Source organism: Brevibacterium atlanticum, assembly GCF_011617245.1.
Taxonomy (GTDB): Bacteria; Actinomycetota; Actinomycetes; order Actinomycetales; family Brevibacteriaceae; genus Brevibacterium; species Brevibacterium atlanticum.
In genome coordinates this window covers 861,263-1,322,635 of record NZ_CP050152.1, presented here as the reverse complement: position 1 = coordinate 1,322,635, position 461,373 = coordinate 861,263, and the positions used below count along the sequence as shown (strand labels likewise).

Annotated in this window: 399 protein-coding genes, 7 tRNA genes, 6 rRNA genes, 1 other RNA gene, 7 pseudogenes and 1 riboswitch (2 of these 421 only partly in view); of the genes and pseudogenes, 171 read left to right on the top strand and 249 right to left on the bottom strand. The window is 65.3% G+C overall.

Features of this window, described 5'->3' with window-relative positions; genetic code table 11:
• A protein-coding gene (locus GUY23_RS05755) for an SDR family oxidoreductase (protein WP_166970519.1) crosses the window boundary here: on the bottom strand, positions 1–429 show its 5' portion. It extends 411 nt beyond the left edge of the window; the window shows 429 of its 840 coding nt (coding positions 1–429); the start codon lies at positions 427–429; its stop codon lies beyond the left edge, outside the window.
• Positions 430–492: 63 nt separating this feature from the next.
• Between GUY23_RS05755 and GUY23_RS05750 the strand changes: the two genes are divergently transcribed.
• Entirely contained in the window at positions 493–855 is a 363-nt protein-coding gene (locus GUY23_RS05750) for a MerR family transcriptional regulator (RefSeq protein WP_166970517.1), read from the top strand.
• 12 nt (positions 856–867) lie between these two features.
• Here GUY23_RS05750 and menD read toward each other — a convergent pair whose 3' ends face one another.
• Positions 868–2,493, bottom strand: coding sequence for a 2-succinyl-5-enolpyruvyl-6-hydroxy-3-cyclohexene-1-carboxylic-acid synthase (menD, locus tag GUY23_RS05745; RefSeq protein ID WP_228282757.1), 1,626 nt, complete (start codon positions 2,491–2,493; stop codon positions 868–870).
• Positions 2,494–2,552: 59 nt separating this feature from the next.
• Between menD and GUY23_RS05740 the strand changes: the two genes are divergently transcribed.
• Together GUY23_RS05740 and GUY23_RS05735 are read left to right on the top strand one after the other, a co-directional pair.
• Positions 2,553–4,046, top strand: a complete 1,494-nt coding sequence (locus tag GUY23_RS05740) for an alpha/beta hydrolase (protein ID WP_166970515.1) — start codon at positions 2,553–2,555, stop codon at positions 4,044–4,046.
• Between the two features lie 15 nt (positions 4,047–4,061).
• On the top strand, positions 4,062–4,772 hold the full coding sequence (locus GUY23_RS05735) for a hypothetical protein (protein ID WP_166970513.1): 711 nt from the start codon (positions 4,062–4,064) through the stop codon (positions 4,770–4,772).
• Between the two features lie 54 nt (positions 4,773–4,826).
• On the opposite strand, the gene GUY23_RS05730 is transcribed toward GUY23_RS05735, so the two are convergent.
• Positions 4,827–5,930: an o-succinylbenzoate synthase gene (locus tag GUY23_RS05730; protein ID WP_166970511.1), complete on the bottom strand. Its 1,104-nt coding sequence runs from the start codon at positions 5,928–5,930 to the stop codon at positions 4,827–4,829.
• Between the two features lie 133 nt (positions 5,931–6,063).
• On the bottom strand, positions 6,064–6,633 hold the full coding sequence (locus tag GUY23_RS05725; protein WP_166970510.1) for a dienelactone hydrolase family protein: 570 nt from the start codon (positions 6,631–6,633) through the stop codon (positions 6,064–6,066).
• A 223-nt stretch (positions 6,634–6,856) separates the two neighbouring features.
• Here GUY23_RS05725 and GUY23_RS05720 point away from each other — a divergent pair, with 223 nt between their 5' ends.
• From GUY23_RS05720 to GUY23_RS05710, 3 genes are read left to right on the top strand one after another with little or no spacing between them, the layout of a single operon-like run.
• Positions 6,857–7,777, top strand: a complete 921-nt coding sequence (locus GUY23_RS05720; protein WP_166970508.1) for a 1,4-dihydroxy-2-naphthoyl-CoA synthase — start codon at positions 6,857–6,859, stop codon at positions 7,775–7,777.
• Between the two features lie 20 nt (positions 7,778–7,797).
• Positions 7,798–9,036 (top strand): AMP-binding protein, encoded by a 1,239-nt coding sequence (locus tag GUY23_RS05715; protein ID WP_228282756.1) that lies wholly within the window; start codon positions 7,798–7,800, stop codon positions 9,034–9,036.
• Positions 9,037–9,090: 54 nt separating this feature from the next.
• Complete coding sequence (locus tag GUY23_RS05710; RefSeq protein ID WP_166970506.1) at positions 9,091–10,023, top strand: 1,4-dihydroxy-2-naphthoate polyprenyltransferase; 933 nt, start codon at positions 9,091–9,093, stop codon at positions 10,021–10,023.
• 145 nt (positions 10,024–10,168) lie between these two features.
• Here GUY23_RS05710 and GUY23_RS05705 read toward each other — a convergent pair whose 3' ends face one another.
• Positions 10,169–10,567, bottom strand: a complete 399-nt coding sequence (locus GUY23_RS05705) for a DUF4229 domain-containing protein (RefSeq protein WP_166970504.1) — start codon at positions 10,565–10,567, stop codon at positions 10,169–10,171.
• 84 nt (positions 10,568–10,651) lie between these two features.
• Here GUY23_RS05705 and GUY23_RS05700 point away from each other — a divergent pair, with 84 nt between their 5' ends.
• A complete protein-coding gene (locus tag GUY23_RS05700) occupies positions 10,652–11,086 on the top strand; it encodes a PLD nuclease N-terminal domain-containing protein (protein ID WP_166970502.1) in 435 nt (144 codons plus the stop codon).
• Between the two features lie 426 nt (positions 11,087–11,512).
• On the opposite strand, the gene ccsB is transcribed toward GUY23_RS05700, so the two are convergent.
• From ccsB to GUY23_RS05630, 14 genes are all read right to left on the bottom strand, one after another.
• The gene (gene ccsB / locus GUY23_RS05695) at positions 11,513–12,592 is read right to left on the bottom strand and encodes a c-type cytochrome biogenesis protein CcsB (protein ID WP_166970501.1); all 1,080 of its coding nucleotides are present in this window, start codon (positions 12,590–12,592) and stop codon (positions 11,513–11,515) included.
• A 133-nt stretch (positions 12,593–12,725) separates the two neighbouring features.
• Complete coding sequence (gene resB / locus GUY23_RS05690) at positions 12,726–14,297, bottom strand: cytochrome c biogenesis protein ResB (RefSeq protein ID WP_228282755.1); 1,572 nt, start codon at positions 14,295–14,297, stop codon at positions 12,726–12,728.
• 38 nt (positions 14,298–14,335) lie between these two features.
• Positions 14,336–15,100, bottom strand: coding sequence for a cytochrome c biogenesis CcdA family protein (locus tag GUY23_RS05685; protein ID WP_166970500.1), 765 nt, complete (start codon positions 15,098–15,100; stop codon positions 14,336–14,338).
• Entirely contained in the window at positions 15,097–15,696 is a 600-nt protein-coding gene (locus GUY23_RS05680) for a TlpA family protein disulfide reductase (protein ID WP_166970499.1), read from the bottom strand. Before GUY23_RS05680 ends, GUY23_RS05685 begins: the two co-directional genes overlap by 4 nt.
• On the bottom strand, positions 15,693–16,334 hold the full coding sequence (locus GUY23_RS05675; RefSeq protein ID WP_166970498.1) for a histidine phosphatase family protein: 642 nt from the start codon (positions 16,332–16,334) through the stop codon (positions 15,693–15,695). Before GUY23_RS05675 ends, GUY23_RS05680 begins: the two co-directional genes overlap by 4 nt.
• Entirely contained in the window at positions 16,331–17,692 is a 1,362-nt protein-coding gene (gene hemL / locus GUY23_RS05670) for a glutamate-1-semialdehyde 2,1-aminomutase (RefSeq protein WP_166970497.1), read from the bottom strand. Before hemL ends, GUY23_RS05675 begins: the two co-directional genes overlap by 4 nt.
• 64 nt (positions 17,693–17,756) lie before the next feature.
• The gene (locus GUY23_RS05665; RefSeq protein WP_166970495.1) at positions 17,757–18,224 is read right to left on the bottom strand and encodes a MarR family winged helix-turn-helix transcriptional regulator; all 468 of its coding nucleotides are present in this window, start codon (positions 18,222–18,224) and stop codon (positions 17,757–17,759) included.
• Entirely contained in the window at positions 18,224–19,267 is a 1,044-nt protein-coding gene (gene hemB / locus GUY23_RS05660) for a porphobilinogen synthase (protein ID WP_166970493.1), read from the bottom strand. The genes GUY23_RS05665 and hemB overlap by 1 nt, the downstream gene beginning before the upstream one ends.
• A gap of 1 nt (position 19,268) precedes the next feature.
• Positions 19,269–20,873, bottom strand: coding sequence for a bifunctional uroporphyrinogen-III C-methyltransferase/uroporphyrinogen-III synthase (locus GUY23_RS05655; protein ID WP_166970491.1), 1,605 nt, complete (start codon positions 20,871–20,873; stop codon positions 19,269–19,271).
• The gene (gene hemA, locus GUY23_RS05650) at positions 20,870–23,347 is read right to left on the bottom strand and encodes a glutamyl-tRNA reductase (RefSeq protein ID WP_166970489.1); all 2,478 of its coding nucleotides are present in this window, start codon (positions 23,345–23,347) and stop codon (positions 20,870–20,872) included. Before hemA ends, GUY23_RS05655 begins: the two co-directional genes overlap by 4 nt.
• Positions 23,344–24,039 (bottom strand): redox-sensing transcriptional repressor Rex, encoded by a 696-nt coding sequence (locus GUY23_RS05645; protein WP_166970487.1) that lies wholly within the window; start codon positions 24,037–24,039, stop codon positions 23,344–23,346. Before GUY23_RS05645 ends, hemA begins: the two co-directional genes overlap by 4 nt.
• A gap of 27 nt (positions 24,040–24,066) precedes the next feature.
• On the bottom strand, positions 24,067–24,312 hold the full coding sequence (locus GUY23_RS05640) for a glutaredoxin family protein (RefSeq protein WP_166970485.1): 246 nt from the start codon (positions 24,310–24,312) through the stop codon (positions 24,067–24,069).
• Between the two features lie 72 nt (positions 24,313–24,384).
• A complete protein-coding gene (locus GUY23_RS05635) occupies positions 24,385–24,483 on the bottom strand; it encodes a 30S ribosomal protein bS22 (RefSeq protein WP_009882927.1) in 99 nt (32 codons plus the stop codon).
• 151 nt (positions 24,484–24,634) lie between these two features.
• Positions 24,635–25,831, bottom strand: a complete 1,197-nt coding sequence (locus GUY23_RS05630; RefSeq protein ID WP_228282754.1) for an acetoin utilization protein AcuC — start codon at positions 25,829–25,831, stop codon at positions 24,635–24,637.
• Positions 25,832–25,890: 59 nt separating this feature from the next.
• On the opposite strand from GUY23_RS05630, the gene GUY23_RS05625 reads away from it, so the two are divergent.
• Positions 25,891–27,309, top strand: a complete 1,419-nt coding sequence (locus tag GUY23_RS05625; protein ID WP_228282753.1) for a TrkH family potassium uptake protein — start codon at positions 25,891–25,893, stop codon at positions 27,307–27,309.
• A complete protein-coding gene (locus GUY23_RS05620) occupies positions 27,302–27,964 on the top strand; it encodes a potassium channel family protein (protein WP_166970480.1) in 663 nt (220 codons plus the stop codon). Before GUY23_RS05625 ends, GUY23_RS05620 begins: the two co-directional genes overlap by 8 nt.
• A 340-nt stretch (positions 27,965–28,304) precedes the next feature.
• Here the strand turns inward: GUY23_RS05620 and GUY23_RS05615 are convergent.
• From GUY23_RS05615 to GUY23_RS05605, 3 genes are all read right to left on the bottom strand, one after another.
• Positions 28,305–28,375 (bottom strand) — tRNA-Gly (locus GUY23_RS05615).
• A 236-nt stretch (positions 28,376–28,611) separates the two neighbouring features.
• Positions 28,612–30,264: a solute symporter family protein gene (locus GUY23_RS05610; RefSeq protein WP_208085486.1), complete on the bottom strand. Its 1,653-nt coding sequence runs from the start codon at positions 30,262–30,264 to the stop codon at positions 28,612–28,614.
• Complete coding sequence (locus tag GUY23_RS05605; protein ID WP_166970478.1) at positions 30,261–30,602, bottom strand: DUF485 domain-containing protein; 342 nt, start codon at positions 30,600–30,602, stop codon at positions 30,261–30,263. Before GUY23_RS05605 ends, GUY23_RS05610 begins: the two co-directional genes overlap by 4 nt.
• Before the next feature lie 107 nt (positions 30,603–30,709).
• Here GUY23_RS05605 and GUY23_RS05600 point away from each other — a divergent pair, with 107 nt between their 5' ends.
• A complete protein-coding gene (locus tag GUY23_RS05600) occupies positions 30,710–31,591 on the top strand; it encodes a helix-turn-helix transcriptional regulator (RefSeq protein ID WP_166970476.1) in 882 nt (293 codons plus the stop codon).
• A 27-nt stretch (positions 31,592–31,618) separates the two neighbouring features.
• Here the strand turns inward: GUY23_RS05600 and proC are convergent, their stop codons facing one another.
• Together proC and GUY23_RS05590 are read right to left on the bottom strand one after the other, a co-directional pair.
• Positions 31,619–32,455: a pyrroline-5-carboxylate reductase gene (proC, locus tag GUY23_RS05595; protein WP_166970474.1), complete on the bottom strand. Its 837-nt coding sequence runs from the start codon at positions 32,453–32,455 to the stop codon at positions 31,619–31,621.
• Between the two features lie 61 nt (positions 32,456–32,516).
• Complete coding sequence (locus GUY23_RS05590; protein WP_166970472.1) at positions 32,517–33,515, bottom strand: sugar phosphate isomerase/epimerase family protein; 999 nt, start codon at positions 33,513–33,515, stop codon at positions 32,517–32,519.
• A gap of 138 nt (positions 33,516–33,653) precedes the next feature.
• Here GUY23_RS05590 and GUY23_RS05585 point away from each other — a divergent pair, with 138 nt between their 5' ends.
• Positions 33,654–34,199, top strand: coding sequence for a GNAT family N-acetyltransferase (locus tag GUY23_RS05585; protein WP_166970470.1), 546 nt, complete (start codon positions 33,654–33,656; stop codon positions 34,197–34,199).
• Between the two features lie 116 nt (positions 34,200–34,315).
• Here GUY23_RS05585 and glpK read toward each other — a convergent pair whose 3' ends face one another.
• From glpK to GUY23_RS05545, 8 genes are all read right to left on the bottom strand, one after another.
• On the bottom strand, positions 34,316–35,848 hold the full coding sequence (glpK, locus tag GUY23_RS05580; RefSeq protein ID WP_166970468.1) for a glycerol kinase GlpK: 1,533 nt from the start codon (positions 35,846–35,848) through the stop codon (positions 34,316–34,318).
• A gap of 38 nt (positions 35,849–35,886) precedes the next feature.
• Positions 35,887–36,609, bottom strand: coding sequence for an MIP/aquaporin family protein (locus GUY23_RS05575; protein ID WP_166970466.1), 723 nt, complete (start codon positions 36,607–36,609; stop codon positions 35,887–35,889).
• A 123-nt stretch (positions 36,610–36,732) separates the two neighbouring features.
• Positions 36,733–38,451: a glycerol-3-phosphate dehydrogenase/oxidase gene (locus GUY23_RS05570; protein WP_166970464.1), complete on the bottom strand. Its 1,719-nt coding sequence runs from the start codon at positions 38,449–38,451 to the stop codon at positions 36,733–36,735.
• 192 nt (positions 38,452–38,643) lie between these two features.
• A complete protein-coding gene (locus GUY23_RS05565; RefSeq protein ID WP_166970462.1) occupies positions 38,644–39,621 on the bottom strand; it encodes a Ppx/GppA phosphatase family protein in 978 nt (325 codons plus the stop codon).
• Between the two features lie 35 nt (positions 39,622–39,656).
• Positions 39,657–40,478, bottom strand: a complete 822-nt coding sequence (locus GUY23_RS05560) for an enoyl-CoA hydratase/isomerase family protein (protein ID WP_166970460.1) — start codon at positions 40,476–40,478, stop codon at positions 39,657–39,659.
• Positions 40,479–40,501: 23 nt separating this feature from the next.
• Positions 40,502–41,623 carry a bifunctional 2-methylcitrate synthase/citrate synthase gene (locus GUY23_RS05555; RefSeq protein ID WP_166970458.1) on the bottom strand — a complete coding sequence of 374 codons (1,122 nt, stop codon included), beginning with the start codon at positions 41,621–41,623 and terminating at the stop codon, positions 40,502–40,504.
• On the bottom strand, positions 41,620–42,525 hold the full coding sequence (gene prpB, locus GUY23_RS05550) for a methylisocitrate lyase (protein ID WP_166970456.1): 906 nt from the start codon (positions 42,523–42,525) through the stop codon (positions 41,620–41,622). The genes GUY23_RS05555 and prpB overlap by 4 nt, the downstream gene beginning before the upstream one ends.
• Entirely contained in the window at positions 42,525–44,021 is a 1,497-nt protein-coding gene (locus tag GUY23_RS05545) for an MmgE/PrpD family protein (RefSeq protein ID WP_166970454.1), read from the bottom strand. Before GUY23_RS05545 ends, prpB begins: the two co-directional genes overlap by 1 nt.
• Positions 44,022–44,217: 196 nt before the next feature.
• On the opposite strand from GUY23_RS05545, the gene GUY23_RS05540 reads away from it, so the two are divergent.
• Positions 44,218–44,757, top strand: coding sequence for a DUF4916 domain-containing protein (locus GUY23_RS05540; RefSeq protein WP_166970452.1), 540 nt, complete (start codon positions 44,218–44,220; stop codon positions 44,755–44,757).
• Positions 44,758–45,190: 433 nt separating this feature from the next.
• Here the strand turns inward: GUY23_RS05540 and GUY23_RS05535 are convergent, their stop codons facing one another.
• Entirely contained in the window at positions 45,191–45,781 is a 591-nt protein-coding gene (locus tag GUY23_RS05535) for a TetR/AcrR family transcriptional regulator (protein WP_166970450.1), read from the bottom strand.
• A gap of 133 nt (positions 45,782–45,914) precedes the next feature.
• Between GUY23_RS05535 and GUY23_RS05530 the strand changes: the two genes are divergently transcribed.
• From GUY23_RS05530 to GUY23_RS05490, 9 genes are all read left to right on the top strand, one after another.
• The gene (locus GUY23_RS05530; protein ID WP_166970448.1) at positions 45,915–46,313 is read left to right on the top strand and encodes a Dabb family protein; all 399 of its coding nucleotides are present in this window, start codon (positions 45,915–45,917) and stop codon (positions 46,311–46,313) included.
• A 72-nt stretch (positions 46,314–46,385) separates the two neighbouring features.
• The gene (locus GUY23_RS05525; protein ID WP_166970446.1) at positions 46,386–47,426 is read left to right on the top strand and encodes an NADPH:quinone reductase; all 1,041 of its coding nucleotides are present in this window, start codon (positions 46,386–46,388) and stop codon (positions 47,424–47,426) included.
• Between the two features lie 158 nt (positions 47,427–47,584).
• Positions 47,585–47,896 (top strand): DMT family transporter, encoded by a 312-nt coding sequence (locus tag GUY23_RS05520; RefSeq protein ID WP_166970444.1) that lies wholly within the window; start codon positions 47,585–47,587, stop codon positions 47,894–47,896.
• Positions 47,897–47,937: 41 nt separating this feature from the next.
• A complete protein-coding gene (locus GUY23_RS05515) occupies positions 47,938–48,339 on the top strand; it encodes a DMT family transporter (RefSeq protein WP_166970442.1) in 402 nt (133 codons plus the stop codon).
• A gap of 231 nt (positions 48,340–48,570) precedes the next feature.
• A protein-coding gene (locus tag GUY23_RS05510; protein ID WP_228282687.1) for an IS5 family transposase occupies positions 48,571–49,483 on the top strand; the annotation gives its coding sequence in 2 pieces (ribosomal slippage) (positions 48,571–48,942 and positions 48,944–49,483; 912 coding nt in all).
• Between the two features lie 452 nt (positions 49,484–49,935).
• Entirely contained in the window at positions 49,936–50,883 is a 948-nt protein-coding gene (locus tag GUY23_RS05505; protein ID WP_166970440.1) for a universal stress protein, read from the top strand.
• 46 nt (positions 50,884–50,929) lie between these two features.
• Positions 50,930–51,038: riboswitch (TPP riboswitch) on the top strand.
• Positions 51,039–51,059: 21 nt separating this feature from the next.
• The gene (locus GUY23_RS05500) at positions 51,060–51,689 is read left to right on the top strand and encodes an ECF transporter S component (protein WP_166970438.1); all 630 of its coding nucleotides are present in this window, start codon (positions 51,060–51,062) and stop codon (positions 51,687–51,689) included.
• A complete protein-coding gene (locus GUY23_RS05495) occupies positions 51,689–53,311 on the top strand; it encodes an ABC transporter ATP-binding protein (RefSeq protein WP_166970436.1) in 1,623 nt (540 codons plus the stop codon). The genes GUY23_RS05500 and GUY23_RS05495 overlap by 1 nt, the downstream gene beginning before the upstream one ends.
• Positions 53,304–54,146 carry an energy-coupling factor transporter transmembrane component T family protein gene (locus GUY23_RS05490; protein ID WP_228282752.1) on the top strand — a complete coding sequence of 281 codons (843 nt, stop codon included), beginning with the start codon at positions 53,304–53,306 and terminating at the stop codon, positions 54,144–54,146. The genes GUY23_RS05495 and GUY23_RS05490 overlap by 8 nt, the downstream gene beginning before the upstream one ends.
• 49 nt (positions 54,147–54,195) lie before the next feature.
• On the opposite strand, the gene GUY23_RS05485 is transcribed toward GUY23_RS05490, so the two are convergent.
• A complete protein-coding gene (locus GUY23_RS05485) occupies positions 54,196–54,738 on the bottom strand; it encodes a hypothetical protein (RefSeq protein ID WP_166970434.1) in 543 nt (180 codons plus the stop codon).
• Between the two features lie 87 nt (positions 54,739–54,825).
• Here GUY23_RS05485 and GUY23_RS18820 point away from each other — a divergent pair, with 87 nt between their 5' ends.
• Both GUY23_RS18820 and GUY23_RS18815 read left to right on the top strand, forming a co-directional pair.
• Entirely contained in the window at positions 54,826–55,167 is a 342-nt protein-coding gene (locus tag GUY23_RS18820; protein WP_323127154.1) for a DUF1016 N-terminal domain-containing protein, read from the top strand.
• Positions 55,152–55,691 (top strand): PDDEXK nuclease domain-containing protein, encoded by a 540-nt coding sequence (locus GUY23_RS18815; RefSeq protein WP_323127153.1) that lies wholly within the window; start codon positions 55,152–55,154, stop codon positions 55,689–55,691. Before GUY23_RS18820 ends, GUY23_RS18815 begins: the two co-directional genes overlap by 16 nt.
• Positions 55,692–55,734: 43 nt before the next feature.
• Here the strand turns inward: GUY23_RS18815 and GUY23_RS05475 are convergent, their stop codons facing one another.
• From GUY23_RS05475 to GUY23_RS05460, 4 genes are read right to left on the bottom strand one after another with little or no spacing between them, the layout of a single operon-like run.
• On the bottom strand, positions 55,735–56,055 hold the full coding sequence (locus tag GUY23_RS05475) for a putative quinol monooxygenase (protein ID WP_166970432.1): 321 nt from the start codon (positions 56,053–56,055) through the stop codon (positions 55,735–55,737).
• A 32-nt stretch (positions 56,056–56,087) separates the two neighbouring features.
• A complete protein-coding gene (locus GUY23_RS05470; RefSeq protein WP_228282751.1) occupies positions 56,088–56,831 on the bottom strand; it encodes a class I SAM-dependent DNA methyltransferase in 744 nt (247 codons plus the stop codon).
• Between the two features lie 5 nt (positions 56,832–56,836).
• On the bottom strand, positions 56,837–57,439 hold the full coding sequence (locus GUY23_RS05465; RefSeq protein ID WP_166970428.1) for a class I SAM-dependent methyltransferase: 603 nt from the start codon (positions 57,437–57,439) through the stop codon (positions 56,837–56,839).
• Between the two features lie 53 nt (positions 57,440–57,492).
• Complete coding sequence (locus GUY23_RS05460; RefSeq protein ID WP_166970426.1) at positions 57,493–58,368, bottom strand: LysR family transcriptional regulator; 876 nt, start codon at positions 58,366–58,368, stop codon at positions 57,493–57,495.
• 180 nt (positions 58,369–58,548) lie between these two features.
• Between GUY23_RS05460 and GUY23_RS05455 the strand changes: the two genes are divergently transcribed.
• From GUY23_RS05455 to GUY23_RS18920, 3 genes and pseudogenes are all read left to right on the top strand, one after another.
• Positions 58,549–59,760: an NAD(P)/FAD-dependent oxidoreductase gene (locus GUY23_RS05455; protein ID WP_166970424.1), complete on the top strand. Its 1,212-nt coding sequence runs from the start codon at positions 58,549–58,551 to the stop codon at positions 59,758–59,760.
• Between the two features lie 103 nt (positions 59,761–59,863).
• Complete coding sequence (gene amaB / locus GUY23_RS05450; RefSeq protein ID WP_208085485.1) at positions 59,864–61,399, top strand: L-piperidine-6-carboxylate dehydrogenase; 1,536 nt, start codon at positions 59,864–59,866, stop codon at positions 61,397–61,399.
• Between the two features lie 292 nt (positions 61,400–61,691).
• Positions 61,692–61,784 (top strand): annotated as a pseudogene (locus tag GUY23_RS18920) (hypothetical protein); the annotation flags it as partial.
• Here GUY23_RS18920 and GUY23_RS05440 read toward each other — a convergent pair.
• Positions 61,777–62,067, bottom strand: a complete 291-nt coding sequence (locus tag GUY23_RS05440; RefSeq protein WP_166970417.1) for a hypothetical protein — start codon at positions 62,065–62,067, stop codon at positions 61,777–61,779. The pseudogene GUY23_RS18920 and the gene GUY23_RS05440 sit on opposite strands and share 8 nt — an antisense overlap.
• Positions 62,068–62,488: 421 nt before the next feature.
• Between GUY23_RS05440 and map the strand changes: the two genes are divergently transcribed.
• The 4 genes from map to GUY23_RS05420 all read left to right on the top strand — a co-directional run bounded on the left by map (position 62,489) and on the right by GUY23_RS05420 (position 65,745).
• The gene (map, locus tag GUY23_RS05435; protein WP_166970416.1) at positions 62,489–63,256 is read left to right on the top strand and encodes a type I methionyl aminopeptidase; all 768 of its coding nucleotides are present in this window, start codon (positions 62,489–62,491) and stop codon (positions 63,254–63,256) included.
• 49 nt (positions 63,257–63,305) lie between these two features.
• A complete protein-coding gene (locus tag GUY23_RS05430; protein WP_166970415.1) occupies positions 63,306–63,812 on the top strand; it encodes a GNAT family N-acetyltransferase in 507 nt (168 codons plus the stop codon).
• A gap of 61 nt (positions 63,813–63,873) precedes the next feature.
• Entirely contained in the window at positions 63,874–65,223 is a 1,350-nt protein-coding gene (gene radA, locus GUY23_RS05425; RefSeq protein ID WP_166970414.1) for a DNA repair protein RadA, read from the top strand.
• Between the two features lie 129 nt (positions 65,224–65,352).
• A complete protein-coding gene (locus tag GUY23_RS05420; protein WP_228282750.1) occupies positions 65,353–65,745 on the top strand; it encodes a VOC family protein in 393 nt (130 codons plus the stop codon).
• A gap of 3 nt (positions 65,746–65,748) precedes the next feature.
• Here the strand turns inward: GUY23_RS05420 and GUY23_RS05415 are convergent, their stop codons facing one another.
• Positions 65,749–66,441, bottom strand: a complete 693-nt coding sequence (locus tag GUY23_RS05415; RefSeq protein ID WP_166970413.1) for a hypothetical protein — start codon at positions 66,439–66,441, stop codon at positions 65,749–65,751.
• Between the two features lie 117 nt (positions 66,442–66,558).
• On the opposite strand from GUY23_RS05415, the gene GUY23_RS05410 reads away from it, so the two are divergent.
• The gene (locus GUY23_RS05410) at positions 66,559–67,590 is read left to right on the top strand and encodes an A/G-specific adenine glycosylase (protein WP_166970411.1); all 1,032 of its coding nucleotides are present in this window, start codon (positions 66,559–66,561) and stop codon (positions 67,588–67,590) included.
• Between the two features lie 2 nt (positions 67,591–67,592).
• Here the strand turns inward: GUY23_RS05410 and GUY23_RS05405 are convergent, their stop codons facing one another.
• Both GUY23_RS05405 and GUY23_RS05400 read right to left on the bottom strand, forming a co-directional pair.
• Entirely contained in the window at positions 67,593–68,177 is a 585-nt protein-coding gene (locus GUY23_RS05405; RefSeq protein ID WP_166970409.1) for an amino-acid N-acetyltransferase, read from the bottom strand.
• Between the two features lie 93 nt (positions 68,178–68,270).
• Positions 68,271–70,811 carry an ATP-dependent Clp protease ATP-binding subunit gene (locus tag GUY23_RS05400; protein WP_166970407.1) on the bottom strand — a complete coding sequence of 847 codons (2,541 nt, stop codon included), beginning with the start codon at positions 70,809–70,811 and terminating at the stop codon, positions 68,271–68,273.
• 150 nt (positions 70,812–70,961) lie between these two features.
• On the opposite strand from GUY23_RS05400, the gene GUY23_RS05395 reads away from it, so the two are divergent.
• Positions 70,962–71,852 (top strand): macrolide 2'-phosphotransferase, encoded by an 891-nt coding sequence (locus GUY23_RS05395; RefSeq protein ID WP_166970405.1) that lies wholly within the window; start codon positions 70,962–70,964, stop codon positions 71,850–71,852.
• Positions 71,853–72,171: 319 nt separating this feature from the next.
• On the opposite strand, the gene GUY23_RS05390 is transcribed toward GUY23_RS05395, so the two are convergent.
• The 13 genes from GUY23_RS05390 to GUY23_RS05330 form a co-directional block, all read right to left on the bottom strand.
• Positions 72,172–72,501, bottom strand: a complete 330-nt coding sequence (locus GUY23_RS05390) for a histone-like nucleoid-structuring protein Lsr2 (RefSeq protein ID WP_166970404.1) — start codon at positions 72,499–72,501, stop codon at positions 72,172–72,174.
• The gene (locus GUY23_RS05385; protein WP_166968544.1) at positions 72,467–72,712 is read right to left on the bottom strand and encodes a hypothetical protein; all 246 of its coding nucleotides are present in this window, start codon (positions 72,710–72,712) and stop codon (positions 72,467–72,469) included. Before GUY23_RS05385 ends, GUY23_RS05390 begins: the two co-directional genes overlap by 35 nt.
• A 5-nt stretch (positions 72,713–72,717) precedes the next feature.
• Positions 72,718–74,277 carry a lysine--tRNA ligase gene (lysS, locus tag GUY23_RS05380; RefSeq protein ID WP_166970402.1) on the bottom strand — a complete coding sequence of 520 codons (1,560 nt, stop codon included), beginning with the start codon at positions 74,275–74,277 and terminating at the stop codon, positions 72,718–72,720.
• Between the two features lie 51 nt (positions 74,278–74,328).
• Positions 74,329–75,222 carry a Rossmann-like and DUF2520 domain-containing protein gene (locus GUY23_RS05375; RefSeq protein ID WP_166970400.1) on the bottom strand — a complete coding sequence of 298 codons (894 nt, stop codon included), beginning with the start codon at positions 75,220–75,222 and terminating at the stop codon, positions 74,329–74,331.
• On the bottom strand, positions 75,219–77,081 hold the full coding sequence (locus tag GUY23_RS05370) for a PH domain-containing protein (protein ID WP_166970398.1): 1,863 nt from the start codon (positions 77,079–77,081) through the stop codon (positions 75,219–75,221). Before GUY23_RS05370 ends, GUY23_RS05375 begins: the two co-directional genes overlap by 4 nt.
• A gap of 2 nt (positions 77,082–77,083) precedes the next feature.
• On the bottom strand, positions 77,084–77,584 hold the full coding sequence (locus GUY23_RS05365; protein ID WP_166970396.1) for a PH domain-containing protein: 501 nt from the start codon (positions 77,582–77,584) through the stop codon (positions 77,084–77,086).
• Positions 77,581–78,042, bottom strand: coding sequence for a DUF3180 domain-containing protein (locus GUY23_RS05360; protein ID WP_166970394.1), 462 nt, complete (start codon positions 78,040–78,042; stop codon positions 77,581–77,583). Before GUY23_RS05360 ends, GUY23_RS05365 begins: the two co-directional genes overlap by 4 nt.
• 34 nt (positions 78,043–78,076) lie before the next feature.
• Positions 78,077–78,988 carry a 2-amino-4-hydroxy-6-hydroxymethyldihydropteridine diphosphokinase gene (folK, locus tag GUY23_RS05355; RefSeq protein ID WP_166970392.1) on the bottom strand — a complete coding sequence of 304 codons (912 nt, stop codon included), beginning with the start codon at positions 78,986–78,988 and terminating at the stop codon, positions 78,077–78,079.
• On the bottom strand, positions 78,985–79,893 hold the full coding sequence (gene folP / locus GUY23_RS05350; protein WP_208085558.1) for a dihydropteroate synthase: 909 nt from the start codon (positions 79,891–79,893) through the stop codon (positions 78,985–78,987). The genes folK and folP overlap by 4 nt, the downstream gene beginning before the upstream one ends.
• 55 nt (positions 79,894–79,948) lie before the next feature.
• Positions 79,949–80,572, bottom strand: a complete 624-nt coding sequence (gene folE / locus GUY23_RS05345) for a GTP cyclohydrolase I FolE (RefSeq protein WP_166970390.1) — start codon at positions 80,570–80,572, stop codon at positions 79,949–79,951.
• Entirely contained in the window at positions 80,572–82,659 is a 2,088-nt protein-coding gene (ftsH, locus tag GUY23_RS05340) for an ATP-dependent zinc metalloprotease FtsH (RefSeq protein ID WP_166970388.1), read from the bottom strand. Before ftsH ends, folE begins: the two co-directional genes overlap by 1 nt.
• 167 nt (positions 82,660–82,826) lie before the next feature.
• Entirely contained in the window at positions 82,827–83,378 is a 552-nt protein-coding gene (hpt, locus tag GUY23_RS05335; RefSeq protein ID WP_166970386.1) for a hypoxanthine phosphoribosyltransferase, read from the bottom strand.
• 46 nt (positions 83,379–83,424) lie between these two features.
• Entirely contained in the window at positions 83,425–84,696 is a 1,272-nt protein-coding gene (locus GUY23_RS05330) for an MFS transporter (RefSeq protein WP_166970384.1), read from the bottom strand.
• Positions 84,697–84,804: 108 nt separating this feature from the next.
• Between GUY23_RS05330 and GUY23_RS05325 the strand changes: the two genes are divergently transcribed.
• On the top strand, positions 84,805–86,079 hold the full coding sequence (locus GUY23_RS05325) for an amidohydrolase family protein (protein ID WP_166970382.1): 1,275 nt from the start codon (positions 84,805–84,807) through the stop codon (positions 86,077–86,079).
• Here the strand turns inward: GUY23_RS05325 and tilS are convergent.
• The 3 genes from tilS to dacB are packed head-to-tail and all read right to left on the bottom strand — an operon-like array spanning position 86,027 to position 89,614.
• A complete protein-coding gene (gene tilS, locus GUY23_RS05320) occupies positions 86,027–87,067 on the bottom strand; it encodes a tRNA lysidine(34) synthetase TilS (protein WP_166970380.1) in 1,041 nt (346 codons plus the stop codon). The two genes, GUY23_RS05325 and tilS, sit on opposite strands and share 53 nt — an antisense overlap.
• Positions 87,060–88,076, bottom strand: a complete 1,017-nt coding sequence (locus tag GUY23_RS05315; protein ID WP_166970377.1) for a zinc-dependent metalloprotease — start codon at positions 88,074–88,076, stop codon at positions 87,060–87,062. Before GUY23_RS05315 ends, tilS begins: the two co-directional genes overlap by 8 nt.
• On the bottom strand, positions 88,073–89,614 hold the full coding sequence (dacB, locus tag GUY23_RS05310; RefSeq protein ID WP_228282749.1) for a D-alanyl-D-alanine carboxypeptidase/D-alanyl-D-alanine endopeptidase: 1,542 nt from the start codon (positions 89,612–89,614) through the stop codon (positions 88,073–88,075). Before dacB ends, GUY23_RS05315 begins: the two co-directional genes overlap by 4 nt.
• 105 nt (positions 89,615–89,719) lie before the next feature.
• Here dacB and GUY23_RS05305 point away from each other — a divergent pair, with 105 nt between their 5' ends.
• Together GUY23_RS05305 and GUY23_RS05300 are read left to right on the top strand one after the other, a co-directional pair.
• Positions 89,720–90,208 carry an inorganic diphosphatase gene (locus tag GUY23_RS05305; RefSeq protein ID WP_166970373.1) on the top strand — a complete coding sequence of 163 codons (489 nt, stop codon included), beginning with the start codon at positions 89,720–89,722 and terminating at the stop codon, positions 90,206–90,208.
• A 143-nt stretch (positions 90,209–90,351) separates the two neighbouring features.
• The gene (locus GUY23_RS05300) at positions 90,352–90,993 is read left to right on the top strand and encodes a VOC family protein (RefSeq protein ID WP_166970371.1); all 642 of its coding nucleotides are present in this window, start codon (positions 90,352–90,354) and stop codon (positions 90,991–90,993) included.
• Positions 90,994–91,114: 121 nt separating this feature from the next.
• On the opposite strand, the gene GUY23_RS05295 is transcribed toward GUY23_RS05300, so the two are convergent.
• The 9 genes from GUY23_RS05295 to GUY23_RS05255 all read right to left on the bottom strand — a co-directional run bounded on the left by GUY23_RS05295 (position 91,115) and on the right by GUY23_RS05255 (position 103,425).
• Complete coding sequence (locus GUY23_RS05295) at positions 91,115–93,631, bottom strand: PhoX family protein (protein ID WP_166970369.1); 2,517 nt, start codon at positions 93,629–93,631, stop codon at positions 91,115–91,117.
• A 143-nt stretch (positions 93,632–93,774) separates the two neighbouring features.
• A complete protein-coding gene (locus GUY23_RS05290; protein ID WP_166970367.1) occupies positions 93,775–94,536 on the bottom strand; it encodes a CPBP family intramembrane glutamic endopeptidase in 762 nt (253 codons plus the stop codon).
• Positions 94,537–94,560: 24 nt separating this feature from the next.
• Positions 94,561–98,457, bottom strand: a complete 3,897-nt coding sequence (locus tag GUY23_RS05285) for an efflux RND transporter permease subunit (protein WP_228282748.1) — start codon at positions 98,455–98,457, stop codon at positions 94,561–94,563.
• Positions 98,458–98,677: 220 nt separating this feature from the next.
• Positions 98,678–99,943: an MFS transporter gene (locus GUY23_RS05280; RefSeq protein WP_228282747.1), complete on the bottom strand. Its 1,266-nt coding sequence runs from the start codon at positions 99,941–99,943 to the stop codon at positions 98,678–98,680.
• Positions 99,940–100,806 carry a nitroreductase family protein gene (locus GUY23_RS05275; RefSeq protein WP_228282746.1) on the bottom strand — a complete coding sequence of 289 codons (867 nt, stop codon included), beginning with the start codon at positions 100,804–100,806 and terminating at the stop codon, positions 99,940–99,942. Before GUY23_RS05275 ends, GUY23_RS05280 begins: the two co-directional genes overlap by 4 nt.
• The gene (msrA, locus tag GUY23_RS05270; protein WP_166970365.1) at positions 100,794–101,324 is read right to left on the bottom strand and encodes a peptide-methionine (S)-S-oxide reductase MsrA; all 531 of its coding nucleotides are present in this window, start codon (positions 101,322–101,324) and stop codon (positions 100,794–100,796) included. Before msrA ends, GUY23_RS05275 begins: the two co-directional genes overlap by 13 nt.
• 67 nt (positions 101,325–101,391) lie before the next feature.
• On the bottom strand, positions 101,392–102,057 hold the full coding sequence (locus tag GUY23_RS05265) for a peptide deformylase (protein ID WP_166970363.1): 666 nt from the start codon (positions 102,055–102,057) through the stop codon (positions 101,392–101,394).
• Between the two features lie 34 nt (positions 102,058–102,091).
• Positions 102,092–102,895, bottom strand: coding sequence for an HpcH/HpaI aldolase/citrate lyase family protein (locus GUY23_RS05260; protein ID WP_166970361.1), 804 nt, complete (start codon positions 102,893–102,895; stop codon positions 102,092–102,094).
• 8 nt (positions 102,896–102,903) lie between these two features.
• Entirely contained in the window at positions 102,904–103,425 is a 522-nt protein-coding gene (locus tag GUY23_RS05255; RefSeq protein ID WP_166970359.1) for a MaoC family dehydratase, read from the bottom strand.
• 96 nt (positions 103,426–103,521) lie between these two features.
• Here GUY23_RS05255 and GUY23_RS05250 point away from each other — a divergent pair, with 96 nt between their 5' ends.
• Positions 103,522–104,193: a histidine phosphatase family protein gene (locus GUY23_RS05250; protein WP_166970357.1), complete on the top strand. Its 672-nt coding sequence runs from the start codon at positions 103,522–103,524 to the stop codon at positions 104,191–104,193.
• A gap of 87 nt (positions 104,194–104,280) precedes the next feature.
• Here GUY23_RS05250 and GUY23_RS05245 read toward each other — a convergent pair whose 3' ends face one another.
• The 3 genes from GUY23_RS05245 to GUY23_RS05235 are packed head-to-tail and all read right to left on the bottom strand — an operon-like array spanning position 104,281 to position 105,316.
• A complete protein-coding gene (locus tag GUY23_RS05245; protein ID WP_166970355.1) occupies positions 104,281–104,760 on the bottom strand; it encodes an SRPBCC family protein in 480 nt (159 codons plus the stop codon).
• A 23-nt stretch (positions 104,761–104,783) separates the two neighbouring features.
• Positions 104,784–105,122, bottom strand: a complete 339-nt coding sequence (locus GUY23_RS05240; protein WP_166970353.1) for an ArsR/SmtB family transcription factor — start codon at positions 105,120–105,122, stop codon at positions 104,784–104,786.
• Positions 105,123–105,175: 53 nt separating this feature from the next.
• Complete coding sequence (locus GUY23_RS05235) at positions 105,176–105,316, bottom strand: hypothetical protein (protein ID WP_166970351.1); 141 nt, start codon at positions 105,314–105,316, stop codon at positions 105,176–105,178.
• Between GUY23_RS05235 and GUY23_RS05230 the strand changes: the two genes are divergently transcribed.
• Entirely contained in the window at positions 105,315–106,136 is an 822-nt protein-coding gene (locus GUY23_RS05230) for an HAD-IIA family hydrolase (protein ID WP_166970349.1), read from the top strand. The two genes, GUY23_RS05235 and GUY23_RS05230, sit on opposite strands and share 2 nt — an antisense overlap.
• A gap of 21 nt (positions 106,137–106,157) precedes the next feature.
• Here the strand turns inward: GUY23_RS05230 and cls are convergent, their stop codons facing one another.
• From cls to GUY23_RS05210, 4 genes are all read right to left on the bottom strand, one after another.
• A complete protein-coding gene (gene cls, locus GUY23_RS05225) occupies positions 106,158–107,648 on the bottom strand; it encodes a cardiolipin synthase (RefSeq protein WP_166970347.1) in 1,491 nt (496 codons plus the stop codon).
• 203 nt (positions 107,649–107,851) lie between these two features.
• The gene (locus GUY23_RS05220; RefSeq protein ID WP_166975651.1) at positions 107,852–109,024 is read right to left on the bottom strand and encodes an acyl-CoA dehydrogenase family protein; all 1,173 of its coding nucleotides are present in this window, start codon (positions 109,022–109,024) and stop codon (positions 107,852–107,854) included.
• A gap of 35 nt (positions 109,025–109,059) precedes the next feature.
• Positions 109,060–111,177 carry an acetyl/propionyl/methylcrotonyl-CoA carboxylase subunit alpha gene (locus GUY23_RS05215; RefSeq protein WP_166970345.1) on the bottom strand — a complete coding sequence of 706 codons (2,118 nt, stop codon included), beginning with the start codon at positions 111,175–111,177 and terminating at the stop codon, positions 109,060–109,062.
• Positions 111,178–111,185: 8 nt separating this feature from the next.
• Positions 111,186–112,799 carry a carboxyl transferase domain-containing protein gene (locus tag GUY23_RS05210; RefSeq protein ID WP_166970343.1) on the bottom strand — a complete coding sequence of 538 codons (1,614 nt, stop codon included), beginning with the start codon at positions 112,797–112,799 and terminating at the stop codon, positions 111,186–111,188.
• A 97-nt stretch (positions 112,800–112,896) separates the two neighbouring features.
• On the opposite strand from GUY23_RS05210, the gene GUY23_RS05205 reads away from it, so the two are divergent.
• Positions 112,897–113,517 carry a TetR/AcrR family transcriptional regulator gene (locus GUY23_RS05205; protein WP_166970341.1) on the top strand — a complete coding sequence of 207 codons (621 nt, stop codon included), beginning with the start codon at positions 112,897–112,899 and terminating at the stop codon, positions 113,515–113,517.
• Positions 113,518–113,527: 10 nt separating this feature from the next.
• On the opposite strand, the gene GUY23_RS05200 is transcribed toward GUY23_RS05205, so the two are convergent.
• The 3 genes from GUY23_RS05200 to GUY23_RS05190 all read right to left on the bottom strand — a co-directional run bounded on the left by GUY23_RS05200 (position 113,528) and on the right by GUY23_RS05190 (position 117,938).
• On the bottom strand, positions 113,528–114,448 hold the full coding sequence (locus GUY23_RS05200; protein WP_166970339.1) for an NADP-dependent oxidoreductase: 921 nt from the start codon (positions 114,446–114,448) through the stop codon (positions 113,528–113,530).
• Positions 114,449–114,556: 108 nt separating this feature from the next.
• Positions 114,557–116,728 (bottom strand): 3-hydroxyacyl-CoA dehydrogenase NAD-binding domain-containing protein, encoded by a 2,172-nt coding sequence (locus tag GUY23_RS05195; protein WP_166970337.1) that lies wholly within the window; start codon positions 116,726–116,728, stop codon positions 114,557–114,559.
• Position 116,729: 1 nt separating this feature from the next.
• Entirely contained in the window at positions 116,730–117,938 is a 1,209-nt protein-coding gene (locus tag GUY23_RS05190; RefSeq protein ID WP_166970335.1) for an acetyl-CoA C-acetyltransferase, read from the bottom strand.
• Positions 117,939–118,190: 252 nt separating this feature from the next.
• On the opposite strand from GUY23_RS05190, the gene GUY23_RS05185 reads away from it, so the two are divergent.
• Entirely contained in the window at positions 118,191–118,592 is a 402-nt protein-coding gene (locus tag GUY23_RS05185; protein ID WP_166970333.1) for a hypothetical protein, read from the top strand.
• A gap of 39 nt (positions 118,593–118,631) precedes the next feature.
• Entirely contained in the window at positions 118,632–119,390 is a 759-nt protein-coding gene (locus tag GUY23_RS05180; RefSeq protein WP_166970331.1) for a hypothetical protein, read from the top strand.
• A gap of 16 nt (positions 119,391–119,406) precedes the next feature.
• Here GUY23_RS05180 and GUY23_RS05175 read toward each other — a convergent pair whose 3' ends face one another.
• Together GUY23_RS05175 and GUY23_RS05170 are read right to left on the bottom strand one after the other, a co-directional pair.
• On the bottom strand, positions 119,407–120,120 hold the full coding sequence (locus GUY23_RS05175; RefSeq protein WP_228282745.1) for a DUF3841 domain-containing protein: 714 nt from the start codon (positions 120,118–120,120) through the stop codon (positions 119,407–119,409).
• Positions 120,121–120,300: 180 nt separating this feature from the next.
• Positions 120,301–120,373 (bottom strand) — tRNA-Thr (locus tag GUY23_RS05170).
• Between the two features lie 241 nt (positions 120,374–120,614).
• On the opposite strand from GUY23_RS05170, the gene GUY23_RS05165 reads away from it, so the two are divergent.
• Positions 120,615–121,733 (top strand): M20/M25/M40 family metallo-hydrolase, encoded by a 1,119-nt coding sequence (locus tag GUY23_RS05165; RefSeq protein ID WP_208085484.1) that lies wholly within the window; start codon positions 120,615–120,617, stop codon positions 121,731–121,733.
• 49 nt (positions 121,734–121,782) lie between these two features.
• Here GUY23_RS05165 and GUY23_RS05160 read toward each other — a convergent pair whose 3' ends face one another.
• Together GUY23_RS05160 and tmk are read right to left on the bottom strand one after the other, a co-directional pair.
• Positions 121,783–122,940 carry a DNA polymerase III subunit delta' gene (locus tag GUY23_RS05160; protein WP_166970327.1) on the bottom strand — a complete coding sequence of 386 codons (1,158 nt, stop codon included), beginning with the start codon at positions 122,938–122,940 and terminating at the stop codon, positions 121,783–121,785.
• 1 nt (position 122,941) lies between these two features.
• The gene (gene tmk, locus GUY23_RS05155; protein WP_166975645.1) at positions 122,942–125,758 is read right to left on the bottom strand and encodes a dTMP kinase; all 2,817 of its coding nucleotides are present in this window, start codon (positions 125,756–125,758) and stop codon (positions 122,942–122,944) included.
• 109 nt (positions 125,759–125,867) lie between these two features.
• On the opposite strand from tmk, the gene GUY23_RS05150 reads away from it, so the two are divergent.
• On the top strand, positions 125,868–126,623 hold the full coding sequence (locus tag GUY23_RS05150) for a lipoate--protein ligase family protein (RefSeq protein WP_323127151.1): 756 nt from the start codon (positions 125,868–125,870) through the stop codon (positions 126,621–126,623).
• Between the two features lie 75 nt (positions 126,624–126,698).
• Positions 126,699–127,193, top strand: coding sequence for a GNAT family N-acetyltransferase (locus GUY23_RS05145; RefSeq protein WP_166970325.1), 495 nt, complete (start codon positions 126,699–126,701; stop codon positions 127,191–127,193).
• A gap of 200 nt (positions 127,194–127,393) precedes the next feature.
• Here GUY23_RS05145 and topA read toward each other — a convergent pair whose 3' ends face one another.
• Positions 127,394–130,171, bottom strand: coding sequence for a type I DNA topoisomerase (gene topA, locus GUY23_RS05140; RefSeq protein WP_166970323.1), 2,778 nt, complete (start codon positions 130,169–130,171; stop codon positions 127,394–127,396).
• Positions 130,172–130,375: 204 nt separating this feature from the next.
• A complete protein-coding gene (locus GUY23_RS05135) occupies positions 130,376–131,947 on the bottom strand; it encodes a DUF7059 domain-containing protein (protein ID WP_228282744.1) in 1,572 nt (523 codons plus the stop codon).
• A 34-nt stretch (positions 131,948–131,981) separates the two neighbouring features.
• Between GUY23_RS05135 and GUY23_RS05130 the strand changes: the two genes are divergently transcribed.
• Complete coding sequence (locus GUY23_RS05130; protein ID WP_166970321.1) at positions 131,982–134,258, top strand: DEAD/DEAH box helicase; 2,277 nt, start codon at positions 131,982–131,984, stop codon at positions 134,256–134,258.
• A gap of 5 nt (positions 134,259–134,263) precedes the next feature.
• Here GUY23_RS05130 and GUY23_RS05125 read toward each other — a convergent pair whose 3' ends face one another.
• From GUY23_RS05125 to GUY23_RS05085, 9 genes are all read right to left on the bottom strand, one after another.
• Positions 134,264–134,581 (bottom strand): Rv3654c family TadE-like protein, encoded by a 318-nt coding sequence (locus tag GUY23_RS05125; protein WP_166970319.1) that lies wholly within the window; start codon positions 134,579–134,581, stop codon positions 134,264–134,266.
• Complete coding sequence (locus GUY23_RS05120; RefSeq protein WP_166970317.1) at positions 134,578–134,964, bottom strand: TadE family type IV pilus minor pilin; 387 nt, start codon at positions 134,962–134,964, stop codon at positions 134,578–134,580. Before GUY23_RS05120 ends, GUY23_RS05125 begins: the two co-directional genes overlap by 4 nt.
• A 6-nt stretch (positions 134,965–134,970) precedes the next feature.
• On the bottom strand, positions 134,971–135,216 hold the full coding sequence (locus tag GUY23_RS05115; RefSeq protein ID WP_166970315.1) for a DUF4244 domain-containing protein: 246 nt from the start codon (positions 135,214–135,216) through the stop codon (positions 134,971–134,973).
• A gap of 218 nt (positions 135,217–135,434) precedes the next feature.
• Complete coding sequence (locus GUY23_RS05110; RefSeq protein ID WP_166970314.1) at positions 135,435–136,037, bottom strand: GNAT family N-acetyltransferase; 603 nt, start codon at positions 136,035–136,037, stop codon at positions 135,435–135,437.
• A gap of 109 nt (positions 136,038–136,146) precedes the next feature.
• Positions 136,147–136,734 carry a type II secretion system F family protein gene (locus GUY23_RS05105; RefSeq protein ID WP_166970313.1) on the bottom strand — a complete coding sequence of 196 codons (588 nt, stop codon included), beginning with the start codon at positions 136,732–136,734 and terminating at the stop codon, positions 136,147–136,149.
• A gap of 5 nt (positions 136,735–136,739) precedes the next feature.
• On the bottom strand, positions 136,740–137,444 hold the full coding sequence (locus GUY23_RS05100) for a type II secretion system F family protein (RefSeq protein ID WP_166970311.1): 705 nt from the start codon (positions 137,442–137,444) through the stop codon (positions 136,740–136,742).
• Positions 137,441–138,613, bottom strand: coding sequence for a TadA family conjugal transfer-associated ATPase (locus GUY23_RS05095; protein WP_166970310.1), 1,173 nt, complete (start codon positions 138,611–138,613; stop codon positions 137,441–137,443). Before GUY23_RS05095 ends, GUY23_RS05100 begins: the two co-directional genes overlap by 4 nt.
• Positions 138,610–139,617, bottom strand: coding sequence for a septum site-determining protein Ssd (ssd, locus tag GUY23_RS05090; RefSeq protein ID WP_166970308.1), 1,008 nt, complete (start codon positions 139,615–139,617; stop codon positions 138,610–138,612). The genes GUY23_RS05095 and ssd overlap by 4 nt, the downstream gene beginning before the upstream one ends.
• A gap of 246 nt (positions 139,618–139,863) precedes the next feature.
• On the bottom strand, positions 139,864–142,608 hold the full coding sequence (locus tag GUY23_RS05085; protein ID WP_166970307.1) for a hypothetical protein: 2,745 nt from the start codon (positions 142,606–142,608) through the stop codon (positions 139,864–139,866).
• A 337-nt stretch (positions 142,609–142,945) separates the two neighbouring features.
• Between GUY23_RS05085 and acs (GUY23_RS05080) the strand changes: the two genes are divergently transcribed.
• Positions 142,946–144,883 (top strand): acetate--CoA ligase, encoded by a 1,938-nt coding sequence (acs, locus tag GUY23_RS05080; RefSeq protein WP_166970305.1) that lies wholly within the window; start codon positions 142,946–142,948, stop codon positions 144,881–144,883.
• A 192-nt stretch (positions 144,884–145,075) separates the two neighbouring features.
• Complete coding sequence (locus GUY23_RS05075) at positions 145,076–145,483, top strand: phage holin family protein (protein ID WP_166970303.1); 408 nt, start codon at positions 145,076–145,078, stop codon at positions 145,481–145,483.
• A gap of 94 nt (positions 145,484–145,577) precedes the next feature.
• Here the strand turns inward: GUY23_RS05075 and GUY23_RS05070 are convergent, their stop codons facing one another.
• On the bottom strand, positions 145,578–146,579 hold the full coding sequence (locus GUY23_RS05070; RefSeq protein WP_166970300.1) for a TetR/AcrR family transcriptional regulator: 1,002 nt from the start codon (positions 146,577–146,579) through the stop codon (positions 145,578–145,580).
• 102 nt (positions 146,580–146,681) lie between these two features.
• Here GUY23_RS05070 and GUY23_RS05065 point away from each other — a divergent pair, with 102 nt between their 5' ends.
• The gene (locus GUY23_RS05065; protein ID WP_166970298.1) at positions 146,682–147,641 is read left to right on the top strand and encodes an ABC transporter ATP-binding protein; all 960 of its coding nucleotides are present in this window, start codon (positions 146,682–146,684) and stop codon (positions 147,639–147,641) included.
• A gap of 59 nt (positions 147,642–147,700) precedes the next feature.
• Positions 147,701–148,540 carry an ABC transporter permease gene (locus GUY23_RS05060; protein ID WP_166970296.1) on the top strand — a complete coding sequence of 280 codons (840 nt, stop codon included), beginning with the start codon at positions 147,701–147,703 and terminating at the stop codon, positions 148,538–148,540.
• Positions 148,541–148,568: 28 nt separating this feature from the next.
• Here GUY23_RS05060 and GUY23_RS05055 read toward each other — a convergent pair whose 3' ends face one another.
• Both GUY23_RS05055 and nth read right to left on the bottom strand, forming a co-directional pair.
• Positions 148,569–149,300 carry an NUDIX hydrolase gene (locus GUY23_RS05055; RefSeq protein WP_166970294.1) on the bottom strand — a complete coding sequence of 244 codons (732 nt, stop codon included), beginning with the start codon at positions 149,298–149,300 and terminating at the stop codon, positions 148,569–148,571.
• The gene (nth, locus tag GUY23_RS05050) at positions 149,297–150,073 is read right to left on the bottom strand and encodes an endonuclease III (RefSeq protein WP_166970292.1); all 777 of its coding nucleotides are present in this window, start codon (positions 150,071–150,073) and stop codon (positions 149,297–149,299) included. Before nth ends, GUY23_RS05055 begins: the two co-directional genes overlap by 4 nt.
• 233 nt (positions 150,074–150,306) lie before the next feature.
• On the opposite strand from nth, the gene GUY23_RS05045 reads away from it, so the two are divergent.
• Positions 150,307–150,984: a Crp/Fnr family transcriptional regulator gene (locus GUY23_RS05045; protein WP_101545702.1), complete on the top strand. Its 678-nt coding sequence runs from the start codon at positions 150,307–150,309 to the stop codon at positions 150,982–150,984.
• 138 nt (positions 150,985–151,122) lie between these two features.
• Here the strand turns inward: GUY23_RS05045 and GUY23_RS05040 are convergent, their stop codons facing one another.
• The 5 genes from GUY23_RS05040 to GUY23_RS05020 all read right to left on the bottom strand — a co-directional run bounded on the left by GUY23_RS05040 (position 151,123) and on the right by GUY23_RS05020 (position 153,890).
• Positions 151,123–151,890, bottom strand: coding sequence for an MBL fold metallo-hydrolase (locus tag GUY23_RS05040; RefSeq protein ID WP_166970291.1), 768 nt, complete (start codon positions 151,888–151,890; stop codon positions 151,123–151,125).
• A complete protein-coding gene (locus tag GUY23_RS05035; protein ID WP_166970289.1) occupies positions 151,887–152,864 on the bottom strand; it encodes an NUDIX hydrolase in 978 nt (325 codons plus the stop codon). The genes GUY23_RS05040 and GUY23_RS05035 overlap by 4 nt, the downstream gene beginning before the upstream one ends.
• On the bottom strand, positions 152,854–153,327 hold the full coding sequence (locus GUY23_RS05030; RefSeq protein ID WP_166970287.1) for a RidA family protein: 474 nt from the start codon (positions 153,325–153,327) through the stop codon (positions 152,854–152,856). The genes GUY23_RS05035 and GUY23_RS05030 overlap by 11 nt, the downstream gene beginning before the upstream one ends.
• A gap of 81 nt (positions 153,328–153,408) precedes the next feature.
• On the bottom strand, positions 153,409–153,564 hold the full coding sequence (locus GUY23_RS05025) for a hypothetical protein (RefSeq protein WP_009883339.1): 156 nt from the start codon (positions 153,562–153,564) through the stop codon (positions 153,409–153,411).
• 137 nt (positions 153,565–153,701) lie between these two features.
• Positions 153,702–153,890, bottom strand: coding sequence for a hypothetical protein (locus GUY23_RS05020; RefSeq protein WP_166970285.1), 189 nt, complete (start codon positions 153,888–153,890; stop codon positions 153,702–153,704).
• 511 nt (positions 153,891–154,401) lie between these two features.
• Between GUY23_RS05020 and GUY23_RS05015 the strand changes: the two genes are divergently transcribed.
• Positions 154,402–155,121 (top strand): hypothetical protein, encoded by a 720-nt coding sequence (locus GUY23_RS05015; RefSeq protein ID WP_166970283.1) that lies wholly within the window; start codon positions 154,402–154,404, stop codon positions 155,119–155,121.
• 236 nt (positions 155,122–155,357) lie between these two features.
• Positions 155,358–156,914, top strand: a pseudogene (locus GUY23_RS05010) (IS1634 family transposase).
• 101 nt (positions 156,915–157,015) lie between these two features.
• Here the strand turns inward: GUY23_RS05010 and GUY23_RS05005 are convergent.
• Positions 157,016–158,578 (bottom strand): glycoside hydrolase domain-containing protein, encoded by a 1,563-nt coding sequence (locus tag GUY23_RS05005; RefSeq protein WP_166970281.1) that lies wholly within the window; start codon positions 158,576–158,578, stop codon positions 157,016–157,018.
• Positions 158,579–158,688: 110 nt separating this feature from the next.
• Here GUY23_RS05005 and GUY23_RS05000 point away from each other — a divergent pair, with 110 nt between their 5' ends.
• Positions 158,689–160,242, top strand: a complete 1,554-nt coding sequence (locus GUY23_RS05000; RefSeq protein ID WP_166969664.1) for an IS1634 family transposase — start codon at positions 158,689–158,691, stop codon at positions 160,240–160,242.
• Positions 160,243–160,280: 38 nt separating this feature from the next.
• Here the strand turns inward: GUY23_RS05000 and GUY23_RS18760 are convergent, their stop codons facing one another.
• On the bottom strand, positions 160,281–160,409 hold the full coding sequence (locus GUY23_RS18760) for a hypothetical protein (RefSeq protein WP_266096810.1): 129 nt from the start codon (positions 160,407–160,409) through the stop codon (positions 160,281–160,283).
• 638 nt (positions 160,410–161,047) lie between these two features.
• Between GUY23_RS18760 and GUY23_RS04995 the strand changes: the two genes are divergently transcribed.
• Positions 161,048–161,383, top strand: coding sequence for a peptidoglycan-binding domain-containing protein (locus GUY23_RS04995; RefSeq protein ID WP_166970279.1), 336 nt, complete (start codon positions 161,048–161,050; stop codon positions 161,381–161,383).
• A 62-nt stretch (positions 161,384–161,445) separates the two neighbouring features.
• On the opposite strand, the gene GUY23_RS04990 is transcribed toward GUY23_RS04995, so the two are convergent.
• From GUY23_RS04990 to GUY23_RS04885, 23 genes and pseudogenes are all read right to left on the bottom strand, one after another.
• Positions 161,446–163,809 carry a transglycosylase domain-containing protein gene (locus GUY23_RS04990; RefSeq protein ID WP_166970277.1) on the bottom strand — a complete coding sequence of 788 codons (2,364 nt, stop codon included), beginning with the start codon at positions 163,807–163,809 and terminating at the stop codon, positions 161,446–161,448.
• A 55-nt stretch (positions 163,810–163,864) separates the two neighbouring features.
• Positions 163,865–164,797, bottom strand: a complete 933-nt coding sequence (locus GUY23_RS04985; protein ID WP_166970275.1) for a metallophosphoesterase — start codon at positions 164,795–164,797, stop codon at positions 163,865–163,867.
• A gap of 85 nt (positions 164,798–164,882) precedes the next feature.
• Entirely contained in the window at positions 164,883–165,794 is a 912-nt protein-coding gene (locus GUY23_RS04980) for a metal ABC transporter permease (RefSeq protein WP_166970273.1), read from the bottom strand.
• A complete protein-coding gene (locus GUY23_RS04975; protein WP_166970271.1) occupies positions 165,791–166,657 on the bottom strand; it encodes a metal ABC transporter ATP-binding protein in 867 nt (288 codons plus the stop codon). The genes GUY23_RS04980 and GUY23_RS04975 overlap by 4 nt, the downstream gene beginning before the upstream one ends.
• Positions 166,658–166,659: 2 nt before the next feature.
• On the bottom strand, positions 166,660–167,712 hold the full coding sequence (locus tag GUY23_RS04970; protein ID WP_166970269.1) for a metal ABC transporter solute-binding protein, Zn/Mn family: 1,053 nt from the start codon (positions 167,710–167,712) through the stop codon (positions 166,660–166,662).
• Positions 167,713–168,051: 339 nt separating this feature from the next.
• Complete coding sequence (locus GUY23_RS04965) at positions 168,052–169,104, bottom strand: aspartate-semialdehyde dehydrogenase (protein ID WP_166970267.1); 1,053 nt, start codon at positions 169,102–169,104, stop codon at positions 168,052–168,054.
• Positions 169,101–170,426, bottom strand: a complete 1,326-nt coding sequence (locus tag GUY23_RS04960; protein ID WP_166970265.1) for an aspartate kinase — start codon at positions 170,424–170,426, stop codon at positions 169,101–169,103. Before GUY23_RS04960 ends, GUY23_RS04965 begins: the two co-directional genes overlap by 4 nt.
• A 319-nt stretch (positions 170,427–170,745) precedes the next feature.
• Entirely contained in the window at positions 170,746–170,979 is a 234-nt protein-coding gene (locus tag GUY23_RS04955) for a helix-turn-helix domain-containing protein (RefSeq protein ID WP_166970263.1), read from the bottom strand.
• A complete protein-coding gene (locus GUY23_RS04950; protein WP_166970261.1) occupies positions 170,979–171,602 on the bottom strand; it encodes a DUF2975 domain-containing protein in 624 nt (207 codons plus the stop codon). Before GUY23_RS04950 ends, GUY23_RS04955 begins: the two co-directional genes overlap by 1 nt.
• Positions 171,603–171,759: 157 nt before the next feature.
• Positions 171,760–172,113: a hypothetical protein gene (locus GUY23_RS04945; RefSeq protein WP_166970259.1), complete on the bottom strand. Its 354-nt coding sequence runs from the start codon at positions 172,111–172,113 to the stop codon at positions 171,760–171,762.
• Complete coding sequence (locus tag GUY23_RS04940) at positions 172,110–173,411, bottom strand: YeiH family protein (RefSeq protein WP_208085483.1); 1,302 nt, start codon at positions 173,409–173,411, stop codon at positions 172,110–172,112. Before GUY23_RS04940 ends, GUY23_RS04945 begins: the two co-directional genes overlap by 4 nt.
• A gap of 392 nt (positions 173,412–173,803) precedes the next feature.
• Positions 173,804–173,947, bottom strand: a pseudogene (locus GUY23_RS18810) (hypothetical protein); the annotation flags it as partial.
• A gap of 216 nt (positions 173,948–174,163) precedes the next feature.
• A complete protein-coding gene (locus tag GUY23_RS04935) occupies positions 174,164–174,865 on the bottom strand; it encodes a hypothetical protein (protein WP_166970255.1) in 702 nt (233 codons plus the stop codon).
• Positions 174,852–175,175: a hypothetical protein gene (locus GUY23_RS04930; protein WP_166970253.1), complete on the bottom strand. Its 324-nt coding sequence runs from the start codon at positions 175,173–175,175 to the stop codon at positions 174,852–174,854. Before GUY23_RS04930 ends, GUY23_RS04935 begins: the two co-directional genes overlap by 14 nt.
• 178 nt (positions 175,176–175,353) lie before the next feature.
• A pseudogene (locus tag GUY23_RS04925) lies at positions 175,354–175,443 on the bottom strand (recombination mediator RecR); the annotation flags it as partial.
• A gap of 326 nt (positions 175,444–175,769) precedes the next feature.
• Positions 175,770–176,027, bottom strand: coding sequence for a transposase (locus tag GUY23_RS18915; RefSeq protein ID WP_407647380.1), 258 nt, complete (start codon positions 176,025–176,027; stop codon positions 175,770–175,772).
• 31 nt (positions 176,028–176,058) lie between these two features.
• A pseudogene (locus tag GUY23_RS04915) lies at positions 176,059–177,608 on the bottom strand (IS1634 family transposase).
• Between the two features lie 21 nt (positions 177,609–177,629).
• Complete coding sequence (locus GUY23_RS04910) at positions 177,630–177,971, bottom strand: hypothetical protein (RefSeq protein ID WP_166970250.1); 342 nt, start codon at positions 177,969–177,971, stop codon at positions 177,630–177,632.
• Positions 177,972–178,004: 33 nt separating this feature from the next.
• A complete protein-coding gene (locus GUY23_RS18910) occupies positions 178,005–178,253 on the bottom strand; it encodes a helix-turn-helix domain-containing protein (protein ID WP_166970248.1) in 249 nt (82 codons plus the stop codon).
• A gap of 73 nt (positions 178,254–178,326) precedes the next feature.
• Positions 178,327–178,581 (bottom strand): hypothetical protein, encoded by a 255-nt coding sequence (locus GUY23_RS04900; RefSeq protein WP_166970246.1) that lies wholly within the window; start codon positions 178,579–178,581, stop codon positions 178,327–178,329.
• A 22-nt stretch (positions 178,582–178,603) separates the two neighbouring features.
• Complete coding sequence (locus GUY23_RS04895; protein ID WP_166970244.1) at positions 178,604–178,930, bottom strand: hypothetical protein; 327 nt, start codon at positions 178,928–178,930, stop codon at positions 178,604–178,606.
• 210 nt (positions 178,931–179,140) lie between these two features.
• Positions 179,141–179,746, bottom strand: coding sequence for a recombination mediator RecR (gene recR, locus GUY23_RS04890; protein ID WP_166970242.1), 606 nt, complete (start codon positions 179,744–179,746; stop codon positions 179,141–179,143).
• Positions 179,743–183,138, bottom strand: a complete 3,396-nt coding sequence (locus tag GUY23_RS04885; RefSeq protein WP_166970240.1) for a DNA polymerase III subunit gamma and tau — start codon at positions 183,136–183,138, stop codon at positions 179,743–179,745. The genes recR and GUY23_RS04885 overlap by 4 nt, the downstream gene beginning before the upstream one ends.
• A gap of 138 nt (positions 183,139–183,276) precedes the next feature.
• On the opposite strand from GUY23_RS04885, the gene GUY23_RS04880 reads away from it, so the two are divergent.
• From GUY23_RS04880 to GUY23_RS04870, 3 genes are read left to right on the top strand one after another with little or no spacing between them, the layout of a single operon-like run.
• The gene (locus GUY23_RS04880) at positions 183,277–183,942 is read left to right on the top strand and encodes a DUF1707 SHOCT-like domain-containing protein (RefSeq protein WP_166970238.1); all 666 of its coding nucleotides are present in this window, start codon (positions 183,277–183,279) and stop codon (positions 183,940–183,942) included.
• Entirely contained in the window at positions 183,939–184,175 is a 237-nt protein-coding gene (locus tag GUY23_RS04875; RefSeq protein WP_166970236.1) for a hypothetical protein, read from the top strand. The genes GUY23_RS04880 and GUY23_RS04875 overlap by 4 nt, the downstream gene beginning before the upstream one ends.
• Before the next feature lie 60 nt (positions 184,176–184,235).
• Positions 184,236–185,282: a GNAT family N-acetyltransferase gene (locus tag GUY23_RS04870; protein WP_166970234.1), complete on the top strand. Its 1,047-nt coding sequence runs from the start codon at positions 184,236–184,238 to the stop codon at positions 185,280–185,282.
• Positions 185,283–185,341: 59 nt separating this feature from the next.
• Here GUY23_RS04870 and GUY23_RS04865 read toward each other — a convergent pair whose 3' ends face one another.
• The 3 genes from GUY23_RS04865 to GUY23_RS04855 all read right to left on the bottom strand — a co-directional run bounded on the left by GUY23_RS04865 (position 185,342) and on the right by GUY23_RS04855 (position 187,447).
• Complete coding sequence (locus GUY23_RS04865) at positions 185,342–185,749, bottom strand: DUF4190 domain-containing protein (RefSeq protein WP_166970232.1); 408 nt, start codon at positions 185,747–185,749, stop codon at positions 185,342–185,344.
• Between the two features lie 104 nt (positions 185,750–185,853).
• A complete protein-coding gene (locus GUY23_RS04860; RefSeq protein WP_166970230.1) occupies positions 185,854–186,444 on the bottom strand; it encodes a TIGR03085 family metal-binding protein in 591 nt (196 codons plus the stop codon).
• A gap of 91 nt (positions 186,445–186,535) precedes the next feature.
• The gene (locus GUY23_RS04855) at positions 186,536–187,447 is read right to left on the bottom strand and encodes a Sir2 family NAD-dependent protein deacetylase (protein ID WP_166970228.1); all 912 of its coding nucleotides are present in this window, start codon (positions 187,445–187,447) and stop codon (positions 186,536–186,538) included.
• A gap of 57 nt (positions 187,448–187,504) precedes the next feature.
• Between GUY23_RS04855 and GUY23_RS04850 the strand changes: the two genes are divergently transcribed.
• From GUY23_RS04850 to GUY23_RS04810, 9 genes are all read left to right on the top strand, one after another.
• Complete coding sequence (locus GUY23_RS04850; RefSeq protein ID WP_166970226.1) at positions 187,505–187,954, top strand: flavodoxin family protein; 450 nt, start codon at positions 187,505–187,507, stop codon at positions 187,952–187,954.
• A gap of 155 nt (positions 187,955–188,109) precedes the next feature.
• Complete coding sequence (locus GUY23_RS04845; RefSeq protein ID WP_166970224.1) at positions 188,110–188,532, top strand: hypothetical protein; 423 nt, start codon at positions 188,110–188,112, stop codon at positions 188,530–188,532.
• A gap of 151 nt (positions 188,533–188,683) precedes the next feature.
• A complete protein-coding gene (locus GUY23_RS04840) occupies positions 188,684–189,076 on the top strand; it encodes a winged helix-turn-helix domain-containing protein (RefSeq protein ID WP_166970222.1) in 393 nt (130 codons plus the stop codon).
• Between the two features lie 131 nt (positions 189,077–189,207).
• Positions 189,208–190,626, top strand: a complete 1,419-nt coding sequence (locus tag GUY23_RS04835) for an amidase (protein ID WP_166970220.1) — start codon at positions 189,208–189,210, stop codon at positions 190,624–190,626.
• Positions 190,627–190,645: 19 nt separating this feature from the next.
• A complete protein-coding gene (locus GUY23_RS04830; protein ID WP_166970218.1) occupies positions 190,646–191,479 on the top strand; it encodes a helix-turn-helix domain-containing protein in 834 nt (277 codons plus the stop codon).
• 140 nt (positions 191,480–191,619) lie between these two features.
• The gene (locus GUY23_RS04825) at positions 191,620–192,627 is read left to right on the top strand and encodes an iron-siderophore ABC transporter substrate-binding protein (RefSeq protein WP_228282742.1); all 1,008 of its coding nucleotides are present in this window, start codon (positions 191,620–191,622) and stop codon (positions 192,625–192,627) included.
• Between the two features lie 15 nt (positions 192,628–192,642).
• Positions 192,643–193,683: a FecCD family ABC transporter permease gene (locus tag GUY23_RS04820; RefSeq protein WP_166970214.1), complete on the top strand. Its 1,041-nt coding sequence runs from the start codon at positions 192,643–192,645 to the stop codon at positions 193,681–193,683.
• Entirely contained in the window at positions 193,680–194,741 is a 1,062-nt protein-coding gene (locus tag GUY23_RS04815) for a FecCD family ABC transporter permease (protein WP_228282740.1), read from the top strand. Before GUY23_RS04820 ends, GUY23_RS04815 begins: the two co-directional genes overlap by 4 nt.
• Entirely contained in the window at positions 194,738–195,538 is an 801-nt protein-coding gene (locus GUY23_RS04810; RefSeq protein ID WP_166970212.1) for an ABC transporter ATP-binding protein, read from the top strand. The genes GUY23_RS04815 and GUY23_RS04810 overlap by 4 nt, the downstream gene beginning before the upstream one ends.
• Positions 195,539–195,562: 24 nt before the next feature.
• On the opposite strand, the gene GUY23_RS04805 is transcribed toward GUY23_RS04810, so the two are convergent.
• From GUY23_RS04805 to GUY23_RS04795, 3 genes are all read right to left on the bottom strand, one after another.
• Positions 195,563–196,624 (bottom strand): FUSC family protein, encoded by a 1,062-nt coding sequence (locus GUY23_RS04805; protein ID WP_228282827.1) that lies wholly within the window; start codon positions 196,622–196,624, stop codon positions 195,563–195,565.
• A 95-nt stretch (positions 196,625–196,719) separates the two neighbouring features.
• Complete coding sequence (locus GUY23_RS04800) at positions 196,720–197,919, bottom strand: RNA polymerase sigma factor (protein WP_166970208.1); 1,200 nt, start codon at positions 197,917–197,919, stop codon at positions 196,720–196,722.
• 18 nt (positions 197,920–197,937) lie between these two features.
• Positions 197,938–198,345 (bottom strand): YciI family protein, encoded by a 408-nt coding sequence (locus GUY23_RS04795; protein WP_166970206.1) that lies wholly within the window; start codon positions 198,343–198,345, stop codon positions 197,938–197,940.
• Positions 198,346–198,577: 232 nt separating this feature from the next.
• On the opposite strand from GUY23_RS04795, the gene GUY23_RS04790 reads away from it, so the two are divergent.
• From GUY23_RS04790 to GUY23_RS04775, 4 genes are all read left to right on the top strand, one after another.
• Complete coding sequence (locus GUY23_RS04790; protein WP_166970204.1) at positions 198,578–199,129, top strand: hypothetical protein; 552 nt, start codon at positions 198,578–198,580, stop codon at positions 199,127–199,129.
• A gap of 234 nt (positions 199,130–199,363) precedes the next feature.
• On the top strand, positions 199,364–200,323 hold the full coding sequence (locus GUY23_RS04785) for an NADP-dependent oxidoreductase (RefSeq protein ID WP_166970202.1): 960 nt from the start codon (positions 199,364–199,366) through the stop codon (positions 200,321–200,323).
• Positions 200,324–200,383: 60 nt separating this feature from the next.
• Positions 200,384–200,917, top strand: coding sequence for a type 1 glutamine amidotransferase domain-containing protein (locus GUY23_RS04780; RefSeq protein ID WP_166970200.1), 534 nt, complete (start codon positions 200,384–200,386; stop codon positions 200,915–200,917).
• Between the two features lie 119 nt (positions 200,918–201,036).
• Positions 201,037–202,626 (top strand): SpoIID/LytB domain-containing protein, encoded by a 1,590-nt coding sequence (locus tag GUY23_RS04775; protein WP_166970198.1) that lies wholly within the window; start codon positions 201,037–201,039, stop codon positions 202,624–202,626.
• Between the two features lie 132 nt (positions 202,627–202,758).
• Here the strand turns inward: GUY23_RS04775 and sfnG are convergent, their stop codons facing one another.
• The 3 genes from sfnG to GUY23_RS04760 all read right to left on the bottom strand — a co-directional run bounded on the left by sfnG (position 202,759) and on the right by GUY23_RS04760 (position 205,222).
• Positions 202,759–203,925, bottom strand: coding sequence for a dimethylsulfone monooxygenase SfnG (sfnG, locus tag GUY23_RS04770; RefSeq protein WP_166970196.1), 1,167 nt, complete (start codon positions 203,923–203,925; stop codon positions 202,759–202,761).
• 233 nt (positions 203,926–204,158) lie between these two features.
• Positions 204,159–204,246: transfer RNA gene (locus tag GUY23_RS04765), tRNA-Ser, on the bottom strand.
• 61 nt (positions 204,247–204,307) lie between these two features.
• Entirely contained in the window at positions 204,308–205,222 is a 915-nt protein-coding gene (locus tag GUY23_RS04760) for a helix-turn-helix transcriptional regulator (RefSeq protein WP_166970194.1), read from the bottom strand.
• 101 nt (positions 205,223–205,323) lie between these two features.
• Here GUY23_RS04760 and GUY23_RS04755 point away from each other — a divergent pair, with 101 nt between their 5' ends.
• The 3 genes from GUY23_RS04755 (at position 205,324) to GUY23_RS04745 (ending at position 208,573) form a co-directional block, all read left to right on the top strand.
• On the top strand, positions 205,324–206,802 hold the full coding sequence (locus GUY23_RS04755) for an MFS transporter (protein ID WP_166970193.1): 1,479 nt from the start codon (positions 205,324–205,326) through the stop codon (positions 206,800–206,802).
• A gap of 7 nt (positions 206,803–206,809) precedes the next feature.
• Positions 206,810–206,905, top strand: an RNA gene (gene ffs / locus GUY23_RS04750) — signal recognition particle sRNA small type.
• A 180-nt stretch (positions 206,906–207,085) separates the two neighbouring features.
• A complete protein-coding gene (locus GUY23_RS04745) occupies positions 207,086–208,573 on the top strand; it encodes an Ig-like domain-containing protein (protein ID WP_228282739.1) in 1,488 nt (495 codons plus the stop codon).
• 10 nt (positions 208,574–208,583) lie between these two features.
• Here GUY23_RS04745 and GUY23_RS04740 read toward each other — a convergent pair whose 3' ends face one another.
• Entirely contained in the window at positions 208,584–209,612 is a 1,029-nt protein-coding gene (locus GUY23_RS04740) for an iron-siderophore ABC transporter substrate-binding protein (protein WP_166970191.1), read from the bottom strand.
• A 185-nt stretch (positions 209,613–209,797) separates the two neighbouring features.
• Here GUY23_RS04740 and GUY23_RS04735 point away from each other — a divergent pair, with 185 nt between their 5' ends.
• Positions 209,798–210,154: a helix-turn-helix domain-containing protein gene (locus tag GUY23_RS04735; RefSeq protein WP_208085482.1), complete on the top strand. Its 357-nt coding sequence runs from the start codon at positions 209,798–209,800 to the stop codon at positions 210,152–210,154.
• Between the two features lie 13 nt (positions 210,155–210,167).
• Here the strand turns inward: GUY23_RS04735 and GUY23_RS04730 are convergent, their stop codons facing one another.
• Both GUY23_RS04730 and GUY23_RS04725 read right to left on the bottom strand, forming a co-directional pair.
• Positions 210,168–210,749: a ClpP family protease gene (locus tag GUY23_RS04730; protein ID WP_166970189.1), complete on the bottom strand. Its 582-nt coding sequence runs from the start codon at positions 210,747–210,749 to the stop codon at positions 210,168–210,170.
• Positions 210,746–211,399 carry a ClpP family protease gene (locus GUY23_RS04725; RefSeq protein ID WP_166970187.1) on the bottom strand — a complete coding sequence of 218 codons (654 nt, stop codon included), beginning with the start codon at positions 211,397–211,399 and terminating at the stop codon, positions 210,746–210,748. The genes GUY23_RS04730 and GUY23_RS04725 overlap by 4 nt, the downstream gene beginning before the upstream one ends.
• Positions 211,400–211,548: 149 nt before the next feature.
• Between GUY23_RS04725 and GUY23_RS04720 the strand changes: the two genes are divergently transcribed.
• Together GUY23_RS04720 and GUY23_RS04715 are read left to right on the top strand one after the other, a co-directional pair.
• Positions 211,549–211,854: a hypothetical protein gene (locus GUY23_RS04720; protein ID WP_166970185.1), complete on the top strand. Its 306-nt coding sequence runs from the start codon at positions 211,549–211,551 to the stop codon at positions 211,852–211,854.
• Positions 211,855–212,055: 201 nt separating this feature from the next.
• Positions 212,056–212,874, top strand: a complete 819-nt coding sequence (locus GUY23_RS04715; protein ID WP_166970183.1) for a YidC/Oxa1 family membrane protein insertase — start codon at positions 212,056–212,058, stop codon at positions 212,872–212,874.
• A 111-nt stretch (positions 212,875–212,985) separates the two neighbouring features.
• Here GUY23_RS04715 and GUY23_RS04710 read toward each other — a convergent pair whose 3' ends face one another.
• A complete protein-coding gene (locus GUY23_RS04710; protein WP_166970181.1) occupies positions 212,986–215,535 on the bottom strand; it encodes an ATP-dependent Clp protease ATP-binding subunit in 2,550 nt (849 codons plus the stop codon).
• Positions 215,536–215,630: 95 nt separating this feature from the next.
• Between GUY23_RS04710 and GUY23_RS04705 the strand changes: the two genes are divergently transcribed.
• The 3 genes from GUY23_RS04705 (at position 215,631) to GUY23_RS04695 (ending at position 219,570) form a co-directional block, all read left to right on the top strand.
• A complete protein-coding gene (locus GUY23_RS04705; protein ID WP_228282738.1) occupies positions 215,631–216,362 on the top strand; it encodes a TetR/AcrR family transcriptional regulator in 732 nt (243 codons plus the stop codon).
• The gene (locus GUY23_RS04700; RefSeq protein WP_166970180.1) at positions 216,359–218,107 is read left to right on the top strand and encodes a DHA2 family efflux MFS transporter permease subunit; all 1,749 of its coding nucleotides are present in this window, start codon (positions 216,359–216,361) and stop codon (positions 218,105–218,107) included. Before GUY23_RS04705 ends, GUY23_RS04700 begins: the two co-directional genes overlap by 4 nt.
• Positions 218,108–218,289: 182 nt before the next feature.
• A complete protein-coding gene (locus GUY23_RS04695; protein WP_166970178.1) occupies positions 218,290–219,570 on the top strand; it encodes a hypothetical protein in 1,281 nt (426 codons plus the stop codon).
• 22 nt (positions 219,571–219,592) lie between these two features.
• Here GUY23_RS04695 and GUY23_RS04690 read toward each other — a convergent pair whose 3' ends face one another.
• The 3 genes from GUY23_RS04690 to GUY23_RS04680 are packed head-to-tail and all read right to left on the bottom strand — an operon-like array spanning position 219,593 to position 221,704.
• Complete coding sequence (locus GUY23_RS04690; RefSeq protein WP_228282737.1) at positions 219,593–220,363, bottom strand: DUF3152 domain-containing protein; 771 nt, start codon at positions 220,361–220,363, stop codon at positions 219,593–219,595.
• 22 nt (positions 220,364–220,385) lie between these two features.
• The gene (locus tag GUY23_RS04685; protein ID WP_166970176.1) at positions 220,386–221,051 is read right to left on the bottom strand and encodes a VOC family protein; all 666 of its coding nucleotides are present in this window, start codon (positions 221,049–221,051) and stop codon (positions 220,386–220,388) included.
• The gene (locus tag GUY23_RS04680) at positions 221,039–221,704 is read right to left on the bottom strand and encodes a VOC family protein (RefSeq protein WP_166970174.1); all 666 of its coding nucleotides are present in this window, start codon (positions 221,702–221,704) and stop codon (positions 221,039–221,041) included. The genes GUY23_RS04685 and GUY23_RS04680 overlap by 13 nt, the downstream gene beginning before the upstream one ends.
• A 109-nt stretch (positions 221,705–221,813) precedes the next feature.
• On the opposite strand from GUY23_RS04680, the gene GUY23_RS04675 reads away from it, so the two are divergent.
• From GUY23_RS04675 to GUY23_RS04650, 6 genes are read left to right on the top strand one after another with little or no spacing between them, the layout of a single operon-like run.
• Positions 221,814–223,460: a TIGR04028 family ABC transporter substrate-binding protein gene (locus GUY23_RS04675; RefSeq protein WP_166975618.1), complete on the top strand. Its 1,647-nt coding sequence runs from the start codon at positions 221,814–221,816 to the stop codon at positions 223,458–223,460.
• On the top strand, positions 223,457–224,551 hold the full coding sequence (locus GUY23_RS04670; RefSeq protein ID WP_208085480.1) for an ABC transporter permease: 1,095 nt from the start codon (positions 223,457–223,459) through the stop codon (positions 224,549–224,551). The genes GUY23_RS04675 and GUY23_RS04670 overlap by 4 nt, the downstream gene beginning before the upstream one ends.
• Positions 224,548–225,414: an ABC transporter permease gene (locus tag GUY23_RS04665; RefSeq protein ID WP_208085478.1), complete on the top strand. Its 867-nt coding sequence runs from the start codon at positions 224,548–224,550 to the stop codon at positions 225,412–225,414. Before GUY23_RS04670 ends, GUY23_RS04665 begins: the two co-directional genes overlap by 4 nt.
• Positions 225,411–227,108, top strand: a complete 1,698-nt coding sequence (locus GUY23_RS04660) for a dipeptide ABC transporter ATP-binding protein (protein WP_166970172.1) — start codon at positions 225,411–225,413, stop codon at positions 227,106–227,108. Before GUY23_RS04665 ends, GUY23_RS04660 begins: the two co-directional genes overlap by 4 nt.
• A gap of 5 nt (positions 227,109–227,113) precedes the next feature.
• Positions 227,114–228,187, top strand: coding sequence for a putative FMN-dependent luciferase-like monooxygenase (locus tag GUY23_RS04655; protein WP_166970170.1), 1,074 nt, complete (start codon positions 227,114–227,116; stop codon positions 228,185–228,187).
• A gap of 1 nt (position 228,188) precedes the next feature.
• Positions 228,189–229,523, top strand: coding sequence for an alkylhydroperoxidase domain protein (locus GUY23_RS04650; RefSeq protein WP_166970168.1), 1,335 nt, complete (start codon positions 228,189–228,191; stop codon positions 229,521–229,523).
• A 172-nt stretch (positions 229,524–229,695) separates the two neighbouring features.
• Here the strand turns inward: GUY23_RS04650 and GUY23_RS04645 are convergent, their stop codons facing one another.
• From GUY23_RS04645 to GUY23_RS04620, 6 genes are all read right to left on the bottom strand, one after another.
• Complete coding sequence (locus GUY23_RS04645; protein WP_166970166.1) at positions 229,696–230,115, bottom strand: DUF779 domain-containing protein; 420 nt, start codon at positions 230,113–230,115, stop codon at positions 229,696–229,698.
• The gene (gene exaC, locus GUY23_RS04640; RefSeq protein WP_166970164.1) at positions 230,115–231,638 is read right to left on the bottom strand and encodes an acetaldehyde dehydrogenase ExaC; all 1,524 of its coding nucleotides are present in this window, start codon (positions 231,636–231,638) and stop codon (positions 230,115–230,117) included. Before exaC ends, GUY23_RS04645 begins: the two co-directional genes overlap by 1 nt.
• A gap of 180 nt (positions 231,639–231,818) precedes the next feature.
• The gene (locus GUY23_RS04635; protein ID WP_166970162.1) at positions 231,819–232,280 is read right to left on the bottom strand and encodes an SRPBCC family protein; all 462 of its coding nucleotides are present in this window, start codon (positions 232,278–232,280) and stop codon (positions 231,819–231,821) included.
• Positions 232,281–232,339: 59 nt separating this feature from the next.
• A complete protein-coding gene (locus GUY23_RS04630; protein WP_166970160.1) occupies positions 232,340–233,017 on the bottom strand; it encodes an HAD family hydrolase in 678 nt (225 codons plus the stop codon).
• On the bottom strand, positions 233,014–233,562 hold the full coding sequence (locus tag GUY23_RS04625; protein WP_166970158.1) for a GNAT family N-acetyltransferase: 549 nt from the start codon (positions 233,560–233,562) through the stop codon (positions 233,014–233,016). Before GUY23_RS04625 ends, GUY23_RS04630 begins: the two co-directional genes overlap by 4 nt.
• Entirely contained in the window at positions 233,559–234,029 is a 471-nt protein-coding gene (locus GUY23_RS04620) for a GNAT family N-acetyltransferase (protein ID WP_166970156.1), read from the bottom strand. The genes GUY23_RS04625 and GUY23_RS04620 overlap by 4 nt, the downstream gene beginning before the upstream one ends.
• Positions 234,030–234,087: 58 nt before the next feature.
• Between GUY23_RS04620 and GUY23_RS04615 the strand changes: the two genes are divergently transcribed.
• Positions 234,088–234,309: a hypothetical protein gene (locus GUY23_RS04615; RefSeq protein WP_166970154.1), complete on the top strand. Its 222-nt coding sequence runs from the start codon at positions 234,088–234,090 to the stop codon at positions 234,307–234,309.
• A gap of 7 nt (positions 234,310–234,316) precedes the next feature.
• On the opposite strand, the gene GUY23_RS04610 is transcribed toward GUY23_RS04615, so the two are convergent.
• Positions 234,317–235,387, bottom strand: a complete 1,071-nt coding sequence (locus tag GUY23_RS04610; RefSeq protein WP_166970152.1) for an AI-2E family transporter — start codon at positions 235,385–235,387, stop codon at positions 234,317–234,319.
• A 94-nt stretch (positions 235,388–235,481) separates the two neighbouring features.
• Here GUY23_RS04610 and GUY23_RS04605 point away from each other — a divergent pair, with 94 nt between their 5' ends.
• Complete coding sequence (locus GUY23_RS04605; RefSeq protein WP_166970150.1) at positions 235,482–238,091, top strand: M3 family metallopeptidase; 2,610 nt, start codon at positions 235,482–235,484, stop codon at positions 238,089–238,091.
• Positions 238,072–238,845, top strand: a complete 774-nt coding sequence (locus GUY23_RS04600; protein WP_228282735.1) for a queuosine precursor transporter — start codon at positions 238,072–238,074, stop codon at positions 238,843–238,845. The genes GUY23_RS04605 and GUY23_RS04600 overlap by 20 nt, the downstream gene beginning before the upstream one ends.
• 132 nt (positions 238,846–238,977) lie before the next feature.
• Here GUY23_RS04600 and tgt read toward each other — a convergent pair whose 3' ends face one another.
• Positions 238,978–240,252: a tRNA guanosine(34) transglycosylase Tgt gene (tgt, locus tag GUY23_RS04595; protein ID WP_166970148.1), complete on the bottom strand. Its 1,275-nt coding sequence runs from the start codon at positions 240,250–240,252 to the stop codon at positions 238,978–238,980.
• A gap of 21 nt (positions 240,253–240,273) precedes the next feature.
• Between tgt and mmuM the strand changes: the two genes are divergently transcribed.
• On the top strand, positions 240,274–241,275 hold the full coding sequence (gene mmuM / locus GUY23_RS04590; RefSeq protein ID WP_166970146.1) for a homocysteine S-methyltransferase: 1,002 nt from the start codon (positions 240,274–240,276) through the stop codon (positions 241,273–241,275).
• On the opposite strand, the gene GUY23_RS04585 is transcribed toward mmuM, so the two are convergent.
• A complete protein-coding gene (locus GUY23_RS04585) occupies positions 241,166–242,209 on the bottom strand; it encodes an isopenicillin N synthase family dioxygenase (protein WP_166970144.1) in 1,044 nt (347 codons plus the stop codon). The genes mmuM and GUY23_RS04585 overlap by 110 nt on opposite strands.
• A 142-nt stretch (positions 242,210–242,351) precedes the next feature.
• Here GUY23_RS04585 and GUY23_RS04580 point away from each other — a divergent pair, with 142 nt between their 5' ends.
• Positions 242,352–242,957 carry a flavin reductase family protein gene (locus GUY23_RS04580; protein ID WP_166970142.1) on the top strand — a complete coding sequence of 202 codons (606 nt, stop codon included), beginning with the start codon at positions 242,352–242,354 and terminating at the stop codon, positions 242,955–242,957.
• 18 nt (positions 242,958–242,975) lie between these two features.
• Here the strand turns inward: GUY23_RS04580 and GUY23_RS04575 are convergent, their stop codons facing one another.
• Positions 242,976–244,400: an FAD-binding oxidoreductase gene (locus GUY23_RS04575; RefSeq protein ID WP_166970140.1), complete on the bottom strand. Its 1,425-nt coding sequence runs from the start codon at positions 244,398–244,400 to the stop codon at positions 242,976–242,978.
• Positions 244,397–245,464, bottom strand: coding sequence for an aminotransferase class I/II-fold pyridoxal phosphate-dependent enzyme (locus tag GUY23_RS04570; protein ID WP_166970138.1), 1,068 nt, complete (start codon positions 245,462–245,464; stop codon positions 244,397–244,399). Before GUY23_RS04570 ends, GUY23_RS04575 begins: the two co-directional genes overlap by 4 nt.
• A 214-nt stretch (positions 245,465–245,678) precedes the next feature.
• Here GUY23_RS04570 and GUY23_RS04565 point away from each other — a divergent pair, with 214 nt between their 5' ends.
• Positions 245,679–247,154, top strand: coding sequence for a malate:quinone oxidoreductase (locus tag GUY23_RS04565; RefSeq protein ID WP_166970137.1), 1,476 nt, complete (start codon positions 245,679–245,681; stop codon positions 247,152–247,154).
• A gap of 94 nt (positions 247,155–247,248) precedes the next feature.
• Here GUY23_RS04565 and GUY23_RS04560 read toward each other — a convergent pair whose 3' ends face one another.
• From GUY23_RS04560 to GUY23_RS04550, 3 genes are all read right to left on the bottom strand, one after another.
• The gene (locus GUY23_RS04560) at positions 247,249–248,073 is read right to left on the bottom strand and encodes a bifunctional allantoicase/(S)-ureidoglycine aminohydrolase (RefSeq protein WP_166970135.1); all 825 of its coding nucleotides are present in this window, start codon (positions 248,071–248,073) and stop codon (positions 247,249–247,251) included.
• A gap of 26 nt (positions 248,074–248,099) precedes the next feature.
• Positions 248,100–249,407 (bottom strand): DUF6986 family protein, encoded by a 1,308-nt coding sequence (locus tag GUY23_RS04555; protein ID WP_166970133.1) that lies wholly within the window; start codon positions 249,405–249,407, stop codon positions 248,100–248,102.
• A gap of 124 nt (positions 249,408–249,531) precedes the next feature.
• The gene (locus GUY23_RS04550) at positions 249,532–250,911 is read right to left on the bottom strand and encodes an NAD-dependent malic enzyme (RefSeq protein ID WP_166970131.1); all 1,380 of its coding nucleotides are present in this window, start codon (positions 250,909–250,911) and stop codon (positions 249,532–249,534) included.
• 159 nt (positions 250,912–251,070) lie between these two features.
• Between GUY23_RS04550 and GUY23_RS04545 the strand changes: the two genes are divergently transcribed.
• Positions 251,071–251,850: an IclR family transcriptional regulator gene (locus GUY23_RS04545; protein WP_166970129.1), complete on the top strand. Its 780-nt coding sequence runs from the start codon at positions 251,071–251,073 to the stop codon at positions 251,848–251,850.
• Between the two features lie 6 nt (positions 251,851–251,856).
• On the opposite strand, the gene aceE is transcribed toward GUY23_RS04545, so the two are convergent.
• From aceE to uraD, 4 genes are all read right to left on the bottom strand, one after another.
• Positions 251,857–254,613, bottom strand: coding sequence for a pyruvate dehydrogenase (acetyl-transferring), homodimeric type (gene aceE, locus GUY23_RS04540; protein WP_166970127.1), 2,757 nt, complete (start codon positions 254,611–254,613; stop codon positions 251,857–251,859).
• A gap of 97 nt (positions 254,614–254,710) precedes the next feature.
• Positions 254,711–255,595 carry a factor-independent urate hydroxylase gene (gene pucL / locus GUY23_RS04535; protein ID WP_166970125.1) on the bottom strand — a complete coding sequence of 295 codons (885 nt, stop codon included), beginning with the start codon at positions 255,593–255,595 and terminating at the stop codon, positions 254,711–254,713.
• 161 nt (positions 255,596–255,756) lie between these two features.
• Entirely contained in the window at positions 255,757–256,080 is a 324-nt protein-coding gene (uraH, locus tag GUY23_RS04530) for a hydroxyisourate hydrolase (protein WP_166970123.1), read from the bottom strand.
• Complete coding sequence (gene uraD, locus GUY23_RS04525) at positions 256,077–256,571, bottom strand: 2-oxo-4-hydroxy-4-carboxy-5-ureidoimidazoline decarboxylase (RefSeq protein ID WP_166970121.1); 495 nt, start codon at positions 256,569–256,571, stop codon at positions 256,077–256,079. The genes uraH and uraD overlap by 4 nt, the downstream gene beginning before the upstream one ends.
• A 186-nt stretch (positions 256,572–256,757) precedes the next feature.
• Here uraD and GUY23_RS04520 point away from each other — a divergent pair, with 186 nt between their 5' ends.
• Both GUY23_RS04520 and bcp read left to right on the top strand, forming a co-directional pair.
• Positions 256,758–257,951 (top strand): glycerate kinase, encoded by a 1,194-nt coding sequence (locus GUY23_RS04520; RefSeq protein ID WP_166970119.1) that lies wholly within the window; start codon positions 256,758–256,760, stop codon positions 257,949–257,951.
• 11 nt (positions 257,952–257,962) lie between these two features.
• Complete coding sequence (bcp, locus tag GUY23_RS04515) at positions 257,963–258,439, top strand: thioredoxin-dependent thiol peroxidase (RefSeq protein ID WP_166970117.1); 477 nt, start codon at positions 257,963–257,965, stop codon at positions 258,437–258,439.
• Between the two features lie 70 nt (positions 258,440–258,509).
• Here bcp and GUY23_RS04510 read toward each other — a convergent pair whose 3' ends face one another.
• The 13 genes and pseudogenes from GUY23_RS04510 to GUY23_RS04450 form a co-directional block, all read right to left on the bottom strand.
• Entirely contained in the window at positions 258,510–259,499 is a 990-nt protein-coding gene (locus GUY23_RS04510; protein WP_166970115.1) for a DUF559 domain-containing protein, read from the bottom strand.
• A gap of 143 nt (positions 259,500–259,642) precedes the next feature.
• Positions 259,643–260,998, bottom strand: coding sequence for an allantoinase AllB (gene allB / locus GUY23_RS04505; protein WP_166970113.1), 1,356 nt, complete (start codon positions 260,996–260,998; stop codon positions 259,643–259,645).
• A 115-nt stretch (positions 260,999–261,113) separates the two neighbouring features.
• Positions 261,114–262,907: a glyoxylate carboligase gene (gcl, locus tag GUY23_RS04500; RefSeq protein WP_166970111.1), complete on the bottom strand. Its 1,794-nt coding sequence runs from the start codon at positions 262,905–262,907 to the stop codon at positions 261,114–261,116.
• A gap of 84 nt (positions 262,908–262,991) precedes the next feature.
• Positions 262,992–263,882, bottom strand: a pseudogene (locus GUY23_RS04495) (2-hydroxy-3-oxopropionate reductase); the annotation flags it as partial.
• 25 nt (positions 263,883–263,907) lie between these two features.
• Positions 263,908–264,738: a hydroxypyruvate isomerase family protein gene (locus tag GUY23_RS04490; protein ID WP_166970107.1), complete on the bottom strand. Its 831-nt coding sequence runs from the start codon at positions 264,736–264,738 to the stop codon at positions 263,908–263,910.
• A gap of 165 nt (positions 264,739–264,903) precedes the next feature.
• Positions 264,904–266,190, bottom strand: a complete 1,287-nt coding sequence (gene guaD, locus GUY23_RS04485; RefSeq protein ID WP_166970105.1) for a guanine deaminase — start codon at positions 266,188–266,190, stop codon at positions 264,904–264,906.
• 35 nt (positions 266,191–266,225) lie between these two features.
• Positions 266,226–267,011 carry a xanthine dehydrogenase accessory protein XdhC gene (gene xdhC / locus GUY23_RS04480; RefSeq protein ID WP_166970103.1) on the bottom strand — a complete coding sequence of 262 codons (786 nt, stop codon included), beginning with the start codon at positions 267,009–267,011 and terminating at the stop codon, positions 266,226–266,228.
• Positions 267,008–269,386, bottom strand: a complete 2,379-nt coding sequence (gene xdhB / locus GUY23_RS04475; protein ID WP_166970101.1) for a xanthine dehydrogenase molybdopterin binding subunit — start codon at positions 269,384–269,386, stop codon at positions 267,008–267,010. Before xdhB ends, xdhC begins: the two co-directional genes overlap by 4 nt.
• A complete protein-coding gene (locus GUY23_RS04470) occupies positions 269,386–270,903 on the bottom strand; it encodes a xanthine dehydrogenase small subunit (RefSeq protein WP_166970099.1) in 1,518 nt (505 codons plus the stop codon). Before GUY23_RS04470 ends, xdhB begins: the two co-directional genes overlap by 1 nt.
• 194 nt (positions 270,904–271,097) lie before the next feature.
• Complete coding sequence (locus tag GUY23_RS04465) at positions 271,098–272,558, bottom strand: NCS2 family permease (protein ID WP_208085474.1); 1,461 nt, start codon at positions 272,556–272,558, stop codon at positions 271,098–271,100.
• Between the two features lie 277 nt (positions 272,559–272,835).
• A tRNA-Ser gene (locus tag GUY23_RS04460) sits at positions 272,836–272,926 on the bottom strand.
• A 63-nt stretch (positions 272,927–272,989) separates the two neighbouring features.
• The gene (locus GUY23_RS04455) at positions 272,990–273,421 is read right to left on the bottom strand and encodes a nucleoside deaminase (protein WP_166970095.1); all 432 of its coding nucleotides are present in this window, start codon (positions 273,419–273,421) and stop codon (positions 272,990–272,992) included.
• A 47-nt stretch (positions 273,422–273,468) separates the two neighbouring features.
• Positions 273,469–274,020 (bottom strand): tRNA adenosine deaminase-associated protein, encoded by a 552-nt coding sequence (locus tag GUY23_RS04450; RefSeq protein WP_166970093.1) that lies wholly within the window; start codon positions 274,018–274,020, stop codon positions 273,469–273,471.
• Positions 274,021–274,092: 72 nt separating this feature from the next.
• Here GUY23_RS04450 and upp point away from each other — a divergent pair, with 72 nt between their 5' ends.
• The 3 genes from upp (at position 274,093) to GUY23_RS04435 (ending at position 276,944) form a co-directional block, all read left to right on the top strand.
• Positions 274,093–274,731, top strand: coding sequence for a uracil phosphoribosyltransferase (gene upp / locus GUY23_RS04445; RefSeq protein ID WP_166970091.1), 639 nt, complete (start codon positions 274,093–274,095; stop codon positions 274,729–274,731).
• A 317-nt stretch (positions 274,732–275,048) separates the two neighbouring features.
• Positions 275,049–275,870, top strand: a complete 822-nt coding sequence (locus tag GUY23_RS04440; protein ID WP_166970089.1) for a winged helix-turn-helix domain-containing protein — start codon at positions 275,049–275,051, stop codon at positions 275,868–275,870.
• Positions 275,871–276,002: 132 nt separating this feature from the next.
• On the top strand, positions 276,003–276,944 hold the full coding sequence (locus GUY23_RS04435; RefSeq protein ID WP_166970087.1) for an endonuclease/exonuclease/phosphatase family protein: 942 nt from the start codon (positions 276,003–276,005) through the stop codon (positions 276,942–276,944).
• Between the two features lie 21 nt (positions 276,945–276,965).
• Here GUY23_RS04435 and GUY23_RS04430 read toward each other — a convergent pair whose 3' ends face one another.
• Both GUY23_RS04430 and GUY23_RS04425 read right to left on the bottom strand, forming a co-directional pair.
• Positions 276,966–278,156: a MarP family serine protease gene (locus GUY23_RS04430; RefSeq protein ID WP_166970085.1), complete on the bottom strand. Its 1,191-nt coding sequence runs from the start codon at positions 278,154–278,156 to the stop codon at positions 276,966–276,968.
• A 9-nt stretch (positions 278,157–278,165) separates the two neighbouring features.
• Complete coding sequence (locus GUY23_RS04425; protein ID WP_228282733.1) at positions 278,166–279,497, bottom strand: PrsW family intramembrane metalloprotease; 1,332 nt, start codon at positions 279,495–279,497, stop codon at positions 278,166–278,168.
• Positions 279,498–280,225: 728 nt separating this feature from the next.
• Between GUY23_RS04425 and GUY23_RS04420 the strand changes: the two genes are divergently transcribed.
• Positions 280,226–282,175, top strand: coding sequence for an LPXTG cell wall anchor domain-containing protein (locus GUY23_RS04420; protein WP_166970083.1), 1,950 nt, complete (start codon positions 280,226–280,228; stop codon positions 282,173–282,175).
• A 75-nt stretch (positions 282,176–282,250) separates the two neighbouring features.
• Here GUY23_RS04420 and GUY23_RS04415 read toward each other — a convergent pair whose 3' ends face one another.
• The 6 genes from GUY23_RS04415 to GUY23_RS04390 are packed head-to-tail and all read right to left on the bottom strand — an operon-like array spanning position 282,251 to position 288,682.
• Positions 282,251–283,039, bottom strand: a complete 789-nt coding sequence (locus GUY23_RS04415; RefSeq protein ID WP_166970081.1) for an HpcH/HpaI aldolase family protein — start codon at positions 283,037–283,039, stop codon at positions 282,251–282,253.
• Positions 283,024–283,809, bottom strand: coding sequence for a fumarylacetoacetate hydrolase family protein (locus GUY23_RS04410; RefSeq protein WP_166970079.1), 786 nt, complete (start codon positions 283,807–283,809; stop codon positions 283,024–283,026). The genes GUY23_RS04415 and GUY23_RS04410 overlap by 16 nt, the downstream gene beginning before the upstream one ends.
• A gap of 11 nt (positions 283,810–283,820) precedes the next feature.
• A complete protein-coding gene (gene hpaD, locus GUY23_RS04405) occupies positions 283,821–284,957 on the bottom strand; it encodes a 3,4-dihydroxyphenylacetate 2,3-dioxygenase (protein WP_166970077.1) in 1,137 nt (378 codons plus the stop codon).
• A 7-nt stretch (positions 284,958–284,964) separates the two neighbouring features.
• On the bottom strand, positions 284,965–286,470 hold the full coding sequence (gene hpaE / locus GUY23_RS04400; RefSeq protein WP_166970074.1) for a 5-carboxymethyl-2-hydroxymuconate semialdehyde dehydrogenase: 1,506 nt from the start codon (positions 286,468–286,470) through the stop codon (positions 284,965–284,967).
• Entirely contained in the window at positions 286,467–287,198 is a 732-nt protein-coding gene (locus tag GUY23_RS04395; RefSeq protein WP_166970072.1) for a GntR family transcriptional regulator, read from the bottom strand. Before GUY23_RS04395 ends, hpaE begins: the two co-directional genes overlap by 4 nt.
• The gene (locus GUY23_RS04390) at positions 287,180–288,682 is read right to left on the bottom strand and encodes a fumarylacetoacetate hydrolase family protein (protein ID WP_166970070.1); all 1,503 of its coding nucleotides are present in this window, start codon (positions 288,680–288,682) and stop codon (positions 287,180–287,182) included. Before GUY23_RS04390 ends, GUY23_RS04395 begins: the two co-directional genes overlap by 19 nt.
• A gap of 138 nt (positions 288,683–288,820) precedes the next feature.
• Here GUY23_RS04390 and GUY23_RS04385 point away from each other — a divergent pair, with 138 nt between their 5' ends.
• Positions 288,821–290,224, top strand: a complete 1,404-nt coding sequence (locus tag GUY23_RS04385) for an MFS transporter (RefSeq protein ID WP_166970068.1) — start codon at positions 288,821–288,823, stop codon at positions 290,222–290,224.
• Between the two features lie 45 nt (positions 290,225–290,269).
• Entirely contained in the window at positions 290,270–292,222 is a 1,953-nt protein-coding gene (locus GUY23_RS04380; protein WP_166970067.1) for an FAD-dependent monooxygenase, read from the top strand.
• Positions 292,223–292,236: 14 nt separating this feature from the next.
• Here the strand turns inward: GUY23_RS04380 and GUY23_RS04375 are convergent, their stop codons facing one another.
• The 4 genes from GUY23_RS04375 to GUY23_RS04360 all read right to left on the bottom strand — a co-directional run bounded on the left by GUY23_RS04375 (position 292,237) and on the right by GUY23_RS04360 (position 296,897).
• Positions 292,237–292,806 (bottom strand): hypothetical protein, encoded by a 570-nt coding sequence (locus GUY23_RS04375; RefSeq protein WP_166970065.1) that lies wholly within the window; start codon positions 292,804–292,806, stop codon positions 292,237–292,239.
• 75 nt (positions 292,807–292,881) lie between these two features.
• Positions 292,882–294,558: an HNH endonuclease gene (locus tag GUY23_RS04370; RefSeq protein ID WP_166970063.1), complete on the bottom strand. Its 1,677-nt coding sequence runs from the start codon at positions 294,556–294,558 to the stop codon at positions 292,882–292,884.
• Positions 294,559–294,692: 134 nt separating this feature from the next.
• Positions 294,693–295,304 (bottom strand): uridine kinase, encoded by a 612-nt coding sequence (udk, locus tag GUY23_RS04365; RefSeq protein WP_166970061.1) that lies wholly within the window; start codon positions 295,302–295,304, stop codon positions 294,693–294,695.
• Positions 295,305–295,355: 51 nt separating this feature from the next.
• Positions 295,356–296,897: an FCD domain-containing protein gene (locus GUY23_RS04360; RefSeq protein WP_166970059.1), complete on the bottom strand. Its 1,542-nt coding sequence runs from the start codon at positions 296,895–296,897 to the stop codon at positions 295,356–295,358.
• Positions 296,898–297,050: 153 nt separating this feature from the next.
• Between GUY23_RS04360 and GUY23_RS04355 the strand changes: the two genes are divergently transcribed.
• Positions 297,051–300,503: a bifunctional proline dehydrogenase/L-glutamate gamma-semialdehyde dehydrogenase gene (locus tag GUY23_RS04355; protein ID WP_208085472.1), complete on the top strand. Its 3,453-nt coding sequence runs from the start codon at positions 297,051–297,053 to the stop codon at positions 300,501–300,503.
• 255 nt (positions 300,504–300,758) lie between these two features.
• On the top strand, positions 300,759–303,590 hold the full coding sequence (locus GUY23_RS04350; protein WP_166970057.1) for an ExeM/NucH family extracellular endonuclease: 2,832 nt from the start codon (positions 300,759–300,761) through the stop codon (positions 303,588–303,590).
• Between the two features lie 78 nt (positions 303,591–303,668).
• Here GUY23_RS04350 and GUY23_RS04345 read toward each other — a convergent pair whose 3' ends face one another.
• Genes GUY23_RS04345 through GUY23_RS04335 form a run of 3 tightly spaced genes read right to left on the bottom strand, consistent with a single transcriptional unit; the run spans position 303,669 to position 307,313 of the window.
• The gene (locus GUY23_RS04345) at positions 303,669–304,823 is read right to left on the bottom strand and encodes a PrpF domain-containing protein (protein WP_166970055.1); all 1,155 of its coding nucleotides are present in this window, start codon (positions 304,821–304,823) and stop codon (positions 303,669–303,671) included.
• Positions 304,824–304,848: 25 nt separating this feature from the next.
• A complete protein-coding gene (locus tag GUY23_RS04340) occupies positions 304,849–306,555 on the bottom strand; it encodes a thiamine pyrophosphate-binding protein (protein ID WP_166975606.1) in 1,707 nt (568 codons plus the stop codon).
• 11 nt (positions 306,556–306,566) lie between these two features.
• The gene (locus tag GUY23_RS04335; protein ID WP_228282732.1) at positions 306,567–307,313 is read right to left on the bottom strand and encodes a cyclase family protein; all 747 of its coding nucleotides are present in this window, start codon (positions 307,311–307,313) and stop codon (positions 306,567–306,569) included.
• Positions 307,314–307,596: 283 nt separating this feature from the next.
• Here GUY23_RS04335 and GUY23_RS04330 point away from each other — a divergent pair, with 283 nt between their 5' ends.
• Entirely contained in the window at positions 307,597–308,064 is a 468-nt protein-coding gene (locus GUY23_RS04330) for an acyl-CoA thioesterase (protein ID WP_166970053.1), read from the top strand.
• Here GUY23_RS04330 and GUY23_RS04325 read toward each other — a convergent pair.
• Positions 308,042–309,061 carry an AraC family transcriptional regulator gene (locus GUY23_RS04325; protein ID WP_166970051.1) on the bottom strand — a complete coding sequence of 340 codons (1,020 nt, stop codon included), beginning with the start codon at positions 309,059–309,061 and terminating at the stop codon, positions 308,042–308,044. The two genes, GUY23_RS04330 and GUY23_RS04325, sit on opposite strands and share 23 nt — an antisense overlap.
• A gap of 165 nt (positions 309,062–309,226) precedes the next feature.
• Between GUY23_RS04325 and GUY23_RS04320 the strand changes: the two genes are divergently transcribed.
• The 5 genes from GUY23_RS04320 to GUY23_RS04300 are packed head-to-tail and all read left to right on the top strand — an operon-like array spanning position 309,227 to position 315,607.
• Positions 309,227–310,009, top strand: a complete 783-nt coding sequence (locus GUY23_RS04320) for an SDR family oxidoreductase (protein WP_166970049.1) — start codon at positions 309,227–309,229, stop codon at positions 310,007–310,009.
• Between the two features lie 53 nt (positions 310,010–310,062).
• A complete protein-coding gene (locus tag GUY23_RS04315; protein WP_166970047.1) occupies positions 310,063–311,343 on the top strand; it encodes a styrene monooxygenase/indole monooxygenase family protein in 1,281 nt (426 codons plus the stop codon).
• A complete protein-coding gene (locus GUY23_RS04310) occupies positions 311,340–313,067 on the top strand; it encodes a flavin reductase (RefSeq protein ID WP_166970045.1) in 1,728 nt (575 codons plus the stop codon). Before GUY23_RS04315 ends, GUY23_RS04310 begins: the two co-directional genes overlap by 4 nt.
• Positions 313,067–314,713, top strand: a complete 1,647-nt coding sequence (locus GUY23_RS04305; protein WP_166970043.1) for a phytoene desaturase family protein — start codon at positions 313,067–313,069, stop codon at positions 314,711–314,713. The genes GUY23_RS04310 and GUY23_RS04305 overlap by 1 nt, the downstream gene beginning before the upstream one ends.
• A gap of 60 nt (positions 314,714–314,773) precedes the next feature.
• Complete coding sequence (locus GUY23_RS04300) at positions 314,774–315,607, top strand: PaaX family transcriptional regulator (protein ID WP_166970041.1); 834 nt, start codon at positions 314,774–314,776, stop codon at positions 315,605–315,607.
• Between the two features lie 19 nt (positions 315,608–315,626).
• Here the strand turns inward: GUY23_RS04300 and GUY23_RS04295 are convergent, their stop codons facing one another.
• Positions 315,627–316,019, bottom strand: a complete 393-nt coding sequence (locus GUY23_RS04295; protein ID WP_166975600.1) for a RidA family protein — start codon at positions 316,017–316,019, stop codon at positions 315,627–315,629.
• Between the two features lie 211 nt (positions 316,020–316,230).
• Between GUY23_RS04295 and GUY23_RS04290 the strand changes: the two genes are divergently transcribed.
• From GUY23_RS04290 to GUY23_RS04270, 5 genes are all read left to right on the top strand, one after another.
• The gene (locus tag GUY23_RS04290) at positions 316,231–317,061 is read left to right on the top strand and encodes a fumarylacetoacetate hydrolase family protein (RefSeq protein ID WP_166970039.1); all 831 of its coding nucleotides are present in this window, start codon (positions 316,231–316,233) and stop codon (positions 317,059–317,061) included.
• A gap of 35 nt (positions 317,062–317,096) precedes the next feature.
• Positions 317,097–317,564, top strand: coding sequence for a cupin domain-containing protein (locus GUY23_RS04285; protein WP_166970037.1), 468 nt, complete (start codon positions 317,097–317,099; stop codon positions 317,562–317,564).
• 35 nt (positions 317,565–317,599) lie between these two features.
• Complete coding sequence (locus tag GUY23_RS04280) at positions 317,600–318,526, top strand: acyl-CoA thioesterase (protein WP_166970035.1); 927 nt, start codon at positions 317,600–317,602, stop codon at positions 318,524–318,526.
• Positions 318,527–318,552: 26 nt separating this feature from the next.
• Positions 318,553–320,205: an AMP-binding protein gene (locus GUY23_RS04275; RefSeq protein WP_166970033.1), complete on the top strand. Its 1,653-nt coding sequence runs from the start codon at positions 318,553–318,555 to the stop codon at positions 320,203–320,205.
• A 95-nt stretch (positions 320,206–320,300) separates the two neighbouring features.
• Positions 320,301–322,685: a bifunctional salicylyl-CoA 5-hydroxylase/oxidoreductase gene (locus GUY23_RS04270; protein WP_166970031.1), complete on the top strand. Its 2,385-nt coding sequence runs from the start codon at positions 320,301–320,303 to the stop codon at positions 322,683–322,685.
• A 45-nt stretch (positions 322,686–322,730) separates the two neighbouring features.
• On the opposite strand, the gene GUY23_RS04265 is transcribed toward GUY23_RS04270, so the two are convergent.
• The 3 genes from GUY23_RS04265 to mdlC are packed head-to-tail and all read right to left on the bottom strand — an operon-like array spanning position 322,731 to position 327,111.
• Positions 322,731–324,008, bottom strand: a complete 1,278-nt coding sequence (locus GUY23_RS04265) for an MFS transporter (RefSeq protein ID WP_166970029.1) — start codon at positions 324,006–324,008, stop codon at positions 322,731–322,733.
• A gap of 14 nt (positions 324,009–324,022) precedes the next feature.
• Positions 324,023–325,486: a benzaldehyde dehydrogenase gene (locus tag GUY23_RS04260; RefSeq protein WP_166970027.1), complete on the bottom strand. Its 1,464-nt coding sequence runs from the start codon at positions 325,484–325,486 to the stop codon at positions 324,023–324,025.
• An 8-nt stretch (positions 325,487–325,494) separates the two neighbouring features.
• Positions 325,495–327,111, bottom strand: a complete 1,617-nt coding sequence (mdlC, locus tag GUY23_RS04255; RefSeq protein WP_166970025.1) for a benzoylformate decarboxylase — start codon at positions 327,109–327,111, stop codon at positions 325,495–325,497.
• A 151-nt stretch (positions 327,112–327,262) separates the two neighbouring features.
• On the opposite strand from mdlC, the gene GUY23_RS04250 reads away from it, so the two are divergent.
• Positions 327,263–328,036: an IclR family transcriptional regulator gene (locus tag GUY23_RS04250; protein WP_166970023.1), complete on the top strand. Its 774-nt coding sequence runs from the start codon at positions 327,263–327,265 to the stop codon at positions 328,034–328,036.
• 20 nt (positions 328,037–328,056) lie between these two features.
• Here the strand turns inward: GUY23_RS04250 and GUY23_RS04245 are convergent, their stop codons facing one another.
• Together GUY23_RS04245 and GUY23_RS04240 are read right to left on the bottom strand one after the other, a co-directional pair.
• Positions 328,057–328,443, bottom strand: a complete 387-nt coding sequence (locus tag GUY23_RS04245; RefSeq protein WP_166970021.1) for a DUF1304 domain-containing protein — start codon at positions 328,441–328,443, stop codon at positions 328,057–328,059.
• Positions 328,440–328,703 (bottom strand): DUF2277 domain-containing protein, encoded by a 264-nt coding sequence (locus tag GUY23_RS04240; RefSeq protein ID WP_166970019.1) that lies wholly within the window; start codon positions 328,701–328,703, stop codon positions 328,440–328,442. The genes GUY23_RS04245 and GUY23_RS04240 overlap by 4 nt, the downstream gene beginning before the upstream one ends.
• A gap of 82 nt (positions 328,704–328,785) precedes the next feature.
• Between GUY23_RS04240 and GUY23_RS04235 the strand changes: the two genes are divergently transcribed.
• Positions 328,786–329,517, top strand: a complete 732-nt coding sequence (locus GUY23_RS04235; protein WP_166970017.1) for a GTP pyrophosphokinase — start codon at positions 328,786–328,788, stop codon at positions 329,515–329,517.
• Between the two features lie 3 nt (positions 329,518–329,520).
• On the opposite strand, the gene GUY23_RS04230 is transcribed toward GUY23_RS04235, so the two are convergent.
• Complete coding sequence (locus GUY23_RS04230; protein ID WP_166970015.1) at positions 329,521–330,084, bottom strand: dihydrofolate reductase family protein; 564 nt, start codon at positions 330,082–330,084, stop codon at positions 329,521–329,523.
• A 346-nt stretch (positions 330,085–330,430) separates the two neighbouring features.
• On the opposite strand from GUY23_RS04230, the gene GUY23_RS18905 reads away from it, so the two are divergent.
• Together GUY23_RS18905 and GUY23_RS04220 are read left to right on the top strand one after the other, a co-directional pair.
• The gene (locus GUY23_RS18905) at positions 330,431–330,637 is read left to right on the top strand and encodes an antitoxin VbhA family protein (protein ID WP_407647386.1); all 207 of its coding nucleotides are present in this window, start codon (positions 330,431–330,433) and stop codon (positions 330,635–330,637) included.
• Between the two features lie 199 nt (positions 330,638–330,836).
• The gene (locus tag GUY23_RS04220; RefSeq protein WP_166970011.1) at positions 330,837–331,595 is read left to right on the top strand and encodes an SDR family NAD(P)-dependent oxidoreductase; all 759 of its coding nucleotides are present in this window, start codon (positions 330,837–330,839) and stop codon (positions 331,593–331,595) included.
• A 299-nt stretch (positions 331,596–331,894) separates the two neighbouring features.
• Here the strand turns inward: GUY23_RS04220 and GUY23_RS04215 are convergent, their stop codons facing one another.
• From GUY23_RS04215 to GUY23_RS04205, 3 genes are all read right to left on the bottom strand, one after another.
• A complete protein-coding gene (locus GUY23_RS04215; RefSeq protein ID WP_166970009.1) occupies positions 331,895–332,428 on the bottom strand; it encodes an O-acetyl-ADP-ribose deacetylase in 534 nt (177 codons plus the stop codon).
• 223 nt (positions 332,429–332,651) lie between these two features.
• Positions 332,652–332,876, bottom strand: a complete 225-nt coding sequence (locus GUY23_RS04210) for a sulfurtransferase TusA family protein (RefSeq protein ID WP_166970007.1) — start codon at positions 332,874–332,876, stop codon at positions 332,652–332,654.
• A complete protein-coding gene (locus GUY23_RS04205) occupies positions 332,873–333,928 on the bottom strand; it encodes a YeeE/YedE family protein (RefSeq protein WP_166970005.1) in 1,056 nt (351 codons plus the stop codon). The genes GUY23_RS04210 and GUY23_RS04205 overlap by 4 nt, the downstream gene beginning before the upstream one ends.
• Positions 333,929–334,133: 205 nt before the next feature.
• On the opposite strand from GUY23_RS04205, the gene GUY23_RS04200 reads away from it, so the two are divergent.
• Positions 334,134–335,558, top strand: coding sequence for an MmgE/PrpD family protein (locus tag GUY23_RS04200; RefSeq protein WP_166970003.1), 1,425 nt, complete (start codon positions 334,134–334,136; stop codon positions 335,556–335,558).
• Positions 335,559–335,652: 94 nt separating this feature from the next.
• Positions 335,653–336,489, top strand: coding sequence for a phosphosulfolactate synthase (locus GUY23_RS04195; protein ID WP_166970001.1), 837 nt, complete (start codon positions 335,653–335,655; stop codon positions 336,487–336,489).
• A gap of 132 nt (positions 336,490–336,621) precedes the next feature.
• Here the strand turns inward: GUY23_RS04195 and GUY23_RS04190 are convergent, their stop codons facing one another.
• From GUY23_RS04190 to GUY23_RS04175, 4 genes are all read right to left on the bottom strand, one after another.
• A complete protein-coding gene (locus tag GUY23_RS04190; protein ID WP_166969999.1) occupies positions 336,622–337,155 on the bottom strand; it encodes a hypothetical protein in 534 nt (177 codons plus the stop codon).
• Positions 337,152–338,486 carry a signal peptidase I gene (locus GUY23_RS18470; protein WP_208085467.1) on the bottom strand — a complete coding sequence of 445 codons (1,335 nt, stop codon included), beginning with the start codon at positions 338,484–338,486 and terminating at the stop codon, positions 337,152–337,154. Before GUY23_RS18470 ends, GUY23_RS04190 begins: the two co-directional genes overlap by 4 nt.
• A gap of 2 nt (positions 338,487–338,488) precedes the next feature.
• Positions 338,489–339,118: a SipW-dependent-type signal peptide-containing protein gene (locus GUY23_RS04180; protein WP_166969997.1), complete on the bottom strand. Its 630-nt coding sequence runs from the start codon at positions 339,116–339,118 to the stop codon at positions 338,489–338,491.
• 101 nt (positions 339,119–339,219) lie between these two features.
• Complete coding sequence (locus GUY23_RS04175) at positions 339,220–339,825, bottom strand: SipW-dependent-type signal peptide-containing protein (protein ID WP_166969995.1); 606 nt, start codon at positions 339,823–339,825, stop codon at positions 339,220–339,222.
• 274 nt (positions 339,826–340,099) lie between these two features.
• On the opposite strand from GUY23_RS04175, the gene GUY23_RS04170 reads away from it, so the two are divergent.
• The 11 genes from GUY23_RS04170 to GUY23_RS04120 all read left to right on the top strand — a co-directional run bounded on the left by GUY23_RS04170 (position 340,100) and on the right by GUY23_RS04120 (position 352,265).
• Entirely contained in the window at positions 340,100–341,284 is a 1,185-nt protein-coding gene (locus GUY23_RS04170; protein ID WP_166969993.1) for a 4-hydroxybenzoate 3-monooxygenase, read from the top strand.
• A 65-nt stretch (positions 341,285–341,349) separates the two neighbouring features.
• A complete protein-coding gene (gene pcaH / locus GUY23_RS04165; protein WP_228282730.1) occupies positions 341,350–342,210 on the top strand; it encodes a protocatechuate 3,4-dioxygenase subunit beta in 861 nt (286 codons plus the stop codon).
• On the top strand, positions 342,203–342,787 hold the full coding sequence (pcaG, locus tag GUY23_RS04160; RefSeq protein WP_166969991.1) for a protocatechuate 3,4-dioxygenase subunit alpha: 585 nt from the start codon (positions 342,203–342,205) through the stop codon (positions 342,785–342,787). Before pcaH ends, pcaG begins: the two co-directional genes overlap by 8 nt.
• 4 nt (positions 342,788–342,791) lie before the next feature.
• Positions 342,792–344,162 carry a lyase family protein gene (locus GUY23_RS04155; protein WP_166969989.1) on the top strand — a complete coding sequence of 457 codons (1,371 nt, stop codon included), beginning with the start codon at positions 342,792–342,794 and terminating at the stop codon, positions 344,160–344,162.
• Positions 344,163–344,189: 27 nt separating this feature from the next.
• Complete coding sequence (gene pcaDC, locus GUY23_RS18970; protein ID WP_166969987.1) at positions 344,190–345,518, top strand: bifunctional 3-oxoadipate enol-lactonase/4-carboxymuconolactone decarboxylase PcaDC; 1,329 nt, start codon at positions 344,190–344,192, stop codon at positions 345,516–345,518.
• Between the two features lie 144 nt (positions 345,519–345,662).
• Positions 345,663–346,880: an MFS transporter gene (locus GUY23_RS04145; RefSeq protein WP_166969985.1), complete on the top strand. Its 1,218-nt coding sequence runs from the start codon at positions 345,663–345,665 to the stop codon at positions 346,878–346,880.
• Positions 346,881–347,022: 142 nt separating this feature from the next.
• On the top strand, positions 347,023–347,754 hold the full coding sequence (locus GUY23_RS18750; RefSeq protein WP_166969983.1) for a peptidylprolyl isomerase: 732 nt from the start codon (positions 347,023–347,025) through the stop codon (positions 347,752–347,754).
• A gap of 237 nt (positions 347,755–347,991) precedes the next feature.
• Positions 347,992–349,434 (top strand): MFS transporter, encoded by a 1,443-nt coding sequence (locus tag GUY23_RS04135; RefSeq protein ID WP_208085466.1) that lies wholly within the window; start codon positions 347,992–347,994, stop codon positions 349,432–349,434.
• 238 nt (positions 349,435–349,672) lie between these two features.
• A complete protein-coding gene (locus tag GUY23_RS04130; RefSeq protein ID WP_166969981.1) occupies positions 349,673–350,467 on the top strand; it encodes a basic amino acid ABC transporter substrate-binding protein in 795 nt (264 codons plus the stop codon).
• A gap of 224 nt (positions 350,468–350,691) precedes the next feature.
• The gene (locus tag GUY23_RS04125; protein ID WP_166975588.1) at positions 350,692–351,486 is read left to right on the top strand and encodes an amino acid ABC transporter permease; all 795 of its coding nucleotides are present in this window, start codon (positions 350,692–350,694) and stop codon (positions 351,484–351,486) included.
• Positions 351,483–352,265, top strand: coding sequence for an amino acid ABC transporter ATP-binding protein (locus tag GUY23_RS04120; RefSeq protein WP_323127149.1), 783 nt, complete (start codon positions 351,483–351,485; stop codon positions 352,263–352,265). The genes GUY23_RS04125 and GUY23_RS04120 overlap by 4 nt, the downstream gene beginning before the upstream one ends.
• 95 nt (positions 352,266–352,360) lie before the next feature.
• On the opposite strand, the gene GUY23_RS04115 is transcribed toward GUY23_RS04120, so the two are convergent.
• A complete protein-coding gene (locus tag GUY23_RS04115; RefSeq protein ID WP_228282729.1) occupies positions 352,361–353,158 on the bottom strand; it encodes a hypothetical protein in 798 nt (265 codons plus the stop codon).
• Between the two features lie 361 nt (positions 353,159–353,519).
• Complete coding sequence (locus tag GUY23_RS04110; protein WP_166969979.1) at positions 353,520–356,342, bottom strand: aminotransferase class I/II-fold pyridoxal phosphate-dependent enzyme; 2,823 nt, start codon at positions 356,340–356,342, stop codon at positions 353,520–353,522.
• A gap of 174 nt (positions 356,343–356,516) precedes the next feature.
• On the opposite strand from GUY23_RS04110, the gene GUY23_RS04105 reads away from it, so the two are divergent.
• From GUY23_RS04105 to GUY23_RS04095, 3 genes are all read left to right on the top strand, one after another.
• Positions 356,517–358,259, top strand: a complete 1,743-nt coding sequence (locus tag GUY23_RS04105) for a thiamine pyrophosphate-dependent enzyme (protein WP_166969977.1) — start codon at positions 356,517–356,519, stop codon at positions 358,257–358,259.
• Positions 358,260–358,307: 48 nt separating this feature from the next.
• The gene (locus GUY23_RS04100; RefSeq protein WP_166969975.1) at positions 358,308–359,939 is read left to right on the top strand and encodes an amidohydrolase; all 1,632 of its coding nucleotides are present in this window, start codon (positions 358,308–358,310) and stop codon (positions 359,937–359,939) included.
• Positions 359,940–360,247: 308 nt separating this feature from the next.
• Positions 360,248–361,315 (top strand): IS110 family RNA-guided transposase, encoded by a 1,068-nt coding sequence (locus tag GUY23_RS04095; protein WP_166969435.1) that lies wholly within the window; start codon positions 360,248–360,250, stop codon positions 361,313–361,315.
• An 83-nt stretch (positions 361,316–361,398) separates the two neighbouring features.
• Here GUY23_RS04095 and GUY23_RS04090 read toward each other — a convergent pair whose 3' ends face one another.
• The gene (locus tag GUY23_RS04090) at positions 361,399–362,763 is read right to left on the bottom strand and encodes an aspartate aminotransferase family protein (protein WP_166969973.1); all 1,365 of its coding nucleotides are present in this window, start codon (positions 362,761–362,763) and stop codon (positions 361,399–361,401) included.
• A gap of 103 nt (positions 362,764–362,866) precedes the next feature.
• Here GUY23_RS04090 and GUY23_RS04085 point away from each other — a divergent pair, with 103 nt between their 5' ends.
• Positions 362,867–363,478, top strand: a complete 612-nt coding sequence (locus GUY23_RS04085; RefSeq protein WP_166969971.1) for a YigZ family protein — start codon at positions 362,867–362,869, stop codon at positions 363,476–363,478.
• Positions 363,479–363,503: 25 nt separating this feature from the next.
• On the opposite strand, the gene ybaK is transcribed toward GUY23_RS04085, so the two are convergent.
• Both ybaK and GUY23_RS04075 read right to left on the bottom strand, forming a co-directional pair.
• Positions 363,504–364,004 (bottom strand): Cys-tRNA(Pro) deacylase, encoded by a 501-nt coding sequence (gene ybaK, locus GUY23_RS04080; protein ID WP_166969969.1) that lies wholly within the window; start codon positions 364,002–364,004, stop codon positions 363,504–363,506.
• Positions 364,005–364,212: 208 nt separating this feature from the next.
• Positions 364,213–364,560 (bottom strand): metallopeptidase family protein, encoded by a 348-nt coding sequence (locus GUY23_RS04075; RefSeq protein ID WP_166969967.1) that lies wholly within the window; start codon positions 364,558–364,560, stop codon positions 364,213–364,215.
• Positions 364,561–364,738: 178 nt separating this feature from the next.
• Between GUY23_RS04075 and GUY23_RS04070 the strand changes: the two genes are divergently transcribed.
• The 10 genes from GUY23_RS04070 to mgtE all read left to right on the top strand — a co-directional run bounded on the left by GUY23_RS04070 (position 364,739) and on the right by mgtE (position 373,354).
• Positions 364,739–364,811, top strand: a tRNA-Glu gene (locus tag GUY23_RS04070).
• Between the two features lie 40 nt (positions 364,812–364,851).
• Positions 364,852–364,925: transfer RNA gene (locus tag GUY23_RS04065), tRNA-Asp, on the top strand.
• A 68-nt stretch (positions 364,926–364,993) separates the two neighbouring features.
• Positions 364,994–365,069, top strand: a tRNA-Phe gene (locus GUY23_RS04060).
• An 85-nt stretch (positions 365,070–365,154) separates the two neighbouring features.
• On the top strand, positions 365,155–366,246 hold the full coding sequence (locus GUY23_RS04055; RefSeq protein ID WP_166969965.1) for a DUF418 domain-containing protein: 1,092 nt from the start codon (positions 365,155–365,157) through the stop codon (positions 366,244–366,246).
• A 107-nt stretch (positions 366,247–366,353) separates the two neighbouring features.
• Entirely contained in the window at positions 366,354–368,303 is a 1,950-nt protein-coding gene (acs, locus tag GUY23_RS04050; RefSeq protein ID WP_166969963.1) for an acetate--CoA ligase, read from the top strand.
• A gap of 154 nt (positions 368,304–368,457) precedes the next feature.
• Complete coding sequence (locus GUY23_RS04045) at positions 368,458–369,339, top strand: SDR family oxidoreductase (RefSeq protein ID WP_166969961.1); 882 nt, start codon at positions 368,458–368,460, stop codon at positions 369,337–369,339.
• Between the two features lie 103 nt (positions 369,340–369,442).
• On the top strand, positions 369,443–369,928 hold the full coding sequence (locus GUY23_RS04040; protein ID WP_166969959.1) for a hypothetical protein: 486 nt from the start codon (positions 369,443–369,445) through the stop codon (positions 369,926–369,928).
• A gap of 170 nt (positions 369,929–370,098) precedes the next feature.
• The gene (locus tag GUY23_RS04035; RefSeq protein WP_166969958.1) at positions 370,099–371,544 is read left to right on the top strand and encodes a sugar porter family MFS transporter; all 1,446 of its coding nucleotides are present in this window, start codon (positions 370,099–370,101) and stop codon (positions 371,542–371,544) included.
• Positions 371,545–371,553: 9 nt separating this feature from the next.
• A complete protein-coding gene (locus tag GUY23_RS04030) occupies positions 371,554–371,922 on the top strand; it encodes a universal stress protein (protein ID WP_166969948.1) in 369 nt (122 codons plus the stop codon).
• Between the two features lie 73 nt (positions 371,923–371,995).
• Complete coding sequence (gene mgtE / locus GUY23_RS04025) at positions 371,996–373,354, top strand: magnesium transporter (RefSeq protein ID WP_166969946.1); 1,359 nt, start codon at positions 371,996–371,998, stop codon at positions 373,352–373,354.
• 16 nt (positions 373,355–373,370) lie between these two features.
• Here mgtE and GUY23_RS04020 read toward each other — a convergent pair whose 3' ends face one another.
• Positions 373,371–375,182 carry an ABC transporter ATP-binding protein gene (locus tag GUY23_RS04020; RefSeq protein WP_166969944.1) on the bottom strand — a complete coding sequence of 604 codons (1,812 nt, stop codon included), beginning with the start codon at positions 375,180–375,182 and terminating at the stop codon, positions 373,371–373,373.
• Positions 375,179–376,879 (bottom strand): ABC transporter transmembrane domain-containing protein, encoded by a 1,701-nt coding sequence (locus tag GUY23_RS04015; protein WP_228282728.1) that lies wholly within the window; start codon positions 376,877–376,879, stop codon positions 375,179–375,181. Before GUY23_RS04015 ends, GUY23_RS04020 begins: the two co-directional genes overlap by 4 nt.
• 49 nt (positions 376,880–376,928) lie before the next feature.
• On the opposite strand from GUY23_RS04015, the gene GUY23_RS04010 reads away from it, so the two are divergent.
• Positions 376,929–377,822, top strand: coding sequence for an oxidoreductase (locus GUY23_RS04010; protein WP_166969940.1), 894 nt, complete (start codon positions 376,929–376,931; stop codon positions 377,820–377,822).
• 80 nt (positions 377,823–377,902) lie between these two features.
• Positions 377,903–378,898, top strand: coding sequence for an amidohydrolase family protein (locus GUY23_RS04005; protein WP_166969938.1), 996 nt, complete (start codon positions 377,903–377,905; stop codon positions 378,896–378,898).
• A gap of 201 nt (positions 378,899–379,099) precedes the next feature.
• Here the strand turns inward: GUY23_RS04005 and GUY23_RS04000 are convergent, their stop codons facing one another.
• Positions 379,100–379,654, bottom strand: coding sequence for a hypothetical protein (locus GUY23_RS04000; protein ID WP_166969936.1), 555 nt, complete (start codon positions 379,652–379,654; stop codon positions 379,100–379,102).
• Between the two features lie 82 nt (positions 379,655–379,736).
• Here GUY23_RS04000 and GUY23_RS03995 point away from each other — a divergent pair, with 82 nt between their 5' ends.
• Entirely contained in the window at positions 379,737–380,123 is a 387-nt protein-coding gene (locus tag GUY23_RS03995; RefSeq protein WP_166969934.1) for an amidohydrolase family protein, read from the top strand.
• Positions 380,124–380,129: 6 nt separating this feature from the next.
• On the opposite strand, the gene GUY23_RS03990 is transcribed toward GUY23_RS03995, so the two are convergent.
• Positions 380,130–381,326: an acyl-CoA dehydrogenase family protein gene (locus GUY23_RS03990; RefSeq protein ID WP_166969932.1), complete on the bottom strand. Its 1,197-nt coding sequence runs from the start codon at positions 381,324–381,326 to the stop codon at positions 380,130–380,132.
• Positions 381,327–381,450: 124 nt separating this feature from the next.
• Here GUY23_RS03990 and GUY23_RS03985 point away from each other — a divergent pair, with 124 nt between their 5' ends.
• Positions 381,451–382,347, top strand: a complete 897-nt coding sequence (locus tag GUY23_RS03985) for a LysR family transcriptional regulator (protein ID WP_166969930.1) — start codon at positions 381,451–381,453, stop codon at positions 382,345–382,347.
• A 105-nt stretch (positions 382,348–382,452) separates the two neighbouring features.
• Positions 382,453–383,688: a threonine/serine exporter family protein gene (locus tag GUY23_RS03980; RefSeq protein ID WP_166969928.1), complete on the top strand. Its 1,236-nt coding sequence runs from the start codon at positions 382,453–382,455 to the stop codon at positions 383,686–383,688.
• Positions 383,689–383,843: 155 nt separating this feature from the next.
• On the opposite strand, the gene GUY23_RS03975 is transcribed toward GUY23_RS03980, so the two are convergent.
• The 3 genes from GUY23_RS03975 to GUY23_RS03965 form a co-directional block, all read right to left on the bottom strand.
• On the bottom strand, positions 383,844–385,265 hold the full coding sequence (locus GUY23_RS03975) for an integrase core domain-containing protein (RefSeq protein ID WP_166969926.1): 1,422 nt from the start codon (positions 385,263–385,265) through the stop codon (positions 383,844–383,846).
• A gap of 154 nt (positions 385,266–385,419) precedes the next feature.
• The gene (locus GUY23_RS03970; protein ID WP_166969924.1) at positions 385,420–386,385 is read right to left on the bottom strand and encodes an aldo/keto reductase; all 966 of its coding nucleotides are present in this window, start codon (positions 386,383–386,385) and stop codon (positions 385,420–385,422) included.
• A 140-nt stretch (positions 386,386–386,525) separates the two neighbouring features.
• Positions 386,526–387,371: a DNA-formamidopyrimidine glycosylase family protein gene (locus GUY23_RS03965; RefSeq protein ID WP_166969922.1), complete on the bottom strand. Its 846-nt coding sequence runs from the start codon at positions 387,369–387,371 to the stop codon at positions 386,526–386,528.
• A 130-nt stretch (positions 387,372–387,501) separates the two neighbouring features.
• Between GUY23_RS03965 and GUY23_RS03960 the strand changes: the two genes are divergently transcribed.
• Both GUY23_RS03960 and GUY23_RS03955 read left to right on the top strand, forming a co-directional pair.
• On the top strand, positions 387,502–389,436 hold the full coding sequence (locus GUY23_RS03960; protein WP_166975582.1) for an aconitate hydratase: 1,935 nt from the start codon (positions 387,502–387,504) through the stop codon (positions 389,434–389,436).
• A gap of 159 nt (positions 389,437–389,595) precedes the next feature.
• A complete protein-coding gene (locus GUY23_RS03955; protein ID WP_166969921.1) occupies positions 389,596–391,056 on the top strand; it encodes a short-chain fatty acid transporter in 1,461 nt (486 codons plus the stop codon).
• Positions 391,057–391,125: 69 nt separating this feature from the next.
• On the opposite strand, the pseudogene GUY23_RS03950 reads toward GUY23_RS03955, so the two are convergent.
• The 4 genes and pseudogenes from GUY23_RS03950 to GUY23_RS03935 form a co-directional block, all read right to left on the bottom strand.
• Positions 391,126–392,201 (bottom strand): annotated as a pseudogene (locus GUY23_RS03950) (IS110 family RNA-guided transposase).
• 358 nt (positions 392,202–392,559) lie between these two features.
• Positions 392,560–394,038: a catalase gene (locus GUY23_RS03945; protein WP_166969919.1), complete on the bottom strand. Its 1,479-nt coding sequence runs from the start codon at positions 394,036–394,038 to the stop codon at positions 392,560–392,562.
• A gap of 236 nt (positions 394,039–394,274) precedes the next feature.
• Complete coding sequence (locus tag GUY23_RS03940) at positions 394,275–395,648, bottom strand: hypothetical protein (RefSeq protein ID WP_166969917.1); 1,374 nt, start codon at positions 395,646–395,648, stop codon at positions 394,275–394,277.
• Between the two features lie 212 nt (positions 395,649–395,860).
• Entirely contained in the window at positions 395,861–396,415 is a 555-nt protein-coding gene (locus GUY23_RS03935) for a HutD family protein (RefSeq protein ID WP_166969915.1), read from the bottom strand.
• A 281-nt stretch (positions 396,416–396,696) separates the two neighbouring features.
• Between GUY23_RS03935 and GUY23_RS03930 the strand changes: the two genes are divergently transcribed.
• Positions 396,697–398,133, top strand: coding sequence for an MFS transporter (locus GUY23_RS03930; RefSeq protein ID WP_166969913.1), 1,437 nt, complete (start codon positions 396,697–396,699; stop codon positions 398,131–398,133).
• 3 nt (positions 398,134–398,136) lie between these two features.
• On the opposite strand, the gene GUY23_RS03925 is transcribed toward GUY23_RS03930, so the two are convergent.
• Positions 398,137–398,499 (bottom strand): VOC family protein, encoded by a 363-nt coding sequence (locus tag GUY23_RS03925; protein WP_166969911.1) that lies wholly within the window; start codon positions 398,497–398,499, stop codon positions 398,137–398,139.
• Positions 398,500–398,627: 128 nt separating this feature from the next.
• On the opposite strand from GUY23_RS03925, the gene GUY23_RS03920 reads away from it, so the two are divergent.
• The 4 genes from GUY23_RS03920 to GUY23_RS03905 are packed head-to-tail and all read left to right on the top strand — an operon-like array spanning position 398,628 to position 402,611.
• Positions 398,628–399,650 carry an ATP-grasp domain-containing protein gene (locus GUY23_RS03920; protein ID WP_166969909.1) on the top strand — a complete coding sequence of 341 codons (1,023 nt, stop codon included), beginning with the start codon at positions 398,628–398,630 and terminating at the stop codon, positions 399,648–399,650.
• A 39-nt stretch (positions 399,651–399,689) separates the two neighbouring features.
• Entirely contained in the window at positions 399,690–400,364 is a 675-nt protein-coding gene (locus tag GUY23_RS03915; protein WP_166969907.1) for a nucleoside/nucleotide kinase family protein, read from the top strand.
• A gap of 24 nt (positions 400,365–400,388) precedes the next feature.
• Positions 400,389–401,126: a TenA family protein gene (locus GUY23_RS03910; protein WP_166969905.1), complete on the top strand. Its 738-nt coding sequence runs from the start codon at positions 400,389–400,391 to the stop codon at positions 401,124–401,126.
• Positions 401,127–401,135: 9 nt separating this feature from the next.
• Positions 401,136–402,611 carry a phytoene desaturase family protein gene (locus GUY23_RS03905; protein WP_166969903.1) on the top strand — a complete coding sequence of 492 codons (1,476 nt, stop codon included), beginning with the start codon at positions 401,136–401,138 and terminating at the stop codon, positions 402,609–402,611.
• Between the two features lie 16 nt (positions 402,612–402,627).
• Here GUY23_RS03905 and GUY23_RS03900 read toward each other — a convergent pair whose 3' ends face one another.
• On the bottom strand, positions 402,628–403,584 hold the full coding sequence (locus tag GUY23_RS03900) for an EamA family transporter (RefSeq protein WP_166969901.1): 957 nt from the start codon (positions 403,582–403,584) through the stop codon (positions 402,628–402,630).
• 72 nt (positions 403,585–403,656) lie between these two features.
• On the opposite strand from GUY23_RS03900, the gene GUY23_RS03895 reads away from it, so the two are divergent.
• Positions 403,657–404,562: a LysR family transcriptional regulator gene (locus tag GUY23_RS03895; protein WP_228282727.1), complete on the top strand. Its 906-nt coding sequence runs from the start codon at positions 403,657–403,659 to the stop codon at positions 404,560–404,562.
• On the opposite strand, the gene GUY23_RS03890 is transcribed toward GUY23_RS03895, so the two are convergent.
• The 3 genes from GUY23_RS03890 to GUY23_RS03880 all read right to left on the bottom strand — a co-directional run bounded on the left by GUY23_RS03890 (position 404,559) and on the right by GUY23_RS03880 (position 406,934).
• Positions 404,559–405,455, bottom strand: coding sequence for a hypothetical protein (locus GUY23_RS03890; protein WP_228282726.1), 897 nt, complete (start codon positions 405,453–405,455; stop codon positions 404,559–404,561). The genes GUY23_RS03895 and GUY23_RS03890 overlap by 4 nt on opposite strands.
• A complete protein-coding gene (locus GUY23_RS03885) occupies positions 405,452–405,988 on the bottom strand; it encodes a hypothetical protein (protein WP_166969899.1) in 537 nt (178 codons plus the stop codon). Before GUY23_RS03885 ends, GUY23_RS03890 begins: the two co-directional genes overlap by 4 nt.
• A 130-nt stretch (positions 405,989–406,118) precedes the next feature.
• A complete protein-coding gene (locus GUY23_RS03880; RefSeq protein WP_166969897.1) occupies positions 406,119–406,934 on the bottom strand; it encodes a hypothetical protein in 816 nt (271 codons plus the stop codon).
• Between the two features lie 128 nt (positions 406,935–407,062).
• On the opposite strand from GUY23_RS03880, the gene GUY23_RS03875 reads away from it, so the two are divergent.
• On the top strand, positions 407,063–407,275 hold the full coding sequence (locus tag GUY23_RS03875; protein WP_166975573.1) for a DUF3073 domain-containing protein: 213 nt from the start codon (positions 407,063–407,065) through the stop codon (positions 407,273–407,275).
• Positions 407,276–407,516: 241 nt separating this feature from the next.
• Here GUY23_RS03875 and purM read toward each other — a convergent pair whose 3' ends face one another.
• From purM to GUY23_RS03860, 3 genes are read right to left on the bottom strand one after another with little or no spacing between them, the layout of a single operon-like run.
• Positions 407,517–408,614, bottom strand: coding sequence for a phosphoribosylformylglycinamidine cyclo-ligase (gene purM / locus GUY23_RS03870; RefSeq protein WP_166969895.1), 1,098 nt, complete (start codon positions 408,612–408,614; stop codon positions 407,517–407,519).
• A 1-nt stretch (position 408,615) separates the two neighbouring features.
• Positions 408,616–410,100, bottom strand: a complete 1,485-nt coding sequence (gene purF / locus GUY23_RS03865) for an amidophosphoribosyltransferase (RefSeq protein ID WP_228282823.1) — start codon at positions 410,098–410,100, stop codon at positions 408,616–408,618.
• 60 nt (positions 410,101–410,160) lie between these two features.
• A complete protein-coding gene (locus tag GUY23_RS03860; RefSeq protein ID WP_208085464.1) occupies positions 410,161–410,589 on the bottom strand; it encodes a hypothetical protein in 429 nt (142 codons plus the stop codon).
• 174 nt (positions 410,590–410,763) lie between these two features.
• On the opposite strand from GUY23_RS03860, the gene GUY23_RS03855 reads away from it, so the two are divergent.
• Positions 410,764–411,732 (top strand): universal stress protein, encoded by a 969-nt coding sequence (locus GUY23_RS03855; protein ID WP_166969891.1) that lies wholly within the window; start codon positions 410,764–410,766, stop codon positions 411,730–411,732.
• A 36-nt stretch (positions 411,733–411,768) separates the two neighbouring features.
• Here GUY23_RS03855 and GUY23_RS03850 read toward each other — a convergent pair whose 3' ends face one another.
• From GUY23_RS03850 to GUY23_RS03835, 4 genes are read right to left on the bottom strand one after another with little or no spacing between them, the layout of a single operon-like run.
• The gene (locus GUY23_RS03850) at positions 411,769–412,665 is read right to left on the bottom strand and encodes a DMT family transporter (protein WP_166969889.1); all 897 of its coding nucleotides are present in this window, start codon (positions 412,663–412,665) and stop codon (positions 411,769–411,771) included.
• Between the two features lie 52 nt (positions 412,666–412,717).
• Positions 412,718–414,202: an aldehyde dehydrogenase family protein gene (locus GUY23_RS03845; RefSeq protein ID WP_166969887.1), complete on the bottom strand. Its 1,485-nt coding sequence runs from the start codon at positions 414,200–414,202 to the stop codon at positions 412,718–412,720.
• Entirely contained in the window at positions 414,199–414,600 is a 402-nt protein-coding gene (locus GUY23_RS03840) for a sterol carrier family protein (RefSeq protein WP_166969885.1), read from the bottom strand. The genes GUY23_RS03845 and GUY23_RS03840 overlap by 4 nt, the downstream gene beginning before the upstream one ends.
• Positions 414,600–415,715 carry an asparaginase gene (locus tag GUY23_RS03835; protein WP_166969883.1) on the bottom strand — a complete coding sequence of 372 codons (1,116 nt, stop codon included), beginning with the start codon at positions 415,713–415,715 and terminating at the stop codon, positions 414,600–414,602. Before GUY23_RS03835 ends, GUY23_RS03840 begins: the two co-directional genes overlap by 1 nt.
• Positions 415,716–415,748: 33 nt before the next feature.
• Between GUY23_RS03835 and purD the strand changes: the two genes are divergently transcribed.
• The 9 genes from purD (at position 415,749) to purQ (ending at position 427,231) form a co-directional block, all read left to right on the top strand.
• Positions 415,749–418,025, top strand: coding sequence for a phosphoribosylamine--glycine ligase (gene purD / locus GUY23_RS03830; protein WP_166969881.1), 2,277 nt, complete (start codon positions 415,749–415,751; stop codon positions 418,023–418,025).
• A 686-nt stretch (positions 418,026–418,711) separates the two neighbouring features.
• Complete coding sequence (locus GUY23_RS03825) at positions 418,712–420,448, top strand: amidohydrolase (protein WP_266096809.1); 1,737 nt, start codon at positions 418,712–418,714, stop codon at positions 420,446–420,448.
• The gene (locus GUY23_RS03820) at positions 420,445–421,632 is read left to right on the top strand and encodes an ABC transporter ATP-binding protein (RefSeq protein ID WP_166969879.1); all 1,188 of its coding nucleotides are present in this window, start codon (positions 420,445–420,447) and stop codon (positions 421,630–421,632) included. Before GUY23_RS03825 ends, GUY23_RS03820 begins: the two co-directional genes overlap by 4 nt.
• A gap of 1 nt (position 421,633) precedes the next feature.
• Positions 421,634–422,797 (top strand): polyamine ABC transporter substrate-binding protein, encoded by a 1,164-nt coding sequence (locus GUY23_RS03815; RefSeq protein WP_228282725.1) that lies wholly within the window; start codon positions 421,634–421,636, stop codon positions 422,795–422,797.
• Positions 422,794–423,753 carry an ABC transporter permease gene (locus GUY23_RS03810; protein WP_228282724.1) on the top strand — a complete coding sequence of 320 codons (960 nt, stop codon included), beginning with the start codon at positions 422,794–422,796 and terminating at the stop codon, positions 423,751–423,753. The genes GUY23_RS03815 and GUY23_RS03810 overlap by 4 nt, the downstream gene beginning before the upstream one ends.
• A gap of 1 nt (position 423,754) precedes the next feature.
• On the top strand, positions 423,755–424,618 hold the full coding sequence (locus GUY23_RS03805) for an ABC transporter permease (protein ID WP_166969877.1): 864 nt from the start codon (positions 423,755–423,757) through the stop codon (positions 424,616–424,618).
• A gap of 88 nt (positions 424,619–424,706) precedes the next feature.
• Positions 424,707–426,128, top strand: a complete 1,422-nt coding sequence (locus GUY23_RS03800) for an NAD(P)/FAD-dependent oxidoreductase (RefSeq protein ID WP_166969876.1) — start codon at positions 424,707–424,709, stop codon at positions 426,126–426,128.
• 108 nt (positions 426,129–426,236) lie between these two features.
• A complete protein-coding gene (gene purS, locus GUY23_RS03795) occupies positions 426,237–426,494 on the top strand; it encodes a phosphoribosylformylglycinamidine synthase subunit PurS (protein ID WP_166969874.1) in 258 nt (85 codons plus the stop codon).
• Complete coding sequence (gene purQ / locus GUY23_RS03790; protein WP_166969872.1) at positions 426,491–427,231, top strand: phosphoribosylformylglycinamidine synthase subunit PurQ; 741 nt, start codon at positions 426,491–426,493, stop codon at positions 427,229–427,231. Before purS ends, purQ begins: the two co-directional genes overlap by 4 nt.
• A 105-nt stretch (positions 427,232–427,336) precedes the next feature.
• On the opposite strand, the gene GUY23_RS03785 is transcribed toward purQ, so the two are convergent.
• The 4 genes from GUY23_RS03785 to GUY23_RS03770 all read right to left on the bottom strand — a co-directional run bounded on the left by GUY23_RS03785 (position 427,337) and on the right by GUY23_RS03770 (position 434,096).
• The gene (locus tag GUY23_RS03785) at positions 427,337–427,834 is read right to left on the bottom strand and encodes a peptidoglycan-binding domain-containing protein (RefSeq protein WP_166969870.1); all 498 of its coding nucleotides are present in this window, start codon (positions 427,832–427,834) and stop codon (positions 427,337–427,339) included.
• A gap of 263 nt (positions 427,835–428,097) precedes the next feature.
• Positions 428,098–429,792, bottom strand: a complete 1,695-nt coding sequence (locus GUY23_RS03780) for an LPXTG cell wall anchor domain-containing protein (RefSeq protein ID WP_166969869.1) — start codon at positions 429,790–429,792, stop codon at positions 428,098–428,100.
• 397 nt (positions 429,793–430,189) lie between these two features.
• Complete coding sequence (locus tag GUY23_RS03775; RefSeq protein ID WP_166969867.1) at positions 430,190–432,361, bottom strand: ABC transporter ATP-binding protein; 2,172 nt, start codon at positions 432,359–432,361, stop codon at positions 430,190–430,192.
• Position 432,362: 1 nt separating this feature from the next.
• Entirely contained in the window at positions 432,363–434,096 is a 1,734-nt protein-coding gene (locus tag GUY23_RS03770) for an ABC transporter ATP-binding protein (RefSeq protein WP_166969865.1), read from the bottom strand.
• Between the two features lie 313 nt (positions 434,097–434,409).
• Here GUY23_RS03770 and GUY23_RS18745 point away from each other — a divergent pair, with 313 nt between their 5' ends.
• A complete protein-coding gene (locus GUY23_RS18745; protein WP_166969863.1) occupies positions 434,410–435,543 on the top strand; it encodes a DUF6882 domain-containing protein in 1,134 nt (377 codons plus the stop codon).
• Positions 435,544–435,568: 25 nt separating this feature from the next.
• Here GUY23_RS18745 and GUY23_RS03760 read toward each other — a convergent pair whose 3' ends face one another.
• From GUY23_RS03760 to GUY23_RS03710, 11 genes are all read right to left on the bottom strand, one after another.
• Complete coding sequence (locus tag GUY23_RS03760; RefSeq protein WP_166969861.1) at positions 435,569–436,591, bottom strand: DoxX family protein; 1,023 nt, start codon at positions 436,589–436,591, stop codon at positions 435,569–435,571.
• Positions 436,592–436,845: 254 nt separating this feature from the next.
• A 5S ribosomal RNA gene (rrf, locus tag GUY23_RS03755) occupies positions 436,846–436,964 on the bottom strand.
• Between the two features lie 188 nt (positions 436,965–437,152).
• A 23S ribosomal RNA gene (locus tag GUY23_RS03750) occupies positions 437,153–440,275 on the bottom strand.
• A gap of 419 nt (positions 440,276–440,694) precedes the next feature.
• A 16S ribosomal RNA gene (locus tag GUY23_RS03745) occupies positions 440,695–442,221 on the bottom strand.
• Together the 16S, 23S and 5S rRNA genes form the textbook arrangement of a ribosomal RNA operon.
• A 537-nt stretch (positions 442,222–442,758) precedes the next feature.
• Positions 442,759–444,000, bottom strand: coding sequence for a type II toxin-antitoxin system HipA family toxin (locus GUY23_RS03740; RefSeq protein ID WP_166969859.1), 1,242 nt, complete (start codon positions 443,998–444,000; stop codon positions 442,759–442,761).
• Entirely contained in the window at positions 443,997–444,290 is a 294-nt protein-coding gene (locus GUY23_RS03735; RefSeq protein WP_166969857.1) for a helix-turn-helix domain-containing protein, read from the bottom strand. Before GUY23_RS03735 ends, GUY23_RS03740 begins: the two co-directional genes overlap by 4 nt.
• 268 nt (positions 444,291–444,558) lie before the next feature.
• Positions 444,559–444,677, bottom strand: a 5S ribosomal RNA gene (gene rrf / locus GUY23_RS03730).
• A gap of 188 nt (positions 444,678–444,865) precedes the next feature.
• A 23S ribosomal RNA gene (locus GUY23_RS03725) occupies positions 444,866–447,988 on the bottom strand.
• A 423-nt stretch (positions 447,989–448,411) separates the two neighbouring features.
• Positions 448,412–449,938, bottom strand: a 16S ribosomal RNA gene (locus tag GUY23_RS03720).
• A 538-nt stretch (positions 449,939–450,476) separates the two neighbouring features.
• Complete coding sequence (locus GUY23_RS03715) at positions 450,477–451,562, bottom strand: tartrate dehydrogenase (RefSeq protein WP_166969855.1); 1,086 nt, start codon at positions 451,560–451,562, stop codon at positions 450,477–450,479.
• A gap of 95 nt (positions 451,563–451,657) precedes the next feature.
• Positions 451,658–452,605: an alpha/beta fold hydrolase gene (locus GUY23_RS03710; protein ID WP_208085463.1), complete on the bottom strand. Its 948-nt coding sequence runs from the start codon at positions 452,603–452,605 to the stop codon at positions 451,658–451,660.
• A 118-nt stretch (positions 452,606–452,723) separates the two neighbouring features.
• Here GUY23_RS03710 and GUY23_RS03705 point away from each other — a divergent pair, with 118 nt between their 5' ends.
• Positions 452,724–453,683, top strand: coding sequence for a LysR family transcriptional regulator (locus GUY23_RS03705; RefSeq protein WP_166969853.1), 960 nt, complete (start codon positions 452,724–452,726; stop codon positions 453,681–453,683).
• Between the two features lie 90 nt (positions 453,684–453,773).
• Here GUY23_RS03705 and trhO read toward each other — a convergent pair whose 3' ends face one another.
• A complete protein-coding gene (gene trhO, locus GUY23_RS03700; RefSeq protein WP_166969851.1) occupies positions 453,774–454,685 on the bottom strand; it encodes an oxygen-dependent tRNA uridine(34) hydroxylase TrhO in 912 nt (303 codons plus the stop codon).
• A gap of 162 nt (positions 454,686–454,847) precedes the next feature.
• Here trhO and purL point away from each other — a divergent pair, with 162 nt between their 5' ends.
• Complete coding sequence (gene purL / locus GUY23_RS03695; RefSeq protein ID WP_208085462.1) at positions 454,848–457,232, top strand: phosphoribosylformylglycinamidine synthase subunit PurL; 2,385 nt, start codon at positions 454,848–454,850, stop codon at positions 457,230–457,232.
• Positions 457,233–457,378: 146 nt separating this feature from the next.
• On the opposite strand, the gene GUY23_RS03690 is transcribed toward purL, so the two are convergent.
• From GUY23_RS03690 to GUY23_RS03680, 3 genes are all read right to left on the bottom strand, one after another.
• The gene (locus GUY23_RS03690; protein WP_228282723.1) at positions 457,379–458,797 is read right to left on the bottom strand and encodes a 2-hydroxycarboxylate transporter family protein; all 1,419 of its coding nucleotides are present in this window, start codon (positions 458,795–458,797) and stop codon (positions 457,379–457,381) included.
• Between the two features lie 101 nt (positions 458,798–458,898).
• Positions 458,899–459,765: a hydroxymethylglutaryl-CoA lyase gene (locus tag GUY23_RS03685; RefSeq protein WP_228282721.1), complete on the bottom strand. Its 867-nt coding sequence runs from the start codon at positions 459,763–459,765 to the stop codon at positions 458,899–458,901.
• Between the two features lies 1 nt (position 459,766).
• Complete coding sequence (locus tag GUY23_RS03680) at positions 459,767–461,014, bottom strand: CaiB/BaiF CoA transferase family protein (RefSeq protein ID WP_166969847.1); 1,248 nt, start codon at positions 461,012–461,014, stop codon at positions 459,767–459,769.
• A gap of 93 nt (positions 461,015–461,107) precedes the next feature.
• On the opposite strand from GUY23_RS03680, the gene GUY23_RS03675 reads away from it, so the two are divergent.
• Positions 461,108–461,373: the start of an IclR family transcriptional regulator gene (locus GUY23_RS03675; RefSeq protein WP_208085461.1), read on the top strand. Its footprint extends 325 nt past the window's final position; the window shows 266 of its 591 coding nt (coding positions 1–266); the start codon lies at positions 461,108–461,110; its stop codon lies beyond the right edge, outside the window.

Sequence of the window (461,373 nt, the reverse complement as noted above, 5' to 3'; positions counted from 1 at the left end):
CGCGGCGAATCCCGTCGGCCGCAGCATCGTCCATTCCTCGACGTGGTCCGCGATCGCGTCCTCGACCACCGACCAGAAGTTGCTGCGATCCTCCTCGACTCCCTGCGCGGAAAGGTAGACGACGCGCGGGACCTTCTTCCCAAGGATCTCGGCGATGGGGGCGACCTTTCGCCTGGCGTCCTCCTCGCTTTCGAAGAACGGCCACATGAGGAACACAGCGTCAACATCATCCAACGCGGGTTCCAGTGTCGTCGGTTCAGCCAAGTCGACTGCCGCCACGTCGTGGGCGATGCCTGCACGCAGGCTTCCCGGGTTGCGGGTCGCCGCCCGGACGCGGACGCCTCGGGAGGACAGCTGCCCCGACAGACTGCCGCCGACTCGACCGGACGCGCCGGTCACCAACACTCTCGGTCTCTGATTCTCATTCATGTCACCATCTCTATGGGTTCAACCATGGTTGAAGGCAAACATGACCTGTGTCACGATGACAATGTGAACTGGCACGAGAGCGGATTGAGCGTGGGACAGTTGGCCGAACGGATGCAGATCGCCCCGTCTGCCGTCCGCTGGTACGACGACCACGGTCTGCTGCCCAGCGAAAGAACAGGCGAGAACCACCGTCGCTTCTTCGCCGACGCCTGTTGCCGAATCGCGATGATCCGCGCCTCCCAGCGAGTCGGACTCAGTGTCGCCGAGATCCGCGAAGCGCTCGAGGCACTCCCGCCGCGGCAGGTGCCGAGTCAGCAGGATTGGAACCGTCTGGCGGATCGTCTTCGCTCGGTTCTCAATCAGCGCATCGACGAACTCTTCGGGCTGTTGGACGAGCTGGCACCTGCCGAAGGCGCCCCCTCCTGACTCTCGGTTCGCTCAGTTGCGGTTGACTTCGATAATGCGACGGGCAGCCGTACCGACGAAGGCGCGTTCGAACTCCGCCGCGCTTGTCACCTGCGCATAGCCCCACCCGTATGCTGCAGCGAGGTCGGAGAATCCACGGCCGTGCGGCACAGTGAAATACCGCTCGAGGTACGGGGCAACGTGGTCCTGGGAATGTTCGAGTCCGGAGAAGATCGCTCCCCCGTCATCGTTGAGCACCACGATCGCCACGTCGCCGGTGACCTCGGCGCTGGGCGTGAGCAGCCCACCGATGTCGTGGAGGATCGCGATGTCCCCGATGAGCAGGACGACCTGCTCCCCCAAGCCCAGGGACAGCCCCGTGGCGGTGGAGACGAGTCCGTCGATGCCCGCCAAACCGCGCGAGGCATGGATGTGGGCGCGGATGTCGGTGGCGTCGCTGAGATAACGCACCGAATTCGAACTCGCGACGAAGAGGGTGGTGTCCTGTCCGGCGAGGTATTCGGTGATCGCGCGTGCGGTCGACTGGAATTCCCCCGCCGAGGTCGCTCCTGCAGTTCGTTCGTCCCGAACAGCTGCGACGCAAGCCTCTCCTGCGTCGATCCAGTCGCGCACCCATACGTCCCCCGAGGTGGCCTCATCCGAGGTCTCGTCGGTGACGGTCAGGGCGAGCGCATCGATGTCGTCGGGCACGCGCTGCACGGTCACGGTCTCGTCGGCGAGCAGCGCAGCCACGGGGCGTGTCAGCGTCGGCTTGCCGTGGACGATGACCGTGCGGATCGCGTCTCTCAGGTCCGTCCGTTCGCCGAGGACCTGCGCATGGGTCGGCACGAAGGTCGAGGACTCGTCTGTGGCCCGTGCCAGCGGACTCGAGGCTTCGGCGAGCACCGGCAGGTGGTGGGCGGCGGCGAGCGCGCGCAGCGATTCGGCCGAATGGCCACCGGCATCGCCGGCCACGATGACGGTGCCGGAGGTGATCGTCACGGTGGCCTGGGAGCGCGGGTTCTCCTGCGCGACCATCGGTTGAGCTCTCAGCGTGCCGATCTCATCGGTCCACGTCCTCAGTTCGTCCGGGGTCGGGACCAGCGGGGTGTCGAACTGCACGTTGAACTGGACCGGTCCGGCCACCTCGGTGCCGGTTCCACCGACCTGCCCAACCGACGCCGATACCGCAGAGGTCACCGCTCGATCAACGATCTCTGCGTCCTCACCTGCGGAGACGTCGATGCGGGCGCGGACGTCGCTGAGCACGTGGGACTGATCGTCGATGGTCTGGTTGGCGCCGGTGGCCCGCAGCCGAGCGGGGCGATCGGCGCTGAGCACGAGCAGCGGCAGATGCCCATAGGAGGACTCGAGGACAGCAGGATGAAGATTGGCCACGGCCGATCCGGAGGTCGTCACGATCGCCACGGCGGACTGCTGTCCGCGCGCACGCAGACCGCGGGCCAGGCCGAGGGCGAGGAACCCGGCGTCGCGCTCATCGATGCGCACATGCGTGCGGATCAGCCCCGCCTCGGCGAGGGGGCCGAGCGCGTAGACCAAAGGAGCGGACCGGGAACCGGGAGCGATGACCACATCGGTCACCCGCGATCGGACCAGGCTCCGGGCTATCTGCTGCGCCACCGCGCTCGAATTCGACATCACCTGATATTCAACCACTTGCCCACCTCCGGTTCATCTCGACCCTCTAGCCTCAAGAAATGCGCCGCTCGTTGATCATCGCGATGGGAGCACGTGCCATCCGCACGCTGACCGCGGCTCGCGCACAGCGCGGACGGTACCCCGCCCTCGACCAGAACAGTGCCTTCCTCGGGCCCGAACCCCGGGGCAAGGACGCCCGGAAGTGGCATATCCGCGACAAACGCAAACTCTCGCCGAGGCTGCGCGAATTCTTCATCTACTCCCCCGCCCTCGGCCGCACCGTCGGCGTCCGCGTGCTCCTGCCCGGCATCCCCGCCGAGGTCAGCCCCGTCATCCACCTCTTCCACGGCGGCGGGGACGACTTCCGGTCGTGGACGGACTTCGGATCTGCCGAGGAGCTCACGCTCGAGACTCCCTACCTCGTCGTCATGCCCGATGGTGGGGCCGGGAGCTATTCCCGACTGGCGGTCGGCAGCGAGGTCCACGACTGGCCGCGCTTCCACACCGAGGAGATCCCCGAATTCCTCGATGCCACCTACTCGGTGGACTTCTCCCCGCAGAACCAGCTGCTCGCGGGGCTGTCGATGGGCGGGTACGGGGCGATGAAGTACGCCGCCTGGCATCCGGACCGCTTCGGTGCCGTGGCCGCGTTCTCCTCACCTCTCGACCCACTGTCGACGGTGCCGGCCTTCGACATCATCGCGATGCGCGAGGGCGCGAGGTCGATGACGCTCTTCGGTGACCCCGTGGCCGACCGCAGCGAATGGCTGGCGAACTCCCCGTACGCGCTGGCCGAGAACCTCGCGGGACTCGACCTGTGGTTCAGTGCCGGGTCCGGCAGCCTCGAGGAGTCGAAGGACCGCGACCTGCTCGAGTCGATGATCAACAGTCAGGGCGAGCGTTTCTCCGCTCGCCTCAATGGACTCGGCATCAGGCACTCGTGGTTTCCCCGCACGAGCGGTCTGCACAACTGGAGCAGCTGGGAGCGCGAGCTCGGCGCTTGGCTGACGACGCTGGCCCGGCGCCGGAACTATGCGAGTTCGGATCGTCGCGGACCCAGCGTCGCCGACGGCGGGGAGTTCTCTTATCTCACCGGTCATGCCCTCTTCGACATCCATGGCTGGAGAGTGGAGATCTCCCGGCGCCGGGCGCAGATCGTGCGCTTCGACGCCGTCAGCGCTGCTGGGTTCTCCCTGTCCGGGACCGGCAGCTTCCGGGTGCGCACCCCGGGCCTGTTCGAACCCAAGCGCCGCTATGACATCACGGTCTCCGGGCCCAGCGGCGACAACTCCTATCAGCAGCGAGCTGACAAGAAGGGGCGTCTGACGTTCACCGGGCGCCTGGCTGCGGCCATGCACGACCCGATCATCCCCGGCAAGCGCACTCAGCACTTCACCACGCTGGGACAGGACGAGGTGACGACGGTGCGGATCGCCTCGGCGCCGGTCGATGTTTCAGATCCGGCACAGCCTGAGTCCGCGGATGACGCGCTGGGCGCATATATTGATAGCGGTCGTGATGCTGCGGCCGCCGATTCTCCTACGGAACGCTGACTCGAGAGGTCCATCATGAAACGCATACTCCCAGCCATCGCGCTCATCGCCGGTCTGACCCTTGTGGGCTGTTCGGGCGGCCAAGACGGCGGCGACAAGGCCCAGGAAGACGGCAGCGGCGCCGCTGCTCAGACCGAGGAGGCACCACAGGCCACACAGCTCGACGAGGCGCAGCTGAAGAAGATCCTCGAATCCACCGATGCCGACGGGCTGTCGTTCAAGTCCATCGACACCAGTGCTGCCTCCGGCAGTGAAGCCCTCAAGGCCCTCGAGAAGGCCGAATACGAACCCAGTGAGTGCAAGGACCTGTCGATGGCAGCACTCAACGCCGCACAGGCGAGCGACACCACCACCGTCACCGGTATCTCGAGCGACAACACAATGTCCGTGGGACTCGTCAGCCTGGCCGACGACGATGCGGCAGCGTCTCAGGTGAAGACCTCGAGCGCTGTCACCGAAAAGTGCAGCGACGTGAGCATCAAGTCCCAGGGCATCGAGATGAAGATGAAGTTCGAGTCCTTCGACACCACCGTCTCAGGCGCCGACGAGACGGTCGGGGTCAAGGCGACGATCGATGCCGGCGGGCAGACAGTCCTCAACACGAATTCCATCTCCGCTCGAGTCGGCAACAACGTCGTCACCGCGGCCAATGTCGCCGACATCGACGAGTCGACGGTGTCGAAGACCGCGGAGACCTTCGTCGACGCCGTCAAGAACGCCGGCTGAGTTCGGCCCAGCTCAGTCGAGACCAGACCAGGCTCCGTCGAGACCAGACCCAGCTCAGTCGAGTTCGGGCCTGCGTCGAAGGAGCGACCAGCATTGCTGGAGTCGTTCCGCCCACCAGTCGTGTCGCCCCGGATCCACCGCCAGCATCTGCAGGCGGTCAGGGTCCGGGGCGATGCGCGTGACAGGGACGTATCCGTCGACCGGTCGCATCCCGGCGTGTGGGTCCGTGACGTCGTCGGCGAAGAGTCGCACGGTGCCCAGTCCGCAGGCCGGATCATCACCGAGGAGTCTGCGACTGGCCTCCGTACGGGGCAGTCCGGCGGCCAGTGCTGCGCCGGCGGCCAGGCCGACCGATGATTCGAGCGCCGAGGAGACCACGGCCGGCAGGCCGCAGTCGTCGATGACCGCACGTGCGGAACCGATCCCGCCCAGCGGCTGGACCTTGACGATGATGACCTCGGCGGCGCCGAGTTCGGCCACCCGAAGCGGGTCCTCGGCTTTGCGGATGGACTCGTCTGCAGCGAGCACGACCGGCAGTCCACGACGGTCGAGTTCTGCACGCAGCCGTGCCATGTCCTCGACCGCTGCGACGGGCTGTTCGACGTACTGGAGGCCGAAGTCGGCGAACTGCGCCGAGGCGGTCAGCGCCTCATCGAGCGAATAGCCGGCGTTGGCATCGAGGCGCAGAGTGGCTTGCGGGAAGAGTCGGCGGAACTCGCGCAGCCGTTCGAGGTCCTCACCCAGGGAATCGAGCCCATGCTCGGCGACCTTGGCCTTGACGGTGCCGACGCGGCCGTAGCGGGCGAGGATCGTTTCGACCTCACCGGGCGAACATGCCGGCAGCGTGCCGTTGACCGCCACTGTCCGTCCGGTCGGATCGGCCGCCTCGGCGGGTGGACCGTTCGGTGGGCCGATCGGCCCAGTGATGAGGCCGGCGAATTCGAGGGCGGCATGCAGCCAGCGGCTAGCCTCCTCCGTGCGGTATTCGACGAACGGGGAGAACTCCGCCCACCCGGCGGGACCGGAGAAGAGCGCGACCTCGCGTTCGGTGATGCCGCGGAAGCGGGTGACCATGGGCAGCCGCAGCACATGCAGATCGTCGATGACCTCGTCGAATCGTTCGGGCAGATCGGAGAGGGTGAACACATGGTCGGCCATGCCCTCAGACTATCCCTCGTCGGTGGGGTGCGACAGCGCCGAGCCGCGTGCCTGGACGCTGTGCCTCAGCACGGATCTCGACGCACTGCTCCACGCATTCTGGGCTCTCCGTGATCAACTGAGCTCCGTGTGATCAGAGGTCCTGCAGGAACGCGTGCACCCGCGACCGCACCAGCGCAGCGGCGTCGGCATCGAACGCCTCGAGGGAGGAGTCCGTGAAGAGATGCTCATCACCGGGGTAGACGAACAATTCGGCCGAGGACGTCGATTCAGCGAGCTCACGTGCTGCCGGCAGGTCCTCGTCGAAGAACTCATCGCCGTCCATCCCATGGATCTGCACCGGAACTCCGTCCGGCCACGCCTGCCCGAATTCGGAGACCGGGGCGCACGAATGCAGCAACAGCGCGCCGCGGGCACCAGGTCGGGTCTGAGCCAGCTGCTGGGCGGTCATCACACCGTAGGAGAAGCCCGCATAGACGAGATCAGCACCCAACCCGTCGACGGCCGCCAGACCCTTGTCGCGGAGCACATCGAAACCGACCTCCTTGGCAAAGGCGAAGCCGTCCTCGATCGAGGCGAAGGTCCGTCCGCCGAACAGGTCAGGGGTGTGCACGGTGTGGCCCTGCTGCCGCAGATCCTCGGCGAAGGCGCTGACCCCGTCGGTGAGGCCCTGGATATGGTGGTAGAGCAGAACTTCGGCCATCTCAGTCTCCCATTGACTGTCGCTTCGGTGCGCTGGTCGCCCCGATCCTGCGGAATGGTGCCTGAGTCTAGACCCGCTGGGCCCGACTCACAAGGTGTGTTTGCGCTTTCGCCGCAGGCAGCACGTGCCATTGCCGGAAGCAGCACGGCTCCATCATGAGGTTCGTCTCCAGACCCGCGACATCTGGACACCGAACTCAGAGCCAGGCGATAGGCTGGGGGCCATGACGGTTTCAGAAATCTTCGACCCTTCGGCCTGGCGTGAGGTCTCCGGCTTCGACTTCACCGACATCACCTATCACCGTGCGATCGACCCGGCGACCGGAAGCGACCTCGGCTGCGTGCGGATCGCCTTCGACCGTCCCGAGGTCCGCAACGCCTTCCGCCCCCACACCGTCGACGAGCTCTACCGCGCCCTCGACCACGCCCGCCAGACCTCCGAAGTCGGTGCGGTTCTGCTCACCGGCAACGGCCCGAGTGAGAAGGACGGCGGCTGGGCCTTCTGCTCCGGTGGTGATCAGCGCATCCGCGGCCGCTCCGGCTACCAGTACGCCTCGGGCGAGACCCGTGAGAGCGTCGACCCGGCCCGAGCCGGACGCCTCCACATCCTCGAGGTCCAGCGCCTCATCCGCACCATGCCGAAGGTCGTCATCGCCGTCGTCCCCGGCTGGGCGGCCGGCGGCGGGCACAGCCTCCACGTCGTGTGCGATATGACCATCGCCTCCCGCGAACACGCGAAGTTCAAGCAGACCGACGCCGACGTCGGCTCCTACGACGCCGGCTACGGTTCGGCGTATCTGGCGAAGATGGTCGGGCAGAAGAAGGCTCGCGAGATCTTCTTCCTCGGTCGCACGTATTCGGCCCAGGAGATGGCCGATATGGGTGCCGTCAACGAGGTCGTCGACCACGCCGAACTCGAAACCGCCGCCCTGACCATGGCGCGGGAGATCCTCGGCAAGTCCCCGAACGCGCAGCGGATGCTCAAGTTCGCCTTCAACCTCGTCGACGACGGCCTCATGGGCCAGCAGGTCTTCGCCGGTGAGGCCACGCGTCTGGGCTATATGACCGACGAAGCCGTCGAAGGCCGCGACGCCTTCCTGGAAAAGCGCGATCCCGACTGGTCGCCCTTCCCCTGGTACTACTGACGGTCAGGTCCGATCACACCGTGGACACCCGCGAACTGCGCACCGACGAGCTGCCCGAAGCCATCGACCGGGCTCTCGACGCACGGTCGATCCTCATCTTGCCGTCCTCCCGGACCGGCACCGTCACCGAGGCGGCTCCCCATCTGTGGACGGGCCCGGGCCCCTGCCCGGCGCTCATCCTCCACACCTCAGGGTCGACGGGCACGGCCAAGGCCGTAGCGCTCTCCCCCGAGGCTCTGACCGCCTCGGCGCGGGCGACCGAGGACTCCCTGTCCGGGCCCGGCGACTGGCACCTGTGCCTGCCGGTCAACCACATCGCCGGCTTCCAGGTGGAGCTGCGCGCCCGCTTGGCGGGACGGGCACCGGTGCGGGCCACCTCGGCGAAGTTCTCCTCCGCCTCCTTCGCCTCCGCGGTCGACGAGCTGTTGGAGCGGGCGGGCGCGCGCCCGACGTACACGTCTCTCGTGCCCACCCAGCTCCATCGGATCCTCGAGGACGATCGAGCGAGCGACCTCGCCGCGAAGATCTCGCACATCCTCCTCGGCGGGGCGGCGATCTCACCGGCCCTGCTCGAACGCGCCGATGCCGCGGGACTGTCGATCGTGCGCACCTACGGGATGAGCGAGACCGCCGGCGGCTGTGTGTACGACGGCGTGCCCTTCGACGGGGTCGATGTCACCATCACCGAGGCGGGCACGATCGACCTGGCCGGCCCCGTCGTGGCCGACGGCTACGTCGAGATCTCCCCCGCCGGTGCCATCGCACCGGTGGAGTCGACGACGCTGACCACCGACGGCGACGGTCGGCGGGTCATGCACACGAGCGATCTCGGCCGCCTCGACGACGGGGTGCTCACGGTCCTCGGCCGAGTCGATGACATCATCATCTCCGGCGGGACGAACGTCTCCCCGCACGCCCTGGAGACGGGCCTGCTCCCGCGCTGGCAGCAGGAGGGCGTCGCCGAGGTGCTCGTGACGTGGGTGCCCGATGAGGAGTGGGGCAAGCGGATCGTCGCGCTCGTCAGGCTCGCCGGCGGGGAGGCCGCCGAGGCTGCGTCGAGGTTGGCCGGTCACTCTCCTCGCGCACTGGCTGAGCATCTCAACAGCCTCGATCACGGGATGGACGGGTACCTGCTGCCGCACCTCGTGTTCCCCGTCGACGAGATCCCGAACCGGTCGATCGGCAAACCCGACCGCCGGGCGGCCGCCGACCTCGCCGCGCACCTCGCAGCCGACAGAACGAAATGCCCTTGCCCGTGAACAATCGGTAGTATGAGACGGTTCGACGACAGAAGAGGAAGGTGACCTGGGACTATGGCTGATGCCGCCCAGTGGATTTCGGGAGCTCGACTGCGAACTCTCCCCCTGGCTCTCGCACCCGTCCTCATCGGAACCGGCGCCGCGATCGGGTCGCTCGGTGGGTTCACCGCCTTCATCCTCGACGACATCTCGGGCGGGGACGACCACGTCAGCCTCGCGCAGATCCTGCTGCGCGGGTTCCTCGCCCTGCTCGTCTCCCTCTGTCTGCAGATCGGCTCGAACTACGCCAACGACTACTCCGACGGCATCCGCGGCACCGACGACGAACGCGTCGGACCCGTACGTCTGACGGCGACCGGTCTCGCCGAGGCCCGCGAAGTCAAACGTGCCGCCTTCCTGTTCTTCGGCATCGCCGGGGTCGTCGGGATCGTCCTCATCCTCGTCTCCCAGGCCTGGTGGTTCCTCATCGTCGGTGCCGCCGCGGTGGCCGCGGCGTGGTTCTACACCGGCGGGAAGAAGCCCTATGGGTACATGGGACTGGGCGAGGTGTTCGTCTTCGTCTTCTTCGGACTCGTGGCCACTCTGGGCACGATGTGGATGCAGGTCGGGCATCTCAGCCTCAGCGGCTGGGCCGGCGCCGTAGCGATCGGTTCTCTTGCCTCTGCCGTGCTCATGGTCAACAACCTCCGAGACATTCCCACCGACATCGAGGCCGGCAAGATCACGCTCGCGGTGCGTCTGGGTGACAGCTCGGCCCGCATTGCCTATGCGGTGCTCGTGCTGCTGCCGTTCGCACTGCTGGCCCTGGCCATCCTCGACGGACATCCGGCGGTGGCCTTGGCGATCCTCGCCCTCGTCCCGGCCCTCAACCCGCTGAAGACGGTGCTCAGTGGGACGACCGGGCCCGGGCTCATCCCGCCGATCAAGTCGACCGGACTGACCGGTTTGGCATTCGCTGCGCTGATGGGACTCGGCCTGGCGCTCTGAGCGGGTGGATCCCGGCTCTGAGCGGGTGGAAACCGGCTCTGAGCGGGTGGAAACCGGGAGCTGGGCCCTGAGTTCTTGGACGCTTGGGCGTGACTCTGCCGATGTGCTCTGTCGAAGCGACGCGTGACGGCCGGAGGTTCGCGGCCTACTTCTCTCTGCCGTTGCCCTCGGAGAGGTGCTCTTCCTCGGCGGTCGGCTTCTCGTCGGTTGTATGGTCCTCTGCGGAGGTGCGCTCTTCTTCGGTGAGCTGTGCTTCTTCAGAGAGCTGTTCTTCTTCAGTGAGGCGATCGTCGACGATCTGGTCCTCAGCGGCTTCGTCGGCACTCTTGCGCTTGGGTTTGGAGGCGCGGGCGGCGAGACGCGCTTCGATGTCGGAGGCCACTCGAGCGCGCATATTCCCAAGAAACAGGTAGCTCAGCAGCGCGCCGATGACGATCGCCGCGACAGCCATGAGCAGGTTGAGCCCGAGAAACGGGAAGAGAATGAGTCCGACGCCGAGGATGATGCCGAGCCGAGCGAGAGTGTAGAGCCAGAAGGTGCGCATTGAGCCTATTTTAGCCCTCGATCGTGACCGTCTCGTCACCGCCCGCCTGAGTCGGTGTTCAGGATCGTGGACTATCCTTGATGCATGGCTCGATTTCTCATTGCCGCGATCGTCCTAGCGGCAGCGGTGACACTGTACGGACTCTTCGATTGCCTGTTGCGCGATCGGGGTCTGATTCGAGTCCTGCCCAAACCCGCATGGGCTCTCATCATCCTCTTCATTCCCGTCCTCGGATTCGTCCTCTGGTTCCTCTTCGGTCGCGGCTCCGAAGCCAAACCGTCAGCGGCGCAGCGCCCCCGCGGGCAGGTTGCTCCGGACGATGACGACGACTACCTGCGACAGGTCGACCGCGACGTCAAGCTCGGCAAGCACGCTCCCCCGGCACGTGAGAACGATGAGCCGAAGGCCGAGAGCGATGACGCCTCCGAGGCCGACGATGACGACGATTCTGCAGCGGACTCGTCGGCCGACACCGATGATCGCGGCACCAAGGGCGACGGTCGCGGCCGCTCCAACTGAGCCCTGCAGCGGCGACACCGTACGGCAACGGCGACCTCTGCTACCTCCTCCAGCAGCCCAATCACGTCGTTCAAGGCGCAGCGCAGTAGTCGAGCCGGCCACCGGTCGACAGACGCGCTCCGGCTTGAACGACGTTTCGCACATGTCTGCTCACGTGCCAGCATGACGACGCCCCTCACCCGGAAGCCCCTCACCCGACGAAGAGGCACACGTTTCTCCGATCTACTCACCGAAGAACCTGATGATTTCAGAGGAGACAGTGCCGAACCAACGATCTCCACCTGCCCTCGCACCTGTCCTCGTCTGTTGCGGGGTGCACGACAGCGCTGGTGACCGCTCAGTGCCCGGTTCAGCCGCCGGCACGACGACGCCCCTCACCCGACATTCTGGTCCGGTGAGGGGCGTTGTGCGCCTACCGAGGGGGCCTCAGTCGAGACCCGAGTACGAGTGGAGGCCGTTGAAATAGACGTTGACGACGGTGAAGTTGAAGATCACCGAGGCGATGCCGATGATGTTGAGCACCGCCACCTTCGTCTTGCTCCAGCCGCGGGTCGCGCGGGCGTGCAGGTAGGCCGCGTAGATGACCCAGACGACGAAGGTCCAGATCTCCTTGGTGTCCCAACCCCAATAGCGGCTCCAGGCCACCTCGGCCCAGATCGCACCCGCGATGAGGGTGAAGGTCCAGGTGATGAAGCCGACGGCGGCAATGGTGTAGGAAGAGCGCTCGAGGTCGTCGCTGGCGGGCAGGCGGTGCATGAACCGCAGCCACTTCGGGTTCTTCGTCTCGTAGACGCTCTTGAGGATCTGGAACACGGCGAGGATCGCAGAGAGGTAGAGCAGCGAGGTCGAGAGGATCGCGATCGGCACGTGGATGGCGATCCAGTACGAGTCCAGAGCCGGGATGAGCTTGGCCGCCGGGGTGTAGAACACGGTGATCGCCAGGCCCAGGCACAGCAGCACACCACCGGACACGAACGTGCCCAGGTAGCGCACGTCCTTCTTCGTCAGCACAACGAGGTAGACGATGACAGTGATCGTCGTGGCCGTGAGGACGTACTCCATCATGTTGCCCCACGGCACGCGGGACACGGACAGGGCGCGAGTGAGCACAGCGGAGGCGTGCAGCAGGACAGCGAGGACCAACAACGAGGTGCCGATGCGGGCTCCGCGTCGACGGTTCGCCTTCCCGGAACCGGCCTTGCCGGAGGCCGCCTTCCCGGAACCGGCCTTCCCGACCTCCGACTGACCTGTCGAGGACCTATCCGAAACCTCCTCGGTGGACTCATCGTCGCCGGGACGGTCGAGGACCGCAGTGGTCGCGGTCTTCCGGTTCGTCCGACGCACCGAACTCGCCTTCGCCGGGCTCACGGCCTCGGTCTTGGCGGTCTTGAGTTCGCGCGATCCGAACAGGTCGAACGCATAGAAGATCATCGCGAAGGCATAGACGATCATCGCCGAGATGATCAGCTGGTTCGACCACATTGCGAGGTCAGTGTTGACGTCCATTCATCCTCCGCACCGTCAGGTGCTCTCATATCGCTCATTGTCGGCGTGCTCGTGTCCGAGCCCGCCGCCCTGTTGGGTGTGGTCTGGAACTCCGACACTCCGCGGCTATTCTACTCCGCGTAGTAGCAGAGTCTCATCTTTCGTCTTCGGCCCCGCCGTCGCCTTCGTCGGGTTCGGGGTCGCGCAGGTCCTTCACGAGGTCGGACACGGCGCGCTCGACCATCGGATCCTCACCGCGGGCCAGGGCGGCCACCTCGGCGTTTCCGTCCTTGATCCTCACCCACACGCGGCGGCGTGGAATGAACAGCGACAGTCCCAGACCGGCGAGCACGAGGATCGCGCTGATGAGCATGAGTGCCTGCGTCGGATCCTGCGAGATGTCGACTGAGATGTACTTCTTCACCCCGTCGAAGGTCACGGATCCACCGCCGGGCAGATCCTGGGTCTCGCCCTCGGCGAGCTGGATGATCAGCGGATTGCCGGAGTCATCGGTCATCTCGGTCATCTTGTCGGCATCGAGGGAGTACACCGACTGCGGGAGCCCGTCGTCGAGTCCGAGGTCGCCGGTGTATCCGCTCATCACCAGGTAGGGGTTGCGCAGCTCGGCGAAGCTCGAGACGAGTTCGCCCTTCTCGTTCTGCGATGCGGTCGGCAGGAAGACCCCGACGAAGCCCATCTGCGTGCCGGCCGAATCCGGGACCTTGATGACGCCCTCCGAGGTGTATCCGCCGTCGCCGCCGTCGGGAATGAATACCTGCGGCCCGGACTGGACGACGTTGCCCTGAGCGTCGCGCACGGTCACCTCGGGCGCGTAGCCGTTGCCCGTGAGGTAGACGCCGACGCCGTTGATGCGCACGGGCTTGTTGACCTCGAGTGTGTGCGATTCGGTCTTGCCCTCGGAGTTCGTCGTGACCTTCGCATCGAAGCTGCGCGGCTGCCCGAACTGATTGCCCGCCGCCTGATCGTCGAACTTCGAGGAGAAGCTGTCGAGCTTGAGGCGGAAGTCCGGCAGGTTGTCCGCATCGTAGTAGGAACCGGGAGTGAAGGAGTCGTAGGAGACCAGAGAGTTCGAGAACGTCTCCCCCTCGACGAGGATGCGCTGACCTTCGTAGCCGAAGAGCGAACCGATGGCCATCGTCAGGGTGGCCATGAGCAGGGCGACGTGGAAGACGAGGTTGCCCGTCTCCCGCAGATATCCGCGTTCGGCCGCCACATGGTCATCCCGCCGATTGATCCGGTACCCCGACTTCTTCAGCCGAGCCTCGGCCCGGTCGAGGAAGGCCTGATCGGCGGCCTCGCGACTGTCAGCCTCCCCCGTCGCCGAGGTGAAGGTGGCGTAGCCGGGCATCCGGCCCAGCCGCCTCGGTGCCTTGGGAGGGGCCGAGCGCATAGCCTTCCAGTGCTGCTTCGTGCGGGGGATGATGCAGCCGACGAGGGAGATCATCAGCAGCAGGTAGATCGCGGAGAACCAGACGGAGGAGTAGACGTCGAACATCTGGATGGTGTCGAGGAACGTCCCCCACGCGCCGTTGTTCTCCAGGAACGTGTTCACCCGCCCCGGATCCTGGATGCGCTGGGGCAGGAGGGAGCCGGGGATCGCTGCGAGGGCGAGGACGAGCAGCAGGATGAGCGCCACACGCATCGTCGTCAGCTGCGTCCACGCCCAGCGGCACATGCCGAAGAAACCCAGCTGAGGCTGCGTCACCTGAGGCTTCTGGCTCGCCGACTTCGTCTTCTCCGCCACTAGATCACCACTTCGAATCCATTGATCAGACCTTGCAGAGAGGTCATCCACATATTCCATACGCCGCTGGCCATGAGCACACCGAGGACGATGAGCATGATGCCTCCGGCGCGCACGATCGCAGTCTGGTGACTGCGCACCCATTCGAGCCGTCCGGCGCCCTTGTGGATCGCGACGGCCAGGATGATGAACGGGATTCCCAGCCCCAGGCAGTAGACGAACGCGAGCAGGGCGCCGCGCCAGATCATACCGTCGCCGCCGAAGCTCACCGACATGCTCAGCACCGCCGACAGCGTCGGTCCGACACAGGGTGCCCACCCGAGTGCGAAGGTGGCGCCGAGGACCGGTGCGCCCCACAGGCCCGCCTTCGGCCGCGCCCGGATCCGATGCTCATTCTGCAGCAGACCGAACCCGCCCATGAACACGAAACCGGCGATGATGACGACGACGCCGAGAATGCGCATGATCACCGACTGCCACTGCGAGAACAGCGCCCCGAGCGCCGAGAAGCTGGTGCCCAGCAGCACGAACACGACAGTGAAGCCGAGGACGAAGAGGCTGATGCCCACGACGACCCGCCACGTCTGCTTGTCCCGCAGCGAGGTGCCCGAGAGCCCGGTGACGTACCCGACGTAGCCAGGGACGAGCGGGAGCACGCACGGGGAGACGAAGGAGACGAGTCCCGCCAGTGCCGCGGCGCCGGCGGCCAGCAGCAGCGGACCGGAGAGAACCGTCTGGGCGAATTCCGCCCCGAGCCCGCTCACTCCGCCAGCACGTCCTCGACGAGGCCCTTGAGCGTCGATGCGTCGACCTCGCCGACGACGCGGGCAGCGGCTCGGCCCTTCGCATCGAGCACGACCGTCGACGGGGTCGCCTGCGGGGGCAGGACGCCGGAGAGGAGGGAGACCATCTCTCCGTTCGAGTCGAGCATGTTCGGATACGGGACCTGGTAGTTGCTGATGAATGCGTTGGCCGCGGCGGCCTGATCACGGACGTTGACGCCGATGAACTGAGCCTTGTCGCCGAACCCGTCGGCCACGGACTTGAGATCCGGTGCCTCTTTCCGACACGGCGGGCAGGCCGCGTACCAGAGGTTGATGACCACGGGGGTCGGGCGCAGATCAGCCAGGGACATCGACTTCCCGTCGAGGGTCTCGAAGCTCAAGTCCAAGGCTTCGCCGCGTTTGTCGACGGCGACCTGCGAGACCACTCCCGATCCGGAGACATAGCCTTGGTCGGACCCGGCCTGATCGGCCAGTTCGTCGTTCTCACTGCAAGCGCTGACCAGAACGGCCGTGCCGGCGGCGATGGCCGAAGCGAACAGGGTGCGGCGGTTCAGCGGGCTGCGACCGAAACTCATGCTCCTGCCACCGGGGTTCCGGGCTGCAGATCGGCACAGATGCTCTCATAACTCACGGTCACCAGTGTGGACGAGTCGAATGTGAAACTGGTGATAGAAGCCAGTTCACATTCGCGTCGGCGGGGGTCGTGGACGAGGGAACGCCCCTCCCCCGACAACCGCGTCATCCAGATCGGCAGCTGGTGGGAGACGATGACGCCTTCGGCCCCTGGACCGTGGCCGTCGAGCTTCGAGCGCAGGCTGGCCATCGCGGCGCGCATGCGCAGCACGATCTGCTTGTACGGTTCGCCCCACGACGGGGTCAGCGGGTTGTACAGACGCAGCAGGTTCTTCGGTTCGGCGAGGCGCCGGGCGTCGACCCTCTGCCCTTCGAACGAGTTCGCGGCTTCGATGACCCGGTCGTCGGTGAACACCGGCAGATCGAGCGTGCTCGCCAGCGGGGCGATCGTCTGCTGCGTCCGCAGCAGCGGAGAGGCGACGAGTTCGACCGGGGTCGTCGCCGCGGCGTCGAAGTGCTCGGCGACCCGGGCGGCCATCTCATGACCACGTTCGGTCAGCCCGAAGTGCGGCAGGCGGCCGTAGAGGATCTTCTCCGGGTTGTCGACCTCACCGTGCCTGACCAGGTGGATCGTGGTCATGCCTGTCCCTTCCCGGACTCCGGCACAGCGGCCGCGGCCTTCGCCGCCGCCGGCAGGGCGGAGACGATCCGGTCGAGGATCTCATCGGTGTGGGCGTAGGAGAGGAACCAGGCTTCGAAGGCGCTCGGCGGCATGTGGATGCCCTGGTCGAGCATGGCGTTGAAGAACGCGGTGTAGCGGTCGACGTTCTGTGCGCGTGCCTCGTCGTAGTTCGTCACGGCGCCGTCGGTGAAGAATACGGAGAACATCGAGTTCGCGGACTGGATGACGTGGGCGACGCCTTCGGCTTCGAGGCTGGCAGCGACGGCCTGGCGCAGAATGTCGGCGGCGCGGCCGATGTGCGAGTACACATCGAGCTCGGTCGTGAGCTTGAGCGTGGCGAGCCCGGCGGCGGTGGCCACGGGGTTCCCCGACAGGGTTCCCGCCTGGTAGACGGGCCCGGCCGGTGCCAGGTGCGCCATAACGTCGGCGCGACCGCCGAAGGCCGCCGCAGGGAATCCGCCGCCCATGACCTTGCCGAAGGTGAACAGATCGGCCGGTCCCTCGGGGTAGCCGAGGGCTTCGGATTCGTAGCCGTACCAGCCGGCTGCGGAGACGCGGAAACCGGTCATCACCTCGTCGCTGATCATCAGCGCACCGTGGGCCTTCGTCAACCGGCGGATGGTGTTGGTGAAGCCGTCGACCGGCGGCACGATGCCCATGTTTCCGGGGCTGGCCTCGGTGATCACGCAGGCGATGTCGTCGCCGTGTTCGGCGAACACGGCTTCGAGTCCGGCCGCATCGTTGTAGCCGACGACGATGGTGTCCTGGGCCTGCGCCCCCGTGACTCCCGGGGTGTCGGGCAGGGAGAAGGTGGCCAGACCGGATCCGGCCTGGGCGAGCAGCGAGTCGACGTGACCGTGGTAGCAGCCGGCGAATTTCACGACCTTGGACCGGCCGGTGCAGCCGCGGGCCAGGCGGATCGCGGACATGGTCGCCTCGGTGCCCGAGGACACCAGCCGCACCTGGTCGACGGGGTCGACGCGGGAGACGATCTCCTCGGCGAGTTCGACCTCACCGGTCGAGGGTGTGCCGAAGGAGAAGCCCTTGACCGCGGCCTGCTGCACGGCGGCGACGACCTCGGGGCGGGAGTGGCCCATGATCATCGGCCCCCACGAGCCGATGAGGTCGATGTAGTCGTTGCCGTCGGCGTCGCGCAGCCAGGCACCCGTGGCCTCGCTGATGAAGCGGGGGGTGCCGCCGACGGCCTTGAACGCTCGCACCGGGGAGTTGACTCCGCCGGGGATGACCGCCTCGGCGCGGGTGAAGAGTGCTGCTGACTGGTCGGTGACGTGAGCGTTCGTCTCTGCTGTCGTCATGGGGTCTCCTCTGAATCGTCGCGGGTCGTTGTGATCGCGGGAACGGTCGCGGGGGCGGGGCGCCTCACTGGCCGTCGATGTCGCGCATATGATCGTAGACCTTCGTGAAGATGCGGCCCAAGGTCGCCATCTCCTCGGGGTCGAGCAGGTCGACGAGGTGGGTCCGCACTCCCCCGACATGGTCCGGCGCCGCGGCCTGCAGCAGTTCCCATCCGGCCTCGGTCATCACGCAGTTGACGCCGCGTCCGTCCTCGGGGATGGCTGAGCGTTCGAGCAGTCCGCGCTTCTCCATCCGGGCCACGCTGTGGGTCAGCCGGGATCGGGACATCGTGGTGTCCGTGGCCAGCAGGGCCATGCGCATGGTCCGGTCCTCGTGCTCGGACAGACGCACGAGGATCTCGTACTCGGGCAGACCGATGCCGTGCTTGTCACGCAGCTCCTTATCGAGCTCCGCGGTGAGCAGCTGGGAGCCGTTGAGGTAACTGCGCCACGACTTCTGATCGACCGCGGTCAGCCAGCGGGGTTCGGCCATCACCGACTCCCGGCTGTGTGGGATCCGGTGGACTGGGGCCGGCCGAGCGTGCCGGCGGCCTCGACCTGGAGGCGCTGTGCGACCTCCGTGGCCCAGTAGGTGAGGATCGCATCGGAGCCGGCGCGCTTGAAGGCGATGAGGGACTCCTCGATCGCCCGTTGCCGGTCGATGGCTCCGGCCTGGGCGGCGAACTCGATCATCGCGTACTCCCCGGAGACCTGATAGGTCCACACCGGCACGATGGACTCCTGGGCCACCTCGGCGAGGACGTCGAGGTAGGGCAGCCCGGGTTTGACCATGACGACGTCCGCGCCTTCGGCGAGGTCGAGGCCGAGTTCCCGCAGCGCCTCGCGGCCGTTCGCGGGATCCTGCTGGTAGGTCTTCCGGTCACCCTGGAGTTCGGAGTCCACGGCTTCGCGGAAGGGTCCGTAGAACGCCGAGGCGTACTTCGCGGTGTAGCCCATGACGACGGTGTCGGTGAAGCCGGCGGCGTCGAGGGCCTCCCGGCAGTACGCGACCTGCCCGTCCATCATCCCGGAGAGTCCGAGCACCTGTGCGCCCGCCCGGGCTTGGGCCAGTGCCATCGAGGCGTAGCGGTCGAGCGTGGCGTCGTTGTCGACTCCCCCGGCGGAGTCGAGCACTCCGCAATGACCGTGGGAAGTGAATTCGTCGAGGCAGAGATCGGCCATGACGACCGTGTCCTCGCCGAGCTCGTCGGCGAGGAGTCGCAGCGCACGATTGAGGATGCCCTCAGGGTCATCGGCCTGGGAGCCGATCTCATCCTTGTGCTCGGGGATGCCGAAGAGCATGAGACCTCCGACTCCCGCAGCGACGGCCTCCCGCGCGGCGGCCAGCAGCGAGTCGAGGGTGTGTTGGACGACGCCCGGCATGCCCGACAGCGGCACGGGCTCGCTCAGGCCCTCCTTGACGAACATCGGCAGGATGAGGTCGGACGGGTGCAGCCGCACCTCGGACACGAGCCGGCGCAGTGCGGCGGTCGTGCGGAGGCGGCGGGGGCGGACGGTTCCGGGAACCAAAGTCATGTCAGGCCTTCCTTCTGCGGCGCTTCTGGCTCGGACGCTGCGGGGAGATCCCGGCGTCCACGTCTTCGGCCCGCTGGGTGAGTGCGTATTCGACGAGTCCGTCGATGAGCGAGGTGAGGTTGGCTTCCTCGGCGAGGACATCGACGCGCAGTCCGTGTTCGGCCGCGGTGTTCGCCGTCGCCGGTCCGATGCAGCAGATCACCGAGGTGGCTGCGGGCTTGCCGGCGATGCCGACGAGGTTGCGCACCGTCGACGAGGAGGTGAAGAGGAACGCGTCGAAGTCGCCGGCCTTGATCGATTCGCGGATCGGTGCCGGCGGCGGGGATGCCCGCACGGTGCGGTAGGCGGTGACGTCGTCGGGGTCCCAGCCCTTCTCCAGCAGGCCGGATACGAGCACCTCGGTGGCGATGTCGGCACGCGGCAGCAGCACGGTGTTCATCGGGTCGATGTCGTCGACGTAGTCCGGCCAGGCGGCGGCGAGCCCGCGGGCGGAGTGTTCGCCGTCGGGAACGAGGTCAGGGGTGATGCCCCAGTCGATCAGGGCGGCAGCGGTGCGGCCGCCGACGGCTGCGACCTTGACTCCGGCCATCGACCGGGAGTCGAGCCCGAAGTCCTCGAACCACATGCGCACGGCGCGGACCGCATTGACCGAGGTGAAGCCGACCCATTCGTAGGATCCGTCGACGAGGCCGCGGATGGCCTTCTCCATCTGCGTCGGGGTGCGTGGTGGCTGGACGGCGATGGTGGGGACGACGGTGCCGACGGCGCCGAGCTCGGCCAGCGCCTCGGCGGTGGAGGTTCCCTGTTCCTTCGTCCGCGGGATGAGCACCTGCCAACCGAAGAGCGGTTTGGATTCGAACCAGCTGAGCTCGCCTCGCGACTCGACTCCCTGTCCCATGATCACCACCATACGATCCGAACCTGTCTGCGCCATGGACAGCGCCTGCTTCAGGGTCGTCTCCACGCTCGTCTGCTCGATCGTGGAGATCCCCCAGCCCAGCAGCACCTTCGTGTCCTCGTCCCAGCCGTCGGCGAGCAGAGCGCTGATGGCCTGTTCGTGGGCGGCGGCTGTGCCGGTGAGCACATGGGAGGTGTTGCGGTGGCGGGAGACGTCGACATGGGTCTGCGGTCCGGCTTCGATGAAGCGCACGGACCGCACCCGGCTCGTCGTCAGGGCGGTGCCGGTGTAGGCGGCGGTCGATGCGGACAGCCCGACTCCGGGCACGATCTCGACCTCGACATCGGCCTTGCGGCACACGGCGGCCTCGGCGGTGGTGTTCGTGAAGATCAGACCGTCGTCGGAGCACAGCCGCACGACGGTGTTGTCGGGCCGGGCGAGGTCGGCGAGCTTGCGACCGCGGGTCGACGCGGCGGCGCCGAGGTCGGCGGCGTCGATGAGCTTCGCGGCCTGCGGCACGTAGGCAGTGACGATCTCCGAGTGGACATCGGCGTCGTAGACGACGGTCTCAGCGGTGGCGAGGATCTCGGCTCCGCGCATGGTCATCAGGCCCGATTCTCCGGGTCCGCTGCCGATGAAGACGACTCGGGGTGCGGCGGGCAGGAGTCGGCGCGGTTGGACCTGACCGCTCGGAGGTGTGGTGTTCATCCCTGCTCCTGTGCCTTGACGGGGGTGAGGTGATCGGCGCTGGCGGCCGGGTCGATGCCGAGGCGATCGAGGAGGTCTTCGGCCGCTGCGGTGCCGAGTTCATCGGCGACGCGGGCGAGTTCCTTCGCCGTGACGCTCAGCTGCTGGGCGGTGTCGGTCGACCAGTCGGCGTCGGGGACGACGGGCAGGTGGGTGCTCTGTCGGGTGCGGGCCAGGTGCCCGTCGTCATCGGCCATCACGGCGTCGACGATGAACCGGTCGCCTTCGATCTTCGCCAGCGCCCCGATGGGTGCCGAGCATCCTGCCTCGGCGCGGGAGAGGATGGCGCGTTCGCAGGTCACGGCCAGGTCGGTGGACTGATCGTGGAGGCGCATGAGGGCGGCGCGCACCTCGGCGTCGGCGTTGAGGATGTCCTCGGTGCCGGCGTACGAGCTGTCGGCGCTGCGGGTCTCCACGGCCAGGGCTCCCTGGCCCGGTGCCGGGAGCATGACGTCGAAGTCGAGGATGTCGGTGGCCTCGGCCAGGCGGCCGATCCGGCGGACCCCGGCGGAGGCGAGCACGACGGCGTCGAGGCGGCCGTCGCGGACGTGGCCGATGCGAGTGTCGACGTTGCCGCGCACTCCTCTGACCTCGATGTCCGGACGGGCAGCCTGAATCTGCACGGCCCGCCGGGGCGAACCGGTGCCGATGACCGAACCGGCGGGCAGTTCGGCAAGGCTGAGACCGTCACGGCCGATGAGCACATCGGCAGGGTCGACGCGGGGTGGGATGGCGGCCATCTGGATGCCCGCCTCGGGGGTGGTGGGCAGGTCCTTGAGCGAGTGGACGGCGAGGTCGATCGTGCCCTGGTGCAGGGCCTGGCGGACGGCGGAGACGAAGACTCCGGTGCCGCCGAAGCCGGCGAGCGGGGACATGTTGACGTCGCCTTCGGTGACGACCTCGACGATTTCGACGCGCCACCCGGTCAGCGCGGCGAGCTGGTGGGCGATCGCCGTGGACTGGGACCGGGCCAGCTGGGACCGACGGGTACCCAGGCGCACGGTGCGTCCGCTGAAGTGTTCGGGTTCGACGATGTCGAGGGTGTGATCAGCCACCGGACGGATGCCGTCGGCCTCGACGTGGTGGGCGCTGGCGGCCTTCGCGACCTTCGTCTCCGCGGGTGTCTTCGCGTGGGCGACCTTGTTCACGGGCAGGTCGAAGAGCTGCATGAGCGCCTGCGCATAGTCGACCTCGGATTCGCTCACGGCCAGTTCCTTGACCTTCACGGTCGGGGTGTGGATCAGCTTCTCGGCCACCCGGTGCAGCGACTTGCGGATCTCGGCGAAGGACTTCTCGTCGACGTTGTCCCCGAGCTTCTTCTCCAACCGCTGCGTCTCGGTGGCGAGCACGTCCTTGGCGTGGGAGCGCAGCGCGGTCACGGTCGGGGCGACGGCGCGCTCTTTGTTGCCGGTGGCGATGTTCTCGAGCTCCCCGGAGATGATGGCGCGGACCTGTTCGACGGTGTGCACGACCTTTGCATCGCGTTCCTTGTCGGACCCCCTGAGCAGGTCGCGGATCTCGCCGAGGCCGAACAGGGCGACGTGTTCGAACTCGCGGACGCTGGGGTCGATGTCGTGCGGCAGGGCGAGGTCGATGAAGGCCTTATTCGCCGCGCCCTTGGGGTTCTGGGACAGGCCGGCGACGATGTCGTCGCGGGTGACGACGACTCCGCGCGCACCGGTGCAGGAGACGATGAGGTCGGCGTCGGCGATCTCCTCGGCCATCACACGAGGGGTGAGTTCGCGGGCACGTCCGCCCACCTCGGCGACGAGGCGTTCGGCCTTGTCGAGGGTGCGGTTGAGCACGGTGATGCGGCCGACGCCCTCCTTATGGAGTCCGGAGACGACGAGACCGGACATGGCGCCGGCACCGATGACCAGGGTGCTGGCAGCGCGGAGGGAGCCGATATGCGCCGCCGACGCTTCGAGGGCCGCGCCGAACAGCGACCGGGCGACCTCGCCGAGGTCGGTCTCCGAATGGGCTCGCTTGCCCACCCGCAGCGCCTGCTGGAGGGCGTGGGAGAGTTCCGAGGTCAGGGCCTGGTCCGTCTGCGAATCGGTGAACGACGACCGCAGCTGGCCGAGGATCTGGGCTTCACCGATGGCCATCGAATCGAGCCCGCAGGCGACCTTGAGCAGGTGTTCCATGGCCTGGTTGTCGTAGTGGGCGTAGAAGTGCCCGGCGATGTCGGACCATTCCTTGTCGATCGAGGACACCAGGGCGTTGCCGAGATCGGCCAGTCCCCCGTGGAAGGCGGTGACGTCGGCGATGAGTTCGAGGCGGTTGCACGTCGAGAGCACGGCGAGACCGTCGACGTTCTCACCTGCCAGGGCGTCCCTGCGCAGGGATTCGACTTCGCCGGCGCCGAAGGCCAGCCGATCGAGCATGTCGATGGGAGCCGACTGATGCGAAATGCCGAGAACCAAGAGAGTCAATTCCTGTGCTCCTCAAAACCAGGGTTGAGCGGTGCCGTGTCCAGCGCCGAATAGTATGCGAGTACTTGCAGCTCACTGGCCAGATCGACTTGGTGGACACGCACGGTGTCCGGCGCGTCGAGCACGGTGGGCGAGAAGTTGAGAATGCCGCGCACTCCCGCCTCGACGGCGGTGCGGGCGGCGGCCGGTGCCGCAGAAGCGGGGACGGCCATGACCACGAGGTCGATGTGTTCGGGCCAGCTGGCCAGCTCGTCGAGGGACGAGACCGTGAGCGAGCCGATGGTGGTGCCGATCTTCTCTTCGTCGATGTCGAACACGGCCGTCAGGCGCAGGCCGCGGCGGCGGAATCCGGCATAGTCGGCGAGAGCGGAGCCGAGGCGACCGGCCCCGATGATGGCGACGCTGCGGTCGCGGTCGAGGCCGAGGAAAGTGCGCAGCGTCGCTGCCAGCTCCGGGCAGGAGTAGCCGACCCCGCGCGTTCCCGACCGGCCCAGTTGGGACAGGTCCTTGCGCAGGATCGATGGGGAGACGCCACTGCGCGCGGCAAGGTCCTCCGATGACACGGTGTCCTGACCGGTCGCGGCGATGGTCTCGACGGTCTGCAGGTAGATCGGGAGTCGGGAGATCACGCGTTCGGGTACGTCCTTGCGAACGACACCCTCAATCCTGTTGGCGGACAGAATCTCGCCCACGAATCCGCCTCACTCCTTCAATCGATCTCATGCGCCCAGAGCGCTCAAGGCCCTGGACAGCCGATCCCTGTCGACTCTGTGGAAACTGTGCTGGCGCCCGTTGAGCAGCACGACGGGAACATCCCAGCCGTACTGTCCGGCCAGGTCCTCGTCGGTGTCGATGTCGATCTCGCTCACGTTCACGTCTCTGCCGGTCGCCACCTCGGTGACGGTCTCGCGCGCGAGCGCGCAGAGATGGCAGTCGACGCGCGTGAGGAAGGTCAGCTCGACCATGGCTCACTCCTCATCGGGTGCAACAAACCCCGCCGAGAAATCACTCGAGCGGGGGCGTAGGACCGTTGGGTCTTACTTCTTGTTACGACGCTGGTGACGTGTCTTGCGAAGCTGCTTGCGGTGCTTCTTCTTCGACATACGCTTGCGGCGCTTCTTGATGACTGAGCCCACGCGGGTACCCCTTGTGCTTGTCGGTGGAGGGTGAACTTCAGGTGCCCACCCATTGAACTAACCGTGCAATTCTATCGCTTGGCCGCCTGCTTTCCCAAAACTGTGTCGAGATCCACAGCGCTCGCACCGACCATCCGCGCAGGCTCGCGGATCAGTCGAAGTACGGGTCGAGGGCGAAGAAGGGGAAGAGGTTCTTCCGGGTGCCCATCACGGCCCGGTCGAGTTCGGCCTCCGGGTCGAATCCCTTCGACCACGGTTCGAACTCACCGTCGAATCCGTCGGTCATCGACAGCGGTGCCTCCCGGCCGGTCTTCGTCTGCGCGTAGTCGGCCCACCGTCCGGGGATCCTCGCGCTCGGGTCGATGTCGAGGCCGGCGGAGATGGCCAGCAGGTTCGTCCAGGCGCGGGGGACGACGTCGATGATCGCGTAGCCGCCACCTCCGACGGACAGCCATTTTCCATCGGCGTGGTCCTCGGCCAGACGGCGGACCCGCTGCGCGGCGATGCGCATGGCGTCCACGCTCAGACGCATATGCGTAAGCGGGTCGGCCCGGTGGCCGTCGCAGCCGTGCTGGGAGACGATGATCTGCGGTTCGAAGGCCGCGACGACCTGCGGGACCGTGGCGTCGAAGGCCCGCAGCCAGTCCGCATCGCCGGTGCGCGGAGGCAGGGCGATATTCATCGCCGAGGCGGCCGCCTTCAGTCCTCCGATCTCGGCAGGGAACCCGGTGCCGGGGAAGAGGTACTTCCCCGATTCGTGGATCGAGATCGTGAGCACCCGGGGGTCGTCCCAGAAGAACTTCTCCACCCCGTCGCCGTGATGGGCGTCGAGGTCGAGGTAGACGATGCGCTCGTAGCCTGCGTCGAGGAATTCGGTGATGGCCCCGGCCGCGTCGTTGTACACGCAGAAGCCGCTGGCCTTCTCCGGCATCGCGTGGTGCATTCCCCCGCAGAAATTCACCGCGCGTCTGTAGCCGCCGGAGATGATCGCGTTCGCGGCGTCGATGCTGCCTTGGAACAGCAGCGCCGAGGCGGTGTGCATGTTCTCGAAGCCGGGCACATCCTCGGTGCCGATCCCGTACCGGTGCGCATCCTCCTCGCCCAGGCCTTCGTCGGTTCCGGCCTGCCGGACGGCGGCGATGTAGTCGGGTTCGTGGAGGAGGGCGAGTCTGGCCTCGTCGATTCTGCTGATCGGGTGCACGTGGACGTTGTCGGCGTCGAAGAGGTCGAAGTCCATGGCGAGCTTCGCCGTGAGGTCGAGTCTGAGCGGGTGCATGGGGTGGCTGGGGCCGAAGTTGTAACCGGTCACCGCGTCATCCCAGACGACATACACATCATTTTCGGCCATGGGCACCATGCTATATGGCGCACCTCACTTGCGCCGATTCGGAGGCGCACGGATCTACCATGGTGCTTGTGCCCAAGAATTCCACACAGCGCTACGACCGGCTGCTGCGGCCCGGCCGGTGGGTTCGCGACTTCGTCGACGACCTCGCCGTCGCCTCCCCCGCCCGGTTGGCGATCGGCTCGTTCGTCGGGGTCGTCGCCTGCTTCGCGATCCTGCTGATGCTGCCGGCGAGCATGCGCCATCCGGGTTCGGTGGATCAGGCCACGCACATTGCGAACTCCGTCTTCGTCGCCGTCTCGGCCGTCTGCGTGACGGGGCTGACCCCGGTGGTCACGGAGGAGTACTGGTCGGATTTCGGGATCTCCGTCATCACCGCCGGCATCCAGGTCGGCGGACTCGGGATCCTCACCCTCGCCTCGGTGCTGGGGATGGCGGTCTCACGCCGGTTGGGAGTCCGGCAGCGCCTCATCGCTCAGCAGGCCACCTCGGCGCTCAATCTCGGTCAGGTCGGCACCCTGCTCAAGACGGTCGTGATCACGATCGTCACCGCCGAGGCGATCCTCGCTCTGCTGATGTTCCCGCGCTTCCTCATCCGTGGGGAATCGCTCGGCGATGCCACCTGGTATTCGGTCTTCTACTCGATCTCGGCGTTCAACAACGCCGGGTTCACCATCCATCCCGGCGGCGGGGCGTACTTCGCCTCGGATCCGTGGATCCTGTCCCTGCTGATGCTGGGAGTGTTCGTCGGCGCACTGGGCTTCCCGGTGGTGCTCATGATCGCGATGTTCTGGAATCGGCCGTCGAAATGGGATCTGCACACGAAGCTGACTCTGACGACCACGACGACGGTGCTCGCGATCGGGCTACTCCTGTTGGCGCTCTTCGAGTCGGCGAATCCGGCGACGCTCGGCGACAAGAACGCCGGTCACACCTTCGTCGAGGTCCTGTTCATGGCGGTGATGCCGCGGTCCGGCGGATTCTCGACGATGGAGATCGCGGACATGAGTCAGGCCTCGCATCTGCTCATGGATCTGATGATGTTCATCGGCGGCGGTTCGTCGTCGACGGCCGGCGGAATCAAGGTCACCACCGTGGCGGTGCTCGTCCTGGCGGCTTTCGCCGAGGCCAGGGGCCTGCAGGACGTGCACGTGTTCGGTCGGAGGCTGACCGCCTCGACGATCAAACTCTCGATCTCGATCCTGCTCACCGGTGCCCTCATCGTCTTCGTGGGCACGCTGGCGATGCTGCAGATCAGCGCGGAGCCGCTCGACCGGGTGCTGTTCGAGGTGATCTCGGCCTTCGGCACCGTCGGCTTGAGTTCGGGGGTCTCGGCGGCCGCGCCGAATTCGGGGCTGTACGTGCTGTCGGTGATCATGCTCATCGGACGACTCGGTACGATTACACTTGCGGCGGCGCTGTCCATGCAGGACTCCGCTCGCCTGTACCGCTATCCCGAGGAAAGGCCGGTCGTTGGCTAACGAACACACCTCCATCCTGGTCGTCGGTCTGGGACGCTTCGGATCCTCGACGGCGGCCACGCTGGCCAAACTGGGCCGCGAGGTGATGGCGATCGAACACAATCCCGAACTGGTCAAGGACTGGAGCGGCAAGCTCACTCACGTCGTCGAGGCGGATTCGACGAACATCGACGCGCTGCGACAGGTCGGCGCGGGCGACTTCTCGACCGCGGTCGTCGGGATCGGCACCTCGATCGAGGACAGCGTGCTCACCACGGCCAACCTCGTCGACCTCGGTGTCGGGCAGGTGTGGGCGAAGGCGATCTCTCCCGCACACGGCAAGATCCTCCACCGCATCGGCGCCCACCACGTGCTCTACCCCGAGTCGGATGCGGGCAGGCGCGTGGCCCACCTGGTCAGCTCGCGGATGATGGAGTACATCGAATTCGACGAGGGTCATTTCGCGGTGGTCAAGATGCGCCCACCGCGGGAGATACAGGGCTTCACGCTCAGCGAGTCCGGTGTCCGCGACAAGTACGGCGTGACGATCGTGGGCATCAAGAGCCCCGGCCGCGACTTCACCTACGCCGATCCCACGACGCGAGTCGGCAAGCAGGACCTGCTCATCGTCGCCGGCCACGTCGAGCTGCTCGGACGCTTCGCCGGCCGCCCGTAGGGGGCGGGAGGTCCGCCCGCAGGGGGCCGCCCGTAGAGGGTTCGCCCGCAGGGGGCTGGGCTGAGCCATAGCTCCCCACGGGTCGCCCGAGCCTGCTCCCCGGCCCATGACCCTGCTCTCCGAACCATGACCCTGCCGCCATGGCCGCATCACGTCTGGCCTACTTGTGCCCTACGCAGCGAACGGTACTGGTTTCTCGGAACCACTCACGTTCTTCCGTGTGCTTTTCAGAGAAACCAGTGCCATTTCGCGGATTGCGGTTCGACGCTACGACCTGAAGTTCGTGTCCCGCCGCAGCCCACGTAGCTTCCATAAAGCTACAGCTCGCGGGCAGAAAGAGAGCGGGCGACGGGAATCGAACCCGCGTCATCGGCTTGGGAAGCCGAAGCTTTACCATTAAGCTACGCCCGCAGGCCACCTCGGCGAGGTTGCATCGTTGCAGGTGAAACCCGGCAACAACGATCCGCGACGGTGGACTCCGCTCAGTCTACATCCTCGCCGGACCTGCCGAGAACGCAGGCTGCCGCCATCTGCGCAGACAGCGCACCCGACCACCCGAGGCAACGCTGGAGGGGGCGGCCGAAGCCACCCCCTCAAACTGTGCCGTCCGGGCCCGGCCCCCACCACACGGTCGGGTCACGGACCAATCAGTGCTCGACAGCCTCCTCGGCGCCGAACCCGGTGTGGGCACGGACGTCCATTTCCGCGGCGAGCTCGGGACTCTCCACTGTCCGGTCGGTGATCGAGGCGATCCAGCCGAGGATGAAGCCGAGCGGGATCGAGATGATTCCCGGGTTCGACAGTGGGAAGATCGCGAAATCGGCACCCGGGATCATCGCGGTCTCGGAACCGGAGACGACCGGCGAGAACGCGATGAGCACCATCGCCGAGATCAGCCCGCCGTAGATCGACCACACCGCACCGCGGGTGGTGAAGCGCTTCCAGAACAGCGAGTACACGATCGTCGGCAGGTTCGCACTAGCGGCCACGGCGAAGGCCAGGGCCACGAGGAACGCGATGTTCTGACCCTGCACGCCGATGCCGCCGATGATGGCCACGGCGCCGATGACGATGACTGTCCGGCGGGCGATCTTGACCTCGGCCTCGGAGTCCTCGACCTTGCCCTTCTTGATGACGTTCGCGTAGATGTCGTGGGCGAAGGAGGCCGCAGCGGTGATCGCCAGACCTGCCACGACCGCGAGGATCGTCGCAAAGGCGACAGCGGATATGAAGCCCATGAGGATGGGCCCGCCGAGGTGGAGCGCCAACAGTGGTGCCGCCGAGTTCACTCCCCCGGGTGCCGCCGCGATCTCATCGGCTCCGACGAGCGCCGCCGCACCGTAGCCGAGCACGAGGGTGAAGAGATAGAAGGCGCCGATGAGCCAGATCGCCCACACGACGGACCGACGCGCTTCCTTCGCCGTGGGGACGGTGTAGAAGCGCATGAGCACGTGCGGCAGACCCGCGGTTCCGAGCACGAGTGCCAACGCCAGTGAGATGAAATCGAGCGGGTTCTCCCCGTATTGCAGGCCGGGGTTGAGGACCCCGTCCCCGACACCTTCCGCAGCGTTCTCCACCGCGGAGGCCAAGAGTGTCGAGAGGTTGAAGCCGTTGAGCGCGAGCACCCAGATGGTCATCGCGCCGGCACCGGCGATGAGCAGGATCGCCTTGACGATCTGCACCCACGTGGTGCCCTTCATTCCGCCGACGAGGACGTAGATGATCATCAGGGCGCCCACGACGGCGATGACGAGCGATTGACCGACCTTGCCGTCGATTCCCATGAGCAGGGACACGAGGCCACCGGCGCCGGCCATCTGCGCAAGCAGGTAGAAGAAGCACACCGCCAGAGTCGACAGCGCCGCGGCCATCCGCACGGGACGCTGCTTGAGGCGGAACGAGAGCACATCGGCCATGGTGAACTTGCCCGTGTTGCGCATGAGCTCGGCAACGATGAGCAGGGCGACGAGCCAGGCGACGAGGAAGCCGATCGAATAGAGGAACCCGTCATAGCCGTTGACAGCGATGGCACCGCAGATGCCGAGGAATGACGTCGCCGAGAGGTAGTCCCCCGAGATCGCGAAGCCGTTCTGCGGTCCGGTGAAGGATCGGCCGCCGGCGTAGTAGTCGGATGCGGACTTGTTGTTGCGGCTCGCCCTCAGCACGATGAACATCGTCACCGCGACGAAGGCGGCGAAGATCGTGATGTTGAGGACGGGGTTGTTCTCGACTTCGGTCGTGGCAGCGCTGAGGAAGTCCACCCCCGACGCGAAAATGTCGCTGATTGCCGGTGTGCTCATGAGGGACGTCCTTCCGATTCGGCCTGGAGACGTTCACGGATCGCTTCGGCCGGAGGGTCGAGCTTCTTATTGGCGAACGAGACGTAGAACATCGTGATCGCGAATGTCGTGACGAACTGCAGCAGTCCGAAGACGAGGCCGATGTTGATCTCCCCCACGACCTTCGTGGACATGAAGTCATGTGCGTACGTGCTGAGGATGACGTAGAGGAAGTACCAGACGAGGAAGGCGATGGACAGCGGTATCACCACCGAGAACCTCTTGCGTTTGAGCGCTTTGAACTCAGGGCTCTCCTCCTCGGCGAGGAAGTCAACCCCGGTGTTGACAGAGTCGGTCATTTGTTCTCCTTTGAATGGACAGAACTTCAGTGTCCTGAATCACATGACCCAAAGGTAACGTTCAGTATGCGCTAGGGAATACCACCGAAAGTTGGTAGCTTGTTCACATGAATGCGAACGCCAAGGAAACGCGGGCACTCAGGGCAGAGACCCGCCGCCTGTTCGTCGAGGCTGTCGATTCGCTGCATCGAAGCGGCACGGGAGACGTCGTCTTCGGAGGCACGGTCGATGAGGGAGCCGTCGCCGTCGAGGCCGTGGCCGGTGCCAGTCAGGATCTGCTCTCCTCCCTCATCGTCTCCACCGGACGAGGTCTCGGCGGCCGTGCGATGACCGAAGGCACGCCGCAGCTGACCCGCGACTACGAGGTCGACCCCTATATCACCCATCACTACGACGAGGAGGTGCTCGGCGAGGGCATCCGCGTCCTCGTCGCCGTCCCCACTCTGCGTGGAGGAGAGGTCACGGGGATGGTCTACTGCGGGCATCGCTCGCACTACGATGCCGCGGCCCCGCAGACCGGAGATCTCGTCCGCCGCGTGCGGCAGCTCTCCGTCGACCTCGCCCGGCTGGATCGCCGGCGGGCGACCCGAGAAACCGGCAGCGGCAAACAGTGCTATTCCGACCTCGATTCCTCGGGCCGGGAGGCGCTGCGCCACACGTATGCGGAGTTGCGGGCGATCCGTTCGAGCATCATCGACGATGAGGCGAGGGAGCGGCTCAGCAACGTCGAGAACCGGCTGGCTGACATCCTCTCCGGGCACAATCCGGAGGACTATCCGTCTCCGGTGCCGGCAGTGCGCCTCTCCCCGCGGGAGACTGACATCCTCTCCCATGTGGCCTTGGGCTGGTCGAATGCGCGCATCGCCGAAGCACTGAGCCTGCGCGAGTCGACCGTGAAGTCCTATCTCAACACCGCCATGGTCAAGCTCTCTGCACGGACCCGCCACGAGGCCGTATCCATCGCCAGGTCCTCGAACGTCCTGCCCTGACAGGTTCTGGGCCTGGGGTCAGCGCACTCAGCCGTTGATGACCTCGGAATTCTCCCGCTCCATCTCCAGGGAACGGTCCGCTGCCGCCTGAGCAGCCGCCTCGGCGATGTCGAAGATTCCGGCATCGATGAACTTCGACAGACCTGCCAAGGTCGTTCCGCCCTTGCTGCTCACAGCCTGCCGCTGAGCGGCCGGGTCGGGCTTGGCACTGAGCAGGCGCCCGGCGCCGTCGGCGGTGGCCACGACCATCTCTCGGGCGACGTCCTCGCTCAGTCCCTGCTTGACGCCGGCGGCGATCATCGCCTCGGCCAGGAGGAAGAAGTACGCGACGCCGGACCCGGAGATCCCGGTCATCGCGGGGATCCGGGCTTCGTCGAGAGAGACGACGAGCCCGGCCCCGGAGAGCAGCGATCGCAGTGTTTCGACGCTGTCGTCGGACACCTCGGCGGAGGGGGCCAGGGCGATGACTCCGTGGCCGATCGAGCTCGGAGTATTGGGCATGATGCGCACGATAGGGTTCCGCGGGGCCAGCTGCGCGAGGTCAGCGGACGCGACTCCCGCGGCCATGGACACGAGAACTGCGGACGGATCGAGGGCGGGGGCGAGAGCGCGCAGCGTATCGGCCATCATCCACGGTTTGACGCCGAGGAAGACGAAGTCGGCGCCGGTCGCGGCGGTGCGATTGGCGTCCTCGTCCTCCTCCACCGAGGTGACCGTCGCCTGGGGCATCTCCCCCGACAAGCGCTTCGCCGAGGCGGCCGAATTCGTCGTCGCACGGACGGTGATGTCCGCGTCGGCGCTGAGGATCCCCTGGATCAGTGCGGTGCCCATGTTTCCGGTTCCGATGGAGGCGATCGTGGTCAAATTCGGCCAGCCTTTCGTCGTTGTGATGATGTGGATGTTGCTGTGGCCTTCGAGCTGAGGGTCAGCCGGGGCTGCTGTCGGCCGACGTCGCGGACCGGCCTTCCGAGGTGCGGGTGTGGCTGTGGGCGTTGCGCCGTGGAGCATCGTCGCCCAGTCCCAGGTGTTCGCGGGCGAAGGCGATCGAGTCGGCGAGCATCTTCTCGCGTGTCGACTGCTTGCGGACGAAGCGGGTGTTGACCTCGACGACGACGTCGCCGGCCCAATTGTGCTTCGCGAGGTACTGCAGGGTCTCGGCTACGGGCATGGTGCCGGCGCCGGGCACGAGGTGTTCGTCCTTGAGCGAGCCGGCGCCGTCGGTGAGGTGGACGTGGCGGAGACGGTCGAAGACCTCGGCGACGGTTTCGAGGGCGTTCATACCGGCCGTCGAGGCGTGGGAGAAGTCGAAGGTGAGGTCGTCGTAGTCTTCGTCCAGCGGATTCCAGTCGGGATAGTAGACGAGGATCTCGCGGAGTCCGGCCCGCCAGGGGTACATGTTCTCGACGGCCAGTCGCACGCCGGTCTCCTGCGAGACCTGCCGCACGCCGTCGACGAAGCCGAGCGCGTATTCGCCCTGCCAGCGGAAGGGCGGGTGGAGGACGACGGTCTCGGCGCCGACCTCTTTGGCGAGGTTCGCGGTGATGCGCAGCTTCTCCCAGTGGTCTTTGTGCAGCACGCGCGGAAGGAACAGCAGCGTCGGGGCATGGAGTGAGATGACGTCGAGGCCGGTCTCGGCGGCGAGTCCGTTGATGAGGTCGACGTCGCGGGTCTCCGCGTTGTGGGTGACCATGATCTCGACGCCGTCGTAGCCGTGTTTGCCAGCCTGGGCGAAGGTCTCCTCCACCGTCATCGGTGACACGGAGGAGCTGGAGAGACCGAGGCGGATCCGGTGGTCGGAGACGTGATGAGCGTCGTGTTCGTAGACTTCGTGACTGTCGAAGTACTGCCGGTGGCGCTTCGAATTCGAGCGTGCGGAATTCTTGGTGGTCAGCACCTTCCGTTGGGACTTCGACTTCTTGCTCATCAGGTCCAGTTTAACGCGGCTCCCGCCCCTCCTTGCTACCTGACGGCGGCCCAGCAACCCCGCGCGAGGTTGCTGGGCCGCCGTCAGGTAGTACGGAGCGGGATCCAACATCGGTTCCAGCGACTACGATGAGACAATATGAGAGAATTTCCGGTCCGTCGCGCGGAGGTTTCTGACGCTCAGCGGATAGCCGAGATCCAGGTCGCGGCGTGGAATTCTGCGTATCGCGGCATCATGGCCGACAACCTTCTCGACGGCCTGGACGCAAGTCGGATCGCTTCGAGGTTGGCGGAGAGCCTCGGCAACGAGAACAATTCGATCTCCACGCTCGTCGCGACTACGGCTGACGATGGGAAAGTACTCGGTTTCGGAGGGACCTGTCCCCCGCGCGATGGCGAGGATGTTCTCGGCCGGCTCCAAACCACTGATGGTCTCGGTGAGCTGGCCTTCCTCAACTTCCATCCCGAGGCATTCGGCTCAGGCGCGGCTTCGGTGCTCATCCGTGCGCTCGAAGACGACCTTCGTGCACAGGACTTCACGCAGGCATACCTCATGGTCGCTGAGGGAAACGACCGGGCAATGCGCTTCTACACCAAGCACGGCTGGCAACGATCGGACATCACCCATGCGTTCGCGAATGTGAGTCCGCCGGTGCCTGAGCGCCTCTTTCACACTTCCCTCTGAAGGATGGAGACGACCTGACCCCATGCCCCATCTCCACCAAATTCCAGCCTCAAAACACCTGACGGCGGCCCAGCAACCTCGCGCGGGGTTGCTGGGCCGCCGTCAGGTAGTAATTGTCAGCCGTAGAGTTCTTCGGTGTCCTCGTCGACCCAGTGCTTCGACTTCTCGACCGCCTTGTTCCACAGACGGTAGACGCGATCGACCTTCTCATCGTCCATCGACGGGTTCCAGCGCTTGTCCTCGCGCCAGTTGCCCTTCACGTCCTCTTCGCCGTTCCAGAACTTCACGGCGATGCCGGCCGCATAGGCCGCGCCAAGGGCCGTGGTCTCGACGACCTCGGGGCGGATGACGGGCACGCCGAGGAGGTCGGCCTGGAACTGCATGAGCGTCTCGTTGGCAACCATGCCGCCGTCGACCTTGAGCTCGGTGAGCTCGACCCCGGAGTCGAGGTTCATCGCGTCGAGGACCTCGCGGGACTGGAAGGCCACGGACTCGAGGGCCGCTCGCGCGATGTGGTTCTTATTCACATACCGGGTCAGGCCGACCATCACGCCGCGGGCATCGGACTCCCAGTGCGGGGCGAAGAGCCCGGAGAACGCCGGCACGATGTAGCAGCCGCCGTTGTCATCGACCTGTTTGGCCAGTGTTTCGACCTCAGGGGCATCATTGATGATCCCGAAGTTGTCGCGCAGCCACTGCACGAGCGAACCGGTCACGGCCACCGAGCCCTCAAGCGCGTAGACGGCTTCGTCCTCGCCGATCTTGTAGGCCACGGTCGTGAGCAGGCCGTTCTTGCTCGCCACCGGTTCATTGCCGGTGTTGATGAGCATGAAGTTGCCGGTGCCGTAGGTGTTCTTCGCCTGCCCCTTCTCGAAGCAGGCCTGACCGAAGGTCGCCGCCTGCTGATCACCGAGGATGCCGCAGATCGGGGTGTCGATGATCAGCCCGTTCTTCGCTCCGTAGCCGTAGATCTCGGAGCAGGACTTGATCTCGGGCAGCATCTCCAGCGGAATGCCCATGTCGGAGGCGATGTCGGCATTCCAGTCGAGGGTGTCGATGTTCATCAGCATCGTGCGGGAGGCATTCGTGACGTCGGTGACGTGTATTCCTCCGTTGGTGCCTCCGGTGAGGTTCCAGATCACCCAAGTGTCCATGGTCCCGAAGAGGAGGTCGCCGGCCGCGGCCGCTTCCTTGACTCCGTCGACGTTGTCGAAGATCCACTTGGCCTTCGGGCCGGCGAAGTACGTGGCCAAGGGCAGGCCCACCCGGTCCTTGTACTTGTCCGGGCCCTCGTCCCCGGCAAGCTCGTCGCAGACCTTCTGGGTGCGAGCGTCCTGCCACACGATCGCGTTGTAGACGGGTTCACCGGTGTTCTTGTTCCAGATCACCGTGGTCTCACGCTGGTTCGTGATGCCCACGCCCTCGAGCTGGTGGCGGTTGATGTTCGCGCGGGCCAGCGCCTGCCCAATCGCCTCGTTGGTGTTCTTGATGATCTCGACCGGATCATGTTCGACCCAGCCTGCGCGGGGGAAGATCTGCTCGTGTTCGAGCTGACCGGAGGACACGATCTGTCCGTCGTGGTTGAAGACGATGGCCCGCGACGAGGTGGTGCCCTGGTCGATGGCGAGGATGAACTTTTCCTGACTCATACTGACTCCTGTGTCGATGTGCTTGGGTGTGATCGTACTCAGATGAAGGCCTGGGAGACCAGACCTGCGAGGACACCACCGACGAGAGGTCCGGCGATCGGCACCCACGCGTACGCCCAGTCGGAGCTGCCCTTGTTCGGAATCGGCAGAAGAGCGTGGACGATACGGGGTCCGAGGTCACGCGCAGGGTTGATGGCATAGCCGGTGGGACCGCCCAACGAGGCACCGATGACGACGACGATGAGTGCCACTGCCAGCGGTCCGAGTTTGTCCGGGGTGCCGCCGAAGAGAAGGATGACGATGACGAGCACGAACGTCGCGATGACCTCGGTGACAAAGTTCCACGCATAGGAGCGGATCTCCGGTCCGGTGGAGAATGTTCCGAGGATGTTCCCGGCCTCCTTCTCCTCGTCGTAGTGCTTCTTGTACACGGCCCAGGCGAGCACCGCACCGATCATCGCACCGATCATCTCGGCCGCGAGATAGGCGATGGTGTTGCCGAAGGTCACAGCGATGCCCGGAGCGTACTCATCAGCTCCGCTGGCGAGGATGCCGAAGGTCACTGCGGGGTTGAGGTGCGCGCCGGTCTTATAGGCGACGAAGACACCGGCGAAGACCGCAAGGCCCCAGCCGAACGAGATCAGCAGCCAACCGCCGCCGTTGCCTTTGGTCTTGCCGAGTACGACGTTGGCGACGACGCCGACGCCGAGCAGGATGAGCATCGCCGTACCGGCGATCTCATAGAGAAAGATGGTGCCCATGTCTCACAAACTCCTCATTGTTCGTGTGTTCTCAGGTCTCGTCACTGTCGGCACTGACAGACGGTGACGCTGGTGCGGGTGCACCCGGGTGGTGCGGTGTCACAGATGGTGCGGTGATTCGTCTTAGGCCAGGGCCTCCCCCGCCAAGGCCGCCGCCGAAGCGTCGTCCTCCGTGCTCTCGGCCGCGACCTGGGCCTCGACGTGGGCGGTGAAGTCGGCGATCTCCTTCGCCTCCCGCTCGGCGTCCCAGCCGAGAACGGGGGCGACGATGGCGGCGACCGCCTCGGCGGCGTCCCTCCCCCGGTCCCGGGTCTCGTAGTTCAGCCGCATCCGACGCTCGAGGATATCGCCGAGGTGGACGGCCCCCTCGGCGGCGGCCGCGTAGTGGGCTTCGACGCGCAGATAGCGTTCGGCTCCTGCGAGGGGTTCGCCCAGGGAGGGATCGTCGTCGACGAGGTCGAGCAGATCTTCGATGAGGGTGCCGTAGCGGCGGATGAGGCGCTTAACGCGGGCCTCGTCCCATCCGTACTTCTCCGCGATCCCGGCCTGGCCGCGGCGCAGCGCACCCACGCCCTGGGCACCGAGCAGCGGCACGGATTCGGTCAGCGAGCGACGGTCCTTCGCATCGTCGCCGAGGACGAAGTCGACGGCGTCCTCGGCCATCACTCGATAGGTGGTGAACTTGCCGCCGGCAATCGCCGCCAGACCCGGTTCGACCTCCATGACAGTGTGTTCGCGAGAGACCTTCGTCGACGCCTGTCCCTCCTTGACCACCGGCTGGAGCAGAGGCCGGAGACCGGAGTAGACGCCGATGACGTCGTCACGGGTGAGTTTGTCGGCGAGGATCGCGTTCGCGTGCTCGAGCAGATAGTCGATGTCCTTCGACGTCGCCACCGGGGCGTCGACGTCCTCGGTCCATGGGGTGTCCGTGGTGCCGATGACCCAGTAGCCCTCCCACGGGATGACGAAGAGGACGGACTTCTCCGTCTTCGAGATGATGCCCGTGTCCGGGTCGGCCTTGATCTTGTCCTGATCGACGGTGATGTGCACGCCCTTGGACGCCAGCACCTTGAGACCGGCATCGGCCTTCGCCAGGTCCTGCTGCTCTTCGGTCCAGACGCCGCCGGCGAGGATGGTGCGGCGGGCGTGGATGTCGAATTCGTCTCCGGTCACTTCATCGCGTGCCCGCACTCCGGACACCTGGTCACCGTCGTGGAGGTAGCCGATGACGGAGACATGGTTGGCGGCGGCGGCACCGTATCCGACGGCCGAGCGGATGAGGGTCATGACGAAGCGGGCGTCGTCGACCTTCGCGTCGTAGTATTCGAGCGCTCCCACGGCTGCATCGTCGGCCAGGCCCGGGAAGTGCGAGCTCAACGCCTTCTTGCCCAGGTGACGATGCATCGGCACGGCACGTTTACGACCGGGCCGGGTGGCCATCGTGTCGTAGAGGAGCACACCGGAGCCGATGAAGGCCCGATCGATGAGCCGGTGTTCGAACGGGAAGACGAAGGCGACGGGTTCGACGAGGTGGGGCGCCGTGTGCTGGAGCAGCAGGTCGCGTTCCTTCAGTGCTTCGGCGACGAGTTTGAAGTCGAGCATCTCAAGATAGCGCAGCCCGCCGTGCATGAGCTTCGACGACCGTGAAGAGGTGCCCGAGGCCCAGTCCTTCGCGTCGACGACGCCGACCTTGAGTCCGCGGGTGGCCGCGTCGAAAGCCGATCCTGCCCCTGTCACACCTCCTCCGACGACGAAGACGTCCAGGGGATCGGCTGCGCTGGTCTTCTTCAGAGTCTCCAGTGCCTGTTCGCGCAGTTGTGGGGACAGCTCGCCATTTCGCATCGGCAGTTCTGTGCTTTCTTTCAGACGTTCGGGGTCACGTCGGCATCGTCACCTGCAGTCGGTGACCACAGGGTTCGGTGCGGCGAATACTCACAAGCTAGCAGGCGAACCTGAATTGCGATACTGACCGGCGGGCAGTTCCCGCCCCTGCCGGTGCTCGGTCGAGCGCAGAGTTCGCGTGCCCGCAAGTGCTCAGTCGAGCGCGGCGACGGGTTCGACGCGCATTGCCGAGGACTGCTCCGAGGAGTCCAGCAGGTCGAGTTTGCGCATGATGATGCCCTCGCGCAGCGCCCAGGGTGAGATATTCATGACACTGATGTCGAAGATCGTGAAGGCAGCCTCGGCGACGATGGCTCCGGCGAGCACCTGTCCGGCGCGGGCCTCGGAGACGCCCGGCAGGGTCGCCCGCTCCTCGGGAGTGCGTGAGGCCAGGGTGTCGATGATCCCTGAGAGGTCGCGGCGGAAGAGCTTGCGCGGCGCGTAGATGCCGTCGCCGCTCGGGGCAGCACCGGCGATGCGAGCCAGGGAGCGGAAGGTCTTCGAGGAGCCGACGACCTGATCGGGAGTGCCCACACGGTTGATCTTGCCGGCGATCTTGCCGATCTGAGCGCGAGCGTATTTGCGCAGGTTGTGCAGGTCCTCGGCCGAGGGGATGGGGTCGGGCAGGAAGTCCGAATAGGTGCGCCCGGCACCGAGGGGAACCGACACCGCTGCCTGCGGGTATTCGTCCTGGCCAGCGGCGATCTCCAAGGACCCGCCGCCGATGTCGAGCAGCAGAATCTTCCCCGCCGACCAGCCGAACCAGCGCCTGGCGGCGAGAAAGGTCACCCGTGCTTCGTCCTTGCCCGACATCACGTTGAGGGTCACTCCCAGCTGGGCATTGATCGTCTCGATGAGCTCCGCGCCGTTGGGGGCGTCGCGCACCGCCGAGGTGGCGAACGCGAGGATCTGCTCGGCCCCCTGGTCCTCGGCGATCTCGACGGCGTCGGCGATGAATTGGTGGAGGCGCGCCTGCCCGTCCGTGCCGATCGTTCCGTCGTCCTGGAGGTACTCGGCAAGCCGCATCACCTCCTTGTGCGAGGTGGCCGGCAGGGGCGGGGCTCCGACGTGGGCGTCGACGACGAGGAGGTGGACGCTGTTGGAGCCGATATCGAGGACTGCTAGGCGCATTCGCTCAGTTTATCCCGACAGCGGACTCACTCACCTCACTTCTGCCAGGCGGATTTGGTGAAGCCGAAAGCGGGCAGCCGCTTGGAGAAGAAGGCCCCCTGGCCGCGGGCGATCTCCGCCCGGTAGGCGCCGTCGAGCCACTCGGGCGGGGCGGTGACGGCAGAGCCGTCGGCATCCGCCGAGGCGGCCCCGCCGGGGGTGTGCCCGTCCAGGATCGCCTTCGCCCCGATCTGGCTGAGTCGGGACAGACCGGCGATCCGCTCCCCCAGAGCCTGCGCCGCCTCCAGAGGAGTGTCGGAGACCTCGTGGAAGAAGCCGAGTCGCTCCATGGTCTCGAAGTCCACGATCGAGGCGGTGATCAACAGGTAGCGGGCCCACGCGTCGCCGAGGACTCGTGCCAGCCGCTGAGTCGGTCCGGGCGGGTAGACGAGTCCGAGCTTCGCGGCGGTGACGCCGAAGATCGATCCGGGGGCGGCGATGCGGATGTCGCAGGCCGCGGCGATCTCGGTGCCTCCGCCCACGCAGTTGCCTTCGATGGCCGCGATCGTCGGGGTCAGCGCATTGGCCACGGCCGCCTCGGCGGTGGAATTGAGCTCCCAGAAATCCGCGATCGGCACGTCGAGGTCGGCGATGTCGGATCCGGCGGAGAAGTGCCCGCCGGCCCCGGTGATGATGAGCGCGCCGATCGAATCGTCGGCATCGACTGCGGCGATGATCTCCGGCAGGGCCCGCCACATCGCACGCGAGATCGCATTGCGCTTTTCGGTCCGATCGATTGCGAGGGTTCCGACCCCACCGGTGACGGTGAAGTCGAAACCCTCGCAATCGACCGGACGGTACAGACCGTCAGGTCCCATATTCAGACTGCCTTTCGAACGTGTCAGCCCCGGTTGTCGGGAACCTCGCGCTGGTCCTCACCGTCGTAGGCGCTCAGGGGACGGATGAGAGCGTTCTTCGCCTGCTGCTCGAAGATGTGAGCCGTCCATCCGGTGATGCGGGCCATGACGAAGATCGGAGTGAACTGCTCGGTGTCGAAGCCCATGAGGTGGTAGGCCGGACCCGAGGGATAGTCGAGGTTCGGGTAGATGCCCTTGCGCCCGACGAAGTCCTCTTCGAAGGCGTTGTAGAGGTCGAGCAGATCATTCGCACCCTTGACCGCGACCATGTCCTCGAAGGCCTTGCGCATGGTCGGCACGCGCGAGTCGCCGTTCTTGTACACGCGGTGGCCGAAGCCCATGATCTTCGCCTTCTTTGCCAACGCGTCGTCGATCCAGGCCGAGGCCTTGTCGGCGGTGCCGACCTCTTCGAGCATCGCCATGACCGCTTCGTTCGCGCCGCCGTGCAGGGGACCCTTGAGCGCACCGACGGCACCGGCGACAGCCGAGTACAGGTCGGAGGTCGTCGAGGTGATGACCCTGCCGGTGAACGTCGAGGCGTTGAAGGAGTGCTCGGCGTAGAGGATCATCGACACGTCGAAGCAGCGCACGACTTCCTCGGCGGGAACCTCGTCGAAGACCATCTTGAAGAAGTTCGCGGCATAGCCGAGGTCCTTCGTCGGAGCGACGGGGTCGAGGCCGTGGCGGCGACGGTGGTCGATGGCCACGATCGTCGGCAGCTGCGCGTAGAGGCGCTCGGCCTTGGCGAGGTTCGCCTCGGCGCCCTCGGTGTCGGCCTCGGGGTCGACAGCGCCGAGGTAGGCCACGGCCGTCTGCACGACGTGCATGGGGTGGCAGTCCTTGGGCAGGTCGAGGATGAGCTGGACGAGTTTGTCATCGACCTCGCGTTGGGCGTGCTCACGGGCCTTGAACTCCTCGAGCTGCGCCTCGGTCGGCAGTTCGCCGTTCCAGATGAGGTACGCGACGTCTTCGAAGCTGCGTTTGGCGGCGAGCTCTTGGACGGGGTAGCCGCGGTAGGTCAGCGAGTTGGTCTCCTGGACCACTTTGGACACGGCCGTGGTGTCGACGACGACGCCGGCGAGGCCCTTTTTGATTTCTTCGGTCACTGGTGACCCTCCTGTGAGAAGTTGAATACTGCGGCGTCGAACTCGTTGTACGCCGAGTAGTCGATCGTGTCGTACAGGTCCGCACGGGTCTGCATACCCTCGAGCAGGTCCACCTGAGTGCCCTTGTCCCGAATGGTCTGCAGGCCCGACTTGATCGCACCCATGGCGATGCGCAGAGTCGTGACCGGGTAGATCACGAGCTTGACTCCGACATTCGCCAACTGTTCGGTGGTGAACAGTTCGCTCTTTCCGAATTCCGTCATGTTCGCCAGGATCGGCACATCCACGGCCGCGGCGAATTTCTCGAACTCGCCGAGGTCGCGCATGGCCTCGGGGAAGATCATGTCCGCACCGGCATCGATGTAGGCCTTGGCCCGGTCGATCGCGGCGTCGAGTCCCTCACCGGCACGGGAGTCCGTGCGGGCGCAGATGACGAAGTTCTCATCCCGGCGACCCTTGACGGCTGCGGCGATGCGCTTGTTCATCTCGGCCGCGGTCACGACCTCCTTGCCGTCGAGGTGGCCGCAGCGCTTCGGGTTGACCTGGTCCTCCAAGTGCATGCCCGAGATGCCTGCGTCCTCGAACTCCTGGACGGTGCGGGCCACGTTCATGGCCTCGCCCCAGCCGGTGTCGGCGTCGATGAAGGTCGGCAGGTTCGTCACCCGGGCGATGTTGCGTCCGTGGTCGGCCACCTCGGTGAGGGTGGTCAGTCCGATGTCGGGCAGACCCATGGCCGCGGAGAACGCTCCGCCGGAGATGTAGACGCCTTCGAAACCGGTCTGCTCGATGAGCTGGGCGTTGATCGGGTTGATGGCGCCGGGAAACTGGACGATGTCATCGCCGGCCAGCAGCTCGCGGAACTTCGCGCGGCGCTCGGCGGGTGTTGCCTGTGCGCCCAGCATCAGAAGATGCCCTTCGATCCGCTGTGCTCGAGTCCGTCGACTGCGAACGACAGTTCGGCCACGCCCTCGGCGTCGAGGCTTTCGAGGTTCTCGGCGAGATCGATGAAGCGGTTCTGTTCGGACTCGGAGACGATGCCCTCGGCCAGGGTCTTGAACTTCTCGATGTAGTTCGCCCGGGCGAAGGGACGGGCACCGAAGGGGTGTGCGTCGGCCACGGCGATCTCGTCGGTCAGCGTCGAGCCGTCTTCGAATTCGATCTCCACGCGGCCGCCGAAGGCCTTCTCGTTCGGGTCGATCGAGTGGTAGCGGCGGGTCCACTCGGGATCTTCGGTGGTCTCGATCTTGTGCCACAGCTCGACGGTGTCGGGGCGGGCGGCACGCTCGGGGGCGTAGGAGTGCTCGTGGTGCCAGCCCTGGTCCTGCATGGCCACGGCGAAGATGTACATGATCGAATGGTCGAGCGTCTCACGGCTGGCCTTCGGATCCATCTTCTGCGGGTCGTTGGCGCCGGTGCCGATGACGTTGTGCGTGTGGTGCGAGGTGTGGATGACGATGCGCTTGATCTTGGCCAGGTCCTCGATCTCACCGCCGAGCTTGCGGGCGAGGTCGATGAGCGCCTGCGCCTGGTACTCGGCCGAGTGCTCCTTGGTGTACGTGTCGAGGATTGCGCGCTTGGACTCTCCCTGACCCGGCAGCGGAATGGTGTAGCTGGCTTCGGGGCCGGAGAGGATCCATGCGATGAAGCCGTCCTCACCTTCGTAGATCGGGTTCGGAGCACCCTCTCCGCGCATCGCCCGGTCAACGGCCTCGACGGCCATCTTGCCGGCGAAGGCAGGAGCGTGGGCCTTCCAGGACGAGATCTCGCCCTTGCGCGACTGACGGGTCGCCGTCGTCACGTGCAGGGCCTGCTGAATGGCCTGGAAGGTGACCTCGGTGGGCAGGTGCAGCATGGCGCCGATGCCCGCAGCGGCCGAGGGGCCGAGGTGGGCGACATGGTCGATCTTGTGCTCGTGCAGGCACATGCCCTTGACCAGGTCGACCTGGATCTCGTAGCCGGTGGCCACACCGTTGATGAGGTCCTTGCCCGAGATGCCCTTGTGCTGGGCGACGGCGAGGACCGGCGGGATGTTGTCGCCGGGGTGGGAGTATTCGGCGGCGAGGAACGTGTCGTGGAAGTCGAGTTCGCGCACGGCGACGCCGTTGGCCCATGCGGCCCATTCCGGGGAGAAGCGGTCGGTCAGCGGCAGGCCGAAGATGGCAGCGCCCGGGCTGAAGGGGTGGGTCTGCGCCTGCTCACGGGCGTGCTTCGGGGCCGAACGACGCACCGAGGCGGCTGCGACGGACGCGTTGTCGATGACCCGGTTGATGACCATCTCGGTGACATCGGCGTCCACGGGAGTCGGATCGGAGGCGACTTCTGCGATCTTCCAGGCGAGCTGATCTTCTCGAGCCAGGTTCTCTGAGCTCTTATGAGTGCGGACTTCATGATTGATCATGGATACCCCTTCATAGTCCTTGACCGGTTCTGGTCGGAAAGTGCTGACACAACTGTAGGCCACGTCACGTGGGCAGGTGCCTGCCGGTCGGAAATTTATCTCGACGTCAAGATATTTTACCCGACGTGTGTGCTGGTTCACCAACATGGGCCCCGCGGCACTTCTGCCTGCGCCCACGATGTGGGACGATGACTGCATGACTCGCACTGCCCTGGACTTCGACGAGAACTGGTTCGACGACGAGGAGTTCGCCCGCGTGCGCAGGCGCATGCCGATCCCCTACGTCAATGCGATCCCCGTGCGGGTGGGCGAATCAGGCAACGTCGAGCGCATCGGTCTGCTGCTGCGCAGCCTCGACGACGGAACGCTCGGCCGGGAGGTCGTCGGTGGACGCATCCGCTTCCACGAGACGATCCGCTCAGCGCTCATGCGTCACGCCGAGAACGACCTCGGCCCGATGGCGCTGCCGGTCATCCCCCCGGCGATCTCGCCGTTCCACATCGCCGAGTACTTCCCCACCGAAGGCTCGTCCCTGCTGCATGATCCGAGGCAGCACGCGATCTCCATGTGCTTCATCCTCGAGGTCCGTGGTGAGTGCACTCCGCGCGCCGACGCGCTCAGCCTCGACTGGCTGACTCCCGAGGAGACCCTGCGCGCCGATATCACCAGCGAGCTGTGCCACGGCCAGGAGTTCATCCTCAAGGCCGCACTCACCCACCTCGGCTTCCCGATCTGAGACGCAGGGTTCCACCCCCGCACATTTTTCTACGCGTCGTAGAATTGCGTTGGTAGACTGGAGGCGACGCAGACGATACCGCATATCGGGGCCGTCGTCGGCTCAGCCTTGATCCGCCGATGCGCGTAGCCGTATCGAGCCGCGCGTGTAATGGAAACGCCCCTCCTGAACCGGGAAAATGGTGGTGTTCGAAGTCAACATTCCTGGCCAGGAAACGGGTACCTTTCTGTGCTATTCGATCGCACGCCCGCGGCTGTGTCCCATCGGCCCGACCAAACCGCCCTTAAAAGGGGCCCGAGGCCGGGGCCGTGAAGGAGACCATGGCAAGCCAGGCGTCGAAGAAGCCGGTGAGAGACGGGGTCACCGCCCCCTCCCACTCATCGCGTCCGCGCTCAGATCCGGCCGAACCCCGGACATCAGGCAGATCGGTTGATTACGGCTCAAACACTCGATCTGCCCACTCGAAAGCGTCGTCGAGGCGCCGAACGAGGTCGCCATTGCCCACCGAACCGTTATATCTGGCGGCCCGAAATACTCCGAAGGCGATCTCGGCTGACAACGTCGCATCCTTTGCCGTGGCACCTCCCTGCTTCAACGCTTCAGCAAGAACCTCCGTCAACCACAGCAGCTTCCGCTCCTCCCGGTCCCTCAGAGACGGGCTCTCAGCCACGAGGCGAGCTCGCAGCGCAAACCGCTCCCCGCCTGCGACCAGATGGACAGACACCTCTCGTAATGCGCTTCGTGCTCGATAGAACGCCGCCAATGACGCCGTCGGCGCCGACCTTGCCTTAGCCGCCCCAGCAATGAGCAGTTCAGCGACGCGCTCCTCGTCCGCGAAGAGCACTTCTTGTTTATCGCCGAAGTAGCGGAAGAAGGTCGTCCGCCCCACCTCGGCACGCTCAGCGATCGCGGAGACGCTCACAGCATCGAAACCCCGTTCATCAAAGAGTTCGTATGCGGCATCGATGATGGACTGCCGGGTCCGCGCTTGGGAGCGGTCTCGAAGAGAGGACGAAGTTGTCATACGGATAGTCTAGCAGTAACATGAACTGGGTCCCAACTGGTACTGAGTTCCAGCGAGCGAATGCACCGCTTGCACCTGCATTGCCCAACTCGATCAGCACCCCATCGCCCAAAGCCGTCGCACCAGGAGCATCATGATTCACCACATCATTCGATTCACCGTCAAACCGGGAGTGTCGAACGAACAGCTCGATGAACTTCTCAGCAGCCTCGGACGACAAGCCACTGAAGTGCCGACGGTTGCTTCTGTTCACGTTGGTCGGGTGCACGGCGAACGCCACACCTGGGGCGCGAACTTCGTACTCAGAGACCTCGACGCCTACTGGGAGTTCATCACTCATCCCGCCCATTTGGAGACTGACAAGATCGGGTGGCCCCTGCTCGATGACTTCACGATGTTCGACATCGTCGAAGACACAGACCCGACGATCGGCGAGGCGATCTCGGCTCTACACGAACGCCGTCTGCGAGAGATCCCAGAACTGTCGGATGTGGTGGCACCACCGCGTAATGCCAGACAGAAGCAGGCTTGAACGCAGTTCGCTGTCGAACTCGACAGATTCGATACTCAAGCACTCAGCTAGGCATGACAGAAGAGGCCCACAATGAAAGCAGTTGCACACACACGGTTCGGCGACTCATCGGTTCTCCAAGTCGTTGACCTCCCGATGCCCACCCCGGGAGCCGGAGAGATCCGCGTCAAGGTCGTCGTCTCCGGAGTCAACCCGACGGATTGGAAAGGACGCGCAGGAGGTCGTTCCGTGACTTCAGAATCAGGACAAGCCCGAGTGCCCAACCAGGACGGTTCCGGAGTCGTTGATTCGATCGGACCTGAGGTCAGTGGTTTCTCCGTCGGCGACCGCGTGTGGGTCCACCTCGCCGCCCACGACCGCCCGACCGGGACCGCGCAGGAATACACGGTGGTGCCGCAGGAGAGGGTTGTCCACCTTCCTGACGTTGCGAGTTTCGACATCGGTGCCGCTCTCGGAGTACCAGCGATGACTGCCCATAGGGCATTGACTGTCTGCGAACTGGGCCCGGGACGTCTTGGCCCAGGAGCCCTTCAGGGACAGACCATCCTGGTTGCCGGCGGGGCCGGTGCAGTCGGACACGCCGCTATCCAGCTGGCTCGCTGGGCAGGAGCCGAAGTGATCACCACGGTCAGCTCCGCACAGAAGGCCACACTCGCCGCGGCAGCAGGCGCCCACCACGTCATCAACTACCGTGAGGGCGATACCGCTGCCGCGATCCGGAAGGTCGCCCCCGATGGAGTAGACCAGATTGTCGAGGTCGCCCCCGGTGACAACGCCGAGCTCGACTCGGCAGTGCTGGCCAATCGTGGTTCCATCGCGGTCTATGCCACCGAAGGCGAGCCATTGAGCCTCGACATCTGGCGACATCTCACGGTAAATGCGCGGTATCAGTTCATCCTTCTGTACACCGTCGGCCAAGCAGCTCTGACGGCCGCTGCCGAAGATATCGTCAACGCGCTCAACGACGGCGCTCTGCCTGTAGGCGAACAAGCAGGGCTCCCTCTGACACGATTCAGTTTGAAACAGACTCCGGCCGCTCACGATGCCGTTCAGTCCGGCACCACCGGCAAAGTCCTCATCGACGTCTCACCGCACGAGCTCGCGGCAGAATAGCCGAGTGAGAGCCAAAACGAACTTCGGAAAGACTGACACCGCCGAATACGCCCGACATCGGGCCGTGTTCCCTATCGATCCGGCCGCCGGCACCCGGGGCTCTACGGTCCTGTTTCGATAGGCACACGAACAGGCACCATAGAGAGAGGAACAGCGCCATGAGCTGGCTCTACTTGGCCCTCGCGGTTGTATTCGAGATAGTCGTCGGGGTTTCCGCCGACAAGGCAGACGGTTTCAAGCACCTCTGGTGGACGGCGGCTGCCCTCGTCAGCGGCGCGATCGCGACTCTATTCCTCAGTCTCGCCCTGCTCACTTTCGATGTCGGCGTCGGCTACGCGCTGTGGACCTCGCTCGCCGAGGTGGGAATCGTTATCGTCGGCGTGCTCTTCTTATCCCAGAAGCTCACGTGGAGAGCGATGCTCGGCATAGCCGTCATCCTCACGGGAGTCATCGGTCTCAACTTGTCGTGAACTCTTGAATCGCAGCCCCAGAGCCCAGTAAGGAGATACTAATGACCGTTCCAACCTCATCTTCCGCTTCTTATGAGACCGGACATAAGGGTCGCGGTTGGAGTGTCCTGCTGATCGCCGGCGGCTTCGAAATCGGGTACGCTCTGTCAGTCAAAGGCAGCGTCGGGTTCACCAACCCGGTCTGGTCGTTCGCAGCCGTCGTGTTCTTCCTCCTCACCATGCTCTTTCTCAGCCTTGCGCTCAAACACATCGACGTCGGCATCGGATACGCGGTGTGGACCGGCATCGGAGCTGTCGGCGCCGCTGTGCTTGGCCCAGTGTTCTACGACGAGAGCCTGACCTGGACCAAGGCTCTCTGGCTGGCAGCGATCATCGCTGGAGCAGTATGGCTCAAACAAGCAGGCGACACCACTCCCGTCGCCATAGAACAGGCAGAGCACTAACCTGAACCGAACTACACCTACTTAGTCGCCGGTGTACTGCCCGTTTCGGTCACCTGGGGAGCGGAGGGCAGACCAGAAGCTGCCGAATGGTCGGCACGAGCAGAATCATTCCTCACCCCCGTATACGGCTGAGGGGTCTACTTCGCAGTGTCGAACAGCTCTCGGCATGAAGATCGGGCAGCTAGGGCGTGTCTCCTTTATTGACCATTCCAGGACTGGCACGGTGGAGACGTGACTACACAGCAACGACACCGAGTCTTCACTGATGAGCAGTGGGAGAAGATTGAACCACTTCTGCCCTCGAATGTCGGCAAGAGAGCCCGACCATTTGAGAACAATCGCCGAATCGTCGAAGGAATCGTCTACCGCTACCGGGCCGGCATCGCCTGGCGCGACCTGCCACGTGAGCACTTCGGGCCCTGGCAGACAGTATGGAAACGCCACCGCCGCTACGCCGCCGACGGCACCTGGGACCGAGTCTTAGCTCGGGTGCTTTCCGATGCTGATGCTGCCGGTGACATCGATTGGAACATCTCCGTCGATGGCACCATCAATCGTGCTCACCAGCACGCGACGAACACGACCCGCCCTGACCAGGACACAGGGGGCTACGTCGAATTACAAGAATCTGCCTGATTCGGAATGTGAACCCGCCGGGCACGGCATCGGTCGCTCACGTGGTGGGCTGACGACGAAGATCCATCACGCCGTCGACGGCAAGGGTCGACCTTTGGCTGTCGTGGTCACCGGCGGACAGCGTCACGACGGGGTGATCCTGCCGCAGGTCCTGGCTGATATCCGAGTACCGCGGGCTGGCGGTGGTCGTCCTCGCACGTGTCCGGACGCCGTTCTGGCGGATCGCGCTTATGGGTCCAAAGGCAACCGCGACTACCTGCGTTCGCGCGGCATCCGGGCGATGATCCCGGAGAAAAAAGACCAGATCGCGACCAGGAAGAAGCGCGGCAGCAAAGGTGGCCGGCCGCCAGTGTTCGACGCCGGTGTCTACCGGAACCGCAACGTCGTGGAGCGCTCGTTTGCCTACGTCAAGCAATGGCGGGGGTTAGCGACGAGATACGACAAGCTCGCCATCACGTATCGAGCGGCTGTCGTGATCAGCGCGATCCTGACATGGCTCCGCCAATAAAGGAGACATGCCCTAGTCCAGCGTTGACACTGTTACGCAAAGGCGAGCGCCATAGCGCGAGGAGATAAAGAAGCCCCCCTGATCAGCATTCGCTGATCGGTGGCATCGCCAAGCCGCCTGCGGGAACCGAGCCCCGGACCTCTTCATTCTGGCGGCCCATCCACTTGAGCGGACACTAAAAGTCCACGAGAGCTGACGAAATGACTGGCTGACTCCCGAGGAGACCCTGCGCACGGATATCACCAGCGAGCTGTGCCACGGCCAGGAGTTCATCCTCAAGACCGCACTCACCCACCTCGGCTTCCCGATCTGAGACGCAGGGTTCCACCCCCGCGCATTTTTCTACACGTCGTAGAATCGCGTTGGTAGACTGGAGGTGACGCGGACGATACCGCATATCGGGGCCGTCGTCGGCGTTCAGGGTTGGCCAGGCCCCGATCGAGAGGTCTGCGATGTCTGCCCAGTCCCGCCAAGCCGAAGCACGTCCCACCGAAGCACGTCCCACCGAGTCGGGTCTCAACCGCGAACTCGGGGTCCTCGTCGGATTCGACGGCTCCGAACTCGCCGCCCAGGCTGTGCGCTTCGGAGCCGCCGAAGCACGGAGCCGGTCCATCCCGCTGACCGTCGTCACCGCGTATGCGCTGCCGACGATGATCTACCCGAACATGGCCTCCATCCCCAACGAACCCGAAGACGACCGGGCGAAGAGGGCAGCGGAGGAGACCCTCGCCGAGGCGGTCGAACTCGTTCGCGATCACCCGGGTGAGAAGAGCTTCCGCACTGCTCCCGGCGACGCCGCCGGGGTGCTCGTCACCCTCAGCTCATCAGCCGAGATCGCCGTCGTCGGCGCCCGCGGCCGCGGCGGCTTCATGGGGCGCGTCCTCGGTTCGGTGTCCACCGCCCTTCCCGCGCATGCGCACTGCCCGACCATCGTTGTGCCGCACCACGCCACGGCCATCGATGCCGCCGACGGTCCCGTGATCGTCGCCGTCGACGGTTCGGACACGGGCCGGGTCGCGATGTTCACCGCGGCCGCCGAGGCTGCCGTCCGCGGGGCGGCTCTCGAGGTCGTCGCGGTGCTGCCCGCCGGTGAGGAATGGCTCTATTGGTACCCCGAGCTCGAACTCAGCTCCGAGGTCACCGGACGCCGACAGAAGCAGATCGCCGCCGGGCTCGAGAAGGAGGCTACCGAGCTGGGTGAGCAGTTCCCGGACCTGCCTGTGTCCGCCTCGGTGCCGGTGGGCGATCCCAAGGAGGTCCTCGCCGATGCCAGCGGGCGCGCACGGCTGCTGGTCATGGGCACCCGCGGGCGTGGGCGGATCAAGTCCGCCCTGCTCGGCTCGGTCTCCCGCGGTGTCCTCGACCATGCTGCAGGCCCGGTGATGGTCGTTCCCAGCTGAGCGGTCATCGGCACCTCCGCACGTTCGCTGCCCTGTTGTACAGTGGTGGCTACGACAGGGGAGCGCCGTCAGGGGCGCTGAGAGTGCAGAAGAAGCTGCAGACCCTCGAACCTGATGCGGTTAGCACCGCCGAAGGAAGTCGAGACTCTTCACCCCTCCTTGCATGAGGAGGCACAATGCCGAGAACCACCACGTCCGATCGCACAACGGCTGCCGCACCCGTCCACACTTTGGCGCCGAAGACGAAGTCATGGCGGGTCGTCGACTATGTCACCACCGCCGTGCTCGGCATCGCCGTCGGGCTGGTGTTCTGGGTGCTGGCGCTGAGCTGGAAGGTCCTCGAACTCGCGTTCCAGGCGTTCCCGCCCTCGATCGGCCTCATCGCGGGACTGTGGGTCCTCGCCGGTCCTCTGGCCGGCGCGATCATCCGCAAGCCCGGTGCGGCCCTGCTGTGTGAACTCATCGCGGCCATCGTCGAGGCTGTCCTCGGATCCCACTTCGGGGCCACCGTGCTGCTGTCGGGATTCCTGCAGGGCCTCGGTGCCGAACTCGTCTTCGCCGCCTTCGGCTACCGGCGGTTCACTCTCTGGGTCACTTCGCTGTCCGGGGTGTTGGCTGCGGCGTTCATGGCCGTGAGCGAGAACATCATGTACAACGCCGAATGGCAGTTCGGCTTCCAGGCGGCGTACGCGGTGTGCGCGATCATCTCCGGTCTCGTCATCTCCGGCATCGGCGCCTGGTTCGCCTACCGCACGATTGCGAAGACCGGGGCGCTGAGCTCGTTCGCCTCCGGCCGTCTGCGCTGATGGCGCTGCCGATCACGGCGCGCGGGTATGCGTGGACGCACGCCGACCGTGACACTCCTGCCGTCGGTCCCCTCGATCTCGATATCGCCGCGGGCTCGACGGTCCTGCTCCTCGGCCCCTCGGGGGCGGGGAAGACGACCCTGCTGCACGCGATCGCCGGAGTCCTGCCCACCGAATCCGGGGAGGCCGCCGGTGAGCTGCTGATCGGCGGTGCCGTCCCGGACCCGCGCCGAGGTGACACCGGGATTGTGCTCCAGGATCCCGAATCCCAGGTGATCTTCTCCCGGGTCGGCGATGACGTCGCGTTCGGGATGGAGAACCTCGGCGTGCCGGCACGTGATATCGAGGTCAGGATTCCGGCGTCGCTGGCTGCCATGGGCCTCGACCTCCGCGAGGATCGCCCCACCGCTGCCCTGTCCGGCGGGCAGAAGCAGCGCCTCGCTCTGGCCGGCATCCATGCGATGTCGCCCGAGGTCATCGTCCTCGACGAACCGACAGCGAACATCGATCCCGAATCCGCCCCGAGCGTGCGGGATGCGATCCTCGCCCTCCGGGCCGCCACCTCGGCGACGATGATCATCGTCGAACATCGGGTGGGGCTGTGGCTCGAGTTCGTCGACACCGTCATCATCCTCGGGCGCGAGGGTGTAGTGGCCCAGGGCGCACCACGCGAGGTCTTCGGGGACCCGGACCTGGCCGGGCTGCTGCGTGAGGGTGGGATCTGGGTGCCCGAGGATCCCGAGGCCGCCGAGGTGGCCGCCCAGGCCTCGGTCACTCGGCTCCCCTCCCCTGCGGGCGCACGGGCCACCTCAGCGGCTCCCGGTGAGGTGCTGTTGCGCACGCGCGACCTGGGCGTCGCCCGGCCCGGCGCGAAAGTACCTGCGGCCACGGGCATCGATCTCGACATCCGTGCCGGTGAGGCCATCGGAATCGTCGGTCCCAACGGTGCCGGGAAGTCGACGACGGCGCTCACGCTCGCCGGACTCATTCCCGAGTTCACCGGTGAGGTCCTCGCCGAGGTGGGCCTGCGGGACGGGGCCGGTCGCCGAGGCGGGGCGAACCATGCCCGCCCGTATCGGTGGCCCTCGGCCTACTTGGCTCCGCGCATCGGGATGGTCTTCCAGGAGCCCGCGCATCAGTTCCTCACCGCGAGCGTGGCCGCCGAACTCGAGCTCGGCCCCAGGCTGGCGGGCTGGTCGGCCGGCGCCGTCGAGTCCCGGGTGACCGAACTGCTCGAGGTGCTCGGCCTCGGCGATCTGGCCGAGGCGCATCCGCACAGTCTCTCCGGCGGGGAGAAGCGCCGGCTCTCAGTCGCGGCGATGCTCGCCCCGCGCCCGGCGGTCCTCATCGTCGACGAACCGACGTTCGGTCAGGATGCGCTGACCTGGGCCGGCCTCGTCGAACTCTTCCTCGATGCGCTGACCGGAGGGGCGGCGGTGGTCGCGGTCAGTCACGATCATGGCTTCCTCGATGCCATCGGTGCCCGCAGGATCACCCTCGGCGCAGCTGTGGAATCGTCCGCCGCTTCGTCCGAGAGTGCTTCCGCTGCAGGTGTGTCCGCCGCTTCATTTACGCGTGTGCCGGGTTCCCGGAACCAGGTGAGAGGTGAGCGCGTTGAGTGACCGAAGTGCCACCGCCGAGGCGGCCGCACCCGTCCAGGATCCCGGCCAGCTCATTCCCATGGTCAGGTCGACGGCGTTGGTGCGGTGCAATCCGCTGACGAAGATCGTCGTGCCCCTCGTGCTCATGGTCGGGGCGCTGCTGAGCATCGATCTCGTGTCCGCCGGCGTCGTCCTCGCGTTCACCCTGCTCAGCCTTCCTGCCTCGGGTCTCGACCTTGGGGCCGCGCTTCGGCGGCTGTGGTTCCTGCCGGCCGGTGCCCTGCTCGCGGCGTGGGGCACGGCGATCCTGGCGGAGAAGACCGGTGCCGTGGTCGTCGACTTCGGCCCGATCCTCATGACAACCGGGTCCTTGGGGGCAGCCTCAGCGATCTTCGTCCGTGCTCTGGCCCTGGCGACTCCGCTCATCGTGCTCGCCTCGACGATCGACCCGCGCGACCTCGCCGATGCACTCATCCAGCACGTGCGCTTGCCCGAGGTCGTCGTCATCTCCGTATTGGCCGCGGGCAGGCTGCTCGGGCTGCTCGTCAGCGAGTGGCAGGTGCTGTCGATGGCCCGGCGGGCTCGCGGCGTCGCCGGAGGATCGCTGGCACGGCGCATGGGAAGCCTGTTCGGCGGTGTCTTCGTTCTCCTCGTCGTCTCCATCAGGCGGGCGACGACGCTGGCGATGGCGATGGAGGGCCGAGCGTTCGGACGACCAGGTCGGACGTGGCGCAGGCGCTCGACGTTCGGCGCCCGCGATCTCGTGGTCGTGGTGTCGGCGGTGGGCGTGTGCGTGCTCGCGATCGTCGCCGCTCATGCCCTCGGTACGTGGAATCCGATCGTCGGCGGTGACTGACAGGCCCGGAGTTGCTCAGACCTCAGGCACGATCAGATCACGGCGACGTTCAGACCTGCTGGAGGAAGCCCTTGAGGTAGGCCCGCCAGTCCTCGAGCGCTTCGGGGCTCGGCAGCTTCGAGGCGGTGATGACGACGAGCGATTTGTCTTCGGACTTCGTCTCGGCCGCGATCTCGATCTTCGTCCCGTCCTCGAGGTTCGCCCTCCAGAAGGATCGTTTCGCTGTCTCCGAGATGCGTGGCTCGCCTGTGAGCGCGACCTCGTTGATGGACCCGTCGACGTGGGAGGCGAGCGCGGCGACGAGATCACTGCGCTGCCCGGCGATGGTGCGGGACACCGCGACGTCGAAGGTGCCGTCGGCTCGCTGTCCGGGTACGCGTCTGCCGATCTCCTGCTCATAGGCGACGACCGCGCCCTGGACCCACCAGCCGTGCTTGTCGACGACGCCCTCGAACTGCGGGTAGAGAGCATCGGCGAGCTCTTTGTGGCTCGCCGATGCTCCACCTGCCTCCTCGAGGCGCTGTCGCGTCGTGGCCCACGGTTCGCCGAACGCCTTCTCGATGGACTCGATGTTCACTGCCTTCGTCGCCATGGCAGCAGTCTATTTGGCAGTGAGTCCCCCGTCGATGGTGATCTCTGTGCCCGTTTCCACGTCAGTGCCGACAGATAGGGTCAATGAATGGATACCGATCTCGTTCTCCCCGCCGGATATAAGGACGCGCTGCAGACAATCAAGAAACAGGTGCAGACTTCCAGGCGCGACGCTCAGCGAAACGTGAACACAGAGCTTGTCGGTCTCTACTGGAATATTGGGCGTACGGTCTTGGACCAACAGAAGAAGTATGCCTGGGGAAGCCGGGTGGTAGATCGCCTTGCAACTGACCTGCGTTCCGCGTTTCCTGATATGAAAGGACTCTCGCGCAGCAATCTGTTCTACATGCGGTCTTTCGCCCGCGCATGGCCGTTGTGGACTGCAGAAGTCCCACAGGCTGTGGGACTTCTGCCATGGCGCACAGTCTGACAAAGGATCCGTTCGTCTTCGATTTTCTGGCGTTGGGGCATGACGTTGACGAACGCCACATCGAGCAGGCTCTGGTGGACCGAATGGTCGAAGTCCTGCGGGAGCTCGGTCCGGGATGGGCTTTCGTCGACCGACAACGGCATATTCACGTCGACGGTCGGGACTTCTACATCGATCTTCTCTTCTTTCATGTAGAACAGTTGCGTTACATCGTCGTCGAGCTGAAAGCCGGACCTTTCACACCCGAACAAACCGGCCAGCTGGGTTTCTATGTCAGCATCGTCGACGACTTGATCAGAAAGAAGCAGCACGCGCCAACTGTGGGGATCCTGCTGGTGTCCGATAAGAGTGAGGCAGTAGTCAGATACACATTGAGCGGAACGAGCAGGCCACTCGCCGTCAGCTCGTACACCTACGAAGCGCTCCCCGATAGGGAGAAGGACTCCCTGCCTGCGGCCGAGAGGCTGAAACGCGCTCTCCGCGCACCGATACCCGGAAAACAGCAGAAATCTACAGAAGTCTGATTCCCCGTCGACTTCGCGTTCATCTCACGCAGCGCCGAAAGGGTCAGTCGATCTTCAGCTCGCCCATCTCGTCCCAGCCTTCGCCGTCGATCTTGCGGGAGACGATCTTCGGGGTCGAGATCAGGTGCGGACGCATGGCCTCGAGGCCTGCGGCGAAGTGATCGCTGTTGACGTGCGGTTCGGCACCTTCGTCGGTGAATGCCTCGACGAGGACGTACTCGTTCGGGTTCTCCAGGCTCTTCGACCATTCGAACCACAGGTTGCCCGGTTCCGCACGGGTCGCCTCGGTGAAAGCGCGCACGGCCTCGGGGAACTTCTCGACGCTTTCGGGCTTCACGTCATACTTCACGACGATGAAGATCATGATGGATTCTCCTCAGTTGTCATCTGGATTTCTCAAGTCGCCGGCTTGACCGCTTCGATGACCATCAGCTGTTCTGCGGCCGTGCCAGTGAAAGGTGTCCGTTGCCAATCACTCCACACACGGTCCATCTGCAACCCGGCCGCTTCCAGGTCCCGCGTCAGGGTCTCGTGTGATCGGAACTGCAGTCGAAGCGTGGTTTCGACGGCGTGTCCGGCATCGATGAAATCGTTCGAGCAGACCATGGTCACGATTCCGTTCCCGTCCGGCTGAGAAGCAGTCGCCGACTCTCTCAGTCTGCCGACCGCCGTTTGCCGTACTTCGGCCGGAGCATTCCACGCGGTCCATCCCCGTGCCTGCGGATTGCGGGATTCGAACACGAGCCGGCCGCCCGGTCTCAGCCCTCGCGTAATATCGACGAGACTGGTCGTCCACTCATTTCCGAGGATATGCATGGCGACGTTCCCACTCATGATGATCAGATCGTTGGCGTCACGGTCGATCAGCTCAGACATACCCAATCGCCATTCGACCCCTGTGCCGCCCGGGCGAGCTGCTGCGCGCGACAGCATGGCAGCAACCGGGTCGATGCCGATTATTCTGCGGCCAGCACCGGACAGGGTGACCGTGAGAATTCCTGTTCCACAGCCGAGGTCGGTGATAGTCGCTGCGGACAGCTCATCAGCAAGCGCTCGAAAGTAGTCATGATCCGGTCCATCGGGATTGTCCTCGTCGTAGATCGCGGCGAGGAGGTCATCCTCATAGGCCGAGATGCCCACTCCCGTCACAGCCGCTGGGCGATGAGCACGAGGAAGTCGCTGCCCGGCTCGAACGGGTGGAGTTCCCAGGTCGAGAACCGCTGGTCGACGTACATCCCGACGGCCTTGATGTCCTCGGCGAAGTCGTCGAAATCGTAGCCGCGTCCGGCACCGAAGCCGGAGACGAACCGACCGCCGTGCTTGAGCGTGGAATTGATGTTGTCCAGGGTCTGTCGCCGAGAGGCGGGGTCGAGGAACGACATCACCTGTCCGGCGCAGAAGGCCACGTCGATGTCGGTGATGTTCGCCTCGGCGAAGTCGAAGTCGGCGAGGTCGCCGGTGTGCCATTCACCGCTCGGATAGTCCTCCTCGGCGACGGAGATGAGGAATTCGTCGAGGTCGACGCCGTAGACGGTGTGGCCTTCCTCGATGAGCAGACCTCCGACCCGTCCGGTTCCGCAGCCGGCGTCGAGGATCCTGGCACCGCGCGGTGACATCGCGTTGACGAAGCGGGCCTCTCCCCCGATGTCGTGACCGGCGGCCACCATTTTGCGCCACCGCTGCGCATAGTTCGCCGAATGATCAGGATTCGCCCTGCGTACCTTATCCCACTGATGATCGAAGCTCATGACCTCATCCTAGGCCGGAGCCCCCATCTGACGGGCCGCGCGGTTGATCACGCTCACTCGAAGACCTCCGCGACCACCTCGGCGACGGCACTCACCGGCTCGCTCGGATCCGGGGAGGTCAGGACGATGATCTCCCGGCCGCCCGCCTCGGTGACGGGATGGAGCTCGACTCCACGCCCGCCCAGGGACATCATGATCGGTGTCGCCAACGTCAGCCCCAGCCCGGTTCCGGCGAGGGCGAGCGCGACCGCGGTGTCGGTGACGATGTGTGTCTCCTTCGCATTGATCCCCATCGCCGAGGTGGCCAAGCGCATCGCTCGGCCGAAGAGCTCCTCGGCCGGTGGGAGGATCCAGTCGGCCTCGGCGAGCTCGGCCGCGCACGGGCGGGGACGACCGGTGGGCACGACGATGCCGAAGTCCTCCGCGGCTACGGCTTCCCAGCGCAGCCCCCGCATCGGCGGCAGCGGCACGGCCGGATAGTTGATCCCGATGCCGAGATCGATGACGCCGTCGATGACCGACGCGGACATCGTCTCGACGTCGATCTCTCGAGCCCGGACCTCGATGTCGGGGTGGCGCCGTTTGAGCCTGGCCACCACCTGCGGCAGCGCCGTCGTCGAGGCCGAGCCGAAGACGCCGAGCGTGACGATGGCCTCGCTGCGGAAGTCGCGGCCGAGCATCGCCATCTCTGCCTGCTGCTGTGCGGCGAGGATGTTGCGTGCTCGTGGAAGCAGTGTGCGTCCGGCTTCGGCCAGGATGAGTCCGCGACCCCGGCGCACGAACAGGTCGGAGGCGACGACCTTACGCAGCGCGGTGATGTGCTGGGACACGGCGCCGACGCTGTAGCCGAGGTGGTCGGCCGCCCGCGTCATCGAGCCGAGTTCGGCGACGGTGACGAAGGTGCGCAGCTGCCCGAGTGTCCAGGTCATGGAGGCATCGTATCCGTCTTTAGGAACACTGAACAGAGTGTTCACAAACTCTCCCTTGTCCTTAACTGTGAGCGCCAGCACAATGGAGGCACAACACAGTTCGCCGACACCACTGTCGGCATCTTCCGCGGCCGTGGCTACCGATGATGGTCGCCACAGTCGCAGAAAGCGAGGTGCTTCATGGAAACCCCGTCAACCCCGAGCACTGCCGAAGACACGTTCCCCGCCACCGCCTCGGTCGTCATCATCGGCGCCGGGGTGATGGGCGCGTCCATCGCCTTTCACCTGGCCGAACGCGGCGTCGAGGACATCGTCATCGTCGAACGCGACACCCCCGGCTCCGGCTCAACATCGAAGGCCGCCGGCGGTGTGCGATGCCAGTTCTCCGACGAGGTCAACATCGCGCTGGCGGCCCGCGGGCTCGAGGTGCTCGCGACCTTCGAAGCCGACTTCGGCATCGACATCGGCCTTGTGCGCAACGGATACCTCTTCCTCCTCGATTCCGAGGAATCAGCCGAGGCGTTCGCCGCCAATGTGGCCCTGCAGCAGCGGATGGGACTCGATTCGCGGATGCTCACCGTCGCCGAGGTGACCGAACTGGCCCCGTATGTGAACACCGATGGCCTCGTGGCCGGGGCTTTCAACCCCGGTGACGGTCACTGCACCCCTGAGGCGGTCGTGTCCGGGTACATCAGCGCCGCCCGTCAGCGCGGGGTGCGAGTGCTCAGATCCTGCGAGGTCACCGGCTTCGAGGTCGGCGACGACACTGGGAGCGGGAACGGCACCGATCGTCGGGTCACCTCGGTGATCACGGACCGCGGCACCATCTCCTGCTCACAGGTCGTGACTGCGGCCGGAGCCTGGTCCGGGCTCATCGGCGAGCTGGCCGGAGTCGACCTGCCGGTCCGACCGCTGCGGCGGGAGATCATGGTCTCCGAACCCGTCGACTTCGATACGACGAGGATGCCTTTCACCATCGACTTCACGACCAGCTACTACGTCCACCCGGAAGGAGCAGGTCTGCTCTTCGGCTGCCCCGATGAGGCAGACGACTGGTCCTTCAATGACAAACGGGATCCGAATTGGCTGGCCACCCTGGCCGAACACATCGAGGCCCGCACCCCGGAGCTCGGCGATATCGAGGCGAAGCGCGGCTGGGCCGGTCTGTACGAGATGACACCGGACCACAACGCCCTTATCGGCGAGGCCGAGGAACTGCCGGGGTTCTTCTATGCCTGCGGCTTCTCCGGGCACGGATTCCTCATGGGTCCGGCCGTCGGAGAAGTCGTCGCCGACCTCATGACCGGACGCGAACCCTTCATCGACGTCTCCCCCATGGACAAACGTCGCTTCGCGACCACCGGCCTGCGCAAGGAGCTCAACGTGATCTGACCGGCACGCACTCACCCTCGCCCACTCGACCGCCCCAGAAACGACAGACCACCACCGACCGGCCGAAGGGCCGATCGACGCAGAAGACGACGAAAGGATCACCATGACCGCACTGCCCACCGACCAGACCATCACCGACCTCCTCACCGCGGGGCTCAGCGCCTGCGGAGTCAGCGCTGACGCGCTCAAGGGTTCGGCCGCCTCGGCGAACCTGCCTGCCCGCTCCCCCATCACCGGACAGGACCTCGGCACGATCGCCGCGGACACTGCGGAGACCACTGCGGACAAGATCGCGGCGGCACAGAGGGCCTTCGAGGCGTGGCGCGATGTGCCCGCTCCCGTGCGCGGTCAGCTGGTTCAGCGCTGGGGTCACCTGCTCGGCGAGCACAAGGAGGAGCTGGCGAAGATCATCACCGTCGAGGCCGGCAAGACTCCATCGGAGGCCGCGGGCGAAGTGCAGGAGATGATCGATATCTGCGAATTCGCACTCGGTCAGTCCCGGCAGCTGTGGGGCAGGACCATGCCCAGTGAACGTCCTGGTCACCGGCTCATGGAGACGTGGCATCCGCTCGGCGTCGTCGGGGTGATTTCGGCGTTCAATTTCCCCGTGGCCGTGTACTCGTGGAACACCGCGCTGGCGCTCGTCGCCGGTGACGCGGTGGTGTGGAAGCCTTCGGAGAACGCGGTCCTCGCCGCCCTCGGGGCACAGTCCCTGTTGGCTCAGGCCGCCGCCGAGGTGGGGGCGCCGGAGAATCTCGCACCCATCCTCATCGGTGGCCGGGACATCGGTGACGTCATGGTCCGCGACGAGCGCGTGGCCTTGGTCTCGGCGACCGGTTCGGTGCGGATGGGGCGCGAGGTCGGCCCCCTGGTGGCCGAGCGCTTCGGCCGGATCCTGCTCGAACTCGGCGGCAACAATGCCGCGATCGTGGCCCCGAGCGCGGACATCGATCTGGCTCTGCGCGGGGTCGTCTTCGCGGCCGCCGGCACCGCCGGTCAGCGCTGCACGACGTTGCGCAGGCTCATCGTGCACGAGTCGATCGCCGATGACTTCGTCGACAAGGTCGTCGCGGCGTATCGGACGCTGAGCATCGGCTCGCCGACTGATGACGGGGTGCTCGTGGGACCGCTCATCAACGAAGGATCGTACGAGGCGATGCATTCGGCACTCAAGCAGGCCGAGTCCGAGGGCGGCACGGTGCTGTGCGGCGGCGGCCGGGTGTTGGCCGACGAGCGTCCCGACGCGCACTATGTCGAACCGGCTGTCGTGCGCATGCCAGGGCAGACCGCGGTGATGAAGGATGAGACCTTCGCTCCGATCCTCTATGTCGTGACCTATTCGGACCTCGATGAGGCGCTCGAGATCCACAACGACGTGCCGCAGGGACTGTCCTCGGCGATCTTCACCTCGGAGCTCGCGGAGTCCGAGAGGTTCCTGGCCCGGTCGGACTGCGGCATCGCCAACGTCAATATCGGCACCTCGGGTGCGGAGATCGGCGGGGCCTTCGGTGGCGAGAAGGAGACCGGCGGCGGCCGTGAGTCGGGCACCGATTCGTGGAAGGCGTACATGCGGCAGGCTACGAACACGATCAACTACTCGGGCGAACTGCCGCTGGCCCAGGGCGTCGAGTTCCTCTGAGACGCGAGTCAAATTGCTCGGCGGGACGGCACGGGTAGTCGCGCGTCCTCCCGCAGGTCGGGGCCATCCCGCCAGCCGCCGCCTCGCGCGCTGTTCCGCCAGCCGCCGCCCGCGGCGTTTCACCAACTACCGGCTGCATGGCGCGCCGCTCCGCCAGCCACTTCCCACATCGTTCAAGAGTTGACGCGAATGTCGAACCGTCGACGACTCGATATTTGCTGCTGACCCTTGAACGAACGTCGCGAGCCCTCGAACGAGTGCTTGAGCCCGAGCTGGTGGGGCCCAGTCAGTCTCGTGGGTGATCATCGCCTTCCTGCTCCCGCTCATCGGGCCGATCTGCTGGCTGGTCGCTCGACCGAAGAGGCAACACAGCCACCTCAGTTGAGGTGTACTGCGCTCCCTCGACCCTGATCAGCCGACACCGAGGTGCCCGACACCGAAGAGTTCGATGCCGAGGAGTTCGATGCCGAGGAGTCCGAGCCTCGGTCAGCGGCTGAGAATCGTTTTCTGTGGTCCCGCAGCAGCGTTGCCAGACAGATCAAAGCGCACGCGGGGAACACGATGAGTGTGAGGACCCAGGGTCCGCCGGTACGGAGATCCTCTTCGCCTGAGAGCACCGAGCCCGCGAGGCTCATGCCGACACAGAACGCCGTAATGATGTTCCTCATGCCCCGCACCCTACGCGCGCACACCCTCATTCACAAGCTTCCTTACACTTTCGGAGCTCTGTAGGCCGACGGCTTCTCCTCGCTCAAGGGTTAGCGCGGATATCGAACCGACGACGATTCGACAGTTGTCGCTGACCCTTGAACGAGCTCGCGGGAGGCTCAGTGCGTGCGTGGACGCTTGAACGAGCGTCGCGCACCTGAACGAGAGCGCCACGAGCCCGAAGAGCGCCGCGAGCCCCCTGGGCACTCGCGCCTGTCTGGTTCGTCACGGATGTACCCCGGATCGCGATGTCAAGGGCGACTGCGACTAGAATCGATAGTGAAACGCGCGTTGTCGGCTGCCCCGCGCACCGTTGAATCGGCGCGCACCAGTGCCCACTCGCGCACTGCAGATACCTCGCGCATCGCCGAAGGAGACCCCGTGATTGAGCTGAAGACACCCGCCGAGATCGACAAGATGGCGGTGACCGGCCGATTCGTCGCCAAGACTCTGGCCGAACTGTCTGAGATCGCGGAACCCGGCATGGACATCATGCACCTGGAGAAGCGCGCCCGGAAGCTCATCGAGGACGCCGGAGCCAAGTCCTGCTACTGGGACTATGCTCCGTCCTTCGGAGAAGGCCCGTTCCGCAACGTCATCTGCCTGTCGGTCAATGACGGCGTCCTCCATGGCAAGCCGCACAGCTACGTCCTCAAGGACGGCGACCTGCTCACGCTCGACTTCGCCGTATCCATCGACGGCTGGGTCGCCGACGCAGCACGCTCCGTCGTCGTCGGAAACGGCAGCGACGAGGATCAGCGACTCATCGACTCCACCTGGAACGGGCTGGAGGCCGGCATCAACGCCGCCCAGGCAGGGAACCGCCTCGGCGACATCTCGAAGGCCATCGGAGACGTCGCCGATGAACAGCGCATCCCGGTCAACCTCGACTTCGGCGGCCACGGACTCGGTCACACGATGCACGAGGACCCGCACGTGGCCAACCGCGGCAAGGGCGGTCGCGGACTCGTCCTCAAGCCGGGCCTCACCCTGGCCATCGAGCCCTGGTGGTCCTTCACCTCGAAGAAGCTCACCGTCGACAAGGACGGCTGGACTCTACGCCTGGCCGACGGGTCGAACGGCGCGCACTCGGAGAACACGATCGCCATCACCGAGGACGGGCCCCGAATCCTCACCACACTCGACTGACGGTCCTGATGCGACTGTTCGGCGCGGACACAGCAGGCCTTGATCGGCAATGACGATCAGAACGATGGCGGCTGACGACTGGCCTGCGGTCGCGGAAATCTACGCCGAGGGCATCGCCGGCGGCAACGCCACGTTCGCCACCGCCCCGCCGAGTCGCGAAGAGTTCTTCGCTGCCCACATCCCCGAACTCTGCCTCGTCGCCACGCGACCCGACGACACAGCGCCCGACGGAGTGGTGACCGGTTGGGCCACCGCCGCCCCGACCTCGGACCGCAAGGTCTATCGCGGCGTCCTTGAGCACTCCGTCTACGTCGCTACGACCGCCACCGGCCGAGGTGTCGGCACGACGCTGCTCTCCGCTCTGTCGAAACGCGCCCTCGACAACGGATTCTGGACTCTACAAGCGTCGATCTTCCCCGAAAACACCGCGAGTCTGCGCATGCACGAACGAGCCGGATTCCGGGTGGTCGGACATCGCGAACGCATCGGTCTGATGTCCCATGGCCCCTTCACAGGCCGGTGGCGGGACACGGTGCTCGTCGAGAAGCGACTCTGAACCTCCGAACCTCTGAACCATCCTGGCGCCCCGTGTCAGCCCTTCGTGCCAGAATTGCGGTATGTCATTCACCTGCACCGAATGCGGCTATTCGACCGTCAAATGGCTGGGGCGCTGCCCCGAATGCCAGGCTTGGGGCACCCTCGAGGAGAAGGGCGCGAATGCTTCGAAGGTGAAGACCAAGGTCAAGAAGTCCTCGGGAGCGAAATCGATCAACGAGGTCGACTCCTCCCAAGCACAGGCACGATCAACCTTCGTCAGCGAGTTCGACAGGGTGCTCGGCGGCGGAATCGTCCCCGGCGCCGTCGTCCTCCTCTCCGGAGAACCGGGCGTCGGCAAGTCGACGCTGCTGCTCGACGTGGCCGCCCGCATCGCGAAGTTCGGCACCAAGGTCCTCTATGTCACCGGTGAGGAATCTGCCGGTCAGGTCCGCCTCCGCGCCGAGCGGATCAACGCCCTCGAAGACTCGCTGCTGCTGGCCGCGGAGACCGATCTCGGTTCGGTGCTGGGCATGATCGAGGCCGAGGCGCCCGAACTGCTCATCGTCGATTCCATCCAGACGCTCGCGTCCTCGGAGGTCGAGGGAGTTCCCGGAGGCGTCACCCAGGTCCGGGAGGTCGCGGCGGCGCTCATCAGGGAGGCGAAGTCCAGATCGCTGCCCACGGTGCTCGTCGGCCACATCACGAAGGACGGCACGATCGCCGGTCCCCGTCTGCTCGAGCACCTCGTCGACGTCGTGTGCACTTTCGAAGGCGAAAAGCATTCGCGTCTGCGCATGCTCAGAGCGGTCAAGAACCGCTTCGGTCCCACCGACGACGTCGGTTGCTTCGACATGGAGGAGAACGGGATCAAGAGTCTCGAAGACCCCTCCGGTCTCTTCCTCTCCCGCAGCGGATCGAACCCGCCGGGCACCTGCCTGACCGTGACGCAGGAAGGCAAGCGTCCACTGCTCGTCGAGGTGCAGTCTCTCATCACCGAGTCAGCCGGGGGTCAGTCACGGCGGTCCGTCTCCGGAGTCGATTCCTCTCGAGTGGCGATGATGCTGGCCGTACTCAGCCAGAACATCCCCGGCGTCCAGCTGGCCAAATCGGATGTCTTCGCCGCCACCGTCGGCGGAGCGAAGCTGACGGAACCGGCCAGCGACCTCGCCATCTGCCTGTCCCTGGCCTCGGCGGCGCTGGGCAGACCGATGTGGACGAAGTTCGTCGGCATCGGTGAGATCAGTCTGTCCGGCGAAGTCCGCAACGTCCCCAACCTCGGGCAGCGACTCAACGAGGCCAGACGCTTGGGGATCACCCATGCCATCGTCGCGAAGGAAGCCATGCGCAATGTGCCGGCGCCGGACAATATGAAGATCAAGGAATGCGAGCACATCGCCGAGGCGGTGCAGGTCCTGCTCAAGACCGCCTGACCGACGTTCCGAGGTCCGATGCCCGAGGCGGTCATTGCCGCCTCGGATTCCGCGGTTCCCGGGTACCCGGCGCGGGCCATATGAGAGAAAGTTCGGGACTTTCGCTCCCGAATAGAGCATCCTGGAGGTATGACCACGACAGTCTTTCCGGCATTGAGGACCTCGGATGCGCAGGCCACGATCTCCCTGCTGCTCACGCTCGGGTTCACTGAGCGTCTGCTGGTCCGCAACGAGGACGACCCGACGGTCGTCGAGCATGCCGAGTTCGCGCTCGGCGACACCGGAGGGATCATGATCGGCTCCGTCCGCAATGACGGATCCGCCCTCGACGCCGTCGGCGGCAGCTCGATCTACGTCGTCGTCGACACCGAACGTGAAGTCGACCGCCTCTACCAGGAGATCGTCGACATGGGGCACGCCATCGTCAGACCAGTGGCGACGCAGGAGCACGGCGGCCGCGAGTTCGACTTCCGCGACCATGACGGAAATTCGTGGGGAGTCGGTTCCTACCGCGGAGCGTGAGGTTCAGCCCTCATCGTCATCGGACTTCTTGTCCTCGTCGGCTTTCTTCTTGTCCTCTTCGGCCTTCTTCTCGTCGGCCGCCTTCTCGTCTTTCTCCTTCTCGGCGGCGCTCTTCTCCAGTTCGAACTTCGCCGGCTTGCTCGCCTTGTCGTCGAGTTTGACGACGAGTTCGTAGTCCCCGGATGCGAAGTCCTTGTTCGTCTTGTTGCAATTCTTGTCGACCTGGATACGATTCCACTTGAGCTTCGCCGTCTTCTCCGACTGCGGCGCGAACTCGGTCGAGACCTCAGCGTTCTCATCCTTCGATGCGGCGCAGTACTTCGATGACCAGACCACGTTGCCGTCCTTCTTGACGACGAACTCCTGCTTCTTCGTGCCGACCTCGATGAGGCAGGTCGCGTCATGGCTGTTTTCGATGACCATCCCGAACTCGGGCTCGTCACCGTCCTTGACGGATTCCGGGTCGACCTTCGCCTTAAGCGAGATCTTGTCCTCGGGGCACTCGCCGCTCGCGGCCTTCTTATCCGGCACAGGCGCCGCCGTCGTCGTCTCCTGCTCCGAAGGTTCGGCCGAGACTTCGCCGTCGTCTCCCCCACTGCTGCCGATCGCTTTGACGATGCCGACGATGCCGAGCACCAGCAGTCCGAGCACTACGAGGCTGAACACGGCCAGCGTAATGCGGCGTCTGCGGTACACGTGGGCAGGCAGCTTCCCGCTAGACTGGCGGGGCTGGCCAGCAGCTCGCTGCGGGTGCGAACCACGATTGGAAGGAGTCATCGCTTTGAGCCTAGGCAATTGCGAATGAGCATCCAAATGACACACCGAGTCAGTCCCGAATCGACTCCGTCGACATCGGATTCGCCCTTCCCTGAGGTGGCCGAGCCGGTGCTCCGACGTGTGCAGTCAACGATCATCTCCTGGTTCGAATCGGCTGCCCGGGACCTTCCGTGGAGGCATCCCGAGACCAGTGCCTGGGCCGTCCTCGTCAGCGAGATCATGTCGCAGCAGACTCCGGTGTCCCGAGTCGAACCGCGCTGGCGGGAGTGGATGTCAGCCTGGCCGACGCCGGCAGATCTTGCGGCGGCCCCCACCGCCGAGGTGCTCCAGCGCTGGGACCGTCTGGGCTATCCGCGGCGGGCGCTGCGACTGCAGGAAGCCGCACGTGTCATCGCCGAGGAGAAGGGCAATACCGTTCCCGACACCGCCGAGGAGCTCGAAGGGCTGCCGGGGATCGGTTCCTACACGGCAGCCGCCGTCGCCTCCTTCGCCCACGGTCGTAAGACGACCGTTCTGGACACGAACGTCCGACGCGTGCTCATCCGCCTCTTCGCCGGGCGGGAACGCCCCGCCACCTCACCGAGCCGGAAGGAGACCGTCTGGGCTTCCGGATTCGTCCCCGAACACGATCACGTGCAGTGGAACGCCGGGGTGATGGAATTCGGCGCTCTCGTGTGCACGGCCCGCAAACCCGACTGCGCAGCCTGCCCGCTGCAGGACCTCTGCACCTGGTACCAACTGGGCAGGCCAGCCTCGGCGACGAAGCCGAAGACTCAGAAGTGGGCGGGCACGGATCGACAGCTGCGCGGAGCGATCATGGATGTGCTCAAGACCGGTCACGCCGCCGGGGCGGAGCAGCCGGGCATCGACATCGATCTGTTCACGACCTCAGTGACCGCACTCGACCCCGATCTCTTCGATGCTCTCAATGAGCCGACCGCGGCCGCGCTGGCCCGAGTGCGCGAGCTGAGCACCGACGCGGAGAGGATCTCCCGACTCATCGGCGACCTCGTCACCGACGGTCTGGCACAGAGGAACGGGCACGGCCTGAGACTGCCCTCCCGCTGAGGTCAGAGGTATCTGATCATCCGCGAGTTGCCCAGGGTGTTCGGCTTGACCCGTGCCAGGTCGAGGAACTCCGCCACACCTTCGTCGGTGGAATGGAGGAGTTCGACGTAGACCTCGGGAGACACGGGTATGCCTTTGATCGGCTCGAAACCGAGAGAGCCGAAGAACCCGGTTTCGAACGTCAGGCAGAACACCCGGTCGACGCCGATCTCGCGAGCATCGGTGAGCAGCTGGCGGATGATCGCCTTGCCCACTCCCCTGCCCCGATAGTCGGGTGAGGTCGCCACCGTGCGCGCCTCGGCGAGGTCGGACCAGATGATGTGCAGGGCTCCGCATCCGGCCAGAACCTCGGACCCGTCGGGCTGAGGATCGACGACCAGCCAGAACTCCTGCAGCGATTCGAAGTAGGTCACTGTGTCCTTGGCCAACAGGATCCGTTCGGCTGCCAACGGAGCCACCAGTGCTTCGATGCCTTTGACGTCGCTGGTCCGAGCGCGACGCAGGTACAGACCGCCAGGGAGCTCATGCTTGTGATGATGGTCCGCGGAGATCTGTTCGTGGTCGAAGCCGGCGTCTGAAGAGCTCATGTCCTCATTCAACACCATCGTCTGCCACGCACACGAAAAGCGCCCGGGGAGACGGCTTCTGCCGTCTCCCCGGGCGCTTTTCGACTCAGTCGATCAGGCGGAGGTCTCCGACGACCCGCCGGAGCTTGCCGAACCCGCACCGGCGAGCTCGCCGGCCTCATCGTCTTCGGGCTTGAGGCTCTCGGTCTCGGCGCCTTCGAAGGTGAACTCTGCGTCCTTGCCTTCGCCCTTGACGTCGACCTTGATGGTCTGCCCGCGACCGATCTCCTTGAACAGGATCTTCTCGGACAGGGTGTCCTCGATCTCGAGCTGGATGGTCCGACGCAGCGGCCGGGCACCCAGCACGGGATCGTAGCCGCGCTCGGCGAGCAGGGTCTTCGCCTCGTCCGAGACCTCGACCTTCATGCCCTGATCGGCAAGTCGGGTGTCGAGGCGCTCGAGGAAGAGATCGACGATCTTGATGATCTCTTCCTTGCTCAGCTGCGGGAACACGATCGTGTCATCGACACGGTTGAGGAACTCGGGGCGGAAGTGCTGCTTGAGCTCTTCGTTGACCCGCTGTTTCATCCGGTCGTAGTTCGTCTTCGTATCGCCCTCGACCTGGAAGCCGAGCTGGAGTCCGCTCGAGACATCACGCGTACCGAGGTTGGTCGTCATGATGATGATCGTGTTCTTGAAGTCGACCTCACGACCCTGGGAGTCGGTGAGACGACCGTCTTCGAGGATCTGCAGCAGCGAGTTGAAGATGTCCGAGTGGGCCTTCTCCACCTCGTCGAAGAGGACGACGGAGAACGGCTTGCGACGCACCTTCTCCGTGAGCTGACCGCCCTCTTCGTAACCGACGTATCCCGGAGGCGAACCGAACAGTCGCGAAACGGTGTGCTTCTCGGAGTACTCCGACATGTCGAGGCTGATGAGCGAGTCCTCGTCACCGAAGAGGAACTCGGCCAGGGCCTTGGCCAGCTCGGTCTTGCCGACACCGGTGGGACCGGCGAAGATGAACGAACCGGAGGGGCGCTTCGGGTCCTTCAGGCCGGCTCGGGTGCGACGGATCGCCCGCGAGATCGACTTGACCGCATCGTTCTGCCCGATGACGCGCTTGTGCAGCTCGTCTTCCATCCGCAGCAGGCGCGAGGACTCTTCCTCGGTGAGCTTGAAGATCGGAATGCCGGTGGCAGAGGCGAGCACCTCGGCGATGAGATCGGCGTCGACGACCTTCGAGGTGTCGGTGCCGGACTTGCGCCAGGCCTCGGTCTGCTCTTCCTTCTCCTTGACCAGCTTCATCTCGGAATCGCGCTCAGACGCAGCGAGCTCGAAGTCCTGAGCGTCGATCGCGGCCTCCTTGCGGTGCCGGGCCTCGAGGATCTTCTCCTCCAGGTCGCGCACTTCCTGAGGCACGGACAGACGAGAGATGCGCAGCTTCGCACCCGCTTCGTCGATGAGGTCGATCGCCTTGTCCGGCAGGTACCGGTCGTTGATGTAGCGATCGGACATGTTCACCGCGGCTGCGAGGGCACCGTCGGTGACGGTGACCTTGTGGTGCGCTTCGTACTTGTCGCGCAGACCCTTGAGGATCTCGATCGAATGCGCCAGCGACGGTTCGGGAACCTGAATGGGCTGGAAACGACGCTCGAGGGCGGCATCCTTCTCGATGTGCTTGCGGTACTCGTCGAGAGTGGTCGCACCGATGGTCTGCAGCTCTCCGCGAGCCAGCATCGGCTTGAGGATCGATGCGGCATCGATTGCGCCTTCGGCGGCACCGGCTCCCACCAAGGTGTGGATCTCGTCGATGAAGAGGATGATGTCGCCGCGGGTGCGGATCTCCTTGAGTACCTTCTTCAGGCGCTCCTCGAAATCACCGCGGTAGCGCGAGCCGGCGACCAGCGAACCGAGGTCAAGGGTGTAGAGCTGCTTGTCCGTGAGGATCTCGGGCACATCGCCGTTGACGATAGCCTGGGCCAGCCCCTCGACCACAGCGGTCTTGCCGACACCGGGTTCACCGATGAGCACAGGGTTGTTCTTGGTCCGGCGCGAGAGGATCTGCATCACGCGCTGCATCTGCTCATGACGCCCGATGACCGGGTCGAGCTTCGCCTCGCGGGCGGCCGCGGTGAGGTTGGTGCCGAACTGGTCGAGCACAAGCGAACCCGACGGGGCGCCCTCTTCGCGGCCGCCGGCCGAAACAGGTTCCTTGCCCTGGTAGCCCGACAGCAGCTTGATGACTTCCTGGCGGACCCGTCCGAGGTCGGCGCCGAGCTTCACGAGCACCTGAGCCGCGACTCCCTCGCCCTCACGGATGAGGCCGAGCAGGATGTGCTCGGTGCCGATGTAGCTGTGTCCCAGCTGCAGTGCCTCACGCAGGCTGAGTTCGAGGACCTTCTTCGCCCGCGGCGTGAAGGGGATGTGTCCGCTGGGTGCCTGCTGTCCCTGACCGATGATCTCCTGGACCTGGTCCCGCACCTGCTCGAGGGAGATGTCCATGCCCTCGAGGGCCTTCGCGGCCAGGCCCTCACCCTCATGGATGAGGCCGAGCAGAATGTGCTCGGTTCCGATGTAGTTGTGTTTGAGAAGTTTCGCTTCTTCCTGCGCGAGCACCACAACGCGTCGTGCTCGGTCGGTGAACCGCTCGAACATATTCATCCTCCTCGGTCTTCTGATTCTTCTGAGCCTAACGACCATCGGCGCGGTTCTATTGCACGTTTCGCCATGAGCCGAAACCGTTTGGCTGTGGGCGAAATTCCCTAGACTCGAGGGACACTCTGTTTGGGCAGAAAGGCCGATTCCATGTCCGTCGACCGTTCGACGATCCGAGAGCTGGCGCTCGACCACGGCTTGGACATCGTTTCCGAGACCATCGCAGTCAACGAACTCGGTCTCGACTTCCAGGTCGCCATCGGCGAAGCGGTCGACGGCAGCCGCTGGGTGCTCCGAATACCTCGACGCCCGGATGTCGTCGCCCGCGCCGCAGTGGAAGGACGTTTCCTCAAGAGCATCAGGCCGCATCTGAGCATTGCGGTTCCGGATTGGCAGGTGCATTCTGAGCAACTCATCGCCTACCCGCTTCTGCCGGGGTCTCCCGGGTTGACGATCGACGATCGCGGACAGCCGCACTGGCATTTCGACGTCGAGTCCCCTGCGTACGCCGAGTCCCTCGCCGGCATACTCGCCGAGTTGCACACCGTCGATCCCGTGCTCGTCCGCCCCTCGGGGATCCCGGACCTCTCCCCCGCCGAGGTGCGGCAGCGCAAACGTGACGACATCGATCGAGTCGTCACTGAGTTCGCAGTGGCATCGAACCTGCGTCGGCGCTGGTCCGCATGGCTCGACGACGACTCCTATTGGCCGACGTTCTCGACCGTGACTCACGGCGAGGTGTATCCGGCTCATCAGCTCATGGACGGACCGATCACCCGGGGCGTCCTCGACTGGACGACAGCGTCGATCGGCGATCCCGCCAGGGACTTCATGTTCCACCGTGCCAGTGTTTCGGCCGCAGCATTCGAGACGACGCTCGCCCGGTATGTCGAAGCAGGCGGACATGTCTGGCCGAGGTTCGCCGAACATTGCGACGAACTCTACGCGGCCACTCCCGTCGAATTGGGACTCTTCGCACTCCACACCCGGGAACCAGAGCATCTGGCTGCGGCGAGGGCTCAGCTCAATCCACACTCATAACCTCTTCACCTGGATATCCACACGCCTCAGCGACCACAGGCTCCCTTGATTCGTCGCGGAATTCGCCAGCGCATTTGACAGACCGCGAGCCGACATGTCTTTCAGCCCCATAATTCCTGACAGATGTCTGAGTTTGAGACATCTCAGTTGCGTTCACCGCGATCGCCGTTGAGTCCGCGAATTGCTCGTGATCTCGATCCGAAAAGGCCCGAGTGAACAGAGCGGACCTCAGTGATGCGAAAAGTCCTGAGGGACCAGCGGTGGAATTCGCTGGTCCCTCAGGACTGTGTTCGGAGTTCGCGGCTGTGAGCCGGGCCCTTTATTTCTCGGCTGCCTCGTAGGCCTCGACGATCTCAAGGGGAATGCGGCCACGGTCACCGAGCTGGTAACCGTTGTTCTGCGCCCATTCGCGGATCTTGGCGGTGTCCCGCTTGGGGCCGGCCGAGCCGCCGCGACGGGAGCGACCGCCGGTGTTGGCTACGCGACGTGCTTTGGCGATGAATGGGGCGAATGTTTCACGAAGCTTATCGGCATTCTCTGTTGAGAGCTCGAGTTCGTAGGTTGCTTGGTCCAGGCTGAAGCGAACGGTTTCTGCCGCTTCCGTTCCGTCGAAATCATCCGTGAGAACGAGGCGCATTTCCCTTGCCATGTTCACTCTTTTCGTAATCAGAGGTTTTTGTCGCATTCATCCTAACATCTGATTCCGAATTATTGTCCACTTCGTTAGCGTCAATCTCCGAATAGTATTTATCGACCTGCTCGCGTTCATTGCGATCGGCACGCAGGATGTTCCTAAACACGTACCAGAACAGCAGTCCCACGCAGATCGAGGGAAGCAGCGCTTTGAGGATTTCCATCATTGCTGTCAGCCCTCCTCGGCTGTGTCCTCGTGTGAAGCCGCCAAGGGCTTCGTGAAGGGGAAGAGAATGGTTTCGCGGATCCCCAGGCCCGTCAGAGCCATGAGCAGGCGGTCGAGGCCCATGCCCATGCCTCCGGTCGGCGGCATTCCGTGCTCCATCGCCATGAGGAAGTCCTCGTCGAGGCCCATGGCTTCGTCGTCGCCGCGGGCGGCGTCGGCGGCCTGCGCTTCGAAGCGCTGGCGCTGGATGACCGGGTCGACGAGCTCGGAATAGCCGGTGGCCAGTTCGAAGCCGCGCACGTAGAGGTCCCACTTCTCGACGACGCCCTTCTTCTCCCGGTGCTCTCGCACCAGCGGTGAGGTGTCGACGGGGAAGTCGGTGACGAAGGTCGGTTCCCACAGCCTGTCCTGGTAGAAGTGCTCCCACAGCTCTTCGACGTACTTGCCGTGCGAGCGGAAGACTCCGGACAGGTCGACGCCGTGATCCGCAGCGATCTTGTCCAGCACGTCGAGACCGGTTTCCGGGGTGACTTCGACTCCGGACTCCTGTGACAGCGATTCGTACATGCTCACGACCGCCCAGTCGCCGCCGAAGTCGTACTCCGTGCCGTCGTCGAGGGTGACGACGAGCGAACCGGTGGCGTTCTGCGCCGCGTTCTGGATCAGGGTCTTGGTCAGTTCCGCGATCGAATGGTAGTCGCCGTAGGACTGGTAGGCCTCGAGCATCGCGAACTCCGGGGAATGTGTGGAGTCGGCGCCTTCATTGCGGAAGTTGCGGTTGATCTCGAAGACGTTCTCGATGCCGCCGACGATGGCCCGCTTGAGGAACAGCTCGGGCGCAATGCGCAGGTACATGTCGATGTCGTAGGCATTCATGTGCGTCTTGAACGGACGTGCCGATGCGCCGCCGTGCATGGTCTGCAGCATCGGTGTCTCGATCTCGACGAAGTCCTGTTCGGCGAAGGTCTGGCGCAGCGAAGACATCACCTTCGCGCGGGTGAGCATCGTCTCGCGTGCCTGTTCGCGGGTGATGAGGTCGAGGTAGCGCTGGCGCACGCGGGTGTCCTCAGCGAGTTCGGTGTGCAGGCCCGGCAGCGGACGCAGTGCCTTCGACGCCAGGGTCCAGGAGTCGGCGAGCACCGAGAGCTCACCGCGCTTGGACTTGATGACGCGTCCGTGCAGGAACAGGAAGTCACCGAGGTCGACATCGGTCTTGAACTCGTCGAGTCGTTCCTGGCCGACCTCGCGCAGCGAGAGCATGCCCTGCAGGCGGGTGCCGTCGCCGGACTGGAGGGTGACGAAGCACAGCTTGCCGGTGGTGCGGACGAAGACGACGCGGCCGACGACGCCGACGATGTCCTCGGTCTCGTCTCCGGCTTCGAGCCCGTCGTGGACGGCGTGGACCTCGGTCAGGGTATGGGTGCGCGGAACCTCGACGGGGTAGGCTTCGGTGCCGTCGTCGAGGAGACGCTGCCGCTTTTCCTTCCGGATCCGGATCTGCTCCGGATCGAGATGTTCGGGTGAAAGGTCTGCGTTCTCAGTGGTCTTCGACTCGGTATTCGCCATGGTTCAAGGCTACCGTGCACCCGCTGCGAGGGGGAATTCGGATGCCCTCGCTCACACGTCGAGGACGCCGAGGATCTCCTGCGCGGCCGCCTCGGTGATGCGTCCCATCGCCAGCGCCTTCGCCGTCGTCGACCGTGCCAGCGCGATGTAGCTGTTGCGCGCCGCGGGATTCGACCGGTTCAGACTGTATTCGCTCAGCGCCGCCAGGTGCGCCTCGACCGTGCCGACGTCACCGCGGCTGACGGGTCCTGTCAGCGCTTTCGCCCCGTTCTGCAGGGTGTTCGCGGTGCTTGCCTCGATGAGGGCGTTGAGGACGTGGGACGGATCCTCGACCCCCGCCTCGGCGAGCATCTCCATGGCTTCGGCGATGATCGTGATCGAATGGTTCGACGCGTGGGTGATGGCCGCGTGGTAGAGCGGGCGGTCGGCTTCGGCGATTTCGATCGGTTCGGCACCGAGCTCGACCACAAGCGCTTCCCCGACCGGTCGGATCGGCGCGGGCGCCGTGACGGCGATCGTCGCCTGTCGCAGCCGGTTGAGGTCGACGTCGGTGCCCGTGAACGTCAGCGACGGGTGCAGAGCGATGGGCAGAGCGCCGAGGCGGGTCCCGGCTTCGAGCACATCCGTTCCGTACCGGCCCGAGCAGTGGACGAGGATCTGCCCGGAATGGATTCGGCCGAGATTCGCCAGACCTGTGACCAGGGGCGCGATCTCATCATCCGGAACGGCGAGGAGCACGAGTTCGGCGCGTTCGGTGATGTCGTCGGGATCGAGGATCGGCACGCCGGGCAGCATATCCGCGGCGCGTTCGCGACTGGCCGCCGAGGTGGCGCTGACTCCGATGATCGCGTGCCCGGACTGCCGCCAGGCCGCTCCGATGCTCGCTCCGACTCGACCGCAGCCGATGATGCCGATGCCCAGCCTGGGCGCCTCGTCCTGACTCATCCTCGTCCTTCCCTGGCGATGCGGGCCTCGTCGTCATAGCTCTGCCTGGCCAGTCGTGTCCGTTCGGCGTGCTCGTTGAAGAACCGTTTTGCCTCGGCCTCGCTCTGGTGGGTTACGCGCGGGTCGATCGGGCCGGCCGTCGAGTGCACGGCGACGGTGCCGAGTCCGAGCGCGCGCATCAGCGGTCCCTGCCGGTAGTGCAGGGACTGCACCCGCACATGAGGCACGAAGTCGACGCGGCGGCCCAGAGCGCCGAGGCGGAGGACGAGCATCGACTCGGTGAGTGCGTAGGCCCGACGCTTCCACACCAGCGGATCGATGAACCGAGAGGATCGCGGCTGCGGGTGGAAGAGCGCCTCGGCCACCTCGGCCCGAGGGTCCTCGGATTTCCGGTCGTACATCGCCGAGCGCACCAGGGTGTCCGCGCTGACTCCCTCAGGCAGCTGGGGGTCGGGCAGCGCGAGACCGACCATGAGCAGCGCCTGATCGACGCTGCCGACCGGCAGCAGCAGGTTCGAGTCGTTCTTCCCACCGGCACTGGCGATGTTGTATTCGGCCTGCCACCATCCGGACCACCGCCACAGCAGCGGCTGATGGAGGCATACGGCTTGGATCCGATCGAGTGGGATGACCTTCCGCGAGGTCGCAAAGAGCCCGTGATTGACGGCGAGTCCGTTCTCACCGAGGCGGACGACGAAGTTGGCATTGTCGAGATTCTTCTTGAACACCGAGAAGGTGGCGAAGACGCCGGGAAGGGCACCGACCAGGATCGGAATGAAGGCCTCGCGGATCCCCAGCACCAGGAAGACGACGGCCATGGCGATGAGGATGACGACGATGACGGCGGAGATGAGGGTCTCGGTCTTGAGCAGGGATGAGGCGACGACCCGGTGGACGGGTACGCGGATGATCTCGCCCTCCTTACCGACGTTCGCCGAGAGGTTGTAGGGGGCGAGCAGTTCGTTGAGGCTGCCTTCGGCTTCGTGGGAGAAGTCATCGGCCATGGATCCGAGGCGTTTGCCCAGACGCACGCCGATGCTGTCGCCGCTGCGTTCGGGAATCCCCTGCTCGGTGCTTCGACCGCCTGCGGAGGAATCCGCCGCTGACCCCGTCGGCGCGGGGCCCGCCTCTCCGGACGCAGCCGCCGTCTCACCGGACTGCTCGCCACGGGTATCCATCTCCCCGTTATCGGGAAGGGGCGGGTGCGCACCTGTGGCGGGGCCCGCCTCGGCGGACTTCTGCTTCTTCGCGCGCACTGCGGTGAGCAGTTCGTCGCGCAGCTCTTCGGCTCTCCGCTTCGAGAGGTACTTGAGCGAGATGTTCGAGTCCGTGCCGCCGGCGACGTCGAAGACGAGTTCGGCCATGCCCAGCACCCGGGGCAGCAGCTTCTGCTGCAGGTCGATCGACTGCACACGGTCGAGACGTGCCTTGCGTAGCTTCTTCGAGATGAGTCCGCGACGGTAGTAGATGGATTCGGTGTCGACGCGGTAGCCCATCACCCTCCACGCCAACCAGCTGAAGAACGCGACGAGCAGGAGCACGAGGATGATCCCGCCGACGACCGCGAGGATCACGACTGGATGAGAGCGCAGCCATCCGGCGAAGGTGAGGTCGACGGACTTGCCGGAGGCGAGGTCCTCGACGGCCGACTGGAAGAAGTTCTGCAGGCCGTACGCGGCGGCGATGACAATACCGACGAGGACCGCGAGGCTCTCGAGGATCGGGGTCAGGGGGTGGACGCGGTGCCATACCTCGGGGGCGGCGGCACCGTGGAGAGCCTCGGCGAGGGTGGGATCGGTACCCGCCTGACCGGTGGGGTCGTGCGCCGGCTCGGGTCCGGTGATCGGTTCCTCGCTCATCGTCACAGTCCCGCCAGGTTGGCTTGGCCGAGCCCGGCGAGACTGTCGCGCAGCCGATCGGCCTCAGCCCGGGGCAGTCCGGGGATCGTCGCATCGGTCGCCGCCGAGGCGGTGTGGAGTTTGACGGTGGCCAGGCCGAACATGCGGTCGATGGGGCCGGCGTCGACATCGACGAACTGCAGACGCCCGTAGGGCACGACCGTGGCTCTGTGGAACATGATGCCGCGGCGCACGAGCAGATCGTCCTCGCGTTCGGCGTAGCCGATGGCCCGCGCCTGGCGGAGGATGACGATGGTGGAGATGATCCCGTAGACGAGGACGGCCGCCCAGATGGCATGGAGCCACGGCACATCGGCGGTGTAGATGATCGCGAAGACCAGGGCGACGATGAGCATCGGGATGAGCAGGGTCAGCGAGGCGAGGACTTCTTTGAGTCCGTACTTCGGACTCACCCGGTTGAAGGGCACATCTGCTCCGATGGAGAACGAGAGGTCACGGTTCATGCGGTTTCAGCTCCAGGCGGGTCTTGGGGCGGGATCTCGCAGAATCCCTCGACGATGATGCCGACGATCATAAGTGCCGCGGCCGAGATCATCGCGACAAGCATACCTGCCGCGAGATCGTTGCGGATGCCCGGCGCCGACAGGAAGTAGTAGCCGGCGTTGCCGAGGTACCAGCCGGCCAGGCCCGCTCCAGTCAGGGCGCTGGCCTTGGCCATGACGGCGACCCGAGCGGCTTGGAGCGGGTCGATCTCCTTGGTCCGGTCTCCGTCGTTCCACTTCTTGATCGGCCATCCGAGGACGAGCAGGACGGCGGCGAGGACGAGCATGCCGATGATCGCGAACCACGGCAGGCCGGACAGGGCGAAGCCCTGGCTTTCGAGCACCACGTCGACCACGACCGCGAGCACCGTGCCGATCACGGCCCAGACGGCGAGGGTGGACGAGGAGGTTCTCTGCATGGAATCCAGTCTCTCAGATCGCGGTCGGTCTCGGTCAGGTGATCCGGCTGATTTCTTGGTCGTCGAGGTCGTGGAGCAGCTCGCCGATCGGGCGTCTGCCCTGCGGGGTCAGCACGGTCACGTCGCCGTCGAGCTCGGCCCAGGGGGCGAGCACGAAGGCGCGTTCATGGGCGCGCGGGTGCGGCAGTGTCAGACGCTCGGTGTCGCTGACCAGTTCGTCGTCGCCGGTGCCGAAGCAGATGAGGTCGATGTCGAGTGTGCGCGGGCCCCAGCGCAGCTCCCGGGTGCGCCCGAAGGCGACTTCGATGCCTTGGGCGACCGCCAACAGTTCGGCGGCGGTGAGGGTGGTGGTGACGATGAGACCGAGGTTGAGGAAGTCGTTCTGCTCGACCCCACCCCAGGGTGCCGTCCGGTAGAGCGAGGAGCGCTTCTCCACGCTGATCTCCGGGTGCCGCTCGAGCGCCTCGACGGCCTGGTCGAGGGTGTCACGGGCGTCGCCGAGGTTGGCCCCGAGGTTGAGGTGGGCCTCGGTGCGTGCGGCCGACCCGGCTGATCCGCTCGCGGCCGAGGTGCGGCGGCGTTCGACGCTGACTCTGACGTCGTTGAAGGTGCGTTGGATCGGCGCGGAGGGCTTGTGGACGACGACCTCGACGTGCTCGCACAGGCTCAGGCAGTGGTCGGCGATGGTCTCGGCCAGGGTCTCGATGAGGTCGAAGGTGGTGTTCTCGACGATTCCGGCGACGCCCTCGGCGAGTTCGCCGTAGTGGATGGTCTCGGTGAGATCGTCGGTGGCCGCAGCCCGGGCCACAGAGGTGTGCAGGGTGACGTCGATGACGAAGTCCTGCCCCTCGCGCTTCTCGAATTCGAAGACGCCGTGGTTGCCGTGGACGCGCAGTCCGCGCAGTTCGATCCGGTCGGGGGCTGTGCCTGTCGCACTCTCGCTCATACCGCTCCCCCGCCCTTCGTCGACTGGGCAGAGCCCTCGGTCCGGGCCAGGTCGTCCGTCCCGACGTGCACCGGGTCGTGGTCGGCGACGGCATCGACGACTCGGCAGGCGATCGCCGAGGTGGCCGGATCGTGGACGCGGACGGCCCAGGCTCCGGCTTGTGCGGAGATGGCCGAGATCGTGGCCGTCGCCTGGTCCTTGGCCGCCTGTTCGGCGAGCTTCGGGTCCTCGGGGCTGATGAGGCTGGAGATGAAGCGTTTGCGGCTGGCGGCGACGAGCAGTCGGTGGTCGAGGGCGGAGAACGCATCGAGGGCGGCGAGGATCTGCCAGTTGTGTTCGGCGTTCTTCGAGAATCCGAGCCCGGGGTCGACGATGATGTTCGCAGGATCGACCCCGACCTCGATGGCTTCGTCGATGCGTGTGCGCAGCTCGTCGATCACCTCGGCGACGACGTCGTCGTAGTGGAAAGTCGCCGCTGCCTGGTCGAGGTGGCCGCGCCAGTGCATGAGCACGATGGGTGCCGCGGACTCCGCGGCGAGCGCGAGCATGGTGGGGTCGGACTGACCGGCGGAGACATCGTTGATGATGTGGGCGCCGGCGGCCAGGGAGTCCCGAGCGACACGGGAGCGCATCGTGTCGACGCTTATCACAGCACCGGCGGAGGCGAGTTCACGGACGACGGGGATGACGCGGCGCAGCTCTTCGTCTTCGTCGACGCGCACGGAGCCCGGCCTCGTCGACTCTCCTCCGACGTCGATGATGTCGGCGCCGGCGGCCATGAGTTCGAGCCCGTGGGCGATGGCCCTGCCATGGTCGAACCAGAGTCCTCCGTCGGAGAACGAGTCGGGGGTGACGTTGAGGACGCCCATGATCTTCGTGCTCTCGCGTCGTCCGGGATTGCGCATCGTCGCCTCCTGCTTCGCAGACATGTCCATCGTCGGTTCTCTCACGGCCGAGTCTCTAGCGGCCGAGGATCAGACTCATCGCTTCGGCTCGGGAGGCGCTTTCGCGCAGCTGCCCGCGCACGGCCGAGGTGATCGTCGAGGCTCCGGGCTTGCGGACTCCGCGCATCGTCATGCACAGGTGTTCGGCTTCGACGACGACGATGACGCCCTGCGGTTCGAGGTGTTCGACGAGGGCGTCGGCGATCTGCGAGGTCAGGCGCTCTTGGACCTGCGGACGGCGAGCGTAGATCTCGACGAGGCGTGCGAGCTTCGACAGGCCTGTGACCTTGCCCTGCTTGCTCGGGATGTAGCCGATGTGGGCGACGCCGTGGAAGGGAACGAGATGGTGCTCGCACGTCGAGTACAGGTCGATGTCGCGGACGAGGACGAGCTCTTCGTGGCTGATGTCGAAGGTGACGCCGAGGACCTCTGAGGGTTCGCGATGGAGTCCGGCGAAGATCTCCTCATAGGCCCGAGCGACCCGCCCGGGGGTCTCGACGAGTCCTTCGCGGTCGGGGTCCTCACCGACGGCGATGAGGATCTCACGCACGGCAGCGGCGATGCGGTCCTGGTCGACCTTGTTCTCGTGCCCTGCCGGGGGCGCACCGAGACCGGCGGCCGCCCCTTCGATGTCGGCCATCAGATGCTGTTCCCTCTGTCGTCGTTCGGGTTCTGCGGTCCCGGCGGATTCTGCGGCACGTTCGGTCCGCTCACACCCGAGGGCCCGGCTCCGGGAATGTCGGTGGTGTCCACCTCGGCGTCGGTCGAGCCCTCACCTGTGGTCCGGCCGTTCTGCGGGGCCGGCGGATCGATGGGGCCGCGTTCGGACACGGGTCGGTCGTCATGAGCCAGCCACACGTCGCGGACGGGGCGTTTGACGACCGAGGCGAAGATCGCGTCGAGGGCCGCCTGGTCGAGCGTCTCCCGTTCGAGCAGCTGGTAGGCGAGGTCGTCGAGGACCTCGCGGTTGTGGGTCAGCGCCCAGTAGGCGTCGGCGTGGGCGGAGTCGATGAGTCCGCGGACCTCGACGTCGATCGAGGACAGGGTCGAGTCGCCGTATTCGTCGCCGCCGCCGTAGCCGCGTCCGGCGAAGGGCTCGGACTGGTCGTCGCCGATCTTGACCATGCCCAGCTTCTCGCTCATGCCGTACTGGGTGACCATCTTCCGGGCGATGTTCGTCGCCTTCTCGATGTCGTTGCTGGCGCCCGTCGTCGGATCGTGGAAGACGATCTCCTCGGCGACGCGTCCTCCCATCGCGTAGGCGAGTTGGTCGAGCAGCTCATTGCGGGTGGTGGAGTACTTGTCCTCGCTCGGCAGCACCATGGTATAGCCCAGTGCCCGACCGCGTGGGAGGATCGTCACCTTCGTGACCGGGTCGGTCTGGTTCATAGCCGCAGCCACCAGCGCGTGTCCGCCCTCGTGGTAGGCGGTGACGAGGCGTTCCTTGTCATTCATCAGACGGGTCCGCTTCTGCGGGCCGGCGATGACGCGGTCGATGGCTTCGTCGAGGATCCGGTTGTCGATGACCTTCGCGCCTTCACGGGCGGTGAGCAGGGCCGCCTCATTGAGGACGTTGGCGAGGTCCGCACCGGAGAAGCCGGGAGTGCGCTTGGCCACCTGGCCCAGGTCGACCTCGTCGGCCAGCGGCTTGTCGGCGGCGTGGACCTCGAGGATGTGCTTGCGGCCCTTCATGTCCGGGGCTTCGACGGGGATCTGTCGGTCGAAGCGGCCGGGACGCAGCAGGGCCGGGTCGAGGACGTCGGGGCGGTTCGTCGCGGCGATGAGGATGACGTTGGTCTTGACGTCGAAGCCGTCCATCTCGACGAGCAGCTGGTTGAGCGTCTGTTCGCGCTCATCGTGTCCGCCGCCCATGCCGGCGCCGCGCTGGCGGCCGACGGCGTCGATCTCATCGATGAAGATGATGCACGGGGCGTTCGACTTCGCCTGTTCGAAGAGGTCACGGACGCGCGAGGCGCCGACGCCGACGTACATCTCGACGAAGTCGGAGCCGGAGATCGAATAGAACGGCACTCCGGCCTCACCGGCCACGGCCTTCGCCAGCAGGGTCTTACCGGTGCCGGGCTGGCCGTAGAGGAGCACGCCCTTGGGGATCTTCGCACCGACGGCCTTGAACTTCTCAGGTTCGGCGAGGAACTCCTTGATCTCTTCGAGCTCCTCGAGGGCCTCGTCCACACCGGCGACGTCCTTGAACGTGACGTCCGGGTTCTCCTTGTTGACGAGCTTGGCCTTCGATTTGCCGAAGCTCATCATCTTCCCGCCCGACATCTGGGAGATGAGGAACCAGAAGACGATGAAGATGATGACGAACGGGATGAGGGTACCCAGCAGCGACATCAGCCACGACTGTTTGGGCACCTCATCGGTGAAGCCCTTGTCCGGCTTCGCGGAGTCGACAGCCTTGACGACCTGATCGCCGCGCTGTTCGATGTAGAAGAACTGAACCTTCTTGCCGAAGTCCTTGCCGTCGACCTTGTAGTCGTCCTTGAGTGTGAGGTCGACGCGCTGATCTTTGTCGACGATCTTCGCCTGTTCGACCTTGTCGTCTCCCAGCAGCTTCAGACCCTGTTCGGTGTCGATCTGGCTGAAACCGGTCTGACTGAAGAGCAGAGCGCCGATCGACACCACGAGCAGCGCCATGACGATCCAGACCAATGGGCCCCTCGTCGCCTTGTTGAGCAGCGGGCGACGTTTCTTCGACTCGGCCATAAGTCCTCTCAGGAAAAAGATGTGGGCAACCGTTTCAGGTTACCGAGGCTGCCTGGGAACATCCCCCACAGCCTAGTACTTCGCACCAGCACAGCCCGAATCCGGGCGGATCTATTCCGCCGCCTGCCCCAGAAGGCAGTCCGGTTCGCCGCGAGCGTAAAACGGGCTCAGCTGTAGACGTGCTGAGCCAGGGTCGCCACGAAGGGCACGTTGCGGTATTTCTCGGCATAGTCGAGGCCGTAGCCGATGACGAATTCGTTGGGCACGTCGAAGCCGACGTACTTGACGTCGATGTCGACCTTGACGGCCTCGGGCTTGCGCAGCATCGTGCAGATCTCGACGGTCGCGGCACCGCGGGTGCGCAGGTTCTGGACCAGCCAGGACAGGGTCAGGCCGGAGTCGATGATGTCCTCGACGATGAGGACGTGCCGGTCGGTGAGGTCGGTGTCGAGGTCCTTGAGGATGCGCACGACGCCCGATGACTTCGTTCCCGATCCGTAGGAGGACACGGCCATCCAGTCCATCGTCACCGGTGAGTGCAGGGCCCGGGCGAGGTCGGCCATGACCATGACGGCGCCTTTGAGCACACCGACCAAGAGGATGTCTTTGTCTTTGTAGTCTTCATCGATGGCGGCTGCCAGTTCAACGAGTCGTGCGGCTATCTGCTCTTCCGAGACGAGTACCTTGTCGATGTCATTGCCGAGATCGTTGATGTCCACGAGTGTCGATTCTCCTCAGATGGGGGCCTGGAGATTCCATTATGGGTCAGTTTCTCCTCCCGGTGCCACCGGGGTCGCCGTGTGGTTCGAGTTCGTCGTCGACGCTGCCGGGTCCCGCCGAGGCCCAGCCGGTGATTCCCATGAGAGCGGAGACTGCGACCATGAACATCAGCGGCACACTCCAGCCTCCGCTGAAGCCGAGCAGACCACCGACGGCCAGGGGACCGACAGCGGCGAGGACGTAGCCGGTGGACTGCACGAACGCCGAGGTGGTGGCCGTGACGGACACGCTCCTGGTACGGGAGGTGATGAGGGCGAGCGCGGCGGGGAACGCGAATCCCCCGTAGGCGAGGAAGACCGCCCACAGTGCGGGCAGCGTATCGGGAGCCAGCAGCAGGCCGAAATAGCCGGCGACGGCGCTGGCGGCGAAGGAGACGAGGAACGCACGTGGGGCGATGCTGCGGACGATGATCTGCGGGGCGAGGAATCCGCCGGGCAGTCCGCCGAAGGTGACGATGGTGAGCATGATCCCGGCGAGGAACGGGTCGAGGCCGGCGTCGCGGTAGATCTGCGGGACCCAGCCGAACTGGACGTAGGCGTTGGCCGATTGGAGTCCGAAGAACATCGCCATGTAGCGGGCCTTCGGAGAGGCGAAGACAGGGCGCCGAGGCGGCTCGTCCTTCCTCTCCTCACCGTCCTCGGTGCGCTTCTGCCCGGGATCGGGAACCGAACCCAGCAGCTTCAGGACGGTCCAGGTGATGAGAGCTGCCAGTGGGATGACGAGCCAGAAGCCGAGGCCGAAGCGCCAGCTGCCGAACGCCTCGGCGATGGGGGCGGTGAACAGCGACGGCAGCATCGAGCCGAGACCGAGGGAGACGGTGAAGGCCGTGGCCCCGAGCGTGGGACGGTGCGGGAACCGGGTCTTGACGTAGACGGGCAGGATGACGTTGCCGATCGACATTCCGGCCAGCGCGAGGACGGTGAGCAGAGCGAAGAACGTCCACTCCCCGACCACCGCGCGCAGCCCGACGCCGAGGACGATGAGGGCGCAGCTGAGCGCCAGGCTCGCAAACAGCCCGAGTCTCTTCAGCAGGGGCACGGCGATGATGCCGCAGATCGCGAAGACGAGGCCGGGCAGCGCCGTGAGCAGACCTGTCTGCCATTCGGCGAGTGCGAACCCGTCGGTGACCTCGGCCAGCACGGGTCCCAGCGATGAGGCGGCCGGTCGCAGCGAGGCGGCGATGAGGATGAGGCAGGCCAGTGCCAGCACATCGAGTCCGCGCGACCGGCGGAACCCGAGTTCTGGCGAAGTCGTCATGGCCACATCCTTTCAGACGCTTGTTCTCGATCGGCGGCGGGGACGGCGACAGTCCCACGCCGCCTCCGATGGTATACCGTTTTGGCGGAAGAGGAATAGGCTGAGCCCATGACGACTGTGAAGAATGTCCGACTGTTTCCGAGAGTGCCCGAGGCCCCGGCGGTCGATGTCGAAATCTCCGAGGGCCGGTTCTCCGGCTTCTCCCCTGCCGCGCATGATCCGGTCTCTGGGACCGATGTTCCGGTGACCGGGGCCGACCATGAGGTCATCGACGGTGCCGGGCGGATCCTGCTGCCCAGCCTCGGCGATGTCCATGCCCATCTGGATTCGAATCGGATGGGTCAGACCTTCCGACCGCACACCGCCGACGGCACCCTGCACGGCTACATCATGAACGATCGGGAGAACTGGCGGTCCGGTGAGCGCGGTGTCGCCGCTCAGGCTGCCTTTGCGATCGAGAAGATCATCGCTTCGGGTGGGACCCGCATCCGTTCACATGCCCAGGTCGATGCCGACTGCGGGCTTGAGCGCTTCCACGGAGTCAAGGAGGCCCTTACCGCCCACGCCGATGTCCTCGACTTCCAGATCGTGGCCTTCCCACAGGCCGGGGTCGTCGCCGAGCAGGGCGTGCGGGAGCTGCTCGATGCGGCGCTGTCCGAGGGCGCCGATCTCGTCGGCGGACTCGATCCGCTGCTGTATGACCGGGATCCGGTCTCCCACCTCGACGTCGTCTTCGGACTGGCGGAGAAGCACGGCAAGGGCATCGACATCCACCTCCACGAGGCAGGCACGGCGGGACTGTTCTCGCTCGAGGAGATCGCGGCCCGCACCCGGGCGGCCGGCATGGACGGGCAGGTCACGGTCTCCCATGCCTTTGCGCTGAATACGAATCCCGAGTCCGAGGTCGCACGGATCCTCGATGTCCTCGCCGACGCCGGTGTGTCGCTGACGACGGTGGCCCCGGCCAAGGGCACGCTGCCGCAGGCGCTGATCGCTGAGCGTTCCATCGCCCTCGGCCTCGGTGAGGACGGTCAGCGCGACTACTGGAGCCCCTACGGCGACGGCGACCTGCTGCGCCGGACCTGGCAGCTGGCGTTCACGAACAGCTTCCGGCGTGATGCCGATATCGAAGGCTGCCTCGACATCGCCTCCCGCGGAGGTGCCCGGGTGATGGCCGGAGCCCGCCCGGACGGTACGGAGCTGGTCGATGACGAGAGTTTCGGCCTGGCTCCCGGCGCCCCGGCCGACTTCGTTCTCCTCGAAGCCGACACGGTCACCTCGGCGATCATGGACTGCCCGACAGACCGCGACGTTTTCAAAGCGGGCCGGCTCATCGCCTCGGGCGGGCAGCTGCTTGGAACACGACCTGACCGCGGTCGATGACGACCTCGGTGTCGCCGGGCAGCGACAGGCGGCCACGGCGCCGGCTGCGGATGAGGGTCATGAGTTCGGCGACGCGTGCGGCGCCGAGGTTCTGTGCCGGCACCCCGAGGGAGAGCAGCCAGTCGCGGATGACCCTGCCGAGCACTGCGTCGTCGAGGGTTGTGAAGGCGCCCACCGGCACGGAAGCGACGCGAAGGAAGGCGGCCCCCGTCTCCTGGGCGTGGGCGTCGAGGAAATCGGCGTCGGCGCGGCACAGGTCGGCGGTGCGGGCGAGGTTCGCGATGATCGGCTGACCGAGGTCGTTCTCGAGGCCGGCGAGCAGTCGCCGGGCGCGGACGCGGGCGAAGGAGGTGTCGTCGTTCATCGGGTCGTTCCAGACCTCGATGCCCTGCGCGGAGCAGGCGGATTCGGTCTGCGCCCGGTCGAGGCCGAGCAGGGGACGCAGCACTCGGCCGGTGCGCGGGCTCATCCCCGCCAGTGAACGGGTGCCCGAACCGCGCATCAGACCGAGCAGCACGGTCTCGGCCTGGTCGCTGCGGGTGTGGGCGGTGAGGATCCAGTCGGCGCCGGCCGTGTTCCGTGCCTCTTCGAGGGCCGCATAGCGGGCATCGCGGGCGGCGGCTTCGAGTCCTTCTTCTCCGGCGGTGATGGTCACGGTGCGGATCTCGGCGGGCATGCCCCAGGATTCGGCGGTGGCGACGACTCTGCGGGCCACCTCGGCGGACCCGGTCTGGAGTCCGTGGTCGACGGTCACGGCCTGGGCGCGGACCTCGCCGCGCCGGTGGAGGAAGGCGACCGCGTGGAGCAGCGCCATCGAATCGGCTCCCCCGGACACGGCGACGATGACCCCCGGGACGGCATCCGAATCCGACCCGGCGGCGTCCGATTCCACGGACCTCGCCTCGGCCACCCCTGCCCGCACGGCGTTGCGGACGGATCCGCTGGCCGGGTCGAGGGTCGGCCGCCTCGGCGGATGAGGTTCACCCATGGACACGGTCGAGCCAGAGCTGCGGGTGGTGGATCTCGTTCGTCGACGGCAGGTTCGCGGGTTCGGCGTAGATGCGGGAGAAGCCAGTCTGCCCGACCTCGCGGCGCACGGCCCGGACGAACTTCGCGCCGTCGCGGTATTGGGCGAGCTTGAGATCCATGCCCAGCAGATTCGACAGGAACCCGCCCTGTCCTGCGTCCCGGCGGGCTTCGAACTTCCGCCGCAGGCGGCGCACGCTGGGGATCACCCCGGCTCCGACCTCGTCCATGACGACGTCGGCATGACCTTCGAGGAGGGAGAGGATCGCGGTGGCCTCGTCGAGGGCGGCACGCATCTCATCATCGCGGATGAGGTCGACGAGGCTGGCCTCACCCTTGATGATGCGACCGAGAGTGGCGAAGAGGTCGACGATTCCGCCGACGCCGGGCATTGTCACCCGGGTGGACACGACCCCGGAGAGGAGGGTGCGCATGTGGTCGCGCAGCCACGGAGCGGTCGCGAACTGGACCTGGTGGGTGGCTTCGTGGAGGGCCACCCACATGCGGAAGTCGCGCGGGTTCACGCCCATCGCCTCTTCGGCGATGAGCACGGCGGGGGCGACGAACATCAGTCTGCCGGTCTCGACGGCGAAGGGGTCGAACTGTCCGAGCACTCGGGTCGAGAGCAGGGACAGGACCCCGGCAACTTCGACACCGGCGCCCTTGGCTGTGGCCGGGGTGACCGGTGCCGGCAGGGCCGCTTCGTCGACCATGCCGTTGATCGACTGAGCATTGGCCTTGACCCAGCTGACCTGGTCGAGGACGAGCACGGTTCCGGCGGCCAACCGGGTGCGCACCGCATCGGCGTGGTCGGGCTCGAGCAGGAACGAGTCGAGGACGAGGTCCTGCGCGGTGAGCGCATTGTCCTTCATCCCGGTCACGAGCGCATCGAGGTCGTCCGGGTCGGGAACCTTCTTCGCGGCGACGAGCTCACGGGCGGTGCGGGCGGCGAACTTCTCATCGACGATCATCGGCAGCCGCAATCCGCGAGGGAGGTGACGATGTCGTCCACGGTCTTTCTGGCTTCCAGGATCTTGTCCTTGTCCACGTCGTCGATCTGGATGGAGAACACGAGATAGCGTCCTTCCGCGTCGAGCACGCCTCCGGCCAAGGAGGTCACGGTTGAGAGCGTGCCGGTCTTCGCGTGCACGATACCCGCGGCGTTCTTCTCATCGAGGAAGCGATCGTGCAGGGTGCCGGTGAGTCCGCCGACCGGAAAATAGCTGATGAGGCCGGCGAGGGAATCATCGGCGACGACCGAGGCCTGCAGGACGGTGGTGAGATCGTGCGGGGCGATCCGATTGTCATAGGACAGCCCCGAGGTGTCCACGAGGTGCGTGCGACCGAGGTCGACGGTCTCGTCCAGTGCGGAGAGCACCGCCTTCGGCCCTTCGGTGAGGCTGCCGTCCTGCCCCTCGGCGATGGCGACTTCGTTGCCGAGCACCTCGGCGACGACGTTGTCGCTGTGGACGAGCGCGTACTCAACGATCTCGGAGATCGTCGCCGACTCGACCCGGGCGAGCTCGGTGCCGTTCGCATCGTCAGTGCCATCGGTGCTGCCTGCCGAGTCGCCTCCCGACTCCCCTGCGGAGTCCTCGTCCTTGCCGCCGTCCCCCTCGCCCACGTCGATGCCGGCCCGCTTCAGTTCCTTCGCGAACGCGGAGCGCGCATCCTCGGCCGGGTGTTCGCTGCGGGCACGCCATTCGCGGTCCTTCGACCCGATGTAGCCGGTATCGATCATCAGCGGTTGGATGGGGGTGATGACTCCCTTGGCGATGTCCGCCCGCTCCCACCCGGAAGAGAAGTCCTCGCCGGTGTAGCGGCTCGTATCCAGGTTCAGCGTCACCTCGGTGACATCGTCGTCCTTGAGCGCAGCCGCGGTGTCCTCGGCAAGGGTGCGCAGCCCGCCGTGCCCGTTGACCGAGGCCGGGTCGGAGTCTCCCGCCGAGAGCAGCGGATCGCCTCCCCCGGTCAGGGTCAGGGTGTCGGTGGACTCGTCGAAGTTCGTCGTCGTGGCCAGGCGGTTCTGCCCGCCGATGGATTTCAGCGCCGCGGCCGCGGTGAACACCTTCGTCACCGAGGCGGGTGTGCGCGGTGTCGTCTCGTCCTTCGCGTACAGCACGTCATCGCTCAGCCCGTCACGGACCTCGAGGCCGAATCCCTTGACCTTCGCATCCTTGAGGATGGCGTCGACCGTCTTCGGAACCGTCGTCGGCACGGGGGCGGAGTCATCCACCGCCGAGGCGGGGGCGGGCACGTCCTTCGCCTGCGCCTGCGGAGTGGGGACGGTCTGGACCTCGATCTGCGGATCCGTGGTGAGGAAACCGGGCAGGTCGGGGACGAGATCGTAGGCGTCGACGGCCACATACCCGCCGAGGAGGAGGACGAGGACTCCGGCGGTGATGCCTGCGGCTTTGCCCCGCCGGCGTGTCCGCTGCGTGCGATCCGCGCGTGGGGATTCGGGGTCCGTCGACTTCGGTACCTCCGGCTCATCGGGAGTGTCGTTCAAACGCGTTCTCATTCCTCGGCGACCGCGATCCGGCCGCCGTCGGTGGACGTGACGGGGACTTGTACCATCTATTCTAGTGATGCACCCCAACCGTGAAGGAGCACTATGGAACTGTTGGCCACAATCGAGATCCCGCGCGGATCCCGCAACAAGTACGAGGTCGATCACGAGACCGGTCGGGTGAAGCTCGACCGCTACCTCTTCACCTCGATGCAGTACCCCGCCGACTACGGCTTCATCGAAGACACCCTCGGCAACGACGGCGACCCGCTCGACGTGCTCGTGCTGCTGCCCGAGCCCCTGTTCCCCGGTGTGCTCGTCGACGTCCGCCCCATCGGCATGTTCCAGATGGAGGACGAAGCCGGCGGCGATGACAAGGTCCTCGCCGTGCCCGCCGGTGACCCCCGCTGGGATTCCTACACCGACATCTCGGATGTGGACAAGTTCACCCTCGACTCGATCGAGCACTTCTTCACCCGGTACAAGGATCTCGAGCCCGGCAAGTTCGTCAAGGGTTCGAACTGGGTCGGCCGTGAGGCTGCCGAAGCCGAGGTCAACGCCTCGATCGAACGCTTCAAGGCAGAGGGCCACTGAGCCTGCGCCCTCGTCGTTCTCAGGACTCGACCGCCCGGATGATCTCATCCGGGCGGTCGTGTGTCTGTGCACAGTGACCGCGGTCACGATTTCTTAGGTCACCCTAAGGGGCAGTGTGAGCCAGGTTATGCCATCGTCGAGTCATGAAACTCGATCATGTGTCATACGCCAGTGAACCTGACGGCTACCGTGCAACGGCCGAGCGGATCTCGGCGAAGCTCGGAGTGGTTCCCTACGACGGCGGTGTGCATCCACGTTTCGGCACCAGAAACCTCATCTTCCCCCTCGCGAACGGTCACTATCTCGAAGTCGTCGAAGCCTTGGAACATCCGGCCGCTCTGTCCACACCGTTCGGCCAGGCCGTGCGGGCTCGTTCCGAGCTCGGCGGCGGTTGGATGGGCTGGTGCGTTTCGGTCGATGATCTCGCCGAAGTCGAAGCCCGCCTCGAGCGCAAGGCCGTCGACGGCAACCGCACACCGGAGTCCGGTCTCGAACTCAGGTGGCTGCAGATCGGAGTCAAGGGGCTCATCGCCGATCCCCAGCTTCCGTTCTTCATCAAGTGGTCCGCCGATTCCTCCCAGCATCCGTCGACCTACAAGACCAACAGCGAAGTCGCCATCGACACCCTGCAGATCGCCGGGGATCGTGACCGTCTGCGCGACTGGCTGGGCACCGAGGATGCCAAACCGATCCCGGAGATCCACATCGACTGGTCCGCGCCCCACGGGACGCCGGGCATCATGTCGGTGAGCTTCGAGACGAAGAACGGCCCCACCACGATCTGAGGCGCTTCAGCGCCGAGACAACGCCGGAGCGCCGAGACCACTGCGCACACACAGTGGTCTCGGCGCTCCGGCGTTGTCTCGATCCCTGTCAGACTCCTCGGCGGGTCTCGGTCCCCGAGGGTCAGTCGCCGGCGGTCTCCTCGGTCGGGCCTTCCGCGGCCACGGGTTCGGCCGCCTCTCCGTTCTTACGGCGCATGTGAGCGGCCGTGGCCATCGCACCGCCGACGGCGAGCAGCCCGGCACCGCCGCCGAGCAGCGGCAGAGTGCTGTCGGTTCCCGTCCACGGCAGGTCTCCGCCGTCAGCACCCGAACCCCCGGAGCCACCAGAGCCCGAGCCACCGGAACCGCCGGACCCTGACCCGCCGGAGCCGGAGCCGCCGTCGCTGCCGGCGCTCGATGCCGCACCGGCTGCGGCGGCATCCTTCGCTCCGTCCTGGGATCCTGCAGTCGAACCGGAGCTGTCGGCATCCGTTCCGGTCGTGTTCCCGCCGGCATCAGCATTCTCGCCACCGCCGTCACCGTCGGCACCGCCGTCATCGTCACCGGAGTCGCCGCCGTCGGCATCGGCGTCCTGGTCCTTGGGCGGCTCCGTCGGATCGGGGGCCGAACCTCCGTCGCCCTTGATCACCTGGACGACAGTCGGACGCGGCAGGGCGGCCAGTCCTGCCTCGACATCGGTCGCGTCCACGTAGTCGGGGAACTGCGAGTGCTGATCGGACCATTCGCCGTCCTCCCCCGGGTGCTGGACGGCGACGAACGCCGAGTCGTACTCATCGTGGACGAGTGGCCCGCAGACCTCGGCCTCACGCGGCACGGAGAGGAACTGTTCGACGCGTCCGCGGTTCTCGCCGTCGATGGTCACCTTGAACAGCCCATCGCAGTAGCCGATGCCGTCGGGGGCACCGTCAGTGGAGATCCACAGGTTGCCCGCGGTGTCGAAGGCGACGTTGTCGGGACAGGAGATCGGCGAGACCTGGTCGGCGGGGAAGCCCGAGAAGTAGGTGGCGTCTCCCTGCTTCGGGTCGCCGCAGACGATGAGCAGGGTCCAGTCGAACTCGGTGCCGGTGTGGTCGCCGGAGCGTTCGGTGATCTCGACGATGTGGCCGTCGCGATTCTCGGTGCGCGGGTTCGCCTCATCGGCGCCGGCTTTTCCCTCGGCTCCGCGATCGGAGTTGTTCGTGCAGGCGACGTAGATCCGGCCGTTGACCGGGTTGGGTTCGACGTCTTCACAGCGATCCATCTTCGTCGGCCCCACCTTGTCCGCAGCCAGCCGAGTGTTGACGAGGACCTCCTCGACGGAGAAACCCGAGACCTGCGACTTGCCGTCCTTGATCAGCGGCAGCCACTGACCGCTGCCGTCGAATTCACCGTCGGAGGGCACGTCTCCGCTGCCGTCGATCTCGGACCTCGGCGAGTTGCCGGTGAACTTCGCGACGTAGAGGTCGCCCTCGGTGAGCAGGGTCTTGTTGTGCTCCCGATCGCCCTCGACATAGGTGTCCTTCGACACGAATTTGTACAGGTAGTCGAACTTCTCGTCATCACCCATATACGCCACGGCGTGGCCCGAGTCGGAGATCGTGATGTTCGCGCCTTCGTGCTTGAACCGGCCCATGTTCGTGTGCTTGCGCGGAGTCGACTTCGGGTCCCAGGGGTCGACCTCGACGATCCAGCCGAACCGGTTCGTCTCGTTCGCATAGCCGGCGTTGTTCGTGTCGAAGCGGTCGACGTCGGCTTCCCAGCCGTTGGCCGATTCCTCGTTGCTCAACCCGTAGCGCTGGTCAGCCGCCGAGGTGCCCGGAGTTCTGAAATAGGAGTTGAAGTTCTCCTCGCCGGAGACCAGGGTCCCCCACGGGGTCAGTCCGCCCGAGCAGTTGCCCAGCGTGCCCTGAACCTTGTCGCCGCCTGGGTAGTCCTTCGTCCGCAGCAGGTCGGAACCGGCTGCGGGGCCGGTGAACTCGTATTCGGTGTCGATGAGGAAGCGCCGGTTCTTCTGCCCGTTGACGTCGACTGTCCACGCGGATCTCTCGTCCTTGCGGATCAGCTCGGCCACGGTCAGTCCGTGGGCTTCGCGACTGATCGCCCGCTGGTCCGCGGCGGCCATGTCGGTCGGGTACATGATGGCGTCGTTCGTGTACTCCTGGTTCGAGAACAGCACCGCCCGGTTCGGGTCGCCGTCGTCGACCTGGATCGACAGGAAGTCGTTGTTGTAACCGAACTGGCGGCGCTGCGACTCGGGGCTCTGCTTCTCCGGGTCGAACTTCGGCGAGTCCGGGAACAACGGGTCGCCCCACCGCACGATCGGGTGCCATGAATAGCCTTCGGGAACGACGAATTCGTCGACCTCGTGCTGGACCGGGTCGATGGCGTCGAAGGTCAGGGTGCCAGCGGCAACGGCAGCGGCTGCCGCGCCGCGAGCAGTCGGACTCGGGGCCGAGGTCACGGCGATCGCAAGGGCTCCGGCGGCCGAGGCCCCGAGGACCGCTCGACGGCTGAGCTTCGCGCTCACGATGTCCCGGAAGTATCCGTTCGACGAAGTGTTGCAGGTGGCCTTGAGGCAGGCGTTGTCGCATTTCAGGGCGCAGGTCACGGGACTGCGTTTGCCTCGCACATGGTCGGCCATCGGCAGCAGGGTTCTCATCGGATGTCTCCTCGTTTCTGGTTGTTCCACCCGGCGCCTGCAGCGGAGGAGGCTCGACACCGGTCGGCTCACCCGATCGACCCTCCCACCGACACCTGTCGCGGACCCTACCCGGCAATGAACGCGAGGTGAATGCCCGGTGGTCAGCCGAGGTCGACGAGGCTGAGCACGCCCGGGGTGAGGAAGCCGACGGCATCGATGATGAAGTGCGCCCACACCAGCGGCATCAGTCGGCCCTTGCGCAGGTAGTACCAGCCGAAGATGAGGCCCATGGCGACGTTGCCGAGGAACGGGCCGATGCCTTGGTAGAGGTGGTAGCTGGCGCGGAAGAGCGCGAGGCCGATGATGATCGTCCACGGCCCATAGCGAAGCTGCCGCAGCCGCTGCGCTCCGAAGCCGAAGATGAGCACCTCTTCGAGGATCCCGTTCTTCGCGGCGGCGAGGACGAGCACCGGGAGGGTCCACCAATGGTCGCCGAGGTTGGCCGGCTGCACCTCGGCGGTGATCCCGAGTGCCCTGCCGCCCGCATACACCCCGAGCGTGCCGATGCCGATGAGGAGGAAGATGAGGGTCCCGTGCCCGAGGTCTCTCGCTCGGTGGCCGTCGACGCCCAGACGTGTGCTCAGGCGGGGCTGAGCGTGGTCGCCGGTGAGCAGGTAGAGGGCGAGCAGCACCGGCACCAGCGTGAACCCGATGTCGAGGAGTTGGTAGATGAGATCGAAGCCGGGCCGCGGTGACAGTGAGGTGTTCAGCTTCGCCTGCGCCTCGCTGATCGGGCCGCGGGTGGCGATGTCGGCCAGTCGGACGATCGCATAGATCGCGGACTGGCCCAGCGACAGGGCCGCAACGAGTCCGAGCTCGAACCACAGGCGCTTCTTCTCCCGCGGTCCGAGCTCGGTCGTCATGGACTCAACTGTAACCGGGTCGGCTCAGTGTTTGGGTTCGCTGCCCCCGTCGGTGTCGCGGGGCGGCGAGCTGCGCAGCGTGAAGTCGGTGTCCGACTCGGGCTCGCCGCCGTGCCGCGGTCGGTGCTCCCCCACTTCGGCAGAGCCGTCGTGATCGACGTCAGCTTCCGATGACCGCGTCGACGACGAGCCGTCGGAGGGTCGCTCGGTCGGGGCGGCCTCGGCGGATTCGTCCGACCTCACCGAGGTGGCCGTGCCCGAGGATCCGGACGACGAGCTCTCCGCGGCCCGCGCTTCGGCGGCGTCGAGGACCTCTCCGCGGGCCATGTTCTTCACGTGCTTCTTCTCGGCACGACGCTCCTTGACCCCTTCGAGCAGGAGGTAGAGCACGGGCACGAGGATGAGGGTGAGCAGCGTCGAGCTGACGAGTCCGCCGATGACGACGATCGCCAGCGGCTTCGAGATGAACACTCCCCCGCCGGTCAGGCCCAGAGCCATCGGCAGCAGTGCGAAGATCGTCGCCGCCGCGGTCATGAGGATCGGGCGGTAACGCAGCCTGGCACCGTGGACGACGGCGGTGCGCAGATCGACCCCGCGCAGTCGGAAGTGGTTGATGAGGTCGATGAGCACGATCGCATTCGTGACCACGATGCCGATGAGCATGAGCAGACCGATCATCGACGTCAGCCCCAGCGGGGTGTCGGTGATGAGCGAGAGCGCCACCGATCCGGTCGCCGCGAACGGGATCGAGACCAGCAGGATCAGCGGCTGCAGCAGCGACTTGAACGTGGCGACCATGATGACGAAGACGATGAGGATCGCCGCGAGCATCGCCAGTCCCAGCTGCGAGAACGCTTCGTTCTGCTCCTGAGTGGCACCGCCGGTGTCGACGGACACCGAATCGGGCAGGTCCACCTCGTCGAGGGCAGACTGCACGTCGGTCGACACCGCACCGAGGTCATCACCCTCCGGGGTCACCGACACAGTGGTCGAACGCTGCGAATCCGTGTGGCGGATCGTCGGGGCAGTCTTGACCTCTTTGACGTCGGCGACGTCGTCGAGCTTGATGAACCGCGGCTCCGAGGTCACGGGCGCACCGGCATTCGGGTCACCGGCCGCCCCGGCACCGCCCGCCGCACCCGCGCCACCGGCAGCACCGCCACCGGCCGCGCCCGCGCCGGCATCGCCGCCGCCAGCACCACCGGCCGCACCGGCGTCGCCTCCGCCTGCGCCACCAGCCTCGCCTCCGCCAGCGCCGCCAGCCGCGCCGCCCGCGTCACCAGCGGCGCCGCCCGTGTCACCAGCGCCACCAGCGGCCGCACCGCCGGCTGCACCCGCGCGACCTGCGGCAGCTGTCTCCTTCGGCTTGCCGGGAATCTTGAGATCCCGGAGCTTCTTCACAGTGTCGGCGTTGCGGTCGAAGAGCAGCACCGAATGGGAGACATCGTCGATGACGACCTCGCCGATCTGCTGACCGTGCATGGCACGTTGGACGTACTGGCCGATGGCGGCCTCGGTGAGGTTCTCCTCCGCGGCCTTCTTGTGATCGACCTTGACCTCGATGACGGGCTGGACCGCCTCGATGTCACTCGTCACCGACTGGGCACCGGAGACGCCGTCGAGCTTGTCGGTGACCGTCTTCGTCGCGTCCTCGAGCTCCTCGGGATCCGAGGCCGTGAGCGTGACGTCGATCGTCTGCGCGCCGGGGGTCGAGCTCTGGCTCTGGATTTCGACGTCGCCGGCGCCTTCGAGATCGTCGAACTGCTTCTGCAGGGTCGATGAGATCGACTGCGCCGAGACTCCGGATTTCGTATTGACGATGTACGTGCCGGTGAGCGAGGAGTCGTCGGTGAACCCGAAGGTCGTCCCGCCCAGCGACAGCTGATAGTTCTCGATATCGGACTCGTCGGCGAGGATGTCCTCGACCTTCTCCGCCTGCTTCGAGGCCTCGTCGAGGTCCGTTCCAGGATCGAAGGTCTGCGAGACCTGCAGGGAGTCCTGTCCGGTGTCGCCGAACAGTTCGGTCTTCAGCTGCGGGATCATCGCCCCGGTCCCGGCCAGGACGAGCACGGCGATGAGGATCATGATGATCGGATGCTTCGTCGAGAAGGAGATCGCCGGCATGTAGGTCTTCTGCAGACGGGTGACCGGGGAATGCATTCCGGCGAGTTCGTCGACGGCTTCCGTTTCGTCCTCGGTCTCGCCGTAGCGCGGACTGTCGGCGGCCACTCCGGCGGCGCGGGCGCCCCCGGCTCCGGCGCCCGCAGCACCGGCGGCACCGGCGTCGTCGTGGGCGGTGGTGTCTTCGGACTCGGCACCGGCGGCGACGATGTCGCGCTTCTTCTCCGCCTTCTTCGCGGTCTTCTTCTCCGACCTCCACGTCGAGAGCATCGATCTGCGGTTGGCTCGGATCTCCTTCTTCTCCGCACGCGTGAGCTTGACCTTGGCCTCACGCTGTCGCAGGAACCAGTACGCGAGGACGGGCACGATCGTCAGTGCCACGAACAGCGAGGACAGCAGCGCGATCGTTGCGGTCAGGGCGAAGGGCCGGAACATCTCCCCGGTCTGCCCGGTGACGAATGCCAGCGGCAGGAACACCGCCACCGTGGTCAGGGTCGATGCCGTGATCGCACCGGCCACCTCGGACACGGCGGCGAGGATGTTGGAGAACTTGTCCCCTCCCGAGGCGTGTCTGCGCCTGATCGCCTCGATGACGACGATGGAGTCGTCGACGACGCGGCCGACGGAGATCGTCAGCGCCCCGAGGGTGAGCATGTTGAGCGTCTCGCCGCCCATCCACAGACCGACCATCGCGATGAGCAGGGACAGCGGGATCGAGATCGCAGTGATGATCGTCGCCCGCACCGAGAGCAGGAAGACGAGGATGACGAGCACAGCGAAGAGCAGACCGAGGCCGCCCTCGTTGAGCAGGTCGTGGATGGACTGTTCGATGAAGGGCGCCTGGTCGAAGGCGGAGACGAACTTCGTGTTGTCGCCGACCATCTTCTCGAGCTCGGGCAGCTTGTCGGCCACCGCGTGCGAGACATCGACGGTGTTCGCATCGGATTCCTTCATCACCGACACCGACAGCGAGGGCTGCCCGTTGGTGCGTGAGATCGATTCGACGGGTTCGTCGACGAGCTTGACGTCGGCGATGTCCGAGAGCGTGATCGGGCCGTCCTCGCCGCTGACGACGAGGTCCTTGATCGCATCGACCGAGCGGATGCGGGTGCCGACCTCGACCGGGGCCGAGCCGTCATCTCCCTTGAGTTCGCCCGCCGAGGTGGGGACGCCGTTGGACTGGAGGATGCCGGCCACTTCGTCGAGACTGGCTCCTTCGTCCTCGAGGTCGTCGCGGCGGATCGTGATCTCGACCTGTTTGGTCTTCGCCCCGGAGATCTGGACCTGGGAGACGCCGTCGATCTTCTTCAGTTCGGGTTCGACGATGTCGTCGAGGTTCGCGGCGAGTCTGTCCTCGTCGGCATCGGAGGTCACCGACAGAGCGAGCACCGGGATGTCATCGGTGCCCATCATGTTCACGTTCGGTTCGACCCCGTCGGGCAGGGACGGCTGAACCTGCGAGACAGCGCGCTGCAGTGCCCGCACGACGTCGTCGGAGTCGTCGCCGTACTTCGTGCTCACCGTGATCTGAGCACTGCCGGCCGAGGACGTCGAGGTCATGTCCTCGACCTCGGGCAGTGCCGTCAGCGCACCCTCGAGCGGATCCGTGACTTCGGATTCGACCGCCTCGGGGGTGGCGCCTTCATAGGAGGCGGTGACCGTGGCCTGCGGATTCTCCAGGGAGGGGAACAGTTCTTGTTTGAGAGCCCCGGCACCGATGACACCGAAGATGACGGCGACGACGGAGATGAGCGCGATGAGCGCCCGGTTCTTCAGGCTCAGGCGGGTCAGGAAACTCACATGGGGACTTTCTCTTCGGGGGTACATGACGGCAGGCACACCGCCAGACCCATCCTAGTGAGAGTCGCAGCAATGGAACATGAGGATAACCTGAATTCGCAGCATCCGACCCGCCGGCAGCAGGCCCCTTCGATCACCGGCTTGGTGAACCTGCAGCAGCTTGGTCCCTGCACCGAGCCGGTGCAGGTTCACCGAGCTGTAGCCGCCGTGCGCGGGAGTATTACCCGGCCGAAGCCACAGCTCGGGGTCGGGTCTCGCGGCCGAAGAACCACAGTCCCGCGGCGATGATGCCGAGGACGCCGGTGAGCAGGAACGCCCACGAGTAGTCGAAGTGGTCGACGACGGCTCCGGCGATGACGGGACCGAGGATGGCACCGCCGTCGAGGGCCATCTGGTAGCGGGCGAGCACCCGCCCGCCCTTCCGGTCGCGGCCGATGACGTCGGCGACCGTGGCCTGCTGGGCGGGGTTGGCCAGACCGGATCCGATGCCGGCGATGACGGAGAAGACGAAGAACAGCCAGATGGCATCGGTGAAGGCCAGGGCCGCGGTCGTCACGCCGAGGACGAACAGGCCCCATTGGATGAAGGGCTTGCGACCGACCGTGTCAGCGAAGCGACCGACGATGGTCACGGCCGAGGCGTTGCCGATGGCGAACATCGTCAGCGCCAGACCCGCAACGGCGGTGTCGGCACGCAGCGCCTGGATCGCGAAGAGCGGGTAGATCGCCACGCGGATGCCCATCGCCGACCAGCCCTGGACGAAGGCGGAGATGAGTGCCGAGCGGTAGGCGGAGTCCTTCCAGGCCTCGCGGAAGGACATGACTTCCTGCTGCTTCTCGTTCTTCTCCGCCTCCAGGCGGGCTCGTCCGGACTTCGTCGAGGATCCGAAGGCTGCGGTCGAGGCGAGGAAGATGCGCACGACGATGGCGGCGACCAGCAGCCCGACGGCATAGATGATGAAGGGGATGCGCATCCTCCACCCGGCCATGGCACCGCCGAGCACGGGGCCGGCGATGTTGCCGACGAGGAACGCGGTGGCATACGTCGACGACGCCTTCGCACGGGCGTCGATGGGGGCGAGCCGGACGATGAGCGCCATCGCGGAGACGCTGAACATCGTCGAACCGATGCCGCCGAGGCCGCGGAAGATCAGCAGCTGCCAGTAGTTCTGCGCGAAGGCCACGGCCGCCGTGGAGGCGGCGACGATGAGGAGTCCGGTGATGTAGATGCGGCGTTCGCCGAAGGCATCGACGAGGCGGCCCGACGAGGGTGAGAAGACGAACCGGAAGAACGCGAAGGAGGAGACGACGATGGTCGCGGCGGTGACGCCGAAGTCGAAGCTCGCCGCGAACTGGGGAAGGACTGGGGCGATGATTCCATAGCCCAGTGCGACGATGAACGCGGCCGCGACGAGGACGTAGATCTCTTTCGGCAGACGACGGGATTCCGCCTCGTCGTGGGTGCCGACGTTCTCACTCCGGGTCACAGGGTATCGAGGAACTGTTCGGGCTTCGGCAGCGGTCGGGTGCTCGCGGCCAGTCGCTGACGGTAGCGTTCAGGCACCGCACCGATGTAGAACCAGCCCATGAGGAGTTCGTTCTCCCCCAGCCGATGGAGGCTCCGGACGGGTTCCGAGTTCGTCAGCGTGCCCGAACGCCACATCACTCCCCACCCGGCCTGCCACAGGGCGAGTTCGAGGAGGTGTCCGGCACCGGCGGCGGTGGCGTGCTGCTCCCATTCGGGGACCTTGTCGTGCTTGGTCGGTGAGGCGATGAGGGCGAGGAGGAGTTCGGCTCGCAGCGGCTTCCCATTGATCTCGCCGGGCTTCCGGTGGACCCCGGCGGCCTCGTCGAGGGCTGCGCCGAGGCGGATCCGGTCGTCCCCGCGGAGGATGAGGAAGCGCCAGGGGCGCAGTCCCTTGTGATCGGCGACCGAGGAGACGCTGCGGATGAGCTCGAGCAGATCGGAGTCGTTCGGGGTCTCCGGGTCGACCTTCGAGATCGACCGGCGGGTACTCAGGGCGTAGAGGACGGGATCGGCGACGATGTCGATCGTCGAGGGAACCGAGTAGTCCGGCCCACGGCGGGAGGACTCGCCCGAGGCGGGGCGCTCGTCCGCGGCGGCCGCCTCGGCGGACTGCGGCGTCGCCCCGTCCGCAGCGGGACGGGCGTTCTTCATGTCCTCGGCGGCGAGGTTCTTCGCCCAGGGGCCGGTGTTGCCGTCGAGGAAATGGGCGCGGACACGGTCCCTCGTCACCTGACAGGCATCATCGTCCCTGCCGCCGGATCTTCGGCACTTCTTGGACTTGTGCTTCTTGCCCTTCTTATCGCTGCCCATCAGCTCACCCATTCGGCGAATTCGGCGCGGGCGCGGCTCAGCTTCGGGTCGATGATGACACGGCAGTACCCGTTGTCGGGGTTCGCGGTGTAGAAGTCCTGGTGGACAGCCTCGGCGGGGTAGAACGTGCCGAGGGGTTCGAGGGTGGTCACGATCGGTGAGTCGAAGAGCGTCTGCGCGGATTCGATGGCGGCGGCGAAGCGGGCCTTCTCCTCCTCGTCGCGGTAGAACATCGCCGAGCGGTACTGGGTGCCGACGTCATAGCCCTGACGGTTGAGGCTCGTGGGGTCGTGCCCGGTGAAGAAGAGTCCGAGGATGACCTCTTCGGGCACGATCTCGGCGTCGAAGGTCACCTGCAGTGCCTCGGCGTGGCCGGTGGTCCCGGAGCAGACCTCGCGGTAGCCGGGGTTATCGGTGTGTCCGCCGGTGTATCCGGAGATCACGTCGGTGACTCCGGTGGTCCGCTGGTAGACGGCGTCGAGGCACCAGAAGCAGCCGGCGCCGAGGGTGAGAGTTCGGAGATCGCTCATAACTCGTATAACGATGACGGATTCAGGTTATTCCCGCAACGAGGCGGCCCCACCGACACGGCGAACCTCACATCACCATGCCGCTGGGCAGGGAGAAGCCGAGTTCGGCCGCGGCCTTCTGCGTCGAGGGCTGATGCCAGAACTTCGCCACCGAAACGTTCGTCGCCAGCGACCGCATCTCGGCCTTGTCGAGGAACAGGATTCCGGACAGATGGTCGGTCTCATGCGCGACGATGCGGGCGGACCAGCCGGTGACCGCCTCGGCGATGGGACCTCCCCTGAGGTCGGTTCCGGTCAGTTCGATCTCCCGGGGCCTGGCGACGACGGCCTGGTAGCCGGGGATCGACAGGCAGCCTTCATAGAAGGCGACGTCCTCCGCGCTCGCCCGGGAATAAGCTGCGTTGAGGACGACGCGCAGGGGCATGGGCTCGCGCTGCCGGACCTCGGCGACCTCGGGATCCCGGGCACCCGGGTCCTCGGCGACGAACATCGACAGGCTCACCCCCACCTGCGGTCCGGCCAGGCCGACTCCGGGTGCGGCGAGCATGGTCGCACGCATCACCTCGGCGAGGCGGGCGAGCTCTGCATCGTCGACCTGCCCGTCGAAGGGTCGGGTCTCGGTGCGCAGCACCGGGTCACCGGCCTCGACGATGGGTGCGGTCCCATCCCCCGCCTCGGCGGCGGTGAGAACGGCACGGATCTGGGCGGCGATGGTCGCATCGGCCTCGTTCAACTTCGGAGTCCTTCCGTGGATCAGTGCGCGTCGATCAATGCGCGCGGGCGACGATGAGTTCGGCGTGTTTGAGCAGCGGGGCGTCGATCATCTTGCCCTCGAATGCGAACGCGCCCTTCTCGGTCTTCGCGAGCTCGAGCACGGACTTCGCCCAGGTCAGCTGTTCGTCGCTGGGGCGGAAGGCGTCGCGGACGACGGGTACGTGGTTGGGGTGGATGGAGACCTTGCCGGAGAATCCGGACTGCACGGCGTCCTCGGCCTCGGTTGCGAGTCCTTCGAGGTTCGGGATGTCGGCCCAGATCGAATCGAGGGCGAACCGGCCGTGGGCGCGGGCGGCGAGCAGGGTCTGGTTGCGCACGTGTTTGGCGACGTCGCGGTAGTCACCGTCGGCGTTGCGGGACGATCCTCCGCCGAGGTCGGCGATGAGGTCCTCGGATCCCCACATCAGGGCGTAGGCGTTGGGGGCGGCGGCGATCTCGGCGACGTTGAGGGCACCCAGTCCGGTCTCGATGAGGGCGATGACCTGGTAGCCGGCGAGGACCGTCAGGTCGGTCGCGCGCTGCGACTTCGGCAGCATCACGGCCGTGTAGTCGGTCTGAGCGAGCATCTTCAGGTCCTCGCCGAGGTGCTCGGAGTCCCTGGCATTGACGCGCACGACCGTGCGGGTGGGGTCGAGCGGGTAGTCGATGATCGCTTCGCGGGCGGTGTCCTTGTCCGCGTCGTTGACGGCGTCCTCGAGGTCGAGGATGACGATGTCGGAGCGTTCGGCTGCTTTCGTATACCTGTCGGGACGGTCACCGGGGCAGAAGAGCCAGGCGGGTTTGAACTCAAGGGCCATCAGGGTGCTCACTTTCCTGTTTCGGTCTGGTCGTCTGCGGTGTTCCCCGCGTCTTTCGCGTGGCTCGAGTCGAACATCATGGTCTGGCGCACGGCCTTGGCCACGAGGGTGCCGTCCTGGTTGTACCCGCGGTGTTCGAGGGTGACGATGCCCTGTCCGGGGCGGGACTTCGAGCTGCGTTTGTCGAGGATCGTCGTCTCCGCGTAGAGGGTGTCGCCGTGGAAGAGTGGAGCGGGGAAGCTCACCTCGGAGAAGCCGAGGTTGCCGACGATCGTGCCCTGGGTCAGCTGGGTGACCGAGAGCCCGATGAGCGTGGCCAGGGTGAACATCGAGTTGACCAGTCGCTGTCCGAAGGGTTCGGTCTCGGCGAAGGCCGCGTCGAGGTGGAGGGCCTGGGTGTTCATGGTCACCGCCGTGAACCAGGTGTTGTCCGCCTCGGTGATGGTCCGTCCCGGCGCATGCCTGTAGGTCGCGCCGACTTCCATCTCGTCCAGCCACAGACCTCGTTGTTCGATGACCTTCTCACCCATGTGTCGCTCCTCACTCGTCGTACTGCGAGCTTATCGCCTGGCACGGACGTCGAGGCAGCCGGGGCGGTTCTCGTCTCGGGTAGCCTCGGAGTCATCATGACAGGTACCCGCACGCTCTACGTCATCACCCACCCCGAGTCCCGCCACCATGTCGAGGGCCGCGTGGGCGGGTGGTTCGACTCCTCCCTGACCGAACACGGACGCTCCCAGGCCCGGTCCATCGCCGCCGAGCTGCGCAGGCGGATCCCCGCCGATGCCTCGGCGGAGGTGGTCACCTCCGATCTCGCGCGGACCCGGGAGACCGCCGAGGTGGTCGCCGAGGCCCTCGGCACCCGCGCCGAGGTGGCGGCGGGCCTGCGGGAGAAATCGTACGGAATCGCGGAAGGCCGGGAGCAGTCCTGGCTCGACGAGCGGTTCGTCTTTCCGCCGAAGCCCGGCGATGTCGGCGCAGCCTTGCTCGATCATCAGGTCCGTCTCGATCATGACGAAGGCATCGAGGGCGCTGAGACGAGGCGGGAGCTCGGCGCACGGGTCTATGAGGCGATGGATGAGATCCTCGCGCGTCCGGCGGCTCATCAGGTCATCGTCACCCACGGGTTCGCGCATACCTTCGTCATCGGTCGGTGGCTCGAGCTGCCGCTCGACTCAATGGGCTGGGCGGCGTTCGCGGCCCGCTCGGGCTGCATCACGGAGCTGACCGAGGATGCAGCGTTCGGCAATCGCACTCTGCGTCGGCTGGCAGACGTCGACCACCTCGGCGAGAACTGAACCGGGCTGCTTCGATCAGAACCGAGCCGGGCCACCTCGGCGGGTGCTGAGGTGGCCCGGTGGCAGGTCAGGGGTTCAGCTGTCCGCTCAGCCGATGACCTCGGCGTCGAAGACGTTGAACGCGGAGTTCCAGCCGTCGTAGGCGCTGGCATCGGAGCCCGAGTCGTTGGGAAGACCCACGACAGTGAAGGTCATCCTCGTGGTGCGCCCGTCGACCTCGTCGAGGACGACGCTGACAAGCGGCGCCTCGTCGATGTCTTCGGGGCTGCCCCACGTGAAGTCGAGTCGGCGCGGTTCCTCGATGCGGAGGTACCGACCGGCGGTCGGGAACTCCTGCCCCGTGTCGGGGATGCGCATCGTGTAGGTGTATTCGCCGCCGACGCGGAGGTCGACGGTGACGGATTCCCGTGGCGTCTCCAGCGTTTCGGGGTGGAACCAGCGAGCCATGATGTCCGGGTTCGTCCAGGCGTCCCAGACCTGGGCACGGGGCGCGGCGAAGTCCCTGACGATGGTGAAGCTCGGCTGGTCTGTTGTTGCGGTCTCGCTGTTGGTGTCGAAGGTGTTCATGATGGTTCTCCTCCTTGAGTCGATCACGGTTCCGATTGTTCTGTCTGTTGCGGCGCATCCTCGGCGAGGACGTCGTCGAGGGCATCGAAGCGCCGCTGCCATTCCTCGTGTGCCGCGAGCAGCCACTCGGTGGCTCCCGAGAGCTTGTCGGCGTTGAGCGAGACGATGCGCCTCTGGGCGCTCTTCGACCGGGTGATGAGTCCGGCGGCTTCGAGCACCTTGAGATGCTGTGAGACGGCGGGCCGACTGATCGGCAGCGGCTCGGCCAGGTCACCGGAGCTCAGGTCACCGGAGCGGAGACGATCGATGATCGCCCGCCGTGTCGGATCGGCAAGAGCGGCGAAGACCAGATCCAGATTCATTGAAGTACCTACTTAATTAAGTATTCTCTACAATACAGGTCGTGGCGCAGGCGTCAAGGGTCGATGACGATGAATTCGCCGTCCGGCTCCCCTGCGGACACGGCGGGTTCGGCTCCGGAGTCCGCATCGGCGGCCGGGCCGACTAGGCTGGGGGTGTGCCGCTTCGGCCCACCCGCTGACTCGAGGAGAGACATGGATCGCGATTCCATCGAATGCTGGCTGACCGATATGGACGGCGTCCTGGTCAAGGAGAGCAATCCCCTGCCCGGCGCCGCCGAGCTGCTCGCCCAGTGGCGGCAGGCCGACATTCCCTACCTGGTGCTGACGAACAACTCGATCTACACCGCCCGCGACCTCTCTGCCCGACTGCGGTCGAACGGTCTCGACGTTCCCGAGTCGAACATCTGGACCTCGGCGATGGCGACCGCTGATTTCCTTTCCAACCAGGTCGAGCACGGTACTGCCTACGTCGTCGGTGAGGCCGGGCTGACCACCGCCATCCACGAGGCCGGGTTCGTCATGACCGAGAAGGATCCCGATTTCGTCGTCGTCGGCGAGACGCATTCCTATTCGTTCGAGGCGATCACCAAGGCCATCCGCCTCATCGAAGGCGGGGCGCGCTTCATCGTCACGAACCCGGATGCGACCGGTCCGAGCCCCGAAGGCATCCTGCCTGCGACCGGCGCAATCGCAGCGCTCATCACGAAGGCGACGAACCGTGAACCCTACGTCGTCGGCAAACCGAATCCGATGATGTTCCGCTCGGCACTGAACAAGATCGGCGCGCACTCGATGAGCACTGCGATGATCGGCGACCGCATGGACACCGACATCATCGCCGGGATGGAGGCAGGCATGCACACCGTACTCGTCCTCTCCGGGATCTCGACCGCCGAGGATGTCCGCCGTTTCCCGTTCCGACCGAACGAGATCGTCGCCGGAGTCCACGAACTCCTCGACGTCCCGCTGGAACAGCAGAGCGACCTCGGCCCCGACGTCACCGGCTCCGCCTGAGGCTCGGCGTTCGCTGCAGGCCTACTGCAGGGCGGAGGTCAGCCTCATCGCGGATTCGAGGTAGCGGCGGATGAGCGGCCGCTTCTCCCACTCCTCGAGAGTGAGTTCGTGGCTGGCTTCCTGGTAGTCGGAGATCACCCCGTCGATGTCACCGACGAGGTCCCCGCCGGTCGTGAGCAGGCTGATCTCGTAGTTGAGGCCGAAGGAGCGCATATCCATGTTCGATGACCCCATCACCGCGTATCGACCGTCGACGACGAAGCACTTCGTGTGGAGCACCTGCGGTTTGGGGTACTGGAAGATCCGCACCCCGGCCTCGAGCAGGGACCGGTAGTACGAGGACTGGGCGTAGTCGACCATGAACTGGTCGGCCTGTTCGCTGACGTAGAGTTCGACGTCGACGCCGCGCCGGGCGGCCGTGCTCACCGCGGCCAGCAGCGATTCGTCGGGCACGAAGTAGGGGCTGACGATGGCCAGGCGCTCCTGCGCGAGGTACATCAGCGAGGTGAAGACCTTGAGGTTGGGTTCGGTGGTGAATCCGGGCCCTGAGGGCACGAGTTGCATCGCGCTCGTCTGTCCACCGACATCGGGCTCGACCGAATCGCCCTCGTAGGGTCGAATGCCCAGGGAATCCCCGCACTCGGTGTACCAGTCGGTGGCGAACACCGCCTCGACGGTGGCGACGATCGGACCGCTGAGTTCGACCATGATGTCGTGCCAGTGCCGACCGATTGTCACGTTCTTCTTCTTGAGGTAGCTCGAGTCGATCATGTTCTGTGAGCCCATCATCGCCCTCTTCCCGTCGACGACGAGGAGTTTGCGGTGATTACGCAGGTCGATGCGCCGCAGCTTCCCGCGCCACGGAATGAACGGGAGCATGAGGTGCCATTCCATGCCGGCCCGGCTCAGGCGTTTGCCGAGGCGGTGGAAACCGGGATACTTGCGGGAGCCGATGTGGTCGAAGAGGACCTTGACCTTGACTCCCCTTGCGCTCGCCCGTTCGAGCGCTTGGAAGAAGACGTCGGTCGTCGAATCCCAGGCCATGATGTAGATCTCGACGTGGGCGTATTCCTCAGCCGAGTCGACGAGTTCAGCCATCCGAGCGATGCTCGCCTCGTAGTCCGAGCTCACGCCGTGGCTGTCACCGGTGACCATCGGCAGGGCCGTCAGCGCCCGCCCCAACTGCGCGACGGAGACGAACTCGCGCGGCGCATCCAGAGAGGGAGGCACATCGGGCAGGTCGTCGGCACCTTCGTGCATGAGCTCATTGGCCTGGGCCTGGATTCTCGCCCGCCGGTGATTGATGTACGGACTGCCGAGCATGAGGAACAGCGGGATGCCGACGATCGGCACGAAGAGGATGAGCAGCAGCCATGCCGACGAGGATGAGGGGCGACGGTTCTCCGGGACCACACCGATCGCGATGATCTTCGCGATGTATTCGACGACGATCCAGCTGACGGACAGGATCGTCGGAATCGACCCCAGCTCGAAATCGACATTCAGCCGCATGTCCCCCGCTCCTCATCGTTGCCGATCGCCCGGCAGCTGCCTGCCGGTCCGCTCACCCAACCCTAACGGGTGGCGCACGCAGAGGCCCGGCACACGCCGGTCCCACAGACAGCACCGCCCGCCGCCTCATGACTCGGATGACGACGGGCGGATGCGTGCGGTTCCCCGCGCCGAGGCGGGCCTGCCCTCTCAGTTCGACGGGCTCAGATGCCGAGCTCGCGGGCGATGAGCATGAGCTGGACCTCGGTGGTGCCTTCCCCGACCTCGAGGATCTTCGAGTCGCGGTAGTGGCGGGCGACGAGGTATTCGTTCATGAAGCCGTAGCCGCCGTGGATCTGCGTGGCGTCGCGGGCGTTGTCCATGGCTGCCTCGCCGGCGACCATCTTCGCGATCGCCGCTTCCTTCTTGAACGGCAGACCGGCGAGCATCCGGGAGGCGGCGAGGTAGTACGCCGAGCGTGCGGCGACGACGCGGGCCTCCATGCGGGCGATCTTGAAGGAGATGCCCTGGAAGTCGGCGATCGGGTGTCCGAAGGCCTGGCGTTCCTTCGCGTACTTCACCGATTCCTCCACGCAGCCTTGGGCGGCACCGACGGAGAGTGCACCCACGGCGATGCGGCCCTCGTCGAGGATGCGCAGAAAGTTCGCGTAGCCGCGGCCGCGCTCACCGAGCAGGTTCTCTTCGGGCACCTGCACATCGTCGAAGGTCAGCGGGTGTGTGTCCGAGGAGTTCCAGCCGACCTTGTCATAGGCCGGTTCGGCGGTGAAACCAGGGGTGCCGGTGGGGATCATGATCGTCGAGATCTCGGGGACCTCGCGGCCGGACTTCGAGGTCCTGGTCCCGGTCACGGCGGTGGCGGTGACGAGTCGGGTGATATCGGTGCCCGAATTCGTGATGAAGCACTTGGAGCCGTTGATCGTCCACGTGCCGTTCTCGAGCGTGGCCTTCGTCTTCGTCCCACCAGCGTCGGAACCGGCTTCGGGTTCGGTCAGACCGAAGGCGGCCAGTCCCGAGGCGTCGGTGAGCTTGGGCAGCCACTCCTTCTTCTGCTCCTCGGTGCCGAACCGATAGATCGGCATCGCGCCGAGAGAGACTCCCGCCTCGAGCGTGATCGCCAGGGACTGGTTGACCCGGGCGATCTCCTCGATGGCCAGGCACAGGGCGAAGTAGTCCCCGCCCATGCCGCCGTACTCCTCGTCGAAGGGCAGACCGAACAGGCCCATCTGCCCCATCTTCGCGACGAGGTCGTAGGGGAACTCATGCTTGGCATCGAGTTCGGCCGATACCGGTGCGACCTCTTCGTCGGCGAACTTCGCGACTCCCTGGCGCAGATCTTCGTATTCTTCGGGCAGCATGCCCGGAACGAACGTGTTCATGGTGTCCTCCCCCGCATGATGCGTGGTCGTGGTGGTCATTGTTCGGTTGCTGTGTCGGCTGTGGGTGCTGTGTCGGCGGTGATCCCGGCGTCTGCGGCGACGTCCTCGTCGACGACGGTGGCGAGCACCTCGTCGAGTCCCACCTGCGTGCCGGGCACGGTGGCGACGCTGACGATGCCCGCGGCCGGCGCCGTGAGCACGTGCTCCATCTTCATCGCCTCGACGACGACGATCGGATCGCCCTGCTCGACGCGGTCACCCGTGTCGACCTTCACCTCGACGACGGAGCCGGGCATCGGGGCGAGCACCTCCGCACCGTCGAGTCCGGGCGTGAGCGAGGAGTCGGCGAGCGGTCGGGTGAAGACGTGGACGCCGCGGTCGCTGCTGACCCAGATGCTGCGATCGGCTGCGTCGGAGAAGACGCGGGCGGTGTACTGGATGCCGTCGATGGCGACGTGCCACACACCGTCTTCGTCGATGATCACCGACTCTGCCCGGGCAGTCACCTCGACTCCCGGCGCGAACTCGGTTGCCGGTGCCGGTCCGAATTCCACGTCGTCGCTGTCATCGACAGTCAACTCACCTGCCCCGACGAAGTCGAGGCGCACTGCAGGTCGGAATTCGGGGCGAGAGGCCCGGAAGGCCGCTGACCTCCCCCACGCCGAGGCGGTTCCGCCGACTGCTGCGCCCGCCAGATCCCGGGCCGTGACCGCACCGGTGATCTGTGTTCCTGCACGGCCGAGTGTCTCGATGACCGCCGCAGCGGCGACCTGTATGTCGATCTCACTCGGCGCGTGGGTCAGCTGGCTCTCGTCGAGATTGTCGATGATCGAGGTGTCGAGGTCACCGGCGACGACCTCGGGCAGAGCGAGCAGAGTCCGCAGGAAGTCGATGTTCGTCACGATTCCCGGCACCGCCGAGGCGGCGAGCGCGGCATCGAGACGGGCGATGGCCTGGTCTCGGTCGTCGGCGTGGACGATGAGCTTGGCGATCATCGGGTCGTAGTCGGAGACGATCCGCTGCCCGGCGTCGAGGCCGGCATCGACACGGATCCCCTCCCCTGTCGGGAAGGCGACGTCGAGGGCGCGCCCTCCCGTGGGCAGGAATCCTCTGGAGGGGTCCTCGGCGTAGATGCGGGCTTCGATCGAGTGCCCGGTCAGGGTGATGTCGTCCTGGGTCAGCGGCAGCTCTTCCCCGGCACCGACGCGCAGCTGGAGTTCGACGAGATCGACTCCGGTGACCTCCTCGGTGACGGGGTGCTCGACCTGGAGGCGGGTATTCATCTCCATGAAGAAGAACTCGTCGGGACGGTCGGCGCCGACGATGAACTCAACGGTGCCGGCACCCACGTAGCCCACGGACTTCGCGGTCTCGCAGGCCGCCTGACCGATCCGGGCTCGGGTCGGCTCGTCGAGCAGTGCCGACGGGGCCTCCTCGATGACCTTCTGGTGGCGGCGCTGGAGTGAGCATTCGCGTTCGCCGAGGTGGATGACGTTGCCGTGGGCATCGGCCATGACCTGAACTTCGATGTGCCGCGGGGTGGCGACGAGGCGTTCGAGGAAGAGGGTGTCGTCGCCGAAGGAGCTCGCGGCTTCACGGCGGGCGGTCGCCAATGCCGAAGGAAGTTCGGCGGCATCGAACACGGCGTGCATGCCCTTGCCGCCGCCACCGGCCGAGGGCTTGATGAGGACGGGAAAGCCGATGTCCGCGGCAGCGGCCACGAGGGCCTCGTCGCTCATATCGGCATCCTTGGTGCCGGGCACGAGCGGAACGCCGCGAGAGGACACGGCCTGTTTGGCAGTGATCTTGTCGCCCATGGTCCTGATCGCGTCCGCACCGGGACCGAGGAAGACGATTCCGGCGGCTTCGCAGGCGGCGGAGAATTCTGCGTTCTCGGACAGGAAGCCGTAGCCGGGGTGGATGGCCTCGGCTCCGGTGGCCTGGGCTGCGGCGATGACCTTCTCGATGCGCAGGTAGGACTCGGAGGCCTGAGCCGGACCGAGGTGGACCGCGGTGTCGGCGGCCTTGACGTGCGCGGCCCGGGCGTCGGCGTCGGAGTACACGGCCACGGTGCGGATGCCGAGCCGGCGGCAGGTGCGGATGACGCGCAGGGCGATCTCTCCGCGATTGGCGATGAGTACGGTTTTGAACATTGGTCTGCTCACATTCTGAAGACGCCGTAGCCGCTGGCACCCAGCGGGCGTTCCATCGGTCCGAAGCGGGCGAGTTCGAGGGCCATGGCCAGCACCTGGCGGGTGTCGCCGGGTTCGATGATCCCGTCGTCCCACAGCCGGGCGGTCGAGTAGTAGGGGTTGCCCTGGGCTTCGTACTGGTCGCGGACGGGCTGTTTGAACTCGTCTTCGGCCTCGGCGGACCAGGTCTCGCCGCGAGCTTCGATCTGGTCGCGCTTGACCGTCGAGAGGACGCTGGCGGCCTGTTCGCCGCCCATCACGGAGATGCGGGCGTTGGGCCACATCCACAGGAACCGCGGCGAGTAGGCGCGGCCGCACATCGAGTAGTTGCCGGCGCCGAAGGAGCCGCCGATGACGACGGTGAACTTCGGCACGCGGGCGGTGGCGACGGCGTTGACCATCTTCGCTCCGTGTTTGGCGATGCCGCCGGCCTCGTAATCGCGGCCGACCATGAACCCGGAGATGTTCTGGAGGAAGATGAGCGGGGTGCTGCGTTGGTCGCAGAGTTCGATGAAGTGCGCGCCCTTAACGGCGGACTCGCCGAAGAGGATGCCGTTGTTCGCGACGATTCCCACCGGATGTCCGTCGAGGTGGGCGAAGCCGGTGACGAGGCTCGTACCGTATTCGGCCTTGAACTCGTGGAACTCGGAACCGTCGACGAGGCGGGCGATGACCTCGCGCACGTCGTACGGGGTGCGGGAGTCCACGGGCACGACGGAGGTCAGTTCGGCCGGGGCGTGGGCCGGTTCCCGGGAGTCGACGACGTCCCAGTTCGGTCCGGGTTTCGGTCCGAGCGTGGAGACGATGTCGCGCATGATCTCCAGTGCGTGGGAGTCGTTGGCGGCCAGGTGGTCGGTGACTCCGGAGACCCGTGAGTGCAGGGCTCCGCCGCCGAGTTCCTCGGCGGTGACTTCCTCACCGGTGGCGGCCTTGACCAGTGGTGGGCCGCCGAGGAAGATCGTGCCCTGTTCGGAGACGATGATCGATTCGTCGGCCATCGCCGGGACGTAGGCGCCGCCGGCGGTGCAGGATCCGAGGACTGCGGCCAGCTGCGGGATGCCCGCGGCTGACAGGGTGGCCTGGTTATAGAAGATCCGGCCGAAGTGTTCGCGGTCGGGGAAGACGTCGTCCTGGTTGGGCAGGTTCGCCCCTCCGGAGTCGACGAGGTAGATGCACGGGAGGGTGTTCTCCTTCGCGATCTCCTGGGCGCGCAGGTGCTTCTTCACCGTCACCGGATAGTAGGTGCCGCCCTTGACGGTCGCGTCGTTGGCGACGATGACGCATTCGCGTCCGGCGACCCGGCCGATGCCGGTGATGATGCCGGCGCCGGGGCTCGCATCCTCGTACATACCGTTGGCCGCGAGCGGAGAGAGTTCGAGGAAGGGTGTACCGGGGTCGAGCAGGTGCTCGACGCGATCGCGCGGCAGCAGTTTGCCACGGTCGATGTGACGTTGTCTGGACTTCTCGGATCCACCGCGGGCAGTCGCCTGCACGCGGTTGCGGAGTTCGGCGATGAGTTCGGCATGGGCGTCGGCGTTGACCTGCCCCGTTGACGGACTGACCGCAGTACCCACTGCTCTCATTCCCACCCTCATTTCAGTTAATGATTCTTAACTGACTGCTATGATACTGCTCACAGGCGAAAGTGACAATGCGCAGAGCAAGGGAAGGAAGTCGGACATGTCGACCGAGGACACGGTCAGGCCGACGGCACGCGCGGCCGCGAAGGCGGCCAGGCGCGAGCAGCTGCTCGAGGTCGCGAAGACGCTCTATGCGAAGCACGGCTTCCACGGGGTGCGCCTCGACGACCTCGGCAAGGGGGCGGGGATCTCGGCACCGGCGGTCTATCGGCACTTCTCGTCGAAGGAGGCCGTGCTCGAAGAGCTGCTCGTCGGCATCTCCGAATACCTGCAGTCAGGTGGGGACGAGATCGTCGCCGGCGCCGAGGCGGCTGCCACGGCAGAATCGGACGCACGGTCGGTGCTGCGCCGCCTCATCGACTTCCATGTCGACTTCGCGATGAGCGAGCCCGAGCTCATCCGCATCCAGGACCGGGATCTCGCGGCCCTGCCCGAGGAGTCGCGCCGGACCGTGCGCCGGCTGCAGCGCTCCTATGTCAGCCGGTGGGCCGAGGTCGTCGCCCGGACCCGACCGGAGTGGAGCCTCGAGGCCGCGACGGTGCGCGTCCACGCGGTGTTCGGAATGATGAATTCGACCCCGTACCAGGCCCGACGCTCAAGCGCCGAGGTGGTCGGGGTCGAATTGCGCGCCGCCGCATCCGCGGCGCTGGGAATCGACTGAGGCTCACACCTCAGGGGACGATGACGAGCTTTCCGCGGGTGTGTCCCTCGGCATTGTCACGGAAGGCCTGCGGCACCTCGTCGAGGCCGTAGGTTCCGGCCACCTCGACGGTCAGCCGACCTTCGTCGACGAGCTGGCCGAGGCGAGCGGTCTCGGATCCGTCAGGGCGGACCCAGATGTAGCGACCACCATGCTCGGCAACGGCCGGATCGGCCACCGAGGCGTGTGCTCCGCCTTCGGTGAGGACGGCCAGGGTCGTCTCGAGCTGGTCACCGACGAAGTCGACGACACCATCAACCTTGCCGCCGGCCGCCTCGAGTATGCGCTCGACGACACCGTCTCCGTAGGTCACGGGTTCGGCGCCGAGTTCGCGCAGGTAGTCGTGGTTGCGTTCGGAAGCGGTGCCGATGACACGGGCACCGTAGGCGGCGGCGATCTGCACGGCGAAGCCGCCCACTCCCCCGGCCGCACCGTGGACGAGGACGGTCTTCCCGTCGATCTCGCCGAGGGCTTCGAGAGTCCGCAGTGCGATCCCTCCGGCCAGCGGCAGTCCGCCGGCCTGCTCCCAGCTCAGGCTCTTCGGCTTGCGCGCCACAGCACGAACGGGGACCGCGACCTTCTCGGCGAAGGTGCCGGCCGAGAGCACGTCCTTGCGGGCGTAGGCGACGACCTCATCACCGATGGAGAACTCAGGAGTGTCGAAGCCGAGGCCGACGACGACGCCGGCAACGTCCCAGCCGGGAGTGACGGGGAACTGGGTCGGCATGAAGGCGTCGAGGTGCCCGCCGACTAGCTTCCAGTCCACCGGGTTGACCCCGGCGGCCTTGACCTCGATGAGCACCGAGGCCGGGGGAAGCTTCGGATCGGGCAGGTCGCGAACGGTGATGTCGTCGAAGTTCTCGGTGTAGGCGTCGTAGACGGCGGCGCGCATAGCAATGGCCTTCCGGTAGCTGTCAGTGCGGCTGAACTCTCAGCGTGACTGGACAACACCGGAAGGCCATCAGGCTAATCCTGCGAACCGGCTGGGGTTACGCGGCTCTCATTCGTAGGTCTCGCCGGTCTTCGCGCGTTCGACGAGCGAGGCCGGCGGGGTGAAGCGGTCTCCGTAGGTCGCGGCGAGTTCCTTCGCGCGCTCGACGAAGCCGGACAGGCCGCCTTCGTACTGGTTGACGTACTGGAGCACACCACCGGTCCAGGCCGGGAAGCCGATGCCGAAGATCGACCCGATGTTCGCATCCGGCACCGAGGTGAGCACACCCTCGTCGAGGCATTTGATCGTCTCGATCGCCTCGGCGAAGAGCATCCGCTCCTGCAGATCGGCGAAGGGTTCGGTCGTCGATCCGGACTCGAAGTGCTCACGCACACCGGCCCACAGCGTCGTCCGCTTGCCGTTCTCGTCGTAGTCGTAGAAACCGGCACCGTCCTTGCGGCCGGTGCGACCCTGCTCGACCATCCAGTCGATGACGGCCTCGGAGGGGTGCGCCTCCCACGTGCCGCCCTCGGCCTCGACGGCCGTCCGGGTCTCCTGGCGGATCTTCTGCGACAGCGTCAGCGTGAGCTCATCGGTCAGCTGCAGCGCACCGGTCGGATATCCGGCCTGCAGGGCTGCCTGCTCCACCGTCGCCGGCTCCACGCCTTCACCGACGGCGGCGACCGCCTCGGCGATGAAGGTGCCGATGACACGGGAGGTGAAGAATCCGCGGGAATCGGTGACGACGATCGGGGTCTTCTTGATCTGCTGGACGAGGTCGAAGGTCCGGGCCAGGGTCTCATCCGAGGTGTTCGCGCCACGGATGATCTCGACCAGGGGCATCTTGTCGGCCGGCGAGAAGAAGTGGATGCCGATGAAGTCGGCGTCGCGGTCGACGCCCTTCGCCAACTCCGTGATCGGCAGCGTCGAGGTGTTCGATCCGAGCACCGCGTCGGATTCGACGATGCTTTCGATCTCACCGAACACCTTGTGCTTGACGGACACCGACTCGAAGACCGCTTCGATGACGAAGTCGACACCGGCGAGGTCCTCGGCCGAGGCGCTCGGAGTGATCCGGTCGAGCACGGCCTTGGACTTCTCCTCGGTCGTCTTACCCTTCGACAGTGCCGATTCCTCGCGCTTGGCGGCGTAGGCCTTGCCCTTCTCAGCGGCGGCGAGCTCGACGTCCTTGAGCACGACCTCGATGCCGGCCTTCGCTGCGGTGTAGGCGATGGCCGCGCCCATCATGCCGGCGCCGAGCACGCCGAGCTTCTTCACCTGTCGGGGCTCATATCCGTCGGGGCGTGAGCCGCCGGAGTTGATGTGGCCGAGGTCGAAGAAGAAGGCCTTGATCATGCTCTTCGCCACCTGGGTGTGGGTGAGGTTGACGAAGTAGCGGGTTTCGACGCTGAGCGCGGTGTCGATGTCGACCTGGGCGCCTTCGACGGCGGCGGCGAGGACCGCGCGCGGTGCCGGCATCGGCGCACCCTTGGTCTGGCGCCGAAGCAGGGCGGGCATGGCCGGGAGCATCGCGCCGAGCTTGGGCGAGGACGGTGAGCCGCCGGGGATCCTGAAGCCCTCGGTGTCCCAGGGCTGGGCCGCCTCGGGGTTGTCCTTGATCCACGCCTTCGCGCGAGCTTCGAGCTCGGCGGTCGGGGCGAGTTCGTCGACGAGGCCGAGCTTCTGGGCATCGGCAGCCTTGAACTTCGTCGAGGGCAGGATGACCTTCTGCAGTGCAGTCTGGAGACCGAGCAGACGGACCGTGCGGGCGACGCCGCCTCCTCCGGGGAGCAGCCCCAGGGAGACTTCGGGGAAGCCGAAGCGGGCCGAGGGGTTGTCCTCGGCGGCGATCCGGTGGTGGGCGGCCAAGGCGATCTCGAGTCCGCCTCCGAGCGCGGCACCGCCGAGGGCGGCGACGACGGGACGGCCGAGCGTCTCGAGCCGGCGCAGGACGGCCTTGACGCCTTCGACCGCGGCGAACTCCTCATCGGACTTCGCAGGGTCGGCGGCGCGGATCTTGTTGAGGTTGCCTCCGGCGAAGAAGGTCTTCTTCGCCGAGGTGAGCACGACGCCGGTGATGTCCTCGACGTTGGCTTCGAGCCACTCCACGGTCGCCTCCATGGCGGCCGAGTAGTAGTCGTTCATGGTGTTGACCTTGGCGCCCGGTTCGTCGATGACGACGGTGACGATGCCGTCGGCATCGGTCTCGTGGCTGTATGCGGTAGCTGTCGTTGTCGTCATGTCAGACCCTTTCGATGATCGTCGCGATGCCCATGCCTGCACCGATGCACAGGGTGACGAGTCCGCGCTTGAGGTCGCGGCGTTCGAGTTCGTCGAGGACGGTTCCCAGAATCATGGCACCGGTGGCACCCAGCGGGTGGCCCATGGCGATCGCTCCGCCGTTGACGTTGACCTTCTCGTGCGGGATGTCGAGGTCTTTCATCCACTTGAGCACGACGGCCGCGAAGGCCTCGTTGAGCTCGAAGAGATCGATGTCATCGACGGTCAGGCCGGCCTTGTCGAGGGCCTTCTGCGTCGCCGGGGTCGGTCCGGTGAGCATGATGGTGGGTTCGGAGCCGGTGACGGCGGTGGAGACGATGCGGGCGCGCGGCTTCATCCCCATCTTCTGACCGACCTTTTCGTCGCCGAGGATGACGAGGCTGGCGCCGTCGACGATGCCCGACGAGTTCGCGGCGGTGTGGACGTGGTCGATGGCTTCGACCCAGTGATACTTCTGCAGAGCCACCTCGTCGAACCCGGTCTGGGCGGCGAGCTTGGCGAAGGCCGGGGGCAGCTTCGCCAGGGATTCGGCGGTCGATCCGGGGCGCATGTGCTCGTCACGGTCGAGCAGGGTGATGCCGTTGATGTCCTTGACGGGCACGATCGACTTGTCGAAGCGCCCCTCGTCCCATGCGGCGGCGGCGCGCTTCTGCGATTCGGCGGCGAACGCGTCGACGTCGGCGCGGGTGAAGCCCTCGGTGGTGGCGATGAGGTCGGCGCCGATGCCCTGCGGGACGAAGTAGGTGTCATAGTTCGTCGTCGGGTCCTGAGCCCAGGCGCCGCCGTCGGAGCCCAACGGCACACGGGACATCGACTCGACGCCGCCGGCGAGGACGAGGTTCTCGAAGCCGGAGCCGACCTTCTGGGCGGCGATGTTGACGGCTTCGAGGCCAGAGGCGCAGAACCGGTTGACCTGGACGCCCGCCACGGATTCGTCGAGGCCGGCGGCGATCGCGGCGACGCGGGCGATGTCGCTGCCCTGTTCGCCGACCGGGGAGACGACGCCGAGGACGATGTCGTCGATCTGGGAGTCGTCGAGTTCCGGGTTGCGCTCGCGCACGGCGTCGATGAGGCCGGTGACGAGGTCGATGGGTTTGACGCTGTGCAGCGCCCCGCCGCGGTTCTTGCCGCGTGGGGTGCGCACCGCGTCATAGATGAACGCTTCGCTCATGTGTTCCTCACAGTCTGGATGGAAGACCGACCACTAGATCTGATCGATCGTTCAGTAACATTCGCACCCCCATTGTGTCCCAGTTTCCAGTGACGAGCAACACACGCACGAATGCCGTCGCAGGCAGCGTGATTTCGGTTTTGCGCTCATGCGTCAGCGACTTCCCCAGTTGTCGAAAATCTAGCGTTTCCTTTCGACGACAGAAGTGATTATGATAAGTCGACACATCAGCTCGGAATCCCTTGGAGAATCATGTCCTTGACCACCCCTGCCCGCACGAAAGCGGGCTCGAAGCTCTTGGCGCTCACACTGGCCGCAGGCCTCCTCGCCGGCCCCATCGCCGTCGATGCCCAGCCCGCCGAGGCGGCAACGAAGAAGTGCTCGGCGAAGATGTCGATCTCGAAACCCCGCCAGTACTCCTACACCAACGTCAACGTCTCCAAGGTCGGGGCCAAGGCCAAGGTGACGACTGTCGCTCATTACAAGACGACGAAGACTCAGAAGAAGGCGACCGCATCGAAGAAGGGCAAAGCGACCCTCAAGTACTATATTTCCGGAGCCACTCCGGGGAAGAAGGTCTCCGTGACCGTGGTCGCGAAGAAAGGCAAGACGACCTGGAAGTGCTCCACCTCGTTCAAGCCGAAGAGGAAGTAGCTCTCTCGCTGCGCCTTCGGACAAAGGGAAGGGTCTCGATTGATCTCAGCACGTCACCGCAGCACTGCCACGATGGCGGCCGGCGCAGCAGTCCTCGTGGGGCTCACGGCCTGCAGCGGGCAGTCATCGACGGCGCAGGACGACGAGGGTCAGTCGAAGCCGATCGAGGTGGTGTCCCAACCTGACTACGAAGGTGCAGTGATCGACCTTGATCTGCCGACTCATTCCTCCGGCGCATTCGAGTTCGACAAGTGGCCCTCGGCCTGTGCCCTCACGGACGAGGGCACGATCAAGGCGGTCCTGCCCGATGTCGTCGAAACCGGGCAGAAGCCGAGTCCGACGACGATGACGATCATCGACATCGGCTCCGGCAGTGAGAAGGAGACTGTGCCGGAGGGCACGTGCCTGACGAGCGCGGGCTTCGACATGGAGGGACTGAGTTTGGCCGACGGCAATGTCGTCGTCAACCTCAGCTCTCGCATCCTGCACGCCGGCGATGCCGACTACATGGAGAAGAACGGCGACCTGCCGCAGGGAGACAAGAGCGCCCTCGGCGATGCCGAATGCGTCCAGGTCCATGAGGCTCAGACGATCACCTGTGCCCTCGAGCATGTTGTCTTCGAGATGGCCATCGATGCACGGCCGTATGAGCAGTACGGCCATCCGGAGGGCAGTCTCTACACGGTCGACGGCGAGGAGATCGACTACTCCGATGATGTTGAAGGCTTCACCCGGATGACCAGCGAGAAGATCCTCAGACCGATCGCCGCGATCGCCGCCGATCGACTCTCGTCCTGAGGACGTATGTTATCGATCAGAGGATTCGCACCGCGCTGACTATTTCCGAGCTCGGCAGCTCACGCGCTGTGGCCTGCAGGGTCGAGTCGGGATGCCACGTCGTTGGGTCGAAGATCTGGAGCCATGACCTCTCCAGTTCGGCGCGCAGGTCTGTCGGCAATCTGTCGGTCGGTCCTCGTACGAGTTCGCCCGCCCTTGCCTTGAAATCATTCCACTGTTGCCTCGACCGCTGGTCCCAGTCAGTTTCGGTCTCACCGATTCGCTGAGGAACGTGCAGCGTGCGATTGAGCACACTGTGCCAGTCAACGAACTCGCTGACAAGAAATCTTTCGGTGGGAAGTCTGACCGTGAGCATGACGTCTCCCCTGGCCTGCCTCGCATGGGAGCGGATTCTCCGCCCCGAAGGATCGGGCCAGAACCAGAGAAGAGCGCCGGCAGGACCGGAGATCCCTCGGCTGCCCATGGTGCGATCCAGCCAAAGGCAGGCTTCCTGGAACTCGTCCCATCCACGAGTCGCGTCGCCTATCAGCACTCCCTCTTCCTGAAGCACCTCATAAGCCTCGCGAGACTGAAAAGTGCACAAAGTCACAGCATCGTTCTTCGCTTGTCCGGCTCTGCACCTGCGGCTGCTGAGCGCGAATGCGAATGGCGCGAGGAACCACGGCACCGCGGGAATGGCACCGAATGCACGTAGCTGACCAGTCCTCCGAGGCTTCCGGTAAGCGGCCATAGTCTCCATTCTTCATCAACCGCAGGCCAGTTGGTCAACCGGCAAACAGCCCCAGGCGAACTGCCGGAATTGAGGAAGATTTGAATGAAGTCGCGGGGGTCCGCCGGGGGCACACGTCGAGAGGAGGACGGTGCCAGCAACGGAAACACCCCAGGCCATTGACCTGGGGTGATGTTGCCGAGCCGCCTGCGGGAATCGAACCCGCGACCTATTCATTACGAGTGAATCGCTCTGCCGACTGAGCTAAGGCGGCAACCGACCCAACTTTAGCCAACCAGAGTGCCGGTGGTCAAAACGAGCGACGATCCCATTCGAGGTACCCGCGGGGACCTCGCGGACAGCACATCCGATCGGATCGGGGACCAAGCATTCAGGCATCATGGCGGGCCACCTCGGCGCCGGCGAACCCGATCGGGACAGCGGGTGAAGGCATGCGACCGGAGCACGCTAACCTGGACAGGACAGACGATCAGCGAGGACAGAAGGTGGCATCCGTGGCAGAGTTCGACTCCGACGACTTCATGAGTGACTTCCAGGCGCTCATCGAATGCGAGTCGTTCTCCAACGACCCCGAATCTCTGGCCCGCAGCGCCCGGCTCGTCTCCCGCATCGGCACCGGGCTCCTCGGCGCCGCTCCCCGCATCATCGACACCGACGGCCACCCGCACGTACTCTGGCGTTTCGGCACCGGCCCTCGCAGAGTCGTCCTCATCGGCCACCACGACACCGTCTGGCCGACCGGAACGCTCACAGACTTCCCGTACTCGGTCAAGGACGGAGTCGTCCGCGGCCCCGGCGCCGACGATATGAAGGGCGGACTGCTCATCGCCCTCTATGCGCTGGCGAAGGTCCGTGCCGAACAGGGCAGCCTCGACGGAGTCAGCCTCCTCATCACCGCCGACGAAGAACTCGGCTCCCCCGGCTCCCGAACGATCATCGAGGAGGAGGCGCGCGGCGCGATGGCCGCGCTCGTCTTCGAAAGCGGAGCAGCAGACGGTGCGGTGAAGATCGCCCGCAAGGGCGTCGCGATCTACCAGCTCGAAGTCACCGGCCTCGCCGCCCATGCCGGTGTCGAACCGGAGAAGGGCATCAACGCCACCATCGAGGTGGCCAATCAGATCGTCGAGATCGCGAAACTGCACAGACCCTCGGCGGGCACCTCGGTCGTGCCGACGGTGATGTCGAGCGGATCGACGACGAACACGGTGCCGGCCAAGGCCGTCGTCGGGATCGACTCGAGAGCAGCCTCGGCGAGTGAGCAGGTGCGCATCGACGACGCACTGCGCACACTGAGCCCCACCGTCGCCGGCGCGAAGGTCGAACTCAAGGGCGGAATCAACCGGGCCCCGCTCGAAGAGGACATGGCCATGGGACTCTACGCCCGGGCCCAGCGCCTCGCCGGGAAGCTCGGGCACCCTCCCCTGCGTTCCGTCGCCGTCGGCGGCGGGTCGGACGGGAACTTCACCGCCGGAGTCGGCACCCCGACCTTGGATGGTCTCGGCACCGTCGGCGGAGGCTCCCATGCGCGCACCGAGCACGCTCTTCAGATCTGGATACCCCGCCGAGTCGAACTCACCGCCGCCCTCGTGACGGAACTCCTCTCAGAGGCCTGAGACCGGCCCGCCTCCCCCGCGATCGAGGCCGCGACTGCACAGGCCAGACTCAGAGTGCTCCGGTGCGGTCGTCCTGCAGCCAGGGATTGGACAGCAGAACGAACGCGGATTCGACGATGAGAACCGGGGACATGTTCGTCTGCAGACGCCGCCTGGCCTCGGTGATCGCGTCGATGCGCAGCAGAGTCGTATCCGGTCCGTCCCGGTTCGCCTGCTCGGCGATGAGGTCGACCTCGCCGGCATTGATCCATCCTTCGCGGATCCCCAGCTGGTACATGAGAATGTCGCGGTAGAGGCTCATCAGTTCGAGGAAGATCCGGTCGAGCTCGTCGTTGCGTGCCCGCACGGAACGCCTCTTCTGCTCTTCCTCGAGCTTTCTGATCTGGGCTCTGGCCGAGGGCGGAATGGTCTTCTCCCCCTCGATTCCCAAGGTGGTCATCAGATCGCTGCGTTCGGCGGCATTGCGCTCCTCGACACGCGACTTCGCCGTCTCCGCAGCTTCGTCGACGATGCGCCCGGCCAGCCGGATCGTCGCCCCTACCGAAGTGAGTTTGCCCGGTATGGCGAGGATCTGTCTGCGTTCGGCGTCGGCCGATTCGTTCAAGGCCAGGTGCTTTGCCCGGCCGATGTGGTTCTGGGCCACGGCCGCAGCCCACTGCGCCCGTTCCTCGCTGACGTTGTCACGCTGCATCAGCAGCTGAGCCACAGCCTCCCGCGAGGGGATCCGCAGACGCACCGGTCGACACCGCGACCTGATGGTGGTGAGCACATCGATCGGGCTGGGCGCGCACAGCAGCCACACCGTCGCAGGCGGCGGCTCTTCGATGGCTTTGAGCAGCACGTTCGCGGTGCGCTCCATCATCCGGTCGGCGTCCTCGATGATCACGACGCGCCACTGCGAGTTCACCGGCGCCGACTGTGCCGTCGCCACGAGCTCCCTGACCTCGTCGATCGCGATGACCGACTTCTGCGTCGACATGATCGTCAGTGATTCGTGGTGCCCCGAGAGCACCCTGGACGTCACATCATTCGACTCCGTCCCGCCCGAGATCAGAGCGGCGGCAAACGCCCTGGCGGCGTTCGAGCGTCCCGATCCGGGTGGGCCGGTGAAGAGCCATGCGTGGGTCATCGCGGTCGGATCGTCCAAGGCGTAGCCGAGCTGGGTGACCACGTCGTCCTGGCCGACGAGTTCATCGAAGACGCTCACCTCAGGATCCCTCCGGGTTGTTGAAGCGGCGGTTGTTGCGTTCGCGCTGTCTGCGCAGCCGTTCCCTGGCCTGTCGTTCGATCTCGGCTTGTGCCTGCAGGCGTTCGCGGCTCATGTCGCGGGCGCTGCGGACCGGCAGGACCGTGGTCTCTGCGTCGTCGGTCGTGTCGACGCGGTCGCCGTCAACGTGCGAGTCGCCCGGGTCGCCCTGCTGGTCACGGCTGGAGCGTTCGACGACCCGTGTCTCCGCTTCCTCCGGGTCGACCTGCTTGACCACACGGGTCTCGGCCTCGTCGGGATCGTCCGTCTCCGCGTCGTCCGTCTCCGCGTCGTCCGTCTCGATGCGGTCGGTCGGCACACCGTCCTCGTCGTCGGTGTCGTCGATGAGCGCGTCGGCGGTGAGTCCGCGTGCGGGCAGCACCGTCGTGGAGTCGTCCTCGCCGGTCGAGGTCTTCGCGGGCGACGATGCCGTCGTCTCGCTCGCCGAGGCGGCCACGTCCTCGCGCAGATCAGCACCGAGGTCGACCCGTTCGGTGGGGATGGCTCCGGAGTGCGCGGCCTCGTCGTCGGTGATGGAGTTGGGGATGAAGCGATCGTTGGTCACCGGCACGAAGCGCGGTCCGCGCTCATGCCATGAACCGGCATCGGGGTCGGAGGTCGAAGCGTCGTCCGAGTCCGCATCCGTGACCTGTTCACCGTCCGACTCCGCAGCCGCGGCGGACGATGATTCAGCCCTCTCCGGGTCGAGTGGATCGGCGGCCGAATCCTCGTTCTGCCCCGCTGCCGACACGGAATCGGCATCCGAGTCGGACGGCACATCCGCTGACTGCTCAGCCCCCACCTCGGCGACGGTGGAATCACTGCCGGCAGCACCGTCACGGGTGACGAGTGCCTGCGGCAGCCGAGCTCGGATCGCCTGCAGGATCTGCCCGGTCAGCTCATCGGCTCCCACCGAGGCGTCGAGGACGACGTAACGGTCGGGTTCCTTGTGGGCACGCGACAGGTAGGTCTGGCGAACACGCTGGTGGAACTGCTGGTTCTCCTCATCGAGATAATTGCTCTCACCGCGCTTGCCCATCCGCTCGGCGGAAACCTCGGGCTCGATGTCGAGGACGATCGTCAGATGCGGGACCAATCCCTGGGTGGCCCACCGGCTCAGCGCGAGGATCGTCTTCTCGTCGAAGCTGCGGCCGGCTGCCTGGTAGGCGATCGTCGAATCGATGTACCGATCGGTGATGACGATGGCGCCCTCGTCCAGGCTGGGATCGACCAGCGATGCCACATGGTGGGCACGGTCAGCGGCGAAGAGCAGCGCCTCGGTGCGGGTGCTCGGCGGTTCGGCATCGAAGAGGACGGACCGGATCTTCGTGCCCAGCTCGGTTCCGCCGGGTTCGCGAGTGGACTCCACATGGTAGCCGTCATCGGCCAGAGCACGGGAGATCCGCTTGATCTGGGTGGTCTTGCCCGACCCGTCCCCGCCTTCGACGGCGATGAAGAACCCGGCACCGAGGCGCTCGGCCGAATTGCTCAGCCCACCGGCCGAGCTCTCGGCCTGATTGGGCGGGCGGAAGCCGTGGACGATGTCCACGGACAGACCCTGCAGCTTGTGCGGATCGAAGGTGAAGAGACCGATCACGCCGGCGATGAGCGCGGCGATGCCGAAGACGAGGAAGGTGACATCGCTGGGGGCGAGCACCCAGTCAGGGCTCGAACCGACGTCGACGGTGCCGCCGAGGTCGAGCGCGTTGATGACGATGGCCAGGCCCGCACCGCCGACGGCCCCATACCGGCGGGAGAAGTCGTAGGGCTGGGCACGCACGCCGATGCCGACGAGGAACGCGATCACCGCCGACAGCACGACCTTGCCGGAGAGTTCTCCGATGGCTCCGGTCGCCAGCAGCAGGACGCCGGCGACGAGGAGTGCGAAGGTGGACACGCGGGGACGCGACATGCCGGGGGCGAAGGTCGGTCCCATTTCGAATCCGATCGCCCATCCGACGAGGCTGCACGCGATGATGAGCGCGAATCCGGCCTGCCCGTAGCCGTGACCGACCGCTGTGGGCTGAGCCAGGATGAAGGTCGCGCCGAGGACGGCGAAGAGTCCGACGCACACCCAGGGGTTCGCGATCGCCTCCGGCGGTCTGGCCACGCGAGCCTTGAGCTCGGGGAACGAACCGGTGGTCGCGGTCTCCGCGTGCAGGGCCCGTTCGGGGGTGAGGAAGATGATGATGGCGCCGATGACTATGCCGATGCCCACCAACAGGCTCATCCATCCCAGCGCCTGCGTACCCGCGGCCGAACCGCCGAGGATCTGGAACGCACAGGAGACGAAGACGAGGACCGCCGCGGGAATTCCCACACGCCGCCAGGGCTTCTCGTTCGTGAACGGGTTGATGCTCATGAGCAGTCCGACCACGGCACCGAGGAACAGACCTGCGATCCAGGTCAGCCATGCGCTCGGGGCGAGGCTGAGAACGATGAGCAGGGCCGCCTCGACGATGGCGGAGATGCTCAGTGCGGTCTTGCGCACGGCGGGTGGCCGAGCGGCGAAGACCTTGGTGGGGATGAAGAGGCCGGCGCAGGAGAGGGCGAAGACGATGAGCAGCGACAGGCTGCCCATGCGGTTGTCGAACTCGCCGGCACTGATGGACTCGGCAATCGTGGTGAACGCGCGACCGCCCACTGTGTCCGTCAGCCCGCTGGTGCCTGCGACCACATAGCTGATCGCGACCAGAGTGATCAGGGCACCCCAGGCGGCGGTCTCGGTGACCAATCGGCCGGGGGCTCCGGGCAGTCGGTGTCCTGTAGTCGTCAACATGCTCACGGCTCTACACTATCTGCCCGAACTGACATATCTCTTGGAACCCCGTGCGATCTCGGACAACCTGCGTCCCGACGGCCGGCACCGATCCTCTACTCTTGATCTCGTGCACACAGATACGACCGCGATGACCACGGTGGCCGCCGAGGGCCTCGGCCCCGTCGAGGAACTGGCCTTCGCTCGCGTCCTCCTCGATTCGGTCAAGGCCGGCAGGCGGAGTGCGACACTGCGGATGTATCGGCCCGCACCCACCCTGGCCTTCGGCGCCCGCGACCGGTTCCTGCCCGGTTTCGCCGCCGCCATCGAAGCGGCCCGGGACCACGGTTTCACTCCTGCGCTGCGCAGCCTCGGCGGGCGTGCCGCTGCCTACCATCAGGGATCGCTCGTCATCGATCACATCGAACCGAGCGATTCGTTCATCACGAACACGAATGCCCGGTTCACCGGCTTCGGTCTCGACTACGTCGAGGTGCTGCGCGGCATCGGCGTCGACGCCCGCCTCGGCGAGATCCCCGGCGAGTACTGCCCCGGCGAACACAGCGTCAACGTCGCCGGGCGGATCAAGGCCATCGGCACTGCACAGCGCGTCATCTCCGGCGCGTGGCTGTTCTCCTCCTCCGTGGTCGTCGAGGATCCGGACCCCATCCGCGCGGTCCTCACCGACGTCGAGGCCGCGCTCGGCGTCGACTGGGATCCCGCGACGGGCGGGTCGATCAGTGAGATCCATCCCGAGGTCACGACCGATACCGTCGCCGAGGCGTTCGCCGCCTACTATGCCTCCGCCGATCCGCAGTCGCCCCAGTCCCCCACCGCCGAGGAGGTGGCGGAGTTGGCCGGCTACGTGGACAAGCACGTGCTGTGAGGCACCGGCAAACCAGCCATACCAGAGTCTCAGAACTCGAAAACCCCGGAAGTCTAGAATCCCAGAGGAGCATCGATGACCGTCACCGTCCGTGAAGCCAGGCCCGCGGATCTGCCCGATATTCTTCGACTCGTCCACGGGCTGGCCGTCTATGAGAAGGAACCGGACGCGGTGGAGGCCACGGAAGCAGACTTCGCCGCGGTGATGTTCCCCGCTGACGGCCATCCGAACACCTTCGGTCTCGTCGCCGAGGCGGATGGGCAGATCATCGGCATCGCGATCTGGTTCCACACGTTCTCCACCTGGACCGGCAAGAACGGCATCTGGCTCGAGGACCTGTTCGTCTCCCCCGAGCATCGCGGGTCCGGTGCCGGCACAGCCCTGCTCGGTCGGCTCGCCCAGATCTGCCAGGAGCGGGGATACACCCGCCTCGAGTGGTGCGTCCTCAAGTGGAACACCCCCTCGATCGGGTTCTACGAATCGTTGGGCGCGAAGGCTCAGGACGAATGGGAGACCTACCGCCTCGACGGGGATGCGCTCACGGAATTCGCTGACTCGGTGACCTCTTGAACCAGTCCGTGGAGGCATGTTGAGCCGGCCTGCCGAGCCATCGTCGGCGAACGATGCAGGTTCGCAGCGACCAGCGGGAGCGCGGCCCGCTTAAGTTCTGACGACCGGGCCTTGGGTGGGCAAAATGGTCGGAGGTTCTCGCCCGAGGCCCGACCATTTCGCCCACTTACCAGTTGGTAACTACCCGTCCGGTAGTAGGCTCAGGGAGTCTTCGGCTTCGCCGAGCTCGTCTTCTTCGCAGCCGTCGTCGACTTCTTCGCCGCCGTCGTCTTCGCCGCGGTGGTCTTCTTCGCCGCGGTGGTCTTCTTCGCAGGAGCCTTCTTCGCCGCCGTCTTCTTGGCCGGGGCCTTCTTCTTCGCCGGTCCCTTCGCGCGCTTCTCGGCCAGCAGGGTCGCGGCGCGTTCGAGGGTCACGGCCTCGACGGAGTCGTCCTTGCGCAGGGTCGCGTTCGTCTCCCCGTCGGTGACGTAAGGACCGAACCGGCCGTCCTTGACGACGACGGGCTTCTTCGTCTCCGGGTCCTCGCCGAGTTCCTTGAGCGGAGCCGCGGCACGACGGCCGCCGCGCTGCTTCGGTTCGGCATAGATCTTCAACGCCTCATCGAGGGTGATGGTGAAGATCTGCTCCTCCTCGGTCAGCGACCGGGAGTCCGTGCCCTTCTTCAGATACGGTCCGTAGCGACCGTTCTGCGCGGTGATGTCCGTGCCCTCTTCGTCCTGGCCGACGACGCGCGGCAGGCTGAGCAGCTTGAGCGCGGTCTCGAGGTCGATCGTGTCGAGATCCATCGACTTGAACAGGGATCCGGTGCGCGGCTTCGGCTTCTTGGCACCACGCTTCGGCTTCTCCTCGGGTTCAGGAAGCACCTCGGAGACGTAGGGGCCGAAGCGCCCGTTCTTCGCCACGATGGTGTGCCCGGTCTCCGGGTCGACGCCGAGCTCGCGGTCCTCGCCTCCCTGGGTCTCGATGAGCTCGGCGGCCTTCGCCGCCGTCAGCTCGTCGGGGGCGAGGTCCTCGGGCACGGAGACCCGCTTCGGGTCCTCGCCTTCGACTCCCGAGACGACCTCGAGGTAGGGGCCGTAGCGGCCCACGCGCAGGTTCACACCCTCGCTGATGGCCACGGTGTTGACCTCACGAGCATCGATGTCGCCGAGGTCGTCGACGATCGCTTTGAGACCCTCCCGGTCCTGTGTCTGGTCGCCGAAGTAGAATCCGGCCAACCAGTCGTTGCGGTCCTCTTCGCCCATCGCGATGCGGTCGAGTTCGGACTCGAGGTCAGCGGTGAACGCGTAGTCGACGAGCCCGGTGAAGTGCTCTTCGAGCAGCCGCACGACGGAGAACGCCAACCAGCTGGGCACCAGGGCGTTGCCGCGGGTGGTCACGTAGCCGCGGTCCTGGATGACCGAGATCGTCGCCGCATACGTCGAGGGACGGCCGATGCCGAGCTCTTCGAGCTGCTTGACGAGGCTGGCCTCGGTGAAGCGCGGCGGCGGTGCGGTCGTGTGCCCGTCGGCTTCGGCCTTGACGACCGAGAGCGCCTGGCCCTCTTCGACCTGCGGCAGTCGCGATTCCCCGGACTTCGTGTCATACCGAGAGGCGTCGGTGCCCTCTTCGTAGGCGGCGAGGAAGCCGCGGAAGGTGATGACGGTGCCGCTCGCGCTGAAGCCGGCCTCGTGGCCGTCGGCGAGCGCGGCGCTGACCTTGATGGTCGCGGTCTTGCCCTTCGCGTCGGCCATCTGGCTGGCGACAGTGCGCTTCCAGATGAGGTCATAGAGACGGAACTCATCCCCACCCAACTGCTTGGACACCTGGGCCGGGGTGCGGAAGGAGTCACCGGCAGGGCGGATCGCCTCGTGGGCCTCCTGCGCGGACTTCTGCTTGCTCGCGTACTGGCGCGGCGACTGCGGGACGAATTCGGGACCGTAGAGTTCGGTCACCTGCTTCCGGGCGGCCGCGATGGCCTGGCCCGACAGTGCCGAGGAGTCCGTACGCATATAGGTGATGTAGCCGTGTTCGTACAGCGACTGCGCGGTGCGCATGGCCTGGCGGGCGCTCATGCGCAGCTTGCGTCCGGCCTCCTGCTGCAGCGTCGAGGTCGTGAACGGGGCGGCCGGGCGGCGGGAGTACGGCTTCGACTCCACCGCGGTCACGGTCAGCGCGTCCTTGGCGGTGCCGTTCAGTTCGGTGGCCAGCGCTTCCGCGCGGGCCCGGTCGACGACCGTCGCCGAGGTGGTCTTCAGCTGGCCTTTGTCGTTGAAATCCCGTCCGGTGGCGACCCGTGCCCCATCGAGGGTGGTGAGGTTCGCAGCGAACGGGTTCGTCCCGTCGGGCAGGCCGAGATCGATGTCGAGGTCCCAATAGTCGGCGGGGACGAAGGCCATGCGTTCGCGTTCGCGTTCGACGACGAGGCGAGTGGCCACAGACTGCACACGTCCGGCGGACAGGCCCGCCCGGATCTTGCGCCACAGCACGGGTGAGACCTCGTAGCCGTAGAGGCGGTCGAGGATGCGTCGGGTCTCCTGCGCGTCGACGAGGGATTCGTCGATGTCGCGAGTGTTCTCCAGAGCACGTTCGATCGCTTCAGGGGTGATCTCGTGGAAGACCATGCGCTTGACGGGGATCTTCGGTTTGAGCACCTCGAGCAGGTGCCAGGCGATGGCCTCTCCCTCGCGGTCCTCATCCGTTGCCAGATAGAGTTCGTCGGCGTCCTTGAGCAGACGCTTGAGTTCAGTGACCTTCTTCTTCTTGCCCGGGTCGATCCGGTAGTAGGGGTCGAAGCCGTTGTCGACGTCGACGGCGAACTTCCCGTACGGCCCCTTCTTCATGTCGGCGGGCAGTTCCGAGGGGGTGGGCAGGTCGCGGATGTGGCCGACGGAGGCCTCGACGTCATAACCGTCGCCGAGGTATCCCACGATCGTTCGCGCCTTCGTCGGAGACTCGACGATGACGAGGCGACGGGGCTTCTTCTCGGTTGTGGTCACGCTTTCACATTCCTCTCACGGCACCTGCTGCTTCATGCAACGGACGATCCGGCCCAATGTAACACTGTTGTTCGGGCCGGCTCCGCATCGGGCCGACCGGGTAGGACACCGGTCGGATTCGATCCGGACACGGCGTCAACGGTTTTCGATCCTAACCCTATTCCGCGATCGGTCGAGTCACTCTTCCTCATCCCACCCCGTCGCTCAGCCGTCTCCGGGGCCACCGCCGGGCAGCAGGGCACCCGCCGCGGCCAGGGCTCTGACCTGGGCGATGAGCTGGTCTTCCAAGGCAGTGGCATCCACCTCGAGCAGCTGTGCCAGAGCACCTGCCGTCTGCCGCAGAGTCAGCGATCCGTCGGCCACGGAGACGAACCCGGCCAAGGCCGTGTCGAGGTCGAAGATCTGCCCGAAGCCGATTCCCTGTTCCAGGGTGATCGAACTCGGTTCCGACTCACCGGGCACGAAGTGGCGGTGTTCGACGAGGTCCGGTGACCGAGTGAAGGCAGTCTGGGCGATCTCCTCGGGCCCGGCCCCGGCCAACCAGGTTCGGATGGCGATGACCGTGGTGAGGAATTCGGCGAGTCCGTGCGGATTGTTCGCCGGCGCCGAGGTGATCCGGACCCTGGCATTGAACGAACCGTTGTCGATCGTTGGCACATCGTTATCGGAACGGTTCATGAGCACGTACCCGAAGACGATCTCCTCCACAGCCCGAGCGTCGAAGTCGTCGAGCCAGTCGGTCATGGCGGTGTTCCAGGAGTCACTGGCTCGCGGGATGCCGCCGTCACGGACCCAGGTCTCGGCGTAGGCGACGGGGTCGAGGGCTTCGCGTTCGATGACGAACACGGAGGTGTCATCCTCGCTCACCCAGGTCTCCGGTCCGTCCCCGCTGCCTGAGGTGGTCTCCCAGTTGCCGAGGCAGACGCTGCGTCCGCCCGGGGTGAGGACGGTGGGGATTCGGGTGAAGAGGTCCCGGACGAGGGCGTCGCCGGTCAGTCCGCCGTCACGGTATTCGAAGGTCGTGTCCGTGCTCCGCGGGGTGATGACGAACGGAGGGTTGGACACGAGCAGGTCGACCGTCTCAGACAGTGGTTCGAGCAGGGAGCCGTGGCGGAAGTCGATGTTCGCCACCCCGTTGATCTGCGCCGACAGGAACGCCAGGTGCAGGGCACGGTGGGAGATGTCGGTGGCGATGACCGTCTCACTGTGCCGGGCCAGCAGCAGTGCCTGGATGCCGCAGCCGGTACCGATGTCGGCGGCGAGATCGACCGGTTCGCGCGGGGTGATGGACACCAGGGTGCGCCCGGCCCCGCCGAGTCCGAGCACGAACTCGCCGTCGAGGACGTCGGGGTTCGTCAGGGTGCCGTGATCGGCCACGAGGTAGAGGTTCTCATCGCCGGGACGGAAGCCGCGCGGAACACCTGTCGGAAGGTCATACGGGGTGAGGGCGAACGGGGCACGCACTTCATCGTCGGTGATCTCGATCAGCCCCGCCTCGGCGGCGGTGTCGAATGACTCCCCCAGCACGATGCGGATCGTCTCTGCCTCGACGCTGCGGTGGAAGTGGAAGAGCAGCGCCAGGCCGGCCAGCCCCCGGTCGGCGGTCGCGGCAGCGTCATCGGCGAGCAGTCGTGAGCAGGTGCGGATGGCCGGTGCGGCGTCGTTGCGCATCAGCGCGTCCGAGGTCGGCCCGCCCCAGAGCTGTCGCAGTCGCGGTTCGGTGTAGCCGGCACGGTAGAGGGTCTCGCCCAGGCGGGTCAGCGGTAGATCGGTCACAGAAGAATCCTAACGACTGCGCCATAATTGACCCATGGCCTCCTCTGCTCTCCTCGACATCGTCACCGGTTTCGGTGCCCGGGATGAGCGCATCGTCCACGTCCGCGACGTCCCGCAGCGCTTCGAGTCCGATGCCGACTGGCCGGACTGGATCGACGAGGAGCTCAAGCACGCCTGCCATGCGATCGGCGTCGACGCGCTGTGGCAGCACCAGCTCGAGGCCGCGACCACGGCCAGGGACGGCTCCGATGTCGTCATCGCCACCCCCACCGCCTCGGGCAAGTCCCTGGGGTTCTGGCTGCCGGTGCTCGCATCGATCCAGGCCACGCGCGACAAGCTGCGCACCGCCTCGTCGATCTATATCGCTCCGACGAAAGCGCTGGCCGCCGATCAGCTGGCGAAGTTGGAGCGCTTCATCGTCCAGGGCATGCGACCGGCCGCCTATGACGGAGACACTTCGCAGGCGTCGAAGGACTGGGCCCGGAGGCATGCGAACATCATCTTCACCAACCCGGACATGCTGCACCGGTCGATCCTGCCCCAGCACGAGCGCTTCGCCCGGATGTTCAAGAACCTGCGCTTCATCGTCATCGACGAAGCCCACCGGTACCGCGGAGTCTTCGGCTCTCACGTCGCCCTCATCCTCCGCCGCCTGCTGCGCATCGCCGCCCACTACGGAGCATCTCCTGTCGTCATCGGGGCCTCGGCGACGATGGCGGATCCGGATGCGGCGTTCGCGAAGCTCACCGGTCGGCCCGCCCATGCGGTGAGTCTCGATTCCTCGCCGCGGGCGGCCGGCAGCTTCGCTCTGTGGGAGCCCCCGGTCTCGCCCGGCGGGGACCGGCGCAGCGGTCTCGTCGAGGCCGCCGACATCATCACCGATGCCATGTGCGCGGGCTACCGGTCGATCACGTTCATCGCCTCCCGCCGTGGCACCGAGGCACTCGCCCAGACCGTCCGCGACCAGGTGGGAGCGGTCGATGACTCGCTGACCGGGAAGGTCGCCGCCTACCGGGGCGGGTATCTGGCCGAGGAGCGCCGGATGCTCGAGACCGCTCTGCGTTCGGGTCAGCTGCTGGCGGTGGCCTCGACGAACGCCCTGGAGTTGGGCATCGACATCTCCGGGCTCGACCTCGTCATCATCTCTGGCTGGCCGGGCACCCTGGCCTCTCTATGGCAGCAGGCGGGGCGGGCCGGGCGAGCCGGGCAGCGGTGGATGGCCGTGTTCATCGCCCGCGATGACCCGCTGGACACCTACGTCGTCCACCATCCCGAGGTCATCTTCGACTCCCCTGTCGATGCCGGGGTCATCCATCCGGGCAATCCGCATGTGCTCTCCGGGCATCTGTGTGCGGCCGCCGCCGAGGTGCCGCTGAAGGCAGCCGATCTTGTGCACTTCCCCGACAATGCGCGTGAGGTCATCGATGGCCTCGTCGAGCGGAAGATGCTGCGTGCCCGGCCCACCGGTTGGTTCTGGGCCAAGGACGAACCGGCGACGGATCTCGCCGACATCCGCGGTGCCGGGGGTGGGCAGTTCCGCCTCGTCGAGTCGAGCACGGGCACGCTGCTGGGCACCGTCGACGAGTCCGGGGCACACACCGGCGCCCATCCTGGTGCGGTGTACACACATCAGGGTGTCGACTTCACCGTCCTCGATCTCGACCTCGACGAACGCATCGTGTTGGTCGAACGCAGCGAGGTCGATTACACGACTCAGCCGCGTTCGGCCACGGAGATCGAGATCGTCGACACCGATGCGCAACGCGTTCTGCCTTCGGGGGTGGCGGTGTGCAGCGGGACCGTCGACGTCAAGGATCAGGTCGTGGCCTACCGGATGCGTGCGAAGCGGGGTGGGGCGATCATCGCCGAGCACGAACTCGATCTGCCCGAACGCACCCTGCGCACGAAGGCCGTGTGGTGGACGATCCCGCAGACGGTCCTCGATGAGGCCGAGGTCGTCTCCGGTGACCTGCCCGGAGCCGTCCACGCCGCCGAGCACGCCTCGATCGGGCTGCTGCCCCTCTTCGCCGGCTGCGACCGGTGGGACATCGGCGGGGTGTCGACGGCTCTGCATGCCGATACGGGCCTGGCCACCGTCTTCGTCTACGACGGACTGGCCGGTGGGGCCGGTTTCGCCGAACGCGGCAGCGAGGTCATCGAAGACTGGCTGGCCGCAACACGGGATGCGATCGCGGCGTGCGAATGCGTCGACGGCTGCCCCTCCTGCGTGCAGTCGCCGAAATGCGGCAACGGCAACGAACCCTTGGAGAAGGACGCCGCACTGCGTCTGCTGCGCACCGTCCTGCAGTGACGGCGCTACTTGCCCGCCACGGCCTTCTCCCTGACCTTCGGCAGCGGGCCGGGGATGTCGACTTCGACGACGACGTAGGCGGACTGTTCGCTCAGCGACGCCCGGCAGTCATCGAGACTCCCGCCGTTGCGCTCAGCCACCTCCTCGGCGATCTCGCAGGGTTCGCCGGTCGCGAGTCCGCGGACGGCGTCAGCGGCGGCGAGCGCCGCCAGGTCGGCCGCACTCTGGGCTCGACTGTGGGCGACGAAGGCCTGCCCGAGGCTGCCGATCGCGGTGACGAGGACGAGGATGATCGAGCACAGGCCCACGGCGATGTTCGTCATGAGGCTCCTCCTCGGTCTCCTTCGTACCGAGCGGTGGCGGCGGCATCGACCGTGTCGAGGAAGAAGATCGCTGCCGGCAGACGGATGGTCACGGTGACGACCGAATAGCCGCCGTCGGCGCGGACGGTGACCGAGGAGGCCTCCCCAGCGTGCTTCTTCGCTTCGGCGACGACGGCCGCCTGCGATTCGCCGCGGGCGATCTCACGGGCCGCCGCACGTGCCGCGTCGAAGGCTCGCAGCTGGGAGAAGCCGACCGCGGCGGCTCCCGTGAGCAGAACGACGAGCAGGACGATGGCGGGCATGACCACGGCGAATTCGGCCGTCGCCGTGCCGACGTCTCGGCCCTGTCCGTCGCTGCCTTCACGGGAGTCTCGCCGGCCCATCCCGGTTCAGCCTCCCAGTCCGAGCGCGGTCTCGATGACTCCGGTGACGAGTTCCTTGATCGGTTCGGATTTGAGGATCACGACGAGCAGGGCGGCGAACCCGCAGGCGGCCAGCGTGGTGATCGCGTATTCGGCGGTGGTCGCTCCGGTGTCGTCTCCCCAGAACTCGTCGGTGCTGATGTTCCCGGTGACCGATTCGATCGGCTCATCCGGTGGATCCTCGATCTCCGGGGCCGGTGACGTGGTGCTCATGCTCTCCTCCTTGGCTGCGGATCCGCTCGCGCTCTGCAAGCGGATCTCCAGGCTGGGAGGCAAAAGCCAGCGGTGTCCAGGGTCGGAATCGGGCCTGTGGATACCGTGTCGTCGTCCACAGGCCGATCACGTGCGAGTCACGGCGGCATCCACAGTCATCGGCGTGTGAGTGACTGCCCGACTGTCAGATTCGGACTGAGGCCGGCTGGTGAAGCGGTTCAGGTGTTTCCGACCCAGTCATCTCGGAGAAAGGCCATGATCACCTCGTCGTGGCGGCGTCCGTTGAAGAACACGGCCTCACGTCGACGTCCCTCCTCGACGAATCCGGCCTTCGTGTACGAGGCGATTGCGCGGGTGTTGAACGCCCACGTCTGCAGCTCGATGCGATTGAGTCCCAGTTGGAGGAACCCATACTTCACGGCCAAGCGCACCGCATCGGAGCCGTACCCGCGGCCGTGGAATTCCGGACCCAGCACGATCGCCAGGGTCGCGGACTGATTGATGGAACTGCGGCCGTAGAGGGTGACGTGACCGACGAACTCCTCGGTCTCTGTCAGCTCGATGCTGAAGCCCACGGCCTCGCTCGAGGTGTTCGCGCTCCACTGGGAGAACTGTTCGGAGACTCCGCCTTCGGGCCGCGGCAGAATCGTATGGTTCTGCAGGACGACGATCGAGGGGTCGAACCACCACTGTTCGAGGTAAGGCAGGTCCTCCTCGCGCAGGGGACGCAGTCGCACGGATCGGCCGACGAAGAGATTTTCGGCGTAGTCTTCGGCCTGTTCGACATCGGACAGCTGGTTGAAGGGTGGTACCTGTGCCATATGCCGACCCTACCGACCGAATCTGAAAGCCCGTGCAATACCTCCGATATGCAGGACTCAGGAGCACCGCGAAGGGGCCACGAGGACCCTGCAGGACTCAGAGGAACACTCAGAGGAACACTGTGGTGAGATCCGAGAGCAGGGAGATGACGACGGGCACGACCGATAGCAGCAGGAACGCCGGCAGGATGCACACGCCCAGGGGCAGCACCAGTCTCACCCCGAGTGCCGCGGCGGCCTCCTGGCGACGCCTGCGGGAGGAGTCACGCAGCTCCTTGGCCACGGATTCGATGAGCGGTGCCGGGCCGACTCCGGTGTGTTCGGAGAACTCGAAGACCTCGAGCACAGGCAGCAGCCGGTCGTCCTCGGCGAGCTTCTTCCCGCCGATCGTCATCGCTCGTCCGATCCGCTGCAGGCCCGAACGGTCTCCCGTGGCGTCGGCGGTCAGCGTCAGCGCCACGGGGATCGGCAGCCCCGAGGTCAGGCAGATCGCGACGAGGTCGAGATCGAAGGCCAGCTGATCGTCGGCCACCGGTGCAGGATCCTGTGAACGAATGGCCCGAGATTCGCCAGTTCCACCGTCCTCACCGCTGCCGACACCTCCAGCACCGAGGAGGTCCTGCAGTCGTCCGCCGGTCGAGCCCGACCACAGGAGCACGGCGAGTGCGATGAGGAGGCCGATGAGCACGGGTCCCATGGCGCTCACCGCTGGGCCCGCAGCATCATGGACCGCATCCACCATCGACCGAGCACGTAGAGGATCAGTCCCCCACTGATGCTCAGCTGACCGGGCAGACCGGTGATCAGTTCGACCGGTTCGACCCCGATGAGCAGTCCCAGTCCGATGCCGATGAGCGGCAGCCAGCTGAGCACCCGCACCGTCGATTTCGGTCCGGCCATCGCGATCTGGCGTTCCCGCTCCGCGTCGAGGGCGTCGCGTTGGGCGGCGGCATAACGCAGAATCATCTCTGCCGCCGGTGCCCCGGAGCGTTCGGATACGGTCCACACTGCGGCCATGCCGGCGAGCACCTCGGCGGCGGGCGCCGGCAGATTCGCACTGCGGGTGGCGATGGCCCGGCCGGGCTCCTCTCCCAGCGAGATGGCCCGCGATATCGGTGACAGGGCCTCGTTCTGCCTGCTCAACGTCGCCATCACCGCCTGCGGGGTCATCCCGACCTTGAGCAGGTGAGCGCAGTTCTCAACCGCGGATATCGCCCACAGTCTCTCACTCTGCGCCTCCTCGGCACCGCCGCCTCGGCGGAGGAGATGCAGGAGACGCAGCGGGGACGATCGAGCGGATTCCTCGCGACCGCCTCGGCGGAGGAGTTCGCGCAGGCGGGTACCCGGGTCCGGCGGGGCGGTGAGGATGACTCCGACGGCCACGAGCACGGCGGTGAGGACGATCATCCGGCGGACTTCTGCTCGAGCACGGCTTCGAATCGGGCCAGGGCACGACGATTGACGGTGCCCGGAGCCGACGGCGAGGGCCTGCCCCACACGGGTTCCATCACCACCCCGTCGGTGTTCGTTCGGGTCGGGATCGCCAGTTCGGTCACCCCACGATCGGATCCTGACCTGCGCAGATGGACGACGAGATCGATGGCGGTGGAGAACTGCGAATACACCGCCTCGGGGCTCATCTGCGCCAGCGCCCCCAGGGCGGCCACACGGCTGGGCACGGCTTCGGCGGTGTTCGCGTGGATCGTCGCGCACCCGCCCTCGTGGCCGGTGTTGAGCGCGGTGAGCATGTCCCTGACCTCGGCCCCGCGGCACTCTCCTACGACGAGGCGGTCCGGGCGCATCCGCAGGGCGTTGCGGACGAGATCGGTCAGGGTCACCTCGCCGCCGCCTTCGACGTTGGCCTGGCGGGCGGCGAGCTGGACGACGTGCGGATGGGCGACGATGAGCTCCCGGGAGTCCTCGACGATGACGATGCGCTGGACGTCCTCGACGAGGGTGAGCAGGGCGCCGAGGAGGACCGTCTTGCCCGTGCCCGTGCCGCCGGAGATGAGGATGTTCGCTCGTGCGGTGACCGCCTCGGCGATGAGCGGGCTGATCTCATCGGGGATGAAGCCGTCGGTGCACAGACCCGCGAAGGGGAATCCGGAGCGTTTGGGCACGCGGAAGGAGATCGTCGTGGTCTCGCCGGAGATCGGCGGGACGATCGCGTTCATCCGCACCCCGTCGGGCAGACGCACATCGACATAGGGACTCGAATCGTCGAGGCGGCGCCCGCCGAGGGCCGCCAGCCGCACCGCCAACGACCGCACCTCGTCCTCGGACCCGAGCGAGAGGTCGAGCAGGCGGGGACCGTCGCCGGTGTCGGCGAAGATCTCCCGCGGTCCGTTGACGAACACGTCGGTGGTGCCGGGAACCTCGAGCACGGACTGCAGGGGCCCGGCCCCGGACAGCTGCGCGGAGAGGCGGGTGACCAATTCGAGCAGGGCGGCAGAGCCGAGGACGCGGCCGGTGCGTTGGACCGCCTCGGCGACGGCGGCGGTGGTCACCGGCCCCGGTTTGTCGAGCAGGGTCTTGCGGACGTCGGCGACGAGGGAGGCGTCGAGCCATTCGCTCATTCCACCCACTCCCCCAGCAGACGGTCGACGAGGCGGCCGAGGTGGGCGCCTCCCGGGATGCCCTCACCGCGGTCGACGGCGGCGGACAGGCCGCGGTCGTCGCGGATGCTTCCGGCCAGGCTCAACCCGATCGAATCGGCGAGGAGGTCGGCGTCGAGTCCGCCCGCGCCGGTCTCGCGGACGACGAGTCGGACATCCGGGTGGGCTTGGGAAAGGCGTTTGGCGACCTGTGAGGCGGCGACGGCCGAGCGGACCCGAGCCGGGGAGACGAGCAGCACGTGGTGGCAGCGGCGGGTCCATTGGGGTGGGGCGTGGCGGGGCAGGTCGACGATGACGAGGTCGAAGGCCTGACCGGCGGCGGCTAGGAAGTCATCGAAGACGTCCGGGTCGAGGTCGACGGTGTCGTCGCGTCCCCAGGACAGGAGTGCGAGCCCGTCATGCCGGGGCAGGGCATCGGCCAGGGTCGACGGGCGCAGCTGACCGCGGGAAGCACTGAGGTCGGTCCATCGGGGTCCGGGCACCTGTTCGGCTCCGAGGACGAGGTCGAGTCCGCCGCCCAAAGGGTCGGCGTCGACGAGCACGGCACTGTTGTCGGCGGCTGCCCGGCGGGCGAGCGCGCAGGCCAGCACCGAGGCTCCGGCCCCGCCGCATCCGGCGACCACCCCGACCGTGGTCCCCGGGGCGACCGGGGGCTCGATCGCGGCGATCATCCGTCCGCTCAGCCATTCGGCCGCCGCCGGCAGCACGGCGAGCTGATCGACGCCGAGGTGGCTCGCCTTCGCCCACGTGGAGCCGGGTTCGTCTCCATCGAGGACGACGAGGATCCGATCGGCGCGGTCCGTGGCGGGAGCTTCCTTGACATCCTCGCCGAGGAGGATGAGGGAGGCGGACTGCCAGCCGCCGGAGTCCGGGGGCAGGACGGTGAGGGTGACACCGATGCTTTCAGCGACGCGGGCACATTCTTCCGTGATCGCGCCGAGGTCGGTGATGAGGGCTACCTGCATGGCACAGAGCCTGTCGGCGGTCGGGTGTGCCGGGCCAGTTCGGGGTCGGTACCTGTGGATGGCAACTGCAAAGGGGCGCCTCCTGTGAGGTCGAGTCACAGGAGGCGCCCCTTCGGTGCACCGTGGGCCTTCAGCCCAGATCAGCAGCGATGTCAGCTGCAGCCACTCACATGATGTGAGCATGCCGGGGGCCGTTCGGTGCGGGCTGTGTCCACAGCCGCGGCGTCCGAGTCGGCCCCGGCCGGATCATCCGCGCTGGATGCCTTCGATGTTGCGCAGGACGCCCTCGCGGCCGTCGGTGTCGCGGACCTTGAACCAGGAGCCGTTGTCCTCGAGGCTGAGGTACCAGTCGCCTGGGTAGATCGTGAACACCGGTATTCCGGTCGTCGGGTCGACGGCCTCGCGCGGTTCGGGCACTGCGAACCAGAACGCTTGGATGATGGTGCGCCCGCCGTCCTGGCTGTTCTGGTCGTCCCGGCTACTGTGGTCGTTCTGACCATCGTCGGCTCGGGCCTGTCCGGCGTCGGCCGGGACGGGCTCGTTGTCGATGGCCGTCTGCGCCACGGTCTCCTCGTCCGAGGAGTCCGATCCCGCAGGCGACCGATGCTGGGCATCGGGCCGGTCGCGGTAGTCGGCGACGGGAACGTATTGTGTCGGTTCCTCGCTTTCCGGCGCTTCGGTCCTCTGACTGCGAGACGACTGCTGGTCTCCGGGTTCCCCGGCTACGACGTTCTCGCCTGCCGGGGTGCTGACGACCGTCGCCTCAGTGGAGCGGATGTTGGCGTTGTCGCCCGAGTCCTCTGGCGACGTGCCCGCATCCGTTGCCGGGCCCGCATCCGCATCCGTTGCGGAGCTCGCACCGGCCGACGGGTCGACGGTCTGCCGCTCAGCAGGGTCAGTCTGCTGAGTGGAGCCCGACGGCTTCACCGAGTCGGTCTGGTCGGCGGCCTCGGCGTTGACTGAGGAGTCGACACTGCCCGCGGACTCGGCGTTATCGGCGGATTCGGCCTTCACCGCCTCGTCGGTCTGTCCTTCACCGGCGGTCGACGATGTCGACTCCGTGTCCCCGCCGCTGATGGCGGCTCCCTCGGAGGCACGAGTGTTCGTGTCCGAGGACTTCGAGTTGACCTTCGAGACGAAGTCGCTGCTTTCAGCGGGCGAGACGACCGTCGGGGTCTCCTCGTCGGCACGCGATTCCGCATCCTTCGCCGAGGCGGTGTCAGAGCCCGAGCTCGAGGTCGCGGCGGTCGAGTCGTCGCTCGAACGCGCCGATGAAGCCGATGAATCGGTGGTCTCATCGGACTCCGAGTCGGGGGCGGCGTGGCGTCCGCGACGGCGTTCGGAGTCTGCATTGGCCGCGGCGGTTCCGGCGGCGACAGCTCCGGCGCCGGCTCCGACGACACCGACGCTCGCGGCGGCTGCCGCGGCACCGGAATCCGAGTCGCTGCTGTCCGAAGCCTGCTGGCCGGAATCACCCTGCGACTGATCGGGGCGGGAGTCGGTCTGGTTGTGGCCCGCTCCGACGCCGAAGGCCTGAGTCGGTTCGCTCTGCGCGTGCTGCGGAGCTTCTGAATCGCGACGACCGAGGTAGGTCTGTCCGTCGCCCGTGCTGTGCACGGGGCCGTCAGCGGAGTCGTCCGCTGCCGTTGCCGCATCGGACGGATGATCGCCGGAGACACTTCCGTGCGTGGAGCTGACACCGGAGTCGGCATCCGACTCAAGGGAACTCTCGGCTGGCGCTGCGAAGGCGTTCGCGGAGTCCACGCGCTCCTCCTGCTGCGGCGGAGCATAGGGGTTCGACTGCTGAGAGTCGTCCTGTGAAGCTGACTGACCGGGCTGACCGTACTGACCGGACTGCTGCCCCTGATCGGGAGCACCGAACTGATTCTGGTTCTGTCCGAACTGATCGGCTCCGGGCTGTCCCTGACCGTCGGCGGAGTCCTGCTGACCGGGCGCTGCGAACTGTGCCGATCCCGACTGACCGGGCCCATCAGGCTGACCGGCCTGACTCGGCTGGCTGAACTGACCTGGCTGGCCAAACTGACCAGCCTGAGCCTGCCCCGGCTGCCCGGGCTGACCCTGACCGTACTGGGCCCCCTGTGCGCCACCGGCCGGAGCCGAACCGTAAGGCGCGAAGCCGGGAACTCCGGCATTGCCGCCGGGGACATTCGCCACGGGAGCCGGGTGCGGAGTGTGCTTCGCCACCGGTCGAGCCTTGGGATGGGTCTCGATGGCCTCGCGACCGTCGAACTCCTTCGCGAAGAAGGGGATCATCGTGAACACGCCGGCGAAGAACGCGATGAGAGCCGCGAAGAACGTCAGGTAGGAGCCCACATGCCAGTAGACGGCTGAGGTGAGCAGGTCGACGAAGACATAGGTGAACGCGATCGCCGAGAGCACCGAGATGAATTGGTCGAGGCCGAGCGATCCGACTCGTAGTCGACCGCTGCCGAGCTTGTTGACCAGCACGGCCGCGACGATGAGCAGAATCGTGAGCACAGCGAAGACGAGCGCACCCATATCGGCGACGTTCCAGTGCCACAGGGTCGTCGACTCCCACTCATAGGCGCGGTAGGGCACGAACAGAGCGATGAGCGCCAGCAGTCCGGCGAACAGCAGGAACAGGTCGCGCAGCGTCAGCGGTCCGATGAGGCCCGGCCCCGTCTTCTGCTTGGGTGCGGGCGCTCCGCCGAACTGACCGGGTGCCGAACCGTAGGGTCCGGGTCCCGAGCCGTACTGGGCAGGTCCTGCCCCGTACGGTCCGGGAGCAGACCCGTACTGTGCTGGTCCCGACCCATACGGTCCCGGCGCTGAACCATAGGGCCCCGGCGCAGAGGCGTTCTGCCCGGGCGCTGAACCGTAGGGTCCTGGTCCCGATCCGTAGGCTCCGGGCGCACCGCCTGGCTGCTGCTGATTCTGACCGGGGTACTGCGGGGGCTGATCCTGCCACGGCTGTGGCCCGGACCCGGTTGGATGCTGCGGCGAACTCATCGCTTACTCCACTCGATCTCGGGGAAAGGTAACAGTGTTTCTGTGCCTGCACAGGTGGTTTCCCGACAGGTTCTGACCCCCATCCTTGCAGAACACAGGGCACCTGTGCACTCGTTCGCACATTCTGAACCCTGCGAATCTCCCTGCCTTCCCCTCGCCGAGGCGTTCTCAGCGACCGGGGAACCCCACCGCCACCCTGTGACCCTTACCACGTCGAATCCGCTGTGGCTACCCCCGATCACACCGTTCATCCGGTGAAACACAGCGTCTCGTGCCCTGTCTGTGGGTATACAGTTCAAGTGGAATTTTCGATCCACCAAAGAAGTCGGAGGGAAGAATGACTGAGACCAGTGCCGAGCAGACCGAGACGTTTGCTCCGCCCGAGCAGTTTGCGGCCGCTGCCAATGTCAAGGCCGACGAATACGAACGCGCCGATGCCGACTATCTCGGTTTCTGGGCCGAGCAGTCGCGAGACCTCGTCGATTGGAAAGAGGACTTCGGTGAGGTCCTCGACTGGACGGACCCGCCGTTCGCGAAGTGGTTCGTCGGCGGCAAGCTCAACGTCGCCTACAACTGCCTCGACCGCCATGTCGAGGCCGGAAACGGTGACCGCGTGGCGATCAACTTCGAGGGCGAGCCGGGCGATTCCCGCATCTTCACCTACGCCGAACTCCTCGCCGAGGTGTCGAAGGCGGCCAACACGCTCACCGAACTCGGCGTCAAGGCCGGAGATCGCGTCGCCATCTACCTGCCGATGATCCCCGAAGCGGTCATCTCGATGCTCGCCTGCGCCCGCCTCGGCGCGGCCCACTCGGTCGTCTTCGGCGGATTCTCCGCCGACGCCCTGCGCTCGCGCATCATCGATGCCGAGGCACGCGTGGTCATCACCGCTGATGGCAGCTACCGCCGCAACAAACCCACCAGCCTCAAACCGGCGGTCGATGAGGCGCTGTCGGCCGGTGACACGCCCGTCGAGCATGTCATCGTCGTCAAGCGCACCGGTCAGGACGTCGACTGGACCGACGGTCGCGACAAGTGGTGGTCCGACACGGTGGCCAAGGCCAGCGATCAGCACGAATGCGAGTTCTTCGACTCGGAGAACCCGCTGTTCATCCTCTACACCTCCGGCACGACCGGTAAGCCCAAGGGCATCCTCCACACCACCGGCGGCTACCTCACCCAGGTGCTGTACTCGATGAAGGCCGTCTTCGACGCCAAGCCGGCCACAGATGTCTTCTGGTGCACCGCCGACGTCGGCTGGGTCACCGGACACTCCTATGTCACCTACGGCCCCCTGGCTGCCGGCATGACCGAGGTGATCTACGAGGGCACCCCCGACACCCCGCACCAGGGCCGCTGGTGGGAGATCGTCGAGAAGTACAAGGTGACGACCCTCTACGCCGCCCCGACGGCGATCCGGACCTGCATGAAGTGGGGCGAGGAGATCCCGGGCAAGTACGATCTGTCCAGCCTGCGCCTGCTCGGCAGCGTCGGCGAACCGATCAACCCCGAGGCCTGGCGCTGGTACCACCGCGTCATCGGCGGCGAACGCTGCCCGATCGTCGACACCTGGTGGCAGACCGAGACCGGTGCGCACATGATCGCTCCCCTGCCCGGGGTGATGTCGACGAAGCCCGGCTCCTCGCAGCGCCCGATCCCCGGCATCTCCGTCGACGTCGTCGACGACACCGGGCAGAATCCGGCCGGACCCGAGGGTGGTCTGCTCGTCATCCGCCAGCCCTGGCCGTCGATGCTGCGCGGGATCTGGAAAGACCCCGAGCGCTTCAAGCAGACCTATTGGTCACGGTTCGAGGACACGTACTTCGCCGGTGACGGTGCCCGCCGGGACGAGGACGGAGACATCTGGTTCCTCGGGCGCGTCGACGATGTGATGAACGTGTCCGGTCACCGACTGTCGACCGCGGAGATCGAGTCCTCCCTCGTCGCCCATTCCAAGGTCGCCGAGGCGGCTGTGGTCGGTGCCGCCGATGACACCTCCGGTCAGGCGGTCATCGCCTTCGTCATCGTCTCCAACGGTGTCGAGGACTCCCCGGAGACCGCCGAAGAGCTGCGACAGCACGTGGGCAAGGACATCGGACCCATCGCGAAGCCGAAGAAGGTCCATATCGTCACCGACCTGCCGAAGACCCGGTCGGGCAAGATCATGCGTCGACTGCTCAAGGACGTCGCAGAGAACCGCGAGGTCGGCAATACGATGACGCTGGCCGATGCCTCGGTGATGGAGAGCATCGAGAAGTCGGTCGCCGAGTCCTGAGTCGACGGTCCCCGGCGACGACGCGGTTCGTTCGCTGGGGCCGACCCGCCGGTGACGGACGGCTGCAGCGCAGCTGCACGGTCCGGATCCGGCGGGTTTTCTCAGTTTCCGTCCGGTTCGCCTTTGGCCGCAGGGCGCCTTCAGACTACTCTTTAGTTAGATTGTCCTCTCGTTCTCGATTTAGGAGCACTCATGGCCGAACGGTCGATCAGCGAACTGATCAAAGGCATCAGCGACGATTCCAAAGCGATCGCCGAAGAAGAGATTGCGCTGGCCAAGGCCGAGGCCACGGCCGGTGCCAAGAACCTGGGCATCGGCGCCGGTCTCGCCATCGTCGCGCTCTTCCTGCTCTTCCTCTCCTCCTTCATGGTGATCTTCGCCGGTGCGGCCGCCTTCCACGAGGGCCTCGACTGGCCATGGTGGGGCAGCTTCCTCATCGTCTTCGGCATCCTCGCCCTCATCGCGATCATCCTCGTCCTCGTCGCCCTCCCGCTGTTCAAGAAGGGCAACCCGGTGCCGGGCACCGCGATCGGCTCGGCGAAGTCGCTGGTCGCTTCGGTCAAGCGCGCCGTCAAGAACCCTTCGGGCCCCAGGTACTGACCCCTCTCCCGATCTGAGAACCACGGCAGATGCCGAAGCGGCGCCGGACGAAACGTCCGGCGCCGCTTTAGTATTCGCACCCGCCTCTCGACGCTCAGCTCTGCTTCGCCACTCGCTCCCTGGCCTCCCGCAGAGTCTGACGCTCCTTCTTCCGAGCTTCAGCGAGCACCTTCTGCGCCTGCCTGACCGCCTTCCGCGCCTCCCGCAGCTTCTTGTCCGACTGCACACCGGGATGATCGTCGCCGATCGCCGCAGATCCCTCGGCGACACCCGCATTCGACCCGGCCGCCTCAGCGCGGTCACTAACATCGGCGGCATCGGCACCGGCCTCACCGGAGTCGTCGCGCCGCTCCTGCGAGATGCGGTCGATATAGGACTCCACACCGTCGAGTCCGCGGTCGAGCCCGAAATCGAAGGGATCCGCGTCTGAGATGAAGACTCCGGCGTCGATCGCCTGCCTCAGGTACGGATACCCGTCGCCGGTGATGACGGCGTCGAAGAGCGCAGACTCCCGTGCGGCCACCTCGGCGGCGTTCAGCCCCGTGGTCCGGCTCTCCTCCTCGTATCCGGCGTGGATGAGCCCCTTCCACCGCGCGGCACCGGTGACCAGAAGAGTCGCCGCGAGTCGCTCGTCCTGCGTCAGGCCGGTCTCGGCGAGGGCTTCGAGGCTGGCCTCGAGCCATGCTGAGCTGTTCGGAGTGATCGGGCTGCCGGTGATCGGAAGTGAGAGCAGCCAGGGCTGATTGATGAAGACTGACGACTGGGCCTCGTAGAGCTCTCGCAGTCGCTCCCTCCACCCGGTCGGGTCCTCTGTCTGCTCGGGCGGCAGACCGGTCGCCTCCTCCTGCATGAGCAGGAGCAGGTCGTCTTTCGAGCTGACGTAGCGATAGAGCGACATCGGTGTGTACCCGAGTCTCTTCGCGACTGCGGACATCGACACCGCCTGGATGCCGTCGCTGTCGGCGATCTCAATGGCAGCGTCGACGATCCTCTCGACGCTCATCTCCCGCTTCGGCCCTCGCTGCGGAGTCGCCGCGACGCCCCAGGCCAGCGCGATTCCGCTGGGCAGCTGCTCGATCGTGTCGTCAGAACTCATGTCGCCATCCTATATTGTGTATGCCATATATTGCGTGTTAGTGTCATATACAGTTTCTTTCATATACAGAAATCGATGACGACTCTCGAAAGGACTTTCATCATGACCACCGACGACTCCACCAGCACCGCAGCTCGTTCGACCGTTTGCGGCCCGCTCCTGACGGAGGGCACCGCCGCGGATGACACCCGATCCCCAGCCATCTCATTCACAGGTGTGAGCAAACGCTTCGGCGCGAAGACCGTCCTCGACGGACTCGACTTCCATGTCCACAGAGGCGAGGTCTTCGCCCTCCTCGGCTCCAACGGCGCGGGAAAGACGACCTGCATCAATATCCTCACCACCCTCGTCCGTCCGGACGCCGGTTCGGTTCGGGTCATGGACGTCGATGTGCGCGAATCACCCGCCGAGGCGAAGCGGCGATTCGCCGTCACCGGCCAGTCCGCGGCCGTCGATGCCCATCTTTCGGTCGAGGAGAACCTCGTCCTCCTCGGTCGGCTCTCCGGGCTGAGTCGTCGCGATGCGAAAGCAAGAAGCCGGGAGCTTGCCGAGAAGCTCAGTCTCACATCCTTCATGTCTGCCCGGGTCGCCGCTCTTTCCGGCGGCATGCGTCGCCGTCTCGACCTGGCGCTCAGCCTCGTCGTCCCGGTCGAGGTACTCATCCTCGACGAACCCACCACCGGCCTCGACACCCGGTCCCGGCAGGAGCTGTGGAACGAGGTCGGGGAACTCTCCCGAGGCGGCGCCACGGTGTTCCTCACCACGCAGTACCTCGACGAAGCCGATGTCCTGGCCGATCGCATCGGCCTCCTCGACAGCGGACGGTTGGCGGGCCTCGGCACACCTGCAGAGCTCAAGGCACGCATCGGCGAGGACACCGTGTCGATCCGCGGAAGCGACGGAACTCAACTGGAAGAGATCGCCACCGACGGCACTGTCGCCGGGCTCGCCTCGGCGCTCGAGCCGTGGACATCCCAATCGCCTCGGGCCTCGGTTTCCCTGCACAGTCCCAGCCTCGACGATGTCTTCCTCGCCTTCACCTCGGCTGGCTCACCGCATTGAGCACTCTCAGCACTATCCCGCGTTTCCGTTCACCGTCACCACCCAGAGAGGACACCGCAATGTCACAGATCCATTCGACCACCGAGTCCCCGACAGGACGGGTTTCCGCCGTCCTCTCCCGCACGGCCTCCCGCACCCGCCCTCGCGGGCTCTCCGCCGAGGCCACCTTCATCGGCAGAAGCCTGCGTCACGCTGTTCGCGACGTCGAATCGCTGCTCATGGCCGTCGCCCTGCCGGTGATGCTCATGCTCATGTTCACCTTCGTCTTCGGCGGCGCCCTCGATCCCGACGGCGGTTACGTCGACTACGTCGTCCCCGGAATCATCCTCACCTGCGCCGGCTTCGGTGCCGCCTCGACCTCGCTGTCGGTAGCTTCGGATATGACCTCCGGGTTCGTCGACCGGCTGCGGACGATGCCGGTGCGAGCGTCTGCCGTCATCACCGGTCATGTGGCGGCGAGCCTCGCAAGGAACCTGTTCGCCACCTCCATCGTCCTCCTCGTCGCCGTCGCCATCGGATTCCGCCCCTCTGCCGGAGTGGGCGAATGGCTGGCGACCATCGGACTCATCGCCCTCTACATTCTGGCGATCACGTATCTCTTCGCCGCCATCGGCCTCGCTGCGAAGTCTCCCGAATCCGCCAACGGGTACGGTTTCATTCTGCTTTTCCTCCCCTACGTCTCGAGCGCCTTCGTGCCGGTCGAGACCATGCCGAGGTGGTTGGAGGTATTCGCCGACAATCAGCCGATCACCCCGATCATCGACGCTCTGCGCGCACTGCTCATCGGCACCGAGATGGGCGCTTCCGGCTATCTCGCCGTCGGCTGGTGTCTGCTCATCCTCGCTGTGGCGGCGGTGTGGGCGGCGGTGCTGTTCAGAGCGAAGGCCGGGCAGCGCTGACCCGTGCCGGAATCCGCAGTGGCCGAATTCAGAAGTCGATGACGATGGGAGCCTTCTTGTCCCAGTCCCCCGCCCAGCCGAGGTGGTCGAGGGCGAAGTCGAGGATGCCGGCGGTGAAGCCCCACACCTTGAGCACACCGACGTCGAAGGCCGGGGTCGAGATCCCCAGATCCGGGCGGGCGAAGGTGCCGCGGTTGGCCGGGGCGACGAGGTCGGCGACGGCCACACGGTAGACGGAATAGGACTCGCGGTGGTCCATCACCTGCACCGTGCCGGGTTGACTCCAGTAGCCGATCACCGGGGTGACCTCGAACTTCGAGACCGGGATATAGAGCGGATCCATCTCCCCGAGGACCTCCACGGTGTCCGGGTGGATTCCGGCCTCCTCCTCGGCCTCACGCAGCGCCGCAGCGGACATCGATGCGTCCTCAGGGTCGCGTCCGCCGCCGGGGAAGGCGACTTGGCCGGGATGGTGCCGCAGGGTCGCCGCACGCTGGAGGAGCACGATGTCGACATCGGCGACGCCGAGTTCCGACAGGCGACTGGCCTCGGCCCGTCCGGCATCGGTTCGCGGCGCTCCCCCACGCCCGAAGAGCATGAGCACCGCCGCATCTCTCGCCTGCTCCTCGGCCGAGTCCTTCTGCCGTCGCAGCCACAGCGGCGAACCGTGTGAGGTTGCGAGCTCCTCGAGCTGGCCCCTCAGCGCTCCGTCCGAGATCGTCGCTGACTCGGGCGGCAGGTCGGGGATTCCGGTGCTCACTTCTCGGCCTCGGGATCGTCCGCCTCGGCGACGGTGGCCAAGGGAGCCATTTCGAACCTCAGCATGGCGCGGGCCTTGTCCGGGTCGAGTTCCCCGATCCCGAAGGACGGGCAGAGATCCGTCAGCGGGCAGGCTCCGCAGGCGGGCCTGCGGGAGTGGCAGATGCGGCGGCCGTGGAAGATCACCCGATGCGAGAGCAGGGTGAGGTCCTTCTTCGGGAACAGGGCGGCGATGTCGTATTCGGCCTTGACCGGGTCGGTCTCCTCCGTCCATCCGAACCGGCGGGCCAGCCGGCCCATGTGGGTGTCGACGGTCAGGCCAGGGGTGTCGAAGGCGTTGCCGAGGACGACGTTCGCGGTCTTCCTCCCGACCCCGGCGAGCTTGACGAGCTTGTCCATCCGGTCCGGGACGACTCCGTCGTAGTCGTCGACGAGTTCGTTCGCGAGCTTGACGATGTTGCGGGCCTTCGCGCGATAGAAACCGGTGGAGCGGATGAGCTCCTCGACCTCGATGAGGTTGGCCACGGCCAGGGAATGGGCATCGGGGAAGGCGGCGAAGAGGCCCGGGGTGACGGCGTTGACGCGGATGTCGGTGGTCTGTGCGGACAGGACGGTGGCGATGAGCAGCTGGAAGGGAGTGTCGAAGTCGAGTTCGCATTTCGCATTCGGATACACCTCGGCAAGGATGCGATGGATCTTCCTGGCCCGTCGCGTCCGCCCCAGCGGGGTCTCCTTCGCGAACTTCCGCGCGCTCTTCTCTGCCACCGTCAACACGACTCACCATCTTAATCCGTGCCCCCATAATCCGCAGTGAGGCCGCTCACATCAGGCGGTCAGGTGCTTGGAGGAGTAGAGTGGCGCGGGCTGTGTCGTCGGTTCGACGGTGAGGTGAGGGTCGCGGGCAGGTCGGGTTTTCATACTCATGGGCCACACTCCCGCGTCTTTGCTGGTATCGATGCTGTTGACCAGGTAGATTTATGTGTGATTATCACGACAAGGAGGAACCAGTGGATATTGAAGTGGTGCGGGGCGCGACGCTCTTCGCAGGTCTGGACGATGAAGCCACCAGTGCATTGATGAAGTTCATGAACCCGCGGAGTCTCCGTCGGGGAACCGTGCTCTTCCATGAAGGCGATGCCGGCGATGAGCTCTACATCGTCTCCAGCGGCAAGCTCAAGATCGGCCGGGAGTCCTCCGACGGTCGCGAGAACCTGCTGTCCGTGGTCGGTCCCGGCGAGATCATCGGTGAGCTCAGCCTCTTCGATCCGGGCCCACGTTCGACCTCCGTCACCGCTGTGTCCCAGTCCGAGCTGCTCAGCCTCAAGCACGAGGACCTCACCACCTGGCTCAATGAGCGCCCGCAGGCTGCCATGAACCTGCTCAAGGCCCTCGCGCAGCGTCTGCGTCGGACGAATGAGACCGTCGGCGACCTCGTGTTCTCCGATGTGCCCGGACGTGTCGCCAAGGCGCTGCTCGACCTGGCCGCACGGTTCTCGAAGCCGGCCCCGGACGGTGTCCTCGTCGCCCACGATCTCACCCAGGAGGAGCTCGCGCAGCTCGTCGGCGCCTCCCGTGAGACCGTGAACAAGGCTCTGGCCGACTTCGCCGCGCGCGGCTTCATCCGCCTCGAGGCCCGATCGGTCGTCATCCTCGACATGGACCGGATGCGCAACCGCGCCCGCTGATCCTCCCGCGGCCCCGACGCCGCACGCGTGAAGAACGCCCCAGCCGATCGGCTGGGGCGTTCGTCGTGTCCGGGGTCCGAGTTGCGGCGGAGTCCTGGCCGCCGCTCAGGCGAAGGTCTCCCCGGTGTCGACGGTCTCTCAGGCGTCGTCGGCGGCGGGAAGGGCGTCGAGGTAGGCCAGCTGGGCCTTGACGATCTGCCCGGCGGCCGGTCGCACGCTCGCAGCGACGTCGTGATAGACGATGTCGCACACCTCGGCGGCGGTCGTCGCCCCCTGCGTCAGGGCGGCCTTGACCTGCTCGATACGTTCCAGGCGGTGGGAGCGGTAGTAGTCGATCACCTCGGCGGGGTCATCGATCCGCGGGCCGTGGGCAGGTTCGATGATCGCGAACTCGCCCTCGTCGAACAGCGTCCTGAGGCGGTCGAGGGAGTCGAGGTAGTCGCGCAGCGACCCTTCGGGGTGGGTGATGATCGTCGTCCCCTCCCCCAGGATCGTGTCGCCGCTGTAGAGGGCTCCGGCGTGGATGAGGCTGATGCTGTCGCTCGTGTGGCCGGGGGTGGCCACGACGCGCAGGACATCGGCCGGGGTGTCGCCGAACGCGATCTCGTCCCCGTCGGCCACCGGTTCGGTGTGCCGGGCGAAGCGTTCGAGCACGGCATAGACGGGCACGTCGGGTGCCCACTGGTCGATGCTGCCGAGCATCTCCGAGTGGTCGGCGTGCTGGTGGGTGAGCACGATCGCACGCAGATCCCGGTCGGCCACCTCGGCGAGGAAGGCCTCACGATGATCGGCCGTCTCCGGGCCGGGATCGATGACGACCGCCGAGGTGTCGTCCTGGCTGGTGAGCACGTACGTGTTGGTTCCGGTCAGAGTCATCGGGCCGGGATTGTTCGCGCGGATTCTCATGAGTCCTCACTCTCCTCGTCTGTTCGGTCGTCTTCGTCGTCATCGCCGCTGAACGTCAGGAAGCCGGGGTTCTGGTCGTTGTCGTTCTCACCGACGGCAATGGCTCGGTCGCGCAGCGAACCCTTGCCGTGCGGGTCCTTGCCGGCTTGGATGACGACCTTCCAGTCGCCGTCGACGCTGATGACCTCGGGGCGCAGCGGATGGACGTTGCGCACCTGTGCCATGGCTGCTCCGACGGTGGCGACCTCGGCGAGGCTTTCGACGATGAGTCGGGCGCTGGCACCGATGCTGTTGGGGTCGCCTCCGGCCTCGGCGAGGATCTGACCGGGGCGTTTCCACCCGCCGGAGGTCTCGTTCGGTGACAGGAAGTCGACTTCCTGGCCGAAGGGCACAGTCGCGATGAAGAAGGTGGTGTCGAAGCGGTGGAGCTGGGTGGGGGTATTGATCCAGCGCAGCCACGGTTTGCACAGGTCGGGGCGCAGGCGCAGGTCACGGTCACGCAGGATCTGCGACCAGGAGACTTCGTTGGTGAACAGCCGGGATCGGGTGCCACGCCAGTCTGTCTGCGGGGCGGCGACGAGCTCACGGTCGACGTCTTCGGCGAGCAGAACGCCGGTGGCGGCGAAGGCGATACGTGCAGCCGCGGAGAAGTGGTGGAGGGCGCGGGATTTGTTCTCGATGCTCAGTGCCCGAGCACAGCGGGCGGAGTTCCACCCGGCCAGCGGCAGTTTGCGCACATCGCCCGGGCGCAGGCTGGTGGTGGGAAATGCCCACCGGTTGCGGTCCTCGACGCCGCGGGCGTCGAGCTGTCGGGTGATGAAGACTTCAAGACCGTCGACAGCGTCCCTGATCAGCACGATCGCCGAGGTGGGGCGTGGGGCCTCAGGGACGGGCCACCGTCCGTCGGACTGCCACTGGTCGAGCAGCCAGCGCAGCTCCGACGAAACGGGAAGGGTGCGTCCGCTAAGCGGCATCGCCTGCGACCTCGACGACGACTTCGACCTCGACTGGGGTGCCCAGGGGCAGGGTGTTCACGCCGACGGCGCTGCGGGCGTGCTGACCGCGGTCGCCGAAGATCTCGCCGTAGAGTTCGGAGACGCCGTTGATCACGGCCGGCTGCTGGGTGAAGCCATCGGCAGAGTTGACGAAGCCGGTGACCTTGACGACGCGCACGATCTGATCCAGGTCGCCGATGACGCCTGCGATCGCGGCCAGGGCGTTGAGGCCGGCGGTGCGGGCCAGCTGGTAGCCGGTGTCGAGATCGACGTCGGAGCCGATGTGGCCGGTGGCCGGCAGTTTGCCGTCGACGACGGGCAGCTGCCCGGAGGTGTAGACGTAGTACCCGGTGCGCAGGGCGGGGACGTAGGCACCGGCGGGAGCGGCGATCTCGGGCAGTTCGAGTCCGAGTTCGGCGAGGCGGTCAAGGGTTTTCGACATGGTTGCTCTTTCGACGTTGGGGTCAGAACGATGACGGCGGTTCAGGGATGGCTGGTGGCCTCCTCGGCGCCGGGATTTCGATTATTCCTTCGGGCGCTTGAGGTAGGCGACGAGTCCGTTGTTGTCCGGGCCCGGGACGACCTGAACGAGTTCGTAGCCGTCTTCGCCCCACTGATCGAGGATCTGCTTCGTCGCGTGGACGATGAGCGGAACGGTGACGTATTCCCACTTGGTCATGATTCTCCTCGGTTGGGTTTTCGCATTGGCAGGTGCCGTCCTCAAGACTATCCGAGAAGATCTTTTTCAGTGCGGTCGTCGCGTCAAGTGGAGAGACACAGCGGCGCCGGTATCGATGGATCGCTTATCGCCGTTACTCAGTCTCGGATCAACGCCAGGATGAACCAGGCGACGATGCCGATAGAGTCGGCCCAGAGCATGCCGAACCACCACCAGTAGAAGCGAACTCTTCGGTGCAGGATCGCCCAGATGGAATGCTGCTGCGAAGAATACAACTTGGCAAAGATTCGACACCGTGAGCCGAGCGGCAATGCATTACGGGCCACCTGACTTCCGCCTCGAAGGGCTCAGTCAGAGCCGTGCCTGTCAAAGCACTGCCACGCTGGTGAGCAAATCAGGGTAATAACCCACGAAAGTCATGGGGCTCTCGCGCTGTGCGCAATTCCCGAGGGCGGTATCCCTATTGGGTCGTAGCGACCGACTGTTCCCAAGTTTTAGCGGATAAACAGTCAGACTGGAGTCCGAGCCAACGACCAGAATGGACTGCAATGAACCATCTCATGAAGAATCAAAGATATGAGCAAGCTCTACTGCAAGTACAAGCCAGATCACGAGAATAACTACGGTCCCAAAATCGATCGTGACTGCATTCTCGCATCAAGTCAGCTATCGAGTCCTACGACCTCAATGCACATGCAGTGATAGAAACGCTCTCCGAAAACCGAAGAACGGTTTCGTTGGATTGCGGGACAGCCGCTTTCACTGAGGAATCCCAGATGCCCTACTCAATTCGTCGGCTCGCAAGCCGCATACAGTGAGAGTACCCTAGAAAGCTCTATGTCGTTTCTTCGCAATTTCAGTCTCGCATCCGCCGTCATTTCAGGTCTAATTCTGACAGGCTGCTCGGCCCATGGGAGCGATCCGCAGCCCGAGCAAGAGCCACCCGAAAGCCGCTCCTACAGTGAGCCGACTCCAAGCAGCCGCGAGTCTGCTGAGGACGCTTGCCCTGAGATCAACAGGACGTTGTCCACTCCACTGCAGACTCGTCATGGTGAGATCAACGTTTCGCTGCTCCCGGTCTTCGACGGCTCACCAAACATGGACGACGTTTCGTACAACGAACGCCAGGGGAACTACAACCATGCCCTCGATCCTCACCGATTGATTTTGGTCGTTGTTAAAGGCCGAAGCCAAACTGCCTACACGCCCGACCCCATCCGTGATGAAGCCCTGACGGAATTCGTAGCTCAACCTGCCAGTTGGACAGAAGATGGAGGTAGCCGGACCTGCGCAGATCCGTTGGCTACCTCCACCCGTTTCATCGGAGAGCGTCCCGCAGATGAAGAAAGCGATGCTTCCGCAATTTGGGAGATTCGATCTCACACCGACATCTACGCAAAGAACTCCTTGATGGTGACCGTTGACGTCCTCGGTCAGGACCTAGTGGGCCTTAACACTCCGTACGCGAAGCGTCCTGCTCATTCAGATGACGCTGCTTCAACAGCGAAGAAGGAACCAGCGTTCGCGGACCTTTCCTTCTACTATGAGAACCGATAGGCATCATCCTCCGGGGTACCACAACTGACCGTTCTCTGGGTTGTTCACCAATTGGTCGACCCCATACTTGCCAGCAAGGTTGCCATCATCGTCGTAGAAGTTGGCCTCGAACTCCGCGAACTGGTCCTGACTTGCACAAGTGGATGAGGTTTTCAGGGTTCCCGAACATATCGACCCTGGTCAGGCGGCTGCTGGTCTCAGGTTTGGGTAACTAATTCTCGCCGTATCATGGGGGAATGAGCCCATTCGTGCGCAAGGTACCCACCGCGTCGGGCGCCACGGCAGTACAGATCGCCGATAAGACCGGCGGGAAGTACCGCATCGTCGAGCACCTCGGGTCCGCCCACACGCCCGAGGACCTCGCCGCTCTCGTCGAAGCTGGCAAAGCTAAACTGCGGGACCCCGGACAGGCCACACTCGACTTCGATACCGCGGACAAACCGCGGGTGTCATCGGCAGTCGTGAAGTCCAGCAGGTCCGGGCTTCTTATCGACACGATCCGCAGCGTGTACGAAAGGCTCGGGTTCGACGTTATTGACGATGAAGCGTTCTTCCAGCTCGTTGCTGCCAGGTTGGTTGAGCCGACGTCGAAGTCTGACAGTGTCAGAGTCCTCGACGAGCTCGGTGTCGAGGTTGTTCACCGCAACACGTTCCTCAACTGCCTAGTGATAGTGCGGGGCCAACGAACGCGACTACGGGCGAAGATCGCTGAGAAATGCTTCGCTCACAGTGTCGCCACTACCGGCATCAGCCTGCTGCTCTATGACGTCACGACCTTATATTTTGAGGCTGAGAAGGAAGATGCTCTGCGTCAGGTCGGGTACTCGAAGAAGAACGCCGTGTCGACCCGCAGATCGTCGTCGGGCTCCTCGTCGACCGGACTGGGTTCCCACTCGAGATCGGGTGCTTCGAAGGATCGAAGGCCGAGACTCACACGATCATTCCGTGATCAAAGCCTTCCAAGAACGGCATCACGTCACTGACATGGTCGTCGCCGCCGATGCCGGGATGCTCTCAGCCAAGAACCTCAAGGAACTCGATGATGCCGGTTTGCGGTTCATCGTCGGGTCCAGGCAGACGAAAGCCCCACACGATCTGGCTACCCATTTTCGGTGGAATGGTGAGTACACCACCGATGGGCAGATCATCGACACGATCACCCGAAGGGAGTGAAGCGACTCGACCCAGACCGGGTGAAGAAGAGACGCGAACCCGTCTGGTCAGCAGAAGAGCATCCGGAGCGTGGCGAGTGGTGTGGCAATACCGCCGCAAACGAGCGATGCGTGATGAGCAGACGGTGAACCTGCAGCGTAACCGGGCGTTGGCGATCATCGATGGGGATAAGCCGGCGAAGAAGGCCGGTTTGTGAAGGTCACCGAGGAGGAGAAATCCTTCGACGAGAAGCTTACGAGCGGGCGATGAAGCTGACAGGGTTCAAAGGCTATGTCACGAACATTCCAGCCGGGACTATGTCGGCTGCTGAGGTGATCGGCAGTTATCACGACTTGTGGCATGTCGAGCAGTCTTTCCGGATGTCGAAGACCGACTTGAGAGCCAGGCCGATTTTTCACCGGAAAAGGGACGCGATCGAGGCGCACTTGACGCTCGTGTTCACCTCCTTAGCCGTATCGAGGTTCATGCAAGAGGCGACTGGGGCATCGTTGAAGAAGATCATCACGAGTCTACGGCCGTTGCGAGAGTTCACCGGCCGCGTGAGTGGCCAAGACATCACGTTCACACCCGAAGTGCCCAAGGCCGTCGAGAACATGCTCAAGGCGCTGGAAAAATCGTAAATTCGGTCTTCGGCGGTGGGTAACTAAAGTTGTGCAACTCAGGAGCGAAGAAGGAACCAGCGTTCGCGGACCTTTCCTTCTACTATGAGAACCGATAGGCATCATCCTCCGGGGTACCACAACTGACCGTTCTCTGGGTTGTTCACCAATTGGTCGACCCCATACTTGCCAGCAAGGTTGCCATCATCGTCGTAGAAGTTGGCCTCGAACTCCGCGAACTGGTCAATCGCCCAGTTCGTCGGCATTGGTTGTCCCAAATTGCCTGTCCATCCATATGAGAGATTGGCTACGTAACTCGCTGTTGCCAAAGACTTTGCCTCAATAGCGTTACACACAGCTCGAGGACCATACACGCCGATTGGGCGGGCGCTAAGATTCGCGTTGAGCTCTTCGAAGTAAGGCACAATGAGATTGTCGATGGTGTCACCGAACGCATCGAAGTCGACTGCGAAGTAGATCGTCACGTTAGTCGGAATGCCCAATGCGGCGGCTCGTGTATCAGCTGCTTCAGCGTCACTGGTACCCCGGCCTGGAATGAAGTAGTCAGGCCCGTTCGCCGATGTCTGCCAGATTGGTGCAATGCCAAAGAAAACCTCGCCGTATTCGTCGGTTGTCTTCAGTTGCCCAAGCTCCTCGATTTCCTCGAGCGTCATTTCCTTATCCAGCACGGGGTCTAGAGCGTTTTGCATGTAACGGCCGACGAAGCCGACGTGGAGATTGTTTAGACCAGTTCCCGAGGTGACGAAAGTCTTCGTCAGCCCGGTCAGTCGTGTGGCGGTATCGATACCGATCGCAGGTACTCCGGGCTCATGACGGACATTGTTCCAGCCCCTCGACTGGTCGCCGTGGCTGATAAACAAGGCAGTGATGCCGTAGCGGTCAACCGTTCCTTCCTGTGGGACGTCAAGTCGCATCGTCGCCGCGAACCTGAACATGTAGCTCGCCACGTTTTCCCACGTTGGCGAACTGACGTTCACACTGGTGTACCCGTTCACGTAAAGGGCGTAGGCGAGAACCTTCGTCCATTTCGATGCGTCCCCTGGGGAGGTCATCGTCGATGGAATCTGTGCCTGTGTGGAATCACCCCAGTAGCCGTCCGGATCTACACCCACAATGATTTGCACTGCCTTGATGAGTGCGCGTGCCATTTGCGGGGTGACGATCCCGTCAGCCGGGTTCAGTCCGATGCCCGGCTGGAACTCGGTCGCGTTCAGACTGCGCTGGATCGTCCGCAGTTTCTCATCACCACCAGGCAGGAGCACGTAGGCGTCCTGGCTGCACAGTCCTTTCCAAATCTCGTCATTGATCGTCAGGTTGCCGTTGCTGGCACGATTGGAATAGTAGTTCGAGTCGTCGCACATCTGCTGCAAGGCTTCGACCGTCTGGTCTGTGAAATGTCCGAACTCACCTGATCCAACGCTTGGCGCATTGTATCCCTTCACTCGGAACGCGGACTGAGCAATGGAGATGAGCGTCTGCTCAACACTCGTCGGCGGTGTGAGAACAGGGACCTTTGCCTTTAGGTCATCGCCGAACACTCCATCGACATCGCCACCCGTAAAACCAAGCTCAAGTTGCAATCCCCGAATCAGACCGCGGATCGTGCCCCAACCAGCGATTCCGTCCTCGTCGAGAGCGACCCACTCCGAACGATCGCCGAACACCTGACTTGCACAAGTGGATGAGGTTTTCAGGGTTCCCGAACATATCGACCCTGGTCAGGCGGCTGCTGGTCTCAGGTTTGGGTAACTAATTCTCGCCGTATCATGGGGGAATGAGCCCATTCGTGCGCAAGGTACCCACCGCGTCGGGCGCCACGGCAGTACAGATCGCCGATAAGACCGGCGGGAAGTACCGCATCGTCGAGCACCTCGGGTCCGCCCACACGCCCGAGGACCTCGCCGCTCTCGTCGAAGCTGGCAAAGCTAAACTGCGGGACCCCGGACAGGCCACACTCGACTTCGATACCGCGGACAAACCGCGGGTGTCATCGGCAGTCGTGAAGTCCAGCAGGTCCGGGCTTCTTATCGACACGATCCGCAGCGTGTACGAAAGGCTCGGGTTCGACGTTATTGACGATGAAGCGTTCTTCCAGCTCGTTGCTGCCAGGTTGGTTGAGCCGACGTCGAAGTCTGACAGTGTCAGAGTCCTCGACGAGCTCGGTGTCGAGGTTGTTCACCGCAACACGTTCCTCAACTGCCTAGTGCGGGCCAACGAACGCGACTACCGGGCGAAGATCGCTGAGAAATGCTTCGCTCACAGTGTCGCCACTACCGGCATCAGCCTGCTGCTCTATGACGTCACGACCTTATATTTTGAGGCTGAGAAGGAAGATGCTCTGCGTCAGGTCGGGTACTCGAAAGAACGCCGTGTCGACCCGCAGATCGTCGTCGGGCTCCTCGTCGACCGGACTGGGTTCCCACTCGAGATCGGGTGCTTCGAAGGATCGAAGGCCGAGACTCACACGATCATTCCCGTGATCAAAGCCTTCCAAGAACGGCATCACGTCACTGACATGGTCGTCGCCGCCGATGCCGGGATGCTCTCAGCCAAGAACCTCAAGGAACTCGATGATGCCGGTTTGCGGTTCATCGTCGGGTCCAGGCAGACGAAAGCCCCACACGATCTGGCTACCCATTTTCGGTGGAATGGTGAGTACACCACCGATGGGCAGATCATCGACACGATCACCCCGAAGGGAGTGAAGCGACTCGACCCAGACCGGGTGAAGAAGAGACGCGAACCCGTCTGGTCAGCAGAAGAGCATCCGGATGCGTGGCGAGTGGTGTGGCAATACCGCCGCAAACGAGCGATGCGTGATGAGCAGACGTTGAACCTGCAGCGTAACCGGGCGTTGGCGATCATCGATGGGGATAAGCCGGCGAAGAAGGCCCGGTTTGTGAAGGTCACCGAGGAGGAGAAATCCTTCGACGAGAAAGCTTACGAGCGGGCGATGAAGCTGACAGGGTTCAAAGGCTATGTCACGAACATTCCAGCCGGGACTATGTCGGCTGCTGAGGTGATCGGCAGTTATCACGACTTGTGGCATGTCGAGCAGTCTTTCCGGATGTCGAAGACCGACTTGAGAGCCAGGCCGATTTTTCACCGGAAAAGGGACGCGATCGAGGCGCACTTGACGCTCGTGTTCACCTCCTTAGCCGTATCGAGGTTCATGCAAGAGGCGACTGGGGCATCGTTGAAGAAGATCATCACGAGTCTACGGCCGTTGCGAGAGTTCACCGGCCGCGTGAGTGGCCAAGACATCACGTTCACACCCGAAGTGCCCAAGGCCGTCGAGAACATGCTCAAGGCGCTGGAAAAATCGTAAATTCGGTCTTCGGCGGTGGGTAACTAAAGTTGTGCAACTCAGGTCAGACCGCGGATCGTGCCCCAACCAGCGATTCCGTCCTCGTCGAGAGCGACCCACTCCGAACGATCGCCGAACACACTATTCAGCCACTTCTGAATCTCTTCTACGTCTTCGCGACCAGCCATGAATACCGCCTCCAAATTTCGACAACACATGTCGCCGTAGACACCACTTGGTAATCCGACGCTATCAGGTAAAAAGCAAGTCCACTAGCAATCGAAAGCGGTTGATTTTTGTTTTATCCGGCGCTATGGGTGCAGGAGCAAGGCAATTCCAACGAGATCGAAACTACTTGCCCACAACCACTCTCACGCCACTCAGGCCCCACTACGACTAGTCGGACCACTGGCGTTGCACATAATGAATTGGAGTCGATGCGCTACACACGTTCCACGACTGGTCGAACCAGGCTCACGCTCACGCGCGCCCTCGACTCAGCTCCAGCCAACACGCCCCGCTCCAACAGGTCGGATTTCGCGGAGGGAATTTCAACGGTTTTTGAAGCGATGCCGTCGTCTCTTTCGACCACCATGGAATCTCAAACGGACCTGCCGCGGCGATCAATTTCAGGCTAGAGCATCCGCATGGCGTTTCTCTTTCGAACACACGGGCCAATGCAACTAGCATATTGCCGCTCATCGACACATGGGCGGACGATCTTGCAACTGACATCTCTTCATGTACCACGTATGCATAATTCATAGAACAGGCTAACTTGTCTGGTAGGGTCAGGTGTACCGACCACCGATCCAAAGGAGGACTAATGAAACGCGTAATCGGATTGCTGACGCTCACGCTTGCTCTTACCGGGGCCGGCGTGGCCGTTCCAGTTGCAACGAGCCCGCAACCAGCGGAAGCAGCGAGCTGTAGCTCTCAACCCACAATCAGCAGAGGTAGCACCGGGCAAGCTGTGTTCGGATTGCAAACTAGTCTAATGCAGGGCGGTCTCCCGTATCGAAACTCCCCTTGGAATGTGACCGCCGATGGAGTATTCGGTTCTAAGACTGAAAAGGCGGTCCGAGACTTCCAAAAGAAGCATGGACTCTCCGTAGATGGAATTGTCGGCAAGAAAACTTGGTGCGCGCTATACGCCGTGTGACAGCTAACAACCGCTACAGCAAGGGTGGGCCATGTCTGGACATGGTCCACCCTTAGTCATATTCAATTCCCTCCGAGGCCGGGAGCTTCGCCGCCGTCTCCTCCGCCGTCGCCCCCGTTTCCGCCGCCGTTGCCGCCGCCACCGTTGTTGCCGCCGCCACCGCCGCCGGTGCCGCCACCGCCGCCGTTCGACGAGCCGCCGCCACCGTTACCGCCGCCACCGCCGGTACCACCGCCGCCGCCGCTGCGGCCGTTGGTCGAGGTGCCGCCACCGCCGCCGGAGCCACCACCTTGGAAGTACTTGCTGCTGGGCTTCGGGAAGCCGGTGTTGCCCTTGGTCTCCTTGACCGCCTGGCTCATGTACGCCTGCCAGGTCTTGCCGGAGATCGTGGCACCGAAGACCTGACCGCGCACTGCACCGGCGCCGTTTGTGCGCCAGTCGCGGGTTCCTGCCGGGTCGCCGGTCCAGACCGCGGTCGCCAAGGTCTTTGTGAACCCGAGCAGCCAGGTCTGGCCGACTTCGAAGTTCGTCGTACCGGTCTTCGCGCCTGCAGGCACGCCGATTCCGAGGCCGGATGTCGTGCCACCGTTGAAGGTCTGTGTCAGAGCGTAGGCGACTCCTCTGGCGACGTCCTTAGAGAGGACGCGTTTGCAGCCTTCACCCGGCAAGTCGAGTTTCTTACCCTTGCGGTCCTTGATCTCGGTAATCGGCTTGGGGCCACAGAATTCGCCTTCGTTCGCGAAGGTCGCGAATGCCGCAGCCATCGCGATCGGAGTCGTCTCCGTCGTACCGAGGATGGATGAAGGCGACAAAGCTTGGATGAACCCGTTCTTGTCCTTGTAGTCCAACGCCTCGCCGCTGCCGTAGCGGATACCTAGGTCCATGGCTGTGTCCATAATGTCGCACATGTTGAGCTGATTGCCCATGGCAGCGAAGCCTGTGTTGACCGAATTCTTCGTCGCTTCGAGCGCGGTCATTGACCCCTTGCCTGGCCCGTCACCAGCATTGTTCGGATCCCAGTCGCCGCCCATGTTCGGGCAGCCACTGTACTTCCACGAACTCGCCGGGAAGTTGCGCTTCGTGGCATTGACCGTGGTGTTGAGGCTCTTGCCCTCCTTCAGCCATGTGGCCAGCACGAACGGTTTCCACGTCGAACCGACCTGGAATCCGCCACCGCCGTTGTGCTTCTTGTCGACGGTGTAGTTGACGCTCGTCTTCTTGTTCTTGTCCTTCTTCTTGACTTCTCCGGCGGTGTACTCGCGGTTCTCGGCCATCGCGATGACCTCACCGGTGCCGGGTTCGATCGTCACCAGAGCGTGACCGGCGCCGGAGGGGTCACCGACGGGCACACGCTTCTTGACCTCTTTGTCCGCGATCTTCTGGATATCGGGGTTGAGGCTGGTTTTGATCGTCAGGCCGCCGCGCTGGAGGAACGCCAGTCGCTTATCGGCTGTGTCGCCGAAGGTGTCATCGTTCATGATGACGTTCTGTACGTAGTTGCAGAAGAACTCTGCCTTGCTCTTGGCTGCCGAGCAGCCATTCGGCGTCTCGTGCAGGTCGAGGTCGAGGTCGGTCTTGACCGCCTTGTCGTATTCCTTCTGCGTGATGTGATCGTACTTGAGCATCTGCCCGAGCACAGTGTTGCGGCGCTTGAGCACTTGGTCAGGGAACCGCTGCGGGTTGAAGGCGGAAGGGTTCTGCACGATGCCGGCGAGCATCGCCGACTGCTGGATATTGAGATCCTTGGCGTGGATGCCCCAGTACCTGTAGGCCGCGGCTTCGACGCCGTAGACGTTCGGGGATCCCGAGTAGTTGTTGATGTTCATGTAGCGGTTGAGAATTTCCTTCTTGTCGTACTTCTTCTCAACTGCGACAGCGAGCTTGGCCTCGCGCAGCTTACGCGCGTAGCCGGCGGTGCCTTCGGACTCCTTCGCCGCTGCAACGCCTTCTTCGTTCTCCTCGGCGTGGGCGTTCTCGGCGAGCACGTTCTTCACGTACTGCTGGGTCAGTGTCGATCCGCCCTGAGTCGTCGAGGACACCAGATTGTGCACCGCTGCACGGGCGATGCCCTCGATATCGACGCCGCCGTGTTCGAAGTACCGATAGTCCTCAACGGCGATCGTCGCATTCTGCATATTGTCCGAGATCTTATCCAGCGGCACCTCTTGGCGGTTCTGCCAGTAGAACTCTGCAAGCTCGGAGCCATCGGAGGCGAGCATCGTCGACTTCTCGCCGAGGTCCTTGATCTCCAAGGTGGCGGGAAGCGAATCGAAGATCTCGACCGCACTGTTCGCACTGGCTGTGGCTACGCCGACTCCGGGGATGGCAAGACCGGCGGCGACGATGCCGGCCACCGCGCTGACGGCCACGAACTGCATGAACGCGCCCATCTTGGTCGGAGTGGGGTTTGACTCAGGAGACACCATGAGAGCAAGTTTAGCGAATTCGCCTTGTGCAAATCTTCAGAAACCGCTGAACGGGTCAGGCTCCGGCGACGAGTTCGAGGACACTGACTTCCGGTCGGCACGCGAAACGCACTGGTGAGTACGGTGAGAAGCCGAGGCCGGCGGAGATCTCGACGAGGCTGCCACGATAGGAAAAGACACCTCTCGCGCGTGTCCGATCCATATCGCAGTTCGTCACCGGAGCCCCCCAGAAGGGCACTCGGATCTGCCCGCCGTGGGTATGCCCGGCCATGATGAGATCCGCCCCCGCCGAGGCGAACGCCTCCAAAGTCCGCGAATACGGGGCATGCGTCACGCCCAACCTGAGACCGGCCTCCGGGTCGAAGCGCGGATGCTCGAGCACGCCGTCGCCCGCCGCTTCCCCACTCCACCGGATGCGGTCACGGTCGATGTGGGCGTCACCGAGCCCGGAGAAGTCGATGCGGGTGCCCTTGATGGTCAGGGCAACCTCGGCGTTGTCGAGGAGATGCCAACCTGGCCCGCCCGTCGCGGACTCGTCTTCGAACCCGCGAACGAGGGCCTTGACGTCGAGGTCGGGGTTGACCCGGTGCTTGACCTCCGAAGGCGAACGCAGATACTTCGCTGGATTCTTCGCCTGCGGGGAGAAGAAGTCATTGGATCCGAGGACGAAGACGCCGGGGATATCGAGGAGGCCGGAGAAGACGTCGAGGACCTCGGGCACGATGTCGGCGGAGAGGTTGTCACCGGTGTTGACGACGAGATCCGGCTGAAGTCGGGTGAGAGCTTTGACCCAAGCCGCGCGGTGCTTCTGCCAGGGTGCCAGGTGCAGGTCGGCAACGTGCAGGACGCGGATGCTCTGAGCCCCGGCCGGCAGGATCGGCAGGGTATGGCGACGGATGGCGAAGAGATGCGGTTCGATGACCGCACACCAGATGCCGGCAGCCGCGGGGACGGCGAGGGCACCGGCGAGGAGAGCGCGCTTCTTCATTTCCCCAACTCTATCCCCTCCCGTTGCTACCTGACGGCGGCCCAGCAACCTCGCGCGAGGTTGCTGGGCCGCCGTCAGGTAGCAATTAGGGGGTGGAGGGCTGGGGTGTGTTGTGGTCTTTGGCCGCTCGGGCGGCGCGGCGGCGGTGCAGGGACTTCATCCGGCGTCCCCCGACGAGGCGGCAGACTAAGTAGATGAGGAAAGAGATCGTCGTGACGAACGGACTGATCGGCACCACGGGTGAGCCCAGGGCGATGAGGATGCCGCCGACGGAGGCCGTGACTGCGAAGATCACGCTGAGCACCGGCACCCACACCGGGGAGGCCGAGAGCTGCGTGGCCGCGGCCGCCGGGGTGATGAGCAGGGCGAGGACGAGGAGGACGCCGACGACCTGCACGCTCAGCGCCACAGCCAGTCCGAGGGTGAGCATGAAGATGATCGTCAGCAGCGAAACCGGCACGCCCTTGGCCCGGGCCACCTCGGGGTCGAGGCTGGAGAACATCAGCGGTCGCCACACGATAGCGAGCACCACGAGCACCGCGATTGCGCAGACGATGAGCGTGAGGATCTGGCTCGGGGTGATCGCGACGATCTGCCCGGTCAGCAGCCCGAACTTGTTTGCCGCCCGCCCGTCATAGAGGGCAAGGAAGAGGATCGCCAACCCCAGACCGAAGGGCATGAGCACACCGATGATGGCGTTCTTCTCCGAAGCCTTGGCTCCTCCGACGCCGATGATCAGTGCGGCCAAGATCGACCCGACGATCGACCCGGCGACGACGTCGAAGCCGATGAGCAGGGCGAAGGCGGCACCTGCGAACGAGAGCTCGGAGACACCGTGGACAGCGAAGGGGATGTCACGGGCCATGACGAAGACGCTGATGAGACCCCCGACGACGCCGAGCAGTGCGGCAGCGATGAGAGAATTCGCCAGCAGCGCGACGAGTTCGCCATAGTCTTCGAAGGTGAAGAGGCTGCCGAAGATCTCGGTGATGCTCATCGGTTCACCGCCGCATTCACGTCGAAGTCCTCATCGGGCATGTGGTGGTGGTCGACGCACTCCTCTTCACCGCCGACGACGACGAGCCGTCCACCGACCTGCACGACCTCGACCGGGGAACCGTAGAGGCGCGACAGAGACTCGGTGGTCATCACCTCGGCGGGGGTGCCGACGAGGAAGTGCCCGCCGACGATGTAGAGGACCCGGTCGACGTAGGGCAGGATCGGGTTGATCTCGTGGGTCACGAAGACGACGGCGGTGTCACGTTCGACCCGCTGCTCATTGAGCAGTGCCGCGACGACCTTCTGATGATGCATATCCAGGGACAGCAGCGGTTCATCGCACAGCAGCACCGAAGGATCGTTGGCCAAAGACTGGGCGACTCGCAGTCGCTGCAACTCACCGCCGGAGACGGTGCCCGCGGGCGCATCAGCGTAGTCGGTAGCACCGACAGCGGCGAGCAGCTCGTCGACCTTCTTCTTCCGGCCTCGCGAAAGCAGACCCATCCCCCACTTGTGACCGTCGATGCCCATCCGCACGAGGTCGCGCCCGCGCATCGGGGTGTGCGGATCGATGCCTCGCTGCTGGGGAATGTAGCCGATGGCCGGGTTGCCCGAATGGACCTGCCGACCGCCGACCTCGGCCGTTCCGGCGGACAGTGTGTTCTGCCCGAGCAGCACCTTGAGCAGGGAGGTCTTACCGGTGCCGTTGGGTCCGAGGACCGCCACGAACTCTCCCGGCGCGACGTCCAGGTCGAGGTCGTGCCAGAGCACGCGGGGACCGAACCGCAGTTCGGCCCCGCGCAGGCGAATCACCGGCTCCCGGAGTGATGTCGGTGCGGAAGCGTCGGATTCTTTTGCCATTGTCAGTGTTTGTGTCCTTCGAGTGCTGTCGAGATATCGGAGACGTAGCCGCCGATCCAGTCAGTGTAGTGCTCACCTTCCGGCATGGTCTCGGCGAGGTCGACGACCGGAACATCGGAGTCCTCGGCCGTGGACTTAAGCTCTTCCGCCTGCGGACCCGCTGCTTGAGTATTGTAACCAAGAACTGCGGCTTCCCCATCGGAGAGCTGCTTCTTCGCGGCCTTGAGCACCAGAGGCGGCACATCATTGCCTTCTTCGACGGCCTCGAGGAACTCATCAGAGGTGATGTTCTCCAGACCCATATCGTCAAACAGCCACAGCGGCACAGGTTCGGTCGCAGCGGCCTTCTCGCCGCCGTGGTCCTTCTTCACCGCATCGATATCATCCTGCAGACCCCCGAGTTCACTCTTGTAGTCCTTCGCATTCGCAGCGAAGTCATCCTTGTGCTCCGGCAGGGCCTCGCCGAGGTGGTCGGCCACTTCGTCGACGAGCTTCGTCATCGTCGGCACCGAATACCACACATGTTCGTTGAACTCCCCATGATCGTGGCCTTCGTGGTCATGGCCCTCGTCCTCGGAATGCTCGTCGCCCTCGTCGTGGGTGTGGCCGCCTGCGTGGGCCTCGTCCTCATCGTCGCCGTGTTCATGACCGTGGTCGTGAGGTTCGTTGCCGAGGTCTTCGGAACCGGGCAGGCCGGAGATCGCCACAGCATCGATCGTCTCGACGTCGGCATCCGAGGCTTCGAGCATCGTGGTCATGAAAGCGTCGTAGCCGCCGCCGTTCTCGACGACGAGGTCGGCCTTGGACAGCTTGAGACGGTCCTGCGTGGTCGCTTCATAGTCGTGCGGGTCCTGGCTCGGATCATCGATGACCGGAGTCACCTCGGCGAGATCACCGGCGACCTGGGAGACGATGTCGGCATAGACGTTCGTCGAGGTCACCACCTTGAGTTCTCCTGATTCCGAGCCGGAAGCTCCTCCCCCGCAGCCACTGAGAACCAAAGATGTCGAAGCGGCGATGGCTCCGGTGGTGAGCGCGATGCGGGAAGGGATCATGGTGGACCTCTCAGGACTCGGGCGTTCGTGGGCAACATCGAAGACGATACTCAGATCAGCGGCCCGCCACTAATATAAATATTTATATATAGCAACACTTTTATACGTCGCCCGTCGCCCACTGGTCGTCGATCAAGGCCGCGCGCGAATAGGGAACCGTCGACGACTCCACATCCGAGCGGGCGCTTGAACGAGCCCGGCCGACAGGCGCGGACAGTCCACGAGCGGTCGAACTCTTGAACGAGGGAGGTGCGGCGCACCAGGAGACGACGAAACCGCCCGGAAGCGTGTGCTTCCGGGCGGTTAATGGTCCAGGCGATCACCTCGCCGAGGCGGCGATCAGGCGGCCTGTGCCTCGAGCTTCGCAGCCAGCAGGCTGGCGATCTGCACGGTGTTGAGTGCTGCACCCTTGCGCAGGTTGTCGTTGGACACGAAGAGGACGAGGCCCTTGCCGGCCGGTGCCGACTGGTCCGCGCGGATGCGTCCGACGAAGCTGGGGTTCTTCCCGGCGGCCTTGAGCGGGGTCGGAACCTCGTCGAGGACGACTCCGGGAGCCTGGCCGAGCACCTCGGTGGCCTTCTCGGGGCTGATCTCCGAGTCGAACTCGGCGTGGATGCTCAGGCTGTGGCCGGTGAAGACGGGCACGCGCACGCAGGTGCCGGCGACCAGGAGTTCGGGCAGACCGAGGATCTTCCGGCTCTCGTTGCGCAGCTTCTTCTCTTCGTCGGTCTCGTTCTGTCCATCGTCGACGACCGACCCGGCCATCGGCAGGACGTTGAACGCGATCGGTTCGACGTAGTTGTCCGGTGCCGGCAGCGTCACAGAGTTTCCGTCCGTGGTGAGCTTCCGGGCATCGGGGATTCCGGCCTCGAGCTGACTAGCGAGCTCCTCGACTCCGGACAGGCCCGAACCGGACACCGCCTGATAGGTCGCGACGATGAGGCGGGACAGCCCTGCCTCGGCGTGGAGAGCCTTGAGCACGGGCATGGCGGCCATGGTCGTGCAGTTCGGGTTCGCGATGATGCCCTTGGGCAGCTCGTCGAGAGCCTCGGGGTTGACTTCGCTGACGACGAGCGGAACCTCCGGGTCCGAGCGCCAAGCCGAGGAATTGTCGACGACGATGACCCCGGCGGCGGCGAAACGCTCGGCCTGGGCACGCGAGGTCGCTCCGCCGGCGGAGAACAGCGCGATGTCGAGTCCCGACGGATCCGCCTCGGCGACGTCTTCGACGGTGATGGACTGGCCCTTGAAGTCAACGGTCTTCCCGGCCGAACGAGCCGAGGCGAACAGGCGCAGGGAACCGATCTCGAACCCGGGGTCATCGGCCAGGAGGTCGAGCATCACGCCTCCGACCTGGCCGGTTGCTCCGACTACTCCGATATTCACACTCATCGTCCGGTACCTCCGTACACCACTGCTTCGTTGTCTTCGCTGTCGAGTCCGTAGGCGGCGTGCGCGGCCCGGACGGCGTCGTCGAGCAGGTCTGCTCGGGTGACGACGCTGATGCGGATCTCCGAGGTGGAGATCATATCGATGTTGACCTGGGCGTCGCTGAGCGCTTCGAACAGGGTCGCGGTCACGCCCGGGTGGGAGCGCATTCCGGCGCCGACGACGGAGAGCTTGCCGATCTGGTCGTCGTAGCGGACTTGGTCGAAGCCGATCTCGGCCTTGACGGCATCGAGGGCTTCGAGTGCCTTGGCGCCGTCGTCCATGGGCAGGGTGAAGGAGATGTCCGTCTTGCCCGGCTCACGGGTGGAGATGTTCTGGACGATCATGTCGATGTTCGCCTCTTGCTTGGCCAGAGTCTTGAAGATCTCGGCCGCCTTACCCGGGACATCGGGAACGCCGACGATCGTGACCTTGGCCTCCGAGCGGTCATGTGCGACGCCGGAGATGATTGCCTGTTCCATGGTGGACTCCGTTTCTGATTCCGCTTCCGGGGTCGATGGTCCCCGTCCCTGTCGGAAGGCTTCTGGGATGGGTGAATCGGTCACCCAGGTTCCTTGTTTGCGAGAGAATGAAGACCGCACATGCACCGGCACGTTGTAGCGGCGGGCGTATTCGACGCAGCGGAGCATGAGGACCTTGGCGCCCGAGGCAGCCATCTCCATCATCTCCTCGTACCCGATCTCATCGATCTTGCGTGCCGTGGGCACGATGCGCGGATCGGCGGTGAAGACGCCGTCGACGTCGGTGTAGATCTCGCAGACATCGGCATCGAGGGAGGCGGCCAATGCCACGGCCGTGGTGTCGGATCCGCCGCGGCCGAGTGTGGTGATGTTCTTCGCAGTCTGGCTCACGCCCTGGAATCCGGCGACGATGGCGACGTATCCCTCGTCGAGGGAGGACCGGATGCGGCCGGGGGTGACGTCGATGATGCGGGCCTTGCCGAACTGCTCATCGGTGATGACGCCGGCCTGCGAACCGGTGAAGGACTGGGCTTCGAAGCCGAGGTTGGCGATCGCCATGGCCAGGACCGCCATCGAGATGCGCTCACCGGCGGTCAGCAGCATGTCGAGTTCGCGGGCGGGCGGCATGGGAGAGACCTGTTGGGCCAAGTCGATGAGATCGTCGGTACTGTCACCCATGGCCGACACCACGACGACTACCTCGTGGCCGGCTTGACGGTACTCGACAATTCGTTTGGCCACTCGCTTGACCGATTCCGCATCGGCTACCGAGGACCCACCGAACTTCTGGACGACTATGCTCACTGAAGTATCTTCCTTATCGCTGATAAGTTCCGTGCCAGGCGATCGATTCCATGGTTCCAAACATGGAGGTATCGTGCTCCATCGATCAGGATTTCAGCCGTGTCGGGCTCCCGGCACCTCGACCATTGTATGAGGTAGGTCATTTCGGTTCACCTTCGACCGCCATTCAGACAGCTTCTGACCGGGCCGGATGCCGGCTGTCGGCGACCCGTCCGTTCGCCGTCCTGATGGGCGAGACCCGGGTCGGCCACCGGCCGCTCAGTCCCTGCTCAGAAATCGTTATATTGCCGGCCCTGCGAGCGGCCGAGACCTCGACCGCTCAGCCGGGTCGGCGTTCCACCGTGAAGAGGTCTCCGGGCTGGCAGTCGAGGACCTCGCACAGGGCAATGAGAGTGGAGTAGCGCACGGCCTTCGCCCGGTTGTTCTTGAGCACGGAGAGGTTCGCCAGGGTGACGCCGACGCGCTTGGACAACTCGGTGAGACTGAGTTCCCTCTGTGTGAGCAGTGCGTCGAGGTGACAGATGACGCGTGATGAGTCGAATTCTTCGACCATCACACGAGCCCTTCGAGTTCTTGTTGAGCTCGGCGACCGGAGACGAAGCTTCGCCGGAGGATCTCGATGATTCCGAGTACGCCGAGGATGATGTAGGTCTGCGCGATCGAGGTGTTCGAGCCGACATCATCGGCGATCCCAAGGTCGCGTGAGGCGAGATTGGACCCGAGAATCCCGGCAACGAAGTACACGAGGATGCCCATGGAGAAGACCCACGAGAGTGCGGAGAGCGCTCTGATGGACTTCACCGCGAATGGATCTCCTCGACCGATGGATCTGACGATGGGGACAAACGCGATCGCCGCCCCGATCAGCGTGAGAATGAATGAGAGCTTCGCGATGAGGAGGAAGATCATCGTCTCAACCGCGAGGTCTCCCGTCGGCAGCGTCACCTCGGTGAGGCCGCTGAGCGTGGTTCCATGTCCGCCGAGGTCTATCGTCCCAAGACCTGAATCCTCGAAATCGAAGCGCACATCGATCTGAGCATGGACGAGGCCTTTGAACAGCATGCCGGCTGAGTACACTGCGTAGATTCCGAGAGCGAATGCGATGAGGAATGCGGCTCCCGAACGAGCTCCGCATCTGCTGCTTGGCTTCCCCTGTCCTCGAAGATCCTTATCCATGTCCGCTCGCCTCCCTAGTCCGACTACATGCCGGTTCACCGTGTGCCGGACGCCTAGCCCGGCATTCGACTTATCGTTTCTCGATATATCGATAAACAATATACTTCACGATTATCGATATGGTGTCAAGAAGCGAACGGCAACTGGTTCAATACCCTCAGAGCATTCCCCAGGCCCGCGAGTATTCGACGCGCACGGTGAAGTCGCTGCGACTCAGTCCGCGTTCCACCAACGTGTCCTCGATGTCAGCGAACGCTCCTCTTCTACGCTCGGCGCGGAACGTGCGGGAATCGCAGGTGATCGTCCAGTCGTCGTCGTTCTGCTGTCCGATTTCGTCCAGAACCTGTCGAGCGCAGTCGATTCTCCGCTGGCGGGCTTCCACGTCCGCAGCTGCGTCGCTCAGGTTCGTGTGACTGCGCCGGAGGCGAGTCGGGCTGAGTCTCACTTCGATGATCGTGCGCCAGGTGACCGGGGTCGTCGACGGATCCGCTTTCGTTTCGGCAAGTGTCACGAGCCCGCTCCGATATTCGCCCAGACATGTCCGAATAGCACTGCCGAGATCAGGAACCCGAGCACGATGTTGATGACAGCGCCGACGCTGAAGGCGGCAACCGGCCTCCACCCCAACGATGACAGATCACGGAATCGTGTGGTCAGTCCGATCGACAGGAAGGTGAAGGTGAATGCCCACGTCCTCAGTTCTTTGATCGGCGCCACCACATCCGAGGAGATGACATCACCGGCACTGGACCCCGAGACGGCGATGACGACCGTCAGGAGGATCGACGCAACGAAGAAGCCGAGTACGAACTTCGGGAAACGGCGCCAGATCTGGGCGACGTCCGCCCGCTCGTGCACGACCTCGCGGTCGTCCTCGCCTGCGGCCCTGGCCGCGGCCACGCGATCGCGACGGTCCCAGACGGTGATCGCGATGAAAGCCAGGATGAGACTCCAGACTCCGATGAAGATGTCTCGCCCCACCACCTTGATCAGCGTGAATGCTGCGATGCCGTCATCGCCGAAGTTGCTGGCAGCGGTGATGCCTGCCGCGTCCGCGAACTCCGAGGTGCCGATCCACGCTCCGGCCACGCCGTCGGCCAGACCGAACGCTTTGCTCAGGCCGGTGAGGACGAAGATCGCAATGATCGACCACACGACGACGATCGAGATGGTTGCCGAGACATGCTCCTTGCGAGCCTTGACCGCACTGCCGACCGCGATGCTCGCCGAGACACCGCAGATCGATCCCCCGGCGCTGAGCGTCGCGGCGAATCGTTTGTCGATTCCGAAGAGATTGACGGCAACGAAGAAGATGATGAGGAATGTGGCAATGGCGATCACGGAGGCTTGGAGCAGAGCGACCGGCCCGGCCTGCAGGATCACGGTGAACGGCAGAGTCGCTCCGAGGAGAACGATACCGACCTTGACATAGAGTTCCGTGCGCAGAGCGCCGCCGAAGTAGCGCTCAACATCGACGAGATTGCCGATGACCAATCCGATCACGAGTGCCACCAGTGGTGCTTCGAAATTGTAGGAGGTCGCCCATGCTGAGGAGCTGAGCACGTTGATGACCAGGCTGAAGACGAAGAGCAGGGTGAACCCGCCGATGAACGCGGCAAGGCGCAGACGCAGAACCCACGCAACGACGCCGAAGGCAGCCGTGTAGAGAAGATAGAGCAGGACCAGGTTCGGGAGTCGATCGACCAACCCGGCGACCGCGACGGTTTCACCGTCCTTCAGAGTCGTGCCGCCGTGAAGGAGGAACGCCCAATCGGGCCAACTGGGAATCTTCGCGGCGAAGATGTTCAAGGAACCGCCGCCGGCCCAGAGAATCAGCGCCAGAACGACGATTCCCAGCCCGATCCAGACTGCCCACCAATCCTCGCTGCCCAGAATGCCCAATCGTGGGGGCCGGGTTGAACCTGAAGATCCCGACCCCTGTTCTGACGAGGAACCTGCGTTCGCCTCTGTTCCTGGTGGAGCCGAGACCGGTCCCTTGTGATTCGATGCTGTCATGACCCGCTGCTCCAAACTGATCGATTCTGACAGTTCACGGTCTTGCCCACCGTCGGACTCGGGCAGGAGACGTGACTGTTTCGGTAGTTCGGTCAGATTAGGCAGGCCGTCGCGGCCAGCAGGCTGTGATCGTCATTGAGCGACTGTGCGAGTCGCCAAAAGTCAGCGTGAGTCGGTCGGTGACGTCATCGTGCACTCTGTGACACGGTGTGCACCACGCATGGTCGGCGTTCCAGGCAATAGTTCACGAGGCGGCCGGAGAATGCGCGGCCGAGAGTGACCTCATCGGCGTATTCGAGGTCACCGCCGATGGGCAGGCCCCCATACAGAAACTCTTTCTCATGTTCCTATCGGGCAATGGTCGGCAAGGGGATCGCGGCGGCAGAGGTAGCTCGACGCTATGAGGCCTTCCCGAATACCTTCTACAACGTGCTCAAGGGAACTGAGGCCTACTCCCGAGCTACGTGCCGGCTAGCAGATAATAGCTGGCTCGCGGGCACCTAGGGCAAAGCCTGGGACAGCTTCACTAGGGTACCAATAGTTTTCTACCATTTACGTTGCACTGCGGGTATCAACGCGACCTTTGCGTTCACGATCCTCAGGTACTCGCGTAGATCATCTGTGACAATCGGGACCCGGTAGTGAACACAGAAGCCGACACCGCCTACGTGCCCTGCGCCCGCACTTTGGACGCACCCTGGACCAGAGGGTGCATCAATTTTGATCATGCCGTCACTGTTGACGGTTGCGGCGAATTTCTCGAGTTCGTCGACATGCCGTGTGATATCACGATCGCTGTTTTCGCCGACCATAGTGCGGCGATCTCCTAAAGCGGCGTCACTTAGCTCCAAGGAAGCATAGTCTCCTGTAGAGAGTTGCATTTGCTCTTGCATCAGCTCGTCGGCTCGGGGCTGTGACTCTAGAACGCCGTCTTGGACCGTTGGCTTGCCGCCAGAACGCGAAGTGAGGCTCCAGTCGACGAAACCAGTGATTGAGACCCAAGGGCCGGATAAATTCTCAACACTGGTCAGATCCTTGACTTGTATCCACTTCGGCTTATGCGCATCTTCTTCGTCTAGTCGGAGGCCACGGGGCGAACCCGTTGTGCTGTAGTCCCGGGGCTCGAACAAGCGGATGAATACCTGCCCGGCCGTGTCCCGTGCTAGTTTTCCTCGAATGCGAACCTGCTCCAGCTCGGAATTGTGATTATCGATGGGTTGGTGCCCCTTGTGATCAGTTGACTCCATCCGGTCCGAACACCCACATCTCCCAGGTACCGTCTTCAGCGTCCAGGCAATCATATTTGTCTATCCCGCCGCGAGTTCCTTCTTTATCCATATGGCGGAACTCCTTGTATGCGTACGCCTCGCAGGTTGACTTGAAGTGGAAGCCGTCCGCGTAGATCCACCAAACCTTTGCTACATGCCGCTTAACGGCGGTGGTGTGTGGCTCCGCTGTTGCTGGCGCAGACTTAGCAAGGGCAGGGCTGGTTGTGATTCCAAACGAAATAATAGCTGCACAGGTTACTGCGAACAGTCGTTTAGCCCAGGTACTCATAGCTCACTCCTTATGAAGTGAGTCACCTTCTGGATCACGCACTCCACCTTACCGCAACGCGGCAATGCGGCATAGGGACCCGCGTTTCCCGGAGGTATTGCAATGAGGCTTCAGGGAAACCGCGAATGACCGCTGTTCGGATCGGAACACGTCGATCGGCTCGAGCCGTTGACGCGGTTCAGTCGATCTCGCGCCGGCCGGAGAATGCGCGGCCGAGAGTGACCTCATCAGCGTATTCGAGGTCACCGCCGACGGGCAGGCCCGCGGCAGGAATTCTTTCTCGGGCTCCTAACGGGCAATGGTCGGCATAGGGATCTCAGCGGCAGAGGCAGCGAGACGCTATGCGGTCTCCCCGAAGATCTTCTACAACGCGCTCAAGGGAACCGGGGCCTACTCCCGTGCTGCATGGCCGGCCGGAAGATAATAGCTGGCTCGCGGGCACCTACGTGTCGCGTTTCTGAAGTTGGTTTAGGTTTCACCTCCTCGACTGACCGCGCGGGTGTCGTCGTCCATACGAAGGGGTTGGCGTTCGATCTACCCGTCGATGAACTCCCGGATCTTCCCGTTCAGATTCTTCACCGAAGTGAACACACCTCACTTGTTTGCTTGCCGATCGATGATCCCGAACCATACCTCCACGAGGGTCAACCACGACCCCGACGCCGGCGTGAAGTGAACATGGAGCCGAGGATGGGACTCCAACCGCTGACGTACTTCTGCCGTTTTATGGGTGGCGTAATTGTCCATATCCAGATGTAGCTCCTGGCCCTGATAGGCCCGGTCGATCTGACGCAAAACGACAGGAACTCGTGCCGCCGATGCCGCGACTTCACCACACCTCCTGAGTTGCACAACTTTAGTTACCCACCGCCGAAGACCGAATTTACGATTTTTCCAGCGCCTTGAGCATGTTCTCGACGGCCTTGGGCACTTCGGGTGTGAACGTGATGTCTTGGCCACTCACGCGGCCGGTGAACTCTCGCAACGGCCGTAGACTCGTGATGATCTTCTTCAACGATGCCCCAGTCGCCTCTTGCATGAACCTCGATACGGCTAAGGAGGTGAACACGAGCGTCAAGTGCGCCTCGATCGCGTCCCTTTTCCGGTGAAAAATCGGCCTGGCTCTCAAGTCGGTCTTCGACATCCGGAAAGACTGCTCGACATGCCACAAGTCGTGATAACTGCCGATCACCTCAGCAGCCGACATAGTCCCGGCTGGAATGTTCGTGACATAGCCTTTGAACCCTGTCAGCTTCATCGCCCGCTCGTAAGCTTTCTCGTCGAAGGATTTCTCCTCCTCGGTGACCTTCACAAACCGGGCCTTCTTCGCCGGCTTATCCCCATCGATGATCGCCAACGCCCGGTTACGCTGCAGGTTCAACGTCTGCTCATCACGCATCGCTCGTTTGCGGCGGTATTGCCACACCACTCGCCACGCATCCGGATGCTCTTCTGCTGACCACGGGTTCGCGTCTCTTCTTCACCCGGTCTGGGTCGAGTCGCTTCACTCCCTTCGGGGTGATCGTGTCGATGATCTGCCCATCGGTGGTGTACTCACCATTCCACCGAAAATGGGTAGCCAGATCGTGTGGGGCTTTCGTCTGCCTGGACCCGACGATGAACCGCAAACCGGCATCATCGAGTTCCTTGAGGTTCTTGGCTGAGAGCATCCCGGCATCGGCGGCGACGACCATGTCAGTGACGTGATGCCGTTCTTGGAAGGCTTTGATCACGGGAATGATCGTGTGAGTCTCGGCCTTCGATCCTTCGAAGCACCCGATCTCGAGTGGGAACCCAGTCCGGTCGACGAGGAGCCCGACGACGATCTGCGGGTCGACACGGCGTTCTTTCGAGTACCCGACCTGACGCAGAGCATCTTCCTTCTCAGCCTCAAATATAAGGTCGTGACGTCATAGAGCAGCAGGCTGATGCCGGTAGTGGCGACACTGTGAGCGAAGCATTTCTCAGCGATCTTCGCCCGGTAGTCGCGTTCGTTGGCCCGCACTAGGCGTTGAGGAACGTGTTGCGGTGAACAACCTCGACACCGAGCTCGTCGAGGACTCTGACACTGTCAGACTTCGACGTCGGCTCAACCAACCTGGCAGCAACGAGCTGGAAGAACGCTTCATCGTCAATAACGTCGAACCCGAGCCTTTCGTACACGCTGCGGATCGTGTCGATAAGAAGCCCGGACCTGCTGGACTTCACGACTGCCGATGACACCCGCGGTTTGTCCGCGGTATCGAAGTCGAGTGTGGCCTGTCCGGGGTCCCGCAGTTTAGCTTTGCCAGCTTCGACGAGAGCGGCGAGGTCCTCGGGCGTGTGGGCGGACCCGAGGTGCTCGACGATGCGGTACTTCCCGCCGGTCTTATCGGCGATCTGTACTGCCGTGGCGCCCGACGCGGTGGGTACCTTGCGCACGAATGGGCTCATTCCCCCATGATACGGCGAGAATTAGTTACCCAAACCTGAGACCAGCAGCCGCCTGACCAGGGTCGATATGTTCGGGAACCCTGAAAACCTCATCCACTTGTGCAAGTCAGGTCTGACGCAAAACGACAGGAACTCGTGCCGCCGATGCCGCGACTTCACCGCACCTGTGACTTGGCCAGTCGCGACCTGCAGCGCCGCGACCAGGGTCGACGTTCCACGCCTGTGATAGTCGTGAGTGCGTTTCTCCGCATCACCCATGCGCATCGGCAACAACGGGGCCGTGCGTTCGAACGCCTTAATCTGAGACTTCTCATCGACACACAACACGACCGCATTCTCCGGCGGCATCAATGTCGTGGTCACGATCTCGAAGTCATCGAGGCGCCTCGGTCGACCCTAACGCTGGTCATCAGTGAGGCCAGCGATCCCCGACTCTTCGTAGCGTGCCCGCCACTTCAGAACAGTGACCACGGACGAACCCGTCAACTCAGCGATCTGAGTGTTCGTCACTCCGTCGGCGGCCAGCAGCACGATCCGTGCTCGCCTGGCAAGCCCGGCCCTGATGGTCGACGGCCTCAACCACTCACGTAGCACTGGTCCCTCATGCTCGAACAAGGTTGATGCCAGAGCGGGAGAATTCGCCATAAACCGATTCTCCCTAACAAACAAACAACCATTCAGGAACTAACGATACGCGACACTAGAGACCGCAAATAGCTCAATTACATCGAATGCAGAATCTATGATCAACTAGCTTGATGAGAAGATCAAGGAGCTCCACATCTTGATTATCGACCCCATCGCCATTCGGATCAAATAACACCTTTCCCCCAGTCACTGACACTGGTATCCCGAAACCGACGCACACCATAGCTAACTTATCAGTCAGCTCGGCTTTGTCTGAAACAGATATCTTGCGGAGATTAAGTGTTTTAATAAAGGCATTAACCTCGTCAGGACTGATCTTCGTCATGAGAGCAATTCGAATCGGAAGCTCAGAGTACTGCCGCAGTGCAGTAGTCACTCACAGTCTTGATGTTTTGGTTTGTTGTGACCTTCCAGCGCCCTCCACTGCCATTGCCAGGGTATCGGTAGCCATGAGTGCCACCGAAAGTGTCAGATGCAACTTGCTTGCCATTTAGGTAAAAGACCGCATTGCCGGATCCTTCAAGCGTGACAACAACGTTGAGCTGCTTCCCGGAAGGGCACTTCAAATACCCGGTTACCGAGTCTGTGGCGGCCATTGCTGGAGTTGAAGAAATTCCAGTCATAAGTAGAGACGAAACTAAGGGGGCGCCAGCAATCTTTGCTCTGATGCTCATCAGATCACTCTTTCGAGTTAAATTCTATTGTTTTTTCCACCGTACCTTCGGTTGTGTCGTTGGGTCAACGGCCCGTATTTCCCGGGGGTCTTGACATGAGGCACTCCGTGACCCGCATTTCGCGGAGGCATTGCAACGAGGCTTCTGGCGGCCGCGAATGACCGCTGTTCGGATCGGAACACGCCGATCGGCTCGAGCCGGTGTTACGGTTCAGTCGATCTCGCGGCGGCCGGAGAATGCGCGGCCGAGAGTGACTTCATCGGCATATTCGAGGTCACCGCCGACGGGCAGGCCCGAGGCCAGCCGGGTGACCTTCACCCCGAGAGAGCCGAGCAGCCGGACGAGGTAGGTTGCGGTAGCTTCGCCCTCGAGGTTGGGGTCTGTGGCGATGACTGTCTCCGTGACCTCGCCGTTCTGCAGACGGGTCATGAGTTCCTTGATCCGCAGATTGTCCGGTCCCACGCCGGCCATCGGGTCGATCGCGCCGCCGAGAACGTGGTAGAGGCCCCGGTATTCGCGGGTGCGTTCGATCGCGACGACGTCCTTGGGCTCTTCGACCACACAGATCATCGATCGGTCGCGGCGCGGGTCCTGGCAGACCGTGCATTCGGCCTCTTCGGACACGTTGCCGCAGATCTCGCAGAACCGCACTCGTTTCTTGACGTCGGTGAGCGCCTGCGCCAGCGCGGTGACGTCACTGGAGTCGGTCTGGAGGATGTGGAAGGCGAGTCGCTGCGCCGACTTCGGCCCGATGCCCGGAAGCTTGCCGAACTCTTCGACGAGATCCTGGAGGGCACCTTCGTAGACAGCGCTCATACTTCTCTTTCGTCAATGATTTCGCCGCCGAGGACGCGTGCGATCACGTCGACCCCGATCTGGGGTGCCTCGGAGACGTCGAGGTCCGTTTCCGGATCATACTCGTCCTCGTCCGGTCCCGTGGCCTGCGGGTAGGGATTCGCCCCGGGCGCCGAGGCGGCGCTGGGCTGGGCCCCGGACACACCGTTGGGCTGCGGGGCAGATCCGAAATCGGATCCACCCGGAGCAGTCGTATGGACACCGTGTTTCTCCGCGAGGGCAGCGAAGCGGGACTTGAAGGGTTTGGATTCGTTCGCGCGGCTCGGCGGCGGAGTCTGGGCAGGAGCCGAGGTTGGCACGGACGACACCGAGGCCTCTGCCCCGAAGTCGCCGGTGGGGTCACTGAGGTCGGGGTAGTCGAGGTCGTCGTCAGGTGGAGGCACGACCACGGCACCGACGTCCACAGCTCCGCTGCCGGCGCTCGTCGTATCGACATCGGCAGAAGCGGTGACCGGCGGACCGGTGTCGGGTCCATCGTGCCAGTTCGGCTCCTCCCACCGCGGTTGGACGTATTCCATCGGTGAGCTGTCATCGTCGTACGGCGATCCTGATCCACCGAACGACTGCGTCTGCACCTCCGCTGAAGTCGCGTGTCCTTCATCGGTCGGCGCCTCTCCCTCGGGGTGAGGCACCTGTCCGTCGGCCGCCCAGCCCTGCTCGCCGGAATCGGAGCCTGACTCACCTGAGGCCGAGGCCGAGTCTGACTCGTCGGGGCCCGCCACTGGCGCGGCGGAGGATGACGATGGCTGCCACGAGTCGGAGTCGCTGTCGCCGTCACCCTCGGGTGCCTGGTCTGCGGGAGCTCCGAAGAAGTCGTCGTCGGAGAGATCGGGCACGACGATCTCCGGGACGTCGGCTTCGGCGCTATCTTCGTCGGCAACGGTGGCCGGCTCGACCGGTGTGTCCGATTCGTCCGAATGCGGCTGTGTGGCGGCACCTTCCTTCGCAGCGTGGTCGTCGACATGGTCGGCGATGCCGGACTCGGTGCCGCCGGACTCAGGGTTGTCCGGCTTTGCCGGAGCCTGTTCGAACCCGCCCGCGCGCTCGTCGTCGGGGCGGTTGATCTCAGGGGTCGGTTCGCTGGGTGACCCCGGCTGTTCTCCCTCCTCGTCGTCGGAGGACCAGGGGCCTTGAGTCGGTCCGCTGGGTTCCCAGAACTTCTCGTGGTCAACCTGTGGTTTGTCGACCTCGCGGGTGCCGACGACTGCAGCGACTTCCTGGGGGCTCGGGCGGCGCTGGCTGGGTGCCGGGCCACGGTTGCCTCCGGCATCGTTCATCGGCGGGGCCGCAGCCCCTTTCCCCTGATGACCGCCGGACGCGTTTCCGCCGCCGATTCGGCCGACATCGCCGACGTCGATGCGCGCCTGGATGCCGAGGACGTCGTTGATCGCGGCGGCCAATTTGGCGCCGTGGTCGCGCTGCTGGAAGCCCTGGACGGATCCGGGATTGTTGAAGCCGAGGTAGACAACCCCGTCGGAGAATGACTGCGGAATCGCGTTGGCCGCGATGATCGCGCGGGTGAGGCGGCTGCGCTTCTCGACGGCGGCGAGGATGCTCGGCCAGGCGCGACGGATCGCTTCGATCTCTCCGCCGATATCGCCCGATCCCGCCACCGAGGTGGCTTCCGGTGCCGCTGCCTGCTCAGTCTGCGAGGTCTCCCCCTGCCCGGAGGCTGAAGCCGAGTCCGGTGCTGACGCTGGGGCCTGTGCGGAGGCGGTCGGTTCGGACGCCTGGCGCTGCGGATCGGCCGGTTGGGAGTTCGCTTCGGGCTGCTGGTTCCCGGTCTCCGGAACGGAAGCGGATTCGCGCCGAGGATCCTGCTCGCGTTCGTCGGTGTGCGGAGATGCTGGTGCAGCCGTCGGCTCGGACGCGTGAGTCGACCGCTCCGGCTCCGCCTGAGCAGGCTGCTCTTGGGACTCCTGCGCCTGAGCCGACGGGTCGGCGTCGTTGAGCATCGATTCTGCGGCGACGGCCATGGCGGCGATGTCATCGAAGTCGTCGTGATCGGTCGGCTGGGACTGTCCAGCAGGTGCCTGCGCTCCGTTGCCGCCTCCGGCAGCACCTGCCGGTTCCTGCCCAGCAGGCCGGCCCTGACCTGACGTCTGGCCAGCAACCTGCCCCGAGCCCGGAACCTGGCCCTGGTCCGGCGCTGCCTGCGCCGGGGGCAGATTCGCTGCCACACCGGTGGCCGACATGCCGATCCGTCGCTCCATCCGCTCCATGCGGCTGAGCACGGCGTCGCGGCTGCGACCGGACCCGGGCAGCAGAATGCGCGCGCAGATGAGTTCGAGCTGCAACCTCGGCGAGGTCGCCCCCGACATCTCGGTCAGTCCCTCGTTGAGCAGGTCCGCGGCGCGGGAGAGCTCCCCCTGCCCGAAGCCGGCGGCCTGTAGGGTGAGGCGTTCCAAACGGTCCGGCGGCACCTCGGGCAGGAAGGCATGGGCCGCCTCGGGGGCGGCATTGATGACAATGAGATCGCGGAAGCGCTCGAGCAGATCCTCGACGAAGCGCCTGGGGTCCTGACCGGATTCGATGACGCGTTCGACGGCGCGGTAGACCCCTCCGCCGTCACCGGCGGAGAAGGCATCGACGATGTCCGAGAGCAGCGAGTCCGGGGTGTAGCCGAGCAGCGCGATGGCTCGACCGTAGTCGACTCCGTCGGGTCCCGAACCGGCGATGAGCTGGTCGAGCACGGACAGGGTGTCGCGCACGGAACCACCGCCGGCGCGCACGACCAGAGGCAGCACACCCTTGGCGACGTTGACTTCTTCCCGGCCGCACAGATCCTCGAGGTAGTTGGTCAGCGCCTCGGGCGGGACCAGCCGGAAGGGATAGTGGTGGGTTCGCGAGCGGATCGTGCCGATGACCTTCTCGGGCTCGGTGGTCGCGAAGACGAACTTGATGTGCGGCGGCGGTTCCTCGACGATCTTGAGCAGGGCGTTGAATCCCTGCGAGGTGACCATGTGCGCCTCATCGAGGATGAACACCTTGTACCGGTCGCGGGCCGGCGCATAGATCGCCCTCTCCCGCAGGTCACGGGCATCATCGACACCGTTGTGGCTGGCCGCGTCGATCTCGACGACGTCGAGCGAACCGGGCCCGCCGTTTGCCAGGTCCCGGCAGCTCGGGCACTCACCGCAGGGCACCGGGGTCGGCCCCTTCTCACAGTTGAGGCACCGGGCGAGGATCCGTGCCGAGGTGGTCTTTCCGCACCCGCGCGGCCCGGAGAACAGGTAGGCATGGTTGATGCGGCCGCGCTCGATCGCGGCCTTGAGCGGATCGGTCACATGCTCTTGACCGATGACCTCGTCGAAGGTCTCTGGGCGGTATCTTCTGTACAGTGCGGTGGACACGTCCCCTAGCCTAATGCCAACGACTGACACGAGACACGGCCCCGGCAGCCTCCCCGATCTCTCAACTGCCCGCCCCGTCACCGCCCCTGAAGGCTCCCGCCGTTGTCGCTCACCGCACGATCAGGCACGATAGAGATCATGACCCAGCCCAATCCCTCCGACCCCGCCGACAACGACCCCGCGAAGACTTTCCGCATCGGCCATAGAGAACGCGACGAGGCGATCGAGGTCCTCCGCGAAGCCGCCGGGGACGGACGGATCACGGTCGATGAGCTCGACGAACGGATGGAGAAGGTCCACGCCGCGAAGTTCCCCATCGACCTCGACGAGGTGCTCGCCGACCTCACCATCGAACTGCCCTCCGATCGCTTCCGCCCCACCTCGGCGATCGCACCCGCCGCTGACCGCGGGCGGGCGATCCAGGGACGTGACCGCTTCGATCCGCTTGTCATCAAGGCCGCCTGGGAGTCTGAGGTCCGCCGTGCGCGCTGGGCGGTGCCGCCCTACATCCGCTGCGAACCCTCGATGTCGAACATCGAACTGAATTTCCTCGAGGTCGACACTGACCTGCAGGTCATCGAGGTCGAGATCGTCGCGGGCATGGGCTCGGTCACCGTCGTCGTCCCCGACGACTGGGCCGTCGACGTCGAGCACCTCTCGAAGTCCTGGGGCAGCGTGAGATCCGTGGTCAACGCCGTCCCCACCGGCCGCAGACCCCTCGTGCGGGTCGGCGGTTCGATCGGCATGAGTTCGTTCAAGGCCCGCTTCGCGAACTACTTCGACCGTCGGCGAATGGCCAAGTGATGGAGCCCGGTCTCGGTGCGGTCATCTTCCTCACCTTCGCCATCATCATCGTCTTCAGCCTCGGCGCGTGGCTCGTCCACCGGGTGATGACCAAACCCGGCGCGCACATCGGCTCCCGCCTGCCCAAGCACGACCCCCACGCCGAGGCGGACCCCGCCGATCCGTCCCATCCTGACTTGAGCGACGGCTCCGACCATCCTGACTTGAGCGACGGCTCCGACGAACCCCGGTGATCCGGCACCGGTGGCCCTGCTGTGCTTGAAAACACCCTCGGACCGTGGTCGACTCATCTCATGTCTGAGATTCGGATCACCCGCATCGATCACACGGATGAGGACGCGTTGGTCGCATGGAACGACCTCATGCGCACCGCCTACACGAATGATCGCACCGCGGCCTGGTGGCGCAGCCCCGAAACGACGCTGACCCAGTTCGCCCATCCGCGCACGGACAAGACGGACATCGCCCTGGTCGCCCACCTCGACGAAGAGGCCGTCGGAGGCGCCGAGATCAACCTCACCGCCGAATCTCCGGCGTATACCGAGCTCGGTGTCATCCCGCCCTGCCGTCGCCGAGGTATCGGCACTGCCCTCGCCGAGGCGGTCGAGCAGATACTCACCGACGCCGACCGGCCGTCGACGATCGTCCAGACCGAGACCTACTGCCCGGCCGGAGTCGCGTTCGCCCAGACCCGGGGCATGAGCGTGGGCAATGAGGAGCACCGGCTGCTGCTCGATCTGCCCACCTATCTGCGCGCCGATGCCGATAGGTACAAGGATTCCGGGGCGTCGACGACCGTGCCCGTGCTCAAAGCGGATCCGGACTTCTCGGTCACCTCGTGGATCGGCGCGTGCCCCGAGGAGGTCCTCGAGTCCTGGACCAGACTGCGCGAGCAGATGGACGAGGACGTGCCCGTCGGGGACCTCACTCGCTCGGTCAGCCACGCCAGCACCGCTGCGATCCGCAGCCATGAGGAGCGGATGGACGATCAGGGTTGGGTCTTGGTCGGCTCGATGGCCCATGTGGGTGATCTCGCCGTCGGGTATACGGAGATCATGGTGTCAGCACACGACCCGGAGATCGTCATTCAGGAGGACACGCTCGTCGACCGTGCCTATCGGGGGCGGGGAATCGGTCGGGCGCTCAAGGTCGCGAATCTGCGTCAGCTGCCGGCGGTGCCGGCGACCACCTCGGCGAAATGGGTGCAGACGTACACGGCGACGAACAACGGACCGATGCTCGCACTCAATCGGGATCTCGGCTTCAGCGTCGCGGACACGATGACCGCCCTCGAGGGCCGGATCGAACACCGCGAAGCGGCGCCCCGCCCTCAGAATTGAGGATGCGAGGCGCCGCTGGACGAGGAATGCAGGTGCATACCACAGGGTGGCCGAACCGGTCAGCCGGCCATGAGTCCGGCGAGCCCGCTGACGATGCCGAACGAGATGCCGAGTGCCCATCCGAGGGCGAGCAGACCGAGGAAGACGTATCCGAGGATGAGTCCCCACTTGCCCATCTCATTGTCGGCGCGACCGTCCTCGCGCGAGCGCCTGCGCGCCATGTGACCGGTGATGATGCCGATGACGGGTCCGATGAAGTTGAAGCCGAGGAAGGTCGAGAGCGTGGCGACCAGTGAGATGATGCCGAGCACCTTGCCCGGGTCCTCCTCGGTGCGCTGATAGCTGCCGGCGGCCTGGTAGCTCTGCGGGCCGTCCGGGTAGCCCAGCGGAGAATGGGGCGGTAAGACCGGTCCGGTGTTCTGGGGCTGGTCGAACTGTCCGGGGGTCGGGACGGGTGCTGCGTTCATGATGCGGGGTCTCCTCTGCGATGGCTGATGAGACCAGCCTAGGAATCCGCAGCAGCCTCGCGACAGGGACCAATCCCCCGAGCCGGTGGAGGAAATCCCGACCTTCAGCGCACGTCGACGAGAGCGTGGTCCTGCCTGCCCATGAGGTAGAGGAGGAGCTCGAGCGGCGCACCGGTGATCGTGACGCCGTTGCCTGAGCGCTTCTTACCCGCCCTGCGGATGCCGAATCCCGGTGCCTCGATCGTCACGGGCCCCTCGGCCTTCGCCGCAAATGGAAGGAGCGCGACCTTCGTCTGAGCCCAGACTGTGGCGGTCTCCGCCTGGGAGAATCGGCGCGGGATCCACTCGATGGCTGCGCGGCGGATGTCCTCGTGGTGGACGAGGAATTCGGTCGTGTTCATCACGGACTCGACTCCGGGCAGGGCCCCCGGCGTCCACTTCGGCGGGGAGGCGACGAGGCCGAGCAGCTGCGCATAGGGCATCGACGCATAGTCGTTCTCCTTCGCCTGCCTGCGGTCGTCGAACTTCGAGACGAAGATGCCCCGAGCCGCCGAAGGGTGCCGTTCGCGGATGATGAGGTGGGTGGCCAGGTCTCTGGTCGTCCACCCCTCGCACAGGGTGGGGGCGTCCTCCCCCGCTCGGCGGGCGGTGTCGACGAGTCGCAGTCGTTCGGCGCGTGCCAGATTGTCACTCATGGTTCTCAGTCTTACATCCTCGGCTTGGACTCTCCTGGACGTGGGCGAACCGTCTGACCTGGAGGCTCGCCGGTCACCCCTCCCTGCAGGCTCATCTCGCTGCCCACAGGGTGACGAACTCGGCGACCCGGGAGATCGAGCGGTAGTCGGCGAGGTCGTCGCCGCGGGTGGGACCGTCGGTGACGATGACGACGGGTTTGCCGTCCTTCGCGGCAGCACGGACGAAACGCAGGCCCGAAAGCACCGCGAGAGAGGATCCGAGCACGACGAGCCCTGCAGCGTCATCGCAGATCCGGTTCGCCTTCTGCAGCCTGGCCGGCGGCACCGAGTCGCCGAAGTAGACGACGTCGGGTTTGAGCAGTCCCCCGCATTCGGGGCAGTCGAGGACGACGAATCCCGCAGTGTCGTCGAGTTCGACGTCGCCGTCGGGAGCGGTCTCGACGTCGATGGGGTCGATGCCGACCTCGTGGGCGAAGTCCGGGTTGAGTTCGCTCAGCCTCCGCTGCACCCAGTCACGGTCGAACAGGTGCCCGTTCTGCAGGCAGACGACCCGGTCGAGGCTGCCGTGGAGGTCGATGACGGGACTGGGCACGAGATCCTCGCCACGGTCGGCACGGTCGGCGGCGACCGCCTCGGCGGCGGCCTGATGGAGTCCGTCGACGTTCTGCGTGACGATCCCGGCCACGGGCAGCCCGGACAGCGCAAGGTGCCCGGCATTCGGTCGGGCGCCGCGCATCCGGGGCCAGCCGACCCAGGAGCGCGCCCAGTACCGTGCCCGCTGATCCGGGTGGGAGAGGAAGGTCTGGATGGTCATCGGGTTGCGCGGGGTCGCGTCGGGTCCGCGATAGTCCGGGACGCCGGAATCCGTGCTCATCCCCGCGCCGGTGAGCACCGCCCAGTCCGCGCTCGCATAGTCGCGGGTGAGGACGTCGACGATCTCATCGTCGGGGTGACTGGCTGCCGGACGGGTGCGTCCGCGCATCGGATCGAAGATGACGGCCATGGCACCACCTTATGCGCGGGGGCTGACCCGAGTCATTCCCGGGGCTAGGGTGGAGCCATGGTCAGCGTGCTGCTCGTTCATCACTCACCGTCCGATCCCACCTCGCAGATCGCCGAGGCGGCCCTGACCGGGCTGCGCCTTCCCGAGCTCGGCGACATCGAGGTCGCCGTTCGACCGGCGTTGGAGGCCGGCGTCGAGGATGTCCTGGCCGCCGATGCGTATGTGCTCGGCACGACGGCGAACTTCGGCTATATCTCCGGCGCCCTCAAGCATTTCTTCGACACCACCTATGATGCGGTGCGCGATCCCACCGCGGGCCGGCCGTTCTCCTACTGGATCCACGGCGGCTACGACACCACCGGGGCCGAGACCGCGATGAAGCAGATCACGACCGGTCTGGGGTGGGCGCTCGCCTTCGACCCGCTGATCTTCACCGGCGAGGTCGCCGCGGACCACCTCGAGAAGGCCACGGAGCTCGCCGCCACGGTCGCCGCCTCGGCGCTCTGACACACTTCTCACCTCAGCACTCTTGGGTACCGCCCACCGCCGGCGGAAACTTCTTCTTGAAACTACTTTCCATGATGGAAAGTAGTTGCTACTGTAGAACTACTTCCGCAGATCGCATCGGACATCCCGCCGATGCCCGAGCAAAGGGATCCGCCATGAACACCACCCCCACCCCGGAGCAGGCCGACGAACTCCTCGCCCAGGCCGAGGCCAGTCAGACACAGGCCCGCACGAACGATGCCTGGCCGTTGGTGACGCTGTTCTTCGTCCTCTCGGCCGGACTGTCGGTCGGTCTCGTCGCTGTCGGTCTCATCACGGACAACACCACTCAGCTCATCATCCTCGGGGCCGGGCTGGCCTGGCTCATACCGGCTCTCGTCGTCTACCTCATCAAGGCCCTGAGCTGGAGCCGCCGCTCAACTGCCGTACTCATCACCTGGCTGGCTGTCATCGTCATCGGCTTCATCGGCGGTGTCATGACCGACTCCTTCGCCGCCTCGACACCGGTCCCGTTCTTCGCCGCAGGACTCCTGTGGGTCGCGGCCCCGGTCTTTTCCCTACTGGCCCTGCGCCGCTGAGCGGAATACACCGATTGTTTGGTCGATCCACCGTGTTTCGGAGCACGATTTCGAGGCGGATCGACCAAACAATCTCGGCATTGCAGTCAGCCAGCGCCACTGCAGTCAACCAGCGGCCGACACGGACCAGCTCACTGAAGGAGCAACCACAATGACGACGAAACAGAACTCCACTTCAGGCCCCGACGACGCGCGCGCCGACGACCACGCAACCGACGCACACGCGGCAGAGGACGAAGCGATCCCCAACCTCGGCGATTCGATCGCACAGCTCGAACCGGACCTCAACAACCCCACCCGGCTGGGCATCGTCTCGAGCCTGAAGAACCGGGAGCGGGCGGAGTTCAAGCTGCTGCGCGACAGCCTCGGCGTCTCCGACTCCGTCCTCTCCCGCCACATCACCGCCCTGGAGAAGACCGGACTGGTCGAGGTGAAGAAGGGGTACGTGGGCAAGCGGCCGCGCACCTGGGTCTCGATCAGCACTGACGGACGGGGACGGCTGGACTCCCACATCAGAGCACTGCGCGAGCTCGCCGGCGGGTGAACCACGAGATCTTCGCTGGTGAGACGGCCTAAAAAGGAGTGACTGCCCGGGCGCCCCCCCCCGGTTAGGATACAAACGGCGGCGCTCCGAGTGATCGGACCCGTCCCACTCACCAGAGGCCAGGAGGCACGATGAGCACTACAGCGGCACAAACCGACCTGCATTACCGTCAACTCCACGAGATCTCCGATCTCATCCGCGCCAGGCAGCTGAGCTCTCGAGAGGTCACTGAGTCGATGCTCGCCCGCATCGAGACCTCGGATCCGAAACTCAACGCCTACGTCACCATCATGAGCGAATCGGCACTGGCCGAAGCCGACCGAGCCGATGAACTCCTCGCCCGCGGCGACTGGCTCGGTGATCTGCACGGAGTGCCCGTCGCGGTCAAAGACCTCGCGGACACCCACGATGCCCCTACCGGAGCCGGAACCACGATCCATGCCGACCATCGCCCCGATTCCGATGCCACCGTCGTGGCGCGGCTGCGTCGTGCCGGAGCCGTCATCCTCGGTAAGCTGCGCCTGACAGAAGGTGCCTTCACCGGACATCACCCCGACCTGCCGACTCCGGTCAACCCCTGGGATGCCGACACCTGGCCGGGGGTGTCCTCGTCGGGGTCCGGAGTGGCCACCGCGGCGGGCCTGTGCTTCGGCTCTCTGGGATCGGACACCGGCGGCTCCATCCGCCTCCCCTCCTCAGCCAACGGAGTCACTGGTCTCAAGCCCACCTGGGGCAGAGTCTCCCGGCACGGTGTCTTCCCGTTGGCACCGAGCCTCGACCACATCGGCCCGATGACCCGCAGTGCTCGGGATGCTGCGATCGTCCTCGAAGCCATCGCCGGACGCGACCCGCTCGATCCCACCTCGGCGCTCGAGCCGGTCCCTCGCTATTCCCAGCGCCTCCACCTTGATCAGGCACCTGTCGTCGGATTCGACCGTGAGTTGGCCGCCGCACACTTCGACGATGCGACCAATGCGATGCTGGACACGACGATCGAGACGATCCTCGGACTCGGCTGGCGCGTCCTCGATGTCCGCACCCCCGATTTCGCCGAGGCGGCCCAAGACTGGACCGCCCTGTGCGGGATCGAGACCGCCGCAGTCCATGCGGAGACCTACCCCGCCCGCAAGGACGAATACGGCCCGGATCTCTCCGGCCTCATCGACATCGGACGCGGCCACACCGCCATGGACTACCACGACCTGCTCGAGTCCCGACGGGCGTTCACCGGACGGATGCGGTCCCTCATGGCCGATATCGACCTGCTTCTCCTGCCCGGAATCGGCGTGGGGTCGCCGACGAAAACGCAGATGGAGAGCCTCGGCTCCGATCCCGAGCTGTTCGCCGCCGTGACGGTTCCCACTGCACCAATCGACAGCTGCGGGATGCCTTCGATCACCATGCCGGCAGGGTTCACCGACCGGGGCACTCCGCTGGCCGCCCAATTCGTCTCCGGCGACTTCCGCGAAGAACTGCTGCTTGCCGCCGGGCACTCGTTCCAGCAGTCCACGGACTTCCACACCCGGCACCCGAACGCCTCTGCACCCTGAGGCCGCGTATTCTGAGGCCGTGACCACGATCAAACCGTTCCACTCCCGGGACTCGGCTTCAGCACACGTGACCGAGCGCCGACTGCCCCGCTACTCCGCAGGGCAGATACGTCTGCCGATGCAGATCCTCGGCTCCGCGGAGACGATGGACCGTGAGACCTATTGGGCCGAACACTCCCATCCGACCCATGAACTGCTGTGGCGGGAGCACGGTGTGGGAACGGTGTCGATCGGCGCCAGGACGTGGACGATCACGCCACCGCTGGGAATGTGGATTCCGGCCGGCGTTCCGCACTCCGGGTGGACGCCCGCCGGAGTGGTCGTCAATGCGGCCCAGTTCGATGTCGACGATCCCCCGATCTCCGATGTGCCGACGGCTGTGAGAATCCATCCGCTGCTGCGTCTGCTTCTCGCCCGGTTGCAGACCCTGGAGCCGCAGACAGAATCCTACGGCCTGACCGAGGCGATGATCCTCGACGTCATGACTCCCGCCGAGCACGAGGTCCTCCTCCACCGCCCGACCGCCGAGCTTCTGGCACCGATCGTCGACGCAGTGCTCACCGACCCGAGTGACCCCACGACCCTTGAGGAATGGGCGACACGCCTCGGCACGAGCGCCCGCACCATCACGCGCGCCTTCACCGCCGAGACGGGACTGAGTTTCAACCGGTGGGTGACGACCGCCCGCATCCAACATGCGATCACCCTCATCGGTCTCGGCCATGAGATCCCGGATGCCGCCGTCGATGTCGGCTACGCCTCGGCGAGCGCATTCACCACAGCCTTCAAACGGATCATCGGAACCACCCCGGCCCAGTTCAGAGCAGAGCCACCCCTCCACGTGTCCGGTTGACGAAACCGGCTGTCAGAATTGCTCGATTGCGCCAACCCTTTCCCTCGGATACTTTGATAAGGCACACCTAATTTCTTCTTCTTTCCAGGTGTGTCTCAAGCATCTTGCGAAAGGCAGCAATGACCCGTTCAGTCCGCGCTATGGCACTCACCGCCACCATGGCCACCGCCCTCGTCCTCTCGGCCTGCTCGTCACCCGATTCCTCCGCCGATGCCGACTCGGGAGACAGTTCCTGGGAGCCGGTGACGATCGAACACGCCCTCGGCACCACGGAGATCGAGAAGAAGCCCGAACGGGTAGCCACCGTCAACTGGGCCAACCATGAGGTGCCGCTGGCCCTCGGCGTCGTCCCCGTCGGGATGGCCAGTGCCGACTTCGGCGACGATGACGGCAACGGCGTCCTTCCCTGGGTCGAGGACAAGCTCGAGGAACTCGATGCGGACACCCCGACCCTGTTCGACGAGACCGACGGCATCGACTTCGAGGCCGTCGCCGACACTCAGCCCGATGTCATCCTCGCCGGCTACTCGGGCCTGAGCCAGGAGGACTACGACACTCTGTCGGAGATCGCGCCGGTCGTCGCCTACCCGGAGACCGCGTGGGGCACACCCTGGCGGGAGATGATCGAGATCAACAGCGAAGCCATCGGCATGAAGGACGAGGGCGAGAAGCTCATCGGAGAGCTCGAATCCGAGATCGATGACAAGGTCGCCGACCACCCGGCGATCAAGGACAAGTCGACGATGTTCCTCACCCACGTCGACCCCTCCGACCTCTCCGAAGTCAACTTCTACACCACGCATGACACCCGGGCGATGTTCTTCGACGACCTCGGAATGCAGGCACCGGCAAGCATCGCGAAGGCTTCGGAGAAGACCGACCAGTTCTCCTCGAAGGTCAGCGCCGAACAGGCCGATGTCTTCGACGACGTCGACATCATCGTCACCTACGGCGACGACGAACTCGTCAAGACCCTCGAAGACGACGAACTGCTCTCGCAGATGCCCGCAGTGAAGAACGACGCGATCGTCAACCTGCCCGGCGATCAGCCCCTGGGCACTGCAGCGAACCCGACCCCGCTGTCGATCTCGTTCATCCTCGATGACTACCTCGACGAACTCGACGCGGCCGCGTCGAACGGCAAGTAGGACGCACCGACCTCGATGACCGTTCCCACCACCGTCGAGTCGACCGCCGCCCGGCTGCGGCGGTCGACTCACGTCCGCCTCCTGTGGATGTGCGCCGCCCTCGCCCTCGTCATCGCCCTCATGGTCGCCTCGATCATGATCGGCTCCCGCAGCGTCGACCTCGCCGATGCACTCGCCGCACTCGGCGGATCCGCCTCCGGCTTCGACCAGGCCGCCGTGGCCAAACGCATCCCGCGGACCCTGTTGGCCGTCTGCGTCGGTGCCGCCCTCGGCGTCTCCGGGGCCGTGATGCAGGGAGTGACCCGCAATCCACTGGCCGATCCCGGCATCCTCGGTGTCAACACCGGCGCCTCCCTGGCCGTGGTCATCGGCATCGCGAGCTTCGGCCTCACCAGCGCGTCCGGCTACATCTGGTTCGCCATCGCCGGTGCCGCCGTCACCTCGGTGTTCGTCTATGCCGTCGGTTCCCTCGGACGGCAGGGAGCGACCCCGCTCAAGCTCGCCCTGGCCGGTGCCGCCACCGCTGCCGCGCTGTCCTCGTTCATCTCCGCCGTCGTGCTCCCCCGCGGTGACATCGCCGACCTCGCCAGGGACTGGCAGATCGGCGGGGTCGGCGGAGTGACGATGGACTCGGTCGAACTCATCCTGCCCTTCCTCGCAGGCGGCTTCCTCCTCAGCATCTACTGCGCGCCGGGGCTCAACGCCCTGGCCCTCGGCGACGAACTCGCCGCCGGCCTCGGACAGCACGTGGGCCTGACCCGAGCCCTGTCCGCCGCAAGTGCTGTCATCCTCTGCGGTGCCGCCACTGCCGTGGCCGGGCCCATCGGCTTCCTCGGACTCGTCATCCCCCACGCCTGCCGACTGCTCATCGGCGTCGATCACCGGTGGCTGCTGCCGTTCTCCGCGGTCACCGGCGCCGGCCTGCTGACCGCCTCGGACATCCTCGGACGCATCGTCGCCCGCCCCGCCGAACTCGACGTCGGCATCCTCACCGCGCTCATCGGCGCACCGTTCTTCATCGCCATCGTCCGCCGTCAGAAGGTGAAGTCGCTGTGAGTCCGACCCCCACCCGTTCGCTGACTTCGTCCACCACCGCCGAGGCGGTCGCCGGGCTGCGTCGTGCCCGCACCCGACGCTGGGCGTCGGTCGTGACCGTCCTGTCCGTGCTCGTCATCACCGTCTTCGTCGCCAGTCTCATGATCGGTCAGACCTTCTACCCCATCGACGAGGTGGCGCGTGTCGTCGCCGGCCAGCAGGTGCCCGGAGCCTCGTTCACCGTCGGTCGACTCCGGCTGCCCCGAGCGGTCCTGGCCGTGCTCGTCGGACTGTGCTTCGGCCTCGGCGGAGTCACTTTTCAGACGATGCTGCGCAATCCTCTGGCCAGCCCCGACATCATCGGCATCAGCTCCGGAGCTTCGGCCGCCGCGGTGTTCGGCATCGTCACCCTCGGCCTCGGCAGCACGGGCGTCTCGGTCCTCGCGATCGTCGCGGGCCTCGGCGTCGCCCTGCTCATCTACGCTCTCGCCTTCACGAACGGGGCCGCCGGAATCCGCCTCATCCTCGTGGGCATCGGCATCTCCTCGATGCTCACGGCGCTCATCAATTGGGAACTGACCCGCGCCGCACAGTGGGATCTGCAGGAGGCGCTGCGCTGGCTTGCCGGCAGTCTCAACGGCGCGAACTGGGATGCGGTGATCCCGGTCCTCATCGCCCTGGTACTCCTCTGCCCGCTCTTGATCGGCCAGTCGAAGAATCTCGCGATCACCCAACTCGGGGACGACACCGCCGAGGCCCTCGGCGTGCGGGTCTCCCGGACCCGGCTGTTCGTCATCGTCACCGCCGTCGGGCTCATCGCGTTCGCAACTGCGGCGGCCGGGCCCGTGGCCTTTGTCGCGTTCCTGTCCGGGCCGATCGCCGCCAGGCTCACCGGTCCCGGCCCCTCACCGCTCATTCCCGCCGGACTCGTCGGAGCCCTGCTGGTGCTCACCGCCGACCTCGTCGGCCAGTTCGTACTCGGCACCCGTTATCCGGTCGGCGTCGTCACGGGCATCCTCGGCGCCCCGTATCTTCTCTACCTCATCATCAGGATCAATCGTTCGGGAGGCTCCCTGTGACCACGGATCATTCGCTCGCAGCTGAGGATCTGCATCTGTCCTACGGAGACGCCGATATCATCTCGGGTCTGAGCCTGAAACTGCCTGCAGGAGACATCACCGGCATCGTCGGGGCCAATGCCTGCGGCAAGTCGACGCTGCTCAAATCGATGTCGCGTCTGCTCACCCCGCGTCAGGGTCGGGTGATCCTCGACGGGCGTCACGTCCATTCGATGCCGGCCAAACAGCTCGCCCGGACCTTGGGTCTGCTCCCGCAGACACCGATCGCTCCGGAGGGCATCACCGTCGCCGACCTCGTCGGTCGCGGCCGTCATCCGCATCAGGGGGCATTCTCCCGGTGGAGCGCCGCCGATGACCTCGCCGTCGCCGAGGCGCTCGACGCCACCGGGACGGCCGACCTCGCCGATCGCTCCGTCGACGAGCTCTCCGGCGGTCAGAGGCAGCGGGTGTGGATCGCGATGGCCCTGGCTCAGCAGACCGACATCCTGCTGCTCGATGAGCCCACAACGTTCCTCGACGTCAATCATCAGGTCGAGGTGCTCGATCTGCTCACCGAGCTCAACGAACGCTCCGGAGTCACGATCGTCATGGTCCTCCACGACCTCAACCTCGCCGCCCGTTACTGTGACCGACTGATCATGCTCGCCGCGGGAGGCATCCACGCCGCAGGCACCCCCGCCGAGGTGCTCACCGAGGACAACGTCGAAGAGGTCTTCGGCCTGGCGAACCGGATCGTCGACGACCCCGTCTCCGGTCAGCCGCTGATGCTGCCGATCGGCCGCCACCGGACTCTGTGATCGGCGTGGCCGCCACCGGTCCGTTCAGTCGTCGTCATCGGAGTGCGGAGAGGCCGCGATCTCGGTCGCACGCTTCCGCTCCCGGCTGAATCCGAGGAGGACGACGACGAGTCCGACCAGAACGCCGATGACGGTTTCGATGGCCCTCGAGGTCAGCAGCTCCGCCACCGGCTGAGGGTGGCCGAGCTGCGTCATCAGCAGCGCCAGCGGGGTGATGAAGAACAGGGCCACCGAGTAGTTGCGCAGGACGAAGATCTCGGCGAGGAACTGCAGCAGAATCACCCACACGACGATCTGCCAGTCCGCGGTGGGGAATGAGAGCAGAAAGGCCGTGACGACGACACCGCCGAGTGTGCCCACCACGCGGTGCAGTCCGCGTTTGAGCCTGGCAGAGCGCCCCGGCGGGGTGATCGGGGCGACCGCGGCGACCATCGCCCAGTAGCTGTGGGACAGGATCGGCAGCACGTCGATGAGCAGGGTGCCGAGGATCCCGGCGATGAGCGGGGCGATGGTGAAGCGGGTGGCGTGGGCGACGAGTTCGCGCTTGCCCACCGGGGAGAGCCCGACGCGCACGTAGGTCTGCCGCTCCGGCGGCATCCGTTCGCCGGCGAGGTGGGCGAGTGCGCCCAAACCGATGCTCACCAGCGCCGAGGCGGCCGCCACCCCGAGTGCGATCGGCACCGGCGATCCGTTCGGGATCGACCCGACGGCTCCGGTGGCGAAGATGAAGAAGATCGACCCGCCCGGTTTGAGGCGGAAGCGCAGGGCCAGGGACGCACCGATCCCCGAGACCAGCGAGGTGACGACGATGAGCACCCAGATCGAGGCATGTGTGGTCGACAGCGTGGCACCGATGCCGACGCAGACGACGAGGATGATCGCCGCGATCGACTGCCTCCGGGTGCGTGAGCGCGGGGATTCGAAGCGGGCGTAGATGCCGGTGAACGCCCCGAAGGCGGCGTAGACGGCGAGGTCGAGGCGATCGATTCCGAGCAGCACGAGGAGCGGGATGGCGACTCCCAGGGCGACGCGGAACGCGGGGATGTGGTCGCGTTCGCCCGGTGGGATGCGGAAGAACTCCTGCACGTGGCTCAAACGGATTCGGCCCCTTTCGAACTCGGGAACGGAACCCGATGACGGGTTCGCGGATTGGGAGGGTGAGCTGGATGCTCTCTTCGATCCTAATCCTCCCCCGACCGTGCGCGTGCCGCCTGCCGGTGGAGATGATCACGTTCGGCGAGGCTGGCGGCCCGTTCGGCGGCCCGAGTGCAGAGGCGGGCGGCTGTCGTGAGGTCTCCCGAGCGTTCGTGCAGGTGGCCTGAGACGGCGAAGTAGCGGGGCAGATTTTCATCGAGTCCGCGCAGTTCGGCCAGTCCTGTCGCCGGCCCGTCGACCTCACCGATCGCCACGGCTCGGTTGAGGCGCACGATCGGGGTGTCTCTCAGACTCAGCAGTTCGTCGTACCAACCGACGATCTGCACCCAGTCGGTGTCGTCGACGTGCTGAGCGTCGGCGTGCAGTGCTGCGATCGCCGCCTGCGCTTGGTATTCGCCGAGGTGGTCGCGGGCGAGCGCGGCCTGGAGGATCCCGATTCCTTCGCCGATGAGCCGGCGATCCCACTTCTTCCGATCCTGATCGGCCAGGGCGACGAGCCGTCCGGCGGAGTCGAAGCGGGCGGCCCGGCGTGCATGATGGAGGAGCATGAGCGCGAGCAGCCCGTCGACCTCGGCCGAGTCCGTCATCGTGCCAAGCGTCCGAGTCAGGCGGATCGCTTCGGCGACGAGGTCGAGGCTCCCGGAGTGGCCCTCGTTGAACACGAGGTAGAGGGTGGTGAGCACCGAGGACAGGTCACCAGGTCGATCGAGGCGGCGGCCGGCGATCGTGGCCTTCGCGCGGCTGATGCGTTGGGCCATCGTCGCCTCGGGGACCATATAGGCCTCGGCGATCTGCTTCGTCGTCAGTCCGCCGACGGCCCGCAGGGTCAGGGCCACCGCCGAGGATGGGCTCAGCTGCGGGTGGGCGCAGAGGAAGTACAGGTCGAGGGTGTCGTCGGCGTTCCGGACGCTATCAGTCCCGGACCCGGCCGAGTTCCCGGATTCGGCAAGGGTGGCGGCCGCGACTCTCTCCTCTCGTCTGGCCCGCGCGCCTTCGGCGCGGATCATATCGAGGCACTTCCGCCACGCTACGGTCACGAGCCACCCGCGCCGATCCCGGGGCGGGTTGTCCGGCCACGTGCGCAGGGCCTCGATGAGCGCGTCCTGAACGGCATCCTCGGCGGCCGCGAAGTCTGCTCCACGGCCGAGGAGGATGCCGATCACGGCGGGGACGAGCTCACGCAGCTCAACCTCGGCGAGGGGATCGCCCTCCGGCAGAGTTCCCATGGTTATGTCCCGGGGTTCCTATTCGTCAACGCAGGGGGCGTGGTCGAGGAAGGGGCGCAGTTCGAGCCATTCGTTGATCGGCTCCCCGTCCTTGCCCGGTGCCGCCGAGAGCTCCGCGGCGAGTTCGAGAGCGCGATCGTAGTTCTCGACGTCGATGACCATCCAACCGGCGATGAGGTCCTTCGTCTCCGGGAAGGGCCCGTCGGTGACCGGCGGCTTGCCGGCCCCTCCGGACTGGACGAAGGTGCCTTCGGGCTGCAATGCCTGGGAGTCGACGAACTCGCCGGTCTCCTTGAGCCGGGCGGCGAAGGCGTTCATGTACGCGATGTGCGCATCGACTTCGTCGGGGCTCCATTCGTCCATCGGGGTGGCTTCCATGTACTGCTCGGGCATCCGGTAGTGCTTGAGCATGAGGTACTTGGCCATGATCGTCTCCTTGTCTCGTGCCGCTCGCACCGGTTGTGCTTGCTGACATCCCTGGGACGAAGCCGCGGGGCGATTCTCGACATCGTCGACGGGAAATCCTTACCAGAATAGGCCGATGTGTCCGCTCTGGAACATGAGTCACCGGATGCGAACACGAATCGGCCCCGGTGAGAGGCCCGCGCTGAGAGGCTTGAAGAGAACTGATCGACCGCACGAAATCTCAGGAGTTCTTATGAAGACCTCGCTCATCCTCAAGACCCTCACCGCCACCGGCCTCCTGGCCGCAACCTTGACGCTCTCCGCCTGCGATATGCACATCTCCTTCGGCCAGGAGGACACCCGCCAGGGACAGGAACAGGTCCAGGAGCATGGCCAGGAGCAGGAGCAGAACTCCGAGAATGCCGGCGCCCCCGCTGCCGAGGAGTCCGCCCCCGCGGGGCAGGACTCGACCCCGGGCAGCGATTCCGGCACCTCCTCAAGCTCCACGACCGAGAACGACGGCTACTCGGGCCCACGCATCGGTGAGAACGGGGTCGAACTCGACTATGACGGCAACGGGAAGATCCCGGCGGACGTCCTCGAAGACGACATCGTCAACGCCTACGCGAAGCAGGGCACCACGGTCGACGACGTCGACTGCTACTCCGACCTGAGGATCTACGATCGCCGAGGTTCGCAGAGCTGCACCGTCACCGCCGTCGGCAAGAAGCACTACGGCACGGTGAAGATCACCTCGGCATCGCAGTCAGGCATCAGCTACAGCCTGGAGTTCCCGCACTTCTGAGCCGTCTCCCCGGACCGCTCCCCTCGAGCGTCCCGCGATCCGCTCGCCTCGAGCGGCTCGCATCCCCACCGCACTCCCCTGGCCCGTACGGCCCGGGGAGTGCGGCCTTTCCTGATACGAAACGCACTGAGATGGAACAAGTTCGCCTCCGTCGTCGTTGTCCCTGCTGTGGGCATCGGCGCAGGCCGTGACCCCGTCGAACGCACCGATTCGTCAATCGATCAGGAGCACAGCATGGCACGACGCGTCCAGTACACCTCCAACGGCGACATCGATCAGCTCCACCTCGCCGAGGTGGCCACCCCCGAGGTCGGCCCCGGCCAGGTCCTCGTCACCGTCCTCTACGCCGGGCTCAATCCCCTGGACTGGAAGATGCTCCAGGGCGGCCGCTTCGGCACAGTCGACGGCAGTTCGGGCAACGGAGTCGACTTCTCCGGTGTCGTCGCCGCCGTCGGTGCCGGAGTCGAGGACTTCACGCCCGGCGACCTCGTCTACGGTGGGCTGCCGAAGCAGGCACAGACCGAGCAGCTGCTCATCGAGGACCCCGCGGACCGTCTCGATCGGATCCCGCGCGGCCTCGGCATCGACACCGCCGGCGGTCTCTACATCACCGGGCGCACCGCGCTGTCCGGAATCCGCGCCCTGGATCTCAGCGCAGGCGAGACGCTCTTCGTCTCCGGGGCCTCCGGCGGCGTCGGCATCATCGTCGCCCAACTCGCCCGCAACCTCGGCGTGCGGGTCATCGGCAGCGCCAGTGAGGGCAACCATGCCCTGCTGAGAAGCCTCGGCGTCGAACCGGTCGCCTACGGTCAGGGTCTGTGGGATCGGGTCCGTGAGGCCGCTCCGAACGGGATCCAGGCCGCGTATTCGACTCAGGGTGAGGACGAGGTCGCGGCGATGATCGACTTCGGCGTGCCGGCCGAGCGCATCGTCTCGATCGGAGCCGGACCCGCCGTCGCGGAGACCCACGGGGTGAGCACCGCCGGAGAGGCGGCAGCCCGGCGGGAGGACATGATCTGGCTCGGTCAGGCGATCGCCTACGGCCACATCCATGTGCCCATCGCCCGGGTCTTCGACGTCGACGAGGTCCAGGACGCCTACCGGCATCTGCTCACGGCTCATCCGGCCGGCAAGGTTCTGCTGCGCTTCCCCGCGAAGCCGCTGACCGATGAGCAGCGGGCGCAACTGCACTGACCACCCATCACGACAACCGACACGACAGAGAAGAATCCAACACAGAAAAGGAGCACCATCATGGCCATCTCTGATAAGAAGATCGCATTCCTGCTCACCCGCGGTGTCGAGCAGGTCGAACTGACCAGCCCTCGCGCGGCGCTCGACGAGGCGGGGGCAACCACCGTCATCGTCTCCCCGTCCGAGGGAACGCTGCAGGCGATGGAAGGGGACTGGGAGCATGCGCAGACCTTCGATGTCGACGTTCCCGTCGCCGATGCCTCGGTCGATGACTTCGACGCCCTGGTCCTGCCCGGCGGCACCCTCAACGCCGACGCCCTGCGGCTGAATGAGGACGCCGTCGACCTCGTAAAGGCGTTCTTCACCGCCGACAAACCCGTCGCCGCGATCTGCCACGCCCCGTGGATCCTCGCCGAGGCGGACGTGGCGAAGGGACGGAAGCTCACGTCCTTCATCGCGACGAAGACCGACCTCATCAACGCCGGTGCCGACTGGACCGACGCCGAGGTCGTCGTCGACGGCAACCTCATCACCTCCCGCAACCCCGGCGACCTCGACGCGTTCAACAAGGCGATCGCCGAGAGGCTGAGCTGAGCAGGGACCGCGCAACCCTCGCCGAGGCGGGGCCGGGAAAGAACTCCCCGAGACGATCGTCTCGGGGAGTTCTTCCGTTCGTCACCTGAGATCTTGACAGCCCAGCATATGATCTGATCATGCCAGCTTCCCCGTTCGTCAAGGCGACGAGCCCTGCCCTCGCGACTCTGCTCATCGGGCTCCTGCTCACACTCTTCGCAACTCCGACCCCTGCGCATGCCGCGTACCCCGCATCCGGGGCGATCGGCACGATGCATAAATCGCTCGGTGGGAATGGGGGCAGGCTCGGCCCGGCCACCGGGCCGCAGCGGTGCACGCTGATTCACAAAGGCTGCTATCAGTCGTTCAAGCACGGCAGCATCCATTGGACGAAGGCAACCGGCGCGCATGCCACATGGGGTGCGATCCGCACCGCGTGGAAGAAGTCCGGCTGGGAGCGCGGGCCGTTGGGATATCCGACGAGCAATGAGTATCGGTCCGGGTCCGAGATCAGGCAGAAGTTCCAGCACGGTCGCATCGTCTGGACGGCGAAGTCCGGCGCGAAGGTCACGCTTGCGAAGACGCCGAAGGCGGCGGCCCCTTCGTCGTTCACGGTGACGGGCTCGGGCTTCGGCCACGGTGTGGGTATGAGTCAGTACGGGGCGCGCGGAATGGCTGCGGCCGGGAAGTCCTCGACGCAGATCCTCGAGCACTACTACCACTCGGCGAACGTGACGACGACGTCGAAGAACGCCGATGACAGCCTCAGGGTCCAGCTGCTGACCGGGAAGAAGTCGGTGACTGTCACCCCGCGTTCCGGGCGCCTGCGCGTCAAGGTCGGGTCGAAGACCGTCGAATCCGGGGCCAAGACCACCATCGAACGCACATCGTCCGGCACCGTTGAGGCGACGATCGGATCGAAGAGCTATGCGGGGTCGAAGCTCGTCGTCGAATGGCAGGGCACCCGGTATTGGAAGGGCTCATCAGCGACGACGGTGTCGGTCAGCGGGGCGCAGAACGGAGCGAGCGGCACCTACCGGCATGGTCGCCTCGAGATCGGGCAGCTGAATAAGACGCTCAACGTCGTCAACGTGCTGAAGCTCAACAGGGAGTATCTGCCCGGGATCGCCGAGATGCCGGCATCCTGGCAGTCCGAGGCGCTGCGCTCCCAGGCGATCGCCTCCCGCACCTACGCCTACCGCAACCTCGGTGCGCCGAAGGCCGCGTGCGGATGCAATGTCTACGACGAGGTGGCCTCGCAGCGCTTCCTCGGCTGGAACCATGAGCACGCGAGCGACTCGGGTCCGTGGCGCAAGGCCGTGGCGGCGACCCAGACGGCGAGTGGATCGACTGTGAAGTCGGCCCGTGTCATCACGTACAAGGGCGGCCTCATCGACGCCGTCTACACCTCTTCGGCAGGTGGCGCAACGCATTCGGCCGCCGAGGTGTGGGGATCATCCGTGCCCTACCTCGTCTCCGTCGATGACTCTCCGTCGAAATATGCCTCGGCGAAGAACCCGAATGCCTCGTGGACGGTGACGGTCAAACAGGCCGCTATGGCCAAGGCGTTCGGTCTCGGCGATGTCCGCTCCCTGTCGGTGGCGAAGACCGGGTCGGGCCTGGTGAAGACGGTGAAGGCCACCTCGGTGGCGGGAAAGACCGCCAGCCTCACCGGCGCTCAGCTGCGGACGAAGCTGACGCTGAAGTCCCCGTCGTTCAGTGTGAAGTGACGAACCGCGCCCCGGCGGCCCGGTAGCCCCTCGGCGGCAAACTGGCCTCAGGTAGCGCGAAACTCGAAAAAGTCGTCACTGGCGACGCGTTTTTCGAGTTTCGCGTTACCTGAGCGACTCTCTCCAGCGGATTCAGACACCGGCGGGGGTGAGCAGACCCTTGTTGACGAGTTCGGCTTCCTTCTCGCGCACGATCGGGATGACGGTCTTGCCGAACGCTTCGAGTTCCTCTTGGAAGTGGAGGAACCCGGTGAGGACGAGGTCGACGCCGAGCTTCTTGTACTCGATGATCCGGTCGGCGACCTGCTCGGGGGTGCCGATGAGCTGGGTGCGGAAACCGTCGTTGTACTGCACGAGGTCTTCGAAGCTCGAATCGGCCCACATGCCCTTCTTGTCCGAGGTCGAGGCACCGGCCTCCTGGACGGACTTGCGGAAGCCGTTGACCGACTCTTCATCGGCGTGGGCGATGATCTCGCGCAGCTGTTCGCGGGCCTCGGCTTCGGTATCGCGGACGATCGCGAAGCCGTTGAGACCGAAGCGGACCTTCCGGTTGTTCGCCTCGGCGACCTTCGTGACGTCGTCGTACTGTTCGCGGAAGCCGTCGAAGTCCTTGCCGTTGGAGAAGTACCAATCGGCGTGACGGCCGCCGTTGTCACGGGCGGCCGTGGAGTTCCCGCCCTGGAAGATCTCCGGGTAACGCCGGCCCTCGACCGGGTAGGGCCCGGGCCGGAGGGTGAAGTCGTTGACGGTGTAGAAGTCGCCGCGGAACTGCACGTTCTCCTCGGTGAAGAGCTTGCGGACGACCTCGATGAACTCCGCGGAACGACGGTAGCGTTCGTTGTGCTCGAGCCAGGGCAGGCCGAGCTTCGTGTACTCGTCCTTGAACCATCCGGAGACGACGTTGATCGCCGCGCGACCCTTCGAGAACTGGTCGGCGGTGAGGATGTACTTCGCGAGCACCATCGGATCCCAGATGCCGGGGTGGATGGCGGCGATGACCTTGAGCCGCTCGGTCGCGAGCAGCAGCGCCAGGGAGATCGAGGTCGACTCGTGCTGCTGGGCCGCCCCGTAGCTCGAGAGGTAGCGGACCTGGCTGAGTGCGTAGTCGAAGCCGACGTTCTCGGCGGTCTGGGCGAGCTTGACGTTGTAGTCATATCCCCAGTCGGTGCGCTGTTCGATGTTCGAGACCACCAGGCCGCCTGAGACATTGGGCACCCAGTAGGCGAACTTGAGGTCTTCGGGTTCGCCCGTGTAGATCGGGTTGGCGGAGATGAATGGCTGCGTGCTGGCTTCGGTCATGGCGTTTCGCCCCTTTCCACCACTGTCGGCGGTCGCAGGTGATTGACGTAGCCAGCGTAGTGAGACTCACACCACTGCGAGCACCGTGTCTTCGCACACCGACGCACGCCGTCACAATGACGTACTTCGCCATACACCGTCATCTGGCTTGCGCAACGCCCCGGCTTGACCGGGGGCCCGCCGGTGAATGAGCGAAGTCCCGGCCCGCAGCGACTGCGAGACCGGGACTTCCGTGGCGGAGGATAGGGGATTCGAACCCCTGAGGGCGTTAACCCAACCCGCGTTCCAGGCGAGCGCCATAGGCCACTAGGCGAATCCTCCGCGGATCAGCTTATCCGAGTCGCGACGACAATGCGAAATCGCAGTGGACGAGTGTGAACCATCACACGATCCGCAGGTGAACAGGCTCCCCGCCGACTGCCGCGTCGACCGTGCCATTGAGCACCTCGGCGCGTCTGCGCTCGATGCTGCCGTCGTTGATCCATCCGTGCAGGGTCTCCAACCGCGACCGGGTCAGCGAGTCCACGGGCTGGTAGACCGAGAGCGTCAGCCGTTGGTTCTCCTGCGCGATCATCGTCGTCATCGTCATCTTCAGTGTGCCGACGTACGGGTTCTCGATGCTCTTGACCCGACCGGCCGAGCGTCCCACTGCGCCCGAATCCCAGAGTCGGCAGAACTCCTCATGACGACGCAGGCGGCTCAGCAGCGGCGACCATTCAGGGTCGTCGATCGACTCCGCGTACGAGGCCCGCAGCTTCGCCACCAGGTGCGACCGGTGCCCGTCGTCGCTGCGGAAGGCGCGCGCCCATTCGGGATTCTCGAAGGTCTGGATGGCGCAGTTGCGCTCCCCCGCCGCGAATTCTTCGAGGTCGGAGGCGAGATACCGCTGCACCGAGTTATACGCGAGCACTGTGTTCCGCGGGTCCGTGACCATCGCCGGCAGCGGCAGCATCTCGTCGAGCAGGGTGCGCATCGCCTCCCCCACCGCGGAATCCCCGGGGTTCGCCACCCGGTCGGGATACCCGCCGAGCAGGAAGAGATGGGCACGCTCCTCACGGTCGAGCAGGAGCGCCTCGGCGATGGATTCGAGCACCGATTCCGACGGCTGGACGTCGCGTCCCTGCTCGAGCCACGTGTACCAGCTGGTGCCGATGTTCGCGAGCACCGCGACCTCTTCACGGCGCAGCCCCGGCACCCGACGGCGTCCGCCTGTCGCCAGGCCCACGTCGCAGGGGCGCACCCGGTTGCGTCTCGAGCGGAGGAAGAGTCCGAGCTCCTCGTTTCTCACTTGTGCCATGCCTCCATTGTCCGCCCGAACCGCCCCGCCTATCCAGGTGGTGCGACCAACACCATCCACACGCCCTCCCGGAAACGGATGACGGGCTCGACACTGGAGACATGAGAAACATTCCCGAGCACACAACCGCCGACGGCGCCGTATCCACCGACGCACCGACCCCGACCCTCTGGCCGCTCCACCTCGGCGCCTTCCTCGCCACGTTCATGTTCTCCGTGTCCAACGTCGCCATCCCCGCAGTGAAGGCGGATCTCGGTGCCGGGGAGTCGACCTCGGCGCTCGTCGTCGGTCTCTTCTCCGCGGCCTTCGCAGCCGGGCTCATCCTCTGCGGCCGGATCGGCGACCGCTTCGGTCGGCGCCGCCTGTTCACCATCGGCACCGGTGCCCTCGTCCTCGTCTCCCTCGCCGTCGGGCTGGCCCCGGACTCGCTGACCCTGCTCGTCGCACGCACCGGACAGGGACTGGCCGCGGCGGTGATGATGCCGCAGATCCTCGCGAGCTTCCAGCACGCGTTGGCCGGGTCCGCTCGGCTCAGGGCGCTCAGCCTCTTCGGCGCGTTCTCCGGCGTCGGCACCGTCGGCGGCCAGGTCCTCGGCGGGGGCCTGATCTCTGCCTTCGGCGATACCTGGGGGTGGCGAGCGGCCTTCCTCGGCTGCGGAGTCGTCGCCCTGGCTGCCTTCCTCGGCTCGCTCAAGCTCACCGAGTCCCGCAGCGCGCATCCGGCGCCCCTCGATGTGCCCGGCGCCATCCTGCTCGGCATCGGCATGGTCAGCCTCGTCATCGGCTTCGCACTCGGACCCGTCACCGGATGGCTGCCGCTGCCGGCGATCCTGCTGGCCGTCTGCGCTGTCGCCCTCATCGCCTTCGCGGCCTGGCAGAACCGCGCCGAGGCGACCGGACGTCATCCGCTCATCCCACCGCAGGTGGTGCGCGTGCCCGCCGCCTGGATCGGGATGGTCATGGCCCTGCTGTTCTTCGCCGGCTTCGGCACCTTCCTCTACAACTTCGCGCTCACTTCGCAGACCGGCCACGGGGACCCCGCCGTGGTCTCCGGCCTCACCCTCGGTCTCTTCGCTGCGGCCTTCCTCATCGTCTCTCTCCTCGTCCCCCGCCTCGTCGGACGCCTCGGCGGACCGGGCACGATAGTCCTCGGCACCGCCGTGCAGGTGATCAGCCTCCTCGGCGTCGCATGGGCCTCGGCCGAGGCACCGGCCACGGAGTGGAACCTGTGGTTCCAACTGCCGGGCATCGTCCTCGGCGCCGCTCAGGCCCTCCAGTTCGGGCCCCTGGTCGGCACCGTCGTCGGGGCGGTCCCCGACCGGGTCGCCGGTCTCAGCGGAGGTCTGATCTCAACGATGCAGCAGGCGGGCATCGCCGTCGGGGTGGCGCTGCTCGGGGCACTCTTCCACGTCTTCACGCTCAGTCTCGGATACGACTCGGCGTTCGCTCTCGCCTGCCTCGTCCAGGTCGGGCTGAGCCTGGTCTTCGGTGCGGGTGCGCTGGTTCTGGTACGACTGAATCGGCAGTCACGGGAACACGAGACGACCCTCGTTTTGTCCCCCGAGGATGCTCTCGACTAGACTGGTCGCTGGCTCCCCGTGCGGCGCCATCTTGTGAACTCCCCCAGGGCCGGAAGGCAGCAAGGGTAAGCGAGCTCTGGCGGGTGCACGGGGAGTCCTCTTTCCCCGAAGATCACAATTCCACAACTCCCCTTATCTCCCGTCGGCCCAGGTCAGCACCGACCTCTCCCGCCTGTGAGCGCCCGATCCGGGGAAGATATGCGGATTCTTTAATACTTTCGTGATTTCACTTCACTAGCATTGCTCGCAGTTCTCATCCCTGTGCTCGAACGAGGTTTCCCTGTTGTCCACGAAGTTCTTTGGGGCCGTTGCCGGCCTTTCGGCGTTGGCCCTGCTCACGGCGTGCACGCCGTCGAGTTCCGACCCTGACGCGACCCGCAATGATGCGAAGACCGCCGAGGCGGCCGACGAACCCGTCTTCCGTGTCGGAACGATCACCGGCGAGGATGCCGAGTCCGGTGCGACGACCGCTCCGACGTCGACGGCACAGCCCAGCGGGGACCCGACCTCCTCGGCTTCAGCGAGCGACGATGCGACCTCACCTGCCGGGATTCCCACCGGCGATGAGTTCGGCGAGGCCATCGAGACCGGCGACAAACTGGACTTCGACCCCGGGAACCGAATCGGCATCTCCGTCGAGAACGCCACACTCACCGACATCACCCTCACCGAGGAGGACCACCCGCGCATCTCGGCCGACTCCGGGAAGTTCTTCGACACCGACGGCCAGGCCCTCAAGGCAGATGAGGACGCGCAGGCCGGATCGTCGACCCCGAGTGAGACCACAGACTCCGAAGCGACGAAGGAGGCGAAGAAGGGCGACGACGCCGAGGCGGTCGAGGCCCCCGATGATTCCACGACGTGGGTCTCGACCTACGACCTCGTCGCCGACAGCAGCTACACACTCACGGCCACAGCGACCACACCTGATGGCGACGAGGTCGATGTCTCCACCGACGTCACCGTCGGCTCCTCCGATGCCTCGCCGATGTCGGTGCGCACGACGTTGTCCGATGATCAGACCGTGGGTGTCGCAGCCCCGATCATGCTCACTTTCGGCTCCACCGTGTCCAAGGAATTCCGCGACGACGTCGAACACCGCCTGTCGGTGAAGGTCACCGATGAGGACGGCAAGGAGCGCAAGATCGAGGGCTCGTGGGCCTGGCTGCCCGACGACCCGCAGTCCCGCCTGCACTTCCGGCCCAAGGAGTTCTGGCCCGCGCATTCGAAGGTCTCCGTCGATGCGCCGCTGAAGAACGTGCCCACCGGAGAGAACAGTGTGGGGCAGAACGATCTCACCCTCGATTTCGACATCGGGCGCAAACAGGTCGTCGAGGCCAGCGCGAAGACCCACCGGATGACGGTGACCCGCGACGGCAAAGAGGTCATGGACTTCCCGGCCTCGCTCGGCGCCCCGAAGTCCCCGTCGTACAACGGCACCCACGTTGTCATGGCCAAGTCCGCGGACTACACGATGACCTCAGAACAGTGGGACTACGAGACCGACGTGCAGTGGGCGGTGCGCATCCACAACAACGGCGAATTCATTCACGCCGCCCCCTGGTCGGCCGGAGTGCAGGGCTCTCAGAACGTCTCCCACGGCTGCATCAACCTCACCACCGAACGCGCCAAGCAGTACTACGACACCGCGATCTTCGGCGATCCCGTCGAGATCACCGGTTCGGACGTCAGCCTGTCGACCGAAGACAGCGACATCTCCGACTGGGTCTACAGCTGGGACGACTGGAAGAAGCTCAGCGCCCTGAACTGAGCGGGAACGACTACTTGTCGAGCTTCTTCACGGCTTCATCGATCATCGGCACGTAGCGCTTGAGCGTCCACGGCACGGTGAGCGGGTTGATGATCGAGGAGCCGGTGACGAACGGCTGATCGTCCGGGGCCACGACGGCTCCGGCCTTGACCGCGGGAATGTTCGCGTACAGGCCCTGGCCTTCGACTTCCTTCCGGTTCTTCTCATCCGCGTAGAAGGTGAAGAGGAGGTCGGAGTCGTTGAGCTTGTCGGCGTTCTCCAGACCGATGAGTGCCGAGTCAGTGCCCGGTTCGTCGTAGTCCTTCTTCAGCTCGTCGATGACCGGGTCCGGGGTCAGGCCGAGGGCGGAGACCATGGCCACGCGCTGTTCGGTGGGATAGAAGACGCCGAGCGTGCCGGGTCCGTCGTTGTAGACGAAGGAGAAGGTGAGGTCCTTGTACTCGTCGCGCTTGGCGTCCTTGAGCTGCTTCTTGATGTCCTCGACGAGGCCTTCGGATTCCTTTTCGTGACCGAGCGCCTTGCCGATCGTCGTGATCTGGTCATCCCATTCGATCGTCCACGGCTGCTTCGGGTACGCCACGGTCGGAGCGATGTCCGTGAGCTTGTCGTACTGCTTCTGGGTGATGCCCGACCAGGGGGCGAGGATGACGTCGGGGTCGAGTTCGGCGATGGCTTCGACGTCGAGCTCGGTGTCACCCTGAACCTGCTTCGGCAGCTCGTCCCCCTTCTCATCGATCGCTTCCTTGATCCACGGCATGTAGCCGGAATCGTCACTGCCCCACGCGTACTCCTCCATCCCGACCGGGGTCTTTCCCAGCGCGATCGCGGTCTCGGTCGAGCCCTGTCCGAGCGTGACGACTCGTTCGGGTTCGGATTCGATGACGGCCGTGCCCAGCGCATGCTTGATCTTCACAGTCTCGAAGTCTCCGGAGCCGGACCCTTCGGCGGCCTGCGACCCTTGACCGCACGCGGTAGCGGTGAGCGAGAGAGCGACGAGGGCCCCGGCGATGACAGCACGACGGCTGCGAGGAACTGACATTCCTGTCCTTTCGACAGTGGGCGGGGTCTCAACGACCCCAGAGTATTGACATAGGCCAGCCTAACCTGACTCACCGTGGTTACCTCAATGCCTGTGGGCCACTTCACGTGACAGCATCCATTCACATCATCTGCTCAGAGCAGAAACCCTCGCCGAGGCGGCGCTGCGTTTCGTAGGATCGCCCCATGACTGCACCCTCGCCTACCACCCCGACGCCGCCACTGTGGCGTGAGGCCCTCGGTCGCGCCCTGCGGCTTCGCCGCACCGACCTCGGCCTCACCCTGGCCCAGGTCTCCCGCCGATCAGGTGTGTCGACGCAGTTCCTCTCCGAGGTCGAACGCGGGCTGAAGGACCCGTCGTCCGAGGTCATCGAGGCCGTCGCCGTCGTCCTCGGGCTTGAGCTGCCGCAGGTCCTCGTGCTCGCGGCCGGCGTCATGGACGCAGGACGCTTCGCTTCGGCAACCCTGACGTCGATCCGCTCGGTTCAGGCCGCGCCCACTCCCCCGGCAGCCGGACAGGCACAGCTCTCCCTGGCCGCCTGAGCACCTCGATCCTTCAGACGATGGCGTCGATGAGTCCGAACTCCTGGGCCGCCCGAGCGTCGAGGACGAGGTCCCGGTCGAGGTCGCTGTGGATCTGTTCCTCCGACCGCCCGGTGCTGGCAGCGAGCATTCCTTCGACTTCGCGGCGCTGCCGAACGATCTCGTCGGCGGCGACGATGAGATCGGGGATCGTCCCCCTGGCCCCTTCGGCATGAGGCTGACGCAGCACGGCGCGGGCGTGTTCGAGCATGGACCGCTGACCCGGCTCGCCGGCGGCGAGCAGCACCGCGGCGTCGGCGGCCGCCTGCCCGATGCAGGTGGTGGCCACCGGAGAGCCGATGTGGTGCATGGCGTCATAGATGGCGGTCATCGCGGTCAGCGAACCGCCCGGAGAGTTGATGTACATGGCGATCGGCAGCTCCCGACTGCTCGCGTCGAGGTGGAGCAGCTGGGCGATGATCGTGTTCGCCACGCCGTCGTCGATGGGCACGCCGAGGTAGATGATCCGATTGCCGAGCAGGTGGGAGTAGACGTCGACGATCTTCTCACTCCCACCGGACCGGTCGACGACGTTGGGAATGGTGTACTGGCTCATCGGCCCGCTCCGATCGGTCCGTGGAGATCTGTCGGGGACTCGAGGATCCGGTCGATGAGTCCGTACTCACGGGCTGCCTCGGCGGTGAACCATCTGTCACGGAGGGAATCGGCGAAGATCGTGTCATAGGTCTGCCCCGCAGCCTCGGCGAGTCGGGTGAGGACGGAATCGCGGACGTCGCGCAGGTCGCTGCCCTGCAGTTCGATGTCGGCGGCGGCACCGCCGATGCCCGACGAACCCTGGTGGAGGAGGATGCGGGCGTGGGGCAGGGCGAGACGTCTGCCCGGGGTGCCGAGGCTGAGGACGAACTGCCCCGCCGAGGCGGCCCACCCGAACGCGATCGTGACGACATCGTTCGGCAGGGTCGCGATCGTGTCGGCGATCGCATGCATCATCGGCACGGACCCTCCCGGTGAGTTGATCCACAGGTGGATGTCGGCCTCGGGGTCTTCGGCGGAGAGGAGCACGAGGCGGGAGATGATCTCCATGCCGTTCTCGTCCCTCAGCTCCCCGTTGAAGACGACGGAGCGGTAGGCGTAGAGCATCCGTTGGGATTCGGGGATCGGGATCGTGGTCGGCTCGTCGGAGTCGTTCCAGGTCGCCAGTCGGTAGGAATCGGGCGGGGTGAGCAGTGCGTGTTGTATGGTCATGAGCTCAGCCTGGCAGGGCGGACTCGATCGCATGACCCTTCTCTGCCGTGAGCGGATCGTTCCCGCTGGAAGCGGATCGGATGGTGTGATTCTGGGCGGGACACGCAGGCCGGCGTGTTAGCATCGGGGCATTCGGAAAGGGGGATGAGATGCTCGCGAATCTGTGGCTGACTCTGCAGCTGCTCGTCGTCGTACTCTCCGCCGACCTCGACTCGGTCGTCCCCCAGTCCCCCACTCACCTCATCGTCCTCGCCCTCCTCGGCGCAGCCCTGCTGACGCCGATCGCCGCATGGGCGAGCATGGCACTGCTGCGTGTGCTGTCACTGTCGGTGCGACCTCCGTCTCTGCCGGACGCACGCCGCAGCATCCGCGAATTCCGCATGCCCGAAGAACCGGGCACCCCGGGTACGGCACTGGCCAGAGCACCCTCATCCGTCGCTCGCCTCATCGGCTGAAGCGACGTCTCCCCGCGCCTCCTCGGCGCACCTCTGCCTCCACGGGTCCTCCGACCCGCCAGGCTCCACGGTCCTCCGCACTGTCATAGTGCCCTGTGAATCCCGACGTCGCAGTCATGTCGATGATCGCAATCCCCCATCGACCTCTGTGCCGTATTGCCCCTATGCGGGCCAGGCACACCACCTCTGCGAAGGACCCCCATGAACATCTACGAATTCCTGCCCATCCGTCTGCTCGTCGAACCAGCCTATGCGGTGGTGACGACGATCAGCTCATTCCTCGAACCCCTGACCGGCGGCTTCAGCGCGGCCCTGGCCGTCATCGTGCTCACCGTCCTCGTCCGGGCCGTGCTTATTCCCGTCGGAGTCTCCCAGGTCAAGGCCGGCATCACCCGTCGCCGGCTCGCCTCGAAGATCAGCGCGCTGCAGACGAAGTACAAGAAGCAGCCCGAACTCATGCAGCAGAAGCTCATGGCCCTGTACAAGGAGGAGAACGCCTCCCCCTTCGCCGGCTGCCTGCCGGTGCTCGCGCAGACACCCGTGCTCATGGCCGTCTACGGTCTGTTCATCCACTCGACGATCAGCGGTCACACCAACGAGCTGCTCGGACACATGCTCTTCGGACTGCCCCTGAACACGAGCTTTCTCACACTGCTCGGCGCCGGAGACCTGACCGGGACCGCGATCACCGTCTACCTCGTCCTCGTCGTGCTCATCGCCGTCGTCGCCGGATTCTCCCGCCACCTGCTCACCCCGGCCGTGCCCGAGACTCCGGCCGCGAGCCCAACCGCAACACGGTCAGCCTCGGACGCACCGGCGATGCCCGACCTCTCGGGAGTGATGAAGACGCTGAGCTTCATGCCCTTCCTCACCGCGATCTTCGCTCTCTTCGTGCCCTTGGCCGCCGCGCTCTACCTGGCGACGACGACCACATGGACGCTCTGTGAGAGGCTCGTGCTCAACCGCGTTCTGGGCGCGAACGAGCCACAGCCGGCAAACGAAGCGCGCGTCACCGACTGAGCCAGCCGAACGACGCCGGAGTCATGAATATGAGAGAGCCCGGGGCGAAGGATCGGAATCCTTCGCCCCGGGCTCTTCGCGTCGACGGCCGGTGCACGGCCACCTCGGCGATCAGGCGATGACGATCTCCGGTCGGGTCACGGCCTCGACCGAGAGTTCCCCGTCGACGACGGCGGCGCGGATGCGTCCGCCCTCGTCGACCGCCTCGGTGACGAGGAGATCGGCGATCCGGTCATCGAGTTCGCGCTGGATCACCCGACGCAGCGGACGGGCGCCGAACTCGGGTTCGTAGCCCTTCTCGGCGAGCCAGTCGAGAGCCTCGGGCGAGACCTCGAGGGAGATCTCCTGCGCCTCGACCCGTGCCCGGCTGGCGGCCAGCTGCGCCTCCACGATGGACCGCAGCTGCTCACGGTCGAGCCGTGAGAACATCACGGTGTCGTCGATGCGGTTGATGAACTCGGGGCGCATGAACTCCTTGAGCCGGCCCATGACCTTCGCCTTGAGATCCTTCTCCGCATCCTCGGCGGCACCGGAGCTGAAGCCCAGCGGATTGCCGGACATGAACTCCGAACCGAGGTTCGACGTCATGATGATGACGGTGTTGCGGAAGTCGACCGTGTGGCCCTGACCATCGGTCAGACGTCCGTCGTCGAGGACCTGCAGCAACAGGTTGAACGCATCCGGGTGCGCCTTCTCGACCTCGTCGAGGAGGATGACCGAATACGGGCGACGACGGACCTGCTCGGTCAGCTGCCCGGCCTCGTCGTAGCCGACGTAGCCGGGAGGAGCACCGACGAGGCGCGAGACCGTGTGGCGTTCGCCGAATTCGCTCATGTCGAAGCGGATCATCGCCGACTCGTCGTCGAACAGGGTCTGTGCCAGCGCCTTGGCCAGCTCGGTCTTGCCGACGCCGGTCGGGCCGAGGAAGAGGAAGCTTCCGATCGGTCGGTCCGGGTCGGCCATTCCGGTCTGGCTGCGGCGGATGGCACGGGAGACCGCGGTCACGGCCTCGTCCTGGCCGACTACCCGGTCGTGGAGGACGTCTTCCATCGTCGCCAGACGAGCCTTCTGGCTCTGCGTCATCCGCGCCGCCGGGATTCCGGTGGCCCGGGAGACGACCTGAGCGATCTCCTGTTCGCCGATGACCGCCTCGGCGGCGGTCTTCGCGGACTCGACCGTCTCCGGGTTCTCCGCGGATTCGATCCGGGTGCTCAGCTCGGTGATCTCATCGCGCAGACCGCCCGCACGCTCGTAGTCCTCGACCTCGATGGCCGACTTCTTCTCGGCTTCGAGCTCGGAGAGCTTGAGTTTGAGCGCATCAATGTCGACGCCGGGCCCGCGCGAGAGCGACATCCGGGCACCTGCCTGGTCGATGAGATCGATGGCCTTATCCGGCAGGAACCGGTCGGTGATGTAGCGGTTCGACAGTTCCACCGCGGCACGGATCGCCTCGGGCGTGTAGGTGACCTCGTGGAATTCGGCATAGCGGTCCGACAGTCCCTCGAGGATCGTCACGGCATCCTCGACGCTGGGCTCACCCACGGTCACCGGCTGGAACCGGCGTTCGAGGGCGGAGTCCTTCTCAATGGTCCGGTACTCCTTGAGCGTGGTCGCGCCGATCATGTGCAGATCGCCGCGCGCGAGCCGCGGCTTGAGGATGTTCCCGGCGTCCATCGAGTTCGACTCGCCGTTGCCTCCGGCACCGACGAGGGTGTGGAGTTCGTCGACGAAGACGATCATGTTCCCGTCCTCGGCGATTTCGCCCAGCGCCCCGGTCAGCCGCTCCTCGAAGTCACCGCGGTAGCGGGTTCCTGCGAGCATGCCCGGCATGTCGAGGGAGACGATGCGCTTGCCCTGCAGCTGCCTGGGCACCTCGCCGGAGTGGATGGCCTGCGCCAGACCTTCGGCGATCGCGGTCTTGCCGACGCCGGCCTCGCCGAGGAGGACAGGATTGTTCTTCGTCCGGCGGGCGAGGATCTCGATGGTCTGTTCGATCTCGTCTGCGCGTCCGATGACGGGGTCGAGACGACCCTCGGCGGCGAGCGCTGTGAGGTCGGTGCCGTACTTCTCGAGCACCGTTTCCTGACCCTCGTCGACGTCGGCTCCCTGCCCGGGCTGCATGCCCTGGGCTTCGGCGGCTTCAGCACCTGCCTGCAGAGCGGCCTGAGTGACACCGGCCTGGGCGAGGATGCGCCCGGCGGGCATCTCCTGGTTGAGCACGAAGGCGAAGAAGATGTGCTCGGGGTCGATGTAGGTCGAGCCGAAGGCCCGCGCGACCTGGTAGGCATCGAGCAGGGCTCGCTGGGCCGAACCGGTCAGCGAGGGCGAGGATTCCGCCTCGGTGTCGGTGGTCGCCGGCAGGCGCTCCTCGATGCTGTGCGCGATCGCCTCGGGATCGGCACCGGCCTGACGCACGGCCGAGATTCCGGGTTCGGAATCGACCATGACACGCAGGATGTGGAGGGCATCGACCTCGGACTGACCGTGCCGACCGGCGAATTCCGCGGCGGCTTCGATGACCTCATGACTGCGCTTGCTCAGCAGCCGATTGATGTCGACGGAGCGTCCTCGACGGGCTCCGTGCTGACCCTGGAGGAAGCGAGCGAGGAACTCGTCGAACGAGTCGCCGCCCGACCCTGCGGATCCATAGAACGTGGCCAAAGCTGACCTCCTCTTTCAAAGTTGAGCGTATACGACTCAATCAACAGGAGGAGTGGCACGGATATTCCCACCCAGAAGACGTCCGACGATGACATGTGAACAACATCACCGCCGATAAATGCATCGAATGCAGTTCTGCACTTGATGCAAATTTGCAAGAGGTGCATAATTTTCAGGTGACTTTCGAACCGACCGAATCCCTGCGCGAGCGTCAGACTCGTGAGCGCCGCGCGTCCATCCACGCCGCGGCCGTCGATCTCGTCTTCGATCATGGGCTCGACGAGGTGACCGTGGCCCGGATCGCGGAAGCCGCGGAGGTCTCGACCCGCACGTTCTTCAACTATTTCCCCACCAAGGAGATGGCGATCGTCGGGCTGACGATCTCCGATGACGTCGCCGTCGAACTGCAGTCGTTCATCGAGGACTTCGAGCCCAGGCGCGAGCGTCTGGTGGAGGATCTCGCCTTCACCATCCGCGCCGCCTTCGAGTTCCTGCTGCCGCGCTCGGCGAACAAGCAGAAGCTGCGTGCGATCCAGGCTCGGCATCCGCAGCTCGGCATGCTCAGCATGGAGACGAAGCGGCATTTCTCCGAGCAGATCATCACCGGAATCCGCCGGCGGGTCGAACGTCGGGGAACCGAATTCTCCGATGACGAGACTGCGGCACGAGCCACCCGGATGCTCGCGCAGTTGTGCAGCATCCCGATCGAGCATGCTTTCGCCTCGGCGAGATTCGACACCGAACACGAATTGGACGACGAGCGGGTGGACCAGGCGTTCACCTCCTCCGTCGAGCTGTTCCTGACCCTCTTAGAAAGGCTGAAATGACCACCACCGCCACCGAGCCCGCTGCCGCCAAGCAGCACGGCGCTGAGGAGGAGTCCGAGATCGAGACATCCTCGGTGATCCTGCTCTTCGTCGGCCTGATGCTGGCAATGTTCATGTTCTCGCTCAACCAGACCATGCTGGCCACCGCTTTGCCGACCATCGTCGGCGACCTCGACGGCGTCGACCAGATGCTCTGGGTCTCGACGGCATTCATGCTGGCGTCGACGATCATGATGCCGATCTACGGCAAACTGGGAGACTCGTTCAACCGCAAGAAGATCTTCATCTTCGCCATCTGCATGTTCATCCTCGGATCGATCGTCGGATTCCTCGCCCACAACATGGCCGTCCTCATCACCGCCCGCGTCATTCAGGGACTCGGCGGCGGCGGCCTCATCATCCTCTCGCAGGCGCTCATCGCCGCGGTCGTGCCTGCCCGCAAACGCGGCCCGTACATGGGCATCATGGGGGCGAACTTCGCAGTCACCTCGGTGGCGGGACCGCTGATCGGCGGCTGGATCACCGAGGGTCCGGGCTGGCGCTGGACGTTCGCGCTCAACCTGCCCTTCGGTGTTCTCGCACTCATCGCCGCCATCATCTTCCTCAAGGTTCCGAAGTCGGACCGGTCGGTCAAACGCCATGTCGACGTCGCCGGCATGATCCTCATCGCCGAATTCACCTCGGCGCTCATCCTCACCACCTCGTGGGGCGGGCACCAGTACGACTGGGACGACCCGATCATCATCGGTCTCATCGCCATCGCGTTCATCAGCGCCGTCGTCTTCGTCTTCGTCGAGCAGGCCGTGGCCGAACCCGTCATTCCGATGTTCGTCTTCAAGGACAAGAACTTCGTCCTCTGCACGATCGCGGGCATGTGCATCGCCATCGGCATGTTCGGCGTCCTGTCCTACATGCCCACGTTCCTGCAGATGGCCCACGGCATCGAGGCGACGAAGGCCGGACTGCTCATGGTGCCCATGATGGCGGTGATGCTCCCGAGCTCCGTGATCATCGGCTTCGTCGTCTCGAAGACGGGACGCTACAAGTGGTACCCGGTGCTCGGCAGCGCGATCGTCGGTGTCGCCCTCTTCCTCATGGGCACCTTCGTCACGGCCGATCAGAACGTGCTCGTCGTCATCGGCTGCCTGTGCGTGCTCGGCCTCGGTCTGGGTCTGTCGATGCAGATGCTCGTGCTCATCGTCCAGAACTCCTTCCCGGTGGCGATGGTCGGCACGGCGACGGCCTCGAACAACTTCTTCCGCCAGATCGGCGGCACGCTGGGCATGTCGCTGATCGGTTCGCTCTTCACCTCGCGGCTGGCGTCCAACCTCGAAGACGGCATCAAGTCGCTGGGTCCCCAGGGCGCTCAGGCGATGAAGGGCACGGGGTCGAATTCACTCACCCCCGAGGTGGTCAAGTCGCTGCCGGATCCGATCCACTCGATCATCGTCAACGCCTACAGCGATGCGCTTGTGCCGATCTTCCTGTGGGTCTGCCCGCTGGGAATCATCGCGGCGATCATCCTGATGTTCGTGCGTGAGAAGGCTCTGGCGACGAAGGTCGATGCCGGCGCCCCGGCAGACCACAACCGTGAGGTCGTCGCCACCGACAGCATCGCGATCGTCGAACAGCCGGGTTCGCTCACCCCTTCGGGCACGAGCTCGGTCAGCGATGAGGTCGAATACGAGGAGGCGACGCAGGGAGCCGGAGAATACTCCCTGAAGCGCCGCTCACCGAGGCACTGATCGGTTCGCTCAAGCACCGATCCGCGCTTCCGAGCAACACCATTCGCAGGCCCCGCAATCGCGGGGCCTGCGTTGTCTCTGCCGGGGACTGATGTGACGGCTGCCTGCGGACTAGAATCGAACCAGATTCCACTGGGAGGGGTTGGCCGATGGGGGCCGAAGGCGAGCAGCCGGAAGAGGACTTGAGCACCGCATCGGAGCCGAGTACGCGTGATGATGACGCCGCGCAGGAATTGCCGAGGCGACGGCGACGCTGGCCGTGGGCGGTCGGCGCCGTGATCGCCGTTCTCGGCGCAGCGGCAATTGCGATCCCCCAGCTCCTCCGCCCAGACGATCCGGCGGTCCAGGGCGCGCTTCCTGACAATGTCGAGTACGGGCGAATCGGCTGGACGCCGCATGGCAGCCTGGCCGGCGACGCCGGGTTCATCCGAGACGCTGCCCAACGGCTGCCCCGCGCAGACGACATCACCTACTACCTGCTGTGGGCCGGGCACGGAGCCGACGGGGCGGACGGAGACGCTGACATCGCCTATTTCGCCGCATATGCCGACGGTGACGATGACGTGCTCGACCTCCTCACGGTGCGCAAGCACACCAACAGCGGGTGGGACGACAATATGGGGTACTTCTCATCCGAGACGCCGCAGGGTTCGTTCGACAACGCGATCATTCCCTTGGATGTCGATTCCGTCGACGGCTTCAGCGGTGACGACGGAGGCCGGTACTACCTCGTCGACGATGAATCCGAGGCCGGTGGCGTCACTCCCATCGGCGGGAAGGCCCTCGAACAGCACGATGGCGTGGTCCGGGTCGATGCCGATGACATCGCCGACGGCGTCAACGCCTTCAGCGTCGAGACCAAGTACGGAAAGGCGTACACATCACCCGCGCTGACCGACAGGCTCCTGGCCGGCTCATGGACGGACGACAAGGCCAAGAAGCTGCTGAATTCGCTCCCGCTGACACCTGAGAGTGATAATTCCTCGGGAATGCTCGACGAAGCCCTCGTCGAACTCCTCGAGCCGAAACCCGTGGATTTCGACTCGGGCCGCGGATTCGTCGTCTCGGCTCTCACTCATCATGTCGAGACCTACGATGGCGAGTATCCTCCGAATCCTCGCGGAGAACGTTCCTACCTCATCATCGTGTCGCCTGGAGCCGACCCCGTCGCTTCCGGCCCGGCGCAGGACGGCATCGGTCGAGAGACTCACCTCGATCTCTACGACGACTTCGCTGCGCCCGTTCCCGACGGCCTGCCCGGTGGCCCTGCGGTCGTCGTCAGCGGCGGACCGGCAACAACCGATCCCGACCTGCCGGTGATCGGCAAGCCCGCGAAGGAAGGCGGACCGGTCGTCTACGGCGATGCTCCGGATACGACCGCGGTGGTCTTCCACGGCGGGAAGGATGACCCGAGCGGCACAGCGCTGGTCCGACAGACCCCGTACGACCCGCTTGACGACTGAGGTCGCCCGAATTGACGAGTGCCTAGCCCTTCGAGGGCCAGCCGTTGGGTCTGCAGCCCTGCAGGCCCTTCGTCTGCTGCTGCATGAGCGGTGCGGTCTTGCCCTGACCGGGGCAGGATTCGTGGCCGTGGCCGAGCGCGTGGCCGACCTCGTGATTGATGAGGTACTGCCGGTACTGGACGATGTCGTCGAACTCATCGGTCGCCGAGACCCAGCGTTTGGCATTGAGGATGACGTTGTTCCCGTTGCGGCAGGACAGTTTGCCCAGGGTCCGCAGGGGCAGGCACATCTCGTCGACGGTGTCGGGGCTGGCGATCGAGATCATCGCATCCTGGCCCTCGTCGACGAGTTCGATCGACACGTCATCGAGGTCCTGCCAGCCGCGTTCGTCCTGCAGGGTGCTGATGATGAAGTCCCCGGCCTGGTCGACGTCGATGGGCAGATTGTCTTCGACCCGCAGGGCAACCTTGAACGTCTTCCCCTCGTCGCGGTTGGGCCCGGTCTCCTCCTTCGGCCGATCCCATCTGCCGCTGCCGTGCATATCGATGTCGTCTTCGCTCACCCCAGCGGCTCCCGCATCGTCGACGTTCGAGGTCTCCGTCGATGAGGGCGTTTCCGTCGGCTCGTCCGACGAGGTGGGGGCCGTGGAGCCGTCGCCGATCGTCTCCGCCGCATGCGGCGTCGGCCGGGTCTCCTCATCGCCGGCGGGTGCGCAGGCGCTCAGCCCGAGCAGCAGGGCCGCCGCAGCGATCGTGGGGACGAGACGGGAGCGAAGACGGAGATGAGTGACCACGTCTGCGAGTCTAGCCGCATTGTCAGAACTCGAGGAGACCTCCGGGCCCTCGCAGCTTCGCCCGCAGCCGGCATTCGCCGCCTGCGACGACCTCAGTGTCGCCGGCGCCGAGCACCTCGAGCACTTCCGACGCCGCGTCGGGCTGCGGGGATTCCACCCGGAATTCGAGCAGCTCGAGGGTGGGCAGGGCCGCCTCGGCGGGGTGCGTCGATTCTCCCCAGTCGATGAGGAACGGCTGCGCACCCTCGTGCGGCAGCGGGGAACGGGAGGTCAGCCGCCATTCGAGCAGCTCCCCCTCGGCAGTCTCCCGGGACATGTCCCGGACCTCGCCGAAGTCGATGCCGGCGGTGTTCGCGGCCGCAATCTTCACGAGGAACGCCGCCGGGTGGATGGCCCAGGTCTGCATCGTCGGACCCTCGGCGAGGTGGGCGTCGAGCGGCAGCGTCCCATCAGCCGGCGCTTCCTGCTGCGGATCAGGACCGAGGATCTCGAGATAGGTGTGCGCACCGTCGGCCCAGCCGGCAGGCGCCAATCCGAGCAGCGCATTCGCAGTCCCCATGCCGGGGTGGCGACCGCCGGGGACGGCGCGGACGCCGGTGGCGGCTTCGACGGCGGCGATTCCCTCCTCGAGGTCGGGCACGGTGATGATGAGATGGTCGAGTTCGGCGGGAATGTTCAGAGCGTCCATGATCCACCCGGACCTTTCAGTGTGGCGTGCAGGGATTCGGTGTCCCCTGCCTCGACTTCGAGGGTAGCGTCCAAGAATCGCAGAACACTGCGAGTCCTGTCGACCTCCGGGGTTTCGGCCCACAGTCGTTCGAGCTCGACGCTCGGCATGTCCTGCTCTGCCGGGTGCGGCGAATCCTTCCAGTCGATGAGGAACGGTTGGATCCCGCCGAGGGCGAGCGGAGTCCGCCTGGTCAGCCTCCATTCGAGCAGGCCTCCGTCGGGTGTCCGCCTGGTCATGTCATGAACCTCGCCGAGGTCGACCCGGGTGCCGCACTCGGACCCGAGTGTCCGTGCGGCCTGCGTGACGAGTCCGTCGAAATCGCGGGGGCGGATCGCCCACCGCTGCACTGTCGGTGCGGTGATGCCGCTCAGTCGCGCGGCGGCGAGCGCCGGATCCTGGTCGGGATCGGGGCCGAGGATCTCGAGATAGGTGCGAGCACCGGGACCGAGCGCTGCGACTTCGAGTCCGAGCAGCGCATTGGCCGTCCCGAGCCCGGGATGAGCGCCGCCGGGAATAGGTCGCACTCCCAGCACGTTGTGACATTGCTCAACAGAATCGGCAAGATTCGGTACGGCGACGACAAGATGGTCGAAATCGGCAGCCAGGGACATGTCTCAATGTTAAGCCGGAATTGACGCTCACCGCACCGATCGGCTTAACTCGACTCATGCGCACGAACGGAGCAGATTGTTGAACCATACGACCACGACTCGCCGTGGCATGCTCGGCCTCGGACTCGGGATCGGATCGATCGCTCTCTTCAGCGCCTGCACTCCCACGGACACCTCGCCCCTGGCCGACGGCAGACCGGAACAGGGTGGAGTGCTCACGTACTTCGAACCGCAGACCTGGACTCTGCTCTACCCGCCGTCGGTCGGCTTCTACCCCAACGGCGGGATCATGAACAACATCTCCGCACGTCTGCTGTGGCAGGACCCGAAGACCCTCGAGCTGCATCCGTGGTTGGCGATCGAGCTGCCTGAGACCAACGCCGATGCCACGAGCTACACGTTCACACTCCGTCGTGGAGTCACCTACTCCGACGGGACCCCGCTGACCCCGGAGAATGTCGCGAAGAACTTCGACCTGTTCGGCAAGGGCGACGAATCGCGCACCCTGCCGGTGTCCGAGCAGATCTCGAACTATGAGCGCAGCGAAGTCCTCGATGACCGCCGTGTGCGCTTCCACTTCTCCGCGCCCTCCCCCGGGTTCGCGCAGGCGACCTCGACGATGAATGCCGGTCTGCTCTCCGATTCGACCCTCGATCTCGATGCCGAGGGCTTCGGTCCCGGCGGAGCGAAGCAGATCCACACCTGCGGACCCTTTTACATCACGGATGAGACCATCGGTACGAAGCTCTCGGTCCGGGTCCGCGAGGACTACGACTGGGCTCCCCCGCACCTGAAGCATCAGGGCCGAGCCCACCTCGACGGCATCGACTATCTGACGAACAACGAATACTCGGTGCGCATCGGAGCCGTGCTCTCCGGCCAGGCCGACGGCGTCCGCGACGTCCAGGCGCCAGACGAATCCCGCGTGACTGAACAGGGTCTGCGCCTCTATGCGAAGGCGACGAACGGAATCAACAACAGCATCAACTTCCGGTTCCGCCACGATCTGCTGGCCGATATCGACGTCCGCCGCGCACTCATCGCCGCCATCGACCGGCAGGAGATCGTCGACAAGCTCTTCACCCCGAACTATCCGCTGGCCACCGGTCTGCTCGCCAAGGGAGCGATGGGCTACAAGGACCAGTCGGGTTCGTGGGTCTACGACCCCGATGAAGCCGGCCGACTCCTCGACAAGGCCGGCTGGACCGAACGCAATTCGGCGGGCTATCGCGTCAAGGACGGGCGGCCGTTGGCGCTGACCGTCAACATCGCCCTCCCCCAGCCCCGCTCGAACGAGGTCCAGACCCTCATCCAACAGCAGCTGCGCCGCGTCGGCGTGCGCCTGTCGATCAACCCCGGAGACCAGTCGAAGCAGACACTCGACGCCCTCGAACTCGACACCGTGCAGATATACCATTCGATGGTCGCCCGCGCCGACTTCGACAACCTGCGCTCGAACTACTCCTCGGTCAACCGTGACGTCTTCCTCAACGGCCCCGACCGCACCGATGCCGACGACGGCTCCGTCGATCCGAAGGTCGACGAACTCCTCGACGCCCTCGCGGCCGAACCCGATGCGAAGAAGCGCCAGAGCGCCGCCGAGAAGGTCCAGGACTACCTCGTCGACCGGGCCTACGTGCTGCCGTTCTTCGAAGAGCCGCAGGTCTTCGCCTTCCGCCGCCGCGTCCACGGCTTCGCCACCGAACCCGTCGGCCGTCCCGACTTCTACGGCACCTGGCTGGCAGGAGAGAAATGATCCTCGACATCCGCTACCTCGCCCTCCGCCTCGGGCAGGCGATCCTCGTCCTGCTCCTGGCGTTCACCGCGGCGTTCATCCTGCTCAGCCTCATTCCCGGCGACGGCGTGACCGCCCGCTTCGCCGATCCCGCGCTGGGCCTCTCCCCCGACCAGATCGCGGATATCCGGGAGGCGACCGGCGCCGACGACTCGTGGGCCAGCCGCTATCTCCTCAGCCTCACAGGCTTCCTCACCGGGGACTTCGGATACTCGGTGCAGACCGGAGCCGCCGTATCGACGATCATCGCCGCGGCCCTGCCCTCGACTGCGGTGCTCGCGGCCTCGGGATTCGTCACCGCCGTCGTGCTCGCCGTCATCATCGCCGTCCTCGCCACGTCCGGCCCGACCGCCGGGCCGCTGTCCTGGATCCGCCGGATCCTCGACTCGGTGCCGAGCCTGTTCATCTCGATCCCCGTGTTCTGGCTCGGGATCCTCCTCATCCAGGTCTTCTCCTTCCAGCTCGGGTTCGTCTCCGTCGTCGAACCCGGCCCCGCCGAGGCGCTCGTCCTTCCGACGCTGACCGTGGCGGTTCCGCTCTCGGCCCCGATCGCGCAGGTCCTCATCCGCTCGATCACCGAGGTCCAGGCCTCCGGGTTCGTCAAGGTCACCACCGCCAAGGGTGCCTCCCAGTCATGGCTGCTCGTCCACACCGTCGCCCGCAACGCGGTGCTTCCGGGACTGACGATCATCGGATTGGTATTCGGCGAACTCGTCGCCGGTGCCGTGGTCACCGAAACCGTGTTCGGCCGCAACGGCATCGGCCTCATCACCGCTCAGGCCGTGACTCACCGGGACAATCCGATCCTGCTCGCCGTCGTCGTGATCGCGACCTTCGGCTACGTCATCATCAACCTCGTCGTGGACCTCCTCTACCCCGTCATCGACGTCCGTCTGCGAACGAAACGCAGCGCCGCCTCGGCGAACAAGGCCCTGCGCAACCACGACGAACCCACCCGGCGAGCGCTGACGGCCTCTGCGGCCAGCGTCGGGGTCGACCTCGACTGGGCCCAGACGCCTGGGGACACCACAGCGAAGGGCAGCGAATCATGAGCCTCACCGATGTCTTCACCCGCTCGCGGAGCCCGCGACCGCAGGGCCGACGACCCAGGCTGAGCGGCTCCGCGATCACCCCGGCCACCGTCGTGTCCGCCCTCATCCTGCTCATCGCCGTCGCGTGGGCTCTGTTTCCCGGCCTGTTCACACATTTCGACCCGAACGACGGCGGGGACACCCCGGCTCTGCTGCCGCCGAGCCTCGAGCACTGGTTCGGCACCGATCAGACCGGTCGTGATGCGTTCACCCGCGTCGTCTACGGTGCCTCCCAATCGCTGTTGGCTGCGCTCGTGGCCGTGGCCGTCGGGCTCGTCGTCGGCACCGCGATCGGACTCATCGCCGGCACCCGGAAGGGGTGGCTCGATGATGTGCTCATGCGGCTCATCGACGTGCTGCTCTCGATCCCCGCGATCCTGCTCAGCCTCTCGATCGTCGTCGTCCTCGGCTTCGGCACGATCAACGCGGCCATCGCCGTCGGCGTCACCGCCATCGCCCAGTTCGCCCGCCTCGCACGATCGCAGGCGGTGCAGATCAACACGAGCGATTATGTTGCCGCAGCCTACGGATCCGGCGGCACGTTTCGCTCCGTGCTCGTCCGCCACATCCTCCCGAACTCGATCTCGCCCGTGCTCTCACTGGCGGTGCTGCAGATCGGTTCCGCGATCCTCCAGATCTCCACGCTCGGGTTCCTCGGTTACGGCACGCCGCCGCCGACCCCCGAATGGGGCCTCATCATCGCCGAGGGACGCAACTTCGTCGCCACCGCATGGTGGCTGACCGTGTTCCCCGGCATCGTGGTCATGGCGATCGTGCTCGCCACCCACCAGATCGGCAACACCCTGCGAAAGGTGACATCATGACCGAGTCCCCGCTGTTGCGCATCGACGGACTCACCGTCGACTACTCCCGCCGAGGCGGCCCCTCGACTCCGGCCGTGAGCGAACTCGACCTCGTGGTCCGTCCCGGTTCGATGACCGCCGTGGTCGGCGAATCCGGGTCGGGGAAGTCGACGACGGCCAACGCCGTCATCGGTCTCCTCCCTTCCTCCGCGCAGGTCACGGCCGGGCGGATCCACCTCGGTGATGTCGAGCTGACGGGCCTCGGTGCCACCGGCTGGCGCGGTGTGCGCGGAGCCCAGATCGGGTACGTTCCGCAGGATCCGGGAGCTTCGCTCAATCCGCTGCAGACCGTCGGGAAGTCCGTGGCCGAAGCGCTGCGCATCCACCGCCGGGCCGGCCGGGCCGAGGCGCGCAGGCAGGTCATCGACCTGCTCGAGCGGGTCGGCATCGACCAGCCGGAGAAGCGGGCCGATCAGTTCCCGCACGAACTCTCCGGAGGCATGCGCCAACGTGTGCTCATCGCGTCGGCCATCGCTCTGCGTCCGCGCCTGCTCATCGCCGACGAACCGACCTCGGCCCTCGACGTGACCATGCAGAAGCAGGTGCTCGACCTCCTCGACGAACTGCGTGCGGAAACCGGGATGGGCATCCTCTTCATCACCCACGATCTCGCCGTCGCCGGCGAACGCGCCGACGAGCTGCTGGTCATGCAGGCCGGCCGCGTCGTCGAGTCGGGGCAGGCCGAGCGCATCTTCTCCCGCCCGGAGACCGAGTACACCTCGCGGCTGCTCGCCGACGCTCCGGCGCTGCGCACGAAAGTCCGCAGGCAGACCCCCGCCGAGGCGGCCGACCCCTCCGCGCGCCCGTTCGTCTCCGTCGATGCGCTCACCCAGGTCTTCGACCGCACCGGCGACCAGGTCATCGGTGTCGAGGACGTCACCTTCACCGTCGACCGCGGCACCACCCACGGCATCGTCGGGGAATCGGGGTCGGGCAAGACGACGACGGGCAAGGCGCTGGCCGGTTTCCTCAGCCCCCAGTCCGGGCACCTGCGCATCGGCGACGTCGATGCCGCCGACTTCGGCCGTTCGGGACGGGATCGGGCGCGGTTGCGTCAGTTCCGCCGCACCGTCCAGCTCGTGCATCAGAACCCGTTCTCGGCACTCGACCCGAAGCATTCGATCCGCTCGACCCTGACCGAACCGCTGCGCAACTTCCGCATCGGCGACCGGTCGAGTAGGCCCCGCCTCGTCGCCGAGATCATGGACCGGGTGGCGCTGCCGCAGGACTTCCTCGAGCGGCGACCGGCCGAACTCTCCGGCGGGCAGCTGCAGCGGGTGGCGATCGCCCGAGCCCTCATCGTCGAACCCGAACTCGTCGTCTTCGACGAAGCGGTGTCGGCTCTCGACGTCACGGTGCAGGCACAGATCCTCACCCTCCTCGACCAGCTCCAGCGGGAGTCGGACCTGACGTACGTGTTCATCACCCACGACCTCGCCGTGGTCCGGCAGATCGCTGATACGGTGTCAGTGATGTCGCGCGGGCACCTCGTCGAATCCGGTGGGACCGAGCAGATCTTCGCTCACCCCGCCAGCGAGTACACGCGTGCCCTCCTCGAGGCGATACCGACTCCGGTCGCGCTCTCGGCCGGCACACAGCAGACCGGTTCGCGACCCTCGTCCCCGACACTGCTGACCACAGCAGCAGAAAGCTGAGACACATGACAGGCTTCACCAGCGACCAGAGTCCGACCGGACCGAAGCTCGGGTTCTTCACCCGCCTGCTCGAGGACGCCTCGGCTCCCCAGCGCTACCGCTTCGCCCTCGAACAGATCGAGGTTGCCGAGCGCTTCGGTGTCCATTCCGCATGGATCGCCCAGCATCACTTCTCCGCGGCCGAGGGCGGCCTGCCCTCGCCCCTCGTCTTCCTCTCCCATGCCGCTGCCCGCACCTCCCGGATCCGGTTGGGCACGGCGATCATCACCCTGCCGATGGAGAACCCGGTGCGTGTCGCCGAGGATGCCGCGGTCACCGACATCCTTGCCCGCGGTCGCCTCGAGATCGGACTCGGCTCGGGCGGGAACCCGAAGTCGTTCCCCGCATTCGGAACGACCTTCGCGGACCGCCGCGAGGTCTTCGCCGACAATCTCGACACCCTGCGCACCCTGCTGTCAGGTCAGGCGCTGCCGACCGAACATCTCCTCTACCCCGGACCGGACTCCGCCCCGGCCGATGGCACCGCCTCGGCGCCGAGCCTGGCCGACCGGCTGTGGCAGGCGACGTTCTCCTCTCGTGGTGCCGGAGCGGCCGGCGCTGCCGGCGACGGGCTCATGCTCTCGCGCACCCAGCCCAGGCCGGAGGAGAACACGGGCGCCAGCCTCGACGAGGTGCAGCTGCCCGTCATCGACACCTACCTCTCCCAACTGCCCGAGGGCGTCGCACCGCGGATCCTCGCCTCCCGCACCGCGGTGGTCGCCGACGCCGAGGATCTGCCCAGGCTGCGTGAGATCACCGAACCGGCCCTGCGTGCCGAAGCCGACCGCCTCGTCGGCTATGACACCTCAGCACTGAGCCTCGACGAACTCCTCATCGCCACCGACACGTATCTCGGCACCCCCGAACAGGTCATCGACCGGCTGTCTCACGATCGGGTCCTCGACCGGGTCACCGATGTCAGCTTCCAGGTCCATTCGGTGCCTGCGACGAACGAGACCGCCCTGCGTTCGATCGAACTTTTGGCCACCGAGGTCGCCCCTGCACTCGGTCTGAGTGTGGACGCGGAGCAGGTGGTCTGAGATGCCCGACATCATCAATGCCCTGGCCGGGATCACGGCGGGGGATCCCCTCGATCAGCTCCGCGATCACCGCGCGCAGGCGAAGGAGAATGCCCAACTGAGCTTCGAGGCTCTCCTCGAACCCGAGGATCCGCGGGGCGTGTCCTACCGGGAGCGCTATGCGGTGGCCGCGTTCACGGCCGGACTGCTCGGTTCGGACAGCGCCGAGGAGTTCTATCGTGATCTCCTCCGGGACGAAGACGAAGCCGCGTCCTGGTCGGTCGCGGAACTCCTCGACGAGGCGGTGCTCGCGCTCGATTCGCACACCGAGGTGCGCGGACCCTACGGGATCTTCGAATCCGCGGCCCTGTCGGCGGAGAATGTGCCCGGACCGTGGTTCACCGCCGATGCCCAGTCACAAGAGACCTTGGGAGCCCGGCTCATCGCGGGACTCGAGTTCGCTCATCTCCTCGCGCTCCATCCGCGCGATTCGCGGCCGGCGCACCTCGCCCTGCTGCTCGAGGCCGGATGGGACGAGGACGGCATCGTCACCCTCGCCCAGCTCGTGTCGTTCCTCAACTTCCAGATCCGCATCAGCACCGGGCTGGCGGCACTCGCCCACGCGCCGGCAGCGACCGGTGCCCCGGCCCCGGGCTCTCTGCCACGGGAACCCGAGGGTGCGGGCACGGCCGATCAGGACGGTGCGGCCGCCTCGGCGCGGGGAGTCGATGCCCTGGCCGCTGTCGGAGATCGGGTGAACACGTACCCCGACCTCAAGCGGCCCGAACTCTTCCAGCAGTCCGGTCTGGGGTGGGTGCCGTGGATTGCCCCGGTCGCCGAGGCGGATCTCACGGAGATTCAGCGGGAGGCGCTCATCGAGGCGGGGCGGGCGAAGAACCCGTACTTCCGGCTGCTGGCCCGGGACCCCGCGGCCCTGCGGGCGCGGACGCTGACGGATCTCGACATCTTCTTCAACACCACCGACGGTCTCGGGCGGGCCGAACGCGAACTCGCGGCGACGGCGGCCTCACGGCTCAACGGGTGCCTGTTCTGCGCTTCGATCCACTCGGATCGGGCGACGGAGGAATCGGGTCGGCGCGACACCGTTCAGGTCCTCCTCGATGAAGGAGTCGACGGCCGCCTCGGCGATCCTGTGTGGGATGCCGTCGTCGAGGCCTCGGTCGCGCTGACGCTGACTCCGCAGTCGTTCGGACCCGCGCAGGTGAGCTCACTGCGGGAGGCCGGCCTCGAGGACGGCGACATCGTCGATGCACTCAACTGTGCGGCGTTCTTCAACTGGGCGAACCGGCTGATGCTCTCGCTCGGGGAACCGGAACAGTTGACGCCGGGGAAGTGACTTCCCCGGCGCTGGTGCGGCGCACTCTTGCGTTGGGGTGCGGACTCTTGCGTTGGGTAGCCACAGTGTTTGGTCGATCCACCGCGTTCCCGACAACGGAAACCACGGTGGATCGACCAAACAATCATGCTGTGACCACGAGGATGCGCAGCTTCGTCCGGAAGGGCCAGGCTCAGGCGGCGTCCATGAGCGCCGAGCGGATGATGAAGCGGTTGCCCGTCGGCGATTCGACGCTGAAGCCGCTGCCGCGTCCGGGCACCACATCGATGGTCAGATGCGTATGCTTCCAGTACTCGAATTGCTCGGTCGACATCCAGAAGTCCAGGCCGGCCTTCTCGGCGTCGTCGATCGGCAGTTCGAAGTGGCCCAGCAGCACGTCAGCCTCCGAGGTGAGGAAGTCGCCTTCGGGGAAGCACATCGGCGACGACCCGTCACAGCAGCCGCCGGACTGGTGGAACATCAGCTGTCCGTGCTTATCGACGAGGCTGGTCAGCAGGTCGACGGTGGCCTGAGTCATCGCCACCCGCGATTTCTCTTCGCCCTCGATCGTCGGGGTCGACTCGAGAGCGGCTGTGTCGGTGGTATCACTCATCAGAAGAATCCTTGTGCATTTTCGGAGTAACTGACCAGCAGGTTCTTCGTCTGCTGGTAGTGGTCGAGCATCATCAGGTGGTTCTCACGTCCGATGCCCGAGGACTTGTAACCGCCGAACGCCGCGTGTGCGGGGTAGGCGTGGTAGTTGTTCACCCAGACGCGACCGGCTTGGATGTCGCGGCCGGCACGGTAGGCGGTGTTGCCGTTGCGGGCCCAGACTCCGGCGCCGAGGCCATAGAGGGTGTCGTTAGCCGTGGAGATCGCATCGTCGTAGTCGGTGAACGAGGTGAGTGCGACGACGGGTCCGAAGATCTCCTCCTGGAAGATGCGCATCGAGTTCGTGCCCTTGAAGATCGTGGGCTGGATGTAATAGCCGCCGGCGAGGTCACCGTCGAGTTCGGCTTTGTCGCCGCCGATGAGCACTTCGGCGCCTTCGTCCTTGCCGATCTGGAGGTAGGACATGATCTTCTCGTACTGGTCGTTCGAGGCCTGCGCACCGACCTGGGTGTCCGTGTCGAGCGGGTTGCCTTGTTTGACGGCGCACACGCGTTCGATGCCGGCGGCGACGAAGTCGTCGAAGATCGATTCCTGGACGAGTGCGCGGGACGGGCAGGTGCAGACCTCGCCCTGGTTGAGGGCGAACATCGCGAAGCCTTCGAGCGCTTTGTCGCGGTAGCTGTCGTCGGCGGCGAGGACGTCGCCGAAGAAGATGTTCGGTGACTTGCCGCCGAGTTCGAGGGTCACCGGGATGATGTTCTGCGAGGCGTACTGCATGATCAGGCGTCCGGTCGTGGTCTCACCGGTGAACGCGATCTTGCGGATGCGCTTGTTCGAGGCCAGCGGTTTGCCGGCTTCGACGCCGAAGCCGTTGATGATGTTGAGGACTCCGGGCGGCAGCAGGTCGCCGATGAGTTCGGCGAGGACGAGGATCGAGGCCGGGGTCTGCTCGGCGGGTTTGAGGACGACGCAGTTGCCGGCGGCGAGCGCCGGAGCGAGCTTCCATGTGGCCATGAGCAGGGGGAAGTTCCAGGGAATGATCTGTCCGACGACACCGAGGGGCTCGTGGAAGTGGTAGGCGACGGTGTCGTCGTCGATCTGCGAGATGCCACCTTCCTGCGCACGGATCGCCGAGGCGAAGTAGCGGAAGTGGTCGACGGCCAGCGGGAGGTCGGCGGCCAGCGGTTCGCGGATGCCCTTGCCGTTGTCCCAGGTCTCGGCGACGGCGAGCATTTCGAGGTTGGATTCGATGCGGTCGGCGATCTTGAGCAGAATGTTCGCGCGTTCCGTTGCCGACGTCTTCCCCCAGGTCGGCGCGGCGGCCCAGGCGGCGTCGAGGGCGGTTTCGACATCGTCGGCGGTGGAGCTGGGGATCTCGGTGAAGACCTGACCGGTCACGGGAGTGATGTTCTCGAAGTAGTTGCCGTCTTTCGGGGGCACCCACTCCCCGCCGATGTAGTTCTCGTAGCGCGGCTTGAACGTGACGAGCGAACCGTCGGTACCGGGTGCTGAGTAGACTGCCATGACACTCCTTCGTGTGAGTCCATCCACTCCGTCTCACGTGCGGTTACGCACGTTGCGCCGGGTCTCTGACATCGGCGCGAAGCGGATGAGTCCGTGTCTTCTCACCATAAGCCGGAGTGCCGTTGCGGACAATAGTTGTCATCGCTTCGTCACCAAGTTCGCCGGTCCCGCTCGGGTCGGTCATTCGCTTCGAAGTGAGCGGGCGACCTCGGCGCTGAGCAGGTTGAGGCTGAAGTCCCATCCGTCGACGTAGAAGTCATAGGCTTCGCCTCGCCGACGAGCAGGGATGTCCGGGAACGAGTGGTGCAGACGGACGAGGGTCTGTGAGTCCCGATCGCCGAGGTTGATGCTGACCTGGTCACTGTCACCGAACCGACCGTTCGTCGTCCGCCGAATCGTCAATCCCCGAGGCGGGTCGACCTCGAGAATGTCACCGTCGATCGCATACGAGTGGGTTCCATCGTCGTATCGCTCCGAGTAGGCGGCACCCAGGCAGGGATCGAAGGTGATCCGGACTGTCGGCGGCGGGCACCACCACCGGCTCAGCAGTCTCGCGTCCCGAATATGAGGCCACACCTCGGTGACCGGTGCATTGATCTGCACCGTCTTCTCAATGCCCCACACTTTGCCGTCATCGGTCATGTACTCATTCTGCGTCCACGGCGGGTGAGGACTCCACTGCTTACAGCTCAGTTCCCGCTTCAGCTGGAGCTGTGAGGTTTCTGAGGAGAAAGCATTCTTCGGAGCTCGTCGAGAGAGTCCACAGTCAGGTCGGCTGCGTCCGCTTCTGGCCACCGGCGCTGAATCTGACCCCACGGTCCGCGCCGAAGGAATGCTGTCATCATTCCTGCTCTTTTCGCAGGGATGATGTCGTTGTCGATCCGGTCACCGACGTAGAGGATCTCAGCTGCATCCACGCTCGCGAAGCGGACGACCTCGGTGAAGAAGGCCCCCGCCGGTTTCGCGATCTTCCATTCGAACGACGATGCGACGAAATCGGCCGACAGACCGAGAGCCTGCAGCTGCTCAACCGCACCTGCAGGCTGATTGCCGGCAATACCGACGACGAGTCCGGCTGTCTTGGCCGCTTGGAGGCACGGAGCGGCATCATCGTACAGATCGATGTTCGCAATCGTCGTCGCCGAGACCGGTGCCTCCACGCCGAGGGCATTCCAAATCTGGCGGTGGTCTTCTCTCCGCTCAATCAGCGCTCCGAGCATGGCAAAGACCGTCAAGACGGGCACACCGACAGTGGCCGCATACTGCTCCCACGTTCGGTGTTCGTCGACCAGAGTCTCCCCAACGTCGAAGACCACGGCCCGAATGGGTGTGAGCAGATCGGCCGGGACTGCAGGGTCGGTTGTATCTGAGCCGTTCATTGTGGGCGCTCCAGTGCGTACGAAAGGACGTCTCGACGGGTTCCGCCGATCTCGTGTTGTTCGGCGACGATGCCGTTGTTCTCGTAGCCGATTCGTTCCGCAGTGCGTATTGATCCGATATTCCACGGCTCGATGAGTAGCGTGATCTGCCGCAGAGGAGGGATTGACCACCCGAACTCGGTCAGAGCTACGAGTGCCTCGATGGCGAATCCCTGTCGGCGAGAAGAGGGAACAATCGCATATCCGGCTGTCGCCTGTCCCTCCGGGAGGTTGTGCAACCATAGGCCGCAGTGCCCGATCGCTCGGTCGTTGATCTGCGTGGCAACCGTGAATGAGAAGCCCCGCCCCTCGTCGTGTCGTCCCTGTTGCCGTTGTATCCATGCCCGTGCTTCCGCAGCCGTGGCGTTGAATGGCAGTGTTCCCGTCTGCGGGACATACCGATCGGTCGAGAGTTCCTGTGCCATCTCGATGTCAACGATCTCCACTGGGCGCAGATGGACTCGTCCATATTGTGGCGGCACTGCCGGCCATGACGGAAGTGTCATGTCAAAGGTTTGGCCATGATGAGGCAGGGGGTGTCGGCACCCCAAAGGTCGGTCTCCTCGAGCGGAACGAATCCCACCGTCTCGTAGAAGTGCCGAGTGCGCGCGTAATTCGGGTCAGATTTCGACGGCCCGAGAGTCTTCACCATCAGCATCTCGACTCCGCGGCGGCGCAGATCGTCACCGATCGCTCGGACCATCGCAGAACCGACACCCTGGCCATGTGCACTGCGGTCGACGACGGTGAAGTGGATTTCGCCCGTCTGTGGGAAATGATGAGCCACAAGAGTGACTCCGACGACGCGACCGTCGTCGTAACGCACCGTCCACGTCTCCATGGTGCGGGAGTCATCGATGTACTCGGCATTGGATTCGGGCCGACCGGACCATTCGGGCACCGTCGCCAGCAGACGTTCCACATCCTCGGGCACCGCCTCGTCGCGGTTGGCCACCCAGTCAGCCTCGATCATGATTTCCACCTTAGACTCCGTATCAACCTGCCGATACCCCATTGCTAGACTCGCTTGCATGAGCGAGACCGACACTCCCGTCCTGCGGCTGATCCCGTATCTCGCGGCGATCTCTGCCGCGATCTTCGCAGGATTGGCCATGGCCGGAACCGGGGAGAGCAACCTGCTCGTCACTCTGGTCGCAGCAGTGATCGGGTATTTCGGCGCCTACTACCTCGCGAAGCTCATCATCCACGTCATCGTCACCCGCATCGACGACGACCACGACGACCGGAGCTGAACGACCCCTACCTCTTCGCCTGTGCGGGCACGACGACCTTGCGGATGATGATCATCACCGAGGCGGCCACCGGCACCGCGACCACGGCACCGAGCACCCCACCCAAGGTGCCGCCGGCGATCGCGGCGATGATCACCAGGGCACCGGGCACATCGACCGCGGCCTTCATGATGCGTGGGCTGAGCAGATACGCCTCGACCTGCATGTACACGAGGTAGTAGATGCCGGCGGCGATGCCCAGGCCCGGGGAGACCATGAGGCACGAAGCGGTGATGATGATCGCGCCGGTGATCGGGCCGACGAGCGGGATGAGCGAGGCGAGGAACGCCACGAACGCCAGCAGAGCCGGCAGCGGTGCGCCGATGATCGTGAGGAAGATCGCCGAGCACACGCCGTTGACGATGCCCAAGGACAGCTGCCCGAGGACGTAGCGCCCGATGGATCGGGTGACCTCCTCGGTGACGGATTCGACCGTCGGCCGTGATGAGGCCGCCACGAGGGAGAACATCGCGGATTTGATCGTCGGCATGGTCACAGCGAAGTAGATGGTGAGGATGACGACGATGATGACGCCGGTGAGGAAGCTCAAGATCCCCGCCCCGATGGACACGACTCCCCCGCCGAGCGAGAACACGTTCTTCGGATCCGACACCCATGCGCCGATGTTCGCAAAGATCTCATCGACGTCGATGGCGCCGGTGAACTGGCGTTCGAGCTCCATCACCCATCCGGTCGTCGCCAGGCTTGCCACGATCTCGGGCAGGTCGCCGATGAACGTCTGGATCTGGCTGATCACCGCCGGCGCAATGAGCAGCCCGGCACCCGCGACGATGAGGATGAACGCGAAGACCACGAGGATCACCGCCACCGATCGCGGGATCCTGCGTTCGACCAGCCACCGCACGATCGGGTCGAGACCGAGGGCGAGGAAGAGTGCGAGTCCGATGTAGATGATCACGGTCGCCACGGACTGCAGCGCCGTCATCAGCGCGATCGCCAGCCCCACACCCAGGGTGCCGGTGAACCCGACCCTGAATGCGCTGTTGAGTGTGAGGGACTTGCCCCGACCAGTGCCCATGCACTCCAGTGTAATCAGCGATCATGCGCCGGTCGGCTGACTCACGTTAGGATCGGTGGGAGATCCCAATCATGAAGAAAGTGGTACGTCGAGAATGAACGCAGAACCGAACGGCATCGATGTCTGGGAGGCGTTCCTCGACCCGCAAGGCGATTATTCGTTGCCCGACTTCTCCGCGGTCACCCCCGAATCGCTGCTGTCCGCGGTGCACTCGGCCACCGACTATGCCCGCGCCGAGGTGGCCGGAATCATCGCCGACGACGCTGAGTCGACGTTCTTCTCCACCACCGTGAGGTTCGAATCGGCGTCCGTGCCGATGACCCGCATCGCCTCCGTGGCCGCAGCCATCGAGTCGAATCACCTGCGCCCCGAACTCACCGATGCCATCGCCGAGGTGTGGGAGGTCCTGTCCGCGACCCGCACCCAGATCCTCCTCGATGTCGACCTCTTCCACCGCATCGAGCAGGTCTCCGTCACCGACCTCAACCCCGAGGACAAGCGCCAGCAGGAACTCACGATCGAACTCTTCGTTCGGGCGGGAGCCCGCCTCGGCGAGGAGGAGCGGGAGCAGATGGCCACGATCGCGGCCGAACTGACCACGCTGGAGAACTCCTTCTCCCGCGCCCTGCAGCTCGATACCCGGGAACTGGCCGTCCACCTCGGCGAGGCAGAATCCCTGGCCGGACTGAACGAGGATCAGATCGCGGCCGCGGAGAACCGCGCGAGCGAACGCGGCATCGACGGGTACCTGCTGTCGCTGAACAACTTCACCCAGCAGCTCGTGCTCGAGTCCCTCGACACCGCACAGACCCGCCGTCATGTGCTGAATAATTCGATGGCCCGCGGATCCCGCGGCGGCGACGGCGACACCCGCACTCAGGTCGCCGACACGACGGCGCTGCGGGCCCTGCAGGCGAACCTGCTCGGGTATCCCTCGTTCTCCTCCTTCGCCATCGACAATCAGACCGCCGGCAATCCGGATGCCGCTGCCGACATCGTCTCCTCCCTGATCAATCCCTCCAAGGCTCAGCTCGACGAGGAGCTCGGCCTGGTTCGTGACCGCTACGGGCTCGACGATGTCGCGGCCGAGGACGTCAAGTACTACCTCGCGAAGTACCGGGCCGACGAATTCGGCATCGACCCCGACGAGGTGGCCAAGTACTTCGAGTTCGACACCGTACTCACCGAGGGAGTCTTCCGCGCCGCCACCGGACTCTACGGCATCACCTTCGCCCCCTATGACGGTGTCACCGCCTGGCATGAGGACGTGCGCGTCTACGAGGTCACCGACGTCACCGAACGCCCCCTGGGTCTCGTCCTCATCGACCCGTATGCCCGGGATACGAAACGCGGCGGAGCCTGGATGGACCAGCTGGTCCCCGCCTCACGCCTGACCGGTCTGCAGCCGGTCGTCACCCTCTCGCTCAACCTCGCCAAGCCTGGTCCCGGACGGCCCACCCTGCTCAATCCGACCGAGCTGACGACCCTGTTCCACGAGTTCGGACACGTGCTGCACGGACTGTTCGCGAACTCGACGTACCCGTCGACCGCGGGCACTGCAGTGCCGCGCGACTACGTCGAGTTCCCCTCGCAGCTCAACGAGATGTGGCGCTTCCACCCGCAGGTCCTCCCCCACTTCGCCAAGCACGTCGACACGGGTGAGCCGATGCCGGCCGAACTCGTCGATGCCCTCATCGCCAGCGAGAAGTTCGGGCAGGGCTTCGACACCATCGAATACCTCGCTGCCGCGATGCTCGACCTCTCCTGGCATTCGCTCGAGGCCGGGGAGCACATCACCGATGTGCTGTCCTTCGAATCCGAGGTGCTCGCCGCCGCCGGCTTCTCCCCACTCGTGCCGCCGCGCTACCGGTCGACCTACTTCGGTCACATCTTCGCCTCCGGCTATGCCGCCGGCTACTACTCCTACCTCTACTCCGAGGTCATCGCCGCCTGGGTGAGCGAATGGTTCGAAGCCCAGGGCGGACTCAACCGCGAAGCCGGCGACGCCTTCCGCGAAGCCATCCTCGCCCCCGGCTACTCGGTCGATCCGATGTCGGCGATCGAACGCTTCTTCGGCACCCGCCCCGACGTCGCGCCCCTGCTGCGTCGTCGCGGTCTCGCCGAACCCGTGGTCGAGGAGGACGCGGCTGATTCCACCGCCGACGACGAAGAGTCCGCAGTCGATGCGGACCCGACAGCCGCCTCGGCGAACGCGGAAGCACCGAAGCAGCACCCCAACCATGCGAAGGTCGAAGCGCAGCTGCGAGAGCACGGAGTCGACCCTGAGGTCCGCGTGTTCGCCGAGGTCACCCCGACCGCAGCCGCAGCGGCGGAGAAGATCGGCGTCGAGGTCGGCGCCATCGCCAACAGTCTCATCTTCTCCTCCGGCGGCGACCCCGTGCTCATCATGACCTCGGGAGCCCACCGCGTCGACACCGACTATGTCGCCGACCAGTTGGGCATCGAGTCCCTCGACCGAGCCGACAAGGACCTCGTCCGCGAGGCCACCGGCCAGGTCATCGGCGGAGTCGCCCCGTGCGGGCATCCGGCGCCGATCCCCACCTACGTCGACGTCACGCTGAAGAGCCACCCGGTCCTGTGGGCCGCGGCCGGCACCCCGAACTCGATGATGCCGCTGACCTACGAGCAGCTTCTGACCATCACGAACGGCAAGGAGATCACCGTTGCCCGCGACGACACCTGAGAGCGAGTCTGGACGGCCCGAGAGTGAGTCTGGACGGCCGGATCGCACCAACGATTCGGCGCCCTCGAACACTGCAACACGGCTGGCGGCCTTCGCTTCCTCGCGCGGCCGCTACTATGCGGTCTTCCTCGCCGTGTTCTGCGCGGTGCTCATCATCTCGAACATCTCGGCCACGAAGGTCATCGGCTTCGGACCCATCGTCACCGACGGCGGCGCGTTCCTCTTCCCCATCGCCTACATCCTCGGCGACGTGATCAGCGAGGTCTACGGTTTCAGAGCCGCGCGCAAGGCCGTGATCACCGGCTTCGGCCTGCAGATCCTCGCGACCTTCGTCTTCTGGCTCGTGCTCATCTCCCCGCCGGGACCCGGCTATGAGAACCAGGACGCGTTCGCCGCGGTCCTCGGTTTCTACCCGCGCATCGTCGCAGCCTCACTCGTTGGGTACTTCGTCGGCCAGCTGCTCAACTCGTGGGTGCTCGTGGCCGTGAAGAAGCGGATGGGCGAATCGAAGCTGTGGGTCCGGCTGCTCACCTCGACCGGAGTCGGCGAATTCGTCGACACGCTGCTCTTCTGCATCATCGCCTTCGCCGGGGTCATTCCGGGACTCGACTTCCTCAACTACATCATCGTCGGCTTCGTCTACAAGGTCGCCGTCGAGGTCATCCTCATGCCCGTGACCTACCGGGTGATCACAATCGTCAAACGCCACGAACCCAGCTACGAGCTGGACACCGACGCCGACGCGACTCACTGAGCGCCCTTGCGGCCACCTCGGCGCTCGGGTAACGCGAAACTCGAAAAAGTCGTCGCCGGCGGCGCGCCTTTCGACTTTCGCGTGACCTGAGCGAGAAGCGGCCGGCGCAGCGGACCCTCGGCGTGCCCGGCGCTATTTCGCGTAGTAGCGGCCGAGCACCTCGGCTTCGAGCTCGGTGAAGCGGCCGTCGATCATGGCTTGGCGGATCTCGGCGACGAGTGAGACGACGAAGTGTTCGTTGTGGATCGTGCACAGGGTGGAGAAGAGCATCTCCTTGGCCTTGTACAGGTGCCGGAGGTAGGCCCGTGAGTAGTTCCGGCATGTGTAGCAGTCGCAGTCCGGGTCGAGTGGGCCGAAGTCGCGGCGGTACTTCGCTCCCGTGAGGTTGTACCGGCCGTCGCGGGTGTAGATGGCGGCATTGCGGGCCACCCGGGAGGGTGAGACGCAGTCGAAGGTGTCCGCGCCGGTCTTGATCGCCTCGAAGAGGTCGTCGGGTTCGGAGATGCCGAGCAGGTGCCGCGGCTTGTCCTCGGGCAGCTCTTCGCACACCCAGCGGATGATGATGCCGAGGTTCTCCTTCTCCAGCGCCCCGCCGATGCCGTACCCGTCGAAGTCCATGGAGCCGAGGTCACGGGCGGCCTTGCGCCGCAGGTCCTCGTACTGTGCACCCTGGAGGACGCCGAAGAGTGCCTGGTAGGGCCGGTGGGAGCGGGCCTCGGTGAGCCGGAAGTGCTCCTCGATGCAGCGGATCGCCCACAGTCGGGTCCGCTCGAGGGAATCTTCCTGGTAGCCGCGGGTGTTGACGAGCGTGGTGAGCTCGTCGAAGGCGAACATGATGTCGGCGCCGAGCTCGTGTTGGACCCGCATCGAGATCTCCGGGGTGAACCGGTGCATCGATCCGTCGAGGTGGGACTTGAAGGTCACGCCGTCGTCATCGACGTTCGACAGTCGTTCCTTGCCGACGGCGACGAGTTCGTCGTTCTGCTCACCCGTCGACTCCATCGAGATGACCTTCTTGAACCCGGAGCCGAGGCTCATCACCTGGAATCCGCCGGAGTCGGTGAACGTGGGGCCGGGCCAGTTCATAAATGCCCCGAGTCCGCCGGCCTCGTCGATGAGGTCCGATCCGGGCTGCAGATAGAGGTGGTAGGCGTTGGAGAGCACCGCCTGTCCGCCGAGTTCGGCGACCTCGTCGGGGCGGACGGCCTTGACCGTGGCTTTCGTGCCGACCGGAATGAACGCCGGTGTCTGAATGTCCCCGTGCGGAGTGTGGATGACGCCGGTTCGGCCGCCGGTCTCCAGCCGGGTGCCGACTTCGAAGCCGAAGCGGGACCGGTCGTTGACGGCGTCGCCCGCCGGTGCAGGGGTCGACGTCTCAGATGATGCGGGGGATTCGATTGAGCTCACCGGTCAAGCTTAACTGGGACCATGATGTTCACGCAGATGCTCGCCTCCGCCGAGGCGGCCCATCCCCTCGTCCTCGACGGCGGGCTGGGCACAGCGCTCGAGTCCAGCGGCATCGACCTCAGCCATGATCTGTGGTCGGCCGACCTCATCCGCCAGGACCCGGAGACGCTCGCCGAGGTCCACGCCGAGTTCATCACCGCCGGTGCCCAGATCATCTCGACCGCAAGCTATCAGGCGACACCGATCGGGTTCGCTGCGGCAGGGATCAGCGCCGAGGAGGGACGTGAGCTCATCACCCGCAGCGTGGAGATCGCCCGCTCCGCCGCCGCGGCGACCGCCCCGCCGTCCGGCACCAGCCCCGAGCCCGTCGAAGGTCCCGCCCTCGTTGCCGGATCCGTCGGCCCGTACGGTGCCGCCCTGGGTGGGGGCGAGGAGTACACGGGTGATTATCGATTGACGTCCGAGGAGTACACCGCCTTTCATCGTGCCCGAATCACCGCTCTCGCCGAGGCGGGAGCGGATCTGCTCGCCGTCGAGACCCAACCGCGTCTCGACGAGATCCGCGCGATCCTCCTCCTCGCCGAGGAGGTCGAGCTGCCCGTATGGGTGAGTGTGACTCTACGCGAGGGCACTGACACGACGGTCACGCTGCCCGACGGCAGCTCCCTGGCTGAACTCGCCGAGGCGGCGGCCGCCTCGGCGGCGGCGCAGGCGGTCGGGGTCAACTGCGTGCCACCGGCCCTCGTCACCCCGGCACTGACCGAGCTCGCCGCGCACACGAGTCTCCCGCTCATCGCCTACCCGAACTCGGGCGAGACCTATGATGCCACCGCCATGGACTGGCGGAACGACAGCACGGAATCCGGGATCGGGTCGTGGCCGTTGGAGACGTGGACCCGCCTCGGCGCCCGCCTCATCGGCGGCTGCTGCCGGGTCCGACCAGCCGACGTCGCGGCTCTCTGCTCACGTGCCGCGGGTAGAACTTCTCGGCGACGTTCGGGTGGGACCGCAGCCGGGACATGAACGCGTTCTCACCGTAGACGGCGTGGAGGGCATCACGTTCGTCCTGAGTGACGCCGCGGGCCTCGGCCGCGAGCTCGGCAGGCAGCTCGACCTCGGGCAGACTGGCGTCGAGGGCAGGATTGTAGAAGAACGGGATCGAGATGCGGTCCTCGCCGGGGCCGGTCGGCAGGACGCGGTGGACGGTGGCCTTGAGATAGCCGTTCGTGGCGACCTCGAGGAGTTTGCCGATGTTGACGACGAAGGCGTTCTCGATCGGGTCGGCGTCGATCCAGCCGTCATCGGTGAGGACCTGCAGTCCGGTCGTCCCCGGCTGCGGGTAGAGCAGGGTGAGGGTGCCGCCGTCACGGTGCTCGCCCACACCCTGCGAGACGGATTCGGATTCAGCCTCGGGGTAGCGGACGATCTTGATGAATGAGGCGGGGTCCTCGGCGAACGCGGATGCGAAGTGGTCGGCGGACTGGCCGAGGCTGAGTGCCCATTCGCTCAGCAGCCGATCGCCGACCTCACTCAGCCGCGCGTGCCAGGATTCGGTGGCCTCTCGCAGTTCGGGCAGGGCGGCCGGGTACTGGTTGGGGCCGGTGAGGTGGTCGAAGTCGTGGACGGGTTCGGCCACGGGGGCGCGTTCGGGGCCGATGTCGATCTGCTCGCGCCAGTCCACGCGGCCCTGCGTGCGTTCGCCTCCGGTGCGGGTGTACCCGCGGAAGTGCGGTGAGTTCGTGTTCTCGATGGCGAGCTTGTCGGCTTCGGGCAGGGCGAAGAACCGCTGCGCGGTGTCGATGATGCGAGAGAAGTCGGCTTCAGGCACGCCGTGTCCGGTGAGGTAGAAGAAGCCGATCTCGTGGGTGACGCGCCGCAGCTCGGCACGGAAGTCCTCCGCGGTCGCAGGGTCGTCGGCGAGGCTGAGGTCGAGGATGGGCAGTTGTGTGAGAGTCATGTCCCCACGCTAGGCCGCAGTAGGCGGCCATCGTGTGAGTGATGTCACGGAGCGCCACACTCCGTCACAACTGCACGAACACATACCGCCAGACACCGTTCTGCACAGTGCGCTCTCCCAATACACCTGCTTGAATGGTCAGGTGACCCATTTCTACCGCCCGTCCGAGGGCCACCGCCTGCCGCATGACCCCTTCAACGCCATCGTCGCGCCGCGGCCCATCGGCTGGATCGGCACCCTCGATGCCGAGGGCCGTCGCAATCTCGCGCCCTACTCGTTCTTCAATGCGCTCAACTACTCTCCACCGCTCGTGGGTTTCTCCAGCAACTCCTGGAAGGACACCGTCGCCAACTGCCGGGAGACCGGAGAGTTCACGTGGAACCTCGTCACTCGCAGCCTCGCCGAGGCGATGAACGCCTCGTCGACCACCGCTGACGTCGACGAGTTCTCCGCCGCAGAGATCGAGGCGGCCGAGTCCGTGGAGATCTCTGCGCCCCGCGTTGCATCCTCACCGGCGACCTTCGAATGCCGAGTCACCCAGATCATCGAGCTGCGCACCACGGATGGTGAGAACTCCGGCTCGTGGTTCACCGTGGGCGAAGTGGTGGGTGTCCATCTCGACGAATCCCTGCTCGTCGACGGGACCGTCGACACAGTCGCCGCCGAGCCGGTGCTGCGCGGCGGAGGACCGACCGCATACTTCGGGATCAGCTCGGATCAGCGCTTCGACATGCGCCGACCGGGCTGAGTTCGGTCACCCGAGAGCTCAGCCGAGCATCTTGCCGGGGTTGAGGATGCCCAAGGGATCGATCGCTGACTTGATCGAGGCCTGCAGCGCCTGTGCTCCGGCATCGAGCTCCCGCACCAGCCATTCCTTCTTCAGATACCCGACCCCGTGCTCACCGGTGATCGTCCCACCCAGATCCAGACCCAACTGCATGATCTCCGCGAACGTCTCATTCGCCTCGGCCACACTCGCCTCATCCGAGGCATCGAAGAGCACACTCGGATGCATGTTCCCATCACCGGCATGACCGGCCGTGGCTACCTCAACGGTGTGCGCGGCATCGATGTCGGCCAACCGTGCGAAGAACTCGCCAAGGCGGGAGCGCGGCACGCACACATCATCGATGAGCTCTCCCCCACCAAGCCCTGCCACGTACTGCTCCATCGCCGGTGACACCGCCCGCCGGGCGGCGACGAACATCTCCGAATCAGCAGGATCATCGGAGAAGAACACCTCTGCCGCCCCCTGTTCCCGAGCGATCATCTCGAACGCCTCGAGTTCGGCGACGCCGGCCTGACCGGGCGCATCGGACTGGACCAACAGCAGTGCCCCGACCCCGTCGGGCAGACCGAAGTCCCCATACGCGTTGATCATCGCCACCGTCTTCCCATCCATGAGCTCGAGCAGCGAGGGTGCCGCCCCCGAGGACATGAACGCAGAGACCGTGTGTCCGGCCGACTCCATGTCCGGGAAGATCCCGACACCGGTCACCGGCTGAGACAGCAGCGGCTTGAGCCCCAACGTGATCTCCACGATGACACCCAGAGTGCCTTCGGAGCCGACGAACAGACCGGCCAGGTCGAGCCCGGCGACACCCTTGGCCGTCTGCCGACCGAGCTTCGTCACCGTCCCGTCGGGAAGGACGACGGTCATGCCCCGCACATAGTCGCGCGTCACCCCGTACTTCACACAGCACATGCCGCCGGCATTCGTGGCGACATTGCCGCCGATCGTCGAGATCGCCACCGATCCGGGGTCCGGCGGATACGACAGACCATGCCCGGCCAGCGCCGATTTGAGGTCCTGATTGATGACGCCCGGCTGGACCCGGCAGGTCTGATTCACCTCGTCGATGTCGACGATCGCGTTGAGCTTGGCGACATTGAGCAGGATCGCCCCGTCCACGGCGTTAGCCGCACCGGACAGGCCCGTCCGCGCTCCCTGCGTGACCACAGGGATCCGATGCTTCGTGGCAAACCGCATCACCGCGACCACATCATCGACACCGGCAGCCCGAACCAGAGCCGAGGCCCGCCCGGCGGGACAGAACAGAGCCTTGTCCGATGAGTACGCATCGATGACGTCGCGGTCGGTGACCAGCGCCTCTGCGCTGAGATCGGCAGCGAGCTCGCCGCGCAGAGAATCCGTCACATCCGCATACGTCACTGTCGTGTCCACGCTCATGGTCGGGCAGCAGCAGCGACCGTGAGCACGCGGTCAAGGGCCTCATCGGGTCCGATGCTCACGCGCACTCCGCCCTGCAGTCGGCGCACGGCCACGGCCTGCTCGGCACAGGCGCCTTCGAAGGCGACGGCGGCTTCGGGGTCGAGGGCGATCCAGACATAGTTGCCCTGCGCATCGGGCACGTCGAATCCGAGTTCCCGCAGATCATGGGCGAAGCGGTCGCGCACGGCGGCGACCTCCTTGGCCCGCACGGCCACCTCGTCGATCCGGGCCAGGGATTCCCTGGCCGCGGCCTGGGCGGGCGCGGTGACGGAGAAGGGCGCGATGACCTGGCGCAGGGCCGTGGCGATCTCGACATCGGCGACGCCGAAGCCCACCCGCAGACCCGCCAGACCGTGGGCCTTGGAGAACGTGCGGGCGAGCACGAGGTTCGCATGCTTCTTCCGCGCGGCCAGACCGTCGGCGGCTTCGGAGGCGAATTCGAGGTAGGCCTCGTCGAGGACGACGATGACGTTGTCGGGCACCTCGGCGAGGAAGCCCTCGAGCTCGGCGTCGGTGATCGTCGGACCGGTCGGATTGTTCGGCGAGCACAGCAGCACCAGCCGGGTCGTGTCGTCGATCGCGGCGGCGAGCCCGGCGAAGTCGTGGCGGCCGTCGGGCAGGAGGTCGACGGGTCGCTTCTGCGCCCCGCGGGCCGAGGCGAGGATCGGGTACATCTCGAACGAGGGCCACGGGTAGACCACGGAGGTGCCGGATTCGAGGGTGATGTTCGTCAGTGCGGACAGGATCTCGGAGGCACCGGCGCCGGGGACCACCTCGGCGGGGTCGACTTCGAGACGATCGGCGATGTCGGACACGAGGGCGGCAGCGGTCGGATCGGGATAGTTCGCGGGAATCGCCGCGGCGGCGGTGACGGCGTCGAGGACACCCGGCAGCGGCGGCAGGTGATTCTCGTTCGAGGACAGCTTGTACGGGGTCAGACCCGGGGAACTGACAGGAGGCTTGCCGGGGACGTAGGGAGGGAACTCGGCCAGCGCGTCACGGAGGAGGAAACGATTGGACATGTGCTCATGTTTGCACACCTTGTGGCGGGCGACACAGAGTGTCCGCGCAAAGTGACCGAACGGTCGGAAACGGGCGCGCGGAACGGACACCCATCCGCTGTGAGAATGCTCCCACGCACGGGTGTTCACCCTGCCCGGGTTACAGATGGGCCGACACCGAAGAGTAGTCTGAGAGACGAATAGAAGCAGTCAGTGACGAGGAATGAGAGTCCAAATGCCCTCACCGCAGGAAAAGGTCGACGTCGTCTTGATCGGCGGCGGAATCATGAGCGCCACCCTCGGTGCCATGTTGACCGAACTTCAGCCCGACTGGGACATCCGTGTCTACGAGAAGCTCGACTATGTGGCTTCCGAGAGTTCGGATCCCTGGAACAATGCGGGAACCGGCCACGCCGCACTCTGCGAACTCAACTACACCCCCGAGGACTCCAACGGCGACATCGACCTGCACAAGGCCTCGACGATCAACCAGCAGTTCCACCACTCACGCCAGTATTGGTCGCACCTCGTCGACACCGGTGTGCTCACCGACCCGAAGTCGTTCATCAACCCGATCCCCCACATCAGCTACGGCCGTGGTGAGAAGGGCCGTGACTACATCAAGCGCCGCTACGAGACGATGGTGCGCAATCCGCTGTTCTCGCAGATGGAGTACTCCGACGATCCGGCGACCCAGGCCGAATGGCTGCCGCTGATGTTCGAAGGCCGCGGACCCGGACAGGTCAACGGCATCTCGCGGACAGAACTGGGCACCGACGTCGACTTCGGCTCCCTGTCGCGCCAACTGCTCAGCTACATCGCCGACAAGGGCGCGACCGTGCGCACCAGCCACCAGGTCACCGACCTCGAACGCGCTTCCGACGGGTGGACGCTGACGGTCAAGGACCTGCTGTCCCACGAGACCCACCGGATCGGCGCGAAGTTCGTCTTCGTCGGCGCCGGCGGCGGAGCCCTGCCCCTGCTGCAGAAGTCGGGGATCCCCGAGGGCCGCGGCTACGGCGGCTTCCCGGTGTCCGGAATCTTCCTGCGCACCTCGAACCCCGATGTCGTCGCCGGCCACCAGGCCAAGGTCTACGGCCAGGCCGCGAAGGGTGCCCCTCCGATGTCGGTGCCGCACCTCGACACTCGTGTCGTCGACGGCAAGGACTACCTGATGTTCGGCCCCTACGCCGGCTTCTCGCCGAAGTTCCTCAAGAAGGGCCGCTTCACCGACCTGCCGTTCTCCGTGCGTGGGAACAACCTCGCCACGATGCTCAACGTCGCCAAGGACAACACCGACCTCGTCACCTACCTGCTCGGTGAGCTCGCGGCGACGAAGAAGGCCCGCTTCGAGGCGATGCACGAGTTCATCCCGAACATCGACCCGTCCGACTGGGAGTTCATCCAGGCCGGTCAGCGCGTGCAGGTGATGAAGAAGGATCCGAAGAAGGGCGGTGTCCTCCAGTTCGGCACCGAGCTCATCTCTTCGGCCGACGGATCGATCGCGGCTCTGCTCGGCGCCTCGCCGGGTGCGTCGACGGCCGTGCCGATCATGGTCAACCTGCTCAAGACCTGCTTCCCGCGTCAGTACGCATCCTGGGAATCCGACGTCAAGGACATGATCCCCTCGCTCGGCCGTGACCTCGCCGAGGACGAGACGCTGCTCAAGGAGCTCTCCGAGTACACCGCGCGGACACTCCAGCTCATCTGAGCTGCACCGCGGCTCACACCGCGAGCATGAGAACGAAGAACGGCGGACCGATCGGTCCGCCGTTCTTGTCATATCGCCTCAGAGTCCGACAACCTCAGAGCTCGACCTGACGGTTGACGTCCTTGTACAGCAGGTAACGGAAGCGTCCGGGACCGCCCGCATAGCAGGCCTGCGGGCAGAAGGCGCGCATCGAGATGAAGTCCCCTTCCTGCACCTCGACCCAATCGCCGTTGAGCCGGTAGACGGCCTTGCCTTCGAGCACGTAGAGCCCGTGCTCCATCTCGTGCGTCTCGGCGAAGGGGATGACAGCACCGGCCTCGAAGGTGACGATGTTGACGTGCATGTCATAGGCCAGGTTCTCCGGATCGAGCGGCCGGGTGGTCCGCCAGCGACCGTCCGTGCCGGGCATCGGCGAGGGATCGATGTCGGTCTCGTTGCCGAACTTCGCCTCCGGTGTCAGCCCCGCCACCGGCTGGTAGCGTTTGCGCACCCAATGGAAACGGGCCGCCTCGGTGCCGGTGGATTTCGCACTCCACGCCTCACCGGCGGGAAGGAACGCGAACCCTCCGGGGGTGAGTTCGTGCGCGGTGCCCTCATGGGTGACCTCGAGGGTGCCGGCCATGACGAAGAGGAATCCTTCGACCTCGGCCTGCGGTTCCGGCTTCTCGGAGCCGCCGCCGGGTGCGACCTCGAGGATGGTCTGGGAGAACGTCACCGCTCCCCCGGCCACGGGCTTGCTGAGCACCCAGGAGCGGGTTCCGGTCCATTCGGGCAGGTTCGAGGTGACGATGTCGCGCAGCACCCCGCGCGGGATGACCGTGTAGGCCTCGGTCACCAGTGCCCGGTCGGTGAGCAGATCCGACTGCGGCGGATGCCCGCCGGTCGGTGCCCAGTAGGTGTAGGGATCGGTCGTCGTCATGGGTGGGGTCTCCTTCGGTCGGGGATTCAGTTGAGGTGTCCGGTGCGGGCCAGCTGGGCCAGCTCGCCGAGGTTCAGCTTCGTGTGCGTGGTGACGAACTCCTCCGTATGGGCTCCGCACACGAGCCCGCGCTGCAGGTAGCGGGCGAGCGCCTTCACGGTCGCCGGTTCGTCGAGGACCGTCGAGTCCTCCTTGTACACGTAGCTGCGCAGGCGATCGGCCGCCTTGGCCCCGCCTTCACGGAAGAACGCGAAGGTTGCCAGGAACCGCGTCGGCAGCTGGTGCGGGTGGAGGTCCCAGCCCTGGTAGACGCCGCGCTTGAGGTGGCGGCGGACGAGTCCGGCGTGCAGGGCCCACGCGTGGTGGACCTCCTCGGGTTCGCCGAGCGGGAGGATGTTCGTCGACCCGTCGGAGAGGTGGACGCCGGTGCCGGCGACGGCGAGCATCATCTGGTTCTTCGCGAAGTCCGCGACCGGATGGTCCATCGCTTGGTAGGCCGCGGCCACGCCCATCGACGCCGAATAGTCGTAGGTGCCGTAGTGCAGGGAGGTCACGCGTCCGTCGCCGGCGTGGATGGCCGGTGCCAGGGGCACCGTCCCGTCGGGACCGAGGATGAGCTGCGGGGTCTCGACCTGGATCTCGAAGGTCAGTGTGCCCTCGCCGAGGTTGTGCTCCCTCTCCAGCGCGCGGCAGGCGAGCACCATCGCCTTCACCTGGTCGACGGTGCTCACCTTCGGCAGGGTGAGCACGAGGTTGTCCGGGACCTGACCGCCCGCGGCGATGAGCTCGGCCAGGAACAGATCGAGGGTGCGCAGTCCGCGTTCCCGGGTGGCCGCTTCGAGGCATTTGAAGCGGATACCGGCGAACGCCGGTGCTCCGGTCTCGGTGCGACCGGCGACCACGTCGCGGGCGGCCTTGAGGGCCCATTCGTCCTCGAGCTCGTCGCCGCGATCGCCGAAGCCGTCTTCGAAGTCCAGGCGCAGGTCCTCGATGGGCTCACGCTCGAGTTTCGCGGTGACCGCCTCGGCGAGGAGCTCGGCCTCGCGGGCGACCTGGTGGAGGCTGGGCATCTGCGAGGTCGGAAGAGGGCCGGACTCCTTGCGGGCGGCGGTGATGACCTTGCCGGCGAGCTGGAGCATGCCTCCGTGCTCGTCGACGATGTCGAGGGCCTGCCGACCCCAGCGGCGCGGCAGATCCGGTGTCGTCTGATCACCGGGCACGTAGACGGTGTGCACCGGCTGGCGGACGTCACGCTCGCCGGGATAGCTTTCGGCCAGGAGCTCATCAGTGTCCCCCAGCAGTGAATCGATGTCGGCCAAGGTTGCTTTCTCCACTGTCACATTCACTTTCTCTGCACGGGATTCGACGGCGAGGCGACTGTGCCGGGCCTGGCCTCATTGTCTCTCATTGCCCTGCCCCTCACACGGTGACTCACAGGGCACATGACGAATACGTCACTCACGACGAGACGGCGGTGACCGCCTCGGCGACCTTCTTCGCGACCTCGGGGTCGAAGACCGAGGGGATGACGTAGCCGGGATGGAGTTCGTCCTCGGGAATGCACGAGGCGATGGCGTCGGCGGCGGCGACCATGATGTTCTCGTCGACGTCGCGGGCTTCGGCGTCGAGCAGGCCGCGGAAGATGCCGGGGAAGGCGAGCACATTGTTGATCTGGTTCGGGTAGTCGCTGCGTCCGGTGGCCACGACGGCCGCATGCTTGAGCGCTTCGGCGGGATCCACCTCAGGGTCGGGATTGGCCATCGCGAAGACGAGGGCGTCGTCGTTCATCCGCGCGATGTCATCACCGTCGAGCACATTCGGGGCCGAGACGCCGATGAACACATCGGCACCGACGACGGCCTCCTTGAGGGTGCCCTCGAACCCGTCGGGGTTCGTATTCGCCTGCAGCCAGCGCTTGTGCTCGGTATCCACGGTCGAGTTCGGGCCGATGGCTCCGGACCGACCGCACGCGATGATGTTCGTGGCCCCGGCCACCTGGAGGAGGCGGATGATCGCGTTGCCCGCCGCTCCCACACCGGAGACGACGATGCGCAGGTCCTCGATCCGCTTGCCCACGACCTTGAGCGCGTTCTTCAGCGCGGCCAGGGTGACGACGCCGGTGCCGTGCTGGTCGTCGTGGAAGACGGGGATGTCGAGTTCGGCACGCAGGCGGGCCTCGATCTCGAAGCATCGCGGGGCGGCGATGTCCTCGAGGTTGATGCCGCCATAGGCTGGTGCGATGGCCTTGCAGATCGCAATGATCTCCTCGGTGTCCTTCGTGTCCAGGGCCACCGGCCAGGCGTCGACATCGGCGAACTGCTTGAACAGCACCGCCTTGCCCTCCATCACGGGCATGGCCGCCTCTGGGCCGATGTCGCCGAGACCGAGCACCGCGGTGCCGTCGGTGACCACGGCGACGGTGTTGCGTTTGATCGTCAGCCGGCGGGCGTCTTCCCTGTTCTCGGCGATCGCCATGCACACACGGGCCACACCCGGGGTGTAGGCGCGGGAGAGGTCATCGCGGTTGCGCAGGGGGACCTTCGGCGCGGATTCGAGCTTGCCGCCGAGGTGGAGGAGGAAGGTCCGGTCGGAGACCTTGCGGACGTCGACGCCGGGCAGCCTGCCGAGCGCGTCGGAGACCTCCTGAGCGTGTGCGGTGTCGCGGGTGTCGGCGCTGACGTCGATGATCACCGAGTGCGGGGTGGATTCGACGACGTCGAGGGCGGTCACGCCCGCACCGGTCGACGCGGCGGCGGCGACGAGATCGGAGGTGCTCGCCTCACCGACGGTGGTGCCGACGCGCAGGGTGATGGAGTATCCGGGGCTTGTTGCGGCCATGGCAATATCCTCTCTGATATTGGTTTTCCGTAATATGGATATTATCTTCTGCCTGATGGAAATTATAGAGCGTGCCGCCGGATTCGGAAAGTTTCTTCCATTTCGGTCTAGACTGAGCGGAGTTTCACTGCCGAAGCTCCCACTGAAGAAGGATGATCGATGAGCAGCAAGGACACACCTGCGAACCGCCAGTCGAAGGGCGGCGTCCAGTCCGTCGAACGCGCCTTCGGCCTGCTCGAATGCATCGCGAACTCCTCGGGGTCGGCGACGCTGAGCCATATCGCCACCGACGTCAGCCTGCCCCTGCCCACCATCCACCGCCTGCTGAATACGCTGGTCAACCTCGGCGTGGTCAGGCAGCTGCCCGATCGCGGCTATGCCCTGGGTCCGGGCCTCGTGCGGCTGGGCAACCTCGCCGGCTCACAGCTCGGCCAGTTCGCCCGCCCCTACCTGCGTGATCTCGTCGCCGAACTCGGAGAGTCGGCGAACGTGGCGACGCTGGACGGCGACATGGTCGTCTATGTCGACCAGGTCGCCTCCCAGCGTCAGATGCGAATGTTCACCGAGGTGGGACGGCGTGCACACATGCATGACACGGGCGTCGGCAAGGCGATGCTCGCCGGACTCGACGCCGACCAGGTGCGCCACATCGTCACGACCGCGGGCATGCCCACGCCCACGGAGTTCAGCATCGGCTCGGTCTCCGAGCTCGAAGCCGAGCTCGACCGCATCCGTGAGCGCGGCTACGCGATCGACGAACAGGAGCAGGAGCTCGGGGTGCGCTGCTTCGCCATCGCGATCCCCGATGCCCCCGCTCCCCTTGCGATCTCGGTCTCCGGGCCGGTCAGCCGCGTCGACCAGGCCTTCGCCGACCGGGCGATCCCGCTGCTGCGCTCGGCCGCCGCGCAGATCTCGGTCGATATGCGCGGCGGTGTGTGAGCAGCCTCAGGAATCGCCGCCGGCCATTCCCGAGGTCCCCGCGTTGACGTCGCTGAGTTCGTAACGGCGGGCCGCCTCGGCGGGGATGCCGGGGTCGACCTCACCGCGCATGGCCAGCAGCTGCAGGGTACGCACGACCATCGAGTGGGCGTCGATCTTGAAGTGCCGGCGGGCTGCGGCCCGGGTATCGGAGAACCCGAACCCGTCGGCGCCGAGGGTCGCGAAGGTCTGGTCGAGGAACGGCCTCACGAGGTCGGGCTGTGTGGAGTCGAAATCGCTCGTGGCCACGATCGGTCCCGGCTCCTCACCGAGGCGCTGCCGGATGTAGGGCACGCGCGGTTCGGCCTCGACGTCGCTCAGCAGCGCCGCCTCGCACTCGAGGGCATCCCGACGCAGCTGCGCCCATGAGGTCACCGACCACACGGCCGCGTCCACGCCCCAGTCCGCGGCGAGCAGCTCGCGGGCCTCGAGCGCCCACGGCACGGCGACGCCGGAGGCGAGCAGCTGCGCCTGAGGACGCGAGCCCTGCCCCGCCTCGGCGGATGTCCCCGCCTCGGCGACGCGATGGATGCCCTTGAGGATTCCCTCGACGTCGACGTTCTCGGGTTCGGCCGGTTGGACCATCGGTTCGTTGTACACGGTCAGGTAGTACATGACGTTGCGCTCGTCCTCGCCGAGGTCGTGCTCGCCGTACATGCGGTGCAGTCCGTCGCGGACGATGTGGGCGATCTCGTAGCCGTAGGCCGGATCGTAGACGCGCACGGCCGGGTTCGTGGCCGCAAGCACCGGAGAGTGACCGTCAGCGTGCTGCAGGCCCTCGCCGGTCAGCGTCGTCCGCCCAGCGGTCGCGCCGATGATGAACCCTCGGGTCATCTGGTCACCGGCGGCCCAGAAGGCATCTCCCGTGCGCTGGAAGCCGAACATCGAGTAGAAGACGTAGATCGGGATCATCGGCTCGCCGTGCGTGGAGTACGCGGTGCCGGCGGCAGTGAATCCGGCCGCGGCTCCGGCCTCGTTGATGCCTACGTGGAGCAGCTGACCGGAGACGGCCTCCTTGTAGGAGAGGAAGAGCTCGCGGTCGACGGCGAGGTAGTTCTGCCCGTTCGGGTTGTAGATCTTCGCGGTCGGGAAGAACGCGTCGATGCCGAAGGTGCGGGCCTCATCGGGGATGATGGGCACGATCCGCTCCCCCAGCCCCTTCTCCCGCATGAGGTCCTTGAGCAGGCGGACGAAGGCCATGGTGGTGGCGGCCAGCTGCTTGCCCGAACCTTTCTTCGACTGCGAGAACGCCTTGTCGCTGGGTGCCGGCAGCGTCTTCTGGTTGTTCTCCGGCTTGCGAGCGGGCAGGAATCCGCCGAGCTGGCGGCGACGGTCGAGCATGTACTGGATCGCGTCGTCGTCGGCACCCGGATGGTAGTACGGCACCGCGTAGGGGTCGTCGTCGATGACCTTGTCCGAGATCGGGATGTCCATCCGATCGCGGAAGGCCTTGACGTCGTCGGCGGTGAACTTCTTCATCTGATGGGTGGCGTTGCGGGATTCGAAGCTCGTGCCCAGCCCATAGCCCTTGACCGTCTGGACGAGGATCACGGTGGGCCTGCCCTTGGTGTTCACGGCCTTCTGATAGGCGGCGAAGACCTTGTGGTAATCGTGGCCGCCGCGTTTGAGGTTCCAGATGTCGTCATCGGACAGATGCTCGACGAGGCCCTTGGTCTCAGGCGAGCGGCCGAAGAAGTTGTCGCGGATGAACCCGCCGGATTCGGCCTTGAAGGTCTGGTAGTCCCCGTCGAGGGTCTCGTTCATGATCCGCACGAGTTCGCCGGTGTGGTCGGATTCGAGCAGGGAGTCCCATTCGCGGCCCCACAGCACCTTGATGACGTCCCAGCCGGCGCCGGTGAAGGTCGCCTCGAGTTCCTGGACGATCTTGCCGTTGCCGCGGACCGGTCCGTCGAGGCGCTGGAGGTTGCAGTTGATGACGAAAGTGAGGTTGTCGAGTCCCTCGTTCGCGGCCAGCTGCAGGGCGCCGCGCGATTCGGGTTCGTCCATCTCACCGTCGCCGAGGAAGGCCCACACCCGCTGATCGCTCGTGTCCTTGACGCCGCGGTTGTGCAGATAGCGGTTCATCTGCGCCTGATAGATCGCGTTGATCGGGCCGAGCCCCATCGACACGGTCGGGAACTGCCAGAACTCGGGCATCAGCCGCGGGTGCGGATAGGAGCTCAGCCCGTGCGGGGCGCGCGATACTTCCTGCCGGAACCCGTCGAGGTCGGCCTCGGACAGGCGGCCTTCGAGGAACGCGCGGGCGTACATTCCCGGTGAGGCGTGGCCCTGGAAGAACACCTGGTCGCCGCCTCCGGGGTGGTCCTGGCCGCGGAAGAAGTTGTTGAAGCCGATCTCGTAGAGAGTGGCGGCTCCGGCGTAGGTGGAGATGTGTCCGCCCACGGAGATCTCGGGGCGCTGCGCGCGGTGGACGAGCATCGCGGCGTTCCAGCGCAGCCATCTGCGGTAGCGGCGTTCGATGTTCTCCTCGCCCGGATAGATCGGTTCCTGATCGGCGGGGATCGTGTTGACGTAGTCAGTGGTGGTGACCTTGGGCTGGGCGATGGAGTTCGTGGCCGCGCGGCGGCGCAGCGCCTCCATGATCTCGCCGGCGCGCTGGGTGCCGCGCGCTCCTACGAGTCCCTCCCACGACTCGAGCCATTCATCGACTTCTTCGTCGGCGGTGGTGCTCCTCGGGTTCGCCGAGGTGGTGTCCTGTGTCATTGCGGGGTTTCCTTCTCACGGGGGTCCGGACTCCCGGCATCGTATCGCGACCGGGAGTCCGGAGTCGGAAATGTCCGAACTCAGCAGGGTCGCCGGCTCAGCAGAAGCCGGCGATCTGTGCCCAGGCGTCCTTGTTCTCGTCGACGCCGTCGCGGGTGAAGGTGGCCTCGATGAGGCCGTACGGGCGGTCGGCGACGATGAAGACCTCGTTCGGGTTCTCGAGTCCGAAGCGCTCGATGTCATAGAGGAAGTGGTGCTTGTTCGGGCAGGAGAAGCGGATCTCGTCGATCTGCGGCACAGCCTCGATGACCTTCTCCCCCATCTGGTAGAGCGTGTGCTGCAGGGCGTGGGAGAAGTGATCGGTGAATGAGTCGAGGATGATCTCCTTGACCTGGGTGTAGACCGCCTCGAAGTCGATGTCGGTGGTGTTGTAGATCCACCGCGTGGCGATGTCGGTGGCGAGAATGCGGTCCTCGGTCTCCGGCAGCGTCGTGTACTTGTCCTTCGGGTAGCCGACGAAACCCGATTCGGTGGTCTTGAGCACGGTGAGACCGTTGAAGCCGGAGATCAGTGTGTCCTTGTCACCGTCCCGAGTGAACACGACGGTGCGGACTTCGGGAGCGGACTTGAAGAACGAGTGGTTGTGGTCGTTGATCCGATCCCAGCCGCACTCCTCGGCCTCCCAGCGCCCTCCGGTGACCCAGTCGAAGTGTGATACGAAGTGGTCGGCCAGGCCGATGAGGAACTGCTCGGGAGAGCTCACGCCCAGTTCCTTCGCCTTCGCGAAGACCGTGTTCTTCTGGGTGTCGGTGGCGACGACGTGGGAGTTGTCGCCCTCGGTGTGCGCGGTCTCGAAGTCTCCCCACAGCTGCGAGGTGACGTTGAGGTCGCGGATCTCGTGACGTTCGGTATCGCGGTAGACCCGCATGAGTCGGTTCTCCGCCTTGCCGTACTGGTTCGATGTCAGTCGGACTGTACTCATTGTGGTGTTCCTCCAATTCGTCGGCGTGCGCACCTGCGCGCGCCGTGACCATTCGATTGGCGAGGCCTGCCGGTGATGAGCTCCGGTCGGCTTCGGCGGTTTGTTGAGGATGCCGATCCTGCAGGGGGCCTGCTTCCCCTGATGGTGATTGAGGGTGCGGCTCAGCTGCCGCGGTAGGTGCTGTAGGCGAAGGGGCTGAGCAGCAGCGGGATGTGATAGTGCGCCTGTCCTGCCTGGACGGTGAAGTCGATCGTGACCACGGGGTGGAAGTGGTCCATGTTCCGGGCTGCGAAGTAGTCGCCGGCGCCGAAGACGATCCGGTAGTCCCCGGGCTCGAGGTGGTCGGGGCCGAAGTCCGAGACCCGCCCGTTGTCGTCGGTGCGGGCGGAGACGATGACCTCGGCGCCGTCATAGAGGGTGACTTCGAGACCTGCGGCCGGTGTGCCGAGAGTCGAGTCGAGGGCGTGGGCGGTGATGAAGCTCATGCGAGGATTCCTTCGAGTCGGAGGGCGGCGATCTGGATGAGCTGGTCTCCGACCTCGGCTTCCTCGTCGGCGGCGGAGTTGTCCATGCGGCGGTCGAGTTCGGAGAGGATCTCTTCGGGGCTGCGACCGGCGGCGCGGATGAGGAAGACGCGGTCGAAGCGCTTTTCGTAGGCGGCGTTGCCGGCGGCCAGCCGCGACTGCACATCGGCCTCAAGGGTGCCGAGACCGGCCTGTTCGCGACTCGAGTGGGCGGCCTCGGCGGACTCGCCCTTCGCCTTCTCACCGATCCGGGGATGGTGGGACAGCGCGGTCGCGATCTCGTCGCTGCTCAGCGGAGCGGCGTCCTCGCGCGCCGAGGTGAGGGCGGAGTCGAGGTCGGAGAACGGCCGTGCCGCGACGACGGCATCGATCCAGCGGTCGACATCGAGGCAGGGGCGCAGCACTGTGCGCGCCGCCTCGGCCGGCAGTCGATTGAACTCGGCCAGGTCCACGGTGACCTCCTAGGCTGACTGACGAGACTTTCGCGTTTCGGAATACCATTTCCGAACGATTGGTTCGAGTCTGCTGGCCGCCTGCACCAATGTCAAATTGCTCACACATTGTTATGGAAACTTTCTTCCGGATTGTGGATAATGGATCGCAGACCACCCGAACAGACGATGAGGTTGAATGGGGACATGACTCACGACACAGTGCCACAGGGCAGCCCGACGATCGTCTGCGCCCCCGACTCCTTCAAGGGCTCGGCCTCCGCACCTGCCGCCGCGGCCGCCATGGCCCGCGGTGCGCGTGCCGCCTTCCCCGACGCGGACGTCACCGAGCTGCCCTTCGCCGACGGCGGAGAGGGAACGCTCGAGACCCTGCTCGCCGTCTGGGGGACCCAGCCGCGCACCGTCGAAGCGGTCGATGCGCTCGGTCGGGCCACCTCGGCGGCCTTCGGAATCTCTCCCGACGGCACCACCGCCGTCATCGAGGCAGCTCAGGCCAACGGACTGCCGCAGGTCTCCGACGTGCCTCTGCAGCCCGAGCGCGCCGACACCTACGGGGTCGGACTGATCGCCCGCGCCGTGCTCGAGACCGGGGTCGAGGAGATCCTGCTGTGCATCGGCGGCTCGGCGAGCACCGACGGCGGCGTCGGCATCGCCGCGGCTCTCGGCGCGCGGTTCACCGATGCCGCGGGCGAACCGATCGCCCCCGGCGGCGGTGGGCTGGTCTCGGTCGCCGCGGTGGACGCCTCGGAGCTCGATCCGCGGGCGCGACGGGTGCGCTGGCGCATCGCCGTCGACGTCGACAATCCGCTCACCGGCCCCCGCGGTGCGGCGGCGGTCTTCGGTCCGCAGAAGGGTGCGGACGGGGACTCCGTGACCGTGCTCGACACGGGACTCGGCCACCTCGCCGAGGTGCTCACCTCCTCTGCGGAGGAAGCCGAGGCGCTGGCCGCGACCCCCGGATTCGGTGCCGCCGGCGGGATCCCGCTGGCGCTGACGACGCTCCTGGGCGCCGAGGTGGTGCCCGGTTCGCAGATGGTCGCCGAGGCCGTCGGGCTGGCCACGGCACTCGCCGAGGCCGATATCGTGCTCACCGGCGAGGGCTCGTTCGACTCCCAGTCCCTGGGCGGGAAGGTGGTCGCGGCCGTACGCCACCACGCCCCCGCCTCGGCGCGGGTGATCGTCATCGCCGGACGGGTCGGGCTCAGCCCGGCCGAGTGCCGGGAGGCGGGGATCACCGCGGCGCTGTCAATCGCGCCGGGACCCGCGGATCTGGACACACTGTCCGAGCGCGCCGCAGCGCTCATCGAGGACTCGGCCGCGCATGCATGCGCACTCGTGGCCGCCGGAAGCACCATCTCTGGAAGCACCATTCAACGATGAAAGGACCCACCATGACCGCAACGACGACTCAGCTGCGAGCCGGAGACATCGCACCGGACTTCACGCTCACCGACGCCGAGGAGCGGACCGTTTCGAAATCCGACTTCGCCGGCAGGAAGGTCATCCTCTACTTCTACCCCAAGGCATCGACGCCCGGCTGCACCACCGAGGCCTGCGACTTCCGCGACAATCTCTCCGCGCTGGCCGCCGCGGGCTTCGAGGTCCTCGGCGTCTCGCCCGATGACCCGGAGTCGCTGCGGGCGTTCGCCGCCGATGAGGGCCTGACGTTCTCGCTCCTGTCCGACTACGGCGGCGTCGTCGCCCGGGCCTATGGCAGCTACGGTCAGAAGACGGACGGGGAGCACACCTTCCAGGGCACCCTGCGCTCGACGTTCGTCATCGCCGAGGACGGCCGGCTCACCCATGCGGAGTACAACGTCGACGCCCAGGGCCACGTTGCCCGCCTGAGAACCCACCTCCTCCCCTAATTGCTACCTGACGGCGGCCCAGCAACCTCGCGCGAGGTTGCTGGGCCGCCGTCAGGTTGTTTGGACGTGCTCATCCGGTGCGCAGACGGGTTGCGAGCACACCGAGAATGCGCTCGAAGGGCGCGGTGCGGAAGAGTTCGCCGAAGGTCAGGCGGATGACCTTGTATCCTCGGGCTTCGAGGGCGGCCTCGCGGGCTTTCTCGGCCGCAATGCTCTTGCGGGGAGTGCGCCCGTTCATCGTGTACTTCTCGAGCCCGTCGATCTCGACGATCAGCCGGGCATCGCGGTGGCAGAAATCGACGCGGGCGAAAACTTCGCCGTGGTCGCCGAAGAATTCGACCTGCGGCTCGAACCCGGTGATCCCGTGCTCGAAGAACCGGACCGCTGCGATCGATTCCGATGGCGATTCTCGCCTCCCGTCGGTCAGGCGCAGCGCACGGAGCACAGTCGCGTCCCCGCGGGATTCTGGGCATTCCTCGAGGACTGCTTTCAGCCGGAGCCGACTCGTCCGACCGCGGCCGATCGCCTCGTCGAGCATCGGCACGGACACGTCCGGGCTGTAGTCCCGGGCGACGTCGATGAGTGTGCGCTCCATCGTCGTCACGGCATAGATGCCGACCATCTTCCGATGAGCCGAGGGGATCTCACGGTTGCGGACGTAGAGGTGCCGGTACTTCCGGCTGACGTTCGGACGGAACACCTCCACTCGCGTCTGCGCCGAATACGCGATCGGCAGGCCGTGGACGAGGGCGGCAGAGAGATGGGAGAAGACCTCGCGCCCCTTCGTCACTCGCCAACGCCCCGAGGCGGTGTGGATGCGTTCGGCGCGCGTGCGGATGAGGACGCGCAGGGGTTCGATCTCGTCGCGCATGTCCCCTCGATGGGCGAACTCCTCGAAGTCCTGCTCACTCAGCGCCGCCCAGATGGTTTCATGCCGGGCATCGTCGCAGGATCCGGTCGCGACATACCGACCGCGGGCGATGCGCGAGAGGCAGCATTTCTCGCCGCGCCTGACTTCGTCCTTGGTAAACCCCAGCCGATAAAGCTTCTCCGTCGTCATACACAGATACATGACACCAAATTGCACTATTCGCCATATAACAGCAATAGCAAATAGCGATCTGTGGATAACTTCTTCCCCATACAACCTGACGGCGGCCCAGCAACCTCGCGCGAGGTTGCTGGGCCGCCGTCAGGTAGCAATTAGTGGGCGGTGAGAAGGCGGCCGGTCGGGGTCTCGAAGTCGACCGTCGCGCCGCGCAGCACGGTCCGGGTCACCCGGCCGCGGACGGTGCGGGCGTCGTACGCGCTGATCTGGTTACGGTGATAGAGGTCCGTAGCGCGCACGGCCCACTCCTCATCGGGGGCGAAGACGGCGAAGTCCGCGTCGTTGCCCACCGCGATCGCGCCCTTGTTCTCCACGCGCGCCACCGCCGCCGGTGCTGCGGACATCCAGCGGACCACCTCGGCGAGCTCGATGCCGCGCTTGGCCGCTTCGGTCCATACGAGGGACAGACCCAGCTGCAGGGACGAGATGCCGCCCCACGCGGCGCCGAAGTCCCCGGTGTCGAGCAGTTTGAGTTCGGCCGTCGACGGCGAGTGATCGGAGACGATGCAGTCGATGGTGCCGTCGATGAGGCCCTGCCACAGCGCCTCGCGGTTGGATTCCTCACGGATCGGCGGGCAGCACTTGTGCGTCGTCGCCCCGTCCGGGATCTCCTCGGCGGTGAAGACGAGGTAGTGCGGGCAGGTCTCGACGGTGAGCCGGATCCCTTCGGCTTTGGCCGCCGCGATCTGCTCGAGCGAATCGGCGGAGGACAGGTGGAGGATGTGGGCGCGGGCCCCGGTGGCGCGGGCGGCGTCGATGACCCGGGCGATGGCGACGTTCTCTGCCTCGCGGGGGCGCGTGGCGAGGAAGTCGGCGAACTTCGGACCCGAGTTCTTCGGCGCCCCGGTCATCACCTCGTGATCCTCGGCATGGACGATGAGCATCGAGTCGAAGGACGCGATCTCGGCCATGTCGACCTGCATCTCGGCCGGCTCCAGAGGCGGGAACTCATCGACCCCGGAGTCCTCGAGGAAGCACTTGAACCCGTAGACGCCAGCCTCGTGCAGAGGACGCAGGTCGGCGGTGTTGCCGGGGATCGCCCCGCCCCAGAAACCGACGTCGACGAACGCCTTCGGTGCGGCGACCTCGCGTTTGGTCTCGAGTGCGGCGACGTCGACCGTCGGCGGCAGGGAGTTCAGCGGCATGTCGACGATCGTCGTCACTCCCCCGGCCGCGGCCGCGCGGGTGGCGCTGGCGAAGCCCTCCCACTCGGCTCGACCCGGATCGTTGACGTGGACGTGGGAGTCGACGAGCCCCGGCAGGAGCACCTCATCGGCGCCGACCTCGACGACCTCCACCCCCGCCGAGGCGGCCGGGTCCAGGCCGTTGTCACCGCGGGCGATCCCGGCGATCCTCCCATCCCTGACACCGACGCTCGCGGGCTCGATTCCGTCGGGCAGCAGGGCCGCCTCGGCGTGGATGATCAGATCGAATTTGGCGTCATTGCTCAATGTTCCTCCTCAGTCGCCCGGCCCGGCAGGCCAGCGGCACATTTTCGGTATACCGTTCTAGCCTACTCGGCCCGGACGATTCGGCACAGCCTCAGATGGCACAGTCTCACCCGGCCTATTTCGCCGCCGCCAGCTCACCCATCGGCGTCAGCGCCGTCGGGGCGTCCGCCGGGGTCTGGGCGAGGGTCTCGAACTCGTTGATGGCATCGAGTGCGGTGCCCATCGAGATGTTCGTGACGCGTTCGAGGATGACCTCGACGACCACGGGCACCTGGTGCTCGTCCATGAGCTCCTTGGCCACGCGCAGACCCTCGCCGATGAGTTCGGGGTCCTCGACGCGCAGGGCCTTGCAGCCGAGACCCTGGGCCACGGCCACGTGGTCGACTCCGTATCCCGATGACCCGGATCCGGCCGAGTTGATGTTCTCGAACGCCAGCGACACCTCGTAGTCCATCTCGAATCCGCGCTGCGACTGGCGGATGAGCCCGAGGTAGGAGTTGTTGACGACGACATGGACATAGGGGATCTTGTGCTGCGCGCCGACGGCGAGCTCTTCGATCATGAACTGGAAGTCGTAGTCGCCGGAGAGCGCGACGACGGTCTCCCCCGGCTTGCCCTTGGCCACGCCGAGTGCCGCGGGTCCGGTCCAGCCCAGCGGTCCGGCCTGGCCGGCGTTGATCCAGTGCCGGGGCCGGTAGACGTGGAGCATCTGGGCTCCGGCGATCTGGCTCAGTCCGATCGTCGAGACATAGGTGACGTCCTGGCCGAAGGCCCGGTTCATCTCCTGGTAGACCCGCTGCGGTTTGATCGGCATCTCGGTGAAGTTCGTCTTCCGGTGCTCGGTCGACTTCCGTGCCGTGCACTCATCGGCCCAGCCGGTGAAGTCCGGCAGGCCGCCCGACCGCGATCTCGCGGCGGCGAGCAGGGCATCGAGGGCGGCGCCCGCATCCGAGGCGACTCCGAAGTCCGGGGCGAAGACGCGTCCGATCTGTGTGGGTTCGATGTCGATATGGATGAACTTCCGACCCTTGCGGTACACGCCCAGGTCACCGGTGTGGCGGTTGGCCCAGCGGTTGCCGATGCCGATGACGAGGTCGGATTCCAAGAAGCTGGCATTCCCGTAGCGCACGTGCGTCTGAATTCCGACCATGCCCGCGGCCAGCGGATGGTCGTCGGGGATCGCGCCCCACCCCATGAGCGTCGGTGAGACCGGGATCGAGGTGAGTTCGGCGAATTCGACGAGGCGGTCGGCGGCATCGGCGTTGATGATTCCGCCGCCGGCGATGATGATCGGGTGGGCCGCCTCGGCGATGAGGTCGAGGATCTTCTCCGCCTGCGCCGAGGTGGCTGCCGGCTTCGCGGGTGCCAACGGTTCGTAGGCGTCGATGTCGAAGTCGATCTCGGCCTGCTGCACGTCGATGGGCAGGTCGATGAGCACGGGTCCGGGGCGGGCCGAGCGCATGAGTTGGAAGGCGGTCTGGAAGACCCCGGGGACCTGTCCGGCCTCGAGGACCGTCTTGGCCATCTTCGTCACGGGTGCCGCGATGGAGGCGATGTCCACGGCCTGGAAGTCCTCTTTGTCGAGCACAGCGACGGGGGCCTGTCCGGTGATGCACAGGATCGGCTGGGAGTCGGCGAACGCGGCGTAGAGGCCGGTGATCATGTCGGTGCCGGCCGGGCCCGAGGTGCCCAGGCAGACGCCGATGTTTCCCGGGGCCGATCGGGTGTAGCCGTCGGCCATGTGCGAGGCTCCCTCGACGTGCCGGGCCAGGGTGTGCCGGATTCCGCCGTGGGCCTTCATCGCCGAGTACAGCGGGTTGATCGCCGCCCCGGGCAGTCCGAAGGTCTCGGTCGCCCCTTCCTTTTCGAGGATGAGCACTATGGCGTCGACTGCGCGCATGCGTGTCATTTCTTCAGTCCTTTGTTCGTGAGCCGGCGACGACGTTGTCGCCGGCTCGGTTCATGGTGGGAATTCCCGCGCCGAGGCGGTCGATCAGTTCTCGTTCTTCCCCGAGAGCTGTTCGACGACGGTGAAGAGACCCGAGTGGTCGAGTCCCCCGTTGCCCTGCTGCACGGTTGCGGCGACGAGTTGGGCGACGGTCGATCCGAGCGGAGTCGCGACTCCTGCTTCGCGGGCGGCGGCGGTGACGATGCCCATGTCCTTGTGGTGCAGTGCCAGGCGGAATCCGGGGCTGAACTCACGGTCGAGCATCTTCTGCCCCTTCTGATCGAGCACCTTGGATCCCGCCAACCCGCCGCCGAGGACCTGCAGTGCCGCACCCGTTTCGACTCCATAGGCTTCGAGGAAGACGACGGCCTCGGCCAGCAGGCCGATGTTGCCGGCGACGATGAGCTGGTTGGCGGCCTTGACGGTCTGCCCGGCGCCCGAGGGGCCGACGAGGACGATGGTCTTGCCGACGGCGTCGAAGACGTCGGAGACGGCATCGAAGTCGGCTTTGTCCCCGCCCACCATGATGGACAGCACGCCGTCGATGGCGCCGGGCTCTCCGCCGGAGACGGGGGCGTCGAGGGGTTTGAGGCCGGCTTCCTTGGCCCGCTCGGCCAGCTCCTTGGCCACGTCGGGGCGGATGGTGGAGAAGTCGATCCAGGTGGCGCCCGCCGAGGCATGGGCGAGGATGCCGTCGTCACCGGTGAGCACGACCTCGACGTCGGGCGAATCCGGGACCATGGTGACGATGACATCGGCCCCGGTCACCGCCTCGGCGATGGTAGCTGCGGCACTTCCCCCCGCCTCGGCGAGGGTTTCGGCCTTGGCCGGGGTGCGGTTGAATCCGCGGACGTCGAAGCCCGCGTCGACGAGGTTCTTGGCCATGGGCAGGCCCATGATTCCGAGTCCGATGAACGCGATTGTCTTGGTCATGGGGTTTCCTCCGTGAAGGTGAGGGTGGTCAGGCGGTCTGGGCGGCGTGGGTCAGCCAGTCGAAAGCGGTGGCGCGGTCCTGTTTGTACTCGAGCGCCACGGATCCGGTGTAGCCGAGCGCGTAGGCCCGGTCGATCCAGTCGCGCAGCGGCAGCGATCCGGTGCCCGGTGCTCCGCGGCCCTCGGCGTCGGCGATCTGGATGTGGCCGAAGTTCGCGGCGTCGGCCTCGATGACGGCGGCGACGTCGTCGCCGTTGACGGACAGGTGGAAGAAGTCGGCGAGGACGGCGATGTTCGCAGAACCTTCCGAGCGGACTGTCGCGACCACCTCGGCGGCGTCGGCGAAGCGCTTGAGCGGGTAGCCTTCGGCACCGGAGACGGGTTCGACGAGGACGGTTCCGTCGATCTCGGCGACGGCGCGGGCGGCGAGATCGAGGTTCGCTGCGGCCGTCGAATCCTGGCCCGCGGGGTCCTGACCCTCGGTGCGCAGGCCGTAGAGGGCGTTGAAGGCGCGGCAGCCGGTGCGGCGGCCGATCTCGACGACGATCGCGACGTTCGCGGCGAAGTCGTCCTCAGCGCCGATGACGGAGACCATGCCGCGGTCGCCGGCGGCCATGTTCCCGGCCCAGAAGTTCAGTCCTGTGAGTTCGACTCCGGCGTTCTCGAGCGAGGCGATGAACTCATCGACCTCCGCCGAGGTGGGGGTCGGGTTGCCGTCGAAGGGCCACCAGAACTCGACCTGGTCGAAGCCCGCATCCTTGGCGGCCTGGGCGCGCTCGAGCACGGGAAGTTCGGTGAGCAGCGTCGAGCAGTTGAGGACGTAGCTGTCGGGAGCGGTGAAATCGAATGCGCGGACCATGGGCTCTCCTTTGAGTATCTCGCAGTTTCCGTATTATGGAAGTTTATTTCCGTTTCACGAAATAAGCATAGACAGCCCTCGACCCCGGAGTCAAGACCCCTAATTGCTACATGACGGCGGCCCAGCAACCTCGCGCGAGGTTGCTGGGCCGCCGTCATGTAGCAATTAGGGGTTGACTGGGGTGCCGTCGATCCAGACCTTCGTGATGTCGGCGGGGGTGCCCATGGCGAAGATCTTCGCCAGTGCGGCTTCGTCGTCCTCGGCGTGTCTGATGCCCACGTCCAGCGGCTGCCCCTCGGCAGGGGAGATGTACGCGGCGTCGAAGCGCTTGCCCACGGACAGGTCCCCGACCTCGGCGGCCAGCCCGAGCGCATCGGCGCCCGCCGCGGTCGCGAGGTGGAGCAGATGAGCCGCAGACAGGGGCAGGCCCCCGGACGGATCCAACTGCTGCATGAAGTACGCCTGCACGCCCTCCTTGAGCAGCGAGAACCCGTTGCCCGCGCCGACGTCCGAGCCCAGTGCCACCCGGACACCGGCAGCGAGGTGGCGGCGCAGCGGGAAGAATCCGCTGGCCAGCGCCGAATTCGAGGTCGGGCAGTGCGCCGAGGCGGCCCCGACCTCAGCCATCCGCGCCAATTCCCGATCGCTCGGGTGGACATTGTGCGCGAGGATCGTCTGCCGCCCGAGCAGTCCCGCCCGGTCATACGTGTCGAGGTAGTCGATCGCCTCGGGGAACATCTCCGCGACCCCGGCGATCTCGTCGTGGTTCTCGTTCAGGTGCGAGGTCACCCACACGTCCGGATTGGCTTCCAAGAGCGCTCCCCCGGCGGCCATGAGCTCCTGCGAGGCCGAGAACGAGAACCGCGGAGTGATCGCGTACCGCAGCCGGCCCTTCCCGTGCCACCGGTCGATGAGCTCCTGGCCTTCGTCGACAGAACGGTCGACGTCGGTGAGCAGCGGTTCGGGAAGGTTCCGGTCGCTCGTGACGAGACCCGCGGTGATCCGCAGCCCCACCTCGGCGGCGCGGGCGAAGAGGATGTCCACCGCGCTGGCGAAGTGCGAACCGAAGACCATCGCCGAGGTGGTCCCCGCCGAGGCCAGGCCGGTGAGGAATTCCCCGGCCACCGCACCGGCATAGGACTCGTCGTGAAGCTTCGCCTCTTCGGGCAGGGCGCAGTCGTCGAGCCATTCGAGCAGCGGTTTGCCGAGGTAGCCGATGGCCCTGACCTGCGGAAAGTGGACGTGGGTGTCGACGAGGCCGGGAATGAGCACCCCGGCACGCAGGTCGACCACCTCGGCATCGGGGTGCGATGAGCGGGCGGAGGCGAAGTCGGTGCGGGCGGTGATGAGTCCGTCCTCGACGACGAGGGCGGTGTCGGAGTCGGCGCGCAGCCGCCCTCCGGTGAAGGGGTTGTCCGGCGTATCGAAGACGCGGGCACGGTAGATGACCACAGTGGTTCTCCTTGAGTCAGTGGTGCGAAATAGGTTCAGGCGAAGCGTGAGAGCAGGTCCGCGGCGACGCTGACGGCGATCGTCGCCGGGGCCTTGCTCGGCAGGTCCGGCAGCCCGATGGGGCAGCGGATGGTGTCGACGACCTCGGGGGCGAAGCCTTCGGCGGTGAGGTTCCTGCGGAAGCGCTGCCATTTGGCGCTCGAGCCGATGAGTCCGATGGAGCCGAGGTCGCCGCGGGTCAGCGCCGCGGAGCACAGGTGCAGGTCCTCGGCATGATCATGGGTCATGATGAGCACGTGCGTGCCGGTCGGCAGTTCGGTGAGCACTTCCTCCCCGACGACGGCGAACTCGCGGCTGATCTGCGCCACGGGGGCGCCGATCCCGTCGATGGCCTCGAGCTGTTCGGGCCGCGAGTCGGAGACGACGAGGTCGATGTCGTGCCGGGACAGGATCCGGGTGAGTTCGAGTCCGATGTTGCCTGCGCCGAAGATCGCCACCGAGGCGGGCACGGGCAGGGGTTCGAGCAGCACGGCGACCTCTCCGCCGCAGCACTGCCTGCCGTACTTCGCCGGCGCCTTGTCGTTGAGTCGCAGGGTGAGCATCTCCGGGGCGCGCACGCCTTCGGCCAGCAGCTCCCGGGCACGGGTGACGGCCGTCATCTCGAGATTGCCCCCGCCGATGGTCCCGAACAGGTCATCGACGGTGGCGATCATCTTCGCTCCCGCCTCACGCGGGGCATGCCCGCGCACCGAGGTGAGAGTGACGAGGACGGCCGGCACCCGAGCCCTGCGGAGCTCGGATGCGGTGTCCATCCAGGTCATGACGGAACTCGTTGTCCTTCCGTCGCCGAGGTGGCCGCCCCCGGTTCTGCCCGGCGGACGTCCTCGATCGCCCAGAAGACCGCCTCGGGGGTGGCCGGTGAGGCGAGTTCGACCGAGGTTCCGGCCGGCCCGAAGGCGCTCACGGCCTCGCGCAGAGCTTCCCGGACGGAGAAGGCGAGCATGAGCGGGGGTTCGCCCACGGCCTTCGACCCGTATACGGCCCCTTCCTCGTGTGCCTTCTCCAGCAGGGAGACATTGAAGACATCCGGGGTCTCGGAGAAGCTCGGGATCTTGTACGTGCTCGCGGCCTGGGTCGCCAGTCGGCCCCGGCTGGGTCGATCGGATTCGTCCCAGCGCAGATCTTCCAGGGTCAGCCAGCCGGCGCCTTGGACGAAGCCGCCTTCGATCTGGCCGAGGTCGATGAGCGGGGACAGGGAGTCTCCGACATCGTGGACGATGTCGACGCGGCGCAGCCGGTAGGAGCCGTCGAAGCGGTTGACCTCGACCTCGGCGGCCGCGGCTCCGTAGGCGAAGTACTTGAAGGGTTCGCCCCGCATCTGCGCAAGGTTCCAGTGCAGGCCTTCGGTCCGGTAGAACCCGGAGGCCGAGAGCTGGATGCGCTGGAAGTACGCGGTGTTGATGAGCTCTTCCCAGGTCACGGTCTTCGGCGAGGACAGGGCGGAGACGATGCCGCGGCTGATGTTCACTTCGTGCGCCGGTGCCCCGAGCAGGCCCGCGGCGACCTCCCGCAGCCGGTCGAGGATCTGATCGCAGGCGTTCTTCACCGCTCCGCCGTTGAGGTCGGAGCCGGAGCTCGCCGCCGTCGCCGAGGTGTTCGGGACCTTGTCCGTGCGTGTGGGCGCCAGGCGCACCGTCGACAGGGGCACTCCGAGGGTCGTGGCCGCGACCTGCAGCATCTTCTGGTGCAGGCCCTGCCCCATCTCGGTGCCGCCGTGGGTGACGAGGACGGATCCGTCCTTGTACACGAGCACGAGGGCTCCGCCCTGGTTGAAGGCGGTGAGGTTGAACGAGATCCCGAACTTCACCGGCGTGATCGCCAGGCCGCGCTTGATGTGCTCGTGGCCTGCGTTGAAGACCTCGATCTCGAGTTCGCGGGCCTCGAGGTCGGCCGACGAGATGAGCTGCTCCCAGCAGGCCTCGATCCGGTCGGGGTGGCGCACCGGCTGATAGTAGGGAGTGTCCTGGCCCTCGGTGTAGAAGTTCCGCCGTCGCAGCTCCCGGGCGGACAGCCCCAGTTCGGGGGCGACACGGCCGAGGATGTCCTCCATCACGAGCATGCCCTGAGGGCCGCCGAAGCCGCGGAAGGCCGTCTGCGAAGTCTTGTTGCACTTCGCGATGCGACCGGTCACGCGGATGTTCGGCACCCAGTACGCGTTGTCGATGTGGCACATGGCGCGAGTGAGCACCGGCTCGGACAGGTCGAGGCTCCACCCTCCGTCGGCGGTCAGGGTCGCGTCGAGGGCGAGGATCTTCCCCTCCTCGGTGAAGCCGATCTTCCAGGACGAATGGAAGCCGTGGCGTTTGCCGGTCATCGTGATGTCGAGCGTGCGGCTCAGTCGCAGCCGCACGGGGCGACCGGTCAGCTTGGCTCCGAGGGCGGCGAGTGCCGCGTATCCGTGAGGCTGCATCTCCTTGCCGCCGAAGCCGCCGCCCATGCGCAGGCACTGCACGGTCACCTCGTGGGCGGGGACCCCGAGGACATGGGAGACGATGTCCTGTGTCTCGGTCGGGTGCTGGGTCGAGGACTGGATGAAGATCTGTTCGTTCTCGTCGACGTGGGCCAGGCAGGCCTGCGTCTCGAGGTAGAAGTGCTCCTGACCCGCGAACTCGAATTCCCCTTCGAAGACGTGGGCAGCATCGGCGAACGCGGCGTCCACCTCGCCCTTATCGATGTGCAGGGGCTGCCCGTGGTAGCTGCCCGCGGCGATCGCGTCGCGCACGCTCACGAGCGAGGGCAGTTCGTCGACGTCGGCGACGACGGCGGCGGCCCCTTCCTTAGCGGCTTCGAGGTCCTCGGCGAGCACCCAGGCCAGCGGCTGCCCGAAGAACATGATCTCGTCGGTCGGCAGCATCGGTTCGTCGTGTTTGACCCCCTGGTCGTTGACTCCGGGGATGTCGGAGGCGGTGATGACGCGCACGACTCCGGGCACCTCGTAGGCAGGGGCCACATCGAGGGAGTTCAGCCGCGCGTGCGCCGTCGTCGACTGCACGGGGTAGGCGTGGAGGACTCCGGTGAGACGGCCGACGAGGTCGTCGGTGTAGAGCGCGGACCCGGTGACATGGCCGAATGCGCTTTCGTGGTGGTGGCGTTCACCGACGATCGGGTCGGCGGGACGCTGGGAGAGTGTGCTCATCACTTGACCTCCTGTCCGGTCACGGCCGGCTGGCCGAGCTGTTCGGCGAAGAAGCGTTCGAGTGAGGAGCGCAGCATTGCGGTGCGGTACTGCGCACTCGCCCGGTGGTCATCCATCGGAGTGCCTTCGCCTGCGAGCGTCTCGGCCGCGGCGTGCACGGTCTCCACGGTCCACGGTCTGCCTTCGAGCAGAGCCTCGGTGGCGGTGGCCCGCAGTGGGGTCGCGGCGACACCGCCGAGGCCGATCCGAGCCTTCGCGATCATCCCGTCGGCCACGTCGACGGCGTAGCCGATGGCCACCGACGAGATGTCGTCGAAGCGTCGCTTCGCGATCTTCTGGAACGAGGTCAGTGGCGACAGCGGCAGCGGAATCCGGACAGCGGTGATGAGCTCATCGTCTGACCGCACGGTCTGCCGGTAGCCGGTGAAGTAGTCAACGAGTGCGACGACGCGGTCTCCGCGCACCGAGCTGAGCACGAGTTCGGCTTCGAGCGCGAGCAGCGCCGGCGGGGTGTCGCCGATGGGTGAGCCGGTGCCGAGGTTGCCGCCGATCGTGGCTCCATTGCGGATGAGCCGGGAGGCGAACTGCGGGAACAGCTTGCCCAGCAGCGGAATGTCGCCGGCGAGTTCGCGTTCGAGCTCGGTCAGCGTGTGCGCGGCGCCGAGTTCGATATGTGAGTCCGTGCGGCGGATCCCGCGCAGCTCGGGCAGCCGGTCGACGGCGAGGATGTCCTTGGCACGGGCGCCTTTGATGTTGACCTCGACGCCCCAATCGGTGGCCCCAGCCACGACAGTGACCTCAGGTTCGGCGGCGAGGATCTCGACCGCCTCGGCGAGTGCGGCGGGCCGGCGATAGCGACCGACCTTGCCGGTCGCGGTGTCGGGGCGGCGGTAGTCGGTGGCGACAGGGGCAGGGGCCGGACGGTCGCGGCGGGCGGCCAGGGCATCCTCGGTGCTCGGCTGGCCGAGGGCGAAGGCGGCATCGCGGATGGGGCGGTAGCCGGTGCAGCGACAGAGGTTGCCGGACAGGGAGTGGAGGTCGAAGCCGTTGGGTCCGCAGTGGTGGTCATCGTCATCGCCCGGCTCGGAAGCGGCACCCGAGGCCGCGTCGGCCGCACGTTCGGGGCGGTAGTATTCGGCGGCCATCGAGGAGATGAAGCCGGGGGTGCAGTATCCGCACTGGGATCCGCCGCGCACGGCCATCTCTTCCTGGACGGGGTGGGCGGTTCCGCCGTCGGCGAGTCCTTCGGCGGTGACGATCTCTCCTCCGTCGAGGGCTGCGGCCGGCAGCAGGCAGGAGTTGATCGAAGTCCAGCGGGTTCCGCCGGAGTCATCGGGGCGGGCGACGAGGATCGCGCAGGCCCCGCATTCACCTTCGGCGCAGCCTTCCTTCGCTGCAGTCAGTCCCTGACCGCGGAGGAAGTCCAGCGCATTCGTATGGGGTGGACCGTCGAATCGGGTGACGGTTCCGTTGATGGTCACTTCGGCAGTGGCGAGATCCGTTGCTGCGGTCGACATTGCACTTCACACCTCTCACGCCTCATATCTGAGACGCACAGTGCATGGTTGGAACAGTGGCATTGTTCTTCGAGACTTCTGGTTATCCATGCGAACAGCAGCGAAGAACGTCAGGCGATGAGGTCGTCGCCTCGGGGGTCAAACCCCGTGCGCGATCTGGCCCTTCTGCCAGGCTGTGTCTCCAATCACAACTGTCATCCTCCCAAGATAGCCGAAATCGGTCCGCGAACGAAGTACAGGAGGAATCCGGCGGAGACGACCCACAGCAGCCAGTGCACGTCGCGGGCGCGCTTGCTCATCGCGTGGATGAGAGCCCAGGAGATGAATCCGACGCCGATGCCGTTGGCGATCGAGTAGGTCAGCGGCATCGTGACCATGGTGAGGAAGACGGGCAGCGAGACCCGGAAGTCGGTCATCTCGATCTCGCGGATCTGCGTGACCATCATGGCTCCGACGACGACGAGCGCGGCGGCACCGGCTTCCATCGGGATGACGGCGATGAGCGGGGAGAAGAAGATCGAGAGCAGGAACAGCACCCCGGTGACGCAGGCGGCGAGACCGGTCCTCGCGCCTTCGGCGATGCCGGCGGCGGAATCGACGAAGACCGTATTCGACGACGCCGAGGCGGCACCGCCGAAGACTGCGCCGAGACCTTCGACGACGAAGGATCCGCGGATGCGCGGGAACATGCCGTCGGAGGTCTGGACTCCGGCCTGGCGCGCCAGCCCGGTCATCGCTCCCATGGCGTCGAAGAAGTTCGTGAACACCAGGGTGAACACGAGCATCGTGGCGGCGAGGACTCCGATCTGCTGGAAGGCGGCGATCGGGTCGAACGCTCCGATGAGCGAGAAGTCAGGAGCGGCGACGATCTGCTTCGGGATCTCCGGTGCAGAGAGGTTCCACCCCTTCGGGTCCGGGTTGGCCGGATCGCCGATGGTACCCAACTTGGCGATCGACTGGATGATGATGGCCGCGACGGTGGCCACGAGGATGCCGATGAGGATGCCGCCGGGAATCCGTCTGGCCACGAGGATGCCGATGAGCACCAGCGCGAAGACGAACACGAGGGTCGGCAGCGAGCCGATCGACCCATCCTGGCCCAGCTGCACGGGCGGACCCGAGGGTGTGCGGGTGACGAATCCGGCGTTGACGAAGCCGATGAAGGCGATGAAGAGTCCGATGCCCACGGTGATCGCGATCTTCAGCTCATGCGGGACGGCGTTGAAGATCGCCGTTCGGATGCCCGTGGCACCGAGGAGGACGATGATGATGCCGTTGATGAGCACGAGGCCCATCGCCGCGGCCCAGGTGACCTCCTGGACGACGGACACGGCGAGGAAGCTGTTCATTCCCAGGCCAGCCGCGAGGCCGAAGGGCAGCCGAGCAACGACGCCGAAGAGGATCGTGATGACACCGGCGACGAGCCCGGTGACCGCAGTCAGCTGGGCGAAGTCGAGGGTGCCGCCGGCGATGTCCTTGCCGCCGCCGAGGATGAGCGGATTGAGCACGACGATATAGGCCATCGCGACGAAGGCGACGATGCCGCCGCGGATCTCCTGCTTGACTGTCGAGCCGCGATGGGTGATTTCGAAGAATCTGTCGAGAAGCCCCTGTCTCGGGGATGCAGTCTGCACCGTTTGATCATTGTCAGCCATTTCCATGGACCACCTCAGGTTGTTCGATTTGGTCAGCCGCCGACATCATCGTCGCCGGCTCTGCGCCTTGAACCTGCGCAATGAAACAGGCAAGCTTCCGATCCGCAACCGAAGTTCCACATCCCGGAAAACTTCTTCTATTTCACCGAGACAGTCTCGCCGCTCGACCCTGGTGTGTCAATCATCACACTCTCCGCACCCAGCGGCACATGACCCACCGAACCGTCGACAGACAGAGAGAACCCCTGGCCGGACGGAGCCGACCAGGGGTTTCCCTTGGCGGTGGCGGTGGGATTTGAACCCACGGTACGGGGTTACCGTACACAACATTTCGAGTGTTGCACCTTCGGCCGCTCGGACACGCCACCGCCGACAACTGTACAGTCAGGCCCGCTCGGCGACCAAATCAGATCCCAGTGAGCTGAGCCACGTCACCGCCGCTCGGCGAAGAACGCGCGCAACAGGGCCGTCCCCTCCTCGGCACGCACCCCCGAGACCACCTCGGGGTGATGAAGCGCGGCACGATCGCGCAGCAGATCCCACATCGACCCCACCGCCCCGGCCTTGTCATCGTAGGCACCGAAGACGACCCGGGCGAGGCGTGAGCCCACCAGCGCCCCGGCGCACATCACACACGGTTCGAGGGTGACCACAAGAGTGCAGTCGTCCAACCGCCACCGACCGAGGACGGCAGCGGCGGCCGACAGGGCCATCAGCTCGGCATGGCCGAGCGGATCGGCATCAACCTCCCGACGATTGTGACCGCGGCCGACCACAGCGCCGTCAGGGCCGATGACGACTGCCCCGACGGGAACGTCGTCATGAGCAGAGGCCAGGGCAGCCTCGGCGAGGGCGAGCTCCATCCACTCCTCATACGCGGCAGGATCCCCAGCCGGACGGGCGCTCGCGCTCAGCGGGCGGCCTCGAGCTGGTCGGCGAATCCGACGGTCTCGCCGATGTGGGCGACGACGCGGGCCGGGTCGGAGCGGTGCGCCTCGACCTGCTCGATGAGCGTGGCCGCGGGCACTCCCCGATCGGAATAGATGTCGGCGTCCCCGCCCCATTCGGCGTCCGGATCGAATTCGAGCATCTCGACCTCGTCGTCATCCTCATCCTCGACATCGTCGACCTCGGCCTCCTCAGCGCCGAAGTCCTCCTCGGGCTCGGCCTCGTAGGCATCGGGCCGGGAATCGAGGAAGTCGGCGAAGATCTCCGCGAACGGGCTCGCCTCGACCGCGGCGAGGTCGGAGAGGAAGACCTTGATCTCGTTGTTCTCGCACAGGCGCACAAGGCCGAACCATTCGTCCTCATGCTCGATGACGGTGATCGCCTCCCCGTCCTCGCCTGCGGCCGAACGCATCATGTCGACCAGATCGTCGAGGTCGGATGCGTCACGGACGTCGACGTCGAGGGCGCGGAAGCCATCGCCGGAATCGGTCAGGATCTCAGTGAAGTACGACATGCCTCCATTGTGGACGCTCGGACCCGCATTGACCACTGCCGAACATGTGAACTTCTCCCGTACCATTTGGGTATGGATCTTCACGTCGCCGATCACCCGCTCATCGACCACAAACTCACCGCTCTGCGCGATCGGACCACGGATTCCGCAAGGTTCCGGCAGCTCACCGAGGAGCTCGTCATGCTGCTGGCCTACGAGGCCACACGGTCGGTCGCCGTCGAGGACAAGGAGATCGACACCCCGGTCTCGACCTTCACCGGCACCCGCATCGCCGAACCCCGACCGATCGTCGTCCCGATCCTCCGTGCAGGGCTGGGCATGCTCGACGGGATGCTGCGTATCCTTCCCACCGCCGAGGTGGGCTTCCTCGGCATGGTCCGCGACGAGACGACGTTCGAACCCAGCGCGTACGCCGACCGCCTGCCCGATGACCTCACCGGTCGGCAGATCTTCATCGTCGATCCGATGCTCGCCACCGGCGGCACCCTGGCGATGGCGATCGACTTCCTGCTCGCCCGCGGCGCGCGCGACGTCACCGCGATCTGCCTCGTCTCCGCACCCGAGGGCGTCAAGCGCATCGAGCGCGACTACAGCGAGTCCGCCGAGGTGAAGATCTGCACTGCTGCGCTTGACGAGCGACTCAACGAGAAGGGCTACATCGTCCCAGGTCTCGGCGATGCCGGTGATCGGATGTACGGAATCGTCGACTGACGGTGCGCGACTGGCGCGGTAATCGGCGCCTGCAGATGACGATTTCGGTCGGCCGCCTCGGCGAGGATGTCGTCATATTTCGTCACAGTCGTCTCATTTTCGGCTTTTTCCTTTGCACCGCATGAGTTTTGTGACAAATAATGAATCCATGACTTCAGCCACTCACCTGATGCGAATGCCCGCAGCAGCCATGTGTATGCGCTGCGTTCGCGGTCGGTGATTGCCCTCCCGCTGTCCGGCCACGAACGAGAACACGCACACTCAAGCAGCGGACTCATTCAGTCATATCGACCCGATGGTCGGAGCAAAGGACAGTCATGTCGAATCCAGAACCCGCCTACGTCCACCCACGCAGTGCAGTGGCCACCCGACGCGCAGGAGCCAGGTTGAGCGCAGTGGACCCGCAGAACGCCCCGCACACCTTCGGCCCCGCCGGAGTCGTGCCCTCACCGAAGGCCGCCCGCGGCATCATCGTCTACATCGGACTCGATGAGTCCAAGGCCGCCGCCGACGGCACGAACCTCTCCGCCATCGCCGGTGAGCTTCAGGCCTATGCGAAGGAACTCGCCAGCCAGGCCGAGACCCAGGCCGTCATCGCCCTGGCTCCCGAGGGCCGTGGCAGCGACATCGACGCCGTCCGGGCCGTGGCCACCGGCTCCCCCGCCGCGACCGGAGCACCGGCGGCAACGCACGGTCCGGTGCGCTCGCGGATCCCCAACCGCATCCACCCGCCGACGCTGCGCGACGAGGACCAGGCACCTGCCGCACCCGCACCGCGCGGTTTCGGCGGACGCGCCGGCGACGCCTACGCCAACGCCGCCACCGAGCGGCTGCGCATCGACATCCCCCGCCGCGAGGTCCGCATCGACGGCGTACTCGTCGACGTCACCACGAAGGAGTTCGATCTCCTCGCCACACTCGTCACCCACGCTGATGAGACCCTGCCGCGGGAGGACCTCATCAGCGCCGTGTGGTCAGGGGGCGAGGTCCCCGATGAGCGCACCGTCGACGTGCACATCCGCCGGCTGCGCCGCCGCCTCGGCGAATACGCCTCAGTGGTGCGCACGATGAGGGGTTCGGGCTACCGCTACGACACGCATCCCGACGTCACCGTCTGGAGCGCGACCGCTCGTCGCTGACCTGAACGCACCAGCCCTGACCCGAACGCACAACTGCGTGCAGGGCGCCTTGTCCTGCACGCGGAGGCTGTGAGCCGCATCGCACCGCCCACCCAGCGTGGAGCCAGACTTCGCGGTTAAGATTCTTTAGCGATGAACCAGGCATATTCTCCAGCGCGCAGACGGCACAGCCCCGCAAAGGGCATCACCGCATTGATCTTCGGGATCCTCTATGCGGCGTTCCTGCTTCTCCACGAACTCCTTCCGACGAGGATGGGCTTCGCGCTCGTCGTCGAGACGATCCTGCCGTGGACGGGGGTCTTCCTCGCTCTCGTGCTGCTGATGACCCTCATCCGCTTCTCGTGGCTCTCGGCCATCGGGTTCCTCGTACCCGCGCTCGTGTGGGCGGGCATGTTCGGACCGGCTCTGCTGCCGAACGAGGAGTCCGGAGAGTCCGACATCACGGTCGCCACTCACAATGTCGGTGCGCGGATGCCGCAGCCCACGGCCGCGGCGCAGAACCTCGTCGACCGCGATCCCGATATCGTCACGATCCAGGAGCTCGAGTCGCTGTCGGGCAAGATCATCCACAAGGAGCTCGACTCCTCGTTCGCCCATTCGCAGGTCCTCGACACTGTCGGGGTGTGGTCGAAGTGGCCGATGACCGAGCCCGAAGAGGTCGACCTCGGCCTGCAGTGGCCGCGCGCTTTCGCCACGACGGTCTCGACCGACCACGGCGACATCCGGTTCTACGCCGTCCACATGCCCTCGGTCCGTCCGGGACACGAGTCCATGCGCAATGCCGCTCTGCGCCGCCTGGCCACGACCGTGGAGACCGACGACGCCGACCATGTCATCGTCGCCGGTGACTTCAATACCGCGTCGACCGACAACAACATGTCCACGCTGGTTCCCCCGCTGACCGATTCGCGCGAACAGGCCCGAGGCGGCTTCGGCTTCACCTGGCCCGCGCAGTTCCCCGTCACCCGACTCGACCACATCCTCTATCGCGGCTTCGACGCCACCAGCGACGAGGTGCTCGACAAGGGATCGAGCGATCACCGTGCCGTGCTCGCGGGGTTGGACCTCAAGTAGGCAATCAGCTCGTGCACTGGTTCAGCTGGTGCACTGCCCCGTCGGCTGCGGGGTGCTGTTGTTCGCCCCGGCTTCGAGTTCGTCGGCGATCTCGGCTCGGGTGAGGGCGTAGCCGGTCTCGTCGTCGGTGGCCGAGCGTGCGAACACCATGCCGACGACCCTGCCCTGAGCATCGATGAGGGGGCCGCCCGAATTGCCTTCACGGACGATACCGCGCACCGAATACACCTCACGGACGACCGAGTTCTCGTCGTAGATGTCGAGGCCGCGAGCGTTGATCTTCTCCCTCACCCGCGTCGGTGAGATCGTGTAGGGACCGTTGGCGGGGAAGCCGACGACCACGGAGTCATCCCCTGCTCCGAGCCCGCTGCCGAAGTCGAGCGCGGGAGCCTCGAGGTCGGGCACCCGGAGGACGGCCACGTCGGCTTCGGCGTCGAATTCGACCACCTCGGCGCGATACGGACGGCCCTTGCCTCCGACCTGGACGGCCAGATCCGAGGAGCCGGCCACGACGTGGGCGTTGGTCGCGACGAGTCCGTCGCGATAGACGAAGCCCGAGCCTTCGGAGCCGGTCGGGCAGCTGGTGGCCGTGGTCGTGATCTTGACGACGGAGTCCTCGACGCTGCGGCCGACGTCGACCATGGCTTCGTCGGGTTCGCCGACGCCGCGGATCTGTTCGGGCTGGCCGGAGAACACCTGCGGGAAACCTGTGGCGTTGAGCCCCTCCGCCAGACTGCCGAGGGCCATCTGGGAGGAGTAGGGGATCGTGCGGTCGATGGAGGCGATGACGGTGGAGTCCGCGACCCACCGGTTCGGTTCGACCAGCGGGGTGGTGCGGACGAAGCCGGCGGCGAGCCAGACGACGAGGACGTAGACGATGCCGGCGGTGATGGTACCGCCGACGGCGTCGATGCCCTGTCCGAGGTCGGAGTCCATCGACCGCTTGATCCAGACGCCGACGCCGCTGCCGGCGAAGGCGAAGAGGACGCTGAGGACCAGCGGCATCGAGGCCAGCAGCATGAGGACACCCGGGTTCTCCATGGCGGTCGTGCCCTCGCTCAGCGTTTCGACCAGCGGCGAGAGCAGACGCCCGAGGATCCAGCCGACGACGAAGCCTGCGGCGGTGCCGAGCCCGGTGATGAAGCCCTGGCGGAAACCGGCGAAGAGCGCACCGATCCCGAAGAGGATGAGAAGGATGTCGAGGACAGTCACGGGCGGCGTCTACCGAACCATTCCCCTGGAGGCGGCCAGCAGTCGCTCGCGAGCATCGGAGAACTGCTTGAGTTCGGCACGTTCGATCTTGCGCTCCTGGTCACCGCCGATGCCGGCGAGGACGCGCATCCTGGTGGTCGAGAGCTTTCCGGAGGTGCGGATCATGGTGCGCATCTCCTCTTTTCCGCCGGGGAACGATTTCGCCCAGTCGCGGCCGTTCTTCCGTCCCTTCCAGGTGCCGAGCATGTCGACCTCGGCGTGGGTGAGCCATCCCGAGTTCGCATAGTCGCCGAGCATGTTCTGCGTGTGCGTCCGTTCGCTTCGTCGCAGCAGGAGCCCGAGCGTCACCCAGGCGCCGGAGAGGATGACGCTGAGGACGATGAGGCCGATGATCTGCGGGAGCATTCCTCCCATGACATCACGGGTCAGTTGTCCCCAAACGCCGAGGAGCGTCATCGATCCGTTCCAGAAACCGTGAAGAAGCATGCCGACGATGAGGCCCGGCAGCCACATGAGGATCGTGGCCCACCAGGGCCATTTCCGGGCTGCGAAGCCGATGCTCACACCGGCGCAGGTTGAGAAGGCGACGTGCAGCAGCGGAGACCCCAGGCAGCGCATAGCGAATGTCACGGCCAGCCCACCGAGCTCGCCCTCGTTCCAGGACTGGCCGAGGTAGAGGATGTTCTCGGTGAAGGCGAATCCTGCACCGATGAGTGAACCGTAGACGAGTCCGTCGAGCGGTCCTTCGAAGTAGCGTCGGGCAGCGAGGACGATGACGACGAGGAGAACGGTCTTCGTCGATTCCTCGAGGATCGGAGCCTGGAAGACGGTGCCGATGATGTCGGGCATCCCGTTGATGCCGACCATGTACAGCGCGATCTCGCCGACGAGGGAGAAGGCGAGGGTGAGGATGACCGCGGCGACAGCACCCCAGAGCAGGCAGATGCCGAGGAGGAGCTTCGGCTGCGGTTTCCATCGATCGAGCCAGAGCACATAGGCGACGATGCCGACGAGCGGGATCGCCGCGAGCCCGATGAGAGCGAACAGCCTGACACCGAAGTTGAATCCTCCGGCGATCGCGAGGATGATCAACCCGCCGACGAGTGCCACGAGCACGAGGATGGCGGCGACGAGCCGGATGATGTTGCCGGTCGAATCGGGTTCGGTCTCCGGCTGTGTCTGCCGGACCGCTCCTGTCCAGGGGGTCTCGGTGACTACCTGCTGAGGCGCCTGCATCCCGGCGCGGATCCGCATCTCCTGCGTGACGGTCGGGGCGAATCTGGGCTGAGCGTAGACGCGTGCCTGTGGCGGCGGCACCTGCATCGGCGACTGGGGTTGCATGGGTGGTTGGCCCTGCATGGGTGGTTGTCGGCGCTGCATCGGTGGCTGACCCTGCATGGGCTGGTCTTGCATGGGCTGGCCCTGCACGGGCGGCTGCTGAAACGGCGGCTGCTGCGATCCCTGCGGGCGCGGACGGAACCGATCATTATTCTGCTGCGGCGGCACTTGCTGAGGCACCTGCTGCGGTACTTGCTGCTGCGGTCCCCCGTGGGCGGGCGGAGCGCCCTGCATCCGCGGGTCCTGTACCTGGGGCGGCTGCGGGCGCCGCGGCCCTGGCTGGTTCGGGTCCTGAGGACCGGGACCGTTCTGTGCCGACATAGATCGTCCTTCTCACGTTGGGGGAATGCACCGCTCATCCAAGTCTAGAGTCGAACTCCGGCATCACGTCGTCGATGTTGTATCCGTCCAGTAACACTTCAGCGGACTGTCACCGCACGCGAATACGCCCCGGGGCGCAATTCCGTCGCACTCGGCTCCTATTCCGTCGCAGTCAGTTCCCACTCCGACGTACGCGGCTGTGGATGGGACGGAGACTCCGGAGCCGCCTCGGCGAGGTCCGTCGTCATCGAACTCATCGGATCCCGCATCAGACGCGGGTGACTCGCCACCTCAGGCCACGCTCGTATCGGGGCCACTCGAGCGTGAAATCCTGTGGATGCAGAATCGTGTTTCCACAGGCTCATATTCGACGCTGGTCAACGTCTGTGTCCGCCGTGTCGAATCAGGGCATGACTACTTTCAGACTCGCATCGCTGCGCACCGCTCTGCTTCTCTCCATCCTCACCGTGGCCTCCCTCATCGGGCTGGGGCCGGCCATGGCCGCGGGTCCGCCGGTCAGCCTCGGCGAAGTCCCTGTGCAGACCGCTCCGAACGCATATGGTCCCGGAATCTGGCACCACGCGAAACAGGGAAAGACCTGGTACGGGTCCTACCGCACGTTCCCAGACACGTCCGCGTACTGCATCGATGCGGGCAAGAAGTCGCCTCTGCCGAAGTATTTCAAGAAGGCGAAAGCCGACCAGGTCACTTCGGCCCAAACCGCCTGGGCTCTCCACACATATGCGGGCTCGAAATCGAAGGATGTGCAGGCTGCGCTCAGCGCCATCGCTCGACTCGACAAGGCTCTGCCCCATGATCACACGGTGCCGCCGCAGAAGCCCGCGGACCTGGGCAAGAAGTTCGCTGGTGCGACTAAACAGCATGCGAAGATCCTCGCGAAGGCGAAGAAGTACGCCGGACCCTACACTCTCGAGGTCAGTCTCGAACCGCTCCTGCGGATGCCTGTGCTCGAACCCCACACCGCCCCGGAGTCCGCCGCTTCTCCTGACTCCTGGGCATCGAAGCCGAAGGACACCGACAAGGGCAAGATCCACGGCACTCCCACGGACGAGGTGACGCTGAAGGTCGCGCTGCTCAGCGCTTCCGGGGCACACGTCCCCGACGTCCCCGTCTCGCTCACGGCGAGCGGCACGAAGGACGCCCCGAAGACCCTGACCACCGAAGATGAGCCCGTGACAACCACGCTGCAGGCGAGCGCGCCCGGCACGCTGTCCGTTGCCGCGAAGGCGAAGGTCGCTCCGCAGACCGTCCGTGTGTTCGAACCGACGTCGGGCACCCGTGTCCAACGGGTCGTCACGCCTGACTCCCCCGCCGCGGTCGCCGGAAAGGCTTCCGTGGACCTGAGCTCTCAGCCGAAGGTGACCACGGAGATCTCGGATCAGTCGCCGACTCCCGGTGAGAGCGTCACGGACGAGTTCACCGTCTCCGGTCTCATCGGCGACCACACCGTCACCGTCGAACACACCCTGTGGCAGACGGCGACCGAGCCGAAGCAGGGCACGAAGAACGACGACGCCCGCGAAATCGGGTCGGTGACCTCGAAGGACGTCGGCAACGGCACTCACACTTCGGGGGAGGTCACGGTGCCCGAGGACTTCCGCGGCTGGCTGTACTTCACCGAGACGATCGCCGGAGACAAGGCGACGAAGGAATGGAAGGGCATCCACGGCCAGCCTCGAGAGACGGGGTTCGTCCCCTGGACTCCGACTGCCGACACCGAGGCGGTGCTCGAGGGAACATCGACCCACGACGAGGTGGCCGTGGCCGGGCTGCGGCCCGATTCCGAGGCCGTGGTCACCGTCACCGCCTACCACGTGGAAAGCGAGCCCGAGCTGTCACAGAAGGTGCAAGGCGAGGAGCTCTCGGTTCAGGACTTCACCGTCGTCGCCGATGCTGACGGCAGAGCCGAGATCAACACCGAGGCGATCGACATGCCCGTCGGCTGGGTCACCTACGTCACCGCGATCGAAGGCAGCGATGTCAATGCGGAGTGGACGAGCGACTGGGGTGTTCCCGCCGAGACCGTGCACCGCCCACCCGAGGAGAAGCCGAGCACTCCCCCGGCGCCGCCGACACCGGAAGAACCGAGCACGCCGCCGGCGCCGCCCGAGCAGCCGACCACACCTCCCGAGCAGCCGGAATCTCCCGAAGCCCCGGAGAAGCCTGAGACCCCGCCGGTCGCGCCGGTCGCCGAGACTCCCGCGGCCCCGGCCCCACCGGCCGAGCTGCCTCGCACAGGCACCACCGGCAACGGCATGCTCATCGGCATGGGCATCGTCCTCGTCGGCCTCGGATCCACGATATTGCTGATCTCCGGCAGCCGCCGTGAGAAGGACTGATCCGCCTGTGAATGCACTTCACTCCCGGTCTGCCCGCGAGCACACTGCCTGCGAGCAGTCCGGGGTGAAGCGTATTCAGTCCTGCACCCATTCCTTCGCCCAGGCGCGGGCGCCGTTCATCATCAGGCCGACATCGGCGCCGACGAGAACGAACGAGGCGCCGGCCTCCAGGTACTGACGGGCCTGGTCAGGGTCGAAGGCGTTGACACCGACGGGTTTGCCGGCCGCGCGCACAGCCTCGAACGTCCGGATCACCGCGGCGGTGACGTCCGGGTGCGTCTGCTGACCGAGCAGGCCCATCGAGGCTGCCAGGTCCGAGGGTCCGACGAAGACGCCGTCGATGCCGTCGACTCCGGCGATGTCGGCGGCATTGTCGACCGCGGTCGCCGATTCGATCTGCACGGTCAGCGACACGAGGTCCTCGGCTCGACCGAGGTATCCGTCCACGGCATTCCACCGTGAGGCCCTGGCCAGGGCCGATCCGACCCCGCGCACACCTTTGGGCGGGTAGCGGACGGACGCCACGGCCGCCTCGGCGTCGGTCTTCGTGTCGACCATCGGCACGAGCAGATTCTGCGCGCCGAGGTCGAGGTACGCCTTGATGAGCACCCGGTCATTCACCGGCACGCGCACCACGGGAGTGGCCGGGTAGCCGTTCATGGCGCGCAGCAGGCTCGTCGTCGTTTCGAGACCGATCGGGGAATGCTCGGCGTCGATGAGCACCCACTGCATGCCTGAGCTCGCGGCGATCTCGGCGGCCACGGGCGAACCCGAGCACACCCACATCCCGGCCAGGTACTCTCCCCCGTCGAGGCCGGCCACCCGGTCGGTGAAGGTCTGTGGAAGGTCTACGCGAATCGGCATGTGATGGCTCCCAACTCTCCATAATCGGCGTGGACGGTGTCTCCCGGATGGACCCACATGGGGCGGGTGAACGATCCGGCGAGCACAGTCTCTCCGGCGCGGAGGACATCGCCGTGTTCGGCGAGTCTGTTCGCCAGCCACACGATGCCGCGGGCCGGATGGTCGAGGACGGCGGCGGCGACACCGGAGTCCTCGATCGTCTCGTTGCGGTAGAGCAGCGCGTTCACCCGCCGCAGATCCACGGTGTCGACGGCGACCGGACGACCGCCGAGGACCATTGCGCCGAGTGCCGCATTGTCCGAGATCGTGTCGACGATCGTGCGGCCTTCCATCTCGATGCGCGAGGAGAGGATCTCGAGCGCCGGGACGACGTATTCGGTGGCGCGGAGGACATCGAAGAGGCTGACGTCGGGTCCGGCCAGCTCCTCGCGCAGCACGAAGGCGAGTTCGACCTCGATGCGCACGCCCGAATACTGCGCATGTTCGATCACGGACCCGGTGTCATAGACCTGGTCGGCGAAGATCGCCCCGTAGTCGGGTTCGGTGATGCCGGTGGCATGCTGCATCGGCTTCGAGGTCAGGCCGATCTTGTGGCCGAACAGCCGACGACCGGCTGCCTCGCCGCGGCGGCGCCATTCGTTCTGCACCGCATAGGAGTCCTCGACCGTCATATCCGGGTATTGCGAGGTCAACCGCGGGATTGTCGTACGGTTCCGCTCCGCCTCGGCGAGGTCGTCGGCGATCTTCGCGATCGTCGCTTCATCAAGCATCAGGGGTCCTTTCAGAGCTGGTTGCCCAGCTTGCCTTCGGTCTCATCCGCACGGGTGTAGGAGAACCCGTCCGCGCCGATCGTCACGGCCATCTCCGAATCGTCCGTGCGGGCATGCACCGGCTGTGGATTGCCGTCGAGATCGAGGACGAGGGAGGCGTCCGTGTACCAGGAGGGCACGACGGGGTTGCCCCACCAGTCGCGGCGCTGATTGTCGTGGACGTCCCAGGTGACGACCGGATTGTCCGGGTCACCGGTGTAGTAGTCCTGCGTGTAGACCTCGACGCGGTGACCGTCGGGGTCACGCAGGTAGAGGTAGAACGCGTTCGAGACGCCGTGGCGGCCGGGACCGCGCTCGATCGAATCGGACCGGCGCAGCGCACCGAGCTTGTCGCAGATGGCGAGGATGTTGTGCTTCTCGTGGGTGGCGAAGCAGACATGGTGCATGCGCGGTCCGTCGCCTCCGGTCATCGCCGTGTCATGGACGGACGGTTTGCGGCGCATCCATGCGGCGTAGACCGTTCCCTCCTCGTCCTGGATGTCCTCCGTGACGCGGAAGCCGAGGTCCTGCATGTACTTCACAGCCCGCGGGACGTCCGGAGTGACCTGGTTGAAGTGGTCGAGGCGGACGAGTTCGCCGGGGATGTGCAGGTCGTAGCGCCACGACATGCGCTCGACGTGATCGGACTGGTAGAAGAACTCGTACGGGAAGCCGAGCGGATCGACCACCCGCACGGAGTCGCCCACTCCCTTGACGAAACCGTCCGGGCTGCGGCGGACATCGCAGCCGAGTTCGGTGTAGAAGGCCACCGCCTTGTCGAGCTCTTCCGCGCTGCGGACCCGGTAGGAGAATGCGGCCACAGCAGCGACCTCGCCCTTGCGCAGGACGAGGTTGTGGTGGATGAATTCCTCCGTCGACCGCAGGTAGAGCGTGTTCTCGTCCTCTTCGGTGACATAGAGTCCGAGCACGTCGACGTAGAACTCCCGCGAGGCGGCGAGGTCGGTGACGACGAGTTCCATATAGGCGCAGCGGAGGATGTCGGGCGGACTCGCTTGGGGTGTGGCGATGGGGTTGTCCGTGACGATCGGCGCCTCCTGGCTGACGAAGTAGCCGGCCGAGGTCAGTGTCATGTCTTTGCGGTTGGTCATGTCAGCCTCACTGCTTTCCGAAGACCGGATTGTGGACCTCGCCGAGGTTGATGTGCACGGACTGCTGTTCCGTGTAGAAGTCGATCGAGCGGTAGCCGCCCTCGTGGCCGAGGCCCGAGGCCTTGACCCCACCGAAGGGGGTGCGCAGATCGCGGACATTGTTCGAGTTCAGCCATACCATGCCTGACTCCACGGCCTGCGAGAAGTTGTGCGCCCGCTTGAGATCCGAGGTCCAGATGTAGGCGGCGAGACCGTACTTCGTGTTGTTCGCAAGCTCCAGGGCTTCGGCCTCTGAGCTGAAGGGGGTGATCGCGACGACGGGCCCGAAGATCTCCTCCTGGAAGATCCGCGCATCGGGCATGACATCGGCGAAGACGGTGGGCTGGACGAAGTTGCCGGTCTCGAAGCCCTCAGGACGTCCGCCACCGGCGACGAGGCGAGCCTCGGTCTTGCCGATCTCGACGTAGGACATGACCTTCTCGTAGTGTTCGGGGTGAACGAGGGCGGCCACCTCGGTGTCGGGGTCTGCAGGCAGACCCACCTTCACACGCTTGGCCTGGGCGGCGTAGCGCTCGACGAACTCGTCGTAGATCGAGTCCTCGACGAGGATGCGCGAACCGGCAGTGCAGCGCTCCCCGTTGAGGGAGAAGACGCCGAAGATCGTGGCGTTGACGGCAGCCTCGATGTCCGCATCGGCGAAGACCACGGCCGGGGACTTGCCGCCGAGCTCCATCGACAGGCCCTTGAGCCAGGGGGCGGCGTTGGCGAAGATCGTCTGTCCCGTGCTCGATTCGCCGGTGAAGGAGATGAGCGGAACGTCCGGGTGCTTGACCAGCGAGTCACCGGCGAAACCCTCCTCGCCGAAGCCGTTGACCATATTGAACACGCCTGTGGGCAGCGCTGCCTCTTCGAAGATTCCCGGCCACAGGGAGGCCGAGAGCGGGGTGAACTCAGCGGGCTTGAGCACGACGGTGTTGCCGGTGGCGATCGCCGGACCGAGCTTCCACGACTCGAGCATGAACGGGGTGTTCCACGGGGTGATGAGCCCGGCCACGCCGATGGGCTTGCGGTTGACGTAGTTCGCCTGGCGGCCCGGGACTTTGAAGGCGTCGTCGACCTGGGCGACGATGAGGTCGGCGAAGAAGCGGAAGTTCTCCGCCGCGCGTGCCGCCTGGCCTTTGGCCTGGGTGATCGGCAGACCCGAGTCGAAGGACTCCATCGCGGCGAGTTCGTCCTTGCGGGACTCGACGATGTCGGCGATTCGGTAGAGGATCCGGGCGCGTTCGCGGGGCAGCATCGTCGGCCATGGGCCGTCATCGAAGGCGGTCTTCGCCGCTGCCACGGCCGCTTCGATGTCGGCCTTCTTGCCTGAGGCGGCCCGGATGTAGGGCTCATTGGTCACGGGGTTGAGGACGTCGAATTCCTCCCCGTCGATCGAATCGACGAACTGCCCGCCGATGTAGTGGCGGATCTTCTCCGGCAGTCCTGCCGGGGGTGTGGTGGACTCTGTCATGGCTGGTCCTTTCCTGTGACTGGGGTCAGTGCTGGGGTCGTCTGTGAGTTCTGGTAGCTGTGCAGCGTGGCCGATCGGTGCTCCCGCACCGCCCGCTCGACCTCCTGCGCCGAGGCCCTGGCCCGGATGAGGGCGAGGATGCGGGAGTGCTCCTCGACGGATTCGAGCGCACGGTTCGGAACGAACGCGAACGTCGAATCCCGCAGATGGGAGAGCCGATCCCATTCGAGCCCGACGAGGGTGCACAGCCGTTCGTTGGGGCAGCGCCGGTAGAGCGCCTCGTGGAATTCGTGGTTGAGCCGGGTGAACTCGGCCGGTTCGAAAACCTCGAGCAGGGCCCGCATTGCCTCGTTGATCCTCTCCGCCGCGGTGAGGTCCTCCTCGCCGAGGTGGCCCAACGCGGCTGCCACGGCTGCACCTTCGAGGACGGCCACCGTCTCCATCGACTGGGCGTAGGAGCCTTGGTCGACCATGGCGACACGTGCCCCGACGTTGCGCTCGAAGGTCACGAGTCCGTCGGCCTCGAGACGGCGGATAGCCTCGCGGACCGGCACGACCGAGGTGTCGAGTTCGAGCGCGATCTGGGCGAGCACGAGCTTGTGCCCGGGCTGGTAGGTCTGATCGGCGACGCGTTCGCGGATCCACCGGTAGGCGGTCTCGGCCTTGCTCAGCACCTCCGGCGCTCCCGGCTCGGTCGCGGCCGAAGTGCTCACTGCTGGGCCTTCCATTCCTCGAACTTCGTCTTCCACTCACCCTGGGGTGGGAAGAGCCCGTCGATGGGGTGTCCGGCGGCGACCTGTTCGGCCACCCAGCCGTCCTCGGTCTCCTTCGCCAGTGCCGCGTCGACGACCTCCTCGACGAGGTCGCGGGGGATGACGATCGCTCCGTCGTCATCGGCGACGATGACGTCGCCGGGCAGGACGGTGGCGTTTCCGCAGGCCACGGCCACGTCGGATTCCCATGGGACGTGGCGGCGGCCGAGTACGGCGGGGTTCGTCGCGGTCGCGAACACGGGCAGGATGCCGGCCACCTCGGCGGAGTCGCGGACTCCCCCGTCGGTGATGACTCCGGCGGCGCCGAGGGACTTCGCGCGCAGCGCCAGGATGTCGCCGAGCGTGCCCGAGCCCGATTCGCCCCTGGCTTCGATGACGATGACCTCGCCTGGTCGGATCGAGTCGAAGGCCCGCTTCTGTGCGTTGTATCCTCCGCCGTGGGTTTTGAACAGGTCCTCGCGGTTGGGCACGAAGCGCAGGGTCTTCGCGGTGCCGACGATCCTGCTGCCGGGCTTCAGCGGTGCAACGCCTTCGATGACGACGTTATTGAGCCCGCGAGCACGCAGTTGGGCCGAGAGCCCGGCGGTCGGAGCTACGCGGAGGCGAGCCAGGAGTGACTCATCGAGGGCGGCTGCGCTGTCGTCCGCGTCGTCAGATTCGGGCGGCAGGCCGGCGGCCTCACGCGAACCCCAGGCGTCGACGATGAGCGCTTCGTCGACGGCCGGGGTGCTGCCGAGGTCTTCGTCGAAGTCGCCGGGACCGGCGACGACGGTCGTGGTCAGTCGACCGGAGCTGCGTTCTTCGCCGTTCGCTTCCCCCTTCGCCGAGGCGGCCGTGACCTCCACCTCGACCGTGTCACCTGGGGCGACGACGGAGGAACCGGCAGGGGTTCCGGTGAGGACGACGTCTCCGGGTTCGAGGGTGAGGTGCTGGCTGAGGTCGGCGACGATGCGCGGCAGGCTGAAGATCAGCTGATCCCCGCTCGTTCCGTCGTCCTGGACGAGCTCGCCGTTGACCCACGTGCGGATGCGCAGGGAATCGGGGGCCGCCTCGGCGGCGGGGATGAGCTCGGGACCGAGCGGTGTGTAGCCGTCGCGGCTCTTCGAGCGCAGGTTCGACCCCTTGTCGGGGGCCTTGAAGTCGTAGAGGCCGAAGTCGTTGGCCGCGGTCACTCCGGCCACATGGGACCAGGCGTCGGCCTCGGTGACGTTGCGGGCGGCGGTGCCGATGACGACGGCGACCTCGCCTTCGAAGGCGAGCAGCGAGGTGCCGGCCGGGCGGGCGATCGTCTCCCCCGAAGCGGCCACGGAGCTCGCGGCCTTGAGGAAGTAGGACGGCTGGGCGGGCCGTCTTCCGCGCTGGGCGGCCCGGGATTCATACGCCACATGAACGGCGATGATCTTGCCCGGTCGGGCGGGAACACCGGCTGGAGTCGACATCGATCTCACACCTCATTTCGATTGGCTTCACGACCGATCGTATATGATACGGTTCCTGCAGACAAGTAAACCGGGACACAGCTTCACCGCTGAAACAGCTGTCCCGGAGACCCCATCGCACGTGAGGACAGAGAAGTCATGGCAGCACAGCACACCCAGACCAGGGTGGCGTTCGCGACGATCGTGGGCACGAGCATCGAGTGGTACGACTACTTCCTCTACGCGGCAGCCTCGGGACTGGTCTTCAACCAGCTCTTCTTCGGCCCGCTCGGGTCGACGATGTCGACGATGGTCGCCTTCGCGACGGTCGGCATCAGCTTCCTCTTCCGCCCCTTGGGCGCCTTCCTCGCCGGTCACTACGGCGACAGGCTCGGTCGTCGCGTCGTCCTCATCATCACGCTCATCGCCATGGGCGCGGCCACGGCTCTCATCGGCTTCCTGCCGACGTATGAGTCCGCGGGCGCACTGGCCCCGATCCTGCTCATCGCCCTGCGCATCGTCCAGGGCGTCTCCGCCGGCGGCGAATGGGGCGGGGCCGTCCTGCTCGCGGTCGAACATGCAGGCGAGAAGACCCGCGGCCTGCGCGGATCCTTCCCTCAGATCGGGGTCTCGATCGGCCTGCTGCTGTCCTCAGGAGTGCTCGCGCTGATGACGTCGATCGCCCCGGGCGAGGCCTTCCTCGAATGGGGGTGGAGGGTGCCTTTCTACCTCTCGGTCGCCCTCGTGTTCGTCGGGTACTGGATCCGCCGCGGCGTCGAGGAATCCCCGGTCTTCCACGAGATCGCCGCCCGCAAGGAGCAGGTGTCGAACCCGCTGGGCCGCCTGTTCAAGGGCCACTGGCTGCTCGTCGTCCTCGCCTCCCTGGTGTTCATGGGCAACAATGCCGCGGGGTACATGACCACGGGCGGATACATCCAGAACTTCGCCACGGATCCGGCCGGCCCCATCGGCCTCGAGCGCGGTCCCGTGCTGTGGGCGGTGGCCGCCTCGGCGGTGTCCTGGCTGGTGTTCACAATCATCGCCGGTGCGGTCTCGGATCGGATCGGGCGTCGGAACACCTACATCCTCGGCTGGCTCCTGCTGCTGATCGGCATCGGATCGCTGTTCCCGCTCGTGGGCACCGGCCGCATCGAGATGCTGCTGCTCGGCCTCGTCATCCTCACCGTCGGCCTCGGATTCACCTACGGTCAGCAGCCGGCGATGTACGCCGAGCTGTTCCCCTCGAGCGTCCGCTTCTCCGGCGTCTCGGTCTCCTATGCGATCGGGTCGATCCTCGGCGGGGCCTTCGCCCCGACGATCGCAAAGGCCCTCGTCTCAGCGACGGGCACGACCACCTCGGTGGCCGTGTATCTGGGCATCGTCACCGTGCTCGCGCTCATCGCCACGCTGATGCTGCGCGATCGCACCGGGATTCCGCTGGGCCCCGACCACGAGGCCGAGCAGTCGGTGAGTCCGATCATCGGGATGGGATCGCGCGCAGACCTGACCAGCTCGAGCGGTGACCGGGACCACTCCGGCACCAGCAGATCGTATATGAACTGATAGCATTCGAATATCACGACGAAGTGTCACGAACCGGAGGTTGACATGCATTTCCACCAGAACGGCTACGTCTCGGCCGATCCGCGGATCGAGGAGGCCGCAGGCTTCGGAGTCGATCGCAGCGAGGATCTGCCCGATGAGGTCGATGTCCTCATCGTCGGCAGCGGACCCGCGGGAATGATTGCGGCCGCGCAGCTCTCGCAGTACCCCGACGTCAACGCGAGGATGATCGAGAAGCGCGATTCGCGTCTGGTCATCGGTCAGGCCGACGGCATCCAGGCGCGTTCGGTCGAGACGTTCCAGGCGTTCGGCTTCGCCGAGGAGATCATGCGCGAGGGCTACCACATCACGGAGATGTCGTTCTGGAACCCGGATCCGGAGAACCCCGAGCACATCATCCGCACCGGTCGACCGAAGGACGATGAGCACGGAATCAGCGAGTTCCCTCACCTCATCGTCAACCAGGCGCGCGTGCTCGACTACTTCGCCCAGTTCGCTGTCCAGTCGCCGGGCCGGATCACCCCCGACTACGGCATCGAATTCGTCGACCTCACTGTCGACACCGATGTCGACGAGGGCGCCGACGAGGCAGCCGCTGCGTCGGCGAAGGAGCATCCGGTCTCCGTCACCGTCCGCTATACCGCCGGCGAACGCGCCGGCGAGGAGCGGACGATTCGCGCCGGCTACGTCGTCGGCTGCGATGGGGCCAGGTCGAAGGTGCGGTCGGCGATCGGCCGGACGATGACTGGCGACCAGGCCAATCACGCGTGGGGTGTGATGGATGTGCTCGCGAACTCCGACTTCCCCGACATCCGCACCAAGTGCGCGATCTCATCGAAGAACGGCAACATCCTCCACATCCCGCGCGAGGGCGGTCACCTCTTCCGCATGTACGTCGACCTCGGCGAGGTGCCGGCAGACGATGCACGGAGGGTGCGGTCGACGGGCATCGACGAGATCATCGCTCGGGCGAACGCGATCATCGCCCCGTACAGCATCGATGTGAAGAACGTGGCGTGGCACAGTGTCTACGAGGTCGGGCACCGTCTCACGGATGCCTTCGACGACTCGGACGAGTCGGATCCCGGCTCGCCCTGCCCGCGCGTGTTCATCACCGGCGATGCCTGCCATACGCACTCGGCGAAGGCCGGTCAGGGCATGAACGTGTCGATGCAGGACGGGTTCAACATCGCGTGGAAACTCGGGCAGGTGATCACAGGGCGGTCATCGACGGAGCTGCTGCGGACCTATTCGGCGGAACGCCAGGTGGCGGCGAAGAACCTCATCGACTTCGACAAGGAATGGTCGACGCTCATGGCGACACCGCAGGAGGAGCTGCCGGACAAGACCTACCTCGAGGAGTTCTACGTCAAAACCGCGGAGTTCCCGGCCGGCTTCATGACCGAGTACACCGAGTCGATGATCACGACTTCGACAACGCATCAGGAGCTTGCGGCCGGATTCCCGATCGGCAAGCGGTTCAAGTCGGCGAGAGTCAAGCGCAGCTGCGACGCGAACTTCGTCCACCTCGGCCACGAGGCCCGCGCCGACGGCCGCTGGCGCATCTACGTCTTTGCCGATCGCGCTGCCCCGACGGCCGGCGGCGATTCTGCGGCCGATGCACGGTCGAAGGTGAACGCGTTGGCCACTTGGCTGGAATCGGACCCGGCCTCTCCCCTGGTCGCCTACCGACGCGAGGGTGAGGACGTCGATGCCCTGGTCGAACTCAGCGTGATCTACCAGCAGGAGCACAAGGAGTTCGCGTTTCCCGATGTGCCGCAGGTCTTCCGTCCGCATGTGGGCGCCTTCGACCTCGAGTACGTGGAGAAGATCTATGCGACGCTGCCCGACGAGGACATCTTCGAAGCACGGGCGATCAGTCGCGACGGTGCTGTCGTCGTGGTTCGTCCCGACCAGTACGTCGCGGGAATCTTCCCCGTGGATGCTCATGAGGAGATCGGCGAGTTCTTCGCAGGAGTCTTCGCTCCGGTGAAGTGAGGCCGGCTCGGCCTTCACGCGGCCGAGCCCTGGTTCTTCTTCATGCACCGTCTGATCCGGTCGCGGCGTTCGCGGGTCCGTCGCGCCTCGGCGATGAGTCCGCAGATTCCGGCGGCGATGAAGAGCAGGCTGCCGACGACCCAGAAGCCGAAGCCCGCGGCCGGGTAAGCGATCTCCATTCCGCCGGTGGGCATGCCGTTCGCGGTCTGTCCGTCCCAGAGCAGATAGGGCGGATCGACGACCATCTGCAGCAGTCGCAGGCCGAGCCCTGTGCCGAGGACGATCGCGGCCACCGACCACCACTTCGAGGCCTCCATGAGCCACGCCGTGACGGCGCCGACGAGGATGACGACCCACAGAAGGAGGTAGACCTCATCGAGGTCGTTCATGTCGATCGGTGAGAATCCGAGGGAGGTGACCCGGATCCGCAGGGAATCGGGTTCGCCGCTGTCGAGAACGGGCACGAAGATCGTGATCACCCAACAGGCGACAGCACCGAGCGGCAGCACTTGGGCCACGAGACCGAGACCCCGCCCGATGCCGTCGCTCGATCCTGCGCCCGTAGTGCCGTGTTCCCTGACCATAGAAACGATCCTCTGATGAGGGGGTGTTCCAGGTGTTCCCGCGATGTTGCAGATCCGACACGGCCGGCCTTCAGATCAGCCGCGGCTGATGATCTGCGCGACCAGCTGCCGCTCGATCTGGCTGTCGGTGCACACCGGCTCCGACCGCATCTGCCCGATGACGGTGCGCCTGCGGGCGTCCTTCTCGGCGCGGGTGCAGTACCGGCGGGGAAGATGGTGCTCGGCGAACTCGGCGGGCGGGTCGATGGTCCACCATTCGCCCGAGAAGTCGGCGAACTTCTCGGCCTCTGCCGAGGTGATCGGCAGACAGAGAAGGTCGACCTCGCGCGACCCGGTGCCGTCGGTCTCGCCCACGTCCGCCGCACCCGACGAACCGGGCACGTCCGCGCCAGGCCTCTCAGGTTCGAGGAACCGGGAGAAGGCGAGGCGCCAGTCGGCTGCGTCCGGTGGGGAATTACCCGACCGAGGCGCCACCTCGGGGCGGGGGAACCTCATCCGTCGCACCAGTGCCGGGGTCGCTGCCTCGTAGCTGCGGCCGCTCGGGGTGGTGACCTTGAGCCCCTCGGCGGTCGCTTCGTGGAGCCAGCCGGGGTGTTCCTTGGCGTAATTGCAGGCCGCGCACAGCCCCGAGCCGTTCTCCCAGCTCGTCTGCCCGCCCTCGGCGTAGGACTCGGCATGATCGGCGTGCCGGATGGGCGCATCGCACCAAGGGGTCCGGCACACGTCGTCGCGGAAGACGAGCATCTGGCGCAGGCGACCGGTGAACTCGCGGCCTCGCGCCTCCATGCCCACCAGCTGTCCGTCCTCGGGGCGGGTGAAGATTCGATTGATGAACATCTGAGCCTCGTTCGCGGCCACGAACTCGCGCGCCGTCTTCGCCGGCAGCGGGCCGAAGCCAGGCAGCCAGGCCGGAACCATGCCGTCCGAGAGCAGCGATTCGGCCTCGACCAGCAGGTGGATCTCCGCCGGAACCGCGGCCGCCTCCGCCTGTCCGCTCAGCCGTTCGACGAACAGGTCGGCCATCACCTGCTGACGGCCCCGACCATCCGCGCCGCCTCCGGCGGTGATCGTCTCGGCACCGTCACGGAGGCTCTCGAAGGCGGCAATGGCTTGAGGCAGCGGCAGGATCGCCGAGATCCTGCCCATGCCGTCCTCGATCGGGGTCAGGCTCACCCGGCGGTTCGCCGCCGCCTTCGCCGCACGCTTTGCGGCCGCCTCGGCGTCCATCTCCGCGCTCAGCGCTCGCGCTTCGGCGCGCAGGCTGCGCAGTCCCGCCGGTCCCAGGCTCCGTTTCATGCGTGTGTCGACCCTGCGACGATCGGCGTCGTCGAGCACGGCGGTCTCCTCGACCATGATCCGCGCCTTGTCCTCCGAGATCTCCCCGGTCGACAGTGCCTTGAACGTATTGGGCATACCCGTCACGACGGTGCGGGAGGTGCTGAGGAACTTCCGCCCCGAACCGGGCGAGACCTTCTTCGCCAGCCCAACCTCGTCGCCGGCCCGCCTCCCGCACTCGCGGGCGGGCACACGGTTGACCTGGTCGCGGTGGATGCGCAGCTCTTCGAAGGCCAAGGCCTCCCTGGCCTGAGCTGCGACGACGGTGGCCTTGAGCTCCTCGAGCGCGGTGATCCGCGCGAGCGTCTCGGCCTCGGTCTCACCGACCGCGAGAGCGCGCAGGAGGGCACCGAACCGAGTGATCTCGGTCAGCGCTGCGGAATCCTCCATCGGATCCCAGGCGGGGTCGGTGTCCATGAAAAGACCGTACTGCGCGGCACTGACATGACTTCCACCTTCGCCCCAACAGTGGCTGTTTGACCTGGTCAGACTGTCCAACCAGAGGTCGGACCGGCCAACCATAGGCCGGACCGGTCGAGAAGAGATCCGCCTCAGCCGACCCCGCGCTGGATCCGGTTGAGGATCATGTCCATCGCGACGATGTTGTGCCCGCCCTCGGGGATGATGAGGTCGGCGTTGCGCTTCGAGGGCTCGACGTAGAGCTCGTGCATCGGCTTGACCGTGCCCAGGTACTGATCCTCCACCGACTGCAGGGTCCGCCCGCGGTCGACGACGTCGCGTTTGATCCGCCGCAGCAGCCGCACATCGGCATCGGTGTCGACGAAGAGTTTGATGTCGAGCAGGCCGCAGATCCGCGGTTCGGCGAAGATGAGGATGCCCTCGACGATGACCACCGGGGCGGGCTCGACACGGGTCGTCTCATCGCTGCGGTTGTGGTTCGAGAAGTCATAGACCGGGCTGTCGACCGCCTGCGAGGCTCGCAGCGCGATGAGGTGTTCGACGAAGAGGTCGTTGTCGAAGGCGTCGAGGTCGTCGTAGTTGACCTGCTCCCGCTCCTCGTAGGTCAGATCGTCACGCCGCTTGTAGTAGTTGTCGTGATAGAGCACAGAGGGCGGTCCCGCGCACTTGTCCAACAGCGCCTGAGTCAGCGTCGTCTTTCCGCTGCCGGTGCCGCCGGCCACGCCTACAACCAAAGTCTCCACGCCCCAAATCTATACCACCACCCCCGCCGAGGTGGCTCCCGCCTCCCGTACTCACGCGAGGCTGCGCGTCAGCTGAGTCCACAGCTCCTGGTCGAAGCGACGCCGTCCGAGCAGGCCCGCCATATGCCGCACCGCATTGTCGACCTTGCCCCTCCAGACCTCGATGGCGGTCTTCGCGTCCCCGCGGCTCAGGGCCGCGAACATCGCCCGGTCGTCGCTGACGATGCGGTCGCTGGCCGGCGAGTAGTCGAGCTGGAGCACGGAGATGAACAGCCTCAGCCGCAGCGTCACGGCCTCGAACACCCGTGCGGACTCGCGCAGCCCCGAGGCCCTGGCGAGCTCCTGCTGGTAGTGCAGGTCGGCGTCCTCGACGTCGATCCCGCTGCGCGTCGGCGCCGACGCCTCGACCTGCCGCAGGGCCAGCTGTACGGGCACGAGGTAGCGCTGTGGACGCAGGGACAGAGAGCGCAGCACCACCTCGCCGATGGCCATGCGGGCGGCATAGAGGTCGAGCACATCGCCGGTCGTGATCAGCGGGATCCGCGCACCACCGCGGGACCCATCGAGCAGCTTGTCATCGACCATCCGGCGCAGCGCCGCGTCGACCGATGCGCGGGGCACGCGCATACGCCGGGAGAGCAGGCGAGGATTGATCCTGTCCCCGGGCTCGTAGGCGGAGTCGATGATCTCTTCGCGCAGAGCGATCGCGAGGTGTTCGGTGATCGACCGCGTCTCTTTCGGCAGCCACGACGAGATCTCCATTGAGTCAGAACTCATGGAACTTCTCGACGCATCCACACCGACCGAATCGCGCCACAACACACCTTCGAGACCGTTCCTCACTCGGGCCGAGAGCAGATCGAGCAGCGAGCCGGGGATGTCCTGGCATCCAGCGAGGAGATCCTTGAGCGCCTCGAGGAACTCGGCGAAGTCACGGTGGACCTCCACCCGGGAATCGGATTCCGCGACGACCTCGACCGGCACCTCCCCCAGAGGGTCGAAGACGAGGAAGCGGTCGCTGCCGCCTGCGGCGATGAGTTCGAGCAGATTATCGGTCGGCACCTGCCGATGCTCGCTGTCGAAGCGCTGCGCCCATCGCCCCACTCCGGCTGAGCGCAGTGCGGCGGCGATTCCTGCGATGCGCCGCTGGATCCGCCGAGGCGGCACCGCAGGTCCGCCGCCACCGTCCTCGCCGCCGGCATCCTCGGTGCGCGCACCGAGGATGAGGAGGGGGAACCCAGCAGCAACGAGGCTGAGTTCGCGTCCGCCCCCGACGTCGGTGAGGGGTACGGTGAGACCGCGCACGGATCGCGACACGATGCTCTGACTCAGCCCCGTCGCCTCGGCCAGGGCCCGCGTCGAATAGTCCTTCCCCGAGATCCGCGCCCCGGCGGTGGCGACGAGCGCCTCGACGACCTGATCGGCCGTGTCCTGGATCGGCGGGCGCCCGCTGCGCGGGCGATCGGCGAGGTCGGAACGACCGACCCAGCGACGCAGGCTCGACGGTGACGCACCCGTGTTGGCGGCCACCTCGGCGAGGGTGGAGGTCTTCAGCGCCGCCACGGCCTCACGGCGGAATTCCGGGGAGTACATGACTCAATTCTAGGACTTCTGACTCACTCATTCCTCCTTCCGTTTCCGATCCCTTCACCACGCGAATTCCGCGGCGCATACTGAAGCCGACGACAGCTCCACGGTCAGCGCCGATGCGTGAGAGCACCAGAAAAGACAGAGAGGGAAGCACCGTTGCTGCACACCGACACCGATCTCGAACAGCTGACCGCCCGGTCCATCGACACCGTCCGCCGATGGCTGCGGGTGGCGACGTCGAAGACCGCCGCGAAGAACCCCGCCGCCGAACGGCTCTCCGCGGTCCTCTCCGATCCCAACGGTCTCGACTTCACCGTCGGGTTCGTCGACCGCGTGGTGCGCACCGATGACGTCCACGCGGCCGCCGACGCCCTGAGCGAGGTCGGCAAGCTCGCCCCCGAGACCATGTCCGCTCTCGACCGTGCCCAGATCAGGGCCGGTGCTGCGCTCGGACGGATCGCCCCGCAGGTCGTCGTGCCCGCCGCCCGCACCCGCCTGCGCCAGATGGTCGGGCACATGGTCGTCGACGCCCGCGACAAGCAGTTCGGCAAGACCGTGGCCGCGCTCACCGGCGACGGCCACCGACTCAACATCAACCTCCTCGGTGAAGCCGTGCTCGGTGACGGCGAGGCCGATCATCACCTCGAAGAGACCCACCGTCTGCTCGCGCGGGAGGACGTCGACTACGTCTCGGTCAAGGTCTCCTCGGTCGCCTCGCAGATCTCGATGTGGGCCTTCGATGAGACGGTCGACTACGTCGTCGACCGTCTCCGTCCCCTCTACAGTCAGGCCGCGAAAGCTCCGACGGGGGCGAAGTTCGTCAACCTCGACATGGAGGAATACCAGGACCTCGAGCTGACGATCGCCGTGTTCACCCGGCTGCTCTCGGAGCCGGAGTTCAAGGACCTCGAGGCCGGAATCGTCATCCAGGCCTACCAGCCCGACGCCCTCGGCGCGGTGCAGCGTCTGAGCGAATTCGCTGCGAACCGCGTCGAGAACGGCGGAGTCGGCGTCAAGGTCCGCCTCGTCAAGGGCGCGAACCTCGCGATGGAGACCGTGCACGCCGAGATCGCCGGCTGGCCGGCGACGACGTGCGATTCGAAGCAGTCAACGGACGCGAACTACAAGCGGGTCCTGCACTGGCTGTTCACGCCTGAGCGGATGAAGGGGCTGCGCATCGGCGTAGCCGGACACAACCTCTTCGACATCGCCTTCGCCCACCACCTCGCCGATGACCGCGAGGTCACCCACCGAGTCGAGTTCGAGATGCTCCAGGGCATGGCCAGCGAACAGGCTGCCGCCGTGACCGAGGACGTCGGCGACCTCCTCCTCTATGTCCCTGCCGTACACCCGAAGGAGTTCGACGTCGCGATCTCCTACCTCGTGCGCCGCCTCGAGGAGAACTCCGCCTCGGAGAACTTCATGTCCGGCATCTTCGACCTCGCCAACGGCAACGAGGTATTCAAACGCGAGGCCGACCGGTTCACCGCCGCCGTCGCCCAGCTCGAGGGCATCCTCGAGACCGAGGGTGAGACCGCGCCGAAGCCGAACCGGACCCAGGATCGCGCCGCCGAGGCGGATTCCACGGCCGCCGCAGCAGCCTCGGTGGTCCCCGAGCAGTTCTTCAACGAACCCGACACCGATCCTTCCTTGCCGGCGAACCAGGCGTGGGTGCGAAAGATCATCGCCGAGGCGACCGCCCCGGGCTACCTCGACGACCGCCCTCATGCGCCGAGTGTCGAATCGACGGACGAACTCGATGAGATGATCGCCCGCGGTCGCGCCGCGGCGAAGGGCTGGCGCGAGCTCGGGGCGGCCGGTCGTGCGGAGATCCTCCACAAGGCGGCGAACATCTTCGCTGCCCGCCGCGGTGAGTTCATCGCCGTCGAGGCCGCCGAGGTCGGCAAGATGCCCTCGCAGTCAGACCCCGAGGTCTCCGAAGCCATCGACTTCATCCGCTACTACGCGATCAACTCGCTCGAACTCGAGAGCCTCGACGGTGCGACGTTCACCCCGGACGAGATGGTCGTCATCACTCCCCCGTGGAACTTCCCCATCGCAATCCCCACCGGCGGCACGGTGGCGGCCCTGGCGGCCGGGTCCGCGGTGATCCACAAGCCATCGAAGCCGACGCCGCACTGCTCGGCGCTCATCATCGACTGCCTGTGGGAGGCCGGCGTTCCGAAGGACGTCCTCCAGCTGTGCGCCCCTGTCGAGCGCGAGCTCGGCCAGCATCTCGTCTCGCATCCCGATGTCGACAGGGTCATCCTCACCGGGGCCTCGGAGACGGCGGCGCTGTTCAAGTCCTTCCGCCCCGAACTCCACGTCAACGCGGAGACCTCGGGCAAGAACGCCCTGGTCATCACCCCGGCCGCGGACCGGGACCTGGCAATGGCCGATCTCATGTATTCGGCATTCGGCCACGCCGGGCAGAAGTGCTCGGCCGCCTCGTTGGGCATTATGGTCGGTTCGACCTACGATTCCGAGCGTTACCGGCGCCAGCTCGTCGATGCCGCCTCGTCGATGGTCGTCGACTGGCCGGCGAACCTCGCGGCCACCATGGGACCACTGACCGAGGATCCCTCCGACAAGCTGCACCGGGCGCTGACCTCGCTCGAGCCCGGCGAGTCCTGGCTGCTCGAGCCCAAGCAGCTCGACGACACCGGCCGGCTGTGGAGCCCGGGCATCAAGGATGGGGTGAAGCCGGGGTCGTTCTTCCACCTCACTGAGGTCTTCGGTCCGGTGCTCGGACTCATGCACGCCCATGATCTCGACGAGGCGATCGAGTTCCAGAACGCCGTGGACTTCGGGCTCACCGGCGGCATCCACTCCCTCGACCCCGAGGAGGTCGCCACCTGGCTCGACCGGGTGGAGGTCGGCAACGCCTACGTCAATCGCGGCATCACCGGAGCGATCGTGCGCCGGCAGTCCTTCGGCGGCTGGAAGCAGTCGTCGGTGGGGCTGGGGTCGAAGGCCGGCGGGCCGAACTACCTCATGCTCTTCGGTCACTTCGACGATGACCCGGCCTCGCTGCCGGGTGCCGGAGACGACGACAATCGCCGCCTCGAGGCGGCGAAGGCCGATGATCGCCGCTGGTTCGATCGCGAATTCGGGGCGGCGAAGGACCTCACCGGGCTCAATGCCGAAGCGAACATCTTCCGCTACCGCCCACGCCCGGTCACCCTGCGAGTGAGCGCCGAAGCGAGCCTGTTCGACCTCGAACGCTCCCTGCATGCGGCGGCGACCGTGGGGTCGACGGTGCAGGTCTCCGTCGCCGAGGATGTGCCCGCCGAGGTGAAGCTGGCCATCACGAACGCCAATGTCGCGGCTCGCACGGAGTCGGCGGAGAAGTTCGCCGAGATGGTGGGCGAAGGTCGCTACGACGACACCGTGGGTGCGCGCATCCGCATCCTCGGCCGCTTCGAAGACGAGCTGCTGGCCGCGGCCGCACCGCGCCCGGAGGTCGCGATCATCGATGAGCCGGTGACCTCCTCGGGGAGAGTCGAGCTGCGGTACTACGTGCAGGAGCAGGCGGTGTCGATGACGCTGCACCGCTTCGGCAACCCCAGCCGCGACTTCCACACCCTCGCCACCACCCTCACCTCCTAATTGCTACCTGACGGCGGCCCAGCAACCTCGCGCGAGGTTGCTGGGCCGCCGTCACGTAGTTCTGGGAGGGAAGGGGAGTTGGCACTCACCGTGTAGGATCGGTCACATCCGTGACGTTCAGTGGACTGCCCGAGTGTTCACAAGCTGTTCACATCTTCGCCGTCGTCGTCGACGTGTGGGCCAGTAGGGTGCAAAAGTCTGCGCGCGTGAAGCGTCACGTTGTGCACCGCTTCTCAGCCTTGACGAAAGGGCACCATGAAAGTCACGACCACCCTCTCCGCCGCCGCAGCGATCAGCCTCGTCGCGGGACTGACGCTCCCGCTGGACCCTGCCGGTGCCGCCACCGTCGCGGATGCCGATACCCCGGCCGGCGACACTCACATCTCCGAGATCGCCTACACGCTCGACACGGACTTCGTCGAGATCGCCGCCGATCCCGGTACCGATGTCTCGGGCTGGACCGTCGGTTCCGTGACTCGCGGAGGCAGCGTCCAGGCACAGGAGAACACGACCACGGTGCCGGAGGACACGACGGTCGGCGACTCCGGCGCACTGGCGCTCGAGGTGCCGATCACGAACTCCGTCAGGGCAGGCTCGGCCGCCGACGGCGATTACGGTTCGAGCGCCTTTGTCATCGACGAATCCGGCGCGCTTCTTGATTTCCAGCAGATCGGCGGCACCGTCGGCGGCAAGGGAGTCACCGGCACGAAGAACACCTTCACCCCCGATCCCGTCATCGGCCAGGACGCCGAACCGACCGGCGCGACTGCCTCGGGCGGAGACTCGATCCAACTCGTCGATGACGCCTGGACATCCGCCTCCCCGACCCCGAATGCCCTACCCGACAGCGACGACGACGGCGACGGGGACGACGGCGACGGGGACGACGACGGCGATGGCACCACCCCCGGCGAAGTCACCCCGATCGCCGACATCCAAAGCACAGGCGAGGAAAGCCCCCTGCAGGGCAAAAAGGTGACCACCCGCGGCATCGTCACCGCCGCCTATCCCGAGGGCGGCCTCGACGGCTACTACATTCAGACGCCGGGGTCCGGTGGCCCCGACGATGCGACCCCGGGAGCCTCCGACGGCGTGTTCGTCTATTCCCCCGACACCGTCGCCGACGTGGACATCGACGACCACGTCGAGGTCACCGGCACCGTGTCCGAACGCTACGGCCAGACCCAGATCTCCGTGTCCGTCAGCGGACTGACCACGCTCGATGAACCCGCCGAGGCGGTCAAACCGGATGAGGACGCGTTCCCCGACGATCCTGCCGAACGTGAGGCGCTCGAGGGCATGCTCCTCCAGCCCGGCGAAGCGCTGACCGTGGCCGATAACTACAACACGAACACGTACGGTGAGGTCGTGCTGGCCACCGGCGAGGGCACCCTCCCGCAGGCCACCGACGTCGAACGACCCGGCAGCCCCGAGGCGAAGGCCCTGGAGCAGGAGAACCTCGAACGTGAGGTCGTCCTCGACGACGGGGCGACCGTCAACTTCCTCAAGTCCGACACGGACGTGCCGCTGCCCTACCTGTCCAAGGACGCCCCGGTCCGTGTCGGGGCGAGCGCGTCGTTCACCTCGCCCGTGGTCCTCGGCTTCGATCACGAGAAGTGGCGGTTCCAGCCGACGACCCGTCTGACCGGTGATAACGCCGAAGCAGTGCAGCCGACGAGATTCACCGACACTCGCACCGACGCCCCGGAATCCGTCGGCGGTCAGGTCAGCCTCGCGAGCTTCAACGTCCTCAACTACTTCACCACGACCGGTGATCAGCTCGACGGGTGCGAGTACTACGATGATCGCGAAGGCAACCACATCACCGTCCGCGGCGGCTGCGATACTCGTGGAGCGGCGACGGAGGAGAGCCTCAAGCGCCAGGAGACGAAGATCGTCACCGCGATCAACAAGGTCGACACCTCTGTCGTTTCGCTCATGGAGATCGAGAACTCCGCGGCCTTCGGCGAGGATCGCGACGCGGCCCTGTCGACGCTCGTCGATCGCCTCAACGAGGCGGCCGGGGCCGAGAAGTGGGCTTTCGTGCCCTCCCCCACGCAGGTGCCGTCCGATGAGGACGTCATCCGCAATGCGCAGATCTATCAGCCCGCCGAGGTGGCCCCGCAGGGAGTGTCAACGATCCTTGACGATGAGGATGCGTTCTCGAATGCGCGCGAACCCCTGTCCCAGGCGTTTGCACCGAAGGATTCGGCCGGCGAGGTCGAGAAGGACAAGACCTTCGTGACGATCACGAACCACTTCAAGTCGAAGGGTTCGGGCGAGGGCCCGGGCAATGAGGACAGCGGTGATGGTCAGGGAGCCTCGAACGCCGACCGTGTGATGCAGGCGAAATCACTCGTGGACTTCGCCGCAGACCGGCAGGAGGCTGCGGACAGCGACTTCGTCTACCTGCTCGGAGACTTCAACTCCTACACGCAGGAGGATCCGATGCAGGTCTTCTACGAGGCCGGGTACAAGGATGTCGCAGCGGAGAAGACGAAGAAATCGACCTATGTCTATCAGTCACGCACCGGCAGCCTCGACCATGTGCTCGCGCTCGACACCTCGACAGACGGGGACGCGTCGACCGGTGCACAGAACACCGGCACCGAGGCGGCCCTGCCTTCCAGCGGATTCGACGCGATCACCGGCGCCGACGTGTGGAACATCAATTCGGTCGAACCGCTCGCTCTCGAATACAGCCGGTTCAACTACAACGTCGCCGATCTCTTCGCACCGGACCAGTTCCGCGCCTCCGACCACGATCCGGTGGTCGTCGGACTCTTCGATGAGGACTCGGAGGACGGGGCCGACGAGGGTTCCGAGGACGCAGACAGCTCGGACTCTGCCGGCTCGGACGGCGGCGGAAGCAACGCCGACGGCGGCAGCTCGGCCGCTGACGGCGGTGCTTCTGCAAGCGATTCCGACGGGACGAACGCTGGCAGCAACAGCGCGAGCGGCAGCGACGCGGCCGGCCATCTGCCCAGAACGGGTGCCGACCCGACGGTGATGATGGCGATCGCGGCGGGTCTCATCGCGATCGGCGCGAGCGTCGTCCTCCTCATCCGCCGGCGCCGTCTGAGCTGAGGAGAGATGCCTTAGGTGGGAAGAATGGTCGGATCATTCTCGACCTGAGCCGACCAGAATGACCACCCAAGCCAGCGCTCAGTCGCTGACGGCGACCTTCCCGACCATGAGCACCCGTGCGGTGCGGAACAGGGAGGTCGCCGTCACCGTCTGTCCATCGTCGTCCCACACCGCCGAGGCGGTCACCACGCCCGATGGTGTGCCCAGTCGCACCTCGGGGCCGATCCAGTCGGGGCTGTTGCGTTCGATGATCGACCGCACATACGAATCATCGCCGGGCAGCAGCGCGGCCGCAGCCAGGCACATCGCCGCAGTTCCCGGGACGGCCTTGTGCGCCTGTCCCATCGAGATGACGCGGACGAGGATGTCGACATCAACGGCGGGAAGCTCCGTGCCGTCGAGCAGGGTGGTCGACTGTGGATTGCTCACGATCGCCACCTTCGGCACAACCTCGGGCGCCGTCTCCGGCGTCGAGCACAGTCCCATGCGCACGGCCGCTTTGCGTCGCAGCTCGTCGATGAGCCGCATCGTCGGCGCGCTGACGTCGATGGCACCCGGTGCTTCCGTACCGCGCAGCATCACCAGTGAGGACGGCACCACGACGAGCGGCAGAGTGGCGTCGACAAGCGTCGCCTCGAACCGGCACCCGTCCACGTCAAACTTCTCGCGTGCGACTCCAGTCGGCAGCAGTGAACCGGTCCGACTGCCCGCAGGGTCGGGGTAGATGAGTTCGATCGAGGCACCCGTGCCGCTGACTCCCGGCAGCACCAGCTCGCCGTCGACAGCGGCCTGTCCGTCGACGACGTTGAGCCCGACGTCGACGAACTTCGACGTGTTCGTATTGAACAGGCGGAACACGTGCCAACCGTCGGAGGCCGTGACCAACCCGGCCGACAGGGCGAAGGGCACGACACCGGACGACAGATTTCCGCAATTGCCGGAGTAGTCGACGGCCGCCTCGGCGATGGCGACCTGACCGAATGTGTAGTCGAGGTCGACGCCTTCCCGCGTCGAGGCGGACACGACCATCACCTTCGACAGGGAGGAGATGCCGCCGCCCATCCCGTCGAGCTGCCGACCGAAGGAATCCGGGGACCCCAGGGCCGAGGTGAATATGGCGTCCCACGCGGAGGTGTCGCCGTCCTCTCCCAGCGCGGGCAGCGCATCCTCCCGGAAGAACAGGCCCTTGCTCGTGCCGCCGCGCACGAACGCGGCCTCGATCCATCGCGTCATGGGGCCAGGTTAGCCGAAGTGACGGTCAGTGGTGGCTGAACGCCTCCTGCAACCACCAGGCTCCTCCGTCGGAGGAGATATGGGCATCGATGATAAGAGGTTTCGTCGGACTGCCCGCGATCCATTCCGTGACAGCATCGAGGTCGGACAGCGCCTCGACCGTAATCGCGTCGGCACCGAATCCCCGAGCGATCTCCGCCACATCGGTCTGCGGAAACCTCACCGTTTCGAGAGACACCTGCGCACCGCGCGTACCGAAATGGTGAACCTCGGCACCGTAGGCTGCGTCGTTGTAGACGATGCACACGAGCGGCAGACTCAGGCGCACAGCCGTTTCGAGCTCGGCAATGGCCATGTGGAATCCACCATCACCGGTGCCGAGCACCGGAAGCCTGCCCGGCTGCGCCAACGCAGCACCGATCGCCGTTGCCAGCCCCAATCCGATGGATTGGAACGCCTGGGTGAAACAGAACCCATTCTCGTCGGGGACTCCGAGGAATTGAGACGGGTAGCCCATAAAGTTCCCCGAATCGACCGAGACTATCCGCTCATCCGGCAGGATTTCGTCGAGTCGCAGCGTGATCGCACGGGGGTCAACGCCCGGTCCGCTGACGAGATCCGGATCGATCGGCTGACTCCTCCAGTCTCCCTCGGCGATCGCTCTCTTCACCTCCACGGTGCGATAGCCGATTCGAGAGGATCCGTTGCGAGAGCTTCTCCAAGACTGGACAGCCACCCGAGCGGTGGCGGCCGCATCGCCGACGAGAGCAAGATCAATGTCCCGAAAGCGTCCCGGCGCCGCCGCGTCGACGTCGATCTGGACGAGACGAGCCCCATCTGCAAGCAGTCTCCCGTGCCGGGTAGTCCAATCATTGAGGGCACATCCGAAACTGACGATGAGATCCGCATTCATGATCAGGTCGGCAGTTGCCGGCGAGGAGAACCCACCCGATATTCCCAGGTTGAAGTCCGGAGCTTGGTGGCCTGCGGTATTGAATAGTCCCTTCGCCACCGCTGAGGTCGCCACAAGCGCTCCTGTGGCTTCGGCGAATTCTGCGATGGCCCCCGCTGCCCGGCGAGCTCCGCGACCGGCGATGAACACCGGGCGCTCCGACCGATCGAGTTCATCGAACAGAGCCTCGACATCAGCGGGGACAACAGTTGCCGCCCCATCCAGCTGCTCACGCAGACGATCGACAGCTTCATCGACATCTGCGCAATTCAGCACCGAGGCGGATTGCACGTCCAAGGGCATACTGAGCACGACGGTTCGTCGTTCGACAACCGCTGTGCGCCAGGCGTCGAGCACGTCGTCGAGCACAGTCTCCGGCCGATGCAGCCGCCGAGCCGTCGCACCGACAGATTCCGCAAATGCGTCCTGATCGATCGTGAAGTTCGAGTTCACGTCGCCGCGCGCGGATTCTGCGGTGAGGACGATGATCGGAGTCCTCGACTTCGCAGCTTCACCCAGACCGGTCGCTGTGTTCGTCAGACCACAGCCTTGATGGACGCTGACCAGAGTGGGAATTCCACTCATGCGAGCACATCCGTCGGCCATAGTCACCGCTCCGCCTTCGTGACGGGCAGCGACGAAGCGGACCCCGTCGGCGATGAGTGCATTGGTCACAGCAAAGTTTCCCGATCCCACAACTCCGAAGCAGTGTGAGGCTCCGAGCCGCGACACAGCCCTCGCCACCACTTCCGCACCGTTGAGAATCTCATCGCTCTGCATTCCTTCTGCCGTCATCGAGCACCGCCGCCGGTACTGTCAACGAAAGCGAAGACCCGAGCGGGAGAGCCTGTCCCGCCCTCGATCGGCAGAGGCGCCACGACGATCACGGCCCCCTGAGAGGGCAGCCGCTGCAGATTCTTCAGCGAGGTCAACCCATATTTGTCATGCCCGAGCAGGTGATAGTGCATCGGGAATGCCGGCTCGAGAGAGGCTGCTCCACCGGCATCGATACCGACCGTCTCCACTCCTACCCCCGAGATCTCGTCCCGCTCAGCCAACCACTGTGCGCACTCCGCAGTGAAGCCTGGGGTGTGTGAGCCGCCGTCGTACTTGTTGAGGAACTCGTTGCGATCATGCCCGCGGGAGTCCCAACCCGTCCGTACCAACAGCCAGCAGTTGTCAGGGAATGCGCCGTTGGCCGATTCCCAAGAAGCAATGTCAGAGACGTCGATGAGCAGATCAGGATCGTCGGCCGCCCGTTCAGAGAAGTCGATGACGACGGCAGGTCCGACCAGACGCGTTGGCTCGATTTCGGAGACATCCTTGCCACCGCGGCCCGAAATCCAGTGAACCGGGGCATCGATATGGGTGCCGATGTGTTCACCTGTATGGATATTGGCGTGCTTCCAGAATGGTCCCCTGTCATCGTATTCAGACTGGTAGTCGATCGAGAAGTCGATGAGATTGACGAAAGGGTCCGGCAACTCGAGCGTCGGCGTTGCTGCCGACAACGGCGTCGTCAGATCGACGACATTCATTCTCCCGCTCGTCAGAGCGTGAGCCATAGTCGAGGCAGGGCTGGCGATTTCATTGGATTGGGACATCGGAGAATTCCTCACTTAGTGCGCAGCAGCGTCTGGCCCGCGTCACTGACCGACTGCCATGTCGTAGGCTCATCCGCAAGCGGATTGGCCTTCCATCAGCATATTATTGACAGTCTGTGACGCTCGTAACAATTCGGGTAGATTGAATATAGCAGGACACGGCCCGGTCGACCAGAGTGCGACCACGAAATATCCGATCAGACACAGAGGACCGCTCATGTCGAAGGCAGAACCCACCACTACCCCGATCGAAGGCGTCGCATTGGACTCTCGCGTGCAGTGGATCGACACCGATGCAGCCGGGCACCATCACAATTCGTCCATCATGCGGTGGGTCGAAGCGGCAGAAGCGGAGATGATGCGGCGAGCGCGCCTCCCGGAGTACTTCCCCGAGGCACCGCGCGTTCACCAGAGCATCAACTTCTCAGCGAAGCTGGTTTTCGGCCAGCTCGTACGAACGCGGCTGTGGATCGATCGCATCGGAACGACATCGATGACCTTCGCATTCGAGGTTTGCGGCCGGCTCTCGGACTCGCCGGATCCACGACACAGCGACTGGCTGACAGCGGCCAGTGGAGAACTCGTCACTGCGCATGTCGCGAAGGGTGAAACTGCATCGTCCCCTTGGCCCGCAGAGTGGATATCCGCTCTGTCTCCGTTCCTCATCTCTGAAGCGCGGCGGTAGGACTCTCACCGAAGCGTCTAGTGTATTCAGCCGAAAACCGACCCTGATGATAAAAACCCGCCGCAGCAGCGACCGAACCGACGGTCGAACGGCTTGGATCAGCACTCTCGAGCGCAGCCCGCGCCCTCAGCAGCCTCGCGTCTCTCAGCAGCGCTGATGGAGTCGAACCCGATTCGCGCCGCACATGCTCCTGCAGCGAGCGCACCGGCACGTCGAGACGAGACGCGATGTCGGCGACGTTGAGGTCAGCCGTCTCAACTGCTTCGAGCTCGCGGATGAATCGTCGATACACTCGCGCGGACGCGCCCGTACGCCCGCGCTCAGGCATTCCGCTGGTCCACTGCTCGAGCGAGCGCGACAGCGAATGATCCGCCGCATCGAGCAGGCGCACCATGAGCATTTCGACGAGCAACGAGAGAGAATAGGCGCTCGGGGCTGCAGCCGTCTCCACCAGCGCATCATGGAGTTCCCACAGCGCACGGAGGAACGACTGCCCCGCATCAGTATCGAGCCTGAGACCGTAGCCGAGCGACAACTTCGAAGGATCTTCGAATCCATAGTTCGAGCACGCGGCCCGTTCCAGCCGAGAACGCTTGACGTAGACAATGACATGAGCGGCATCCGGCAGCCATTCGAGCTGGCACTCCCGATCGATCGGAGGCAGCGTCGCCATCGTCACCGATGACTCTACTTCCGTGGAGCCGACACGCATCCAGGCACGCGACCGCAACGGAATCTGCACGAGGTAGAAGTCCGAGAGGCCCTGCGGAGAGATCTTCACATGACTGCGGTAGTCAAGCAGATGCAGCCCGACATCGTGCGCCTGCAAGGAACGCACCTGCATTCCCAGTCGGGCATCGAGGACAGCCAAGTCATGTCCGCAGAACATCTCCGCGACGATGCGCTGCGCTTCCTCGGGCTCTTGAGCGCTCTTTACCCGGCGGCCGGGAAGGACCTGATCCGCAAAGGGGAAAGATGCCGGTGCACTCAAGGCCATATGCCGCTCCTCTGTTCAGAACTGCGCGAATCGGATAAACCCAGCGCCTCGTGGCTAGAACCGTGCATTCGCTCACCGGTTGACTGGTGTGACGGAAATCATACTCCGTTTCGGCAATCGACCGATTCGGACCGACCCAATCGAACCTCGGAGGAAAGAAGGATCATGGATGATTCACTTGCCGACCGCGTGGCCATCGTCACCGGCGGAGCAACACTGATCGGACGCGGTGTATGCCAGGTGCTGAGCGACAGAGGCGCCGAGGTCGTCGCGGCCGACATCGACTCCGTCGGACTTGCAGACCTAGCGGAACCGATCGTCACGTCCGAGACGGACATCACCGACGATGCGGCACTCGTGGCTCTGGTCGAAGAGACAGTCGAACGCTTCGGTCGCCTCGACATCATCGTCAACCTGGCTGCAACCTATCTCGACAATGGCAGCGCCACGAGCCGTGCGGATTGGCTGTCCGGACTCGACGTCAACCTCGTCAGCGGCATCCGCCTCGTCGAGGTGGCTCGCCCCCATCTTGCTGCCCACGGTGTCGGCGCAGTCGTGAATTTCACCTCGATCTCTGCCGGGGCGGCCCAGACCGGTCGGTGGGTGTACCCCGCGAGCAAGGCTGCGATCGCGCAAGTCACGCGCTCTCAGGCCCTCGACCTCGCCCCTCAGCGCATTCGAGTCAACTCGGTCAGCCCAGGATGGACATGGTCAGCGATCATGGACAACCTCAGCGGCGGAGACATCGAGAAGACTGATCGCGTCGCCGCCGACTTCCATATCACCGGTCGGGTCGGGCGCCCCAACGAGGTGGGCGAGGTCGTGGCCTTTCTGGCATCCGACGCCGCCAGCGTCGTCACGGGAGCCGACTGGGCAGCCGACGGCGGATACTCCGCTCTCGGACCGGAACAGAAGTCGGAGACCATCCCACTGCTGGCCGCAGACTGATTCTCCTCTCATCTTCACTCGCTCAGAACCACTGACTTCTCAAAGGAATCGCAATGTCACAACGCACCATCACCATCGTCGGAGCCGGACAGAACGGCTTGCAGCTGGGCCTAGGCCTTCAGCAGGCCGGCTATGAAGTCCGTATGGTCTCCAACCGCACGCCCGAAGACATCGCCTCGTCCCGCGTAGCTTCCAGCCAATGCATGTTCGCCACGCCGCTGTCGTATGAGGCACAGGTCGGAGCCGACCTGTGGCCGGACGCCCCGCCTGTCGAGGGCATCGGATTCACCGTGCCCGACCCGGACCGAAGAGGAGAGAAACTGTTCTCATGGACTGCACGTCTCTCTTCTCCAGCTCAGTCTGTCGACCAGCGAGTGAAGTTTCCCGCGCTCATGGACCTCTTCACTCGCCGAGACGGCTCCATCGAATACGTCGACGCCGGCATCGATGAACTCGAGGCGTATGCCCGTGAGACTGACCTCGTCATCGTCGCCGCAGGGAAAGGTGAGATTGCAGGCTTGTTCGAACGCGACGACTCACGAAGCACATTCAGTGCTCCGCAACGAGCTCTCGCTCTGACGTACGTGCACGGACTCGAACCGAGAGAGGGGTACGAAGCCGTGAGCTTCAACCTCATCCCCGGAGTCGGCGAATACTTCGTCTTCCCAGCCACGACCCTGTCAGGGGACTGCCACATTATGGTCTTCGAAGGGACCCCCGGAGGCCCGATGGACCGGTTCAAGGGCCTGACGCCCGAGGAACACCTCGATGCCTCCCTGGCTGTTCTGCGAACCTTCTTGCCATGGGAAGCGGAGCGGGCGGGCCGGGTCGAGCTGACCGACTCGCTCGGCACCCTACAGGGCCGCTTCCCTCCCACAATTCGCCGACCGGTCGCGACCCTGCCCAGCGGAGCGAAGATCCTCGGCGCCGCTGATGTCGTGGTCCTCAACGACCCCATCACCGGACAAGGATCGAACAACGCTTCTCGTTGCGCACAGTCCTATCTGCAATCCATCATCGCCCACGGTGACGCCGCATTCGATGAGCAGTTCATGCACTCGACCTTCGAACGCTACTGGTCGGTTGCAAAGCCTGTAGTCGACTGGACGAACGCACTCCTCCTTCCGCCCGCTGATCACGCTTTCGCCTTGCTTCGCGGAGCAGCCGATCATCCGCAGATCGCTCATCGATTTGCCAACGGCTTCGACGATCCGGCCGACTTCGGCTCGTGGTTCCTCGACCCCGAACAAGGACTCGACTACCTCGCGGCTTTCGACGCGGCGATACCCGAAGCCCCCATCAATTCCGCATCGACGATGGGAGCACGCGCATGAACAGCCCGCACATTGCCATCATCGGAGCCGGAGAAGCCGGGGCACAGCTTGCGCTCGGTCTGCAGAACTCCGATATCAAAGTCACCCTCTACTCTGACCAATCCGCAGCAGAGGTCGCCGAAGGGGAGATCACTTCGACGCAGTGCATGTTCGCTTCGGCGTTGACCGCGCAGAAGGACCTCAGCCTCGATTGTCAGCAGCTCTCCGGAGTGAAGATCACGGGGATGAGCTTCGAGCAAACCGGGGCTGGGACCGGGTTCGCTGCTGAATTCGACCATCCTGCGCAGTCGATCGACCAGCGGCTCAAGGTCTCCGATTGGATCACGCAATTCACTCAGCGCGGTGGCGACTTCCGTATCGAGAAGGTGGGTGTGAGGCTTCTCGAACAGATCACCAGCCGCTACGATCTCGTCATCGTCGCCACCGGCAAAGCCGAGCTCTCACAGATCTTCCCCGTCGACAGGGCGAGATCTCCCTACGACCGCCCACAGAGGGTCGTCGCAGCGACCTATCTGGACCGGCCCTTGCCGGCGGATGACGAAGCCAACCACATTCGCTTCCACCACAAGCCAGAGTCCGGTGAATTCTTCACTTTCCCGGGACTGACGCACGGCAAGGAATGTCAGATGCTCGTTTTCGAAGCAGTCCCCGGTTCGGAGTTGGACGTCTGGGATGACGTGTCCGACCCCGACGAACATCTGCAGCGGACGCGCGATGTGCTCAGACAGCACTTCCCCGACGAGTTCGCTCGTCTTGGGGAATGCGAGCTCAGCGATCGCGGGGCCACGCTGCGCGGACGGATCACCCCAACGGTCAAGCATCCTGTCGGAACTCTTCCCAGCGGTGCCACCGTCATGGGCATCGGCGATGCGGTGATCCTCAACGACCCGATCACCGGCCAGGGCTCGAACAATGCAGCGCTCGCTGCAGCGCACTGCACGGACGCCATCATCAGACGAATCCGGTCCGGCGCAATGTTCGATGACGAGTGGAAGCAGCAGACGTTCGAAGGCTATTGGAGAAGTTGGGGCAAGTGGTCGACCACGTGGACGAACTCTCTGCTCGGCGGATTGCGGAATCACCAGCTCGAACTGTTCTCGGCCGCCGCGACGCATCCGTCGCTGGCCGCGTCGCTCGTCGCAGGCTTCGACGATCCGAGAACACTATTCCCCTGGTGGTCCGACGTGTCTGAGGCACACGCTTTCATCGAAGCGAGCGCTCGCGCCGAATCCGCCGAATTCGATCTGCGCGACTTCCGCACAGCGCTCGGACAGTTCGCTACCGGCGTCACAGTGATCACGACCCGCACAGCCGACGGCCGGAAGGTCGGAATGACCGCAAACTCTTTCACGTCGGTCTCGATGGATCCTCCGCTCGTCCTCTGGTGCCCTGGCAAACACGTGCCCAGCTTGGCGGATTTCGAGTCGAGTACCCATTTCGCGATCAACGTCCTGGCCAGTGACCAGCACGCTCTTTCCAGGCAGTTCGCCACCCCGGCTCCTGACAAGTTCGCCGGTGTGGAGATCATCGAGGGTGCGGCAGGACTGCCGGTGCTCGCGGGAACCGTGGCGTCCTTCCAATGCCGGACCGTTGCTCGCCATGATGCCGGCGACCACGTCATCTACATCGGTGAGGTAGAGCAGTACGCGCATGACCGCGCAGAACCGCTCGTCTTCCACTCCGGAGCGTACCGAGAGACTGCCGATCATCCGGCGGTGTCGTGATGAGCACCCCTCTTTCGTCCCGGAATTCTGACGCCGATGTCGTCATCATCGGCAGCGGGATCAATTCGCTCGTCGCCGCTGCCAAGCTCTCGGGCGCGGGGCGAAAGGTCGTACTGCTCGAAAGCCGTTCGACGATCGGCGGTTTCATCGCCTCGGGCGAGCGAACTCTGCCTGGATTCGTGCACGACACATTCAGCTCATGGCACCCGTTGTTCGTGTCGGGACCCGGTTATGCCGAATTCGGCGATGATCTGCATGAACACGGCCTTGAATATGCGAACACAGACAGGGCCATGGCCGCCACTGTCGGTACCGTCCGAGGCGAACAGCGCTGCGTCATCGCCCACAGATCGCGTGCAGAGACAGCGGAGAGTCTGACCAATAGCGAGGACGGACGTGCCTACCTCGACATGCTCGACGAATTCGATCGACAGAGCCCAACTGTCTTCGGAATGCTGGGAACTGAAGTATCGCAGTGGTCGGCCTTAGCCCGAACGGGCTTCACGGCTCTGCGCACTCTCGGGCCGAAGGGAAGCCTCGGCTTGGTCCGTTCCGGTGCATCGAGTGCACGTGCGCTCTTCGAATCGACTTTCGTCGGCACCGACGTCGATGCGCTGTGGACACCATGGCTGCTGCACTCCGGTCTCGGCCCCGACAGTGCGACAGGCGGGATCATGGTGCCGGTATTCGCTGCATCTCTGCACGGATTCGGCATGCCGGTAGTCCGCGGGGGCGCAGCGAACTTCATCGCCGCATTCACCTCGCTCCTTCGCGGCCGTGATGTCGAGATTCTCACCGACACGACTGCTACAGGCATTGAAACGTCGCACGGCTCCGTCCGTGCGGTCCGTACGGACGGCGGCCGCATCACCACAGGAATAGTCATCGCAAGCACATCTCCGCAAGCTCTCTATCAGAACCTTCTCGCTGATGCCGACGGGGTCTCCCAACAGACAACTGATTCACGAAGATTCCGCAGCGGGAAAGGGGCCGCACAGATTCATTTCGCGTTGTCGAGCCCAGTCCCATGGAGCGATTCGTCTCTTGCCGACATCCCACTGGTGCATCTCAGCGAAGGATCGTCGGGTACCGCCATCTCCATCGCCGAGGCGGCAGCGGGCTTGGTCCCGCGCAGACCCACTGTGGTCGTCGGCCAGCAGTGCGTCCTCGATCCCAGCCGCGCACCCTCTGGGCATGCCACGTTGTGGGTACAGCTGCAGGAGGTCCCGTATCGACCGGAAGGAGACGCCGCGGGCGAGATCGAGGGGCCACTCGAATGGTCAGAATCGTCATTTCGCCGGGCATTCGTCGATCGCATCATCGACCGGATCGAAGAATATGCGCCCGGGTTCCGACAGACGATTCTCGCTGACGATCTGATCAGCCCGACTGACTTGGAAGCGCACAATCCCAATGCGGTCAACGGCGATCCTTACGGTGGTTCGGCGGAACTCGATCAGAATCTCATGTTCCGGCCCTTTCTGTCCGGCGCAGCCCATGCAACGGCAGTGCGGGGAGTCTGGCACATCGGTGCGGCGACCCATCCGGGACCGGGACTCGGAGGAGGGTCTGGGTTCCTCGCTGCCCAGCAGATCCTTTCGCCCGGACGTCTGGCCCGGATGCGTTCCCGATTCACGTCGCGATAGCGGAGGCGGCTCCAGTGGCATACTGTCGGGTGACGACCCCAGACCGGAAGACGACGAAGAATGCCCCTGCCTCAGCCGGCGCTGCGCCACCAAGACCTCATCATCACGCTCTTCGGCCTGTATGCCAGGCCACCCAGAGATCGCATCAGAATCGCGAAGCTCGTGCAGATGATGGGGGATCTCGGCTATGACGCACCGGGCGTGCGATCCGCTGTCTCCCGCCTCAAGAGCAAGGGCATCCTCGTCGCAGAGAAGTTCGACCGCCAAGCGGTGTACAGCATCGATCCATCGATGGCAGAAACGATCGACGAAGGCGACGTGCGCATTTTCGCCGACACCCGCCCCGACAGCAGCGGGCAATGGGCACTCGCCACATTCACCGTGCCGGAATCCCAACGATCCCTGCGCCACCAGATCCGCTCTTCTCTGTCCCGGCTGGGCTTCGGCATCGCAGGGCAAGGAGTCTGGATTGCCCCGGCGGCGAACCTCCACGAGGCGGAAGTCGTGCTTCGCCGCCGAGGCCTCGACGACTATGTCGACTTCTTCGTCGGCGCGTACTCCGACGAAGAGCAGCTGGCGACGAGAATCGGACAGTGGTGGGACCTCGAAGAACTCAACTCACGGTTCGACCCGTTCCTCGCCGCCTACGTGCCCGACGAGAAGACCTGGGACAAGTGGCTCGACGAAGCCGCAGCCACCGAACGGGACGCGTTCCGGATGTACGTGCCCATGCTCACGATGTGGCGCGAGTTGCCATACTCGATTCCTCCGCTCCCACCTGAGTTCGTCCCCTCCGGATGGAACGGGCCTCGGGTTCGCACTCTGTTCTACACAGCACATCGCCGGCTCTCCGCCAGCGCAGAACGCTACGTCGAACAGGTGCTCTCCGAATAGGGCCCATAGGGTCTGGGCCTCACGCTCGATACGCTGGGATTTCTGCGGTTCCCTGGATCTCGATGAGCGCATCAGCCTGCCACAGCCTCGAGACTCCGATTCCCGCCATGGCCGGGTAGTCGGTTCCTGCCATCGCCCTCCATCGACGACCGATTTCGCGCCCGTTGGCCAAGTAGTCGTCAACATCGGTGAGATAGATCGTCACACTGACGAGATCGCGTGGCTCTCCCCCCGCCTCACGCAACGTTGTCAGCACATTCGAGAATGCCTGCTCGAACTGCGCGACGATGCCCCCGGGCACGATATTCATGTCTTTGTCCAAGGCGGTCTGACCTCCGAGGTAGACCCTTCTGCCTGCCCGTACGCCATGGGCATAGCCCGACGGTTTCGCCAACGAATCAGGGTTGACGATCGTGTGGTCGGTTGCGAATTTCTGTGCGTCACTCGTGGTGTCCTCCGAAGACCGTGGGCATTGCTTGCAAAATTCACACTATGTGACGCCCGTCAGATTGTCTATATAAAAATTTTCCTGAACCTCTGTTGCATACTCGATCTTCATGCTAAGTTTCACTTCAATGACGCTCGTCACAAATAAGCAACATGTTAGAGAAAGAGGTGAAGTGATGAAGCTGGCCACCCTTCGCACACAGTCCGGCACTGCCGCAGCAGCAGAGACGAACAGCGGCTGGGCGCTGCTCCCCTACTCAGACATCGCTGAACTGCTCACCGCGGGCGACTGGCGCTCGAAGGCCATCGCCGCAGTCAGCGCGCCGTCAGGTGACTTCGTCGCCAGTTCGCAGGCCGAGTTCGCGTCCGTCTTAACCTCTCCGCGCAAGATCATCTGCTGCGGTCTCAACTACTCCGATCACATCCGCGAGATGGGTCGCGCGCTGCCCCGTCACCCCACCCTGTTCGCCAAATACACGGACACCCTCACCGGAGCACATGACGCGATCGCTACCGGAGGCAGCAACTCAGTCGATTGGGAAGCCGAACTCGCCGTCATCGTCGGCGCTCAGCTCACACACGCGTCAGAGGATGAAGCCTCCTCGGCGATAGCGGGGTACTGCGTCGCCAACGACGTGTCCATGCGTGACTGGCAGAAGCGCACTCTCCAATGGTTCCAAGGCAAGAACTTCACAGCCAGCACCCCACTGGGGCCGTGGTTGACCACTGCCGACGAATTCGATTCCGACCCCCATTTCACTGTCGAAGGGTGGATCAACGACGAACGAGTTCAGTGCGGAGACACCTCATCGCTGGTGTTTCCGCCGGCACAGCTGCTCTCGTACATCAGCGGCTTCACCACACTCGCCCCGGGAGACGTCATCCTCACCGGAACCCCCGGTGGCGTCGGCCAGGGAATGCAGCCTCCGCGCTACGCCAATCCGGGAGACGTCATTCGCACCGCCGCCTCGGGGCTGGGCGAGCTGCTCAACCCGATCACCGTCTGAACACCCTCCCAACGCAGAAGAAAGAGGTTCTCACAATGTCCGAACACAACACCATCGACAATTCGATCTATGCCAACGAACGCGGGCAGGTCGTTCCCGTCGTCACCCGCAAGGGCGAGGAAGATCGCAATACCACTCAGTCCGGCGACTGTGTGCGCGTCTCAGGTGTCTCGATTCAGCACACTCCGGCGACGAAGATCTGGTACGGAGAGGTCTCCAACGAGCCCGGCTATCGTTCGCTTCCGCATCACCACGGCGAGGCGGAGACCGGCGGTCGAGTGCTCAAGGGAAAGGGCCGAATCTACTTCGGCGAGGACTATAAGGAATACCTCGACATGGTCGAGGGCGACTGGGTCTTCGTTCCGCCCTATATGCCGCACGTCGAAGCGAACATGTCGACGACCGAGCAGCTCATCTGGATCACGACCAGAACTCCGGAGAACATCGTCGTCAATCTCAAAGACGTTCCCGATGAGCAGCTCGAAGGCTATCGCCGCGCATGAGCTCCATCGATATCACGACGACTGAGAGAGGCCCCATGAGCACTGACATCACCTCCCCGAGAACGTCCTCGACTTTCGTCGAAGCGATCTCACTGACCCCGGTCGAAAGCGGATCCGACGTCGACTCCTTCACTGCCGTACCGCAGTACGCGCCGTGGCCCAAAGCCTATGGCGGAGATATGGTCGCCCAAGCCACAGCTGCGATGATCGCCACCGCAGGTCAGGACAGAGTGCTCCATTCGACGCATTCGACCTTCATGCGACCGGTGACGATGTTCGAGCCCGTCCGATACGACGTCGAACGAATCCGTGACGGACGCAACTATTCGACTCGTCACGTCCGCGGGGTGCAGGGCGGAAAGACCGTCTTCCTCTCAACCGGGTCATTCCAGGTGCCGCAGAAGGGCCCTGATTATCAGAGGGGCGGCACGGAAGAACTCCGCGTCGACCCGGAGTCACTGGCCTCCGCTGAAACAGCCCTGTCCGGAGTCTCGACCCCGGCAGCCGAGTATTGGGCCACCGGCCGCAGCTTCGACATGCGGCACATTCCCGGTCCGGTCTACCTCAGTGGTGACAACGCTGGACACGGCTCCGCCGGCGCAGAGACGCTGACCGTCACTCAAGCGATCTGGCTGAAATCCTTTACTCCGCTTGCCGTGCAGTCGACAGATTCCGAAACCGCGAATCTGCACCGCATCGCGCTCAGCTATGTATGCGACTACACCATTCTCGAGCCGTTGCTGCGCACGCAGGGCCTCAGCTGGTCATCGGACGGACTCGTCACCGCCAGCCTCGACCATGCGATGTGGTTCCACCGCACTGCCAACGTCGACGACTGGATCCTCTATGCCCAAGAGGCAGAGTCTCTGCAGTCTTCCCGCGGACTCGCACTAGGCCGATTCTTCGATCGCAGCGGTCGGCTGCTCGCCACCGTAGCCCAAGAGGGCATGATCGCCCACTGACATTCCGAACACGAGGACACAGACTCATGGAACTCTCCCGTACAGGCCATCTCGATACATTCGCGCGCGATCATCTGCCCCCGGACGACCAGTGGCCCATTCTCGAATTCACCATCGACGACGTCCACTACCCGGATCGCCTCAACGCAGCCACTGCACTCATCGACACTCCGACGCAGCGCTTTGGCCCCGATCGAATGGCGCTGACGACACCAGAAGGTGAGACCTGGTCCTATGGTCAGCTGCTCGCGCGGTCAAATCAGATTGCTCGAGTCCTTGTCGACGATCATGGTGTGGTCCCAGGCAACAGGGTGCTGCTCCGTGCACCGAACAATCCCTGGCTCGTCGCAGCATGGTTGGGAACCCTCAAAGCCGGAGGCGTCGTCGTGACCACAATGCCTCTCCTGCGGGAGTCCGAGGTCGATAAGCTCATCACTTTGACTCAGCCTACGGTCGCCATCACCGACCACCGCTTCCTCAAAGACATCACCGCACCTGCGGCGGATCATGGGGTCGACCTCATCGCGTGCGGTGGAGATTCCCTCGAGGATCTCACCATCACTTCGGCAACGAAGGAGACGACGTTCGACAACGTCGAAACGGCGGCAGACGACGTCGCCCTCCTCTGCCCCACGTCAGGGACCACGGGTGTGCCCAAGGTGACAATGCATTTCCATCGCGACATCCTCATCAATGCCGACACCTTCGGACGACACATTGTCGGCGTTGAACCCGATGACATCTGTGCGTGTTCGGCACCGCTGGCATTCACCTTCGGGCTCGGCGCTCTCGTCGTCTTCCCTCTCTATTTCGGGGCCGCGTCACTCATGGTCGAGAAGGCCGCACCGCTCGATCTTGCAAACTATGCGGCCGATGCCGGGGTGACGATCCTCTACACGGCGCCGACGGCCTATCGGGTGATCATCAAAGAGGGACGCGGTGACCTGCTCAGCGGTCTTCGAAAGGCGATCTCCGCCGGCGAGCATCTGCCGGTGCAGACCAGAGAGGCAGTTCTCCGAGCAACCGGCCTCGCTCTCATCGACGGAATCGGCGGGACGGAGATGCTCCATGTCTTCATCTCGGCTGCCGGCGATGACATCAAGCCGGGCGCGGTCGGCAAACCGGTTCCGGGATTTCGCGCGGTCATCCTCGACGCCGACGGGAACGAGCTCGGCGACAACGAGCCTGGTCGTCTCGCCGTGCGCGGCCCCCTTGGCTGCCGATATCTCGATGACCCACGGCAGACGAAGTACGTCGTCAATGGGTGGAACGTCACCGGCGACACCTTCTATCGCGATGGGGACGGCTATTTCGTCTACCAGGCGCGCAGCGACAACATGATCGTTTCGTCCGGCTACAACATCGGAGCTCCAGAGGTGGAGACGGCGATCAATGAGCATCACGAGGTCCTTGAGAGCGCTGTCGTCGCGAAGCCCGACGAGGATCGAGGATCGCTGGTCACTGCGTTCATCGTGCTTCGGGCGGGCACAGAGTCCGGGCCGGAGAAGGTCAAGGAGATTCAGGATTTCGTCAAAGCTCAGATCGCGCCGTACAAGTACCCGCGAGAGATCCACTTCGTCGATGAGCTTCCGAAGAATCCCAGCGGCAAGCTCCAGCATTTCCGTCTCCGGGAACAGCTCAGCAGATCAGACGAGCGCAAGGTACCCGAAGGGGTCTGAGTACCCCTTTCCCAAAAACATTCCGTGAGAGCGCGACAGTCCTATCCTGAGCCGCGCCGAACGGTCACCAGATCATGCAATGAAAGGACACCAGTATGAAGATCGCCGTCGTCGGAGGAGGGCCAGGAGGCCTCTATTTCTCCGCACTCGTCAAGCAGCTGCGTTCGGACGTCGAGATCACAGTCTGGGAGCAGAATGCCGCTTCGGACACGTTCGGATTCGGCGTCGTGTTCTCCGACGAGACTCTCGGAGGAATCGGCAACGCCGACCCGGTCGTCGCGGACTACATGGAGCGGCATTTCGCCCGCTGGGCTGACATCGACATCCACTATCGCGGCGAGCAGCTCACCGTCGGAGGTCAGGGTTTTGCGGCGATGTACCGCAAGGACCTGCTCGAAATGCTCCAACAGCGCACACGGGAGCTCGGCGTCGATGTCAGGTTCTCAACCAGAGCACCTGATGTGAATGAACTCGCCGCGGACTACGACCTCGTCGTCGCCGCCGACGGACTCAACTCGCTCATTCGTCGCACCTTCGCTGACAGTTTCAAACCTTCTCTCGATCTCCGCGCGAACAAATACATCTGGCTGGGGACGAGTGAGGTCTTCGAAGCATTCAAATTCTTCATCAAAGAGACCGAACACGGCGTCATGCAGGTCCACGGTTACCCGTTCTCCGATCAGGGGTCGACGTTCATCGTCGAGATGCACGAGGACGTGTGGCGTCGTGCCGGTTTCGACAAGACGGAGAACGAAGTGTTCGGACCCGGGGTCAATGACGACTACGCGGTCAACCGAATCAGAGAGATCTTCGCAGAAGAGCTCGAAGGCTATGAGCTGCTGACGAACAATTCCAAGTGGATCAACTTCACCACTGTGCGCAACCAGAACTGGGTGCATGAGAACATCGTGCTGCTCGGCGATGCCGCGCATACAGCACATTTCTCGATCGGTTCGGGCACCAAACTCGCTATGGAAGACGCTCTTGCGCTCGCCGCGTGCATCTTCGAGAACTCCGACCTCAATACCGCGCTCCGGGCCTACGAGACCGAACGACGTCCCGTCGTCGAATCGACTCAGCGCGCGGCTCAGGCATCTCTCGAATGGTTCGAGAGCATCGGCATGTACGCAGGCCAGGATCCTGTGCAGTTCGCTTTCAATCTGCTCACCCGGTCACGTCGCATCACCCAGGAGAACCTGCGGTTGCGTGATCCGGAGTTCGCCAAGCGGGTCGAAGAGCATTTCGCGACCAGTCAGGCCCTCGCCGAGGTGGCCCCCGCGATGTTCCAGAAGTACCGTCTCGGTGGCGTCGAGTTGGCCAATCGGATCGTCGTATCCCCGATGAATATGTACTCCGCCGGCGAAGATGGAGTACCCACAGACTTCCATCTCGCCCATCTGGGGTCGAAGGCTATGGGTGGAGCAGGCCTGGTCATGGCCGAGATGACAGCGATCTCGCGATCGGCACGGATCACCCCTGCCTGTGTCGGCCTGTACTCGCCTGAACAAGTCGCCGGGTGGAAGCGCATCACTGAATTCGTCCATACGATGACGCAATCGAAGATCGGAATCCAGCTCGGACATGCTGGCCGCAAAGGCTCGACCAAGCGGATGTGGGAAGGAATCGACCAGCCGCTGGAATCAGGAAATTGGGACATTGTGTCCGCCTCGGCGCTGCCCTACGCTTCTGTCAACGCGGTTCCCACAGAGCTCGATCGTGCCGGCATGGACGCTGTCGTCGCCGATTATGTCGCGGCCGCGAGAAATGCCGCAGATGCTGGATTCGACGTCATCGAACTCCATGCAGCTCACGGCTACCTGCTTTCTGCCTTCCTCTCTCCCCTCACCAACAGACGGACGGACGAGTACGGGGGATCTATGGAGAACAGGCTGCGATTCCCGCTCGAGGTGTTCGACGCAGTCAAGCAGGCCTGGCCAGCGGAAAAGGCGATCACCGTGCGAGTCTCGGCCACCGACTGGGTACGGGGCGGGAACACGGTTGAAGACGCACTCGCCATCTCACAAGCCTTCGTCGAGCACGGTGTCGATGGGATCGATGTTTCAACTGGTCAGGTTACGCCTGAGGAGTCGCCGGCTTACGGACGGTCATATCAGACGCCATTCGCAGACCGGATCAGGCAGGACGTCGCCGGACCGGCGAACGTCGCCGTCATCGCAGTCGGAGCGATTTCATCCTTTGATGACGCGAACTCGATCCTGCTTGCTGGGCGAGCAGATCTCATCGCGGTGGGTCGTACCCATCTGTACAACCCTCACTGGACTCTTCAGGCAGCGGCCGAACAGGAGTATCGCGGTTCGGGTGCCGAGTGGTTAGACCAGTTCCGGGCCGGACGACGCAAGCCGCCAGCTGCGCGCACCGACGCCGTCCGACCGCGTCTCTCACTGCTGCGTGAGGACGAACTCACCGACGACCCTCACCTGCGGTGGAAACCCTCCACGAGGGAGAACGCCGCCGTGTGATCGACCTTGACCCGGGTCACCGCCCGGCCTCACCGGCCCGACTGCTCACTTCACCGACCGCGGCACGATGGCCATGGACGCGAAGCCGAGGACCGCGACGGCGGCGAAGAGGTAGAAGCCCCACGGGTAAGCGATACCCGCGGTGACCAGGGCACCGGTGATGAAGGGTCCGACGATCGCGCCGATGCGCCCGATGCCCGATGCCATGCCGAGCGCTGTGCCGCGTGCCTGCGCGGGGTAGATCGCGGAGACGAAGGCGTAGACGAGGACCTGGGCGGAGAAGACGAAGACGCCGGTGATGAACACGGCAATGTTGAGCAGCACCTGGCTGGTCATCGGAATCGACAGCGCGGCGAGGAAGATCGCGGCGAGGACGAACCACATGAGCACGATCTTCTTCGTCCCGTGCTTATCGGCCAGCCAGCCGGCCAGCACGAGGCCGACGACGGCACCGATGTTCAGCACGAAGAGCATGACGAGGGAGTCCGAGACCTCGTAGCCGGCGTCGGCCATGATCTTCGGCAGCCACGTGTTGAGTCCGTAGACGAGGAGGAGTCCCATGAAGCTCGCCGCCCACACGCCGATCGTCACGAGCGCCAGCTTGCCGGCGAAGAGTCCGGCCATGCCCGACTTCGCGTTCGCATCCACGGTGCCGGTCGGGTCGTTCGCTTCGGCCAGCTCCGAGGCGGCCACCGGGTCCCGTTTCGCCTGTTGGGCGACGAGGAACGCCTGGGATTCAGGCAGCTTCCACCACAGCAGTGGAACCATGAGCAGTCCCGCGATGCCGCCGGCGAGGAAGAGCAGGTGCCAGTTGTGCGAGTACGCCACGGCGAGCAGGGAGATCGCGACGGCGCCGGCGTGGTAGCCGGTCATCGTCAGTGTCGTCGCCTTGCCGGTGTTGCCGGCCTTCGTGTATTCGCCGATGTAAGCCAGGCAGCTGGGCATCACGGCGCCGAGGAAGAGTCCGGCGATGAAGCGGAACGTCGTGAACAGCGCGACGTTCGGGGCGAAGGCGACGAAGAGGGTGAAGACGCTGAAGCCGATGACGCAGGCGATGATCGCCCAGCGCCGCCCGATCCGGTCGACGACCGGCCCGACGGCCACAGCGCCGAGGCCGACTCCCACGAGGCTGAGCGTGGCCACGACAGTGGCCGCCTCCGGGGTGAAGCCGAGCGCCCCGGTGGCGAGCAGTTCGGGGATGACCGCGCCGAGGACAACGAGGTCGAAGCCCTCGAGGGCGACGGCGAGCCAACAGAGGACGGCAGGCCAGCGCCCGGCCGAAGCAGCAGCGGCGGTGGCTGAAGAAGGAGCAGGTGAGGACATCGGTGTCTCCTGGGTCAGAACGGGTAGGGCGCGATGGATGAGCGCATCGTCACCCATTGGGTTTCGGTGAAGGCCTCGATATTGGCCTCGGCACCGCCGAAGCGGGAGCCGTTGCCGGAGTCCTTCATCCCGCCGAAGGGGACGTTGGCCTCATCGGAGACGGTCTGTTCGTTGATGTGGACCTTGCCCGTGTCGACGAGGTCGGCGAGCTCCATCGCCATGCCCACATCGCCGAGGATGCCCAATGACAGACCGTATTCGCTGGCGTTGACCATCTCCGCGGCCTCTTCGAGGGTGGCAAACGTCGCCACAGGGGCGACGGGTCCGAAGATCTCCTGCGTCCACGCCGGGTTCGACGGGCTGAGATCCGTGAGCACCGTCGGCGGGACGAAGGCCCCTTCGCCGGGTCCGCCGGCGACGAGGCGGGCACCGTCGGCGGTGGCCTTGTCGAGGATGTCGCGAACGTGGGTGCGCTGTTTGTCGTCGATGATCGGCCCGATCGCGACCTCCTCGGTGGCGGGATCGCCCACCGGCAGGTTCCGGGCGCGCTCGGCCAGCTGTTCGACGTAGTCGTCGACGATCGATTCGTGGACGAGGTGGCGGCCGGTGGTCATGCAGATCTGGCCCTGGTGCATCCACGAACCGAAGGCCCCCGCCGAGGTGGCCGGACCGACCTCGGCGCCGGGCAGGACGACGAGCGCGTTGTTTCCCCCGAGTTCGAGGTGGCAGCGTTTGAGGAGGCGACCGGCGGCTTCGCCGACCTTCCGTCCTGCCGCGGTCGAGCCGGTGAAGGAGATGACCGAGACCTCGGGGGCGGCGACGACGGCTTCACCGGCGTCGAGTCCGCCGGGCAGCACCTGAAGGAGACCCTCGGGCAGGCCCGCCTCGGCGAAGACCTTGGCGATGGACACGCCCGCACACACGGCGGTGCGCGGGTCGGGTTTGAGCAGCACGGCGTTGCCCAGGGCGAGTGCCGGGGCGACGGAGCGGATGCCGAGGATGAGCGGGAAGTTGAACGGGGCGATGACGGAGACGACTCCGGCCGGCACACGGCGGGCGAACGACCAGCGCGGTTCGTTCGAGGTCAGGACCTGGCCCTTGGGGTGGCTCGGCAGAGCGGACGACTCATAGCAGATCTGCTCGGCGGAGCTGATCTCGAGTGCGGCCTTGGCCGGGATGGAACCGGCTTCGCGGACGATCCAGCCCGACAGCTCTTCGGCGTGTTCGGCCCACAGGGCCCCGGCGCGTCGGAGCACCGCGGCGCGTTCGGCCGGGGTCGTGCGAGCCCATTCCTTCTGTGCGGCCGCGGCTCGGGTGGCCGCGGTGTTGACGTCCTCGGCGCTGGCGGCGCCGAGGCGGCCCAGCGTCTCCCCTGTCGCGGGTTCGACGACATCGTAGGTCTGACCCGCACCGTCGGTCCAGGTCCCGGTGAAGATCTTCTCGTGCCACTCGGTTCCTAGGAACGTGGTCTCACTCATCGTCTGCCTCACTTCTTCTCGGGACGGGTCTTCTCGGTGGTCACTTCGATGAGGGTGGGCGCGCCGCGGCTGGCGCGGTCGGCCGCCTCGGCGAGCAGTCGGTCGAGGTCAGCGGCGGTATCCGCGTGATCGGCGTGCATGCCGTACCCGGCGGCGATGGACACGAAGTCGACCTCGCCGAGGTCGAGCCCAGGTGCCTTGTCAACGCCGAGCATGTCCGCGAACCAGTCGAGTGCCCCGTAGGTGCCGTTGCGCAGCAGGACGATGATGACGCCGATGTTCTCCTCGACGGCGGTGCGCAGCGCGGAGATCGAATAGTGCGCGGAGCCGTCACCGATGATCGCGACGACCGGGCGCTCGGGGTCGGCCAGCGCGACGCCCATGGACGCGGGCAGTCCCCACCCGAGTCCGCCCGAGGCGGGGAAGAAGTAGGAGCCGGGCCGCTTGAGGTCCATCTGCGTCCAGAAGGCGGCGTTCGTCGAGGTCGATTCGACGACGAAGCGGGTCTCGCCCGGCACCGATTCGCGCAGGCTTGCGAAGACCTCCTCCGGGTGGAGGGCCCCATCGATCGCCGAGGTGGCCGGACCGGGAATGGCCCGTGAGGGTTTCGTGGCGGCTGAGTTGGCGGCCGTGGTCGGGGTGATATCGAGGGTCTTCGCCAGCGCGAGGATCGTCTCGACTGGGTCGGCGATGAGGGCGTCGCCGAAGGGGGCGCGGGCGGCGGCTGCGGAGTCGTCGCCGACCTGGATGAGTTCGGTGGTCTCGGGCAGGTACCGGCCGGGCTGCCACTGGTGATAGCGGAAGACGGGGGCACCGATGACGAGTGCGAGGTCGTGTTCGCCGAGGATCTGCCCGATCGGGGCGATGCCGGCGGGCAGGACTCCGCGGAAGTTCGGATGCTGGTTGGGAAACGGCAGACGCGGCAGCGAGGGGGCCGCCCAGACGGGCAGGTCGAGAGCCTCGGCCAGCGCGATCGTCGTCGTCCACACGCGGTCGGCGTCGACATCGGGACCGAGGACCAGCACCGGCGAGTCGGCGCCGCGCAGCTTGCCCGCAAGGTCGGTGATGGCGGCCGGATCGACGGTGCGGGCGGAGGACACGATCCGACTCAGCTGGGCGATGACCTCGGCGGGCACCTCAGCGTCCCAGTCGTCGTAGGGCACGGAGAGGTAGACGGGGCCATCCTCGGCGGCGAACACGGACTGGGAGAAGGCGCGGGGAACATCACGAGCGCTCAGCGGTTCGAGCGATTGGTGGACGAGCGGTTCGGCGAGCTTGGCGGCCTGCACGTTGGCGAGCATGACCTCGGGCCCGACCATGTCACGGACCTGCTGGCCAGCGGTGATGACGAGCTTCGACTTCGAGATCGCGGAGTTCGTCAGGGCCCCGAGACCATTGCCGGTGCCGGACGCGGCATGGAGGTTGATCAGGGTGGGCCGGTCGGTGATCTGGGAGTACCCGTCGGCCATCGCGACGACGGTGGCTTCGTGGAGGCCGAGGATGTAGCGGGCGGGTAGATCCTTGAGGAAGGGCAGCTCATTGGAGCCGGGATTGCCGAACATCGTGGTCATTCCGTGGAAGGCCATGAGTTCGTGGACTGCTCGGCGGACCGTGACTGTCGTCATCGACGTGATGCTCCTTGAGATGGTGGTGATGCGGGCACAGTCGATCGCGGACTGTGGTGCACATCTCGCCACATTAGTGATACGAACCACGCAGGACCATAGTGGTCCCATTGATTGAGAATTTTGGGCGCGAACCGCTAGACTCCGGGGCATGGCGAACTCCCAGTCCGGTGACTCGATGATCGATCGGCTCGTGCGTGTGCTCGCGTCCTTCGACCCGGATCATCAGAGCCTGAGCACCGAGGAGATCGCTGATCGCGCCGACCTGCCGAAGTCGACGGCTTACCGGCTGATCACCGATATGATGCGCCACGATCTGCTGCAGCGCGATCCGACCGGGCGGATCCGCATCGGCGTAGGCATGTGGGAACTGTCGAATCGGGCTTCGGATGCCGTCGACCTCGCCTCGGTCGCCAGGCGGCACATGATGGCCGTGCACGAGTTCGTCGGCGAGAACACCCAGCTGGGCATTCTGCGGGAGCGCGAGGTGCTCATCATCGAACGGATGTCGGCGCCGAACGCTGTCATCCACAGGTCGAAGACGGCCGGGCGCCTGCCCGCGCATGCCTCCTCGTGCGGGCTGGTGCTGTTGGCCTATGCGCCGAAGCATGTGCGCGAGGCGTATCTGCGCGGGCCCCTGGCGGCGATCACCGAAAAAACGACGACGGATCCCGCCGAGCTGAGAAAGATGTTCTCGACGATCCGGTCCCATCACTTCGCCGAGCTCTCCGGTCATATCGATGACGGGACCACGGGCATCACGGTTCCGGTCTTCGACGCCGGCGGCGCGGCGATCGCAGGACTGGGCGTCGTCATCGATTCGGAGCACCGGAAAGGAGTGCCCGCGATCATGCGGGCCTTGAGGACCGCCTCGGCGAGGATCACGCAGGACCTCGCCGCCGAGGACACGGTCTCCGCGGGCTGAGCACTCACCCACCGCAGCGATCACATGGCGATTCCCAGGACGAGCAGGACGACCGCGAGGAAGGGGAAGATGCCCTGCTTGATCGCCGAGGCGACGAGATCGGCGTTCGAGAAGAGCAGGACGAAGGCGGCCGCGAGCATCGATCCGACTCCGGTGAGGACGAGGGTGTAGCCGATCTCGGCGGCACCGCCGGAGACACAGAGGATGCCGATGATCACTGCCACTGCGAGGAAGAGGTTGTAGAAGCCCTGGTTGTAGGCCAGGGACTTCGTCGCCTCGGCCTCCTCGGGTGTGGTACCGAAGGTCGCTCGAGCGCGCGGACTCGTCCAGGCGATGGATTCCATGTAGAAGATGAAGACGTGCAGGGCCGCGGCGAGGCCGGCGAGCACGAGGCCGATGATGATCATGCGCGAGCCTCGTATCTGGCTCGGCGCTTCTCGGCTTCGACTTCGCGATTCTTCGGCGGCGCATTCGTCACGAGAGCATCGAGGAGGTGCTGGGTGATGTGGGCGATCTGCTCGACCGCCTCGTCGAAGGCCTCAGTGTTGGCTTGGGAGGGCTTCGTCGTGCCGGCGATCTTGCGCACATACTGCAACGCCGCAGCATGGACTTCATCGGAGGTGGCGGCGGGTTCGAAGTTATGGAGTGTCCTGATATTCCTGCACATGCTCAAACACTACGCGGCGGCACTGACGCGAGAACAGGAATCAGGTCGATAAACTGGGTGAAATTCGTTCATCGGGAGGATCATGTCGCCAGGCGAACCCACACTGACGCCGCAGCAGATCGAAAGTCTCCGTACCCTGCGCCAGGACTTCTCCCGGCTGATCATGCAGCACCGCTTCGTCATCGACGAGGTGCTCACGAAGATCTCGATCCTGCGCGAGGAGTCCGCTCAGGCGCACAGCTACAACCCGATCGAACACATCTCCTCGCGCGTGAAGTCACCGCAGAGTCTGCTTGAGAAGGTGCACCGTCGCGGGCTGCCGCTCGACATCAACACCATCCGTGAGCAGATCACCGACATCGCGGGCATTCGCATCACCTGCAGCTTCATCTCCGACACCTATCAGGTTCTCGAGCTGCTCACCGCTCAGAACGATATCCGGGTCGTCGAGATCAAGGATTACATCGCCCGCCCGAAGCCCAACGGCTACCGCAGCCTGCACGCGATCCTCGAAGTCCCCGTGTTCCTCAGCGACGGCCCGGTGCCGGTCATCTGCGAGGTGCAGATCCGCACGATCGCGATGGACTTCTGGGCCAGTCTCGAACACAAGATCCATTACAAGTACAACGGCGCCGTCCCTGATCGCCTCATCGACGAACTCACCGCTGCCGCCGAGGCCTCTGATCAGCTCGACAGACAGATGGAGCGGCTCCATTCCGAGGTTCACGGCGGAGACCCCGATGTCGATTCCGGCGAAGACTTCAACGAGGAGACTCTGCGGATCCTGTGGGAGCTCAGTCAGCGGAAGAGCTGAGGTTCACGGCCGCTTCGGCCGGTACGTGCGTCCGAAACTGCTGCGGTTGGCGTCGTCGATCTCGACGAGTTCCCAATCGACGCGTCTGCCGCCGGGGACATCGAAGATCCGGGTTCCGTCGCCGAGGAAGACCGGGTCGACGTAGACCTGAAGTTCGTCGATGAGGTCGGCTTCGAGGGCCCGCCGCGCGATATCGGCGCTGATGATCTGGATGTCGCGATCGCCGGCGATGACCCGGGCCCGGTCGACCGCCTCGGCGATGGTGCAGTCGAGAGCCGTCACCGAGGCGTCCCCGGCGAGCTCCTCGGGACGATGGGTGAGGATGAACTCCGTCCCCGACCAAGCCCCGCCGTACGCTTCCGAGGTCAGTTCGTCGCGTTCGTCAACCTGAGCCCTGGCCGCGTCGTAGCCGCGGCGTCCTGAGATGATCACCCCGACCTTCGCAGCCATGTCCTCGGTGGAGTCCTCGGCCATCGGCTCCGAGGCCGACAGCCAGGACATATCGTGCCCCGGCCCCGCGATGAACCCGTCGATCGAACAGGTGAAACCCCATGCCACTTTCCCCATCGCTCCCCCTCGAGCGGATTCGATGCATACCTGGCCTCGGCCGATCCGCATGAAGTGACGACCGACGAGACTGCGGAAACAGCTATCGCCGTACAATAATCATGGAACCCATAAACCATGTAGTGCTAGATTATCTGATTTGCAATTGCATCGACCCCATTCGAGCTTATGCCAATTTATAGAGTTTATACACGTTTATAGAGTTTATAGACCCTCGATGGGCGTGTGGACAAATCGCTATTGCCTTAAGCTTCCGAACACGTCAACATGGGCGCAACTGACACCAGAGCAGCAGGCAAAGATTGGATAGATCGTGGCGAAGGATTTTGATGAACCAGCAACGGGAATGAACCTCGAGGCAAGATGGCCAGAGATCTTCGAAGGCATGACATCACGCCAGATACACACCGTTTCGGAGATCGTTGCTTCAAGCTGGCACGAAGGTCGGGAACCCGAACGAGAGCATACTGCGCGACTGGCAGCACGCGTCCGAGGCGATCTATCCAAGGCTGAGTATCGCCGACTCGAGGGACTGCCGCCGACCAATACGTAGTTCGGGTTCTTCCGGCTGCATTTAGCACTGATTGCGCGAAGCAGGGCCGCGAAGCTCGTGGGCAGGGACGTTCAGCAAAGACGCATTGCGCGCTGTTCGAAGATCACTGAGAAGAAATTCCAACGCCCCGAATAACGTTATTCCTGGTGAGGGCCACAAGTTCCCGGCCCGTCACAGCAGATGAAAGAAGGCAATGGCAATGGCAGACTTCACAGGCAAGGTCGCTCTCGTCACCGGCGGAGGCTCCGGACTGGGCGAAGCCATCAGCAAGGACCTCGCAGCCAAGGGCGCGAAGGTCGTCGTCACCGACATCAACTTCGACGCCGCGCAGCGCGTCGCGGGCGAAATCACCGAAGTCGGCGGAACCGCCTCGGCGATCCAGCAGGACACGAGCGCGCGCGACGACTCCGAGAAGGTCGTCAAGTTCGCCCTCGACACCTACGGCGGCCTCAACTATGCAGTGAACAACGCCGGCATCGGCGGCGTCCAGGCACCCGCCGGAGAGACCGACCTCGACTCGTGGGACAAAGTCATCGACGTCAACCTCAACGGCGTCCTCTACGGGATGCGCCACCAGATCCCGGCCATGCTCGAGGCGGGCGCGAAGGACTCCGCGATCGTCAATATGGCTTCAATCCACGGCACCGTCGCCGCGATCAACAACGGCGCCTACACGGCCGCCAAGCACGGCGTCGTCGGCATCACGAAGAATGCCGCCGCAGAATACGGTGCCGAGGGTCTGCGCATCAACGCGGTCGGACCGGGCTACATCACGACGCCTCTGTTGGAGAACAGCCTCGATGCCGAGACCCTCGAGGGCCTCAAGGCCAAGCACCCCCTCGGCCGCCTCGGTACCGCCCAGGAGGTCGCGAAGGTCGTGAGCTTCCTGCTCTCCGACGACGCCTCCTTCGTCACCGGCGCGTACTACCTCATCGACGGCGGCTATACCGCGGTGTGAGGTTCACTGCGGCGGACAGTGCAACGAGGACGGCAGACTCAAGTTCCTCGCACCTTCTGCACGTGCCTGCGTACTATGCACGAATATACGGCATTCGTATATCTGTGCACAGTTCGATGGAGTTCACTCCCACCGAGGCCACAGGATCGGCATGCCCGGTCGCATCGCCGGTGCGCAGTTGCACGCTCGCTTCGGCATCGGGAGAGCTGAACCGGACGACTCGACCGGGGGTGAACTCCTCAGTGCTGAGACCGAGGAAGCCGGAATAGAACGCCCGCGCGGCGTCAACGGCCGAACCCTCACCACTGATCGTGATCGAATACCTGGCAGAACACGCTTGTCATCTGCTCGCTGAAGAGGACGAACTGAACCTCATCGATCGCGTCCCAGCGCCCGCGCGACCGTCCTTCGACGATGACGGCATGGGCCGCCTCGGCGACGTCCCTCGGTGACCACCCATAGACGCCGCCACCGATAGCAGGGAACGCGATCGAGGTGGCACCGACCTCCTCGGCGAGGTTGAGGCTCGATTCGAAGCACGATTCGAGCACCTCGGGATCGGCTTCACCGGCATTCCGGTTCGGCCCGACCGTGTGGATCACCCAGCGGGCGGGCAGGTCACCGGCAATCGTGGCCACCGCCTGCCCCGGCGGCAGCCCGCGCACGTGGGTGGTCCGCCTGACCTCGCGGCAGGCCTCGAGCAGTGCGGGACCGGCCGCACGATGAATGGCTCCGTCGACCCCGCCCCCTCCGAGCAGGCCCGAATTCGCCGCGTTGACGATCGCGTCGACGGCCACCTCGGTGATATCGCCTTCGAGAACCGTGATCTTCATGCCTCGAGTCTAGTCACCTGCTCCCCGATGACTGTTACTAACACTTAGATCCGTATCTGTTAGTAACAGTCGAACCCACTTACACTGGACGCCGCCATTCGCACCGGGGCGGTCGCGCGGTTCCGCACGCCCACCGAGGGCGCCGAATGAGCTGGGCTGCGGGGCCGGGTCGATGGGCTGCGGGGCCGGGCCAGGGCTGCGGGGGTGGGTCAGTCTGTGAAGCTCAGGCTTTCTGGACGGTGATGGTCCAGCTGGCGTCGGTGACGCGGTCGAAGTGAGTGACCGGGTAGCCGTTCTCAGCTGCCCACTGCGGGATCGCCTCGGTGGCCTGGGTGCAGTCGAAGTTGATGACGAGCTCATCTCCGGCGTTGAGACCGGTCATGGCCTCCTTCGCTTCGACGAGCGGGAAGGGGCAGACCTGACCGTCTGTTTCGAGTACTTGCTTCATAGCGTCCTGCTTTCCGCCGCGGGCGCTGCGGCCTGCGACTGTTTGGGTTTGATGGTGGCCTTGGCCGCGATTCCGGCGCCGGCGATCATGAAGACCATGGAGACCCAGCCCTGGTACTGGAACTGGGCGGTCGAGACCATGGCATTGCCGACGGTGCAGCCGCCGGCGATGGCCGCACCGACGCCCATGCCCATGCCGCCGACGATCGACTTGATGATCGTGGCCTGATCAGGAACGCGGATCCGGAACTCCCCGGAGGCCTTCGCTGCGATGAACGACCCGACGAGGATGCCGATGACGAGCATGACGCCCCAGTCGATGAGTTCGGTGTCGCCCGTGCTGAGGTAGCCGACGAGGTTCGCCGAGGGGGTCGTGATCCCCAGGCCCGAGTTGCGTCCCGTCGCGGCAGACAGCGGCCAGGCGATCGTGGCGATGATGCCGATGCCCACCGCCGTGGCGAAGGGGTTCCAGCGCTTCTCCGTGAGCAGGTGGGCCAGGCCGGTCTTGCGCGGGGGCAGGGTGGCCATCGGGGTCTTGAGTTTGCGCGCATGGTGGACGGTCAGCCAGATCGCGATGGCGGAGATGATGACGACGAAGACCCAGGGACTCAGCCCCGTGCTCGCCTGCAGGCTGCCGTTGTCCAGGGTGATCCCGCGGATGCCGTCGGTGAATCCGGCGGCGGGACCGAGCTTCATGATCGTGGAGAACAGCGCATAGAAGATCAGCGCGAACCAGCTGCCGACCAGGCCCTCGCCGGCCCGGTAGTAGGTGCCCGTCGCGCAGCCGCCGGCGAAGACCATCGAGAAGCCGAAGATGAGGCCGCCGACGATCGAAGCGAGCCACGGGAAGGGCTCGGCCTCAAGGGTGATGACTCCGAAGCTGTTGAGCAGGAACAGGCCGATGGAGTGCACGGCGATGAGCACGATGAGCGCGGAGAACCAGCGCGTGTTCCCCGTCAGGGTGAGGTCACGGAACGCCCCTGTGACACAGAAGCGTCCGCGCTGGAAGACGAAGCCGAGAACCAGTCCGACGACGAGTCCGGTGATGATCATAGAACCGCTTTCTCTGTGAGACAGGGTCGCAGGCGACCACAACAACGGCCCATTTTGCTCAACAATCCAGATTCCGTCAACCGTAATCGCGCGCACCACCACGCAGCGGCCTCGATGTGACATGGATCTCACTAAAAGTATCTTGACGTCAAGATACTTTCGAGCGCATGCTTAGGAATACCTAACCTAACTAGGAGAGGTCACAATGACAACGACAATCACGCCCCGCGCAGCTCAGACAGCGACAGCGGAGGCAGCACAGACAGAAGTCCAGTCACTCGCAGAATTCGTCGACCGGGCCTCGCTGGACATGCTCATCGAGCAGGCTCTCGAACAGCTGAAGATCCGCGTTCTCGACACGATCGGCGTCGCCATCGGCGCCCTCGACGCTCCCCCGCTGCAGGAGATCAGATCTCTCATCGAGGATCTCGACGCCGGGCACGGCGCCACACTCATCGGCGGCGGCCACGCCAGTCCGGACCATGCGGCGTTCTACAACTCGGCCCTGAGCAGGTATCTCGATTTCATGGATGCCTACCTGGCCAAGGGCGAGACGAATCACCCCTCGGACAATATGGGCGCGGTCCTCGCCGCCGCCGAGCACGCCGATGCCAGCGGTGAGGACTTCCTCACGGCCTTCGCCGTGGCCTACCAGATCCACGCGCGTCTCTCGGACGTCGCTCCGGTCCGTGACCTGGGCTTCGACCATACGACGCAAGGCGCGTTCGCCGCCGGCGCCGCCTCGGCGAAGGCCCTGGGTCTGAGCCCGGAGCAGATCGCGAACGCCGCTGCCATGGCCGGCACAGCGAATGTGGCGCTGCGCGTGACCCGGACCGGGGACCTCAGCCATTGGAAGGGCCTGGCGTATCCGCACGTGTCGAAGGAGGGAGTCTTCGACGCCCTGCTCGCCGCACACGGAATCACCGGCCCGGCCGAGGTCTTCGAGGGCAACAAGGGCTTCAAGGCCCTGGCCGGGGACTTCGACCTCGATTGGTCGAGAGAGGACCTCGAGAAGGTCACGGGCACGATCATCAAGAAGCACAATGCGGAGATCCACTCGCAGTCGGCACTCGACGCCGCGCAGGAGATCCGACGTCAGGAAGGCTTCCGTGCCGATGCCATCGCCAGCGTGGAGTTGACGACCTTCGACGTCGCCTATTCGATCATCGGCGGCGGCGAAGAGGGCGACAAGCGCTCGATCCGAACGAAGGAGGAGGCGGATCATTCGCTGCCGTGGATGGTCGCGGTCGTCCTCCTCGACGGGGAGCTCAACCCGGCCCAGTACGAGCCGGAGCGCATCGTCGATGACGATGTGCAGGACCTCATGCACAAGGTGACGATCACGCCCTCGCCGGAGTTCAGCGATCGCTTCCCCGAGCACATGTGCGCCGACCTGGTCGTCACCCTCGGCGATGGGACGCAGTTCCGCGCGAGCACCGATGACTACGAGGGCTTCACCACGAATCCCCTCGACTGGGAAGGCGCGCGTCGGAAGTTCGACGCCCTGACCTCCCCTTTCGCCGAGGCGGAGCTGCGTGATGAGATCGCCGACCTCGTCCGCGATCTTGAGAACCATCAGGTCCGCGAGCTCACCCGAGTGCTGGCTCAGGTCCGCCAGACTCGCAGCTGAGGCTGCGTCACCCGCCGGAGATCCCGGCACCCCTGCCGACAGGAGGTCGGCAAACCCGCCGACGAATCGTCGGCATCCGAAGAAAGGAATCACCATGTCGAACGCCATCGATTTCGATGTGTCCATGAACTTCGTTCCCCGCGCCTACCGCCCGGCCAAGCCCCGCACCATCGGGATGACCGAGATCCGCGCACCCTACTATTCGACCTTCGGCACCCGGCATCTTCAGGACGTCTTCGACGTCGCCGGACAGTGGGTCGACGGCATCAAGTGGGCGGGCGGATCGTTCTCGCTCGTCCCTGCCGACCAGGTGAAGGCCTTCAGCGACATCGCCCATGAGAACGGGGCGTATGTGTCTTCGGGCGGCTGGATCGAGACGGTCCTGCGCTACGGAGACGACGCTGTCGACCAGTACCTCAAGGAGGCTAAAGAGGTCGGCTTCGACGTCATCGAGATTTCGACCGGCTTCATCATGCTGCCGACCTCAGGTCTCGAGCGGCTGGTCGAGAAGGTCGTCAAGGCCGGGCTGAAGGCGAAGCCGGAACTGGGCATCCAGATCGGCTCCGGCGGAGACTCGGGTGAGGCCGAGCTGGCAGCGGAGTCCGCGAAGGACATCGGCGACCTCGTCGACCGCGGCAAGCGTGCCCTGGATGCCGGGGCTTCGATCATCATGATCGAGTCCGAGGGCATCACGGAGAACGTCGATGAGTGGAACACCGCCGCGGCTGCCTCGATCATCAACGGGCTGGGGCTGGAGAACGTCATGTTCGAAGCCGCGGACGGCCCGGTCTTCGAGTGGTACATCAAGAACTACGGAAACGAATGCAACCTGTTCGTCGACCACTCGCAGATCCTCCAGCTCGAGGGCCTGCGCCAGAACATCTGGGGCAACAAGTCCACCTGGGGACGGGTGATCAACCCGGCTCCGTGAGGTGGAGCGGCATAGCTGGCATCGAGCTCGGGGTGTCCTTTCAGGAGGGCGCCCCGAGCTCTTCCTTCTGGCACTGACGCCACTCGTCCGGAGCCGCGACCAGCCATACTCAAACATGTCGGCCGAATCGGATCACGGGAGGTTGCGACAGTTTCCACCGAGTCCACCGATCAGCCCAGCGTTGCTCGCTACGGAGGCGGGCACAGATATCCACCCAGTCTCGTGCCGGGCCTGGAAGGCTATCTCCAGTTCTGAACCGAGACCCAGCAATCCGCCGAGGAGATTTGTGGGGACATCTGTCGTATAGGAGCCGTCACCATTCGACGTGGTGTTCGACGCAAGGCTGAACCCCGTGATCGGAGCCAGAACGGAGCCGAGGCCGCTGGTCGATGCAGTGACGTCGATATTGCTGAGTTGATAACCGACCGGTGGTTTCCAGAAGATTCGAACGCGAGCACCGAGTCCGAGGACTCCCGGTATGTAGGTGCAGTCCCTGGTCAATACTGGTGCCGGAACCGTGCCGGCTTTGAACTGTCCTGCACTCGTTTCGTCGTCCTTCCACCCAGCGACGGTCCCATTGACCACCGAAGGCACGAGGACGATCGCCGACAGCGCGACTACAGCGAGAACGATTCGGACTCGTTTCCAAGAAACCGTTCGAGTCATGGCTGCCTCGACCTCCGCGTCCGCGAGACGGCAACTGACCCCACGAGGATGAGCACGAACGCAGCCAACAGGAACCACTGCCATCCGTCGATGCCGGTCCACGGCAGTTCTCCCGACCCACCAGGCCGTTCTGCACCGGGATCGTCCGAGCCCGACCCGTCGGACCCTGCGTCAGCTTCGCCCGGATTGTCCGGCCCCGGCTCCCCTGGCCCCACGGAGAGCTCCTCCCCCTGTCCCAAGGCGGTGATTCTGACGCTGCTCGTCTGCCCTTCGACCTCCTTCACGTCGGCATCGGGCAGCAGCGAGACGGTGACATCGATGCGGCGTTCGTCATCACTCGGCATCTCGTCGAGCACTCGATTATCGTCCGGCACACGACCCAAGTCGGTCAGTGGCACTCCTCTCAGCAAGCTCTGCGATCCCTCCGGGCACCCTTCGTCGATCGCGGTCCGATCGCAGCTGTGCACATCGACAACCAGCGCCGAGGCGAGCGGTTCAGTTACTTGTCCCGCACCGATCTCGAGGTCGACCGTACCGGGATCGGCATCCTCGACCCACACGTCGACGGTCCAATTCGCTGATGCACCCGGGCTGAGACCGAGCATCTTCGTGTCGTCGCCGAAGGCCCGCAATCGCAGATACTGACCGTGAACCTCCGACGTGGACTGGGCTGAGACACTTCCTACGCTTCCGCTCGCAAGCGCGTCGACTCCGAATCCGTCCCCTGAGACTCCTCCACCGAGAAGCAGCGCGACGATGAGAGGAGCTGCCACGGCGTGCTTGGGCGAGCGCGGGGCGGCTCGCAATCGGTCGAGCCCATCCAATTCATCACCACGCCGTGGCCAGAATGCCCACACGACGAGGAGGCTCGCCGCGATCGTGATGCCTCCGAGCAGGAACGGGTTGCGCCACTGCTGGAGAATCGGTGCGACCCCGGGAATCGAGAACATCACCGTGCGCACAGTCGTCGCCGTGTACGGCTCCGGGTCCTTCTCCTCATTGGCGTCACCGCGCAGTTCGAACGCGACTCTCCCCGTCTGGGCATCCGTGTCGAGGATGGAGACCACCCGGTGGGTGACCGGCAGGATCTTCTCCCCACGGTCGACGGTGACCACGTCACCGACCTTCATCTGTGCAGCTGGGGTCTCCCGGACGACGGCGATCGACCCAGCCGGAATAGTCGGGCTCATCGACCCGGTCTTGAACATCATGATCGAAACATTGAAGACGACGCTGAGGATGACGAGAACGATGCACACCACTCCGAGAACGGCGAGGATGTTGAGCACAACTCCGCCCATCCACGCGCTGACGTTCCGCTTACTCGCCATGATCAATTCTCCGGAGAGACGGACTCGGCTTCGAAAGTCCACGTGTGTGTTGCCGACTGTCCCTGCGCGTTGGTCGAGGCATCACTCGGAAGGCTCACTTCGAAGCAATAGGCCTGGATCGAACCTCCGACCGAATCGAGTGTCGGCTCATTCGGGCTGGTGATCGGAGACTTCAGCCCGACGGTGCTCGACGCTCCGCCGAAGGCATAAGCCGCCGAGCCGGTGAATCTGCCCTCGTCGCAGGCATATCCGCCGACCTCACCGCTGGTGATCTCCTGTGTGACAGCCCGATAGACCAGAGCATTCGCCATGGCATTCGGGGACCCGATTCCATTGCCCTTGACGGTGAGAGCGCCCCCAATTGTCGTGTCCGGGCTGGTCCTCACAAACACGGGAGCGTAGACCTTCGATCCCGGAAACATCGGCGCGGCATCGAAGGTCATCTCATTGGTGCTGGTCCACTGGCTATCGATCGACAGTTCGATATCGAACGTGCCCGCGGCGAACGAGCCCTCAGTGTTCTCGCTGTCCGTCCACGCGGCAACGGTCGCAGCCGAACCGACGCCGAAGACGAGCCCACCGGCGAGAATCGCTTTGATGCGTTGGTTGCGCAGCCGACGCCGCTGTCGCATCTGCCGTCGACTCGGCGGGCGGGCACTCGACGGTGCCCGCCCTCCTGAGAAGAGAAGGCGCAGTCGCGACAATGAGAGGTGCATCGATCAGCTCGACACGGTCAGTCGACCGAAGTTGCGGTGAACTGCCATTGCGCGGTCGCGTTCTCGCCCTCGGTGAGGTCGTTGCCCGCGGTGACTGTGAAACACAGTGTCACGGGCTCGCCCGCCGCATCGTCGGCACCGGCCGTGAGGCTGAAGCCCTGCTTCCCCGTCGTTGAACTCAGTGGGGTGCCGGAGGGAACGATCTGTGTACCGGCTGCACCGACAGTGCAGGCTCCGGCATTCGCGACCTGAACGATCCCGTAGGACAGGTTGGTCGCATTGGATCCCGTTCCGGCCGCGCTGGTGAGGTCGACCGTCGCGTCGTATGTGGTGGATTCATCGAGACGAAGCACGAACGGAGCAGCCACGGCATCCCCGGGAGACAGGTTGTCACTGGCCGGGAGTTCGAAGTCCAGGGATGCCGCACCATCCGCGCTCTCGTGGTCGGTGAAGGCTGTACCGTCCGTACTGCCCTCGACATTGAACGAACCGGCGCCGAAGACACCTTCGGCCCATTCGTCGTCGGTCCAGGCAGCGAGGGTCACTGCCGCACCGATGCCGAGGACGATGCCGCCGGCGAGGATGGCTTTGAACTTGCGAGAGCGGGTTGTGGAAGCGGTCACGGAGACTCCTAGTCCAGGGGTGCATGAGCACCGATCACAATGAAGAGTGGTGGGGAATGACTTCATGATGACCGATGAATTACTTTCGAAGAACTTTTCTTCATCACTTCTGTGATCTGTTATAGAAAAGTAACCACGAGGACAACCCTCCGGACGACCACATCACCAGCACCACCCGCCTCAGCACCCAACCTCTCATTCATTGAGAACGCCATCGCACCGTGTCAGTGACCAGGCGCACACTGAAGAGACGAGAGTAGGCAAGGAGGCCACGGTGCCAGAACTTCAGACAGACGTCGCGATCGTCGGCGCAGGACCCGCAGGGCTCATGCTCGCCCACCTGCTGCACAATGCCGGCATCGAATCCGTCGTCATCGACAACCGCAGTCACGACGACATCGCGCACACCCACCGCGCCGGGATCCTCGAAGCAGGATCCGTGCGGATGCTCGAATCCGCCGGCGTCGAATCCCGCGTCCACACCTCGGGCCACCGACATGACGGCATCGACATCCGCGTCAACGGCATCTCCCACGCCTTCGACTTCCCCGAACTCGTCGGCGAATCCGTCTGGCTCTACCCGCAGAACGAGATCTTCGTCGATCTCGCCGCCGCCCGCGAACGCACAGGCGAACCCATCTTCTACTCGGTCACGGACACCCGCCTCGGCGATATCGAATCCGAGACGCCCTGGGTCACGGCCACCACCGCAGACGGCGAAGAGCTGCGCGTCACCGCCCGTTACATCGTCGGCTCCGACGGTTCCCGCGGCCCCTGTCGCGCGATGATCCCCGAGGGCACCCGCCAGCGCTTCTTCCACGAATACCCCTTCGCCTGGTTCGGCATCCTCTGCGAAGCTCCACCCAGCCATGAAGTCCTCATCTACTCCCGCTCCGACCACGGCTTCGCCCTCATCTCCCAGCGCAGCGACGCCGTCCAACGCATGTACTTCCAGACCTCGCCTGACACGGATGTCGACGACTGGTCCGACGACCGCATCTGGTCCGAACTCCAGCAGCGCGTCGACGGACCCGACGGCTTCGAACTCAAGACCGGGTCGATCATCGACAAGACCGTCCTTCCGTTCCGTTCGGCAGTGACCGAGCCGATGCAGCACGGTTCCCTCTTCCTCGCCGGCGACAGCGCACACACCGTCCCACCGACCGGCGCGAAGGGTCTCAACCTCGCCTTCGCCGACGTCTCCGTGCTTGCTCCGGCTCTCATCACAGCAATCAGGGAATCCGACACCGAGGCGCTTGCCGCCTACTCGCAGACCGCGACCAAGCGGGTCTGGAAGGCGCAGAACTTCTCCTACCAGATGACCCGGATGCTCCACACCGACCCCAGTCAGGACGCATTCGAAACGAAGCGCAGCCTCGGCGAGCTCCATTCCATCCTCGATTCCGAGCACGGGCGGCGCTACCTGGCCGAGTGCTACACAGGGTGGCCGCACGGCTGAGCCGCTCCCCCACCCAGCCCGCGCACCCCACACACATATCAGCACCACAAGAGAAAGGTTCGACGATGAGTCAGCACCAGACCTCGGACACCGATGAGCCCACCGAGGCTTTCGATTCCCCGACCGTCATCAACGAGGCAGTGAAGGGTCCCGATGACGCCGCCGAATCCCAGGCGACCCTGTCCGCGGAGATCGACAGCATCGAATCGCAGTACAAGCAGGAGGTGGCCGCCGGGAAGAAGCCCGAGACCCAGCCGCGCCTGGACTACCGGCCCTACCGGTCATCGATCCTGCGCCACCCGACGAAGGATCCCCGTCACACCGACCCGGAGACGATCGAACTCTTCTCCCCCGCCTTCGGCCACCGCGACATCGGAACCCTCGAATCGGACCTGACGATCCAGGCCGACGGCGAGCCCATCGGCGAGCGCATCCGTGTCACCGGACGCGTCCTCGACGGTGACGGCCGACCTGTGAAGGGCCAGCTCGTCGAGATCTGGCAGGCGAACTCGGCCGGCCGCTACATCCACAAGCGCGACCAGCACCCGGCCCCGATCGACCCGAACTTCACCGGCGTCGGTCGCACTCTGACCGGGCCGAACGGCGAGTATTCGTTCACCACGATCAAGCCGGGCCCCTACCCGTGGAAGAACCACCACAACGCGTGGCGGCCCGCCCACATCCACTTCTCACTCTTCGGATCCGAGTTCACCCAGCGCATGATCACCCAGATGTACTTCCCCGGGGATCCGCTCTTCGCCCTCGACCCGATCTACCAGTCGATCACCGACCAGAAGGCCCGCGACCGCCTGGTCGCGACGTATGACCACAACATCACCGAGCACGAATTCCTCATGGGCTACAACTGGGACATCGTGCTCACCGGAGCCAACCGGACCTGGATGGAGGAAGAGGACGATGACTGATCTCACCGGAACCCCGGACCTGACACCCACCCCTGGCCAGACCGTCGGCCCGTTCTACGGCTATGCCCTGCCGTATGACCACGACAACGAACTCGTGCCCGCCGGCTCCGCACGGGCCGTGCAGCTGACCGGAGCCGTCTACGACGGTGCGGGCGAGCGAGTCCCGGACGCGATCCTCGAGATCTGGCAGCCCGACGAGAACGGCGAGGTTCCCCGTCAGACGGGTTCGCTGCGCCGCAACGGCTTCACCTTCACCGGCTTCGGTCGCGCCGCCGTCGACCCCGAGGGCGAGTTCAGCTTCTCCACCGTCAACCCCGGCACCACCGAGGCCGGCAAGGCCCCATTCATCAGCGTCGTCATCTTCGCCCGAGGCCTCCTCAGCCGCCTCTTCACCAGAATCTACCTGCCCGAGGACACCGAAGCGCTGGCCGCCGACCCGCTCCTGTCCTCACTCGACGAGGCCGACCGTCGACGCCTCATCGCCACCCGAGGGGCTGACGGATCGCTGCACTTCGACATACGGTTGCAGGGTGAGGAGGAAACCCCCTTCCTCCGATTCCCCGGCCACGAGGACTGACGCAATGACCGACACCACCCACACCCGCTTCCTCTTCGCCCCCGGCGACTTGAGGGGCGCCGAAGCCATCGACGACACCGCGCTCATCTCCGCGATCGGGCAGGTCGAGACCGCGTGGATCGTCGCCCAGGGACGGGTGGGGCTGGTGCCGTCGGAGACCCGCGCCGAGGTGGCCGCCGCCATCGATGCCACCGTCCGATCGCTCACGGACGATCACACCGAGCTCGAGTCCCTGGGTGAGGCCGCCGAGTCCGGCGGCAACCCGCTCATCCCGTTTCTCGGCCTCGTTCGCAAACGGCTGGGCCCGGAGGCCTCACGGTGTCTGCACCGGGGCCTGACCAGTCAGGACGTCATCGACACGGCCATCGGGCTGCTCGTCTCCCGCGTGGTGCGCCAACTCCAGGCCCGGCTCGAGGTCATCGGCGCCTCCCTCGTCGACCTCTCGAACTCCCATGCCGAGACCCTGTGCCTGGCGCGCACTCTCACCCAACCGGCGCTGCCGACGACGTTCGGACTCAAGGCAGCCACATGGGCCGCCGAGGTCAACGAAGTCCAAGGCCAGGCCCCCTATGTCGACTATGTGCAGGTCGGCGGGGCCGCGGGCACACGGGCCGCCATCCGCTGGTTCGCCGGAGAGTCCACCGACTCGCTGCTGCGCGAATTCCACGTCCAGATGGTCGGCCCCGATGCCGCGCTCACCCAGATCCCCGTCCCCTGGCACACGGACCGCGTGCGCATCCTCTCCTGGGGATCCCACCTCGCCCAATGCGTGACCGTGGGCGCCTCGATCGCCCGCGACGTCCTCGTCGGCGTCCGCCCCGAGATCGGGGAGCTGTCGCTGTCGTCGACCGGCGGATCATCAGCGATGCCGCACAAATCGAACCCCACCTCGGCGGTGCTCCTCCACCGCAACGGCATGCGCGTGCCCGGAGCGCTGTCCACGCTGACCACGGCCGCCGCCGAAGCGGTCGAAGAACGCTCCGACGGTGCCTGGCATGCCGAATGGCCGGCGCTGTCCGAACTCATGACCTTGGCGATCTCGTCCCTGACCATCCTCGATGAGATGATCGTGGGCCTGCAGGTGAACCCCGAGGCCATGCGGGCGAACCTCGATGCCGCCTCCCCCGGGATCTTCGGGGAGAAGCTCGCCATCGTCTTCGGCGACCGACTGACCAAGGACCAGGTCGCCGCCATCATCGCCCCCGACTCCGACCCCGTGGCTGCGCTGCGCGAGGCGGTCGGTGACGAGGACGGCATCACCGAGTTCTTCACTCCTGAGTCCTACCTCGGAGAGGCCGAGGACATCCGCCGGACCATCCTTGCCACCATCGACGAATCCGGACCGCAGGAGATCGACCTGCCGCCCTTCGACTGACACATCCCGACTGAGAAAGTGACATCCATGGAGCTCACCGCATCCGTTCTCGCCGCCCCCACGACCCCGACCGGCGAGGCCCGGGTCCTCGTCGTCCTGCCCTCGCTGGGCACCTCCGTGGCCGCGCTGTGGCAGCGGGCCGCGACCGAATTCGCGGCGGTGAGTCCGGAGACGACGGTCATCGGCATCGACCTGCCCGGTCACGGCCGCTCGACCCCGGTCACGGTTCCAGCGGAGGCCTCGGTGGCTCCGCGGATCACGATGGCCGACCTCGCCGAGGCGGTCCTGTCCACCCTTGAACGGGTCCTCCCCGACGTGGCGAACCCTTCCGTGCCAGTCGACCTCGCCGGCGATTCGATCGGCGGAGCCATTGCCCTGCAGCTGGCCCTCGACCACGCCGACCGCTTCGGACGCATCTCCGTGTTCTGCACCGGCGCGAAGATCGGTGAGACCACCGCCTGGGAGGAGCGCGCTCAGACTGTGGCCACCTCGGGCACACCGACTCAGATCATCGGTTCGGCACAGCGCTGGTTCGGTGAGGGCTTCATGGACCGCGAGCCGGAGGCCTCGGCCGCACTGCTGCACTCGCTCCAGGATGCCGACCGGTTCTCCTACGCCTCCCTCTGCTATGCGCTGGCCGACTTCGATGTCCGCGAGCGCCTGCCCGAGATCACCCGCCCGGTCCTCGCCGTCGCCGGCTCCGAGGATCAGCCGACCCCGCCCACGAAGCTCGCCGAGATCGCTAACGCCGTTCCCGGCGCCCTCCTCGAGGTCATCGAGGGAGCCGCCCACCTGGTGCCCGCCGAGGCACCGGAGGTGACCGCGGGACTGCTCGCGGACTTCTTCGGCGGCAAGGGCCTCGGCGCCGGAGCCGGCGGTGCCGCGGGTGCCGGAGGATCCGCCGGTGCGGGGGTTGCCCCAGGTGCAGCCGCGCTGCCCACCGCTTCGGGACCGCGGGGGGCCAGCCGCGACGAGGTCCGCGAGGCCGGGATGACCGTGCGCCGCGAAGTCCTCTCCGACGCCCACGTCGATCGGGCGAATGCGAAGGTCGACGACTTCACTGCCGACTTCCAGGACCTCATCACCCGCTATGCGTGGGGCGAGATCTGGACGCGGCCCGGTCTGGAACGTCGCATGCGCTCGGCGATCACGCTCACGGCCATGATCGCCGGCGGTCACGAAGCCGAACTCGCGATGCACGTCAAGGCGGCACTGCGCAACGGGCTGACCCGCGACGAGATCAAGGAAGTCCTCCTCCAGTCGGCCATCTACTGCTCGGTGCCGAGCGCGAACACCGCGTTCTCCGTCGCCTCCCAGGCCCTCGCCGAGGTCGATGCGGAGGAGAACGCGGACTGAGCGGTCTCCTCGGCGAGGGTGTCCGACGTCGGGCCGACGCCTGTTCGAATCGTCACATTGCGTCCTTCTGCACTTCCGAGGAGCCGCGATGGGCAATAGGCTGGTGCGGTCGTCCCCCACACCCCATGTCTCCGAAGGAGTCCTATGAGCGATGCCCCGGTCTCCCGCGGAGTCTATAAATTCGCCGTCTTCGCCCTGGCGATCGGCGCCTTCGCCATCGGCGTGACCGAATTCGCGACGATGGGTCTGCTGCCGATGATCGCCGACGAACTCGGCATCACGGTCCCCCAGGCCGGCCACGCGGTGTCGTTCTACGCGATCGGCGTCGTCGTCGGAGCACCCCTGATCACGACCATCGCGGCGCATATGGACCGCAAGATCCTGCTCCTGTGCCTGATGGGACTCTTCGCCCTCGGCAACCTCGCTTCGATGCTCGCACCGACCGCGACCCTGTTCAACATCGCCCGCTTCGTCTCGGGCCTGCCCCACGGCGCCTACCTCGGCATCGGAGCGGTCGTCGCCGCCTCCCTCGTCCCGGCCAACCGCCGCGGACGCGCAATGTCCCGGGTGATGCTCGGCCTGACCATCGCGAACATCTTCGGCGTCCCCTTCGCCGCGGCACTGGGCAACATGCTCGGCTGGCGCAGCGCCTACGCCCTCGTCGCCGCCCTCGGCGTCCTCACCGTCATCATGGTCGCCCTCGCCGTCCCCCGCGTGAGCATCGGCGCCGGAGAGGTGCCCTCGGCTCGCGGGGAGATCAAGGCGCTCGGTCGCGTGCAGATCATCCTCACGCTCGTGGCCGGATCCGTCGGCTTCGGCGGCATGTTCGCCGTCTACACCTACATCACCCCGACCATGACCGACGTTGCCGGTGTCCCCGAGATCGCGATCCCCTGGGTGCTCGCCGTCTACGGACTCGGCATGACCGCCGGCTCCCTCATCGCCGGACCACTCGTCGACAAGTCCATCGAACGCGCGTCCACCGGCGGCATGATCCTCTCCGCCCTCGTGCTCGCCGCCTTCGGTGCCTTCACCCAGATCGCGGCGATCGCGATCGTCGCCCTCTTCCTCATCGGCATCTCCGGATCGATGATCACCACAGCCCTGCAGATGCGCCTGTTCCGCGAATCCCACGACGCCCCGAGCCTGTCCGCAGCCATGAACCACGCCGCCTTCAACCTCGCCAATGCCCTCGGCGCGTGGCTCGGCGGCATCGTCATCACCGCAGGCCTGGGCTACCGTGCACCCGCCTGGGTCGGCGTCGGGCTCTGTCTGGCCGGACTCATCGTCATCTCCGTCGCGATCTTCCTCCGTCGAGGCGGCTCCCCCGACAAGAGCACCCGCACCTCCGTCGAGACCTGAGCGCACCTCCACCCGGGACCCTGTCGAGACAACGGCCGAGTGCCGAGACCACTGTGTGTGCACAGGTGTCTCGGCCCTGCGGCGTTGTCTCGATCACGGCGACCGCGATCGCGGTCGTTCGCGCGGCCGCTACGATGAAGGCATGGATCACCCTGCGCGCAGTCGCTCTCATGCCCTCACCCATCGACCGAAGTCAGCCGCGCTGCTGGCCCTGGCAGCCCTCGCTGTGCTTGCCCTTCTGCTGCTGACCGGGTGCGGATCGTCCGATTCGGAAGATGACGGTGCGACCAGCGCGGAGACCTCGACCGAAGCCGCAGCCGGCACCTGCTCCTACCTCAAGGACTCCCAGTCCGGGGCCAAGGACGTCGACACCCCTGATGAGAAGCCGCAGGCGAAGGGCAAGGTCACAGCCACGATCGCCACGAACGCCGGCGATCTGGCCGTGACCCTCGACGCCGACGGAGCCCCCTGCACCGTCAACAGCTTCCTGTCCCTGGCGAAGCAGAAGTACTTCGCCGACACCGACTGCCACCGCCTGACCACCGAAGGCATCTTCGTCCTCCAGTGCGGCGACCCCACCGGCACCGGTTCGGGCGGACCCGGCTACTCGTTCGCCGACGAGGTCGACGGCTCCGAGACCTATCCGGCCGGGACACTGGCCATGGCCAACGCCGGACCCGACACCAACGGCTCCCAGTTCTTCGTCGTCTACGACGACAGTTCGCTGCCGCCGGACTACACCGTCTTCGGCTCCCTCGACGAGGACAGCACGAAGACCGTGTCCGACATCGCCGACAAGGGCACGGACTCCGGTGCCGGCGACGGCGCTCCGAAGGAGAAGGTCACCATCACCGGAGTCTCCGTCGACGACTGAGCCGTGCCCACAGAAGAGGCCCGACCGCATCCCTGCTGGTCACCCGCCCGCGAAAATATTCGGATGACCGAGCAATCTCGACTTTCGAGACGCGGAAAGCGCATCTCGTGAGACGGGCGTAGTGTCTATCCGTCGCCGTCGATGCTGTGCCCACACAGCATCGACGGCCCTTTTCCACTGACACGAGCACCACCCGCCCGTGCCTGCACTCACGAAACAGCGGAGCACAACGACACCATGTCCACCGAAACACAACCGGGGAACCCGAACCCCTCACCCGACGCCGACGTCGAGTCCGACGCCATCGCAGCGACTCGGAAGAACAACACCCGCGGCAAGGTCCTGACCGCCTCGATGGTCGGCACCACGATCGAATTCTTCGACTTCTATGCCTACGCGACCGCCTCGTCACTGGTCTTCCCGGCCCTCTTCTTCCCCAACCAGACCTCGACGACGCAGCTGCTGAGCTCGTTCGCGATCTTCGGCGTCGCCTTCGTCGCCCGCCCCCTGGGCTCGATCATCTTCGGCCACTTCGGTGACCGTGTCGGCCGGAAGAAGACACTCATCGCCTCCCTGCTCATCATGGGCATCGGCACGTTCCTCATCGGCCTTCTCCCGACCGCCTCGGCGCCGGGCTGGGCCGTCCTCGCTCCCGCGATGCTCGTCCTCCTGCGCTTCTGCCAGGGCGTGGGCCTCGGCGGCGAATGGTCAGGTGCAGCGCTCCTGGCGACCGAGAACGCCCCGAAGGGCAAACGCGCCATCTGGGGCACCTTCCCGCAGCTCGGTGCCCCGGTCGGCTTCATCATCGCCAACCTGCTCTTCGTCGGCCTCAACTCGTGGACCTCGCCCGAGGCCTTCCTCGCCTGGGGCTGGCGCATCCCGTTCCTGCTCTCGGCGATCCTCGTCGCCGTCGGGCTCTGGGTCCGCCTCTCCCTCATGGAGACCCCGGCCTTCCAGCTGGTCGCGCAGAAGCAGCAGATCTCGAAGGCACCCATCGGCCGCGTCTTCGCCACGAGCTGGAAGCCGCTGGTCCTCGGCACCTTCATCATGCTCGCGACCTACGTGATCTTCTACTTCATGACCGCGTTCACCCTGACCTACGGCACCTCACCGGCCACCGTCGAACAGGCACAGACCGTCGCCGAGGCGGCCGGAACGTCCTTCGACCCCGCGGGGTTCGTCGCGGGGCTCGGCTACACGAAGAGCGAGTTCCTCACCTACCTCATCATCGGCGTCGTCTTCTTCGGCATCTTCACCGTCGTCTCCGGTCCTCTGGCGGAGAAGCTGGGTCGACGGAAGATGCTGCTCGGCGTGACGGTCGCCATCGCCGTCTACGGCCTCGTCGTCAACGCCCTGTTCAACGCGGGCACCGCCGGCGTCGTCATCGGCCTCATCGTCGGGTTCATCCTCATGGGACTGACGTTCGGGCCGATGGCTGCCTATCTGCCGGAGCTGTTCCCAGCGAACGTCCGGTACACCGGCTCGGCAGTGTCCTACAACATGGCCAGCGTCATCGGCGCAGGCCCGGCTCCCTTCGCGATGGTCGCGCTGTGGCAGGCCGAGGGTGGGACGATCTTCTACTGCGGCCTCTACATCATCGCCGCCGCAGTCCTCACCTTCGCTGCCCTGTGGCTGGCCAAGGACACGAGCGACCTCGACATGGAGGATCAGCTGAGCTGAGCGGCTGCCACTGAACCGAGCTCAGACAGGGCCCGACCATCGTTCGCGATGGTCGGGCCCTGTCTCATCCCCACACGGCGGAAGAACTACGATTTCGTCACAACCGCCTCGGCGGTCATCGGATGGTCCGAAGTGTGACTCAGTTCACGGTAGGATTCCTCTCAGACGTTGCTCAGGTACGACCACCTGGCAGCCTGCGAATGCGTGACACACCCGTCACCGACTCACTGGAGGAACCATGAAACGACGCTTGACCCTGGCCACTGTCGCCGTCGGCGCCATGCTCGCCCTGTCCGCCTGCGGCGGAGGCGATTCGGAACCCGCAGCGACGGCGGAAGGCGGTGTCCCTCTCGTCAAGGAGGGCAAGCTGACGACCTGCACCCACCTGTCCTACCAACCGTTCCAGTTCGAGAAGGACGGCGAGGTCGTCGGCTTCGACGTCGACATCGTCGACGCCGTGGCCAAGAAGCTCGGCGTCGAACAGGAGATCATCAACACCTCCTTCGAGACGATCACCTCGGGCGCGGAATTCAACCAGAACAAGTGCGATGTGGCCGCTGCCGCGACGACGATCACCGACGAGCGACAGGAGGCCACGGACTTCTCCGAGCCGTACTTCGACGCGAATCAGGCGATCCTCACGAAGGCCGACAAGACCGCGAAGGACGAAGCCGGGCTCAAGGGCTTCAAGATCGCCGCGCAGGCCGGAACCACCGGTCTCGACTACGCGACCGAGAACTTCAAGGATTCGGAGGTCATCACCTACGAGGACCTGCCGCTCTCACTCGAGGCGCTCAAGACCGGTCAGGTCGACGCCGTCATCAACGACAACGGCGTGCTGTACAACTACAACACCGAGAACAAGGGCTTCGCGGTCGGCTTCGACATCAAGACCGATGAGCACTACGGCATCTCGATGAAGAAGGGCAATTCGGAGATGAAGAAGGCCGTGGACGACACGATCAAGGAGATCAAGGACAACGGCGAGTACGACAAGATCTACGAGAAGTGGTTCGGCGACGCTCCGAAGTGATCGCACCCGATCGGGCGGCCGCCTGCGACGACGAGGTCGCAGGCGACCGCCCGTTCACTTGAGTTCGACAGCCCAGTCCCACCCGCCTCTCACGGCACGCAATCCGGCGGGCGCCCCCGCCACCGTCTCCGAAGGACAACACCATGTCAGTTCCCACTGCGAGTGAGGACGGCCGCCAGACCGGCTCAGCCGTCCCGGCCGCCACCGCCACTCCGAAAGCGAAGATGAGCAAACGCCAGAAGGCGAAGCTCTCCCGTAGTATCCAGTACGCCATCCTCGTCGTCATCGCGGCCCTCATCGCGATCTTCGCCGACTGGCCGACGCTCATCGACTCCTTCGGTCGCATAGACATCGCCACAGGCATGTTCCCCGACGTCATCACAATGGCGTTGAAGAACACCGTCGTCTACACGTTCCTCGGCTTCGCTCTCGGGCTGATCATCGCCCTGTTCGTCGCCCTCATGCGACTGTCCTCGGTCGGCGTCTACCGCTGGCTCGCGACCATCTACATCGAGTTCTTCCGCGGGCTGCCCGCCCTCGTCGTCTTCCTCGTCCTCGGATTCGGCGTGCCCGTCGCCTTCCCCGGATTCAACATGCCGCAGCTGGTCATCATCATGATCGCCCTCGGCCTCGTGTCCTCGGCGTATATGGCCGAGACCATCCGCGCCGGCATTCAGGCGGTGCCTAAGGGACAGATCGAGGCCGCCCGATCACTGGGCATGTCCTCCTCGCGCGCGATGTTCACGATCGTCCTGCCGCAGGCGATGCGGATCATCCTGCCGCCGCTGACGAACGAGCTCATCCTGCTCGCCAAGGACTCCTCGCTGGCCTACATCCTCGGCTCCTCGGTCGACGGCCGTGAGCTCGCAGCACTCGGCCGAGCAGAGATCGTCAACACCGCGAACCTCACCCCCTTCATCGTCATCGCGCTGTGCTACCTCATCATCACAGTCCCGCTGTCCTATCTCTCACGCGTGCTCGAACGCAAATACGGTTCCGCAGATTCTGGAGTGAAATGATGAACGTTCCCACCACCTCGGCGACGACCGCAACCCCGATCATCGCGATCCGCAACCTGCAGAAGAGCTTCGGCACGAACCAGGTCCTCACCGACATCAGCCTCGACGTCGACAAGGGCGAGGTCGTCTGCGTCATCGGGCCCTCAGGCTCGGGAAAGTCGACGATGCTGCGGTGCATCAATACGCTCGAGACCCCGACGGGAGGTTCGATCGTCGTCGACGGCATGGACATGACCGATCTGGACCTCGACATCGACGCCGCCCGCACCCGCATCGGCATGGTCTTCCAGTCCTTCAACCTCTTCGGCCACCTCACGGTGCGCGAGAATCTCACGATCGCCCAGACCAAGGTGCTGGGCCGGTCGAAGGCCGAAGCGAACAAGGTCGCCGAGACGAACCTCGCGAAGGTCGGCCTGTCCGAGAAGATGGAGGCCAAGCCCGGATCACTCTCCGGCGGTCAGCAGCAGAGGGTGGCGATCGCCCGGGCACTGAGCATGGACCCCGATGTCATGCTCTTCGACGAACCCACCTCGGCGCTCGATCCCGAGACCGTCGGTGACGTCCTCCAGGTCATGCGCAACCTCGCCGAGGCGGGAATGACGATGGTCGTCGTCACCCACGAGATGGAGTTCGCCCGGCAGGTCGCCGACCGTGTCGTCTTCATGGACGGAGGAGTCGTCGTCGAAGCCGGACCTGCCAAGGACGTCATCGGCAGCCCGCAGGAGCAGCGGACGAAGGACTTCCTCTCCCGCGTCCTCCACCCCGGACAGCTGGGGTAGGTGCCACTCTTCGCCGAGCCGACCCCGTGGCGGCGAGACCACCCTCAGGACAGGGTGGTCTCGCCGCCACGGGGTCCGCTCACCCGCACTCTCCCCTAGCCACCCAACGCTGTCAGAACGGCCTTGATCTGCCTGAAGGGTTCGGCGCGGAAGAGGTCGGCCCACACCAAGTTGAAGACCCGGAATCCGGCGTTGAGCAGTTTCATGTGCCGCTCGTGATTGGCCGAACTGGCTCGATCCGGACCTCCTGCGTTGAGGTAGTACTTGCCCACACCGTGGAATTCGACGATGACGTCGAGATCCTCATGGCGGAAGTCGTTGCGAGCGATCCATCTTCCTGCACTGTCGCGCGTATTGACCTGCGGGATCATTCCGGTGATGCCGAAACGATGGAACTTCACCGCACACAAGGACTCCCCCGCCGATTCGTGCCTGGCATCGGCGAGCTCGAGGGCCAGGCGAGCGTCTCGGCAGCCTCGCCGGCTGGCAATGATTCGCTTCGCCAAATCATTCGTCGAGGCGTCGCCGCGTCGCAGCGCCTCGGAGATGATCGGAACCGAGGTCTCCAGTGGGTAGTCATAGGCGATATCGAGCAGCGTCCGGCGGATCGTCGTCACGGGCAGGTCGCCGACGAGCGTTCGATCGGTCTCTGAGATCTCGCGATCCCTGATAACGAGAGTCGGCCGGACTTTGCTGATTCCGCGCCTGACCACCTCGGCGCATTCTGCTTCCAGGGCCGGCGGATCGAACCCATGGATGATCGCCGCCGACACGTGCGAGAAGACAGTGCCCTCAGGGAGCTCACCAGCGTGTGACCGAATGCGGATCTTCACCGTCTCGATTTTGTCGCGGATGTCGCCGAAGTTCGCCGGGTACGGAGAACCCGCCGCCATGTGGATCTCATGAAGGGACACATGTGCCCGATTCTCACAGGCGCGGCGCAGAACGAACCGCCCACGCCTCACCTTCTCCAGACAGCAGTCCAACGCACCACCGATGTCACCGTCGGAGTACCCGAGAGAGTGAAGCTCACTCGCGCTGAATACAGTCACCATAGATCAATAATGCATATCAAATGCCATTAAACACAAGCAAACTGTAGATATTTTTCTGGTCTGTCAGGTTCCCGTCAACCCCGACATACAACGAGCGGACCCTGGAGCGACGAAACCACCCCATACAAGAGGTGGTTTCGTCGCTCCAGGGTCCGCTCGGCGGCAGGAGGCAGAAAAGTGATCAGCCCTGCCGTGTCGCTCAGCTCTCGAGGGCGTCCGGCAGGATCACGCGGTAGCCCAACCTGGCCTCGTAGCCGTGGATCTCGCGGGTGTCGAGCGCGGACATGAAGTCGAGCACCTCGGCGGTGATGACCTGCCCGGGCACGAGCACGGGGAACCCCGGCGGGTAGGGGGTGACGAACCCGGCCGAGACCGGCTGCTCCCCTCCATCGATGCGACGGCGCAGCTCATGTGGGAGCACATGTTCGATGTTCTGCCGACGCAGGCCCGCGTAGTAGGCGGTGCGCAGGTCGCCGTCCGGCAGCTGCTTCGACGGATCGGCGGTCGGCACCTCGGCGGCGTAGTCGGGAGCGAAGGCAGAGAAGTCCGGCAGCGGCGGCATCACAGCGGCCGGTTCGGTCAGTGCGTCCTGGGCCTGCAGCTCATGTGGGTCCGTGAACTTCCCTGCGAGCTTGACGAGGACCTCGATGAGGTAGGCCACGGCCGACCGGGAGGTGCCGATGTTCGTCATGAACAGCACCGTGTTCCGGCTCGTCTTGTTCACCTGGATGCCGTAGCGGTCCATGAGGTGCTCGTGCTTAAACGTGTCCCCGTCGACGCCGGTGCCGGAGATCTCGACAGTGATACGGCTGGGGTCGACGACGAATTCGTCCTTGACCCACGCGTTCCACATCGTCGCCAGGCCGTCGCGCAGCGGCATCGTCCGCTCGGTGACCCGGTACTCGGCTGGGATGAGGTCGGCGGCGGTGAGGACCTTGAACGTCTTCTTCAGCAGCGGGTGCCGCGCGATCGCCGAGGACAGACTCATCGCCAGGTCGAGCTGCTTCTGCACGAGCGCGAAGCCCTCCATCTCCACCTGCCTACGGCCGAGGTCGAGGGAGGCGAGGATCTGATAGTTCGGCGAGGTCGAGGTGTGTGTCATGTACGCCTCGTGGAAGGCCTCCTCGGCGCCGGCGGCGAAGTCCTGATCGTAGACGTGGATCATCGAACCCTGCCGCAGAGCGGTCAGCGTCTTATGCGTCGACTGCGTCGCATACACGCGGATCGTCGCGTCCGGAGGCGGCAGCAGATCCTCGGCCAGCCACACCTCATCCGGTGCCGAAGCCCCGGTCTCGGGGTCGAACAGGCGCTCGCGCTGTTCCCGGTAGGCCGCGGCATGGGCGTCGGTGGACAGGGTCTCCTCGAGGCGTTCGGCCGCGACCATCGCGGTGCGCTTGCGGGTGACCGGGTGGAAGCGGGCGAAGGCGAACCAGGCCTCGTCCCAGAGGAAGACGAGGTCGGGTTTGATCGCCAGGCATTCGGACATGACCTTGTACGGGTCGTAGACGATGCCGTCGAATGTGCAGTTGGTCAGGGTGATCATCCGCACTTCGTCGAGGCGGCCGGCAGCCCGGTAGTCGAGCAGGAGTTGTTTGATCCGGCTCAGCGGCACCGCCCCGTAGAACGCGAAGTCGTTGAGGGGGTAGGCCTCGAGGTACGCGGTCCTGGCGCCGGTGAGCATGAGCGCATGGTGGTGGGATTTGTGGCAGTTGCGGTCGACCATGACGACTTCGTCGGGTGAGACCACGGCCTGGTGGACGATCTTGTTCGCCGTCGATGTTCCGTTCGTGACGAAGTAGGTGCGCTTGGCTCCGAAGGCGCGCGCGGCCAGCAGCTGCGCCTTCTTCAGCGTGTTCACCGGAGCCAGCAGGGAGTCCAATTCCCCCGAGGTGGCGCTGGATTCGGCGAGCAGCAGGTTGAGCCCGTAGAAGTCGATGAAGTCCCCGATCCACTTCGAACCGACGACCGATCCGCCGCGGGAGACGGGCAGGGCGTGGAAGACACCAGCCGGTCGGCGGGCGTGCTCACGGATCGCGGTGAAGAACGGGGTGTCGTAGAGATGCTGCAGCCGGCGCAGCAGCGACAGGTGGAGTTCGAACTGGTCCTCCCGGCGGAAGACCCGCCGGAACCGGTGCGTCAGAGCGCCGGCGAGGCTTTCGATGTGCGCACCGGCCATGAGGTAGAGGTCGAGTTCGGGCCGCAGGTTGGCCAGCGTATCGGCCAGCCGCAGCACTCGTCGCACCGAGTTCAGCGGGCTCATCGGGCCCGTCGGCAGGGCCTTCGTCGTCTCGTGGGCGAAGGCTACGGCATCGCGCAGGTCGCGGCTGAGGACTTCGCGGGTCTCGTCGGTGAAGCCGGGGCGGATGACGCAGGCGAGCAGGTTCGGGTTCGTCAGGGCCGCGGCGACGGCGTCGTCGGCGGTCGGGACGATGACGTAGTCGTAGATGAACTGGTCGGAGGGGTTGCGCAGCTTGAGCAGATCGGAGTGGAGTTCATCGCGTCCGCCCTCGGTGGTCTCGTCGACGATGAGGACCTCGAAGCGGGGGCGGGGGTCCTGCCTGTCCTTGAGTTCGGCGCGCTCCTCCTCGGTGAGGTCATCCTCGCCGACATCGGGCACGGTAGTCCCGCGCAGGCGGTTGACCGCGCGGGTGATCATGTCATGCGCCCGGTCGAATTCGCCGTCAGAGAGCAGATCTGTGATGTCCTCGACGTAGCGCTGCCCGAATCCGCCCCAGTAGAGTTCGATGGTCTTCAGCGACCGCAGCGACCGCCAGACCTCTCCGTCCTCGGCGATCATCGAGAAGTCCCCGCCGCTGGCGGCCAGACGTTTGATCGCGAACTTCAGGTACTCCCACGCGTCCGAGCGCAGTCGCCAGGTGCTCGCCGGCATCCCCGGATCCCGTTCGAGCTTGGCCTTGCGCGGCTTCGACTGGAATCCTGCCCGCCCGCGCCGACTTCCCGCACCGTCGCCGGTGGTGGAGATCGCCGAAGCCGATGGATGGTCGGAGTCGATGCCGGTCATGCGTGAGCCTCCTGGCTGTCAATCGTCATTCGCCGCCTGATCGGCGACGATTCCATGCTCACGGGCTCAGGCGGGTGCCCGCACTGATTCCGTTGTTGCCCGATCTTACGGCCTTGGGCGGTCGAATGCGCCGGGCGGGGACCACATGAGACAAAAGAATGATAAGCATGGAGTATGGACACCTCAGCGTCGCCTTCCGCCGGCCACCTCATCGTCGAGGAGCTCGAAGCGCACGGGGTCCGCCGTGCCTATCTCGTTCCCGGCGAATCCTATCTCGACGTCATCGACGGCCTTCACGACTCCTCCATCGTGCCCGTAGTCTGCCGCCAGGAGGGCGGGGCGTCCTATATGGCCGTGGCCGAGGGCCGGATGACCGGGATCCCCGGCATCGCCATGGTCACCCGCGGGCCCGGTGCCGCCAACGTCAAGGTCGGCATCCACACTGCCTATCAGGACGCGACCCCGCTCGTCGTCTTCGTCGGGCTCATCCCCACCGATCATCGCGACCGGGAGGCCTTCCAGGAATTCGACCTGCACGGCTGGTTCGCCACCACCGCGAAGAAGGTGCTCACCCTCGATGACCCGGACAAGGCCGCCGAGGTGGTCGCCGACGCCATGCACACCGCCGTGACCGGCCGGCCGGGTCCCGTCGTCGTCGGCCTGCCCGAGGATGTGCTCGTGCGCCCGAGTGCCGGGACCGTGGTGCCGCCGCGGGTGCACGGTTCGGCCTCCCCATACGCCGGGGATGTCACCGAGCTGCGGGCCCGCATCACCGCCGCCGACCGTCCCGTGCTCATCATCGGCGGGGAGGACTGGTCCCCGTCGACGTCTCGGCGGATCGCGCAGTGGTCCCGCGATCGCGGGCTCGGGGTGCTCGGGACCTTCCGTGCCTACGACGGCATCGACCACGACTGTCCGAACTTCCTCGGCATCCTCGGCTTCGGTGCTGCCCCGGTGGCCACACAGACCCTCGCCGAGGCGGACCTGCACATCTTCTTAGGCTGTGTGCGCACCGATGTGGCCACGAACGGATTCAGCATCGGCACCGATCAGCGCACCGTCGTCATCGGCCCCGACCCCGACGCCCACGGCCACTTCGGGCGCCTCGATCAGCACATCGTCACCTCGGTGTCCCGCTTCGCCCGGGCCCTGTTCACCGAGGACGGGACACGGACCTATTCGGTGTCCTCGGACGGTTCGATCGACGAACCCCCGCTCGGCGACGCCCTGTCCGAGGCGGCCGAGGACGCGGTGCCGCTGCCGGACTGGGTGGTCGGGGCCCGCGCCGAACTCGACGCCTGGCGGCAACCGCAGGTGCCGCCGGAAGGGTCGGCCGCCTCGGCGGGTTCGGGCTCGTCGGGCACCGGGTATGTCGACATGGACGAAGCATTCGTCCACGTCAGAGACCTGCTGCCGGACGATGCGATCATCACCTACGGGGCGGGGAACTTCTCCGGCTGGGCAACGCGCTTCCTGCCCACGCACGGATTCCCCTCAGCGCTGGGACCGCGGAACGGATCGATGGGATTCGGTCTGCCGGCCGCGGTCGCCGCCGGGCTCGTCCACCCCGAACGGGCGGTGTTCTGCATCGCCGGGGACGGGGACTTCCTCATGAACGGCCAGGAGATCGCCACCGCCGTGCAGTACGGGGCGAACATCACCGTCGTCGTCAACGACAATGCGGTCTACGGTACGATCCGCGGCCACCAGGACCGCGAATACCCGGGCCGGGCCACCGCCACGGGGCTGGTCAACCCGGACTTCGCCGCCATGGCTCAGGCTTTCGGCGGGCTCGGGATCCGGGTCGAGAAGACAGAGGACTTCCGCGACGCGTTCGCTCGCGCTCTCGAGCACGAGGGGCTCTCGCTCGTCCACTGCCTCACCGACCCGGACATCCGCGGCGCCCGCTTGCCGTGAACGTGGACTCAGTGCCTGAGCGAGTGCGTTTCTGACTAAGGTGGAGCCATGAGAATCGACGCGATCTTCACCGACCTCGACGCACACACCCTCGATCCGGCCAGGCCGCGGGCGAGGAAGATCGGGGTGCTGGGCTCCCGGATCGTCGGCTTCGACGAGGAACTCGACGGCATCAGCGCCGACCGGGTCGAATCGCTCGGCGGGGCGACGGTGCTGCCGGGCTTCCACGACGCCCACTGCCACACCGCCTGGTTCGGGCTCACCCTCGCATCGGTCGACGTCACGGCGCTGCCGGGCGGGCTGCCCGATGTCTATGCCGCCCTCGAACAGGCCGCGGCGACGACGCCGGGCGGGGAATGGATCAACGCCACCGGGTATGCCCACCGCGACTATGACGGTCAGTACCCGGACCTGGCCCGCCTCGACGAGATCACCGGGGACCGGCCGCTGTTCATGCGGCAGACCTCGGGTCATGCCGCGATCGTCAACACCGAGGCGATGCGCCGGGCGGGCATCCTCGCGGACGGGTTCGAAGAGCCTGTCGGCGGCAAGGTCGTCCGTGATGCGGCGGGGCATCCGACGGGTCTGCTCGAGGAGACCGCTCAGGCGCTCGTCCAGGATCTCATCCGGCCGTATTCGCTCGACACGCTCGTCGAGGCGATCGATCTGGCCACCGCGTACTACGCGAAGGAGGGCCTCACCTCGTTCGGCGAGTGCGGGATCGCCTACGGGTGGATCGGGCACTCCCCCATCGAGATCTCCGCGTACCTGCGGGCCCGGGAGGAAGGCAAGCTGCGGGCGCGGGCCCAGCTCATGCCGCAGGCCGACGGTCTCCATCCGATCGCGGCGAACTCGGCCGACGGATTCGGCATCGGTCTCGATGCGGGACTGCGCACCGGCCTCGGCGATGATCTGCTCTCGATCGGTCCGGTGAAGTTCTTCATGGACGGGGCCCTGTCCGGGGAGACCGCGGCGCTGCGGGAGAACTATGCGGGCAAGGATCATCCCGGGTACCTGCAGGACGATGCCGAGGTGCTCCGCCAGCAGATCCTTGACACCTATGCGTCCGGCTGGTCGGTGGCGGTGCATGCGATCGGCGATGCCGCCGTGGATGCGGCGATTGAGAACATCGTCGACGCGCAGAACCGGTACGGTCGGCGGGCCGTGCCCAACCGGATCGAACATGCCGCGATGGTCCACGATGAGCATCTGGCCACACTGGCCGAGCACGGCATCGTCGTCACCCCGCAGTCCGCGTTCGCCGACGGCATCGGCGACGGAATGAACAGGTCGCTCGGGCCGCAGCGGCGCAGGCTGCTCTATCGCGCGAAGTCATTCGTCGATGCCGGTGTGCTGCTGGCCGGCAGTTCGGACCGGCCGTGCGCGGATGGGAACGTGCTGCGCGGCATCGAAGCCTTCGTCACCCGCGCCACCCGTGAGGGCGATGTCATGGGATCGGCCGCGGAGTGCCTGAGCGTCGACGAGGCGATCGCGGCCTACACGGTCGATGCCGCGGTCGGTTCGGGGCAGGGTGCGGACAAGGGCACGCTCAGCCGCGGCAAGCTCGCGGACTTCGTCGCCCTGGAGACGCACCCAGGCAACGTCGCCCCCGAAGAGATCTCAACGATCCCGATCCGGGCCACCGTCCTAGGCGGCACCTACACCCACCACCTCCCCTAATTACTACTGTGAGGATTGATAGTGGCTGGTCTGGGACTGGCTGGCAGAGTAGGAACTGACCGTCCCATCGATCATCATGACTCGAATTACTGCTGACTCAGACGATGTCATCGTCAGGATCTGTCTGATGATCGGTGGGCGGTCGGCCCCGGCTCGGCCCACATCGGTAACTTGATCAGAAGGTTGTCCGTTCCTGACCGAACGTGACTCATCACAGTAGTGTTCCGACGTGACTATCTCCCGGACCGGAGCCGACCGTTCGACGGTCGGACATCATCCGCTCTAACACGGGAGAATCACGAACCGTCATGACTATCATCTCGCACTTGTACGCGTTTGTCGTCGGCGTCGACACACACGCGAAGAACCACGTCTACGCCATACTCACCAACCGCGGTGAGCACCTCGATACCCGCGAATTCCCGACCACGAATACTGGCCTGGCACGCGCGTTGGACTGGGTCGGGCGTCGCACCGGCGGGCACCTGGACACCCTGTGGGTGATCGAAGGCATCGGCACCTACGGAGCGATCCTGGCCGAGAACGTCGCTGAGGCTGGGTATACGGTCGCCGAGGCCGCGAGCATGAGTGCCCGCGACCGTCACAGCACGGGTAAGGATGACCAGATCGACGCCCGCAGAATCGCGACCACCGTCCTGCCCTTGGAGCAGTCGCGGCTGCGCGTGCCCAGACAGGCCGATGGGCCGCGTCAGGGACTGCGGATCCTCGTGGGTGCCCGCGAGTCCATGACGCGGGAGAAGACCCGCACCATCAACGCGCTGACCGCGTTGTTGCGGGCGAACGATCTCGGTATCGATGCCCGACGGAAACTGTCAGTCGCCAAGATCCGCACGGTGTCGAAATGGCGGGGCCGGAACGAGCCTGTGGCCCGTTGTGAAGCACGTCGGGAAGCGATCCGGTTAGCCAAACGCGTCATCGAACTCGATGCCGACATCAAGGATTACGCCACACGGATTCTGGCTCTGGTGAAGGACAGTCCTGCCGCTGTGCTGCTGGCCCAGCCGGGGATCGGACCGATCACTGCCGCCGTGTTCTATCTGGCGTGGTCTCATCCAGGACGGGTGCATTCCGAGGCTGCGTTCGCGAAGCTGGCGGGGGTGAATCCGATCCCAGCATCGTCGGGCAATGTGGTGAGATTCCGACTCAACCGCAGCGGGGACCGCCGGTTGAACTCCGCGTTGTACATGGTGGCCATCACGAAGCTGTCCTTCGATGAGGAGACCCGAGCGTACATGGCTAAACGACTTGGGGAAGGGAAGTCGAAGAAGGAGGCTATCCGGTGTATCAAGCGGTTTGTGGCCCGGAGAGTTTATCGGCTTCTCGAGGCGACGAGCGTGGTTGGGCAGGCCGCTTGACAAGCATAGAAGGATCCTGACGGCGGCCCAGCTACCTCGCGCGAGGTTGCTGGGCCGCCGTCAGGTAGTAATAGCAGGGAGTGCTAGCGGGAGAAGTCGAGGTCGGTGAGGACCTTCTCGAAGATGCCGAGGCCACGTTCGAGGTCCTCTTCGCTGATGTTGATCGGCGGGACCACGTGCAGCCGGTGGTAGTTGTTGAACGGCACGACTCCGTGCTCCTTGAGCGCGGCCACGACCGAGGCGACCTCGGGTGATCCTCCGCCATAGGGGGCCAGCGGTTCTTTGGACTCCTTGTCCCAGACGAGTTCGATCGCCCAGAACGCCCCGGTGCCGCGGACCTCGCCGACATGCTTCGAGTTCTCCGCGATCTGAGCCAGGCGCGGTCCGATGATGGTCTCGCCGATGTGTGCCGCGTGTTCGATCATGCCTTCGTCGGCCATCGCGGTCATCGTCGCCACGGCCGCCGCGCAGGCCAGCGGATGGCCCGAGTACGTCAGCCCGCCGGGGTAGACGCGCTCGGCGAAGGTCTCGAAGATGTCGTCGCTGATGACGACTCCGCCGAGCGGCACATACCCGGAGTTCACACCCTTGGCGAAGGTGATGAGGTCGGGGACGATGTCGAAATGCTCGAAGGCGAACCACTTGCCCGAGCGACCGAACCCGGCCATCACCTCGTCGGCGATGAACACGATCCCGAACTCGTCGCACAGCGCTCGCACTCCCTGCATGTACGCAGCACTGGGCACCATGATGCCAGCGGTTCCGGGAATGGACTCGAGGATGATCGCGGCAACCGTCGACGGGCCTTCCAGTTCGATGGTCCGCCGCAGGTGCTGCAGCGCCCGCTCGGTCTCCTCGGCCTCGGTGGTCGCGTGGAACTCCGAGCGGTAGAGGAAGGGTCCGAAGAAGTGGACGATCCCCGATTCGCCGGTCTCGTTCTCCCAGCGGCGCGGGTCGCCGGTGACGTTGACCGCGGTCTGCGTGCCGCCGTGGTAGGACCGGTAGCGGGAGAGGACCTTGCGACGTCCGGTGTGCAGGCGGGCCATGCGGATGGCGTGTTCGTTCGCGTCGGCTCCGCCGTTGGTGAAGAACACGTGGTCGAGTCCGGCCGGGGTGCGTTCGGTGATCAGCCGCGCGGCCTCCGAACGTGCGGCGTTGACGGTGGCCGGGCTGATCGTGCACAGCACGTCGGCCTGGTCCTTGATCGCGGCGACGACGGCCGGATGCTGGTGGCCGATGTTCGTGTTCACCAGCTGCGAGGAGAAGTCGAGGAGTTCGTTGCCCTCGCCGTCGACGATCGTCGACCCGTACGCTCGGGCCACGACAGGTGGGTCGATGAGTCGCTGCGCCGACCACGAGTGGAAGACGTGCGCACGGTCGAGCTCACGGGCTCGGGCGGATTCGTCTCTGATCGCTGCGAGTTCGTCGTCGCCTGCCTGGTGCACCATTGTCGCCCTTTCGCCGGGGAGGGAAATGAGCGCGTGATCCGCACTCGTGGGCACATCGTAGAACACATTCGACTGCGGTGGACATTCGACTACAGTGGCGACCATGTCGTACCGGACGATCGCCCGCAGCGCCGAAGCCGAGATCGAGATCAAGAAGTCCCGATTCCTCGCCCGCCTCTCCCCCGCGGCCAACGAGGCAGACGCGCGGGAGACCATCGCCGAGGTGCGCGCCGCCCATCCGAAGGCCCGCCACCACTGCACGGCGTTCGTCCTCGACCCGGACTCCCGGACGCACCGCTTCAGCGACGACGGGGAGCCGGCCGGGACCGCCGGTGCCCCGATCCTCGACGTCATCACCGGGCACGATCTCACGTACGTCGTCGCGATCGTCACCCGGTATTTCGGTGGGACCCTGCTCGGTGCGGGCGGGCTCGTGCGCGCATACGGTCAGGCCACCTCGGAGGCGGTGGGGCGGGCGTCGATCATCACCCGGCACGAACTCGTGCCGGTGCGCGCGGACGTCGACTATGCCCAGGCCAACGCCCTCGAACGTGCGGCTGGGAACCGGGGGTGGACGACGCGGGCCGATTACGGCGGTCAGGTGGGGCTCGACATCCTCGTCCCCGTCGCCGAGGTGGAGCTGGCGTTGGCGATGTACGCCGACCTCACCGCCGGTCGGGCAGAACCGGCGGTCGGTGAGGTCGAATGGGTCTGAGAACGCGGCGGACTCGGCTGGGTGATCAGTCGAGCGCGGCGATCTTCGCGACCTGCGCGTTGGTGAGCATGACGAGGTCTTCGGGACGGATCTCGATCTCGAGGCCGCGACGGCCGGCGGAGACGAACACAGCGGAGTGGTCGAGTGCGGTGCGGTCGATGACGACCGGCACGGCGTGGCGCTGCCCGAACGGGGAGACCCCTCCGACGGGGTAGCCGGTGCGACGTTCGGTCTCGGCGACACCGGCCAGCTGTGCCTTCTTCGCTCCCCGCGCCGAGGCGAGGCCCTTGAGGTCGAGCTGTCCGGAGACCGGAACGAGCGCAGTCACGGGATCGCCGTCGACCTGGATCATCAGGGTCTTGAACACCTGGTCGGAGCTGACGCCGAGCTTATCGGCGGCCTCCGAACCGTACCGGCGAGTGGCGGGATCGTGATCGAAGCTGCGCAGGCTGTAGTCGATGCCTGCCAGGTTGAGCACGCGCACGGCCGGGGTAGCCGCGCCTGTCGATTTTGATGCAACTGTCATAAGGGGGTAGTGCCTCCTGCCCGCAGAAACGCGGAACACTCGGGCGCTGCCCCGGGCCGGTTCGACCCTGCGTCCACGCGTCGATACGGACGGAAATCGTTGTATCTGTGCTGATGGGTTACCCGCCCACAATAGGCGAAGTGGAGTCGCGAGCGCCAATTTCGTTCATCGGATGTAACCTGCCGGTAGCGTCAACGCCGACGCCTCCTCACCCCCAGCCGAGTTCGTGGAGCCGGTCGTCGTCGATGCCGTAGAAGTGGGCGATCTCGTGGACGATGGTGATGACGATCTCCTCGCGCAGATGATCGACGTCCTCGGCGAAGTCGATGAGATTGTCGCGATAGATGAAGATGTTGTCCGGCATCTCCAGTCCTGAGACCCCACGCTCGCCGATCGGTGTCCCGTCGTAGAGGCCGAGCAGGTGTCGGTCGCCGTTCTCCGGCCGGCCCTCGACGAAGAGGGCGACGTTGTCGAGCTGTTCGGTCACCCCTGCCGGCAGCAGGTCGAGGGCTTCGTCGAGGATCGCCTCGAACTCGTCTTCGGTCAGGGACTCCATACCCTCCACTCTAGTCGTCACGGGAAGGCCGATTTCCCTCGCCGAGGCGGCCCTCCCGAAGGTCGGAAAACACCGTCCCGGGCCTGTGACCGAGGACACTCGTTCTCGTTTTGCATTCCGCGAATCGGGTGGGATAAGCTTAACGTCGTTGCCCACGGGGAATCCGAGAGCAAACTAGGCCCCCATCGTCTAGAGGCCTAGGACACCGCCCTTTCACGGCGGCGACACGGGTTCGAATCCCGTTGGGGGTACGGTGTAGGATCGAGAGGTTCCACATCGCAACAACAGCAAGGCCCTGTGGCGCAGTTGGTTAGCGCGCCGCCCTGTCACGGCGGAGGTCGCGGGTTCGAGTCCCGTCAGGGTCGCGGAGCATAAGGCTCTTCTTCGGAAGAGCCTTTGTTTCTCTCGGCGCACGTTTGTGCGTCGGCGACCAGGCTCTGTAGCTCAGTTGGTAGAGCGTTCGACTGAAAATCGAAAGGTCACCGGATCGACGCCGGTCGGAGCCACCAAGGAAAACCCCCTGCTGCGGCAGGGGTTTTCGCATATCCGGACACCGTATACGGCAAGCAACCTGGTCTGATAGCGTGACCTGGCGTGACAGACGAACATACTCCCCAGCCGGCACACCCTCCCCACGACCGAACGCAGCCGTCGAACCCGGCGGATCGCATCGTCTCCATCGATGTCATCCGCGGCATCGCCATCGCCGGCATTCTGCTCATCAACATCAACTTCTTCCTCCGCCAGGCCGGGCAGACAGAGGACCCCGCCGGCACGGACGCGGTGATCTGGCAGATCGTCGACGATGTCGCCCTCGGTAAATTCCACTTCGTCTTCGCCTTCCTCTTCGGCACCGGCGTCCACATCTTCCTCACCCGACTGCGCGCGAAGGGCAGATCGAGGTGGGTCTACGTCCGCCGGATGGTCATCCTGGTCATCGCCGGACTCATCAATTCGGCCCTCGGCGGCATCGACGTGCTCGCCTCCTACGGCGTCCTCGCTCTCCTCCTGCTGCCGCTGACCCTCTTACCGAGGTGGTCATTCGTCTCCCTCGGCGTCCTGGCCGCGGTCATTCCCGACCTGCTGCAGCTGATCACCAGCGTCGGCGGAGTCGACCTCCACCTTCCTTCCCTGCTGCTGCCGCTGCTGTCGTTCGCCAGAACCCTCGGCCACATGATGCTCGGATTCTGGCTGGCGGGTCTCGGACTGTATTCGGCGACGACGCGTGTGCCCGTCGCCGCCCTCTTCGTTCTCAGCCTCGTCGGCTCGATTCCCCTCTGGATCTGGACCAACTCGGCCGGAGTCGGCTCGACCGATGCTCACGAGATCGCCTTCCGCACCGCAATGATTCCCGGTTTCATGTACGTCACCGGGCTGATCCTCCTGCTGCGCACCGAGGTCGGGAGAATCTGCCTGTCATTCCTGCGCCTCTACGGACGGATGGCATTCTCGAACTATCTCGGCCAGACCGTCATCTGTGTCCTCGTCTTCCCACTGCTGACCGCCCTCGGATACATCTCCGCCCCGCTGGGCCTCGGCATCTGGGCCGTCATCGTCGTCTTCCAATGCGCCTTCTCGACGTTCTGGCTGCGGCACTTCCGCTATGGCCCGCTGGAATGGGTGTGGCGCTGCGGCACCTATTGGCAGATCACTCCGCTGCGCATCGCCGAGACACCTCGGCCGTGACCCTCCTGCACGTTGCCCCCTTGATTTCACCGACAACTGGAGTACGTTGAAATCACGTTCGCATCAGCGGATCACAACGCAGTGAGGCTTCGCGAAAGGAGCAGCCGATGGCCACCAATCCGAGCATCGAAGAGCTGAGCTACGAGGAGCGGACCTTCGATCCGCCTGCCGATTTCGCAGCACAGGCCAATGCCAAAGCCGACGAATACGACAAGGCAGCCGCCGACCGCCTCGGCTACTGGGAGGAGCAGGCGAAGCGGATCACCTGGGACACCCCCTTCGGCAGGGTCCTCGACTGGTCGAACGAACCCGTCGCCCGATGGTTCGTCGGCGGCAAGCTCAACGCCGCCTACAACTGCGTCGACCGCCATGTCGAAAACGGGCTCGGCGACCGCGTGGCCTACCACTTCGAAGGCGAACCCGGAGACACCCGCACCATCACCTACTCCGACCTGCTCCGCGAGGTCTCCAAGGCCGCCAACGCGCTCACCGAACTGGGAGTGAAGACCGGCGACCGGGTCGCCATCTACATGCCGATGATCCCCGAGACGGTGTTCGCGATGCTCGCCTGCGCCCGCCTCGGCGCCCCGCACACCGTCATCTTCGGCGGATTCTCCTCCTCGGCGATCACCGACCGCGTCAAGGACTGCGGCGTCGAATTCGTCATCACCGCCGACGGCGGCTACCGCAAGGGCAAGGCCTCGGGTCTGAAGTCCGTCGTCGACGAAGCCATGGACGACTGCCCCGAGGTGCGCAATGTCCTCGTCGTCCGCCGCACTGGCCAGGACGTCGAGTGGAATGACGAGCGGGACCTGTGGTGGCACGAGGTCGTCGATCGGCAGCCGGAGACCCACACGCCGGAGGCCTTCGACTCCGAACATCCGCTCTACATCATGTACTCCTCGGGAACGACGGGAAAGCCCAAGGGCATCATGCACACCACCGGCGGCTACCTCGTCGGCACCTCATTCACCCATTGGGCTGTCTTCGACATCAAACCCGAGACGGACGTCTATTGGACGGCCGCGGACATCGGCTGGGTGACCGGGCATTCGTACATCGTCTACGGTCCGCTGGCCAATGGGGCCACCTCGGTGCTCTACGAAGGCACTCCCGACACCCCGCATCGCGGCCGCTGGTGGGAGATCGTCGAGAAGTACCACGTCTCCATCCTCTACTGCGCACCGACCGCGATCCGCTCGTTCATGAAGTGGGGTCACGACATCCCCGCCGAGCACGACCTGAGCAGTCTGCGGCTGCTCGGCAGCGTGGGCGAACCGATCAACCCCGAGGCGTGGATGTGGTACCGCGAGCACATCGGCGGCGATCGGTGCCCCGTCGTCGACACCTGGTGGCAGACGGAGACCGGCAGCATCCTCATCTGCCCCCTGCCTGGCGTGACCGCGACGAAGCCGGGATCGGCGATGCGGCCGCTGCCGGGGATCGTCGCCGACGTCGTCGACGACGACGGCAACTCCGTCGAACCGGGCAACGGCGGGTACCTCGTCATCAAGGAACCATGGCCGTCGATGCTGCGGACCCTGTGGGGTGACGAGGAACGGTTCACAAAGACCTACTGGTCGCAGTACCCGGGCGTCTACTTCGCCGGTGACGGAGCGAAGATCGACCGCGACGGCGATTTCTGGGTCCTCGGTCGCGTCGACGACGTCCTCAACGTCTCCGGTCACCGGATGTCGACCGCGGAGATCGAATCCGCGCTCGTCGCGCATCCGAAGGTCGCCGAGGCGGCTGTGGTCGGGGCGCGCGATGAGTTGACCGGGCAGGCCATTGAGGCCTTCGTCATCCTCCGAGAGAGTGCCGCCGAGGGTGGGGACGACATTGTGGCCGAGCTGCGGGGCCATGTGCGGTCCTCGATCGGTGCGATCGCGACCCCGCGCTCGATCATGCTCGTGCCCGATCTGCCGAAGACCCGCTCGGGCAAGATCATGCGCCGCCTCCTCAAGGATGTGGCGGAGAAGCGCGAGGTCGGCGATGTCACGACGCTCGCGGACTCCTCGGTGATGGATCTCATCCAGAAGGGCATCTCGGAGGGCTGACCACGACCGGTGGGGTATCAGGTCCGAACACCCCACCCCTTGCGGTGACCCACGTCATACTGATGTACTGTTGAGTAACTTCTGCGTGGGTCACCGTTTCGGTGTCCGCGACCGGAAGCAACCGAACCGACATCGACTGCAAGGATGCACAAGAATGAAGCGTGGAACCGACATCTCCGGCGCACGGGTGCTCATCACCGGAGCCGGCAGCGGAATCGGCCGACTCATGGCCCTCGAATCCGCGGCCCGCGGGGCCGCTGAGATCATCATCTGGGATCTCTCCTCCGACAGCGGAGAGGCCGTGCAGGGCGAGATCACCGCTCGCGGTACGGCCGCCAGGGCCTTCGCCCTCAATGTCGGTGACGCCGACCAGGTCGATGCCGCTGCGGTCCAGACCGGTCCGATCGACATCCTCATCAACTGCGCGGGCGTCGTCACCGGCAAGAAGCTCCTGGACAACGATGAAGAGGCGATCAGGCGCGTCTTCGAGGTCAATACCTTCGCCCTGTACTGGTCGACGAAGGCCTTCCTGCCGGGCATGATCGAACGCGATCGCGGCTCCGTGGTCACCATCGCCAGTGCAGCTGGCCTGACCGGGGTGGCGAAGCAGACCGACTATTCGGCGAGCAAGTGGGCGGCTGTCGGCTTCACCGAATCATTGCGCGGCGAACTCCGCGCCGACGGCAGCCACGTCAACACTCTCGCCGTGTGTCCCTTCTACATCAACACCGGCATGTTCGCGGGCGTGCAGACGAAGTTCCCACGGCTGCTGCCGATCCTCGAAGAGACCGATGTGGCCACTCGCGTCCTCGACTCCATCGAAGCCGGACGCGAACAGCTCGTCATGCCCTCGCTCGTCCGCTGGGTTCCCGGCGCGCGGCTGCTGCCGACCCGAGCCTTCGACAAGGTCATGGACTTCCTCGGAGTGAATCAGACGATGGACCACTTCACCGGTCGCACAGGCAAAGCGGGTCGCGCACAGCTGCGGCGTGAGCGCGGATCGGCGCGCGGCCGCCAGCCCGCCGGTACTCGCTGACGCTCGCGACCCTGTCGTCGGACCCATGGCCGGGACCCCGGACCCCGTGCAAGAATGAGGGCCCGACAAGTTCCCTCAGCCGACGTCGTCGCAAGGAGTGACCATGAGCGAATTCGAAACTGACCCGACCCAGTGGCAGGAAGACGACCTCACCGTCGACGAGCCGACCGCCGACGAACTGGACGACCCCGAACTCGACGCGGTCGAGGCAGATGCCGAGGATCTCGATGCCGACCTCGACGATGACCCCGACGGACAGGACGAGCCATTCGTCGAGCCCGGCGCCGACGGCCCCGAGGGCACGGGCATCGAGGGAGCCGACGATGCGCTCATCGAGGATGCCGGCTGGGACGATGAGAATGACGCCCCCGGTCTCGATGGTGAGCTCGATACAGATCCGACGACCGCGGCCGAACAGGGCAACCGCCCTGGAGATGAGATGGTCTCCTCCGGTGACGATGATGCCGAGGTCGCCGAACTCGACGGCGATGACCTCGATGTCGATGCCCTGTCCGATGATGGCGTCGAGGAGGTCTCCGTCATCGACGGGATGCCCGAGGTCATCGACGACTCCTACGACGAGGACTGAGTTCGCTTCGGAGTAGGTCTCGATGCGGGTGAGCAGCCCCTCCGGCAGTGTCGCCCGCAACGTTCTGATCAGTCCGGCCATCGCTGTGAGCGTCTCCCGGTCCTCATCGGCAGCACCGATCCCGGCCGCAGGTCGCCGTGTGCTAGGACTGAAGGGGAGAGGAGTTGTCCATGTCAACCGGATATCCGCGTCGCCAGTCGACATCCACCCCGAACACGAAGTTCGATCTCCCGCACATGGGATCGGGCCGCCCGGTCCACCGCCTCGGCGTCATCGCCACGGTCGCGACCTTCGGCGGTCTGCTCTTCGGCTACGACACCGGAGTCGTCAACGGTGCCCTCGAACCGCTCAGCGAGGACTTCGGGCTGAGCCCGCTCAGCGAAGGTCTCGTCGTCGCCTCCCTCATGGTCGGAGCGGCCTTCGGTGCCGTCTTCGGCGGTCGCGTCGCCGACGCCCAGGGCCGTAGGAAGACGATCCTGCTGCTGGCCTGCGTCTTCATCGCAGGCACCCTCGGCTGCGTCCTCGCCCCCGGTGCCGAGTTCCTCATCGGCTCCCGTTTCGTCCTCGGCATCGCCGTCGGCGGCGCCTCCGCGACGGTGCCCGTCTACCTCGGCGAGATCGCACCCTCGGAGAAGCGCGGCAGCTTCGTCACCCGCAATGAGCTGATGATCGTCGGCGGTCAGCTCGCGGCCTTCATCATCAACGCGGTGATCTTCAACTTCTTCGGCCACGTCGACTCGATCTGGCGGTGGATGCTGGTCGTCGCCCTCGCCCCGGCGATCGCCCTGCTCGTGGGCATGCTCTTCCAACCCGAGAGTCCCCGCTGGCTGATCTCCCAGGGCCGCTCCGACGAGGCCCTCGCCGTGCTCAGACAGGTTCGCTCCCCCGAACGCGCCGAGGCCGAGGTCGCCGAGGTCACCCACCTCGCCGCCGAGGATGCCAAGGAGTCCACCGGCGGACTGTCCGACCTCGGCACCCGCTGGGTGATGCGACTGGTGATCATCGGCGTCGGCATCGGGTTCTTCCAGCAGCTCACCGGCATCAACTCTGTGATGTACTACGGCACCCAGCTGCTGACGAACGCCGGCCTCGACTCCGGGGTCGCGATCATCGGCAACATCGCCAACGGCGTGTTCTCCCTGGCCGGAATCTCCCTGGGCATGTACCTGCTCAACAAGCTGCCTCGGCGGGTCATGTTCCTCACCGGGTACGCACTCATCGCGCTCTTCCACACCCTCGTCGCGCTCACTGCGGTCGTCGTTCCGGCTGGCCCAGGCCAGGCCTGGACGGTGCTCGCCTTCCTCGTCCTCTTCGTCTTCTGCATGCAGGGCACCGTCGGTCCGCTGACGTGGCTGATGCTCTCGGAGATCTTCCCGATGAAGATCCGCAGCTTCGCGATGGGCATCTGCGTGTTCGTCCTGTGGATGATGAACGCCGTCGTCGCCCAGTTCTTCCCACCGCTCATCCAGGGCATGGGCATGACCGCGACCTTCGGCATGTTCGCCGGCATCGCCGTGATCGCCTTCGTCTTCCTCGCCTTCCTGCTGCCGGAGACGAAGGACAAGGACCTCGCGCAGTTCGAGCGCGAATTCAAAGCCGAGTACGGACGGAAGTGAGGAACCACCATGTCAGTCGCCGTCGCCGTCACCGACAGCCCCGAGGGCAGGAAGGCCCTCGAGTCCGCCGTCGCCGAAGCGCAGTCACGCAGCACCGGACTGCTTCTCATCAATCTCACCCTGCATGACTTCGACGACGAGGAGGTCCCTGCCGGACTCGAGATCACCGTCATCAACCGGTCCGGTCGCGGCGACCGTGACCCCGTGACCGCGGTCATCGACGAGATCGATGAGCACCCCGAAGTGGATCGGCTCGTCCTCGGCGTCCGCGGACGCTCGCGGGTGGGCAAGGCCGTCCTCGGCTCCGTCGCTCAACGGCTCATCCTCCGCTCCCCCGTTCCGGTGCTCGCCGTGCGCACCGACCGCACCCGTCTCTGACGCTTAAGCACCCATGGCATAGGGTGGACCTCGACCAGCGGACCGTCGAGGTGGAGGAGCGCCCGTGGAGGAGATGACCACTGATCCGGCGGCGGCCGATCGACTCGAATCCGCCCTCACCGGCAGGATCGATCCGACCGCCCTCGACGAGATCGCGAACCTGGCCCGGCAGGTGCCGCAGGCCGAGATCGCCCGCCTCGTCCACACGTCGACGCCGCTGCAGTCGGCGATGCTGTTTCGGGTGCTGACGAAGGCCGAAGCCCTCGACGTCTTCGAAGATCTTCCGCCGGCCTATCAGGCCGAACTCATCGGCAACCTCCGCGAACCCGAGGTCGCCGGCATCGTCGAAGGCCTCGACCCCGATGACCGTGCCGAGCTCTTCGGCGAACTGCCCGCGAGCGTGGCCAGCCGCCTGATGAAGGGCCTGACCGCCGAGGAGCGGGCGATGACCTCGGCGGTCCTCGGTTATCCGAAGTCCGCGATCGGGCGCTATATGTCCCCCGAGGTGCTCGGTCTGCACGAGGATTGGACCGCCGCCGAGGCGATGGAGGTCGTCCACGCCCGCATCGACGGACCCGAGACCGTCTACCTTCTGCCCGTGGTCGGCCCGGGTCGGGTGCTGCGCGGGGTGGTGTCCCTACGCAATCTCCTCGCCGCCGACGGTGACACCGTCATCGGGGATATGGTCCGGGATTCGATCAGCACGCACGCACTGACCGATCGTGAGCAGGCCGCCCGTGAGTTCCTCTCCCACCGGCTCATCGCCATGCCGGTGACCGATCAGGAGGACCGCCTCGTCGGGATCCTCACCATGGACGATGTCCTCGACATCATCGACGAGGAGGACGCGGAGGACTTCGCCCGCGGATCCGGTACGGAGCCGCTCGACCGCTCCTACCTGTCCTCGACGATCCTGCGGCTGGTCAAAAGCCGCATCGTGTGGCTGCTCGTCCTCGCCGTGTCCGCGATCCTCACCGTCCAAGTGCTCGAGGTCTACGAGGACCGGCTCGATCAGGTCGTCGTCCTCGCCCTCTTCATCCCGCTGCTCACCGGCACAGGCGGCAACACCGGCAACCAGGCAGCGACCACGGTCACACGCGCCTTGGCCGTCGGCGAGGTGCGCATCCGCGACCTCGGGAAGGTGATCTGGCGAGAGCTGCGGGTCGGTGCCGTGCTCGGGGCGGTGCTCGGAACCTTGGGCTTCATCATCGCCGGACTCGTCTACGGGTGGCCGATCGGCCTGGTCATCGGCCTGACCCTGCTGTCGGTGTGCATAATGGCCGCGACCGTCGGCGGGCTGATGCCGATCATCGCGAAGAAGGTCGGCGCGGATCCGGCAGTGTTCTCCAACCCGTTCATCTCCACGTTCTGCGATGCGACCGGGCTCATCCTCTACTTCACGATCGCGACCACGGTGCTCGGCCTGCGCTGAGGGCTGGCACGTCGGCTTAAGCCGACCAGGCTTCCCAGAGTTCGGCGTATCGTCCGCCGGCGGCGACGAGTTCGGCATGGGTACCGGCTTCGACGACGCGACCGTGGTCCATGACGAGCACCCGGTCGGCGGTCTCAGCCTGGCTGAGACGGTGGGCGACGACGAGCGCGCCGCGGCCCGCCAAAGCCGCCCGTGCCGATCCTTCGAGGACATGCGCTCCGGCCGATCCTGCCTCGGCGGTGGCCTCGTCGAGGATCGCGAAGTCCGGGTCCGCGAGCACCAGCCTGGCCAGGGCGATCGTCTGTTCCTGGACCGGGCTCAGCCGCTGGCCGCCATCGCCGATCACCGTGTCGAGACCCTGCGGCAGGGTGCGCGCCCAGTCGGCACCGACGGTGTCGAGGGCCGAGAGAATCGCGTCGTCAGGGGCCTCGTCGACGGGCAGGGCGATGTTCTCCCGCAGGGTTCCGACGAAGGTGTGGACCTCCTGCGCGACCATGGCGATATGTCCGCGGAGCACGGATTCGGGCAGCGCGGTCAGGTCCTCCCCCGGTTCTTCCCCCGCCGAGGCGGTCCCACCGTTCGCCAGCATCGCCCGGCCCCGGCTGGGGGCCGAGAGTCCCGCAGCGATGCGGGCCAACGTCGACTTGCCCGCGCCCGTGGTGCCGACGACGGCGACGACCTCACCGGAGTCGATGCGCAGGTCGACGCCCGTGAGCACGTGATTGTCCGAGTTCGGATCCTCCTCATAGGTGAACCAGACGTCCTCGATCACGAGGGCAGGCGCCGCGGTCGCGCCGCGATCGATGGCGGTCCGCGGCCGCCTCGGCGAGGCTGTCGCTTCGTCGATGACACCGACCATGCGGGTGAGCGAGGCCCCGGCGGATTGGACCTGGTCGAAGAGTCCGACGAGCGCACCGATGGGGTTGAACAGGCGGTGGAAGACGAGAGCCGCGGTGGTCACGGCTCCGGCCGTGGATTCGCCGAACCAGACGAGCGCGAACCCGGCGATGAGCAGCAGGGACAGCACGACCGCCTCGGCGCGGTTGTTGCGGCCGAAGGCGCGGGTGAGGAACCGGAACACATGGATCGAGAGGTCGCGGGCTTCGCCCGAGGCCGCGTCGATGCGGGTCATCTCCCCTTCTTCGGCGCGGTAGGCGCGCAGGGTCTGTGCCCCTGTCAGCCCTCCGAGGAGACGTCCGGCGCGGCGGCCGAACGCGGCTCGCTCTTCCTTGTAGATCGGTTCTGACCTGGGCAGATACCAGCGCAGGGTGAGCCAGTACATCGGCAGGGCGACGAGCCCGACGAGGCCCAGTCGCCAATCGATGGCGACCAGCCCGGCGGCGGAGACGATGACGACGAGGAGGGATTCGACGACGAGCGGCAGCACTTGGGCGGCGGCCTCGCTGATCTTGCGGGAGTCGTCGGCGACGCGGGAGACGAGGTCGCCGGTGCCCGTCGATTCGATCCGCTGGGACTCCAGCGACATCGCGGCGTCGACGACGTCAGTGCGCAGCTCGGCGACGACGGGCATGGCGATGTGGGCGAGCGCCCACGCCCCGATCCACGTACCGAGAGCCATGACGATTCCGGCCACGGCCACGGCGATCGCGCAGAACCAGACGACGTCTTCTCCGGCCCCTGCGGGCAGTTCGTCAACGAGGCGACCGATCGCCCACGGGCCGACGAGTCCGGCTCCGGCGTTGGCGAGTCCGGCGACGACGAGGAGGACGACCCATCCGGCTCTCGCCCGCAGCAGCGGGGCGAGGTGGGAGAAAGAACGACGGCGTGAGGCGATCGTCAGCGTCGTGTGTGTGGTGGGCGCGCTCACCGGGTCACTGCCTGTCGGTAGGCCTCGGCAGTGCCGTCCGCTGCGGCGAGCAGCTCATGGTGGCCGCCGACGAGCACGGGCCCGGTCGCGGGCACGTAAACGACGGTGTCGGCGGCGGCGAGGAAGGCCGGTGAGCTGGTGAGGATGAGGGTGACGGTCGCCTCGGAGCCGCGTCGCAGCCGGGTCACGCCCGCGGCGATGCGCGCCTCGGTGACGGCGTCGACGGCGGTCGTGGGTTCGTGAAGGACGAGGACGGCAGGGTCGGCGTCGAGGGCGCGGGCGAGCGCGACGCGTTGCCGCTGCCCGCCGGAGAGGTTGCCGCCGAGTTCCTGGATCCGGTGGTCAAGGCCGCCGTCGACGAGGCCGAGGAGTTCGTCGGTGCCCGAAGCCGTGAGCACATCCTCGGTGACCGGGTGGTCGGTGGTGCCGACGATCATCGTGATGTTCGAGCGGATCGTCCCTTCGAAGAGGTCGACGGTATGCGGGGAGACGATCATCCGGTCGGGTCCCGTCCCGCGGGCATGGCCACCCAGAGCGCCGAGGAGGTGCGCCGCGGGATCGGCCTGCTCGGTGACGATGCAGGTCAGTCCCCCGAAAGCGGTGGTGAAGTCGACGCTGCGAGCGGCTCCGACGGCCCAGTTTCTGACGGAGAGACCTGAGTCGTCGAGGGTGACGGTCGGCGGGGCCGGTCGGTCCGTACCGTCCGGGCGGGCGGTCGCCGAGGTGGCGTCGGCGGCGTCGATGTCGTGAAGGAGTGTGGCGATCCGGGAGGCGGCGCCGTGGGATTGGGCGAACTGTCCGACGATGTCAGCGAGCGCCCGCATCGGTTCGGTGAGGAATGCGGTCATGCCGAGGATGCCGATGAGGGCACCCACGCTCATCTGACCTTCGATGAGGCGCAGGCCTGCGCCGATGAGGACTGCGGCAAGGACGATCGACATCACGAGGGCGCCGAGGCCGGCGAGGCGGCCGGTGCGTTCTCCGGTGGCGATTCCTGCGGTGGCCGCCTCGTCGGAGGTGATGCGGTAGCGGCGGATCGCCCACGGCTCGCCGCCCATCGCCTTGATCACGCGCAGACCGTGCATGAGGTCGGAGGCCGACCGTCCGGCACGGGCCACGGCCTCGAGCTGGGCGCCGGCCTTGGCCGAGACCGAGCGGCCGGGCAGGGCGACGATGATCAGCCCGATGGGCACGGCGATGAGGACGACGAGTCCGGTCACCGGATCGGCGACGAGGAGGAAGACGGCGGCGGTGAGCATGCCCAGCACCGAGGCGATGCCACGGCCGGCCTGCTGGAAGGACATGGCTGCGGTGTCGGCATCGGCCGAGGCGATCGAGAGGACCTCTCCCGAGGCGCGGTCGGCAGGCAGGTTCGCCGAGGTGAGCGCGGCGTGGGTGATCTCGACGCGCAGTGCGTGTGCCTCGTGTTCACGGGCGGCGTTGCAGAAGCGGGAACCGAACCGGTAGCCGAGGCTGAGCACGGTGAACAGGAGTCCGACGCCGATGATCGAGACGATGAGCATCGGCCACGACAGCGGGATGATCGCGCGGTCGACGACGATGCCGATGGCCACGGGCACGAGCGCCTCACAGACCTGCCACATCGACAGCGTGATGGCACCCGGGATGAGGAGGGAGAGGCGCCGACGAGCGGCTCTGCGCAGAAGGGTCGAACCTGACGAAGGAATGGTCGGCACGAAGGATACCCTAACATCACGGGCAGCGCCTGGGACTACACTGCCCACTATGCTGCCCATCACTGCCGACCTCGAGCACGGTTTTCCGTCCCTCGACTCTCAGACCTTCGTCGTCACCGGAGCCAACAGCGGACTCGGGCGGGTAAGCGCGAGTGCTCTCGCCGCTCACGGAGCCCATGTCATCCTCGCGGTGCGTAACCGGGAGAAAGGTGAGGCCGCTGCGAAGGCGATGCGCGGGTCGGTCGAGGTCCGGGAACTCGACCTCGCGGACCTCGCCTCGGTGCGACGCTTCGCCGCCGACCTCGATGGCCCGATCGACGTCCTCATCAACAATGCGGGCATTATGATCCCGCCCCTGGGCTATACGGTCGACGGTTTCGAGTCCCAGTTCGGAACGAACCACCTCGGACACTTCGCGCTGACCAACCTGCTTCTGCCGCAGACCCGTTCTCGGGTGGTCACCGTCTCCTCACTCGCCCACAAGCAGGGTGCCATCGACTTCTCCGACCTCAACTGGCAGCGCCGGCGGTATCGGGCAATGACTGCCTATGCCCAGTCGAAGCTTGCGAACCTGCTCTTCACCACCGAGCTCGATCGGCGGCTGGCGGAGGCGGGTTCCGAGGTGATCGCGACCGCAGCCCATCCCGGACTGGCGGCGACGAACCTCTTCCACTCCGCCGAGGGTTCGCCGCTGCGGCGGGGACTGAGCAGGGCGTTCACACGACTCATCGCGCAGCGTGACACGGCTGGTGCCGCACCGACCCTGAACGCAGCGGTGGCCGATGTGCCGGGCAATTCCTACCTGGGTCCGGGCAAGGCGTTCGAGACCCGCGGCGAACCCATCTTCGCCAGCCGGACGCCGGCCTCGCTCGATCCGGACGTCGCGCGGCGGCTGTGGGAGGAATCGGAGGAACTGACGGGAGTCAGGTTCCCTGCCTTGTGAAGAGGGGTGAGCTGCTGGCAGCGGCGACTGTCAGGTCGCCGCACCGCAGCCGAGCCATCGTGGAATAACTGGAGGACGCAATGAGACTGATCACCATCGAAGAGCACACACTGTACGCGGATGTCGCCCGCTCGAGCTCACAACGAGCCCAGCTGGTCTCTCCTCATTTCAACGAAGCCTATGCGCCCAATGCCGGACTGTCGTACAGTCCGACTGCGGAACAGCTCGAGGATCTCGACGATGGTCGCATCTCCGACATGGATAAGCATGGGATCGACATGCAGGTGCTGTCCAACCTCTCGACTCAATACCTGCCGCCCGAAGTCGCTCCCGATCTCGTCAGATACGTGAACGACAGGCTTGCCGCGGCAGTGCGCCGCCATCCCGACAGGTTCGCGGCATTCGCGTCCGTGCCGACTTCCGCTCCGGACGCTGCACCTGCGGAGCTGCAACGGGCAGTCGAGGAACTGGGGCATGTCGGCGCACTCATCTATGGGCGCACCGAGGACGACTTTCTGAGCGCACCGCGGTTCGAACCGCTGCTGCGAACCGCCGCAGATCTCGAGGTACCGATCTACCTGCATCCGGCCCCTCCGACTCGAATCACCAGCGCCGACAATTACGAACGCGGACTGGATTCCGCAGTAGCCGCACGTTTCGCGACCGCAGCATGGGGCTGGCACAACGAGTCGGGCATCCACTTCTTGCAGCTGGTCCTCAACGGAGTCTTCGACCGGTTCCCGGATCTGCAGATCATTCTGGGTCACTGGGGTGAGATGGTCCCCTGGTTCCTTGACCGACTCGACGAAGCTCTGCCGAGACAGATCACCGGACTTGAGCGCACCATCGGCGACTACATGCGCTCGAATGCCTACTACACACCCAGCGGAATGTTCACCGCGGCCCACATGCGTTTCTGCACAGACATGCTCGGCACTGACAGGATGATCTATTCCGTCGACTACCCGTTCATCGGCAACGAGGGAGCGAGAGCCTTTCTGGAGAATTCCGAACTGCAGGAGGACGCCCAACACGACGTAGCCCACCGCAATGCTGAGCGACTGCTCCGACTCTGAGCTGCCCTCACACTGGTGATCAGTTTCGGTGCTCGTCAGAGACTCCTGCAGCCGTTGCCGCAACGATGGATCGAACAGTACCCGGGACTCAGCTGGCAATCGATCAGCGCAATGCAGACCGATCGCAGTCGCGGTGGGTATCGTGGCGCTGTGACTGTTCTGCGCAATGTCCGCATCCTCGACCCCGACTCCCCCACATCGTCAGCCTCGCCCGTCGATATCGAATTCGACGACACGATCACCGCGATCCGCCCGGCCGAGGAGCCGGACCCGACCTCGGCGGCGACCGTGCTTCCGGGGCTCATCGACACCCACGTCCACCTCGGCGAACGTTCGCGTTTGCTTGACGCCGTGCGGTCGGGGCTGACGACCGTGATCGATCTGGGCACACACCCCGATTCCGTCGTCGACGGATACCGGGCCGACGCTGAGGTCCCGGCGATCCTCAGTGCCGGGTCGGCCGCCTCGGCGCCGGGGAGCACGCAGATCGCGGTGATGGGATTTCCCGCCGAGTCCGGTGTCACCGGTCCCGAGGATGCGCAGCGGTTCCTCGACTGGCGCACTGACAACGGCGTCGATCTCATCAAGATCATCATCGAGGACCCCGACGCAACGGAGACGCCCGCCCTCGACATCCCGACGCTGCAGGCGATCGTCGACGGTGCCCGGAAGCGGGGCCTGCTCACCGTCGCCCACGCGGTGACGGCCGCGTCCTTCGATCGCGGCCTCGACGCCGGGGTCGACGTCCTCACCCACATCCCCTTCGATCGACCCCTGTCGGAGGCGACGATCGCACGGATCGTCGACTCCGGTACTCTCGTCTCCCCCCACCCTGGTGATGATGCGCGCGATCGCCGACGCCCGCCTCGGCGACCATGCCGAAGGTGCGATGGAGCTGGCGATCGGCAACGTCAGCGCCCTGCTCGAGGGCGGGGCGAGGGTCATCGCCGGGACGGACGCGAACGAGACTCCGTTCGCCCCGGTGCCGCACGGTCTTTCTCTGCATTCCGAGCTCGGCTACCTCGTGCAGGCAGGGATGACCAGCGCCGAGGCGATTCGGGCAGCGACATCGGCGGCTGCGGACGCGTTCGGGCTGGGCGATCGCGGTCGCATCGTCGAGGGAGGACGCGCGGACCTCGTTCTTGTTCACGGAGATCCGGTCGCGGATCTCTCGGTGTTGAGCACGCCTGCCGAGGTGGTCGTCGGCGGACGTCGGCTCGCGTGAGCCCTCTTACCGGAACGCCTGCTGGCCGGTGATGTGGCGGCCGAGGATGAGGGTGTGGACCTCGTCGGTGCCTTCGTAGGTGCGCACGGATTCGAGGTTGTTCGCATGCCGCAGCGGTGAGTAGTCGAGCGTGATGCCGTTGCCGCCGAGCATCGCGCGGGCGTCGCGGCAGATCTGGATGGCCTCTCGGCAGTTGTTGAGCTTGCCGACGGAGATCTGCACGGGATCGAGCGTGCCGGCGTCCTTCAGCCGCCCGGTCTGGATCGCGAGCAGAGTGCCCTTCTGGATCTCGATGGCCATGTTCACGAGCTTCTCCTGCGTGATCTGGTAGGAGGTGAGCGGCTTGTCGAACTGCAGACGGTTCTGGGCGTAGTCAAGTGCGACTTCGAAGGAGTCGCGGGCCGCGCCCATCGCACCCCACATGATCCCGTAGCGTGCCTCGTTGAGGCAGGAGAACGGCCCCTTCAGCCCCTCCGCTCCGGGAAGGAGGGCCTCGGCCGGGAGGGCCACATCGTCGAGGGTGATGTCGCACTGGATGGAGGCCCGCATCGAGAGCTTCCGCGCGATCGGGGTGGCGGTGAACCCTTCGGTGTCGGTGGGGACGAGGAATCCGCGGATGCCGTCGTCGGTGGCGGCCCAGATGACGGCGATCTGCGCGATCGAGGCGAGCCCGATCCACCGTTTGGCCCCGTTGAGGGTCCAGGTTCCGTCGGCGTTCCGGTTCGCGGTCGTCGCCATCGAGGCGGGGTCGGAGCCGGCGGTGGGTTCGGTCAGTCCGAAGCAGCCGATGATCTCACCTTTGGCCATTCCGGGCAGGTACCGGTTCTTCTGCTCCTCGGAGCCGAACTTATGGATCGCCGACATCGCCAGCGATCCCTGCACGGACACGAAGGTGCGCAGGCCGGAGTCGCCGGCCTCGAGTTCGAGTGCGGCAAGCCCGTATTCGACGGCGGACCGACCCGGGCAGCCGTAGCCCTTCAGGTGCATGCCGAGCAGCCCCTGGGCGCCCATCTCCGGCACGATCTCGGTCGGGAAGACCGCGTTCTCGTACCAGTCGGCGATGTTCGGGCGGATCCTCTCGTCGACGAACGCCCTGACCTTGTCGCGGAATTCGAGCTCGGTGTCGGTGAAGAGTCCTGCGAGGTCGAGGAGGTCCGAGGGGTCGGCAGTGGTTGCGGGGGTGGCGGTGGTTGTGGTGGTCAAAGCATCTCCTCAGCGGTTGATCGGGCCGTGTTCCACAGTGCCACCAGAATTACTCCGAGTCCAAGAGGTAATATCGCATCGATTGATTCTCTATTCTTATCAATTCAGATTCGAGAGGTGCCATATGGAATTCAGACAGGTCACGGCATTCCTTGCCGTCGCCGAGGAGCTGCATTTCGGACGGGCAGCAGAGCGGCTGCACATCGCCCAGCCGGCGCTGAGTCAGATCATTCGGGCGCTCGAGCGTGACCTCGACGTCGAACTCTTCGAGCGGACGACGAGGCGGGTGCGGCTGACACCGGCCGGTGAGGCGCTGCTCGAACCGGCTGCGGCGATCGGCACCCAGGTCGACGGTGCCCGGCGCATTGCCCGTGCCGCCCAGCAGGGACTCGCGGGTCGGGTTCGCATCGGCTTCGGCGGCACGAGCGGCTATTCGATCCTCTCCCGTCTGGCCAGAGAGGTCGGGCAGCGGCATCCTGGCATCAACCTCGACCTGCGACCGCAGATGTACTGCGGGGAAGCCGCGATCGCCTTGCGCGATGGGGAGATGGACCTCGCGGTCGTCAGCCCGCCCGCACCGGCCGGGGTCGACGTCCACGTCATCCGTCAGGAGAGCGTCATGCTCGCGGTACCCTCAGATCACCCTATGGCCGGTCGCGAGTCGATCGGCATGGCCGAACTCACCGGGCAGCCGTTCATCTCCTACGCTCCGTCCCATGGTTCGCAGGTGAGAGAGGTGATGATGCGTCTGGCAGATGAGGCCGGTTTCCTGCCTCGTATCGTCCAGGAGGCCCCTGACCCCTACAGTCTCCTGGCTCTGGTGGGTGCCCAGGTCGGTATGGCTATCGTCGTCGAGCCCTCGGAGCACATCCGTATCGACGGGGTGGCCTACGTCCGTCTGGACGAGGGTGCAGAAGCCTTCACTCTCGCGCTCGGGTGGCGGCGGAACAACCCATCCGAAGCCTTAGCCCGGGTCATCGACATCGTTCGCGCCCTCCTCCCCTCCCCATTTGCTACCTGACGGCGGCCCAGCAACCTCGCGCGAGGTTGCTGGGCCGCCGTCAGGTAGCGCGGGCTGGTAGGTTCGTGACCGTCGAGTGGGTCACGAGCAGAGAAGAGGGACCGCGTGGACGAGGCAAGCGAAGCGAGCATTCCCGCTCAGGACCTGTTAGTCACCATCGGCGCCGGTCTGCTCGCCGGCGGGATCTCTTCAGTCGATGTCGAAGACGCCCTCACCGGACTTGCACCCGCCGTCGGTCTCAGGCCCATCAATGTCGCAGCTCTGCCCAAGGGACTGTTCCTCACGGTCGGATCCGACAGCACGACTCGCTTCGAACGCATCGGCCCGGATCTGCGCTTCGACCAGACCGCGAAGCTGCTCGACATCGTCGATGCCCTCCGAGCCCGCCGACTCGGCATCGACGCCGCCCGGAGAATGATCGACACGGAAGTTTACGGCACCGCCCCACGCTGGCCGGTCTGGCTCTCCCACCTCGGCGCGATCCCGATCGGCATCGGACTGTGCCTGCTGCTCGAACCCGGACTCGTCAATCTCGCCTTCGCCGCGATCGGCTCACTCATCGTCGCCGGTGTGCTCGCCATCAACAGCCGGCACTCCACCCTCGGCCCGCTGCTGCCCGTGGCCTCGGCGTTCATCGTCGGCGTCCTCATGCTCATCGGTTACCGCCTCGGCTGGCTGGAGAGCCCCCTGCGCACGATCGTCGCCACACTGGCGCTGCTGCTGCCCGGCAGCGCCGTGGTCACCGGGCTGACCGAGATCTCCGCCGGCGCCCTGTCCGCCGGCAGTTCTCGGCTCGTGTCCTCCACGGTGCAGCTGGCGATGTTCATCGCCGGTGTCGCCGGGGCCGCCGTCGTCACGGGCACCGGCGCCGAGGCGCTCGCGAACTCCCAGCTGACCCATTCCACGTGGTGGCTCTCCGCCCTCGGAGTCGCCGCGGCGACCCTGGGTCTCATCCTCTACCTGCACACCCCGCTCGAGCACACCGTGCCGATCGTGGCCACCATCGCCGCCGCGGCCCTCGCCCAGCTGGGTCTCGGCGCGGTGTTCGGCGCGGCCATCGGCGGTCTCGCCGGGGCTCTGACTGCTTCGCTGGTGGCCGTCCTACTCTCACGGGTGCCGACAGGACCGATCTGGCGGATCAGCTTCGTGCCCGCATTCCTCGTCGTGGCACCCGGGTCGTTCGGGCTGCTCAACGCCTCGCAGGTCGAATTCGGAGACGGATCCGGAGTTGCCGGCAGTCTGCTTGCCGCCGCGACGACGTTCTTCACGATCGCCATCGGCACCGTCATCGGCTCAGCGCTGGCCCACGCTGCTGAACCCAAGGACGAAATCGTCGCCTGAGTCCATCCCCGTACTACCTGACGGCGGCCCAGCTACCTCGTGTGGAAACTCGCGACCTTGCTGACAATCTCACTCAATACGTTGCTGACAACCTCGCTCACCAGGTTGTGAACGACCTGACTCCATAGGTTGCTCACACTAAATGAGTGGGGTTGTCAGTGGCATTTCGTGACGGTTCGATCAGACGGAGCCTCGTTGGGGAAGTGCTTGAGCATGTAGTCGCGCTGCTTCTTCAACCACATGCTCGTGGCTCCACGCATTCTGGCGCCGATGACTCTCCACAGCGGGTATCGTCTCGACGTTTCCGCGGTGCGGATGGGGAGCGGGAAGTACACCACTTCCTCGCCAGTGGTCGTGTCGAACAGTGCGTAGAAGTCGTCAGTGACGACTGATTGATAAGTTCCGGCCAATGTTCTCGGTACTCCGAGTCCGACGGCCTGGAAGTAGATCTGTGGATTGCCCGCAGCGATGACGACTCGGTCCGGTACTGAGTCAGCTGCGGTCGGGAGAGGTTCACCGGCCGATTTCTCGTCATCGACGTGTGGTTGGTTCATTGCGGCTAGAACGCGTCGCCGTTGAGCGTACTCACGTGCGATCGCTTCGACTTCAGCATGCGGGATCGGTGTGCCGTCTGAAGGAGTGTGGATTGCTGCTTGCCAGGCTTGGTGAGGATTCATGTCTCCTGGCAGTGACTGATGCCGTCGCCGATAGTTGTAGCGGTCGCGGAACATCGCGATCACTTTCCGTGCTTCAGCGAGGCTGCGGGGTCGGTGGGCCCTGAGGACATTGAGCAGTGTTTGGTGGCCACGTTCGTTCTTTCCCTGGGTTTGTGGGTGTCCGGGCATGCCGGAGATTCCTCGGCACCCATGGTCGGCGAGGAAGAGCTGAGTGGCCACGACCCAACCCTGCCTGTTGCCGTTGAAGGCGTTGCCGTTATCGGTCAGCATCTCTTGGGGCACCCCATAGTTGGCGAAGGCATCAGAGATCGTCGTGATCGCATGATTGCCGTTTTCCACTCCGTGGAAGGCTTGTGTGCCGACGTCGAGGCGGGTGGAATCGTCGAGGAGCTGATACACCGTGATCTTGGTGGTGCTGCCGGTGAGTTCGAATTCGAAAGCGTCGAGTTGCCACAGTTCCATGGCGTTGGCACGGACGAATCGGATCAATGATGATCGGGGACGCTTCTTCGGGTTCGCCTTCACCCGTCCAGCGTCGAAAAGGATCCGCCCGATCGTGGCCACCGATGGGATGGGTTCGGTGAATCGGCCGGTATCGACGCCTTCGTACCAGATCGATTTCGGTCCGGCATCCCACCCGGTGGACTCGAGTTCGGCACGGATCTTCAAGACGAGATCGGTGGTTTCTTGGTCGTAGATTCGCACGGTGTTCTTCGGTGCCGATGAACGGGCGTGGAGTGCCTGCAGCCCCTCGGTTTTGTAGCGTTTGCGGATCGCGTAGAACGACGTTCGAGTAACGCTGTGTTGACGGCAGAACTCGGTGATCGATGGTGAGTCTGGTGCGTTGGGGTCGAAGTCGATGATTGCGCGGCGTTGGGCTATTGAAAGTGCTTCAGGCATAGCCCGAAGTGTGTCAACAACGTATTGAGACATACTGTCAGCAACGTATTGAGTCAGGTTGTCAGCAACCTATTGAGGCAACACAGCCCAGCTACCTCGCGCGAGGTAGCTGGGCCGCCGTCAGGTAGTTCTGGGAGTGCGGAAGGAGGGATCCTCAGGAGGGTTCTTCCTCGGCAAACGGAGCCGACACCTGGTCGAGGCGTTCGATCTCATCCGCGCTGAGCTCGAGCGCCGGTGCAGCCATGAGCGTCTCAAGCTGCTCGGGCGTGCGAGCTGAGACGATCGGCGCTGTCACCCCCTTGGCCAGCAGCCAGGACAGAGCCACCGTCGTCGGCTGCACATCATGGGACTTCGCGATCGCCACGAGGTCATCGACGACTTTGAGCCCTGCGGAGTTGAAGTATCCCTGCACCATTCCGCCGCGATCGGCCCCTTCGAGATCGGCCTCCGTACGGTACTTTCCGGTGAGGAATCCAGCGGCGAGACTGAAGTAGGAGAAGACGGCGAGGTCACGGCGCTGAGCCTCCGGGCGCAGATCGGTCTCGTACTCGTGACGGTAGACGAGGCTGTACTGGGGCTGGATGGCCACCGGCTTGACCAGCCCTTCGTCCTCACAGGCGGCGAACCATGCAGCCAGGCGCGCCGGCGAATAGTTCGACACGGCGATGTGCGTGGCCTTTCCCGCCCTCACGATCTCGTCGAAGACTCGGGCCACCTCGGCGATGGGGGTCACCTCATCGTCACGGTGGGCATAGTAGAGGTCGACATGGTCGGTCTGGAGGCGTTCGAGCGAAGCATCGATGGCTGTGCGGATGTAATCGGGGTCCTGGGTCTGGTGATCGGGATGATCACCGACCTTCGTGGCGATGACGACGTCATCGCGGTTGCCGCGGGCGGCCAGCCAGGTGCCGATGATGGTCTCGGATTCGCGTCCAGTGTTCCCCGGCACCCACGCCGGGTAGGACTCGGCAGTGTCGAGGAAGTTGCCGCCGGCGGCGACGAAGGCGTCGAGGACGGCGTGGGACTGCGCCTCGTCTGCCGTCCAGCCGAAGGTGTTCGTGCCCAGATTGATCGGGAAGATGGTCAGATCGGTGCCGGGGAACGCTGTCTGCTGCGTCATGGTGCTCCTGGAATCGTCGTACTGGGTCGTGGTTCTGTCCGAACCACCCACCAGGCATAACCGGTCGAGCTTCGAGGTTCATTCCCCTGTCTCAGGATGCGATCAGCGAGCATCCGGGTGGAGGTCGACGCCGCGTCGGGCTACTTGAGCAGCCGATCCATCCGGCGGTCGCTCAGCCGCTTCCCGCCGGTCTGGCAGCCGGGACAGTAGTTGAGGGACTTGTCGGCGAACGACACCTCGGCGATGGTCGTCCCACAGACGGGGCACTGCTGGCCGGTGCGCCCGTGGACGCCCATCAGGCGCTTCTTCGCGGTCTTGATCTTCGCAGCGGGCAGGCCGATGAGTGCCTCACGCGCACCACCGAGCACCTGCTCGATCGCCGCGTGCAGGCTCTCCGAGTCGACGCGTTCGGCCGGCGCGAACGGCGAGAGCTGCGCGGTGTGGAGGATCTCGTCGGAGAAGGCGTTGCCGATGCCGGAGATGAGCGACTGGTCTTCGATGACGGTTTTGATGTGCGCCTTCGTCAACCTGAGAATATCGGCGAGCGCCTCCGCGTCGAGGGTGAGCGCATCCGGGCCGAGGCGGGCGAGCGCGGGCACCTCGGCGAGGTCGCGGACGAGGGCCACCGAGGCATTCTTCTTCGTCCCCGCCTCGGTGAGGTCGAAACCGGCCCCGGAAGCCAACCTGACGCGCAGACCCAGCGGTCCCTTGCCCATCTTCACCGGTCCGAGCGGCGCCTCGTCGTGCCACACCAACCAGCCGGCCCGGGCGAAGCGGCAGACGATGAAGAGGCCGTCGAATCTGATGATGAGGGCCTTGCCCTGACGCGAGACGTCGGTGATTTCGAGTCCGGCGAGGGCCTCGAGCGGCGGGTCGACGGTCTTGAGGATGCTCAGTTCGGCGACCATGGCGCGTTCGACGAAGTCTCCGACGATCCGCGGACGCAGGTCAGCGACGAGCGCATCGACCTCGGGCAGTTCCGGCATGGCACCAGTATGCTCCTCCACCCTGGCCAACCGATAGCACCCTTGAGAACGCAGGCCCCCAGGACTAGCGTGGACGGACCACCGGAATCCGAGTGGTGCCGGTGGATCGCACACCGCCGAAGGAGGCATGATGCCCGAGAATGTCGCGCAGAAGCTCATTCGATCCCACCTGGAGTCCGGGGATCTCGCGCCCGGAAATGAGCTCGGAATCCGGATCGACCAGACTCTGACTCAAGATGCGACGGGCACGCTGGTCATGCTCGAGCTCGAGGCTCTGGGCCTTGATCGGGTCCGCACGGATCTGTCAGTCCAGTACGTCGATCACAATCTGCTGCAGACCGATGAGAAGAACCCGGAGGATCACGAGTTCCTCCGTTCGGCGGCACAGCGGTTCGGCTTGTGGTTCTCTCCGCCTGGCAACGGCGTCTCCCACCCGGTCCACCAGTCACGGTTCGGCAGGCCGGGCACCACGCTCATCGGTTCGGACTCCCATACCTGCGCCGCCGGGGCGTTGGGAATGTTGGCCATCGGCGTCGGCGGCCTCGAGATCGCCATGGCCATGGCCGGTGAGCCCCTCTACATCAGTGCTCCGAAGATCATGGGTGTGGAACTCACCGGTCAGCTGCCGGAGTGGGTGTCGGCCAAAGACGTCATCCTTGAGATGCTGCGTCGCCACGGGGTCAAGGGCGGAGTCGGGAAGATCATCGAATACCACGGCGAGGGACTGAAGACCCTCACTGCCATGGACCGGCACGTCATCGCGAACATGGGAGCCGAACTCGGGGCCACGGCCACAGTCTTTCCTGCCGATGATGCAGTCCGCGATTATCTCGACGCCAGCGACCGCGCTGAGGATTTCACCCGCCTCGGCGCCGACGAGGGCGCCGAATACGATCTCACCGATTCCATCGATCTCTCGCAGCTCGAACCACTCATCGCTGCACCGTCGTCACCGGGAAATGTCACTGCCGTGCGCGAGGTCGCCGGGGAGGATGTCTTCCAGGTGGTCGTCGGATCCTCGGCGAACCCGGGGCTGCGCGACTTCGCCATGGTGGCCGAGACTCTGGCCGACCGCCAGATCCACCCCCAAGTCTCTCTCGACGTCAATCCGACATCGCGTGAGGTCCTGGCTGATCTCATCGCCGGTGGGTGGCTGAGTTCGCTGGTGGGCTCGGGTGCCCGCATCCATCAGTCCGGCTGCATGGGCTGCATCGGAATGGGTCAGGCTCCGGCGGTCGGTCGCAACAGTCTGCGGACCATGCCGAGGAACTTCCCCGGCCGGTCCGGCACCGATGAGGACTCGGTGTGGCTGTGCTCCCCGGAAACTGCGGCGGCTGCCGCGTTGACGGGCCGGATCACCGACCCGCGCGAACTTGAGATGGACTGTCCGCAGGTGAGGCTGCCGGCGAAGTTCTCGGCGAATCGGAAGATGCTCGTCCCTCCGCTGCCTGTGGCGCAGGCGCGAGAGGTCGAACTCGTCAAGGGATCGAATATCTCGACGCTGCCGGACTTCGACCCTCTGCCGGACGACATCGATCTGGAGATCCTGCTCAAGGTCGGCGACAACGTATCCACCGACGAGATCATGCCCGCAGGTTCCCGTGTGCTGCCGTACCGGTCGAACATTCCGAAGATATCCGAGTTCGTCTACATCCAGATCGACGACACGTACGCCACCCGTGCCGCCGAGCACGAGGGCGGTCACGCGATCGTGGGAGGGGACAATTACGGTCAGGGCTCCTCCCGTGAGCATGCGGTCATCGCGCCCCGTTACCTCGGACTGCGCGTCGTGGTGGCGAAGTCTCTGGCGCGGATCCACTGGCAGAACCTCGCGAACTTCGGTGTGCTCGCCCTCGAGTTCACCGACGATGCCGACTACGAGGCACTGTCCCAGGGGGATGTCCTCGAGTTCCGTGGCCTGCGCGATGGGCTGTCAGAGAGCGCGACCATCACCGCCGAGGCGGCCGGACGGACGTTCGACTTCCGCCATGGTCTCTCGCCCCGTCAGGTCGAGATGGTCCTCGCCGGCGGACGCATCGCCCAGCGCGCAGCACAAGACAACTGATCCCCTGCTACCTGACGGCGGCCCAGCAACCTCGCGCGAGGTTGCTGGGCCGCCGTCAGGTAGTACGAAGGGGTGAAGCCGGGTCGCGCACTTGCTGAGAAAACCCTGAGTTAGAATTCTCGCATTGTGTTCATCCACTGGTAAAGGAGCCTCGACCCTATGAGCACCCCACACGCTTCACCCGGATCCGCGACCGGCGGCTCACCCGACGCCGCGCAGGAACGCGGTCTCGCCCGCTTCGCCCAGGGCTTGGCAGCGTGGACGGAGAAATGGTTCCCCGACGCCTACATCTTCGCCGCCGTCGGCGTCGTCCTCGTCGCCGTCCTCGCGATGATCAACGGCGCCAGCCCGATCTCCGTCGCCGAGGCGTTCGGCACGGGATTCTGGGAGCTCACCGCCTTCACCCTGCAGATGGCCATGGTCGTGCTCACCGGCTACGTCGTCGCCACCTCGGCGCCGGTGGCCAAACTCATCGACCGACTCGCCCAGCTGCCGCAGACACCGCGCGGTGCGGTGGCGTGGGTCGCGCTGCTCGCCTGCGTCGTCTCCCTGCTCAACTGGGGTCTCAGCCTCGTCTTCGGCGGCCTGCTCGCTCGGGCAGTCGCTCGCCGCAAGGATCTGCTCATCGACTACCGTGCACTCGGCGCCGCGGCGTTCATGGGCCTCGGTGCGGTGTGGGCGCTCGGCCTGTCGTCGTCGGCCGCGCAGCTGCAGGCAACCGCAGAGTCGATTCCGCCTGCCCTGCTCAAGATCACCGGTGTGCTCGACTTCGGCAAGACGATCTTCACGTGGCAGTCGATGCTCTCCGTGGTCATCCTCATCATCGCCACCGTCATCATCGCCTTCTATTCGGCCCCGCGCGGCGGGTCGATCCGGACCGCCCAGCAGATGGGCGTCGACCTCGCCGACGATCCCGAACCTGTAGGCAGCCCGGAGCGACCCGGCGAGTGGCTCGAGTACTCGCGGATCCTGCCGATCCTCATCGGAGTGATCACCCTGCTGTGGCTGATCAACGAGTTCATCCAAAAGCCGTTCCTCACGGTCGCATCCTCGCTGAACAACTATCTGCTCGTGTTCCTCATCCTCGGCCTCGTTCTCCACGGGACCCCACGCAACTTCCTCAACGCCGTGGCCAAAGCGGTGCCGACGACGGCGGCGATCCTCGTCCAGTTCCCGCTTTACGCGGCGATGGCGGGAATGCTCTCCGGTGCGCCCGGGTTCGGCGGGATCACTCTGGCCGACCGGATCTCGGAGTTCTTCACCACCGTCGGCGCCGGCGGACTCTTCGCCGTGATCATCGCCCTCTACTCAGCGCTGCTCGGTCTGCTCGTCCCCTCTGGCGGCGGCAAGTGGCTCGTCGAGGCGCCGTATGTCATGCAGTCCGCACACGACGTCGATATGAATCTCGGCTGGACGGTACAGATCTACAACATGTCCGAGGCCCTGCCGAACATGATCAACCCGTTCTTCATGCTGCCGCTGCTCGCGCTGCTGAAGATCCGGGCGCGAGACCTCGTCGGCTTCACCGGCGTGCAGTTCGTCTTCCATCTGCCGATCGTGCTCATCCTCTGCTGGATCCTCGGCACGACGTTCACGTTCGAAGCCCCAGTCATGCCCTGACGTCCCCTCCCCTGCATCACCCCAAACAACCTGACGGGTGCCCAGCTACCTCGATCCTTCTATGTCTTGTCAAGCGGGTTGAGGAACGGTATCTAGCGCGTTGAGGATCTTGTAGACCCGACGCGCTAGATACCATTTGAGTTTGCGTCGGATTTCCTTCTTCGACTTCTTCGTCGGGTCCTCACCGTAGTGCTTGGCGACATAGTCTCGGGTCCGTTCATCATGGATCATCCGGTTCATGATCACCGTGTGCAGGGCCCGGTTTAATTGCCGGTCCCCGCCCCGATTCAACCGGTGACGATGCGTGTTGCCCGACGAGGCAGGAATCGGATTCACTCCCGCCAGAGCGGCGAATGCTGCTGCGTTGCGGACCCGGCCGGGATGGGACCACGCGGTGAAGCACACCGCGGCACTGAAGGGCCCGAACCCGGGCTCATCCAGCAAGGCAGCCGCCGGGCTGGCCTTGACGAGTTCGGCGAGTTTCGCGAGGTTGCCTGCCAGCTCCTCATCAAGGGCGAGAACACGTTTAGCCAGGCGAATCGCTTCCTCCCGGGCAGTGGCTAACCCGATGTCTTCCTTCCTGTCTCGCCACCTCGAGATCTCAGCAACCTGGTCAGCTGTCAGTGACGTGCGGGCATCAATGCCCAGGTCGTTGGTGCGCACCAGCGCGGTAGAGCATTGATCTCACGGGTACGTTCCTTGGACATCGCGTCCCGGGCTGCCAACAGCACGCGAAGTGCCTGACGCACGCCTTCGCCCTGGCGCGGCCACCGCAGTTGATCGGCTTCCAACCGCAGTACGGATTCAGCGATTCGGTGGGAATCGAGTTCGTCGCTCTTGCCCACTCCGTGGCGGGCTTTGGCGTCCATGCGCCCGGCTTCGACGACGGGGTATCCGGCCATGGTGATGTGCCCGGTGAGTACTGCCCCGTAGGAGGCGGCACCTTCGACGACGAAGAGTGTGTCGAGGTCACCGTAGGTGCGTCGACCGACCCAGCTCAGTGCTCGTTTGATGCCCGCCTGCGTGGTCGGGAAGGTGCCGGTGTCGATGAGGGCACCGGTGTTGGCGATGATCGTGTAGACGTGGTTTCTGGCGTGTGTATCGACGCCGATGAAGAAACTGTATAAGTGCGCGACAATGGACATAGCGGTTCGAAGCTCCCTGTTTGACCGATAGGTTGTGCGGCCGCTTGCGGCCGGTACCGGTCCGGGTTGAAGGTCACTTCGGAACAACACTGTGATGAGTCACACCTCCTTGGTTACTAGGGGGTGGACAGCCTTCTGATCAAGTTACCGATGTGGGCCGAGCTGGTGCCGGCCGCACCATCCATGTGATCGGACAAATCGACGTCAAGACACCACTGTGTGGGTCAGCGCGAGGTGGAGTCACGATCACTGGATGGAGAGGCCAACACCTACTCTGCCAGCCAGTCCCAGACCAGCCACTGTCAATACTCACAGCGCGAGGTATCTGGGCACCCGTCAGGTAGTAATTGAGGTGGGTTCAGCCTTTGACGCGGGACTCGATGGCCTGTCCGACCTCGGCGTCGATGTTCTTCCAGTACTGGATGGTGTTCGACAGCACCGGCTCCTCGACTCCGTCCTCGAGCATGCCCGCCACGGTCTCGACGAGACCCTGACGCTCCTCTTCGGAGTAGACCTCACGCACGAGCGTGTGTGCCTGGCCGAAGTCGTCGTCCTCGGCGTGCAGGCTGTAGGCGCTGCGCACGAGTTCGCCGTCGGCCTCCCATCCGTTATCAATCGGGCCCTGTTCCTCCTGGTAGGCCCGTCCGTACGAGTTCGGAGCGTAGACCGGCGCATTACCTGAGTGGTGGTACTGCATCTGGCCTTCCTTGTCGTACGAATTCGTCTTCGTCACAGGCGCATTGACCGGCAGCTGGTTGAAGTTCGTGCCGATTCGGTTGCGCTGCGCATCCGGATAGGAGAAGACGCGACCGAGGAGCATCTTGTCCGGCGAGACACCGGTGCCGGGCACCGTGTTCGACGGGCTGAAGGCGGCCTGCTCGATCTGTGCGAAATGGTTCGACGGGTTCTCGTTGAGCGTGAACCGACCGACCTTGATGAGCGGGTAGTCCTTCTTCGACCAGATCTTCGTCAGATCGAAGGGGTTGAACCGGTAGGTCTTCGCCTCTTCATAGGGCATGATCTGAACGTTGACGGTCCATGACGGGTAGTCGCCGCGTTCGATGGCGTCGAACAGGTCGCGGCGGTGCATGTCCGCGTCCTCACCGGCCATCCGACCGGCTTCCTCGTTGCTCATGTTCTCCACGCCCTGGTCGGTGTGGAAGTGGTACTGGACCCAGAACTTCTCACCCTCGGCGTTGATCCACATGTAGGTGTGCGAGGAGTAGCCGTTCATGTTCCGCCACGTCTTGGGCAGACCGCGCGGTCCCATGAGATAGGCGACCTGGTGAGCCGATTCGGGTGAGAGCGACCAGAAGTCCCACTGCATATTGTTGGACCGGAGAGCCGAATCGGGCAGACGCTTCTGCGAGTGGATGAAGTCCGGGAACTTCATCGGATCGCGGACGAAGAAGACAGGCGTATTGTTGCCCACCATGTCGAAGTTGCCCTCTTCGGTGTAGAACTTCAGCGCGAATCCGCGCACGTCACGCCACGAGTCAGGCGAGCCGAGCTCACCGGCGACGGTGGAGAAGCGTGCGAGCATCGGGGTCTTCTTCCCCGGCTGGAGGAAGTCCGCTTTCGTGTAGGCGGAGACATCCTCGGTGATCTCGAGCTCACCGAAGGCGCCGGAGCCCTTCGCGTGCGGGCTGCGCTCGGGAACGCGCTCACGGTCGAAGCGAGCGAGCTTCTCGACCAGGGCCACGTCGTGGAGCATCAGTGGACCGTCGGCGCCCACACTCAGCGAGTGGGCTTCGGATTCCCTGGGCGCACCGGATTCGGTCGTCGAGGGCTTCGTGGTGTCGTTTCCGGGGTACTCATGATCGGTATGTTGCGTCATCACATCTCCTTCACCGTTGGAGAACAGGCGCGCTCGCGCCGCCCGCCATCGGTTGCCCACCGGTCAGATGCAATCCCACCGGTGCGGCGGGAGGGAGGGCTGTACGCGCCTCGCCTGATCTCGTTGTACCGACTTCGGCAGATCACTGTCGGAGTTACTGTCAACCTAACGGGGTTGCTCACTGGGTACAACATAGGCAACCCTGCCTAAGATTCCCGGCCGCGGTGTCGAACTGCTCACCCCTGCGCCGAGGCGGCTCCCCCACCGCCGCTGCCCGATCCCGAGGACCCGGAGCCGGATGATCCGGATGACCCGGAGCCCGACGATCCGGACCCGGAGGAACCGGAGTTCGAACCACCGCTGCTCGAGCTGCTGTTCGACCCGCCGGACGAATCCGCGCTCGTCGAGCCGCCGCTGCTCGTGCTCGTCCCGTTCGCGGTATCGGTGCCGTCCGCGGTGGTCGAGCCGCTGGTTTCGCTGCCGCTGCCGGTCGTCGAATCCGTGCCCTGGTCGGTGCCGTCGGTGTTCGTGCTCTGCGTCCCGGTGTCATCCCCCGCCGAGGTGGACTGACCGTTCTGTGTGTCCGTTCCGCCGTTCGTCGAGCTCTGGTTGCCGTCGGTGCCCGACTGGGAGCCGCTTCCCGATCCGTCGCCCGAGCTGCCGGAGTCGGAGGTCCCGGAGTCGGTGCCCGATTCGTCGCCGGTCGAGGACTGTCCCGAAACCGATCGTGAGATCTGAGAGGTGCCCGGCGAGAGGTCGGCGTCGGTGAAGGATTCGGCCATGACGACGCCGCCGAGTCCGATGCCGAACGCCGCCACCCCGATCGCTGCCGGGTAGAGGACACGTTTGCGGCGCAGCTTCTGCCACCAGGTGCTCTGCTCCTCGTCGGTCTCGCCCGCAGCGTCGACGCCGTCGACGCCGTCACCGACGTCCTTCGCCGAGGCGGCTGCCTGGTCCGAATCCGATGCCGGCACGGCTGCGGTGGTGCCGGTCAGCGCGGTGCGTTCGGTGGTGGGGTTCTTCGCGATCTGTGCCTTGACGGCCGGGGCCAATTTGGAACCGACCTCTTTGATCTTCTCCTTGCCCTTGTCGAGGCTGCGGCTGTAGAGGGTCACGGCGAGTCCGGTGACGATGCTCGCGATGCCGGCGCCGATGACGGTCCCGGCGACTCCGAGCTGACCGCCGATGACCGAGGAGGTGGCAGCGGCTCCGGCACCGGCGATGAGCTGGGTCGCGGAGATCCGTCCTTCCGACTTCTTCTCTTCGCCATCGCCGGCCGTCGCTGCCGCAGTCTCAGCGCCGACTGCGGTGGCGGGGGCACCGACAGCGGCACCCTGCGACTGTGACTCCGGGAGACCCGTCGTGCCCGTGCTGCTCGGCTGTGCCCTCTCCGCCTGCTGATCGCGACGGATCGGATTGGGCGGCATCACCGGAGTGGTCACGTGCTCGGTGGGGGCGGCCTCGGTGCGCGGCGCTGAATGGTTCGCCGCAATCTCCTCGGTGATGAGCGGCAGCGTCTGCGAATGCTGCTGTGCGTTCGACGGGGACTCTCCTGCGGGAGTCATGCGCTGCTTGTTCGTCTGCTCGGGGTCGTAGGGATTCGATGCCAATGGTCCTCCAAAAACACGTGCTTCGCACCAGTATCGGACCCGAATGTCAGGGCATGCTGACCCACCCCGGCTAAGTCTGGGAGATCGCTGACCCACCGGCCTAAGAGCAGGCGCAATGACCTGCGATGACGCTCGTACGTGTGATGCGGGAGACATGCGTTTCCCACCATTTCCCCAGCCACCGATTCCCGGCAGAGGGGTGCCGCTTCACCTCAGTACAGAAGCACCCCGCCGAGGTGGCCGGCAGCAGCCGCGGAACCGGAGAGCTCGAGGAGTTCGAAACGCTGGTGTTCCGGGCTCGCGTCGAGGGTGAGGACGAGGACGGGTCGGTTCTCGGCAACGGCCGGAACAGCGCCTGTCCCGGCGGTCCGGTTCTCGTCGGGACCGGTCATCAACAAGGATCGCCGAGGTGGGGCGACCGAGTCCGCCTCGGCGACCATGAGATTGACGGCGAAGCACGGCTCGCTCAGTTCTCTGAGCTCGACGTTCGCGCCGCCGTCGAAGCTCAACGGGGTGAACCGGGGGATCCGGTGTGCACGACCATCGAGAGTGAGGACCACCTCGGCGGTGGGAAGGAAGGTCCGAGCCATGCCGGGCAGGGCGGAGAACGGACCAGTGTGATCAAGTCGTGCGATGCTCAGCCGCCACGGTCTGAGATGCGGAGTCAGTTGTTCGGAATCGGCGAGCGAAACGAGCTCTGTCGTCTCCCCCGCACCATTGGCCCATGGGACGGGTTCATGATCATCGAAGCTGGTGAGCACGCGCATGGAACCACTCTAGACGGTGCCGCCCCACCGTCGTTCAACCCTCGTCATTTCAGGGTTCGGACCCGCGAAATCGGGGATGCGTGCGCAACTGAACTTGCCATGAGTGCTGAGAGGACTAGCCTTGAGTGGTGTTTTGCGCCGGGGCGACCCGGCTGAGAGCAATAACATCAACCAGAACGATGAGGGGCTCGCGGAGGCGACTGCGCGTGATTCTTATGCTCTGTGAGTTCGTGCCTGGCGCACGTCCCCGCGGTCCCTCACCGCCAAACGGAGGGAGAGACATGTTCGGACCGGACAATGTCCGCCGGCGGTGGCGCCCGGAAGAGATCACCGTGACCAAACCCGATGTCACGAAGCGGGCCATCGGCGCCGCAGCCATCGGCAACATCACCGAATGGTACGACTTCGGCGTCTACGGCTACCTGGCAGTCGTCATCGAGGGGATCTTCCTGCCGAAGGACTCGGGGCCGATCGGAACCGTCATCGTCGCGGGGCTCTTCGCCGTCGCCTTCCTCGTCCGTCCCCTCGGCGGTCTGGTCTTCGGACCCTTGGCCGACCAGATCGGACGCAACAGGGTCCTGGCGATGACGATGATCATGATGGCCGCCGGCACCTTCCTCATCGGTGTCATCCCCGACTACGCGACGGTGGGTCTGTGGGCCCCGTTCCTGCTGCTCGCCTGCCGTCTCCTCCAGGGGTTCTCGACCGGCGGTGAGTACTCGAATGCGATGACGTTCATCGCCGAGTACGCTCCTGACCGTCGTCGTGGCTTCCTCGGCAGTCTGCTCGAGGTCGGAACGTTCACCGGCTACGTCCTCGGTGCACTTGTCGCAACGATCATGCAGGCGGTTTCGACTCCCGAATTCCTCGCGTCCTGGGGCTGGCGGATTCCGTTCTTCGTCGCTCTGCCGCTCGGCTTCATCGGCGTCTACCTGCGGACGAAGCTCGCCGATACCCCGGCCTATAAGGAGATGGAGAAGCTCTCCGAGCAAGAGGAGCAGAAGAACCATTCCAAGGGCGAGTTCAAGAAGATCTTCAGGCTCTGGCCGAACCTGCTCGCCTGCACCGGTCTGGTGCTCGCGTGGAACGTCACGAACTACATGCTCACCTCGTTCATTCCCGTGTACTTCCCGATGGTCGAGGACATCCAGGGCAGCGGTGGGGTCTCAGAACTGACCTCGCAGGTCCTGCAGATCATCGTCATGGCGTGCTGCCTGGGGCTCATTCCCGTCATCGGCAAGCTCTCTGACAGAGTGGGCCGGAAGGCCGTCGTGCGCGCGGGTTCGATCTCACTCATCGTGCTCTCGTTCCCGTCCCTGTGGCTCATCCGCGGACACAGCGACATCGTCGTCTTCCTCGGCCTGCTCATCATGGGACTCAGTCTCATCTGCTTCAGCGCCACGATGCCCTCCACCCTGCCCTCACTGTTCCCGACGATGGTTCGAGCCGGTGCCTTGGCGATCGCGTTCAACGTCTCGATCTCGCTGTTCGGCGGCACGACCTCGTTCGTCATGTCCTCGCTCATCGGCGCCACCGGGTTCCTCATGTGGCCCGCCGTCTACCTCGTGGCCGCGGGTGTCATCGGGCTCATCACGATCCACTTCGTACCTGAGAGCAACCGTCGTCCGCTGTGGGGATCGACCCCGTCGGCGGCGTCGAAGGAAGAGGCGAAAGACCTTGCCCAGGAGCTCAACGAGGAGGCCGCAGCCGCACGCTGACGCTCAGTTCTGACATAGACAGAAGGGGTGGCCGGCCGGGTCGAGAAAGACTCGGAAGGTCACCCCTGGCTGCTGTTCGGCCTTCCCGGCGCCGATCTCGAGCACCGCCTCCTCGGCGACGTCGAGATCATCGACGATGACGTCGATGTGCATCTGCTGCGGATGGGCCTGACCGGGCCAGCTGGGCGCGTGGTAGTCCTCGACCTGCTGGACGCAGATCGGCGGCCACGAGTCGGAGACGACCTCGGCCCAGGTGCCGTCGTCGTCGACGGTGACCTTCCAGTCGAGGAGCTTTCCGTAGAACTCCGCGAGTTCTGCGGCATCGGGAGCATCGAGTACGACGACGGGCTGCTTTGCGATAGCCATGTGGTCAGTCTACTCCGCGGCACGGACACGACGAGGGATCCTCCCGACCGTTGAAGGATCTGGCGTAGGATTGTTGAGCAGATCCGCCGGGCGAGCGATCGCGTCGGCACCCCAAGCGAAGGTTCGCGATGAGTTCTCCCACTCTGCCCACTGCCGACACGACGGCGGTCTACATCATCCACGACAATCCCGAGTGGATCCCGCCCTTCACCGAGGCGCTCGACCGCCTCGGTGTTCCCTGGGTCGAATGGCTGCTGCCGGAGACGTCGATCGATCTCACCGTTGCCCCACCGCAGGGGCTGTTCTGGTCGCGATTGTCGGCCTCGGCGCATACGCGCACGGATCCGAACGTCAAGGAGTACGGGCGGGCCGTCCTCGAGTGGTTGGCCGGTGCGGGACGCATCGTGATCAACGGTCGCGACGTCTACGAGCTCGAGGTGAGCAAGGTCCGCCAGTACAGAGCGCTGACCGAGCACGGCTTCGATGCGCCTCGCACCTCGGCGGTGTTCGGTGCCGAGGCTCTGCCCGAGGCGGCTCGCGACTTCGCTCCCCCGTTCATCACGAAGCACAATCAGGGCGGCAAGGGGCTCGGTGTGCGCCGCTTCGACTCTCATGCCGAACTCGACGCAGCGGCCGCCGACTTCGCTGCCGAGGGCGCGAACGCTCCGATCGACGGAATCACCCTCGTCCAGGAGTATGTGCAGCCGGCAGAGCCGTTCGTCACTCGCGCCGAGTTCATCGACGGTGCGTTCCACTATGCCGTGCGCGTCGACGTCTCCGACGGTTCGTTCGAACTCTGCCCGGCCGAGGCCTGCGAGATCCCCGGCGGTGCAGGTGCCACTCCGGCGAGCACCAATGCACCAGCGGTCGAGCCGTTTGCCGTCCGCCCCGAGATCACGCGGGGGACTCCCCTCATCGTCAGGCTCGAGGCGCTGCTGGCGGAGCTGGGCATCGACATCGCCGGCATCGAGTTCATCGAGACTCTCGATGGTCGGCAGGTCGTCTACGACATCAACACGAACACGAACTACAACCCCGCCGTCGAGGCGGCCGAGCGCGAAGCCGGTCGCACCGCAGCCGCCGACCGGATCGCCTCGGTGCTGGCGGCACGGCTCGACGAGGCGGTGTCCTCAGCAGTACCGGCCCTCTGATCTGGCCCGATCGTCGGCTTCCTGCGTTAGTCTCGGGACATGACGATGACACGGCAGGCGGTGCTGGGCGAGCTCCTCGACCGTGTCCGCTCCGTTCGCCGAGGCGGCCGTGCCCTCATCGCGATCGACGGCCTTGATGGCGCCGGCAAGTCCGTACTCGTCTCCGAACTCGTCGACCTCGCGACCCGGGGCGATGCCCGGCCGCCGGCAGAGGACAACCGCCCCCTGGCAAGTGTGAGCATCGACGGCTTCCACCTCCCCCGGTCGGTGCGGTACGCACACGGCCGTGGCCCCGAGTCCTTCTATCGGGATTCCTACGACTACGCGTCGTTCGTCGACACTGTCGTCGCCCCGCTGCGCCGCGGCGGTCCGATCGTCCCTTCGGTGTGGGACGTCGACGCCGATGAACCTGTCACGCCTGAACCCCTCGACCTGCCCGATGACTGCGTTCTCCTCGTCGACGGGATCTTCCTCCACCGCCCCGAACTCCGAGATCTCTGGGATGCCGGCGTGTGGGTCGAGGTGCCGTTCACCGTCTCCGTGCCCCGCGGCAACGCGCGGTTCCCGCACCTGAATGATGCCGATCCCGAGTCCGAGTCCAACCGCCGTTACGTCGGCGGGCAGAGGCTCTACTTCGCCGAGGCGGCCCCGTGGGACCATGCCACCTGGGTTCTCGACAACACCGATCTTGACCGACCGACACTGATCCGGTGAGCACAGGCAGAGAATAGGAGAACGATGACAACGGCAGAACTCGACACAACCGTCACGGTGACCGCCGACGGAGCTGTCGCGAACCTACGCAGATCGACCGACAGAGAATGGGCGGAGGCCGTCGACCACCGGTTCGTTCGCGAGCTCTTCGCCGGCACCATCGACGACGCCGTCATGCGGGACTATCTCGTGCAGGACTACCAGTTCTTCGAGTCGTTCCTGTCCATGCTCGGAGCGTGCGTCGCCCATGCCGATGAGCTCGATGCGAAGCTGCGGTTCGCCAAGCAGCTGGGGATGCTCGTCGCCGAGGAGGACACCTATTTCGTCGACTCCTTCGCCGAACTGGGAGTCAGGCCCGCCGACTACCTCGACCCCGCGCTGGCGGCACCGACGGCTGGCTTCCGGGATCTCATGGACGGTGCCGTCACCTCGGCGGAGTATCCGCAGCTGCTCATCGTGCTCGTCGTCGCCGAGTGGCTCTACCTCGATTGGGCGGAGTCTCAAGACGCGGTCCCTTCGCGGCAGGTGCACCGAGGCTGGATCGACCTGCACCGAGGTGACGCCTTCCGGGAGTGGGTGCAGTTCCTCGTCGACGAACTCGAACGCGTCCTCCCCGCCGGAGCGGCCGAATCCAGCGAAACCGACCGCCTGACCCGCATCTGGCAGCGGGCCGTCGACCTCGAGTGCGCCTTCTTCGACAACGTCTACCGGGAGGATTCTCACCGACGCACGGCAGACCCTTCGTCCAGCTCACTGACCTAGACTGGCCGTATGAGCACTGAGGTGGATGCAGTCGTCGTCGGATCGGGACCGAACGGCTTGGCGGCCGCGGTCACTCTGGCTCGCGCCGGACTCGCGGTCGAGGTATTCGAGGCGCAGCCGACGATCGGCGGCGGTGCCCGCACCCTCGACCTCGGACTCGCCCCGGGCATCACTCACGACATCTGCTCGGCCGTGCATCCGCTGGCGATCGCCAGTCCCTTCTTCGCCGAGTTCGACCTCCGTGCCCGCGGCATGGAGCTGACGACCCCGGAGATCTCCTACGCCCAGCCGCTCGACGGCAAGCCGGCGGCACTGGCCTTCCACGATCTCGAGACGACGGTCGACCACCTCGGCGAGGCGGGGCCGGAATGGCGACGCTTCTTCGCGCCCCTGCTTGACCGTGCGGACGATTCCGTGTGGCTCTCGCTTGGGGACAAACGGTCGGTCCCGCCGACCCTGCGCGACCTTCCCGGGCTCGCGAATGTCGTGAAGTTCGGGCTGCGACTGCTCGGTCAGGCCAGCCCCGCCTGGAACATTCCGCTCTCTCACGAGTCCACTCAGGCCCTGTTCACCGGCGTCGCCTCGCATGCGATCGGCGGGCTGCCGGCGATGGGCACGGCCGCGACGGCGACGATGCTCTCAATGCTCGCCCACGACGTCGGCTGGCCCTCCCCCATCGGCGGATCACAGGCAATCATCGATGAGCTCGTCGCTGATCTCGAGGCCCACGGTGGGACGGTGCACACCGATGCGCGCATCGATCATGTCTCGGATATGCCCGCGGCTCGCGCGTACCTGCTCGACACCTCGGCGCTGAATGCCGCGCAGATCTTCGCGGGGCTCCTGCCCGCCCACGTCGACCGCGCACTGCGCGGGTTCAAGAACGGCAATGCCGCGGCGAAGGTCGATTTCGTGCTCGACGGCCCCGTGCCCTGGGCGGATCCAGCTGTCGGTCGCGCCGGAACGATCCACGTCGGCGGGTCGCGGGCTCAGATGGCCGCCGCCGAGGCGACGGTGATGTCCGGACGCATGCCCGCCGATCCCGTGTGCCTCGTCTCCGACCCGACCGTCTTCGACCCGTCCCGCGAGGTGAACGGGCTGCGGCCGCTGTGGACGTACTGCCACGTTCCCTTCGACTGCCCGATCGACCCGACCGAATACATCACCCGTCAGATCGAACGCTTCGCGCCCGGGTTCCGAGATCGGATCGTCGCGCACCATGCGATCCCCGCCTCGGAGATGGCCGGGCACAACCAGAACTACACCGGCGGCGACATCGCCACCGGGGTCGTGTCCTTCTACCGGATGATGGCCAGGCCGCGCACGAGCTGGGACAACTACAGCCTCGGCGTTCCGGGTGCCTTCCTGTGCTCGGCGGCGACCCCGCCGGCACCGGGCGTGCACGGAATGAACGGCTGGTTCGCCGCCCGCCGTGTTCTCAAGTCCCACTTCGGGATCGACGAGGCCCCGAGTCTGGCACCCTGACGCCGGGGTCGGCCGGTCACGACGTCCCCGCGGGGACGTCGGGTTGGTTTTCTTCGATGTCCGACTCGTCGACCGGCACCGCCTCGGCGAGGATCCTTGCACCCTTCGCTGCCTTGAGACCGGCACCGAGGACGCCGATGATGACGAGTGCGGCCCCGCACAGCTCCCCGAACGTCACGGTTTCGCCGAGGACGAGCCAGGCCGCACTCATCCCGACCACGGGCACGAGCATCGAGAACGGTGCGACGACTCCGGCGGGATTGCGCGACATCAGCCACGACCAGATGCCTGAGCCGAGAATCGTCGCGATGACTACCGTGTAGATCAGTCCCGCCACGCCGAGCAGTCCGGTCGTCGTGCCCAGCGTCGTCAGCGAACCGCCGATCGCGGCCGGCCCTTCGACGATGAGCGAGATGAGCAGCATCGGCAGCGGCGGGATGATCGACATCCACATCGTGAACTTCACGGGCTCGACCGAATGCGCCTGCCGATTGCAGACATTGCCGATCGCCCATCCGAAGGCCCCGGCCAGGGTGAGGAGGAACGGGAGGAAGCTCGCCGATGAGTCAAGGCGCTGCCAGCCGACGACCCCGAGCCCGGCCATCGCGACGAGCAGGAACACCATCTGCGAGGCGCGCACTCTCTCGCGCAGAAACGTCATCCCCAACAGCACCGTGAAGGGCCCCGAGGCCTGAAGGACCAGGGATGCCAAACCGGTGGGCATACCGGTGGCCATCGCCCAGTAGAGGAACGCGAACTGGAGCACCCCGAAGCCGAACCCGTATCCCACGATCCACCGGAACTTCACGTCCGGCTTCGGCACGAACAGCAGCGCCGGCAGCGCGAGGATAGCGAAGCGCAGAGCGACGAGGAAGAACGGTGGGAACTGGTCGAGGGAGAGGTCGATGGCGAGGAAGTTCAGTCCCCACATCACCGCCACCGAGGCAGCGAGCAGACAGTGTTTGAATGACATGCCCTCATTCTGGGCCGCCGTGTTCATGAAGCACAATCGCAGAGTACTTCACCGACTCTGTAGCATGGCTTCATGGTCATCGATCCCAGACATCTCGAACTGCTGCACCTGTTCGACGAATACGGCAGCGTCACCGCCGTCGCCGATGTCACCCACCGCTCCCCCTCGGCCGTATCTCAGCAGCTGCGACAGGCCGGGCGCGAGATCGGCCACGCCCTCGTCGAACCCGCCGGACGCGGACTCACGCTCACCGCAGCGGGACGGCTGCTCGCAAGCGGCGGTAGGGACGTGGCCAGTACGCTCGCCCGGGTGCAGGCGCAGTGGGAGGGCCACCTCGGCGAGGCCGTCGGTGAGATCACCCTGACCGGGCTGCCGAGCGCGCTCACCCACCTGCTGCCCGATGCGCTGCGCCGGCTGCGGGAGGACCATCCCGCGATCGACCTGCGCATGGACGATGTCGACCTCGCCGAACACGAATTCGCGGGGCTGACCCGGGATGTCGACATCGTCGTCGCGCACAGTCTCGTCGCCGAACGCCCGATCGGCACCGATGGGCTCACCGTCGTTCCACTCGCCCGCGAACCCATCGACGTCGCCCTCGCGAGCGATCATCCGCTCGCCGATCGCACCACGCTGACCCCGGACGATGTCGTCGGCTGTCGCTGGGTGGGAGTGCCCCGCGGGTATCCGTTCGACACGATCCTCACCTCGATCGAGCACCTCACCGGTCACGACCTCGACGTCGTCCAGCGCATCCGGGACAACCGGCTCATCGAGGCGATCGTCGCCTCCTCGGACCAGGTCGCACTCCTCCCCCGGTTCACGACGCCGCGTGATGCCGGGCTCTCACTCGTCCCGCTGACGGGTGTGAGCACGACGCGCTGGATCGTTGCGGTGATGCGCCCGGATACTGCCGAACGCGTCGCGGTGCGCGCGGTGATCGGCGCGCTCAGTCGGGTCGATGATGCCGCGGATTAAGACTGGGCTCTGGCAGTGCCGGTGCTGGTGAACCGACCTGGCACCAGCTTCTCGAGCGGCAGGAACGCCGCCCAGCAGATGACCGTCGGCAGGAAGTGGATGCCCAGCGCCAGGTAGGTGAGCAGGTGGAAGACGCAGAAGAACGCAACGACCCCGTAGAGCCACTTGCCCTTCGCGAGCAGGGCGAGCGGTGAGAGGAACTCGAAGGCCAGCGTCGCCCACTGCCCGGCGATGAGGAAGCCGGGCATCTCGAGGAACGGCTTCGACCATTCGGCCCCGCGGCGCATGAGCGCCCAGATGATGACGGCCCCGTTTCCCCACTCGGCGATGTTGCCCGAGGCGATCCACTTCATCACCGCCGAGTAGAAGTAGGTGAGGACGACCGCGATCTGCACGACGCGCAGGGCCCATCCGGCCTTCGCCGAGGCGGTGCCGACGTCCCGGAACCGCGCGACACCGACCGTCGGCAGGACGAGGGCGGCGATGACGAGGGCCATATGGTCGTGAGCGACGTAGCCGTAGCCCTGCGTGTAGAACATCCACAGCCCGAAGGTGATCGCCACTGCCCAGCCGCTGATGCGTTGGAGGATGCCGGCGGCCGCGAGCAGGGAGAAGACGATGATGGCGGTGAGCAGGAGCTGGGCGCCGAGGACGCTGACGGCGGGGATGTGGAGGAACCGAGCCAGCCACAGCGGCTGGTAGAACTCCGGCGTCCAGCCGTGGGCGATGACGTCACCGGAGATGGTGAGCACATCGATGATGATGAAGAGGTAGATGAAGACGCGGAACACGGCCACCCTGGCCAAGGGGAGCTCGGGGAGGAACCAGCGCAGGAACGCGTTGGTGGGGGCCGCCTCGGCGGGGGTCGTCGTCAGTGTCGGGGTGCGCCTCATCGCACCTCCCAGGTCGCCAGGGTCGACTCTTCGGGTTCGCCGACGCTGATGCCGTTCTTCAGTTGAGTGGTGGTGCGGCAGAGGATCATCGTCTCAGGTTTCGGCTCGTCCGGGTGCAGCCGCACGTACGAGTCGGCCATGGACTGCATGAGTTCGGGGTGGGCGATGACGCGGTCGAGCTGGGATTCGACGTCGCCGCGTTCGATGCCGACGGTGGCCGTGTTGAACCCGAGCCGGCGCGGTTCGTCCTCGCCGGGGAACTGGGCGGCGATGCACGTCGAGCCGACAGTGCCGTTGAGGTCCTTGGCGGTCGCGTACTGGGTGAGGGAGCCGAGCGGGAAGAAGTCGTTGGTGTTGAGGAACTGCCCGCAGGTGAGGATGACGAAGGCGAGCGCGGTGATCGCGAGCCGCCAGCCGATGCCGACCTTCGACAGCGGTCGCACCCGCGTGCGTGGCTTCGGCCGCGCAGTCGGCTCGGTGCCGTGGGCGTCGGGGTCCTGGTTCGTCAGGAGACGGCGCTTGTGCTCTTCCATACGCTTACGCAGCTCATCCTCTCGGGTGCGGATTCGTTCGCAGACAATAGTATCCGCCCTTATTGCTACCTGACGGCGGCCCAGCAACCTCGCGCGAGGTTGCTGGGCCGCCGTCAGGTAGCAATAAGGGTCAGGAGCTGCGGGCGTAGAGGTTGAGCTGCTCCCACGCCGCCGCGTACTTCTGGAAGGCGGCGACCGCGGACTCATGATCGTCGTTGCTCAGCGCCGTCACCCACGAGTCGACGAGTTCGGGAGCCTCGTTCGGCCACAGCACATCCGACATTCCGCCGAGGTCGAGTTCGAGGATCGCGTTCATGTCGAACGTGTCGATCCATTCGGCCAGGGCCGAAGTCTGCTCGACCATGTCGACGACCTTCGAATTGTCCGCGACCGTCTCCGCGGCCCACTCCATCCGCGCCGAGGCGGCGAGGATGTCGGTGCGGATGAGCACGCGCAGACCGGCGTCGGTCTCGTCGGTGATGATCTGATCCTCCGACAGGGAGAAGAACAGCCACCAGGCCGGCGGCACGTCCCAGGCCGAGACGCGGGTGAAGATCCGGGTGTCCTTCGCGTCCTGCTGCCACTCGGCGCGACGACTGGCCGCACGCCGGCGGGCGGACTTCGGAGCGATGATGTCCAGGGTCGCCTTCGAGGTGTGCTCGGTCAGCGATTCGAGCGCCTCCCAGCCGCGGATGTCCTCCTGAGCAGGGCAGAAACGGTCGACACCGTCCGCTGTCTGAGACGCCGGAAGGAAGATCGGAGTCCGCCGGAACGAGTCGGCCACGGGGCTCGGAGGCAGAGAGATCAAGCGCTTGTCGGCGTCCTGAGAGATCTGCTCCTCGACCCGCGAACGATTGTCTTCCACCTGCCTGTCTTGCAATTCGGAATGCACCACAAGAGGTTCGAAGATCCGCAGGGTGACGACGTAATCGCGACGGTAGGCCATGGGATCAGCCTATCCAAGGTCCGCCCGCAAAATGGAACTTCACAGTACGAACAGGTAGGATTTAAGCGCATAGCAGAGATCTAGTCCGGGGCCATCTGCCCCACATGACGACGGAGGGGGTCACGCCAGTGGGTCGCGGCCGCGCAAAGGCAAAGCAGATCAAGGTAGCTCGGAAGCTGAAATACTACAGCCCGGATACCGACCTTAATCGACTCCAGGAGGAGCTGGGCGCCGACTCGCGCCACTCCGGACCGTCGGATCCGTATGACGATGAACCCGATTACTCCGACTACGCCGACAAGTACAACGTCGACGATGATGACGAGTACGACGAGAAGTGAGCGCGTAGCAGCCACACACGGCTGAACCGACTGATGCGAGGGCGGGGACTTCGGTCCCCGCCCTCAGTCGCGCCCGCGCGGAAGCACCCCGCACCGCTGCCGGCAGTTCCTCCGGTCCGGCGCTCTCCCTACCGACAGCAGCGCACCCCCGTGCAGGACCACGAGGGTATGTCGGAAACGGTGATGGATGCTCCGTGCAGACGGGCTTACCCAGTCGGGCTGTACGGCCGGCCGCAGCGTCCTACTGCAGGATCGCGGCGCCGCCGTCGACGCCCTTGGCGCCCTGTACATAGTAGGGATCGGTCGCCAGGGCACCGTCGTCGGCGGCGACGTCACCGAGCACCCAGGCTCCGGGGCTCGCGGCCAGCACACCGTCGACCGCGGACGGATCGACGACGAGGACCATGCCGACGCCGAGGTTCCATGTGCGTTCCCGGTCGGCCTGCGGTACTCCGCCGAGGTCACCGAGCACGGAGAACACCGCGGGCACCGTCCACGAGGCCCGCGACATCTGCGCGACCAGGCCCTGCGGGAGCACGCGGGCCACATTCGCCGAGAGTCCCCCGCCGGTGACGTGCGAGACCGAATGCACAGCCTCGGGCAGGGCATCGAAGAGTGCGGCGAGCTCGCCGGTATAGACGTGGGTGGGAACGAGCAGCTCCTCACCGAGGGTGCGGCCGAACTCCTCGACCTGCCGGTCCAGACCCCATCCCGCCTCGGCGATGATGTGGCGGACGAGGGAGTAGCCGTTGGAGTGGATCCCCGACGAGGGCAGACCGATGAGGACGTCACCGGCACGCACCTTCTCGGGTCCGAGCAGCTGGGAAGCCTCGACGACACCGGTGGCAGCACCGGCGACATCGTAGTCGTCGACACCGAGCAGACCCGGATGTTCCGCGGTCTCCCCGCCGACGAGAGCCACACCGGCCGAGGCGCAGGCATCGGCGATACCGCGCACGATGTCGGCGATGCGTTCGGCCACGACCTTGCCGCATGCGATGTAGTCGGTCATGAACAGGGGCCGGGCACCGCAGACGATGATGTCGTCGACGACCATGCCGACCAGGTCGTAGCCGATGGTGTCGTGCTTGTCGAGGGCCTGCGCGATGGCGACCTTCGTCCCCACCCCGTCGGTCGACGTCGCCAGCAGCGGACGGTCGTAGTCCTTGAGCACTGAGACATCGAAGAGCCCGGCGAATCCGCCCATCCCGCCGATCACCGAGGAGTTGTGGGTCGCAGAGACAGCGGCTTTCATGAGTTCGACGGCGCGATCACCGGCCTCGACGTCGACGCCTGCGGCGGCATAGGTGGTGGACTTCGGGTTCGCGTCGGAACTCAACTCAGCATCCTTTGTCGGCGGGGGTGTTGTTGACGGGAATCGGGTAGTCACCCGAGAAGCAGGCGGTGCACAGCTGGCTGCGCTCCTGCTGGGTGGCGGCGATCATGCCGTCCAGCGAAATGTAACCGAGGGAATCCGCGCCGAGGTTGTCGCAGATCTCGTTCGTCGTCAGTCCGTTGGCGATGAGCTCAGCCCGGGTAGCGAAGTCGATGCCGTAGAAGCACGGCCACTTCACCGGCGGGGAGGAGATGCGGACGTGGATCTCCTTCGCCCCGGCTTCCCGCAGCATGGCCACGAGCGCCCGCTGGGTATTGCCGCGCACGATCGAATCGTCGACGACGACGAGGCGTTTGCCTTCGATGTTCTCCCGCAGCGGGTTGAGCTTGAGTCGGATGCCCAGCTGCCGCAGGGTCTGCGAGGGCTGGATGAAGGTCCGTCCCACGTAGGCGTTCTTCATCAGTCCCTGGCCGAAGGGAATGCCCGAGGCTTCGGCGTATCCGACGGCGGCAGGGGTTCCCGATTCGGGGGTGGCGATGACGAGGTCGGCATCGACCGGGTACTCCTCGGCCAGTTGTCGTCCCATCTGGGTGCGGGCGGCGTGGACGTTCTTGCCGGCGAGCATGCTGTCGGGTCGGGCGAGGTAGACGTATTCGAAGACGCAGCGGGCCTGAGACGGTTCGGCGAAACGGTGGGAGCGCAGCCCGTCTTCGTCGATGGCGATGAGCTCACCGGGTTCGACGTCGCGGACGAACTTCGCCCCGACGATGTCGAGTGCCGCGGTCTCCGAGGCCACGACCCAGCCGTTCTCCAACCGGCCCAGCGACAGGGGGCGGACCCCGTGCCGGTCACGGGCGGCGTAGAGCGTGTTCTCGTCCATGTACACCAGCGAGAACGCACCGTCGACGTGGGGCAGCAGACTCAGTGCCGCCTCGGTGAGGTCTTCTCCCTCCTCGGTGGCGAAGAGTTCGGTGACCAGCGAGGTGTCGTTCGAGGAGTCGCGGAAGGGCCGGGTGCGGGAGGTCTTCTTCGTGGCCTCCTCGACGACCTTCGTCGCGTGGTCACGGCGACCGTCGGCCATGGTCTCGAGTTCGTCGAAGTTCGTGAGGTTGCCGTTGTGGGCCAGCGCCACGGTGCCGAACGGAGTCGGTCCGAGCGTGGGCTGAGCGTTTTCGAACGACGGCGAACCCGTCGTCGAATACCGGGTGTGCCCGACGGCGATGTGGCCCTGCAGGAGTTCGAGATCGCGTTCGTGGAACACCTGGGAGACCAGGCCCATATCGCGGTAGATGAGGATCTGCCTGCCGTTGCTGGCAGCGATGCCTGCGGACTCCTGTCCCCGGTGCTGCAGAGCGTAGAGCCCGAAGTAGGTGAGTTTGGCGACTTCTTCGCCGGGTGCCCAGACTCCGAACACACCGCATTCATCCTGCGGTCCGCGGTCCTGGGGGTCGATTTCGTGCGTCAGCTGCCCGTCTCCTCTTGCCACGATGGAAATTGTCTCATACCCGATGAGCCGCTTCGCCACCGCGCTCAGACTGTGGAATCGGAGTCAGCCGGCGGTGCCACCCCTGTCGGCATCGCGCTTTATGTCACCGGGCTGGGGAGTCTCGTCCGCGGCCGCCCCATCGACGCCCGCGTCCGGGTCCTCCCCGCGCGCTTCGGCCAGCCGCCTGCGGGCGATCTCCTTCGGATCGTCGACCATGTCGATCTGCGCATCCACCCGATACTCCCTGGCCCGCTTCCTGCCCGCCCAGTCGAGGATGAGAGCGAGAAGTCCGCCGAGGAACAGTCCGACCGTGCCGAGCACGAGCAGCATGAGACCGAGCCCCTTGGACACCGTGTATCCGGTCGGCATCACAGCCGGGTCGACGAAGAGCGCGAGGACGCCGGAGGCGATTACGCCGAGCACCGCACCGATGCCCATGAACACCGAGTACTTGGGGCTGCGGCGGACGGCGACGTCGATCTGGTCCTTCATGATCTCCTTGGACACGGGGCCGCTCACGGCCGATGGGACACCGGGTGGGTTCCCGGCAGAACAGGTCGCGAACAGTCTAGTCGAGTCAGCCTGAGCCTCCTCCCAGGCAGTCTCACGTCGGTTCCCATAAACTGGACACACCAGTTGACCGGTCCAGCAGACAGAGGTTCTGACATGTCCCACACGATCATCGTCGGCATCGACGGCTCCGACAACGCCCAATGCGCCCTGAAGTGGGCGATCTCCCACGCGCAGAAGACCGACTCCCAGATCCGCCTGATCTCCGCGTACACCGTCCCCGGGGTCAATATGAGTCAGGCCGACATCGTCTACCCCGCCGATTTCGACGCCGCGGTGAAGAAGACCATCGAAGACACCGCCGAGGCGGCCGCCGCCTCGGTGACGGAAGCCGGGGTTCCCGTGTCGACCACGATCGTTCCCGGGGATGCCTCGGGGGTGATGGTCGAACATTCGAAGAGCGCCGATCTCGCCGTCGTCGGTGCCCGCGGACGCGGCGGATTCGCCGGTCGCCTGCTGGGATCCGTCGCCCTGGCCATGCCCGCCCACTCCCACTGCCCGACCGTCGTCATCCCGAGCACCTGGCCGACCCGGGTGATGCCCGATGCTCCGCTGCCGATCGATGTGCCAGTGCGCGCGAGCGGGGCCCAGACCGCCGAGTCGGACCGTCCCGACTTCTCCGGTGAGATCGTCGCCGCCGTCGACCCGTTCGAGACCGACACTCCGGTGCTCCGTGCCGCCGCCGCGCAGGCGGCGATCTACGGCACCCCGCTGCGCCTCGTCGGGGTCACCGCCACGCACATCCTCTCCCCGGAGTGGATGCCGAGCGAAGATCACCTGGTGAAGATGTACGACGAGGCGGCGAAGTCCTTCGACGCTGCCGTCGAATCGCTGCGCGCGGACTTCCCCGAACTCGAGATACGGTACTCGATCTTCGATGCCCCCGCCACCGAGGTGCTCGTCTCCGCGACCTATACCGCTGATCTCGTGGTCATCGGCTCCCGCGGCCGCGGCGGCTTCGTGTCGACGATCCTCGGCTCGACCTCGCAGGGCGTGCTCTCGCATGCTGTGTGCCCGGTCCGGGTGGTGCGGGTGACCAGGCGTCAGCCCGGCCGTCGCCGCTGAGCGGCGAGCACATCGACTCTCGGGTGCGGGTCCTTCTCACCCGAGGGCGATGAGCCCGATGCCAGCGACGACGACGCAGGCTCCGACGATCTTGAGCGCGATGTTCTTCTCCCCGAAGAACCACCAGGCCAGCAGGGTGCCGATGATGATCGAGGTCTCCCGCACCGGGGCGACGAGTGCCACCGGCGCCCGCTGCATCGCGAACAGGACGAGCACGTAGGCCACGGGTGAGAGGATCGCCACGGTCACAAGCGCCCGCTTGTGGTCGGTGAGTATGGTCCGGAAGTCCGCTCGTCGGGTCATACCTCCCGGCAGCGCCACGATTCCTGCGGCCATGAGCAGGCCGACGCAGGCCTCGGAGACGGCGAAGTAGAGCAGCGGGGAGTCGCTGATGTGGTTGACCGCAAAGTCGTCCCACAGCGTGTAGCAGGCGATGAACGCCCCGATCAGCCCGCCCCAGGCGAGTCCTCGACGCAGTCCGGAACCGCTCGTGGGGCTCTCCCCGCCGGCGCGGGGTCGAACGGTGACCACCGCGATGCCGGCGATGACGATGAAGGCACCGGCCACCTCGGCGAGGGTGGGACGTTCGCCGAGGAAGGTCACGGCGATGATGATCGTCACCACCGGCCCGGTGCCTCGGGCGGTCGGGTAGACGACGCCCAGTGGGGCGTGGTCGTAGCCGGCCTGCAGGGACACCGAGTAGGCGATGTGGAACACGGCACTCAGCACGGCTGCGCCGACGAGCGCCCAGTTCAGCGGCTGATCCCCGGTGGCGATGAGGACGATCGCGACGGGGGCGAGCAGCACCGCCGAGAGTCCGTGGTAGGCAAGCACGAAGGAGTAGCCCTTGCCGGACACGGACTTCGCCGCAAGATTCCACACGGCGTGCGCGACGGAGGCGATGAGGACGAGGCCGAGCACCGAAAACGTCATCGTCGCCTCAGCTCAGGTCCGCGGCACCGCAGCCGCAGTGCCGGCCGCGCAGTCACAGCTTGATGGCGACGGTCTTCGTCTGGGTGTATTCGTCGAGGGCCTCGATGGACTTCTCGCGCCCGTACCCGGACTTCTTGAACCCGCCGAAGGGCAGCTCGACTCCGCCGCCGGCGCCGTAGGTGTTGACGAAGATCTGCCCGGCCTCGACCTCGGCGGCGAGGCGGTGGGCGCGGGAGATGTCCCTGGTCCACAGGGCGGTGACGAGGCCGTAGTCGGTGCCGTTGGCCAGCGCCACGGCCTCCTCGTCGTCACCGAACGGCATCGTCACGACGACGGGGCCGAAGACCTCCTCCTGAGCGATCCGTGAGCGCGGGTCGACCGAGTCGACGAGGGTGGGGGTGATGAAGGCTCCCGCGGCGAGGTCGTCGGCCAGACCGTCGGGGCGCGTACCCCCGGTGACGATCTCCCCGGCCGCAGCGCCAGATCCAGTCCCGGCGCCAGATCCGGACCCGGCCCCCACCTCGGCGAGGAATCCGGTCACTCGGTCGTGCTGCTTGGCCGAGATCAGCGGCCCGAGCATCGGGTCGTCGAGGCCGTAGCCGATGGTCACCTGGTTCATCGCCGCGGCCATCTTCTCGACGACCTCGGCGTGGACGTCGCGGTGGATGAGCAGCCGGGACCCGGCCGAGCAGGTCTGCCCGGCGTTCTGGATGATCGACCGCAGCAGGGACGGCACGGCCGCGTCGATGTCGGCGTCGGGAAAGACGATGTTCGCGGACTTCCCGCCGAGCTCGAGCACGGTGGGAATGACCCGGTCGGCGGCGGCATGAGCGATTGACGACCCGGTCTGGGTGGACCCGACGAAGCCGAGATGCGCGACGCCCGGGTGCGCGGCCAATGCCGCACCCGCCTCGGCGCCGAGTCCGGTGACGACGTTGAACGCGCCGGTCGGGAACCCGACGGAGTGGATGAGCTCGGCCAGGCGGACGGTCGAGCGCGGCGTCTCGTCGGCGGGTTTCGCCACAGCGCAGTTGCCCGTGGCCAGGGAGGTCGCGGCGGCACGGCCGATGAGCTGCAGCGGGTAGTTCCAGGCGACGATGTGCCCGGTCACCCCGTACGGTTCGCGCCGGGTGTAGACGTGCATGTCATCGGCCATCGGGATCGCGTGACCGTAGTAGGACTCGATGGTGTGGCCGTAGAACTCGAAGTAGCGGGCGCAGACGTCGACGTCCGCATACGCCTGGGTGAGCGGTTTGCCGGTGTCCTCGGACTCGAGCCGGGCGAGGTCGTCACGGTGGTCGGCGATGACCGCGGCGGTGGCCACGAGCAGACGCGAGCGCTGCTCAGGACTCGACTTCCGCCATTCCCGCTGCGCCTTCGCCGCGGCCTTGACCGCACGATCGACCTCGTCGGCGCCGCCGCGCGAGACATCGCCGAGGTGGCCGCCGGTCGCCGGGTCGACGTTGGGGTAGGTGATGAGCGAGGGCACGTGCCTCCCGCCGATGAAGGAGGTGGTCTGGGTGATCTGTGCGCTCATCGCCGGTCCTCGAGTTCTGCCGTGGTGAAGAGGGGGAGGTGGTCGCCGAGGTCGGCCCGCGTTCCCGAGGCATCGATCCGGCCCGCTGCGAGTGCGGCGGCGAAGTCGGTGCGTCCGGTGACGAGTTCGAGCCACACCTCGGCGGAGGTCTCGACGACGTTCGGCGGGGTGCCGCGGGTGTGTCGCGGACCCGCGATGCACTGGGTGACCCCGAACGGTGGGACCCGGACCTCGACGCTGTTGCCTTCGGCACGGGCAGCGAGCTCTTCGAGGGTGAAGCGCACGGCCGTGGCAGTCGTCGATCGGTCGGCCGGGGCGGCGTCGAGGGCGCCGTGCGCCACCCACATCTCCAATGCGCTGCGCCCCTGATCGGGGTCGATCCTTCTGCGAATCGCCATCAGTCCCTCTCCCTTGTGCTGATCCTCGCAACATCTTCCCCGAGCGCCAGCCGCCCGACAACGCTCGTCCGCCCCTCGGAATCCGTGCCGCCGGTGACCGGGTCCGTGATCGCTGCGATCGTCGCCGTCGGCTCTTCCGCCGAGGCGGCCGCACCGTCACCGTCGAAGGCGCGGTCACCGTCGAAGGCGCCGGCCCGGTCGAGCAGGGTGAGCGCGACGAGCCCGGTGGCCCGAGACGATCCGTCGAGGCATTTGACCGCCACCGAGTACCCGGATCTCGTGGCCATGACGATGACTCCCTCGGCCCCGCCCTTGGCGAAGATGCCGAGGCGCTCGATGACCGTGGTGTTCGGGCGGCCGTGTCCTTCGACGGCCCACGGATCGGTGAAGACTGCGTCCATGAGTGTCCGCGCCTCATCCTCGTACGCAGTCCACTCACCCGCATCCGCACTGTCCGCCCGCACCACGCGCCCGATGGCTCGGGCCAGGCCCTTGAGGCTGAGTGCGAATACGGGAGCCCCGCAGCCGTCGACGCCGACCGCGGCGGGGGTCTCGGACGCGAAGGTGTCGACCACCTCGGCGACCCGGGCCTGCACGGGGTGGTCGGGCGAGAGGTAGGTTTCGGTGTCCGCGCCGATCGCGCGGGCGGCCATGAGGAAGGCGGTGTGTTTGCCGGAGCAGTTGAAGTACAGCGGCGAGCGCGGGTCCGTCTCGGTCTCTCCGGCTGCCCGCAGGCGCTCCTGGAGCTCCCGGCGGAAGGCCCCATCGGCCGGGTGGACCGACGGGCACTGCAGGTCATCGACCCTCAAGTCCGCGGCGTCGAGCATGGCCGACACCACCTCGACGTGCCCGGCCTCGGACTTGTGCGAGGCCGTGGCCAGGGCCGCGGCGGGACCCGTCAGCTGCGCTCCGAGGCTCATCGCCGCGATCGCCTGCAGCGGTTTGAGGCTCGACCGGGTGAACACGGGGACTTCGGGGGCACCCAACCGGATCACCGGCGCACCGTCAGGATCGAGAACGACGGCGGATCCAATGTGCCGGGATTCGACGAACCCGGAACGGATGACTACGGCGAGCTCGGCCGCCTGTGCGGGGGTGAAAGTCGAGAACGTCACGCACTCAAGCCTACGACCCTTTAGGCTGGTGGCGTGAAGGTTCTTGTCATCGGTTCGGGCTCCCGTGAACACGCCCTCGTCCTTGCTCTCTCGCGCGACCCGCAGGTCGACGCCGTCATCGCCGCCCCCGGCAATCCCGGGATCGCGCAGATCGCCCACACCGAGGCCGTCGATGCCTCCGATGCGGCCGCCGTGACCGCGTTGGCCGAGTCCCTCGACGTCGACCTCGTCGTCATCGGGCCGGAGGCTCCGCTCGTCGCCGGGGTCGCCGATGCCCTGCGTGAGGCATCGTTCCCGGTCTTCGGACCCAGCGCCGAGGCGGCTCACCTCGAAGGGTCGAAGGCGTTCGCCAAGGAGGTCATGGAGTCCGCGAACGTGCCGACGGCACGAGCGCAGGTCGCCTACTCCCCCGACGAGGCGGCCGCGGCTCTGCGCGAATTCGGCGCTCCGCACGTGGTCAAGGCCGACGGTCTGGCCGCCGGCAAGGGCGTCGTCGTCACCGACGACTTCGAGGCGGCGCTGGAGCATGCGAGCTCGTGCCTCGAGGTCTCCGACCGGGTCGTCATCGAGGACTACCTCGACGGCCCCGAGGTCTCCCTGTTCGTGCTCTGCGACGGCGCGCACACGGTCCCCCTGGCACCTGCGCAGGACTTCAAGCGCATCGGCGACGGCGACACCGGCCCGAACACCGGCGGCATGGGCGCCTACTCGCCGCTGCCGTGGCTGCCCGCCGGCACCGTTGACGAGATCGTCGACACCGTCGCCCAGCCCGTCGTCGACGAGATGGCCCGCCGCGGCACCCCGTTCACCGGACTCCTCTACTGCGGGCTGGCGCTGACATCGAAGGGCCTGCGCGTCGTCGAGTTCAACGTCCGCTTCGGCGACCCGGAGACCCAGTCCGTGCTCGCCCGCCTGCGCAGCCCCCTGGGGCAGACGATGCTCGCTGCGGCCGAGGGCCGACTCGACGAGGTGGGTTCGCTCGAATGGGATCCGCGCACCTCGGTGACGGTCGTCATGGCCGCGGAGAACTACCCGGGCACGCCGAGCACCGGGGACATCATCCGCGGCCTCGACACCGTCGCGAACCTGCCCGACATCAGCGTTCTGCACGCGGGCACGAAGCTCGCGACCGGTCACAGCGGAGGGTTCGCCCCCGAGGACACCGTGATCACGAAGGACATCGCCGAGACCGGTGACATCGTCACCTCCGGCGGGCGCGTGCTCTCCGTCGTCTCGCTGGGCACCGATCTGCATGAGGCTCGGGCGAAGGCCTACGCCGCCGTCGATGAGATCAAGTGGGACGGGGAGCAGCACCGCACCGACATCGCCGAGGCGGCCGCCGACGGCCGTATCGAAATCGCCGACATCTACCCCGCTCCCGAGGCGGGAGCCTCCACCCCACCGTCGACCGGCCTGAAGACCGACGCTCCTGAGCTGCCGGGCTGGACGCACGTGTACTCGGGCAAGGTCCGCGACCTCTACATTCCCGCCAACGCTGCCGACACCGACTCGGCGGATCGTCTGCTCATGGTCGCCTCCGACCGGATCTCCGCGTACGACTGGGTGCTGGACTCCGAGATCCCGGACAAGGGCAAGGTGCTCACAGGCCTGAGCCTGTGGTGGTTCGATCAGCTCGCCGAGGTCATCGGCAACCACGTCATCAGCTCCGATGTGCCCGAGGCCGTGCGAGGTCGCGGTCTCATCGTCGAGAATCTGACCATGCTGCCCGTCGAATGCGTCGCCCGCGGGTACCTCACGGGATCGGGTATGGCCGACTACAAGGCCACCGGATCGGTGTGCGGCATTCGGCTGCCAGCGGGTCTCGTCGAGGCCGACCGGCTCGAACCGCCGATCTTCACCCCGGCGACGAAGGCCGACCTCGGCGATCACGACGAGAACGTCAGCTTCGAGACCGTCGCTGAGACCATCGGGGCTGAGACCGCGGAGAAGCTTCGCGATCTGACGGTGGAGATCTATCAGCGCGCCGAGGCCATCGCCCGCGAGCGCGGCATCATCCTCGCCGACACGAAGTTCGAGTTCGGCACCCTGGCCGACGGAACGATCGTGCTCGGCGACGAGGTGCTCACCCCGGATTCCTCACGGTTCTGGGATGCTGACGGCTACGCGGCCGGACGGGCGCAGGAGAGCTTCGACAAGCAGTTCGTCCGCGACTGGCTGACCAAGGAGTCCGGCTGGGACAAGTCCTCGGACACTCCGCCGCCGGCCCTGCCCGCCGAGGTGGTCGAGAAGACGCGCGCCCGCTACATCGAGGCTTTCGAGAAGCTCACCGGGGAGACTTTCCCCGGCTGAGCCGCCCTCCCGGCAACGACTCCCTGCGACGCCCACCGACGTACCGGCCCGCTTTACGTTGAACCGCCCAGTTCCGAACTGGGGCTGCCCAACGTAGAGTGGGCCGCTTTGCTGTCGGAGTTCTCCATAGCTGCCTCCTCGTGTGGCACGGGACAGCACAGCACCCGCACGCAACACGTCAGTGACTGGTCGAGGCGCGATTATCGGTCGATCCACCGCGATTCCGACTTCAGAAACGCAGTGGAACGACCAAACAATCCCTCGGCCTACGCCCCTCCCCGCGGGCCCCTCCCGCGGGGCCCCTTCCGTGCCGCGGGCATCCCGTGCCACACTCCCAGTCACGCACCTCCCGCACCACGTGCCTGCACCCGTGCCCGAGAATCCTCGCCTGCGAATATCGCAGTATGAGACACCGATCCAGCGTTGTCAGCAATCAGCATTGCACTTTTCGCCATTCACGGCGAACTACGGCGACGAATTCGGTGGAATACCGCCGCGACTTCCGTTAAGGTGGTAGACCTGTGACGCGGGACACATTCTGGTCCTGGTCACTCGCAGCGACACGAACCGGCAACGGCTGAGGACAGGATCTTGCGGTCCCGACTCTCCGAGCCGACAATGACATCCTGCAAGGCCGGACGCCGTGCATCCGCCCCTTGTCACGACTATGCAGTCGGGAGGCAGCAGTGGACCCAGTGGACCTCGACATCCTCGATGTCACTATCTTCGACGGGCACGCGATTCGGCCCGAGAATCGTGTGAGCATTCGTCAGGGCCTCATCACCGAAATCGGCACCGGTCCCGCAGCGTCTCCCGCCGACCGCACCATCACCGCCACCGGCCGCCTGCTCACCCCCGGATTCGTCGACGCCCACGTGCACACGACCTTCGGCGGTCAGGAGTCCTTGGCCTGCGACATCAGCGGCGCCGACGGACTCGCCGATGCCCTGGACATGATCCGCCGCTTCGCTGCCGACACCGCTGACTCCACGCCCGCCGCAGCCGATTCGCCCGACACCTGGATCACCGGCGGCGGGTGGTCGATGGCCGACTTCCCCGGCGGCAACCCGACGGCACAGATCCTCGACGAGGTCACCCCCGGTCATCCCACCGTCCTGCTCAGCGCCGACCATCATTCCGCCTGGGTGAATACGGCTGCTCTGTCGATCTGCGGAATCGACGCCTCCACCCCGGACCCCGAGGACGGCATCATCGTCCGCGACGAAGCCGGCGCACCGACCGGGTGCCTGCACGAAGGGGCCATCGACCTCGTCTCCGCCCACGTCCCACCTGCCGATGAGGAGGCAGTGCGGGCCGGTCTGCTCGCCGGTCAGGAGTATCTCAATGCCCTCGGCGTCACGGCCTGGATGGACGCCATCGTCGGCGACTACGGCGGTCACCGCGACCCCTTCGACACCTACGTCCGCACGGAGCAGACCGGTGACCTGCGCTCCGAAGTCGTCGGCAGCCTGTGGTGGCCGCGCGGAGTCGAGGACATCGACGCCGAGGTGGCACGCCTGAGCGACCGACGCCGCACGTCCGGGCGCTTCCGCACCACCTCGGTGAAGTTCATGCTCGACGGAATCGTCGAGTCACAGACGGCCGCGATGAGCGCCGAATACACCTGCTCCTGCGGCGGGTTCGGGACGCACCACTTCACCCGCGACCACCTCGAAGCCTCCTTCGCCGCCCTCGCCACCGCCGGCTTCGACATCCACTGCCATGCGATCGGTGATGCCGCGGTGAAGGCCGCGCTCGACGCGTTCGAGGCCATCGGTGCGAACCAGGATGACGGCCGTCGCCACCACATCGCCCACGTCCAGGTCGTCGACCCCGCTGATGTTCCCCGTTTCGCCGAACTCGGGGTCACCGCGAACCTCCAGGCGCTGTGGGCCTGCTTCGACCAGCAGATGATCGACCTCAACATTCCGGTTCTCGGACCCGATCGCTCCGACTGGCTCTACCCCTTCGGCTCCTTCGCCCTCACCGGCGCCCATCTGGCAATGGGCTCGGACTGGCCGGTGTCGACGGCGAACCCTTGGGAGGCCATCCACGTCGCGGTCAACCGTTCGCATCCGGCCGCTGCGGACACGGCACCGCTGCTGCCGGACGAAGCCCTCGACCTGACCACCGCACTGCGCGCCTACACCTCGGGCTCGGCGCACCTTCTGCGGTCACAGGTCAACGGCGGAATCCGCCTTGGCGCTCCGGCCGATCTCGCTCTGGCCAGCGCTGATCCCTTCGCCCTCGAGCCCGGCCGGATCGCCGAGATCACGAACACGCTGACCATCGTCGACGGCCGCATCGTCTTCGAGACCGCTGCCCAACCCGACGCCCCGTCTCCACCGTCGCCGCCGTCGCCGCCGTCCCCACCGGCCCCACCACACGCCGCCTCGTCCGCCTCAACCGAAAGGCCATCATGACCACCACCGCCACCACCGAGACGACACCGCCCACCGGACTCGACCACCTCGAGATCCAAGGCGTGAAGAAGGTCTTCGGCGACAACACTGCCATCGAGCGCCTCGACCTCACCGTGCACAGAGGCGAGTTCCTCTCCCTGCTCGGCCCCTCCGGCTGCGGCAAGACCACCCTGCTGCGGATGATCGCCGGATTCGAGACACCCACCGACGGCGCGATCCTGCTCGCAGGCAAGGACATCGTCTCCCTCCCGCCTCACCGCAGGCCGGTCAACACGGTGTTCCAGTCCTACCTGCTCTTCCCGCACATGAACATCGCCGACAACATCGCCTACGGCCTCAAACAGGCGAAGGTGCCCAAACCCGAGATCGCGCAACGCGTCCGCGAGGTCCTCGCGCTCGTCCAGATGGAGGACTTCGCCGGCCGCAAACCCGAGCAGCTCTCCGGCGGTCAGCAGCAGCGGATCGCCCTGGCCCGCGCCCTGGTCAATCGGCCGCAGGTCCTGCTCCTCGACGAACCGATGTCGGCACTCGACCGGAAGCTGCGCGAGGAGATGCAGCTCGAACTCAAACGGCTGCACTCGAAACTCGACACGACGTTCGTCTTCGTCACCCACGACCAGGATGAGGCGCTGGCGATGAGCGACCGCATCGTCGTCATGTACGACGGCGTGATCCAGCAGATCGGCGGCGGCGAGGACATCTACGCGAATCCGCACAACGGCTTCGTCGCCGGCTTCATCGGCAAGCAGAACTTCATCGCCGCCGAGGTGACCTCCGCCGACTCCGGCACCGCGCGGCTGCGCACCGCCAACGACACCGTCCTCGAGGCCCCGAGTCTCGATCTCCGACCGGCGACCGCGGCCGGTCGGCCACGGCAGCTCGAGGTCGGCGACCGAGTGCGCGCGGCCATCCGTCCCGAACGGATGCGGGTGGCCAGGGCCACCGCCGATACGACGGCAGCGAACACCGCCCGCGGCACGGTGATGTCGTACTCGTTCCTCGGCGATGTCATCCAGTACATGATCGTCGTCGGCGACAACGACGAGATCCTCGCCCGCGTCCCCGCCGCCGGAACGCAGCCCATCGTCGCCGGCACCGAGGTGGAGCTGAGCTGGGATGCCGACGCCGTGGACGTCTTCGGACCCGAGACCGCTGACGCCGGGTCCCGCGAAGGCGGTGCCTGAGATGGCACCCATGAGACCCGATGTGACGTTCCTGGCGCCACGGGCCGCCTCGGCGAGGCTGAGTCGGCGAGCGCTGCTGGCCGGGTTCGGTGTCGTCGGGCTCGGTGCCCTGAGCGCGTGCGGGAAGACCACGAAGATGGCGGCCTCCCCGCCGACGGACGGCGAACTCGAGTCGAAGCTCAACCTCTACTCGTGGGGCGACTACGACAATCCCGAACTCCTCGAGGCCTTCAAGTCGAAGTACGACGTGCTCGTCCAGGTCGACTCCTACGGGTCGAACGAAGAGCTCGTGGCGAAGCTCTCGACCTCACGGGGAACGTCCGGCTACGACGTCGTCGTGCCGACAGGATCGAATATCCCGCAGATGCTCAACCACGATCTGCTCCAGGAGCTCGACCTCAGCCTGATTCCGAACTTCGAGCACATGGATCCGAACTTCACGCACCAATACTTCGACCCGGACAACACGTACTCGATCTGCAAGGCGTGGGGCACCACCGGGTTCGTCTACAACACGAAGACGATCGACCGCGAGCTGACCAGCTGGCAGGACTTCATCGACACCGCACAGAAGGAAGCCAAAGGGACGACCGCGCTCCTCGAGGATCCGTGGGAGGTCTCGGCGATCGCCTTGGGAGCGCTCGGCTACAGCCTCAACACCGAGGACGAGGGTGAGCTCGACGAAGCCCGGAACATCCTCATCGACGACGTGGCCCCGAACGTCAAGGCCTATGTCGGCAATGCCGCGACGAGCATGATCCAAGGCAGCTTCACCCTCCTGCACGCCTACAACGGCGATGCGCGGCAGGGGCTGACGGAGGTCAAGGATCCGGAGAACTGGAAGTTCGTGTTCCCGACGCCCTCGGCGAATCTGTGGATGGACTGCTGGGCGATCGCCACCGGAGCCCCGCACCCGGACTCCGCCCACGCCTTCATCAATCACATGATCGCCCCGGACACCGCGGTCGAGCAGCTCGACTACATCGGCTACCCGATCGGGACGAAGGGCCTGGCCGAACAGGCGAAGAAAGCCGACCTCGACCAGCAGGACCTCATCTTCCCGGCCCAGAAGGTCCTCGACCGACTGGAACCGAGCAAACAGACGCCGGCCGACCAGATCCGCACGAAGATCCTCACCGACGCGCAGGCAAGGAGTGGAGCATGAGCACCCGAACACCGACCTCGACAGCGTCGGCAGAGAAGAAGCCTGCCACACCCGGGGGCATGTCCACGAGGCTCTTCGGGGCCGCCGCGATGTCGTTTCCGACCTGGGCCTATGCGGTGTTCTTCTTCATCATCCCGCTGGCTCTGGTCATCTTCTACAGCTTCGGCTACAAACCGGACGAGTTCACCGCCATCGCCACCGACCACCTCTCGCTCGGCCGCTACCCGGAGGCGATGAGCTCAAGCTTCGTGTCGACGTTCTTCGCGACCCTGCGGATCTCGATCCTCGGCACGATCCTGTGCCTGGTCATCGCCCTGCCCTTCGCCTACTGGTTGGCGATCAAGGTCTCACCGGCCCGGCGGTCTCTGGCGCTGGCACTGGTGATGGTCCCGTTCTGGACGAACTTCCTCGTCCGCACCCTGGGGTGGCAGATCATGCTCTCCCCCGACGGGTTCCTCTCGAATTGGATGCAGAGCCTCGGGCTGCTCGACGGCCCCCTCGACATCCTCTACACCCGCTCCGCCGTGCAGATCGGCGTCGTCTACAACTATCTGCCGCTGATGATCCTGCCGCTGTTCGTCGCCATCGACGCCTCCGGCAAGAAGCTCCGCGAAGCCAGCTACGACCTCGGCGCCGGGAAGGTGAAGACGTTCCTGCGGGTGACGCTGCCGATGGCGATGCCAGGGGTCGTCTCCGGCTGCCTGCTCGTATTCATCCCGCTCAACGGCGACTACGTCACGGCCACCGTCCTCGGCGGGGCCAGCGGATCGATGGTCGGTCAGCTCATCGCCAACCAATTCAACACCGCTCAGAACTGGGCGGTCGGTGCGGCCATGGCGATGATCCTCATCATCTCCACCCTGGTCGTCGTCGGGGTCGGCTTCGCTCTGCTCAAGCTCGGGCAGACGATCACGGCCAGACTCAACAGTGTTCCGCTGCACGACGGGAGGGCCTGAGATGCCGAAGAAGAACACCTTCGCACGCCGCACACCGACCGATTTCGCCTTGCACGTCTGGGGCATCCTCGTCTTCGTCTACCTGTTCGTCCCGATCGCGGTGATCATCGCCTACTCGTTCAACAACGGCAAGGTGCTCGCGAACTTCCGCGGCTTCGGGCTGCACGCCTACATCAGCGGAATCAACAACGACATCATCATCTCCTCGATCGTCACGAGCCTCCAGGCCGCCGTGGGCACCGCCATCGTCTCCACGATCTTCGGCATCCTCGGCGGCGTCGCCCTGGCCCGGGCACCGCGCGGAGCCTGGTGGGCGCTGGGGCTGACGGGGATCCTCGGCCTGACGCTGGTCACTCCCGAGATCGTCGACGGCATCTCGTTCCTGCCGTGGTTCGTCACCGTCGGCGTCGATTGGGGCATCACCCCGCTCAACAACGGCCTGGTGCGCCTGATCATCTCCCATGCGATGTTCTCCATGGCGATCGTGACGTTCATCGTCCGCGCGCGGCTGGCTGGGATGGACACCCAGCTCGAGGATGCCGCTGCCGACCTCGGTGCGACCCCGTGGAACCGGTTCAAGGACATCACCCTGCCGATCGCCGCTCCCGGCATCCTCGCCGGCGCGCTGATGTCGTTCACCGTCAGCCTCGACAACACGATCCTCTCGAGCTTCGTCCAGCAGCCCGGCTACACACCGTGGCCGGTCTACATCTTCTCCGCCGTGCGCGTGGCCCTGCGCCCGGAAGTCGCAGCGATGTCGACGGTGATGTTCGTCCTCACCCTGGCCGCGCTCGGCTTCGTCGGCTTCGTCCTGCGCAAGGCCGGCGGCAACGCCACAGAGGTCATCAAGACCATGGCCGGATGATGGACTGCCATCCCCTCGCCGAGGTGGGGCCGCGCCGACCTGGGCCTGCCGTCCGGCAGAGTCCACACCCATACGAAAGTGAAGTGACATGGACGTGCACGCCGCACTGGCCGACGCCTCGACCGTTCCGTTCTGGCTCGACTCCGCCGAGCGCCCCGAACCGCTGCCGCCGCTGAGCCGGGACATCCCGGCCGAACTCCTCGTCGTCGGCGGCGGGTTCACCGGACTGTGGACCGCGCTGCAGGCGAAGGAACGTGACCCCGACCGGCACGTCGTCCTCGTCGAGGCGAACTCGATCGGGTGGGCCGCCTCGGGGCGCAATGGCGGCTTCTGCGCGGCCAGTCTCACCCACGGCTATGACAACGGTGAAACCCACCTTCCGGACGAGAACGACCGTCTCGCCCAGCTCGGGCGGGAGAACCTCGACGCGATCGAGGCGGCCGTGGAGAGGTACGGCATGGACTGCGAGTTCGAACGCACGGGTGAGCTCGACGTCGCCACCGAGGACTACCAGGTCGCCGAACTCCGCGAGGCCCACGACCCGGACGCCGGCTTCGTCTTCTATGGCCAGCAGCAGCTGGCCGAGCTCGTGAAGTCACCGACGTACAAGGCCGCGCTGTGGGACTCCCGCGAGGTCGCCCTGGTCAACCCGGCGAAGCTGTGTTGGGAGCTGCTGCGCGTCGTCCGCCAGCTCGGCGTCGAGGTCTTCGAGGGGACGAAGGTCACCGACGTCAGCGACCGGAAGTCGCATGTGCAGGTGACGACCGAGGTGACCGCCGAGACGATCAACGACTGCGCGAGTACTCCCTGCTCCACGATCTCGGCCGAGCGCGTCGCGTTGGCGACGAACGTCTTCCCCTCCCTGCTCAAACGCGTCAGCCTCCACACCGTTCCCGTCTATGACTATGCGCTGATGACCGAACCACTGAGTGATGAGCAGCTCACTGCGATCGGGTGGGAGGGTCGGCAGGGCATCGGCGACTGTGCGAACCGTTTCCACTACTACCGGCTGAGCGCGGACAACCGGATCCTCTTCGGCGGCTGGGACGCCGTCTATCACTTCGGCCGGCAGATCTCGTGGAAGTACGACCAGAGGCCCGAGACCTTCGAGACCCTGGCCGAGCACTTCTTCGCCACCTTCCCCCAACTCGAGGGGCTGACGTTCACGCACAAGTGGGGTGGACCGATCGACACCTGCTCCCGCTTCTTCTCGTTCTTCACGACCGCGTACGGGAAGAAGGTGGCGATGGCGGCGGGCTTCACCGGCCTCGGCGTGGGGGCGTCCCGTTTCGCCGGAACCGTCATGCTCGATCTGCTCTCCGGCGCATCGACGGAGCTGACCGAGCTCGAGATGGTGCGCCGGCTGCCACTGCCGTTCCCTCCCGAACCCGCTGCGTGGCTGGGCATCAAGATGACGACGCAGGCGCTGATCAAAGCCGATGAGAACGAGGGCAAGCGCGGCCCGCTGCTCAGGGTCCTCGACGCTGTGGGCATGGGCTTCGACTCCTGACCGATCCCGGCGAGCGGACGGCGGGGCCGGGGGCCGCCACCTGCTTGGTAGACTTTGGACGAGCGCGGGAGGAACTCCCGAACACTTTCACAAAGGAGCAGTACACGCATGGCACGTGTCGTCGTTGAGGTGATGCCCAAACCCGAGATCCTTGACCCACAGGGCAAGGCGATCTCCGGCGGATTGACTCGCCTCGGCTTCACTGGATTCGGTGAGGTCCGTCAGGGCAAGCGGTTCGAACTCGAGGTGGAAGGCGAAGCCACCGAGGAAGTCCTCGCCCAGGCGCGCGAAGCCGCCGAGAAGCTCCTGTCGAACCCCGTCATCGAGAACGTCGTCGCCGTGCGCGCAGTCGGGGACGCATCGTGACCGCTGTGGCCACCGATCCCACCATCGCCGAGGCGGGGGCTGAGTCCGGAGTGTCGATCGGTGTCGTCACGTTCCCGGGAACGCTCGATGACCGTGATGCCGCCCGCGCGGTGCGCCTCGCCGGAGCGAACCCTGTCAATCTGTGGCACGCGGATTCGACACTGGGCGGAGTCGACGCCATCATCCTGCCCGGCGGGTTCTCGTACGGCGACTATCTGCGCTGCGGCGCGATCGCCGGCTTCGCTCCGATCATGGAGTTCGTGGTGGCCGCGGCGAACGCCGGGATGCCGGTGCTCGGAATCTGCAACGGCTTCCAGATCCTCTGCGAATCCCATCTGTTGCCCGGTGCGCTCATCCGCAACGACCACCAGCACTTCATCTGCCGCGACCAGGATCTCCTCGTCGAGAACGCGGACACCGCCTGGACCGGCGACTTCGAGCAGGGTCAGACGATCCGGATTCCGCTGAAGAACGGTGAGGGCGGGTACGTCGCCACCGACGAGGTGCTCGATGAACTCGAGTCCACCGGTCGTGTGGTCTTCCGCTACCAGGGCGGCAATCCGAACGGTTCGCTGCGCGACATCGCCGGGATCACGAACGAAGCGGGCAATGTCGTCGGACTCATGCCGCACCCCGAGCACGCCGTCGAAGCCGGATTCGGCCCCGAGGACGGCGGCGGCATCGACGGTCAGGGGTTCTTCTCCTCAGCCGTGCGCACGCTCGTCGCCAAGGGCTGAACACCTGCCCTTCACGCACGAACACTGCCTCGCGCCCGCACGGGCTGAACACGCGTCAGGCCCCGAGTCTCGGAACGAATCCGAGACTCGGGGCCTGAGCTGTCGTCAGTCTTCCACCCAGTCGAGACCGACGGCGCTCTCCAGGGTACTGTTCGTCGCGTGCAGCGGTACGGCCCAGGTCTTGTCGCCGACGATGCCGTCAGCGTCGACTTCTCCCCATTTCTGGAAGCCCTCGACTGCTGTCGTGGTGTCGGCGCCGAAGTCTCCGTCGGCTTCACCGGGTGACGGCCAATCGCCGCTGTCGGCTCCGGCGATGAGGACCTCTTGCAGATCACGCACGATGTCACCTTTCGCGCCGCTCTTCAGGAGTGGCATCGGGCCGCCATCAGGCAGCTCCTCCCACGTCTTGTCTCCGACGATTCCATCGACTTTCAGTCCGGCATTCTCTTGAAACCGCGTGACCCCTGCTTCGGTGTCGGGGCCGAAGTCACCGTCGACCGCAACGCTGAGGTCGGGAGTCCTCCGCAGGGCTCGCTGTGCACGCAGGACCGCGGTGCCCTTGTCACCGCGCTTGATCGTAGGCTGTCCGGGATTGGACATCATTCTGCTCCTTGTTCGTCGATGCTATGAAAGCTTCCTTGCTTCCATGACGACCAAGGTAGAACTGCGTATGCCGAGCGAACAAGCCTCCGACGTGACTCACCTCAGAGTGCACGCGAACTCGTTCGGCATCGGTGCAGGGTAAACACGGGTCGGTCCCGACACTCGACGATGAGTCGAATGTCGGGGCCGATCGCTGTCCGACGGAACCGGTTCACGCCGTCGGGCCGGGAGACTTCACCGACCCGACGGGGCACCGGCTGCGTTCAGCTCCTGTTCTTCCGACGTGCCAGGGCGATTGCCCCGGCACCGCCGAGGATGAGCAGGGCCCCCGCGGTCAGTCCGGTGAGTTCGGCACCGGTGCGCGGCATCGACCCGGTATCGCCGGCATTGCCGGATTCGTCCGAGCCGCCGCCCGAGCCTCCGGATCCCTCGCCGGTGACGACGAACTTCCCGTTCATGCCGTGGTCCATGCAGACCGCGGTCACTCTGTACGTGCCGACGTAGGCACCGGGGTCACTGTCGAGCCCGTAGACCTGGACAGCCGCGGCGCCGTTGTCGTTGGCTTCGGCCGTCTGGTCGTAGAGCTTCTCGCTGGGGTCGTGGCCCCAGACCTGGAAGTTCACATCGGCACCCGGTTCGCACTCGGTCACGGTGAGGTTCACGCCCTTGTCCCGGTTGATGAAGTCCTCACCGGGCAGCTTCTCCGGATCAACCGAGAGCTTCGGATCGACGACGCTGCCGTCATCAGTCACGGTGAAGGTCGTCTCTGCGCTCTTGTCACCGCAGGAGGCCATGACGAGGAATTCGTCGGCCCAGCCGGCTCCGCCTTCTTCCGGAGTGAACTGCACGGATCCGGCCGCGTCTTCTCCGGCCTTCTGAGTCTCTTTCCAGACCTCGGTGTCGGGATCGCGTTTGGTGCTCACCCGGAACGTCACATCGGAATCGACGTGGCAGTTGACCAGGGTGATGTTGACACCGTTCTTGAGGAAGTCGCTCAGCGCCTGACTCTTCGGAGTGACGCTGAGATCAGCGTCGGAACCGTCACCGTCCTCGGTCACGGAGAAGGGCGCGTCGGCACTCTGGTCACCGCAGGTGGCCGTGGCGACGTAGTCACCGACCCACGCGTCGCCCCCGGTTCCCGGAAGGAAGGTCTTGGAGGATGTGCCGCCCTCATCGGCCTTCTGTGTGTCCTCCCAGACAAACTGGTCGGGGTCGTCGGCGGCGTGGATCTCGAACTTCACATCCTGTCCGGGCTCACAGTTCGACATGGTCATGCCCACACCGTCAAAGAGGAAATCGTCGATGTCGGAGGACCTCGGCGAAACACTCAGCGCGGCGTCCTCGTCATCGTCGGCGGTGATCTTCACACTGCCGGTGAAGGTCTTCGACTCCTCACCTTCGCGGGCGACGGTCACGGTGACGTCGAGTGTGGCGCCTTCCTTCAGTTCGGTGTTGCCGCGCAGCTCTCCCTTGAACGTTCCGTCGCTGTCGACGGTGTGTGCACCGCCCTCGCCGGGCTCCGCGGTCACGGTGTCCCCGGCCTTGAGACCGGTGATGGTGTACGGAATCGCCTTGGCCGCCTCGTCGACGGTCATCTCCTTCTCATCGAGAGAGAACGAGGCCTCGATCGGCGTCGAGTCCTCCGTCGGTTCGTCGGTGTTCTCGTCCGGATCGGTCGGCTCTTCGCCGTCACCGGGTTCCGTCGGGTTCTCGTCCTCTCCCGGGTCGGTGCTGTCTTCGCCTTGATCCGAATCCGATGCGTCTTCATCGTCAGCGGGGTCTGAAGGGGCCGGAGATTCGCGGTCCGGCGCGTCAGTGTCGTCGTTGCCGGTATCGCCTGCGGCTTGGACGTCTGCTGCCTGCGGTGTCGTGCTGTCATCTGCCTGTGCGGCCGCTTGACTCCACCCTCCGATGGAGAGTGCGAGAGCGAACGTTGCCGCCATTGCCAACCGTTTCATGATGTTCCTTCCAGAGTACTGGCCGGTGTCCGTTTTCAGTTGTGGCAAGGACCCTACGCAGACGATCGGGGCGGCACGACTTTTGGTCATTTAGGTCATGACAGAAGTGATATCCGCGCATTGTCGAATGTATATCGCATCGCAACATTTCATGGCGGACGGGCTTCGTGGGCCTTTCAGGTGATTCGGATGATTGGCCTCTGACCAGCACAACCGTGTGTCCGAGCTGTCTCGTCGCGCGGCCCGGACTGTATGACAGATCCTTTGATTTCGGCATTCTCGGCTGAAAAAGTGTTATCCGCGATTTCTGCTTGAGGCGCGTTTTCGGGAGTGAATATGCCGCGGGTCCCCGAGCCTGTGCTCGGGGACCCGCGGTGGAGATGTCGGCCTGCGACGACTATGCCGGCCGCGTCGGATCGTCGTTCGATGATCCTCCCGAGGACCTGTCCGCCTGTCCTGCCGGCGTTCCATCGAATGCATCCGCTCCGTCAGAGCCTCCATCGGTCGGACCGTCCTCGCCGGTGTCACCATCGGTGGTTCCGGCGTCCTCGGTCACGGCGCCGGCCTCGGTCTCGGCCAGCACCTCGGCGGTGAACTGCTCCTCGGCGTCCTCTCCGCGAAACTGCGACATGTACAGCCGATGGTAGGCTCCCTCGGCGGCGAGCAGATCCTCATGGCTGCCGTGTTCGACGATGGCACCGTCCTCCATCACGAGGATGGTGTCGGCGTCGCGGATCGTCGACAGCCGGTGGGCGATGACGAAGGACGTCCGATCCGTGCGCAGGGCAGCCATCGCCTGCTGCACGAGCACCTCGGTGCGGGTGTCGACCGAGGATGTCGCCTCGTCGAGGATGAGCAGGGAGGGATCCGCGAGGAATGCCCTCGCGATGGTGATCAGCTGACGTTCGCCGGCCGAGACGCTGCCTCCGTCGGAGTCGATGACGGTGTCATAGCCGTCGGGCAGCTGCCTGACGAACCGGTCGACCATCGTCGCCTTCGCGGCGGCGGCGACCTCCTCATCGGTGGCGGCCAGCCTGCCGTAGCGGATGTTGTCGGCGATCGTGCCTTCGAACAGCCACGCATCCTGGAGCACCATGCCCACGTGAGAGCGCAGGTCGGCGCGGCTGAGGTCGCGGGTGTCGATGCCGTCGAGGAAGATCGCGCCGCCCGTGATCTCGTAGAAGCGCATGACGAGGTTGACCAGGGTGGTCTTGCCGGCGCCGGTCGGTCCGACGATCGCCACTGTGTGGCCGGGTTCGGCGGTGAAGGACACCTTCTCGATGAGTGGCGTCTCCGGGGTGTAGCGGAAGCTGACCTCGGAGAATTCGACCTTTCCTGGAGTGCGGGGCGGCAGCTCCCGCTGCACCTCGTCGGGGTCCTCCTCGTCGGCATCGAGCAGTTCGAAGGTCCGCTCGGCCGAGGCGACGCCGGACTGGAGCATGTTGGCGACTCCGGCCATCTCGGAGATCGGCTGGGAGAACTCACGTGAGTACTGGATGAACGCGGTGGCATCGCCGAGCGTCATCTGCCCCGTGGCGACCTTGAGGCCGCCGGCGACGGCGATGAGGACGTAGCTCAGGTATGACACGAACTGCATCGAGGGCATGATCATGCCGGAGACGAACTGCGCCCCCGCCGAGGCTTTATATAGCGATTCATTGCGGCGGTCGAACTCCTCGAGCATCACTTCGCCGCGGCCGAAGGCGCGGACGATGTCGAGGCCGGAGAAGGACTCTTCGACATGGCCGTTGACCTCTCCCGTGTGCTTCCACTGGGCCTTGAACAGCTTCTGCGACCGGGTGCCGATGACTCCGGCGATGATCGCCGACAGCGGCAGGGCGATGAGCGCCAGCAGCGCGAGCTGCCAGGACACGATGAACATCATCACGCCGATGCCGATGATCGTCAGCGCCGACTGCACCAACTGCGAGAACGCCTGCTGCAGAGCCTGCTGGATGTTGTCGACGTCGTTGGTCACCCGCGACATCACGTCGCCGCGCTGCCGAGTGTCGAAGTAGCGCAGCGGCAGGCGGTTGATCTTGCGTTCGATGTCCTCACGCAGTCGGTAGACCACGCGCATGACCAGGGCGTTGAGGATGTAGCCCTGCGCCCACATGAGCATCGAGGCCACGAGGTACATGAGGAGGACGATGATGATGATCTGCCCGAGCGCGGTGAAGTCGATGCCCTGTCCGGGCACCACGTCGGCGGTGGCGAGCATATCGGCGAAGTCGTCACGTCCCTGCGCGCGAGCACCGGCGATGATGTCGTCGATGTTCGCCCCGGCCGGCAGCTGGGCGCCGATGACTCCGGAGTACACGACGTCCATGGCTTTGCCGAGGACCTTCGGGGCGATGACGGTGAGGACCACGGAGCCGACGACGAGGGCGACGACGTTGAACAGTCCCAGCTTCTCGCGGGACATGAGTCCGAACAGCCGCTTCACCGACGGCCAGAAGTGCTTGGCCTTGCGCGGTGGCGTGCCGCCGGCGGCTTCGAGATCGTCTCCGCTGGGGATGTATTCGTCGTCGGCTGTCACGACGGCATCGGTCGAAGTGTCGTTCGCCATGTCAGTTCACCTCTTCCGTCGTCAGCTGGGACTCGATGATCTCCCGATACGTCGGGTTGGTCTCAGCGAGTTCCTCGTGAGTGCCGCGCCCGACGATCTTCCCGGCTTCGAGGACGATGATCTGATCGGCGCTGCGGATCGTCGAAACGCGCTGGGCCACGACGATGACGGTGGCGTCACCGGTGGAATCGTCGAGGGCTGCGCGCAGCCGTGAGTCGGTGGCGACGTCGAGGGCCGAGAACGAATCGTCGAAGACGTAGATCTGCGGTCTCACGGTCAGCGCCCTGGCGATGCACAGTCGCTGTCGCTGCCCGCCCGAGTAGTTCGTCCCTCCTTGAGCGACTCGCTCGTCGAGCTGGTGCTCTTTCTCCGCGACGAAGTCATCGGCCTGGGCGATGCGCAGAGCCTCCCACAGCTCCGCCTCGGTGGCCTCCTCATTGCCGAAGCGCAGATTGGAGGCGATCGTGCCGGAGAACAGATAGGGCTTCTGCGGGACCAGCCCGATCAGCTGCGAGAGCTGCCGACGGTTGAACTCGGTGACGGGGATGCCGTCGATGAGTACCTGACCGTCCTGCGGGTCGATGAGTCTGGGGATGAGGTTGACGATCGTCGATTTGCCGGCTCCGGTGGAACCGATGATCGCGGTCGTCGTCCCCGGACGGGCGGTGAAGTTCAGTCCTTCGAGGACGGGCACCTCGGCGCCGGGGTAGCCGAAGGTGACATTGCGGAACTCGAGTTCACCACCACGCGGAAGCGCGTCGACCCCGGTGGGAATGGTCATGGTCGAACGGGCGTCGAGGATCTCTGCGATGCGCTCGGCGCACACGACGGCGCGCGGAATCATCATCATCATGAACACGCCCATCATCACGGCCACGAGGATCTGCAGAAGGTACTGCAGGAACGCCGTCAGGGAGCCGACCTCCATCTGTCCGGCGTCGACACGGTGACCGCCGAACCACAGCACGGCCGCGGTCGCGAGGTGGAGGATCATCATGATCGCGGGGAACATGAGGACGAAGAGGTTGCCGACCTTGACCGAGGTCTCGGTCAGGGCACGGTTGGCGTCGGCGTAGCGGTCGGTTTCGAAGGGCTCGCGGACGAAGGCGCGGATGACGCGGATGCCGGTGATCTGTTCGCGGAGGACGCCGTTGATGTCGTCGACCTGGGACTGCATGCGCCGGAAGAGCGGCATGAGGAGGTAGACGAGGATGGCGACGACGACGAAGAGGACAGGCACGGAGACCCACACGAGCCAGGACAGGCCGACGTCTTCGCGCAGGGCCATGATGATCCCGCCGATGCACATGATCGGCGTCGAGACCATGAAGTTCAGAGTCATGAGCACGAGCATCTGCACTTGCTGCACGTCGTTGGTGTTGCGCGTGATGAGGGTGGCGGAGCCGAACTGTCCGACCTCGAGCATCGACAGGTCGTCGACCTGGCGGTAGACGGCTCGGCGGAGGTCGCGCCCGACTCCCATGCCGGTCTTGGCACCGAAGTAGATCGCGGTGATGGCGGTGATGACCTGGACGAAGCAGACGAGCAGCATCCGCATTCCCGTCGACCAGATGAAGTCGGTATCGCCCTCGGCGACGCCTTCGTCGATGATTCGGGCGTTGAGGCTCGGCAGGTAGAGGGCCGCGATCGTCGAGGCCAGCTGCAGGATGACGACGAGGACGATGAACGGCCAGTAGGCTTTGGCGTATTTCAGGGACAGGCGGAGTAGGGCCACGATGTGAGTCCTGTGTGATGAGTGACTGATGATGGAGTCGTGAGAGGCGCAAAGCGCAACAGGCAACTCTACATGTGTTCTCCTTGCTTTGAAAGACCTCCGATCGTTCCACTCCACCACACGGCACTGACACAGCCCTTTTCACGGCCCGGTCACGGCACTCACACGGTCCGGCCTCGCCCGCCTCACCGTCGCCCCCGGCCGACGGCCGACGCGCCCCGTCCGGCCCCGCCTCGCCCGTCATACGATCGACGTGCCCCGTCTCACCGCGTGCCTCCTCGATTCTCGCGCGCACCCGCCTAGGCTTGAGACCATGAGCACAACTCTGCAGGACCTGGTCAACCGCGCCGTCTTCTACTCCACGGAGGTGCAGACGCACTTCGGTGGGCTCATCGCCGACGCCGAATGGGAAGTCGACTTCACCGCGGACCCGCACCTGACGTTCACCGCGGACGGTGACGTCGTCCTGCGCGGTCGCCCGCACCTGCTCGGTTCGGAGTCGAGCCGGGACACGACCTGGCTGTGGGGCTGGGAGAATGTCAACGACTTCCCCGATGCCGTGGTCGGCCTCTCCCACGACGTCCGTAAGTTCGGTGCCGCCGAGGAGGTCCCTGAGCTCACGACCGCCGAGCTCGACCTCGACGAGGAGTTGGCGCTGCGCCTGACCCTGGCGGCGAAGGAGGCCACCGACAAGTGGGCCCACTATCCGGCCGTGGCAGGCGCCGGCACGACGGTATGGCTTCTCGTCGACGCTCCCGAAATCGCCCTGCCGCACCCCCAGGTCAAGGTTTCGGTGCGTGCCCTCATGCAGGGCCTGACACAGACGACGGTGAGCGATCACCGTGCGGCCATCGAGTCCTATGTGGCCAAGCGCGGAATCCCGGTGCGGGAGCTTCCCGACGGCGGGTTGCGGATGCTCTTCGCCGACGGATCGGCGGACCTGTCCTTCGACGATGAGCGCCGCATCTCCAATTGCGATATGAACACGCCTCTTGAGGGCGAGGCAGCCGAACAGTTCGCCGCAGCATCGTCAGGTATCCCCGCCGAGGCTGCCCCGCAGGAGACACCGGACCGTGCCGGTTCGGCGGCTGCCGCACCGGCACCGGCAGAGCCGGCTGTGGCTCCCGCAGAGACCGCTCCAGCCGCGAGCTCAACCCCCGACGAGGCGTCACGCCCAGCGGCCGCGGCCGCATCCGGGAGTGCTCCTGCGGCGTCCACGAATGCTCCTGCCGCGTCCGAGACCGATTCGGCAGCAGAGCCGACGACCGACGCCACCGAGTCGACGAGGTCTGCCGTAGGCGATTCCGACGCGCAGGAAGTAGCGGCGGCCGAAGCCCAGCCCCCCTCGCACGATGCCGAGCAGTCAGGCACACCCGCCGAGGAGAAGCCTGCGCAGGAGGACAAGCCGAAGAAGAAGGGGCTGTTCTCGAAGCTCTTCGGTCGCTGAGGCTGATCCTGCGACGCGTCGATCGTCAGCGATTGACCGGGGTGTCCGGTCCCCACCGGAAGCCCCGGTCGAACAGGAACCGGCGCTCGGCATCGCTGGTGATCGTCAGCTCGGCCTCTCCGGTGTGCAACGAGAACGAACCCTCGCCGGTGCGGTCAGCGGTGAAGTCCATCGTTCCGGAATAGTCGCGCATCAGACCCTGAGCGCCCTTTCTTATCGGGAACAGCTTGATTGCGATTGCGTCACCGTTCACGGTGTAGGTGCCGTCCTGGTAGTCGCCGTTGTCGTAGCGGATGCTCATCCGTTTCATGCCCTCCCCTATCTGGCCGAAAGCGATCTGAGTGATGTCGTCTGTCGTGTGGTCGGTTCCCTTGATCGGGGTCTCCTGTCCCCCGGATTCGACGCTGTACACTCCCGAGATCTGTTCCGGGGTCCCAGCACGGCCCCAGTTGAGGCCGATGCCGGACACGAGTCCGCTGCCGACAATGATGATGACGGCGAGGATCGGAGATGCCCACCGAGTGATTCCAGCGAAGATGCGGTTGTGTGAGACGACCCCGCTGACAGCAGGACCCGTCGCCCGACCGAGGACGAACCGTACGACACGGGGGAGGTTGGGAACGAGCAGAATGAGGCCGGCCAGCGCCATCGCGCCCGAGAGTTGTTTCACCGGGACGTCGAAGGTGAGGTTGAGAAGGAACACGATACTCATGTCCATGGCAGCGATGAGTGCGCCGAGCCAGGCTGTGCGGCGGAACAGCAGAAGAATCACTGCGATGAGCTCTGCCGCGCCGGCCAGCCCCTGTACGGTCGGAGAGAAGGCCATGAACCGCCACAGCAGGCCCATTGGGCTCATTTCTCCGTACTGGACGAGGGCATCGGCGTAATCGGCGTATCCCATCTGGGTGTGGAATATCTTCGTCCACGCGTAGGGCAAGAGCGAGATGGCGAGCATCATCCGGAGAAACCAGTGGAGGGCCCACACGACTCCGACCCAGCGACGTCGCACCGGCCGCGTCGTGGAACCGGAGGTGGAAGCTGAGTCCATATCGTCAACTGTTGGCCCCGACTCGGAGAAATGTTCGTCCGCGGTGTGCGTCGGATCAGATGTAGTCATGGATCCAACACTATCGACAAGAGGTCTTGCCTGTAGTGCAGTTTTCCCAACAGTCGCAGTCGAGAAGCCCCGACGCGAGCGGCCGGGCGGTCGGATTGCCCGACCGTTCAGACGAGGCCCCGCATGAATACGAAAAAGGGGGTTCTGCCCGACATGACGTCGGACAGAACCCCTCCCAAAGAATATTGCGGCAGTCACCTACTCTCCCACAACCACCAAGTTGCAGTACCATCAGCGCGAATGGGCTTAGCTACCGGGATCGGAACGGTTAACCGGGCGTTTCCCCACCACTATCACCACCGCAAAACCACACAGACCACCACCACAACCCCACAAAAAAGAGGCCTCAGGCGGTAATGGTCCAAGAACCGCACAGCGAACGCGAACACCCATCGACACAACACACGCACACCCACAAGAGCGAACGCGGATTCTCAAGCAACCAGCTCAGAGCAACAAAACTCGCACACACACCAACCACAATTTTGTTGGTTGAGTGAGTGATCGGTGTATTAGTACCAGTCAACTCCACACATTACTGCGCTTCCATACCCGGCCTATCAACCCCATCATCTATAGGACACCTCCCCTGCCTCAAAGGACAGTTGGAAATCTCATCTCGGAGCAGGCTTCCCGCTTAGATGCTTTCAGCGGTTATCCATCCCGAACGTAGCCAACCAGCCATGCTCCTGGCGGAACAACTGGCACACCAGAGGTTCGTCCGTCCCGGTCCTCTCGTACTAAGGACAGACCTCCACAAATTTCCTACGCACGCAGCGGATAGGGACCGAACTGTCTCACGACGTTCTAAACCCAGCTCGCGTACCGCTTTAATGGGCGAACAGCCCAACCCTTGGGACCGACTCCAGCCCCAGGATGCGACGAGCCGACATCGAGGTGCCAAACCATGCCGTCGATATGGACTCTTGGGCAAGATCAGCCTGTTATCCCCGAGGTACCTTTTATCCGTTGAGCGACCACGCTTCCACAAGCCATGGCCGGGTCACTAGTCCCAGCTTTCGCTCCTGCTCGACACGTCCGTCTCACAGTCAAGCTCCCTTGTGCACTTACACTCGACACCTGATTGCCAACCAGGCTGAGGGAACCTTTGGGCGCCTCCGTTACTCTTTAGGAGGCAACCGCCCCAGTTAAACTACCCATCAGGCACTGTCCCTGAACCCGATCAGGGTCCGAAGTTCAGGAATCCACTATGGTCAGAGTGGTATTTCACCGATCGACTCCACCCACACTAGCGTGCAAGTATCCTTGTCTCCCACCTATCCTACACAAACCACACCGAATCCCAATACCAAACTATAGTGAAGGTCTCGGGGTCTTTCCGTCCTGCTGCGCGTAACGAGCATCTTTACTCGTAATGCAATTTCGCCGAGTTCGTGGTTGAGACAGCAGAGAAGTCGTTACGCCATTCGTGCAGGTCGGAACTTACCCGACAAGGAATTTCGCTACCTTAGGATGGTTATAGTTACCACCGCCGTTTACTGGGGCTTAAATTCTCCGCTTCACCCACAAAAGGGTTAACAGGTCCTCTTAACCTTCCAGCACCGGGCAGGCGTCAGTCCGTATACATCGACTTACATCTTCGCACGGACCTGTGTTTTTAATAAACAGTCGCTTCTCTCTGGCCTCTGCGACCACCACCAGCACATCCCACCGCAAAGGGTGGTTCACCGGGATGGTCCCCCTTCTCCCGAAGTTACGGGGGCATTTTGCCGAGTTCCTTAACCACGATTCTCTCGATCACCTTAGTATTCTCTACTCGACCACCTGTGTCGGTTATAGGGTACGGGCAACACACACCCTCACGTCGATGCTTTTCTCGGCAGCAGAGGATCACCAGATCACCCCACCAAATGTGGGGCGCCCATCAGCTCTCACACCATGTGTGGGGACGGATTTGCCTACCCCCACGTGCTACCACCTTAGACCGTGACTACCATCGCACGGCCTGGCTACCTTTCTGCGTCACACCTCACGCTTACCGACTCCACACTCAGGTCCCCCCAGCATCCCCAACAACAGATCCGAAGACCCATAGGAGGAGTTTGGGGGTTAGTTTCGTGTGTTTTGGTACTGTCGGTTGTGTGTCGGTACCAGAATATCAACTGGTTGTCCATCGACTACGCCTGTCGGCCTCGCCTTAGGTCCCGACTTACCCAGGGCGGATTAGCCTAGCCCTGGAACCCTTGGTCATCCGGTGGACGGGTTTCTCACCCGTCTTTCGCTACTCATGCCTGCATTCTCACTCGAGACGCCTCCACCACTAGTTCACACTGCAGCTTCACCGGCGACTCGACGCTCCCCTACCCAACACCACACCATTACGGTTATACGTGGTGCTGCCACAACTTCGGCGGTGTACTTAGCCCCGCTACATTATCGGCGCTCAATCACTTGACCAGTGAGCTATTACGCACTCTTTCAAGGATGGCTGCTTCTAAGCCAACCTCCTGGTTGTCTTCGCAACTGAACATCCTTTCCCACTGAGCACACGCTTAGGGGCCTTAGTTGATGGTCTGGGCTGTTTCCCTCTCGACAATGAAGCTTATCCCCCACTGTCTCACTGCCACGCTGAACCTTGACTGGCATTCGGAGTTTAGTTGACGTCAGTAACCCGGTGGGGCCCATCAGCCATCCAGTAGCTCTACCTCCAGCAAGAACCACGCAACGCTGCACCTAAATGCATTTCGGGGAGAACCAGCTATCACAGAGTTTGATTGGCCTTTCACCCCTAACCACAGGTCATCCCCTCCATTTTCAACTGAAGTGGGTGCGGGCCTCCACGCGCTCTTACACACGCTTCACCCTGCCCATGGCTAGATCACTCCGCTTCGGGTCTAGGACACGCGACTGTAACGCCCTATTCGGACTCGCTTTCGCTACGGCTACCCCACACGGGTTAACCTCGCCACGCACCGCTAACTCGCAGGCTCATTCTTCAAAAGGCACGCCATCACAGCCATCAAGATGCTGCTCTGACGGATTGTAAGCACATGGTTTCAGGTACTCTTTCACTCCCCTCCCGGGGTACTTTTCACCATTCCCTCACGGTACTCATCCGCTATCGGTCATCAGGAAGTATTTAGCCTTACCAGGTGGTCCTGGCAGATTCACACGAAATTCCACGAGTTCCGTGCTACTCGGGTATCTACACACCATGCGGCAGCAGTGTTTCGTCTACGGGACTCTCACCCACTCCGGTCCTGTTTCCCACCAGGTTCGACTACACCACACACTCACACAGCCCGGCCATGCTGAACCAGAACATGCACACCCCACAACACCCACGCAGCAACACCAGCACGCTCTCACACTACGAAGGTTTAGGCTCATCCAGTTTCGCTCGCCACTACTCCCGGAATCATTATTATTTTCTCTTCCTGCGGGTACTGAGATGTTTCACTTCCCCGCGTTCCCCCCACATGCCCTATATATTCAGACACGGGTCACCACCCTCACAGATGGCGGGGTTTCCCCATTCGGACACCCTCGGATCAACGCCCGTTTATCGGCTCCCCGAGGCTTATCGCAGATTTCCACGTCCTTCATCGGCTCCTGATGCCAAGGCATCCACCATGCGCTCTTACACACTCACCCCACCCCATCAAAAGATGGTCGGCATGCGTGTGCGCGAAAAAATATTTCATCACTCTACGATGATCACAAGAAAATCACATTACATCACACCACACACACTGTGTGCGGTATGGATGCTCGCGTCCACTATACGATTCTCAAACCACTACCAAACACCACCCACAAACAACCACCATTGTGGCTGCCTGCGTAGGGTCGGTCCTGTTGGTTGAAACCACACCCAACACCGAAGTGTCGGGGTTTGTGATTCCAGGACCCAATAACGTGCCCGTTCTAGCCCACCAGTTCCCCACCGTCACACAAGGCACATACCTTGACGACGCTGAGCCGATGAGCGGGAGTTGTGATGTTCCACCCTTGAGCTCCCAACCATGACCACGCACGGGCCACGCGTTGGGGTTCTGATGTGCGCTCCTTAGAAAGGAGGTGATCCAGCCGCACCTTCCGGTACGGCTACCTTGTTACGACTTAGTCCCAATCACCAGTCCCACCTTAGACGGCCCCCTCCCACAAGGGGTTGGGCCACCGGCTTCGGGTGTTACCGACTTTCGTGACTTGAAGGGCGGTGTGTACAAGGCCCGGGAACGTATTCACCGCAGCGTTGCTGATCTGCGATTACTAGCGACTCCGACTTCACGTAGTCGAATTGCAGACTACGATCCGAACTGAGACTGGCTTTAAGGGATTCGCTCACCCTCACGGGTTCGCCTCTCTCTGTACCAGCCATTGTAGCATGCGTGAAGCCCAAGACATAAAGGGCATGATGATTTGACGTCATCCCCACCTTCCTCCGAGTTGACCCCGGCAGTCTCCTATGAGTTCCCACCATCACGTGCTGGCAACATAGAACGAGGGTTGCGCTCGTTGCGGGACTTAACCCAACATCTCACGACACGAGCTGACGACAACCATGCACCACCTGTACACCAGCTCCAAAGAGAAGAACTGTTTCCAGAACGGTCCAGTGTATGTCAAGCCTTGGTAAGGTTCTTCGCGTTGCATCGAATTAATCCGCATGCTCCGCCGCTTGTGCGGGCCCCCGTCAATTCCTTTGAGTTTTAGCCTTGCGACCGTACTCCCCAGGCGGGGCACTTAATGCGTTAGCTACGGCGCGGAGAACGTGGAATGCCCCCCACACCTAGTGCCCAACGTTTACGGCATGGACTACCAGGGTATCTAATCCTGTTCGCTCCCCATGCTTTCGCTCCTCAGTGTCAGTTACAGCCCAGAGTCCCGCCTTCGCCACCGGTGTTCCTCCTGATATCTGCGCATTTCACCGCTACACCAGGAATTCCAGACTCCCCTACTGCACTCTAGTCAGCCCGTACCCACTGCACGCGCAACGTTAAGCGTTGCGTTTCCACAGCAGACGTGACCAACCACCTACGAGCTCTTTACGCCCAATAATTCCGGACAACGCTCGTACCCTACGTATTACCGCGGCTGCTGGCACGTAGTTAGCCGGTACTTCTTCTGCAGGTACCGTCACTTCCGCTTCTTCCCTGCTGAAAGCGGTTTACAACCCGAAGGCCGTCATCCCGCACGCTGCGTCGCTGCATCAGGGTTTCCCCCATTGTGCAATATTCCCCACTGCTGCCTCCCGTAGGAGTCTGGGCCGTGTCTCAGTCCCAGTGTGGCCGGTCGCCCTCTCAGGCCGGCTACCCGTCGTCGCCTTGGTAGGCCATTACCCCACCAACAAGCTGATAGGCCGCGAGCCCATCCCCAATCGAAAAACTTTCCACCAACCCTCATGCGAGGGAAGGTCGTATCCGGTATTAGACCCAGTTTCCCAGGCTTATCCCGAAATCAGGGGCAGGTTACTCACGTGTTACTCACCCGTTCGCCACTCATCCACCCAAAGCAAGCTTCGGGCTTCAGCGTTCGACTTGCATGTGTTAAGCACGCAGCCAGCGTTCGTCCTGAGCCAGGATCAAACTCTCCATAAAAAATCATGGTACGAATGAATCCCAGCAAGACAGCCAACCCCTCACGGGGTGAGAAGGTTGACCAAAAAACAACCAAACACCCGAAACGCCCACCCCGCATACCTGGGTGGTTCGGCGAAGAACCACCCACACGAAGGATGAACACAGATGCTTGGCCGTGTGATTGTCTCACCAGAAAATAAATGTTCTGGCATCACAACTTGTTCAAACAAACACGCTATTGGATTCTCAAACCACAAACACACACCCATCACCACACACAAGCGTGTTCACTGGGGGTATCAGTTTCTGTTGGCCACCCCATCCGTCCCAACCACCCGACAAACCGTGTTTGTCCTGGTCAGGCCCGGTGGAAACTCTGTTCTTGGAACCTCGTTTCCGGCGGGGCAACGAGATATAACTCTAGACCAGGCAATGACACCCACGCAAATCCAAACCCCACCCACACCACGTGACACCCACCACATGCCACCCACACCCCAGACACAGCCCCGACCGCTGACAGGCATGGACCGCGCCATTTCGCGGAACGGCCGCCTAGAGGGCAGCCCGCAAGACGGCTCGGAGCCGCGAGAGCTGCGTGTTCATCGCATCCCCGACGAAGGTGAGTTCTCGAGATGGGACCGCCAGTGCGTTTGCACGGTCCTCCCAGCGACTGACCGCCTCGGTGACCTCGGAGAGGATCGTACGCGCCTCCGAAATCGTGAGGTGGCACAGTGGGGCGAACTCGAGCAGAGCTTCTGCTTCGTGTTCCGCCTCGGTCACGCCGTTGATCGCAGTCTGCCGCTCAACCGCGAGGTCGGGTTCAGGATTGATGTCGAAGGCCGGGCTGAGTTCCCAGCCGGCGTCGCTGCGAAGGAAGCCGTGGTTCCGAAGGTGGTCGTCCGTGTTGTGCAGCGCAGAGGACAGCGCCATCCGTCGGAACAGCTCCCTGCAGTCACGCCGCCATCGACTGCTCGTGTCTTCGATCGCTTCGACGATGTCGACGTAGTCAGCGTGCTCGCCGTCGCGGCGCTCGGAAGCTGTCATCGCGCTCATGTAACCGATTCGCCGCGCACTCTGCCGATCGAACCGGTCAAGGAGCAGCACCGGACGTGCGTCGATCCGCACCAACTGTGCGTGTGGCACCGCAACCCCCGACGACTGTGCGATTTCCAACGCCAGCCGCTCCCAGAGGATGACGCTCCAGTCATCGCTCGGCCTGGTGAACTTTGCAATCATCAGAGCCCCGGAGTCTCCTGCAACCGAGGCCTTCGGCCGGGCACCGCCGAGAGAGCCGGTGCCTGCATCGAGCAGCCGTTTGATGGCAGCTCCTGATCCGTCAGTGGCCTCATCGGCGGCATGTTGGAGTTCCGGCAGCGAGACGGTCCTCGGCACGGAGGCTCCGGTCCTCAGATATTCCGTGGTCGAGGTTCTCCTGAATCGAAGCGCTCCCTGGCGGGTGGTGTCACTGACCCCGAGCAGATAGTCCACCTCAGTCAGCCGGCGATCGCGGGCATCACCTTGTGCGACCCGACGCCGATGCTGCTTCGCGACGAGGTTGCGCCCCCACCGGTCTGGAGCAGAGTCGCTGAATGCCCCAGGCAGTCCTGGCACAGAGATCGGGGCGACGGAGAGTGAGAGCTCAGGTGAAATGGGGTAAGCCTGGCGGGATCCGAGGAACTCGTCGGCGTACTTGAATGTCGTGGAGATCTGGCTGCGAGTGACGTGAAAGTACGCCTCGCCCACGAGAGCGGTCCGCCCGTCCAGGTCGATCTCGACATGAACCTGCTCACTCATCGTCGAACCCTCGATGGCAGTTTCTCTGCGGAGCGCAGGCGTCCGATATCGGTACTCAATGGGTCGAAGGCCTCAACGATGTGGTCAAGCTGCCCGAGCGCCTGCATCACGGAAAGGACGGCACCGACAGAGACTCCCGGTTCTCCGCGTTCGATTTTCTGGAGGGTCGAACGGGAGATGCCTGCTCGCTCGGCAACCTCCTCAGCTTTGAGGGACTGCATGAGTCGCCATTGACGCACAGAGGTCCCGATCTCGCCGAGGCGGCGTCCAACAGTGCGGGTCACATGCATCGTTTATCCTAACGGCGCTTATCATAACCAACATGAGAGTTACTGATCAGGATACGACTCATAACAAGCAGTAGCAATAGGATGCCGGCTGCGATGCCGGTTCGGCCTGCCGCTCGACGTTGAAGACACACCTCATGAACACCACCCACACGCCCGTGAATACACAAAAGCGGGCCCCGCCCGACACACAGTCAGACACGACCCACCACCAAAAAAGAAAAGGGGTTCTGCCCGACATGACGTCGGACAGAACCCCTCCCAAAGAATATTGCGGCAGTCACCTACTCTCCCACAACCACCAAGTTGCAGTACCATCAGCGCGAATGGGCTTAGCTACCGGGATCGGAACGGTTAACCGGGCGTTTCCCCACCACTATCACCACCGCAAAACCACACAGACCACCACCACAACCCCACAAAAAAGAGGCCTCAGGCGGTAATGGTCCAAGAACCGCACAGCGAACGCGAACACCCATCGACACAACACACGCACACCCACAAGAGCGAACGCGGATTCTCAAGCAACCAGCTCAGAGCAACAAAACTCGCACACACACCAACCACAATTTTGTTGGTTGAGTGAGTGATCGGTGTATTAGTACCAGTCAACTCCACACATTACTGCGCTTCCATACCCGGCCTATCAACCCCATCATCTATAGGACACCTCCCCTGCCTCAAAGGACAGTTGGAAATCTCATCTCGGAGCAGGCTTCCCGCTTAGATGCTTTCAGCGGTTATCCATCCCGAACGTAGCCAACCAGCCATGCTCCTGGCGGAACAACTGGCACACCAGAGGTTCGTCCGTCCCGGTCCTCTCGTACTAAGGACAGACCTCCACAAATTTCCTACGCACGCAGCGGATAGGGACCGAACTGTCTCACGACGTTCTAAACCCAGCTCGCGTACCGCTTTAATGGGCGAACAGCCCAACCCTTGGGACCGACTCCAGCCCCAGGATGCGACGAGCCGACATCGAGGTGCCAAACCATGCCGTCGATATGGACTCTTGGGCAAGATCAGCCTGTTATCCCCGAGGTACCTTTTATCCGTTGAGCGACCACGCTTCCACAAGCCATGGCCGGGTCACTAGTCCCAGCTTTCGCTCCTGCTCGACACGTCCGTCTCACAGTCAAGCTCCCTTGTGCACTTACACTCGACACCTGATTGCCAACCAGGCTGAGGGAACCTTTGGGCGCCTCCGTTACTCTTTAGGAGGCAACCGCCCCAGTTAAACTACCCATCAGGCACTGTCCCTGAACCCGATCAGGGTCCGAAGTTCAGGAATCCACTATGGTCAGAGTGGTATTTCACCGATCGACTCCACCCACACTAGCGTGCAAGTATCCTTGTCTCCCACCTATCCTACACAAACCACACCGAATCCCAATACCAAACTATAGTGAAGGTCTCGGGGTCTTTCCGTCCTGCTGCGCGTAACGAGCATCTTTACTCGTAATGCAATTTCGCCGAGTTCGTGGTTGAGACAGCAGAGAAGTCGTTACGCCATTCGTGCAGGTCGGAACTTACCCGACAAGGAATTTCGCTACCTTAGGATGGTTATAGTTACCACCGCCGTTTACTGGGGCTTAAATTCTCCGCTTCACCCACAAAAGGGTTAACAGGTCCTCTTAACCTTCCAGCACCGGGCAGGCGTCAGTCCGTATACATCGACTTACATCTTCGCACGGACCTGTGTTTTTAATAAACAGTCGCTTCTCTCTGGCCTCTGCGACCACCACCAGCACATCCCACCGCAAAGGGTGGTTCACCGGGATGGTCCCCCTTCTCCCGAAGTTACGGGGGCATTTTGCCGAGTTCCTTAACCACGATTCTCTCGATCACCTTAGTATTCTCTACTCGACCACCTGTGTCGGTTATAGGGTACGGGCAACACACACCCTCACGTCGATGCTTTTCTCGGCAGCAGAGGATCACCAGATCACCCCACCAAATGTGGGGCGCCCATCAGCTCTCACACCATGTGTGGGGACGGATTTGCCTACCCCCACGTGCTACCACCTTAGACCGTGACTACCATCGCACGGCCTGGCTACCTTTCTGCGTCACACCTCACGCTTACCGACTCCACACTCAGGTCCCCCCAGCATCCCCAACAACAGATCCGAAGACCCATAGGAGGAGTTTGGGGGTTAGTTTCGTGTGTTTTGGTACTGTCGGTTGTGTGTCGGTACCAGAATATCAACTGGTTGTCCATCGACTACGCCTGTCGGCCTCGCCTTAGGTCCCGACTTACCCAGGGCGGATTAGCCTAGCCCTGGAACCCTTGGTCATCCGGTGGACGGGTTTCTCACCCGTCTTTCGCTACTCATGCCTGCATTCTCACTCGAGACGCCTCCACCACTAGTTCACACTGCAGCTTCACCGGCGACTCGACGCTCCCCTACCCAACACCACACCATTACGGTTATACGTGGTGCTGCCACAACTTCGGCGGTGTACTTAGCCCCGCTACATTATCGGCGCTCAATCACTTGACCAGTGAGCTATTACGCACTCTTTCAAGGATGGCTGCTTCTAAGCCAACCTCCTGGTTGTCTTCGCAACTGAACATCCTTTCCCACTGAGCACACGCTTAGGGGCCTTAGTTGATGGTCTGGGCTGTTTCCCTCTCGACAATGAAGCTTATCCCCCACTGTCTCACTGCCACGCTGAACCTTGACTGGCATTCGGAGTTTAGTTGACGTCAGTAACCCGGTGGGGCCCATCAGCCATCCAGTAGCTCTACCTCCAGCAAGAACCACGCAACGCTGCACCTAAATGCATTTCGGGGAGAACCAGCTATCACAGAGTTTGATTGGCCTTTCACCCCTAACCACAGGTCATCCCCTCCATTTTCAACTGAAGTGGGTGCGGGCCTCCACGCGCTCTTACACACGCTTCACCCTGCCCATGGCTAGATCACTCCGCTTCGGGTCTAGGACACGCGACTGTAACGCCCTATTCGGACTCGCTTTCGCTACGGCTACCCCACACGGGTTAACCTCGCCACGCACCGCTAACTCGCAGGCTCATTCTTCAAAAGGCACGCCATCACAGCCATCAAGATGCTGCTCTGACGGATTGTAAGCACATGGTTTCAGGTACTCTTTCACTCCCCTCCCGGGGTACTTTTCACCATTCCCTCACGGTACTCATCCGCTATCGGTCATCAGGAAGTATTTAGCCTTACCAGGTGGTCCTGGCAGATTCACACGAAATTCCACGAGTTCCGTGCTACTCGGGTATCTACACACCATGCGGCAGCAGTGTTTCGTCTACGGGACTCTCACCCACTCCGGTCCTGTTTCCCACCAGGTTCGACTACACCACACACTCACACAGCCCGGCCATGCTGAACCAGAACATGCACACCCCACAACACCCACGCAGCAACACCAGCACGCTCTCACACTACGAAGGTTTAGGCTCATCCAGTTTCGCTCGCCACTACTCCCGGAATCATTATTATTTTCTCTTCCTGCGGGTACTGAGATGTTTCACTTCCCCGCGTTCCCCCCACATGCCCTATATATTCAGACACGGGTCACCACCCTCACAGATGGCGGGGTTTCCCCATTCGGACACCCTCGGATCAACGCCCGTTTATCGGCTCCCCGAGGCTTATCGCAGATTTCCACGTCCTTCATCGGCTCCTGATGCCAAGGCATCCACCATGCGCTCTTACACACTCACCCCACCCCATCAAAAGATGGTTGGCATGCGTGTGCGCGAAAAAATATTTCATCACTCTACGATGATCACAAGAAAATCACATTACATCACACCACACACACTGTGTGCGGTATGGATGCTCGCGTCCACTATACGATTCTCAAACCACTACCAAACACCACCCACAAACACAACCACCATTGTGGCTGCCTGCAGTATGGGTCGGTCCTGTTGGTTGAAACCACACCCAACACCGAAGTGTCGGGGTTTGTGATTCCAGGACCCAATAACGTGCCCGTTCTAGCCCACCAGTTCCCCACCGTCACACAAGGCACATACCTTGACGACGCTGAGCCGATGAGCGGGAGTTGTGATGTTCCACCCTTGAGCTCCCAACCATGACCACGCACGGGCCACGCGTTGGGGTTCTGATGTGCGCTCCTTAGAAAGGAGGTGATCCAGCCGCACCTTCCGGTACGGCTACCTTGTTACGACTTAGTCCCAATCACCAGTCCCACCTTAGACGGCCCCCTCCCACAAGGGGTTGGGCCACCGGCTTCGGGTGTTACCGACTTTCGTGACTTGACGGGCGGTGTGTACAAGGCCCGGGAACGTATTCACCGCAGCGTTGCTGATCTGCGATTACTAGCGACTCCGACTTCACGTAGTCGAATTGCAGACTACGATCCGAACTGAGACTGGCTTTAAGGGATTCGCTCACCCTCACGGGTTCGCCTCTCTCTGTACCAGCCATTGTAGCATGCGTGAAGCCCAAGACATAAAGGGCATGATGATTTGACGTCATCCCCACCTTCCTCCGAGTTGACCCCGGCAGTCTCCTATGAGTTCCCACCATCACGTGCTGGCAACATAGAACGAGGGTTGCGCTCGTTGCGGGACTTAACCCAACATCTCACGACACGAGCTGACGACAACCATGCACCACCTGTACACCAGCTCCAAAGAGAAGAACTGTTTCCAGAACGGTCCAGTGTATGTCAAGCCTTGGTAAGGTTCTTCGCGTTGCATCGAATTAATCCGCATGCTCCGCCGCTTGTGCGGGCCCCCGTCAATTCCTTTGAGTTTTAGCCTTGCGACCGTACTCCCCAGGCGGGGCACTTAATGCGTTAGCTACGGCGCGGAGAACGTGGAATGCCCCCCACACCTAGTGCCCAACGTTTACGGCATGGACTACCAGGGTATCTAATCCTGTTCGCTCCCCATGCTTTCGCTCCTCAGTGTCAGTTACAGCCCAGAGTCCCGCCTTCGCCACCGGTGTTCCTCCTGATATCTGCGCATTTCACCGCTACACCAGGAATTCCAGACTCCCCTACTGCACTCTAGTCAGCCCGTACCCACTGCACGCGCAACGTTAAGCGTTGCGTTTCCACAGCAGACGTGACCAACCACCTACGAGCTCTTTACGCCCAATAATTCCGGACAACGCTCGTACCCTACGTATTACCGCGGCTGCTGGCACGTAGTTAGCCGGTACTTCTTCTGCAGGTACCGTCACTTCCGCTTCTTCCCTGCTGAAAGCGGTTTACAACCCGAAGGCCGTCATCCCGCACGCTGCGTCGCTGCATCAGGGTTTCCCCCATTGTGCAATATTCCCCACTGCTGCCTCCCGTAGGAGTCTGGGCCGTGTCTCAGTCCCAGTGTGGCCGGTCGCCCTCTCAGGCCGGCTACCCGTCGTCGCCTTGGTAGGCCATTACCCCACCAACAAGCTGATAGGCCGCGAGCCCATCCCCAATCGAAAAACTTTCCACCAACCCTCATGCGAGGGAAGGTCGTATCCGGTATTAGACCCAGTTTCCCAGGCTTATCCCGAAATCAGGGGCAGGTTACTCACGTGTTACTCACCCGTTCGCCACTCATCCACCCAAAGCAAGCTTCGGGCTTCAGCGTTCGACTTGCATGTGTTAAGCACGCAGCCAGCGTTCGTCCTGAGCCAGGATCAAACTCTCCATAAAAAATCATGGTACGAATGAATCCCAGCAAGACAGCCAACCCCTCACGGGGTGAGAAGGTTGACCAAAAAACAACCAAACACCACAACTGCTCACCCCACTATGTTGTGGGAGGTTCGGCGAAGAACCACCCACACAGGGCGAACACAGATGCTTGGCCGTGTGATTGTCTCACCAGAAAATAAATGTTCTGGCATCACAACTTGTTCAAACAAACACGCTATTGGATTCTCAAACCACAAACACACACCCATCACCACACACAAGCGTGTTCACTGGGGGTATCAGTTTCTGTTGGCCACCCCATCCGTCCCAACCACCCGACAAACCGTGTTTGTCCTGGTCAGGCCCGGTGGAAACTCTGTTCTTGGAACCTCGTTTCCGGCGGGGCAACGAGATATAACTCTAGACCAGGCAATGACACCCACGCAAATCCAAACCCCACCCACACCACGTGACACCCACCACATGCCACCCACAGTCCGAACGCCGCCTCCCGGCAACGCCGCACGGAGGCGAGGTCGCACCCCTACCGGACGGCTCAGATCAGGGTCCGGACCGCCTCGGCGACGGCCTTCCCCAGGGCTTCCGTGGTGCCGCGTCCGCCGAGGTCCGGGGTGACCACATCGGGGTTGCCTTCGGCGAGCACATGCTCGAAGGCCTGCTGCACGCCGGCGGCCGCCCGGGTCTCCCCGAGATGCTCGAGCATCAGGGCTCCGCTCCACACCTGGCCGAGTGGGTTCGCAATTCCACGGCCGGCGATGTCGGGGGCTGATCCGTGGACGGGTTCGAACAGGCTGGGAAAGGTCTTCTCCGGGTTGATGTTCGCGCTCGGGGCGATGCCGATCGTTCCGGTGCAGGCTGGCCCGAGGTCGGAGAGGATGTCGCCGAAGAGGTTGCTCGCCACAACGACGTCGAACCAGTCCGGGTGGAGCACGAAGTTCGCGCACAGGATGTCGATGTGGAACTTGTCGACCTCGACCTCGGGGTAGTTCGCAGCGGCGGTCTCGACCCTCTGGTCCCAGTACGGCATCGTGATCGAGATGCCGTTGCTCTTCGTCGCCGAGGTGAGGTGCTTCTTATCGCGGCTCTCGGCGAGGCGGAAGGCGAAGTCGACGATGCGGTCGACGCCGGTCTTCGTCATGACCGTTTCTTGGACGACTGTTTCGCGGTCGGTGCCTTCGAAGATCATGCCGCCGATGCTCGAGTATTCGCCCTCGGTGTTCTCGCGGACCACGTAGAAGTCGACTTCGCCTGCACTCCGTCCGGCCAGCGGTCCGGTCATGCCGTCGAGGAGTTTGACCGGGCGAAGATTGACGTACTGGTCGAATTGGCGGCGGAACTGGAGGAGGCTGCCCCAGAGGGAGACATGGTCGGGGACGATGTCGGGCCAGCCGACGGCTCCGAAGAAGATCGCGTCGAAGTCCTTGAGCTGGTCGAACCAGTCCTCGGGCATCATCGTGCCGTGCTCGGCGTAGTACTCGGCGTTGGCGAAGTCGAACTCGACGGTGTTCAGCGACAGGTCGTAGACCTCGGCGGCGGCCTCGAGGACGCGCAGGCCCTCGGGCACGACCTCTCGGCCGATTCCGTCTCCGGCGATGACAGCGATGTTGTGGGTAGTCGTCATGGGATTCCTCTTTCGTCAGCGTGTTGCGTCGGTGGTGCGAGTGGGCGGGGCGGTGAGAGTTCGGGAGAGCGGCACGCCCAGCAGGGCATGTCGGATCAGGCGGCGGAGCCGAGGAAGGAGCGGATCTCGGCGACCACCTCGGCGGTGGCCTCTTCGGGCAGGTAGTGGCCGCAGTCGACGACGTGTCCGCTCACGGAGCGCGCCACTTCGCCCCACAGCGACAGCGGATCGAAGAGGCGTTCGATGACGCCGTGACGAGCCCAGAGAACGCGGAGTTCGGGCTCGATCAGTCGTCCCGCGGCGATGTCGGCGCGGTCGTGGTCAAGGTCGATGCCCGCCGAAGCGCGGTAGTCCTCGCAGATGCCGCGTGCTCGGTCGGCACCGCGCAGTCCCTCGGCATACGAGTCGAGCACCTCCCGCGGGAACGGGGCCAGACCGGCATGCCTGGCACCCATCAGCCCTTCGATGTAGGCCTTCGCGTCGGCGCCGATGAGCATCTCGGGCATCGGGGCCGGCTGGATGAGGAAGAACCAGTGCCAGTAGGCCTCGGCGAAGGCGCGCGTGGTGTTCTCGTACATCCGCAGCGTCGGAGCGACGTCGAGCAGGAGGACACGGCGTACCCGATCCGGGTGATCGGCGGCCATCCGCGCCGCGACCCGGGCTCCGCGGTCGTGGCCGCAGACGACGAACGACGAATGGCCGAGTCGCTCCATGAGCGCGACGGCATCAGCGGCCATGATCCGATTGCTGTAGGCGGAGTGATCGTCGCCGGATTCCGGCCGACTCGAGCGTCCGTACCCCCGCAGATCGGGCATGACCAGCGTGAGCTCCTCGATCAGCTGTGGGGCGACCCGGTGCCACATGAGATGGTTCTCCGGGTGTCCATGGAGGAGAAGCAGCGCGGGCTTCTCCCCCGCCGTGGTGGTGGCCGTGGTGGCGGTCGCCGCTCCGTCCGTGGCGTCGGCATCCGCAGACATCGCCCCCGCGATCCTTACTCCGTTGACCTCGAGATCGAAATCGACGAATCCCTCGTCCAGCATCATCCACTCCTTGCCTGGCGGCGGCTCGTTCGTCCGCCCCGCACCTCACGCTATCGGGAAACAAACGCGGCGAATAGACTGAATCAGACCCGACAGTCTTTCGTCACACGAAAGAAGAAACATGGACCTCTCGACCATCGACGACCTCGAGTTCTTCGACCACCTTGCCCGCGCCCGCAGCCTCACCGAGGCGGCCCGGACCTGGGGCCGGTCGGTGTCCGCAGTGAGCAAACGCCTCTCCCACCTGGAGACCCGCCTCGGCGTGCAGCTGATTCGACGGAGCACCCGTCGGATGTCACTGACGGAGGAAGGTCGCCGGTATGCCGAGGGAGCTCAGGGCCTGCTCGAACGTCGGCACGATCTCGAAGAGAGCATCACTGCACGCCGCGGAACGCTCAAGGGGCGGATCACCCTACAGTGCACGCGCGGACTCGGCCGGACCCACATCGCTCCGCTTCTCGGCGCGTTCACCGAGGAGCATCCCGAGGTCGAGGTCGACCTTCAGCTCACATCGCTGCCGCTCGATCTCGCGCGCACCGACTTCGACATCGCCATTCGGGTCGGCGAGCTGCGGGACTCCCGACTCCAGGTCAGGCGGCTGGCGCGCAATCGTCGGGTCGTCTGCGCCGCACCGTCCTACCTCGCGGACCATGCCACACCCCAGTCGACTGCGGATCTCGACGAGCACAACTGCATCGTCCTGCGGGAGAACCAGCACGACTACGCGCTGTGGCGCTTCGGTGCCGACGGCCGTGAGATCGTGCGGGTCGACGGCTCACTGAGCGCCGATGACGGGGAGGTCGTCACCGACTGGTGCGCCCGCGGGTTGGGACTCATCATGCGCTCGACCTGGCATGTCGCCCCGATGCTCGCTGCGGGCACCCTGGTCAGAGTGCTCCCGGACCTGGAGACCCCGCCGGCGGACATCTTTGCGCTCGTGCCGGAGTCGGCGCTGACTCCGCGGCGGGTGAGCGCACTCATCGACCACCTCGGGGAGGGTCTGAGCCGACGCCTTGAGCACGGCGGGGCCAGGGCAAGATCAGACGAGATTTCTGAGCTGATCCCACCACCAGCTTGGTGAACCTGCACTGGCTTGGCGCATGGACCGAGCTGCTGCAGGTTCACCAAGCTGGCGGCAACTCTCGCGACCGCCGAGCCGCGCGGGACCGCGTCAGCCGGCGGCCGCCTCGGCGGGGATCCCCTGCTCGACGCAGTCGACGCAATAGGACTGCAGCCGCTGCTCCGTGCACTCGGCGCAGCGCAGATACTGCTTGCGGCAGGCGAGATTCGCACAGTTGACGAACTCCGGGGTGGTCGTCCCGCAGCTCACGCAGTGGCCGATCGATTCGACGTCGTCGCCGAATTCGAGGTGCATCCGCTTGTCGAAGACGTAGAGCGAGCCGTCCCAGTAGCCGGAGCTGCCGAAGGTCTCACCGTAGCGGACGATGCCGCCGTCGAGCTGGTAGACCTCTTCGAAGCCTCGGTTCTTCATGAGCACGGACAGCACTTCGCACCGGATTCCGCCGGTGCAGTAGGTGACGACCGGTTTGTCCTTGAGGTCGTCGTACTTGCCGGATTCGATCTCGGCGATGAAGTCGCGGGTGGTGTCGGTGTCGGGGACGATGGCGTCGCGGAACTTCCCGATCTGCGCTTCCATCGCGTTGCGGCCGTCGAAGAAGACGACGTCGCCGCCGCGTTCGTCCATGAGTTTGTGCAGGGCCCCGGGCTTGAGGTGCTGACCGCCGCCTTGGACGCCGTCCTCGGTCACGGCGATCTCGTCGGGGCTGCCGAAGGTGACGAGCTCGTCGCGGACCTTCACGCTCAGCCGCGGGAAGTCATCGCCCTGCCCGTTCGACCATTTGATGTCGGCCTTTTTGAACGGAGCATAGGACTTCGTCGCCCGTACGTATTGTTTGACGTCGAAGATATCCCCGCCGACGGTGGCGTTGATGCCGTCCTTGGACACGATGATGCGCCCTTTGAGTCCGAGGCTCTCGGTCAGGGCGTGCTGCCACAGTTTGACCGCTTCGGGGTCGGGCAGCGGGGTGAAGACGTAGAACAGGACGATCTTGGGAGTTGCCATGACTCCCATTCTAAGTGGGGCACATCCTCCCCCTTCCCAGCGGGGAACCGCCTCCCACCCTCGCCGAGGCGGCCCGTCGTGGACGCGCTTCGCCCCGTCGGTGCGACCCCGGCTAAGATTGGCCCCGAGTGCCGTGTCGTATGAAAGGGCCCCGAAGAGGACATGACGTCAAACCTCAACTCCGCGGAATCCGCGGAGGTCGATTCCGTGCAGAACGCTTCGAAGAAGGTCAAGGAGACGGTCGAGTTCGCTGCGGCGAACCCCGACGTCGAACATCCCTTCGCCGACCTCGGCCTCAAGGCCGACGAATACGAGCAGATCAAGACGATCCTCGGACGCCGCCCCACCTCGGCGGAATTGGCCATGTATTCGGTGATGTGGTCCGAGCACTGCTCGTACAAGTCCTCGAAGGTCCACTTGTCGAAGTTCGGTGACAAGGTCACCGAGGACATGAAGAAGCACCTGCTGGTGGGCATCGGGGAAAACGCCGGCGTCGTCGACATCGGCGACGGCTGGGCGGTGACCTTCAAAGTCGAGAGCCACAACCACCCCAGCTACGTCGAGCCCCATCAGGGTGCGGCCACGGGTGTGGGCGGGATCGTGCGCGACATCATCTCGATGGGCGCCCGCCCGGTCGCGGTGATGGATCAGCTGCGCTTCGGCGACATCGACCACCCGGACACCGCCCGCGTCGTCCACGGCGTCGTCGCCGGCATCAGCAACTACGGCAACTCCCTGGGTCTGCCGAACATCGGCGGCGAGACCGTCTTCGACTCCGTCTACCAGGGAAACCCGCTGGTCAACGCTCTGGCCGTCGGCGTCATGCGACACGATGACATTCGCCTGGCCAACGCCTCGGGACTCGGCAACAAGGTCGTGCTCTTCGGTGCCCGCACCGGCGGCGACGGCATCGGCGGAGCCTCGATCCTCGCTTCTGAGTCCTTCGACGACACGAAGCCCTCGAAGCGCCCGGCCGTGCAGGTCGGTGACCCCTTCGCCGAGAAGGTGCTCATCGAATGCTGCCTCGAACTGTTCCACGCCGGTGTCGTCGAGGGCATCCAGGACCTCGGCGCAGCCGGCATCAGCTGTGCGACCTCGGAGCTGGCGTCGAACGGCGACGGCGGCATGCACATCGCCCTCGACGATGTGCTCCTGCGCGATGAGACGCTCACCCCTGAGGAGATCCTCATGTCGGAGTCGCAGGAACGGATGATGGCCGTCGTCCGACCCGACCGCCTCGACGAGTTCCTCGCCATCGTCGGCAAGTGGGAGGTCGAGACCTCCGTGCTCGGCGAGGTCACCGACACCGATCGCCTCGTCATCGAATGGCACGGCGACGTCATCGTCGATGTGCCGCCGCGCTCGGTCGCCCACGACGGCCCCGTGTACAACCGTCCGATGGTTGAGCCCTCATGGACCGCCGAGGTGGCTGCGAATACCGTCGAATCCGCCGGGCTGGCGCGTGCGTCGACCGACGATGAACTGCGTTCGACCGTGCTCGAGCTCGCGGGTGCCCCGAACCTCGCGTCGAAGTCGTGGATCACCTCGCAGTACGACAAGTACGTTCAGGGCAACACCGCACAGGCGTACCCGGATGATGCCGGCGTCGTCCGCGTGGACGAGGAGACCGGCCTCGGCGTGGCCATCGCCACCGATGCCAACGGCCGCTACGGCTACCTCGATCCTGCCCGTGGGGCGCAACTGGCACTGGCCGAGGCCTACCGCAACGTCACCACTGCCGGGGCCATCCCCCGCGCGGTCACCGACTGCCTCAACTTCGGCTCCCCCGAGGACCCGGAGATCATGTGGCAGTTCGCTCAGTCCGTTGAGGCGCTGGCCGAGGCGTGCCAGGACCTCGGCATCCCCGTCACCGGCGGCAACGTCTCCCTGTACAACCAGACCGGCGGCGTGGCCATCCACCCGACCCCGGTCGTCGGTGTGCTCGGCGTCTTCGACGACGTCACCCGCGCCACCCCCAGCGGCTGGAAGGAACCGGGCCAGACCATCTATCTGCTCGGGACCACCGACGCCGAGCTCGACGGATCGGCGTGGGCCGACGTCACGGCCGGCCACCTCGGCGGGGTTCCTCCGCAGTACAAGCCGGAGACGGAGAAGGAGCTCGGCGAGATCCTCATCAACTGCTCGCGCGACGGCATGATCGACGCCGCGCACGACCTCTCCGAGGGCGGGCTGTCCCAAGCGCTCGTCGAATCCTGCCTGCGGTACGGCACCGGCGCGCGCATCTGGCTCGACGAGGTGTGCGAGCGCGACGGCATCGACGTGTTCACCGCGCTGTTCTCCGAGTCGACGGCCCGCGCGATCGTCGCCGTTCCGCGGTCCGAAGAGGTTCGGTTCAAGGACATGTGCACCGCTCGCCGGTTCCCGTTCGTGCGCATCGGCATGACCGATGCCGGCGACCCCGATCCGTCGCTCGACATCGTCGACCACTTCTCCATCGGCCTCGACGAACTCGGCCGGAGGCACGAAGGCACGCTGGCCGAGCGCTTCGGCTCGGCCGCTGCCGCCGCAGTCGAAGGGGCTGTGTGAGGGCCCTCGCGGACTGAGCGTCGAGTATAGCCTGAGTTCGGAGGAAGGCCCGGAGCATTTCATATAGATGCTCCGGGCCTTCTCCTTTGCGTGTGAGATGCAACGATGACCTTTGCGAGGTCACGGTACCGTCCCACCGGCCCTGATCACATGCTGAGGAACGGAACGAGCATCGAGACCAGGAACAGATTGACAGCCCCACCGAGACGAGTGCTCAGAGCAGCAAAGGGCATGAGGTGGATGCGATCGGCTGCGCTGAGCACCGAGACATCACCGCTGCCGCCGGTGTCCGCCATGACCAAGCCCGGTGTGACGGCGGCTTCGATGAAGTTGAACTTGAGAAGCCAGCCTAGGCAGCCGGCCACGAGACCAGAGCAGATGACTGCAAGCACAGTCAGCCCCATGAAAACCGGATCCGTGACCGCACCGATGACCTCGTCGATGTCGATGTAGGTGATGCTCACCGCAACGAGAAGCGCCGGGAGGAAGTAAGAAGTCATCAGATCTCCCCAGTCGGTGCTCGCTTCCTCCAGCTGACGAGGGAAAAGCCCCAGGATCTTGATCGCCGCAGCTGCGATGATCGTCCATGCGTAGGGATGAAGAAACGGCATGATGGCGCCGAGAAGAGTTCCGAGGATGAAGAGCCCGGATGAGATCGCAACTCCGATGCCGAGGTTTTGAAAGGTGGCCGCGCTCTTCTTCTTCGGCAGCGTCAGTTCATTGCGCCGACCCTGAATTCGCATGAGTTCCCCTTCACCGTTGAACCCCACGAACCACTGTTTACCGGTGCGTCCGATACCGTTGAGCAGCCCAGCGAAAACGATGCAGAAGACGTTGCCTATCACCACGGCCGCCATGAGGTCGGCCATGAAGGAAGAGGCTTCGGCCCCTGTTTGTGCCGCATACATCTGAGACATGGGGATAGCCCCGACACCGATGCCGCCGGCCATAATCGGCCCCGCGATGAAGAGGATCCCTTTGATGAATCCGAATCCGAGCAGCGCACTGATCGCGCCGATGGCCACAAAGGTGACAACAATGCATCCGAGCAGCGGCACGAGGAACCTAGGTCCCGCTGTGAGCAGCAGTGTCCTCGGCATACCCAAAACCGACCCTGCGATGACTGCAACGACGAAGAAGTCGAGAAAGCCATAGCCATCGAGGAAGTTCGTCACAACGGGAGGAACTGATCGGGGCATCAACCCGAAGTAGATGAGTATGGCCGGTACGAACGTGCATAGGAGAGTTGGGAAGCCGAAATCGCGGACCTTCGGCGCGAGTTGACCGATCATCATCAGCAGTCCCCCGAGAACGACGGTGATGCCGAAACCGACGAGCATGCTGTCCGGCAGGTTGTTCGTCAGCGCCGCGATGAGGAATGTGATGAATAGTGCTCCGAAATACAGGTAGGGCATTCCGGCGATCGTAAACAGATCTCGTTTCCGGCCGGCTGTCTTGTCTCCTTCGGGCGAAGTGGTCGGATCGTTCAGCAAACTCTCTGCGGTGGAGGTGGTGTCCTCCTGAGAGGTGCCGTCACCTTGTGATGTAGACGGAATTTCGGACATCGTTGTCCCTTTCGTTGACCAATAGATGGCGTCGCGGTCGGTCTTTAGACGTGTATTCGCTTGACCGAACGTGTACTCACTTGGACGGAGACACGTCTCGTTCAGACAGCAACGGGTGTACCCCGTGCAAGGACTTCGGCAATGAGACTCTTCGCAAAGTTCACGCCCTCCAGATCGATATCCGTCGAGAGCCCGAGTTCATGGAGGTGGGCGACGAGGTCTTCAGTCGCGATATTGCCGTGCGCTCCGGGTGCGAACGGGCAGCCACCATACCCTCCGGTGGAGGAGTCGAACTGTCTGACCCCGGCGGCGATAGCCCGATCCACTGTTTCGAATGCCCGCCCATGGGCATTGTGCAGATGCAGACTGATCTCCGCAGTCGGCATTGACCGTTTCAGCTGTTTGACGATTGATTCGACGGCGTCCGGTTCGGCCGTGCCGATGGTGTCAGCGAGTCCGATGCGTTCAATGCCGATGTCCGCGTAGGCTTCGGCGATCTCAACGACGGCGCGGCTGGGGATTGATCCCGCGAAGGGACACACAAATGCCGTGGAGACTCCGCCGCTGAATCTGACAGCCGGGTGCGCAGCGACAGCAGGAGCGAAGTCGGCGATCGCTTCAGCAGGATTCCGTCCGGCGTTTGCCCGGCTGTGTTCGGCGCTGGCAGAGACGACGAGGGTGATGTCGGTGAAACCTGCTGATGCAGCGCGGGCGATGCCTTTGCCGTTCAACGCCAGCGCCCGCCATGTGGTCTCCGCAATTGGAAGCACTCTTTCCGCGAGTAACTCGGCACCTGACATCTGCGGCACCCTCCGGGGATTGACGAATGACGCGGCTTCGATATCCCGCACTCCTGCGTGGACCAATGCCTCGGCGATCGCTGCCCGATCGTCGACTGAAGTGATCGTGGGTTCATCCTGAAGTCCGTCGCGCAGAACGACGTCGGTGATGCTGATATCCGGTCGCACCTCAGACCACCCCTTCCGTGCGGAGCTCGGTTCTCTCGGCATCGGTCAGCCCCAGCACGCCTGAGAGTACCGACTCGGTGTGTTCGCCCAGTTCGGGACCCACCCACCTGATTTGCCCCTCTGCTCCTGGAATACGCGGGACCACGCCTGGAAAGCGAATCGACTCAGTGGTTTCCCCTTCGATGCTGACTTCCATTTCCTTGAGCATTCCCCGAGCCGCAAAATGCGCGTCCGTGGAGATTCCCCGGGCGTCGTAGACAGGACCGGCAGGCACTCCGGCAGCAGCCAACTCGTCGACGGCTTCGGCGACTCCTCGTGCAAGCGTCCACGAGGTGACAATCTCGTCGAGCTCGACCTCGCGTCGGCTGCGTTCCCCTCCATCGGCCAGAGCTGGATCGTCGGCGAGGTCCGGACGACCACACAGACGCATCAGTTGTCGGAAGGGTTTGGCGGCGTTGCCGGCGATCATCACCGACTGGCCATCAGCTGTCGGGTAGCTGCCACTGGGGGCGACGCCTGGCAGATTCGCTCCACTCCGCTCTCGCACCATCCCATAAGCGTCGTAATCGGGGATCAGGGATTCCATGGCCGAATAGACCGCCTCGTAAAGGGCAACGTCGACCACGCGGACCCGATCCGATACGTGTCCGCTCTTCAACGCAAGCAGTTGGATGACTGCGCCGAGAGCACCATAGAGACCCGCCATGACATCTCCGATCGGCGCAGCAGGACGCACCGCCGGACGGTCGGCATGACCAGTCACGTGTCGCAGCCCAGCAAACGCCTCGGCGACTCCCCCGAAGCCTGCTCGGTCTCTGTACGGCCCGGTCTGACCGTAGCCAGAGATCCGCACCACGACAATGTCGCCGTTGACTGCTTTGAGCGCCTCTTCGCCGAGGCCCCATCTCTCAAGTGTGCCCGGCCGGAAGTTTTCGATGACCACGTCCGATTCGGCGACGAGTCGGCGGACGAGCTCCTGCCCCCGCTCGGTGCGCAGATCGATTGTCACCGACTGTTTATTGCGGCCAAGCGTGCGGAACATCATCGATACGTCGCCGCGTTCGCGCCGCCAGTTCCTGAGCTCATCACCGATCTTCGGGGCTTCGATCTTGATCACTTCTGCCCCGAAATCGGCGAGCAGTCGAGAAGCGAATGGGGCAGCGATGAAGTTGCCCAGCTCGAGGATACGGACTCCTTCGAGGAGCGACGCTTCTGCTCGACTGTTGAATGTGTCGGACTCCGTTGTCATTCAGTCTCCTTCATTGCTTATCATTATTTGATAAGCTACGATCATATAATGATTGGACATAATGTAACGGACGTCGGGGTCCTTGACAAGAGCATGGCCATCATCGATATCTGCGAGTCGACCCCGAGGACGGCTTCGGAGCTTGCCGATTCGCTCAGTCTTTCCATCCCCACAGTCCACCGACTGGCCCGCGCAATGGTCACACATGGGCTGCTTGCCCGCGACCGAGAAGGCTCATTCCGCCTCGGATCACGGTTCGGCAGCTCTGGACTCGGGCAGATCGCTCGAGGACCACTGCGCGAACTCGTCGCGAACACGGGAGAAGCCTGTCAGCTTTGGGTCCCGCGTGCCTCTAACCG

Bases quoted from the DNA above. Each gene is read 5' to 3' on its own strand.
- GUY23_RS04835 (WP_166970220.1), top strand. From the start codon at position 189,208: ATGAGCACTACAGCGGCACAAACCGACCTGCATTACCGTCAACTCCAC.
- GUY23_RS04380 (WP_166970067.1), top strand. From the start codon at position 290,270: ATGCATTTCCACCAGAACGGCTACGTCTCGGCCGATCCGCGGATCGAG.
- pcaG (WP_166969991.1), top strand. From the start codon at position 342,203: ATGACTGATCTCACCGGAACCCCGGACCTGACACCCACCCCTGGCCAG.
- GUY23_RS04135 (WP_208085466.1), top strand. From the start codon at position 347,992: ATGTCCACCGAAACACAACCGGGGAACCCGAACCCCTCACCCGACGCC.
- GUY23_RS05130 (WP_166970321.1), top strand. From the start codon at position 131,982: ATGGCCTCCTCTGCTCTCCTCGACATCGTCACCGGTTTCGGTGCCCGG.
- GUY23_RS04635 (WP_166970162.1), bottom strand. From the start codon at position 232,280: ATGACCGATGACGGCAAAGTGTGGGGCATTGAGAAGACGGTGCAGATC.
- GUY23_RS05440 (WP_166970417.1), bottom strand. From the start codon at position 62,067: ATGAGGAACATCATTACGGCGTTCTGTGTCGGCATGAGCCTCGCGGGC.
- GUY23_RS05540 (WP_166970452.1), top strand. From the start codon at position 44,218: ATGACTCGCACTGCCCTGGACTTCGACGAGAACTGGTTCGACGACGAG.
- GUY23_RS04045 (WP_166969961.1), top strand. From the start codon at position 368,458: ATGAAGCGTGGAACCGACATCTCCGGCGCACGGGTGCTCATCACCGGA.
- GUY23_RS04240 (WP_166970019.1), bottom strand. From the start codon at position 328,703: ATGTGCAGGAATATCAGGACACTCCATAACTTCGAACCCGCCGCCACC.
- hpaD (WP_166970077.1), bottom strand. From the start codon at position 284,957: ATGACCAACCGCAAAGACATGACACTGACCTCGGCCGGCTACTTCGTC.
- GUY23_RS03785 (WP_166969870.1), bottom strand. From the start codon at position 427,834: ATGATGTCCAATCCCGGACAGCCTACGATCAAGCGCGGTGACAAGGGC.
- GUY23_RS03925 (WP_166969911.1), bottom strand. From the start codon at position 398,499: ATGGCTATCGCAAAGCAGCCCGTCGTCGTACTCGATGCTCCCGATGCC.
- GUY23_RS05590 (WP_166970472.1), bottom strand. From the start codon at position 33,515: ATGAGCAAGAAGTCGAAGTCCCAACGGAAGGTGCTGACCACCAAGAAT.
- GUY23_RS05390 (WP_166970404.1), bottom strand. From the start codon at position 72,501: ATGGCAAGGGAAATGCGCCTCGTTCTCACGGATGATTTCGACGGAACG.
- GUY23_RS04735 (WP_208085482.1), top strand. From the start codon at position 209,798: ATGACTGCACCCTCGCCTACCACCCCGACGCCGCCACTGTGGCGTGAG.
- GUY23_RS04660 (WP_166970172.1), top strand. From the start codon at position 225,411: ATGACCGAGTCCCCGCTGTTGCGCATCGACGGACTCACCGTCGACTAC.
- GUY23_RS05145 (WP_166970325.1), top strand. From the start codon at position 126,699: ATGACCGTCACCGTCCGTGAAGCCAGGCCCGCGGATCTGCCCGATATT.
- GUY23_RS04620 (WP_166970156.1), bottom strand. From the start codon at position 234,029: ATGATCGAGGCTGACTGGGTGGCCAACCGCGACGAGGCGGTGCCCGAG.
- GUY23_RS04975 (WP_166970271.1), bottom strand. From the start codon at position 166,657: ATGGCAAAAGAATCCGACGCTTCCGCACCGACATCACTCCGGGAGCCG.
- acs (WP_166970305.1), top strand. From the start codon at position 142,946: ATGACTGAGACCAGTGCCGAGCAGACCGAGACGTTTGCTCCGCCCGAG.
- GUY23_RS03970 (WP_166969924.1), bottom strand. From the start codon at position 386,385: ATGACGCAGCAGACAGCGTTCCCCGGCACCGATCTGACCATCTTCCCG.
- GUY23_RS04095 (WP_166969435.1), top strand. From the start codon at position 360,248: ATGACTATCATCTCGCACTTGTACGCGTTTGTCGTCGGCGTCGACACA.
- GUY23_RS04220 (WP_166970011.1), top strand. From the start codon at position 330,837: ATGGCAGACTTCACAGGCAAGGTCGCTCTCGTCACCGGCGGAGGCTCC.
- GUY23_RS05375 (WP_166970400.1), bottom strand. From the start codon at position 75,222: ATGAGTCAGGACGAGGCGCCCAGGCTGGGCATCGGCATCATCGGCTGC.
- GUY23_RS05625 (WP_228282753.1), top strand. From the start codon at position 25,891: ATGGTGCTTGTGCCCAAGAATTCCACACAGCGCTACGACCGGCTGCTG.
- amaB (WP_208085485.1), top strand. From the start codon at position 59,864: ATGACCGCACTGCCCACCGACCAGACCATCACCGACCTCCTCACCGCG.
- GUY23_RS04880 (WP_166970238.1), top strand. From the start codon at position 183,277: ATGACCCAGCCCAATCCCTCCGACCCCGCCGACAACGACCCCGCGAAG.
- GUY23_RS05255 (WP_166970359.1), bottom strand. From the start codon at position 103,425: ATGGGTGAGAAGGTCATCGAACAACGAGGTCTGTGGCTGGACGAGATG.
- sfnG (WP_166970196.1), bottom strand. From the start codon at position 203,925: ATGACCGAAGCCAGCACGCAGCCATTCATCTCCGCCAACCCGATCTAC.
- GUY23_RS05185 (WP_166970333.1), top strand. From the start codon at position 118,191: ATGTCCTTGACCACCCCTGCCCGCACGAAAGCGGGCTCGAAGCTCTTG.
- GUY23_RS05325 (WP_166970382.1), top strand. From the start codon at position 84,805: ATGACGACTGTGAAGAATGTCCGACTGTTTCCGAGAGTGCCCGAGGCC.
- GUY23_RS04720 (WP_166970185.1), top strand. From the start codon at position 211,549: ATGCTCGCGAATCTGTGGCTGACTCTGCAGCTGCTCGTCGTCGTACTC.
- hemL (WP_166970497.1), bottom strand. From the start codon at position 17,692: ATGACGACAGCAGAGACGAACGCTCACGTCACCGACCAGTCAGCAGCA.
- GUY23_RS05000 (WP_166969664.1), top strand. From the start codon at position 158,689: ATGAGCCCATTCGTGCGCAAGGTACCCACCGCGTCGGGCGCCACGGCA.
- purS (WP_166969874.1), top strand. From the start codon at position 426,237: ATGGCACGTGTCGTCGTTGAGGTGATGCCCAAACCCGAGATCCTTGAC.
- GUY23_RS05370 (WP_166970398.1), bottom strand. From the start codon at position 77,081: ATGAGCGAGGAACCGATCACCGGACCCGAGCCGGCGCACGACCCCACC.
- GUY23_RS04840 (WP_166970222.1), top strand. From the start codon at position 188,684: ATGACGACGAAACAGAACTCCACTTCAGGCCCCGACGACGCGCGCGCC.
- lysS (WP_166970402.1), bottom strand. From the start codon at position 74,277: ATGGCGAATACCGAGTCGAAGACCACTGAGAACGCAGACCTTTCACCC.
- GUY23_RS04725 (WP_166970187.1), bottom strand. From the start codon at position 211,399: ATGACCATACAACACGCACTGCTCACCCCGCCCGATTCCTACCGACTG.
- GUY23_RS05410 (WP_166970411.1), top strand. From the start codon at position 66,559: ATGACACACCGAGTCAGTCCCGAATCGACTCCGTCGACATCGGATTCG.
- GUY23_RS04030 (WP_166969948.1), top strand. From the start codon at position 371,554: ATGTCAGTCGCCGTCGCCGTCACCGACAGCCCCGAGGGCAGGAAGGCC.
- GUY23_RS05505 (WP_166970440.1), top strand. From the start codon at position 49,936: ATGTCTGCCCAGTCCCGCCAAGCCGAAGCACGTCCCACCGAAGCACGT.
- GUY23_RS05190 (WP_166970335.1), bottom strand. From the start codon at position 117,938: ATGAGCGAAGCGTTCATCTATGACGCGGTGCGCACCCCACGCGGCAAG.
- GUY23_RS04850 (WP_166970226.1), top strand. From the start codon at position 187,505: ATGGTCAGCGTGCTGCTCGTTCATCACTCACCGTCCGATCCCACCTCG.
- GUY23_RS05245 (WP_166970355.1), bottom strand. From the start codon at position 104,760: ATGAACACCTTCGACACCAACAGCGAGACCGCAACAACAGACCAGCCG.
- GUY23_RS04300 (WP_166970041.1), top strand. From the start codon at position 314,774: ATGCCCCTGCCTCAGCCGGCGCTGCGCCACCAAGACCTCATCATCACG.
- GUY23_RS05110 (WP_166970314.1), bottom strand. From the start codon at position 136,037: ATGGCACAGGTACCACCCTTCAACCAGCTGTCCGATGTCGAACAGGCC.
- msrA (WP_166970365.1), bottom strand. From the start codon at position 101,324: ATGAGCGATCTCCGAACTCTCACCCTCGGCGCCGGCTGCTTCTGGTGC.
- GUY23_RS04395 (WP_166970072.1), bottom strand. From the start codon at position 287,198: ATGGAAGGCCCAGCAGTGAGCACTTCGGCCGCGACCGAGCCGGGAGCG.
- GUY23_RS04440 (WP_166970089.1), top strand. From the start codon at position 275,049: ATGTCGAATCCAGAACCCGCCTACGTCCACCCACGCAGTGCAGTGGCC.
- GUY23_RS04130 (WP_166969981.1), top strand. From the start codon at position 349,673: ATGAAACGACGCTTGACCCTGGCCACTGTCGCCGTCGGCGCCATGCTC.
- GUY23_RS04035 (WP_166969958.1), top strand. From the start codon at position 370,099: ATGTCAACCGGATATCCGCGTCGCCAGTCGACATCCACCCCGAACACG.
- GUY23_RS04345 (WP_166970055.1), bottom strand. From the start codon at position 304,823: ATGACGCGATGGATCGAGGCCGCGTTCGTGCGCGGCGGCACGAGCAAG.
- GUY23_RS04785 (WP_166970202.1), top strand. From the start codon at position 199,364: ATGGCACGACGCGTCCAGTACACCTCCAACGGCGACATCGATCAGCTC.
- GUY23_RS03740 (WP_166969859.1), bottom strand. From the start codon at position 444,000: ATGAGTGAGCAGGTTCATGTCGAGATCGACCTGGACGGGCGGACCGCT.
- GUY23_RS05675 (WP_166970498.1), bottom strand. From the start codon at position 16,334: ATGACCACGATCCACCTGGTCAGGCACGGTGAGGTCGACAACCCGGAG.
- GUY23_RS05735 (WP_166970513.1), top strand. From the start codon at position 4,062: ATGAAACGCATACTCCCAGCCATCGCGCTCATCGCCGGTCTGACCCTT.
- GUY23_RS05085 (WP_166970307.1), bottom strand. From the start codon at position 142,608: ATGAGTTCGCCGCAGCATCCAACCGGGTCCGGGCCACAGCCGTGGCAG.
- GUY23_RS05365 (WP_166970396.1), bottom strand. From the start codon at position 77,584: ATGAACCGTGACCTCTCGTTCTCCATCGGAGCAGATGTGCCCTTCAAC.
- GUY23_RS05680 (WP_166970499.1), bottom strand. From the start codon at position 15,696: ATGAGTTTCGGTCGCAGCCCGCTGAACCGCCGCACCCTGTTCGCTTCG.
- GUY23_RS04570 (WP_166970138.1), bottom strand. From the start codon at position 245,464: ATGTCCAATCGTTTCCTCCTCCGTGACGCGCTGGCCGAGTTCCCTCCC.
- GUY23_RS04980 (WP_166970273.1), bottom strand. From the start codon at position 165,794: ATGAGCATCACCGAGATCTTCGGCAGCCTCTTCACCTTCGAAGACTAT.
- GUY23_RS04265 (WP_166970029.1), bottom strand. From the start codon at position 324,008: ATGTCCTCACCTGCTCCTTCTTCAGCCACCGCCGCTGCTGCTTCGGCC.
- GUY23_RS04970 (WP_166970269.1), bottom strand. From the start codon at position 167,712: ATGATCCCTTCCCGCATCGCGCTCACCACCGGAGCCATCGCCGCTTCG.
- GUY23_RS05295 (WP_166970369.1), bottom strand. From the start codon at position 93,631: ATGAGAACCCTGCTGCCGATGGCCGACCATGTGCGAGGCAAACGCAGT.
- GUY23_RS04390 (WP_166970070.1), bottom strand. From the start codon at position 288,682: ATGTCGACTCCAGCCGGTGTTCCCGCCCGACCGGGCAAGATCATCGCC.
- GUY23_RS04605 (WP_166970150.1), top strand. From the start codon at position 235,482: ATGAACGCAGAACCGAACGGCATCGATGTCTGGGAGGCGTTCCTCGAC.
- GUY23_RS04200 (WP_166970003.1), top strand. From the start codon at position 334,134: ATGACAACGACAATCACGCCCCGCGCAGCTCAGACAGCGACAGCGGAG.
- GUY23_RS03985 (WP_166969930.1), top strand. From the start codon at position 381,451: ATGGAATTCAGACAGGTCACGGCATTCCTTGCCGTCGCCGAGGAGCTG.
- GUY23_RS03905 (WP_166969903.1), top strand. From the start codon at position 401,136: ATGAGCACTGAGGTGGATGCAGTCGTCGTCGGATCGGGACCGAACGGC.
- GUY23_RS04455 (WP_166970095.1), bottom strand. From the start codon at position 273,421: ATGGAGCTCGCCCTCGCCGAGGCTGCCCTGGCCTCTGCTCATGACGAC.
- GUY23_RS03810 (WP_228282724.1), top strand. From the start codon at position 422,794: ATGAGCACCCGAACACCGACCTCGACAGCGTCGGCAGAGAAGAAGCCT.
- GUY23_RS04965 (WP_166970267.1), bottom strand. From the start codon at position 169,104: ATGAGTGTGAATATCGGAGTAGTCGGAGCAACCGGCCAGGTCGGAGGC.
- GUY23_RS04900 (WP_166970246.1), bottom strand. From the start codon at position 178,581: ATGACGAAGATCAGTCCTGACGAGGTTAATGCCTTTATTAAAACACTT.
- GUY23_RS03855 (WP_166969891.1), top strand. From the start codon at position 410,764: ATGTCCCACACGATCATCGTCGGCATCGACGGCTCCGACAACGCCCAA.
- GUY23_RS04245 (WP_166970021.1), bottom strand. From the start codon at position 328,443: ATGATCATCATCGGCCTCGTGCTCGCCGGCCTCGCCGCGGCCCTGCAC.
- GUY23_RS04330 (WP_166970053.1), top strand. From the start codon at position 307,597: ATGTCGAAGGCAGAACCCACCACTACCCCGATCGAAGGCGTCGCATTG.
- GUY23_RS04740 (WP_166970191.1), bottom strand. From the start codon at position 209,612: ATGTCAGTTCCTCGCAGCCGTCGTGCTGTCATCGCCGGGGCCCTCGTC.
- GUY23_RS03735 (WP_166969857.1), bottom strand. From the start codon at position 444,290: ATGCATGTGACCCGCACTGTTGGACGCCGCCTCGGCGAGATCGGGACC.
- GUY23_RS04410 (WP_166970079.1), bottom strand. From the start codon at position 283,809: ATGCTTGATGAAGCGACGATCGCGAAGATCGCCGACGACCTCGCCGAG.
- aceE (WP_166970127.1), bottom strand. From the start codon at position 254,613: ATGACACAGGACACCACCTCGGCGAACCCGAGGAGCACCACCGCCGAC.
- GUY23_RS04655 (WP_166970170.1), top strand. From the start codon at position 227,114: ATGACAGGCTTCACCAGCGACCAGAGTCCGACCGGACCGAAGCTCGGG.
- GUY23_RS05330 (WP_166970384.1), bottom strand. From the start codon at position 84,696: ATGACGACTTCGCCAGAACTCGGGTTCCGCCGGTCGCGCGGACTCGAT.
- GUY23_RS05485 (WP_166970434.1), bottom strand. From the start codon at position 54,738: ATGGCGACGAAGGCAGTGAACATCGAGTCCATCGAGAAGGCGTTCGGC.
- GUY23_RS04285 (WP_166970037.1), top strand. From the start codon at position 317,097: ATGTCCGAACACAACACCATCGACAATTCGATCTATGCCAACGAACGC.
- GUY23_RS04845 (WP_166970224.1), top strand. From the start codon at position 188,110: ATGAACACCACCCCCACCCCGGAGCAGGCCGACGAACTCCTCGCCCAG.
- GUY23_RS04215 (WP_166970009.1), bottom strand. From the start codon at position 332,428: ATGAAGATCACGGTTCTCGAAGGCGATATCACCGAGGTGGCCGTCGAC.
- GUY23_RS05420 (WP_228282750.1), top strand. From the start codon at position 65,353: ATGACCACGACAGTCTTTCCGGCATTGAGGACCTCGGATGCGCAGGCC.
- GUY23_RS05400 (WP_166970407.1), bottom strand. From the start codon at position 70,811: ATGTTCGAGCGGTTCACCGACCGAGCACGACGCGTTGTGGTGCTCGCG.
- GUY23_RS03680 (WP_166969847.1), bottom strand. From the start codon at position 461,014: ATGACAACGGAGTCCGACACATTCAACAGTCGAGCAGAAGCGTCGCTC.
- GUY23_RS05115 (WP_166970315.1), bottom strand. From the start codon at position 135,216: ATGAGCACCACGTCACCGGCCCCGGAGATCGAGGATCCACCGGATGAG.
- ybaK (WP_166969969.1), bottom strand. From the start codon at position 364,004: ATGACAGTTGCATCAAAATCGACAGGCGCGGCTACCCCGGCCGTGCGC.
- GUY23_RS04275 (WP_166970033.1), top strand. From the start codon at position 318,553: ATGGAACTCTCCCGTACAGGCCATCTCGATACATTCGCGCGCGATCAT.
- GUY23_RS04930 (WP_166970253.1), bottom strand. From the start codon at position 175,175: ATGAGTACCTGGGCTAAACGACTGTTCGCAGTAACCTGTGCAGCTATT.
- xdhC (WP_166970103.1), bottom strand. From the start codon at position 267,011: ATGACCTGGATGGACACCGCATCCGAGCTCCGCAGGGCTCGGGTGCCG.
- GUY23_RS05465 (WP_166970428.1), bottom strand. From the start codon at position 57,439: ATGAGCTTCGATCATCAGTGGGATAAGGTACGCAGGGCGAATCCTGAT.
- GUY23_RS05035 (WP_166970289.1), bottom strand. From the start codon at position 152,864: ATGCCGCTTAGCGGACGCACCCTTCCCGTTTCGTCGGAGCTGCGCTGG.
- mmuM (WP_166970146.1), top strand. From the start codon at position 240,274: ATGATGTTCACGCAGATGCTCGCCTCCGCCGAGGCGGCCCATCCCCTC.
- GUY23_RS05060 (WP_166970296.1), top strand. From the start codon at position 147,701: ATGTCACAGATCCATTCGACCACCGAGTCCCCGACAGGACGGGTTTCC.
- GUY23_RS04010 (WP_166969940.1), top strand. From the start codon at position 376,929: ATGCTGCCCATCACTGCCGACCTCGAGCACGGTTTTCCGTCCCTCGAC.
- GUY23_RS05460 (WP_166970426.1), bottom strand. From the start codon at position 58,368: ATGACCTGGACACTCGGGCAGCTGCGCACCTTCGTCACCGTCGCCGAA.
- GUY23_RS05095 (WP_166970310.1), bottom strand. From the start codon at position 138,613: ATGAGCGAATGGCTCGACGCCTCCCTCGTCGCCGACGTCCGCAAGACC.
- GUY23_RS04425 (WP_228282733.1), bottom strand. From the start codon at position 279,497: ATGCAACCCCAGTCGCCGATGCAGGTGCCGCCGCCACAGGCACGCGTC.
- GUY23_RS05025 (WP_009883339.1), bottom strand. From the start codon at position 153,564: ATGACCAAGTGGGAATACGTCACCGTTCCGCTCATCGTCCACGCGACG.
- GUY23_RS04795 (WP_166970206.1), bottom strand. From the start codon at position 198,345: ATGGCCAAGTACCTCATGCTCAAGCACTACCGGATGCCCGAGCAGTAC.
- GUY23_RS05525 (WP_166970446.1), top strand. From the start codon at position 46,386: ATGAAAGCAGTTGCACACACACGGTTCGGCGACTCATCGGTTCTCCAA.
- GUY23_RS05030 (WP_166970287.1), bottom strand. From the start codon at position 153,327: ATGTCGAAAACCCTTGACCGCCTCGCCGAACTCGGACTCGAACTGCCC.
- GUY23_RS05175 (WP_228282745.1), bottom strand. From the start codon at position 120,120: ATGGCCGCTTACCGGAAGCCTCGGAGGACTGGTCAGCTACGTGCATTC.
- GUY23_RS04100 (WP_166969975.1), top strand. From the start codon at position 358,308: ATGAGAATCGACGCGATCTTCACCGACCTCGACGCACACACCCTCGAT.
- GUY23_RS05195 (WP_166970337.1), bottom strand. From the start codon at position 116,728: ATGACGACAACGACAGCTACCGCATACAGCCACGAGACCGATGCCGAC.
- GUY23_RS04630 (WP_166970160.1), bottom strand. From the start codon at position 233,017: ATGAACGGCTCAGATACAACCGACCCTGCAGTCCCGGCCGATCTGCTC.
- GUY23_RS18905 (WP_407647386.1), top strand. From the start codon at position 330,431: ATGAACCTCGAGGCAAGATGGCCAGAGATCTTCGAAGGCATGACATCA.
- GUY23_RS03850 (WP_166969889.1), bottom strand. From the start codon at position 412,665: ATGACGTTTTCGGTGCTCGGCCTCGTCCTCATCGCCTCCGTCGCGCAC.
- GUY23_RS04420 (WP_166970083.1), top strand. From the start codon at position 280,226: ATGACTACTTTCAGACTCGCATCGCTGCGCACCGCTCTGCTTCTCTCC.
- GUY23_RS04375 (WP_166970065.1), bottom strand. From the start codon at position 292,806: ATGGTCAGGGAACACGGCACTACGGGCGCAGGATCGAGCGACGGCATC.
- GUY23_RS18750 (WP_166969983.1), top strand. From the start codon at position 347,023: ATGGATCACCCTGCGCGCAGTCGCTCTCATGCCCTCACCCATCGACCG.
- GUY23_RS05655 (WP_166970491.1), bottom strand. From the start codon at position 20,873: ATGAACACCACACCTCCGAGCGGTCAGGTCCAACCGCGCCGACTCCTG.
- GUY23_RS05250 (WP_166970357.1), top strand. From the start codon at position 103,522: ATGACAGGTACCCGCACGCTCTACGTCATCACCCACCCCGAGTCCCGC.
- GUY23_RS04370 (WP_166970063.1), bottom strand. From the start codon at position 294,558: ATGGACACCGACCCCGCCTGGGATCCGATGGAGGATTCCGCAGCGCTG.
- GUY23_RS03710 (WP_208085463.1), bottom strand. From the start codon at position 452,605: ATGATGCTGGACGAGGGATTCGTCGATTTCGATCTCGAGGTCAACGGA.
- GUY23_RS03885 (WP_166969899.1), bottom strand. From the start codon at position 405,988: ATGGAAGAGCACAAGCGCCGTCTCCTGACGAACCAGGACCCCGACGCC.
- GUY23_RS05360 (WP_166970394.1), bottom strand. From the start codon at position 78,042: ATGCAGAGAACCTCCTCGTCCACCCTCGCCGTCTGGGCCGTGATCGGC.
- GUY23_RS05220 (WP_166975651.1), bottom strand. From the start codon at position 109,024: ATGAACACGTTCGTTCCGGGCATGCTGCCCGAAGAATACGAAGATCTG.
- GUY23_RS04040 (WP_166969959.1), top strand. From the start codon at position 369,443: ATGAGCGAATTCGAAACTGACCCGACCCAGTGGCAGGAAGACGACCTC.
- GUY23_RS04155 (WP_166969989.1), top strand. From the start codon at position 342,792: ATGACCGACACCACCCACACCCGCTTCCTCTTCGCCCCCGGCGACTTG.
- GUY23_RS04780 (WP_166970200.1), top strand. From the start codon at position 200,384: ATGGCCATCTCTGATAAGAAGATCGCATTCCTGCTCACCCGCGGTGTC.
- GUY23_RS04145 (WP_166969985.1), top strand. From the start codon at position 345,663: ATGAGCGATGCCCCGGTCTCCCGCGGAGTCTATAAATTCGCCGTCTTC.
- GUY23_RS04470 (WP_166970099.1), bottom strand. From the start codon at position 270,903: ATGTCGACCGCAGCAACGGATCTCGCCACTGCCGAAGTGACCATCAAC.
- GUY23_RS04490 (WP_166970107.1), bottom strand. From the start codon at position 264,738: ATGGTCCGCGCATTCGATTTCACCGCTCCCGACAGCTACGTCCTCAAC.
- trhO (WP_166969851.1), bottom strand. From the start codon at position 454,685: ATGGCAACTCCCAAGATCGTCCTGTTCTACGTCTTCACCCCGCTGCCC.
- GUY23_RS04125 (WP_166975588.1), top strand. From the start codon at position 350,692: ATGAGCAAACGCCAGAAGGCGAAGCTCTCCCGTAGTATCCAGTACGCC.
- GUY23_RS03955 (WP_166969921.1), top strand. From the start codon at position 389,596: ATGAGCACCCCACACGCTTCACCCGGATCCGCGACCGGCGGCTCACCC.
- GUY23_RS05535 (WP_166970450.1), bottom strand. From the start codon at position 45,781: ATGACAACTTCGTCCTCTCTTCGAGACCGCTCCCAAGCGCGGACCCGG.
- GUY23_RS03705 (WP_166969853.1), top strand. From the start codon at position 452,724: ATGGACCTCTCGACCATCGACGACCTCGAGTTCTTCGACCACCTTGCC.
- GUY23_RS05640 (WP_166970485.1), bottom strand. From the start codon at position 24,312: ATGGTCGAGCTGACCTTCCTCACGCGCGTCGACTGCCATCTCTGCGCG.
- GUY23_RS03845 (WP_166969887.1), bottom strand. From the start codon at position 414,202: ATGAGCGCACAGATCACCCAGACCACCTCCTTCATCGGCGGGAGGCAC.
- GUY23_RS03895 (WP_228282727.1), top strand. From the start codon at position 403,657: ATGGTCATCGATCCCAGACATCTCGAACTGCTGCACCTGTTCGACGAA.
- GUY23_RS05585 (WP_166970470.1), top strand. From the start codon at position 33,654: ATGAGAGAATTTCCGGTCCGTCGCGCGGAGGTTTCTGACGCTCAGCGG.
- GUY23_RS04005 (WP_166969938.1), top strand. From the start codon at position 377,903: ATGAGACTGATCACCATCGAAGAGCACACACTGTACGCGGATGTCGCC.
- GUY23_RS18910 (WP_166970248.1), bottom strand. From the start codon at position 178,253: ATGGCGAATTCTCCCGCTCTGGCATCAACCTTGTTCGAGCATGAGGGA.
- GUY23_RS03860 (WP_208085464.1), bottom strand. From the start codon at position 410,589: ATGAAGGACCAGATCGACGTCGCCGTCCGCCGCAGCCCCAAGTACTCG.
- GUY23_RS04075 (WP_166969967.1), bottom strand. From the start codon at position 364,560: ATGGAGTCCCTGACCGAAGACGAGTTCGAGGCGATCCTCGACGAAGCC.
- GUY23_RS03995 (WP_166969934.1), top strand. From the start codon at position 379,737: ATGATGCGCGCGATCGCCGACGCCCGCCTCGGCGACCATGCCGAAGGT.
- menD (WP_228282757.1), bottom strand. From the start codon at position 2,493: ATGTCGAATTCGAGCGCGGTGGCGCAGCAGATAGCCCGGAGCCTGGTC.
- GUY23_RS04700 (WP_166970180.1), top strand. From the start codon at position 216,359: ATGACCACCACCGCCACCGAGCCCGCTGCCGCCAAGCAGCACGGCGCT.
- GUY23_RS05210 (WP_166970343.1), bottom strand. From the start codon at position 112,799: ATGAGAGCAGTGGGTACTGCGGTCAGTCCGTCAACGGGGCAGGTCAAC.
- GUY23_RS05500 (WP_166970438.1), top strand. From the start codon at position 51,060: ATGCCGAGAACCACCACGTCCGATCGCACAACGGCTGCCGCACCCGTC.
- GUY23_RS05240 (WP_166970353.1), bottom strand. From the start codon at position 105,122: ATGAATCTGGATCTGGTCTTCGCCGCTCTTGCCGATCCGACACGGCGG.
- GUY23_RS05405 (WP_166970409.1), bottom strand. From the start codon at position 68,177: ATGAGCTCTTCAGACGCCGGCTTCGACCACGAACAGATCTCCGCGGAC.
- GUY23_RS05395 (WP_166970405.1), top strand. From the start codon at position 70,962: ATGTCCGTCGACCGTTCGACGATCCGAGAGCTGGCGCTCGACCACGGC.
- GUY23_RS05560 (WP_166970460.1), bottom strand. From the start codon at position 40,478: ATGGGACCTGACGGTCTGTACCGTCCGGTCGATTGCGAGGGTTTCGAC.
- bcp (WP_166970117.1), top strand. From the start codon at position 257,963: ATGACCGCAACGACGACTCAGCTGCGAGCCGGAGACATCGCACCGGAC.
- GUY23_RS05545 (WP_166970454.1), bottom strand. From the start codon at position 44,021: ATGATCAATCATGAAGTCCGCACTCATAAGAGCTCAGAGAACCTGGCT.
- GUY23_RS04520 (WP_166970119.1), top strand. From the start codon at position 256,758: ATGACTCACGACACAGTGCCACAGGGCAGCCCGACGATCGTCTGCGCC.
- GUY23_RS04235 (WP_166970017.1), top strand. From the start codon at position 328,786: ATGTCGCCAGGCGAACCCACACTGACGCCGCAGCAGATCGAAAGTCTC.
- GUY23_RS05205 (WP_166970341.1), top strand. From the start codon at position 112,897: ATGTCGACCGAGGACACGGTCAGGCCGACGGCACGCGCGGCCGCGAAG.
- GUY23_RS04085 (WP_166969971.1), top strand. From the start codon at position 362,867: ATGTCGTACCGGACGATCGCCCGCAGCGCCGAAGCCGAGATCGAGATC.
- GUY23_RS05665 (WP_166970495.1), bottom strand. From the start codon at position 18,224: ATGGCCGAACCCCGCTGGCTGACCGCGGTCGATCAGAAGTCGTGGCGC.
- GUY23_RS05200 (WP_166970339.1), bottom strand. From the start codon at position 114,448: ATGCGCGCCGCCGTCTACGACGCCTACACCGAGAACTTCGACGACATC.
- GUY23_RS04180 (WP_166969997.1), bottom strand. From the start codon at position 339,118: ATGCGACAGCGGCGTCGGCTGCGCAACCAACGCATCAAAGCGATTCTC.
- GUY23_RS04340 (WP_166975606.1), bottom strand. From the start codon at position 306,555: ATGCAGAGCGATGAGATTCTCAACGGTGCGGAAGTGGTGGCGAGGGCT.
- GUY23_RS03900 (WP_166969901.1), bottom strand. From the start codon at position 403,584: ATGTCATTCAAACACTGTCTGCTCGCTGCCTCGGTGGCGGTGATGTGG.
- GUY23_RS18815 (WP_323127153.1), top strand. From the start codon at position 55,152: ATGGCGCACAGTCTGACAAAGGATCCGTTCGTCTTCGATTTTCTGGCG.
- GUY23_RS05235 (WP_166970351.1), bottom strand. From the start codon at position 105,316: ATGTCTCTCCTCGAGTCAGCGGGTGGGCCGAAGCGGCACACCCCCAGC.
- tmk (WP_166975645.1), bottom strand. From the start codon at position 125,758: ATGTTGACGACTACAGGACACCGACTGCCCGGAGCCCCCGGCCGATTG.
- GUY23_RS05315 (WP_166970377.1), bottom strand. From the start codon at position 88,076: ATGATCGTCGATGAGAAGTTCGCCGCCCGCACCGCCCGTGAGCTCGTC.
- gcl (WP_166970111.1), bottom strand. From the start codon at position 262,907: ATGACACGCATGCGCGCAGTCGACGCCATAGTGCTCATCCTCGAAAAG.
- GUY23_RS04935 (WP_166970255.1), bottom strand. From the start codon at position 174,865: ATGGAGTCAACTGATCACAAGGGGCACCAACCCATCGATAATCACAAT.
- GUY23_RS05305 (WP_166970373.1), top strand. From the start codon at position 89,720: ATGGAACTGTTGGCCACAATCGAGATCCCGCGCGGATCCCGCAACAAG.
- GUY23_RS04090 (WP_166969973.1), bottom strand. From the start codon at position 362,763: ATGGTGCACCAGGCAGGCGACGACGAACTCGCAGCGATCAGAGACGAA.
- GUY23_RS03915 (WP_166969907.1), top strand. From the start codon at position 399,690: ATGACGATGACACGGCAGGCGGTGCTGGGCGAGCTCCTCGACCGTGTC.
- GUY23_RS04895 (WP_166970244.1), bottom strand. From the start codon at position 178,930: ATGAGCATCAGAGCAAAGATTGCTGGCGCCCCCTTAGTTTCGTCTCTA.
- GUY23_RS05705 (WP_166970504.1), bottom strand. From the start codon at position 10,567: ATGCGCACCTTCTGGCTCTACACTCTCGCTCGGCTCGGCATCATCCTC.
- GUY23_RS04320 (WP_166970049.1), top strand. From the start codon at position 309,227: ATGGATGATTCACTTGCCGACCGCGTGGCCATCGTCACCGGCGGAGCA.
- GUY23_RS18470 (WP_208085467.1), bottom strand. From the start codon at position 338,486: ATGGCGAGTAAGCGGAACGTCAGCGCGTGGATGGGCGGAGTTGTGCTC.
- GUY23_RS03760 (WP_166969861.1), bottom strand. From the start codon at position 436,591: ATGGACTCAGCTTCCACCTCCGGTTCCACGACGCGGCCGGTGCGACGT.
- GUY23_RS05530 (WP_166970448.1), top strand. From the start codon at position 45,915: ATGATTCACCACATCATTCGATTCACCGTCAAACCGGGAGTGTCGAAC.
- cls (WP_166970347.1), bottom strand. From the start codon at position 107,648: ATGCGGCTGAATGTCGATTTCGAGCTGGGGTCGATTCCGACGATCCTG.
- folE (WP_166970390.1), bottom strand. From the start codon at position 80,572: ATGGCCGACATCGAAGGGGCGGCCGCCGGTCTCGGTGCGCCCCCGGCA.
- GUY23_RS04210 (WP_166970007.1), bottom strand. From the start codon at position 332,876: ATGAAGCAAGTACTCGAAACAGACGGTCAGGTCTGCCCCTTCCCGCTC.
- GUY23_RS03715 (WP_166969855.1), bottom strand. From the start codon at position 451,562: ATGACGACTACCCACAACATCGCTGTCATCGCCGGAGACGGAATCGGC.
- GUY23_RS04610 (WP_166970152.1), bottom strand. From the start codon at position 235,387: ATGGGCACTGGTCGGGGCAAGTCCCTCACACTCAACAGCGCATTCAGG.
- GUY23_RS05725 (WP_166970510.1), bottom strand. From the start codon at position 6,633: ATGGCCGAAGTTCTGCTCTACCACCATATCCAGGGCCTCACCGACGGG.
- GUY23_RS05605 (WP_166970478.1), bottom strand. From the start codon at position 30,602: ATGACCGACTCTGTCAACACCGGGGTTGACTTCCTCGCCGAGGAGGAG.
- GUY23_RS04790 (WP_166970204.1), top strand. From the start codon at position 198,578: ATGAAGACCTCGCTCATCCTCAAGACCCTCACCGCCACCGGCCTCCTG.
- GUY23_RS05120 (WP_166970317.1), bottom strand. From the start codon at position 134,964: ATGGGCCGGCGAGACTCCCGTGAAGGCAGCGACGGACAGGGCCGAGAC.
- GUY23_RS04985 (WP_166970275.1), bottom strand. From the start codon at position 164,797: ATGAAGAAGCGCGCTCTCCTCGCCGGTGCCCTCGCCGTCCCCGCGGCT.
- GUY23_RS04105 (WP_166969977.1), top strand. From the start codon at position 356,517: ATGGACACCTCAGCGTCGCCTTCCGCCGGCCACCTCATCGTCGAGGAG.
- tilS (WP_166970380.1), bottom strand. From the start codon at position 87,067: ATGGGTGAACCTCATCCGCCGAGGCGGCCGACCCTCGACCCGGCCAGC.
- GUY23_RS05065 (WP_166970298.1), top strand. From the start codon at position 146,682: ATGACCACCGACGACTCCACCAGCACCGCAGCTCGTTCGACCGTTTGC.
- GUY23_RS03820 (WP_166969879.1), top strand. From the start codon at position 420,445: ATGACCACCACCGCCACCACCGAGACGACACCGCCCACCGGACTCGAC.
- hpaE (WP_166970074.1), bottom strand. From the start codon at position 286,470: ATGACAGAGTCCACCACACCCCCGGCAGGACTGCCGGAGAAGATCCGC.
- GUY23_RS03975 (WP_166969926.1), bottom strand. From the start codon at position 385,265: ATGCCTGAAGCACTTTCAATAGCCCAACGCCGCGCAATCATCGACTTC.
- GUY23_RS03690 (WP_228282723.1), bottom strand. From the start codon at position 458,797: ATGTCCGAAATTCCGTCTACATCACAAGGTGACGGCACCTCTCAGGAG.
- GUY23_RS05430 (WP_166970415.1), top strand. From the start codon at position 63,306: ATGACGATCAGAACGATGGCGGCTGACGACTGGCCTGCGGTCGCGGAA.
- GUY23_RS03930 (WP_166969913.1), top strand. From the start codon at position 396,697: ATGTTCGGACCGGACAATGTCCGCCGGCGGTGGCGCCCGGAAGAGATC.
- GUY23_RS05075 (WP_166970303.1), top strand. From the start codon at position 145,076: ATGGCCGAACGGTCGATCAGCGAACTGATCAAAGGCATCAGCGACGAT.
- GUY23_RS05730 (WP_166970511.1), bottom strand. From the start codon at position 5,930: ATGGCCGACCATGTGTTCACCCTCTCCGATCTGCCCGAACGATTCGAC.
- GUY23_RS04575 (WP_166970140.1), bottom strand. From the start codon at position 244,400: ATGAGCGTGGACACGACAGTGACGTATGCGGATGTGACGGATTCTCTG.
- GUY23_RS04565 (WP_166970137.1), top strand. From the start codon at position 245,679: ATGCCCTCACCGCAGGAAAAGGTCGACGTCGTCTTGATCGGCGGCGGA.
- GUY23_RS04195 (WP_166970001.1), top strand. From the start codon at position 335,653: ATGTCGAACGCCATCGATTTCGATGTGTCCATGAACTTCGTTCCCCGC.
- GUY23_RS04990 (WP_166970277.1), bottom strand. From the start codon at position 163,809: ATGGTGTCTCCTGAGTCAAACCCCACTCCGACCAAGATGGGCGCGTTC.
- mdlC (WP_166970025.1), bottom strand. From the start codon at position 327,111: ATGACGACAGTCACGGTCCGCCGAGCAGTCCACGAACTCATGGCCTTC.
- GUY23_RS05565 (WP_166970462.1), bottom strand. From the start codon at position 39,621: ATGCGCCTAGCAGTCCTCGATATCGGCTCCAACAGCGTCCACCTCCTC.
- GUY23_RS18745 (WP_166969863.1), top strand. From the start codon at position 434,410: ATGAGCACAACTCTGCAGGACCTGGTCAACCGCGCCGTCTTCTACTCC.
- GUY23_RS04760 (WP_166970194.1), bottom strand. From the start codon at position 205,222: ATGGCACAAGTGAGAAACGAGGAGCTCGGACTCTTCCTCCGCTCGAGA.
- GUY23_RS04350 (WP_166970057.1), top strand. From the start codon at position 300,759: ATGAAAGTCACGACCACCCTCTCCGCCGCCGCAGCGATCAGCCTCGTC.
- GUY23_RS05215 (WP_166970345.1), bottom strand. From the start codon at position 111,177: ATGTTCAAAACCGTACTCATCGCCAATCGCGGAGAGATCGCCCTGCGC.
- ssd (WP_166970308.1), bottom strand. From the start codon at position 139,617: ATGCAGGTAGCCCTCATCACCGACCTCGGCGCGATCACGGAAGAATGT.
- GUY23_RS05630 (WP_228282754.1), bottom strand. From the start codon at position 25,831: ATGGCCGAAAATGATGTGTATGTCGTCTGGGATGACGCGGTGACCGGT.
- GUY23_RS18760 (WP_266096810.1), bottom strand. From the start codon at position 160,409: ATGGCTGGTCGCGAAGACGTAGAAGAGATTCAGAAGTGGCTGAATAGT.
- GUY23_RS05385 (WP_166968544.1), bottom strand. From the start codon at position 72,712: ATGATGGAAATCCTCAAAGCGCTGCTTCCCTCGATCTGCGTGGGACTG.
- GUY23_RS04280 (WP_166970035.1), top strand. From the start codon at position 317,600: ATGAGCACTGACATCACCTCCCCGAGAACGTCCTCGACTTTCGTCGAA.
- GUY23_RS03840 (WP_166969885.1), bottom strand. From the start codon at position 414,600: ATGGCGATTCGCAGAAGGATCGACCCCGATCAGGGGCGCAGCGCATTG.
- GUY23_RS05015 (WP_166970283.1), top strand. From the start codon at position 154,402: ATGTCGTTTCTTCGCAATTTCAGTCTCGCATCCGCCGTCATTTCAGGT.
- GUY23_RS04650 (WP_166970168.1), top strand. From the start codon at position 228,189: ATGCCCGACATCATCAATGCCCTGGCCGGGATCACGGCGGGGGATCCC.
- GUY23_RS04290 (WP_166970039.1), top strand. From the start codon at position 316,231: ATGAAGCTGGCCACCCTTCGCACACAGTCCGGCACTGCCGCAGCAGCA.
- GUY23_RS03945 (WP_166969919.1), bottom strand. From the start codon at position 394,038: ATGACGCAACATACCGATCATGAGTACCCCGGAAACGACACCACGAAG.
- GUY23_RS05515 (WP_166970442.1), top strand. From the start codon at position 47,938: ATGACCGTTCCAACCTCATCTTCCGCTTCTTATGAGACCGGACATAAG.
- GUY23_RS04670 (WP_208085480.1), top strand. From the start codon at position 223,457: ATGATCCTCGACATCCGCTACCTCGCCCTCCGCCTCGGGCAGGCGATC.
- GUY23_RS05575 (WP_166970466.1), bottom strand. From the start codon at position 36,609: ATGGGCACCATCTTTCTCTATGAGATCGCCGGTACGGCGATGCTCATC.
- GUY23_RS05455 (WP_166970424.1), top strand. From the start codon at position 58,549: ATGGAAACCCCGTCAACCCCGAGCACTGCCGAAGACACGTTCCCCGCC.
- GUY23_RS03805 (WP_166969877.1), top strand. From the start codon at position 423,755: ATGCCGAAGAAGAACACCTTCGCACGCCGCACACCGACCGATTTCGCC.
- GUY23_RS04115 (WP_228282729.1), bottom strand. From the start codon at position 353,158: ATGGCGGCGGGTTCTCCGTACCCGGCGAACTTCGGCGACATCCGCGAC.
- GUY23_RS05290 (WP_166970367.1), bottom strand. From the start codon at position 94,536: ATGACGACCGAGCTCGGACCGCGGGAGAAGAAGCGCCTGTGGTTCGAG.
- GUY23_RS04260 (WP_166970027.1), bottom strand. From the start codon at position 325,486: ATGAGTGAGACCACGTTCCTAGGAACCGAGTGGCACGAGAAGATCTTC.
- GUY23_RS04550 (WP_166970131.1), bottom strand. From the start codon at position 250,911: ATGGCCGCAACAAGCCCCGGATACTCCATCACCCTGCGCGTCGGCACC.
- GUY23_RS04775 (WP_166970198.1), top strand. From the start codon at position 201,037: ATGCCAGCTTCCCCGTTCGTCAAGGCGACGAGCCCTGCCCTCGCGACT.
- acs (WP_166969963.1), top strand. From the start codon at position 366,354: ATGGCCACCAATCCGAGCATCGAAGAGCTGAGCTACGAGGAGCGGACC.
- GUY23_RS05260 (WP_166970361.1), bottom strand. From the start codon at position 102,895: ATGGCCCTTGAGTTCAAACCCGCCTGGCTCTTCTGCCCCGGTGACCGT.
- GUY23_RS04205 (WP_166970005.1), bottom strand. From the start codon at position 333,928: ATGATCATCACCGGACTCGTCGTCGGACTGGTTCTCGGCTTCGTCTTC.
- GUY23_RS03780 (WP_166969869.1), bottom strand. From the start codon at position 429,792: ATGAAACGGTTGGCAATGGCGGCAACGTTCGCTCTCGCACTCTCCATC.
- purL (WP_208085462.1), top strand. From the start codon at position 454,848: ATGACGTCAAACCTCAACTCCGCGGAATCCGCGGAGGTCGATTCCGTG.
- GUY23_RS05230 (WP_166970349.1), top strand. From the start codon at position 105,315: ATGGATCGCGATTCCATCGAATGCTGGCTGACCGATATGGACGGCGTC.
- GUY23_RS04250 (WP_166970023.1), top strand. From the start codon at position 327,263: ATGGCGAACTCCCAGTCCGGTGACTCGATGATCGATCGGCTCGTGCGT.
- GUY23_RS04955 (WP_166970263.1), bottom strand. From the start codon at position 170,979: ATGGTCGAAGAATTCGACTCATCACGCGTCATCTGTCACCTCGACGCA.
- GUY23_RS03775 (WP_166969867.1), bottom strand. From the start codon at position 432,361: ATGGCGAACGACACTTCGACCGATGCCGTCGTGACAGCCGACGACGAA.
- GUY23_RS05275 (WP_228282746.1), bottom strand. From the start codon at position 100,806: ATGGGTGAGCTGATGGGCAGCGATAAGAAGGGCAAGAAGCACAAGTCC.
- GUY23_RS04615 (WP_166970154.1), top strand. From the start codon at position 234,088: ATGAGCGAGACCGACACTCCCGTCCTGCGGCTGATCCCGTATCTCGCG.
- GUY23_RS03935 (WP_166969915.1), bottom strand. From the start codon at position 396,415: ATGCGCGTGCTCACCAGCTTCGATGATCATGAACCCGTCCCATGGGCC.
- GUY23_RS05600 (WP_166970476.1), top strand. From the start codon at position 30,710: ATGAATGCGAACGCCAAGGAAACGCGGGCACTCAGGGCAGAGACCCGC.
- GUY23_RS05710 (WP_166970506.1), top strand. From the start codon at position 9,091: ATGGCTGATGCCGCCCAGTGGATTTCGGGAGCTCGACTGCGAACTCTC.
- GUY23_RS04110 (WP_166969979.1), bottom strand. From the start codon at position 356,342: ATGACCGGCATCGACTCCGACCATCCATCGGCTTCGGCGATCTCCACC.
- radA (WP_166970414.1), top strand. From the start codon at position 63,874: ATGTCATTCACCTGCACCGAATGCGGCTATTCGACCGTCAAATGGCTG.
- GUY23_RS04675 (WP_166975618.1), top strand. From the start codon at position 221,814: ATGCTCGGCCTCGGACTCGGGATCGGATCGATCGCTCTCTTCAGCGCC.
- GUY23_RS04510 (WP_166970115.1), bottom strand. From the start codon at position 259,499: ATGACGACGGAGAAGCTTTATCGGCTGGGGTTTACCAAGGACGAAGTC.
- GUY23_RS03880 (WP_166969897.1), bottom strand. From the start codon at position 406,934: ATGGCCTACCGTCGCGATTACGTCGTCACCCTGCGGATCTTCGAACCT.
- folK (WP_166970392.1), bottom strand. From the start codon at position 78,988: ATGAGCGAGAGTGCGACAGGCACAGCCCCCGACCGGATCGAACTGCGC.
- GUY23_RS04120 (WP_323127149.1), top strand. From the start codon at position 351,483: ATGATGAACGTTCCCACCACCTCGGCGACGACCGCAACCCCGATCATC.
- GUY23_RS03890 (WP_228282726.1), bottom strand. From the start codon at position 405,455: ATGAGGCGCACCCCGACACTGACGACGACCCCCGCCGAGGCGGCCCCC.
- GUY23_RS04385 (WP_166970068.1), top strand. From the start codon at position 288,821: ATGGCAGCACAGCACACCCAGACCAGGGTGGCGTTCGCGACGATCGTG.
- GUY23_RS04755 (WP_166970193.1), top strand. From the start codon at position 205,324: ATGAGAAACATTCCCGAGCACACAACCGCCGACGGCGCCGTATCCACC.
- GUY23_RS04310 (WP_166970045.1), top strand. From the start codon at position 311,340: ATGAACAGCCCGCACATTGCCATCATCGGAGCCGGAGAAGCCGGGGCA.
- GUY23_RS03800 (WP_166969876.1), top strand. From the start codon at position 424,707: ATGGACGTGCACGCCGCACTGGCCGACGCCTCGACCGTTCCGTTCTGG.
- GUY23_RS04715 (WP_166970183.1), top strand. From the start codon at position 212,056: ATGAACATCTACGAATTCCTGCCCATCCGTCTGCTCGTCGAACCAGCC.
- GUY23_RS04305 (WP_166970043.1), top strand. From the start codon at position 313,067: ATGAGCACCCCTCTTTCGTCCCGGAATTCTGACGCCGATGTCGTCATC.
- GUY23_RS04450 (WP_166970093.1), bottom strand. From the start codon at position 274,020: ATGTCGTACTTCACTGAGATCCTGACCGATTCCGGCGATGGCTTCCGC.
- GUY23_RS05475 (WP_166970432.1), bottom strand. From the start codon at position 56,055: ATGATCTTCATCGTCGTGAAGTATGACGTGAAGCCCGAAAGCGTCGAG.
- GUY23_RS04665 (WP_208085478.1), top strand. From the start codon at position 224,548: ATGAGCCTCACCGATGTCTTCACCCGCTCGCGGAGCCCGCGACCGCAG.
- glpK (WP_166970468.1), bottom strand. From the start codon at position 35,848: ATGAGTCAGGAAAAGTTCATCCTCGCCATCGACCAGGGCACCACCTCG.
- GUY23_RS03815 (WP_228282725.1), top strand. From the start codon at position 421,634: ATGGCACCCATGAGACCCGATGTGACGTTCCTGGCGCCACGGGCCGCC.
- GUY23_RS04335 (WP_228282732.1), bottom strand. From the start codon at position 307,313: ATGAATGTCGTCGATCTGACGACGCCGTTGTCGGCAGCAACGCCGACG.
- GUY23_RS04730 (WP_166970189.1), bottom strand. From the start codon at position 210,749: ATGAGCCAGTACACCATTCCCAACGTCGTCGACCGGTCCGGTGGGAGT.
- uraH (WP_166970123.1), bottom strand. From the start codon at position 256,080: ATGAGCTTCATCACCGCCCACGCCCTCGACTCGACTCTCGGCACACCG.
- GUY23_RS04585 (WP_166970144.1), bottom strand. From the start codon at position 242,209: ATGACTCTCACACAACTGCCCATCCTCGACCTCAGCCTCGCCGACGAC.
- GUY23_RS04360 (WP_166970059.1), bottom strand. From the start codon at position 296,897: ATGTACTCCCCGGAATTCCGCCGTGAGGCCGTGGCGGCGCTGAAGACC.
- GUY23_RS04680 (WP_166970174.1), bottom strand. From the start codon at position 221,704: ATGTCCCTGGCTGCCGATTTCGACCATCTTGTCGTCGCCGTACCGAAT.
- GUY23_RS03965 (WP_166969922.1), bottom strand. From the start codon at position 387,371: ATGCCGGAACTGCCCGAGGTCGATGCGCTCGTCGCTGACCTGCGTCCG.
- GUY23_RS04685 (WP_166970176.1), bottom strand. From the start codon at position 221,051: ATGGACGCTCTGAACATTCCCGCCGAACTCGACCATCTCATCATCACC.
- mgtE (WP_166969946.1), top strand. From the start codon at position 371,996: ATGACCACTGATCCGGCGGCGGCCGATCGACTCGAATCCGCCCTCACC.
- pucL (WP_166970125.1), bottom strand. From the start codon at position 255,595: ATGAGTACAGTCCGACTGACATCGAACCAGTACGGCAAGGCGGAGAAC.
- GUY23_RS04855 (WP_166970228.1), bottom strand. From the start codon at position 187,447: ATGGCCGTCATCTTCGATCCGATGCGCGGACGCACCCGTCCGGCAGCC.
- GUY23_RS05740 (WP_166970515.1), top strand. From the start codon at position 2,553: ATGCGCCGCTCGTTGATCATCGCGATGGGAGCACGTGCCATCCGCACG.
- GUY23_RS04625 (WP_166970158.1), bottom strand. From the start codon at position 233,562: ATGACACTTCCGTCATGGCCGGCAGTGCCGCCACAATATGGACGAGTC.
- GUY23_RS05040 (WP_166970291.1), bottom strand. From the start codon at position 151,890: ATGAGAATCCGCGCGAACAATCCCGGCCCGATGACTCTGACCGGAACC.
- hemB (WP_166970493.1), bottom strand. From the start codon at position 19,267: ATGACTTTGGTTCCCGGAACCGTCCGCCCCCGCCGCCTCCGCACGACC.
- GUY23_RS05720 (WP_166970508.1), top strand. From the start codon at position 6,857: ATGACGGTTTCAGAAATCTTCGACCCTTCGGCCTGGCGTGAGGTCTCC.
- GUY23_RS04325 (WP_166970051.1), bottom strand. From the start codon at position 309,061: ATGGCCTTGAGTGCACCGGCATCTTTCCCCTTTGCGGATCAGGTCCTT.
- folP (WP_208085558.1), bottom strand. From the start codon at position 79,893: ATGCGCAATCCCGGACGACGCGAGAGCACGAAGATCATGGGCGTCCTC.
- pcaDC (WP_166969987.1), top strand. From the start codon at position 344,190: ATGGAGCTCACCGCATCCGTTCTCGCCGCCCCCACGACCCCGACCGGC.
- GUY23_RS05300 (WP_166970371.1), top strand. From the start codon at position 90,352: ATGAAACTCGATCATGTGTCATACGCCAGTGAACCTGACGGCTACCGT.
- GUY23_RS04465 (WP_208085474.1), bottom strand. From the start codon at position 272,558: ATGGCTGACAATGATCAAACGGTGCAGACTGCATCCCCGAGACAGGGG.
- recR (WP_166970242.1), bottom strand. From the start codon at position 179,746: ATGAGCGCTGTCTACGAAGGTGCCCTCCAGGATCTCGTCGAAGAGTTC.
- GUY23_RS05700 (WP_166970502.1), top strand. From the start codon at position 10,652: ATGGCTCGATTTCTCATTGCCGCGATCGTCCTAGCGGCAGCGGTGACA.
- GUY23_RS04860 (WP_166970230.1), bottom strand. From the start codon at position 186,444: ATGAGTGACAATCTGGCACGCGCCGAACGACTGCGACTCGTCGACACC.
- GUY23_RS04190 (WP_166969999.1), bottom strand. From the start codon at position 337,155: ATGACTCGAACGGTTTCTTGGAAACGAGTCCGAATCGTTCTCGCTGTA.
- GUY23_RS04820 (WP_166970214.1), top strand. From the start codon at position 192,643: ATGACCGTTCCCACCACCGTCGAGTCGACCGCCGCCCGGCTGCGGCGG.
- GUY23_RS04435 (WP_166970087.1), top strand. From the start codon at position 276,003: ATGAACCAGGCATATTCTCCAGCGCGCAGACGGCACAGCCCCGCAAAG.
- GUY23_RS05610 (WP_208085486.1), bottom strand. From the start codon at position 30,264: ATGAGCACACCGGCAATCAGCGACATTTTCGCGTCGGGGGTGGACTTC.
- GUY23_RS04315 (WP_166970047.1), top strand. From the start codon at position 310,063: ATGTCACAACGCACCATCACCATCGTCGGAGCCGGACAGAACGGCTTG.
- GUY23_RS04950 (WP_166970261.1), bottom strand. From the start codon at position 171,602: ATGGATAAGGATCTTCGAGGACAGGGGAAGCCAAGCAGCAGATGCGGA.
- pcaH (WP_228282730.1), top strand. From the start codon at position 341,350: ATGAGTCAGCACCAGACCTCGGACACCGATGAGCCCACCGAGGCTTTC.
- GUY23_RS04545 (WP_166970129.1), top strand. From the start codon at position 251,071: ATGAGCAGCAAGGACACACCTGCGAACCGCCAGTCGAAGGGCGGCGTC.
- prpB (WP_166970456.1), bottom strand. From the start codon at position 42,525: ATGCTGGGCGCACAGGCAACACCCGCCGAGCGCCGCGCGAAGTTCCGC.
- GUY23_RS04870 (WP_166970234.1), top strand. From the start codon at position 184,236: ATGTCTGAGATTCGGATCACCCGCATCGATCACACGGATGAGGACGCG.
- xdhB (WP_166970101.1), bottom strand. From the start codon at position 269,386: ATGAGCACACTCTCCCAGCGTCCCGCCGACCCGATCGTCGGTGAACGC.
- GUY23_RS04560 (WP_166970135.1), bottom strand. From the start codon at position 248,073: ATGACGACGACCGATCCCTACACCTACTGGGCACCGACCGGCGGGCAT.
- ftsH (WP_166970388.1), bottom strand. From the start codon at position 82,659: ATGGCCGAGTCGAAGAAACGTCGCCCGCTGCTCAACAAGGCGACGAGG.
- GUY23_RS04800 (WP_166970208.1), bottom strand. From the start codon at position 197,919: ATGGGAACTCTGCCGGAGGGCGATCCCCTCGCCGAGGTTGAGCTGCGT.
- GUY23_RS05100 (WP_166970311.1), bottom strand. From the start codon at position 137,444: ATGATCGTCCTCACCGCCGTGCTCGTGGCCGTCGGAGTCATCCTCACC.
- GUY23_RS04645 (WP_166970166.1), bottom strand. From the start codon at position 230,115: ATGAGTGATACCACCGACACAGCCGCTCTCGAGTCGACCCCGACGATC.
- GUY23_RS05520 (WP_166970444.1), top strand. From the start codon at position 47,585: ATGAGCTGGCTCTACTTGGCCCTCGCGGTTGTATTCGAGATAGTCGTC.
- GUY23_RS04825 (WP_228282742.1), top strand. From the start codon at position 191,620: ATGGCACTCACCGCCACCATGGCCACCGCCCTCGTCCTCTCGGCCTGC.
- upp (WP_166970091.1), top strand. From the start codon at position 274,093: ATGGATCTTCACGTCGCCGATCACCCGCTCATCGACCACAAACTCACC.
- GUY23_RS03910 (WP_166969905.1), top strand. From the start codon at position 400,389: ATGACAACGGCAGAACTCGACACAACCGTCACGGTGACCGCCGACGGA.
- GUY23_RS05495 (WP_166970436.1), top strand. From the start codon at position 51,689: ATGGCGCTGCCGATCACGGCGCGCGGGTATGCGTGGACGCACGCCGAC.
- exaC (WP_166970164.1), bottom strand. From the start codon at position 231,638: ATGGCAGTCTACTCAGCACCCGGTACCGACGGTTCGCTCGTCACGTTC.
- GUY23_RS05105 (WP_166970313.1), bottom strand. From the start codon at position 136,734: ATGGGACCCGTGCTCATCGGCCTCCTCATCGCACTCGCCGTGCTCCTG.
- GUY23_RS05570 (WP_166970464.1), bottom strand. From the start codon at position 38,451: ATGCGAAATGGCGAGCTGTCCCCACAACTGCGCGAACAGGCACTGGAG.
- GUY23_RS03920 (WP_166969909.1), top strand. From the start codon at position 398,628: ATGAGTTCTCCCACTCTGCCCACTGCCGACACGACGGCGGTCTACATC.
- GUY23_RS04270 (WP_166970031.1), top strand. From the start codon at position 320,301: ATGAAGATCGCCGTCGTCGGAGGAGGGCCAGGAGGCCTCTATTTCTCC.
- GUY23_RS04865 (WP_166970232.1), bottom strand. From the start codon at position 185,749: ATGAACGCAGCACCCGTCCCGACCCCCGGACAGTTCGACCAGCCCCAG.
- GUY23_RS04415 (WP_166970081.1), bottom strand. From the start codon at position 283,039: ATGCCGATTCGCGTAGACCTTCCACAGACCTTCACCGACCGGGTGGCC.
- GUY23_RS05070 (WP_166970300.1), bottom strand. From the start codon at position 146,579: ATGAGTTCTGACGACACGATCGAGCAGCTGCCCAGCGGAATCGCGCTG.
- GUY23_RS05125 (WP_166970319.1), bottom strand. From the start codon at position 134,581: ATGACGAACATCGCCGTGGGCCTGTGCTCGATCATCCTCGTCCTCGTC.
- GUY23_RS04230 (WP_166970015.1), bottom strand. From the start codon at position 330,084: ATGGGGAAAGTGGCATGGGGTTTCACCTGTTCGATCGACGGGTTCATC.
- ccsB (WP_166970501.1), bottom strand. From the start codon at position 12,592: ATGGACGTCAACACTGACCTCGCAATGTGGTCGAACCAGCTGATCATC.
- GUY23_RS03960 (WP_166975582.1), top strand. From the start codon at position 387,502: ATGCCCGAGAATGTCGCGCAGAAGCTCATTCGATCCCACCTGGAGTCC.
- GUY23_RS18820 (WP_323127154.1), top strand. From the start codon at position 54,826: ATGGATACCGATCTCGTTCTCCCCGCCGGATATAAGGACGCGCTGCAG.
- GUY23_RS04995 (WP_166970279.1), top strand. From the start codon at position 161,048: ATGAAACGCGTAATCGGATTGCTGACGCTCACGCTTGCTCTTACCGGG.